The 458,280-nt window shown below is 71.4% G+C and carries 414 protein-coding genes, 3 tRNA genes, 18 pseudogenes and 1 riboswitch (2 of these 436 cut by a window edge); of the genes and pseudogenes, 193 read left to right on the plus strand and 242 right to left on the minus strand.

The features are described from left to right. The 4 genes from OHB56_RS17700 to OHB56_RS17715 all read right to left on the minus strand — a co-directional run. On the minus strand, positions 1–1,166 hold the 5' end (the start) of the coding sequence (locus OHB56_RS17700) for an ABC transporter permease (protein WP_406354363.1). 1,414 nt of this gene lie to the left of the window's left edge; 1,166 of the gene's 2,580 nt are visible here — the first part of the coding sequence; its start codon is at positions 1,164–1,166; the stop codon falls past the left edge of the window. Then, positions 1,163–1,951 carry an ABC transporter ATP-binding protein gene (locus tag OHB56_RS17705; protein ID WP_326753132.1) on the minus strand — a complete coding sequence of 263 codons (789 nt, stop codon included), beginning with the start codon at positions 1,949–1,951 and terminating at the stop codon, positions 1,163–1,165. Before OHB56_RS17705 ends, OHB56_RS17700 begins: the two co-directional genes overlap by 4 nt. 519 nt (positions 1,952–2,470) lie before the next feature. Then, positions 2,471–4,978: an SUKH-4 family immunity protein gene (locus tag OHB56_RS17710; RefSeq protein WP_406354366.1), complete on the minus strand. Its 2,508-nt coding sequence runs from the start codon at positions 4,976–4,978 to the stop codon at positions 2,471–2,473. Between the two features lie 9 nt (positions 4,979–4,987). Then, on the minus strand, positions 4,988–5,974 hold the full coding sequence (locus OHB56_RS17715; RefSeq protein WP_351122195.1) for an SMI1/KNR4 family protein: 987 nt from the start codon (positions 5,972–5,974) through the stop codon (positions 4,988–4,990). A 354-nt stretch (positions 5,975–6,328) separates the two neighbouring features. Between OHB56_RS17715 and OHB56_RS17720 the strand changes: the two genes are divergently transcribed. Then, the gene (locus OHB56_RS17720; protein WP_326753135.1) at positions 6,329–6,847 is read left to right on the plus strand and encodes a YwqJ-related putative deaminase; all 519 of its coding nucleotides are present in this window, start codon (positions 6,329–6,331) and stop codon (positions 6,845–6,847) included. A gap of 153 nt (positions 6,848–7,000) precedes the next feature. Next, positions 7,001–7,534, plus strand: coding sequence for an SUKH-3 domain-containing protein (locus OHB56_RS17725; RefSeq protein ID WP_326753136.1), 534 nt, complete (start codon positions 7,001–7,003; stop codon positions 7,532–7,534). Between the two features lie 110 nt (positions 7,535–7,644). Here OHB56_RS17725 and OHB56_RS17730 read toward each other — a convergent pair whose 3' ends face one another. After that, complete coding sequence (locus OHB56_RS17730; protein WP_326753137.1) at positions 7,645–8,964, minus strand: histidine kinase; 1,320 nt, start codon at positions 8,962–8,964, stop codon at positions 7,645–7,647. Positions 8,965–9,131: 167 nt separating this feature from the next. On the opposite strand from OHB56_RS17730, the gene OHB56_RS17735 reads away from it, so the two are divergent. From OHB56_RS17735 to OHB56_RS17760, 6 genes are all read left to right on the plus strand, one after another. Further along, positions 9,132–9,989 carry a hypothetical protein gene (locus OHB56_RS17735; RefSeq protein WP_406354369.1) on the plus strand — a complete coding sequence of 286 codons (858 nt, stop codon included), beginning with the start codon at positions 9,132–9,134 and terminating at the stop codon, positions 9,987–9,989. Positions 9,990–10,207: 218 nt separating this feature from the next. Then, the gene (gene glmU / locus OHB56_RS17740) at positions 10,208–11,656 is read left to right on the plus strand and encodes a bifunctional UDP-N-acetylglucosamine diphosphorylase/glucosamine-1-phosphate N-acetyltransferase GlmU (RefSeq protein ID WP_326753139.1); all 1,449 of its coding nucleotides are present in this window, start codon (positions 10,208–10,210) and stop codon (positions 11,654–11,656) included. Positions 11,657–11,800: 144 nt separating this feature from the next. Continuing rightward, a complete protein-coding gene (locus OHB56_RS17745) occupies positions 11,801–12,781 on the plus strand; it encodes a ribose-phosphate diphosphokinase (protein WP_055605582.1) in 981 nt (326 codons plus the stop codon). 240 nt (positions 12,782–13,021) lie between these two features. Beyond that, complete coding sequence (locus OHB56_RS17750) at positions 13,022–13,606, plus strand: 50S ribosomal protein L25/general stress protein Ctc (protein WP_406354371.1); 585 nt, start codon at positions 13,022–13,024, stop codon at positions 13,604–13,606. A gap of 103 nt (positions 13,607–13,709) precedes the next feature. Beyond that, positions 13,710–14,306: an aminoacyl-tRNA hydrolase gene (pth, locus tag OHB56_RS17755; RefSeq protein WP_055597472.1), complete on the plus strand. Its 597-nt coding sequence runs from the start codon at positions 13,710–13,712 to the stop codon at positions 14,304–14,306. Positions 14,307–14,366: 60 nt separating this feature from the next. Further along, positions 14,367–14,855, plus strand: a complete 489-nt coding sequence (locus OHB56_RS17760) for a hypothetical protein (RefSeq protein WP_406354374.1) — start codon at positions 14,367–14,369, stop codon at positions 14,853–14,855. Between the two features lie 107 nt (positions 14,856–14,962). Here the strand turns inward: OHB56_RS17760 and ppc are convergent, their stop codons facing one another. Beyond that, positions 14,963–17,704, minus strand: a complete 2,742-nt coding sequence (ppc, locus tag OHB56_RS17765) for a phosphoenolpyruvate carboxylase (RefSeq protein ID WP_406354376.1) — start codon at positions 17,702–17,704, stop codon at positions 14,963–14,965. A 294-nt stretch (positions 17,705–17,998) separates the two neighbouring features. Here ppc and OHB56_RS17770 point away from each other — a divergent pair, with 294 nt between their 5' ends. Together OHB56_RS17770 and OHB56_RS17775 are read left to right on the plus strand one after the other, a co-directional pair. Next, complete coding sequence (locus OHB56_RS17770) at positions 17,999–19,030, plus strand: acyl-CoA desaturase (protein WP_406354378.1); 1,032 nt, start codon at positions 17,999–18,001, stop codon at positions 19,028–19,030. Then, positions 19,027–19,704 carry a TetR/AcrR family transcriptional regulator gene (locus OHB56_RS17775; RefSeq protein ID WP_326753143.1) on the plus strand — a complete coding sequence of 226 codons (678 nt, stop codon included), beginning with the start codon at positions 19,027–19,029 and terminating at the stop codon, positions 19,702–19,704. Before OHB56_RS17770 ends, OHB56_RS17775 begins: the two co-directional genes overlap by 4 nt. A 57-nt stretch (positions 19,705–19,761) precedes the next feature. Here OHB56_RS17775 and OHB56_RS17780 read toward each other — a convergent pair whose 3' ends face one another. After that, positions 19,762–20,130 carry a glyoxalase gene (locus OHB56_RS17780; RefSeq protein WP_406354380.1) on the minus strand — a complete coding sequence of 123 codons (369 nt, stop codon included), beginning with the start codon at positions 20,128–20,130 and terminating at the stop codon, positions 19,762–19,764. Next, positions 20,127–20,966, minus strand: coding sequence for a trans-aconitate 2-methyltransferase (locus tag OHB56_RS17785; protein ID WP_406354382.1), 840 nt, complete (start codon positions 20,964–20,966; stop codon positions 20,127–20,129). The genes OHB56_RS17780 and OHB56_RS17785 overlap by 4 nt, the downstream gene beginning before the upstream one ends. Positions 20,967–21,079: 113 nt before the next feature. On the opposite strand from OHB56_RS17785, the gene OHB56_RS17790 reads away from it, so the two are divergent. After that, positions 21,080–21,577, plus strand: coding sequence for a MarR family transcriptional regulator (locus OHB56_RS17790; protein WP_326753146.1), 498 nt, complete (start codon positions 21,080–21,082; stop codon positions 21,575–21,577). Here OHB56_RS17790 and OHB56_RS17795 read toward each other — a convergent pair. Then, complete coding sequence (locus tag OHB56_RS17795) at positions 21,536–22,303, minus strand: LuxR C-terminal-related transcriptional regulator (protein WP_406354383.1); 768 nt, start codon at positions 22,301–22,303, stop codon at positions 21,536–21,538. The two genes, OHB56_RS17790 and OHB56_RS17795, sit on opposite strands and share 42 nt — an antisense overlap. Before the next feature lie 334 nt (positions 22,304–22,637). On the opposite strand from OHB56_RS17795, the gene OHB56_RS17800 reads away from it, so the two are divergent. After that, positions 22,638–23,078, plus strand: a complete 441-nt coding sequence (locus tag OHB56_RS17800; RefSeq protein WP_326753148.1) for a GNAT family N-acetyltransferase — start codon at positions 22,638–22,640, stop codon at positions 23,076–23,078. Positions 23,079–23,165: 87 nt separating this feature from the next. On the opposite strand, the gene OHB56_RS17805 is transcribed toward OHB56_RS17800, so the two are convergent. The 4 genes from OHB56_RS17805 to galT all read right to left on the minus strand — a co-directional run bounded on the left by OHB56_RS17805 (position 23,166) and on the right by galT (position 27,326). Next, positions 23,166–23,768: a Uma2 family endonuclease gene (locus OHB56_RS17805; RefSeq protein ID WP_326753149.1), complete on the minus strand. Its 603-nt coding sequence runs from the start codon at positions 23,766–23,768 to the stop codon at positions 23,166–23,168. A gap of 279 nt (positions 23,769–24,047) precedes the next feature. Further along, positions 24,048–25,232 (minus strand): galactokinase, encoded by a 1,185-nt coding sequence (gene galK, locus OHB56_RS17810; RefSeq protein WP_406359123.1) that lies wholly within the window; start codon positions 25,230–25,232, stop codon positions 24,048–24,050. A gap of 67 nt (positions 25,233–25,299) precedes the next feature. Then, positions 25,300–26,268: a UDP-glucose 4-epimerase GalE gene (gene galE / locus OHB56_RS17815; protein WP_406354384.1), complete on the minus strand. Its 969-nt coding sequence runs from the start codon at positions 26,266–26,268 to the stop codon at positions 25,300–25,302. Further along, the gene (gene galT, locus OHB56_RS17820) at positions 26,265–27,326 is read right to left on the minus strand and encodes a galactose-1-phosphate uridylyltransferase (RefSeq protein WP_326753152.1); all 1,062 of its coding nucleotides are present in this window, start codon (positions 27,324–27,326) and stop codon (positions 26,265–26,267) included. The genes galE and galT overlap by 4 nt, the downstream gene beginning before the upstream one ends. A 208-nt stretch (positions 27,327–27,534) precedes the next feature. On the opposite strand from galT, the pseudogene OHB56_RS17825 reads away from it, so the two are divergent. Both OHB56_RS17825 and OHB56_RS17830 read left to right on the plus strand, forming a co-directional pair. Beyond that, a pseudogene (locus OHB56_RS17825) lies at positions 27,535–28,765 on the plus strand (sodium:solute symporter family transporter); the annotation flags it as partial. Further along, positions 28,741–29,019 (plus strand): annotated as a pseudogene (locus OHB56_RS17830) (hypothetical protein); the annotation flags it as partial. The pseudogenes OHB56_RS17825 and OHB56_RS17830, both read left to right, overlap by 25 nt. A gap of 26 nt (positions 29,020–29,045) precedes the next feature. Here the strand turns inward: OHB56_RS17830 and OHB56_RS17835 are convergent. The 8 genes from OHB56_RS17835 to rsmI form a co-directional block, all read right to left on the minus strand. Further along, positions 29,046–29,738, minus strand: coding sequence for a response regulator transcription factor (locus OHB56_RS17835; protein WP_326753153.1), 693 nt, complete (start codon positions 29,736–29,738; stop codon positions 29,046–29,048). A gap of 295 nt (positions 29,739–30,033) precedes the next feature. After that, the gene (locus OHB56_RS17840) at positions 30,034–32,064 is read right to left on the minus strand and encodes a PQQ-binding-like beta-propeller repeat protein (RefSeq protein ID WP_406354386.1); all 2,031 of its coding nucleotides are present in this window, start codon (positions 32,062–32,064) and stop codon (positions 30,034–30,036) included. Positions 32,065–32,176: 112 nt separating this feature from the next. Beyond that, entirely contained in the window at positions 32,177–33,997 is a 1,821-nt protein-coding gene (locus OHB56_RS17845; protein ID WP_406354387.1) for a PQQ-binding-like beta-propeller repeat protein, read from the minus strand. A gap of 339 nt (positions 33,998–34,336) precedes the next feature. After that, the gene (locus OHB56_RS17850) at positions 34,337–36,157 is read right to left on the minus strand and encodes an ABC-F family ATP-binding cassette domain-containing protein (protein ID WP_406354389.1); all 1,821 of its coding nucleotides are present in this window, start codon (positions 36,155–36,157) and stop codon (positions 34,337–34,339) included. Positions 36,158–36,428: 271 nt separating this feature from the next. Further along, positions 36,429–37,334: a 4-(cytidine 5'-diphospho)-2-C-methyl-D-erythritol kinase gene (locus OHB56_RS17855; protein WP_406354391.1), complete on the minus strand. Its 906-nt coding sequence runs from the start codon at positions 37,332–37,334 to the stop codon at positions 36,429–36,431. After that, positions 37,331–38,227 carry a 16S rRNA (adenine(1518)-N(6)/adenine(1519)-N(6))-dimethyltransferase RsmA gene (gene rsmA, locus OHB56_RS17860; protein ID WP_326753159.1) on the minus strand — a complete coding sequence of 299 codons (897 nt, stop codon included), beginning with the start codon at positions 38,225–38,227 and terminating at the stop codon, positions 37,331–37,333. Before rsmA ends, OHB56_RS17855 begins: the two co-directional genes overlap by 4 nt. A gap of 33 nt (positions 38,228–38,260) precedes the next feature. Continuing rightward, entirely contained in the window at positions 38,261–39,169 is a 909-nt protein-coding gene (locus OHB56_RS17865) for a TatD family hydrolase (protein WP_406354392.1), read from the minus strand. Between the two features lie 197 nt (positions 39,170–39,366). Continuing rightward, entirely contained in the window at positions 39,367–40,215 is an 849-nt protein-coding gene (gene rsmI / locus OHB56_RS17870; protein ID WP_326753161.1) for a 16S rRNA (cytidine(1402)-2'-O)-methyltransferase, read from the minus strand. A 185-nt stretch (positions 40,216–40,400) separates the two neighbouring features. Here rsmI and OHB56_RS17875 point away from each other — a divergent pair, with 185 nt between their 5' ends. Both OHB56_RS17875 and OHB56_RS17880 read left to right on the plus strand, forming a co-directional pair. Further along, the gene (locus OHB56_RS17875) at positions 40,401–42,143 is read left to right on the plus strand and encodes a dolichyl-phosphate-mannose--protein mannosyltransferase (protein WP_406354393.1); all 1,743 of its coding nucleotides are present in this window, start codon (positions 40,401–40,403) and stop codon (positions 42,141–42,143) included. 947 nt (positions 42,144–43,090) lie between these two features. Next, positions 43,091–43,735, plus strand: coding sequence for a LysE family translocator (locus OHB56_RS17880; RefSeq protein ID WP_406354394.1), 645 nt, complete (start codon positions 43,091–43,093; stop codon positions 43,733–43,735). Positions 43,736–43,901: 166 nt separating this feature from the next. Here OHB56_RS17880 and OHB56_RS17885 read toward each other — a convergent pair. Beyond that, positions 43,902–44,307 (minus strand): annotated as a pseudogene (locus OHB56_RS17885) (UTRA domain-containing protein); the annotation flags it as partial. Between OHB56_RS17885 and OHB56_RS17890 the strand changes: the two are divergent. Next, a pseudogene (locus OHB56_RS17890) lies at positions 44,306–44,536 on the plus strand (hypothetical protein); the annotation flags it as partial. The pseudogenes OHB56_RS17885 and OHB56_RS17890 sit on opposite strands and share 2 nt — an antisense overlap. Here the strand turns inward: OHB56_RS17890 and OHB56_RS17895 are convergent. Beyond that, positions 44,533–44,847 (minus strand): hypothetical protein, encoded by a 315-nt coding sequence (locus tag OHB56_RS17895; protein ID WP_406354396.1) that lies wholly within the window; start codon positions 44,845–44,847, stop codon positions 44,533–44,535. The pseudogene OHB56_RS17890 and the gene OHB56_RS17895 overlap by 4 nt on opposite strands. Positions 44,848–45,629: 782 nt before the next feature. Here OHB56_RS17895 and OHB56_RS17900 point away from each other — a divergent pair. Together OHB56_RS17900 and OHB56_RS17905 are read left to right on the plus strand one after the other, a co-directional pair. After that, positions 45,630–47,282, plus strand: a complete 1,653-nt coding sequence (locus OHB56_RS17900) for a penicillin-binding transpeptidase domain-containing protein (RefSeq protein WP_406354398.1) — start codon at positions 45,630–45,632, stop codon at positions 47,280–47,282. A 142-nt stretch (positions 47,283–47,424) separates the two neighbouring features. Then, positions 47,425–49,095, plus strand: coding sequence for a penicillin-binding transpeptidase domain-containing protein (locus tag OHB56_RS17905; protein WP_406354400.1), 1,671 nt, complete (start codon positions 47,425–47,427; stop codon positions 49,093–49,095). Between the two features lie 73 nt (positions 49,096–49,168). On the opposite strand, the gene OHB56_RS17910 is transcribed toward OHB56_RS17905, so the two are convergent. Next, positions 49,169–49,540 carry an SsgA family sporulation/cell division regulator gene (locus OHB56_RS17910; RefSeq protein ID WP_406354402.1) on the minus strand — a complete coding sequence of 124 codons (372 nt, stop codon included), beginning with the start codon at positions 49,538–49,540 and terminating at the stop codon, positions 49,169–49,171. Between the two features lie 197 nt (positions 49,541–49,737). On the opposite strand from OHB56_RS17910, the gene OHB56_RS17915 reads away from it, so the two are divergent. The 6 genes from OHB56_RS17915 to OHB56_RS17940 all read left to right on the plus strand — a co-directional run bounded on the left by OHB56_RS17915 (position 49,738) and on the right by OHB56_RS17940 (position 54,713). Continuing rightward, positions 49,738–50,820 (plus strand): energy-coupling factor ABC transporter permease, encoded by a 1,083-nt coding sequence (locus OHB56_RS17915; RefSeq protein ID WP_406354404.1) that lies wholly within the window; start codon positions 49,738–49,740, stop codon positions 50,818–50,820. Position 50,821: 1 nt separating this feature from the next. After that, positions 50,822–51,583, plus strand: a complete 762-nt coding sequence (gene cbiQ, locus OHB56_RS17920) for a cobalt ECF transporter T component CbiQ (protein WP_406354405.1) — start codon at positions 50,822–50,824, stop codon at positions 51,581–51,583. Beyond that, positions 51,571–52,338, plus strand: coding sequence for an energy-coupling factor ABC transporter ATP-binding protein (locus OHB56_RS17925; RefSeq protein WP_406354407.1), 768 nt, complete (start codon positions 51,571–51,573; stop codon positions 52,336–52,338). The genes cbiQ and OHB56_RS17925 overlap by 13 nt, the downstream gene beginning before the upstream one ends. A 95-nt stretch (positions 52,339–52,433) precedes the next feature. Further along, a complete protein-coding gene (locus OHB56_RS17930) occupies positions 52,434–52,895 on the plus strand; it encodes a MarR family winged helix-turn-helix transcriptional regulator (RefSeq protein ID WP_406354409.1) in 462 nt (153 codons plus the stop codon). Positions 52,896–53,001: 106 nt separating this feature from the next. Next, positions 53,002–53,454: an organic hydroperoxide resistance protein gene (locus tag OHB56_RS17935; RefSeq protein ID WP_326753173.1), complete on the plus strand. Its 453-nt coding sequence runs from the start codon at positions 53,002–53,004 to the stop codon at positions 53,452–53,454. An 80-nt stretch (positions 53,455–53,534) separates the two neighbouring features. Next, positions 53,535–54,713 (plus strand): serine hydrolase domain-containing protein, encoded by a 1,179-nt coding sequence (locus tag OHB56_RS17940; protein ID WP_406359125.1) that lies wholly within the window; start codon positions 53,535–53,537, stop codon positions 54,711–54,713. A gap of 68 nt (positions 54,714–54,781) precedes the next feature. On the opposite strand, the gene OHB56_RS17945 is transcribed toward OHB56_RS17940, so the two are convergent. The 5 genes and pseudogenes from OHB56_RS17945 to OHB56_RS17965 form a co-directional block, all read right to left on the minus strand. Next, complete coding sequence (locus OHB56_RS17945) at positions 54,782–55,066, minus strand: DUF1876 domain-containing protein (RefSeq protein WP_055596649.1); 285 nt, start codon at positions 55,064–55,066, stop codon at positions 54,782–54,784. Between the two features lie 138 nt (positions 55,067–55,204). Then, a pseudogene (locus tag OHB56_RS17950) lies at positions 55,205–56,050 on the minus strand (EamA family transporter). After that, complete coding sequence (locus OHB56_RS17955) at positions 56,047–56,598, minus strand: YbaK/EbsC family protein (protein ID WP_406354411.1); 552 nt, start codon at positions 56,596–56,598, stop codon at positions 56,047–56,049. Before OHB56_RS17955 ends, OHB56_RS17950 begins: the two are co-directional and overlap by 4 nt. A gap of 143 nt (positions 56,599–56,741) precedes the next feature. Then, a complete protein-coding gene (locus OHB56_RS17960) occupies positions 56,742–59,009 on the minus strand; it encodes an MMPL family transporter (protein ID WP_406354412.1) in 2,268 nt (755 codons plus the stop codon). Between the two features lie 166 nt (positions 59,010–59,175). Next, positions 59,176–59,775: a TetR/AcrR family transcriptional regulator gene (locus OHB56_RS17965; RefSeq protein WP_326753175.1), complete on the minus strand. Its 600-nt coding sequence runs from the start codon at positions 59,773–59,775 to the stop codon at positions 59,176–59,178. Between the two features lie 259 nt (positions 59,776–60,034). Between OHB56_RS17965 and OHB56_RS17970 the strand changes: the two genes are divergently transcribed. Further along, positions 60,035–63,508 carry a S41 family peptidase gene (locus OHB56_RS17970; RefSeq protein WP_406354413.1) on the plus strand — a complete coding sequence of 1,158 codons (3,474 nt, stop codon included), beginning with the start codon at positions 60,035–60,037 and terminating at the stop codon, positions 63,506–63,508. Between the two features lie 49 nt (positions 63,509–63,557). Here OHB56_RS17970 and OHB56_RS17975 read toward each other — a convergent pair whose 3' ends face one another. The 4 genes from OHB56_RS17975 to OHB56_RS17990 form a co-directional block, all read right to left on the minus strand. Beyond that, positions 63,558–63,737: a hypothetical protein gene (locus tag OHB56_RS17975; protein ID WP_406354415.1), complete on the minus strand. Its 180-nt coding sequence runs from the start codon at positions 63,735–63,737 to the stop codon at positions 63,558–63,560. Positions 63,738–63,823: 86 nt separating this feature from the next. Then, positions 63,824–64,768 carry an SDR family oxidoreductase gene (locus OHB56_RS17980; RefSeq protein WP_326757033.1) on the minus strand — a complete coding sequence of 315 codons (945 nt, stop codon included), beginning with the start codon at positions 64,766–64,768 and terminating at the stop codon, positions 63,824–63,826. A gap of 11 nt (positions 64,769–64,779) precedes the next feature. Continuing rightward, positions 64,780–65,742: an alpha/beta fold hydrolase gene (locus OHB56_RS17985; protein ID WP_406354416.1), complete on the minus strand. Its 963-nt coding sequence runs from the start codon at positions 65,740–65,742 to the stop codon at positions 64,780–64,782. After that, positions 65,739–67,262, minus strand: coding sequence for a flavin-containing monooxygenase (locus OHB56_RS17990; RefSeq protein ID WP_406354418.1), 1,524 nt, complete (start codon positions 67,260–67,262; stop codon positions 65,739–65,741). Before OHB56_RS17990 ends, OHB56_RS17985 begins: the two co-directional genes overlap by 4 nt. Before the next feature lie 184 nt (positions 67,263–67,446). On the opposite strand from OHB56_RS17990, the gene OHB56_RS17995 reads away from it, so the two are divergent. After that, positions 67,447–68,067: a MerR family transcriptional regulator gene (locus tag OHB56_RS17995; RefSeq protein ID WP_406359127.1), complete on the plus strand. Its 621-nt coding sequence runs from the start codon at positions 67,447–67,449 to the stop codon at positions 68,065–68,067. Positions 68,068–68,151: 84 nt separating this feature from the next. Here OHB56_RS17995 and OHB56_RS18000 read toward each other — a convergent pair whose 3' ends face one another. Further along, positions 68,152–68,643, minus strand: a complete 492-nt coding sequence (locus tag OHB56_RS18000) for a cupin domain-containing protein (protein WP_326753180.1) — start codon at positions 68,641–68,643, stop codon at positions 68,152–68,154. 158 nt (positions 68,644–68,801) lie between these two features. Between OHB56_RS18000 and OHB56_RS18005 the strand changes: the two genes are divergently transcribed. Then, a complete protein-coding gene (locus OHB56_RS18005) occupies positions 68,802–70,244 on the plus strand; it encodes a PLP-dependent aminotransferase family protein (protein ID WP_406354420.1) in 1,443 nt (480 codons plus the stop codon). 81 nt (positions 70,245–70,325) lie between these two features. On the opposite strand, the gene OHB56_RS18010 is transcribed toward OHB56_RS18005, so the two are convergent. Both OHB56_RS18010 and OHB56_RS18015 read right to left on the minus strand, forming a co-directional pair. Beyond that, positions 70,326–70,802: a carboxymuconolactone decarboxylase family protein gene (locus tag OHB56_RS18010; protein ID WP_326753182.1), complete on the minus strand. Its 477-nt coding sequence runs from the start codon at positions 70,800–70,802 to the stop codon at positions 70,326–70,328. A 297-nt stretch (positions 70,803–71,099) separates the two neighbouring features. Then, a complete protein-coding gene (locus OHB56_RS18015) occupies positions 71,100–71,909 on the minus strand; it encodes an exodeoxyribonuclease III (RefSeq protein WP_406354422.1) in 810 nt (269 codons plus the stop codon). A gap of 79 nt (positions 71,910–71,988) precedes the next feature. Between OHB56_RS18015 and OHB56_RS18020 the strand changes: the two genes are divergently transcribed. Then, complete coding sequence (locus tag OHB56_RS18020; protein WP_326753184.1) at positions 71,989–72,465, plus strand: GNAT family N-acetyltransferase; 477 nt, start codon at positions 71,989–71,991, stop codon at positions 72,463–72,465. A 92-nt stretch (positions 72,466–72,557) separates the two neighbouring features. On the opposite strand, the gene OHB56_RS18025 is transcribed toward OHB56_RS18020, so the two are convergent. After that, positions 72,558–72,911, minus strand: coding sequence for a hypothetical protein (locus OHB56_RS18025; RefSeq protein WP_326753185.1), 354 nt, complete (start codon positions 72,909–72,911; stop codon positions 72,558–72,560). Next, the gene (locus OHB56_RS18030) at positions 72,911–73,246 is read right to left on the minus strand and encodes a hypothetical protein (RefSeq protein ID WP_326753186.1); all 336 of its coding nucleotides are present in this window, start codon (positions 73,244–73,246) and stop codon (positions 72,911–72,913) included. Before OHB56_RS18030 ends, OHB56_RS18025 begins: the two co-directional genes overlap by 1 nt. 183 nt (positions 73,247–73,429) lie before the next feature. Here OHB56_RS18030 and OHB56_RS18035 point away from each other — a divergent pair, with 183 nt between their 5' ends. From OHB56_RS18035 to OHB56_RS18045, 3 genes are all read left to right on the plus strand, one after another. Continuing rightward, positions 73,430–73,690: a winged helix-turn-helix domain-containing protein gene (locus tag OHB56_RS18035; RefSeq protein WP_326753187.1), complete on the plus strand. Its 261-nt coding sequence runs from the start codon at positions 73,430–73,432 to the stop codon at positions 73,688–73,690. A 265-nt stretch (positions 73,691–73,955) separates the two neighbouring features. Continuing rightward, positions 73,956–74,435: a hypothetical protein gene (locus OHB56_RS18040; RefSeq protein ID WP_326753188.1), complete on the plus strand. Its 480-nt coding sequence runs from the start codon at positions 73,956–73,958 to the stop codon at positions 74,433–74,435. Next, the gene (locus OHB56_RS18045) at positions 74,432–74,791 is read left to right on the plus strand and encodes a hypothetical protein (RefSeq protein ID WP_406354425.1); all 360 of its coding nucleotides are present in this window, start codon (positions 74,432–74,434) and stop codon (positions 74,789–74,791) included. Before OHB56_RS18040 ends, OHB56_RS18045 begins: the two co-directional genes overlap by 4 nt. 650 nt (positions 74,792–75,441) lie before the next feature. Here OHB56_RS18045 and OHB56_RS18050 read toward each other — a convergent pair. The 7 genes from OHB56_RS18050 to galU all read right to left on the minus strand — a co-directional run bounded on the left by OHB56_RS18050 (position 75,442) and on the right by galU (position 81,223). Then, positions 75,442–75,515: transfer RNA gene (locus OHB56_RS18050), tRNA-Ala, on the minus strand. 82 nt (positions 75,516–75,597) lie between these two features. Continuing rightward, positions 75,598–76,956, minus strand: coding sequence for a gephyrin-like molybdotransferase receptor GlpR (gene glpR / locus OHB56_RS18055; protein ID WP_406354427.1), 1,359 nt, complete (start codon positions 76,954–76,956; stop codon positions 75,598–75,600). Between the two features lie 181 nt (positions 76,957–77,137). Then, entirely contained in the window at positions 77,138–77,788 is a 651-nt protein-coding gene (locus OHB56_RS18060; protein ID WP_326753191.1) for a GNAT family protein, read from the minus strand. A gap of 17 nt (positions 77,789–77,805) precedes the next feature. Continuing rightward, on the minus strand, positions 77,806–78,348 hold the full coding sequence (locus OHB56_RS18065) for a molybdenum cofactor biosynthesis protein B (protein WP_406354429.1): 543 nt from the start codon (positions 78,346–78,348) through the stop codon (positions 77,806–77,808). Next, on the minus strand, positions 78,345–78,908 hold the full coding sequence (gene moaC / locus OHB56_RS18070) for a cyclic pyranopterin monophosphate synthase MoaC (RefSeq protein ID WP_406354430.1): 564 nt from the start codon (positions 78,906–78,908) through the stop codon (positions 78,345–78,347). The genes OHB56_RS18065 and moaC overlap by 4 nt, the downstream gene beginning before the upstream one ends. An 84-nt stretch (positions 78,909–78,992) precedes the next feature. After that, positions 78,993–80,315, minus strand: coding sequence for a gephyrin-like molybdotransferase Glp (gene glp, locus OHB56_RS18075; RefSeq protein WP_406354432.1), 1,323 nt, complete (start codon positions 80,313–80,315; stop codon positions 78,993–78,995). Beyond that, complete coding sequence (galU, locus tag OHB56_RS18080; RefSeq protein WP_406354433.1) at positions 80,312–81,223, minus strand: UTP--glucose-1-phosphate uridylyltransferase GalU; 912 nt, start codon at positions 81,221–81,223, stop codon at positions 80,312–80,314. The genes glp and galU overlap by 4 nt, the downstream gene beginning before the upstream one ends. A 167-nt stretch (positions 81,224–81,390) precedes the next feature. Here galU and OHB56_RS18085 point away from each other — a divergent pair, with 167 nt between their 5' ends. After that, entirely contained in the window at positions 81,391–81,933 is a 543-nt protein-coding gene (locus OHB56_RS18085) for a 5-formyltetrahydrofolate cyclo-ligase (protein ID WP_055595175.1), read from the plus strand. Between the two features lie 106 nt (positions 81,934–82,039). Here the strand turns inward: OHB56_RS18085 and OHB56_RS18090 are convergent, their stop codons facing one another. Continuing rightward, on the minus strand, positions 82,040–84,895 hold the full coding sequence (locus OHB56_RS18090; protein WP_406354435.1) for a penicillin acylase family protein: 2,856 nt from the start codon (positions 84,893–84,895) through the stop codon (positions 82,040–82,042). A 246-nt stretch (positions 84,896–85,141) separates the two neighbouring features. Between OHB56_RS18090 and OHB56_RS18095 the strand changes: the two genes are divergently transcribed. From OHB56_RS18095 to mscL, 6 genes are all read left to right on the plus strand, one after another. Continuing rightward, positions 85,142–86,692, plus strand: a complete 1,551-nt coding sequence (locus OHB56_RS18095; protein ID WP_406354437.1) for a potassium/proton antiporter — start codon at positions 85,142–85,144, stop codon at positions 86,690–86,692. Between the two features lie 436 nt (positions 86,693–87,128). Next, positions 87,129–88,421 (plus strand): MFS transporter, encoded by a 1,293-nt coding sequence (locus OHB56_RS18100; protein WP_326753199.1) that lies wholly within the window; start codon positions 87,129–87,131, stop codon positions 88,419–88,421. A gap of 339 nt (positions 88,422–88,760) precedes the next feature. Continuing rightward, on the plus strand, positions 88,761–89,105 hold the full coding sequence (locus OHB56_RS18105; RefSeq protein ID WP_326753200.1) for an FmdB family zinc ribbon protein: 345 nt from the start codon (positions 88,761–88,763) through the stop codon (positions 89,103–89,105). Positions 89,106–89,183: 78 nt separating this feature from the next. After that, positions 89,184–90,026: an S-methyl-5'-thioadenosine phosphorylase gene (locus OHB56_RS18110; protein ID WP_326753201.1), complete on the plus strand. Its 843-nt coding sequence runs from the start codon at positions 89,184–89,186 to the stop codon at positions 90,024–90,026. A gap of 450 nt (positions 90,027–90,476) precedes the next feature. Further along, positions 90,477–90,983: a hypothetical protein gene (locus tag OHB56_RS18115; protein WP_326753202.1), complete on the plus strand. Its 507-nt coding sequence runs from the start codon at positions 90,477–90,479 to the stop codon at positions 90,981–90,983. Positions 90,984–91,157: 174 nt separating this feature from the next. Beyond that, positions 91,158–91,682, plus strand: a complete 525-nt coding sequence (gene mscL, locus OHB56_RS18120; protein ID WP_406354440.1) for a large conductance mechanosensitive channel protein MscL — start codon at positions 91,158–91,160, stop codon at positions 91,680–91,682. Between the two features lie 27 nt (positions 91,683–91,709). Here mscL and OHB56_RS18125 read toward each other — a convergent pair whose 3' ends face one another. After that, positions 91,710–91,886 carry a hypothetical protein gene (locus OHB56_RS18125; protein WP_095534257.1) on the minus strand — a complete coding sequence of 59 codons (177 nt, stop codon included), beginning with the start codon at positions 91,884–91,886 and terminating at the stop codon, positions 91,710–91,712. A gap of 122 nt (positions 91,887–92,008) precedes the next feature. On the opposite strand from OHB56_RS18125, the gene OHB56_RS18130 reads away from it, so the two are divergent. Both OHB56_RS18130 and OHB56_RS18135 read left to right on the plus strand, forming a co-directional pair. Next, positions 92,009–93,058 (plus strand): P1 family peptidase, encoded by a 1,050-nt coding sequence (locus OHB56_RS18130; RefSeq protein ID WP_326753204.1) that lies wholly within the window; start codon positions 92,009–92,011, stop codon positions 93,056–93,058. A gap of 337 nt (positions 93,059–93,395) precedes the next feature. After that, a complete protein-coding gene (locus tag OHB56_RS18135; RefSeq protein WP_326753205.1) occupies positions 93,396–94,151 on the plus strand; it encodes a DUF6227 family protein in 756 nt (251 codons plus the stop codon). Positions 94,152–94,821: 670 nt separating this feature from the next. Here the strand turns inward: OHB56_RS18135 and OHB56_RS18140 are convergent. The 5 genes from OHB56_RS18140 to OHB56_RS18160 form a co-directional block, all read right to left on the minus strand. Further along, positions 94,822–97,050 (minus strand): fructose-specific PTS transporter subunit EIIC, encoded by a 2,229-nt coding sequence (locus OHB56_RS18140; protein ID WP_406354443.1) that lies wholly within the window; start codon positions 97,048–97,050, stop codon positions 94,822–94,824. A gap of 175 nt (positions 97,051–97,225) precedes the next feature. Continuing rightward, positions 97,226–98,173 (minus strand): 1-phosphofructokinase, encoded by a 948-nt coding sequence (gene pfkB, locus OHB56_RS18145; RefSeq protein ID WP_326753208.1) that lies wholly within the window; start codon positions 98,171–98,173, stop codon positions 97,226–97,228. Next, a complete protein-coding gene (locus tag OHB56_RS18150; protein WP_326753209.1) occupies positions 98,170–98,931 on the minus strand; it encodes a DeoR/GlpR family DNA-binding transcription regulator in 762 nt (253 codons plus the stop codon). Before OHB56_RS18150 ends, pfkB begins: the two co-directional genes overlap by 4 nt. Positions 98,932–99,313: 382 nt before the next feature. After that, positions 99,314–100,009 (minus strand): TetR/AcrR family transcriptional regulator, encoded by a 696-nt coding sequence (locus OHB56_RS18155; RefSeq protein ID WP_406359129.1) that lies wholly within the window; start codon positions 100,007–100,009, stop codon positions 99,314–99,316. Positions 100,010–100,471: 462 nt separating this feature from the next. After that, on the minus strand, positions 100,472–101,470 hold the full coding sequence (locus OHB56_RS18160) for an RNA polymerase sigma factor RpoD/SigA (protein WP_406354444.1): 999 nt from the start codon (positions 101,468–101,470) through the stop codon (positions 100,472–100,474). Positions 101,471–101,678: 208 nt separating this feature from the next. On the opposite strand from OHB56_RS18160, the gene OHB56_RS18165 reads away from it, so the two are divergent. Then, a complete protein-coding gene (locus OHB56_RS18165; protein WP_406354445.1) occupies positions 101,679–102,209 on the plus strand; it encodes a GNAT family N-acetyltransferase in 531 nt (176 codons plus the stop codon). A 193-nt stretch (positions 102,210–102,402) separates the two neighbouring features. On the opposite strand, the gene OHB56_RS18170 is transcribed toward OHB56_RS18165, so the two are convergent. Then, on the minus strand, positions 102,403–103,164 hold the full coding sequence (locus OHB56_RS18170) for a class III extradiol ring-cleavage dioxygenase (RefSeq protein ID WP_326757036.1): 762 nt from the start codon (positions 103,162–103,164) through the stop codon (positions 102,403–102,405). Positions 103,165–103,332: 168 nt separating this feature from the next. Here OHB56_RS18170 and OHB56_RS18175 point away from each other — a divergent pair, with 168 nt between their 5' ends. Continuing rightward, entirely contained in the window at positions 103,333–103,866 is a 534-nt protein-coding gene (locus OHB56_RS18175; RefSeq protein WP_055592567.1) for a MarR family winged helix-turn-helix transcriptional regulator, read from the plus strand. A gap of 183 nt (positions 103,867–104,049) precedes the next feature. Here the strand turns inward: OHB56_RS18175 and OHB56_RS18180 are convergent, their stop codons facing one another. Next, positions 104,050–105,597 carry an MFS transporter gene (locus OHB56_RS18180; RefSeq protein ID WP_406354447.1) on the minus strand — a complete coding sequence of 516 codons (1,548 nt, stop codon included), beginning with the start codon at positions 105,595–105,597 and terminating at the stop codon, positions 104,050–104,052. 242 nt (positions 105,598–105,839) lie between these two features. Continuing rightward, positions 105,840–106,484, minus strand: coding sequence for a TetR/AcrR family transcriptional regulator (locus tag OHB56_RS18185; protein WP_360031206.1), 645 nt, complete (start codon positions 106,482–106,484; stop codon positions 105,840–105,842). Positions 106,485–106,773: 289 nt separating this feature from the next. Between OHB56_RS18185 and OHB56_RS18190 the strand changes: the two genes are divergently transcribed. From OHB56_RS18190 to OHB56_RS18220, 7 genes are all read left to right on the plus strand, one after another. Next, a complete protein-coding gene (locus OHB56_RS18190; RefSeq protein WP_406354449.1) occupies positions 106,774–108,120 on the plus strand; it encodes a M6 family metalloprotease domain-containing protein in 1,347 nt (448 codons plus the stop codon). 357 nt (positions 108,121–108,477) lie between these two features. Continuing rightward, a complete protein-coding gene (locus tag OHB56_RS18195; RefSeq protein WP_326753215.1) occupies positions 108,478–109,239 on the plus strand; it encodes a DeoR/GlpR family DNA-binding transcription regulator in 762 nt (253 codons plus the stop codon). Between the two features lie 137 nt (positions 109,240–109,376). Further along, positions 109,377–110,747 (plus strand): ABC transporter substrate-binding protein, encoded by a 1,371-nt coding sequence (locus OHB56_RS18200; protein WP_406354451.1) that lies wholly within the window; start codon positions 109,377–109,379, stop codon positions 110,745–110,747. A gap of 232 nt (positions 110,748–110,979) precedes the next feature. After that, positions 110,980–111,945 (plus strand): sugar ABC transporter permease, encoded by a 966-nt coding sequence (locus OHB56_RS18205; RefSeq protein ID WP_326753216.1) that lies wholly within the window; start codon positions 110,980–110,982, stop codon positions 111,943–111,945. A 98-nt stretch (positions 111,946–112,043) separates the two neighbouring features. Next, positions 112,044–112,844, plus strand: coding sequence for a carbohydrate ABC transporter permease (locus tag OHB56_RS18210; RefSeq protein ID WP_406359131.1), 801 nt, complete (start codon positions 112,044–112,046; stop codon positions 112,842–112,844). Continuing rightward, positions 112,841–113,830, plus strand: a complete 990-nt coding sequence (locus OHB56_RS18215; protein ID WP_406354453.1) for a zinc-dependent alcohol dehydrogenase family protein — start codon at positions 112,841–112,843, stop codon at positions 113,828–113,830. The genes OHB56_RS18210 and OHB56_RS18215 overlap by 4 nt, the downstream gene beginning before the upstream one ends. Before the next feature lie 229 nt (positions 113,831–114,059). Further along, positions 114,060–114,135 (plus strand) — tRNA-Arg (locus tag OHB56_RS18220). Between the two features lie 51 nt (positions 114,136–114,186). On the opposite strand, the gene OHB56_RS18225 is transcribed toward OHB56_RS18220, so the two are convergent. The 12 genes from OHB56_RS18225 to OHB56_RS18280 form a co-directional block, all read right to left on the minus strand. After that, the gene (locus tag OHB56_RS18225; protein ID WP_326753239.1) at positions 114,187–114,510 is read right to left on the minus strand and encodes a helix-turn-helix transcriptional regulator; all 324 of its coding nucleotides are present in this window, start codon (positions 114,508–114,510) and stop codon (positions 114,187–114,189) included. Next, positions 114,510–114,878: a type II toxin-antitoxin system RelE/ParE family toxin gene (locus OHB56_RS18230; RefSeq protein ID WP_326753240.1), complete on the minus strand. Its 369-nt coding sequence runs from the start codon at positions 114,876–114,878 to the stop codon at positions 114,510–114,512. Before OHB56_RS18230 ends, OHB56_RS18225 begins: the two co-directional genes overlap by 1 nt. A gap of 356 nt (positions 114,879–115,234) precedes the next feature. Next, on the minus strand, positions 115,235–115,642 hold the full coding sequence (locus tag OHB56_RS18235) for a tyrosine-type recombinase/integrase (RefSeq protein WP_406359133.1): 408 nt from the start codon (positions 115,640–115,642) through the stop codon (positions 115,235–115,237). Then, positions 115,608–117,035, minus strand: a complete 1,428-nt coding sequence (locus OHB56_RS18240) for an FAD-dependent oxidoreductase (protein WP_406354454.1) — start codon at positions 117,033–117,035, stop codon at positions 115,608–115,610. The genes OHB56_RS18235 and OHB56_RS18240 overlap by 35 nt, the downstream gene beginning before the upstream one ends. Positions 117,036–117,051: 16 nt before the next feature. Next, entirely contained in the window at positions 117,052–118,080 is a 1,029-nt protein-coding gene (locus tag OHB56_RS18245) for a tetratricopeptide repeat protein (RefSeq protein ID WP_157869345.1), read from the minus strand. A gap of 44 nt (positions 118,081–118,124) precedes the next feature. Further along, positions 118,125–119,309, minus strand: coding sequence for a DUF4331 family protein (locus OHB56_RS18250; RefSeq protein WP_055593795.1), 1,185 nt, complete (start codon positions 119,307–119,309; stop codon positions 118,125–118,127). Positions 119,310–119,325: 16 nt separating this feature from the next. Continuing rightward, the gene (locus tag OHB56_RS18255; RefSeq protein WP_406354456.1) at positions 119,326–120,651 is read right to left on the minus strand and encodes a Dyp-type peroxidase; all 1,326 of its coding nucleotides are present in this window, start codon (positions 120,649–120,651) and stop codon (positions 119,326–119,328) included. 84 nt (positions 120,652–120,735) lie between these two features. After that, positions 120,736–121,353: a hypothetical protein gene (locus OHB56_RS18260; RefSeq protein WP_406354458.1), complete on the minus strand. Its 618-nt coding sequence runs from the start codon at positions 121,351–121,353 to the stop codon at positions 120,736–120,738. Between the two features lie 160 nt (positions 121,354–121,513). Further along, positions 121,514–122,050 carry a hypothetical protein gene (locus tag OHB56_RS18265; protein WP_055593792.1) on the minus strand — a complete coding sequence of 179 codons (537 nt, stop codon included), beginning with the start codon at positions 122,048–122,050 and terminating at the stop codon, positions 121,514–121,516. A gap of 374 nt (positions 122,051–122,424) precedes the next feature. Then, positions 122,425–125,235 carry a LuxR C-terminal-related transcriptional regulator gene (locus OHB56_RS18270; RefSeq protein WP_326753246.1) on the minus strand — a complete coding sequence of 937 codons (2,811 nt, stop codon included), beginning with the start codon at positions 125,233–125,235 and terminating at the stop codon, positions 122,425–122,427. Positions 125,236–125,453: 218 nt separating this feature from the next. Further along, a complete protein-coding gene (locus tag OHB56_RS18275; RefSeq protein ID WP_406354461.1) occupies positions 125,454–126,389 on the minus strand; it encodes a diacylglycerol/lipid kinase family protein in 936 nt (311 codons plus the stop codon). A 387-nt stretch (positions 126,390–126,776) separates the two neighbouring features. After that, positions 126,777–127,460, minus strand: a complete 684-nt coding sequence (locus OHB56_RS18280) for an HdeD family acid-resistance protein (protein ID WP_055593789.1) — start codon at positions 127,458–127,460, stop codon at positions 126,777–126,779. A 454-nt stretch (positions 127,461–127,914) separates the two neighbouring features. Here OHB56_RS18280 and OHB56_RS18285 point away from each other — a divergent pair, with 454 nt between their 5' ends. Both OHB56_RS18285 and OHB56_RS18290 read left to right on the plus strand, forming a co-directional pair. Continuing rightward, positions 127,915–128,133: a transposase gene (locus tag OHB56_RS18285; RefSeq protein WP_079034798.1), complete on the plus strand. Its 219-nt coding sequence runs from the start codon at positions 127,915–127,917 to the stop codon at positions 128,131–128,133. 546 nt (positions 128,134–128,679) lie between these two features. Next, positions 128,680–128,877, plus strand: a complete 198-nt coding sequence (locus OHB56_RS18290) for a hypothetical protein (RefSeq protein WP_055593788.1) — start codon at positions 128,680–128,682, stop codon at positions 128,875–128,877. Positions 128,878–128,925: 48 nt separating this feature from the next. Here the strand turns inward: OHB56_RS18290 and OHB56_RS18295 are convergent, their stop codons facing one another. The 5 genes from OHB56_RS18295 to OHB56_RS18315 all read right to left on the minus strand — a co-directional run bounded on the left by OHB56_RS18295 (position 128,926) and on the right by OHB56_RS18315 (position 134,104). Further along, positions 128,926–129,690: a glycogen debranching N-terminal domain-containing protein gene (locus tag OHB56_RS18295; protein ID WP_055593787.1), complete on the minus strand. Its 765-nt coding sequence runs from the start codon at positions 129,688–129,690 to the stop codon at positions 128,926–128,928. Between the two features lie 34 nt (positions 129,691–129,724). Next, a complete protein-coding gene (locus OHB56_RS18300) occupies positions 129,725–130,579 on the minus strand; it encodes a carbohydrate ABC transporter permease (RefSeq protein ID WP_055593786.1) in 855 nt (284 codons plus the stop codon). 9 nt (positions 130,580–130,588) lie between these two features. After that, positions 130,589–131,596, minus strand: a complete 1,008-nt coding sequence (locus OHB56_RS18305) for a carbohydrate ABC transporter permease (protein WP_406354465.1) — start codon at positions 131,594–131,596, stop codon at positions 130,589–130,591. Between the two features lie 64 nt (positions 131,597–131,660). After that, positions 131,661–133,004, minus strand: coding sequence for a sugar ABC transporter substrate-binding protein (locus OHB56_RS18310; RefSeq protein ID WP_326753251.1), 1,344 nt, complete (start codon positions 133,002–133,004; stop codon positions 131,661–131,663). Positions 133,005–133,084: 80 nt separating this feature from the next. Beyond that, the gene (locus OHB56_RS18315) at positions 133,085–134,104 is read right to left on the minus strand and encodes a LacI family DNA-binding transcriptional regulator (protein WP_406354467.1); all 1,020 of its coding nucleotides are present in this window, start codon (positions 134,102–134,104) and stop codon (positions 133,085–133,087) included. A gap of 182 nt (positions 134,105–134,286) precedes the next feature. Here OHB56_RS18315 and OHB56_RS18320 point away from each other — a divergent pair, with 182 nt between their 5' ends. Further along, on the plus strand, positions 134,287–135,636 hold the full coding sequence (locus tag OHB56_RS18320) for a mucin-1 (RefSeq protein ID WP_406354469.1): 1,350 nt from the start codon (positions 134,287–134,289) through the stop codon (positions 135,634–135,636). Between the two features lie 298 nt (positions 135,637–135,934). On the opposite strand, the gene OHB56_RS18325 is transcribed toward OHB56_RS18320, so the two are convergent. The 6 genes from OHB56_RS18325 to OHB56_RS18350 form a co-directional block, all read right to left on the minus strand. Beyond that, positions 135,935–136,504, minus strand: a complete 570-nt coding sequence (locus OHB56_RS18325; protein WP_406354471.1) for a hypothetical protein — start codon at positions 136,502–136,504, stop codon at positions 135,935–135,937. Continuing rightward, positions 136,473–138,050 (minus strand): sensor histidine kinase, encoded by a 1,578-nt coding sequence (locus OHB56_RS18330; RefSeq protein WP_406354473.1) that lies wholly within the window; start codon positions 138,048–138,050, stop codon positions 136,473–136,475. Before OHB56_RS18330 ends, OHB56_RS18325 begins: the two co-directional genes overlap by 32 nt. Then, positions 138,047–138,799 (minus strand): response regulator transcription factor, encoded by a 753-nt coding sequence (locus OHB56_RS18335; RefSeq protein WP_406354475.1) that lies wholly within the window; start codon positions 138,797–138,799, stop codon positions 138,047–138,049. Before OHB56_RS18335 ends, OHB56_RS18330 begins: the two co-directional genes overlap by 4 nt. A 225-nt stretch (positions 138,800–139,024) precedes the next feature. Next, positions 139,025–140,833 carry a CotH kinase family protein gene (locus OHB56_RS18340; RefSeq protein WP_406354477.1) on the minus strand — a complete coding sequence of 603 codons (1,809 nt, stop codon included), beginning with the start codon at positions 140,831–140,833 and terminating at the stop codon, positions 139,025–139,027. Continuing rightward, the gene (locus OHB56_RS18345) at positions 140,833–141,516 is read right to left on the minus strand and encodes a DUF4956 domain-containing protein (protein WP_055593983.1); all 684 of its coding nucleotides are present in this window, start codon (positions 141,514–141,516) and stop codon (positions 140,833–140,835) included. The genes OHB56_RS18340 and OHB56_RS18345 overlap by 1 nt, the downstream gene beginning before the upstream one ends. Beyond that, complete coding sequence (locus OHB56_RS18350) at positions 141,513–142,355, minus strand: polyphosphate polymerase domain-containing protein (RefSeq protein WP_406359135.1); 843 nt, start codon at positions 142,353–142,355, stop codon at positions 141,513–141,515. The genes OHB56_RS18345 and OHB56_RS18350 overlap by 4 nt, the downstream gene beginning before the upstream one ends. Positions 142,356–143,872: 1,517 nt before the next feature. On the opposite strand from OHB56_RS18350, the gene OHB56_RS18355 reads away from it, so the two are divergent. Further along, positions 143,873–144,760 (plus strand): universal stress protein, encoded by an 888-nt coding sequence (locus tag OHB56_RS18355; protein WP_326753257.1) that lies wholly within the window; start codon positions 143,873–143,875, stop codon positions 144,758–144,760. A 72-nt stretch (positions 144,761–144,832) separates the two neighbouring features. On the opposite strand, the gene OHB56_RS18360 is transcribed toward OHB56_RS18355, so the two are convergent. Then, positions 144,833–145,858, minus strand: a complete 1,026-nt coding sequence (locus OHB56_RS18360; RefSeq protein ID WP_055593987.1) for a 6-phosphofructokinase — start codon at positions 145,856–145,858, stop codon at positions 144,833–144,835. Positions 145,859–146,172: 314 nt separating this feature from the next. Next, positions 146,173–146,913, minus strand: a pseudogene (locus OHB56_RS18365) (PHP domain-containing protein); the annotation flags it as partial. A 435-nt stretch (positions 146,914–147,348) separates the two neighbouring features. On the opposite strand from OHB56_RS18365, the gene OHB56_RS18370 reads away from it, so the two are divergent. The 6 genes and pseudogenes from OHB56_RS18370 to OHB56_RS18395 all read left to right on the plus strand — a co-directional run. After that, positions 147,349–148,491, plus strand: coding sequence for a site-2 protease family protein (locus OHB56_RS18370; protein ID WP_326753258.1), 1,143 nt, complete (start codon positions 147,349–147,351; stop codon positions 148,489–148,491). Positions 148,492–148,960: 469 nt separating this feature from the next. Next, positions 148,961–150,289 carry a phosphoribosyltransferase family protein gene (locus OHB56_RS18375; protein WP_406354480.1) on the plus strand — a complete coding sequence of 443 codons (1,329 nt, stop codon included), beginning with the start codon at positions 148,961–148,963 and terminating at the stop codon, positions 150,287–150,289. Between the two features lie 977 nt (positions 150,290–151,266). Then, entirely contained in the window at positions 151,267–151,602 is a 336-nt protein-coding gene (locus OHB56_RS18380; RefSeq protein WP_326753260.1) for a MerR family transcriptional regulator, read from the plus strand. Between the two features lie 200 nt (positions 151,603–151,802). Next, positions 151,803–151,976 (plus strand): annotated as a pseudogene (locus OHB56_RS18385) (cold-shock protein); the annotation flags it as partial. A gap of 416 nt (positions 151,977–152,392) precedes the next feature. Next, entirely contained in the window at positions 152,393–152,593 is a 201-nt protein-coding gene (locus OHB56_RS18390; protein WP_406354482.1) for a hypothetical protein, read from the plus strand. Positions 152,594–152,625: 32 nt separating this feature from the next. Then, a pseudogene (locus tag OHB56_RS18395) lies at positions 152,626–152,807 on the plus strand (IS481 family transposase); the annotation flags it as partial. 136 nt (positions 152,808–152,943) lie between these two features. Here OHB56_RS18395 and OHB56_RS18400 read toward each other — a convergent pair. The 4 genes from OHB56_RS18400 to OHB56_RS18415 all read right to left on the minus strand — a co-directional run bounded on the left by OHB56_RS18400 (position 152,944) and on the right by OHB56_RS18415 (position 158,179). Further along, a complete protein-coding gene (locus OHB56_RS18400) occupies positions 152,944–154,419 on the minus strand; it encodes an amino acid permease (protein ID WP_406354484.1) in 1,476 nt (491 codons plus the stop codon). 381 nt (positions 154,420–154,800) lie between these two features. After that, on the minus strand, positions 154,801–156,435 hold the full coding sequence (locus OHB56_RS18405) for a helix-turn-helix domain-containing protein (RefSeq protein WP_326753262.1): 1,635 nt from the start codon (positions 156,433–156,435) through the stop codon (positions 154,801–154,803). Positions 156,436–156,706: 271 nt separating this feature from the next. Then, on the minus strand, positions 156,707–157,492 hold the full coding sequence (locus OHB56_RS18410; protein ID WP_406354486.1) for a hypothetical protein: 786 nt from the start codon (positions 157,490–157,492) through the stop codon (positions 156,707–156,709). Between the two features lie 399 nt (positions 157,493–157,891). Beyond that, on the minus strand, positions 157,892–158,179 hold the full coding sequence (locus OHB56_RS18415; protein WP_326753264.1) for a hypothetical protein: 288 nt from the start codon (positions 158,177–158,179) through the stop codon (positions 157,892–157,894). Between the two features lie 715 nt (positions 158,180–158,894). Here OHB56_RS18415 and OHB56_RS18420 point away from each other — a divergent pair. From OHB56_RS18420 to OHB56_RS18460, 9 genes are all read left to right on the plus strand, one after another. Then, positions 158,895–159,434, plus strand: coding sequence for a hypothetical protein (locus tag OHB56_RS18420; RefSeq protein ID WP_406354488.1), 540 nt, complete (start codon positions 158,895–158,897; stop codon positions 159,432–159,434). A 135-nt stretch (positions 159,435–159,569) separates the two neighbouring features. Then, on the plus strand, positions 159,570–159,767 hold the full coding sequence (locus OHB56_RS18425) for a hypothetical protein (RefSeq protein ID WP_326753266.1): 198 nt from the start codon (positions 159,570–159,572) through the stop codon (positions 159,765–159,767). 197 nt (positions 159,768–159,964) lie between these two features. Next, positions 159,965–160,624 (plus strand): DUF308 domain-containing protein, encoded by a 660-nt coding sequence (locus OHB56_RS18430; RefSeq protein ID WP_326753267.1) that lies wholly within the window; start codon positions 159,965–159,967, stop codon positions 160,622–160,624. A gap of 36 nt (positions 160,625–160,660) precedes the next feature. Continuing rightward, positions 160,661–161,998 (plus strand): hypothetical protein, encoded by a 1,338-nt coding sequence (locus tag OHB56_RS18435; RefSeq protein WP_406354489.1) that lies wholly within the window; start codon positions 160,661–160,663, stop codon positions 161,996–161,998. A gap of 147 nt (positions 161,999–162,145) precedes the next feature. Beyond that, a complete protein-coding gene (locus OHB56_RS18440) occupies positions 162,146–162,610 on the plus strand; it encodes a PLDc N-terminal domain-containing protein (protein WP_406354490.1) in 465 nt (154 codons plus the stop codon). Positions 162,611–162,640: 30 nt separating this feature from the next. Next, the gene (locus tag OHB56_RS18445) at positions 162,641–163,090 is read left to right on the plus strand and encodes a hypothetical protein (protein WP_326753269.1); all 450 of its coding nucleotides are present in this window, start codon (positions 162,641–162,643) and stop codon (positions 163,088–163,090) included. 81 nt (positions 163,091–163,171) lie between these two features. After that, positions 163,172–164,563: a diacylglycerol/lipid kinase family protein gene (locus OHB56_RS18450; RefSeq protein ID WP_406354493.1), complete on the plus strand. Its 1,392-nt coding sequence runs from the start codon at positions 163,172–163,174 to the stop codon at positions 164,561–164,563. Between the two features lie 587 nt (positions 164,564–165,150). Then, the gene (locus OHB56_RS18455) at positions 165,151–166,164 is read left to right on the plus strand and encodes a glycoside hydrolase family 11 protein (RefSeq protein WP_406354495.1); all 1,014 of its coding nucleotides are present in this window, start codon (positions 165,151–165,153) and stop codon (positions 166,162–166,164) included. A 37-nt stretch (positions 166,165–166,201) separates the two neighbouring features. After that, the gene (locus OHB56_RS18460) at positions 166,202–167,182 is read left to right on the plus strand and encodes a polysaccharide deacetylase family protein (protein WP_406354497.1); all 981 of its coding nucleotides are present in this window, start codon (positions 166,202–166,204) and stop codon (positions 167,180–167,182) included. Between the two features lie 284 nt (positions 167,183–167,466). Here OHB56_RS18460 and OHB56_RS18465 read toward each other — a convergent pair whose 3' ends face one another. Then, positions 167,467–167,838, minus strand: a complete 372-nt coding sequence (locus tag OHB56_RS18465; RefSeq protein WP_406354499.1) for a type II toxin-antitoxin system VapC family toxin — start codon at positions 167,836–167,838, stop codon at positions 167,467–167,469. Positions 167,839–167,987: 149 nt separating this feature from the next. Between OHB56_RS18465 and OHB56_RS18470 the strand changes: the two genes are divergently transcribed. After that, positions 167,988–168,416, plus strand: coding sequence for a GNAT family N-acetyltransferase (locus tag OHB56_RS18470; RefSeq protein WP_055629117.1), 429 nt, complete (start codon positions 167,988–167,990; stop codon positions 168,414–168,416). A 323-nt stretch (positions 168,417–168,739) separates the two neighbouring features. Here OHB56_RS18470 and OHB56_RS18475 read toward each other — a convergent pair whose 3' ends face one another. After that, on the minus strand, positions 168,740–169,870 hold the full coding sequence (locus OHB56_RS18475; protein WP_406354501.1) for an acyltransferase family protein: 1,131 nt from the start codon (positions 169,868–169,870) through the stop codon (positions 168,740–168,742). Positions 169,871–170,910: 1,040 nt separating this feature from the next. After that, positions 170,911–171,978: a nitrous oxide reductase family maturation protein NosD gene (locus OHB56_RS18480; RefSeq protein WP_406354503.1), complete on the minus strand. Its 1,068-nt coding sequence runs from the start codon at positions 171,976–171,978 to the stop codon at positions 170,911–170,913. Positions 171,979–172,555: 577 nt separating this feature from the next. Between OHB56_RS18480 and OHB56_RS18485 the strand changes: the two genes are divergently transcribed. From OHB56_RS18485 to OHB56_RS18500, 4 genes are all read left to right on the plus strand, one after another. Continuing rightward, on the plus strand, positions 172,556–172,759 hold the full coding sequence (locus OHB56_RS18485) for a cold-shock protein (RefSeq protein WP_004986771.1): 204 nt from the start codon (positions 172,556–172,558) through the stop codon (positions 172,757–172,759). A gap of 274 nt (positions 172,760–173,033) precedes the next feature. Beyond that, positions 173,034–174,527, plus strand: coding sequence for a DEAD/DEAH box helicase (locus OHB56_RS18490; RefSeq protein ID WP_406354505.1), 1,494 nt, complete (start codon positions 173,034–173,036; stop codon positions 174,525–174,527). A 102-nt stretch (positions 174,528–174,629) separates the two neighbouring features. Continuing rightward, entirely contained in the window at positions 174,630–175,034 is a 405-nt protein-coding gene (locus OHB56_RS18495) for a CBS domain-containing protein (protein ID WP_406354507.1), read from the plus strand. 57 nt (positions 175,035–175,091) lie between these two features. Next, positions 175,092–175,418, plus strand: coding sequence for an SCO5918 family protein (locus tag OHB56_RS18500; protein WP_055594015.1), 327 nt, complete (start codon positions 175,092–175,094; stop codon positions 175,416–175,418). Between the two features lie 265 nt (positions 175,419–175,683). Here the strand turns inward: OHB56_RS18500 and OHB56_RS18505 are convergent, their stop codons facing one another. The 5 genes from OHB56_RS18505 to OHB56_RS18525 all read right to left on the minus strand — a co-directional run bounded on the left by OHB56_RS18505 (position 175,684) and on the right by OHB56_RS18525 (position 181,245). Beyond that, on the minus strand, positions 175,684–176,022 hold the full coding sequence (locus OHB56_RS18505; protein ID WP_055594016.1) for a MerR family transcriptional regulator: 339 nt from the start codon (positions 176,020–176,022) through the stop codon (positions 175,684–175,686). Between the two features lie 1,080 nt (positions 176,023–177,102). After that, a complete protein-coding gene (locus OHB56_RS18510; protein ID WP_406354510.1) occupies positions 177,103–177,294 on the minus strand; it encodes a helix-turn-helix domain-containing protein in 192 nt (63 codons plus the stop codon). A 152-nt stretch (positions 177,295–177,446) separates the two neighbouring features. After that, positions 177,447–178,121 carry a TetR/AcrR family transcriptional regulator gene (locus OHB56_RS18515; RefSeq protein WP_406354511.1) on the minus strand — a complete coding sequence of 225 codons (675 nt, stop codon included), beginning with the start codon at positions 178,119–178,121 and terminating at the stop codon, positions 177,447–177,449. A 116-nt stretch (positions 178,122–178,237) separates the two neighbouring features. Then, positions 178,238–179,881, minus strand: coding sequence for a carboxylesterase/lipase family protein (locus tag OHB56_RS18520; protein ID WP_406354513.1), 1,644 nt, complete (start codon positions 179,879–179,881; stop codon positions 178,238–178,240). A 2-nt stretch (positions 179,882–179,883) separates the two neighbouring features. Then, positions 179,884–181,245, minus strand: coding sequence for an MFS transporter (locus OHB56_RS18525; protein ID WP_406354515.1), 1,362 nt, complete (start codon positions 181,243–181,245; stop codon positions 179,884–179,886). A gap of 339 nt (positions 181,246–181,584) precedes the next feature. Here OHB56_RS18525 and OHB56_RS18530 point away from each other — a divergent pair, with 339 nt between their 5' ends. The 6 genes and pseudogenes from OHB56_RS18530 to OHB56_RS18555 all read left to right on the plus strand — a co-directional run bounded on the left by OHB56_RS18530 (position 181,585) and on the right by OHB56_RS18555 (position 185,153). After that, positions 181,585–181,884 carry a hypothetical protein gene (locus tag OHB56_RS18530; RefSeq protein WP_406354516.1) on the plus strand — a complete coding sequence of 100 codons (300 nt, stop codon included), beginning with the start codon at positions 181,585–181,587 and terminating at the stop codon, positions 181,882–181,884. Positions 181,885–181,926: 42 nt separating this feature from the next. Next, positions 181,927–182,232 (plus strand): hypothetical protein, encoded by a 306-nt coding sequence (locus OHB56_RS18535; RefSeq protein ID WP_406354518.1) that lies wholly within the window; start codon positions 181,927–181,929, stop codon positions 182,230–182,232. A gap of 8 nt (positions 182,233–182,240) precedes the next feature. After that, positions 182,241–182,405: pseudogene (locus OHB56_RS18540) on the plus strand (DUF397 domain-containing protein); the annotation flags it as partial. Positions 182,406–182,578: 173 nt separating this feature from the next. After that, complete coding sequence (locus tag OHB56_RS18545) at positions 182,579–183,406, plus strand: SAM-dependent methyltransferase (RefSeq protein WP_406354520.1); 828 nt, start codon at positions 182,579–182,581, stop codon at positions 183,404–183,406. 251 nt (positions 183,407–183,657) lie between these two features. Next, entirely contained in the window at positions 183,658–184,176 is a 519-nt protein-coding gene (locus OHB56_RS18550; RefSeq protein WP_406354522.1) for a glutathione peroxidase, read from the plus strand. A gap of 125 nt (positions 184,177–184,301) precedes the next feature. Further along, entirely contained in the window at positions 184,302–185,153 is an 852-nt protein-coding gene (locus OHB56_RS18555) for a MerR family transcriptional regulator (protein WP_406354524.1), read from the plus strand. A gap of 294 nt (positions 185,154–185,447) precedes the next feature. Here OHB56_RS18555 and OHB56_RS18560 read toward each other — a convergent pair whose 3' ends face one another. The 3 genes from OHB56_RS18560 to OHB56_RS18570 all read right to left on the minus strand — a co-directional run bounded on the left by OHB56_RS18560 (position 185,448) and on the right by OHB56_RS18570 (position 187,832). Then, positions 185,448–185,639, minus strand: coding sequence for a DUF397 domain-containing protein (locus tag OHB56_RS18560; RefSeq protein WP_055594023.1), 192 nt, complete (start codon positions 185,637–185,639; stop codon positions 185,448–185,450). A 250-nt stretch (positions 185,640–185,889) separates the two neighbouring features. Beyond that, on the minus strand, positions 185,890–186,747 hold the full coding sequence (locus tag OHB56_RS18565) for a helix-turn-helix transcriptional regulator (protein ID WP_055629107.1): 858 nt from the start codon (positions 186,745–186,747) through the stop codon (positions 185,890–185,892). 323 nt (positions 186,748–187,070) lie between these two features. Further along, entirely contained in the window at positions 187,071–187,832 is a 762-nt protein-coding gene (locus tag OHB56_RS18570; RefSeq protein WP_326753286.1) for a GPP34 family phosphoprotein, read from the minus strand. A gap of 519 nt (positions 187,833–188,351) precedes the next feature. On the opposite strand from OHB56_RS18570, the gene OHB56_RS18575 reads away from it, so the two are divergent. From OHB56_RS18575 to OHB56_RS18585, 3 genes are all read left to right on the plus strand, one after another. Then, positions 188,352–190,868 carry a D-alanyl-D-alanine carboxypeptidase gene (locus OHB56_RS18575; RefSeq protein WP_406354527.1) on the plus strand — a complete coding sequence of 839 codons (2,517 nt, stop codon included), beginning with the start codon at positions 188,352–188,354 and terminating at the stop codon, positions 190,866–190,868. A gap of 191 nt (positions 190,869–191,059) precedes the next feature. Beyond that, positions 191,060–193,021, plus strand: coding sequence for an MFS transporter (locus OHB56_RS18580; protein ID WP_406354528.1), 1,962 nt, complete (start codon positions 191,060–191,062; stop codon positions 193,019–193,021). A 383-nt stretch (positions 193,022–193,404) separates the two neighbouring features. Continuing rightward, positions 193,405–194,982 (plus strand): sodium:solute symporter family protein, encoded by a 1,578-nt coding sequence (locus OHB56_RS18585; RefSeq protein WP_406354530.1) that lies wholly within the window; start codon positions 193,405–193,407, stop codon positions 194,980–194,982. Between the two features lie 88 nt (positions 194,983–195,070). On the opposite strand, the gene OHB56_RS18590 is transcribed toward OHB56_RS18585, so the two are convergent. The 3 genes from OHB56_RS18590 to OHB56_RS18600 form a co-directional block, all read right to left on the minus strand. Continuing rightward, the gene (locus tag OHB56_RS18590; protein ID WP_326753290.1) at positions 195,071–196,207 is read right to left on the minus strand and encodes an ADP-ribosylglycohydrolase family protein; all 1,137 of its coding nucleotides are present in this window, start codon (positions 196,205–196,207) and stop codon (positions 195,071–195,073) included. A gap of 166 nt (positions 196,208–196,373) precedes the next feature. Beyond that, complete coding sequence (locus tag OHB56_RS18595) at positions 196,374–198,653, minus strand: tetratricopeptide repeat protein (protein ID WP_406354532.1); 2,280 nt, start codon at positions 198,651–198,653, stop codon at positions 196,374–196,376. Positions 198,654–198,674: 21 nt separating this feature from the next. After that, positions 198,675–199,178, minus strand: a complete 504-nt coding sequence (locus tag OHB56_RS18600; protein WP_406354534.1) for an ATP-binding protein — start codon at positions 199,176–199,178, stop codon at positions 198,675–198,677. Between the two features lie 181 nt (positions 199,179–199,359). Between OHB56_RS18600 and OHB56_RS18605 the strand changes: the two genes are divergently transcribed. Both OHB56_RS18605 and OHB56_RS18610 read left to right on the plus strand, forming a co-directional pair. Continuing rightward, positions 199,360–199,821: a prevent-host-death family protein gene (locus OHB56_RS18605; RefSeq protein ID WP_326753291.1), complete on the plus strand. Its 462-nt coding sequence runs from the start codon at positions 199,360–199,362 to the stop codon at positions 199,819–199,821. After that, positions 199,818–200,171 carry a hypothetical protein gene (locus OHB56_RS18610; RefSeq protein ID WP_326753292.1) on the plus strand — a complete coding sequence of 118 codons (354 nt, stop codon included), beginning with the start codon at positions 199,818–199,820 and terminating at the stop codon, positions 200,169–200,171. The genes OHB56_RS18605 and OHB56_RS18610 overlap by 4 nt, the downstream gene beginning before the upstream one ends. Before the next feature lie 37 nt (positions 200,172–200,208). Here OHB56_RS18610 and OHB56_RS18615 read toward each other — a convergent pair whose 3' ends face one another. The 3 genes from OHB56_RS18615 to OHB56_RS18625 all read right to left on the minus strand — a co-directional run bounded on the left by OHB56_RS18615 (position 200,209) and on the right by OHB56_RS18625 (position 204,514). Next, the gene (locus OHB56_RS18615) at positions 200,209–200,784 is read right to left on the minus strand and encodes a hypothetical protein (protein WP_406354536.1); all 576 of its coding nucleotides are present in this window, start codon (positions 200,782–200,784) and stop codon (positions 200,209–200,211) included. A gap of 118 nt (positions 200,785–200,902) precedes the next feature. Next, complete coding sequence (locus OHB56_RS18620) at positions 200,903–203,506, minus strand: bifunctional FO biosynthesis protein CofGH (protein WP_326753293.1); 2,604 nt, start codon at positions 203,504–203,506, stop codon at positions 200,903–200,905. Between the two features lie 153 nt (positions 203,507–203,659). Next, the gene (locus OHB56_RS18625; RefSeq protein WP_406354538.1) at positions 203,660–204,514 is read right to left on the minus strand and encodes an LLM class F420-dependent oxidoreductase; all 855 of its coding nucleotides are present in this window, start codon (positions 204,512–204,514) and stop codon (positions 203,660–203,662) included. Positions 204,515–204,882: 368 nt separating this feature from the next. On the opposite strand from OHB56_RS18625, the gene OHB56_RS18630 reads away from it, so the two are divergent. The 4 genes from OHB56_RS18630 to OHB56_RS18645 all read left to right on the plus strand — a co-directional run bounded on the left by OHB56_RS18630 (position 204,883) and on the right by OHB56_RS18645 (position 209,214). Beyond that, positions 204,883–205,017 carry a hypothetical protein gene (locus tag OHB56_RS18630; protein ID WP_406354540.1) on the plus strand — a complete coding sequence of 45 codons (135 nt, stop codon included), beginning with the start codon at positions 204,883–204,885 and terminating at the stop codon, positions 205,015–205,017. A gap of 12 nt (positions 205,018–205,029) precedes the next feature. Then, positions 205,030–205,446 (plus strand): nitroreductase/quinone reductase family protein, encoded by a 417-nt coding sequence (locus OHB56_RS18635; RefSeq protein ID WP_406354542.1) that lies wholly within the window; start codon positions 205,030–205,032, stop codon positions 205,444–205,446. 371 nt (positions 205,447–205,817) lie between these two features. After that, positions 205,818–208,820 carry a BTAD domain-containing putative transcriptional regulator gene (locus OHB56_RS18640; RefSeq protein WP_406354544.1) on the plus strand — a complete coding sequence of 1,001 codons (3,003 nt, stop codon included), beginning with the start codon at positions 205,818–205,820 and terminating at the stop codon, positions 208,818–208,820. A 205-nt stretch (positions 208,821–209,025) separates the two neighbouring features. Then, the gene (locus OHB56_RS18645; protein WP_326753297.1) at positions 209,026–209,214 is read left to right on the plus strand and encodes a sigma-like protein; all 189 of its coding nucleotides are present in this window, start codon (positions 209,026–209,028) and stop codon (positions 209,212–209,214) included. 811 nt (positions 209,215–210,025) lie between these two features. On the opposite strand, the gene OHB56_RS18650 is transcribed toward OHB56_RS18645, so the two are convergent. After that, the gene (locus OHB56_RS18650) at positions 210,026–212,386 is read right to left on the minus strand and encodes a serine/threonine-protein kinase (RefSeq protein ID WP_326753298.1); all 2,361 of its coding nucleotides are present in this window, start codon (positions 212,384–212,386) and stop codon (positions 210,026–210,028) included. 337 nt (positions 212,387–212,723) lie between these two features. Then, the gene (locus OHB56_RS18655) at positions 212,724–213,509 is read right to left on the minus strand and encodes a VOC family protein (protein ID WP_326753299.1); all 786 of its coding nucleotides are present in this window, start codon (positions 213,507–213,509) and stop codon (positions 212,724–212,726) included. Positions 213,510–213,643: 134 nt separating this feature from the next. On the opposite strand from OHB56_RS18655, the gene OHB56_RS18660 reads away from it, so the two are divergent. The 6 genes from OHB56_RS18660 (at position 213,644) to OHB56_RS18685 (ending at position 219,028) form a co-directional block, all read left to right on the plus strand. After that, positions 213,644–214,279, plus strand: a complete 636-nt coding sequence (locus OHB56_RS18660) for a TetR family transcriptional regulator (RefSeq protein WP_326757041.1) — start codon at positions 213,644–213,646, stop codon at positions 214,277–214,279. Positions 214,280–214,626: 347 nt separating this feature from the next. Beyond that, positions 214,627–215,052 (plus strand): pyridoxamine 5'-phosphate oxidase family protein, encoded by a 426-nt coding sequence (locus OHB56_RS18665; protein ID WP_406354547.1) that lies wholly within the window; start codon positions 214,627–214,629, stop codon positions 215,050–215,052. A gap of 67 nt (positions 215,053–215,119) precedes the next feature. Continuing rightward, positions 215,120–215,797 carry a pyridoxal 5'-phosphate synthase gene (locus tag OHB56_RS18670; protein ID WP_326753301.1) on the plus strand — a complete coding sequence of 226 codons (678 nt, stop codon included), beginning with the start codon at positions 215,120–215,122 and terminating at the stop codon, positions 215,795–215,797. A 364-nt stretch (positions 215,798–216,161) separates the two neighbouring features. After that, positions 216,162–217,364, plus strand: coding sequence for a flavin-containing monooxygenase (locus OHB56_RS18675; RefSeq protein ID WP_406354549.1), 1,203 nt, complete (start codon positions 216,162–216,164; stop codon positions 217,362–217,364). A 408-nt stretch (positions 217,365–217,772) separates the two neighbouring features. Beyond that, complete coding sequence (locus OHB56_RS18680; RefSeq protein WP_326753303.1) at positions 217,773–218,297, plus strand: hypothetical protein; 525 nt, start codon at positions 217,773–217,775, stop codon at positions 218,295–218,297. 314 nt (positions 218,298–218,611) lie between these two features. Next, positions 218,612–219,028, plus strand: a complete 417-nt coding sequence (locus OHB56_RS18685) for an SsgA family sporulation/cell division regulator (RefSeq protein ID WP_355889495.1) — start codon at positions 218,612–218,614, stop codon at positions 219,026–219,028. A 43-nt stretch (positions 219,029–219,071) separates the two neighbouring features. Here OHB56_RS18685 and OHB56_RS18690 read toward each other — a convergent pair whose 3' ends face one another. After that, positions 219,072–220,583 (minus strand): MFS transporter, encoded by a 1,512-nt coding sequence (locus OHB56_RS18690; RefSeq protein WP_406354551.1) that lies wholly within the window; start codon positions 220,581–220,583, stop codon positions 219,072–219,074. Positions 220,584–220,621: 38 nt separating this feature from the next. Here OHB56_RS18690 and OHB56_RS18695 point away from each other — a divergent pair, with 38 nt between their 5' ends. After that, positions 220,622–221,713, plus strand: a complete 1,092-nt coding sequence (locus OHB56_RS18695) for a GlxA family transcriptional regulator (RefSeq protein WP_406354553.1) — start codon at positions 220,622–220,624, stop codon at positions 221,711–221,713. Positions 221,714–222,228: 515 nt separating this feature from the next. On the opposite strand, the gene OHB56_RS18700 is transcribed toward OHB56_RS18695, so the two are convergent. Then, complete coding sequence (locus OHB56_RS18700) at positions 222,229–222,672, minus strand: ATP-binding protein (RefSeq protein ID WP_326753306.1); 444 nt, start codon at positions 222,670–222,672, stop codon at positions 222,229–222,231. A 689-nt stretch (positions 222,673–223,361) separates the two neighbouring features. Between OHB56_RS18700 and OHB56_RS18705 the strand changes: the two genes are divergently transcribed. Then, on the plus strand, positions 223,362–223,676 hold the full coding sequence (locus tag OHB56_RS18705) for a hypothetical protein (RefSeq protein WP_326753307.1): 315 nt from the start codon (positions 223,362–223,364) through the stop codon (positions 223,674–223,676). On the opposite strand, the gene OHB56_RS18710 is transcribed toward OHB56_RS18705, so the two are convergent. Together OHB56_RS18710 and OHB56_RS18715 are read right to left on the minus strand one after the other, a co-directional pair. Then, entirely contained in the window at positions 223,655–224,161 is a 507-nt protein-coding gene (locus OHB56_RS18710; protein ID WP_326753308.1) for an EF-hand domain-containing protein, read from the minus strand. The genes OHB56_RS18705 and OHB56_RS18710 overlap by 22 nt on opposite strands. A 205-nt stretch (positions 224,162–224,366) precedes the next feature. Further along, the gene (locus OHB56_RS18715; RefSeq protein ID WP_055574096.1) at positions 224,367–224,747 is read right to left on the minus strand and encodes an STAS domain-containing protein; all 381 of its coding nucleotides are present in this window, start codon (positions 224,745–224,747) and stop codon (positions 224,367–224,369) included. Positions 224,748–225,106: 359 nt separating this feature from the next. Here OHB56_RS18715 and OHB56_RS18720 point away from each other — a divergent pair, with 359 nt between their 5' ends. Both OHB56_RS18720 and OHB56_RS18725 read left to right on the plus strand, forming a co-directional pair. Next, complete coding sequence (locus tag OHB56_RS18720) at positions 225,107–225,688, plus strand: sigma-70 family RNA polymerase sigma factor (protein ID WP_326753309.1); 582 nt, start codon at positions 225,107–225,109, stop codon at positions 225,686–225,688. Then, a complete protein-coding gene (locus OHB56_RS18725) occupies positions 225,685–227,139 on the plus strand; it encodes a maleylpyruvate isomerase N-terminal domain-containing protein (RefSeq protein WP_406354556.1) in 1,455 nt (484 codons plus the stop codon). Before OHB56_RS18720 ends, OHB56_RS18725 begins: the two co-directional genes overlap by 4 nt. Positions 227,140–227,235: 96 nt before the next feature. Here OHB56_RS18725 and purU read toward each other — a convergent pair whose 3' ends face one another. Both purU and OHB56_RS18735 read right to left on the minus strand, forming a co-directional pair. Continuing rightward, the gene (purU, locus tag OHB56_RS18730; protein ID WP_326753311.1) at positions 227,236–228,117 is read right to left on the minus strand and encodes a formyltetrahydrofolate deformylase; all 882 of its coding nucleotides are present in this window, start codon (positions 228,115–228,117) and stop codon (positions 227,236–227,238) included. Positions 228,118–228,163: 46 nt separating this feature from the next. Continuing rightward, a complete protein-coding gene (locus OHB56_RS18735; protein ID WP_406359138.1) occupies positions 228,164–228,610 on the minus strand; it encodes an SCO4402 family protein in 447 nt (148 codons plus the stop codon). Positions 228,611–228,782: 172 nt separating this feature from the next. Here OHB56_RS18735 and OHB56_RS18740 point away from each other — a divergent pair, with 172 nt between their 5' ends. Continuing rightward, positions 228,783–230,099: an ABC transporter substrate-binding protein gene (locus tag OHB56_RS18740; protein WP_326753312.1), complete on the plus strand. Its 1,317-nt coding sequence runs from the start codon at positions 228,783–228,785 to the stop codon at positions 230,097–230,099. A 133-nt stretch (positions 230,100–230,232) separates the two neighbouring features. Here the strand turns inward: OHB56_RS18740 and OHB56_RS18745 are convergent, their stop codons facing one another. Next, positions 230,233–231,981 (minus strand): hypothetical protein, encoded by a 1,749-nt coding sequence (locus tag OHB56_RS18745; RefSeq protein WP_406354558.1) that lies wholly within the window; start codon positions 231,979–231,981, stop codon positions 230,233–230,235. 271 nt (positions 231,982–232,252) lie between these two features. Next, complete coding sequence (locus OHB56_RS18750; protein WP_406354560.1) at positions 232,253–233,638, minus strand: transcriptional regulator; 1,386 nt, start codon at positions 233,636–233,638, stop codon at positions 232,253–232,255. Between the two features lie 338 nt (positions 233,639–233,976). Here OHB56_RS18750 and OHB56_RS18755 point away from each other — a divergent pair, with 338 nt between their 5' ends. The 3 genes from OHB56_RS18755 (at position 233,977) to OHB56_RS18765 (ending at position 237,179) form a co-directional block, all read left to right on the plus strand. After that, positions 233,977–234,675 carry a bifunctional DNA primase/polymerase gene (locus OHB56_RS18755; RefSeq protein ID WP_326757044.1) on the plus strand — a complete coding sequence of 233 codons (699 nt, stop codon included), beginning with the start codon at positions 233,977–233,979 and terminating at the stop codon, positions 234,673–234,675. 72 nt (positions 234,676–234,747) lie between these two features. After that, on the plus strand, positions 234,748–235,548 hold the full coding sequence (locus OHB56_RS18760; protein ID WP_326753315.1) for an ABC transporter ATP-binding protein: 801 nt from the start codon (positions 234,748–234,750) through the stop codon (positions 235,546–235,548). A 53-nt stretch (positions 235,549–235,601) separates the two neighbouring features. Beyond that, positions 235,602–237,179, plus strand: a complete 1,578-nt coding sequence (locus OHB56_RS18765) for a transporter (RefSeq protein ID WP_406354562.1) — start codon at positions 235,602–235,604, stop codon at positions 237,177–237,179. A 114-nt stretch (positions 237,180–237,293) separates the two neighbouring features. On the opposite strand, the gene OHB56_RS18770 is transcribed toward OHB56_RS18765, so the two are convergent. Beyond that, on the minus strand, positions 237,294–238,175 hold the full coding sequence (locus tag OHB56_RS18770) for an alpha/beta fold hydrolase (protein WP_406354564.1): 882 nt from the start codon (positions 238,173–238,175) through the stop codon (positions 237,294–237,296). A gap of 586 nt (positions 238,176–238,761) precedes the next feature. Next, a complete protein-coding gene (locus OHB56_RS18775) occupies positions 238,762–239,454 on the minus strand; it encodes a metal-dependent transcriptional regulator (protein WP_326753318.1) in 693 nt (230 codons plus the stop codon). Positions 239,455–239,715: 261 nt separating this feature from the next. Here OHB56_RS18775 and OHB56_RS18780 point away from each other — a divergent pair, with 261 nt between their 5' ends. Next, positions 239,716–240,471 carry an SIS domain-containing protein gene (locus tag OHB56_RS18780; protein ID WP_406354566.1) on the plus strand — a complete coding sequence of 252 codons (756 nt, stop codon included), beginning with the start codon at positions 239,716–239,718 and terminating at the stop codon, positions 240,469–240,471. A 40-nt stretch (positions 240,472–240,511) separates the two neighbouring features. Here OHB56_RS18780 and OHB56_RS18785 read toward each other — a convergent pair whose 3' ends face one another. The 14 genes from OHB56_RS18785 to OHB56_RS18850 form a co-directional block, all read right to left on the minus strand. Further along, the gene (locus OHB56_RS18785; protein ID WP_406354568.1) at positions 240,512–241,945 is read right to left on the minus strand and encodes a PAS domain-containing protein; all 1,434 of its coding nucleotides are present in this window, start codon (positions 241,943–241,945) and stop codon (positions 240,512–240,514) included. Between the two features lie 199 nt (positions 241,946–242,144). After that, positions 242,145–242,561 carry a RidA family protein gene (locus OHB56_RS18790; RefSeq protein WP_406354570.1) on the minus strand — a complete coding sequence of 139 codons (417 nt, stop codon included), beginning with the start codon at positions 242,559–242,561 and terminating at the stop codon, positions 242,145–242,147. A 365-nt stretch (positions 242,562–242,926) separates the two neighbouring features. Next, entirely contained in the window at positions 242,927–244,033 is a 1,107-nt protein-coding gene (locus OHB56_RS18795; protein WP_055595168.1) for a citrate synthase 2, read from the minus strand. Positions 244,034–244,443: 410 nt separating this feature from the next. After that, positions 244,444–245,316, minus strand: coding sequence for a carbon-nitrogen hydrolase family protein (locus tag OHB56_RS18800; protein WP_406354572.1), 873 nt, complete (start codon positions 245,314–245,316; stop codon positions 244,444–244,446). Further along, a complete protein-coding gene (locus OHB56_RS18805) occupies positions 245,313–246,095 on the minus strand; it encodes a flavin reductase family protein (RefSeq protein ID WP_406354573.1) in 783 nt (260 codons plus the stop codon). The genes OHB56_RS18800 and OHB56_RS18805 overlap by 4 nt, the downstream gene beginning before the upstream one ends. Then, entirely contained in the window at positions 246,092–247,090 is a 999-nt protein-coding gene (locus OHB56_RS18810; RefSeq protein WP_406354575.1) for a formylglycine-generating enzyme family protein, read from the minus strand. The genes OHB56_RS18805 and OHB56_RS18810 overlap by 4 nt, the downstream gene beginning before the upstream one ends. Next, the gene (gene ribA / locus OHB56_RS18815; RefSeq protein ID WP_406354577.1) at positions 247,087–247,557 is read right to left on the minus strand and encodes a GTP cyclohydrolase II RibA; all 471 of its coding nucleotides are present in this window, start codon (positions 247,555–247,557) and stop codon (positions 247,087–247,089) included. The genes OHB56_RS18810 and ribA overlap by 4 nt, the downstream gene beginning before the upstream one ends. Then, entirely contained in the window at positions 247,533–247,724 is a 192-nt protein-coding gene (locus OHB56_RS18820) for a hypothetical protein (RefSeq protein WP_406354578.1), read from the minus strand. The genes ribA and OHB56_RS18820 overlap by 25 nt, the downstream gene beginning before the upstream one ends. Next, positions 247,721–249,601, minus strand: a complete 1,881-nt coding sequence (locus OHB56_RS18825) for a WD40 repeat domain-containing protein (protein WP_406354580.1) — start codon at positions 249,599–249,601, stop codon at positions 247,721–247,723. Before OHB56_RS18825 ends, OHB56_RS18820 begins: the two co-directional genes overlap by 4 nt. A gap of 75 nt (positions 249,602–249,676) precedes the next feature. Continuing rightward, positions 249,677–251,599 (minus strand): WD40 repeat domain-containing protein, encoded by a 1,923-nt coding sequence (locus OHB56_RS18830; RefSeq protein ID WP_406354581.1) that lies wholly within the window; start codon positions 251,597–251,599, stop codon positions 249,677–249,679. A gap of 68 nt (positions 251,600–251,667) precedes the next feature. After that, entirely contained in the window at positions 251,668–252,210 is a 543-nt protein-coding gene (locus OHB56_RS18835) for a PepSY domain-containing protein (RefSeq protein ID WP_406354583.1), read from the minus strand. Between the two features lie 341 nt (positions 252,211–252,551). Next, the gene (locus OHB56_RS18840; protein ID WP_406359140.1) at positions 252,552–253,343 is read right to left on the minus strand and encodes a response regulator transcription factor; all 792 of its coding nucleotides are present in this window, start codon (positions 253,341–253,343) and stop codon (positions 252,552–252,554) included. Positions 253,344–253,850: 507 nt separating this feature from the next. Beyond that, positions 253,851–255,299 (minus strand): sensor histidine kinase, encoded by a 1,449-nt coding sequence (locus OHB56_RS18845; RefSeq protein WP_406354585.1) that lies wholly within the window; start codon positions 255,297–255,299, stop codon positions 253,851–253,853. After that, positions 255,296–256,075 carry a response regulator transcription factor gene (locus tag OHB56_RS18850; RefSeq protein ID WP_406354586.1) on the minus strand — a complete coding sequence of 260 codons (780 nt, stop codon included), beginning with the start codon at positions 256,073–256,075 and terminating at the stop codon, positions 255,296–255,298. The genes OHB56_RS18845 and OHB56_RS18850 overlap by 4 nt, the downstream gene beginning before the upstream one ends. 724 nt (positions 256,076–256,799) lie before the next feature. Between OHB56_RS18850 and OHB56_RS18855 the strand changes: the two genes are divergently transcribed. Both OHB56_RS18855 and pdxH read left to right on the plus strand, forming a co-directional pair. Continuing rightward, positions 256,800–257,177, plus strand: a complete 378-nt coding sequence (locus OHB56_RS18855; protein WP_406354587.1) for a hypothetical protein — start codon at positions 256,800–256,802, stop codon at positions 257,175–257,177. A 121-nt stretch (positions 257,178–257,298) separates the two neighbouring features. Continuing rightward, positions 257,299–257,985, plus strand: a complete 687-nt coding sequence (gene pdxH / locus OHB56_RS18860) for a pyridoxamine 5'-phosphate oxidase (RefSeq protein WP_406354589.1) — start codon at positions 257,299–257,301, stop codon at positions 257,983–257,985. On the opposite strand, the gene OHB56_RS18865 is transcribed toward pdxH, so the two are convergent. The 12 genes and pseudogenes from OHB56_RS18865 to OHB56_RS18920 form a co-directional block, all read right to left on the minus strand. Further along, the gene (locus tag OHB56_RS18865; RefSeq protein WP_406354590.1) at positions 257,975–258,640 is read right to left on the minus strand and encodes a TetR/AcrR family transcriptional regulator; all 666 of its coding nucleotides are present in this window, start codon (positions 258,638–258,640) and stop codon (positions 257,975–257,977) included. The two genes, pdxH and OHB56_RS18865, sit on opposite strands and share 11 nt — an antisense overlap. Beyond that, positions 258,628–259,362, minus strand: coding sequence for an enoyl-CoA hydratase family protein (locus OHB56_RS18870; RefSeq protein WP_406354592.1), 735 nt, complete (start codon positions 259,360–259,362; stop codon positions 258,628–258,630). Before OHB56_RS18870 ends, OHB56_RS18865 begins: the two co-directional genes overlap by 13 nt. Next, positions 259,359–259,493, minus strand: coding sequence for a hypothetical protein (locus tag OHB56_RS18875; RefSeq protein WP_406359142.1), 135 nt, complete (start codon positions 259,491–259,493; stop codon positions 259,359–259,361). Before OHB56_RS18875 ends, OHB56_RS18870 begins: the two co-directional genes overlap by 4 nt. A gap of 21 nt (positions 259,494–259,514) precedes the next feature. Further along, a pseudogene (locus OHB56_RS18880) lies at positions 259,515–259,736 on the minus strand (AMP-binding protein); the annotation flags it as partial. Then, positions 259,715–261,040: an RNA-guided endonuclease InsQ/TnpB family protein gene (locus OHB56_RS18885; RefSeq protein WP_406354593.1), complete on the minus strand. Its 1,326-nt coding sequence runs from the start codon at positions 261,038–261,040 to the stop codon at positions 259,715–259,717. The gene OHB56_RS18885 and the pseudogene OHB56_RS18880, both read right to left, overlap by 22 nt. A gap of 188 nt (positions 261,041–261,228) precedes the next feature. Beyond that, a pseudogene (locus OHB56_RS18890) lies at positions 261,229–261,966 on the minus strand (AMP-binding protein); the annotation flags it as partial. 207 nt (positions 261,967–262,173) lie between these two features. Beyond that, the gene (locus OHB56_RS18895) at positions 262,174–263,382 is read right to left on the minus strand and encodes an acyl-CoA dehydrogenase family protein (RefSeq protein ID WP_406354595.1); all 1,209 of its coding nucleotides are present in this window, start codon (positions 263,380–263,382) and stop codon (positions 262,174–262,176) included. 116 nt (positions 263,383–263,498) lie between these two features. Beyond that, positions 263,499–265,397, minus strand: a complete 1,899-nt coding sequence (locus OHB56_RS18900; RefSeq protein WP_406354597.1) for an acetyl/propionyl/methylcrotonyl-CoA carboxylase subunit alpha — start codon at positions 265,395–265,397, stop codon at positions 263,499–263,501. A 10-nt stretch (positions 265,398–265,407) separates the two neighbouring features. After that, positions 265,408–267,006, minus strand: a complete 1,599-nt coding sequence (locus tag OHB56_RS18905; protein ID WP_406354599.1) for an acyl-CoA carboxylase subunit beta — start codon at positions 267,004–267,006, stop codon at positions 265,408–265,410. Then, on the minus strand, positions 267,003–268,691 hold the full coding sequence (locus OHB56_RS18910; protein WP_326753340.1) for an acyclic terpene utilization AtuA family protein: 1,689 nt from the start codon (positions 268,689–268,691) through the stop codon (positions 267,003–267,005). The genes OHB56_RS18905 and OHB56_RS18910 overlap by 4 nt, the downstream gene beginning before the upstream one ends. Further along, positions 268,688–269,503: a TIGR03084 family metal-binding protein gene (locus OHB56_RS18915; protein ID WP_326753341.1), complete on the minus strand. Its 816-nt coding sequence runs from the start codon at positions 269,501–269,503 to the stop codon at positions 268,688–268,690. Before OHB56_RS18915 ends, OHB56_RS18910 begins: the two co-directional genes overlap by 4 nt. Positions 269,504–269,646: 143 nt before the next feature. Then, the gene (locus OHB56_RS18920; protein ID WP_406354602.1) at positions 269,647–269,967 is read right to left on the minus strand and encodes a hypothetical protein; all 321 of its coding nucleotides are present in this window, start codon (positions 269,965–269,967) and stop codon (positions 269,647–269,649) included. On the opposite strand from OHB56_RS18920, the gene OHB56_RS18925 reads away from it, so the two are divergent. Beyond that, positions 269,966–270,766, plus strand: a complete 801-nt coding sequence (locus OHB56_RS18925) for a GNAT family N-acetyltransferase (protein ID WP_406354604.1) — start codon at positions 269,966–269,968, stop codon at positions 270,764–270,766. The two genes, OHB56_RS18920 and OHB56_RS18925, sit on opposite strands and share 2 nt — an antisense overlap. A gap of 442 nt (positions 270,767–271,208) precedes the next feature. Here OHB56_RS18925 and OHB56_RS18930 read toward each other — a convergent pair whose 3' ends face one another. Both OHB56_RS18930 and OHB56_RS18935 read right to left on the minus strand, forming a co-directional pair. Then, on the minus strand, positions 271,209–272,174 hold the full coding sequence (locus OHB56_RS18930; protein WP_406354606.1) for an EamA family transporter: 966 nt from the start codon (positions 272,172–272,174) through the stop codon (positions 271,209–271,211). Between the two features lie 246 nt (positions 272,175–272,420). Beyond that, positions 272,421–273,362 carry an STM4015 family protein gene (locus OHB56_RS18935; protein WP_406354607.1) on the minus strand — a complete coding sequence of 314 codons (942 nt, stop codon included), beginning with the start codon at positions 273,360–273,362 and terminating at the stop codon, positions 272,421–272,423. A 224-nt stretch (positions 273,363–273,586) separates the two neighbouring features. On the opposite strand from OHB56_RS18935, the gene OHB56_RS18940 reads away from it, so the two are divergent. Beyond that, on the plus strand, positions 273,587–274,039 hold the full coding sequence (locus tag OHB56_RS18940; protein WP_406354609.1) for an NUDIX hydrolase: 453 nt from the start codon (positions 273,587–273,589) through the stop codon (positions 274,037–274,039). A gap of 57 nt (positions 274,040–274,096) precedes the next feature. Here the strand turns inward: OHB56_RS18940 and OHB56_RS18945 are convergent, their stop codons facing one another. Next, entirely contained in the window at positions 274,097–274,312 is a 216-nt protein-coding gene (locus OHB56_RS18945) for a GntR family transcriptional regulator (protein WP_406354611.1), read from the minus strand. A gap of 173 nt (positions 274,313–274,485) precedes the next feature. On the opposite strand from OHB56_RS18945, the gene OHB56_RS18950 reads away from it, so the two are divergent. Together OHB56_RS18950 and OHB56_RS18955 are read left to right on the plus strand one after the other, a co-directional pair. Next, complete coding sequence (locus OHB56_RS18950) at positions 274,486–274,734, plus strand: helix-turn-helix transcriptional regulator (RefSeq protein ID WP_326753348.1); 249 nt, start codon at positions 274,486–274,488, stop codon at positions 274,732–274,734. Further along, positions 274,731–275,261 carry a hypothetical protein gene (locus tag OHB56_RS18955; protein ID WP_326753349.1) on the plus strand — a complete coding sequence of 177 codons (531 nt, stop codon included), beginning with the start codon at positions 274,731–274,733 and terminating at the stop codon, positions 275,259–275,261. The genes OHB56_RS18950 and OHB56_RS18955 overlap by 4 nt, the downstream gene beginning before the upstream one ends. Before the next feature lie 337 nt (positions 275,262–275,598). On the opposite strand, the gene OHB56_RS18960 is transcribed toward OHB56_RS18955, so the two are convergent. Then, positions 275,599–278,505 carry an FAD-binding and (Fe-S)-binding domain-containing protein gene (locus tag OHB56_RS18960; RefSeq protein ID WP_406354613.1) on the minus strand — a complete coding sequence of 969 codons (2,907 nt, stop codon included), beginning with the start codon at positions 278,503–278,505 and terminating at the stop codon, positions 275,599–275,601. A 285-nt stretch (positions 278,506–278,790) separates the two neighbouring features. Here OHB56_RS18960 and OHB56_RS18965 point away from each other — a divergent pair, with 285 nt between their 5' ends. The 8 genes from OHB56_RS18965 to OHB56_RS19000 all read left to right on the plus strand — a co-directional run bounded on the left by OHB56_RS18965 (position 278,791) and on the right by OHB56_RS19000 (position 286,826). Then, a complete protein-coding gene (locus tag OHB56_RS18965; RefSeq protein ID WP_406354614.1) occupies positions 278,791–281,100 on the plus strand; it encodes an ATP-binding protein in 2,310 nt (769 codons plus the stop codon). Continuing rightward, on the plus strand, positions 281,097–281,504 hold the full coding sequence (locus OHB56_RS18970; protein WP_055596893.1) for a roadblock/LC7 domain-containing protein: 408 nt from the start codon (positions 281,097–281,099) through the stop codon (positions 281,502–281,504). The genes OHB56_RS18965 and OHB56_RS18970 overlap by 4 nt, the downstream gene beginning before the upstream one ends. Next, positions 281,501–281,848 (plus strand): DUF742 domain-containing protein, encoded by a 348-nt coding sequence (locus OHB56_RS18975; RefSeq protein WP_326753352.1) that lies wholly within the window; start codon positions 281,501–281,503, stop codon positions 281,846–281,848. Before OHB56_RS18970 ends, OHB56_RS18975 begins: the two co-directional genes overlap by 4 nt. Then, a complete protein-coding gene (locus OHB56_RS18980) occupies positions 281,829–282,446 on the plus strand; it encodes an ATP/GTP-binding protein (RefSeq protein WP_326753353.1) in 618 nt (205 codons plus the stop codon). Before OHB56_RS18975 ends, OHB56_RS18980 begins: the two co-directional genes overlap by 20 nt. Then, positions 282,443–283,678 carry a cytochrome P450 gene (locus OHB56_RS18985; RefSeq protein WP_326753354.1) on the plus strand — a complete coding sequence of 412 codons (1,236 nt, stop codon included), beginning with the start codon at positions 282,443–282,445 and terminating at the stop codon, positions 283,676–283,678. Before OHB56_RS18980 ends, OHB56_RS18985 begins: the two co-directional genes overlap by 4 nt. Next, positions 283,675–284,931 carry a cytochrome P450 gene (locus OHB56_RS18990; protein WP_406354617.1) on the plus strand — a complete coding sequence of 419 codons (1,257 nt, stop codon included), beginning with the start codon at positions 283,675–283,677 and terminating at the stop codon, positions 284,929–284,931. Before OHB56_RS18985 ends, OHB56_RS18990 begins: the two co-directional genes overlap by 4 nt. 140 nt (positions 284,932–285,071) lie before the next feature. Further along, complete coding sequence (serC, locus tag OHB56_RS18995) at positions 285,072–286,190, plus strand: phosphoserine transaminase (RefSeq protein ID WP_406354618.1); 1,119 nt, start codon at positions 285,072–285,074, stop codon at positions 286,188–286,190. Positions 286,191–286,433: 243 nt separating this feature from the next. Then, positions 286,434–286,826 carry a hypothetical protein gene (locus tag OHB56_RS19000; RefSeq protein WP_406354620.1) on the plus strand — a complete coding sequence of 131 codons (393 nt, stop codon included), beginning with the start codon at positions 286,434–286,436 and terminating at the stop codon, positions 286,824–286,826. Here OHB56_RS19000 and OHB56_RS19005 read toward each other — a convergent pair. Further along, on the minus strand, positions 286,809–287,294 hold the full coding sequence (locus tag OHB56_RS19005; RefSeq protein WP_406354622.1) for a hypothetical protein: 486 nt from the start codon (positions 287,292–287,294) through the stop codon (positions 286,809–286,811). The two genes, OHB56_RS19000 and OHB56_RS19005, sit on opposite strands and share 18 nt — an antisense overlap. 112 nt (positions 287,295–287,406) lie before the next feature. Between OHB56_RS19005 and OHB56_RS19010 the strand changes: the two genes are divergently transcribed. Further along, complete coding sequence (locus tag OHB56_RS19010; protein ID WP_406354624.1) at positions 287,407–287,595, plus strand: hypothetical protein; 189 nt, start codon at positions 287,407–287,409, stop codon at positions 287,593–287,595. Between the two features lie 351 nt (positions 287,596–287,946). Here the strand turns inward: OHB56_RS19010 and OHB56_RS19015 are convergent, their stop codons facing one another. From OHB56_RS19015 to OHB56_RS19025, 3 genes are all read right to left on the minus strand, one after another. Then, on the minus strand, positions 287,947–289,527 hold the full coding sequence (locus tag OHB56_RS19015; RefSeq protein ID WP_406354625.1) for a cellulase family glycosylhydrolase: 1,581 nt from the start codon (positions 289,525–289,527) through the stop codon (positions 287,947–287,949). Positions 289,528–289,705: 178 nt separating this feature from the next. Continuing rightward, complete coding sequence (locus OHB56_RS19020) at positions 289,706–290,566, minus strand: ABC transporter permease (protein WP_406354627.1); 861 nt, start codon at positions 290,564–290,566, stop codon at positions 289,706–289,708. Further along, a complete protein-coding gene (locus OHB56_RS19025; protein ID WP_406354629.1) occupies positions 290,563–291,678 on the minus strand; it encodes an ATP-binding cassette domain-containing protein in 1,116 nt (371 codons plus the stop codon). The genes OHB56_RS19020 and OHB56_RS19025 overlap by 4 nt, the downstream gene beginning before the upstream one ends. A gap of 87 nt (positions 291,679–291,765) precedes the next feature. Here OHB56_RS19025 and OHB56_RS19030 point away from each other — a divergent pair, with 87 nt between their 5' ends. Continuing rightward, the gene (locus OHB56_RS19030) at positions 291,766–292,644 is read left to right on the plus strand and encodes a TetR/AcrR family transcriptional regulator (RefSeq protein WP_406354630.1); all 879 of its coding nucleotides are present in this window, start codon (positions 291,766–291,768) and stop codon (positions 292,642–292,644) included. Here the strand turns inward: OHB56_RS19030 and OHB56_RS19035 are convergent. After that, positions 292,618–293,655, minus strand: coding sequence for a WD40 repeat domain-containing protein (locus OHB56_RS19035; protein ID WP_406354632.1), 1,038 nt, complete (start codon positions 293,653–293,655; stop codon positions 292,618–292,620). The genes OHB56_RS19030 and OHB56_RS19035 overlap by 27 nt on opposite strands. Positions 293,656–293,743: 88 nt before the next feature. Here OHB56_RS19035 and OHB56_RS19040 point away from each other — a divergent pair, with 88 nt between their 5' ends. After that, positions 293,744–294,421, plus strand: coding sequence for a GDSL-type esterase/lipase family protein (locus OHB56_RS19040; protein ID WP_326757046.1), 678 nt, complete (start codon positions 293,744–293,746; stop codon positions 294,419–294,421). Positions 294,422–294,657: 236 nt separating this feature from the next. On the opposite strand, the gene OHB56_RS19045 is transcribed toward OHB56_RS19040, so the two are convergent. Further along, the gene (locus tag OHB56_RS19045; protein ID WP_326753365.1) at positions 294,658–295,461 is read right to left on the minus strand and encodes a hypothetical protein; all 804 of its coding nucleotides are present in this window, start codon (positions 295,459–295,461) and stop codon (positions 294,658–294,660) included. A 628-nt stretch (positions 295,462–296,089) separates the two neighbouring features. On the opposite strand from OHB56_RS19045, the gene OHB56_RS19050 reads away from it, so the two are divergent. Next, a complete protein-coding gene (locus OHB56_RS19050) occupies positions 296,090–296,677 on the plus strand; it encodes a Uma2 family endonuclease (protein ID WP_326753366.1) in 588 nt (195 codons plus the stop codon). Between the two features lie 49 nt (positions 296,678–296,726). Then, entirely contained in the window at positions 296,727–297,719 is a 993-nt protein-coding gene (locus OHB56_RS19055; protein WP_326753367.1) for an aldo/keto reductase, read from the plus strand. A gap of 211 nt (positions 297,720–297,930) precedes the next feature. Here OHB56_RS19055 and thpR read toward each other — a convergent pair whose 3' ends face one another. Continuing rightward, positions 297,931–298,503, minus strand: a complete 573-nt coding sequence (gene thpR / locus OHB56_RS19060; RefSeq protein ID WP_406354633.1) for an RNA 2',3'-cyclic phosphodiesterase — start codon at positions 298,501–298,503, stop codon at positions 297,931–297,933. A 188-nt stretch (positions 298,504–298,691) separates the two neighbouring features. Between thpR and OHB56_RS19065 the strand changes: the two genes are divergently transcribed. Next, the gene (locus OHB56_RS19065; RefSeq protein WP_406359144.1) at positions 298,692–298,964 is read left to right on the plus strand and encodes a hypothetical protein; all 273 of its coding nucleotides are present in this window, start codon (positions 298,692–298,694) and stop codon (positions 298,962–298,964) included. On the opposite strand, the gene OHB56_RS19070 is transcribed toward OHB56_RS19065, so the two are convergent. Together OHB56_RS19070 and OHB56_RS19075 are read right to left on the minus strand one after the other, a co-directional pair. After that, complete coding sequence (locus OHB56_RS19070; RefSeq protein WP_326753369.1) at positions 298,936–300,363, minus strand: MFS transporter; 1,428 nt, start codon at positions 300,361–300,363, stop codon at positions 298,936–298,938. The genes OHB56_RS19065 and OHB56_RS19070 overlap by 29 nt on opposite strands. Before the next feature lie 32 nt (positions 300,364–300,395). After that, a complete protein-coding gene (locus tag OHB56_RS19075; RefSeq protein ID WP_055596679.1) occupies positions 300,396–300,833 on the minus strand; it encodes a MarR family winged helix-turn-helix transcriptional regulator in 438 nt (145 codons plus the stop codon). 191 nt (positions 300,834–301,024) lie between these two features. Here OHB56_RS19075 and OHB56_RS19080 point away from each other — a divergent pair, with 191 nt between their 5' ends. After that, on the plus strand, positions 301,025–301,207 hold the full coding sequence (locus OHB56_RS19080) for a hypothetical protein (protein ID WP_055596685.1): 183 nt from the start codon (positions 301,025–301,027) through the stop codon (positions 301,205–301,207). Between the two features lie 118 nt (positions 301,208–301,325). Here the strand turns inward: OHB56_RS19080 and OHB56_RS19085 are convergent, their stop codons facing one another. Next, positions 301,326–302,777 carry an NCS2 family permease gene (locus tag OHB56_RS19085; RefSeq protein ID WP_055596678.1) on the minus strand — a complete coding sequence of 484 codons (1,452 nt, stop codon included), beginning with the start codon at positions 302,775–302,777 and terminating at the stop codon, positions 301,326–301,328. A 192-nt stretch (positions 302,778–302,969) separates the two neighbouring features. On the opposite strand from OHB56_RS19085, the gene OHB56_RS19090 reads away from it, so the two are divergent. Both OHB56_RS19090 and OHB56_RS19095 read left to right on the plus strand, forming a co-directional pair. Beyond that, positions 302,970–303,359 carry a DUF2530 domain-containing protein gene (locus OHB56_RS19090; RefSeq protein WP_406354634.1) on the plus strand — a complete coding sequence of 130 codons (390 nt, stop codon included), beginning with the start codon at positions 302,970–302,972 and terminating at the stop codon, positions 303,357–303,359. Between the two features lie 136 nt (positions 303,360–303,495). After that, the gene (locus tag OHB56_RS19095) at positions 303,496–305,949 is read left to right on the plus strand and encodes an HAD-IC family P-type ATPase (protein ID WP_406354636.1); all 2,454 of its coding nucleotides are present in this window, start codon (positions 303,496–303,498) and stop codon (positions 305,947–305,949) included. A 97-nt stretch (positions 305,950–306,046) separates the two neighbouring features. Here OHB56_RS19095 and OHB56_RS19100 read toward each other — a convergent pair whose 3' ends face one another. Beyond that, positions 306,047–306,913, minus strand: a complete 867-nt coding sequence (locus tag OHB56_RS19100; RefSeq protein WP_406354638.1) for a DUF5707 domain-containing protein — start codon at positions 306,911–306,913, stop codon at positions 306,047–306,049. Positions 306,914–307,180: 267 nt separating this feature from the next. Here OHB56_RS19100 and nhaA point away from each other — a divergent pair, with 267 nt between their 5' ends. Further along, positions 307,181–309,073, plus strand: coding sequence for a Na+/H+ antiporter NhaA (gene nhaA, locus OHB56_RS19105; protein WP_406359146.1), 1,893 nt, complete (start codon positions 307,181–307,183; stop codon positions 309,071–309,073). A 104-nt stretch (positions 309,074–309,177) separates the two neighbouring features. On the opposite strand, the gene OHB56_RS19110 is transcribed toward nhaA, so the two are convergent. The 11 genes from OHB56_RS19110 to OHB56_RS19160 form a co-directional block, all read right to left on the minus strand. Continuing rightward, positions 309,178–312,336 (minus strand): sacsin N-terminal ATP-binding-like domain-containing protein, encoded by a 3,159-nt coding sequence (locus tag OHB56_RS19110; protein WP_326753374.1) that lies wholly within the window; start codon positions 312,334–312,336, stop codon positions 309,178–309,180. Positions 312,337–312,670: 334 nt separating this feature from the next. Beyond that, positions 312,671–312,859: an NAD(P)-binding domain-containing protein gene (locus OHB56_RS19115; protein WP_406359148.1), complete on the minus strand. Its 189-nt coding sequence runs from the start codon at positions 312,857–312,859 to the stop codon at positions 312,671–312,673. 115 nt (positions 312,860–312,974) lie between these two features. Beyond that, on the minus strand, positions 312,975–314,303 hold the full coding sequence (locus OHB56_RS19120) for an MmgE/PrpD family protein (RefSeq protein WP_406354641.1): 1,329 nt from the start codon (positions 314,301–314,303) through the stop codon (positions 312,975–312,977). Beyond that, the gene (locus OHB56_RS19125) at positions 314,300–315,370 is read right to left on the minus strand and encodes an LLM class flavin-dependent oxidoreductase (RefSeq protein WP_326753375.1); all 1,071 of its coding nucleotides are present in this window, start codon (positions 315,368–315,370) and stop codon (positions 314,300–314,302) included. The genes OHB56_RS19120 and OHB56_RS19125 overlap by 4 nt, the downstream gene beginning before the upstream one ends. Then, entirely contained in the window at positions 315,367–316,218 is an 852-nt protein-coding gene (locus tag OHB56_RS19130) for an alpha/beta fold hydrolase (protein WP_326753376.1), read from the minus strand. The genes OHB56_RS19125 and OHB56_RS19130 overlap by 4 nt, the downstream gene beginning before the upstream one ends. Beyond that, the gene (locus OHB56_RS19135; protein WP_406354643.1) at positions 316,215–317,177 is read right to left on the minus strand and encodes a catechol 1,2-dioxygenase; all 963 of its coding nucleotides are present in this window, start codon (positions 317,175–317,177) and stop codon (positions 316,215–316,217) included. The genes OHB56_RS19130 and OHB56_RS19135 overlap by 4 nt, the downstream gene beginning before the upstream one ends. A gap of 73 nt (positions 317,178–317,250) precedes the next feature. Next, complete coding sequence (locus OHB56_RS19140; protein ID WP_406354645.1) at positions 317,251–318,579, minus strand: M20/M25/M40 family metallo-hydrolase; 1,329 nt, start codon at positions 318,577–318,579, stop codon at positions 317,251–317,253. Next, positions 318,576–318,713 (minus strand): hypothetical protein, encoded by a 138-nt coding sequence (locus OHB56_RS19145; protein ID WP_351127123.1) that lies wholly within the window; start codon positions 318,711–318,713, stop codon positions 318,576–318,578. The genes OHB56_RS19140 and OHB56_RS19145 overlap by 4 nt, the downstream gene beginning before the upstream one ends. Positions 318,714–318,718: 5 nt before the next feature. Further along, entirely contained in the window at positions 318,719–319,543 is an 825-nt protein-coding gene (locus OHB56_RS19150; protein ID WP_326753380.1) for an alpha/beta hydrolase, read from the minus strand. Beyond that, on the minus strand, positions 319,530–320,765 hold the full coding sequence (locus tag OHB56_RS19155; protein ID WP_326753381.1) for a Rieske 2Fe-2S domain-containing protein: 1,236 nt from the start codon (positions 320,763–320,765) through the stop codon (positions 319,530–319,532). The genes OHB56_RS19150 and OHB56_RS19155 overlap by 14 nt, the downstream gene beginning before the upstream one ends. A gap of 122 nt (positions 320,766–320,887) precedes the next feature. Continuing rightward, on the minus strand, positions 320,888–321,832 hold the full coding sequence (locus OHB56_RS19160; protein WP_406354648.1) for a PDR/VanB family oxidoreductase: 945 nt from the start codon (positions 321,830–321,832) through the stop codon (positions 320,888–320,890). A 167-nt stretch (positions 321,833–321,999) separates the two neighbouring features. Between OHB56_RS19160 and OHB56_RS19165 the strand changes: the two genes are divergently transcribed. The 5 genes from OHB56_RS19165 to OHB56_RS19185 all read left to right on the plus strand — a co-directional run bounded on the left by OHB56_RS19165 (position 322,000) and on the right by OHB56_RS19185 (position 327,126). Continuing rightward, positions 322,000–322,701, plus strand: coding sequence for a TetR/AcrR family transcriptional regulator (locus tag OHB56_RS19165; RefSeq protein ID WP_326753383.1), 702 nt, complete (start codon positions 322,000–322,002; stop codon positions 322,699–322,701). Between the two features lie 588 nt (positions 322,702–323,289). Then, on the plus strand, positions 323,290–324,627 hold the full coding sequence (locus tag OHB56_RS19170; RefSeq protein WP_326753384.1) for an MFS transporter: 1,338 nt from the start codon (positions 323,290–323,292) through the stop codon (positions 324,625–324,627). A gap of 2 nt (positions 324,628–324,629) precedes the next feature. Further along, on the plus strand, positions 324,630–325,517 hold the full coding sequence (locus OHB56_RS19175; protein ID WP_326753385.1) for an alpha/beta hydrolase: 888 nt from the start codon (positions 324,630–324,632) through the stop codon (positions 325,515–325,517). An 11-nt stretch (positions 325,518–325,528) separates the two neighbouring features. After that, a complete protein-coding gene (locus OHB56_RS19180; RefSeq protein ID WP_388439171.1) occupies positions 325,529–326,371 on the plus strand; it encodes an alpha/beta fold hydrolase in 843 nt (280 codons plus the stop codon). Continuing rightward, complete coding sequence (locus OHB56_RS19185; protein WP_326753387.1) at positions 326,368–327,126, plus strand: aspartate/glutamate racemase family protein; 759 nt, start codon at positions 326,368–326,370, stop codon at positions 327,124–327,126. Before OHB56_RS19180 ends, OHB56_RS19185 begins: the two co-directional genes overlap by 4 nt. On the opposite strand, the gene OHB56_RS19190 is transcribed toward OHB56_RS19185, so the two are convergent. Beyond that, complete coding sequence (locus OHB56_RS19190; protein WP_326753388.1) at positions 327,108–327,317, minus strand: DUF397 domain-containing protein; 210 nt, start codon at positions 327,315–327,317, stop codon at positions 327,108–327,110. The genes OHB56_RS19185 and OHB56_RS19190 overlap by 19 nt on opposite strands. Further along, on the minus strand, positions 327,314–328,189 hold the full coding sequence (locus tag OHB56_RS19195) for a helix-turn-helix domain-containing protein (protein ID WP_406354652.1): 876 nt from the start codon (positions 328,187–328,189) through the stop codon (positions 327,314–327,316). Before OHB56_RS19195 ends, OHB56_RS19190 begins: the two co-directional genes overlap by 4 nt. Before the next feature lie 158 nt (positions 328,190–328,347). Between OHB56_RS19195 and OHB56_RS19200 the strand changes: the two are divergent. The 5 genes and pseudogenes from OHB56_RS19200 to OHB56_RS19220 form a co-directional block, all read left to right on the plus strand. Continuing rightward, positions 328,348–328,782: pseudogene (locus tag OHB56_RS19200) on the plus strand (ATP-binding protein); the annotation flags it as partial. A 288-nt stretch (positions 328,783–329,070) separates the two neighbouring features. After that, positions 329,071–329,610, plus strand: a complete 540-nt coding sequence (locus OHB56_RS19205) for a hypothetical protein (protein WP_406354654.1) — start codon at positions 329,071–329,073, stop codon at positions 329,608–329,610. Then, complete coding sequence (locus OHB56_RS19210) at positions 329,607–330,038, plus strand: hypothetical protein (RefSeq protein ID WP_406354655.1); 432 nt, start codon at positions 329,607–329,609, stop codon at positions 330,036–330,038. Before OHB56_RS19205 ends, OHB56_RS19210 begins: the two co-directional genes overlap by 4 nt. Before the next feature lie 88 nt (positions 330,039–330,126). After that, a complete protein-coding gene (locus tag OHB56_RS19215) occupies positions 330,127–330,474 on the plus strand; it encodes a hypothetical protein (RefSeq protein WP_406354657.1) in 348 nt (115 codons plus the stop codon). After that, complete coding sequence (locus OHB56_RS19220; RefSeq protein WP_326753392.1) at positions 330,471–330,728, plus strand: hypothetical protein; 258 nt, start codon at positions 330,471–330,473, stop codon at positions 330,726–330,728. Before OHB56_RS19215 ends, OHB56_RS19220 begins: the two co-directional genes overlap by 4 nt. Before the next feature lie 276 nt (positions 330,729–331,004). Here OHB56_RS19220 and OHB56_RS19225 read toward each other — a convergent pair whose 3' ends face one another. Further along, the gene (locus tag OHB56_RS19225; RefSeq protein WP_326753393.1) at positions 331,005–331,931 is read right to left on the minus strand and encodes a DUF3027 domain-containing protein; all 927 of its coding nucleotides are present in this window, start codon (positions 331,929–331,931) and stop codon (positions 331,005–331,007) included. A 396-nt stretch (positions 331,932–332,327) separates the two neighbouring features. On the opposite strand from OHB56_RS19225, the gene OHB56_RS19230 reads away from it, so the two are divergent. From OHB56_RS19230 to OHB56_RS19245, 4 genes are all read left to right on the plus strand, one after another. Continuing rightward, entirely contained in the window at positions 332,328–333,770 is a 1,443-nt protein-coding gene (locus tag OHB56_RS19230) for an MFS transporter (RefSeq protein WP_326753394.1), read from the plus strand. Positions 333,771–333,916: 146 nt separating this feature from the next. Continuing rightward, on the plus strand, positions 333,917–334,414 hold the full coding sequence (locus OHB56_RS19235; RefSeq protein ID WP_326753395.1) for a DUF2771 domain-containing protein: 498 nt from the start codon (positions 333,917–333,919) through the stop codon (positions 334,412–334,414). A 107-nt stretch (positions 334,415–334,521) separates the two neighbouring features. Next, positions 334,522–335,217 carry a futalosine hydrolase gene (locus tag OHB56_RS19240; protein ID WP_326753396.1) on the plus strand — a complete coding sequence of 232 codons (696 nt, stop codon included), beginning with the start codon at positions 334,522–334,524 and terminating at the stop codon, positions 335,215–335,217. After that, complete coding sequence (locus OHB56_RS19245) at positions 335,207–336,163, plus strand: 1,4-dihydroxy-6-naphthoate synthase (RefSeq protein WP_406354659.1); 957 nt, start codon at positions 335,207–335,209, stop codon at positions 336,161–336,163. Before OHB56_RS19240 ends, OHB56_RS19245 begins: the two co-directional genes overlap by 11 nt. Before the next feature lie 10 nt (positions 336,164–336,173). Here OHB56_RS19245 and OHB56_RS19250 read toward each other — a convergent pair whose 3' ends face one another. Beyond that, complete coding sequence (locus OHB56_RS19250; RefSeq protein WP_042169034.1) at positions 336,174–336,557, minus strand: cold-shock protein; 384 nt, start codon at positions 336,555–336,557, stop codon at positions 336,174–336,176. A 164-nt stretch (positions 336,558–336,721) separates the two neighbouring features. Here OHB56_RS19250 and OHB56_RS19255 point away from each other — a divergent pair, with 164 nt between their 5' ends. Beyond that, the gene (locus OHB56_RS19255) at positions 336,722–336,973 is read left to right on the plus strand and encodes a hypothetical protein (RefSeq protein WP_326753397.1); all 252 of its coding nucleotides are present in this window, start codon (positions 336,722–336,724) and stop codon (positions 336,971–336,973) included. Here the strand turns inward: OHB56_RS19255 and OHB56_RS19260 are convergent. Continuing rightward, a complete protein-coding gene (locus OHB56_RS19260; protein ID WP_406354661.1) occupies positions 336,949–337,620 on the minus strand; it encodes an HAD family hydrolase in 672 nt (223 codons plus the stop codon). The two genes, OHB56_RS19255 and OHB56_RS19260, sit on opposite strands and share 25 nt — an antisense overlap. Positions 337,621–337,676: 56 nt before the next feature. Beyond that, on the minus strand, positions 337,677–338,807 hold the full coding sequence (locus OHB56_RS19265) for a hypothetical protein (protein WP_406354663.1): 1,131 nt from the start codon (positions 338,805–338,807) through the stop codon (positions 337,677–337,679). 119 nt (positions 338,808–338,926) lie between these two features. On the opposite strand from OHB56_RS19265, the gene OHB56_RS19270 reads away from it, so the two are divergent. The 3 genes from OHB56_RS19270 (at position 338,927) to OHB56_RS19280 (ending at position 343,842) form a co-directional block, all read left to right on the plus strand. Beyond that, entirely contained in the window at positions 338,927–341,563 is a 2,637-nt protein-coding gene (locus tag OHB56_RS19270; protein ID WP_406354665.1) for a helicase C-terminal domain-containing protein, read from the plus strand. Between the two features lie 46 nt (positions 341,564–341,609). Then, positions 341,610–341,984 carry an iron chaperone gene (locus tag OHB56_RS19275; RefSeq protein ID WP_406354666.1) on the plus strand — a complete coding sequence of 125 codons (375 nt, stop codon included), beginning with the start codon at positions 341,610–341,612 and terminating at the stop codon, positions 341,982–341,984. 214 nt (positions 341,985–342,198) lie between these two features. Next, positions 342,199–343,842, plus strand: a complete 1,644-nt coding sequence (locus OHB56_RS19280; RefSeq protein ID WP_326753402.1) for a DNA repair helicase XPB — start codon at positions 342,199–342,201, stop codon at positions 343,840–343,842. A gap of 540 nt (positions 343,843–344,382) precedes the next feature. Here the strand turns inward: OHB56_RS19280 and OHB56_RS19285 are convergent. Then, positions 344,383–344,586 (minus strand): hypothetical protein, encoded by a 204-nt coding sequence (locus OHB56_RS19285; protein WP_055596311.1) that lies wholly within the window; start codon positions 344,584–344,586, stop codon positions 344,383–344,385. Between the two features lie 447 nt (positions 344,587–345,033). Here OHB56_RS19285 and OHB56_RS19290 point away from each other — a divergent pair, with 447 nt between their 5' ends. Beyond that, positions 345,034–347,226 carry a HelD family protein gene (locus OHB56_RS19290; RefSeq protein ID WP_406359150.1) on the plus strand — a complete coding sequence of 731 codons (2,193 nt, stop codon included), beginning with the start codon at positions 345,034–345,036 and terminating at the stop codon, positions 347,224–347,226. Between the two features lie 21 nt (positions 347,227–347,247). On the opposite strand, the gene OHB56_RS19295 is transcribed toward OHB56_RS19290, so the two are convergent. From OHB56_RS19295 to OHB56_RS19305, 3 genes are all read right to left on the minus strand, one after another. Then, the gene (locus OHB56_RS19295; protein ID WP_326753405.1) at positions 347,248–347,958 is read right to left on the minus strand and encodes a copper homeostasis protein CutC; all 711 of its coding nucleotides are present in this window, start codon (positions 347,956–347,958) and stop codon (positions 347,248–347,250) included. Between the two features lie 134 nt (positions 347,959–348,092). Beyond that, complete coding sequence (locus OHB56_RS19300; protein WP_406354669.1) at positions 348,093–348,773, minus strand: maleylpyruvate isomerase family mycothiol-dependent enzyme; 681 nt, start codon at positions 348,771–348,773, stop codon at positions 348,093–348,095. Positions 348,774–348,939: 166 nt separating this feature from the next. Continuing rightward, entirely contained in the window at positions 348,940–351,171 is a 2,232-nt protein-coding gene (locus OHB56_RS19305; RefSeq protein WP_406354671.1) for an ABC transporter permease, read from the minus strand. A 260-nt stretch (positions 351,172–351,431) separates the two neighbouring features. Between OHB56_RS19305 and OHB56_RS19310 the strand changes: the two genes are divergently transcribed. Then, the gene (locus OHB56_RS19310; protein ID WP_326753408.1) at positions 351,432–352,169 is read left to right on the plus strand and encodes a TetR family transcriptional regulator; all 738 of its coding nucleotides are present in this window, start codon (positions 351,432–351,434) and stop codon (positions 352,167–352,169) included. On the opposite strand, the gene OHB56_RS19315 is transcribed toward OHB56_RS19310, so the two are convergent. Then, positions 352,120–353,025, minus strand: a complete 906-nt coding sequence (locus OHB56_RS19315; RefSeq protein WP_406354673.1) for a DUF3800 domain-containing protein — start codon at positions 353,023–353,025, stop codon at positions 352,120–352,122. The two genes, OHB56_RS19310 and OHB56_RS19315, sit on opposite strands and share 50 nt — an antisense overlap. Positions 353,026–353,398: 373 nt before the next feature. Here OHB56_RS19315 and OHB56_RS19320 point away from each other — a divergent pair, with 373 nt between their 5' ends. Both OHB56_RS19320 and OHB56_RS19325 read left to right on the plus strand, forming a co-directional pair. Beyond that, the gene (locus OHB56_RS19320; protein ID WP_406354674.1) at positions 353,399–354,070 is read left to right on the plus strand and encodes a hypothetical protein; all 672 of its coding nucleotides are present in this window, start codon (positions 353,399–353,401) and stop codon (positions 354,068–354,070) included. A gap of 10 nt (positions 354,071–354,080) precedes the next feature. After that, positions 354,081–355,214, plus strand: a complete 1,134-nt coding sequence (locus tag OHB56_RS19325; protein WP_406354676.1) for a GNAT family N-acetyltransferase — start codon at positions 354,081–354,083, stop codon at positions 355,212–355,214. A 177-nt stretch (positions 355,215–355,391) separates the two neighbouring features. Here OHB56_RS19325 and OHB56_RS19330 read toward each other — a convergent pair whose 3' ends face one another. Together OHB56_RS19330 and OHB56_RS19335 are read right to left on the minus strand one after the other, a co-directional pair. Then, positions 355,392–355,664: a DUF4031 domain-containing protein gene (locus OHB56_RS19330; protein WP_055628132.1), complete on the minus strand. Its 273-nt coding sequence runs from the start codon at positions 355,662–355,664 to the stop codon at positions 355,392–355,394. Further along, the gene (locus OHB56_RS19335) at positions 355,661–356,092 is read right to left on the minus strand and encodes a hypothetical protein (RefSeq protein ID WP_326753412.1); all 432 of its coding nucleotides are present in this window, start codon (positions 356,090–356,092) and stop codon (positions 355,661–355,663) included. The genes OHB56_RS19330 and OHB56_RS19335 overlap by 4 nt, the downstream gene beginning before the upstream one ends. 55 nt (positions 356,093–356,147) lie before the next feature. On the opposite strand from OHB56_RS19335, the gene OHB56_RS19340 reads away from it, so the two are divergent. The 3 genes from OHB56_RS19340 to OHB56_RS19350 all read left to right on the plus strand — a co-directional run bounded on the left by OHB56_RS19340 (position 356,148) and on the right by OHB56_RS19350 (position 358,903). After that, complete coding sequence (locus OHB56_RS19340; protein ID WP_326753413.1) at positions 356,148–357,137, plus strand: MurR/RpiR family transcriptional regulator; 990 nt, start codon at positions 356,148–356,150, stop codon at positions 357,135–357,137. A gap of 56 nt (positions 357,138–357,193) precedes the next feature. Further along, on the plus strand, positions 357,194–358,255 hold the full coding sequence (gene murQ, locus OHB56_RS19345) for an N-acetylmuramic acid 6-phosphate etherase (RefSeq protein WP_406354678.1): 1,062 nt from the start codon (positions 357,194–357,196) through the stop codon (positions 358,253–358,255). 78 nt (positions 358,256–358,333) lie between these two features. Next, on the plus strand, positions 358,334–358,903 hold the full coding sequence (locus OHB56_RS19350) for a hypothetical protein (protein WP_326753415.1): 570 nt from the start codon (positions 358,334–358,336) through the stop codon (positions 358,901–358,903). A 32-nt stretch (positions 358,904–358,935) separates the two neighbouring features. Here OHB56_RS19350 and OHB56_RS19355 read toward each other — a convergent pair whose 3' ends face one another. The 6 genes from OHB56_RS19355 to thrC all read right to left on the minus strand — a co-directional run bounded on the left by OHB56_RS19355 (position 358,936) and on the right by thrC (position 364,970). Beyond that, a complete protein-coding gene (locus OHB56_RS19355) occupies positions 358,936–359,151 on the minus strand; it encodes a hypothetical protein (RefSeq protein ID WP_406354680.1) in 216 nt (71 codons plus the stop codon). Between the two features lie 89 nt (positions 359,152–359,240). Then, the gene (locus tag OHB56_RS19360) at positions 359,241–360,371 is read right to left on the minus strand and encodes an NADH:flavin oxidoreductase (RefSeq protein WP_406354682.1); all 1,131 of its coding nucleotides are present in this window, start codon (positions 360,369–360,371) and stop codon (positions 359,241–359,243) included. Between the two features lie 304 nt (positions 360,372–360,675). Then, the gene (gene groL / locus OHB56_RS19365; protein WP_055598117.1) at positions 360,676–362,298 is read right to left on the minus strand and encodes a chaperonin GroEL; all 1,623 of its coding nucleotides are present in this window, start codon (positions 362,296–362,298) and stop codon (positions 360,676–360,678) included. A 460-nt stretch (positions 362,299–362,758) separates the two neighbouring features. Next, positions 362,759–362,962: a cold-shock protein gene (locus OHB56_RS19370; protein ID WP_004986573.1), complete on the minus strand. Its 204-nt coding sequence runs from the start codon at positions 362,960–362,962 to the stop codon at positions 362,759–362,761. 431 nt (positions 362,963–363,393) lie between these two features. After that, on the minus strand, positions 363,394–363,669 hold the full coding sequence (locus tag OHB56_RS19375; protein ID WP_326753417.1) for a MoaD/ThiS family protein: 276 nt from the start codon (positions 363,667–363,669) through the stop codon (positions 363,394–363,396). Continuing rightward, the gene (gene thrC / locus OHB56_RS19380) at positions 363,666–364,970 is read right to left on the minus strand and encodes a threonine synthase (RefSeq protein ID WP_326753418.1); all 1,305 of its coding nucleotides are present in this window, start codon (positions 364,968–364,970) and stop codon (positions 363,666–363,668) included. The genes OHB56_RS19375 and thrC overlap by 4 nt, the downstream gene beginning before the upstream one ends. Before the next feature lie 18 nt (positions 364,971–364,988). Continuing rightward, positions 364,989–365,203, minus strand: a riboswitch (SAM riboswitch). A gap of 262 nt (positions 365,204–365,465) precedes the next feature. Here thrC and OHB56_RS19385 point away from each other — a divergent pair. The 3 genes from OHB56_RS19385 to otsB all read left to right on the plus strand — a co-directional run bounded on the left by OHB56_RS19385 (position 365,466) and on the right by otsB (position 368,989). Next, a complete protein-coding gene (locus OHB56_RS19385) occupies positions 365,466–366,410 on the plus strand; it encodes a glucosyl-3-phosphoglycerate synthase (RefSeq protein WP_326757053.1) in 945 nt (314 codons plus the stop codon). A 138-nt stretch (positions 366,411–366,548) separates the two neighbouring features. Further along, complete coding sequence (locus OHB56_RS19390) at positions 366,549–367,964, plus strand: trehalose-6-phosphate synthase (RefSeq protein ID WP_406354684.1); 1,416 nt, start codon at positions 366,549–366,551, stop codon at positions 367,962–367,964. A 113-nt stretch (positions 367,965–368,077) separates the two neighbouring features. Beyond that, complete coding sequence (gene otsB / locus OHB56_RS19395; protein ID WP_406354686.1) at positions 368,078–368,989, plus strand: trehalose-phosphatase; 912 nt, start codon at positions 368,078–368,080, stop codon at positions 368,987–368,989. A 78-nt stretch (positions 368,990–369,067) separates the two neighbouring features. On the opposite strand, the gene OHB56_RS19400 is transcribed toward otsB, so the two are convergent. Both OHB56_RS19400 and OHB56_RS19405 read right to left on the minus strand, forming a co-directional pair. Beyond that, positions 369,068–369,337 (minus strand): DUF3263 domain-containing protein, encoded by a 270-nt coding sequence (locus tag OHB56_RS19400; protein WP_240497584.1) that lies wholly within the window; start codon positions 369,335–369,337, stop codon positions 369,068–369,070. Positions 369,338–369,422: 85 nt separating this feature from the next. After that, complete coding sequence (locus OHB56_RS19405; RefSeq protein WP_406354688.1) at positions 369,423–370,691, minus strand: extracellular solute-binding protein; 1,269 nt, start codon at positions 370,689–370,691, stop codon at positions 369,423–369,425. A gap of 125 nt (positions 370,692–370,816) precedes the next feature. On the opposite strand from OHB56_RS19405, the gene OHB56_RS19410 reads away from it, so the two are divergent. From OHB56_RS19410 to OHB56_RS19425, 4 genes are all read left to right on the plus strand, one after another. Then, positions 370,817–371,761 (plus strand): ROK family protein, encoded by a 945-nt coding sequence (locus tag OHB56_RS19410; RefSeq protein ID WP_406354689.1) that lies wholly within the window; start codon positions 370,817–370,819, stop codon positions 371,759–371,761. After that, positions 371,761–372,957, plus strand: coding sequence for an N-acetylglucosamine-6-phosphate deacetylase (gene nagA, locus OHB56_RS19415; protein WP_406354691.1), 1,197 nt, complete (start codon positions 371,761–371,763; stop codon positions 372,955–372,957). Before OHB56_RS19410 ends, nagA begins: the two co-directional genes overlap by 1 nt. A 113-nt stretch (positions 372,958–373,070) precedes the next feature. Continuing rightward, positions 373,071–374,000, plus strand: coding sequence for a 1-phosphofructokinase family hexose kinase (locus OHB56_RS19420; RefSeq protein WP_406354692.1), 930 nt, complete (start codon positions 373,071–373,073; stop codon positions 373,998–374,000). 95 nt (positions 374,001–374,095) lie between these two features. Next, complete coding sequence (locus tag OHB56_RS19425) at positions 374,096–374,452, plus strand: hypothetical protein (RefSeq protein WP_326753425.1); 357 nt, start codon at positions 374,096–374,098, stop codon at positions 374,450–374,452. 97 nt (positions 374,453–374,549) lie between these two features. Here the strand turns inward: OHB56_RS19425 and OHB56_RS19430 are convergent, their stop codons facing one another. Together OHB56_RS19430 and cdgB are read right to left on the minus strand one after the other, a co-directional pair. Beyond that, on the minus strand, positions 374,550–375,512 hold the full coding sequence (locus OHB56_RS19430; RefSeq protein WP_406354695.1) for a carbohydrate-binding protein: 963 nt from the start codon (positions 375,510–375,512) through the stop codon (positions 374,550–374,552). A 153-nt stretch (positions 375,513–375,665) separates the two neighbouring features. Continuing rightward, complete coding sequence (gene cdgB, locus OHB56_RS19435) at positions 375,666–377,351, minus strand: diguanylate cyclase CdgB (protein WP_055630248.1); 1,686 nt, start codon at positions 377,349–377,351, stop codon at positions 375,666–375,668. A gap of 382 nt (positions 377,352–377,733) precedes the next feature. On the opposite strand from cdgB, the gene OHB56_RS19440 reads away from it, so the two are divergent. Both OHB56_RS19440 and OHB56_RS19445 read left to right on the plus strand, forming a co-directional pair. Continuing rightward, positions 377,734–378,318 (plus strand): flavin reductase family protein, encoded by a 585-nt coding sequence (locus OHB56_RS19440; protein ID WP_326753427.1) that lies wholly within the window; start codon positions 377,734–377,736, stop codon positions 378,316–378,318. A gap of 71 nt (positions 378,319–378,389) precedes the next feature. After that, entirely contained in the window at positions 378,390–378,863 is a 474-nt protein-coding gene (locus OHB56_RS19445; protein ID WP_326753428.1) for a GNAT family N-acetyltransferase, read from the plus strand. Positions 378,864–379,317: 454 nt separating this feature from the next. On the opposite strand, the gene arfB is transcribed toward OHB56_RS19445, so the two are convergent. Beyond that, the gene (arfB, locus tag OHB56_RS19450; protein WP_326753429.1) at positions 379,318–379,755 is read right to left on the minus strand and encodes an alternative ribosome rescue aminoacyl-tRNA hydrolase ArfB; all 438 of its coding nucleotides are present in this window, start codon (positions 379,753–379,755) and stop codon (positions 379,318–379,320) included. Between the two features lie 145 nt (positions 379,756–379,900). On the opposite strand from arfB, the gene OHB56_RS19455 reads away from it, so the two are divergent. Then, entirely contained in the window at positions 379,901–380,476 is a 576-nt protein-coding gene (locus OHB56_RS19455) for a TerD family protein (RefSeq protein WP_326753430.1), read from the plus strand. Positions 380,477–380,606: 130 nt separating this feature from the next. Here OHB56_RS19455 and OHB56_RS19460 read toward each other — a convergent pair whose 3' ends face one another. Continuing rightward, positions 380,607–382,004 (minus strand): M1 family metallopeptidase, encoded by a 1,398-nt coding sequence (locus OHB56_RS19460; RefSeq protein ID WP_406354698.1) that lies wholly within the window; start codon positions 382,002–382,004, stop codon positions 380,607–380,609. Between the two features lie 208 nt (positions 382,005–382,212). Between OHB56_RS19460 and OHB56_RS19465 the strand changes: the two genes are divergently transcribed. Next, positions 382,213–382,713 (plus strand): hypothetical protein, encoded by a 501-nt coding sequence (locus OHB56_RS19465; RefSeq protein WP_326753431.1) that lies wholly within the window; start codon positions 382,213–382,215, stop codon positions 382,711–382,713. Positions 382,714–382,793: 80 nt separating this feature from the next. On the opposite strand, the gene OHB56_RS19470 is transcribed toward OHB56_RS19465, so the two are convergent. After that, positions 382,794–383,477, minus strand: coding sequence for a pentapeptide repeat-containing protein (locus OHB56_RS19470; protein WP_326753432.1), 684 nt, complete (start codon positions 383,475–383,477; stop codon positions 382,794–382,796). Positions 383,478–383,650: 173 nt separating this feature from the next. On the opposite strand from OHB56_RS19470, the gene OHB56_RS19475 reads away from it, so the two are divergent. The 3 genes from OHB56_RS19475 to OHB56_RS19485 all read left to right on the plus strand — a co-directional run bounded on the left by OHB56_RS19475 (position 383,651) and on the right by OHB56_RS19485 (position 386,816). Continuing rightward, positions 383,651–384,811, plus strand: coding sequence for an NAD(P)-binding protein (locus tag OHB56_RS19475; RefSeq protein ID WP_326753433.1), 1,161 nt, complete (start codon positions 383,651–383,653; stop codon positions 384,809–384,811). A gap of 120 nt (positions 384,812–384,931) precedes the next feature. Continuing rightward, positions 384,932–385,906 carry a zinc-binding dehydrogenase gene (locus OHB56_RS19480; RefSeq protein ID WP_406354699.1) on the plus strand — a complete coding sequence of 325 codons (975 nt, stop codon included), beginning with the start codon at positions 384,932–384,934 and terminating at the stop codon, positions 385,904–385,906. Positions 385,907–385,919: 13 nt separating this feature from the next. Further along, positions 385,920–386,816, plus strand: a complete 897-nt coding sequence (locus OHB56_RS19485) for an aminoglycoside phosphotransferase family protein (RefSeq protein WP_406354701.1) — start codon at positions 385,920–385,922, stop codon at positions 386,814–386,816. Between the two features lie 81 nt (positions 386,817–386,897). Here the strand turns inward: OHB56_RS19485 and OHB56_RS19490 are convergent, their stop codons facing one another. From OHB56_RS19490 to OHB56_RS19500, 3 genes are all read right to left on the minus strand, one after another. Then, on the minus strand, positions 386,898–388,055 hold the full coding sequence (locus tag OHB56_RS19490) for a serine hydrolase domain-containing protein (RefSeq protein ID WP_406359152.1): 1,158 nt from the start codon (positions 388,053–388,055) through the stop codon (positions 386,898–386,900). Positions 388,056–388,368: 313 nt separating this feature from the next. Beyond that, positions 388,369–388,445, minus strand: a tRNA-Thr gene (locus tag OHB56_RS19495). 107 nt (positions 388,446–388,552) lie between these two features. After that, on the minus strand, positions 388,553–388,963 hold the full coding sequence (locus OHB56_RS19500; protein ID WP_388434401.1) for a DUF3224 domain-containing protein: 411 nt from the start codon (positions 388,961–388,963) through the stop codon (positions 388,553–388,555). Positions 388,964–389,076: 113 nt separating this feature from the next. Here OHB56_RS19500 and OHB56_RS19505 point away from each other — a divergent pair, with 113 nt between their 5' ends. The 4 genes from OHB56_RS19505 to OHB56_RS19520 all read left to right on the plus strand — a co-directional run bounded on the left by OHB56_RS19505 (position 389,077) and on the right by OHB56_RS19520 (position 392,957). Then, positions 389,077–390,066, plus strand: a complete 990-nt coding sequence (locus tag OHB56_RS19505; RefSeq protein WP_406354702.1) for a helix-turn-helix transcriptional regulator — start codon at positions 389,077–389,079, stop codon at positions 390,064–390,066. Between the two features lie 199 nt (positions 390,067–390,265). Next, positions 390,266–391,354, plus strand: coding sequence for a sn-glycerol-3-phosphate ABC transporter ATP-binding protein UgpC (locus OHB56_RS19510; protein ID WP_326753438.1), 1,089 nt, complete (start codon positions 390,266–390,268; stop codon positions 391,352–391,354). 240 nt (positions 391,355–391,594) lie between these two features. After that, the gene (locus tag OHB56_RS19515; RefSeq protein WP_406354704.1) at positions 391,595–392,080 is read left to right on the plus strand and encodes a hypothetical protein; all 486 of its coding nucleotides are present in this window, start codon (positions 391,595–391,597) and stop codon (positions 392,078–392,080) included. Positions 392,081–392,225: 145 nt separating this feature from the next. Further along, a complete protein-coding gene (locus OHB56_RS19520) occupies positions 392,226–392,957 on the plus strand; it encodes an NDP-sugar synthase (protein ID WP_406354705.1) in 732 nt (243 codons plus the stop codon). 155 nt (positions 392,958–393,112) lie between these two features. Here OHB56_RS19520 and OHB56_RS19525 read toward each other — a convergent pair whose 3' ends face one another. From OHB56_RS19525 to OHB56_RS19550, 6 genes are all read right to left on the minus strand, one after another. After that, on the minus strand, positions 393,113–394,882 hold the full coding sequence (locus OHB56_RS19525) for a DoxX family protein (protein WP_406354707.1): 1,770 nt from the start codon (positions 394,880–394,882) through the stop codon (positions 393,113–393,115). Between the two features lie 129 nt (positions 394,883–395,011). Next, a complete protein-coding gene (rlmB, locus tag OHB56_RS19530) occupies positions 395,012–395,953 on the minus strand; it encodes a 23S rRNA (guanosine(2251)-2'-O)-methyltransferase RlmB (protein WP_055627300.1) in 942 nt (313 codons plus the stop codon). A 221-nt stretch (positions 395,954–396,174) separates the two neighbouring features. Then, positions 396,175–397,581 carry a cysteine--tRNA ligase gene (gene cysS / locus OHB56_RS19535; RefSeq protein ID WP_326753443.1) on the minus strand — a complete coding sequence of 469 codons (1,407 nt, stop codon included), beginning with the start codon at positions 397,579–397,581 and terminating at the stop codon, positions 396,175–396,177. A 95-nt stretch (positions 397,582–397,676) separates the two neighbouring features. Further along, positions 397,677–398,255: a 2-C-methyl-D-erythritol 2,4-cyclodiphosphate synthase gene (gene ispF / locus OHB56_RS19540; RefSeq protein ID WP_406354710.1), complete on the minus strand. Its 579-nt coding sequence runs from the start codon at positions 398,253–398,255 to the stop codon at positions 397,677–397,679. After that, positions 398,245–399,021, minus strand: a complete 777-nt coding sequence (ispD, locus tag OHB56_RS19545; RefSeq protein ID WP_326753444.1) for a 2-C-methyl-D-erythritol 4-phosphate cytidylyltransferase — start codon at positions 399,019–399,021, stop codon at positions 398,245–398,247. Before ispD ends, ispF begins: the two co-directional genes overlap by 11 nt. Positions 399,022–399,386: 365 nt before the next feature. Next, the gene (locus OHB56_RS19550) at positions 399,387–399,869 is read right to left on the minus strand and encodes a CarD family transcriptional regulator (protein ID WP_042168913.1); all 483 of its coding nucleotides are present in this window, start codon (positions 399,867–399,869) and stop codon (positions 399,387–399,389) included. Positions 399,870–400,650: 781 nt separating this feature from the next. On the opposite strand from OHB56_RS19550, the gene OHB56_RS19555 reads away from it, so the two are divergent. Continuing rightward, a complete protein-coding gene (locus OHB56_RS19555) occupies positions 400,651–401,316 on the plus strand; it encodes a DUF461 domain-containing protein (RefSeq protein WP_406354713.1) in 666 nt (221 codons plus the stop codon). A gap of 216 nt (positions 401,317–401,532) precedes the next feature. On the opposite strand, the gene OHB56_RS19560 is transcribed toward OHB56_RS19555, so the two are convergent. Together OHB56_RS19560 and OHB56_RS19565 are read right to left on the minus strand one after the other, a co-directional pair. After that, positions 401,533–402,213 carry a response regulator transcription factor gene (locus OHB56_RS19560; protein ID WP_042168908.1) on the minus strand — a complete coding sequence of 227 codons (681 nt, stop codon included), beginning with the start codon at positions 402,211–402,213 and terminating at the stop codon, positions 401,533–401,535. Then, positions 402,210–403,562, minus strand: a complete 1,353-nt coding sequence (locus tag OHB56_RS19565; RefSeq protein ID WP_326753446.1) for an ATP-binding protein — start codon at positions 403,560–403,562, stop codon at positions 402,210–402,212. Before OHB56_RS19565 ends, OHB56_RS19560 begins: the two co-directional genes overlap by 4 nt. Before the next feature lie 268 nt (positions 403,563–403,830). Between OHB56_RS19565 and phoU the strand changes: the two genes are divergently transcribed. The 3 genes from phoU (at position 403,831) to OHB56_RS19580 (ending at position 405,308) form a co-directional block, all read left to right on the plus strand. After that, the gene (phoU, locus tag OHB56_RS19570) at positions 403,831–404,529 is read left to right on the plus strand and encodes a phosphate signaling complex protein PhoU (RefSeq protein WP_326757057.1); all 699 of its coding nucleotides are present in this window, start codon (positions 403,831–403,833) and stop codon (positions 404,527–404,529) included. Between the two features lie 122 nt (positions 404,530–404,651). Then, positions 404,652–404,816: a hypothetical protein gene (locus OHB56_RS19575; protein WP_326753447.1), complete on the plus strand. Its 165-nt coding sequence runs from the start codon at positions 404,652–404,654 to the stop codon at positions 404,814–404,816. A 240-nt stretch (positions 404,817–405,056) separates the two neighbouring features. Further along, on the plus strand, positions 405,057–405,308 hold the full coding sequence (locus tag OHB56_RS19580) for an SCO4226 family nickel-binding protein (protein ID WP_326753448.1): 252 nt from the start codon (positions 405,057–405,059) through the stop codon (positions 405,306–405,308). A 3-nt stretch (positions 405,309–405,311) separates the two neighbouring features. On the opposite strand, the gene OHB56_RS19585 is transcribed toward OHB56_RS19580, so the two are convergent. After that, a complete protein-coding gene (locus tag OHB56_RS19585) occupies positions 405,312–406,685 on the minus strand; it encodes an MDR family MFS transporter (protein ID WP_406354715.1) in 1,374 nt (457 codons plus the stop codon). A gap of 165 nt (positions 406,686–406,850) precedes the next feature. Here OHB56_RS19585 and OHB56_RS19590 point away from each other — a divergent pair, with 165 nt between their 5' ends. Next, complete coding sequence (locus OHB56_RS19590) at positions 406,851–407,612, plus strand: phosphoglyceromutase (RefSeq protein ID WP_326753450.1); 762 nt, start codon at positions 406,851–406,853, stop codon at positions 407,610–407,612. Positions 407,613–407,681: 69 nt separating this feature from the next. Here OHB56_RS19590 and OHB56_RS19595 read toward each other — a convergent pair whose 3' ends face one another. Beyond that, the gene (locus tag OHB56_RS19595) at positions 407,682–407,873 is read right to left on the minus strand and encodes a hypothetical protein (RefSeq protein WP_406354716.1); all 192 of its coding nucleotides are present in this window, start codon (positions 407,871–407,873) and stop codon (positions 407,682–407,684) included. Between the two features lie 20 nt (positions 407,874–407,893). Next, positions 407,894–408,109, minus strand: a pseudogene (locus tag OHB56_RS19600) (sigma-70 family RNA polymerase sigma factor); the annotation flags it as partial. A gap of 166 nt (positions 408,110–408,275) precedes the next feature. Between OHB56_RS19600 and OHB56_RS19605 the strand changes: the two are divergent. Further along, complete coding sequence (locus tag OHB56_RS19605; protein WP_406354717.1) at positions 408,276–409,517, plus strand: hypothetical protein; 1,242 nt, start codon at positions 408,276–408,278, stop codon at positions 409,515–409,517. A gap of 308 nt (positions 409,518–409,825) precedes the next feature. Here the strand turns inward: OHB56_RS19605 and OHB56_RS19610 are convergent, their stop codons facing one another. Both OHB56_RS19610 and OHB56_RS19615 read right to left on the minus strand, forming a co-directional pair. Next, positions 409,826–410,158, minus strand: coding sequence for a hypothetical protein (locus tag OHB56_RS19610; RefSeq protein WP_326753455.1), 333 nt, complete (start codon positions 410,156–410,158; stop codon positions 409,826–409,828). 211 nt (positions 410,159–410,369) lie between these two features. Next, positions 410,370–410,855, minus strand: coding sequence for a DUF5959 family protein (locus OHB56_RS19615; protein WP_326753456.1), 486 nt, complete (start codon positions 410,853–410,855; stop codon positions 410,370–410,372). 592 nt (positions 410,856–411,447) lie between these two features. Here OHB56_RS19615 and OHB56_RS19620 point away from each other — a divergent pair. Continuing rightward, positions 411,448–412,545 carry a hypothetical protein gene (locus OHB56_RS19620; RefSeq protein ID WP_406354718.1) on the plus strand — a complete coding sequence of 366 codons (1,098 nt, stop codon included), beginning with the start codon at positions 411,448–411,450 and terminating at the stop codon, positions 412,543–412,545. 618 nt (positions 412,546–413,163) lie between these two features. After that, positions 413,164–413,480 (plus strand): annotated as a pseudogene (locus OHB56_RS19625) (IS701 family transposase); the annotation flags it as partial. A gap of 233 nt (positions 413,481–413,713) precedes the next feature. Here the strand turns inward: OHB56_RS19625 and OHB56_RS19630 are convergent. Next, positions 413,714–414,085, minus strand: coding sequence for a winged helix-turn-helix domain-containing protein (locus OHB56_RS19630; RefSeq protein ID WP_406354719.1), 372 nt, complete (start codon positions 414,083–414,085; stop codon positions 413,714–413,716). After that, the gene (locus tag OHB56_RS19635) at positions 414,082–414,852 is read right to left on the minus strand and encodes a hypothetical protein (protein WP_406354720.1); all 771 of its coding nucleotides are present in this window, start codon (positions 414,850–414,852) and stop codon (positions 414,082–414,084) included. Before OHB56_RS19635 ends, OHB56_RS19630 begins: the two co-directional genes overlap by 4 nt. Before the next feature lie 200 nt (positions 414,853–415,052). Between OHB56_RS19635 and OHB56_RS19640 the strand changes: the two are divergent. Next, a pseudogene (locus OHB56_RS19640) lies at positions 415,053–415,514 on the plus strand (DNA polymerase III); the annotation flags it as partial. Between the two features lie 76 nt (positions 415,515–415,590). On the opposite strand, the gene OHB56_RS19645 reads toward OHB56_RS19640, so the two are convergent. The 3 genes from OHB56_RS19645 to OHB56_RS19655 form a co-directional block, all read right to left on the minus strand. Continuing rightward, complete coding sequence (locus OHB56_RS19645; protein WP_406354722.1) at positions 415,591–416,322, minus strand: ferritin-like domain-containing protein; 732 nt, start codon at positions 416,320–416,322, stop codon at positions 415,591–415,593. Between the two features lie 285 nt (positions 416,323–416,607). Beyond that, a complete protein-coding gene (locus OHB56_RS19650; protein WP_406354724.1) occupies positions 416,608–418,173 on the minus strand; it encodes a hypothetical protein in 1,566 nt (521 codons plus the stop codon). 176 nt (positions 418,174–418,349) lie between these two features. Continuing rightward, positions 418,350–419,807, minus strand: coding sequence for an FG-GAP-like repeat-containing protein (locus OHB56_RS19655; protein ID WP_406354726.1), 1,458 nt, complete (start codon positions 419,805–419,807; stop codon positions 418,350–418,352). 287 nt (positions 419,808–420,094) lie between these two features. On the opposite strand from OHB56_RS19655, the gene OHB56_RS19660 reads away from it, so the two are divergent. Then, positions 420,095–420,217, plus strand: coding sequence for a hypothetical protein (locus tag OHB56_RS19660; RefSeq protein ID WP_406354727.1), 123 nt, complete (start codon positions 420,095–420,097; stop codon positions 420,215–420,217). Between the two features lie 97 nt (positions 420,218–420,314). Here OHB56_RS19660 and OHB56_RS19665 read toward each other — a convergent pair whose 3' ends face one another. Further along, positions 420,315–420,641 (minus strand): plasmid stabilization protein, encoded by a 327-nt coding sequence (locus OHB56_RS19665; RefSeq protein ID WP_406354729.1) that lies wholly within the window; start codon positions 420,639–420,641, stop codon positions 420,315–420,317. Between the two features lie 163 nt (positions 420,642–420,804). Continuing rightward, positions 420,805–421,959: an aromatic acid exporter family protein gene (locus tag OHB56_RS19670; protein WP_406354730.1), complete on the minus strand. Its 1,155-nt coding sequence runs from the start codon at positions 421,957–421,959 to the stop codon at positions 420,805–420,807. A 217-nt stretch (positions 421,960–422,176) separates the two neighbouring features. Between OHB56_RS19670 and OHB56_RS19675 the strand changes: the two genes are divergently transcribed. Continuing rightward, a complete protein-coding gene (locus OHB56_RS19675; protein ID WP_406354731.1) occupies positions 422,177–423,322 on the plus strand; it encodes a YihY/virulence factor BrkB family protein in 1,146 nt (381 codons plus the stop codon). Between the two features lie 205 nt (positions 423,323–423,527). Here the strand turns inward: OHB56_RS19675 and OHB56_RS19680 are convergent, their stop codons facing one another. Further along, positions 423,528–423,995 carry a DUF2000 domain-containing protein gene (locus OHB56_RS19680; RefSeq protein ID WP_326753466.1) on the minus strand — a complete coding sequence of 156 codons (468 nt, stop codon included), beginning with the start codon at positions 423,993–423,995 and terminating at the stop codon, positions 423,528–423,530. Between OHB56_RS19680 and OHB56_RS19685 the strand changes: the two genes are divergently transcribed. Beyond that, on the plus strand, positions 423,994–424,809 hold the full coding sequence (locus OHB56_RS19685; protein ID WP_406354733.1) for an AraC family transcriptional regulator: 816 nt from the start codon (positions 423,994–423,996) through the stop codon (positions 424,807–424,809). The genes OHB56_RS19680 and OHB56_RS19685 overlap by 2 nt on opposite strands. Before the next feature lie 34 nt (positions 424,810–424,843). On the opposite strand, the gene OHB56_RS19690 is transcribed toward OHB56_RS19685, so the two are convergent. Continuing rightward, complete coding sequence (locus OHB56_RS19690; protein ID WP_326753468.1) at positions 424,844–425,365, minus strand: YbjN domain-containing protein; 522 nt, start codon at positions 425,363–425,365, stop codon at positions 424,844–424,846. Continuing rightward, entirely contained in the window at positions 425,358–426,695 is a 1,338-nt protein-coding gene (gene mshA, locus OHB56_RS19695) for a D-inositol-3-phosphate glycosyltransferase (protein WP_406354734.1), read from the minus strand. The genes OHB56_RS19690 and mshA overlap by 8 nt, the downstream gene beginning before the upstream one ends. A 306-nt stretch (positions 426,696–427,001) precedes the next feature. On the opposite strand from mshA, the gene OHB56_RS19700 reads away from it, so the two are divergent. The 3 genes and pseudogenes from OHB56_RS19700 (at position 427,002) to OHB56_RS19710 (ending at position 431,261) form a co-directional block, all read left to right on the plus strand. Further along, complete coding sequence (locus OHB56_RS19700) at positions 427,002–427,793, plus strand: class I SAM-dependent methyltransferase (protein WP_406354736.1); 792 nt, start codon at positions 427,002–427,004, stop codon at positions 427,791–427,793. 261 nt (positions 427,794–428,054) lie between these two features. Then, positions 428,055–429,152, plus strand: a pseudogene (locus tag OHB56_RS19705) (NlpC/P60 family protein); the annotation flags it as partial. A 561-nt stretch (positions 429,153–429,713) separates the two neighbouring features. After that, positions 429,714–431,261 (plus strand): PP2C family protein-serine/threonine phosphatase, encoded by a 1,548-nt coding sequence (locus OHB56_RS19710; protein ID WP_406354738.1) that lies wholly within the window; start codon positions 429,714–429,716, stop codon positions 431,259–431,261. Positions 431,262–431,337: 76 nt separating this feature from the next. Here OHB56_RS19710 and OHB56_RS19715 read toward each other — a convergent pair whose 3' ends face one another. The 3 genes from OHB56_RS19715 to OHB56_RS19725 form a co-directional block, all read right to left on the minus strand. Beyond that, the gene (locus tag OHB56_RS19715) at positions 431,338–431,670 is read right to left on the minus strand and encodes a DUF2516 family protein (protein WP_350849359.1); all 333 of its coding nucleotides are present in this window, start codon (positions 431,668–431,670) and stop codon (positions 431,338–431,340) included. A 153-nt stretch (positions 431,671–431,823) separates the two neighbouring features. Continuing rightward, positions 431,824–432,441: a hypothetical protein gene (locus OHB56_RS19720; protein WP_326753472.1), complete on the minus strand. Its 618-nt coding sequence runs from the start codon at positions 432,439–432,441 to the stop codon at positions 431,824–431,826. A gap of 76 nt (positions 432,442–432,517) precedes the next feature. Beyond that, positions 432,518–433,189: a helix-turn-helix transcriptional regulator gene (locus OHB56_RS19725; RefSeq protein ID WP_326753473.1), complete on the minus strand. Its 672-nt coding sequence runs from the start codon at positions 433,187–433,189 to the stop codon at positions 432,518–432,520. Positions 433,190–433,529: 340 nt separating this feature from the next. On the opposite strand from OHB56_RS19725, the gene OHB56_RS19730 reads away from it, so the two are divergent. Beyond that, positions 433,530–434,225: a TnsA-like heteromeric transposase endonuclease subunit gene (locus tag OHB56_RS19730; protein WP_406354740.1), complete on the plus strand. Its 696-nt coding sequence runs from the start codon at positions 433,530–433,532 to the stop codon at positions 434,223–434,225. A 42-nt stretch (positions 434,226–434,267) separates the two neighbouring features. Here the strand turns inward: OHB56_RS19730 and OHB56_RS19735 are convergent, their stop codons facing one another. Then, a complete protein-coding gene (locus OHB56_RS19735) occupies positions 434,268–434,891 on the minus strand; it encodes a TetR/AcrR family transcriptional regulator (RefSeq protein ID WP_406359155.1) in 624 nt (207 codons plus the stop codon). Positions 434,892–434,960: 69 nt separating this feature from the next. Between OHB56_RS19735 and OHB56_RS19740 the strand changes: the two genes are divergently transcribed. Then, a complete protein-coding gene (locus OHB56_RS19740) occupies positions 434,961–435,383 on the plus strand; it encodes a hypothetical protein (RefSeq protein WP_406354742.1) in 423 nt (140 codons plus the stop codon). Positions 435,384–435,589: 206 nt separating this feature from the next. Here the strand turns inward: OHB56_RS19740 and OHB56_RS19745 are convergent, their stop codons facing one another. Further along, positions 435,590–436,315: a class I SAM-dependent methyltransferase gene (locus OHB56_RS19745; RefSeq protein ID WP_406354744.1), complete on the minus strand. Its 726-nt coding sequence runs from the start codon at positions 436,313–436,315 to the stop codon at positions 435,590–435,592. A gap of 327 nt (positions 436,316–436,642) precedes the next feature. On the opposite strand from OHB56_RS19745, the pseudogene OHB56_RS19750 reads away from it, so the two are divergent. Then, a pseudogene (locus OHB56_RS19750) lies at positions 436,643–437,433 on the plus strand (GNAT family N-acetyltransferase); the annotation flags it as partial. Positions 437,434–437,951: 518 nt separating this feature from the next. Here the strand turns inward: OHB56_RS19750 and rox are convergent. From rox to OHB56_RS19775, 5 genes and pseudogenes are all read right to left on the minus strand, one after another. Beyond that, positions 437,952–439,433, minus strand: a complete 1,482-nt coding sequence (gene rox, locus OHB56_RS19755) for a rifampin monooxygenase (RefSeq protein WP_406354746.1) — start codon at positions 439,431–439,433, stop codon at positions 437,952–437,954. A gap of 853 nt (positions 439,434–440,286) precedes the next feature. Further along, positions 440,287–440,367 (minus strand): annotated as a pseudogene (locus OHB56_RS19760) (SAM-dependent methyltransferase); the annotation flags it as partial. 49 nt (positions 440,368–440,416) lie between these two features. Further along, the gene (locus OHB56_RS19765) at positions 440,417–441,664 is read right to left on the minus strand and encodes an aminotransferase class V-fold PLP-dependent enzyme (protein ID WP_406354748.1); all 1,248 of its coding nucleotides are present in this window, start codon (positions 441,662–441,664) and stop codon (positions 440,417–440,419) included. Between the two features lie 164 nt (positions 441,665–441,828). Beyond that, positions 441,829–442,026 (minus strand): hypothetical protein, encoded by a 198-nt coding sequence (locus OHB56_RS19770; protein ID WP_406354749.1) that lies wholly within the window; start codon positions 442,024–442,026, stop codon positions 441,829–441,831. Between the two features lie 165 nt (positions 442,027–442,191). Continuing rightward, positions 442,192–444,384, minus strand: coding sequence for a phosphotransferase family protein (locus tag OHB56_RS19775; RefSeq protein ID WP_406354750.1), 2,193 nt, complete (start codon positions 444,382–444,384; stop codon positions 442,192–442,194). Positions 444,385–444,713: 329 nt separating this feature from the next. Here OHB56_RS19775 and OHB56_RS19780 point away from each other — a divergent pair, with 329 nt between their 5' ends. Continuing rightward, positions 444,714–444,959: a hypothetical protein gene (locus tag OHB56_RS19780; RefSeq protein ID WP_406354752.1), complete on the plus strand. Its 246-nt coding sequence runs from the start codon at positions 444,714–444,716 to the stop codon at positions 444,957–444,959. Here the strand turns inward: OHB56_RS19780 and OHB56_RS19785 are convergent. Together OHB56_RS19785 and OHB56_RS19790 are read right to left on the minus strand one after the other, a co-directional pair. Then, positions 444,950–445,693 carry an HAD family hydrolase gene (locus OHB56_RS19785; RefSeq protein ID WP_406354753.1) on the minus strand — a complete coding sequence of 248 codons (744 nt, stop codon included), beginning with the start codon at positions 445,691–445,693 and terminating at the stop codon, positions 444,950–444,952. The genes OHB56_RS19780 and OHB56_RS19785 overlap by 10 nt on opposite strands. Before the next feature lie 29 nt (positions 445,694–445,722). Continuing rightward, entirely contained in the window at positions 445,723–446,604 is an 882-nt protein-coding gene (locus OHB56_RS19790; RefSeq protein WP_326753483.1) for a GntR family transcriptional regulator, read from the minus strand. Positions 446,605–446,768: 164 nt separating this feature from the next. On the opposite strand from OHB56_RS19790, the gene OHB56_RS19795 reads away from it, so the two are divergent. Beyond that, a complete protein-coding gene (locus OHB56_RS19795; RefSeq protein ID WP_326753484.1) occupies positions 446,769–446,957 on the plus strand; it encodes a hypothetical protein in 189 nt (62 codons plus the stop codon). Positions 446,958–447,002: 45 nt separating this feature from the next. Here OHB56_RS19795 and OHB56_RS19800 read toward each other — a convergent pair whose 3' ends face one another. The 3 genes from OHB56_RS19800 to OHB56_RS19810 all read right to left on the minus strand — a co-directional run bounded on the left by OHB56_RS19800 (position 447,003) and on the right by OHB56_RS19810 (position 450,315). Continuing rightward, positions 447,003–447,941 (minus strand): FadR/GntR family transcriptional regulator, encoded by a 939-nt coding sequence (locus OHB56_RS19800; RefSeq protein WP_406354756.1) that lies wholly within the window; start codon positions 447,939–447,941, stop codon positions 447,003–447,005. Between the two features lie 335 nt (positions 447,942–448,276). Continuing rightward, complete coding sequence (locus OHB56_RS19805; RefSeq protein ID WP_406354758.1) at positions 448,277–449,548, minus strand: GNAT family N-acetyltransferase; 1,272 nt, start codon at positions 449,546–449,548, stop codon at positions 448,277–448,279. 128 nt (positions 449,549–449,676) lie between these two features. Continuing rightward, positions 449,677–450,315 carry an aerial mycelium formation protein gene (locus OHB56_RS19810; protein ID WP_326753487.1) on the minus strand — a complete coding sequence of 213 codons (639 nt, stop codon included), beginning with the start codon at positions 450,313–450,315 and terminating at the stop codon, positions 449,677–449,679. Between the two features lie 177 nt (positions 450,316–450,492). Between OHB56_RS19810 and dtd the strand changes: the two genes are divergently transcribed. After that, complete coding sequence (gene dtd, locus OHB56_RS19815) at positions 450,493–450,918, plus strand: D-aminoacyl-tRNA deacylase (RefSeq protein WP_055597245.1); 426 nt, start codon at positions 450,493–450,495, stop codon at positions 450,916–450,918. A 73-nt stretch (positions 450,919–450,991) separates the two neighbouring features. Here dtd and OHB56_RS19820 read toward each other — a convergent pair whose 3' ends face one another. From OHB56_RS19820 to OHB56_RS19830, 3 genes are all read right to left on the minus strand, one after another. Beyond that, positions 450,992–451,957, minus strand: a complete 966-nt coding sequence (locus OHB56_RS19820; protein ID WP_326753488.1) for a folate-binding protein — start codon at positions 451,955–451,957, stop codon at positions 450,992–450,994. Between the two features lie 9 nt (positions 451,958–451,966). After that, positions 451,967–452,404, minus strand: a complete 438-nt coding sequence (locus OHB56_RS19825) for a Fur family transcriptional regulator (RefSeq protein WP_055626043.1) — start codon at positions 452,402–452,404, stop codon at positions 451,967–451,969. Positions 452,405–452,482: 78 nt separating this feature from the next. Then, a complete protein-coding gene (locus OHB56_RS19830) occupies positions 452,483–453,058 on the minus strand; it encodes an FABP family protein (protein WP_055597242.1) in 576 nt (191 codons plus the stop codon). A 310-nt stretch (positions 453,059–453,368) separates the two neighbouring features. Between OHB56_RS19830 and OHB56_RS19835 the strand changes: the two genes are divergently transcribed. Next, positions 453,369–453,731 (plus strand): DsrE family protein, encoded by a 363-nt coding sequence (locus OHB56_RS19835; protein ID WP_042174837.1) that lies wholly within the window; start codon positions 453,369–453,371, stop codon positions 453,729–453,731. A gap of 44 nt (positions 453,732–453,775) precedes the next feature. On the opposite strand, the gene OHB56_RS19840 is transcribed toward OHB56_RS19835, so the two are convergent. From OHB56_RS19840 to OHB56_RS19870, 7 genes are all read right to left on the minus strand, one after another. Continuing rightward, positions 453,776–454,042 carry a DUF3099 domain-containing protein gene (locus OHB56_RS19840; protein WP_055597241.1) on the minus strand — a complete coding sequence of 89 codons (267 nt, stop codon included), beginning with the start codon at positions 454,040–454,042 and terminating at the stop codon, positions 453,776–453,778. A 118-nt stretch (positions 454,043–454,160) separates the two neighbouring features. Beyond that, a complete protein-coding gene (locus OHB56_RS19845; protein ID WP_055597240.1) occupies positions 454,161–454,448 on the minus strand; it encodes a DUF1416 domain-containing protein in 288 nt (95 codons plus the stop codon). 50 nt (positions 454,449–454,498) lie between these two features. Continuing rightward, complete coding sequence (locus OHB56_RS19850) at positions 454,499–455,344, minus strand: sulfurtransferase (protein ID WP_326753489.1); 846 nt, start codon at positions 455,342–455,344, stop codon at positions 454,499–454,501. 141 nt (positions 455,345–455,485) lie between these two features. After that, positions 455,486–455,593, minus strand: a complete 108-nt coding sequence (locus OHB56_RS19855) for an Ms5788A family Cys-rich leader peptide (RefSeq protein ID WP_350849312.1) — start codon at positions 455,591–455,593, stop codon at positions 455,486–455,488. A gap of 225 nt (positions 455,594–455,818) precedes the next feature. Continuing rightward, positions 455,819–456,559 carry a DUF2993 domain-containing protein gene (locus tag OHB56_RS19860; protein WP_326753490.1) on the minus strand — a complete coding sequence of 247 codons (741 nt, stop codon included), beginning with the start codon at positions 456,557–456,559 and terminating at the stop codon, positions 455,819–455,821. A gap of 216 nt (positions 456,560–456,775) precedes the next feature. Beyond that, positions 456,776–458,095, minus strand: a complete 1,320-nt coding sequence (locus tag OHB56_RS19865) for a hypothetical protein (RefSeq protein ID WP_326753492.1) — start codon at positions 458,093–458,095, stop codon at positions 456,776–456,778. Between the two features lie 3 nt (positions 458,096–458,098). Continuing rightward, positions 458,099–458,280, minus strand: the 3' portion of a protein-coding gene (locus OHB56_RS19870; RefSeq protein WP_055597800.1) for a MoaD/ThiS family protein. Its footprint extends 73 nt past the window's final position; the window shows 182 of its 255 coding nt (coding positions 74–255); its start codon lies beyond the right edge, outside the window; it ends in the stop codon at positions 458,099–458,101.

A 458,280-nucleotide genomic window follows, 5' to 3' on the forward strand; every position in this document is an offset into this window, starting at 1 on the left:
GCCCGCCGCGCGGGAAGGTAGGCGGCCAGGACGGTGACGACGACACCGAGGAGCAGACCGATCACCGGGGTCGTCCAGGCGACCGTGAGGTCGTCCGTGGACAGCTCCATGCCCGCCATGCCCATGAGCTTCATCAGCCCGACGGCGAGGCCGACGCCCGCGCCCACTCCGAGCACCGAACCGACGACGCCGAGGAGCAGCGCCTCGATCAGCACCGAGCGGTTGACCTGCTTGCGGGAGGAGCCGATGGCCCGCATCAGGCCGATCTCCCGGGTGCGCTGGGCGACCAGCATGGAGAACGTGTTGATGATCAGGAAGATGCCGACGAGGAACGCGATCCCGGCGAAGCCGAGCATCGCGTACTTCAGGACGCCCATGAAGCCCTCGACGTCCTTCTGGCCGGCTTCCGTGCTCTCCTTCGCGGTCAGCACCTTGTAGTCGCCGCCCAGAGCGGCCACCACGTTCTTCTTCAGCTGCGCGTCGCTCACGCCGTCGGCCGCCGTGGCGTTGACGTTGGTGAAGACGTCGCTCTCACCGAGCAGGGCCTGCTGGGCGGTCTTCGTGTCCAGGAAGAAGATCGCGGCACCGGGGTTGGTGACGGTGAAGTCGGCGATGCCGGAGATCTTCGCGGTGTGCGTGCCGACCACGCTGATCACGCCGATCTCGTCACCGAGCTCCAGGCCGTGCTTGTCGGCGGTGTCGGCGTCGACCAGGATCTGGTCGGGACCCTCGGGCGCCGCCCCGGAGGTGATCTTCATGGTGCGGGCGTCGTTGGCGGTCCAGTTGCCGACGATGGTCGGGCCACCGCTGGTGGGCGAGAGGCTCTCCTTGTCGCCGTCGACGACGGTCAGCGAGGTGGAGTGCAACGCCCCCTCGGCCGACTTCACCCCGTCCACCTCCCGCACATCGGCGAGCACGGAGGCCGGAACGACCGGCGGCTTGCCGGTTTCCGAGGTGGTCTCGCCGCCGTCGGAGGCGTCCTTGGCGCTGACCGTGACGTCCGACGCCGTGGCCGCGAACAGCTTGTCGAACGTCGTGGACATCGTGTCCGTGAACACGAGCGTCCCGGACACGAACGCCACCGACAGCAGCACCGCCACCGCCGACAGCGCCATCCGCCCCTTGTGCGCGAGGAAGTTGCGCATCGAGGTCTTCAGGACGGTCATGACGTACGCCCCCGCGCGTCGAAGTCCTTCATGCGGTCCAGGACCTGCTCGGCCGTCGGCTGGTGCATCTCGTCGACGATGCGGCCGTCGGCGAGGTACAGCACCCGGTCCGCGTAGGAGGCGGCGACCGGGTCGTGGGTGACCATCACGATGGTCTGGCCCAGGTCGTCGACCGAGCGGCGCAGGAAGCCGAGGACCTCGGCGCCCGCGCGCGAGTCGAGGTTTCCGGTCGGCTCGTCACCGAAGATGATCTCCGGTCGGGCCGCCAGCGCCCGCGCCACCGCCACCCGCTGCTGCTGCCCGCCGGAGAGCTGGGTGGGCCGGTGCTTCAGCCGCTCGGCGAGCCCCACGGTCTCCACCACCCGGTCCAGCCACGGCTGGTCCGGCTTGCGGCCGGCGATGTCCATGGGAAGCGTGATGTTCTCGATGGCGTTGAGCGTCGGCAGCAGGTTGAACGCCTGGAAGATGAACCCGATCCGGTCCCGGCGCAGCCGCGTGAGCTTCTTGTCCTTCAGCCCGGTGATCTCGGTCTCGTCCAGGTAGATCTGCCCGCTGGTGACGGTGTCGAGCCCGGCCAGGCAGTGCATCAGCGTGGACTTGCCGGACCCCGACGGGCCCATGATCGCGGTGAACCGGCCGCGGGCGATGTCCACGTCGACGTGGTCCAGGGCGACCACGCGGGTCTCACCGGACCCGTACGCCTTCACGACCTGCCGTGCCCGCGCGGCAACGGCCGTACGCCCACCAGCTCCTTCGTGCTTGGGAATGGTCACAGCCGATGTCACGGTAAGTCTCCTATGTCGGTCAGCAAGTGGGAAGGCGGTGCCGACGCGGCCGCCGTCATGCCCGACGGCCGCTTCGTGCGTGTTCGTTCGACGTGATTCAGTCTGGCGGCGGGGAAGGCCGAGCGCCCTGGTGCCCGGCGCAGTCTTCTCCTGGGGAAAACCCCACCCCCGTTGGTGTGCCTCGCCGCCCCCAACGGCGTAAAGCCAGGTTAAGGACTGAACCCGCCCTCTCTCGTCCTCCGTCAGTACGACCCCTCCCCGAGCCGTAGTACGGAGGTACCCCTAGGGGCTCTCCACCGGCAGGCGGAGTACTTCTCGGGGTCGCCTCCTCCTGAGGTCCCCGTCAGGCTCCACCCTTCCGCCGCGTCAGGGTCAAGTACCGGGCCGGCGAACGGGGAAGGGAAGCCGCCGCAGCCGGGGCACCCGAACAGAGGCCGGGCCCGGCCGGATACGTGCATCCGACCGGGCCCGGCCTCTCACCTCGGCCTCCGCCTCAGCGGCGGGGGCGGGAACGGCGACTCAGAGCAGTCCGTCCCACATCTGCTCCAGCAGCACCGACCACCAGCTCTCCGGCGAACCGAGCGCCGCGGGATCCAGCGCCGCCAGCTGCATCTGGAAGTCGACGGTCCAGCGGCCCGCCTGCTCCTGGTTCAGCCCGAACCGCAGCCGCCACATCCGCCCCAGCAACGCCAGGCAGCGGGCGAACTCCGGCAGCCCCGTGTTCACGAACTGCGGCGGTACGGGCGCACCGCCCGGCCCCGCCTCCACCGGCACCGCGACGATGTTCGCCGTGCCGTACTGCACACAGACCGCCTTGCCGAAGTCGCTGCCCATGACGAGGTACGAGCCCGCGTCCGAGGCCGGCTGCACACCCCGCTCCGCGGCCAGCTCCGCCAGCGTCGGCACCGGACGGCCCGGCTGGGCCTGCGCCCAGAAGAACGGACCCATGTCCAGCGGCAGTCCGGCGGCCACCAGCGTGTGCGCCACGACCGGCGGCACACCCTGCCGGGACACCGCCTGCTGCTCGAACCGGAACACCCCCGTCCCGAACGCCCCCGCCAGCTCCTGCCCGATGACCTCCGGCGGAACCGGCGGCGCCGGCTGCATCGGCGTCAGCGGCGCGCGCACCGGCGCCGGCCGGGCAGGTCCGTCCGCCACCTGATGCAACTCACCCTGATGAACCAGCAGTTGCTGCATGCCCTGCTGGCGGCTCGCCTGATCGGTGCCGTACGGCGCGATGTTCGTGATCCGCGCCTGCGGCCACTGCTCCCGGATCATCCGCGCACAGTACGCACCCGGAAGCTCGCACGACTCCAACTCCGTGTGCAGCTCCAGCACCTGATCCGGCGGCACGTTCATCGCACGCAGCTCGTGGAAGATCTGCCACTCCGGATGCGGCGTGCCCGGCGCCGAACGCCGGATCAGCTGCTGCTCGGAACCGTCCTGCGCGCGGTAGCGCAGCACGGCCTGATAACCGGGGCCGACCGTCGGCTGCCCGACCGGCTGCGGCGGGTAGCCGTACACCGGCGGCTGACCGGGCCCGGGCACGCCCGGCGGCACCGTGCCCGGCATCCCGCCGGGCATCCCGGGCGGAGGAGGAGGCGGAGGCACACCCGGGCCACCGGGGGCCGACGGCGGCGGAGGCACACCGGGCCCACCGACCGCGGGGCCCGCCAGTACGGTCTCCGCGTGATGCACGGGGCCCCGCCCACCCCCCGGGGCACCCGGAGCGCCCGGGGTACCCGGAGCGGCGTGGACACCGGGAGCGCCGGGGGCACCCGGAGCACCGGGCGGGCCCGGAGGCTGGGGCGCACCGGCACCCGGCCTGCCGGGGCCTGCGAACATCGTCTGCGCGTGATGGACACCGCCGGGCGGCGTACCCGGCGCGGGCGGAGCACCGGGCGGCGGCGTCGGAGTACCGGGCGGCGGCGGGCCGCCCGCCGAACCCCCCGGGCCGGCCGGGCTGTTGAAACCACCGAGGCCGTTGGAGCCCAGGGAGGACACCATCTGCGTGGGGACGTACCCGCCCGCCGGAGCACCCTGCCCGCCGGGACCCGGCGGGGGCGACGACGGAGGCGGAGGCGTGCTCCCCGGCCGCATGCCCGGTGTGCCCGGGGCGCCCGGCGGGGGCGGCGTCGTCGGGCCCGAGGGGCGGCGCGGCGGAGCCGCCTTGCTGGTCGCGGCGTCGGCGATGTCCGCGGCGCTCGGCGCCGCCGGGGTCTCCGGCGCGCGCGGCGGAGTCCGCGCCTCCGCGTCCGGGAACGCCGGTGTCAGCGCCGTCGGCGGCAACCGGCTGCCCCCCGACATCAGCGCCGTCGGGGCGTTCGAAGCCGACGCGGGGGGCGGCGGCGTGTCGTCGTCGGACTGGCTCAGCGGCGGAGCGAAAACGGTGACCGGAAGCGGCACCGAACCGGCCTCGTCGGCGTCGGCGTTCGTGTCCGTACCGGCCCACGGGGTCGCCCCGGCCGGTTCACCCGGGGTGCCCGCGCCGGGCCCCGCCGGGAAGTCGCCCCCGGCAGCAGGCCAGGCGGTACCACTGCCGGGCGCCACCGGCGCACCCGGCACCGGCCCCCCGGAACCGCCCGCACCGGACCCACCGGTCGCGCCGGCCGCACCCGCCGAACCGCCCGACGTCTCCCCCCGCCGGTCCGGGATCCCCAGCCGGTCCGCCGCCTCCTGCAACCATTCCGGCGGACTCAGCAGGAACGACGTCTGGTTCAGATCCACCCGCGCGGGAGCCGCCGGCGCCGGTTCGGCCGCCGCGTCCGTACGGGCGTACTCCTCCTCGTACCGGCGGATCACCTCGCCCACCGCCAGGGCGGGCCACAGCGTCGCCTCGCCGCTGTCCCGGGCGATCACCAGCCGCTGCGCACCGCCGTCCGAACGCGGCCCGTCCGCGCGGTCCTCCGCCCACACCACGAAGCCGAGGCCGAACTCCCGTACCCGCACCTCACGGTGCTGATACGACGGCACATCCCCGTTGACCCACTCCTCCGCACGCTCCTGCGCCTGCGCGAACGTCACCATCGCCGGACCTCACTCCCCCGCAGCAACCGGAACGACCTGCGCGAAGCCGCCGTCCACCATCAGATTCGCCACCGTCTCCAACTCCGGCGGCGACCCCGCCAGCCGGGCCAGGAACGCGTCGAAGTCGTCCCCGCACGGCAGCAGCAGCCGCTCCACCCGCTCCGCCGGCGACCAGGACGGATCCACGTCCCGCGCGTCGTCGTAGGAGCAGAACCACACCGAACCCGTCCGGTCGCCCCGCACCTTCACCGCCAGCAGACCGCCCTGGACGAAACCGACGCCCAGATAGTCCTTGGTGAGGTGATCACGCAGACACTTGTTGACGTACACCAGGTCGTTGACCGCGGCCTCGTCCCGCACCGTGAAGAACGGCTGGTCGACCAGCAGGCCCAGTTCGGCGTCCAGCGCCGTGCCCACCGGCGCGCAACCGCCCGCCGCCTTCAGGAACGACCGGTACGCGCCGGGCAGCCGGTAGCCGAGGTCCTCCTCGACGTTCAGCACCTGGGCCTCGGTCACCGCGAGCCCCGACTTCGGCAGCCGGAAATGCGCCGGGCGCGTCTCCTGCAACGGCCGCGTGCCCCGCTTCTCCTGGTCCACGCCCGACGTCACCACACCACCGTGGTGCCGCAGCAGCGCCTTCACCTCGACCGGCACCAGCTCCAGCCGCCGCGACGCCGCCACGTGATGCCACGTCCAGCCGTGCGGCGTCGCCACCGCCGGCACCGTGTCCCACAGCTCATGACCGGTCGCCGCGAGCGCCGCGTTCGCCGACACGTAGTCCGTCAGCCTCAGCTCGTCGACACCGAATCCCTCCGGCGGCTCCGCGATCTCCGCCGCCGCGCGCGCGTACGGCGAGAAATCGGGGTAACCGCGCTCGTCCACCCGTACCCCTCTCGGGTGACGGGCCGCCCGTACCGGATCCGGGAAGTGCACGACCTGCCCGGAATAGGCCGCATTCGGCGGCACGGCTCTCTGCCCGAGCCGACCTGTCGTCATGGCGGTTGCCCCCTGCGGCACTCTGTACGACCCGCACCGACCACCATCGTGTCGTTACGGAACGTATTCGACTGTCACGTCTGTTTCGACTGCTTACCGCCGCCCTTCCCACCGGCGCCCCGCACGTCGTTCGCACGGATCACCGCAGGAATCGCGACACCAACAGCCTATGCGGTACGGCGGCACCGGTCACCGGGCACCGGCGGCTCCCCCGCCCGGTTCCGTGACCAAACGTCACCCTCCCGTGACAGCACGCCCAAACCTGGGCGTGTCGCCCCGCCCCAGCTTCCCCATCAGCCACGCCATTTGGCACCCTGTGACCTTCCGGGGGATGCACAGGAGGGGAATGCGATCATGAACATGACTCAAACAGGGACACCGGCAGGGCGCACCGCCGCCCCCCGCACCGGCGACCCCCGCATCGGTTGGAGCAGCACCGACGCCGCCCGCGCCCCTCTCCTCCACCACCGCCGCGACGGCATCCTGCCCACCATCGCCGCCGCCCTCTCCATCCGCGGCGCCACCCTCACCGGCACCGCCGCCCGCGGCGACACACCCCCCGACCTGCACCCCCTCGTCCAGGACTTCCTCGACACCCTCGCCAGCGGCCGACGCGACCGCTTCACCGGCCGCTGCGCCGAGACGATCCTCGTCTCCCGGCACCTCACCGCCGCCGACGCCGCACGCAGCAAACGCGCCGCACGCAAACCCATGAACAACGGCGAAGCGCGCAAAGCGCTCAAACAAGCCAAACTCACCGCCCGTCACATCCGTGAGGACGGCGACCCCCTCCACGGCACATACGCCGCACCCTGCCGCACCTGCACCGCCCTCGCCGCCCACTTCGGCGTCCGCATCGTCGACCCCGGATGACCCCGCACGACCCCGGACGCCCCGGCCCGGTGAGTGATTCCGCACGCCCCACCCGTACCAGCCCCTGACCCACACCCACCCGCCCCTCGACCGCCACCCGGCCGGCCGCCCCCTCACCCCGCCGGCCACACCACCACGACGAACGAACGGCAGATGCGCACCGACCGCACCCCCTCCCCCAGCCACCCGGCCCCACCCGAGCCAGGGGGAACCTCACACCGCTTCCCCGACCCCGTCGCCACCGCCCTGCGCACCGCCGGCTGGCGACCGGGACGCTGGGACATCAAACAAGCCGAAGTCTGGGCCGACACCCTGCGCGACCACACCTCACCCGCAGGACACCGCCACACCGTCTTCCCCGCCGCCGTCGAGGCCTGGGCCGAATTCGGCGGACTCCACATCACCCCCACCACCCCCGGCCGCCAACTCGCCCCCGCCGCCCTCCACCTCGACCCCCTCCACGGCCTCCACATGGCCCGCACCCTCGGCGACCTCGGCCGCGCCCTCGACACCGAGGTCTGCCCCCTCGGTGCCGCCCCCGACACCCACACCCTCGTCGCCATCGACACCGAAGGCCGCGTCTACGCCCTCGACCACACCGGCGACTGGTACCTCGGCCACCACATCGACCAGGGCCTCACCGCCCTCATCACCGGCACCGAACCCGCCCGCCTCACCACAGGCTGACCGCACACCGACCGGCCACAACCGGCCGGCCGGCCGCACACCGGGCGCCCCGCCACCGGGCGCCACACCCTCCGGCCCGGCCCCGCCCACGCCCCAGCCCCCGACACGCCCTACGGCGCCGGAATCACCGCCGACACCCGAAAACCCCCCGCATCCGTCGGCCCCGACACGAACACCCCGCCCAGCGCCGACACCCGCTCCTTCATCCCCACCAGGCCGTTCCCACCCGACGGCAACCGCGCCGACGACCCGGCCTCCGGCGGCGGCTCGTTCTCCACCTGCATCGCGATCTCCGACACCCGATGCGCCAGCCGCACATACGCCTTCGCCCCCGGCGCGTGCTTGTGCACATTCGTCAACGCCTCCTGCACCACCCGGTACGCCGTCGCCTCCACCTCCCCCGCGTACGACCGGTCCTCCCCCTCCACCGACAGAGCCACCACCATCCCCGCAGCCGCCGACTGCCCCACCAGCTCATCGATCTCCGACAGACTCGGCCCCTCGCCCCCGGCCCGCCGGGCCTCGTCCACCGCCCGCGACGCCGCCGCGGCAGCCGCCGCACCCACCGCCGCCAACGGCACCGACGCCCCCGCACTCCGCCCCGCCCCGTCCCCACCGGACCGCAGCACCCCGAGCATCTCCCGCAACTCCGTCAACGCCTGCCGGCCCATGTCCCCCACCAGCGCAGCGTTCTTCACCGCCTTCTCCGGATCCTTCCGCGCCACCGCCTGCAACGCCGCCGCGTGCACCACCATCAGACTCACCCGGTGCGCGACCACGTCGTGCATCTCCCGCGCGATCCGCGTCCGCTCCTCGTTGCGCGCCCACTCGGCCCGCTCCTCGGCCCGCTCGGCCAGCAACTGAAGCTCCCGCTCCAGACTGTCCGCCCGCTCCCGCAGGCTCTCCATCAGCCGCCGCCGCGCCCCCACGTACAGCCCCAGCAGCACCGGCGGCGCGGTAAGCCCCAACGACGTCGTGATCGAAGCGAACGGAAGGAACCAGTCCCCCAGATCCAGCTCCCCCCGCACCATGTCCTGCCGCACCCGCACCAGCGTCACGATGAAGGTCCCCACCAGCGACATCCCGGCGAGCGACGCGATGATCCGGCGCGGCAACTCCGACGCCGCCAGCGTGTACAGCCCCACCAGGCCCATCAGGAAACCCATCTGGGCCGGCGTGATGGCGATCACCACCAGCACCACGGCGATCGGCCAGTGCCGCCGCACCAGCAGTACCGAACCCGCCAGCAACCCGAACACCACCCCCACGGCCACCGGAATCCCCGCGTCCCGCGCGAACGGAATTCCCTCCAGCCCGCACTCCAGCGCGGACACCGCCGCAAGGCCCACATCCAGCACGGCACTGCGCCGTCTGCCCCACCACCACGGCCCTCCCCGGGCCGTCACATGGTCTTCCCCCGTCGTGGTCATGCCTCCACCCTACGGGCGCCCGGTGCCGGTTTTCCGGGGACTTTCCCCGACCGGTCCCCACCACATTCCGTGACCGTTCAGATGCGGTACGGCCCGAAATCCCTCGAACTGCCGAACCGCACACCGTTCGACCCCGGAAGCCCGCATTCCGGCCGGACGGTATGCAGGTGACACATGCACCGGGCAAATACGCCGACTTCGAAGCACTGAGGGACCAGGCGGTGGCACTGCGGCGGGCCGGCTACAGCCTCCGGCAGATCCGCGACGAGCTGAAGGTCTACAACAACGACATCCTCAGCCGGCTGGTGAAAGGGGAACCACCACCGCAATGGACGAAGCGCCCACGCGCGAAGGACGACTTGAAGGCCAGGGCACGTGAGCTGCGCCTCCAGGGCTGGACGTACGACCGGATCGAGCTGGAACTGGGCTGTTCCAGGAGTTCGGTGTCGCTGTGGGTACGGGACCTGCCAAAGCCGGACCGCAAGCGAACCCCCGAGGAGGCCGCGGCCATCAGCCGCCGGGGCTGGGAAGCGAAGTTGCGCATCAGGGACGAGGAGCGGCAGCACACCAAGGAGGCGGCCAAGCAGGCGATCGGCAACCTCTCAGCCCGCGAACTATTCCTGGTGGGTGTCGGCTTGTACTGGGCGGAGGGAGGCAAGGACAAGCCGTACGACCGCCGCGAGAACGTCACATTCGTCAACAGCGACCCCGGCATGATCAAGGTCTTCCTGGCCTGGCTCGACCTGCTCGGAGTCGAACGCAAGCGCCTCCGGTTCACGGTCATGATCCACGAAAACGCGGACGTGGCGAGCGCGGAGCAGTACTGGGCAGAGCTCGTCCGCGCCGACCGCAGCGCGTTCAACAAAACGACACTCAAACGGCACAACCCCAAAACAGTACGCAAGAACGTGGGCGACTCCTACCGCGGATGCCTCGTGATCAAAGTCCTCAAGGCCGCCGATCTGTACCGTCGCATCGAAGGCTCCTGGTACGGCATAGTGTTGGGTGCCGACTCGACGACTTAACCGAATGTCCGGTTTAGTCGAGTTTCATCCCCCATGGTGTAATCAGGCAGCACTGAGGGTTTTGGTCCCTTAAGTTCAGGTTCGAATCCTGATGGGGGAGCTTCTTGCGTGCGGGCCCCGACCGGCCACCTCCGGTCGGGGCCCGCACTCATGTCCTCCCACGGCCACCCCGGTATCCTGCGGATGTCTCCTCCCCCTTACAGCCGAAGGGCATCCTTGTGAGCGCCAATCGCCCGGCAGCCGTCGTCGTTCTCGCAGCGGGTGAGGGCACCCGTATGAAGTCGGCCACCCCGAAGGTCCTGCATGACATCTGTGGCCGTTCCCTGGTGGGTCATGTGCTGGCCGCCTCCGGCGAGCTGGAGCCGGAGAACCTGGTCGTCGTCGTGGGGCACGCCCGCGAGCAGGTGACCGCGCACCTCGCCGAGGTCGCCCCGGGGGCCCGTACCGCGGTGCAGGCGGAGCAGAACGGCACCGGGCACGCGGTGCGGATGGGGCTGGAGGAGCTGGGCGGCTCCGTGGACGGGACCGTGGTCGTGGTCTGTGGCGACACCCCGCTGCTGACCGGTGAGACGCTGCGCCGGCTTTCGGCCACGCATTCCGCCGACGGCAATGCGGTGACGGTGCTGACGGCCGAGGTGCCGGACGCGACGGGGTACGGGCGGATCGTGCGCGACGAGGCGTCCGGAGCCGTCACCGCGATCGTGGAGCACAAGGACGCGTCCGCGGAGCAGCGGGCGATCCGGGAGATCAATTCGGGTGTGTTCGCGTTCGACGGGGCGTTGTTGGCGGGTGCGTTGAAGAGGGTGCGGACGGACAACAGTCAGGGTGAGGAGTACCTGACGGACGTCCTGGGGATCCTGCGTGAGGCGGGGCACCGGGTGGGTGCGTCGGTGGCGGGTGATCACCGGGAGATCGCGGGGATCAACAACCGGGTGCAGTTGTCCCAGGCGCGGCGGATTCTCAATGACCGGTTGCTGACCGCCGCCATGCTCTCGGGGGTGACGGTCGTCGATCCCGCTACGACGTGGGTGGACGTCTCGGTGACGTTCGAGCAGGACGTGGTGGTGCATCCGGGGACGCAGTTGCACGGGGCGACGCATCTTGCCGAGGGGTGTGAGGTGGGGCCGAACGCGCGGCTGACGGATACGCGGGTGGGGGCCGGGGCGCGGGTGGACAACACGGTGGCGTCGGGTGCGGAGATCGGTCCGGAGGCGTCGGTGGGTCCGTTCGCCTATCTGCGTCCGGGGACGCGGTTGGGGCGTGCGGGGAAGATCGGTACGTACGTGGAGACGAAGAACGCGTCGATCGGTGAGGGGACGAAGGTTCCGCATCTGTCGTATGTGGGGGATGCGACGATCGGCGAGTTCTCGAACATCGGTGCGGCGAGTGTGTTCGTGAACTACGACGGACAGGACAAACATCACACGACGGTCGGGTCGCACTGCCGGACCGGTTCCGACAACATGTTTGTGGCACCTGTCACGGTCGGGGACGGTGCTTACACCGCCGCCGGCTCTGTGATCACGAAGGATGTGCCGCCCGGTTCGTTGGCTGTGGCCCGTGGGCAGCAGCGGAATATCGAGGGCTGGGTGGCTCGTAAGCGTCCGGGGAGCGCTGCCGCGAAGGCGGCGGAGGAGGCTGTCCGGGGGTCGGCCGAGGAGGGTTGACCGGAAAGCGGTGCGCCGGAGTCGTCGTATCGTGATAAGTGCACATCCGCACCCCATCAGGTGAGATGACCTCGCGCGTGCCGTCTGAGAGGTCTCTCGCCTTCGAGCCGCGAGTTTCCGCGACACCTCTGAGGAGATAGTGCTGTGACCGGGATCAAGACGACCGGCCAGAAGAAGATGATGTTCTTCTCCGGCCGGGCCCACCCCGAGCTTGCCGAGGAGGTCGCCCACCTGCTGGGTGTGGAGGTCGTTCCGACCAAGGCCTTCGACTTCGCCAATGGCGAGATCTATGTGCGGTACGAGGAGTCGGCCCGTGGTGCCGACTGTTTCCTGATCCAGAGCCACACGGCGCCGATCAACAAGTGGATCATGGAGCAGTTGATCATGATCGACGCGTTGAAGCGTGCGTCGGCGAGGTCGATCACCGTCATCGTGCCGTTCTACGGTTACGCGCGGCAGGACAAGAAGCACCGCGGGCGTGAACCGATTTCGGCGCGTCTGATCGCGGATCTGATGAAGACCGCGGGTGCGACCCGGGTGCTGACGGTGGATCTGCACACGGACCAGATCCAGGGTTTCTTCGACGGTCCGGTGGATCACCTGTTCGCGCTGCCGCTGCTGGCGGACTACGTGGGCGCGAAGGTGGACCGGGAGAAGCTGACGGTGGTGTCGCCGGACGCGGGCCGTGTGCGGGTGGCGGACCGCTGGTGCGACCGGCTGGGTGCGCCGCTGGCGATCGTGCACAAGCGGCGGGACAAGGACGTGGCGAACCAGGTCACGGTCCACGAGGTGGTCGGTGAGGTCAAGGGCCGGGTGTGCGTCCTGGTCGACGACATGATCGACACCGGTGGCACGATCTGCGCCGCGGCGGACGCGTTGTTCGCGCACGGTGCGGAGGACGTGATCGTGACGGCGACGCACGGTGTGCTGTCGGGTCCGGCGGCGGACCGGCTGAAGAACTCGCGGGTGAGCGAGTTCGTGTTCACGGACACGCTGCCGACTCCGGGTGAGCTGAGCGCCGACCTGGACAAGCTGACGGTGCTGTCGATCGCGCCGACGATCGCGAGTGCGGTGCGTGAGGTGTTCGAGGACGGTTCGGTGACGAGCCTGTTCGACGAGCAGTAAGGGTTCCCCTCCAGGTTCCCCCTGCGTCCCGGCTGATCGTTTTGGGTACGGCCTCCCTGTCCGAGTAGACTGCTCCAGTTGCTCGGCGAGGGAGGCCGTACCGCTTCGTGAGGAGTGGAGTACGGCGGTCCGTAATCGACGCGCTCTTCGTAGCAGGCCGTTCGTGGCCGGGTGACTTTCCCCAAGCTCCACGGAGCGGGGGGTATCCCCAACGGTTCCTGACTTCGAGGAGTGGTGAGCATGTCCGAGGTGAAGATTCACGCCGAGACCCGGCGCGAGTTCGGCAAGGGTGCGGCGCGTCGTATCCGTCGCGAGAACAAGGTTCCGGGTGTGGTGTACGAGCACGGTCTCGAGCCGCTGCACCTGACGCTGCCGGGTCACGAGCTGCTGCTGGCGCTGCGTACGCCGAACGTGCTGATCGATCTGGTCATCGACGGCGAGGGCAGCCAGCTGGCGATCCCGAAGGCCGTGCAGCGTGACGCGATCAAGGGCCACCTGGAGCACGTCGACCTGCTGATGGTGAAGCGGGGCGAGCGGGTCACCGTCGAGATCCACGTGCACGCCGAGGGTGAGCTGGCTCCGGGCGGCAACCTGCTGGAGCACGTCATTCCGACGCTGCCGATCGAGGCCGAGGCGACGAACATCCCGGACGGCGTGACCGTCTCGGTGGAGGGCCTGGAGGCCGGCGCCACGATTCTCGCCAAGGACCTGGTGCTGCCGGCCGGTGCGAAGCTGGCCGTGGACGAGAACACCCTGGTGCTGCAGGTGCTGGCAGCGCAGGCCGAGGAGGCCGCGAGCGGCGAGGACGAGGCCGCCGAGGCCTGATCCTCCTCGTAGTCTTCCTACGCGTCGGCCGCTGTTCCCGTGCGGGGGCAGCGGCCGACGTGTATGTGGACGAGTACGGGATGCGGACGAAGGAGACTGGGACGTGACGACCGATGCGGCAGCTCCCTGGCTGATTGTGGGGCTGGGCAATCCGGGGCCGGAGTACGCCGGGAACCGGCACAACGTGGGGTTCATGGTGGCGGACCTGCTGGCGGAGCGGATCTCGGGCCGGTTCAAGCGGGCCGGGAAGGCGCAGGCGCAGGTGGTGGAGGGGCGGACCGGTCCGCCGGGTCCGGCCGGCCGGCGGGTGATTCTGGCGAAGCCGACGTCGTTCATGAACCTGTCGGGCGGGCCGGTGAACGCGCTGCGGGAGTTCTACAAGGTGCCGGTGGCGCAGGTGGTGGCGATCCATGACGAGCTGGACATCGACTACGGGACGCTGCGGCTGAAGCTGGGGGGCGGGGACAACGGCCACAACGGGCTGAAGTCGATGACGAAGGCGTTCGGTCCGGACTATCACCGGGTGCGGTTCGGGATCGGGCGGCCGCCGGGGCGGATGCAGGTGGCGGACTACGTGCTGCGGGACTTCTCGTCGGCGGAGCGCAAGGAGCTGGACTATTTCGTGGACCGGGCGGCGGACGCGGTGGAGTGTCTGGTGCTCGACGGTCTGGAGCGGGCGCAGGGGACGTACAACTCCTGAGCGGGGGCGGATTCCCCAGAGAGTTGACCGACCGCGAGGGCATGGCCAAAGATCTCGGCCATGCCTTCAGCCGTCTCGTCCTCCCGGGGTTCGTCCGCCGCTCTGCGCCTGGGCCGGTTCGCGGTGATGGGCACGGTCGCCGTGCTGATCCTGATCGCGGGTGTGTGGGCGTCGTGGGGCACGGCGCACTACGTGATGCTGACGAAGGGCCGGGAGCAGGGCGCGGTCACGGTGGAGTCCTGCGGTGAGCAGACCTGTACGGGGGCGTACACGCCGGTGTCGCCCGGCTCGCAGCCGCGGGCGGAGGTCGTGCTGGAGAACAACGCGGCCGTGGCGAAGGGGCGGACGTACACCGTCGTCATGAAGCCGAGCGGGACCGAGGCGGTCCGTTCCGGTCCCGCCGGGATTCTCTACGCGTGGGTGCCGCTGGGCGGGGCGTTGATGCTGGCGTCGGTGGTGGTGGCGGGCGGGTTGCTGCGGACGCGGCCGGCGTGGGTGATGGGGTTGTCGGGGGTGGCGCTGGTGACGGCGGCGTTCCTGGTGGTGTGAGGCCGTGCCCCGACGGTTCCGGTGCGGACCGACAGTGCGTTCACCAAGGGTGCCCCCGGGCCGGAGTACGGCTCGGGGGCACCCTTTTGTCGTGGGCGGCTGCGGGGTCAGCCGGTGTTGCGCAGGCCCGCCGCGACGCCGTTGACGGTGAGGAGGAGGGCTCGGGCGAGCAGCGGGTCGGGCTGGTCGCCGGCGGTGGCGGCGTCGCGCTGGCGCTTGAGCAGGGCGACCTGGAGGTAGGAGATGGGGTCGAGGTAGGCGTCGCGGATGGTGAGGGTCTGCTTGAGGGCCGGCGTGCCGTCCAGGAGGCCGGGCTCGCCGGTGACGCGGAGCACTTCGGCGACGGTGAGTTCGTGCTCGGCCCTGATCGCGTCGAAGACGTGCTTGAGCTCGTCGGGGACGAGGGTGTCGACGTAGTGCTGGGCGATTCTGAGGTCGGTCTTGGCGAGGGTCATCTCGACGTTGGAGATGAAGTTGCGGAAGAAGTGCCACTGTTCGTGCATCTCGTCGAGCACGGTGTCGAGGCCGGTCTCGCGCAGGGCCTTGAGGCCGGAGCCGACGCCGTACCAGCCGGGGACGATCTGGCGGGACTGGGTCCAGCCGAACACCCAGGGGATGGCGCGCAGTCCGTCGAGGCCGGCGCCGGAGTCGGGCCTGCGGGAGGGGCGGGAGCCGAGGTGCAGGTCGGCGAGCTGGTCGACGGGGGTGGAGGCGAAGAAGTAGGCGGGGAGGTCGGGGTCCTCGACGAGCCGGCGGTAGGCGTCGTGGGCGGCGTCGGAGACGACGTCCATGGCGGCGTCCCAGCGGGCCAGGGCCTCGTCGGACTGGCGGGGTGCGGTGTGCAGGGCGGACGCCTGGAGGGTGGCGGCGACGGAGAGTTCGAGGTTTTCCCTGGCCAGGGCGGGGATGAGGTACTTGTCGGAGATGACCTCGCCCTGTTCGGTGACCTTGATCTCGCCCTCGAGCGTGCCCCAGGGCTGGGCGAGGATGGCGTCGTGGGTGGGGCCGCCGCCGCGGCCGACGGTGCCGCCGCGGCCGTGGAAGAGGCGCAGGCGTACGCCGTAGCGGTGGGCGACGTCGCGCAGCCGGCGCTGGGCGCGGTGGATCTCCCACTGGCTGGTGGTGATGCCTCCGAACTTGGAGGAGTCGGAGTAGCCGAGCATGACTTCCTGGACGTCGCCCCTCAGCGCGACGAGGCGCCGGTAGGACGGGTCGGAGAGCATGTCCTCGAGGATGGTGTCGGCGGCCTTCAGTTCGTCCGTCGTCTCCAGCAGCGGAACGATGCCGATCTTCGCCCAGCCGGCGTGCAGGTCGATCAGCCCGGCCTCCCGCGCGAGGACGGTGGCGGCGAAGACGTCGTCGGCGCCCTGGCACATGGAGATGATGTAGGACTCGACGACTTCGGGGCCGAAGATCTCCAGGGCCCGCTTGACGGTCTGGAAGACGCCGAGGGTCTTCTCGCCGGCCGCGTCGACGGGCGCGGGGGTGGGGGCGAGGGGCCTGCGCGAGCGGAGTTCCTTGGCGAGGAGCTTGGTGCGGTAGTCGCGGGGCATGTCGGTGTAGCGCCAGGATTCCTCACCGAGCCGGTCGAACAGCTGGCCGAGGGCGTGGTGGTGGGCGTCGGCGTGTTCGCGCACGTCCATGGTGGCGAGCTGGAGGCCGAAGGCGGCGAGGGTGCGGATGGTGCGGGCGAGGCGGCCGTCGGCGAAGAGGGCGCCGCGGTGCTCGCGCAGCGAGCTCTGGACGATCCGCAGGTCGGCGAGGAGTTCGCCGGTGCCGAGGTAGTCGCGGCCGGGCTGGTGGGGGGTGTCCTGGGCGAGGCGCTGCTTGGTGTTCTCGAGCTTCTGCCGGATGCAGGTGGCCTTGAGCCGGTAGGGCTCCTCGGCGTTGAGGCGCTTGTAGCGGGGGCTGATCTCGGGGAGGTTGTCGAGGTCGGCCTTGAGGGAGTCGAGGAGTTCGGCGGTGGCGCCGGCGTAGCGGATGGAGTTGGACAGGAATCCGCGGAGTTCGTCGATCATCTCCAGGGCGTCGTTGATGCCGTGTTCGTGCTGGAGGATGAGGACGTCCCAGGTGACCTGGGGGGTGACGTTGGGGTTGCCGTCGCGGTCGCCGCCGATCCAGGTGCCGAAGGTGAGGGGGCGGGTGTCGTCGGGGAGGGTGACGCCGACGCGTTCGAGTTCGGCGGTGAGGTCCTCGAGGACGTCTCCGACGGCGCCCGCGTGCAGCTCGTCGAGGTAGTAGATGGCGTTGCGGGCCTCGTCGGCGGGTTCGGGGCGCACGACGCGCAGTTCGTCGGTCTGCCAGACGAGGTCGATGTTCTCGGCGAGGCGGGTGTCGAGGCGGCGCCGGTCGCTCTCGATGACGGGGGTGTCGAGGAGGGCGGCGATGCGGCGCAGCTTGTTGAGGACGGAGCGGCGGGCGGCCTCGGTGGGGTGCGCGGTGAAGACCGCGCGGACGTTGAGGTGCCGCACGGTTTCGCGCAGGTGCTCGGGGTCCGCGTCCTTGAGGCGGTCGGCGGTGCGGGCGAGCAGTCCGCCTTCGGTGGCGCGGCGGGCGCGCAGCTCACGGCCGCGGTGCACCTGTTCGGTGACGTTCGCCAGGTGGAAGTAGGTGGAGAAGGCGCGGACCAGTTTGGCGGCGGTGTCGAGTTCGGTGCCGCGCAGCAGTTCGGCTGCGGCCTCGCCGTCCTCGCGGGTGAGTCGGCGGACCTTTTCGACGAGGTCGAGGAGTTCGGGGCCGTCCTGGCGCACGAGGGTCTCTCCGAGGAGATCACCCAGTCGGCGGATGTCGGCCCGCAGTTCGCTGCTCGTGGTCGCCGTGGACACGGTCTGGTCGTCGGCACTGCTCACAGGTGCGGCTCCTTGCAGTGTGGAAGCTGGTCTGGAGGGGCCCGGACGGCGTCTCCGGGCGGCTGGCGCCGCATACGGGCCGGGCATCCGGGAAGTAGGTAATCAGAGCGGACCGCGCTGTCCGACCGGTTCCAAGGATAGGTGTCGGCCGGGATGCGCAGGCTCATGGGCTCTTGCCGCCGGGCCGCGCACTGCCATACTTACGATGCCGTAGGTTACGGTCCCGTAAGAAACGCTGCTCGGTTCCGGCAGCCCGGCACCACCCTCACCCCTCATACCCCACAAGGGACACGCATGACCTCACGTTCTGATGTCATCGACGAAGCCTCGAAGAAACCGCCGCCTTCCGATACCGGCGCCGACACCGCAGCCGCCCCCTCCGCCACGCTGGGCGGGGAGCGCAAGCGTTCGATCGAGCAGATCGCACTGCTGGTCTTCATCATCGTTCCGTTCCTGGCCGTGCTGGCCGCGGTGCCGCTGGCCTGGGGCTGGGGGGTGAGCTGGCTGGATCTCGGCCTGCTGGTGTTCTTCTACTTCCTGGGCTGCCATGGCATCACCATCGGTTTCCACCGTCATTTCACGCATGGTTCGTTCAAGGCGAAGCGGCCGTTGAAGATCGCCCTGGCGGTGGCCGGCTCGATGGCGGTGGAGGGGCCGCTGGTGCGCTGGGTGGCGGACCACCGCAAGCACCACAAGTTCTCGGACGCCGAGGGCGACCCGCATTCGCCGTGGCGGTACGGGGAGTCGCTGCCGGCGCTGCTGAAGGGCCTGTGGTGGGCTCATCTCGGCTGGATGTTCGACGAGGAGCAGACTCCGCAGGACAAGTACGCGCCGGATCTGATCAAGGACCGGACGCTGCGGGCGATTTCCCGCCAGTTCGTGCTGTGGGCGGGGGTGTCGCTGGCGCTGCCGGCGCTGATCGGCGGTCTGGTGACGATGTCCTGGTGGGGCGCGTTCACGGGCTTCTTCTGGGGGTCACTCGTCCGGGTGGCATTGCTGCACCATGTGACGTGGTCGATCAACTCGATCTGCCATGCGGTGGGCAAGCGGCCGTTCAAGTCGCGGGACCGCTCGGGCAACGTGTGGTGGCTGGCCGTGCTGTCCTGCGGCGAGTCCTGGCACAACCTGCATCACGCCGATCCGACGTCCGCGCGGCACGGCGTGGAGCGGGGGCAGATCGATTCGAGCGCCCGGCTGATCCGCTGGTTCGAGATGCTGGGCTGGGCGTACGACGTGCGCTGGCCGTCACGCTCGCGTATCGATTCGCGCCGCGAGACCGGGGAAGGCCGCGCCCGGCGCGGGCAGGAGACGGCCGAGGCGGCATGATGGTCGCCGTGGCGACCGACTCCAGCAGCACCTCGAGCAATGACAAGCCGCGGCGCGCCCGCCGCACCCGGATGACCGGCGCGGAGCGCCGTGAGCAGCTGTTGGAGATCGGCCGCACCTTGTTCGCCGAGAAGGGCTTCGAGGGCACGTCGGTGGAGGAGATCGCGGCGAAGGCCGGGGTCTCCAAGCCGATGGTGTACGAGCACTTCGGCGGCAAGGAGGGCCTGTACGCGGTGGTGGTGGACCGCGAGATGCGGCGTCTGCTGGACATGGTGACGGGTTCACTGACCGCGGGTCATCCGCGGGAGCTGTGCGAGCAGGCGGCGTTCGCGCTGCTGGACTACATCGAGGAGTACACGGACGGGTTCCGCATCCTGGTCCGCGACTCCCCGATCCCCCAGTCGACGGGTTCCTTCGCCTCCCTCATCTCGGACATCGCCACCCAGGTGGAGGACATCCTGGGCCGTGAGTTCAAGAACCGCGGATTCGATTCCAAGCTGGCTCCCCTGTACGCGCAGGCGCTGGTCGGGATGGTCGCGCTGACCGGCCAGTGGTGGCTGGACGTCCGCAAGCCGAGGAAGGCGGAGGTGGCCGCGCACCTGGTCAACCTGGCCTGGCACGGCCTGGACGGCCTGGAGCAGAAGCCGCGGCTGATCGGGCACCGGAAGAACTGAAGCGGCGGGCCGGCGGGCCGGCCGCGAGGCCGGGGAAACGCTCAGGGGGCATCGTCCTCAGGTGGCCGGTACCGGTTCCAGGAACTCCAGGCGGTTGCCGACCGGGTCCTCGGAGTAGAAGCGGAGGTGGCCCGGGAGGTCGTCGTCCCAGGTGACGGAGGCGCCGTGGTCCCGCAGCCGGGTGGCGTACGCCTCGATCGCGGTGACCCCGATGCCGGGATGGGCCTTCTTCGCGGACCTGAATCCGGTCTCGATCCCCAGGTGCAGCCGGACGCCGCCGGCCTGGAACCAGCAGCCGCCGCGCGCGGCCAGGACGGGCGGCTTCGGGATCTCCACCATGCCGAGGACATCGACGTAGTACGCGCGCAGCCGCTTCTCGCTGCCGGGCGGCGCGGCGAGCTGGACGTGGTCGAGGACGGTGATCACCGGGTCTCCTCCGGCTGTGTGCGGGCCACCGCGAAGATCCGGCGGAACGGGAACGGGGTGCCGTGCGGGCCCGCCGGGTAGGCGGCGCGCAGGGCGGTGCGGTACTCGTCGACGAAGGCGTCGCGCGCCCCGGGGTCGTCGGCGAGGGCGGTGAGGACGGGCCGCAGACCGGTGCCCTTGACCCAGTCCAGGACGGGGTCCTCGCCCTGGAGGAGATGGACGTACGTCGTCTCCCACACGTCGGCAGGACAGCCGAGGCCGGTCAGTCGCTCCAGGTACGCCTCCGGACGGAGCACGGCGTCGGCGTGCCGCAGGACGCCGTCGAGGCGGCCGGCCCAGCGCGGGGAGTGGGCGAGTTCGCGCAGGAGGACGTGGCTGGGGGCGTCGAAGTTGCCGGGCACCTGGAAGGCGAGGGTGCCGCCGGGGGCGAGTCCGGCGACCCAGTCGGCGAACCGGTCCGCGTGCCCGGGAATCCACTGCAGGGTGGCGTTGCTGACGATCAGGTCGTACGGCCGGTCGGGCCCGGGCGTCCAGGTGCGGACGTCGGCGTGGGCGAAGTCGGTCCGGCCGCCGTCGGGGGTGGGGCCCCGGTGGTCGGCGCGGGCCCGGTCGAGCATCTCGGGCGAGTTGTCGTAGCCGGTGATGCGGGCGCGCGGCCAGCGCTCGGCGAGCAGCGCGGTGACGTTGCCCGCGCCGCAGCCGAGGTCGGCGATGCGGGGCGGGTCGCCGGGCAGCTCGGGGACGCGGGCGAGGAGGTCGGCGAAGGGGCGGGTGCGGTGAGCGGCGTGACGCAGGTACTGGGCGGGGTCCCAGCGGGGATCGGTGGCCGTGGGCATGGAGCCTCCTGGAGTCTGCCGACGGGTACCCAGCGTCCCGCACCTGCTGACTCGACAGCAAGCATCTTGACATCAAGAGACTTCACGTCGACACAACCACTACACTGATCGTCATGGAGGACGAGGTCGATCGGCTGGTCGCAGCATGGCGCCGGGAGCGCCCGGACCTCGACGTGGAACCGCTCGAGGTGCTCAGCCGGGTGAGCAGGCTCGCCCGGCATCTGGACCGGGCCCGCAGGCTGGCCTTCGCCGAGCACGGGCTGGAGCCCTGGGAGTTCGACGTCCTGACCGCGCTGCGCCGCGCGGGCGCCCCCTACCAGCTCTCGCCGGGGCAGCTCCTCACACAGACGCTGGTCACCTCGGGCACGATGACCAACCGCATCGACCGCCTGACCAAGAAGGGGCTGGTGGAGCGCCTGCCCGACCCCAGCGACCGGCGCGGGGTCCTGGTCCGCCTCACGGACGAGGGCCGCGACCGCGGCGACAAGGCGCTGGCCGGGCTGCTGGCGCAGGAGCGGGCGATCCTCGCCGAGCTCTCCCGCGCCCAGCGCGGCGACCTGGCGGGCCTGCTACGCCAGCTGACTGCCCCGTTCGACAACATCCCCGGTTAGGTCGACCGGCCCGACGCCCGCCCTCCGGGCCAGGGCGACGGCGGCGAGGGTGGAGTGCACGCCCAGCTTGCCGAGCACGTTCTGCATGTGCGTACGGACGGTGTGCGGGGACAGGTACAGGCGCTCGGCGACGGCCTTGCGCCCCAGTCCCGCGACCATGCACCGCAGCACCTCCCGCTCGCGCGGGGTCAGGGACTCCACGAGCCGCTCGCTCTCGGTGCGGTGCTTGCGGGCGGCGGTGAGTTCGCGCAGCACGCCGGTGAGCAGGGCGGGCGGCAGATGCGTCTCGTCGCGCAGCACTCCCCGGATGACAGTGAGCAGCCGGCTCAGCGAGCAGTCCTTGGCAACCCAGCCGCCCGCGCCGGCCTGGAGGGCGAACGCGGCGCGGCGCGGGTCGTCCTTCTCGGCGAGCACGACGATCCGTACCCGCGGGTGGACCGAGCGCACCCCGGTGACCAGGGACATCCCGTCGACGACGCCGTCCTCGTCGCCCGCTCGCGCCGGGACGGCGGACGGGCCGGACGGCGCTCCGCCGCCCAGGTCGGCGTCGACGAGTAAGACGTCGAACCGTCGCCCCTCGGCGGCCGCCCGCTCCAGGCACCGCAGTGCGGCCGGGCCGCTGCCCGCCGCGGACACCTCGACGTCCGGCTCGGCGGCCAGGGCCGCGGCGAGCGACTCGGCGAAGATGCGATGGTCGTCGACGACCAGCACGCGGATACGTTGCACGAAACCCCCTTCCCCATGCTCTCTGCAGAGCAGGGGACTACCCCGTCGTCGGAAGACGACACCGACACCTGTACGGGTACGACGCCGGAGCCCGGTTCCGGAGCAACGGGACCCGACCAGAACCACCGGAACCACCGATCCCGGGGCGGGCCGCCCGGAGCCGCCCGGCCGCCGCCGTACGTCACCACCGTCCCGCCCCGGATCGCGTACCCGAGTGTCTCGCCCCCTGAACGGCGCCGGCCCCCACCGGCGCTGTTCATCAGAGTACGGACGAGGACCGGGAGCGGAAGGCTATTTGCAGAACTGGCACTTCTGCGCGTTTATGGTGAGCCACATGTTTCGTCTTGAGACAGAAGTCGACAAGGGCCGACGTGATCTGCTTCGCAGGCGGTTGCGGGACACCAACACGGCGGCGTCGCCGGTGCTGCGCGCCCTGCGCGGAACCCCACAGGAACGCGAGTCCCCTTTGCACGTGTGGGCATCGGACCCGGCCGGTGAGCTGGCGGGCGGCCTGGTCGGCCACACCTGGACGACCTGGCTGCACGTGACGTACCTGTGGGTCGACGAACGCCACCGCGGAGCGGGCCTCGGCACCCTCCTCCTCACCGAGGCGGAACGCCTCGCCACGGCCCGCGGCTGCCGCTCCTCCCGTGTGGAGACCTGGGACTTCCAGGCCCCGAAGTTCTACCGACGGCACGGCTACGAGGTGGTCTGCGTCATCCCGGACTACCCGCCGGGCATCACGGAGTACACCCTGACGAAGCGGCTGGCCTGAACGGATCCCACCCACCCCGGGGATCGACACGGACCCGGTTCATGAGCCCGGTCGAGCGGTGGCGCCGAACTGCCGGGGCGGGATCGGTCAGAACGCGTCGAGCGCTTCCGAGGTGATGTCGGTGTCGATGTCGTACGGCGCACCGAGCTTGAGCAGTTCACGCCGGGTGCCAGTCAGGTCGTAGGCCTTGGTCACCGGGTCGAGTTCGTAGACCCGGACGACCGGGTGCCGGTCCGCGCCGCCCGTCTCGACCAGCCAGAAGTGCGGGATGCCCGCAGCGGCGTACTTGCGCGGCTTGGTGTCGCGGTCACGGGCCTCTGAATCCGGGGAGACCACTTCGACGGCGAGCAGGACGTCCGCGGCCTGGAAACAGGCCTGTTCCCCGCCGGTGACGGCCTCGGCGCGTACGACGGAGATGTCGGGTTCCGGTCCGTTGCGGCGGTCCAGGAGGATGGTCATCTCCCGGACGACCTTCATGTCCTTGGGGACCGTGCGGCGCAGACCGGCCATCAGAAGGTCGAGCATGGTGCTGTGGAAATACCGCTGCGGACTCACGAAAACCAGGCTCCCGTCGATCAGCTCGGTGTGCGGCGGGAGGTCGGGCAACGTGTACAGGTCGTCCACGGTGTATCCGTCCCGGGGCGGCACCGGCCAGCGGCAGCCGGGCTCGGCGAGGGGCTCGGCGGTCATGGTTCCTCCCATGGGGTGGGATTCTCGGCCTGCCCGTCCACGGTAGCCACCGGTTTCGTTGATCGTCATCACAAAGGGTGACGACAGAGGCCGCGGGGCGCTCTTCGGCCGGGAACGCACCCTGATGGCCTCACGCCTACGGATACCGTGAAACAGACGTCGTGAAAGAGGGCCGCAACCGCCATGGCCAGGAATCCGACCTGATCCGCGTCGCTCTCGTCCCGCCCGTGCGCTTCACGGGCGGTGACGCCGGGGCCCGACCGGCACCACCGGCCCGCTTCAGCGCACCCGCCGCGCCCCCGCCGAAGGCACCGCCTCGAAGACGCGGGGGGTCTTGAAGCCGGCCGTCGCGAAGGCGTTCTCCACCGCCTTGGTGAGGGCGTCCACGTCGGTCGCCTCGGCCAGGACGATGGCCGAGCCGCCGAAGCCGCCGCCGGTCATGCGGGCGCCGAGGGCGCCGGCGGCGACGGCCGTGTCGACGGCCAGGTCGAGTTCGGGGCAGGAGACGCGGAAGTCGTCGCGCAGGGAGGCGTGGCCGGCGGTGAGGACGGGGCCGATGGCGCGGGTGTCGCCCGATTCCAGGAGGGCGACGACCCGGTCCACCCGCTCGTCCTCCGTGACCACGTGCCGGACCAGGCGGCGGACCTCCTCCTCCTCCTCCTCGCCCAGCCGCTCCAGCGCCGCGTCGAGTCCGGCGTACGGGATGTCCCGCAGGGCGTCGACGCCCAGCAGCGCGGCGCCCTTCTCGCAGCCGGCGCGGCGTTTGCCGTACTCGCCCTCGCTGTGGCTGTGCTTGACCCGGGTGTCGACGACCAGCAGGCGCATGCCCTCGGCGGCCAGGTCGAAGGGGATCTGCCGCTGGGAGAGGTCGCGGGTGTCGAGGAACAGGGCGTGCCCGCTCTCGCAGCAGGCGGACGCCGTCTGGTCCATGATGCCGACGGGGGCGCCGACGTAGACGTTCTCCGCGCGCTGGCACAGGCGGGCCAGCTGCCAGCCGCGCAGGCCCAGTGCGTACAGCTCGTCGAGGGCGAGGGCGACGACGACCTCCAGGGCCGCCGAGGAGGACAGGCCGGCGCCGGCCGGGACCGTCGAGGCGAGGTGGATGTCGGCGCCGGTCACGGCGTGGCCGGCCTCGCGCAGGGCCCACACGACGCCTGCCGGGTAGGCGGTCCAGTTCTTGTCCGTGCCGGGGGCCAGGGAGTCGACCGCGACCTCCACGACGGGTGCGGCCACGTCGGCGGAGTGCAGGCGCAGGACGCCGTCGTCGCGCCGGGAGACCGCCGCGACCGCGGTGTGCGGCAGGGCGAACGGCATGACGAAGCCGTCGTTGTAGTCGGTGTGCTCACCGATGAGGTTGACCCGGCCCGGTGCCGCCCAGACGCCCTGCGGATCGGCTCCGTACAGCTCCCGGAATCGCCCGCCGACCGCTCCCGCGGCCGCTTCGCCGGCGATGGACTCGCTCATGCCCTGCCCCTGACTCTTCGTCATCCTGGATGTCCCGCTCCTGCTTGTCCTGCGGCTGCCTGTCCCGCTACTGCTTGCTCTGCTGCCGCTGCGCGAACTCCCATGCGTCCGCGACGATCCCGGCGAGGTCCGAGCGGGACGGCTTCCAGCCCAGTTTCTCGCGGGCCGCGGCGGCCGACGCCACCAGGACCGCCGGATCGCCGCCCCGGCGGGGGGCCACGGCCTCGGGGATCGGGTGGCCGGTGACCCGGCGGACCGTCTCGACGACCTCGCGGACCGAGAAGCCGTTGCCGTTGCCGAGGTTGCAGATGAGGTGTTCGCCCCTGGTCGCCGCGGTCAGGGCCAGCAGGTGGGCCTCGGCCAGGTCGGCGACGTGGATGTAGTCGCGTACGCAGGTGCCGTCCGGCGTCGGGTAGTCGTCGCCGTAGACGCTGATCGCGTCGCGGCGGCCCTGGGCGACCTGGAGGACGAGCGGGATCAGGTGGGACTCGGGGTCGTGCCGCTCGCCGTAGTGGCCGTAGGCGCCGGCCACGTTGAAGTAGCGCAGGGAGACCGCGCCCAGGCCGTGGGCCGCCGCCTCGCCGGTGATCATGTGGTCGACGGCGAGCTTGGAGGCGCCGTAGGGGTTGGTGGGGCGGGTCGGGGCGGACTCGGTGATCGGGACCTGCTCGGGTTCGCCGTAGGTGGCCGCGGTGGAGGAGAAGACCAGTCGGCGCACGCCCGCCTCGCGCATGGCGCCGAGCAGGGCCATGGTGCCGCCGACGTTGTTGTCCCAGTACTTCTCGGGCTTCACGACCGACTCGCCGACCTGGGAGAACGCGGCGAAGTGCAGGACGCCGTCGAAGGAGGGGTCGAGCCAGGCGGCGGCGTCCCGGATGTCGCCCTCGATGAAGGAAGCACCGGCCGGGACGGCCTCGCGCACGCCGGTGGAGAGGTTGTCGAGGACGACGGCCTCGTGGCCCGCCTCCAGCAGATGCTGGGCGACGACACTGCCGACATAGCCCGCGCCACCGGTGACCAGGTACTTCCCACTCATGAACTCGCTACCTCTCGCAGTCGCTCGGCCGCGCGCTCCGGCGGCACGTCGTTGATGAACACGTTCATGCCGGACTCGGAACCCGCGAGGAACTTCAGCTTGCCGGATGTGCGGCGAATGGTGAAAAGCTCGAGGTGGAGCGCGAAGTCGTCGCGCGTGACCCCGTCGAACTCCTCCAGCGCGCCGAACGGGGCCTGGTGCCAGGCCGCGATGTACGGGGTCGGAGGCTCACCCTCGCCGAAGATCCGGTCGAACCGCCGCAGCAGTTCCAGATAGACCTGGGGAAACTCCGTGCGTGCCGCCTCGTCGAGCCCGAGCAGGTCGGGCACCCGGCGCCGGGGATACAGGTGGACCTCGTAGGGCCAGTGCGCGGCGTACGGCACGTAGGCGACCCAGTGGTCGCCCTCCAGGACGACCCGCTCCCCCGCCCGCTCCTCCGCCAGGACGGTGTCGAACAGGTTTGCCCCGCCGGTCGCCTCCTTGTGTGCGGCCACTTGGCGGAGCATCAGGGAGGTGCGGGGGGTGGTGAAGGGGTAGGCGTAGATCTGCCCGTGCGGGTGCTGGAGGGTGACGCCGATCTCGGCACCCCGGTTCTCGAAACAGAACACCTGTTCCACGGAGGACAGATGGGACAGCTCCGACGTCCTGTCCGTCCACGCGTCCAGGACCAGGCGCGCCTGCTCCTCGTCCAGGGAGCCGAAGGAGGCGTTGTGGTCGGAGGTGAAGCAGACGACCTCGCAGCGGCCGGAGTCCCCGGCCAGCGAGGGGAAGCGGTTCTCGAAGACCACGACGTCGTACGAGGAGTCCGGGATCTCGCTGAGCCGGTCGCCCTCGGAGGGGCACAGGGGGCATTCGTCGGCCGGCGGGTGGTAGGTGCGGCCCTGGCGGTGGGAGGCGACGGCCACGGAGTCGCCGAGCAGCGGGTCGCGGCGGATCTCGGACGTCGTGACGGTGGCGTCCAGCGGGCGGCGGTCGGCCGCGTCGCGCACGGTGTCGTCACTGAGGTCGTAGTAGATGAGTTCGCGACCGTCGGCCAGCCGGGTCGAGGTCTTCTTCACGCCGGACGCTCCATTCGAGCCGTTCACTGCACGGTCTTCACTGCACCGTCTTCATATCGTTTCAACATAACCCAACACACCAAAACACAACCCACCAGGAGCGTCAACATCACCATCAAACAAACCGCACCAGCGGAAGTGCTCGATCAGTGAACGCGGAAGCGTAGGTTCCGCGACGTATCGGTTCGCGCAACGAAGCGAGTACTCCATGCAGACCCCCACACATCTGCCTGCACCCTTCACCCCACACCTCACTCCCCCCACCGGCCCCACCGGCGCCATCGGTCCCACCGACCCCGCCAGTCCGCTCCACCTCGCCGCCGAACTGCGGCTCCCCACCAACTGGCTCGACTACCTGATCCTCGGGATCTACTTCGTCGTCGTCCTCGGCATCGGCTTCGCGGCCCGCCGGTCGGTGAAAACCAGCCTCGACTTCTTCCTGTCCGGCCGCTCCCTGCCCGCCTGGGTCACCGGTCTGGCCTTCGTCGCCGCCAACCTGGGCGCCACCGAGATCCTGGGCATGGCCGCCAACAGCGCGCAGTACGGCGTCTACACCACGCACTGGTACTGGATCGGCGCCATCCCGGCGATGGTCTTCCTCGGCCTGGTGATGATGCCGTTCTACTACGGCTCCAAGGTCCGCTCGGTCCCCGAGTTCCTGCTGCTGCGCTTCGACAAGGCGGCCCACCTGCTCAGCTCGATCCTGTTCGCCTGCGCGGCCATCCTCATCGCCGGCGTCAACCTCTACGCGCTGGCGATCGTGGTCGAGGCGCTGCTGGGCTGGCCGGAGTGGGTGGCCATCGTGGTCGCCGGCTTCTTCGTCCTCGCCTACATCACCCTCGGCGGTCTCTCCTCGGCCATCTACAACGAGGTGCTGCAGTTCTTCGTCATCCTCGCCGCGCTCATCCCCATCACCGTGCTCGGACTGAGGAGCGTCGGCGGCTGGGACGGGCTGTCCCACTCCCTCACCGAATCCCGCGGCGCCGACTTCATGACGTCCTGGGGCGGCACCGGCATCGGCAGCGACAACCCGCTCGGCGCGAACTGGCTGACCATCGTCCTCGGCCTCGGCTTCGTCCTGTCCTTCGGCTACTGGACGACCAACTTCGCCGAGGTGCAGCGCGCCCTGTCCGCGAAGAACCTCTCCGCGGCCCAGCGCACCCCGCTCATCGCCGCGTACCCGAAGATCTTCATCGTCTTCCTGGTGATGATCCCGGGCCTGGTCGCGGCCGTCCTCGTGCCGCAGATCGGCACCCCGGAATCGGATCTCCAGTACAACGACGCCATCCCCTACCTCATGTCCCAGCTGCTGCCCAACGGTGTCCTGGGCATCGCGGTGACCGGTCTGCTGGCCGCGTTCATGGCGGGCATGGCGGCCAACATCTCGTCCTTCAACACGGTGTTCACCACCGACATCTGGGCACGGTACGTGGTCCAGGAGGAGGTCTCCGCACTGCAGACCAAGTCCGCGACCGCCGCCCGCCTCTTCGACATCCGCCGCCTCATCGGCGGCCTGTTCGTGGTGTACGGCGTCATCGTCACGATCGCGGGCATCACCGCGTCCGACGCGGACATCGACAGGGCCGAGGGCCTCAACATCAACCTGTGGACCGGCCTGGCCATGCTGGCCCTGGGCCTGTTCTTCCTCGTCTGGCTGAAGTTGCGGCCCACCGCTCCCCCACCCCCGGACGTCACGGACGCGAGCGCCCTCACCCGCCCTCACTCCTCGGGCGACACCGTCCCCCCCACCGGGCCCGCCCGGTCCAGCAGCCCCGTCCGGGCAGCCAGCGCCGCGGCCTCCAGCCGGGAGCCCACGCCGAGTTTCATCAGGACGCGCTGTACATGCGTCCGCGCCGTGGACGGTGCTATGCCCATGCCCGCCGCGATCAGCCGGGTGTCCTCGCCCTCGGCGACCCTGACCAGGACCTCCACCTCCCGCGGGGTCAGCATCCGCAGCAGCCGCTGGCCCTCGTCGTCCGGCTGGACCGCCGGGTTCAGCAGTTCGCCGAACGCGCCCTGCAGCAGTTGCGGCGCCACCGCCGCCTCCCCCGCCCGCGCCTTCATGATCGCCCGTTCGACGCCCTCGATGCGCTCGTCGTGCCGCACATAGCCGGACGCGCCCGCCGCGAACGCCGCCGCGATCCCGCGAGGGCTGGGCACCGGGCCCAGCACCAGCACCGCCACCTGCGGCCGTTCCCGCTTGATCTTCACCACCGGGTCGAAGATCCCGGGTTCCGCCGGTGCCGCCGTCCCCAGCAGGCACACCTCCGGCGCTCTGCTGATCACCAGGTCCGCCACCCCCGCCACCGGTGCCGCCGCGGCCAGCACCCGGTGCCCCCGCAGCTTCAACGCCGAGGCCAACGCCTCCGCGAGCAGCCGGTGGTCGTCGACCACCATCAACCGCACGCCCATCGATCATCCCCCCAAACCGCGAGCGCACCCCCGTGCGCCGCCTCCCCGTCCGGTCCCGGAAGCTACACGCTTGTTCGACGTCGCGCTCCCCCTACCGGCGAGAATCGCCCCGGAACGCCGAAATTCTCGTATTCGTCGACCATGGACATCCGATGAGCGGTACGCGTACGGCCCCGCCCCTGAACAGGGGCGGGGCCGTACGAACGGGCCTCACGAGCGGACCGGGGAACGCACCGGAAGCGGACCGGAGCGGACCGAAACGGTCCCGAGCGGTTCCCAGCGGGCCGAAGAACGATCAGCCTGTGCCGAACGCGATCGCCAGGTACTCCTTGTCGCCCGAGGACAACTCGCTGGCGTACACGTCCGACATGTACAGCCGGCCCTGCGCGTACAGGATCTCGGCGTGCTGGGGCAGCATCCGCGCCTCCACGTCCCGCACGGACTTCTCCGCCGGGTTCTCCATCAGCTTGGTCTCCTTGAAGGAACCGCCGTCGATGCTCACGACCTGCCCGCCCTTGTCGTAGGGCGGACGCTTGTACGCGATGACGTTGTCGCCGTCCATCCGCAGCGGGACGATCGTGTAGCCGTCGCCCGCGTCGGCGCGCTGGCCGGTCTGCTTGCCGGTGGACAGGTCGAAGGCGACGACCTCGTTGGTCCGGCTGTATCCGTCGCCCGTGCCCTCGTGCTCCTCGGTCGCGATGTACAGCCGGTCCTTGCCGACGGCCAGTCCGCTGCAGTGCTCGATCCTGGTGATGCCGTCGCAGCGGGCGGCGAACTCCTCGCCGGGCGCGGAGATGCGGGTCCGCAGCTCGCCGCTCTTGTTGTCGATGGAGAAGAAGTCGGAGATGCCGCTGCCGTCACCGGCGGAGTCGCCGACGTCGGCGGCCACGACCAGCGGGTCGGTGGACACCACGGCCGCGTATTCGATGCCCTCGGCCATCTTGTACTCCGAGAGCACCTTCCCGTCCTTCGGGTCGATGGTCTGGATGTGCAGCTGCCGCTGCTCGTACGAGCCGCACTTGCGCACCGCGACCATCTTCGGGCCGCCGCCGTACCCGGAGTCGTAGCAGGAGTCGGACGTCTTGGGCGCCCACAGGGCCTTGCCGGAGGTGATGTCCCAGGCGGCGCCGCCGCTGGTGCTGGCGGCCGCGACGGTGTTCCCGCTGATGGTGACGTTGTTGAAGCTGATCTCCTGGGTGCCGGTCTTGGCTGTCTCGGACCACAGCTTCTCGCCGGTGGCGAGGTCGAAGGCGGCGACCTGGGTGCAGCTCTGCGGATCGGTCTTGGTCGGCATCTTCGGCTTGTAGATGATCGCCGTCCTGCCGTCCTCGGTGACGTGGTCACTGGCCTCGCACACCGGTCCGGGCAGGTCGAGCGTCCACAGCTCGCTGCCCTTGGCCGCGTCGTAACCGACGACCTCGGCGACGCCGCTCTTGGCGTACACCTTGTCGGTCATCCAGGACCCGGAGGTGACGATGGTCGTGGTGTCCTTCGGGACCTTCGGCGACGGCACCTGGAAGAGGACCTTGGCGGAGGGGTCGGCCGGGGCCTTCTCGTCACCGCCGGTGGTCGCGCCGCCGGAGCCATCGTCCTCGGCGCCCTTCGTGCCGCCGCCGTCGCCCGAGTTCGCGGTGTTCTTCTTCTCGTCGTCACCGCCGGCCGAGGAGTACCAGACACCGGCGCCGACGATCAGGGCGATGGCCACGACCGCGGCGACGATGATCGCCAGCGTCGCGTTGCCCTTCCGTCCGCCGCCGGGCTGTCCCGGATGCGGCTGCATCGGCACGGTCGGGTGCGGATAGCCGTAGGGCTGGCCGTAGGGCTGCTGACCGTACGGCTGCTGACCGTACGGCTGCTGTGGCTGGCCGTACGCACCGGGCTGGCCCGGCTGCGGCTGGCCCGGGTATCCGTAGCCGGCCGGAGGCTGCTGCGGGTAGCCGTATCCGGGCGGCGTCTGCGGCCCGCCCGGCACCGGAGCGGCCGGCGGCGGGGTCTGCGGGGCCGCCTGGGGCGACTGCTGCGGGGGCTGGGGGGCCTGCGGGTAGCCGTAGCCCGGCTCCGGGGTCTTGCTGAGGTCGGGCCCGCCCGGTGCGGCCTGCGGCTGCTCGGGCCGGGACGGCTCGGGCTCGGGCTCGGGCTCGGGCTCGGGCTCGGGCTCGGGCTCGGGCTCGGGCTCGGGCGGCGGACCGAAGCCCGGCTGGGCCTGCGGGGCCGCGGGGCCCTGCTGCGGCTGCTCGGGCTGGGACGGCTTCTCGGGCCGGGACGGCTCGGGCTCGGGCGGTGGGCCGAAACCCGGCTGGTCGGGCGGCTGGGGCGGCTGCGTCATGACGTGAGTACCTCGAAGAACTCGAAGACGGGGACGGGCAACGGGGAAGAGACCGGAGGGGGCGGGGGCGCCGGCCGACGGGGGCCGGCGCACCTCACCGCTGCTGCGCGCCTCACTTGCCGTAGGCGAGCATCAGCTTTTCCTTCGTGTCGTCATTGCCGGTCAGCCGGGTGGTCGAGATGTAGAAGCGGCCGTCGACCCAGTCGATGGACTTGCTGAAGAAACCCCGCTCGATGGCCGCGGTGCCCTGCGGGTTCTGCAGCAGTGTGACCGGCTTGTGGCTGCCGCCCGTGGTCGCGACGGACACGACCCGCCCGCCCCCGTCGTACGACGGCTCCACATAGGCGATGAGCTTGCCGCCCTCGGCCTTCATGGGCACCATCGAGTTCGCCACGGGGGACTTCACCCGCCATTTCTCCTTGCCGGTGGCGAGGCTGACCGCGACGACCTCGTTGGCCCCGGTGATCGCCTTGGTGGGCAGGTAGAGGGTGTCCCCGTCGACGACGACGCCCTCGCAGCCCTGGAGGTCACGGGCGAGGATGGCCCAGCCGCACTGGGCGCCGAAGTCCTCGTCGACGGAGACCTGGGAGCGGATCGAGCCGCCGGCGCCCAGCGTGGAGATGTTCCACGTCTTCTTGTCCTTGTTGGTGCTGTAGATGACCACCGGGTCGACGGAGTAGGCACGCTCGACGCGCCAGCCCTTGTCGAACTTCTGGGTCCACTTGACCTTGCCGGTCTTCGGGTCGAGCTCCTGGACCTCGTCGTGCTCGTTGTTGCCGCCCGCGCCGCAGGACGCGACCTGGATCAGCCGCTCGCCGCCCGCGAACGCGGCGGGGAAGCAGGCCTCGCCGTACTTCCTCTTGTCGTACATCTTGTCGCCGGACGTCACGTCGAACGCGGTGCCGGACTGCGAGCGGCCGACCATCAGCGTGTTGCCGCTGAGGGTCATCTCGAGGGAGAGCACGGAGTCGAACAGCGCGCCGTCGTTGACCTTCTGCGTCCAGCCCTTCTCGCCGGTGTCGAGGTCGACGAGCTGGAGCTGGTTGCACTTGGCGCGGTCGCTGCTGCCGCTCATGTACGCGATGACGACCTTGTCGTCGGCCGTCTTCTCCGAGGTGACCGCGCAGATCTTCTGCGGGAAGGCGAGGGGCTCCCAGGTCGGCTTGCCGTCGGCGACGTTGTAGGCGGAGAGCTCCTTGTAGGCCGCCTTCACCGCCGTCTTGTCGGTGATCCACATGCCGGGGGCGTCGGCTCCGGAACCGGGCGCGTCGGGCGCCTCCTTGTACCAGAGCACCTTGGACTCGCCGGACTTGCGGCCCTCGTTGAGGTCCTCGGGGCCGGAGTCGCCGTCGCCCTCGCCGTCGCCCGGGTTGACCGGGGCGCCGGAGGGCTGGGGCTTGGGGTCGTCGCCGGTCTGCTGGGCGACGGGCTTCTTGTCCTTCTTCTCGTCGCCGCCGGAGACCGCCCACACGGTGCCGCCGATGGCGAGCAGCACCGCCACCGCGGCGCTGACGATCACGACGGGCTTGCCCTTGAAGGGGTTGCGGGAGCCGGGCCCCGGCGGCGGGGTGCCGGGCGCGCCCGGGAACTGCGGCTGCGGGTAGCCGTACCCCGGCTGCTGCCCGTACGGGCCGGGCTGCTGCGGCTGGCCGCCGTAGGGGCCGGAGGCGTACGGCCCGGAGGCGTAGGGTCCCGGCTGCTGTCCGTACGGTCCCGGCTGCTGTCCGTACGGCCCCGGTTGCGGCTGTCCGTACGGTCCCGGCTGCTGCGGAGGCGGAGTCTGCTGCGGGTAGCCGTACCCCGGCTGCGGCGATCCGGACGGCGGACCCTGCGGGGGCGGCGGGGTCGGAGCCCCGAAACCACCACTCGGCGCGGGCGGGTCCTGCGGTGCTCCGAAGCCACCCTGCGGCGGCTGGCTGGGCGGCTGAGCCATCAGCGTGTTCCCCCTTGCTCACTGATTTTTAGCCACACCCTGAGGTACGTAATGTTCCCAGAGTCGTATTCACGCGGTTCCGACGGTTCTCGGACGGGCTCTTTCTATCACCCGGCAGCGACAGGCCACCGGGCCCCGCCCACCGCTGTTCCCAAGGGAGAACCCGCCCGTGATGCCCTCGTTACGCGCCTCCACGCCCCCTTCACACCTCGCACGCCCCGCGCACGAACCCGCGCCCGGACCTGTACCGGGGGCGTGAGCAGGGCGTGCGGGGCATCTGTGCGGGGAGGTGCACAGCGGTGCGCGTGGGGACGCGGGAGGGGGGCGGCGCGACCGGGGTCAGGCGTCCTCGGCGAGTTCCAGCCACCGCAGTTCGAGTTCGTCCCGCTGACCGGCCGTCTCCCGCAGTTCGGCGTCGAGTTGGGCCACCTTGGCGAAGTCCGTGGCGTTCTCGGCGATCGCCGCGTGCAGCTTGGCCTCCTTCTCGGAGACCTTGTCGAGCTGCCGTTCGATCTTCTGCAGTTCCTTCTTGGCGGCGCGCACGTCGGCGGCGCTCTTCTCGGGGACGGCGTCCGCGGCCGGCTTCGCCGTCGAGGGCGCGGCGGCGGACGTGGCGACCGCCTCCTCCATCTTCTTCCGCCGCTCCAGGTACTCGTCGATACCGCGCGGCAGCATCCGCAGGGCGCCGTCGCCGAGCAGGGCGAACACCCGGTCGGTGGTGCGCTCGACGAAGAACCGGTCGTGGGAGATGACGATCATCGAGCCGGGCCAGCCGTCGAGGACGTCCTCGAGCTGGGTGAGGGTCTCGATGTCGAGGTCGTTGGTGGGCTCGTCGAGGAAGAGGACGTTGGGTTCGTCCATGAGCAGCCGCAGCAGCTGGAGCCGCCGCCGCTCACCGCCGGACAGGTCGCCGACGGGCGTCCACTGCTTGTCCTTGTTGAAGCCGAACGTCTCGCACAGCTGCCCGGCGGTCATCTCGCGCCCCTTGCCGAGGTCGACGCGCTCGCGGACCGCCTGCACGGCCTGGAGCACCCGCCAGGTGGGGTCGAGTTCGGCGACCTCCTGGGAGAGGTAGGCGAGTTTGACCGTCTTGCCGACGTGGACCCGTCCCGCCACGGGCTGGATCTCGCCCTCGCTGCGGGCGGCCTCGGTCAGGGCCCGCAGCAGGGACGTCTTCCCGGCGCCGTTGACGCCGACCAGGCCGATCCGGTCACCGGGGCCGAGCTGCCAGGTGAGGTGCTTGATCAGCACCTTGGGGCCCGCCTGGACGGTGACGTCCTTGAGATCGAAGACCGTCTTGCCGAGCCGGGAGGAGGCGAACTTCATCAGCTCGCTGCTGTCCCGGGGCGGCGGGACGTCCTTGATCAGCTCGTTGGCGGCCTCGACGCGGAAGCGCGGCTTGGACGTCCGCGCGGGCGCCCCGCGGCGCAGCCAGGCCAGCTCCTTGCGGACCAGGTTCTGCCGCTTGACCTCCTCGGTGGCGGCGATGCGCTCCCGTTCGGCGCGGGCGAAGACGTAGTCGGTGTAGCCGCCCTCGTACTCGTACACGTCACCGCGCTGCACGTCCCACATGCGGGTGCAGACCTGGTCGAGGAACCAGCGGTCGTGGGTGACGCAGACGAGCGCGGAGCGCCGCTCCCGCAGGTGCCGGGCGAGCCAGGCGATGCCCTCGACGTCGAGGTGGTTGGTGGGCTCGTCGAGGACGACCAGGTCCTGGTCGTCGATGAGCAGTTTGGCGAGCGCGATCCGGCGCCGCTCGCCACCGGACAGCGGCCCGATGACGGTGTCCAGGCCCTTGGGGAATCCCGGCAGGTCCAGGCCGCCGAACAGCCCCGCCAGGACATCCCTGACCTTGGCGTTGCCCGCCCACTCGTGGTCGGCCATGTCGCCGATGACCTCGTGCCGGACCGTGGCCTGCGGGTCGAGGGAGTCGTGCTGGGTCAGCACGCCGAGGCGCAGTCCGCCGGAGTGCGTGACCCGCCCGGTGTCCGCCTCCTCCAGTTTGGCGAGCATCCGGATCAGGGTGGTCTTGCCGTCGCCGTTGCGCCCGACGATACCGATGCGGTCCCCCTCCGAGACGCCCAGGGAGATGCCGTCGAGGAGGGCACGGGTGCCGTACACCTTGCTGACGTTCTCGACATTGACGAGATTGACGGCCATGACACTCCTGAACCAAGGGGGATGGATCGACCCTCCAGGGTAGTCGCGCACGACGGGCCGCTCGCCGGGTCGCTCACGGGGCCGATCGCCGGGCCGGGGGAACGGGCCCCGTACTCCGCCGGAGACGGTCCGCGGACCAGACCGAGGTCCGCGGTCCGCGGTCCGCAGTCCGCGGACCGGACCGGGTCCGGACCGGCGTCCGGGGCGGCGTCCGGACCGGCGTCCGGGGCGGTCCGATCACGGACCGAAGTCCGGGCGGCCGGCCCGGTGCCTACGCGTCGTCCAGCACGGTCGCGCCCGGTACCGGTCCCGCCGCCGTGCGGACCGTCCGGCAGGTGCCCGAGGCGCGCAGCGCCGACGCCACCTCGGCCGCCGACTCGGCGTCGGCGGCCAGGAACGCGGTGGTCGGCCCGGATCCCGAGACCAGGGCGGTCAGCGCGCCCGCCGCCCTGCCCGCCGCGAGGGTGTCGGAGAGCTCGGGGAAGAGGGAGAGGGCGGCGGGCTGGAGGTCGTTGGAGACCGAGGCGGCGAGGGCGGCGGCATCGCCCTTGGCGAGGGCGTCGAGCAGGTCCTGCGAGGCCACGGGCTCGGGGATGTCCCGGCCCTCCGCGAGCCGGTCGAACTCCCGGAAGACCGCCGGGGTGGACAGCCCTCGCCGTGCCATCGCGAACACCCAGTGGAAGGTGCCGCCGACCTCCAGCTCCGTCAGTCTCTCGCCCCGCCCGGTGCCCAGCGCCGCCCCGCCCACCAGCGCGAACGGCACGTCGCTGCCCAGCTCGGCGCAGATGTCGAGCAGTTCCTGCCGCGAGGCGCCGGTCCCCCACAGCGCGTCACAGGCCAGCAGGGCGCCGGCGCCGTCCGCGCTGCCGCCCGCCATGCCGCCGGCGACGGGGATGTCCTTGGTGATGTGGAGGTGCACGTCGGCGTCCCGGCCGTACCGCTCGGCGAGCGCGAGGGCCGCGCGGGCGGCGAGGTTCGTACGGTCCAGGGGGACCTCGGCGGCGTCCGGGCCCTCGCAGGTGACGCGCAGGCCGCCGGCGGAGGGCGTGACGGTGACCTCGTCGTGGAGGCCGACCGCGAGGAAGACGTTGGCCAGGTCGTGGAAGCCGTCGGGGCGGGCCGCGCCGACCGCGAGCTGGACGTTGACCTTGGCGGGCACGCGGACGGTGACACTCACGCGACGGGCTCCTCGGGCTGCGGGGACTGCTCGTGCTGCTTGTGCTCGGCGATGCGCGCGAACTCCTCGACGGTCAGGGACTCGCCGCGGGCCTGCGGCGACACCCCGGCGGCGACCAGCGCGGCCTCCGCCGCCGCGGCCGAGCCCGCCCATCCGGCGAGGGCGGCCCGCAGGGTCTTGCGGCGCTGGGCGAAGGCCGCGTCGACGACGGCGAAGACCTCGCGCCGGGTGGCGGTGGTCTTCAGCGGCTCGTCGCGGCGGACGAGGGAGACCAGGCCGCTGTCGACGTTGGGCGCCGGCCAGAACACTTTCCGTCCGATGGCGCCGGCCCGCTTGACCTCGGCGTACCAAGTGGCCTTGACCGAGGGCACGCCGTACACCTTCGAGCCGGGCGGGGCGGCGAGGCGGTCGGCGACCTCGGCCTGGACCATGACGAGGGTGCGTTCGATGCTCGGGAAGGTCTCGAGCATGTGCAGCAGCACCGGGACGGCCACGTTGTAGGGCAGGTTGGCGACCAGCGCGGTCGGGGCGGGGCCGGGCAGCTCGGTGACTCGCATCGCGTCGGAGTGGACCAGCGCGAACCGGTCGGCCCGCTCCGGCATCCGGGCCGCGACGGTCGCGGGCAGCGCGGCGGCGAGGACGTCGTCGATCTCGACGGCGGTGACCCGGTCGGCGGCCTCCAGCAGCGCCAGGGTGAGTGAGCCGAGCCCCGGCCCGACCTCGACGACCACGTCGTCCGGACGGACCTCGGCGGTGCGCACGATACGGCGGACCGTGTTCGCGTCGATCACGAAGTTCTGGCCGCGCTGCTTGGTGGGCCGTACGCCGAGCGCGGCCGCGAGTTCGCGGACGTCGGCGGGGCCCAGGAGGGCGTCGGGGGTGGGGCTCGTCACGGGACAAGGGTACGGGGCGCGGGACCCCGCAGGTCACGCCTGTGGATAACCGAAGGCGCGGGCCGTGTTCGCGGCGAGGGCCGTGGCGAGGGTGTCCTCGTCGGTACCGCGTACGGCCGCCATGGCGCGCACGGTGACCGGCACCAGGTACGGGGCGTTGGGCCGGCCGCGGTAGGGCGCCGGCGTCAGGAACGGGGCGTCGGTCTCCACCAGGACGAGCTCCGGCGGGGCCACGGCGAGGGCGTCGCGCAGGTGCTGGGCGTTCTTGAAGGTGACGTTGCCGGCGAACGACATGAAGTACCCGGCGCGGGCGCAGATCTCCGCCATCGCGGCGTCCCCCGAGTAGCAGTGGAAGACGGTGCGTTCCGGTGCGCCCTCCTCCTTGAGCATGCGCAGCACGTCGGCGTGGGCGTCGCGGTCGTGTATCACCAGGGCCTTGCCGTGCCGCTTGGCGATCTCGATGTGGGCGCGGAAGGACCGCTCCTGCGCCTCCTTGCCCTCGGGCCCGGTGCGGAAGTAGTCGAGTCCGGTCTCGCCGACGCCCTTGACCTGGGGCAGCGCGGCCAGCCGGTCGATCTCGGCGAGCGCCTCGTCCAGGGCCGCGTCCCCGCCTGGCTCCCGCGCGCCCTGCCGCGACCAGCCGTCGGGGTCGCCGTGCACGATGCGCGGGGCCTCGTTCGGGTGCAGCGCGACGGTCGCGTGCACGCTGTCGTACGCGGCGGCCGTCTCCGCGGCCCAGCGTGAGCCCGCGAGGTCGCAGCCGACCTGGACCACCGTGGTCACGCCCACGGACGCGGCCTTGGCGAGCCCCTCCTCCACCGTGCCGGACTGCATGTCGAGGTGGGTGTGCGAGTCCGCGACCGGCACCCGCAGCGGCTCCGGGAGCGGCGGGGCGGCGTTCTTCTCCGAGGTGGTGGCGGTGCCGGGGATGTTCGAAGGCATGCCCCGATCCTACGGAAGGCCGTGGACGCGCCGTCCGCGCCCGAGGGGCGCGGGACCGTACCGATCCCCCCGGTCTGCGGCTCCGCAGCGCGGGCGCGCCCGGCCCACCGCCCGCTGCCCACCACCCACCGCCGTCCCGCGACGGACCGCTCCCCCACGGCGCTCCCCGAATCCGGCCGACCCCGCGGAGCGCTTGTTCACCCCTCGGAGCGCTTCGCCGCCACCACGGCGTCGAAGACCTCCCGCTTGGGCACCCCCGCCTCCACGGCGACCGCCGCGATGGCCTCCTTGCGCCGCTCCCCCGCCTCCTCGCGCACCCGTACCCGGCGTACCAGCTCGGCGGCGTCCACTTCCTCGGGCCCGTGGTCCGGGGCGCCTTCGACGACGACGGTGATCTCGCCGCGTACGCCCTCGGCCGCCCATGCGGCCAGCTCGGCCAGCGGGCCGCGCCTGACCTCCTCGTACGTCTTGGTCAGCTCGCGGCAGACGGCGGCGCGGCGCCCGGTGCCGAAGACCTCGGCCATCGCGGCGAGCGTGGCGTCGAGCCGGTGCGGGGACTCGAAGTAGACGAGGGTGCGCCGCTCCCCGGCGACCTCCCGCAGCCGCCCCAGCCGCTCCCCGGCCTTGCGGGGCAGGAACCCCTCGAAGCAGAACCGGTCGACGGGGAGCCCGGACAGGGCGAGCGCGGTGAGCACGGCGGACGGTCCGGGCACGGCGGTGACCTTGATGTCCCGCTCGACGGCGGCGGCGACCAGCCGGTACCCGGGGTCGGACACGGAGGGCATCCCGGCATCCGTCACCAGCAGCACGCGGGCGCCGCCCGCCAGCTCCTCGACCAGTTCGGGCGTACGGGCGGACTCGTTGCCCTCGAAGTAGGAGACCACCCGGCCCTTGGGGGTGACGCCGAGCGCCTGGGTCAGCCGCCGCAGCCGCCGGGTGTCCTCGGCGGCGACGACGTCGGCGCCGGCCAGCTCCTCGGCGAGCCGGGGAGGGGCGTCGGAGACGTCGCCGATGGGGGTGCCTGCGAGTACGAGGATTCCGGTCACCTCCTCATCCTCCCAGCACCCGGACCCCCGCGAGGACGGCCCGCGCCCCGCGCCCGCGCCTGCCCCGACCCCGCGCCCGGCCCGCACGCGCACCCGGTGTGGCGGAGCCGGGCGTACCCGGGGCATACCGGGCCCATACCTCCCATGCACGGGACTCCCACAGAGCCATTCCCTACGATGGCGCGGTGACGAGTACCGCGTCCTCCACGGACACCCGGCAGGAACAGCCGCCGCAGGACCAGCAACCGTCGTGGCAGCAGCGGCTTCGCCGTTTCGGCTACACGGCGAGGCCCGGGGGCGACGTCCGCGACCGCTTGGTCCCGCCGTACACGAAGCCGGCCGGCCGACTGTGGACGGCCCTCGGGGTGCCGCCGACGCTCGGCGAGCGGATCACGCGCTGGTCGGGCTGGGGCGGTCCGCTGCTGGTCACGCTGCTGGCGGGGGTGCTGCGCTTCTGGAACCTGGGCAGCCCTCACAAGGTGATATTCGACGAGACGTACTACGCGAAGGACGCGTGGGCGCTGGTCCAGCGCGGCTTCGAGGTCAACTGGGACAAGGCCGCGGACCAGCAGATCCTCTCCTCCGGCGGTGACGTCTCCGTCCCGATCGAAGCGGCGTACGTGGTGCATCCGCCGGTCGGGAAGTACGTCATCGGGCTGGGCGAGCTGATGTTCGGGTTCGACCCGTTCGGCTGGCGGTTCATGACGGCCCTGCTGGGCACGCTCTCGGTCCTGATGCTGTGCCGGATCGGCCGGCGCCTGTTCCGCTCGACGTTCCTCGGCTGCCTGGCGGGCGCGCTGATGGCAGTGGACGGCCTGCACTTCGTGATGAGCCGCACCGCGCTGCTCGACGGGGTGCTGATGTTCTTCGTGGTGGCGGCCTTCGGCTGTCTGGTCGTCGACCGGGACCGGGCGCGGGAGAAGCTCGCGGCCGCGCTGCCCGTGGGCGCCGACGGCAGGACCCTGCCGGACGCGCACATCGCCGAGACCGCGCGGTTGGGCCTGCGGCCGTGGCGGCTGACGGCGGGGCTGATGCTGGGCCTGGCGTTCGCCACGAAGTGGAACGGCCTCTACATCATGGCCGCGTTCTGCGTGATGGCGGTGCTGTGGGACGTCGGCTCCCGCCGGACCGCCGGCGCCCACAGCCCCGTGCGGGCCGTGGTGAAGCGCGACCTGGGCTGGGCGTTCCTGTCCACGGTGCCGGTCGCCCTGGCGACGTACCTCGCCTCCTGGACCGGCTGGTTCCTCTCCCCGGACGACGGCAGCGGCGGCTACTACCGCGACTGGGCCGTGACCGACGGCAAGGACAGCTCCTGGTCGTGGCTGTTCCCCGACTGGTGGCGCAGCTTCTGGCACTACGAGAACCAGGTGTACGAGTTCCACGTCGGCCTGTCCTCGCCCCACACCTACGAGTCCAACCCGTGGAGCTGGATCGTCGCGGGCCGCCCGGTCTCGTTCGACTACGACTCCCCGGCACCCGGCACGGGCGGCTGCCCGGCCGACGCGGCCGAGAAGTGCGCCCGCGAGGTGCTGGCCCTGGGCACGCCCCTGCTGTGGTGGGTGGGCTGCTTCGCGCTCCTGTACGTCCTGTGGCGCTGGTTCTTCCGCCGCGACTGGCGGGCGGGCGCCATCGCCTGCGGCATCGCGGCCGGCTACCTGCCCTGGTTCTTCTACCAGGAGCGCACGATCTTCTACTTCTACTCCGTCGTCTTCCTCCCCTTCCTGTGCCTGGCGGTGGCGATGCTCCTGGGCGCGCTCGTCGGCCCACCCCGCGCCGGCGACACCCGCCGCGTGGCGGGCGCCACGGCAGCGGGCGTCCTGACCCTCCTGATCGCCTGGAACTTCATCTACTTCTGGCCCATCTACACCGGCACGTCGATCCCCATCGACGACTGGCGGGCGCGGATGTGGCTCGACACGTGGGTCTAGCTGGACAGAGGTACCGGGAGGGCGCGGCAGACTGCCGCGCCCTCCCGGTCGTTGTCGGCCGTCAGCGGTTGTCCTCGGCCACCCTCGGACGGACCCAGGACGGCCCGTCGCGTCGGCTCAAGAAGGAGATGTCGTAGCTCACCGCGCGATCGTAGGCACTCGAAAACATTGCGAGGGCAGGGCTGAGGCCGCTTGCCCCTGCTGACTCCGTTGACGGCATCAGCTTGGGAAGCTGCGATCATTCGCGGACGGTTCGAGCGCTGAACCGGGCGAACGTACGGCACGCGCTCCTTCTGGGCTCGACTGTCTTTACGGTGGTTCACCGCTGTTCCCCGCTCGATCTGGTGCGGTTGTGGTGCAGGGATGAGCGGAATGCGATCGAGGGTCGCCATGGTCGTGGGGCGGCTTGTCCGTGCCCGTGGCCAGGGTCTCAGACGCGCGGTCGGCTTCCGAGGTGTCCAGCTCTGTAGAGCAGCTGCGTCCCCGGCTCTGTCTGGGGGCGGTCCAGGATCAACCCGGGGCCTCACCAACGGTCGGGCTTCGTCGATGGCCAAGGATGAGACCTGTCAGCGCCGGCCGCGCATCACTGCCGTACGTCGAGCCCAAGCGCACCCTTTCCCACTGTGGTGGCGTCTCACGGGCTCGCATACGGGGCCGTTCACCTGTGTTCACGGGCGTCCGGTCGTGGGCGCGGCCACCGCCTTCGGCCTTGTCCAAACGGCCATGAACGGCGCTGAACGAGAGGGAAACTGAGACGGTGTCGGTTGTCGTCGATGTCATCGGCGGGCCAGGAACGGGGTCGGGGGTGCATGGAGATACCGAGCGTCAAGGCCGTATCCTGCACCAGGCGAGGCAGGCGCTGCTGATGCGTCGCTGCCGTCCGTTGCAGCCTGGCGACTCCCCACTCCGGGTACCGGGTACCCGACGAACGACCAAGAGGTTGACCGGTGATCACTCTGGCCGCAGTCGCAGGAGTGGCCCTGGTCGAACTGGGCATGGCCCTGACTCCGGGACCGAACATGATCCACCTCGCCTCCCGCGCGATCACCCAAGGCCGCAGGGCGGGCCTGGTTACCCTCAGTGGGACCGCCGTGGGATTCGTGTGCTATCTGCTGGCCGCGGCTGCGGGCCTGTCCGCGTTGTTCGCCGCCGTGCCGGTGGCGTTCACGGTGGTCAAGCTTGCCGGGGCCGCCTACCTGGCCTACCTCGCCTGGGACATGCTCAAGCCCGGCGGCCGCTCGCCCTTCGCCCCGGCCCGGGACCTGCCTCCGGTCTCCGACGCCCGCCTGTTCTCGATGGGGCTGCTGACCAACCTGCTCAACCCCAAGATCGCTCTTATGTATGCCGCCCTACTGCCCCAGTTCCTGGACCCGCAGGCAGGTCCGGCCTGGGGACAGCTGCTCCAGCTCGGTGGTGTGCAGATCACCGTGGGAATCTCTGTGAACGCTCTGATCATGCTGGGCGCAGCACGGGTGTCGGGGTTTCTGGCTGCCCGGCCCCGCGCCATGACCGTCCAGCGGTTCACGGCAGGAGGCTTGCTCGGCGCCTTCGCGCTGCGCACCGCCCTGTCCCGCACTCCTGTCTCCACCTGAGCCAGGCCCGCGTGCCTGTGACACCGGTCCTGCTGTGAGCGCCGATACGGGCACGTTGATGGCACCCGTGGATGCCAGAATTTACTCCTGCCCAGCGCAGACCGCACCAGCTTCCGTCCCGTACGCCGTCGACCCACACATCGTGGAGCGGGCGTGGTCAGGAGCGTCAAGGCGGAACGCACCACTGTACGAACGACCTTGACGCCCCTGGGCCGCGTCTGCTCGGCTCTGCCTTGGTCGATGGTGTGCGGAACGAAAACCCCACCACTTGAACTCCAATCGCGAACTCCCCCACGGTTCCATCCGCGGTGCAGGTCGTCCGGTGCAGCTCCACCACCCATTCCCCCCGGCGAGAGCTGGAGGAGCTGCATTTCCTCCGAGGTGGGGACACGCGCGAACAGCGCCTCCTGCATGTGGTCGATCTCGTATCCGGCGTCGTACAGAACACGGAAGCCGCAGCCTCGCCCGGCGGTCCCTGGGGAGGGGTTGACAATGCGTGTGCCCTCAACGTGCTCGGGACGGTAGTAGCTGGTCAGTATGTGCGTCGGCTGTGAGCCTTCATTGGCCACCCTCGGGTGCGTGGGGTTCCTCGCGGTGTGCGGCGGTCTGCTGCTGCTCGCCTCGTTCATCGCCACACCGACCGCGTTCATCACCCAGTTCATCACCCTGGCCGCCCTCGTCTTCGGCGACTGGATCGCCATGCAGGTCCTCGGCCCGAGCGGCCACAAGGGCGGCACCAAGGGCGGCACCAAGGTGAACATCCGCAAGGCCGTGATCAAGCGCAATCACTTCCAGGGCTAGGGCGTGCCGCTGCCCTGTCGATTACCGCCCGGGCGGTGGCTCACCATCATCACGATGAGGCCGGTCAGCAGAAGCCCGCTGCCGAATACGGCCCCGAACTCCCGGATGCCGACACCAGTGATCACCAGCCCGAAGACCACCTGACAGCACAGACCGAAGGCAGCCACCAACTGGCCCCAGCCGTAGAGGCGAACGCGGTGAATGTGACGCCGGTTCGTGGGGAGCACCCAGCCACGGGTGATCGCCGCTACGCCCGAAGCGGCGAAAAGCAGCGCCACCACCACAGAAGGTATGGCGAGATAAAGCCGCATGGTGCCCCCTCCCTACGCGCCGACCCCGCGCCGAACGCCGCCGTGATCATGACACCCGCTGCACTCCGCGTCCACGCGCTTCCGTAGCCCACGACCCTCCTGATGGGCCGGACAGTGCCAGCTACGCCAAGGGCGGCCCCCTCATTCCGCCAAGGCAAGGTCGTGAGCATGTACCGGGTCAAGCGCCTCGACGTGCTCAACTGCCCTTGGTTCGAGACCCCTCGGAAGACGACGTGACGGCCCGGCAACGGCCCGGCAGGCCATCCCGATCGCCGGCTGACGGGCTCGGGTGCGGCTGGACACACGGGTCTGACGCAGTTGCCGCGGAGGGGGAGCCGTGGCCATGGCACCGTTGGATCCCGATGACCTGCTCCCCGGCGAACAGCGCGTCCTGCGCAAGAACGCCTCATGCCGTCATCGACGTCCGGGAGGCGGGGCCGTCCCGGCCCTGACGACGGGCACCGACGGCTCGTCCCTGCGCGCCTGCCGGCAAGCGCCCGAGCACACGGGTGTCAAGCACCCGCGCGCCCGGTGGACTGCCGCGGGCGCGGCACCGGCGGCATTGCGGGGCGGAACGTACGGGGCCTCGGAGCGTGAACTCCACTTCTGCTGCTCGAGGTTGGGCGGGCTCTCGTCGGTGGCGGCCGGTCCCGATCTCCTTTCGGACAACAAAGGGAAACAGTCGCCCCTGCCGTCACTCCTTGTGCGTAGAGTGCTCACTCGCCGAACTTTCTGAACACGTTCAGAAGACGTGGGGGGTCCGGCGGGGAGGGGAACGCCCGATGGGCAAGGGGGTCAAGACCGCCGTCGTCGGTGGTGTGTTCGCGGTGATGGTGGGCGGAGCCGGGTACGGGGTCTACAACATCGTGTCGGCGGTGAACGGCGACGGAGGCGGCGGCGGTCCGGACGCGGCCGTGACGAAGAAGTCCGGGCCGCCGAACAAAGGGGAGGTCGAGAAGGCGAGCGGGACGTTCTTCGCGGCCTGGGAGAAGGGGGAGGCGGCACAGGCGGCGTCGTACACGAACAACGCCGAGGGCGCCGCCCCGCTGCTGGCGGCCTACGGCGAGGACGCCCGCATAGCCGACGTCGAGATCACGCCCGGGACGCCCGCCGGCACCACCGTGCCGTTCAGCGTGAAGGCGACCGTCTCGTACGACGGGAAGTCCGAACCGCTCGCCTACAAGAGCGAGTTGACCGTCGTGCGTGGGCAGACCACCGGGCGGGCGCTGGTCGACTGGGAGCCGTCGGTCGTCCACCCGGAGCTCAAGGAGGGCGACACCCTGGTCACCGGGGAGACCGCGCAGCCGCCGATCGAGGCCGTGGGCCGGGACGGCACAGTGCTGACGAAGGAGGAGTACCCCTCTCTCGGCCCGATCCTGGACACCCTGCGCGAGAAGTACGGCGACAAGGCGGGCGGCAGCCCCGGCGTCGAGCTGACGATCCGGCACGCCGACGGTGCCGCGGGCGGGGCGGGCGCCGCGGACTCCACGCTGGTGACGCTCGCGAAGGGCAAGCCCGGCAAGCTGCGTACGACGCTCAGCGCGGGCGTGCAGGCCGCCGCCGAGAAGGCGGTGAAGGGGTTCGCCGAGTCGTCGGTGGTGGCCGTGCAGCCGAGCACCGGCGAGGTGCTGGCCGTGGCCAACCATCGCGAGGACGGGTTCGACGCGGCGTTCCAGGGCCGGGTCGCCCCCGGCTCCACCATGAAGATCATCACCGCGGCCATGCTCATCGACAACGGGGTGACCTCGATGAACGGCCCGGCGCCCTGCCCGCCCACCGCGACCTGGCAGAGCCAGACCTTCAAGAACATCACCGGCATGGAGCCGAACGAGGGCGCCACCCTCGCCGACAGCTTCCGGCATTCCTGCAACACCGCCTTCATCAAGCTCATCGACGAGGAACCGCTGACCGACGCCTCCCTCACCCAGGAGGCGCAGGAGCGGTTCGGGCTCGGCCGGGACGACTGGGCGACCGGCGTCGTCTCCTTCGACGGCAGCGTCCCCGCCGTCAGCGGCCCGGACCGCGCGGCGAACGCCATCGGCCAGGGCCAAGTGCAGATGAACCCGCTGAACATGGCGTCGGTGACGGCCACCGCCATCACCGGTACCTTCCGCCAGCCGTACCTCGTCTCCCCGGAGCTCGACGGCCGGCAGCTGGCGCAGGCGAAGGGTCTGCCGGCGGGCACCGCGAGCCAGGTGAAGCAGATGATGCGCCTGACGGCCACCCAGGGCACCGCAGCAGAGGCCATGTCCGGTCTCGGCGGCGACATCGGCGCGAAGACCGGCTCCGCCGAGGTCGACGGCAACGCCACTTCCGACAGCTGGTTCACCGGCTTCCGGGGCGACGTCGCGGCGGCGGCCATGACCCAGCAGGGCGGCCACGGCGGCGACGCGGCCGGTCCGATTGTCGCAGCTGTGCTACGAGCGGGCGGCTGACCGCGACGCACGGAAGACGGGACTCTAGGCTGGGGGCCGTCATTGGCCTGGGCGCATCGATGCCCATCGGCCCTGTATGACCATATGACGGCATGACAGTACAGCCGGCAGTCCGGCGGACTTTGCGGAGGATCGAACAGCAGTGGGCAACAGAAAGCGCGTCGCCGAGCGACGGAAGACCAACCCCGCCGTGCTCGGCGGAGTGATCGCCGTCGTCGTCGGGGGTGCCGGATTCGGTGCCTACGCGCTGTTCGGGGGCGGGTCCGGAACCGGGGACGGCACCCGGACCTCGGCCACCCAGCAGGCCAAGGCCAAGAGCGGCCCGCTGTCCGCCGCCGAGATCACCACCGCGGCCGACCGTTTCCTCACCGCCTGGCAGCAGGGCGAGGTGAGCGAGGCCGCCGACGCCACCGACGACCCGGAGGCGGCCACCGCCCTGCTCACCGGCTACGCCGAGGACGCCCGCGTCAAGGACGTCACCCTCACCGCCGGCGCCCGCACCGGCGCCGAGGTCCCGTTCTCTGTCAAGGGCACGGTGGCGTACAAGAAGATCGCCGAGCCACTGGCGTACGACAGCAAGCTGACCGTCGTACGCCGGGACGGGGACGGCGAACCGCGGGTCGCGTGGCAGCCCACGGTCGTGCACCCCGACCTCAAGGACGGCGACAAACTGGTCGCGGGCGAAACGGACACCCCGCCGATCAAGGCACTGGACCGGGACGGCGGCGAGCTGACCACCGGGACCTACCCGTCCCTGGGTCCGGTCCTCGACGGGCTGCGCGAGAAGTACGGGAAGACGGCGGGCGGCGAGGCCGGCATCGAGCTGCGGGTCGTCCGCGGCAAGGAGTCCAAGAAGGCGGAGGCCTCCGACAAGACCGTGCTGGAACTGAGCAAGGGCATCCCCGGCACGGTGAAGACCACGCTGGACCCGAAACTCCAGGCGGCGGCCGAGGAGCAGGTGGCCAAGAAGGCCAAGGCGTCGGTGGTGGTGATGCGTGCGTCGACCGGCGAGATCCTCGCCGCCGCGAACTCCTCGCGCGGGTTCAACACCGCGTTCCAGGGGTCGCTGGCCCCGGGTTCGACGTTCAAGGTCCTCACGGCCTCGCTGCTGATCGAGAAGGGCCTCGCGTCCATCGACGAGAAGCACCCGTGCCCGAAGTACTCCAGCTACGGCGGCTGGAAGTTCCAGAACCTCGACAAGTTCGAGATCAAGGGCGGTACGTTCCGCGACAGCTTCGGCGCCTCCTGCAACACCGCCTTCATCAGCCAGGCGCCCGAGCTGAAGGACGACGACCTGACCCGGCAGGCCCAGCAGGTCTTCGGGCTCGCGCGCGACGACTGGCAGATCGGGGTCTCGTCCTTCGACGGCTCGGTGCCGGTGCAGAAGGACGCCCCCATGGCCGCCTCCCTGATCGGCCAGGGCGGCGTGCGGATGAACCCGCTGAACATGGCGTCGGTGTCGGCGACGGTCAAGGCGGGCGCGTTCCACCAGCCGTACCTGGTGTCACCGGAGGTGGACGGACGGAAGCTGGCCACCGCCTCGCGCACCATGTCGGCCGGGACCGTGACGCAGTTGCGGCAGCTCATGTCGTACACGGCGACCAGCGGCACCGCGGCGACGGCGATGGCCGGGGTGAGCGGTGACAAGGGCGCGAAGACCGGATCGGCGGAGGTCGACGGTCAGAAGAAGCCCAACGGCTGGTTCACCGCGTACCGCGGGGACCTCGCGGCGGCGGGCGTCGTACAGGCGGCCGGCCACGGGGGCAAGACGGCGGGCCCGATCGTGGCGAGCCTGCTGAAGCTCGGCGGCTGAGCGGCGGCTGACCGGCGACTTACCGGTGGCTGATCCGGGGGGCCTCTCCCGGATCAGCGGGGCCGTCCGTCCGTCAGTGCGGGACCGGTTCGGCGGCTGCCGCGGCCGCGTACGCGCGTCGCAGGAACCGCGTCAGGGCCTTCGTCTCGAACTGCACCACCGACACCCCCTGTGCCGAGTGGAACTCCACGACCGTCTGCACGCGGCCGCACGGCCACACCTGCACGTCACCGCTGCTCACGGGGGTGCGCAGCCCCTGTTCGAGCAGGTCACGGGGCAGGGTCCACTCACGGGTGGGGGTGCCGGTCAGCCTCACCCCCACGGTTCGGGGGTCGCGCTCGGGGTCGTAGCTCAGCCTGACCGGCACCGCTCCTCGGTCCATGGCCTGGGGGGCGTCCGTGTCCGTGACGATCTGGGCGCGTGCGTACTGCTCGACTACGTTCATGAGTGGCCCCTTACGGTGCGCTACCTGTACGAAAGCCGTATACCCGCCCTCCCTCCAATGTCGCACAGATTCCGGGATCCGACTCTCCGTACAGGAGCGGTCACGGGCGCGGGAGCGGAAGCGGGCACGGTCAAGGGCGCACCAAGACGAACGACTCGCTCTTGCGACCATCTTGCAGGAGCAAGCATCATCGAACAGTGCATGTCCCTGACGGATTCATCAACGCCCCCGTGTCCGCCGCCACCGCGGTGGTCGCCGCCGGCGCCGTGGCCGTGAGTCTGCGCGGCGCGCGCCGTGAACTCGGGAGCGAGCGGGCGGCGCCGCTGGCCGGCCTCGTGGCGGCGTTCGTCTTCGCCGTGCAGATGCTGAACTTCCCGGTCGCGGGAGGCACCAGCGGCCATCTGCTCGGCGGCGCGCTCGCCGCGATCCTCGTGGGCCCCTGGACAGGGGTCCTGTGCATCTCCGTCGTCCTGCTCATGCAGGCGATCCTCTTCGCCGACGGCGGCCTGACCGCGCTCGGCGTGAACGTCACCTGCATGGCGATCGTCACGACGGCCGTCGCGTACACGCTGTTCCGCGGGCTGGTGAGGATACTGCCGCGCACTCGCCGGTCGGTGACCGCGGCGTCCTTCGTCGCCGCCCTGGTCTCGGTCCCGGCCTCCGCGCTCGTCTTCACCCTGATCTACGCGATCGGAGGCACCACCGATGTCGCGATCGGCAGGGTCGCCACCGCCATGGTGGGCGTCCACCTCCTGATCGGCCTCGGCGAGGCCGTGATCACGGCCATGACCGTCGGCGCCGTCATCGCCGTCCGCCCGGACCTGGTGTACGGGGCGCGCGGCCTGGAGCGAAGGCTCAAGCTGCGGGTGGACGGCGAACTGGTCGACGCCCCGGTGGCCGAAGCCGAACCGCGGCGGGCCCCGACCGCCGCGCGATCCCCGCGCGGGGTCTGGATCGGCGGCCTGGTCACCTCCCTGGTTCTCGCCGGATTCGTCAGCTTCTACGCATCCGCCGACCCGGACGGCCTGGAGAGGGTCGCCACCGACCACGGCATCGACGAGAAGGCCGAGGAGCACGACGCCGCCGACTCCCCGCTCGCCGACTACGGCGTCAAGGACGTCGACGACGCCCGGATCTCCGGCGGACTCGCGGGCGTGATCGGCGTCGGTGCCACGGTCGTCGCGGGCACCGGCGTCTTCTGGACGGTCCGCAGGCGGCGCGCGGGCGAGAAGGCCGACACGACCTCGCCGGCGCACACGAACACCGGCACGAGCGCCTGACATGGGCGCCGGCCACGCCCACCGGCTGTACCGGCACGGACACTCCCCCGTGCACGCCCTGCCGCCGCACGCCAAGCTCGCCGCGGTCCTCGCCTTCGTGGTGGTCGTGGTGTCCACCCCGCGCGAGGCGATGTGGGCGTTCGGGGTGTACGCCGTGCTGCTCGGCCTCGTCGCGTACGCAGCCCGCGTCCCGGCCGGATTCGTCCTCCAACGGCTACTGATCGAGGTGCCGTTCGTCGCCTTCGCGGTGCTCATGCCGTTCGTGGCGGAGGGCGAGCGCATCGACGTGCTCGGGCTGTCCCTGAGCGTCAACGGGCTCTGGGGCGCCTGGAACGTGCTGGCCAAGGGCACCCTGGGCGTCGCCGCCTCCGTCCTGCTGGCCGCGACGACCGGGCTGCGCGAGCTGCTCCTCGGCCTGCAGCACCTGCGGCTGCCGCCGCTGCTGGTGCAGATCGCCTCGTTCATGATCCGATACGGCGACGTGATCACCGACGAGATGCGGCGCATGCGGATCGCCCGTGAGTCCCGCGGATTCGAGACGCGCGGTGTCCGGCACTGGAGTGTGCTGGCGAAGTCGGCGGGCGCGCTCTTCATCCGCTCCTACGAGCGCGGCGAGCGGGTGCACCTGGCCATGATCAGCCGCGGCTACTCCGGTTCGATGCCGGTCATCGACGAAGTGGCCGTGTCCCGGGCACAGTGGTCGTACGCGCTGGCCCTCCCGTCCGCCGCCCTCGTCGTCTGCGTACTGGGATGGGTGCTGTGACAGCTTCTCTGGAGGTCTCCGGCCTCGCCTTCGCCTACCCGGACGGCCACCAGGCCCTGTTCGGCGTCGGCTTCTCGATCGCGCGCGGCGAGCGGGTCGCGCTGCTCGGCCCGAACGGCGCCGGCAAGACGACCCTGGTGCTGCACCTCAACGGCATCCTGACCGGCGGCACCGGCACCGTCACCGTCGCCGGACTGCCCGTCGGCAAGCGGTACATGGCCGAGATCCGGCGCCGGGTCGGCATCGTCTTCCAGGACCCGGACGACCAGCTCTTCATGCCGACCGTGCGGGAGGACGTGGCGTTCGGTCCGGCGGCGGCGGGGCTCAGGGGCCAGGAGCTGGAGGAGCGGGTCGACCGGGCGCTGGCCCTGGTCGGCATGGCCGGGTTCAAGGACCGGCCCCCGCACCACCTCTCCTTCGGCCAGCGCCGGCGGGTGGCCGTGGCGACGGTGCTGGCGATGGAGCCGGAGATCCTGGTCCTGGACGAGCCGTCGTCCAACCTGGACCCCGCCTCCCGCCGCGAACTCGCCGACATCCTGCGCTCGCTCGGCGTGACCGTCCTGATGGTCACCCACGATCTGCCGTACGCCCTGGAGCTGTGCCCGCGCGCCCTGATCCTCAGCGACGGCGTCATCGCCGCGGACGGTCCGACCGCCGACCTGCTCGCCGACGACGCTCTGATGCGCGCACACCGCCTGGAACTGCCTTTCGGCTTCGACCCACGGTCGGTGGCGGCCACGCCCGACCGTCCGTGACACCCGGCCGTCCGTGACACGCGGCCGTCCGCGACTCCCGGCCCTCCTTGACGCCCGGGTGCCCCTGCCTCCCGGCAGTCCGTGACAATGGGCGCGTGACCGACGAGGAGACCGAGGGCTCGCTGCTGCTGGACGAACAGTTGTGCTTCGCGCTGTACGCCGCCCAGCGCGCGGTGACAGCCGCGTACCGCCCGCTCCTCGACGAGCTGGGCCTGACGTATCCGCAGTATCTGGTGCTGCTGGTGCTGTGGGAGCGGGGTGAGACGACGGTCAAGGAGCTGGCGTCGGCCCTGCGTCTCGACTACGGCACGATGTCACCCCTGCTGAAACGGCTGGAGGGCGCGGGTCTGGTCCGCCGGGAGCGGGCGGCGCACGACGAGCGCTCGGTGCTGATCGCGTGCACCGGACGCGCGGAGGAACTGCGGGAGCGCGCGGCCCGGGTGCCCGGCACGTTGCTCGCGGCGACCGGGCTCAAGGGCGCCGAGGTCGTGAGACTCCGTGAGGAGCTGCGGCAACTGGCCCGGCGGGCGGAGGCGGCAGCGGAACGGTCCCGCTGACCACGAGCTACCCCCGGTAACTCCCCCCTGACGACAGCGACTTACTACCGGCCAGTACCTTGTGCACGATGTATTTGCGCACACCCGATCCGGGGAAGGCCCAGCCATGACTGACGACACCGCTGTCGCCACCGACACCCGCCCGACGAAGATCATGTACGTCGCCGAGGCCACCGCGCACGGCGGCCGGGACGGCTATGTCACCAGCCAGGACGGCCACCTCGAGCTGAAGGTCGCGATGCCCCCCGTGCTGGGCGGCGACGGCAACGGCACCAACCCGGAGCAGCTGTTCGCGGCCGGTTTCAGCTCCTGCTTCCACAACGCGCTCATCCTCGTGGGCAACCGCGCCGGCTACGACCTCACCGGCTCCACGGTCACCGCGAAGGTCGGCATCGGCCCCAACAAGCAGCGCGGCTACGGCCTCGCGGTCGCCCTGAGCGTCTCCCTCCCGGTCCTCGACCCCGACCTCGCGGCCAAGCTGGTGGACGCGGCCCACCAGGTCTGCCCGTACTCCAACGCCACGCGCGGCAACATCGACGTAACGATCGTGCTCGGCTAGCACGGCCCAGGAATCGCAGGCGGACGGAGGCGGTTGCACCCACTGGTGCAGGCGCGTGGAAGGAACCGACGGACGTGGGCGTGGATGTGCACGGCACAGTGGCCGAGGGCTTCGAACCGGTCCGGAAAGCGTTCGTCCGGAACTTCGAGACGCTCGGGGACCGGGGCGCGGCCGTCACCGTGTACCGGGACGGGCAGCGGGTCGTCGATCTGTGGGCCGGCGCGAAGGACGTCGACGGCGAGGCCGACGGCGACGGCGCCGCCACGTGGCAGCGGGGCACGGCCCAGGTCGTGCGCTCGGCAACGAAGGGCGTCGCCGCCGCCGTACCCCTGCTGCTCCACCAGTACGGCGAGCTGGACCTGGACGCGCCCGTCGGCCACTACTGGCCCGAGTTCAAGGCCCGGGGCAAGGAAGGGGTGCTCGTCCGGCACCTGCTGAACCACCGGGCCGGGCTCCCTCTCCTCGACCGCCCGCTCACCCCTCGGGAAGCGCTCGACCCGCTGCGGGGCGCCGAGGCCGTCGCCGCCCAGGCGCCCGTGTGGGAGCCGGGCACGGACCACGGCTACCACGCCCTCACCTACGGCTGGCTGCTGGACGAGCTGGTACGGCGGGTGTCGGGCCGGGGCGCCGGTGAGTGGATCGCGGAACGGATCGCCGCTCCCCTGGGGCTGGACTTCTGGCTGGGCCTGCCGGACACGGAGGCCGGCCGGGTGGGCAGGGCCGGCCCGGTCGAGGGGCCCGAGCCGTCCGGCGCGCTGCGCGCCCGGCCCAAGCGCTCGGTCACCGAGGCCTACGACGACCCCGCCTCCGTCACCCGCCGGGCCTTCGCCGCGATCGACCCGTTCCCCGACCACAACGACCCGGAGTTCCGCGCGGTGCCGCACCCCGCGGCCAACGGCATCACGACGGCGGACGGGCTGGCCCGCTTCTACGCCTCGCTCATCGGGCAGGTCGACGGCGTACGCCTCTTCGACCCGGCCACCGTCGCACGCGCCCGTGCCGAGGAGTCGGCGGGCCCGGACCGCGTCCTGGTCGTCGGCACCCGTTTCGGCCTCGGCTACATGCTGCACGGCGGCGCGTCGCCCTTCCTGGCCCCGGGCTCCTTCGGCCACCCCGGCCGCGGCGGCTCCCTCGGCTTCGCCGACCCGGAGACGGGCATCGCCTTCGGCTACGTCACCAACGGCTTCCGCAGGACCGTGACGGCGGACCCGAGAGCCCAGGCACTGGTACGGGCGGTGCGCTCCGTCGTCCTCGGCTAGCCGGGCCGTCGCTCGGACATCATCGCTCGTACGCCGTCGCTCGTACGCCGTCCTTCCTATGTCGTCGCTCAGACGTGGATCGGGTGCGAGGTGCGGCCCGACGCCGCGTCGATCTCGTCGTGCGCCTTGGTCAGCAGCTGCATCGCGAGCTCGTTGAGCGCCCTGGCCGCGGCGACCTCCTCCCCGACCCTGGGCTGGTTCTCGTCCACCCGGTGCCGGCTCGCGTGCCCGTGGCCCCGCACCTCGGTCCCATCGGGCAGGCGCACCAGCGCCGCCGCCCGCGTGTGCTGGCCGTCCTCCATGAACTCCATCTCGACGTGCCACCCCACGGTGGTGCGCATGGTGTGCGTCATGACAGTCACCTCCGGAAACCTGCTCCCTGGTTCCAGGGTGCGCCCCGCACCGGCCGGGCGCACCTGCCCGGAGCGCGACGCGCTCCTGGAGGCGAGCGGTCCATTCCCCCGTGCGGACGTCGAAGCAGCCCGCCCGGCCTACCCCGCACGCAGCATCAGCCCGATCCCGACGACCAGCAGCCCGGCCGCGGCGATGCGCGGGGCGCCGAAGCGCTCCTTGAAGAACAGGGCCCCGATCGCCGCACCGACGATGATCGAGGATTCCCGCAAGGCCGCGCCGGGGGCCAGCGCGGCCCGGGTCTGGGCCCACAGGACGAGTGCGTACGCGGTGACCGACAGTGCGGCGCCGAGCAGTCCGAGGCCGGCGTGCGGCCGGAGCAGGGCGCTCGCCCGCCGCCGCAGGCGCCAGAGGGCGTAGGCCGGGATCACCATGCCCTGGATCGCCATCAGCCAGGCGATGTAGCCGAGGGGGGAACCGGAGGCGCGGACGCCGAGGCCGTCGACGACCGTGTACGCCGCGATGGTCAGTCCGGTCGCCAGCGCCGCTCCGATGGCCGCCCAGTCGGGCCGGTGCCCGCGCAGCCCCCACAGGGCGACGCCGGTCAGGCCCGCGCAGGACAGGGCGATCCCGGCGGCGGCCCAGCCGTCCGGCACCTCGTGCGCGAAGACGGCGGCGAGGACGGTGACGACCAGGGGCGCGCTCCCCCGGGCGATGGGGTACGCCTGGCCGAAGTCGCCCAGCCGGAAGGACTTCATCAGCAGCGCTTAGTACGCGATGTGGATGGCGGCCGAGCAGAACAGGTACGGCCACGCCCCGGCCGCCGGGAACGGCACGAACGGCACCATGGCCAGCCCGATCAGCAGCCCGCCGCCCGAGATCGGCGCGAACCCGACCAGCTTGTCGGTGATCCTGTGCGCGATGGCGTTCCAGCCGGCGTGGGTGACCGCGGCGAGCAGGACGGCCGCGGTGACCAGCGGGGTCACTCGGAGCGCTCGCGCACGTCCGCCAGGATGCCGCCGGCGTGGGCGATCAGTGTCTTGGGTTCCATCGGGAAGACGGTGTACGGGGTGCCGGCCGCCGCCCACACGAGCTCGTGGTCGAGGAGGGAGCGGTCGGCGAGGACACGGGTCGTGGTGCGGTGCCCGAAGGGCGGTACGCCGCCGATCGCGTACCCGGTGGTCTCCCGTACGACGTCGGCCTTCGCGCGGGTGACCTTCTGCGCGCCGAGTTCCTGCCGAACCCGTTCCAGATCCACCCGGGAGGCGCCGTCCATGAGCACCAGCACCGGTACACCTCCCCCAAGCCCTCGGCTCCCCTCGAGCAGGGAGGACCCCCATGCCGCGAAGATCAGCGACTTGCAGATCTGGCTGAGCTCGCAGCCGATCGCGGCGGCGGCCTCGGGGGCGGTACGAGCAGCGTCGGGGAAGCGCCGGACCTGCCCGATCACCTCCGCGAGCCCCATCTCCCGCAGGGCCTCGGCGAATCGGGGGTGGACCGTGGAGCCCTCGTTGTCAGTGGCGGCTGTCGTCATGCGGGGCACGCTAGCGGTCGCCGCAGGGGCCGGGCGACCGAGTTGTCCCCGTCGGCGGGCACGTCGGGCGCACGGGGAAGCCGGTGAGGGCTCCCCGTCCCCACGGGGCCCTCACCGGCTGGTTCTGCGGTGTGGTGCGGCTGTCAGACGCGGGCCAGGTCCCGGTCGTCCGGGCTGCCGCCCTTCTCGCCGGCGTCGGCGTCGCCCTCGGTGCGCAGGCCCTCGCCCTCGACGTCCACGTTGGGCAGGGCGCGGTCCAGCCACTTCGGGAGCCACCAGGCCTTCTTGCCCAGCAGAGCCAGTACCGCCGGCACGATCGCCATGCGGACGACGAACGCGTCGAAGAAGACGGCGATGGCGAGACCGAAGCCGATCATCTTGACCATCGACTCGCTGGAGCCGATGAAGCCGGCGAAGACCGCCATCATGATCACCGCGGCCGCGCTCACCACCCGGGCGCCGTGCCGGAAGCCGGTCACCACGGCCTCGTCCGGCTTCTCGCCGTGGACGTAGGCCTCCCGCATCCGGGTCACGAGGAACACCTCGTAGTCCATGGCCAGTCCGAAGACCACGCCGACCATGAAGATCGGCATCATCGACATGACCGGGCCGGTCTCCTCCACACCCATCAGGCCGGACAGCCAGCCCCACTGGAAGACCGCGACCACGGCGCCCAGCGCGGCCATCACCGACAGGAGGAATCCGAGGGCCGCCTTGAGCGGGACCAGGATCGACCGGAAGACCACGATCAGCAGCAGGAACGCCAGCCCGACGACCAGGGTCAGGTACGGGACGAGCGCGTCGTTGAGCTTCTGCGACACGTCGATGTTCATCGCCGTGGCACCGGTGACCAGGACGTCCGCGCCGGTGTCGGCCTTGAGGCCCGTGCCGGCGTCCCGGATGTCGTGGACCAGGTCCTCGGTCGCCACGGACGAGGGCTTGGAGTCCGGGACGACGGTGATCGTCGCCGTGTCACCGGCCTTGTTGGGTGCCGCCGGGCTCACCGAGACGACGTCGTCGAGTGCCTTGATGTCGTCGCCGGTCTGCCGGAAGACGGCGTCCGGGTCGTCGCTGTTCTTGGCGTCGACCACGACGACGAGCGGGCCGTTGAATCCGGGGCCGAAGCCTTCGGAGAGCAGGTCGTAGGCGCGGCGCTGGGTGGTGGACGTCGGCTGTGAGCCGTCGTCGGGCAGGCCCAGTTCCAGGGAGGACGCCGGGATGGCCGCCGCGCCGAGGCCGACGACGCCGATCAGGAGGACGGCCACGGGGCGCCGTACGACGAAGCGCGCCCAGCGGGTGCCCATGTTCGGGCGCTGCGCCTTCTCCTTCGCCGTCCCGTTCCCCTTCTCCTCGTCCTCGCGGGCCTCGCGGGCCTCGCGCCCGCGCCGCTTGCCCTTCTCGCCCGCCGCGCGGACCCTGCGGCCCGCGTACCCGAGCAGCGCCGGGACCATGGTGAGGGCGATCAGGACGGCGATGGCGACCGTGACGGCGGCGGCGATGCCCATCTTGGTGAGCATCGGGATGTTGACGACCGACAGGCCGACGAGGGCGATGACGACCGTGAGACCGGCGAAGACGACGGCGGAGCCCGCGGTGCCGACGGCGCGTCCCGCCGCGTCCTCGCGTTCCCGGCCCTCGGCCAGTTCGGCGCGGTAGCGGGAGACGATGAACAGCGCGTAGTCGATGCCGACGGCGAGGCCGATCATCGTGGCCAGGATGGACGTGGTGGAGCCGAGTTCGAGCGTCGAGGCCAGCGCGGTGATGCCCGCGACGCCGATGCCGACGCCGATGAGGGCGGTGAGCAGGGGCAGACCGGCCGCGACCAGCGAGCCGAAGGTGATGACCAGGACGACCGCGGCGACACCGATACCGATGATCTCGGTGGCACCGGTCTCCGGGACGGCCTGGAGCGCGTCACCGCCGATCTCCACGGTCAGGCCGGCGTCGCGGGCCCCCTCGGCGGCGTCCTCGAGGGAGTCGCGCGAGGATTCCTCCAGCTCCATGCCGGATACCTGGTAGCTCACCGAGGCGTAGACGACGGTGCCGTCCCTGCTGACGCCTCCGCTCTGGTACGGGTCGGTGACGCGGGCGACCTCGGAGCCGTCGGAGAGTTCCTCGACGGTGTCCCGGACGATCGCCTTGTTGCCGGCGTCGGTCATCTTCTCGCCGGCGGGCGCCTTGAAGACGACGCGTGCGGTCGCTCCGTCGGCACGGGCACCGGGGAAACGTTCTTCCAGCACGTCGAAGGCCTTCTGGGCCTCGGTGCCGGGGATGGAGAACGAGGTGTTGCCCGCGACGGGCGCGCCGGCCGCGCCGACGCCGGCGAGCGCCAGCAGCGCCACCCAGAACAGGGCTGTGAAGTGCCGTCGCCTGAAGGCGAAACGGCCGAGTCGGTAGAGCAAAGTGGCCACGTGGGAGTACTCCCGGTCAGGTCGTGGATTCTTCAGGGCAGGGGAGATCAGCCCGACGACGTGAGCGGTGGCGTCCGTCAGGTGGGGGTGGTGGGGATGGTGGTGCCGAGGTGAGGGTTGGTACGGGTGATGCGGGTGGTGATCGCCGACCGTCGGGGTGTGCCGGTCAGCGAGGGGACACGCCGAGGGCGGGGAGCACCACGGCGTCGATGTACGAGATGAGGAACTCCCGTGTGGGCGGCAGGTCGTCGATCAGCGTCCGCGTGGCGAACGCGCCGACGAGCATGTGCACCATGTAGTCCAACGCCGGGTTGTCCGCCGGGACCTCGCCGCGCTCGATCGCGCGCCGGACGATCCTCTGGAACTCATCGACCTCGGGTTCCACGAGCAGGTCCTTGAAGGCCCGCCGCAGGTCGTCGTTCATGTGCACCGCCATGGCGAGCGCCCGCATCAGGGCGGCGTTCTGCTCCATGACGCAGTCGTCCTCGCGGCCGATGATGCTGTGCAGGTCGCCCCGGAGGGAACCGGTGTCGACGTCGCCGATGCTGCCGGGCTTCTGATGACGCATGGCTCTCACCACCAGCTCGGCCTTGCCGCCCCACTGGCGGTAGAGGGTGGCCTTGCTGGACCGGGTGCGGGCGGCCACGGCGTCCATGGTGAGGGCGTCGTACCCGACCTCGCGGAGCAGGTCGAGCACGGCCGCGTACAGTTCGGCCTCGCGCTCGGGGGTGATCCGGCTGCGCCGCACGGTCGTGACCTCGGTCATCCCGCTCACCTTCCCGCTCCTTCGTCCCTGTCGGACGTACCACCGCGCCGCACGGCACGCGTCGGTACACATAGTGCCGTACGTCCGCCGTCGCATACGCGGATTCGCATGCGGCCTCGTGCGCGGATTCGTACAAGACGAATGTACCCAAGACCTTATGAGAACGAAACCGTTTCGTACGTGTGCTGGGTCACGTCAGGAAATCCGCCACGATTCCGCACGAGTTGCTGAGGCCCGCCCCCCGGAAAAGCATGGAAGGGTGAGCTATCTGCGCCTGCCCCATCTCAACGGCGGCCTGCTGTGCTTCGTGGCCGAGGACGACCTCTGGCTCGCCCCGCTCGACGCGCCGGGCGGCCGGGCCTGGCGGCTCACCGTCGACCGCGCCAAACTCGGCCATCCCCGCTTCTCCCCCGACGGCCGCCACATCGCGTACACGAGCTGGCGCAGCCTCGCTCCCGAGATCCACCTGGTCCCCGTGGACGGCGGCCCCGGACGCCGGCTCACCTACTGGGGCACCTCCGACACCCGGGTCTGCGGCTGGGCTCCCCCGAACGGGGACGTGGACGCCGAGATCCTCGCCGTCGCCTCGCACGGCGAGCCGTTCTCGTACTTCACCTGGGCCTACAAGCTCTCCCCCGACGGCAGTCCGGGCCGCAAACTGCCCTGGGGCCCGGTGACCGACCTCCAGGTCGCCGACGTCGGCGGAGAACGGCAGACCCTGCTGCTCACCGGCACCCCACCGCACGAACCGGCCTCCTGGAAGCGGTACCGGGGCGGGGCGACGGGCAGGCTGTGGCTGCACGGACGGCGGCTGCTCGGCGGGACGGCGGACGGGACGCAAGCGGACGGAACGGCGGGCGGGACGAAAGCGGCCGTCGAGGGGGCCGGCGGCACCGGTGGCATCGACGGGCATCTGCACTCCCCGATGTTCGTCGGCGGCCGGGTCGCCTTCCTCTCCGACCACGAGGGCGTCGGCAACCTGTACTCCGTGGCGTACGACGGCTCCGACCTGCGCCGCCACACCGATCACGACGCGTTCTACGCCCGCCACGCGTCCAGCGACGGCACCCGGGTCGTCTACCAGTGCGCCGGTGACCTGTGGATCGTCGACGACCTGTCCCCGGGCTCCGTACCGCGCCGGCTCGACGTCACGCTGAGCGGGCCGCGCGCGGGGCGGCGGCGCTACCAGGTGCCCGCCGCCCACCACCTGGACGGCATCTCCGTGGACGAGACGGGCCGGGCCAGCGCCGTCGTCGTACGCGGCAGCCTGTACTGGCTCACCCACCGCGACGGCCCCGCCCGCACCCTCACGGACACCCCGGGCGTACGGGTACGGCTGCCGGAGATGCTCGGCGCGGGCGGACGAGTGGCCTACGTGACGGACGCCGACGGCGAGGACGCCATCGAGATCGCCTCCCTGCCCCGGGCGAGCGGTCACCGCCCCGCACGGCGGCTGGCCTCGGGGAAGCTGGGCCGGGTGCTGGAGATGGCCGCCGACCCGGACGGCGGGCAGCTGGCCGTCGCCTCCCACGACGGGCGCCTGCTGCTCGTCGGCACCGGCGAGGAGAGCGTGGAGGCGGGGGAGGGGGAGGGGGAGGAGACCGAGAACCCCGAAGGCGGTGAGAGCGGTGACGGCGGCGGCTCCGGCTCCGGCTCCGGCTCCGGCTCCGGCTCCGGCGAAGGTTCCGGTGAGGGGGTGGCCCCCGACACCCAGGTCACCGAGCTGATCCGGTCCATCAACGGCCCCGTGCGCGACCTCGCGTTCTCGCCCGACGGCGGGTGGCTCACCTGGTCGCATCCCGGCATCGGGCGGTCGCTGCGGCAGATCAAACTGGCCCGGATGAAGGACCGGCTGGTCATCGACGTCACCAACGGCCGCTTCGAGGACGAGAATCCGGTCTTCACCCGGGACGGCCGCTACCTGGCCTTCCTGTCCTGGCGCGGCTTCGACCCGGTGTACGACGTGCACACCGGCGACCTGTCCTTCCCGCTGGGGTGCCGCCCGTACCTGGTGCCGCTGTCGTCGGCGACCCCCTCCCCCTTCGCCCTCAGCCCCGAGGGCCGGCCGGCCGCCGGGGGCCTCGACCCGGTGGAGGCCGACGACGGCGAGGACCTCGGTGAAAGCGGCGCGGTGACCGTCGAGACCGAGGGCCTGGAGAACAGGGTCACCCCCTTCCCGGTTGCCGCCTCCAAGTACTCGGCGCTGCACCCGGTCTCGGGCGGCGGGCTGGTCTGGCTGCGCTGGCCGATCTCGGGAGCGCTCGGCGAGACCTTCGCCAACCCGGACGACACCAGCGGCCGGCCGACGCTGGAGCACTTCGCCATCAGCAGGGCGAAGAAGTCCGAACTCGTCGAGCACCTCGACTTCTTCGCGGTCAGCGGCGACGGCACCCGGCTGGTCGTCGCGGACGAGGGCGAACCGCGCGCGGTGCCCGCGACCGAGCCGGGCGACAGCGACTCCACCGTGTGGATCGACGTCCGCCGCATCCTGCACGAGGCCGACCCGGGGGCCGAGTGGCGGCAGGCGTACGAGGAGGCCGGGCGGCTGATCCGGTCCTACTTCTGGGAATCCGGCATGTGCGGCATCGACTGGGACGCGGTGCTCGCCCAGTACCGCCCGCTGGTCGAACGGGTCGCCTCCCCCGACGAGTTCGCGGACCTGCTGCGTGAACTCCTCGGCGAACTCGGCACCTCCCACGCCTACGTCACCGCCGCCCGCCGCAACGAGGGCCCGCCGCACTACCAGCGCCGTCAGGGCTTCCTCGGCGCCAACCTCGTGCCGCGCGAGCACGGTTGGACGGTCCGGCGGATCCTCCCCGGCGACTCCTCGGACTCCAGGGCCCGCTCTCCGCTGGCCGGCACCGGCATCCGCGAGGGCGCCGTCCTCACCCAGGTCGACGGCCGCCCGGTGGACCCGGTCGCCGGACCCTATCCACTGCTCGCGGGGGCGGGCGGTACGACGGTGGAGCTGACGTTCGCCCCGGCCGGGGGCGCGGGCCCGCCCCGCAGGGTCGCCGTGGTCCCGCTGATCGACGAGCGTCCGCTGCGCTACCAGGACTGGGTGGCCAAACGGCGTGAAGTGGTGCGGGAGTTGAGCGGCGGCCGGTGCGGCTATCTGCACATCCCCGACATGGGCGGCTCGGGCTGGGCCCAGTTCAACCGCGACCTGCGCATGGAGGTGTCCCGCCCGGCCCTGATCGTGGACGTGCGAGGCAACGCCGGCGGCCACATCAGCGAACTCGTCGTGGAGACACTGACCCGCACCATCCTCGGCTGGGACCTCACCCGCGACGCCCAGCCCGTGTCGTACGCGGCCAACGCCCCGCGCGGGCCGGTGGTGGCCCTCGCGGACGAGGCGACCAGCTCCGACGGCGACATGATCACGGCCGCGTTCAAGCTGCTGAGGCTGGGGCCGGTGGTCGGGCAGCGCACCTGGGGCGGGGTGGTCGGCATGACCGGCCGGCACCGGCTGGGGGACGGCACGGTGATCACGGTGCCGATGAACGCGGCCTGGTTCGACGCGTACGGCTGGTCGGTGGAGAACAAGGGCGTCGCCCCCGACCTGGAGGCACTGCGCACCCCGCTGGACTGGGCGGAGGGCCGGTACGCCGTACTGGACGACGCGGTCCGACTGGCCCTGGAACTCCTGGAGTCCGAGCCTCCGGCCACGCCCCCGACCTACAGCGACGTCCCCGACCGCTCCCGTCCGAAGCTGCCGCCGAGGGCGACATGAGAAGGGGCGCCTCCCACGGAGGCACCCCTTCCCGCTTCAGTACGCGACGTCAGGCGTCGTAGTCCTGATGACGGCGTTCCTCGGACTCCTGCTGCCGCCGGCGCTGCGGGTTGTCCGCGTCCTCCTCACGGCTTCGGCCGCGCTTCTGGGACTGCTCCTTGGCCTCGCCCATCTTCTGCTTGGCCTGGTCCTGCATCTGCTCGGCCTTGTCCTGGAACTTGTCCTTCATACCCATGTGGGTTCACTCCCGTTGGGGTGTGGGGGCTGTTGCTCGACCAGATTCACACGGGCGGTCACCCTGCGCATGTCGATCAGTCACGCAGCGTGCTCAGGAGTCGTTCCCGCAGGTCCCGGCGCTGCTCCCGGACGATCCGGCGCCGTGGCGAGTCCGCTCCGGTGCTGTTCGTCGGCGTTGCCGCCGGCTCCGACCAGTCCCGTCCGCGTGCCGGCGAACCGGTCCGCGAACCGCCGCACCTCCCGCTGTCCGACGGTGCCGATCACGCCGGGCAGGTAACCCCGTACGCCCTGCATCCCCCGCAGCCACCACTGCCCGTACACATGGCTGGAGCGCCGCTCGATCCCGGCCACCATCCGGTCCACCGCGGGACCCAGCGGGTACGTCTTGTTCGTCGGCCACGGCAGCCGCCGCCTGAGCTCCCGCATCGCCTCGTCCTGGTCGGCGCCGCGCACCATGTCCGTGTCGGTCCACGACAGATAGCCGACGCCGACCCGCACCCCCAGGTGCCCGACCTCGGCCCGCAGGCTGTGCGCGTACGCCTCCACACCGGACTTGGACGCGCAGTACGCGGTCATCATCGGGGCCGGGGTGATCGCGGCGAGCGAGGCGACCTGGAGCAGGTAGCCGCGGCTCTCGGTCAGCAGCGGCAGAAACGCGCGGGCGGTGACCGCCGAGCCGATCAGGTTGACCTCGATGACGCGCCGCCAGGACTCCGGGTCGGAGTCGGCGAACGGACCGCCGTTGGCCACACCGGCGTTGGCGACCACGATGTCGACCCGTCCGAACCGCTCCTTCACCTCCGCCGCGACCCGGGTCATCGCCCCGTGGTCGGTGACGTCGGCGTGCCAGTGGTCGCTCTCGCTGTGCAGCCGCGCCGACACCTGCTTGAGCGCGTCCGGTTCCAGCCCGACGAGCGCCACCTTCACCCCGCGCGCGGAGAGCTTGCGGGCGAGCAACTCCCCCACCCCGCGGGCCGCTCCGGTGACGACGGCGACCCGACCCTCGAGCCGGCCCCTGGTCATGCGCTGTCCACTCATGCGCTCTCCTCGGCGGGTGCAACGGATGTGACGGGGGCGGCGGGGGCGGCGGGGGGCGCGGGGATGTGGGCGGCGGCGAGTTCCCGGATCCGCCCGGTGACCGTTTCGGGCGCCTCGACGGGCGTCATGTGGCCGATGCCGGGCAGTTCGGTGAGTCCGAGGCAGTGCGGCAGCCGGGAGGCGATCGCCCGCGCGTGCACCGGCGGGGTGAGCCGGTCCGCGGTACCGACGACGACGGCCGTCGGTACCCGCAACTCCCCTACGCCGTACTCGAGATCGAGCAGGCCGAGCACGTGCGACCAGGACCGGCGGACCGTGCGCGGGCAGGCGTGCACGATGCGGGCGCACGCCTCGACCATGTGCGGCGTCGAACCGGGGCCCAGCGTCGCGTACTTGAGGATGCGGCGGGCGACCGGGGTGACCGGGCCGAGCGGGGCCGACGTGCCGAGGGCGCGCCGGACCAGCCAGGTCCGTGTCCGCCCCGGCGGGAGCGGCAGCACCGTCGACTCGTCGACCAGCCGCGAACTGCCGGTGCTGCACAGCAGTACGGCCCCCGTGTGCTCGACGAAGGCGGGCCGGCCGGACGCGGCCATCACCGTCATGCCGCCCATGGAGTGCCCGGCGATCACGGCCTGTTCGCCGGGGGCGAGCGTGGCGGTCAGGACGGCTTCCAGGTCGTCGGCGAGCGCGTCGGTGCTGCAGTTCCGGCTCGCGGGGGTGCGGCCGTGGCCCCGCTGGTCGTAGGCGATCACCCGGTGGTCGGCGGCGAGTTCGCGGATCTGGGCCGCCCAGAAGGCGGTCGAGCAGGTCCAGCCGTGGGCGAGGACGACCGCGGGCGCCCCGTCGGGCCCGTGCAGTTCGACGTGCAGCCGGGTGCCGTCGGCGGAGACGGCGGTGAGTTCGCGGGCAGGGGCGGGCGGGGCGTAGGGCCCGGCGGAAACGTGCCTCGGCCGGCTCACGCGACCGCCTCGGTGCTCTCGTGGGGTGCGGCGGCCTTCTTCCTCCCGGGCGCCGCCCGCAGGACGGCGTACTCGGTGAGGTCCACACTCCGGGTGGCCCGCCGGAACTCACCGGTCGTGCCCGGCCAGACGGTGGTGTTGCGGCCGTCGGCGTCCAGGTACCAACTGGTGCAGCCGCCGGTGTTCCACACCGTGCGCTTCATCCGCTCCTGCACCCGGTGGTTCCAGACGCGGACGGCGCTCCTGCGGGCGTCGAGGGCGACCCGGCCGCCGAGGACGTCGAGCTGGCGGAGGTAGTCGGCCAGGTAGTTCAGCTGGGACTCGATCATGAGGATCATGGAGGAGTTCCCGAGGCCGGTGTTGGGCCCGATGAGCGTCATGAAGTTGGGGAACCCGGCGGCCGAGGCGCCGCGCAGCGCCTCCATGCCGCCCGTCCAGGTCTCGGCGAGGGTCTTGCCCTCCGCGCCGACGACCCGCTCGGCGATGGGCATGTCGGTCACGTGGAACCCGGTCCCGAACACGATCGCGTCGACCTCGGCCTCGGTGCCGTCGGCCGCCACGACCGTCGACCCCCGGACCTCGCTCAGGCCGCCGTCGACCACGTCCACGTTGGGCTGCGCGAGCGCCGGGTAGTACGTGCTGGACAGCAGGATGCGCTTGCAGCCGATGCGGTAGTCGGGGGTGAGCCGGGCGCGCAGGGCCGGGTCCTTGATGGCACGGGCCATGTTGCGCTTGGCCAGCTGCTCCACGAAGCCCAACTCGCCCGGGTGCTTGGTGAACGCCTGGACCTGCAGCTCCCGCACGCCCCACAGCAGTCCGCGGCGCAGCTGGGCGGTGAAGGGCAGCGCCCGGTGCAGGGCCCGTTCGGCGCCGCTGATGGGCCGGTCGACGCGGGGCAGCACCCAGGGCGGGGTGCGCTGGAAGAGGGTCAGCCGAGAGACCTGCGGCTGGACGGACGGCACGATCTGGATGGCCGACGCGCCCGTGCCGACCATGGCGATCCGCTTGCCGCGCAGGTCGTAGTCGTGGTCCCAGCGGGCGGAGTGGAAGACCTTGCCGGGGAAGGTGTCGAGCCCCGGGATGTCGGGGGTCTTCGGTTCGGACAGCGGCCCGGTCGCGGAGACGACCACATCCGCGCTGAGGCTGCCGCTGCCGGTCTCGATGTCCCAGCGCAGCCGCTCCGTGTCCCACACCATCCGCTTCACCTCCGAGTCGAAGCGGATGTGCGGGCGCAGCCCGAAGACGTCGGTGACGTGCTCGAGGTAGGCGCGGATGTGCTCCTGCCCGGAGAAGGAACGCGGCCACTCGGGGTTGGGCGCGAAGGAGAACGAGTACAGATGGGACGGCACGTCGCACGCGCATCCCGGATAACTGTTGTCCCGCCAGGTTCCGCCGACGCTGTCGGCCCGCTCCAGGACGACGAAGTCGGTGATCCCCTCTCGCCTCAGCCGCACGGCGGCCCCCAGCCCGCCGAACCCGGACCCCACCACCGCGACCCGTACGTGCTCGTGCACGGCCATCCCCAAGCCTCCAGCCTTCACGCACCGCCGAGAACCCCGCCAGTGAACACTGGCGCAATGGGGAGAGTAGGGCAGTCGCCTACTGATGGGTAGGGGGCACGCAAGGAAAGTTACCGCTGGTACGCCCTAGGCTGCTGACGTGGCAGAGGAAGCAGAACCCCGAGGCGAGCGGCGCGAGTACCGCATGGAGGAGCTGGCCCGCCTGGCCGGCGTCACGGTGCGCACGCTGCGCTTCTACCGTGAGCGCAAGCTGATATCGCCGCCTCGCCGCGAAGGCCGCATAGCGTGGTACGACGACCATCACCTGGCCCGGCTGCGCACGATCACGGCGCTGCTGGAACGCGGCCACACCCTGAACGGCATAGCGGAACTGGCCGAGGCCTTCGACCACGGTCGCGACGTCGGGGAGCTCCTCGGCATGGGCACCCCCACCGAGGAGACCCCCGTCCGCCTCACCCCCGAGGAGCTCGCCGACCACTTCGCCGGCGAGGTCACCCCGGAGAACCTCGCCGCCGCGATGGACCTCGGCTACCTCGGCACGGACGGCGAGGAGATCGTCCACATCAGCCGCCGTCTGCTGGACGTCTCGTCCGCCCTGGTCCGCGAGGGCATCCCGCTCGCGGAGGTGCTGCGCGCGGGCCGGGAGGTCCGCACCCACACCGAGGCCATGGCCGACCTCTTCGCCGAGCTGATCCTGCGCCACGCCCCCGAGGAGGCCGTCCACCGCCTGCGCCCCCTGGCCCGCAGCGTGGTCGACGCGGAACTCTCCCTGGCGATGGACCGCCGCCTGCACGAACAGGTCTGACCGCGGACGAGGATCGAAAGCCGCGTGCTCACTGCCCATCGGTGTGTCCCCTGACGGCGCAGGCAAGCCCGGCCCCGCGGCCGTTCAGTCGCCGGCCAGCTCCGCCTGCCAGAGGGAGCTGACGTAGTAGTGGTTGTCGTACCGCTCGGAGCTGGCCTTGATGTCCTCGACGGTGGCCTCACCCCGGTACACGCGCTCCAACAGCCGGTAGTAGTCGAAGCGGTCCATACCGGGGGTGAAGGCGACCAGCACGTCGGCCTCCTCCCCCCGGGCCGGAGCGAAGGCGTGCGGCAGCCGCGGCGGCACCGTCACGAAGTCGCCGGTCTCCAGGGTGACGATCCGGTCGCCCAGCAGCACCCGCAGGCTGCCGCCGAGCACGAAGAACATCTCGGTCGCCTTGGTGTGGAAGTGGGCAGGAGCACCCGGAGAACCCTTGCGCAGGCCGGCCCGGTTGGCCGTCAACGCCCCCTGGGTCTGGGCAGAGTCGGCGAGCAGCGTGATGAGGCTGGCGGCCCCGTCCTGCAACGTCTCGGCGGAACCGGCGCGGACGAGGACGGGGCGGGCGGACGCGTTCATGGGGTTCTCCTCAGGTGCGGTCGGGTCGGTGGAACTGCGGGGAGCGGGCCGGCGGGGGTTGGCCCCGGGCCGTGTCCGGCCCCCGGCATCGCGCCGGGCCCCGTCCCTCATGACGACCACGCTATGCACTCGAAAGACCCCATGTAGGGTGCATTTCCGTGGCTGATTCATGGGTCAATCCGGCCGAACGCATCGGCAGTGACCTGCACTTGGACCTGAACCTGGACATGACCGGAGGCGGTGGCCGCCGTGCCACGCTCGGTCGTGCGCTGCGCGAGGCGATAGGGGACGGACGGCTGGCGCCGGGCACCCGGCTCCCTCCTTACCGGTCGCTCGCCGCCGACCTCGGGCTGGCCCGCAACACCGTCGCCGAGACCTACGCCGAACTCGTCGCCGAGGGCTGGCTGGTCGCCCGGCAGGGGTCGGGGACGCGGGTGGCGCCCAGGGCGAAGCCGGTCGGTTCCCCGCGGGTGCCCAAACCGGCGCCGGCACGCTCCCGGCCGCCCGCCCACAACCTGCGGCAGGGCCTGCCCGACGCCGCCGCCTTCCCCCGTAGCGCCTGGCTGGCTGCCGCGCGGCGGGCACTGAACGCGGCGCCCAACGACGCGTTCGGACTCGGCGACCCCCGCGGCCGGCCCGAGCTGCGACGTGCCCTGGCCGAGTACGTGTCACGTGCGCGCGGCGTGCGCACCAGCCCCGAGACGATCGTGGTGTGCTCCGGTTTCGCGTCCGCCCTGCGGCTCCTCTTCGGCGGGAAGGTGCTGCGCGGCCCCCTGGCGGTGGAGTCCTACGGACTGCCGTTCCACCGGTCGATCCTGCGGGACGCGCACGTGCGGACCGTGCCGCTGACGCTGGACGAGCACGGGGCGCGCACCACGGAGCTGTTCGCGCTGAAGGGCGCACGGGCGGCGCTGCTCACCCCCGCCCACCAGTTCCCCACGGGAGGACCGCTCCACCCCGAGCGGCGGGCCGCCGCCGTGGACTGGGCCCGCGGCAGCGGGGGCGTGCTGCTGGAGGACGACTACGACGGGGAGTTCCGCTACGACCGGGAGCCGGTGGGCGCCGTCCAGGGTCTCGATCCGCAGCGTGTCGTGTACCTGGGCTCGCTCAGCAAGAGCCTCTCCCCCGCGCTGAGGCTGGGGTGGATGGTCCTGCCGGACCACCTGGTGGAGCCCGTACTGCGCGTCAAGGGCGAACGCGAGGCGTGGTCCGGTGTCACGGACCAGTTGACACTCGCCGATTTCATCGAGTCGGGCCATTACGACCGGCACATCCGCCGGACCCGGCAGCGTTACCGGGACCGCAGGGACCGTCTCGTCGCGCTTCTCGCCCGCCGGGCGCCGCACGTCACGCTCACGGGCGTCGCCGCCGGGCTGCACGCGGTGCTGGGCCTGCCGCCCGGCACCGAACGGTCGGTGACCAAGGCCGCCGCCTGGCAGCGTATCGCCGTGGACGGACTCGCCGGCTTCCGGCATCCAGCCGCCACCATGCCCGCGCACGACGGCCTGGTCGTCGGCTATGCCGCACCTCCCGACCACGGTTTCGGGGCGGCGCTCGACGCCCTCTGCGGCATTCTGCCTCCACCGCCCGACGGGGACTGATGGCCGCGCGGGCGGGGCCGGACGGGCTCGTGTCCCGTCTTCCCGGGAGCGGGTGGCCACCTGTCGGGGCGGTGACTCCGGTCAGCCGGCCAGGAGGGTGCCCGGCGCCTTGGCCGTGCTCAGGGCGATGCGGTTCCAGGTGTTGATGACGCTGATCAGCGCGAGCAGGTGGGCCAGTTCGTCGGCGGTGAAGTGGGCGGCCGCGCGCCGGTAGACGGCGTCGGGCACTCCTCCGTCGGAGACGAGGGTGACCGCTTCGGCGAGTCCGAGTGCCGCCCGCTCATGCTCCGCGAAGAAGTCCCTCGCCCCCCGCCATACGGAGATCATGTGCAGCCGCTCCTCGCTCTCCCCCGCCCTACGGGCCTCGGAGGTGTGCATGTGCAGGCAGTACGCGCAGCCGTTGAGCTGCGAGCACCGGATCTGGACCAGTTCGACGAGCGCGGGATCCAAGCCCTCGCGGGCCGCCGCGTCGAAGGAGATGAGCGCTTTGAAAGCCTTCGGCGCCGCCTGGGCAAAGTCGATGCGGACGCTGTCGGTGGCGGTGTGCGCATGCGTCATGCCCGCCACGCTATGGCGGTGGAGGCCCCCGGCCGGAGTTCATTCCGGCGTCCGGATCGCGGGTCAATCCGGCCGGAGCCGACCGCGCGTACCGGCGGCGGCTCCCACATGGCTTCCCCGGCATTCCGGCACCGGTCCGTACGGATCACTCGCGCCGACCCGGGCGGTCCTGGACGAGCGGTTCGCAGCGGGAGCCGCGGTCCTCCTCAGCGTCCCGTACGCGCTCGTGCAGGACGCGCGCCGGCTCCGCGCCGCCGTCGGCCGGTGAGGACGCACCCCCCTCGGTCCGCGAGCACGTCAGTCCCGGGGCCCAAAGACCACCGTCACCGGCGCGTGGTCCGACCAGCGCTCGGCGTGCGTGGCCGCGCGTTCCACGTACCCCTTGACCGCGCGGGCGGCCAGCCCGGGGGACGCCATGTGGTAGTCGATCCGCCAGCCCGCGTCGTTGTCGAAGGCCCGCCCCCGGTACGACCACCACGAGTAGGGCCCCTCGACATCCGGATGCAGCGCCCGTACGACGTCCACGTACCCGCCGTCGGCCGGGTCGAGGACCCGCCCCAGCCATTCCCGCTCCTCGGGGAGGAACCCGGAGTTCTTGGTGTTGCCGCGCCAGTTCTTCAGGTCGGCCTGCTCGTGCGCGATGTTCCAGTCCCCGCACACCACGACCTCGCGGCCGTCGGCGGCGGCCCGCTCCCGCAGGCCCTTCAGATAGACGAGAAACTCCCCCATGAAGCGGATCTTCTCGTCCTGCCGCTCGGTACCGACCTCGCCGGAGGGCAGGTACAGGGACGCGACGGTGACCCCGGGCAGGTCCGCCTCCACGTACCGCCCGCTGCCGTCGAACTCGGCCGACCCGAACCCGACCTGGACGCGATCGGGTTCACGCCGCGTGTAGAGGGAGACACCCGCGCGCCCCTTGGCGGCGGCGGGCGCGTGCACCACATGCCATCCCTCGGGCTCCCGGACGGACGCGGGCAGCTGCTGCGGCTCCGCGCGCACCTCCTGCAGGCACACCGCATCGGCGGAGGTCAGGCCGAGCCACTCCACGAAGCCCTTCTTGGCGGCGGCGCGCAGTCCGTTGACGTTGACGGAGGTCACAGTGAGCATCAGGGCACGATACCGGCACACTGGACGGGGTCCGAAAACGGATCCTCCACCCCTCCCGGATTGATATACCTTACTGCGCATGAATATCCGACGCGTCTCCTACGACCACCCCGACGCCGTCAAGCTGAACGACGAGGTCCAGGCCGAGTACGACGTCCGCTACGGCGACGGCGGCGACGCCACCCCCATGGACCCCGCCGACTTCCGGCCGCCGAACGGCGTCTACCTGATCGCCTACGACGAGAACGACACCCCCGTCGCCTCCGGCGGCTGGCGCGTCCAGAACGCCAACGGCGAGGGCAACCGCGACGGGGACGCGGAACTGAAGCGGATGTACGTGATCGAGCAGATGCGCGGTCGAGGCCTGGCCCGCCGCATCCTGGCCGCCCTGGAGGACGACGCCCGCGCGGCCGGCCGCCTGCGCATGGTCCTGGAAACCGGCACCGAGCAGCCGGAAGCCATCGCCCTGTACGCCTCCAGCGGCTACGAGCCCTGCGAGAAGTTCGGCTACTACCGCTTCCACGACAACAGCCGCTGCTACGCGAAGGCCCTGTAGACCCCCCACCCGGAGAAGCCGGCCGGAACGGAAATGAACCGCCCTGCCGGCTCAGCGGGGCGGGGGCGCCGACGAAACGGTGGGGGCGCCGGTCAGGGACCGGCCTCCGGAACGGACACGGAATCGGACTCCGCGTCCAGGTCACCAGCGCCGTCTTCCGCCGTGGAGAGGAGGCGTCGGCCGCGGGACTCAGCCACCCTCAGGACATCGGCCAGGCACTCGGTCAGGCGGAGCGCCGCGTAGCGGACCTCGACGTTCGGGGTCAGGGGGTCGTCCAGCACCCGGCGGGCGGAGCGGAGAACGTCCAACCCGTCCGCGAGCTGCCGGGCCTCCTTCTCGTCGGCGAGCCGGGACACGATCCCTCCCTCCTCACCGGGGACGAGGAAGCAGGGCTTGCCTTCCGCCGACAGCCAGGGCAGCAGCCGGAGCGCGGTGAGCGAGTTCATCACGCGGCCGCCTTCCGCGCGCCGACGGCGTACTGGCCGAGGTCGAGGTCGGCACCGAAGCCGGCGGCGAGTACGACGACCCGGCGACGGTGCCACCTAAGCGCCCGCTCCTGCTCGTGGGCGGTGAGGTAGGGACGGACGAGGCGGGAGGCGGTGCCGTCGAGGGGAAAGTGCCGGCAGTACGGGGAGCGGAGGAGAGGGAGGCGGGGTGCGGGGGCGGTGAGGTGCGTGGGGCGCTGGGCGCGGTGGCGGGAGGCGCCTGCGCGGCGGGTCCCGGTGCCGGGGCCGAAGAGAAGGCTCAGCCGGTGGGTGATGCGGTGGATAAGGTTGGGCATGTTGACGCTCCTTGTAAGCGTTGGCCGCGCCCCGGGAGGTCTAGCCACCTCGCCGGGGTTTTGTCGTTTCCGACCATACCCGCAACCGCGTCCCCCTGCACCTCCCTTCGTCCCACCGCGCCCCGACGCGGTGGGACGCGTTCTGCCCCTGCAAGGTGCGCGAGGGTGCATCACCGTGGTGGGATGACTGATCTCCCGCGCTACGAGTACGTAAAGCTCGCGGATGCCATCGCTGCCGACATCTCATCCGGCAAGTTGCCGCAGGGAGCGGCGCTGCCCGGCGAGCGAGCCATGACAGACCTGTATGGCGTAAGCATCGGCACCGTGCGGCGCGCGATCGTCGAACTGCGGAAACGGGGCCTCGTCGCGACGCTGCCCGCAAAGGGGACGTACGTCATCGGGCAACCCGGCACAGCCGGGAACGAGGACGGGACCGCCGACTGACGGTCCCGTCCTGTTTCGCCGTGTCGCCGCTCGGCGGCCTCGGCTTGATCACCCCGCCCGACGACGGCGGTTTCTCAGCCGAATCTCAGGATGCGTGGGGCGAAGGTGCCCTCGGGGTCGTCGGCGCGGCCGACCAACCACACCGTCGCCGTGCCCGACACCGGCCGCAGCACCCGGGAGTCGCCCACGCCTCGTCCGGTCCGCCGCCCTGTGCCCCTCTTGCGGGTGATGGTGCCGGGGTGAGTTTCGAAGTAGTTTCAAAGTCATGGGTACCGAGAGCGCCGCCGTGAACTTCTCCGAGCTGGTGAACAAGAACAAGCAGACGCTTGCCCGGCTCCAGGAATCGCCGAGACTGCTCCTGCACCGCAGAGACGGCGAGGATCTGGTCCTCACCACCGCGGCGCGGGCCGAGCAGGACCAGACCGTGGTGTCGGCAGCCACCCGGATGCTGGCCGCGATGGCGCGCCGGGAGCCCGGCAGCATGGAACTGCTCCTCGACATACTGCCGGACGCATTCCCATGGGTCCGTTTCCTGCCCGAGCCCGATCTCCACGCCTTCGCCGTCGAACTGGTCGACACCATGCGCGCCGCCGACTCGCTCGGCAACAGCGCGTCCGTCGCCCAGTTGCTCATCGCCTGGCAGCACACCGCCGAGGTCTACTCCGACCCCGAACTGCTGGCCGCGCTGACCCAGGATCACGGCGAAGACCACGGCCCGGTACCGGACCCGCGGGGCGCCGCATGAGCGCAGGTCGCGGCGGCCGCGCCGCGCCCCCGGCACCCGACGGCCACTGGGAGGTCCGCTTCGCCGACGCGGCCTCGGCCAAGGGCTGGGGGAGCCTCGCCCAGCAGGCCCGCGAGAACACCTACCGCACCTGGATCACCATGCGCACCGCGCCCAGACCGGCCACTGAGACACCCCGGCACCACCGCCTCAAGGGCGGTCTGGCGCACGGAACCCACCGCGGGCAGACCTGCGAGCAATGGCAGATCGAAGTGACCGGCGGCGGCCGCGTCTGGTACCTCCTGGACACAGCCCGCGACACCTGCTGGATCACCTTCGCGGGCACCGGGCACCCGCGAGCCACCGACCGACGCTGAGCCAACACAGCCTGGTGGGCGGCGGAACGGGACGGCGCGCATCGACCGCCCCGTTCCGCCCTTGGTCGTTCGGTCGTTCAACGTGGCCGGTGCAGGGAGCCGGTGACACATTGTTGATCTTTCTCACCACCGGAAAGCGCCGCTCCGCAGGGGCATCCCGCGCCTGAGCCATGGGGCTCGGTGAGGCTGGATCTCCAGGCACGGGACGCGCAGGCCGTGCACGTGGACGAGCTGAACCAACGTCAGGGACCATCGGAAGACATCCCGGGGTTCGCGCCCAGATGATTGGCGGCGTCTGTCGCGCTTCCGCGATGGGTTCTGCGGCCGGCGGTATGACCCTCACAGCACGTCTCAACCGTCGGACTCTGTCTCACGCGGCACCGGATACCGTTTGCTGCGGAGCATCGAGCGACTGGAATTCGGCGGACTGTGGTGTCTGCGGTCAGCTCTGAACTTGAGCCGAGCCGCCGTTCCCTGGGCCCCTACGGTGCGCTGAAGGTCCGGCGGATGCCCTGTCCGCTCGGCGCGGCGGAGCACCTCGCGGCGGAAAGCGACGGGGAGGGGGAAAACGACGAAGATCCCGACCGATCATGAAGATCGGTCGGGATCTCGCCAACCGCTCCTGAGCCAACTCAAGAACAGTCATGTTGTGGACCTGTGGGGATTTGAACCCCAGACCCCCTCGATGCGAACGAGGTGCGCTACCAGACTGCGCCACAGGCCCTTGCAACGAGTGAAACCTTAGCATCCTGATCGGGGTGCTCGGAAATCCGTTGCGGGTCGGCGGTCACCTGGGGTTCCCAGGTTCACTCGTTGGCCGCGCGCGGCCGGTCGCCGTCCTCGTACTGGTCGAACAGCGGGGTACGGCCGCGCTCGCGCGCCCGGCGGGCCGAGGCCGCCGTGGGGGTCCCCCCGCGCGAACGCCTTCGAGCGTGGGGGACGGCGTCGGTGCGGCCGTCGCCGTCCGGGTGGTCGTCGTGGTCGCTCTCCGCGCCCGCGTCGTGGGGTTCGGCGTCGTCGGACGCGGCGGCCTCCTCCGGGCCCGGGGCCATGGAGCTCGAGCGGGCCGAGCTCCAGGTGTCCGGAGCGCCGAGGTCCACGTCGCTGGTGGCGCGCGGGGCGACCGGGGCGGTCACGTACGTGGGCAGCGGGACCGGGACCGGGTCCCAGCTGTCGCCGCCCTGGCCGGGGCGCCGCTGACGCTCGCGCTGCTGGTCGACCCACTCGGCATGGTCGGTCTGCTCCACGAGCGCCCGCCGGTCGGCGGCGAGCGCCAGGAGGCCGGGGTCGGTCTCCTGCTCCGGTCCGGCGGCCGGCTCGAAGCCCTGTCCGGGTCCCTCCGGTTCGCCGGTGTCCACGTCGTCGATGGCCGCGCGGCGGCGCGGCTGGCGCTCGCGCAGCCGCTGCGCCGCGACCTCCGCCTGGCGGCGGTCCATCTGGTACGCGAACCGGCGGTGCTCCTGGGTGCGCAGGTACGCGATGTAGATGCTCAGCAGGACGGCCGGCACTCCGGGCGCCCACAGGAACGTGAGGCCGCCGATCGCCGCGACGACCGCGCCGAGTGTGAAGGCGACGAAGAGCAGGGTGGTGGTGCGCCGACGACGCGCGAGCACCTTCGAGCGCCGGGCGCGCGCCGCGGAGGCCTGCGCCGCCCGGGACTGCTGGGCGGTGGGCCGGGGCGGTCCGGCGGGCTGCACCCGTCGGGGGTCCCGTTCGCGGCGGGCGGACGGGACGCGCTCGCGCGCGGAGCCGGATTCGGTGCCGGGGCCGGACTCCGGGTCGGGGCCGGGCTCCGGGTCGGGGCCGAATTCGGGGCCGCGCCGGTCCGGCCGCTGGAGGTCCGGCCGCTGGGCGGGCTGCTCCGGTACGGGCGCCTGTACCTGCGGACGGGTCTGGGACACGGCGAAGGCCCGGACGTCCACCGAATCGGTGACCGCGTCCGGGTCGTGGGCGCTCTGCTCCTCCTCGTCGGCGGAGCGCGCCCGCAGGTCCTTGGCGTACCGGCGCTCCATTCCCGCCCGTCCGGACAACAATCGGATGGCGGTGCTGAAGCGTTCCGTCGGACGGGCTTCGTTCAACTCGTCCTGCCTACGGAGCCACATCGGCACCAAGTAGGCGGCCCAGGCCCCGACAATGACTGCGTAGATGAGGCCGCTGCTGCTCACGCCTCACACGGTAGAGGGGTTTAGGTGAGGCCATCCGCCAATTGAGCCGGTGTGTCGCACGATCCGGCTGATATCTCGAACTTTTTTTGGATCGATGTGATCAGCAGACCACTCGAGACGTGAAATTCCCTGCCTTCACAGGCTTCGGGCGGTCATCAGGCGATCAAATTCGAACGTTTATTCAATTACCGGGGCTGTGCGGGATTCCTGGATTACGCCGCTCACCCTCCGGCCGCTCACGCCGGGAGCGTTCCCGCTGCCAGCGGACGAGCAACCCCTCGGGCACCTCCTCGGCCGTGAGCGCGAAGACGAGATGGTCGCGCCAGGCTCCGTCGATGTGCAGATAACGCGGGCGCATCCCCTCCGCGCGGAATCCGAGTTTCTCCACGACCCGCCGACTGGGCCCGTTCTCGGGGCGAATGCACACCTCCACGCGGTGCAGCCCGACCGTACGGAAACAGTGGTCCACGGCCATCGCCACGGCTGTCGGCATCACTCCGCGGCCGGCCACCGCCTCGTCCACCCAGTAACCGACGTGACCCGAGCACATCGAACCCCAGGTGATCCCGGCGACCGTCAGCTGGCCGACCAGACGCCCCTGGTACTCGATGACGAACGGCAGCATCCGGCCCGCGTGCGCCTCGGCCCTCAGATGACGGACCATCTGGCGGTAGGTCGGCCGGTGCACGACCGGACCGGCGGGGGTGGGCGGCGGGATGGTCGCCTCCCAGGGCCGCAGCCAGTCACGGTTGCGGCGGTTGACCTCGCGCCAGACCCGCTGGTCGCGCATCTTTATGGGCCGGAGGACGACGTCGCCGACCGCCAGCTCCACGGGCCAGGCCGAGCCGTTCAGCTCGCACCCCCGCCGGCCCCCGGCCCGGGGTGGTCACCACCGCGCAGCTGGTCGACCGCGTGCCTCAGCAGCGGTTCCAGGACGGCCAGACCGTCCTTCACCCCGCCCCTGGACCCCGGGAGGTTGACGATCAGGGTCCCGCCGCCCGCGACTCCCGCGATGCCCCGGGAGAGGGCGGCCGTCGGCACCTTGTCCCGGCCGTACGCCCGGATGGCCTCCGCGATGCCGGGCACCTCGTGGCCGATCACCGCGCGGGTCGCCTCGGGGGTGCGGTCGGTGGGCGAGATGCCGGTGCCACCGGTGGTCACGATGACGTCGTACCCGGCCTCCGTACCCGCGCGCAGCGCGACCTCCACCGGGTCCCCGTCCGGAACCACCTCGGGGCCGTCGACGGCGAAGCCGAAGCGCCGCAGGCCCTCGGCGATCAGCGGGCCGCCCGTGTCCTGGTAGACGCCGGCGGCGGCCCGGTTGGAGGCGGTGACCACCAGGGCGCGGTACGGCGCGAGCGGTGCGTCGCCCGCGGATGCGTCGAGTGTCATGCCCTGCTCCAGTCGCCCGACTTGCCGCCCGTCTTCTCCTCGACCCGCACGTCCGTGACGACCGCTTTCTTGTCGACCGCCTTCACCATGTCGATCACGGTGAGCGCGGCGACCGAGACCGCGGTGAGCGCCTCCATCTCGACGCCCGTACGGTCCGTCGTCCGCACGGTGGCCGTGATCTCCACGGCGTCGTCCGCGACCGACAGGTCCAGTGTCACACCGGAGAGGGCGAGAGGGTGGCACAGCGGGATCAGGTCGGGGGTGCGTTTGGCGCCCATGATGCCCGCGATCCGCGCGGTGGCCAGGGCGTCCCCCTTGGGGACCCCCTCGCCGCGCAGCAGTTCGACCACACGGGACGAGACCAGGACGCGGCCGGTGGCGCGGGCGGTGCGCGCGGTCACGTCCTTGCCGGAGACGTCGACCATGCGGGCGGCGCCCGCCTCGTCGAGATGCGTCAGGTGGTCCGGCGCACGGTCCCGCGTACGGCCCTGGGGTTCGTCCTGCGTACGGTCGTCCTGCGCTGGAGGTCCGGGGGTGTCCCCCCGGGAAGGCACGGTCATGAGTGTGGCGCTCCCGGTCCGGGCCCGCCGCGGTGCGGCGCACGGGCCTGCTGTGCGCGACACGGTACCGCCAACCCGCGCGGGTCAGCCGAGCAGGATCACCTCGACGTCGGCGCCGGGGGCGACCGACTCGACGTCCTCGGGGACGACGATCAGCGCGTTCGCCTGGGCGAGGGCGGCCACCAGGTGGGATCCGGCGCCGCCGACCGTGGTCACCTCGCCGTCGGCGTACCGGCCGCGCAGGAACTGGCGGCGGCCCTTCGGCGAGCTCAGCGCCCCGCCCGCGGTGAGGGTGGCGCGGGTTCTCGGCCGGTGGACGTCCGCGAGGCCCATCAGGGTACGGATGGCGGGGCGGGCGAACAGCTCGAAGGAGACGTACGAGGAGACCGGGTTGCCGGGGAGGGCCAGCAGCGGGGTGTGGTCGGGGCCGATGGAGCCGAAGCCCTGCGGTTTGCCGGGCTGCATGGCGAGCTTGCGGAAGTCGATGCCGCCGCCCGGCTCGTCCTCGTCGCCGACGGACGACAGCGCCTCCCTGACGACGTCGTACGCCCCGACGCTGACGCCGCCGGTGGTGACCACCAGGTCGGCACGCACCAGCTGGTCCTCGATGGTGTCGCGCAGGGTGTCGGCGTCGTCGGCGACGGCGCCCACGCGGTAGGCGATGGCGCCGGCGTCGCGGGCACAGGCGGTGAGGGAGAAGCTGTTGGAGTCGTAGATCTGACCGGCGCTCAGCTTCTCGTCGGGCTGGACGAGTTCGCTGCCGGTGGAGAGCACGACCACGCGCGGGCGCGGGTGCACCCGTACGGTGCCGCGGCCGACCGCGGCCAGGAGGGAGATCTGGGGCGGGCCGAGGACCGTGCCGGCCTCCAGGGCTCGGTCGCCGGCCCGTACGTCGCTGCCCCGGGCGCGCACGTGCGCGCGTGCCTCGGCCGGGCGGTACACGAGCACCTGCCCGGTGGCGCCCTCGGGGGCCAGACTGCGGGCCCGCATCCCGGTGACCGGGCCCTCGCCGAGCCCGCCGTCGGTCCACTCGACGGGGACGACGGTCTCGGCGCCGGGCGGGAGCGGGGCGCCGGTCATGATGCGTACGGCCTGGCCGGGGCCGACCTGGAGCAGGTCGGCCTGGCCGGCCGCGAGGTCACCGACGACTTCGAGGGCCGCCGGGTACTGCTCGCTCGCGCCCGCGACATCCGCGACCCGTACCGCGTACCCGTCCATGGAGCTGTTGTCGAACGGCGGCAGTGACACCGGCACCATGACGTCCTCGACCAGGACGCAGCCCTGGGCGTCGAGGAGCTGCAGCTCGATGGGTTCCAGGGGGCGGACGGTGGCGAGGATGTCGTCCAGGTGCTCGTCCACCGACCAGAGGTGGTCCGGGCCTGCGGTGCGGGGCGCGGCGGTGCTCAAGGCTGCTGCATCTCCTCGGTGACGTAACGGCGGAGCCAGGTCCGGAAGTCCGGACCCAGGTCATCACGTTCGCACGCGAGTCGGACGATGGCACGCAGGTAGTCGCCTCGGTCGCCGGTGTCATAGCGGCGGCCCTTGAAGACCACGCCGTGCACCGGGCCGCCGATCTTCTCGTCGGCCGCGAGCTGCTGGAGGGCGTCGGTGAGCTGGATCTCGCCGCCGCGGCCCGGCTCGGTCTTGCGCAGTATGCCGAAGACGGCCGGGTCGAGGACGTAGCGGCCGATGATGGCGTAGTTGGAGGGGGCGTCTGCGGGGTCGGGCTTCTCGACGAGGCCGCTGACCCGGACGACGTCGGAGTCCGTGGTGGTCTCGACGGCGGCGGACCCGTAGAGGTGGATCTGCTCCGGGGCGACCTCCATGAGTGCGACGACGCTGCCGCCGTGCTGCTCCTGGACCTCGATCATGCGCTGGAGCAGGGGGTCGCGGGGGTCGATCAGGTCGTCACCGAGCAGGACGGCGAAGGGCTCGTCGCCGACGTGCGGGGCGGCGCACAGGACGGCGTGTCCGAGGCCCTTGGGGTCGCCCTGGCGGACATAGTGCATCGTCGCGAGGTCGCTGGATTCCTGGACCTTGGCGAGGCGGGCGGCGTCGCCCTTCCTGTTGAGGGCGGATTCAAGTTCGTAATTGCGGTCGAAATGGTCCTCCAGGGGGCGTTTGTTGCGGCCCGTCACCATGAGAACGTCGTCGAGACCTGCGGCGGCGGCCTCTTCGACCACGTACTGGATCGCCGGCTTGTCGACGACCGGCAGCATCTCTTTGGGAGTGGCCTTGGTGGCCGGCAGGAACCGGGTACCGAGGCCCGCTGCGGGGATGACAGCCTTGCTGATCCGAGAGTGCGACTGAATCATGCCCGCCACCATATCCGCTGCCTTCGCAGGGAATCTGGGGTTCCGCACACTTAACGCTCATATGAGCATATTAGAACGGTACGGGGACAGAGTTGAGACAGAACGAACGTGCGGACGATCATGCCAAGCGCGCATTGCGACGGGAAATCCTCCTGGCAAGGGGCAGGTTGACGGCGGACGACGTACGGGAGTCCGCGACCGCGCTGGCCGATCGTGCGCTCGGGCTGCCCGAACTGGCGCACGCGCGCACGGTGGCCGCGTACGTCTCCGTGGGGAGTGAACCCGGCACGCCCGCGCTCCTCGACGCTCTGCGCGCCCGGGGCGTACGCGTGCTGCTGCCGGCTCTGCTCCCCGACAACGACCTGGACTGGGGCCTGTACACCGGCGAGGAGTCCCTCGCACGCGTGCGGCACGGCGGCGGGCGGATGACGCTGTTCGAGCCGTCCGGGGAACGCCTCGGGCCGGACGCCGTGACCGGGGCGGACGTGGTGCTGCTGCCGGGCCTGGCCGTCGACGCGCGCGGGATGCGGCTGGGGCGCGGCGGGGGCTCGTACGACCGGGTGCTGGACCGGCTGGGACGCGCGGGCGCGCACCCGGCACTGGTGGTGCTGCTGTACGACACGGAGGTCCTCGACCGGGTTCCCGAGGAGCCCCACGACCGTCCGGTGCACGCGGTGGTGACGCCTTCGGGGGTACAGCGGTTCGACTGATCCGGCTTACGGGAAGCGGCCTCCACGCGTGTGCGTGGAGGCCGCTTTCCCTCTTTCGTGTCTTTCGTGTCTTTCGTGTCGGATGAGCGGCTCGCTCAGCGCCCGCTCACGGCTTGAGCAGCAGAGTGTCCTCGGTGCTCTTCTCGACCGCCTTCTCCGAGTGGGCCCATTCGAGCAGTTCGCCGTCGGCCCACTTGTCCGTCTGGTCGACGTAGTGGGCGTTGTAGGCGTGGCCGGAGGCGCCGGTGAGGTTGATCCACCGCGACTTGTCGAGATCGCCCAGGTTGACCACCATGCGCATCGACGGCACCCACACCACGCCGTAGCCGCCGGCGGCGTTCCAGCCGGTCGCGTTGACCGTGGCCTCGCCGCCGCCGAGCTTCCAGGGCCCGCGGTTGAGGGCGTACTGCACGAAACCGGGGCCGGCGGTGCCCAGGGTCTGGTTCTTCAGGAACAGGCGGTGCAGCCGGCCCCAGCTCCAGGTGTCGATGTCCTTGCCGAGCTTGGCGGTGAGCTCCCACCGCGCGTCGACCATGGCGCGCCGGAACAGCTCGTCACGGTTCTCCGCGGCTTCGCGGGTGCCGGACTCCGGGGTCGTCCACCAGCCGCTGTCCTCGTCCTCCATCAGCGTGCGGACCACCTCGAACCAGCGGTCGCCGCCGTCGGGCTGGGCCTGGTCCGCGTCGCGCACACCGCACTCGCGGACCTTGACGCGCTCCTCGGCGGGACCGACCGGGTCGACCGGGTCGACCCACAGGCACTGGCCCTTGACCCGTACCTCCTTGGGCAGCTTGTGGCCGAAGGCGAGCTTGAGGGTGTTGCGCCAGACGGAGTTGAAGTAGGCGGCCGCCGCCGAGTCGGCGTCCTGGGTGTAGTCCCAGCCCTCCAGCAGCTTCTGCGCCTCGCGGACGGCCGGGTCCTTGACGTCGATCTTGAGCAGTTCGGGTACGAGCAGCTTGGCTATGGCGCTGCTGTTGTCGAGCTGCATCTGCCGCATGTCGTCGGTGGAGATCTTGCCGTCGTCCTTGATCTTCGACTGGATCAGATCGTTGATCCGCTGGCTGCGGGCGCCGTAGCCCCAGTCGGTGGTCAGGGTGTACGGGTACGCGTCGGGGTCGACCACGGCCTGGTTGGCGGTGACGATGTAGCCGCGGTCGGGGTCGAACTCGTAGGGCAGTTCGTCCTGCTCGATCCAGTCGGTCCACCTGTACTTGGGGTTCCAGCCGGGCGCCGGGATGGAACCGTCGTGGCCCTTCGCGCGGGTGGGGATCCTGCCGGGCAGCGTGTAGCCGATGTGGCCCTCGGTGTCCGCGTAGACGAGGTTCTGCGAGGGCACCTCGAACAGGGTGGCCGCCTCGCGGAAGCCGTCCCAGTCCTTCGCGCGGTTGATCGCGAAGACGGAGTCCATGGTGCGGCCGGCGTCCAGCGCGGTCCAGCGCAGGGAGACGCCGTAGCCGTCGCCCCGGTCGGGTGCGGCGGAGTCGACGGTGGCCTTCTTGCCGGTCCGCACCAGGTCCTTGGACCGGTCGGAGAGCAGCGGGCCGTTGCCGGTCTCCCGGACGACGATCTTCCGTGCCTCGCCGCCGGCGACCTTGATGGTCTCCTCGCGGGACGTGAACGGCACCACCTTGTCGCCGTACTGGTAGCCCTCGCCGGTGATCTTCTCCAGGTAGAGGTCGGTGACGTCGACCCCGGAGTTGGTCAGGCCCCAGGCGATGTCCGCGTTGTGGCCGATTATCACGCCGGGCAGGCCCGCGAAGGTGTAGCCGGAGACGTCGTACTGGCATGTGGCGGAGACACTGCGGCAGTGCAGGCCCATCTGGTACCAGACGGACGGCAACGCGGGCGACAGGTGCGGGTCGTTGGCCAGCAGCGGCTCACCGGTGATGGTGTGCTCCCCGGAGACGACCCAGGAGTTGGATCCGATGCCGTCGCCGTTGACGCCGACGGCGGTCGGCAGGTCCTGCAGGACCTGCTGGAGACCCGCCAGCTGGCCCTCCAGGCCGCTCCCGGTGCCGTCCGTGCTGCCCGCGGTTCCGTCCGCGGTGCCCGCTCCGGACGCGCCCTCCACGCCGGTGCCGGGGTCCACCGTGCCCGTACCGGTGCCCGGGTCGATGCCCGTGCCCGGGTCGGTGCCGGTGCCGTCGCCCGTACCGCCGCCGCTCTCGCCGCCGCCCGGCTCGTAGGTGCCGGTGAGCTCGTTGTGCTGGCCCTCCTGCACCACCGGCTTGTTCCGGCTGTACGGGTACGCCGGGTACAGGTCGGCGATCTGCTCCGGGCCGAGGCGGCTGGTCAGCAGGGCGCGGTCGATCTCGTCCTGCATGTTGCCGCGCAGGTCCCAGGCCATCGCCTTCAGCCAGGCCAGGGAGTCCACCGGGGTCCACGCGCCGGGCTTGTAGTCGTTGGTGAAGCCCAGTGCCGCGTACTCCAGTGAGATGTCGGCGCCGTCCTTGCCCTCCAAGTAGGCGTTGACGCCCTTGGCGTAGGCGTCGAGGTACTTCTTCGTCGCCGGGGAGAGCTTCTTCTCGTACTCCTCCTTGGCGACCCGGGCCCAGCCCAGGGTGCGCAGGAACTCGTCGGTCTCGACCTGGCTCTCGCCGAACATCTCCGACAGGCGCCCGGAGGTCATGTGCCGGCGGACGTCCATCTCGTAGAACCGGTCCTGCGCCTGGACGTAGCCCTGCGCCATGAACAGGTCCTCGTCGGAGGAGGCGTAGATCTGCGGGATTCCGTAGCCGTCGCGCTTGACGTCGACGGTGCCCGACAGGCCTTCGAGGGTGATCGAGCCCTTGGTCTGCGGGAAGGAGGCGCGCACGGTGCCGACCGACCAGTACGCCCCGTAGACGACACCACCGATCAGTGCCAGCACCAGGACGAACACGACCAGACGGGCTTTGCGCCCCTTCTTCCTGCCGGACTTGCCGGGCTGCTGACCCGTGGAGGCGGTGGTATTGGGGGGCATCGCTGTCCTTGCTGTCCTTACGCGAGCGGCAGGGCGGGCTGTGCTTTTAAGTGAGCGCTGGAGCAACGATAGGCGCAGAGCCCTCCGCCACTTGACGCGGAGTCGGGTACCAGCACGGACGGACGTTCGATGATGCCAGGGGTACGCGTCAAGAAAGCGTCAAGAGTTAGGTAAGGTAACGAAGCAGTTCGTCGTGAACGCGCCGGTCACCCGGGCCCCGGACAGGAGCTCGGGCACGCCGGGCGGGTGCCAGTGAAGGGAACGCCCACGACTGTCCACCACCTCAACCAGCTCCTGCTCGTCTGCTCGCTGGTCCTGCTCGTCGCCGTCGCGGCGGTCCGGATCTCCTCGCGCAGCGGGCTCCCCAGCCTGCTCGTCTACCTGGGCATCGGCGTCGCCATGGGCCAGGACGGCCTCGGCGACATCCACTTCGACAACGCCGAGCTGACGCAGGTCATCGGATACGCGGCCCTGGTCGTGATCCTGGCCGAGGGCGGCCTGGGCACCAAGTGGACGGAGATCAAACCCGTCCTGCCCGCCTCCGCCGCCCTCGCGACCGTCGGTGTCGCGGCGAGCGTCGGTGTCACCGCGACGGCCGCGCACTTCCTGATCGGGCTGGAGTGGCAGCAGGCGCTCATCATCGGCGCGGTGGTGTCCTCGACCGACGCGGCGGCCGTCTTCTCCGTACTGCGGCGCATTCCGCTCCCCTCGCGGGTGACGGGCACGCTGGAGGCCGAGTCCGGCTTCAACGACGCCCCCGTGGTCATCCTGGTCCTCGCCTTCTCCACGGCCGGCCCGATGGAGCACTGGTACGTCCTGCTCGGCGAGATCACCCTGGAACTGGCCATCGGCGCCGCCATCGGACTCGCGGTGGGCTGGCTGGGCTCCCTGGGACTCAGGCACGTGGCGCTGCCGGCCTCCGGCCTCTATCCGATCGCCGTCATGGCCATCGCCGTCACCGCGTACGCGGCGGGCGCCATGGCCCACGGCAGCGGCTTCCTGGCCGTCTATCTCGCCTCGATGGTGCTGGGCAACGCCAAGCTGCCGCACTGGCCCGCCACGCGCGGATTCGCCGAGGGACTCGGCTGGCTCGCGCAGATCGGCATGTTCGTCCTGCTCGGCCTGCTGGTCTCCCCGCACGAACTGGGCGACGACATCGTGCCCGCACTGATCATCGGGCTGGTGCTGACCGTGGTGGCCCGCCCGCTGAGCGTCGTGCTGAGCCTGGCGCCGTTCCGGGTGCCCTGGCAGGAGCAGGCGCTGATGTCGTGGGCGGGGCTGCGCGGCGCCGTACCCATCATCCTGGCGACGATTCCGATGGTGGAGGGCGTCACCGGCAGCCGGTCGATCTTCAACGTCGTCTTCATCCTGGTCGTCGTCTACACCCTCGTCCAAGGGCCGACGCTGCCGTGGCTGGCCCACAAACTGCGGCTCGGCGAGGACGCGGAGGCGGCCGACCTGGGCATCGAGTCGGCGCCCCTGGAGCGGCTGCGCGGACACCTGCTGTCGGTCGGCATCCCGGAGGGGTCGCGGATGCACGGCGTGGAGGTCGGCGAACTGCGGCTGCCGAAGGGAGCGGCCGTCACGCTCGTCGTGCGCGGGGGCACCTCGTTCGTTCCGGGACCGACGACGATGCTGCGGCACGGGGACGAACTCCTCGTCGTCGCCACCGACCCGGTCCGGGACGCCGCCGAACGCCGCCTCCGCGCGGTGGGCCGCGGCGGCAAACTGGCCGGCTGGCTGGGGACGGACGGGGCGCGGCCCGGGGAGGGCAGGGCGGGCGGAGCCGGGGGCTGAAACGTCGCTTCCGGTATCGTTCTCGCCCCGCCTTTCGTCGCCCCGCCTTTCGTCGCCCCGCCTTTCGTCGCCCCGCCTTTGCGTCGCCCCGCCTTTGCGTCGCCTCTCGCGCTGTGGCGTGCGGGCCGGGTCGGATCGGAGCGGGTCGGAGCGGATCGAACCATGACCCGCCATTCGCAGGGGATCAGCCTCTCCACACCCGCTTTCACAGGATCACAAGCGCCTGGCGCCTGTGTATACCTGGAACCGCCTGTACCATGCGAACGGTACCCAGATCGAACCAACTCTGCCTGACGCAGAGCTGGCGCGACCGTATGGCGGCCGGCACGCCCTGAGCTGTGGCACCGGCATCTACCGCAGTCAGCGCAAGAGGACAGCTCTCGGCGCGCCCGACACCAGGGCCCACGCGCCACCAGGCGGCAGAAAGGCACGGGCCGTGGCATCCACGGTCACCACGTCGAAGGACTCTGCGGCCACCTCCCGTCCGGGATACGGTCGACTGCTGCGCACACGCGGCGCCTGGACGTTCCTGCTCCCCGGCTTCGCGGCACGCCAGCCGTTCGCGATGCTCACCCTCTCCATCGTGCTGCTGGTGCAGCACACCACCGGTTCGTACGGCGCGGCCGGCGCCGTCGCGGCGGTCACCGGCGTCTCCATGGCCGTGTTCGCGCCCTACAGCGGCCGGCTCGCCGACCGCTACGGACAGCGCGCCGTCCTGGTCCCCGGCGTCCTGCTCCACACCCTGTCCGGGCTGGCCCTGACCGCGCTGGCGCTGAACGGCGCCCCGCTGTGGGCGTTGTTCGCCGCCGCTGTGCCCACCGGCGCCTCGGTGCCCCAGGTCGGGCCCATGGTGCGCGCCCGCTGGGGCGTGAAGCTCAAGAACTCCCCGCTGATGACCACGGCGGCGGCCTTCGAGTCCGTCACCGACGAGCTGACCTTCGTCGTCGGACCGCTGCTGGCCACCGCCCTGTGCACGGTCGTGGACCCGGCGGCGGGCCTGATGACCGAGGCCGCGCTGACCCTGGTCGGCGGTCTGCTGTTCGCCGCGCAGAAGGGCACGCAGCCCGAGGTGGCCGCCCGCGGGAACGCGCGCGTGGAACACGTTTCCGCACTCCGCGTCCCCGGGGTGCGCGTCCTGATCGTCATCTTCCTGGGCATCGGATCCGTCTTCGGCGGTATGCAGGTGTCCCTGGCCGCGTACACCGAGTCGATCGGCGAGCCCGGGCTGAACGGCATCCTGTACGGCGTCTTCGCCGCGGGAAACATGATCTCCGGCATCGCCTGCGGCGCCATCGCCTGGAAGGCCGCCCCCGAGCGGCGCCTGGTCATCGGGTACGTGGCGCTCGCGGTGACCGCCTCCGCTCTGTGGACCGCCCACTCGGCGCTGCTCCTCGGCGGGCTCGGCCTCCTGGTCGGCATGTGCATCGCGCCCTCCCTGATCACCGGATACACCCTGGTGGACGACCTGGTCCCGGCCGGTGCCCGCACCGAGGCCTTCACCTGGCTGACCGGCGCGGTGGCACTCGGTCAGGCGGCCGCGGTCACGGTCTCCGGGCAGCTGGAGGACCGCTTCTGGTCCGGTGCCGGGTTCCTGGTGCCGATGGGCGGTACGGTGCTCGCCCTGGTGACGCTGCTGGCCCTGCGGTCACGGCTGGTGCCGCCCCGGGCGACCCGCGAGGTCACGCGCGGCACGGCCCGTCGCGATCCCGTCGCGATCAGCGAGCAGTAAGCAGTAAGCAGTAAGCAGTAAGCAGCGATCGGTGAGCAGTGATCAGTGACCAGTGAGATGTGACGCACTCGCAGGCTGCCGCGCAGGCCCTCACCGGGTCCGCCCGCGCACGCGGGCAAAGCCGCGACAGCACCGCGGACGTGGCTTCCCGCCTGGGAAGCCACGCCGCGAAGTGCGTCCGGGACACCCGCGGAACACGCACGGAAGCCCGTCCTCATGAGGGTCACTCTCCGGCCGCCGCCCGTGGCGGGGTGACGCACGTTACGCCGCTCACTTGCGGCACGGGTTACCATTGACGATCGTTAGCACTCATCGAGTGAGAGTGCCAGGAGGAAGACAGTGCCCACCTATCAGTACCAGTGCACCGAGTGCGGCGAGGGCCTCGAGGCGGTGCAGAAGTTCACCGACGACGCTCTTACCGAATGCCCGAACTGCCAGGGCCGCCTGAAGAAGGTGTTCTCGGCGGTCGGCATCGTCTTCAAGGGCTCCGGCTTCTACCGCAACGACAGCCGCGGCTCCTCGTCGAGCAGCACCCCGGCGTCGAAGACGTCCGGTTCGTCGACGAGCTCCTCCTCGGACTCCTCGGGTTCCTCGTCCTCGTCTTCTTCCTCGTCCTCCTCGGGCTCCGGTTCGAGCTCGGGCTCCGGCAGTTCCAGCAGCACCGCCGGCAGCACCGCCGCCTGAGGCCGAATCCTTACGGGACCCTGTCGTCGTCCGACGACGGGGTCCTCGGCGTTTCCGGGGCCGGTTAGGGTGCGGAGCATGGCGAACAAGGCGAACGTCGAGATCGGCGTGATCGGCGGCTCCGGTTTCTACTCCTTCCTCGACGACGTGACCGAGGTCCAGGTGGACACCCCGTACGGGGCGCCCAGCGACTCCCTCTTCCTCGGTGAACTGGCCGGCCGGCGGGTCGCCTTCCTCCCCCGGCACGGACGCGGCCATCATCTGCCGCCGCACCGGATCAACTACCGGGCCAACCTGTGGGCGCTCAGGTCGGTCGGCGCGCGCCAGGTGCTCGGGCCGTGCGCGGTGGGCGGGCTGCGGCCCGAGTACGGGCCGGGGACGCTGCTGGTCCCGGACCAGCTCGTGGACCGTACGAAGTCCCGGGCGGGCACCTATTTCGACGGGCTGCCGCGGCCCGACGGCACCGTCCCGAACGTCGTGCACGTGTCGCTGGCCGACCCCTACTGCCCCGCAGGCCGGGCCGCCGCCCTGAAGTCGGCGCGCGGGCGGGACTGGGAGCCGGTGGACGGCGGCACGCTGGTCGCGGTCGAGGGGCCGCGCTTCTCCACCCGTGCCGAGTCGTTGTGGCACCAGGCGCAGGGCTGGTCGGTGGTGGGCATGACCGGCCACCCCGAGGCGGCGCTCGCCCGTGAGCTGGAGCTCTGCTACACGTCCCTGACCCTGGTCACCGACCTCGACGCCGGTGTCGAAACCGGCGAGGGCGTCTCGCACGACGAGGTGCTGCGGGTGTTCGCGGACAACGTGGACCGGCTGCGGAACGTGCTCTTCGACACGGTGGCGGCGCTGCCGACGACCGAGGAACGGGACTGCCTGTGCGTCTCGGCGCTGGGCGGGATGGATCCGGGGTTCTCGCTGCCGTAGGGCTGCCGGCGCGGGGCTCGTGACGCACGGTCGCGTCGCGGCTCACAGTCGCATCGTGACGCACGGTCGGGTCGTGACGCACGGTCGGGTCGCGGTTCACGACCGCGTTACGGCTCACGGTCGGGTGAGGGAGTTTTCCACAGGCCGTGGTCTGTCCACAGGCTCCGGCGGAGAACGGCGGGAAGCCTCATCGTGGGATCCGCAAGCCGATCCCTCGTCGCAGGTGGTGGTCCCGTGTCGTTCCCGCCGTCGTCCTCTCCCCCGTTCCCTCCGTCGTCTCTGCATCAACCCTCGCTCCAGCCCCCCTCCTCCACCTCCCCCTCCTCCTCCCGTTCCGCCTTCCCTTCCTCCCTCCATTCCCCCTCCCCCTCGCCGACTTCCTCGGCTTCTCCCTCCTGCCCCGCCGTAGCTCCGCACCCGCCCTGGGCCGGTGTCCCTCCACGGTGCGAGGTGCCGCACTTCGCGCCGGTGCGGGTGCGTGGCGGGCTGCTGTGGTCGGGTCGGCCGGTCCGGCACCGGAGGCGGGCGGTGGCGGCCGGTCTCGCCGTCACGGCGGTGGCGCTGGTGGCGGCGGGCGGTCCCCGGGAGGCAGACCGGTCGCGCGGGCGCCCCGAGGGCACTTCGAGCGCGCAGGCCGGGGCGGTGTCCACGGAAGACCGGGTCGCACGGGCACGGCGCGCGGGAGCGCGGGTCACGGCGCCGGTGCGGATCGCCGACGCCGCCACCGTGCGGCTGCTGCGGCCGGGCGACCGGGTCGATGTCATCGCCGCCGAGGAGCGGGTGACAGGCGGTGAGGCCCGCGTGGTCGCGCGTGGAGCGCGGGTCACCGAAGTGCCGAAGCCACTGGAGGACACGGGCACGGGCGGGGCCCTGGTGGTGCTGTCGGTTCCGCGTGCCGCCGCGGCCGACCTCGCCGGCGCGAGCGCCACGGCACGGCTGGCGGTGACCCTGTGGTGAGCGGGTCCTTCTCGGCCGATTTCGCGGGTGTTGTGTCAAGTCCCTTGTTCGAGGGACCCAAGTGGACGGTTCGGCAGGGCGCTGACATAGGTTGCGGAGCGTTTGATTCCCAACGTCACACATACAAGCGCCACACACATAAGAACGTCACACATACAAGATGGAGCCCTCGGGGTGAGCGAGAAGAACGAAGCCGGCATCTGGCAGGGCTTCAAGGCCTTCCTGATGCGTGGGAACGTCGTCGACCTGGCCGTCGCCGTGGTCATCGGCGCCGCCTTCACCAACATCGTCAACGCGGTGGTGAAGGGCGTGATCAATCCGCTGGTCGGCGCCTTCGGCACACAGAACCTGGACAGCTACAGCTCGTGTCTGAAGGGTCCCTGCACGGGCACCGGCGATGCCGCGACGGGCGTCAGGATCCTGTGGGGTTCGGTGCTCGGCTCGACGCTCCAGTTCGTGATCACGGCCGCGGTCGTCTACTTCCTGATGGTGATGCCGATGGCCCGGTACCTGGCCCGGGTCGAGGCCCGCAGGAAGGCGAAGGAAGGCGCGCACGAGATCGTCGAGATCTCCGAGCTCGAGGTGCTCAAGGAGATCCGCGACGAGCTGGTCGCGCAGCGCGGATCGGGCCGCGGCGAGAGCCCGGGATACGGCGAGGGCCCGGGGTACGGCGAGGGCCCGGGGTACGGCGGGCGATAGCCGGCACCGGCCCGCACGGCACCCGGGTCAGATGTGGTGGGGCGGCTTCTCGTCGAGGAAGCGCTTCAGGTCCGACGCACTGTCGCCGGACGGGCGGTCGCCCCACCCCCGGTCCGTGTCGTCCGCGGACTGCTGGTCCAGCGGGTCGTCGAAGACCAGCGCGGGCTTCGGCTCGCGCGGCCGGGGATCGGGGGCAGTGCTCATACGACCAGAGTACGGCTCCGGCGGAAGCCTCCCCCGACGTCGGCGGCTCCCTGTCGCTGCCCTCTGGTGCCGCTCCCCGGTGACGGCGCCTGCTGTGGCGGTGAGCGCGCGAGACTGGCGCCATGACTGTTGACGCTCTGACCGATGTGGCCGGTGTGCGCGTGGGCCACGCGACCCGTACCGGAGACGGCCTGCTCACCGGTACCACGGTGGTGCTCGCGCCCGAGGGCGGGGCCGTGGCCGCCGTGGACGTGCGGGGCGGCGGTCCCGGTACGAAGGAGACCGACGCACTCGATCCCCGCAACCTCGTGCAGCGGGTCGAGGCGATCGTCCTGACCGGGGGCAGCGCCTACGGACTCGACGCGGCGTCCGGGGTGATGGCCTGGCTGGAGGAGCAGGGGCGCGGGGTGCGCGTCGATCCGGATCCCGCGCACGTGGTGCCGGTGGTGCCGGCCGCCTGCGTCTTCGACCTGGGCCGGGGCGGGGACTTCCGGGCCCGGCCGGACGCGGCCACGGGGCGCGCGGCGGTCGAGGCGGCAGCGGCGACCGCGCCGGGGGCGCGGGTGCCGGAGGGGTGCGTGGGCGCCGGTACGGGGGCCGTGGTCGGAGCGGTGAAGGGCGGGATCGGCACCGCGAGCACGGTGCTGGACTCGGGAATCACGGTGGCCGCGCTGGTCGTGGCCAACGCGGCGGGGTCGGCGCTGGACCCGGAAACGGGGACGCTGTACGGCGAGTTGTTCCGGGGCGGCCGGGTACGCCATCCCGACGCGGAGGTGCACGCGGCGGCGCTCCGGCGGCTCGACGGCATCGCGGAGCGCAACGGGCCGCAGCCCCTCAACACCACGCTCGCGGTGGTCGCCACCGACGCGGACCTGTCCAAGGCGCAGGCGCAGAAGCTGGCCGGCACCGCGCACGACGGCATCGCGCGGGCGGTACGGCCGGTGCATCTGCTCAACGACGGGGACACGGTGTTCACCCTCGCCACGGGCGCCCGCCCGCTCGACACCGCGAACCCTCTCGCCCTGAACGAGATCCTCGCGGCGGGCGCCGACTTGGTGACCCGCGCGATCGTACGGGCCCTGCGCACGGCCGAGTCGGTGGACGGACCGGGCGGAGTCTGGCCGTCGTACGAGGAGTTGTACGGACAGCTGCATACACAGCTGCACGGGTGAGCCGTACGGGTAGTTGTATGACGAACCGGGCAGGGAGGCGTGTGGCGTGCCGAACGGGGAAGCGTAGGGGTGTCGGGCGGGGCTACGGGGACGTCCGGTGAGCGGAGGAAGCCGACCGCTGGGCGGAGTGCGTGATCAGCAGCCGACGGCCCGGCGAGGAGCGCCAGGAGTGGCGTCCGAGCAGGGGATACGGGTGGTTGCCGGGGACGGACGGGAATTCTTCGCGTGATCGGTTCGTTTTGAGGCCGTACGTTTTCTCAGTTCCCGGACACGATGTCCGCCCGAGAGGCTACGGTGTGCACCCACAAGGTGACATGCAGCAATGCCGGGAGAAACCTTGAGCGTTCCGTACGAGACGGCAGCGTACGAACCAGCCGACTCGCCCGAGTCTCCTGAGGAGCATCTCGCGCGACTGCTCGGCCGTGCCCTGAACTCCTTCGAACTGCCCGACGAGGCGGTACGCCTGCTCGACTGCGCGCTGGCGCAGGACAGTTCGCTGCACTCCGCGCACCACAGTGCGGGCCTGCACCGCGAGACGTACCGGCACACCTGGCTGCTCGCCGACGGTTCGGCGCTCACGCTCTGGGAGCTGGTCCACAACACGGGCCCGGGCGGCGAGCCCCAGCACGAGGTGTATCTGGACGAGGAGGAACTGGGCGTGGCCACCGCCCGGCTGCCGCTGCCGCCGGAGACCCCGGACTTCGAACTGCCCGTGGCGGTGCAGTTGTCCCAGATCCCCGCACCTCTGCCCGTCTACGTTCCCGACGCTTCGGCGGACCACGCGCGCCGCTTACTGCGCCGGGCGGAGAACACGGACCGTCCGGGGCCTCGGACGGCCGCGCTGCTGACCACGGCGTCCGCCCACCAGATCACCCAGGCCTTCGGCCGCCCGTCCGCCGCGGGAGGACCGGGGCGGACGGGGCCGTCCTTCTCTCTGTACGAGCACGCGTTCCTGCTGCGTGACGGTGCGGAGATCTCCCTCTGGGAGGTGGAACACACGGCCACGCCCGACGGGCGGCACATGTGCGAGGTGTACGCCACCGAGGACGCCGCCCGGGATGCGATGGAGCGGCGCGCGACACAGGTGCCCTGACCCGATCGGGCCGACCCGCCCGACCCGCCGTCATCCCGTTGCCCTCACCCTTCCCGGCCACCGGCGAAGCGCCGCACCAGGACGGCGAACGCCTCACGCTCGGCCGCAGTGAGCCGCACCTGCTCCGTCTCCGGACCCGTCCGCCGCTGACGCGGAATCGTCCGCAGCGCCCGCGCCTCCGGAACGTCGCGCCCAGGATTCGACTCCGGATCCGGTTTCTGATCCCGATTCCGTTTCGGCTTGTGGGCCGGCTTCCGATCCGGGCGAGGGCCGATGCCCTCGCCCCGCCGTCCCGGCCCTCCGGGCCCCCACCGCGCTCCCGCTCGGGCGAGCGTCCGCATCCGCGTCCGCAAGCCGGCGCCGCTCCCCCGCACCCGCCCGCGGTCCCGCCGCAGGGCACCGGCCAAGCCCGCTGTGCAGGCCACGGCCACCAGGGTGAGGACGGTGGCGCCCGTCACCCTCAAGATCGAGTCGTGCTCAGGCATGGGCCCAGTACACATCACGGTCCGGGACTTTGGCCCCGGACCGTGACGAACGTGATCTATATCGCAGTTGACTCATTTGCCTGCGAAAATCCCACATGTACCTATTGGGGAAGTTCGCCGTCGTTGCCGTTCTGCGTCGGCACCGTCCTCCGCCGTTGCCGGCGTCCGTGCTGTCCGCTCTCCCGTCACGCGGCGACCGGCTGCTTCGGTTCCGCCGCCGAGGCCGCCGAGCCCTCGCCGCCGGTCGCGCCGGGCGCTCCCGGAACCGGCTTGCGCAGACCCTTCAGGATGATCACCAGGGCCGCCGTGACACAGACGCCCGCCGCGATGGCCACCAGGTAGAGCAGCGGGTTGCCGATCAGCGGGACCACGAAGATGCCGCCGTGCGGAGCGCGCAGGGTGGCGCCGAAGGCCATCGACAGGGCTCCGGTGACCGCGCCGCCCACCATCGAGGCGGGGATCACGCGCAGCGGGTCGGCCGCCGCGAACGGGATCGCGCCCTCGGAGATGAAGGAGGCGCCCAGGACCCAGGCGGCCTTGCCGTTCTCCCGCTCGGTCCGGTTGAAGAGCTTGCCGCGGACCGTGGTGGCCAGAGCCATCGCCAGCGGCGGAACCATGCCGGCCGCCATCACCGCGGCCATGATCTTCATCGCGGAGTCGCTGGGGCTGGCGACCGCGATACCGGCCGTGGCGAAGGTGTACGCGACCTTGTTGACGGGGCCGCCGAGGTCGAAGCACATCATCAGGCCGAGCAGGGTGCCGAGCAGGATGGCGTTGGTGCCGGTGAGGCCGTTCAGCCAGTCGGTCATGGCGTTCTGCGCCTCGGCGATCGGCTTGCCGATCACCACGAACATCAGGAAGCCGACCACCGCCGAGGAGATCAGCGGGATCACCACCACCGGCATGATGCCGCGCAGCGCCGCCGGGATGCGCACCCGCTGGATCGCCAGCACGACCGCACCGGCGATCAGACCGGCCGCGAGACCGCCGAGGAAACCGGCGTTGATGGTGAGGGAGATCGAACCGCCGACGAATCCGGGCACGAGTCCGGGCCGGTCCGCCATGCCGTACGCGATGTAGCCGGCCAGGACCGGGACGAGGAACCCGAAGGCGACGCCGCCGATCTGGAAGAGCAGGGCGCCCCAGCTGTCGGCCTGGGTCCACACGAAGTGTTCCATCACCGACGGCGCCTTGTTGATCTCATAGCCGCCGATCGCGAAGCCGAGGGCGATGAGGAGACCGCCCGCCGCGACGAACGGGACCATGTAACTGACGCCGGACATGAGCCACTTGCGCAGCTTGGTGCCGTAGCCCTCACCGGATTCGCCGGTGCGTTCCACGGGGGTGCCGCCCGGTGCGGCAGCGGCGGTGGCCTCACCGCGCTCGGCCTTCCCGCGGACCTCGGCGATCAGCTCGGCGGGGCGGTTGATGCCCGCCTTGACGCCGGTGTCGACGGTCGGCTTGCCGGCGAAGCGTTCCTTCTCCCGGACGGGCACGTCGTGGGCGAAGATCACTCCGTCCGCCGCCGCGATCACGGCCGGGTCGAGCCGGGCGAAGCCCGCCGATCCCTGCGGCTCGACCACGACCTCGACGCCCGCTTCCCGGCCGGCGTTCTCCAGTGCCTCCGCCGCCATGTACGTGTGGGCGATGCCCGTGGGGCAGGAGGTGACGGCGACGATCCGGAAGGGACGCGCGCCCTCGCCGGACGTGTCTGCGCCCGCGTCGGATGCGCCCGCATCCGTGGTGGCTGCATCCGTGGTGGCTGCGCCCGCGTCCGTGGTGGCTGCGCCGGTGGCGGCACCGGCGGAGGCCGCCACCGGCGTCACCACGGAGTCCGTGGGGTCTTCCGTGGGGCCTGCGGAGCTGTCGGAGCCCTCGGAGCTCTCAGGACGGTCGGGGCGGTCGGACTTGTCCGAGGTGCCCGAGCCGGCCGCGTCCGCCGTGGCGGTTCCGGTCCCGTCGGCCGCCGGCTGCTCGTCCCCGCGGATGAGCGCCGCGGCGCCCTCGGCGTCGCCGACCGCCCGGAGCCCGTCGGTGAACTCGGCGTTCATCAGCTTCCGCGCCAGCGAGGAAAGGATCGCCAGGTGGGCGTCGTCCGCACCTGCCGGAGCGGCGATCAGGAAGATCAGGTCGGCGGGGCCGTCCGGCGCACCGAAGTCGATCCCGGCGGCGCTGCGTCCGAAGGCCAGCGTCGGCTCGGTGACGTGCTCGCTGCGGCAGTGCGGGATGCCGATACCGCCGTCGAGGCCGGTCGGCATCTGGGCCTCACGGGCGGCCACGTCGGCGAGGAAGCCCTCCAGGTCGGTCACCCGGCCCAGGGTCACCATCCGCTCGGCGAGGGCTCGCGCCGCCGCTTCCTTGGTGTCGGCGGACAGGTCGAGGTCGACCAGGTCCGCGGTGATCATCTCGCTCATCGCGGGCTCCTTTGCACGCGTATCGCCCTTGATGTGGGGTGGGCGGAAGGGAAAACGGGGACGGTGCTGCGGTGGGGGGTCGTGGGGACTGAGGGGGCTGAAGGGGCTGAAGGGGCTGTGAGAACGGAGAGGACCGAGGGGGTTGCGAGGACCGGAGCGGCACGAACATCGGCGCTCATGTCACCGGCTCCTTCAACGCGCGGTCCACCGGCACCGTCGCCGTGACCGTCACCGCGGCCGGGTCCAGGTCTCCCGGCGTGGGCATCACACTGCCGGGGGTCTGGACGGCCGCCGCTCCGTGGGCGAGCGCCGAGGCAAGCGCCTCCGGACCGCGCCCGCCGGCGATGAGGAAGCCCGCGAGCGAGGAGTCGCCCGCGCCCACATTGCTCCGGACGACGTCCACCCGGGCGGTGCCGAACCAGGTGCCGTGCTCGTCGACGAGCACCTGGCCGTCGGCACCCAGGCTGGCGAGCACGGTACGGGCGCCCATTCCGCGCAGTTCCTCGGCCGCCTTCACCGCGTCGCCCACGGTGGTCAGCCGGCATCCGACGGCCTCGGCGAGTTCCTCTGCGTTCGGCTTCACCACGTCGGGCCGCTCGCGCAGCGCCGCGGCCAGTGCGGGCCCGGAGGTGTCCAGGGCGATGCGCACGCCGGCGATGTGCGCCCGCTCGACCAGCTCGGCGTACCAGGAGGGTGCGAGGCCGCGCGGCAGGCTGCCGCAGCAGGCGATCCAGTCGGCACCCCGCGACTGCCGGTGGACGGTCTCCAGGAGCAGTTCCTGCTCGGCCGCGGTCAGCTGCGGGCCGGGCGCGTTGATCTTCGTCAGGACGCCGTCCGCCTCGGCGAGCGCGATGTTGGACCGGGTGGCCCCGGCCACCGCCACCGGCGCGACCTCGATGCCCTGCGCGTCCAGCAGTTCGGCGACCACTGCACCCGGTGCACCGCCCAGCGGCAACACGGCGACGGTGCGCCGGCCGGCCGCGGCGACGGCCCGGGAGACGTTGACGCCCTTGCCGCCCGGGTCCACGCGTTCGCCGGTGGCCCGGTTGACCTCGCCCCGCTCCAGCGCGGGCACCTCGTACGTACGGTCCAGGGACGGGTTGGGGGTGACGGTGAGGATCATGCACGCACTACTTCCGTGCCGCCGCGCTCGATCGCGAGGGCGTCTTCGGGGCTCAGCCCGCTGTCGGTGATCAGCAGGTCCACGTCGTTCAGGCCGCCGAAGCGGGCGAAGTGCTCCTGGCCGTGCTTGGAGGAGTCGGCGAGCAGCACCACACGGCGGGCGGCTGCCATGGCCGCGCGCTTCACCGCCGCCTCGGCGAGATCGGGGGTGGTCAGACCGTGTTCGGTGGAGAAGCCGTTCGCCGCGACGAACAGCACGTCCGCGCGGATCTCGCTGTACGCGCGCAGCGCCCAGGCGTCCACGGCGGCCCGTGTGCGGTGCCGTACACGGCCTCCGACCAGGTGCAGCTGGATACCGGGGTGGTCGGCGAGCCGGGCCGCGGTGGGCAGGCTGTGGGTGACGACGGTGAGCGAGAACTCCACCGGCAGGGCGGCGGCGAACAGGGCCACCGTCGAACCGGCGTCGACGATCATCGTGCCCTCGTCCGGAAGTTCCGCGAGGGCGGCCCTGGCGATACGGTCCTTCTCGTCGGCGGCCGTGGTCTCGCGCTCGGCGAGGTCCGGCTCGAAGTCGAGGCGACCGACCGGGATGGCCCCGCCGTGCACCCGGCGGACCACTCCCGCTCGATCGAGGGTCTTCAGGTCCCGGCGGATCGTCTCCGCCGTCACCTGGAACTGCACGGCCAGCGAGACCACATCCACCCGGCCACTGTCCCGGGCGAGCCGCAGAATCTCCTGCTGCCGCTCTGGTGCGTACATGTCCACTCACCTCCGAACCGTGCCCGAACGTGTGACTTTTCCTGAAGGCTACGCCGGGAATTCCGGAAAGTAAACAGGAACGGGCTCAATCGGGCATGAACGGGCATGAGGGTCGCGCTCGATGCCCTCTCCCTCCGGCATGGCCGATACATCATCGAGGCGGAGGGAAAGGCGGGGCGGCCAGGATGCGAGCAGCAAGGCCTGGATTCAGGTAGGACATGAGTTCGATCCACCTCTTCCCACCATCGACGAGTCCGCCGGCTTCGGCGACTCGGATATCTCGGGCGGCTCGGGCGGGCAGGGCGGCTTGAGGAGGCCGCTGCCGAGCGGCTGCCGGGGCGGCGGGGCCGGGCCGTCTCGTCGGAGCGTCTTCAGGGAACCGTCAGGACTTCGTCAGGGCGTCCCACGGAAAGTCCCGCAGCGTCGCGAGGTTGGCCACGGCCAGTTCCGCCGGTCCCGGCTGGTCCTCACCCGTACCGTCGCCCGCCGCCCAGCCCTCGACGGCCGCGCGTACGGCGGCGCTCGCGACGGCGGCGGCGAAGCGCAGCCGCGCGTCCACGGCGGCACTGTCGACCCTGCCGGTACCGCCGGCACCGCCGGCACCGCCGACGCGGCTTGTGCCGTCCACCTGTGCTGCGCGGGTGGCATGCTCGGCATCGTCGTCAGTCGCCGTACCGGCCCGCACCCGCGCCGCCAGGACCTCCGCCAGTGCGCGTTCCGACGTCTGGCAGACCTCCGCCCACACCCGGCGCAGGGAGGGGGTCGAGTGGGTCAGCCGGACCAGGGTGCGCACCCACATCCAGGAATCCGACGACTCCCCCGCACCCGGTCCGAGCGTGGACCGCACGGCGTCCTCCAGAGCCTGCGGTACGGACGTCCCGGGCGGTGCCGCCCGTACCGCTTCCACCCAGCGTCGGGCGCCGGCCTCGTAGAGCGGGGCGACGGCTTCTTCCTTGGCTGCGAAGTACCGGTAGAAGGTGCGCGGGGCGATGCCCGCCGCCTGTGCGATGTCCTCGGCGCGGGTGGCTTTCAGGCCCTGGCGGACGAAGAGACCGGCCGCCGCGCGGGCGATCTCCATCCGGGTCTCGGCTTTGCGCCGCTCGGTCAGCGAGACGGGAGGAACGGAAAGAAACGGCGGGGTGGTGCTGCTGCTCACGCCCGGCAGGGTATGCCCATGTGGCACAATCTGCCATCTGGCGGGTCACCCCGGGGTTCAGGTTCGGGGTGACCCGCTTTCCTGTCCCGCACAGGGGAAAGCCGGGTCCGGCACCCGGGGGGAGGGTGCCGGACCCGGCTTGGGAAGTCCCGGCGCCGGGGGGTGGTGCGACGGGACGTGGTTCAGGAGAGCCGTCCGGGAGGCCGAAGCCCGAAGAGTCTCCGGCGGAGATCTTCCGATCCCCCGGATCTCGGGACCCGAACTCTTGCGCTCTGCATTCTTGTTCCCTGGCCCAGTGGGTTGAAGCAGTGTCAGGGCGTCATGTTTGCGCCGTATTTCGTCCCCCGGCGCCCCCAAGGGCCCTGCACCGGCCCCGCACCGGCTCTACGCCGCCGCGTCGAACCCGGTGTCGCGGGCCAGCTTCTTCAGTTCCATCAGCGCGTGCTTCTCTATCTGGCGGATCCGCTCGCGGGTCAGGCCGTGCTGCTTGCCGACCTCCGTCAGGGTGCGCTCCCTGCCGTCGTCGATGCCGTACCGCATCTTGATGATGGAAGCCGTGCGCTGGTCGAGGCGGCCGATGAGATCGTCCAGTTCCTCGCTGCGCAGCAGCGTCAGCACCGACTGCTCCGGCGACACCGCCGAGGTGTCCTCGAGAAGGTCGCCGAACTGGGTCTCGCCCTCGTCGTCCACCGCCATGTTCAGCGAGACCGGGTCGCGGGCCCAGTCGAGCACGTCCGTCACCCGCGCCGGGGTGGAACCGAGCTCGGCGGCGATCTCCGCGGGCTCCGGGTCCCGCCCGTGCTCACGGTTGAATTCGCGCTGCACGCGCCGGATCCGGCCCAGCTCCTCCACCAGGTGGACGGGCAGGCGGATGGTGCGGGACTGGTCGGCTATCGACCGTGTGATGGCCTGACGGATCCACCAGGTGGCGTAGGTCGAGAACTTGAAGCCCTTGCGGTAGTCGAACTTCTCGACCGCGCGCACCAGGCCGGCGTTGCCCTCCTGGATCAGGTCGAGCAGGGGCAGACCGCTGCGGGGGTAGCGGCGGGCCACCGCGACGACCAGGCGGAGGTTGGAGCGGATGAAGACGTCCTTGGCCTGCTCGCTCGCGTCGTACAGCGCTTGGAGCTCCTCGGCGGTGGCCCCCACCTCGTTCTCCTCGGTGCCGTCGAGGATCTGCCGCGCGAACACACCCGCTTCGATGATCTGGGACAGCTCGACCTCCTTGGCGGCGTCGAGCAGCGGTGTGCGCGCGATCTCATCGAGGTACATGCCGACCAGATCGCGGTCGGCAATCTCGCCACGATGGGCGCGAACACTGCTTGCCGAGTCGGCCGTCTCGCCGGAGGCGGACTTACGACGGGCGACGGCACGGGTTGCCATGCTTGCTCCCTTACGGTGATGAGGTCGGCGGGCGGCTCTGCGAATGCCCGGCACGTACGTCAGGTCCAGGGTCTCGGTCTCTCGCTTCGGACTCTGCTCGGGTGCCCGGCATCTGTTGGAAACAACGACTGGAATCCGGACAGAATTCCCCACTCGACCCCCGAATTTTCTGATCATGCAGTACCCTGTCGGGCCACGGAGGGACGGGATGTCGTCGGACTACACGAAGACCCAGGTCAGACCGGGGGCCGAAGGCGATCTGACAGCGCTCACCGATCTGTACAACCGGTACGTGCGCGAGACGGCCATCACGTTCGACACCACCGTCCTCACCCCTGAGGAACGCCGCCCCTGGCTGCTCTCCCACCCTGTAGACGGCCCGTACCGCCTGATGGTTGCCACGGCCTCGACCGCAACCGGGAACTCCGAGCAGATTCTGGGCTACGCCACATCCAGCCCTTTCCGGGCGAAGCCCGCCTACGCGACGTCGGTGGAGACGACGGTCTACGTCGCCCCGGACGCGGGAGGCCGCGGGATCGGCACGCTGCTCTACACGGCCCTGTTCGAGGCCCTGGCGGGCGAGGATCTGCACCGCGCCTACGCGGGTATCGCCCAGCCGAACGAAGCCTCCACGCGGCTGCACCAGCGCTTCGGTTTCCGGCACACGGGCACGTACCGCGAGGTGGGCCGCAAGTTCGGCCGCTACTGGGACGTGGCCTGGTACGAGAAGGAGCTGTAGCCGGCGGGCGCCAGTGCCGCGACCGGGCGACCGGGTGTTGCGACCGTGCACCGGACTCCCGGCGATCGCCGGGAGTCCGGTGCACGAGGGCCGACGACCGCCGGAAGACCGACGATCGCCGGAGAGCCAACGGCCACCAAAGAACCGGCGCGCGGGGGCCGGGCTCAGGCCCGGCCCCCGCGCGCCGACGTCCTCAGCCGAACTGCACCGACCGCTTGGCCAGCCCCAGCCAGAACCCGTCGATCACCGACTTCTGCGTGTCCAGGTCGCCGGCGGCGTCCGCCGCGCCCATGGTCACGAAGAGCGGTGCGAAGTGCTCGGTACGCGGATGGGCGAGCATGCCCGCCGGCGACTTGCGGGAGAAGTCGAGCAGCCCGTCCACGTCACCGGCGGCCAACGCCCGGTGCCCCCAGTCGTCGAACTCGGCCGACCACCTGGGGATGCCGCCCTGCCGCAGTGCGGCCAGGTTGTGGGTGAAGAACCCGGAGCCGATGATCAGCACGCCCTCGTCGCGCAGCGGCGCGAGCTTGCGCCCGATGTCCATGAGCTTCACGGGGTCCAGGGTCGGCATGGAAACCTGGAGCACCGGGATGTCGGCCCCGGGGAACATCTCGACCAGGGGGACATAGGCGCCGTGGTCCAGGCCCCGGTCGGGAACGTCCTGGACCGGGATGCCGGGGGCACGCAGCAGCTTGCGTACGGAATCGGCGAGCGCGGGAGCGCCGGGAGCGCCGTACTTCACCTGGTAGTAGTGCTCGGGGAATCCCCAGAAGTCGTAGACGAGGGGGACCGTCTCGGTGGCGCCGAGGGCAAGCGGGGCCTCCTCCCAGTGGGCGGAGACGACGAGGATCGCCTTCGGGCGAGGAAGTTCGGCGGACCAGGCGGCCAGCTCACCGGGCCAGATGGGGTCGTCGGCCAGGGGCGGGGCGCCATGGCTGAGGTACAGCGCGGGCATGCGTTCCTGAGTGGCGGCGGTCACGGCTGCGACTCCTTCCGACGGTCTGTGGGATCTGATCCGGCTGGTGGGCGGCTGAAGCTTTTTACTTGAAACCTCAACCTCTGACTCCGAACTCTAGCGCAACTTTGTTTAACATTCAAGGAGAGGGGCTTTACAGTGGAGTACATGACGACGGCACCCACTTCCGCAGCGGCACCCGGCCCGGCAGGCACCGACGAACCCCGTTGGCTCAGCGCCGAGGAACAACGCGTCTGGCGCTCGTACATCGAGGCCAGCACCCTCCTGGAGGACCACCTCGACCGCCAGCTCCAGCGGGACGCGGGCATGCCGCACCTCTACTACAGTCTGCTGGTCAAGCTCGCCGAGGCACCGGAACGGCGGCTGCGCATGACCGAGCTGGCGATGCTGGCGAAGATCACCCGCTCCCGGCTCTCGCACGCCGTGGCCCGCCTGGAGAAGAGTGGCTGGGTGCGTCGCGAGAACTGTCCGTCCGACAAGCGGGGCCAGTTCGCCGTGCTGACGGACGAAGGTTTCGAGGTGCTGCGCCGGAACGCGCCGGGGCACGTGGAGGCCGTGCGACAGGCGTTCCTCGACCGGCTCACCCCCGAACAGCAGAAGGCCCTGGGCGAGATCATGGAGATCGTCGCCGAGGGCCTGCAGCCCAGCGAAGCGGGTGCGGACCTGCCCTGGCTCCGCTGAGCACGGAGCCGGGGCAGGTCCTGGAAGCCGTACGGACGAGGCGTCCCCTCCCCCTCCGTACGGGTGGCCCGAAGGAACTGACACCGACCTGTGAAAGTCGCCGGTAACCGGCCGGCGGTGGGCGGTTGACGGCCGGCGGTTACCGGCCGCGGTGGGCGGTGAAGGCCGTGCGGCGGCAGGCCGTCAGTGGGCGATAACCGGCACCGCGACGTCCTCCTCGGCGCCCCCGGCGACCCTGGTGCCCTCGCCGGAGGCGCCGGTGACCGTGCTCCCCGGGCGGCCGGCGTTGACGAAGGTCAGGGCGATGGCCGCGGCCAGCACGAGAATGCCGACGGCGAACCAGATCGCGCTGGTGTAGCCCTGCACCATGCCTTCGAGCTGCACCAGTTGCCGCTGGGACCGGTTCGCGGCGCCGCCGATGTGGTCGGCGATGTAGGACGTGGTGGCCGAGGCCGCGATCGTGTTCAGCAGGGCCGTACCGATCGCGCCGCCCACCTGCTGCGAGGTGTTGACCATCGCGGAGGCGACTCCGGAGTCCCGGGGCTCGACGCCCAGGGTGGCCAGCGACATGGCCGGCATGAACGCCGTACCCATGCCGAGACCGAGCAGCAGCATGCCGGGCAGCAGCACGGTGGCGTAGGAGGTGTCGACCTCCAGCCGGGTCAGCATCAGCATGCCGAGGGCGGCGACCAGGAACCCGGGGCCCATCAGCAGCCGGGGCGCGACCCGGGTCATCAGCCGGGCGCCGATCTGGGTGGAACCCGTGATCATGCCCGCGACCATCGGCAGGAAGGCGAACCCGGTCTTCACCGGCGAGTAGCCCTGCACGATCTGCAGGTAGTACGTGAGGAAGAGGAACAGGCCGAACATCGCGATGATCGCCAGGCCCAGCGAGAGGTAGACCCCGCCGCGGTTGCGTTCGGTGACCACCCGCAGCGGCAGCAGCGGCGCCTTGACCCTGGACTCGACCAGGACGAACGCCAGGAGCAGGACGGCCGACGCGACGAACATGCCGACCGTCAGCGAGTCGCTCCAGCCTTTGGACTCGGCGCGGGTGAAGCCGTAGACGAGGGCGACCAGTCCGAGGGTGGACAGCACCACGCCGGGGATGTCCAGCGGCGAACGGTTGCGGCCGCCCCGCGGCTCACGGATGACGAAGTACGCGCCGAGCGCGGCGACGACAGCGAACGGGATGTTCACGAAGAACGTCCAGCGCCAGTTCAGGTACTCGGTGAGGAAGCCGCCGACGATCAGGCCGACGGCACCACCGCCACCGGCGATCGCACCGTAGATGCCGAACGCCTTGGCGCGCTCCTTGCCGTCGGTGAACATCACCGCGAGCAGGGACAGCGCGGCCGGCGCAAGCAGCGCGCCGAACACGCCCTGCAGGGCACGCGCGCCGAACATCATGGCCTCGTTGGTGGCCGCGCCGCCCAGCGCGGAGGCCGCCGCGAAGCCGCCCAGACCGAGCACGAACGCCCGCTTGCGGCCCCACAGGTCGGCTATCCGCCCGCCGAAGAGCAGCAGTCCGCCGAAGGCGAGGGCGTAGGCCGTGACGACCCACTGCCGGTTGCCGTCGGAGATGCCCAGGTCCTGCTGGGCGGAGGGCAGGGCGATGTTCACGATGGTGGCGTCCAGGACGACCATCAGCTGGGCGAGCGCGATGAAGACGAGCGCCTTCCAGCGGCTGGCATCCGGTACGCCGGGAGCCTTTGAGGCTGTTTCAGACATGGGGGTACCCACTTCGGGACTTCGGGATTTCATGACGGAAAAATTCGGAGTTTGCGACGAAAAAACGGTGTCTTCACGGAACGGCTCGCCCAAGGGACGGCCGCCGGGTCGGCTATGGAGATCGGTGCCGAGGCAGCTGCTGAAGTCGTTGCCGAGGTAGTTGCTGAAGTGGTCCGGGCTGGATCGGAATCTGGATCGGGAACTGACTCTGGATCTGGATCTGAATCGCGGTCAGGGATCGCTCAGCTCGCGCGCAGGTCCTCCACGGTGACGGCCGCACCCGGCAGGGAGCTGGGGGCCGGGGCCCGCATCCCGTCCAGGAACAGCTGAAGATGACGGTGGACGAACCGGTCGGCGCTCAGGCAGCCCGTACCGGCCGGCGGCCGGCTGAGCTGGGCGATACCGACGAGCAGATCACCGGAGCCCACGTCGTCACGGAGCTGACCGGCCGCCCTGGCACGGTCCATGATCCGTGCGACGAGCGTGTCGACCCGTACACGCGCGGCCTCCAGGTCGGGGTGATGCTGGTCGAAGGCGCTGGAGAGCATCGGACACAGCGCACTGATCCGCTCCGCGGCGGCCGTGTGCGCGAACCGCTCCAATGCCTCGAAGGCGTCCCCGGTCTCGGCGAGCGCCTGCTCGGCCGCCTCCGACGTACGGTCCATCACGGAGCACACGACCTCGCGCACCAGCGCTTCACGATCGGGGAAGTTGCGGTACACCGTGGCATTGCCCACGCCGGCCCGGCGGGCGACCTCGTCGAACGGCACGTCGGCACCGAACTCGACGAACATCTCCCGGGCGGCGGTGACGATCCGTTCCCGGTTGCGCAGGGCATCGGCGCGGGGCCTGGACGCCTTGTGCGATACGGAAGCGGCGGTCTGCACGATGCACTCCTAGGTCACTGTTGCTGTCGTTGCTGCTGTTGCTCCTGCTGTCACGGTCCGGGGAAGGAGTCCCCGTTTCGCGCGAACACAGCTCTAAACGGGGAAACGGTCCCCGCTTATTTCCCCCAACGGAGACTTCCGATGTGACCTGAGTCACACCTCCTGCGTGCCTGCCGGAGCTCTCGCACGATCGGACCCTCCAACGCGCGCCCGCCCCTCCATCGACAGAGGGTGATCAAAAGGATGCAGCCGGAGACCGGCGGCTGCCGTGTCGAGCGGAGGTCCCCGCATGCAGCCGCAGTCGACCAGCAGCCGGATATCCCCGCGCCGACTGGCCGCTCTGGCGTCCGTGACCGCCCTGACCCTCGCCGTCGCCCCCTCGGCCGGCAACGGCCACCTCTCCCCGCACCTCTCGGCTCCCGGTGCCGGACCGAGCGCTCTGTCCCGTTCCTCCGCGCACGGCCCCTGCATGATCAGCAGCACCCGCGACGTCCATCTGTCCGAGGGCATACCCACGATCGCCGGCTACGCCCCCTCCACCGGCACCGTCCGCGCCCTCACCCTCATGGTCGACTTCTCGGACGCCCCCGGCGAAGGCAAGGCACTCGACCGCTACCGGGAGTTCTTCCCGCAGACCCAGCAGTGGTTCCGCACCAGCTCGTACGGCCGCCTCGACTATCGCCCCGAAATACCGATACCGGGCTGGCTGCGGATGCCCAAGTCGTTCCGGGAGTACGGCATAGAGCGCGGCGCCCCGTTCGACCCCGGCTATCGCAAGCTGGTCGACGACCTCGTGGCGGCAGCCGACCCGAAGGTGGACTTCCGGTCGTACGACCTGGTGAACGTACTGATAACCCCGAACGCGGGCCCTTCCGCCCTGGACACCGTCCTGTCGGTCACCTTCGCCGGCAACGCGGAGGCCCCGACCGCGGACGGCGTCCCGGTCGCCAACGCGTCGTTCGTCTACTCCCGCCAGGACGACGGCTCCGGCTCCCTGGACCGCACCGGCTACCGGGTCCTCCCGCACGAGAACAGCCACGTCTTCGGCCTGCCCGACCTCTACACCGCCGAGGGCGGCGGGGCCGTGGGCCACTGGGACATCATGAGCGAGGACTGGGGCGCCAACAACGACCTGCTCGGCTGGCACAAGTGGAAAATGGGCTGGCTGGACGCACGCCAGGTGCACTGCGCGACGGGCACGGGCACACGGGAGTACACCCTGACGCCGCTGGCCGAGCCGGGGGGCCCGAAGCTCGTCTTCCTCCCGCTGGACGCGCATTCCGGATACGCCGTCGAGTTCCGCACCCGCGCCGGCAACGACGAGGCGGTGTGCCGGTCCGGCATCCTCATCTACAAGGTGGACGCGAACGTCGACACCGGCATGGGACCGGTCACGGTCTACGACTCCCGCCGGGAAAGCGGCGGTTGCACCCGCAGCCCCAACATCCACGCGGAACTCTCCGACGCCCCCTTCGCCCCCGGCGAGACGTTCATCGACCGCAAGGCGGGAATCCGCGTCAAGGTCCTGGAGCCGACCACCCCGAACACGGCCCCGGCCTCCGACACGGACTCCGGCTCGGACTCCGGCTCGAACTCAAAAAAGCCGGAGTACCGAGTGCAGATCACCCGAGCCTGAACCCTCGTCCGAGGCCCTCGCGGATGCCCGGCCGGGCGGGCGGAAACTCGCTTCCGCCGTCGGAAAACAGACGGCGTGGGAAGGGAGCAGGCAGCAAACGGGCACCGTTCCGAGCGGACCGGGTGGGGATCATGCTCCATTTTTGGCCGAAGAAGGCCCCTGCCTGCGGGAACAAGACCTGCGAAGCGGGCACACCCGGTCACGGAACGCGTGACGTTTTGCCTGGTCATAACCCTGGGCGTAGCCATAAATAGTCCGCAAGGGTCCGAACGGACCGGACTCTGTGGGGCGCGATCGCGCCACACCGGAAACGGCCCGACCGGGTGTCGGCCCGAGTCGCGCAGGGGAGGTGTCACCGTGGACGCCGAAGAACGCCGACGCTCCATCCTGGAAGTGACGCGCCGGGCCGGCTCGGTGGACGTCGCCAGGACGGCCGCCGACCTGGGCATCTCCAAGGAAACCGTACGGCGCGACCTGAACCTGCTGGCGGCTCACGGGCTGGTGCGGCGAACCCACGGCGGCGCCTGCCCCGTCGAGAGCGCCGGCTTCGAGACGACGCTCTCCTACCGCACCACCAGCCAGGTCAGGGAGAAGTCGCGGATCGCCGCCGCAGCCGTGGACCTGCTCGGTGACGCGAAGACGGTGTACATCGACGAGGGCTACACCCCGCAGCTCATCGCCGCCGGCCTGCCGCGCGACCGGCCACTGACCGTGATCACCTCCTCCCTCGCCGCGGTCGGCACCCTGGCCTCCGTCGAGAACATCACCGTGCTGCTGCTCGGTGGCCGCGTCCGCGGCGCCACGCTGGCGACCGTCGACCACTGGGCCGCCCACACGCTGTCCGACCTCGTCATCGACCTGGCCTACGTCGGCGCGAACGGCATCTCCCGCCAATGGGGGCTCACCACTCCGAACCCCGCGGTGAGCGAGGTGAAGACACAGGTCATGGCCGTCTCCCGACGCCGGGTGCTCTCGGGCGTCCACAGCAAGTTCGGAGCGACCAGCTTCTGCCGTTTCGCCGGGATCGGGGACCTGGAGGCGATCGTCACCGACACCGGGCTCCCCGCCTCCGAAGCCCGTCGCTACGCCCTCATGGGACCCCAGGTCATCCGGGTCTGACCCACGCCTCTCCTCCTCCCCCACACGCCACGCACCACACGCCACACGCCACACATCACGCATCACGCACTCGCCACTCGCCACTCGCCCGACCGGGCGCGGGCCTTCCACGTCCTCGAACACCTCTGGAGTCAGCCATGTCCATCCAAAAGACCACCCGAGTCCGGAGAAGCACCCGCGCCGTGCTCGTCGCCGTCTCCGCCGGCTCGTTGCTGGCCGCGTGCAGCGGGGCCGGCGGGTCGAGTTCGGAAGCCGGGGGCGAGAGCATCAACGTCCTCATGGTCGGCAACCCGCAGATGGAGGACATAGCCAAGCTGACGAAGGACACCTTCACCAAGGACACCGGCATCAAGGTGAACTTCACGATCCTTCCCGAGAACGAACTGCGCGACAAGGTCACCCAGGACATCGCCACCCAGGCCGGCCAGTACGACGTCGCCACCATCGGCGCCTACGAGGTGCCCATCTGGAACGAGAACGGCTGGCTGCAGGAGCTGAGTTCCTACGCCGAGAAGGACTCCGCCTTCGACAAGGACGACCTGCTCAAGCCCATGGTCCAGTCCCTGTCCGGCGAGGACGACAAGCTGTACGCGCTGCCGTTCTACGGCGAGTCGTCCTTCCTCATGTACAACAAGGAGGTCATGGAGGAGAAGGGCATCACCGTGCCCGAGAAGCCGACCTGGCAGCAGATCGCCGACATCGCCGCCAAGGCCGACGGCGCACGCCCCGGCATGAAGGGCATCTGCCTGCGCGGCCTGGCCGGCTGGGGCGAACTCGGCGCGTCGCTGTCGACCGTGGTCAACACCTTCGGCGGCACCTGGTTCACCGAGGACTGGAAGGCCCAGGTCAACAGCGCCGAGTTCAAGAAGGCGACCGACTTCTACGTCGACCTGGTCAGGAAGCACGGTCAGTCGGGCGCCGCGCAGTCCGGGTTCACCGAGTGCCTCAACGCGATGAGCCAGGGCAAGGTCGCGATGTGGTACGACGCGACCAGTGCGGCGGGACCGCTGGAGGACCCCAGCTCCAGCAAGATCGCGGGCAAGGTCGGCTACGCCTACGCGCCGGTGGACAAGACGGACAGCTCCGGCTGGCTGTGGACCTGGGCGTGGGCGATGCCGAAGACCACCAAGAAGGCCGACGCCGCCTCGAAGTTCATGCTCTGGGCGTCCGGCAAGGAGTACGAGAAGCTCGTCGGCGAGAAGCTGGGCTGGTCGCGCGTCCCCGCCGGGAAGCGGGCCAGCACCTATGAGATCCCCCAGTACAAGGAGGCGTCGGCGGCCTTCGGCGACATCACCGTCAAGTCCATCGAGCAGGCGAACCCGACGAACCCCGGTGTGCAGCCGCGGCCCACGGTGGGCGTCCAGTTCGTGGCCGTCCCCGAGTTCCAGGACCTCGGCACCAAGGTGACGCAGGACATCTCCGCGGCCATCGCGGGCAAGACCAGCGTGGACAAGGCCCTGGACAACGGCCAGAAGCTCGCGGAGGAAGTCGCCAAGAACTACCGGTGACCCGCCCGGTCACCCTCCGGTGACTCCTCAGGTCACTCTCCGGTGAATCTCCGGTGAATCCCGCTGCCCGTCGGACGCCGACGCCCTGACGGGCAGCGCCCCCACCGCGGTGCCCGGTACGCCCTCCTCCGCACCGGCGGACGCCACCCCGTCACGGCGTCCGCCGACCGGGCACCGCTTCTTCTCCACCCCGGCCGCGATCGGCTGCGACCGGCCGGCTCAAGGACCCCTCATGACCACGCTCACTCCCGCACCCCGAGCGGTGCGCACAGACCCCCCGCACCGGCCGGGCAAACGCGAGACGCCACACAAGTGGCGGCGGCGCATCCCGCTGCTGCCGGCGCTGATCTTCACGATCGTCGTGACCCAGCTGCCGTTCGTGGCCACGCTCGTCATCTCGACCTTCCAGTGGAACATCCTCAAGCCGGGCGAACGGCACTTCACCGGCCTGTCCAACTACGGCTTCGTCTTCACCGACGAGAGGCTGCGCACGGCGGTACTGAACACCATCGTGCTCACCGCTTCGGTGGTGATCCTCAGTGTGGTTCTCGGACTGGGGCTGGCGCTCCTCCTCGACCGCCGCTTCCCCGGCCGGGGCCTGGCCCGCACCCTGCTCATCACACCGTTCCTGGTCATGCCCGTCGCCGCCGCGCTGCTGTGGAAGCACGCCATCTACAACCCCGACTACGGCCTCATCAACGGCACCCTCAACGCCGTCTACCGCCTCTTCGGAGCCGAGAACGGCCCCACCATCGACTGGCTCTCGCACTCGGCGATGCCGGCCGTCGTCGCCGCGCTGGTATGGCAGTGGACCCCGTTCATGATGCTCATCCTGCTGGCCGGGCTCCAGGCCCAGCCCGGCGACGTGCTGGAGGCCGCCCGGGTCGACGGCGCCTCGGCCCGGCAGACCTTCCGCCACATCACCCTGCCCCACCTGCGGCAGTACATCGAACTGGGCGTCCTGCTCGGCACCATCTACGTCGTGCAGACCTTCGACGCGGTCTTCACCATCACCCAGGGCGGCCCCGGCTCGCAGACCACCAACCTCCCCTACGAGATCTACCTGACCATGTTCCGCAAGTACGAGTACGGCGAGGCGGCCGCTGCCGGCGTGGTCGTGGTGATCGGCTCCATCGTCGTCGCCACGTTCGCCCTGCGCACCATCGCGTCGCTGTTCCGCGAGGAGGTCTCCCGGTGACCACCACCCAAGCGGCGCCGGCCGCCGCCCCCGCGGCCGGGCCCAGGAAGTTCCTCCGCCGCAAGGACGACCAGGGCGGTCCGAGCGACTCACCGCGGCTGAGCCCGGTGTGGGCCTTCGTCGCCTGGCTCGCCACCCTGGCCTTCTTCGCCCCGGTGGCCTGGATGGTGCTGACCAGCTTCCACCAGGAGTCCGACGCCGCCACCAACCCGCCCAGCCTGCTCGCACCCTTCACCCTGGACCAGTACGAACTGCTGCTGGGCCGGGACATCACCCCGTACCTTCTCAACTCGGCCATGGCGAGCGTCATTTCGACGCTCCTCGTCCTCGCCCTCTCGATTCCGGCGGCCTACGCACTGTCCATCAAGCCGGTCGAGAAGTGGACCGACGTGATGTTCTTCTTCCTGTCGACGAAGTTCCTGCCCGTCATCGCGGCGCTGCTGCCGGTGTACCTGATCGTCAAGGACGCCGGGATGCTGGACAACGTCTGGACGCTGATCGTCCTCTACACCGCCATGAACCTGCCGATCGCGGTGTGGATGATGCGCTCCTTCCTCGCCGAAGTCCCCAAGGAGATCCTGGAGGCCGCCGAGGTCGACGGCGCCGGACTCCCCACCGTGCTGCTGCGCATCGTCGCCCCCGTCGCCATGCCCGGCATCGCCGCCACCGCGCTGATCTGCTTCATCTTCAGCTGGAACGAGTTCCTGTTCGCCGTCAACCTCACCGCCACCAACGCCTCCACCGCCCCGGTGTTCCTCGTCGGATTCATCACCAACGAGGGCCTCTTCCTCGCCCGTCTGTGCGCCGCCGCCACCCTGGTGTCCCTGCCCGTCCTCATCGCCGGCTGGGCCGCCCAGGACAAGCTGGTCCGCGGTCTGTCCCTAGGAGCAGTCAAGTGAAAGCCGCCCTCATCGAAGCCCCCGGCAAGGTCACCGTCACCACGGTCCCCGACCCCACCCCGGGACCGCGCGACGTCGTGGTGGACGTGGCCGCCTGCGGACTGTGCGGCACGGACCTGCACATCCTGCAGGGCGAGTTCGCGCCGAAGCTGCCCATCGTCCCCGGCCACGAGTTCGCCGGGGAGGTCGTCGGCCTCGGCAGCGCGGTCACCGAACTCTCCCTCGGCGACCGGGTCGCCGTGGACCCCTCCCTGTACTGCTACGAATGCCGCCACTGCCGCACCGGCCACAACAACATGTGCGAACGCTGGGCCGCGATCGGTGTCACCACGGCGGGCGGGGCCGCCCAGTACGCGGTGGCCCCGGTAGCCAACTGCGTCAAACTGCCCGAACACGTCCGCACCCAGGACGCCGCCCTGATCGAACCCCTCTCCTGCGCGGTCCGCGGCTACGACGTCCTGCAGTCCCGCCTCGGCGCACACGTCCTGATCTACGGCTCGGGCACCATGGGCCTGATGATGCTGGAACTGGCCAAGCGGACCGGCGCGGCACGCGTGGACGTCGTCGACATCAACACCGACCGCCTCGCCACGGCCCGGCAGCTCGGCGTCTCCGCCTCGGCCACCGACGCGGACGAGCTGGACCGGCCCCAGGGCTGGGACCTCGTCATCGACGCCACCGGCAACGCGGCCGCCATCCAGGACGGCCTGGACCGGGTCGCCAAGGCCGGCACCTTCCTGCAGTTCGGCGTCGCCGACTACGCCACCCGCGTGACCATCGACCCGTACCGCATCTACAACCAGGAGATCACCATCACCGGCTCCATGGCCGTCCTGCACAGCTTCGAACGCGCCGCAGACCTCTTCGCGACGGGCGTCCTGGACCCGGACGTCTTCATCAGCGACCGCATCCCGCTCGACCGCTACCCGGAGGCAATGGAGCAGTTCGCAGCGGGCCAGGGCCGAAAAATCCTCATCACCCCCTGACGCGGGCGGAGGGGGCCGGGCGGGCCCCCTCCCCATTTCCTACCCTCATACCGACGACCCTCACCGGCACGTATCCGCTACGCTGTCCCTGGTCGGTCATCGGTACGCCGCGCCCCGCAACCGAGCAAGACCGCGGAGCACGTCGCACCATGCCCGACCAGTGGGTTTGACCTCCTCGCAGAAGATCCACCCCACGGATCCCCTCCGAGGCCCCCAAGCCCGCGCCTTCGCCTTCGTAGCTCAGGGGATAGAGCACCGCTCTCCTAAAGCGGGTGTCGCAGGTTCGAATCCTGCCGGGGGCACCAGCCAAAAGGCCCCGGACCGATCATGGTCCGGGGCCTTTTGGCGGTTCGGTTTCAGGCGGCGTGCGGGGTGAAGGTGACGCGGGAGTCGCCCTCGTCGATGGCCAGGTTCAGGGTGCCGTCCAGGGCCTTGGCCAGGCGTCGCAGCAGCGGGAGCGTCGGCACGGTGTCGCCGCCCTCCATCCGGGACACCTGAGGCTGCGTCATCCCGGCCCGGTCGGCCAGTTCGGTCTGGGACAGGCCGAGCTCGATCCGACGGTCGTAGACCGCCTGCCCGAGGTCGCCGGCCAGCCGCGCGTCGACGTACTCCTGGTCGTACTCCACCGCCTCACCCGCAAGCTGCCGGGCCCGGCGCGTCCTCCACGTGCTGTGATTCATCAGCTCTCCTTGCGCCGCTCGTAGGTGTACTGGGCATGACCATGCTCGGCCTCGCAGACCTTCTGGGCCTGGTGCGCACGCTCGACTTCCGCCGCCTCACGCATCCTCGTCTTGCGGAAGACCGTCAGCAGAACGATCCGCTGACCGGGGGCGAGCCAGTACGGGATGCGCACGGCCTCGCCGTCCAGCTCGAAGCGCAGCTCACGCAGTTTGCCGCCCAGGTGACGTGAGTACGGCTCACCGAGCGTCGTCGGCTCGTCCAGGAGACGGTCCGTCTTGTCCTCCACCCGTCGGTAGAGGCGAAACGGGAGCAGCTCCAGCCAATCCCGCACCTCGGGTTCGATCTCGATCTCCCACCGCTCCGTCATGCAATCAACGGTATATACCTCCAATTGCATAGCGCAAGCCTCCACGGACCTCCGCGGCCCATGTCTCCCCTGCAGTCGGCCCGGAACGGATTCAGCACACATGAGGCCGGGAAGCCCCGCGAACACATGAGAACTGCAGAGGGGTGTTTTCCCAGACCAGGCACCCTGCGGCCGTTGTTTCCGCAGGTCACAGCCCTGCCCCGAGAAAACTCCTAAAGCGGGTGTCGCAGGTTCGAATCCTGCCGGGGGCACAACGCATTACCGCCCTGACCTGCATCGGAGCATCAGAAATGCCCCTCGGAGTAGATCTCCGAGGGGCATTTTCACCTTCCATGGGAACATATGGGAACGCGCTGTCAAGCAGCATCCTCCGTGGGAACCTCGCCGTCTTCCGAGGGAACGTCAGGCCTCTCCTCCGGTTCCTGGGTGACGTCCCGCCGCGCTGGTGAGCTGCGTGGAACCAAAGCAGGGGGCCTCGGCTTGGGCTTCCTCGGACTGCGGCAGTACCGAGAGGTGTACGTGTCAGCGGTCAGCGAGTAGGAGGAGTGCCCCAGCAGTTTCTGGATGGCCTTCATGTGCAGGCCGGCGGCCAGAGACAGGGTCGCCGCGCAGTGCCGCAGGTCGTGCAGCCAGAGCCGCCCCGGACCCGGGCCCTGCCGCCGCGGCGTTCCTTTCGGCGATCGACGCGGGCGAGTTGGAGAGGCATGTGCTGTCCCGGCACGGCCGCCGTCACTGTGCCGCGTCGCCAGTGCCCCCGCTATCAGCTATGCCCATCAGCTTGGTCAGCCGGGTCAGGCCGTCGACAGTCGCGTCATGGTAGGCGTAGTTGTAGGTGGGGGTATTGAGCGCGAGTGTGAGGAACAATTCCACCCTGCCCCCGAGCTGGAGGACGACGTGGCCCAAGCCGACCACTTCGGAGGCGATGTCGCCGAAGCAGTGGACGCCGAGCAGCTTGCGATCATCGGCGCGGAAGATCAGTTTCAGCAGCCCGCCGTGTCCGGCGATCGCCCCGCGCGGGGTAACGGCCAGGTCGCAGCGGCCCACCGCGTAGGGGATGCCGGCGGCCTGGATCTGTTCTTCGGTCGCCCCGACGCCGGCGACTTCGGGTAGGCCGTAGACGGCGCTGCTGGCGGTCTGGTCGATCTCCACGCCGAAGACGAGTCCGCAGGCGTGGGCTGCTGCTGCGCGTCCTTGCTGCATGGCGTTGGAGGCGAGCCCTGGTTTGACCACGTCGCCGGCTGCGTAGATCCCTGGAGCAGTCGTCCGGTAGTAGCGGTCGACGATGATCCGGCCGTGGGCGTCGAGGTGCACGCCGGCCGGTTCGAGGCCGAGGCCTTCTGTGTTGGGGGCGCGGCCGGCGGCGAACAAGACGGCGTCCCCGGTCAGGACGGTGCCGGTCGAGAGCCTGACAGTCAGCCGGCCGTCGATGCGGCTCACCGTGTCTGCGCCGACGCCCAAGACCACCTGGACTCCGCGCCGCCGGAACTCGTCGGCCACCAGCCCGGCCAGTTCGCCGTCGATGTTCGGCAGCAGGCGATCGGAATTGCTGATGAGTGTGGCCGGGATGCCCAGCGCGGTGAACACGGTGGCGAACTCGACGCCGATGGGGCCGCCGCCAACGATGACGATGTGTTTCGGGACGGTGCGAAGCGAGTAGATCGTGTCGGAGTCGTAGACGTCCGGATCGTCGAAGGGAATGCCCGGGTAGTGCATCGGGCGTGACCCCGTCGCTATCAGGACCGCGTGCGCCGTGACCTCGCGCGCCAGTCCGTCGGGCGAGGTGATGTGGACGGTACGGTCCGCGTCGAGTCGGGCGGTTCCCTGGAGGTAGGCGATGCCGCGTACGACGAGCCGGTGTGCGACGGCTTCCTGCAGCACGTCGCGCACATGCTCGATTCTGGCGCGGAGGGTGGGCATCACCGCCTCCAACGGCGCTGCCGCCCGGACGCCGTAGACCTCCTCCTGGCGGTAGCCGGTCAGGTAGAGCGCGGCTTCGCGCAGAGCCTTGGTGGGCGCGCCGCCGGTGGTCGTGACCACCCCGCCGGGCGTGTTCCGCTCGACGATGAGCACCTTGCGCCCGAAGACGGCCGCGAGCTCGGCCGCGACCTCCCCGGCCGGGCCTGCGCCGATCACCACCAGGTCGTAGCTGTCGTCCATGGCTGCATTTCCAGTCCTACGTGTCGGGGTCAGCAAGCCATGAGTCGGTCGGCCATGAGTCGGTCGGAATGACGCGGTGGGGCAGGGCCAGTGCGCGGGTTGCCCGGTGCGCGTGATTCCGCGAGACCAGTTGGAGCCCTTTTGGCCGATCGCCACCCACGGTGAGCCAGAAGTCGGCGGCGTGATCGACGAAGGCCTCCGGATGGCGCAGGACCAGCTCGTCGTAGCGGGCCGCCGCGCTGATGCGCCATTGCTCGGCCTCGTGAGGGTGGCCGGCGTCGCTGAGGACGCCGGCAAGGCCGGCCGCGTACTCGGGGTCGTCGCTGGACAGCGCCAGGGGGCGCAGGCGGTCGATGGCGGCGTCACGAGCACCCAGGGCCGCGTCGACCTCGGCGAGGTGGCCCATTGCCGGGGCGTAGGCCGGCACCCGGCTCACGGCGGCGTCGAACCAGGCACGGGCGGCGGAAAGGTTCCGCTCGCCGAGCCACATCAGTCCGCGCCGGAAGTCGAGCTCGGCGACGGGGAACGGCGAGACACCCCGATGGCGGCGTCGCGCCTCGATGAACAGGTGCTCCGCCTGGGCGACTTTCCCGCGCTCGGCCTGGAGCACGGCCAGCGCACTCAACGTCGTGAAGTCGGGCCGGCGTTTTGCTGCGGTCCGGCGCAGCACGAGGGCCTCGGCGTAGCACGCGACCGCCTGGAGGATCGCCGCCTGCTCCGCGTCCAGCGTGGCCTGCTCCGAACCTCGTCGCCTTGCGGCGTCGAGGTCGGCCAGTGCCTCGGCGAAGCGGTGGAAGGTGGCTTGCGTCCTGGCCCGGACGAGCCAGGACGCATCGTCGTCCGGCGCGGCGCGTACCAGCTGCTCGGCCAGCTCCGCGGCGCGTTCGTAGTCGGCGATACGGCCCAGCACCTGCCCGCGCAGGATGAGCAGGTCGACCAGGAGGGCCTGTCCGGCCACCTCCGCAGGTGCCGCTGTCGTCTGCCCTGATCGTGGCCCATGGAGCCCCGCCACCAGACTGTCGATCTGGGCCTGCAGGTTCGCCACGGCGATGACCCCGCTGGTGGTGGCCGGTCGGCGGTCGTCCTCGGTCAGCCCGGTGATGATGCTGCCTCCTTCGGTGGCGCCGACAGCGCGGCGAAGACGGTCTTCAGATCCGGCGGATTCGGGTTGGGGGGAACCAGGTAGGGAAACGTGCGGGACACCGGCTGGGTCGGCTGGTCGACGCCGTCACTGATCCGCGGTCCGTCGAGGCCGCCGACCAGCAGGGTGTAGAGCGTGTCGATGATGTCGTCCTCGGGCGACCGGCCGCCGCAGGTGGTGTGCGGGCGGCCCGTGAGCACGGCGCGCTCGATCTCGAGGTCGCTGCCGTCGGAAAACGGCTTGGACGTGTCGACGACGAGGAAGTCCGCCAGCAGCAACTCGGTCAGGGGGTGGACGCCCTGATCGTCGAGCGGCCAGTCGGTCTTGCCGTCCAGCCGGTCGAAGAAGGCCAAATTGGCGCTCAACCGGGCGCGGTAGGCTCCGACGTAGTCCTGGCTCAGGTTGAAGGCGTCCTCCGCGTTGTAGAGGTCGCGGATCTCGAGATCGCGGTTGACGGGATCGAACTTCGAGCTCCGCATGATGACGTTCTTGATCTCCGGTCGGCCCATGCGCTCCAGCCGGACCGGGTGACCGTGGGAGGTCACGGTCTCGCCGACGACGGCCATCAGCGGGCCTGTGTCGCTGCCGAGCACCGTGGCGATGTCGAGTTCGAGGACGATGGCCAGCACGTTCATGCCGTCCAGGGAGTTGGCGGCCCTGGCCTTGAACGCCAACTGCTCCTGCGCCTCGGTGGCCAACACGCCTGCCAGGTCGATGAAGAACGGATCGAGCCGCGCACCGGCGAAGATCCGCACACCGCGCGTCTCGGTCGGCTGCTTCTCGCCGACCCGGAACGGGATCTCCGCCCCGCCAGGCGTGGTGCACGTGCCGGCCTGCACCACGGTGCCGGGGCCGTCGCCCGGGGACGGAACGGCGAAGCGGAAGTCGAAGGTGTACTCGTCAGCGCCGGCCACGAAGGCCGGTGTGCCGCCGGCCGTCGTGGCCGTCACCGGCCGGAGGCGGAAGCGGTAGTCGAGCGCGTCGGAGAACAGGGCCGTGGGTGCGGCAGCCGGGAATACGTCCAGGACGAGCACCAGATGACCGGGCTGTTCCGGGCTGGGGAAGGCGTACACGTCGGTGATGTCGGACGCGGGGTCAGCAAGGGCCCGCGGGCCGGAGAAGTGGTCTGCCATGATGAACCTCCTGATCTCAGGTGTCGAGATCGGCGAGCCAGCGCAGCGCCCGGAGGCCGGGCATGAAGCAGTACTCTCCGCCCCGGTTGACGACGAAGTCGGGCAGCCCTCGGAGGCGGCGGCGGATCGGGCGCTGCGGGATGGTGAACTCACCACCGTCCTGCACACCGATCAACGGGTCCCGCTCGGCGGGCGCGCCGATGAACTTGCCGTCGTGCACCCACTGCTTCTGGACGAACTCGAACTGCCGAGCCAGGTGCGCGCCGACGAAGGCGAACATCAGGCCGCGTTCGGCACCGTCGTCCTCCAGCACGCCAGGGGGCAGCGACGGGCCGTAGTTGGTGCCGCGCCGGATCATGCGGTGCAGGCGCACCTGACCGGTGATGACCGAGTCGCGGGCGTTCATCCGTCGGGCGTGCGCGCCGACCGGGCACTTCAGGCCCCGCGGGTCGTCGCCGTAGAGGAACGCGTTGTTGCGCGTGGGATCGCCGCCCAGCTCGGGGTTGTCCTTGTCCGGGGACAGGGCGAGTGGTGCGCCACTGGGCCAGCGGCCGACGAACTTGGCCGCGAGCCACGTGGCCTCGGTGTCCGCGGCGTTGTCACGCAGGTACCGGCGGAAGGCCGCCACGCGCTGGTGCAGCTTGCGGAAGGCCACGTAGGTGCCGTTGCGGCCCAGCACCTCGGGCTGCGGCATCGGGGGCAGGTCGCCGTTCTCGTCCTCGTAGCCCAGGACGAACTCGCCTGCCTTCAGCGGTGCCTCGTGCGGGTTGCTGCCGAGGATGTTGGTGCCCTCCACGGTCGGCTCGCTGATGCTGTCCTTGAAGCCGAACTGCTCGCGCCCGTCCGGCGGCACGTGTACGTCAAGTTGCCAGATGGGCGAGACGCCGCGCAGGTCGCGGACCGCGTCCTGCGCCAGGACGACCAGGGCCTCCATGAGGGCGGTGTCCCGCGCCAGCGCGGCCACCACGAGGTGGACGTCCTTCGAGCCCAGCGGCGCCTCCCAGTGCTCCGGTGCGTTCTCCCCGACGTCGCCGATCTCGGCCGCGCGAGCGGCCATGCCCAGCTGGAACTCGGACGGGAAGGTGGTCAGTGACTCCGCCGGCACGCCGATCGCCTCGAGCCCGGCGAAGCTGAGCCCCACCCCGAGCGAGACCGGCCTGCCCGGGTCGAACGAGGACACCGGCTCCAGAAGGGGGATCAGCCGCCTCAGCAGTTCCCGCGCCACGTGCCGGTCATCGATGCGCAGGGCCAGATACGCGCCCGCGTACGGGTTGGGCCGGGGCATCAGGGTGGCGGCCTGGATGTCGCCAAGTTCGAGCGCGGCGCCCGTTTCGGTGGTCATGGTGCTCCCTCAGCAGTCGTTGACAGCACTGTCCAGTGGGCTCGCGGGGGCGGCGGCGCCATCCCCGCGGGACCGCCGGCGGGCTCAGTCGGCGGCCATTTCGAGCAGCGGCTCCAGCGCCGGGTGCTGGAGCGCCTCCGCGGCGCGAGAGTCGTCGAGCACCTGCTGGAAGGCCTCCTGCAGACGCTGGGCCTTGACGATCTGCGGCATAGTCCAGGCGCTCAACTGGTTGAAGTACCCGGTGGCGGGGCTCTGCACCGACTGGACGATCGCCTTGAGTCCGCCGACGGTCCGCTTCATCTGCGCCTCGATGTCGGGGTTGTCCAGGCGGAACTTCTCGACTCCGCCGGACGATTCGACCCACGCCGAGACGTCCGTGTACTGGGCGGTGTGCTGCAACCAGTCCAGGAAGTGCTCGACACCGATCTGGACGAAATCATCGAAGTAGGGGTCCCAGTCGTTCTCGAAGGTCGTGGCCCACATCAGCCGTTGCCCGTTGTCGAAGATCACGTGGCGGCTGTCCCGCAGGCCGGTGTGGATGTTCTTGTCAGGGGGGATTTGGCGGAGCACGTCGGCGAACCGCTGAGTCGCCGCGCGCAGCTCCCCCTCGTGGCCGGGCAGGACGTTCCAGTACGTGGCCAGCTCGGAGATCACTCCGTCGCTGAGCCCCTTCCCCGACTTCACATTGATCTTGGTTGTCATGTCTTCCTCCTGTACGAGCCGGGCGACCCGTCGCGTTGATCCCGAGAGATGTCGTGACCTCGGTGGACTCCTGATCGGGATGTCGACCGCCCCACGAAACGCACGTCTTGCCGCGGACCGCAGGACCCGCGCCGCCGACCCCGCGGGTCCGTCGGCCGGTTCAGTCGGCGGCCATTTCGAGCAGCGGCTTCAGCGCCGGGTGCTGGAGCGCCTCCGCGGCGTGAGGGTCGTCGAGCACCTGCTGGAAGGCCTGCTGCAGGGCCAGCGCCTTCAAGACCTGCTTCACCGTCGGCTCGGGATAGGCGCAGACAAAATTGCCCGCCACCACCGTGTGCTCCTTGAACCACTCCTTGATGTGGGGGGACTTGACGCCCGGGTAGCCCTGCACGTGCCCCCAGGTCTCGTCGAAGGCCCGGCCGATGTCCGTGCGGGCGAAGTCGTCGATGTACACATCCCACGGTCCATCGAAGCTGCTGGCGAACATGAGCCGCGTGTCACCGTCCAGGAGGACGAACCGGGCCTCGTGCAGCGTGCCGATCTCCTTGATGGCCTGCTGGATGTGCGGGTCCGACCTGTGCCGCTCCAGGGTGTCGCGCAGCGCCTCTTCGCGCCCCGGGATGACGTCCCCGATGGCGAGGAACTCCGACCTCGGTCCCACCTTCAGTCCCGCCCGGTACTCGTTGATCGTGCTTGTCATGGCTCCCTCCTGTGTGCGCTGTGTCACCTCTCGCGTTGACGCGAGAGGGCGGGCGTGCCGTCGGTGGCCTGCTGAGCTCGATGACGACATTGCGTGAACCGCCGACCGCCTCACGGATAGAGCGCCCGGTCACCCCGGACCCCACCAGCAGCATCGGCGCAGGTCGCCTCCGCCCATCCCGCGACGTCATCGGCTTCGGCCCCAGCGTCTGCTCGGCACGGTCCCCTCACCAACGACGCTAGGGCGCGGCAGACGACGTGGAATCCCCGAAATCCTTAGTCCACCGCTCCGGGCGAGTGTCGATTCCGGGGCCACCGGCCGACCCGATCGGGCTTCCCGGATCCGACGACGACGCTCGATGGCAGGCCGCGGGATCAGCGGCGTCCACCGAGGAGGGGACGGTCGGAGGCGGGGATCGGGTGGAAGACACCGGAGCTCTTGTCGAGGACACGGTGGGCGAGCTGGGTGCGGGAGGTCACCCCGAGCTTCCGGAACACCTTGCGCAGGTGGTACTCCACGGTGCTCGGGCTGACGAACAGCTGCGCGGCGATCTCCCGGTTCGCTTCTCCTAGGCTCACCAGGACGGCGATCTGCGCCTCCTGGGGGGTGAGCTCCTCGGGGGTCCCCAGCTCCCGCTTCCGGGCGCACTCGCCCGTGGCGCGCAGTTCCACGCGCGCCCGCTCGGCGAAGCCGTGGAAGCCCATGCCGTCGAACATGTCGTGCGCGGTGCGCAGCTGGTCGCGTGCCTCCCCACGCCGACGCTGGCGGCGCAGCCACTCGCCGTAGAGGAGGTGGGCGCGGGCGAGCTGGGGAACGGCTCGGGTCCGGCCGAGCAGCGGGAGCGCGTCCTCGTACTCCTGCCGGGCCTCGGCCGGGGTGGCCAGCAGGGCCCGGGAGCGGGCGAGCAACCCGAGGGCGAGGGGAGTGCCGGTCGCGGTCGCGCGGTCCTCCAAACGATGGAGTGCGCGTTCTGCCAGGTCTCGCCGACCGGCGCGGACGGCTGCCTCTACCAGGTCGGGCAGTGCCTGGGTCCCGACGAGCGGCGTGTCGTCGGTGTACGCCGGATCCAGGCATCCGATGGCGGAGCCGTAGTTGCCGAGGCTGATCTCCAGCACACCGAGGAAATAGGCCGCCATGGCCATCTCACCGGCGGCGCCCCTGCCCGGGGCCTCCCGTGCGACCGCCGCCGCGGTCGCACGCGCTTCCGCCTCGCGGCCGCTCAGGCTGAGGGTGAGCAGCGTGTGCGCGCCCGTGGGAGGGACGATGGCGGGATTGTTGGTCATCTCCGCCAGTTCGTGCGCCTCCGCCTCCGCGGCCCGGGCCGCGGCCAGCCGTCCGGCGGGCCCGTCGACATAGGCGCTCCGAAAGGCGAGCGCGCCGGCCAGCCTGGCCAAGGCGCCGCTCGCGCGAGCCCGGTCGATCCAGTCAGTGGTCAGTCGCTCCACCGAGGCGTCGTCCAATAGATCGGCGGCCGCGACGGCGGCCAGTTCCAGTCGTTGGAGCGCGACGTCGGGGTCCACCTCGTCCACGAGGAAGGCCTGGATCGTGCGGCGCAACGCCGGCATGGCCGCCGCATAGCCACCGGTCACCCGTGCGGTGTAGCCCTGGAGCAGCAGATTGGCCGCCGAGTCCGGAGGATCGCCCGTGGGTGGGAGGTTCCGCGCCGTTCGGGCGTTCTCGTGCAGGAGGGAGGCGCTGGGCGCCCACCCGGCGAACACCGCGGCCTCCAGTGCGGAGAGCAGCGCGTCCCTCGCGGCGCGCGGGTCGAGCGGCCGCAATCGCCGTGCCGCACAGGCCAGGACGGAGGCGGACTCGGCCACCTGTCCGCAGTGGAACCGGATCCTTCCCTTCAGCTCGGTCGCCTGCGCGGTCGACAGCGGATCGTGCAGACCCGTGGCGGCCTCGGCCAGCAGGGCCTCGGCCCGGTCGACCGCCCCCGCGACCACGTGGGCCTGTGCTGCCGACAGTCGGCGCTCGGCCCGCCGCTCCTCGTCGGGGGTCAGCAACGCCGCGCGCTCCAGGAGCGCAGCCGCGGCGGCGTAGCCACCACGGCTCCTGGCCCGGTCCGCTGCCGCCACAAGCTGATCCGCGACCCCGTCGTCGGGCCTGGCGGTGGCCGCGGCCAGGTGCCAGGCCCGGGGAGCCGGATCGCGCTGCGGATCGCAGGCCGCCGCGAGGGCCCGGTGGGCCTCCCGCCGCCGACCCGGGGCCGCGGCGTGGTAGACCGCCGAGCGGACGAGCGGGTGGGAGAACCGCACCTCCGGCCAGAAGGCCACCATTCCCGCGGCCTCCGCGGGCACCGCGGCGGCCTCCGGGATGCCCAGCGCGGCGGCCGCGTGCCACAGCCGATCGCCGCGGCCCGGCTGCTCCGCCGCCGCCAGCAACAGCAGCGTCTGTGTGTCCGTGGGAAGTTTCCGCACGCGGCGCCCGAACAGGCCTTCGAGCTCGTGGCCGACGGGCAGCGGCTCGGGCAGCGGTACCTGTCCGCGCAGTTGCTCCGGGGTCAGCTCGGCCGTGGCCTCGACAATGGCCAGGGGGTTGCCACCGGTCCCGGCGACGATGCGCTCCGCCACTCCGGCCTCGGGGGGCCGGCCGCCCGCGGTCGCCAGCAGTTCGTGCGCGTCCGGCTCCGGCAGGCCGGCGAGCCGAAGACCCGGCAACGCCTGCAGATGGGGGTCCGGCTCCGTGGTTTCCCGGATCGCGAACAGCATCCCGACTTTGTCGGCCAGCAGCCGACGGGCCACGAAGCCGAGGACGTCGGCGGACTCGTCGTCCAGCCACTGCGCGTCGTCGATCACGCACAGGACCGGCCGGACCTCGGCAGCGTCTGCCAGCAGCGTCAGCACGGCCAGACCGACCAGGAACGGATCGGCCGGCGGCCCGCTCACCAGTCCGAAGGCCACGCCCAGCGCCCGCCGCTGTGGCCCGGGCAGCCGGTCCACGCTGTGCGGGAAGGGGACGAGCAACTGGTGGACGGCGGCAAAGCCCAGGGCCATCTCCGACTCGACCGCCACCGTCCGGACGATCTGCAGGTCCGCGGCACGCTCGACCGCGTAGTCGAGCAACGCCGACTTCCCCACTCCGGGCTCCCCGCGGAGGACCAGCACACCGCTCATCCCGGCCCGCACGCTGTCAAGCACTTGGCGGAGCGCCTGCTTCTCCGCACGACGGTCAATCAACCGCACTTAACGACCGTAATCCTCATCGCCCTTTTGTGCAGCTTCCCGACCGGCGGCATCCACGACCCCCACCGGAGCGACGACACGACACGCCATCATTCCCACGTGATCACCGATCCTCTGCCCGACCAGCGGAAACGCGGTCCTCAAGCCCGGAAAGACAACAGCTTCTCCAAAGGACAAGCTCAGTGGTCCCCATGTTGGGCTGACCCGCTGGTCAACCGTCAACCGTTGCCCCCTGCTCGCAGTGCTCCCGGGCGCCCGGGCACGCGCTCCGGCGGGATCCCCGGCCGGTCCTTCGGCAGCAGCACACGCAGGGCACCCGGCCGAATTCCACACATGACGGGGAGAGGGAGCGTCACCGCTTCACCGTCGATCCCCGCGTCCAGGTGCCGCACGTCACCGTGCAGCGTGATACCGGAAGCCGACCAGACGACAGCCCCTTCACCTGCCGGACCAAGACCGCGCTTGTGTCGTCGCAGTTCGCTGCGCAGGTGCCGGAGGAGATCCGGGGGCGTCTTCGTCGGGCGCTTGAGGACGATGCCGCCCAGCAGTCCTGTGCTGAGCGAAAAGCGACGCCCCAGCCAACGCGGTGTGGCCAGGTGGTAGGGGTTGTTGGAGATCAGCACCACCTGCGGGAACTCGACGGCCTCCCATGGGGTGTCCACGCAGGCCTCGACCCACTGCTTGCCCTTGAGGTAATCGGGTGCCACCGCAGCGAAAGCGCGCTTCTTGCCCTCCCGGTACCCGGGCTCCAGCAGTGCGTCGGCGTACATGCCGAAAGAGACGTTGTTGACGAAGACGCGCGGGCCGAGCACCCCCAGGTCCACCCGTGCGGGCTCACCGTCGACCAGGGCGCCCAGCGCCTGCGCCGGATCGCGGAGGTCGAGGCCCAGGTCCCGGGCGAAGTGGTTGCGGGTGCCCGCCGGGATCACGACCAGCGACCGGCCCGTGTCGGCGGCCACCGCGGCGACCGCCGATACAGTGCCGTCGCCGCCCGCGACTCCCAGCACCTGTGCCCCCTGCTGGACGGCGTTCCTCGCGAGCGACGCCGCGTCCTCATCCGCGCTGGTCATCCAGACCTGGGCGCCCATGTCCTCGGCCCGCTGGACCAGACCGTAACGAGCAGGCTTACCACCGCCCGAGCGCGGATTCGTCACGATCACCACCCGGGCACGCGTCCGAGCGCCGGCCATCACCGCACCCACTTTCGCCGCTGAGGCCGGCCTTCGACCGACCGATTGAAGCCGTAGGACCAGGCTGGCAGATCCCGCGCCCTCTTAGCTGGCCGGGAACGACCGCTCGGCGCCTTTTCCCTGCCCCGGGCACGCCACCAGATCGGAGCTGGTTCTCCAGCCGGATCGATAGCTGTGCCGGCGCCAGACGGAAGAGCTGGTCGTCTGATGGCACGGGCACGTCCTCGCCGGGAGCGGCGGCAGCCGGCGGAGGGCCTGACCAGCGGTGGAGGGCGCCGATGAGCTTTGCGTGCCGCAGACACCCAGTACGGCGGGCGCTGCACAAGCGGGGTGCCGGAGCCTTTGCCGTGATCAGTGTTGGGGATGTGGCTCGGAGTGGAACAGAGGACGCCGCCGCCGCTTGGCAGCAGTGCCTGGAGCGAGGCGGCCGACTTCGATCCGCATCTTGATGGCGTGGAATACCTCAACCACCCCAAGAACTAGGGCCATGACGCCCACCGCCAAGGTGAGCGCGGCAATCGAGGTGAACGGTGAGACGATCAGCACGACGCCCGCCAGCATGCTCATGATCCCGAAGAACAGCATCCAGCCACGCGCCGGCATGGCCGGGGCGGAGGAAGCCGTGGCCGTCATCATGATGCCGCGCAGCAGCCAGCTGAAGCCGATCCACAGGGCAAGCAGCAGGACCGACTGCAGGGTGCCCCGGAAGCAGATCAGACCGAGCAGGACGGAGAGCGCCCCCGTGATGAAATGCAGTGCCCGAAGATGACCGGGAACGTGAGTGCCGAAGGCGGCGGCCAGCTGGAAGACTCCGGTGACCAGAAGGTAGATGCCGAAGAGCACGCCGACGACCTGCAACGTCTCTTTCGGCCAGGCAAAAATCACGACCCCCAGGGCGATAGTGGCCAGGCCCATAGTGAGAAGGATCTGCCAACTCAGGTTCGCCAGGGCACTCGGCTTTCCCATCGCAGAGGTGTCTCGTGGCTCCGCGCCGTGCGGAGAGTTAATATCCGAGGAACCGGAGGGATGCGTCATGGTGTCTCCTCCTTCCGGGAACGACGTGGCCGAATTTGATGTACTTCCATCGTCACCCGTCCAGCCCCGTATCGCTCGGTCAGAACACAGGTTCGCTCGTGCCACATCGGTGCCCCCGGACTTGCCCGTTGGCCGGCTCCCTCGGCTCTTACGAACACGAATCGTCGAGGCTGCGGCGCAATCCCCAGGGGTGCCCGTGTCCGTCGTGTACATGCGGATCGACCGGGGGTGATGAACGCGTCCGTACCTCACTTCTCTGGACGCAACCCGGGCCATCCCTGGGCTGTCCGAGGCCACCCGACAGTGGCCAATACTGACCAACGACGATCACCCAACCACAAGCCCCCAACGCCCCGACCAGCAAAAACCCAGCTCCCCAAGATCTGAGGGGTCCCGAAGATCTCGGACAGGGACCCAATAGGGTTGTCCTGTAAGGAATCGAGGGAAGAAGCAAGTGGCACGTCCAAGTCCGTACTCGCCGGAGTTCCGCGAAGAAGCGGTCCAGCTGGCACTGAAATCCAGCAAGCCGATCGCTCATGTCGCCCGGGAACTCGAGATGAATCCCGAGACGCTGCGCACGTGGGTACGCCAGTATGAGCGCGAGCACGGACGGCAGGGCGGGCCGCTGCCGGCATCGGGCGAATCTCGGGTGATAGCACCGTTGGCGAGCTGAAGGTCGAGGTCCAAGCGGTTGTGCTCCCCACGGTGCCGCCCGGCCAGCACGCGGTCTGCGTCATCGAGGAAGGAAAACCGCCCCAACTCGTGCTGCGAGAGCACCTCGCCCAACCGGCCGAACCGGGCCACCTGCTACTGCCCCGTCGGTGGGTCGTCGAACGATTGACCCATCGGGATGGATCACGCACGCCCGCCGGCACGCGAGGGACTGGCCCCAGGCTACGGGCTCCCACCCGCTCACAGCTTTGCAACCGGAGCGGGCATCCGTCCGGATTCAGGGCTCCACCCTCAATCCGGTGGCCGACCGGAACGGATTCGGCACACATGAGGCCGGGAAACCCCGCGAACACACGAGAACCACGGAGGGGTGCTTTTCCAGGCCAGACACCCCAGGGTTGACGTTTCCGCATGTCACGGCCCTGCCCAGGGAAAACTCCTCCAGCGGGTGTCGCAGGTTCGAATCCTGCCGGGGGCACAGAGAAAAGCAGACCGGAGGCCCTGCCGCCCGAGTGAGCGGCAGGGCCTCTGCGCTTGCAGCACGCATATGGCAGTGGGTGAGCTCAAGGACGCGTCCGGCGTGCCGCTCGGAAGGCCGGGCGCACGTATGGGGTGGAAGACGACCACCCATCTCACCAAGGGCCGGCTCTTCGTGCTCGGCGAGCGGGGAGTGTCCGCTGAGATCGAACAGCGGGCCGCGGATGCCGCCGCGGCCGTGGCCCGAGCGTGGCGCGACCGACGCTGAGCACGCTGCCGGCCTGATGCGAGGAAAGCCGGAGGGGTCGTCCCGGCTCTACGCGGTGGCGTGACTCCCCCAGGTTGTCACCACTGCCAGTCCCTCCGGGGCCGTCACCTCCACCGAGCCGTCCGCCGTCAGCGTGACGTCCAGCCGCCCGCCGCCGACTTGGAGCCCCGTCACCGTCAGCGGGGCGTGTCTCCCGGCGAAGGTGGGGGCCACGGTGACCGTGCCGGCCGGGACGTCCGCATCCAGGCCGAGGACCGAGCGCAGTACCAGGACCGAGGAGCGGCTGCCCACGCCTGGGGTCGGCAGGACGCCGGGTAGGGGGCTGGGTACGGGCCCGCCTCCCTGCCGTGGCCGGCGAAGAGTTCGGGCAGGCGGGCGTCGAATGCCGTCGACGCTGTCAGTAGGCCCTCTGCCAGTGATGCGGCGGCGTCGGGAAAGCCTGCCCCGGTCAAGCCGTGAAGGGCGATCACAGTGTCGTACGGCCGTGACGGTTCGGCGGCGGTGCAGGGCGAGGGCCGGGTCCACCGCCACCTCGTCGAGGCCCCGCAGGAGCGACCGGAATTCCGCCCGGTTCGCTCCCCTCAGCCCGCCGTCGACCGGAGCGAGGGTGATGCCTTCGGTTGCGACGGTCAGCTGGGCCGACGCCCTGCGGTCACCGTGGTAGAAACCGGCGGCACCCCCGTCGAGCTGCCCGTCCGCGCGGGAGATCGCCGGACTCGGCGCGCACAGGGTGAGGACCGCGTCGTGCAGGAACGGCAGCAGGCCCTCGCTCGCAGAGGCGGCCGCCGGGGCGTTGGCGGTGGGGTGGTCCACACCAGCAGTACCTCTCGGGAACTCGGGAAGCGGCTCAGCCCTTGACGGCTGAGCTGGCGACACCCTGGACGAACCAGCGCTGGAAGAAGGCGAAGACGATCAGGACGGGCAGGACGAGCAGGACGCCGAAGGCGAGGATCTGGCCCCAGTCCGGGGGCAGCTGGGCCTGGAAGACGCTCATCTCCAACGGCAGCGGGCGTACCGAGGGGTCGGAGACCATCAGGACCGGCCAGAGGAAGGAGCCCCACTGGATGAGGAAGGTCAGGATCGCCACGGACGCGAAGGCCGGCTTCGACATCGGGACGATGATCGCGAAGAAGGTGCGCCAGGGGCCCGCGCCGTCGAGACGGGCGGCTTCCTCGATACTCGGCGGGATCGAGCGGAAGAACGTGTGGAACTGGTAGACCGAGAAGGCGTTGGCGATGAACGGGATCGCCTGGATGAACAGCGTGTTGCGCTGGTCGTTGAACATGTAGAAGAGCGGGACGGCCACCGACTCGAACGGGACCAGCAACAGCAGCAGGACGAGGGTGAAGACGGCGTTCCGGCCACGCCACTTCAGCCGTGACAGGCCGTACGCCGCCATCGAGTTGACGAACAGGCCACCCGTCACCACGACGAACGACAGCAGCAGCGAGATGCCCATGAAGCGCCAGAAGTAGCCGGTGCTGTCGGAGTTGAGGCTGTCGAGGACGGCCGTGTAGTTGTCGAAGGACAGGTGGGTCGGGAGGAAGCCGGACAGGCCGTTCAGGACCTCGTCGGACGGCTTGAGGCTGCCCATGAACAGGTAGATCACCGGCAGCGCGAAGATGAAGGCCAGCACGCTCAGGACGGCGTAGTCGAGGAAGCGGCGCAGGGGTGTGCGGGTGAGGCCCGTGTGGATGCTCATGGTCAGTCCTCAGTCCTCGTTGTCGGGCCGGACGACGCGGCGCTGGATGAGGGTCAGGACGACGACGATCAGGAAGAAGACGACGGTGATCGCGGACGCCTGGCCGACGTTGTTCTGGTCGAAGGCGGTGGTGACGGCCTGGTACATCACTGTGCGGGCGGCGTCCTCGTTGAGGCCGCCGCCCTTGACGAGGACGTACACCTGGTCGAAGACCCGGAAGGAGAGCACCGAGGTGAGCATGGCGACGAAGACGAGGGTTCCGCGGATGCCGGGCAGGGTGACGTGGCGGAACTGCTGCCAGCGGCTCGCGCGGTCGAGTTCGGCGGCTTCGTAGAGCTCGCCCGGGATCTGCTGGAGGCCGGCGAGCAGGATGACCATCTGGAAGCCGACTCCCTGCCAGACGGACAGCACGATGATCGAGGCCATCGCGGTGGCGGAGTCGCCGAGCCAGTCGAAGGCGCCCCAGTTGCCGAAACTCACCGTGTGCAGCGCGGAGTTGAGCATGCCCTGGTCGCTGCGGGCGAGAATGAGCCGCCAGATCACGGCGACCAGCGCCATCGGGAAGACGACCGGCATGAAGAAGAGGGACCGGAACAGGCCGATCGCCTTGAGCTTGCGGTTGAGCAGGATCGCCAGCCCGAGTGCCAGCGCCGTCTGCACGGGGACGACGACCACGGCGAAGGTCAGGTTGTTCAGCAGGGCCCGCAGGAACGGGCCGGACAGGTCGGGGTCGGTGAACAGTCGGCGGTACTGCTCCAGGCCGAAGAAGGCCGGCGCGAGCGGGGAGCCGAGGCGGACGTTGTAGAAGGAGAGGACGACGGCGTAGCCGAACGGGACGCCGACGAAGGCGACGAGTCCGACGACGGCAGGCGTGGACATGAGCAGTCCGTGCAGCCAGTCGCGGTTCTTGCGCACGGGGCGCGCCGGGCGCGCCGGACGCGCGGGCTTGTCGGCGGTCACGGGTGGGGCCTTCTCCCAGGCGTGGGGCGCGGCGTGTGCCGGTTCGGCGGATGTCACGGATGGGTCCTGTTCCCGGCGGGGGCGGGCACGGCGTGCGCGGGCCCGCCCCCGGCCGATGGTCCTACGGGATCTCGTAGCCGGCGTTGTCGGAGAAGTCCTGGTCGATGGCGCGGGCGGCCTTGGACAGGGCGCTCTTCGGGTCGGCGCCTCCGTAGACCGAGTTGAGGGCCTCGCTGAACTTGGCGGTGATGGTGGGGTATCCGGCGGTCACCGGGCGCGTGACGGCGACGCAGGACTTGGTGATGTCGCTGTCGCCGCAGGGCTTGGCGAGCTGGTCGGCGAAGAGCTGGAGCGGGCCGCTCTGCTTGTACAGGGGGGACGCGGCGAGCGCTGTCCTGGTGGCGGGCGGGGCGCCGTTGGCCGTCGTCATCGCGGTGACGTTGGTGTCGTTGAGGAGGTAGTCCATGAAGGCGCCGGCGGCCTTGGCGTTCTTGGTGTCGGCGCCGATGCCCCAGGCCCAGGATCCCTGGCCGGTCTTGGGGCCGTTGCCGAAGTCGGGCAGCGGCAGGACGACGAGGTCGTCACCGAGCGCCTTGCTGTAGGTGGGGTACATCCAGTGGCCGACCCAGCTCAGGGCGACGCGGCCCTTGGCGAAGGCGTTGCCGTCGGTGTTGGGGTCGACGTACGTCTTCCAGGACTGGACGGTCTTCAGCGCCGAGACCGCCGCCGGAGTGTCGAGGGCGCCCTCCGCCTTGCCGTCCTTGAGCAGCGAGCCTCCGGCCGACCAGACGACGGGGGCGAAGCCGTAGGCGCCCCACTCGGTGGCGAGACCGTTGTTCTCCTGGATGTCGAGGGTCTTGCCGTCGGAGTCCTTGGCCTTCAGCGTCTTGAGCGCGTCCGTGAACTGCTCCGCGGTCCAGCCGTCGGACAGGCTGGTCGGGTACTTCACGCCGGCCGCGTCCAGCAGCTTCTTGTTGCCGTAGATCCCGAGGCCGGAGTCGTACATGCCCAGGCCGTAGTGCTTGCCGCCGATCTCGCCCTGGGACTTGCTCGCGTCGGTGGCGTTGGCCATCGTCTTGGCGGAGACGTAGTCGTCGATGGGGGCGAGCTTCTTGTTGTAGACGAAGTTCGCCATGGTCGGGCCGTCGAACTCCATCACGTCCGGCAGTTCGGAGGCGCTGGTGGCGGTGATCGTCTTGGTGTAGTCGTTGCTGGGTATCAGCTTCAGCTCGACCTTGATGTCGCTCTGCGAGGAGTTGAAGGACTTCACCGCGGCCTGCACGGCGGCGTCCTCGCTCTTCTGGCTCTGGTGGGCCCAGACACTGATGGTGCCCTTGCCGCTGCCGCCCTCCGCGGACGCGTCGGTGCCGCCGCCCCCGCCGCAGGCGGCCAGTGCCGCCAGGGGCAGGGCGAGAGCCAGGCCCGTACAGGCTGTGCGGCGGTACCTTCTGCTGGTCGAACTCATGGTGTGTGCCTCCGTGCTGTGGCGAGGGTTCGAGGTGCGGGAATGCTTTCGAGGCGTGGGGGTGTGGGGCTCGAGGGGTGTCAGTGAGGTCCGCGCGGACGGGGCGGGGCAGTGGTCTCGCGCAGGACGAGGCGGATGGGCATCCGGACGTGCCCTGCGGGTTCGGTGTCGGGTTCGTCGAGCCGGCGCAGCAGTAGCCGCGCGGCCTCGGCGCCCTGCTCGGCGACCGGCTGGGCAACGGTGGTCAGGCCGACCACGTCGGCGAGTTCGTGGTCGTCGAAGCCGACGACGGACACGTCGTCCGGGACCTTCAGCCGGTGGCGGCGCAGGGCGCGCAGCGCGCCCATCGCCATCTCGTCGGACTGCGCGAACACGGCGGTCGGCGGGCGGGAGGCGGCCAGCAGTTCGGTCATGGCCCGCTCGCCGCCGTCGACGGTGTAGTCACCGTCCGCCTCCAGGGCCGCATCGTGTTCGATCCCGGCGTCGGCCAGGACGTCCAGGTAGGCGTTGCGGCGCTCGATGGGGGTGGTCCAGTGCAGCGGCCCGCTGGACCCGCTGATCATGCCGATGCGGCGGTGGCCGAGGTTCACCAGATGCCGTACGGCGCTCTCGGCGCCGGCCCGGTCGTCTATCCCGACGACGGTGAAACCGGGCCGGGTTCCGCCGACCGTGGTGGCCAACGGCACCCCCAGTGAGCGCAGCACGGCCGACTCCTCATCGTCAGGAATGAGGAGGGACAGCACCGCGTCCACTCGCTTGCGGACCGGCAGCCTCGTGAAGAAACGCTTGCGCGTTTCCGGCGAGCCCAGGTTGTACAGCAGCACGTCGTACCCGGCGGCGCTGAACACCTTCTCGGCCGCGTCCAGCACGGTGCCGAAGAACCAGCGGCCCACGTAGGGGACCAGCACCCCGATGGTGCAGGTGCGGCCGCTGGCCAGGCTGGAAGCGGAACGGGACGCGGTGTAGCCGAGCTGGGCGGCGACGGCCGCGATCCGGTCCCGCACCTCGTCGGACACGCCCTGCCGACCGCGCAGGGCGCGGGACACGGTGGACGCGGAGACGCCGGCCGCCTGAGCGACGTCGTTGATGCTGGCCGTCACGGCGCAGTTCCTCCCGTTGGTTTCACGTCGGTGTGAGCTGTGGGGTGACGTGACCGTAAACCCACCCCTCTTGTTGCGCAAGCGTTTGCGTTCATATTTACTTGGGCTGATTCCAAAGAGAGTCCGTTTTGATCGATGGTCAGCGCATGCGTTTGAGCGCTGTGAGCCGACAGGAACCGCGCATGCGCTACGCCCCGCCCGGCCTCTGCGTGAACGACTTCGCCCTGCTGCGGGACGAGGACGGCACGTACACGGTGCTGCACCTGCAGGGGCCCTGGACAGCCGAGTTCGACCACCTACGGATGGAGACCTCCTACGGCCGGGCCACCTCCACCGACCTGGTCGACTGGCAGCCGCAGGGCACCGCCTTCGGGGTCGGTCTGCCCGGCCGCTTCGACCAGCAGGCGGTGTGGACCATGCACCCCGTCCGGCACGGCGACGGAACGGCGATGTTCTACACGGGCGTGAGCGGACTGACGGCAGGCGGCTGGCCGTTGCAGTCGGTCGGGCTGGCGTACTCCGACCGCACCGACGGCACCGGCTGGCGACGCCACGGCACCGCACCGGTCGTCGAGGCGGACTCGCGCTGGTACCGCACCGGCGAACAGATGGCCTGGCGCGACCCCTTCGTCGTACGCGACGACGAGTCGGACGGCTGGGTGATGGTCGTCTGCGCCAGCGACGCCTCCCTCCCGGTCGAGGCCGGCGGATGCGTCGCCTGGGCCACCTCCGACGATCTGGAGCACTGGACCGTCCACCCGCCGCTCATCTCACCCGGCGACGTCGACGAACTGGAGTGCCCGGTCCTGGAACGCCTCGACGACGGCAGCTGGCTCCTGCTCGGCTCCATCGGCGCGACCCGCGGCTTCGAGTCGTGGACCGCTCCCAGCCTGCGGGGCCCCTGGGCCCGGCGCGGCCCACTCGGTCCGACCGGTTCCTACGCCCCCCGGATCATCTCCGCCCCCGACGGCTCCCGCGTCGTGCTGCACACCACGCCCCGTCAGGTCGGCCTCACCGACACCGGTGACCGCTGTCGCGGCATGCTGGCCCAGCCGAAGCGCCTGGTCGTCCCCGCGGACGGAGCACCGCGCCTGGAGTGGTGGCCCGGTCTGGACGCGTGGCTCGGCGAGGAGACCGACGTGCCCGTCCTGCACGCGGTCGGCGACCTCGGTATATCCGGGCCCGTCGAGATCACCCTGCGCACCCATACCGACGAGGGCGGACAGCCCGCCCTCACCGTCGGCTGCGACGGCAAGAACCTGTGGATGACCGGCCCGGACGGCGCTCGGCTCGGCGAGACTGTCCTGACCGAGCCCGCCGCGGGCCTGCGGATCCTCGCCATCGGGGAGTACGTCGAGGTCTACGCCGACGGCGTTTTCGCCCTGACCACCCTGTGCTACTCGGGCCACTCCGCCACGTGGACAGCCGTCGCTGAAGGACGTACCCGCACGATCCCCGTCCGCCCGATCCGCCTTCCCGCCCCCGACCGCGACGACGCCTCGGCCGTCTGGCCCGGTCCGTCGCCCCACTGAGCGGCGGCAACCGCCCCTGCGTCACGGCGTGGTCACCAGGCCCTTCGGCGGAACGGATTCAGCACACATGAGGTCGGGAAACCACGTGAAAACGTGAGAACCACGGAGGGGTCGTTTCCCGGCCGGCCACCCTGCGGCCACCCTCTCCGCAGGTTGCAGCCTCGCCCGGGGAAAACTCCTGAAGCGGGTGTCGCAGGTTCGAATCCTGCCGGGGGTACAGAAGAAAGGGCCGGCTCAGGAGGGGTTTCCTTCCAGGCCGGCCCTTTGTCGTTCCGGGCGCTGTGCCGCACGCGTGCCACTATGCCCGCTCGGCGCCCTCTCCTGAGGAGCCCGCGGCCACTCCCCCGCCGCCCCGGATCATGGCCCCGAGCCGGTCCGCGATGGCCCGGTCCCGGTCGCTGGTCATGTGCTGGTGGATCAACGCGGCCCGAGAGCTGCTGTGCCCCATCCGCGTCATCAGCTCCCGCGTGCCGGCCCCGGCCGTCGAGGCCGGTGTGTTGCCCGTGTGCCGCAGATCGTGGAAGTGCGGCTCGGCCGTGACGCCCGCAGCCTGTGCGCCTGCGGTGGCGTGCGGGCGGGTGATGGTCAGGGACGGCACTGCGGGACGCTGCTGATCGAGTTCCTCGATGCGTGTCGGGCAGTGGGGTCCCACGCTGATGACTCCGCAGGGGGTGAGCAGAGGTTCCGTCGTCGTAGCGGCGTGGAGGGGGAGCCGTTCGCCCCTGTGGGTCGCGGCGTGCTGTGTCCAGTCCGGGGCCGACGCGATCAGGGCGCCCACGTGGGGATGGGGCAGGAGCGTGAGGTGCTTCTTGTCGATGCGGGTGCCGGCGGTGCGGTCACGTGTGATGCGGATCGTGGTGAGCCTCATCGGTGTCGTCCTTCGGCGCAGTCGTGGAATCGGGCAGAAGCAGACGGAAGGTGCAGCCTTCGCCGGGGTGATTGTCCAGTTCGAGGCGCCCGCCGTGCGCTGCGGCGATGGCGGCGGCAATGGCGAGTCCGAGGCCGGAGCCGGGTTCGGGACCGGCCTCGCCATCTGATCCGGTCGCCGGATCGAGCGGTGTCGCACGGTAGAAGCGGTCGAAGACGTGGGGAGCCTCATCGGGCTTGATGCCGGGGCCGTTGTCGGCAACCTCGATCACGCAGACAGGTGTGCCGGGCGGCAGCGGCCGACCGCTGCCGAGGTCCCCTCGGGTAGGGGTGCGGGTGGCGCCGACTCGGACGTGGACGCTGCTGTCTGCGGGCGTGTGGGTGCAGGCGTTGGACAGCAGGTTGCCCAGCACTTGGACGAGTTGGTGAGCGTCGCCGGGTGTCTCGATGATGTCGAGGTCGCGTTCGGCGGTGGCGGGATGGGTCGCGAGTGGCTCCAGGGTGATGGCCCGCTGGGGGTGGCGTATCGCGGTGGTGGCGATGGCGTCGGCAGCCAGGGAGAGGAGATCGACGGGTTCTCGGTGTGCCGCGGGTGAGTCGCCGAGCATGGCCAGGAGGAACAGGTCGTCGACGAGGCGGCTCATGCGATCCGCGTTGTGGGCGATCAGGGCGTGTGCCTCCTGGCGCCGCCGGCCGGGCATGCCGGGTTCGTCCAGGAGGAGTTCGGCGAAACCCTGGATGGCGGTGAGCGGGGTGCGCAGTTCGTGTCCGGCGTCCGCCATGAAGTGGCGCAGCTGCGCTTCGGAGGTTTCCGTGCGGTGGAGAGCGGTGCGCAGGCGGTTGAGCATCGTGTTGAGGGCCAGACCGAGCCGGCCGACCTCGGTGTCCGGGTCCGCCACGGGGACGTTGAGTTCCAGGGCACCGTCGGTGATGTGCTGAGCGGTGTACTCGACGCGGGTGAGCGGGCGCAGGCCCAGGCGGACGGCGCCGTTTCCCAGAGCGACGACTCCGACGGCCACGGCGATGCCGAGTCCGAGACTGAGCCAGAGGAGTTTGGTGGTGGCGCCGTCCACGGTGTCCAGGGGGAGGGCGACGACGGTACTCATGTGGTCGGGCCCGGAGTGGACGATCACTCGCCAGCCGGACCCGGTGGCGTCGCCCTCTGCCGGAACGGTGCTCGGCCGCCCGGCGGCCAGGTCCAGGTCGGCTGCTCGCTGTGGGAGCCGGGGCCCTGGGCTGTCGCTGCTCCCCAGGGAGGTGCGCAGCAGGCTTCCGTCTTCGTCGTAGAAGAAGACGCGGTAGTCCGAGGGCAGCGCATTGTCCGGGCTCGGCGGCCGCGGCGTTCCGTCGTCGGCCATGTCTTCGTAGACCCGGCCCGGGGGGCGGAAGTGGGAGAGCCGGTCGTCGATCTGATCGGTGAGCCAGCCGCGCAGGACAGTCAGGCCGGCAAGCTGGCACAGAAGGACGGCACTGGTGGCCAGCAGGCCGGCTATCAGGACGAGGCGGCTGCGCAGGGAGCGCGGGCGCAGTCGGCGAGGCCACCTCATCGGTCGGCCGTTTGCGTCTCGTCACGCGGCAGCCGCAGGCAGTACCCGACCCCGCGCACGGTGTGGATCAGTGCGGGCGGACTGCGGTCGATCTTGCGGCGCAGGTTCTTGATGTAGGTGTCGACGATGCGGGTGTCGCCGGAGAAGTCGTACTGCCAGACCTGCTGGAGGATCTCGGCCTTTTCCAACACGCGTTCGGGGTGGGTGAGCAGGCAGGCCAGAAGCCGGAATTCGGTCGGCGACAGCTTCAGCAGGCGGTCCGCGCGTCGTACTTCGCGGGTGGCCTCGTCCAGGGTGAGGTCGGCGTAGCGCAGGGGTGGGCTGGTGCCGGTGACAGAAGCCGGTGCGTTGCTGCGACGCAGGATGGCGCGGATGCGCAGCAGCACCTCCTGGACGTGGAAGGGCTTGGTGACGTAGTCGTCGCCGCCGGAGCTCAGGCCGATGATGCGGTCCTCGACGCCGGTCCGAGCGGTGAGGAAGAGCACCGGCGTGTAGACACCCTGTGCGCGCAGGTCGCGGGTGAGCTGGAAGCCGTCGGTGTCGGGCAGCATCACGTCCAGGACGATCAGGTGGGGTCGGCGGTTGCCGGCCTCGAACATGGCCTCCTGTCCGCTGGCCGCGCTCGCCACGGCGTAGCCGGCCACGCTGAGCGCGGAGGTGAGCAGGGTTCGGATGCTGGCGTCGTCCTCCACGACCAGGACGGTGTGTCCGGCGGCGGGCGTGCGCGTGAGGGTGTGTTGGTCGATCACGTTCTGGCACCTCGAGGGACTACGGGCACGGAGCCGCAGCAATGGGGGCTCTCCTGCTCTGGCACCTCCCAGCGGTAGCTGGGGGAGGAACCGAGAGCTTGGGGAAGGGTCCTGGTCGGGCGGCGCAATGGTAAGAAGAGAATCTGTGGATGAAAGCATCGAAAAGCTCGCTGCCGGCATCCCGGGCGCGCCTTCGAGGTGAGGCGGCCCGGGATGCCGGGGTTCTCAGCCGGTCACTTCCTTGTCCTTGGCCAAGGCCGTGGTGCGGTCGGTGACGGTCTTGGTGAGCTCGGTCACGGCGGTGTCCAGCTCCTTGGAGTCCGCTCCTGCCGAGCGTGCCTGCTCCGCGATGGTCTTCAGCTCCTTCGCCGCCGTGCCCGAGCCGTAGAACGTCTGGTACAGCTCCCGGTACGCCTTCTTGTAGACATCGTCGAAGGCGTCGGACTCGAGGAACTTGGTCTTCAGAACGTGCTGCATGAAGCCGCCCCTGCCCCCCTCCGCTTCCGCACCGCCGCCTGGACCGGGGATCGCCTCGTCGGTGCCGCCGTCCTGGCCGCCGCCGGCCACCCCGCCGGGCAGACCTTCCGGAAACCCCTCGGGCAGACCTTCCGGAAGCTCCTCCGGAAACCCCTCGGGCAGCCCCTCCGGCATGCCACTGGGCAAGTCCTGCGGCGCACCGGAGGGCATCGTGCCTCCTGCAGGGGGTTGCTGCGCGTTGTTCCCACCCGCGGCCCCGTTGTCGGCCCCGCCCCCGGCTCCCGCGTTGCCGCCCGGCATGCCGCCGCCCATGCCGACCGAGTCGTCCGGTCCGGCCGCCGCGTCTCCGCTGAAGGTCAGGTTGTAGTCCCAGCCCAGGACGGAGAACTTCCTGGTGTCCAGGTCGTACCACAGCAGGTAGTTCTTGCCGGGGCCCGCCATGTCGTCGAAGTTCAGCAGCAGGTTCTGCGCGGCGAGGTAGGCGGCCAGCGAGTCGACGTCGACGTACTGGTCGAGATCCCGGGCGAACTCCTCGTCCGAGGCGCTGTTGACCCACTTGATGAGCTTCATCACCGGTTCGAGGTCCTGGCTGCCCTTCTTGTTGAGCTGCTTGAAGGAACTCTCGTACTCGGTGGGGTCGTCCCCCTGGTATTCGAAGCTGCCGCTCGCTTTCGCCTTGTACAGCACGCCGTTGCCGTCGGCGACGTCGTCGGCGTAGTCGGTGTCGGGTGCCTCGACCATGAGGCGGGTGGCGGAGGGCCGGTTGTTCACCTTCAGCTCGGTGAAGCCGTACCGCTCGGCCTTCTGCCCGCTCTCCTTGGTCAGCGACAGCGACAGTGCCTCGTTGAGGGGCACCTGGCCGTTGCTGCCGGGGCGCAGCGAGATCTCCCGCTCGCCCTGGTAGGCGCGGCCCTCGACGTACTCGTCGATCTTGACGAGCCAGGGCAGTTCCTCGGGCTTCTCGGCGGACAGGTTGTACTGCACCATCCCGCCCATGCTGCCCATGCCTCCCATGCCGTCGGCTCCGCCGGGACCGCCGCCGGCCGTCTGGCCTTGGCCGCGGTCCCGGCCACCGGCCGCGCCGTCGGCGCCGGCCGGAGCGCCCTGCGCGGCATCGGGCAGGGCCCGGCCGCCACCGGGCATGCCCTTGTTGCCCCGCAGGGACGACAGTGTGGAGTTTCCTTTGAGGCGGATCCCGACGTCGTTGAGGTGGACGCCGTCGATGACGAGGTCGGCCTCGATGTAGTCCTTGGTGCCGTCCTCCTTGAACTCCTTCATCATCTTGTCGAAGTCGGTCTGCTCGTAGGTGAGCTGGATCGAGTGCGCCACCGAGGTGTCGTACAGGTCCACCGTTCCTTCGACGTCGTCGGTGATGGCGTCCGCCTCGACCCTCGAGGACGACGTCACGTACGGGGAGATCCGCACGTCGCCGAGGAAATAGACCATTGCGGCGAGCCCGACGCCCAGCGTCGCGGCCGGCTTCCAGTGGTGGCGCAGCCGGACGGGCAGCCGGTCCCGCAGCCGCCGTTTGCGCTGCGCGGTGGTCTCGCCTCTCATCACAGGTCCGTCGTGTCGTAGCCGGTCAAAACGGTGACCCGCTGGCCGGACGTACGCTCCTGCAGGGCGCTGACCAGGTCGCCGGGCTCGGCTCCCTTCTTCAGCCGCACCGTGTAGAAGACCTCGTTCAGCGCACCGCCGCGGATCGTCTCCGTGCTCACCAGCTCGAACTCGCTGGTGTACTTGATCAGGACGTCACGGATCTGCGGCGTGTAGTCCTCGCCGGCCGGGACCTGGACCTTGACCACCTGCCGCTGCACGTTCAGCGCAAACCAGTTGAACTTGAACATCACCAGGACGACGGCGCAGATGACCACGGCGCCGACCGCGGCGAGCGTGTAGAACCGGGCACCGCAGGCCATGCCGATCGCCATGGCCATGAAGATGAAACCGACGTCCCTGGTCTCCTTGACCGCGTTCCGGAAGCGGACCACAGACAAGGCGCCGACCAGCGAGAACGCACGGGCCAGGTTCGAGCCGACGACCAGCATGATCAGGGCGACGATCATGCCGACGATGACCAGGGTCTGCACGTAGGACTGGCTGTAGGAGACGTTGCGGTGCGTGTACCGGTACACAAGGCCGATCAGCGTGGACAGGACGAACGACAGCGCCATCGCCGCCACGACGTCGGCCACGCTGAACGTGCCGCTGAGTTCCTGCAGTTCGAGATCGAAATTCACTGTGCTCCTGCCTTCAACGACGCATCGTGCTGCGCCGGCCGCTGCTGGGGCGGCTGCTCTTCAGTGAGGGTGGGCGGCGGACAGTCCGCCTCGTTGATGTGGAAGACCGAGCGCGGGGCCAGGCCGAACGCCTCGATGGACTGCACGTACTTCGAGATCCGAACGAGGTTGAGGTTGCGCCGCGCCGCCAGGTCGGTGATCCAGTGCGGGGTGCGCTCGTTCACCTTGATCTCCATGACCGACAGGTGCGGCGGGATCGTGAACCGGTTCTCCGGCGTCTGGACACCGAAGTGGAAATCCCGGTCCCGGCCACGAACACGGCGGTCGAAGGTGACCCGCAGACCGGTGTCCGTCTCCCTCCCGACCAGGGCTTCGCGCTGATACCCGGTGATCGCGGTGGGCTGCAGGTTCAGCCGCACGGTCAGTTCGAGCACCTCCTGGATGAAGGCGCTCTCCTTCGCCGAGTGGTCCACCATCTCCCGGCCGTCGCACAACCGTCGCGCCATGCCGTAGGGAAGGGTGATGCGGCGCTTCTGTGTGACCCGGTTGACCCGCTGCTTGATCTCCACGCAGACCGACGAGTCGTCCGTGACCTGCTCGAGGTTGCCGTAGTGGCGGATACGCAGCTTGCGGCGGAACTTCAGACCCTCGATCTTCTCCCAGTAGAACCGCAGCTGAGGAGTGTCGTAGTACAAGCTCCACACGCCGTACCCGCCGACCGGGCTGTGCAGGTCCCGGTCCATCCGCTCGGCCAGCTCGTCCCTGATCTCGGCCGCCTGCTCCACCGGGACCAGGTACTTCAGCTCGAACCGATTGAAGGCATGAAGCCGACTGGCCACATGCAACGGCTCTTCGCTCCCGCGAGCCCCGCTGTCGTCTGCCCGGGCCTCATCCGCCTGGCCCTCGTACGCCGCGGCTGCCTTCGACAGGAACACCATGCGCCTCCTTGCTCATACGTTGCGGACCGACCGGCCTCGCATACGCAACCAAGGGCGCCTGAAGAGCCCATGAGAAACGCGGGTTGATTTCAGGAGTCTTTGAAGAGACCGGAAGATGAACGCGAGACGATGTCCCCTGTCTACGGGCGACGCAGAAGCCCCGTGCCACAGCTGTGCCGGAGGCAAGGGGCAGTCACGGTCAGCAGCGGAACGAGCGGATGCATCCGCGCCCGCCGGCTCGGCCGACGAAGCCGCAGGCCACCGGCAAGACGTCCCGGCCTCTCCCCTGAAGCGCCGATTACTCGCCCGGCCGCCGTACGCCCGTGCAGGCCACCAGTGCGCCGCTGTCTCCGGTGAGGAAGAGCATGAAGATCCATGTCCCATCGGCGGCTGCGACCTGTCCAAGGCGCACCGGCTGCTCATGCCGGCGAAGGAGCTGTACCGCTCGCTCCAACCCAACGGTTTCGACGCCCTTCCGCTGCGTGTGCCGAAGCGGCGCGCACAGATCCGGGCATGCCACTCGGCGGGAAAGTCCTGTCCCGCACAACGTGGGTACCACCACTGAGGACGGCAGCCAGGGCAGCCACGGATGCCTCGTCGTCACCGTCCGGCAGCCGCGCCGACAAGTGCCGCCCCCTGGTCCCCCCGCCGGGATCCTGCTGTACGGCATCGAAGTGCCACAACCGCGCATCCGACATCCGCGGCTGACACCGACGACATGAATCAACTCCTCGCGGGCCACTCCGTGCGAGTCGAGAAGGTCTGACGGGACACCTGCACCTCACTCCGGCCGCTCGCCGGCCCCCAAGCAACCCATGGCCTTCGCCGGACAGCATCCACCGGCACGTATTCAGCACACATGAGGACGGGAAGCACCGTGAACACGTGAGAACTACGGAGGAGTCCTTTCCCTGGTCAGACACCCTGTGGCCCACGTCTCCGCAGGTCACAGCCCCGCTCCGGGAAAACTCCTCAAGCGAGTGTCGCAGGTTCGAATCCTGCCGGGGCACAGAGAAACATTTGGTTATAGGCCCTTCCGTCCAACGGACGGGAGGGCCTTCGTACCAGGGCCAGAAGGTCACCGACCGGGCGAACCGGTCGGCCGTCGACGAGATGCGGGGCCCGCCAGGACCGTGACGCTGTTGGCGAATCCGGCGGACGGGGGTCATGGTCCCGCGGACTGTGTCACTTTCCCGGAAAGTGACACAGTCCGCGGCCGGAGCACCCTGGGCCACCGGCACGGGCTCACAAGGGCCCGGAACCGCCGGGAGGGTTTAACCAACAGCATCGGACCGTCGGCGGGCCCCGCATCCGGTCCGGGAGCCAGAGCGGTCCTGTCGTGGAACAGTGGAGTGGAAGAAGGGGAGGCAGGGCGGTGTGTCGCCCGTGGAGGTACAGGCCGGGCGAAGGAGGGCACGATGAGTCACCCTGTGCTGGCGGGCGTCGACGGGTCCGAACGCAGTGCGACGGCAGCCGACTGGGCGGCGCGGGAGGCCGCGCTGCGCGACGTTCCCCTGCGCCTGTTCCATGCCCTTCCATCGCTTCCGGGTGCCGTCGTGCCCCGCCCGGCCCTGGATAGGCTGCGTCACACGGGTGCGCGCATGCTTGAGCGAATGGTCGCCGACCTGGTCGACCGTTACCCGGATGTCGAGGTGCGGGGCGAGCAGGCCGATGACGCTCCGGCCCCGGCTCTCCTCGCCGCGGCCCGCACTGCCGGACTCCTCGTCGTCGGCACACGGGGGACGGGCGGTTTCGACGGTCTCGCGGTCGGCTCGGTGGCCCTGCGGATGGCGGCAGCAGCCCCATGCCCTGTCGTGTTGGTTACCCAGCGGCCCAGCGCCTTCGGGGAGGGGATGGGCGCGGAAGGCGGCGCTGCCCAGGTGGTGGTGGGGTTCGACGCGCATCGCCCGGTCGGGGAGGCGGCGGACTTCGCGTTCTCTGCCGCTGAGGCACGTGGAGCACGTCTGCGGGTGGTCCAGGCATGGGCGTTTCCTGCCGAGGCGGTCTCTCCGCAGACGCTGGTGGTGACCGAGGAGGACCGCGCCACGTGGGAGGACCAGGAGATTCTGCGGCTCTCGGACGCGCTGCGCGTCTGGCAGAAGGAGTACCCCCGTGTGACGGTCCGCACCGATGTCATGTTGCTCCATCCTGCGGAAGCGCTCTTGAACGCGTCCCGGGAAGCGGCCCTGCTCATCGTGGGCCGCCGCACCGGTCCCCAGGCGGCCGAAGGCCGACTGGGCCCGGTCACGCACGCCGTACTGCACCACGCCCGCTGCCCGGTGGCGGTCGTACCGCACGCCGGATGACGACCGTCCAGAGATCTGTCGGTGGAACGGCGGATCGGCGGACCGGGAGCGATCCGGTGGGCGGCAGGCCGGTCAGCCGAAGAACACCTCGAACTCGTCGTACAGCGACGGATCGACGAGCTTGGTCTTCGCCGTGGCATCGGCGAGGGGGACGCGGACGATCCGGGTGCCCTTCAGGGCGACCATGACGCCGAAGTCACCGTCCTTGACCGCGTCGATGGCATGCAACCCGAAGCGCGTGGCCAGCCACCGGTCGAAGGCGCTCGGGGTGCCGCCACGCTGGATGTGCCCCAGCACCGTGGTACGGGCATCCTTGCCCGTGCGCTCCGAGATCTCCCGAGCCAGCCACTCGCCGACGCCGGACAGCCGCACATGGCCGAACTCGTCCAGCGACTCATCCTTGAGGACCATCTGCCCCTCTTTCGGGGTGGCCCCCTCGGCCACCACGACGATCGGCGCGTAGTTGATCTTGAACCTGCTCTTCACCTGCTCACAGACCTGATCGATGTCAAAGGGCCGCTCCGGGATGAGGATCACGTTGCCGCCGCCCGCGACGCCGGCGTGCAGCGCGATCCACCCGGAGTGCCGCCCCATGACCTCCACCACCAGGGCGCGCATGTGTGACTCGGCGGTGGTGTGGAGGCGGTCGATGGCCTCGGTCGCGATGCCGACTGCGGTGTCGAAGCCGAAGGTGTAGTCGGTGCCGGAGACGTCGTTGTCGATGGTCTTCGGCACGCCGACCAGGGGGATTCCCTGACGGCTCAGTTCGGTGGCTACGCCGAGCGTGTCCTCGCCGCCGATCACGACGAGCGCATCCACGTCGTGCGTGGCAAGGGTGTCCTGTACCCGTCGCAGCCCGTCCTCGTGTGTGAACGGGTTGGTGCGGGAGGAGCCGAGAATGGTTCCGCCGCGGGGGAGGATCCCCCGCACGCTCGCGATGTCCAGTGGCCTGACATCGTCCTGGAGCAAGCCCAGCCAGCCGTCCCGCAAGCCGACGAAGTCGAAGGCGTATTCGTCGACGCCTTTGCGGACGACACTGCGGATGACGGCGTTGAGGCCGGGGCAGTCACCGCCGCCGGTCAGTACTCCGACCTTCATGGGTTTTCTCCCATCCGCTGGACGGCCCGCGCAGTCGCGGCCGGCGATCAAGACCGCTGCCGGGAACATGGTTCGCCTGCTTCCAGCCTCCCCCCGTTCGGTCCGCAGTGGCCACTCGACGGACGCCGGGTCCGAACGGCTCGCTCGTGAGGAGTTCTGTCCGGCTTTTCGGGCGGTCCGGAGCCCGCTGAACAAGTGCGGGTCGCGTCGATCGGTTTGCCCGGTCGACTCTGCGCGGTGATCAGAGGCGGAAGTGGCCCGTCTCGCTGCGTTCGGCCCTGCCGATGGCGGCGAAGGCGTTGATCCTGGAAGGGGAACCGGCGCAGTCGCCGCAGCGGCCACGTGTTGATCACATCGTCCGGGGTGCACCATCCACGTTGTGCCGTGCCGATTCCGTAGCGCAGGTACGCGAGCTGGGGGATCGAGGGGGCGTCGGTGGCGACGGCGAACTTCGCCCCATGGCTCCTGGCGCGGAGGATGTCCTCGTCGCCCAGGTCGAGGCGGTCGGGCTGGGCATTGATCTCCAGGGCTGTGCCGGTGCGGGCGCAGGCGGCGCACACCTCGTCCCAGTCGGCGTCGATGCCCGGCCGTTTGCCGATCAGACGGGTGGTGGGGTGGCCGATGACGTTGACGTGGGGGTTCTCGCACGCGCGGACGATCCGCCGGGTCATCGCCTTGCGGCCGACGTTGAAGTGGGAGTGCACCGAGGCCACGCAGATGCCGAAGCCCTTGAGGAACTCGCCGGGCCAGTCGACCTCCTCCTCGGGGCCGATGTTGAGCTCGATGCCGTGCAGCAGCCGCATCCGGCGGTGCCTGCCGTCCCGTGCGCGCACGCTCTCGCGCTGGGCGAGGATCTTCTCGGCAATCGACCTGCCCACACTCGGGATCTCCTTCAGACCCGCGACGTCGAGGTGGGAGACATCGGCGGGATGGCCGCCGATCGAGCGGGCGGCCTTTTCGTAGGCGCGCGCCTTGAACGCCTCGCCTCCGGTGATGGCGATGAGATCCGCGTCCTCCTGAAGGAGCGCCTCGACCTCCTCGTCGGGCCGGACCACGTCTCACCGTACCGACCTGTCCGGCATGCCGGTTGAGGGCATGCCCGGCGGCACTGCGACCGGACGGAGGCGGTCGCACCCTGAAGCGCCCTCCATGTCTCCAGGCCCCTCCGGCGCGCGAAGCCGTCGGCTCGAGGGTGTACTGGAGGTCAGGAGGATGCGCTCAGCGAGAGGTCCGAGGCGAGCGCTGTCGACGACGACGTGGTGCGCGCACCATGCATCAATCCCGATGAGCCGGCGGGGTCCGGGCCCGTGACCCGGAACTCCTTCCCACAGGTGGTGGTGTTTCCTTCGCGCCGATCCGTTGCACTGCGAGGGGGATCGGGATCTGTGCGCTCGCGTCGGCCGACGATACGGCGGGCGGCGGTGAGACGGAGCGGTGGCCGGAGGGGGACGGCTGTCTTTCGGATGACGGCTCGAGCAGGGGAGAGCGCTGTGAGGGCGACGTTCGTTCTGGGACGGATCGCAGGAGTCCGGGTCGGCGTGCACTGGAGCGTGCTGTTCATCTTCGGCATCATCGTGTTCGGCCTGTCGCAGGGCCGCCTCCCGGAGACGCATCCGGGGCGGGCCTGGGCGCTGTACTGGGCGGCCGGCCTCTGTACCGCCCTGGTCTTCTTCGCCTCCCTGCTCGCACATGAGCTGGCGCACGCCGTCGTGGCCCGGCGCAACGGGGTCGAGGTGGACGACATCGTGCTGTGGTTCCTGGGCGGAGCGGCCCGGCTCAGGACCGAGGCGTCCAGCCCCGGCGCGGAGCTGAGGATCGCCGGGGTCGGCCCCCTCGTCAGCCTCCTGCTGGGCGGGCTCTTCGCACTCGGTGCCTGGCTGCTCGACCTGGCGTCCGGGCCCGGGGTCGTGGTGGAGATGGTGGCGTGGCTGGCGGGCATCAACGTACTGCTCGCCGTCTTCAACGCGCTGCCCGCCGCCCCGCTCGACGGCGGCAGGCTGCTGCGCGCGTTCCTGTGGTGGCGCACGGGGGACCGGCTGCGGGCGACAGCCGGCGCGACCGCGGCGGGGAGGGTCCTCGGGTGGCTGCTGGTGGCCCTCGGGCTGATCGCGTTCATGCGGACCGGCACGTTCGGCGCTCTGTGGCTGGCGCTGATCGGCTGGTTCCTCATCGCGGCCGCCACCGCCGAGGGACGGCAGGCCCAGCTGCGCGGGGTGCTCGCCGGCGTCCCCGTCCGGGACGCCATGACGCCCGAACCTCTCACGGTTCCCGCGGACACCACGGTCGCGGGCTTCCTCACCAGCGCGCGCTACCGCTACCGGCACTCGGCGTTCCCGGTGATCGACGACGGGGTCCCGGTCGGGCTGGTGACGCTCGACAGCGCCAGAAAGGTACCGCAGGCCGAGGACCGCGCCGTGACGGTGAGGGAGGTGATGATGCCACTGTCGCAGACCACCGTGGTCGGGCCGGACAGCCCGCTGGCGGATCTGCTGCCGCGCATGGAGCCGGGCGCCGAGCACCGGGTCCTGGTCGTGGATGATGGCAGGCTCGTCGGAATCGTCTCGCTCTCGGACGTCAGCCGAACGATGACCTGGCTGATGCGTACTGCCCCTGGGCGGCGCGATGGTCTGTGACCGCGGGCCGGCACCTGGGCGGGCCGTGTCACAAGGCGCCGTATCGCTCGCTCATGCGGCGCACTGCGACGATTCGCGACTGCTTGTCGGTCGGGGCGTGGCAAGTCGGAAGCCGCCGGTCCCGAACGAGGCCGGCAAGACAACCGCGTCCGCGGGCTGTGCGGATCTACGAGACGGGCCGCGTCGTGCACCGGCGCGCAGCGAGGAGGCGTTCGCGCGGCGGCTGGTCGGACGCGGCCTGCCGCCACAGCTTCGACGAAGTGGCCGGCCTCGTTGTCGGGGAGGCTTCGCGCGAGGTCGGCTTCGCTCCCCGGGCCAGTTCACCAGCCGTCCTCCTCGGGTCGCCGTCGGCGGCCAGGCCGGAGCGGGTCGCGTGGCATGCGCATCTGTTCGCTGCGGGGGGGGAGGAGGATGAAGGTATGGGGCGGGTGTCGCCCGCCGTGTTCCTCCGGGACAAGGAGGTCGGGTCGTGTTCTTCAGGGATCGTCGTGATGCCGGCCGGCAGCTGGCCGCCCGGCTGGGGCATCTGAAGGGGACCGAGGTGGTGGTGCTGGGGCTGCCCCGTGGAGGGGTGCCCGTCGCCGCGGAGATCGCGGGGGCGCTCGGCGCGCCGCTCGATGTCTGCCTGGTGCGCAAGCTGGGCGTGCCGTTCCAGCCGGAGCTGGGGATGGGAGCGATCGGCGAGGGCGGCGTGCGTGTGATCAACGATGCCGTGGTGCGTACCGCGCGTATCCCCCCGGATGAGCTTGCCCAGGTCGAGGCCCGTGAGCGGGAAGTGCTGGAGAGCCGCGCCCGGCGCTACCGAGCAGGGCGGGAACCGGTTGGCACGGAGGGCCGCACGGTGTTGGTGGTCGACGACGGGGTGGCCACGGGGTCCACGGCGCGTGCGGCCTGCCAGATCGCCCGTGCCAGGGGAGCGGCACGGATCGTGCTCGCCGTCCCTGTGGCACCGCACGACTGGACCGCACGGCTCGGCGAGGACGCCGACGAACTGGTATGCCTGCACACCCCGTGGGACTTCTATGCGATCGGGCCGTTCTACGCCGACTTCTCCCAGACCGACGACGATGAGGTCGTCGCCTGTCTGGAAGAAGCCGTGGCCCGTCCGCTGAGCACCCGCCGGACTGAGTCGCCTCACGCGGTGCCGGAGGACCCGGAGGTGGATGTGCAGGCCGGTGCGATGGTGCTGCGCGGGCAGTTGACGTTGCCCGAGAGCGCGGCCGGGGTGGTGCTGTTCGCGCACGGCAGCGGCAGCAGCCGGCACAGCCCGCGCAACCGGTTCGTCGCGCTCGGGCTGAACCGGGCCGGGCTCGGCACTCTCCTGTTCGACCTGCTCACCGAGGAGGAAGAGACAGACAGGGCCAACGTGTTCGACACAGGTCTGCTGGCCCGGCGGCTGACGGACGCCACCGGCTGGTTGCGCGGTCGGCCGGAGACCCAGGGGCTGGCTGTCGGCTACTTCGGTGCGAGCACCGGCGCGGCCGCCGCGTTGTGGGCGGCCGCCGAGCCCGGCGCGCGGATCGCCGCAGTCGTCTCCAGGGGCGGCAGGCCCGACCTGGCCGGGCCACGGCTGCCGGCGGTGAACGCGCCCACGCTGCTGATCGTCGGGGGCCACGACGAGTTGGTGCTCGACCTCAACCGCGATGCACAGGCCCGGCTGCGCTGCGAGAGCCGGCTCGCGGTCGTCCCCGGCGCGACCCACCTCTTCGAGGAACCCGGTGCCCTGGAGAAGGTCACCGATCTGGCCCGTGACTGGTTCACCGACCACATGGCCCCGGTCCCGTATGCGGCGCGCTGAGTCTGGAACGCGTACTCCGGTTACGGGCGAGTACTCGAGCGCAGCGGCACGATCCCTCTGATGACAGGCGAGCACCTCGTCACCGACCTCTTCTTGGAGGGCAGCCCTCGCACCTGCCGGAGTGCCCGCGTCAGTACCCACGCCCGGGAGGGCGATGTCCGGTCCTGCCTACCCGCCCCTCCTGCTCCGCCCAGCGCCTCCTTAACCCGGCAGGGCCCGATTACCTCACCGCCGAACACGCAGAAACCTATGTCAGCCGTAGTAGACATTGGTCGGCGGTGTGGTTATGGTTTCTCTCGTAGCCGAGATCAACAAGGCCCGGCAGAGACGAACTGCCGGGCAGCAGTACCCGCAGTTGCAGTGCGCAGGACGGTGCGGTGGTGGAGTTCCGAAGCCAGAGCGGTTGCAGGACGGCGACGGGGCTGACGACCGAACCGGGTGGCCCGCAGTGATCAGGGGCCGCCGTGAGCAGGACCGCGGTCAACGCGGTGGCAGTACCCGTAAGTGCAGTTCGCAGTACCCAGCAGCGCAGTGAGCAGCACCTCGGTGAAGGCGTCGGCTGCGGACGCGCGCACCGGGAGGTTCGGCAGTGGGGTTCCAAGCCAGAGCAGACGCAGGACGGGCGACGGGGCCGGCTGCCGAAGAGTGGCGCTGGCACAGGCCACCAGCAGTTCGCAGTATCAGCAGTACGCAGTACCCGTTTGGTAAGTGATTGATTCAGAGGGAAGAACGGAGGAGCCAGGCGCCATCAGGATCGCCCGGGTCGAAGTCTTGAGCCCGGGTACCGCAGGACATCGATAGTGAGGTGGTCTCCGGTCAAGCAACCGCGATCCCCGCACCCCCGACAGCATCTCGGTCGGGTCTGCGGACACAGAAGGCCGGCGCAGTACCAGGGCCGGCAGATGGTGTAGCAGTTCCTTCGGGGCCCTGGTGCCAACGGCACCAGGGCCCCTCCACGCGTTCCGCAGAGAGGTGCAATGACAGCAGACGACTCGTTCGGCCGTCTCGATGACGACGACTACCCCGCCTACACCATGGGCCGGGCCGCCGAGATACTCGGCACCACCCAGGGCTTCCTGCGCGCCATTGGCGAAGCCCGCCTGATCACCCCGCTCCGCTCCAAGGGCGGCCACCGACGCTACTCCCGCTACCAGTTGCGCATCGCGGCCCGCGCCCGGGAACTCGTCGACCACGGCACTCCCATCGAGGCAGCCTGCCGCATCGTCATCCTTGAAGACCAACTCGAAGAAGCCCAGCGCACCAACGCCGAATACCGCCGCGCCGCCGAAGCGTCCGATCCGCCCGCGGCCTGAAGCAGCGCGTGGTCATTGCCTCTAATGACAGGGGGTAGGCGTGTAGCGTCTGCGTCAGCTGTCATGGTTCGGAAGTTCCCCTTCGCCCACGTCTTCGGCGTGGGCATTCTGCTGTGCTGGACTGTGCTGCAGGAACCCGAGCGATCACCTCCGCCTTCCGCACGTTGCGGTAGGCGTACATCGGCGGGAAGGCATGAGACATGGCTACGGGAACTGTGAAGTGGTTCAACGCGGAGAAGGGCTTCGGCTTCATCGCCCAGCACGGTGGCGGCCCGGACGTGTTCGCCCACTGCTCCGCGATCAACTCCTCAGGCTTCCGTGAGCTCCAGGAGGGCCAGAGGGCGACGTTCGACGTCACCCAGGTATCGACCGGACAGGACCTATCCAGCGGGCTGATGAGCCGGTGGAAGACCCGGGTGATCGTGTGCCACTGCTTGCGTGGCGCCATCAAGGTCCGTCCGGAGGATCTCGTCGATCACCGGCTTGTACGGATCCAGAGCGGTCGCCCGCGGCGGCATCTTCTTGCCTGACTCCGCCAGGCCGAATCCAGTGCCTGACGAACCGTCCGCCACGTCGCTCCGTGCCTGCGCTCAAGCTCCCGCATCGACATGCCGCCGCGGCGGTCACGCCGGATCACCGCGCACGGCCCGACCTTCGACATCTGCGGCATGACCAGCGCCTTCCACCAAGAGCATCCCAATGCTGCCCTGCCAGGAGACCCGGTGCCTCCCAAACTCATCGACGAGCGACGTCACTACTGCTCAACAAAGCCAACGAAGCCAAGCGGGCGATGGCAGCAGCGACCGAGGCAGCCGACGTCGGCGAGGTCGACGGAAACGAGTTCGGAGGAGGCGAAGCCGTGGTGTACGCCTATGGGCCGGATACCGAGGCGCTCTTGAAGGTAATGGAGCCAACTCTGCGCGGTCGACCGCTCCGGCCGGCGCACGTCGTCCTCAGGCGAGGCGACAGCGAATCACGTATAGACCTGTAGCCCGATCAAGCGACCGCAGGGCCGTTGAACGGCGCAAGGTCGAACGCCTCAACCGCACCCTGCTGGACGAGTGGGCCTACGCCCGCCCTACCACTCGGAAGCCGAACGACGTGAGGCATTCCCTGACCGACTGCACACCTGCGATCACCACCGCGGACACACCGCGCTCGCAGGCAAACCACCCGCCAGCCGCGTCCCCAACCTCTCAGGGCAAGACACCTGGCCGCCCCTTCGCGACCCCGCGCGGCTCCGCTCACCGGCGCCCGCACGCGGCCCCCCGCCCGGAACGGTGACGGCTCCCCGCCGAGGACGGCGGGGAGCCTGGAACGCCGTGCGGCCGTCCGCGGCGGCTACCGGGGCGCGATCACGTCCTCGGTGCTTTTCGGGCGCATCCGTTCCCGCACCAACGAGACCGCGATCACCAGCACGGCCACGAGCACGGAGAGCAGCACCTGGCTCCGTCCGCCGCCCTCCCTGTCGTCGGTGAGCATGTAGACGAGCACGAACGAGATCATCGCGATCGTCGCCCACGTCAGATAGGGGAACAGCCACATCCGGACGACGAGCTTCTCCGGGTCCTCTCGCAGGATGATTCCCCGCATCCGCAGTTGCGAGAAGCAGATGACCAGCCACACGAAGAGCGCGACCGCGCCCGAGGAGTTCAGCAGGAACTGGAACACCGTGTCCGGCCACAGGTAGTTGAAGGCGACCGCCACGAAGCCGAAGGCCACGGAGGCCAGGATCGCGGCCTGCGGGACACCTTGCGCGCTCGTCCGTACGAAGGCCTGCGGGGCGTCGCCGCGTTGGCCCAGGGAGAAGGCCATCCGGGAGGCGGTGTAGAGGCCGGAGTTGAGACAGGACAGCACGGCGGTCAGCACGATGAAGTTCATGATCTCGCCGGCGTGCGGGATGCCGATCGAGTCCAGGGCCGCGACGTACGACCCCTTCTCCTCGATCGCGGGGTCGTTCCACGGCAGCAGGGAGACCACGACGAGGATCGAGCCGACGTAGAAGAGGCCGACCCGCCAGATCACGCTCCTGGTGGCCTTCGCGACCGCCCGCTGCGCGTCCGGGGACTCGGCGGCGGCGAGGGTGACGATCTCGCTGCCCATGAAGGAGAAGACGACCAGCAGGATGCCGGTGAGGATCGCTCCGGGACCGTTCGGCAGGAAGCCGCCGTGTTCGGTGAGGTTGCCGAAGCCTGTCACGGCGTTGTCGGAACCGGGCAGCACACCGGAGATCGCCAGGCCGCCGAGGACGATGAAGCCCGCGATGGCGACGACCTTGATGCCCGCGAACCAGAACTCGAACTCGCCGAAGGAACCGACCGAGACCAGGTTCGTGGCGGTGAGGACCACCATTACGATCAGTGCCCAGGCCCACTGCGGTACGGCCGGCACCCACCCTTCCAGGATCACGGCAGCCGCGGTCGCCTCCACGGCGAGCACGACGACCCAGAAGAACCAGTACAGCCAGCCGATCGAGAACCCGGCCCAGCGGCCCAGCGCCCGGTCCGCGTAGGCGGAGAAGGAACCGGAGGTCGGATAGGCCGCGGCCATCTCGCCGAGCATCCGCATCACCAGGACGACCAGGGCTCCGACCAGGGCATACGACAGCAGGATGCCGGGTCCGGCGGCGGTGATGCCGGAGGCGGAGCCCACGAAGAGGCCGGCGCCGATCACACCACCGATGGCGATCATGGACAGATGGCGGTTCTTGAGACCGGCCTTCAGACCCGACTGCTCCGGGGGCTGACCGCCGGCGGGTGGAGCGGTGGCGGGTGGAGCTGTGGCGGGGGCCAGAGAGTCAGGGGCGCGTGCAGTCATGTCGACATCCGTCCAAAGTGGGGTTGGGGAGTCATGCGAGGGGAGTGGCTGCCGTGTTCACCGGGTCACCGGTTCACCGATCTCCGGATCTCCGGATCGCCTCGGCGGCGGGGACGAGCAGGCCGGTCCGGCAGGGGCTGCCATGGCCCTGAGGGTTCTCGAAAGCGTTCACGATGCGGGGCGCGGTGTTCGGATGCTGTGCAGGTGGTGGGGTCACCGCACGTCGGTGCTGCGCTCCGTCTCCTCGTGAGAGGCGGTCCGCATCACTTGCGGAGATGGATTTGCGCAAGCGTATGGGGGGTCATGAGGTGATGTGTTTGTGCAGCACGACAAATCCGCCTCCGATGGCTGTACGACCGGCCGATGCGGAAGGAAGCGGGATCAGGCGGTGGGCGGCGGCAGCCGCAGCTGGAGCATGGCGAGCAGACGCTGGTCAGGACGGCTCATCTCGAGACCGGTCAGCTCCTCGGCCCGGCGAATGCGGTAGCGCAGCGTGTTGGGGTGCACGTACAGCTGGGCGGCGGCGGCCCGTACGTCACCGAAGGAGTTCAGGTAGGTCAGGAGGGTCTCCACCAGGCGGCTCTGGTGCCGGCTGTCGTGCGCGACGAGGGCGGTCAGCCGTGGATCCCGTATCTCGGGACGGTCGGAAAGCAGCGTCAGCACTTCACTGACCAGTACTTCCGCCTGGATGTCCGGCAGCGCGGCGACCGCGGTGGGTACATCGGCCCTCAGCATGGCGTCGAGGATGCGGTCGGCCTCCCGGCGCGACTCCGGGGCGTCCCCTAGGCCGGGCACCACGCACCCGACCGAGCCGCGCAGTGGCAGGCCCAGGTGGCGGCGCGCGGCTTCGGTGATCTCCTGGCCCCAGCCGCGCAGCGTGTCCGTGTCGATGCTGCGCGGCAACTGGGGCAGGAGCACGTAGATGCGGGGATCGACCTGCGTGACCAGCGCGCTGCGGTGCCGGGCGGCTATGTGCACGGAGACCAGGTTGGTGACTTCGGCATGGGTCAGCTCCGGTGCGGCGACGACATCCGCGGTTCCGTAGGAGAAGCCCAGGACGGCGGCCGGACGGGTCGCGTCGAATCCCAGGTGGGTGGCCAACGGCTGCGGCCCGGTGTTCCCCTCCAGGAGTCCGGCCAGCAGGGTCCGGGTGAACGTCAGTCCCTCCGAGAGCTCCCGGCGACGGCGCACCAGGTGGAGCGCGGCGACCCGGGCGGCCCCCAGCAGTGCCTGGTCCGAGCGTTCGGACAGCGGAGTCGAGCCCTCCTGCACCCAGATGGCCCCCAGTTGCCGGTCCCCGGACCGGATGGCCACCGCGAGCCGGCGGCGGATCCCCAGCTCGGGATGGCTGTCGATGCTGATCACCTCGTCGCTGGAGTGCAGGTGCTGGAACACCCCCCACTCGCGTAGCTTCGCCAGATACGCCTCCGGTCCCTGCCAGCCGAGGATGGAGCGCCGCCGCAGGTCGTCGATCTCGTCGGAGTCGGTGGAGCGGGAGTACGCCAGTACCCGGTTGGCGGCGTCCTCGATGCTGACGGTGCCGCCGGTGAGGATGGCGGTGGTCTGGGCGAGCGAGAACAGGTCGCCCTCCGCGGCCCCTTCGCCCGGGCGGCCCGGCAGCGCGTCGTCGAGGGCGGCGCGGGCCAGCGCGTTCACCCGTTCCCAGCGCGCTTCGCTGCGCAACGAGAGCAGGGCGACCCCGGCCTCGGCGGCGATCTCACTGAGGCCCGCGGCCTGGCCGGGGCCATCCAGTTTGACCACGACGCCGGCGGCTCCGTGCCGCCCGGCGGCCCGTAGTGCGGGATAAGCGGCTCGGCCACGGGCACCGATGACGAGAACCAGCTCGCCCGGCTGAGTGGTCGACGGGTCCTCGGGATCGAGCAGGGCGACGCCGCGGATCTCGACGTCCAATCCGGCGGGAGCGGCCTGCACCTCCACCAGCGAATCACCGAGCGCCATCAGCAACTCGCGCAGACTGACGCCCGCTGTGAGCGGAGGTACCTCGGCCGAATCCATGATCGTCGCCTCTGCTGGGAGCCATGCCGAGCCGTGATGCTATCCGTCCGGCAACAGGGACCGCACCAGGTCATTCGTGGACCGCCGCGCGTGCGACGGCACGATTCCTTTCGAGGGGGAGTACGAACACGGGGGGCGGCGCGCGGCCGTATCCGCGGCGAGGTCGTCCTCCGCGTTCTGTGTCGACGAGTACTGCGCCGGGGCGGCGGGGATCGAGTTCGCGATCAGGCGGGTGGACCGGAAGTTCCCGGCGCAGGGGCCTGGTGGTCCGTTACACCCCGCCTTCGGCGCTGCGGCTCGGGCGGGGACGCATCAGCCCCGCCGCGCACACCACCACGGGTACGGCGACGGCGGGCACGGTCCACCACGGGATGCCGATCCACACCGCCGGCAGGCCCACCCCGAAACAGACCGCGATGGTGGTGAGGAGCAGCCGCTTGCCGTACGGATTCCAGGTGCAGGGCTCGTAGTCACGGGGCCTGGCCAGACGCACCGCACCGAACACGAGTGCTTGAGCCGCGACGAGCCCGGCGAGCACGCCGATGGCGGCGTTCATCTGGAGTTCGTCGCGGGGCGCCTCCGAGGTGTTCTGCCGTACACCGTCCTTGCTGAGCACCACGATGTCGCGGCGCCAGGCGGTGGCCGTGACCTGGTCGCCGGACTCGAGCCGCTCCAGGAGCGGCCCGGGGTCGCCGAAGGACACGGTTCCCCGCCAGGAGTCCTGGTCCGTCAGGGTCGCCTCGTAGGAGGATCCCTTCTTGGCGGGCTTGTTCACCGTCTCCTCCACGGTGAGGTGCCAGGTGCTCAGGCAGTCCGTCCGCCCCTGCTCCATCGCACGGGAGGAGCACGGCTCGGCCGCGCGGTAGTCCCGGTAGCGCTCGCTGTCGGAGGGCAGCCACCAGCTGAACACCACGTAGCAGGCTGCCGCCGGGATCAGGGACAGCACGATCAGCAGCACACCCGTGAACCGCGCCCGGCCCGGTGACCGCCGGCCGGCACGGCCCTCGCTCGGCGGCCTGCCCGCGCCGGAGGTCGTAGTCATCGCTCGTGTGGTCATCGCCTGCCTCCTCCGCCCCAGCCTTCCTCAGCCGGGAGCGGGAACACCACGAGGTCGGACGGCAGTCTGGGAGGAGAAGTGGCTTCCGTATCCCGGCAGACGCAGCCGCGAGGGGGCCGTCGAAGGGTGGGATCGGATCGCGGGATCCGATCCGGAGATGTCGTGGCGGGCGCGCCCTCACCAGGTTCCCCGCCCAGAGCTGAGCAGGGGAGATCCAGCCGGCCGCCGACAGCCGTCGTCCTTTCCTCGTCCGATCTGCGAAAGGTGGACGAAAGGGTCGGATCACGAGGTCGTACGACCCTTGTCCCGAGGCCGGCCGTCGGAAAGTCCGGCACCGTGTGGGGCCATGCGGGATTCGGGAAGTCACCGCCGTCCGACGTCGCTCACCAACCGGTGGTGTCAGGCGCGTTCCGCCTCGGTCGTCTCCTCGGCGGCCGTGGCCCGGGTGCGACGACGGCTCAGCAAGGCGCTTCCCACGATCACCAGGCCGATGGCGACGACCCTGGCGGCCTGGTGGTAGCCGGCCGCCCACTCCTCCGGGGCGCCGGGCAGCCGGAAGAAGAACCACGCTGCCACGAGACCGCCGGTGGCGATCAGTGCGACCGCCCCCCACGTCCCGAGGCCCGCCCACCAAGGCTCCAGGTGGTCACCCCGTTCGTCGGTCCGCTCGACGTCCTTGTCGGTCACAGTCTGTTCTCCTGTGCGTGGGGGGACGGTCGTGAGGAAAGACGCGGGCCCGGTGCGGGCGGTTCACCGGGCCGAACGCTCCCCCGCTGAAAGCCGGCATCGGCCGGCCGACGAAATCCCCCCGCTCGCCCGCCCCTTCGAGCGGGAGGTGGACGACTCCCGCCGGGACGTCGGCCCGACCGGCGTCAGAAACGCCACCCGCCCGCTCCGGCTCGGCCTGAGTTCCGCCCCCCCGTACCGCCGCGGGCCTCCACCGCGCTTCCCGAACCGCCCGCATCGACGGTCGCCCGCCACCGTCACGAATGCGCCGTCCTCGGCGTGCCCGCCCGGCCGGCCGCCGCCCCTCCGTCACGGACGACGACGAGCGCATTGCGCTACCGCCGGCAGGGGCCCTGATGATCAAGATCGAATACCACCGGGCACGGCCCTTCCCCCGTGGCGGGTGAGGCACGGGGCGCGCGCCTCGGGTGCGATGGACAAAGCGGCGGGCGGCCGGCCGCTGCCCGGCCTGCCCTACCGGCGTACCGGGCCGACTCAGCGAGGTGGACGGCGTCGGTGCCGTGCTCTCGGCGGCATCGCTCTCGCCGGTTTGCTGGTCACACCGCACCTGCCGACCGCCCGGGACAGCCGTCCGCGGCAGCCAAACGCGGCAGCCGGGCGCCGGTGAACCGGCCGAAGTGACCGGCTCAACGCGTTGAGACCAAGGGAGTCAGGCGTGTCCAGAACCAGAACCAGAACCAGGGCCGGCCCGGCCACGGACCGGCGGGCGCGCCGTGCCGAGCGCCGGGTCCACGCGGATTACACGGGCGGCGTCTACGGATCCATGCTCGCGGCCTCCGTGGTGCTCGGCGCCGGTTCGCTGGGCTCGTTCCCCCGCACCGAGCTGGTGCTGCTGCTGTTGCTCACCGGCGTGGTGTTCTGGATCGCGCACGTACACGCCCAGTTGTTCGGGGCGCGGCTGGCGCAGCGGACTCTGGACCGCCGGGTGGTGCTGCACGTGTGCCGTGACGAGTGGCCCATCGTCAAGGCCGCTCTCCCGCCGGCCGCCGCGGTGGCCTTCAGCCCGCTCCTGGGTCTGGACGTGCGGGGCGCCCTCTGGCTGGCCCTCGCCGTCGCCGTGGCCGAGCAGGTGGGCTGGTCCGTGGCCGCGGCGCACCGTACCGGTGCTTCCCGGCGGCTGATGGCCGCCACCGCGTCGGTCAATCTGCTGATCGGCCTGCTGATCATCTCCTTCAAGTTCGTTCTGAAGCATTGAGAACGCAGGGGCCCGGTGTCCGCAGCCGGGCGGAGGGTCACCTGTATCGGGTGATGCCCGGAGGGAGCAGGGAGGGGAGGATCACGGGGAAGGGCGCCGTTCGCCCGTCACCGGCAGTCCGTGGGAGGACAGCCCGTGCGCTGTGAGATCCGAGTCGAGGGACATCTGTCGGAAACGCTGGCCGAAGCCTTCCCGGAGCTGGGCCGGGCGGTGATGTCCGGTCAGACCGTCCTGTTCGGCCCGGTCATGGACGAGGCGCACCTGTACAGGCTGCTGGCGCGCTGCCAGTCACTGGGACTGCGCGTCGTGGAGATGCGACAGCTTCCGGAGTGACGGGACCGGGCGATGCGCGGTGCCCGGGGACTCCCGCCTCGCGGCCACGCCGGCGTCGAGGGACCACCCGTGGTGGGTGATCCCGGCACCCGGTGACAGACGTGACCCTGGATCGGTCAGGTCCTCGCGCACCGCCGGGCATGCACCGCCCCGTCGGCGCATCCGGAAGCGACCGACCGATCATGCAAGGAGGAGCCATGTCCATGTCGCGTGGTCCGGCATCGCGTACCGGGCCGGAACACCGGCCCGGCGGAGCGGCCCTCGATCCGATGGGCGATCCCGCACGCGCACTCGCGCGGCTCGGCCGTTCATGGACCTGGCTCCTGGGCTCGGCCGTCGTGACGCTGGTGCCCGGCGTCCTGGTTCTGGTCTGGCCGGAGGCGACCCTGCACGTCCTGGCGGTCCTCATCGGCCTGTACCTGCTGGTGACCGGGGCGTTCCGGTTCGTGGCCGTCTTCGCGCGGGAGGGGCACGAGCGGCTCCCGGGGCTGCTCCTGGCCGTGCTGTACGTCCTGGCCGGGGTGTTGTGCCTGCGGAACCCGCTGCAGACGATCGCCGTGCTCTCCCTGATCGTCGGGGTGGTCTGGCTCGTCTCCGGCGTCCTCACCCTCTACACGGCCCTCGCGGACCAAAACCTGCCGCACCGCGGCGTCGTCCTGGGCACGGCCGTACTCGCCATCGTCGCGGGGATCGTGGTCCTCGCCCTGCCCGCCGAATCGGCCCGCGCCCTGACCCGGTTGCTCGGCCTGTGGCTCGTCCTGCTCGGTCTGGCCGAGGTGGTGGTCGCCTTCGCGTGGCGGGCCGCGCTCCGAAGGACGCACCCCACGGGGCCGCACACGCCCGTCCCGACGGCCTGACACCGCGACCGCCGCGACCGCCGCGGAGGAGCGCCCATGAACCCGGCCACGCTCCCGGGACCGCCTGGCTCCGACGGAGCCGCGGACCCGGAGGGCGCCTTCACCGCCGACGAACGAGCGGAGTACGAGCGGCTGCGCCGTCACGCGGCGGTGCGACACCGGCGGGTACGCCTGGCGGGCTCCTCGGTCCTCCTGCTCCTGACCTTGCTGCTCGCTCCCCTGGCCGTCGTCGCGGCCTGGGTCCAGGACACGGTCTCCGACACCGACAGGTACGTGGAGACGGTCGCGCCGCTGTCGTCCGACCCGGCCGTGCAGGAGGCCGTGATCAACCGGCTCACGGACCGCGTGGTGGAGAACGTGGACGTCGCGGCGGTGACGGACTCGCTCGCCGAGGCCCTCCAGGACTCCGGAGCACCACCGCGCGTCGTGGCGGGGGCCGAGTCCCTCGAGGGCCCGCTGCGCAACGCGGTCAGGACCACCGTGGACCGTACTGTCAGCCGCGTGATCACCAGCGATGCCTTCCAGCAGGTGTGGGAAGGCGCCAACCGGCGGTCGCACGCCGCGGTGGTGGCCATGCTCACCGGTGACGGCACGGCTGCCGTGCGCGCCGGGGGCGGCACCGTTCGGCTGGATGTGGGAGAGGTCGTCGACCAGGTGCGGGAGCGGCTCGTCGACGCGGGCTTCGACAAGGCGGCCGCCATCCCGGACGCCGACCGGACGGTCACGCTGTTCCAGACCGAGGAACTGGGCAAGGCGCAGGACACGATGCGGCTGCTGGACGTCCTCGGCACGTGGCTGCCCGTCCTGACCGTCGTACTCGCCGCGCTCGCCGTGTGGACCGCCCCGGCACACCGCGTGATGCTGATGATCGCCGGGGCGGGTGTCGGCGTGATGACGGCGGTGCTGCTCGTCGCGCTGGCCGTGGTCCGACGGGTCTACCTGGACTCGGTGCCGCCCTCGACGCTGCCGCCCGACGCGGCGGCGGCGATCTACGACACGTTCGTCCGCTTCCTGCGTGACAGCACGCGCACCCTGCTGGTCGTCTCGGTGATCACGGCACTGGTGGCGTACCTGTACGGTCCCGGACGCGCTGCCCGCGCCGTCCGCACGACGGCGCGACGGGGCATGACGGCCGCCGGCCGGGCGCTGCACCGCGCCGGAGTGCTCACCGGGTCCACCGGGCAATGGCTGGCGGAGCATCAGGCGTGGACCACCGGCGGCGTCTTCACGGCCGGGGTGCTGGCGCTGGTGCTCTGGAACCACCCCACGGTCGGAGCCGTGGTGCTCGTGATCGGCGTCGTCCTGGCCGTCCTGGTGGGCCTGGCGATCCTCGCGGCCGCCGCACCCCGTGGCCACGAAGAGTCCGGCCCCTGATCCGAGGGCGGGAACCCGTCCGCCGACGGCGCCTCACTCGGTGCGCACACTCACCCGCGTCGGGTGAGGCCGCCCGGTGCTTGCCGTGGGCACGCTGAAGACGGCACGGAACCGCTGCCGGGCGAGCGCCCGGGACGGAGGACGGACATGAGCTCACCGACCTACCTGGCGTACGACTACCCGCTGCTGAGCGCCTTCTGGACCATGCTCTGGTTCTTTCTGTGGATCATGTGGTTCATCCTGCTCTTCCGGATCATCACCGACATCTTCCGCGACGACCGGCTGAGTGGCTGGGCGAAGGCGGGCTGGCTGGTGTTCTGCATCGTCCTGCCCTTCCTGGGCGTGTTCGTCTACGTGATCGCCCGCGGCAGGAACATGGGCCGCCGAGAGGTCTCCCGGGCACGCGCACAGCAGGAGGAGTTCAACGCCTACATCAGGCAGACCGCGGCCGGCGGCCGCCCCAGCAGCGTCGACGAGCTCGCCAGGCTGTCCGAGATCCACGACCACGGCACCCTCACGGACGAGGAGTTCCGCAGGGCGAAGGAACTGGTCCTGACCGGCCACGGCCCGGCGGAACACTCGGGCTCCACCGCCCGCGCCCCCGGCCGCTGAGCACCCGCACACCACGGAACGAGGCGCAGGATGACCGCGGCACACACCAGTCCGGCACACACGGCGAGGCAGGAATGGGCATCCAGCCTGACCGTCTTCGCGGCCGTGATGCTCTTCCTCGTCGGCCTGCTCGACGTCCTCCGGGGCATCATGGCCATCGCCGAGGACGACATCTTCGTCACGACACCCCACTACGTGTTCGAGTTCGACCTGACCAGCTGGGGCTGGATCCACCTCGTCCTGGGCGCGATCGCCATGATCGTCAGCATCGGGCTGCTCCGGACCGCGCCGTGGGCGCGCGTCACCGGCGTGGCCATCGCCGGACTCGTCATCATCGCCAACTTCCTCTCCATGCCGTACTACCCGTTGTGGTCGGTCGTGATGATCACCATCTCGGGCTTCGTCATCTGGGCCTTGTGCGTGGTCCAGCGCGGCAACCTCTTCGACCTGTCCGGGGAGCGCACACCGCGCGACGTGTGAAGCGGCCCCGGCACGGCGCGGACGGCGTGAGAGAGGGCGAGGCCGGCGCGTGCCCGGGAGCGCGAGGAGAAGGGCCGACAGGTGGGACGACACGGAGGCAGCCCGAGGGGATCGGGTGAGGCGGGGGGCGCGACCGCACGCGAGGGCGGTGCCGGACCGGCCCGCCTCGCCCTGCTCGCCCTCCTGGGAAGCATCCTGGTGCCGCTCGTCGTCGCCGGGCTGCGGAGCGTGCTGTGGGTGCTGGTCGGCATCGCGGGGCTCGCGCTCGCCGCCGTCGGCGTGTGGTGGGTCCTGGCACACACAGGTGTGCTCCGTGTCCTCGGGGGATTCCTGTCGGTGGCCGCGCCGGTCACCGTGCTCGCCCTGTACGCCGTGTTCGGCATGCTGGGACCGGCCCTGTTGTCCCTGGCCCTGTGGGCGCTGGCCGTCACGGCGGCACGTACGGCCCTGGCACCCGGTCGCACCGCCTCCGAACAGGCTGTCGTCACGGCACCCCGCGCCCCCTGGATCCTCATGAATCCACGCTCCGGCGGCGGCAAGGTGGGCCGTTTCCAGCTGGCGGAGAAGGCGCGGGCGGCGGGCTGCCGGGTGGTCCTGCTCGACGCGGGCCAGGATGTCACCGAGCTGGCCCGGCAGGCCGTCGCCGAGGGAGCCGACCTGCTGGCGGTGGCGGGGGGCGACGGCACCCAGGCACTGGTGGCCGAGGTCGCGGCGCGCCACGACCTGCCGTTCGTGGTGATCCCCGCGGGCACCCGCAACCACTTCGCCCTCGATCTCGGCCTCGACCGCGACGATCCGGCTGCGGCCCTGCAGGCCCTGAGCGACGGCGTCGAGCTCCGCATCGACCTCGGGTACGCCGCGGACCGGGTCTTCGTCAACAACGCTTCGTTCGGAACGTACGCGTCCGTCGTCACCGACCCCGCGTACCGGGATGCCAAGGCGCGCACGACCCTGCGCACCCTCCCCGGCCTCCTCACCGGCGAGGACACGCTCAGCCTGCGGACACGGGCCGGCCGCACGCACCTCGACGGGCTCCAGGCACTGCTCGTCAGCAACAACCCCTACGGACGTGCCGTCGACGCGACCCGTCCGGGGCGCAGGGAGCGGCTGGACTCGGGGCTCCTCGGCCTGGTGTGCGTGCGGGTCGGCAACACCGCCGAGGCTGCGCGCATCGTGCGCGGTCCGCGCTCCGGGGGGCTCGTCCGGCTGAACGCCGAAGAAGTCGTCGTCGAAGCCGGCGGGGACACCCTCCCGGTCGGCATCGACGGAGAACACGTCGTCCTGCCGTCGCCCGTCGTGTGCCGCAGCGCGCCCGGTGCCCTCCGGGTCCGCGTGCCACGCCGCCGCCCTCACACGCTGCGAGGCAGCGGAGCGGCGGCCGACTGGCCGCGCGTGGCACGGTTGGCGCTGGGTCGTCTGCTACCGAGCCGGGAGCAGGACGTCGCGGCGGTCCGAGAACCACCACCGTGGTGATCCACTCGGGCGTCTCGCAGTTTCCGCGTGCAAGATCCCTTCGTCGCGGCTGAGCAGCCACTCCGTGCGAACGCACCCGATGAGCTCGCCGGTGAGGGGCCGGGCCCGGCCGCCAACGGGCCGGCGTCTGCAATGACAGGCCGACGACGATCACGTCCGGCCCCGACCTACACTTCGCGCTGCAGATCGTAAAGAGGTTCGAAACATTCGAATGATCACTCCCTCATCTTGCTCTCGAATGTGATGGATTCAGGTGATCAATTTTCAATCCGGTCGGTGCGCATGAGTCAGACCAGGTGAAACGCACGACCGCGGAATCCGCCGCAAGCGAATGTTTTGGGATCACTACCGAAACTATTGACAGTTGACGAGCCCACATCAAAACTGTTCGCCATCGACAGCGCTCTCTCACTGTCGAGCCGGGTCGCCACCGTGCCCCGGTCCTCCGGTCGCCCGACACCCCCGCGACCGGCCAAGTCCGGCCGCGTCGCGCGACGCACGAGCGGTCGCCGTCACCTGCTCCGCAGGGTCGTGTCACGCTGCCTGATCCCCCACCGGCCTCACGAGGACGAGGAGGAAGCACGCACATGAACGACGTATCCGCACACCACGCGAGCCGCAGACACGGCCGCTTCGGGCCGCTCAGCCGCTTCAGGCTGCTCATCAGCAGTTTCTGCACCACCGTGCTGGTCGCTGTGGCCTCGGTAGCCCTGCCCGGCACCGCCCACGCCGACACGGTCGTCACCACCAACCAGACCGGAACCGACAACGGCTACTCCTACTCGTTCTGGACCGACGCACCCGGCACGGTCTCCATGACCCTGAGCTCCGGTGGCACCTACAGCACCTCCTGGCGCAACACCGGGAACTTCGTCGCCGGCAAGGGCTGGGCCAACGGCGGACGCAGGGCCGTGACCTACTCGGGCACCTTCAATCCGTCCGGCAACGCCTACCTGACGCTCTACGGATGGACGTCGAACCCGCTCGTCGAGTACTACATCGTCGACAACTGGGGCACCTACCGGCCCACGGGAACGTTCATGGGCACCGTCACCAGCGACGGCGGTACCTACGACATCTACAAGACGACGCGGTACAACGCCCCGTCCGTCGAGGGCACCCGCACCTTCGACCAGTACTGGAGCGTCCGGCAGGCGAAGCGGACCGGCGGAACCATCACCACCGGCAACCACTTCGACGCCTGGACCCGCGCCGGAATGCCCCTGGGCACCTTCAACTACTACATGATCATGGCGACCGAGGGATACCAGAGCAGCGGCAGCTCCAACATCACGGTGGGAGGCACCGGTTCGGGCGGTGGTGGCGGCGGAAGCGGCGGATGCAGCGCGACCCTGTCCGCCGGCCAGCAGTGGAGCGACCGGTACAACCTCGACGTCTCGGTCACCGGCTCCAGCAACTGGACCGCGACGATGAACATCCCTTCCCCCGCGAAGGTCCTCTCCACCTGGAACGTCAGCGCCACCTACCCCAGCTCCCAGGTACTGACCGCCAAACCCAACGGCAACGGCAACAACTGGGGCGTCACCATCCAGCACAACGGCAACCGGACCTGGCCAACGGTCTCCTGCAGCACGAACTGACCCGCGAATCAACGAAGCTGGAGGAGGACCACTCCGTATGAGAACCGGACCGCATCTCTCGCTACGCTCCCTGGTCACGCGGCTGGCCGTCGTCGCGATGGCCGCCGCGAGCACCCTCACCGTCAACACCGCCCCGGCCCAGGCCGCGGCCTGCAACGGATATGTCGGGCTCACCTACGACGACGGACCGTCCGGCAGTACGCCGAACCTGCTCAACGCACTCAAGCAGAACGGGTTGCGGGCCACGATGTTCAACCAGGGCCAGTACGCCGCAGCCAACCCGGCGCAGGTCCGGGCCCAGGTCGATGCCGGCATGTGGGTCGGCAACCACAGCTACACCCATCCGCACCTGACTCAGCAGAGCCAGGCTCAGATCGACTCGGAGATCTCCCGGACCCAGCAGGCCGTCGCGAACGCGGGCGGCGGCACTCCGAAACTGTTCCGTCCGCCGTACGGCGAGACCAACTCGACGGTGAAGTCGGTCGCGGCCAGGTACGGTCTGACCGAGATCATCTGGGACGTCGACTCGCAGGACTGGAACGGCGCCAGTACCGACGCGATCGTGCAGGCCGCCGCCCGGCTCACCAACGGCCAGATCATCCTCATGCACGACTGGTCCGCCAACTCGCTCGCCGCGATTCCGCGGATCGCACAGGGGCTGGCCGGTCGTGGCCTGTGCGCCGGAATGATCTCGCCGCAGACCGGCCGCGCCGTGGCACCCGACGGCGGCGGCTCCGGTGGTGGCGGAAGCGGCGGATGCAGCGCGACCCTGTCCGCCGGCCAGCAGTGGAGCGACCGGTACAACCTCGACGTCTCGGTCACCGGCTCCAGCAACTGGACCGCGACGATGAACATCCCTTCCCCCGCGAAGGTCCTCTCCACCTGGAACGTCAGCGCCACCTACCCCAGCTCCCAGGTACTGACCGCCAAACCCAACGGCAACGGCAACAACTGGGGCGTCACCATCCAGCACAACGGCAACCGGACCTGGCCAACGATCTCCTGCAGCACGAACTGACCCGCGAATCAACGAAGCTGCAGGAGGACCTCTCCTGCGGCATGGCCGCCATAGCCTGTTTTCCCGGGCCAGACGCGCTCAAAGCAACGTTTACCCAGGTAAGGACCTTGATCAGGGAAGACTCCTGAAGCGGGTGTCGCAGGTTCGAATCCTGCCGGGGACACAGTGGCCAAAGGCCGGTTCGAGGGGCTTGCTCCCCCGAGCCGGCCCTGCTGCATGATCGCGTCCGCACCGCGCTCGCACCACGAAGTCCGTGGTGCTCCCACCGCGTCGGTGCCCTGGCGTCAGCCTTCGTGGGGCGCCCTCGGTCGGGTGACCGGTACGACGGTGAGGAGGTCGTCCAGCCCTTTGAAGTCGTCGGGGTCGGTGGTGAAGAGGGGAAGGTCCTCGGCCACGGCGATGGCGGCGATCATCAGGTCGGCCACCCGGCGGCGCGGCTTCCGGCCCGTACTGATCACCGCGGCGCAGATGCGACCGTAGATGCGGGCCGCGTCGGCGTCGAAGGGAATGGGATCGAACTCGTGCTCGGCGCGTTGGAGGACGTCGAGCCTGCGGGCGCGTTCGGCGTGTTCGTCGTAGCCGCTCTGTTCGTCGTTGCGACGGACCTCGTGCGGACCGGCGGACAATTCGGCCAGGGTGATGGCGGTGATCGCCATGCGGAGCACTTCAGCACCGCGCCAGTCCGGTCGAGGCGACCCCCTGGCACCGAAACGGCTGAGGCTCAGTGCGGCGACCGTACGGTCCTCGTCGTACGAGAGGACCACGGGCTCGTCACCAAGCTCTCTCAGGCGGATAGGCTCCGGGCATGGACGTCCGCGTGGAGACCATCCGGGAAGCGAGTCAGGAGCTGGTCGACGCATTCGGCCGACTGCTGCCGCAGCTGTCTTCGACGGCCAAGCCGCTCGATCATGAGGCGGTCGACCGGATGGTGACGTGTGACGCCAACACCGTGCTCATCGCCCGGGCGGCCGACGGCATCGTCGGCACCCTGACTCTGGTACTGCTGCCCCTGCCGTCGGGGTTGCGGGGCCGGATCGAAGACGTTGTCGTCGACAGCTCTGCGCGCGGTCAGGGCGTTGCCGGCCTCCTCATCCAGGAAGCCTTGCGGATCGCCGACAAGGCTGGTGCCCGGACGGTGGATCTCACGTCACGGCGGGATCGCGAAGCCGCGAACCGGCTGTATGAGCGTCTCGGCTTTGAGGCCCGGCAGTCAACGGTCTATCGCCTCGCATGAGCCCGGCGGATCTGTCACGAGCGCCCCTGGTACCTGGCATCGATCGCTGACATCGACAGGCGCGTACGACACTCGATGACCGCGGTATCAGCGCTGTGGACCGCAATGACCGTGCAGTCGGTGGTTCGGGACGAAGAGTTCGTGCCAGACGCATGCCAGAACGTACGGGGATCCGCGGGAACGCCGGGGAACGCCGGGGGATCAACGAACCCGCCCACCAGGCGCGACAACCTTCCGCCGTAGGTCAGCCCCGCAGTGAGCCCTGCCGTCGTCGCCGGCAAGGGGCCGCGTCCAAGGAGTGACGAGGAGCCTGCCGCGGAGGACTACGGGGTGTGCACGGGCTCCGGTACGGGTGGTGCGTGGGCAGGTACCCGCTCCGGCTGCTGCGGCCCGGGCGGGGCGGGGGCGAACAGCCAGCCGGTGGACGGCCGGGTCAGCGGACGGACCAGGTGGCGCACCGGTGGGGACCCGAGCACCATCGTCAGCAGAATCGCGCACAGCACCAGACCGACGATCTCGATCGGGGTGTTCACCCGTGATATCCAGCCCAGTTCCCGGACCGGCAAGATGACCAGCGGGTGCAGGAGGTAGATCGTGAACCCGCCGGCGCCCAGCGTGGTGATCAGCGGCAGCCGCCGCCGGGGCATCAGCCGCAGCAGACAGAGCACCAGGGCCGCGGCCGAGGCCAGTACCAGCAGTCGGATGACCCAGGCCCATTCCAGGCTCAGCGGGTCGGCGACGGAGTAGGGATGGCGCATGGAAAGCCAGTTGCCCTTGATGTCCCTGTGCCACAGCCACCCCACGACGCAGGAGGCAAGGATCCCGGCGGCCGCCACGAACAGGCTCCAGCGGCTGGTGAACCAGGTGCTCAGGAAGCCCTGGCCGATCCGCCAGCCGAGATAGAACAGCGGGAGGTAGACGAGCGTGCGGCTCGCCGAGAAGGCCAACCCGAACTCCTCGACGTACCCCACGGCGAGGGCGACGCCCGTCGTGACGAGCAGGGGGTGACGCAGCTGGACCACCAGCGGCAGGAGCAGCCGCCAGAAGAAGAGGGACATGAGGAACCACAGAGTCCACGGCAGTTGGACGACATGCACGGTGAACTCGTTGCCCATCCAGTACTTCTCCAGCGAGTAGAGCAAGCTGAACGCGAGGGCGGGCAGCACGATGCTCTGCAGCAGGGTGCGCAGGGAACGGGGGCCGAGGGGCCCCGCACTGCTGAACACACCGGCCAACATGACGAAGGCGGGCACCCGGAAGGCCCAGGTGGCGATGTGGAAGGAGTGCAGCACTTCTTCTCGCGCCAGGAGGCTGCCGCCGGTGTGCAGGATCACGATCAGCGCGGCGGAGAGGAACCGGGCGTTGTCCCACCACGGATTCCTGGCCCGGTCCGCCCCGCCGACGCGGTCGGTGGAGACAGCGGTGGCACGTCTCGGGAGTGGTTTGTCCATCATGACGGCGGGCTCCTGACAGCGGCTCGACAACGTAATGGGCCGCCGCACCGGTGCTCGACTTGACGGGGCTGGGCATACCGTGACGATCTCCGTGAAGGGCTCGGTTGCCGGCTCGGGTTCCCACGGTGAACTCCGCATGTACACCAGGAGCCCCGCGACGTACCTCTCGCCGGCGCCCTCGCCGCATCGGCTCCCTCGTACCGGGTCGGCCGCAGAGAGGGGCGAGGGCGATCGGCGCAGGGACCGTGGTGCCGGGGACGGAATTCATGCCCGGCAGCCGCTGCAGGATGCGTCGGGGCGAGAGGCGGAGGCCGCGCCACCGGGCAAGACCCGGGGCGAGAAGGAGCGATCTCGGCTTGCTCAAGCCGCTCCCTGCGGTTTCTCCGCCGGCAGGGAGGCTGGGAGCGGGCCTGGTCCGCTGATGAATGACGGCCCGCAGCTTCTCGCGTCACTTCCGCGCGGCCTTGCGTCGCGGCCGTGCGACGCGTCATGGCGTGCTCGGCGAGCCGGGCAGCGAAAGCCCGGCACTCTCACAGCTCCTCGACAGCGGTCAGTGGAACAAGGCTCGGGTTCCACCGAGTGAATTCGGCCGCCCACGAGCAGCGGCCGATGTGACAGCGGGAAGTCCCTTGCACACCGACAAGCGACGGGCGGGAAGCATCCCCATGCCGAAGTTCCTCATCCAGCCTGGAGGGCGTCTTCCCGCGTTCGCCTCCATCGGGCCGGCCGGCACGAAAGGCCGGTCGCCGACTTGCGGCCTCGTCGTAAGCCTTCCGGGCAGTTGCCCGGTCCCGCGTCCCGCGCCTTGAGCCGCAACCAAGGGGTCGGGAGTCAAGCCTTGTCGTGCCGGAGACGAGCGGACCCGACCTCTCCCCGGGCACCGACCAGTCGATCAAGGGCAGCGGCACGTTCGGCGGGGGCCGGTGCTGTCAAGCCGTAAGCCCACGCCAAACGTTCAGTCCACCCGTGGTCGTCGTCCCGTGGTCATCGTGCCGGTGTCTCCCGGAGACGGCTGCCCCGGGCCGCCGCGGCCCCACCGGTCAGCATGTGCCGGCCGGTTCGGAGGTCTGGCAGACGTTGTTGATGAACGTGTTGTCCTTCGCCTTGGCGTCGCGGGTGGCCAGGTCCGCCGGGCTGTTGCCCAGTACGAGGTTGTCGCGGACGACGTTCCGGTCGTTGGAGACGCCGTCCATGCTGCCGAACACGACGATCCCGCCGGAGTACGGCGAGTCGCCCACGTTGTCGTGGACCGCGTTCTGCGTCACCAGTACTTTCTCCGTGCCGACGAGGACGATGCCGACCCCTTGGAGGTGTGGCAGGCGCGCGGCGGCGGGGCAGTACGCGTTGTTCTCGTAGACCGCGTTGCGGCGGACGGTCAGGTCGCCCGCCGTGCGCGGCAGCACGACGAAGACACCTGCGCAGTTCTCGGTGACGACGTTGTGCTCGACGGTGAGGTTCCCGAGCCGACGGGTGGTCATGCCGATCCGGTTGCCCGTCAGGCGGTTGCCGCTGATCACCGTGCCACGGGTGTCGAAGGTCTTGCTCTCCGCGTCGGCCTCGAACACGTTGGCGGTGTAGAGCCCGGCGTCGCCGTTGCCGCTTGCGGTGTTGTAGCGGAACGAGGCGCGGGTGGAGCGATCCTGCGCGATGCCCCACTGGCCGTTGTCCCGGGCGGTCACCCGGCGGACCTCCATCTGGTCGGTGCGCGTGGCCGAGACACCGTTCTTCTTGAACCCTTCGACGGTCAGCGACTGGATCCGCACCCCGGTGAGGGGTTGTTCGTCCGTGCCGGTGACGCAGATGCCGTTCCCCGCCTTGGCGCACGCACTCCCTGACTCCTCTTCCTTTCCGGGCGCGATCACGGTCTGCTCGCCCGCGCCCCGGAGGGTCAGCGGCTTGGTGATCGTGACGCTTCCGCGGTAGGTGCCCCGCGCCAGGGTGATGGTGGCTCCGGGGGTGGCCGAGTCAACGGCCTTCTGGAGGGACTGGCCCGGACGGACCACTTGCTCGGGGCTGCTCTGGGCGGAGGCGGCCGGAGCGAGGGCACCCATGCCGACGACAAGGGGTGCGATGGCGCAACTAAGGCATGTGGCCTGGTATTTCCTCATGATCCCGACGTTATGGACCACCCCGCAGCGCCGCCACTCTTAGCAACCATATGGACATGGAAAGTCACCTATAGGACTTGTTTCCTGGATCCGCCGTCGGATGCCCGGCCGGGACAGGGAAGGGGCGAACGGGCCTACGTCTTCCACCGCATCGTCGCCGTGCCGTTGCCGTCACCGTCGCCGCGATCCGGCTCCGGCTCCGGCTCCGGCACACCATTGGCCGCCTTCACCGGTGCGGATCTTCATCCTCGTGGCCGGAGTGGGGAATTTACGGACCAGCGGGGCCGGGACACCATTATATCTGTATCCGCGGAGTGAGAGTTTTACGGAACCGTGCGGACAGTTTCCCTGCAGTAACGACCGGAGTGGAATTCCTCCACGCACATGGGCCGCCGTAACGTGCTACTGTCGGTCTCAGTTGCAGTTGTGGTTCCCGAATTCAAAGTTCTTCTCAGTCGGCTTTTTCGCCACTGGAAGTGCCTTTTGGCGCCGGTCTTTTCCGGGCGGGGTGATCATCGCGGCGACGCGGCATCCGTACAGTGCGGATGCCGATTCACTGCCCCGAAGGAGACAAGACATGGCTACTGGCACCGTGAAGTGGTTCAACGCAGAAAAGGGCTTCGGCTTCATCGAGCAGGACGGTGGCGGCGCCGACGTGTTCGCCCACTACTCGAACATCGCTGCCCAGGGCTTCCGCGAGCTGCTCGAAGGCCAGAAGGTCAGCTTCGACATCGCGCAGGGCCAGAAGGGCCCGACGGCCGAGAACATCGTTCCCGCCTGACGTCGACGCACACTTACAGCTGGGGCCCGCATCCTTCGGGGTGCGGGCCCCAGCTGTATGCACGTCCCGCGGTGTTTTCTCCCGCGGGACGACTGCGGGAATCCGCGGGCTCATACCCACGGACTCTCTTTTCGGGGAGGTCAGAACCTCCCTTCTCGTTCACATCGTGGCGCACGATTCTTTTCGCGCCCCATTCGGCCCGTTCTTGCAATTCTCCATGCCGCTCACTGCTGCGGGAATTCCTTGATATGTGCCGCATCAAGGAAGGTCCCGCATGAACCGCACACGCACGAACGACCGATTCTCCCGTACCCGGAACGGCATCGCCGCCCCCGGGAAGAGCGGCAAACGGTTCGGCTCGTCGTCCCCGAGCCGCTCCGGCGGACCGGCGCGTTCCAACGGTCCCAGCCGCCGCCCCGCCGCGCTGCAGGGTGAGTTCGCCCTCCCGAAGACGATCACTCCGGCGCTGCCCGCCGTGGCGAGCTTCGCCGATCTCGACATGCCCGCGGAGCTGCTGGCCGCGCTCGGCTCGCAGGGCGTGACCGTCCCGTTCCCGATCCAGGCCGCGACGCTGCCGAACTCCCTCGCCGGCCGTGACGTCCTCGGCCGGGGGCGCACCGGTTCCGGCAAGACCCTCGCCTTCGGGCTGGCCCTGCTGGCCCGTACGGCCGGGCAGCGCGCGGAGCCCGGGCAGCCGCTGGGGCTGATCCTCGTACCGACGCGTGAGCTGGCGCAGCAGGTCACCGACGCGCTGACGCCGTACGCCCGCTCCGTGAAGCTGCGCTTGGCCACGGTCGTCGGAGGGATGCCGATCGGCAGGCAGTCCGGCGCGCTGCGCCGCGGCGTCGAGATCGTCGTCGCCACCCCCGGCCGCCTCAAGGACCTCATCGAACGCGGTGACTGCCGGCTGGACCAGGTCGCCATCACCGTCCTCGACGAGGCCGACCAAATGGCCGACATGGGCTTCATGCCGCAGGTCACCGCCCTGCTCGACCAGGTCCGCCCTCAGGGTCAGCGCATGCTGTTCTCCGCCACTCTCGACCGCAACGTCGATCTGCTCGTGCGCCGCTACCTGAGCGACCCCGTCGTGCACTCCGTCGACCCGTCGGCCGGCGCGGTCACGACGATGGAGCACCACGTGCTCCACGTCCACGGCGCCGACAAGAACGCGGCCGTCACCGAGATCGCCGCACGCGACGGCCGCGTGATCATGTTCCTGGACACCAAGCACGCCGTCGACCGCCTCACCGAGCACCTCCTGAACAGCGGGGTGCGGGCCGCCTCCCTGCACGGGGGCAAGTCGCAGCCGCAGCGCACCCGTACGCTGACGCAGTTCAAGGACGGGCACGTCAGCGTGCTGGTGGCGACCAACGTCGCCGCGCGCGGCATTCACGTCGACAGCCTCGACCTCGTCGTCAACGTCGACCCTCCGACCGACCATAAGGACTACCTCCACCGCGGCGGCCGCACGGCCCGCGCCGGCGAGTCCGGCAGTGTCGTCACCCTGGTCACCCCGAACCAGCGCCGCACCATGACCCGCCTGATGGCCATGGCCGGCATCGTCCCGCAGACCACCCAGGTCCGGGCGGGCGCGGAGGCCCTGCAGCGCATCACCGGCGCCCAGGCCCCCTCCGGCATCCCGGTCGTCATCACCGCACCGGTGGTCGAACGCCCCAAGCGCGGCAGCACCTCACGCGGCCGGCGCCGCTCCGTTCCGGCGGCCCGGCGCGCGCCTGCACGGCGGTCCGTCTCCGACGCGGCGGCCTAGAACCCCGGATCCAGCGTTCCGGATCCAGAACGCTGGATCCGGAACCCGGAACCCGGAACCGTCCCGATCAGGAAGCCGACCCATCTCCGCAGGAGGCACCTCTTGACGCTGGTCCAGACGCATTCCCGCTCGACGAGCACCCATGCCGTGCCCAGGACGGTTGCCGATGCCATGGATGCGACCGGGCCCCAGGTCTGGGAGGACATGACCGTCGAGGTGGCGCTGTCCGTCATGGCCGCCGCCCGCACGGGTCACCTCGTCGTCTGTGACGAGGACGGCCAGTGCACCGACCTGGTCACCCGGGCCCGGCTCATCGCCGTGCGGGAGAGTTCCGGATACACCGACCGGGTCCGCCTGCGCGACCTCTCCGGCGACGGCGGGCTCTTCGCCTCGCCGCCGGCCCCGGTAGCCGAGGCCGAGTACGCGATGCGCCACCGGCGGCCCGGGGTCCTGTCCATGGTCGAGGACCACGGCAGCGCTCTGGGCGTTCGCGCCCTCTCCCGCTGAACCGCCCCGCCACGGGCGGTCCCCCTTCTTCTCCTTTTCCTTTCCTTGTGAGGCATCGTGCGCTGTGTCATCGCCCGTTTTCCGTTCGAGCTCACCAAGGCCGGCGTGCTGGAGTCGATGAAGGGCGTCAAGCCCGAGCCGGTCACCGGCGACTCCGTGATCATCGGGCGCCGCCACTACCCCGCCAAGCAAGTCGGCCAGGTCATCACCCGCCAGGACCGCCGTGATTTCAGCGGCGGCGAAGTCCTCAGGGCCATGGCCCAGCTCGGCTTCACCTGCCGCACCGCTCCCCGGGCCGCAGAGACCGCGGAGGCGGCAGCCGCGAGGATCGTCGACCCGCTCCAGCGGGCTTCCGCGCTGCTCGGCGCCCCCCTGTCCATCTGACCGACGGGGAGGAACCGCGAGCCGGTGCCAGGACAGCGGTGAGGGCGCAGGGGGCGCCTTGCGAGCCGTGGCCTGCGCGACCAGTACCTCGTGTGCGGATCGGACGGCGGGATTCGGAGTCGCGACCGCCGGTCCGCAGATCGGCACGGCGGCACCGGCCCCGCGTCTCCTCGGGCTGCCGTCCCGGCCGGACCGCGACGCCCGGACCGATCGGCGGTTGTCGGCTCCGGACCCGGCGGGGCTCCCGTCCGTTGGAAGGCGTGGGTCAGGCGTCCGCCTTGTGGCCGGCCCCGACATCACCGCGTCGCAGTTCCTCGTTGATGCGCTGGGCCTCTTCGAGTTGGTCCTCCAGGATGATGATGCGGCAAGCCGCCTCGATGGAGGTGCCCTGGTCAACCATCTCCCGGGCGCGGGCAGCGATACGCAACTGATAGCGGGAGTAGCGGCGGTGGCCGCCCTCGGAACGCAGGGGCGTGATCAACCTGGCCTCGCCGAGAGCCCGCAGGAAAGCGGGCGTGGTACCGAGCATCTCTGCTGCCCGTCCCATGGTGTAAGCGGGGTAGTCGTCGTCGTCGATGCGGTCGAGCGGTGTGTCTGCGGTCATCTGCACCTCTGATGGGGGAATGCGTCGAGGGGCCTTGGTGCCGTACGGCACCAAGGCCCCGAGGGATTTGTAACACCATCGACCGGCTTCCTACGAGGCCGGCCCTCTGTTTCCGCACCAGCCCCCGAAGAGGGGCGGAGAGTGCGGGGATCGCGGATACGTGACCGTGGGACCACCTTCCGTTCCGGGGCCTGCGGTACCCGAGCGAACCGTTCTCGCCCGGGCGATCCTGATGGCGTTCGCCTCCTTTTCTCTTTCTTCTGACAAACCTCTTGGTACTGCGGGTCCTGCGTACTGCCGGCAGCCCTCACGAGGCCACCCGGCCCGGCGACCAGCGAGGGGACCCAAAGCCTACTCCGGCCCCACCGCTCCACCGCCGTGCCACAACCTTTGTTCCGCGCGGGCAGTTCATGTCTGCCGCGCCTTACCGACTTCCTGGCTACAGCAGACACATTAACCCCCTCGCGGGCGCATGTCTACATCAGCCATGACAGGTTTCAGTCCGTGCGAGTGAAAGGTTCCACACCGCTGCCCCTCTGCCGCAGCCGCCCGGCCGAGGCCCCGCACCCACGTCACCAGGTGGATCCCAACCCTCACCGCCGAGTTCGCCGACCACAACGGGCTTCACCCCACGGACATACACGCGCTGCTCCACCGGCTGGAGGACTGGAGCGCGGGAGCGCGGGAGCGCGGGGGGACTCGTACGCCGGGGACTCGTACGCCGGGGGCGGGAGGACACCCAGGGGCGTCGACGGGTGCTGCCGTCCGTGCAGGACGAGGGCCGTCACTCTGCGCCGCTCGCACCCGTCCGGAGCCATCGCCCCTCGTCCCCGGCCCCCCGCTTCCCCGCGTTCCGCAAGGCGACATCCCAGCGCTTCAGGTCCCCCCGGAGGTGCTGTGCCACGGGGCGGCCGATGGCCGTGGCCGTGTGGCATGCCCGTCCGACTCCGAAGCCACTGGGATGTCAGGCATTCACTATCGCCCTCGCCGGCCGGCCGGCCGGGGCTTCAGCGGAACGCGCGGCCTTCCTTCGCATCCCGCGCACCCCGCGCACCCGGTACCCGGTGTGCCCGATGCGCGCTATGCGTCCCACGCTTCTTGCCTGGCCTCGCTCGGCGGGATGCCGTGGGCGTTCCGGAAGGCTCGGCTGAAGTCCGCCGGGGGGCGGAAGCCCCAGCGGGCGGCGATCTCGCCGATGGACGCGCGTCGCAGACCGGGGTCGGTCAGATCGGCCCGGCAGCGCTTCAGACGGCGGCGGATCGTGGCACCCACGGAGCCGGCCGCTTCGTCCTCGAGCCCTCCAGCCCGGGGCCCGATGGCTGCCGGGCCATGGCGCGGGAGACATCTTTCCTGGTCATGGGCATCGGCGAGGTGGACGAGGTGGGCGCGTCACAGGCGTGGGCCGGGGCATCGGCTCGTGGGCGTCAGAACACCTCCTCGGCTTCGTCACGCAGCGCCGACAGCGCACGCCGCGCGGCCACCGTGTCCGGCAGCACGGCGACCAGCAGGGGGCCGCCCGCGGCCGGTTCCTCGATCAGCGTCCGGCGGATCCACTCCATGCCTTCCTTGAGCTCGGCGTACGCGTCCGCCATCCCGCCACTGCGGGTGAAGTTACCGAGTGCCGACCGATGCATCGCGTCGATCAGCGCGGAGAGTGCCACCGGCAGGAACGCCGGACCGTCCGCGGGCAGCCGGTCCCGCAGATACGCCCGCGTCAGGGCGACATAGCGCTCGTTCTCGAGCACCTCACGCCTGCGCAACTCGGGCACGATCCGGGTCAGCCGGTAGCGCTGGAGCACCAGCTCGGGCCTGCTCAGGAAGTCGAGCATCACCACCTCGGTGGCCGCGATGACGACGTCCACCGGCGATCGGTTCCCGGTCGGCTTCACCAGGTGGCGCGCCAGCAGCTCCAGCCGCGCGGAGTGATCGGGGAAGGCCAGCTCGTCCTTGCCGTCGAAGTGCCGGAACACCGTACGCCGTGACACCTGCGACGCGTCCGCGACGGCCTCCACGGTGACGCTCTCGTACCCCTGCTCCAGGAACAGCGCCATCGCCGTCTCCGCGATGCGGTACTTCGTCTCCAGCCCCCGTTCGGCCACGGCCCCTCCCCTCCCCGACTCCTCGACGTCTTCGCGCGAAGTCGTCGTGAGTCTATGACCACGGTCGCGGGGGGAGGCCGGGGCGGCCGTCTCCCCCCGCATGTGGTCGGCGCCGCCTACCCGCCGAACAGGCCGGGCCTGGCGGTCGCCCTTCCGTCCTCGGCGTCGAGGTCCATGGTGTGCGGCCACTGACTCCACCGCGCACCGAGGCCGGAATGCTGCGGACTCCCGGTGCGTACGAACGCGCGCACACTGGCGATCATCATGTCCGACAGTTGCAGACGCCCGGGCTCGTTCCTGCGGCTGAACGCGAACGCGAAGAACCCCTCGTCGAAGGTGTGGAACAGGAACGGCAGGTCCATGGCGTGGACCGCGCCGTACACCTCGTCGAACGGAGCGGGCTCCTGGTTCCAGCCGAACCGGTAGTGGAAGAGGCGGTCGTTTCCGGCCGCTTTCAGGGAGTTCATCGAGTCGAGGGCTATCCCGGTGAAGACGGCGTCGGTCAGCCGGCCGGCCTCCTCGTTCCATCCGCCGGGACCGTCGACCGGCAGATAGCGGTCGACGATGAAGTCGTCGGCCTCCCACCGGGACGGCCGGTCGGGATCGAACCGGTACTGCCACGTGAAACGCTGGTGGTCGGTCGGGCGGTACGCGCCGATGACCGACCCGAACAGCTTCCCCTCCTCCAAGGTGTTGCCCGCGAGTACCGGAATATCCCGGTATCGTCCGGACGCGATCGCGGCGTGGTGGTCGGTGGGCAGCACCGAGCCGTCCGCGATCACCCGGGGTGGATCCCCGACTTCGGCGCCCAGACGCACCTGCGCGCGGATGAGCGCATCGGCGGGCATCGACCTCAGGCGACGCACGGCCTCGCCCCGGTCGCTGGCCCGGCCCGCCGCCTCGTCCACGAACTTCTCGGCGTAGGCGCGCGCCGATGCCGGCGTGGCGAAACTCAGACCGCCGCTGAGCGGGATCGCCTTGTCCATCAGGCCCTTGCTGAGCGGCGAGACCATGAGCGCCCACACGTTGACCGCGCCGGCGGACTCGCCCATGACGGTCACGTTCGACGGGTCGCCGCCGAACGCGTGCGCGTTGTGGTGGACGAAGCGAAGTGCCTCGACCTGGTCCAGCGTCCCGAAGTTGCCCGAGTCGTTGCCCGAGTCGTCGGCCGGCCCCCGGTTCTCGGGTCCGGGCAGGTCGAGCCATCCGAAGACACCCAGCCGGTAGTTCACGGTGACCACGACCGCGTCCGCCTTGCGCGCCAGTGCCCGCCCGTCGTACATCGGATCCGCCGCGTAGCCGACCATGTTGCTTCCGCCGTGGACGAACACGATGACCGGGAGGTTCTTTCGCGAGGTCGCGGGACGGAACACGTTGAGCGTGAGGCAGTCCTCCGAACCCACGGGCTTTTTCAGGCCGTCACGGATGTCGAGTCCGTAGTGCGGGCCGCTCGGCGACGGGCTGAAGAGCCGCCCCTCCTGGATGCAGCCGTCCCCGAAGCGGCGTGCGTCGCGCACTCCGCGCCAGGGGCGATGAGTCACCGGAGCACGCCAGCGCAGCCGTTCGACGGGGGGCTCGGCGTACGGGACGCCGAGCCAGGCGAGGGTACCGGTGGACCGGCTCTGGTCGACGCCCCTGACGAGCCCGAGACTCGTGTGCCGCACGACCGACGTCTCGTGGGCACTCGCGGGCGATGTCACACCTGACGAGGTGGCTGCCAGCACGATGCCGAGCAGGACGGCGATGACACGGTTCCGCATGGTCACTTCACCCCTTCCGCGCCGACCGGAGAGCTCAGGCCGGCCTCACGAATGGTCCGCCGGTCCTCGGAACGTACGGTGCGACGCAGCACCGGCAGGAGCAGCACGCCGAGGACGGCGGCTCCGACGAGTACGGCGTGACCGGCAGACTCGCTTCCCCGGCTCTCGGCGAGTCCGTACAAGTAGGGGCCGACGAACCCGCCGAGCAGCCCGACCGTGTTGATGAACGCGAGTCCGGCCGCGGCCATCAGCCCGGACATCCTCGCCATCGCGACCGACCAGTAGAGCGGGAGGATGCCGACCAGCAGCAGCATCGCCGCGTCGATCAGCAGAATGCGCAGGACCGCACCGTCGGAGACGCTGTACGCGATCGCCACCGGGACCGTGGCGAGCGTCACGTACGTCAGGACCCGGACCTCGTTCCGCACGCGACGCTGGATCCACGGGATCACGAGCACGCCGATGAACGCGGCGATGCCGGCGCTGCCGCTCACCACACCGATCAGGAAGGACCCTTCGACGTCGAGGCTTTCGACGATGGACGGGAAGTTGTACTGGATCGCCACACTGCTGACCTGGTTCGCGAAGTAGATCAGCGACAGCGCGAGGATGAACGGCCGGGCGAAGGCGATCCTGGCGTTGCCCTTCAGGGTGCCGTGCCCCGGGGCGGTCCGCACGACCGCGTGCTCGTTCAGCACCGCGGCCTCCCGCGCCGTCAGCCACTTCGCGTCCTCCGGCCGGTCGGGCACGAGGCGCCACACGAAGTAGGCGACGACCACGGTGAGCAGGCCCTCGACGAGGAACATCCACTGCCAGCCGTACAGTCCGCCCGCTCCATGGAGCTCCATGAGAGCGCCGCCGAGGGGGGCACCGAGCGCGAAACCGGCGCACACGGCGAGGTAGAGGATCCCGACCACGGTCACCCGCTGCTTCTGCGAGAACCAGATCGTGACGGTGTACATGAGCGCCGGGTACAGGCCGGCCTCGGCCGCGCCGAGCAGGAACCGGACGATGTAGAAGGACAGTTCGTCCTGCACGAACATCATGCAGGAGCAGAGCAGTCCCCAGGTCACGGCGATCCGGGTGATCCAGCGCCGGGGTCCAACCCGGTACATGATCAGATTGCTCGGTACCTCCAGGAGCGCGTAGCTCAGGAAGAAGATGCCGGCGCCGACGCCGTACGCCGCGGCGCTGATGCCCACGTCGGCTTCGAGGGACGTCTTGGCCATACCGACATTGGTGCGGTCCACGAACGCCATGAAGTACGTGAGGCACAGGATCGGCAAAAGACGGAAGGCCGCTTTGCGGCTTGCCGTGGCGTGCAGGGTGTCGGCTTCGTCCGGCACGATTCGCTGCTGATTCACAACGGGCTCCCGAAGGGGGGTGGCACTGGATGTCATTTTTTGACACCCGGTGGCGCTGGACAGTGCCATACGTCACACGGGCACACAAGGCCTCCGACGCAGGTTCGAGTTGACTCCTCCGAGTGCGGGCGGCAGGGCGGCATCGCGGACCCGTCCGGCCCGTATCCCGGAAGCCGCCTCGACACCTCCCGAGGTCGATGGCGATGGAGTGAAGATCATTTGAAGCAAGTGTGTGGGTGTGCGAGGGGTTGCCGACTGGAGTCTTTCCATCACTGCTGGTTATGGGGCCGGAGCCTGGTGCACGCATGCAGGGTCACCGGTGGGGAGGGCCTGTCGAGCATGAGCCGTCGCTCCAATGGGTTGGTCGCCGTCCGGGCCGAGGCGCAGCGCCAACAGCAACGTCAACAGGAGGCGCAAGCCAGGTTCCAGAGGGAGCAGGGGCGGCAACAGCGCTCCCACCAGCGGGAGATCACACGCAGCTACCGTGAGCAGAGAGCGGCGTACCGGGAGCAGCGCGAGGCGGAGACCCGGCGTCGTACGCAGGAACTCGACGCGCAGGTCGAGGCGTTGCAGGGCCTGTTGGCGACGGGGTGCCGGGCTCCGGCGTTCCGGGCCGACGCGCTCACCCGGCCTGAGTAGATCGAGGTGTTCTCCCCGGGACAGCTCGCACACCCCATCCGCATGCCGGACCCGAACCAGCATCAGTGCCAGCCGCAGCAGAGCGGCTGGACCGCCGCACGGCGGGCGCAGGCACAGGCGGAGGCCCGCTCCGGGTTCGAGCGCGACCGGCAGGCCGCGCAGGCCACCGAAGCGCAGCGCCGGCACCCGTCGGCCGCCTACCAGGCGCAGTACCAGCAGTGGGCCGAGGCCCGATCGAACGAGATCCGTCAGCACAACGCCGGCATCGCGGAGAGGGCGACGGGGCTTCGCAACGGAGATCCCGAGCGTTCGCCTGACCTTGTTCACGGACTGACCAAGGAGTTGTGAGACGCCCGGTGATCACTCCCGACAGCTGGCGGAAGTCCTCCTCCTCGGGCAGCGGCGACGGCAACGCCTGCGTGGAAATCGCGGAGGCGGACACCTGCACAGCCATCCGCGACTCGAAGAACCCGACTCGTGCCGTCCTCTCCGTCTCCGCTCCGGTATTCGCCGCCCTCGTCGGCGGCCTGAAGGTCCGCTCGGGGCCTCCGGTGCAGCAACAGGCGCTCTGCTACGCGGTGAAGTGGCTGGAAGAGGTGCTTCGGGCGCCGGGTTTGACGTCAACCAGGGTGCGATCCAGTCACGTTCGCCTACGTTGGCCCCACTGGTCACGCTCATCACAGGAGGCTCAGCCGTGTCGGAGGACATTACTCAGGACAGCGCCGGTTTCGAGACACGTGCCCGCATCGATACGACGAAGCCGCACTCGGCGCGGTTCTGGAACTACTTCGTCGGCGGCAAGGACAACTACAAGGTCGACCGGGAGGTCGGGGAGCAGATCAAGGACATCTTCCCCGGGCTGGTCGACGTGGCGCACACCAGCCGGCAGTTCCTGGGGCGGGCTGTCACGCACCTGGCCGGGAAGGAGGGGATACGGCAGTTCCTGGACGTCGGTACGGGACTGCCGACCGCCGACAACACGCACCAGGTGGCGCAGCGCGTCGCTCCGGACGCGCGGATCGTGTACGTCGACAACGACCCGATCGTGCTGACCCACGCCAATGCGCTGTTGACCAGCACGCCCGAGGGCCGGACCGACTATCTGGACGCCGACCTCTACGACCCCGAGTCCGTCCTGCGGGCCGCCGCCGGGACGCTGGACCTGTCCCGGCCGGTCGCCCTGATGATCCTCAACACGCTCGGCCATGTCGCCGACTACGAGCAGGCGCGTGACCTGGTGAACCGCCTCATGGCCGGGCTTCCCTCGGGCAGCTACCTCGTGATCAGCGACAGTACGGCGACGAGCGAGGGCATGATCGCGGCGTCGAACGCGTACAACTCGAGTGGCGCCGTGCCGTACTACGTACGCGAGGTCGAGGAGATCGCCGGGTTCTTCGACGGCCTGGAGCTGGTGGAGCCCGGAGTCGTACGGGTCCCGGAGTGGCGGCCCGAGGCCGGGGCACCGGGCGAGCACGACGAGAAGGCCGTGGACGCCTACTGCGGAGTGGCGCGCAAGGCGTAAGACGCTCGGTGAGCGGGTGAGCGGGTGAGCGGGCGGGGAGCCGGTACGGTTCGGCTCCCCGCCCGCTCGTCGTCCCCGGGGGATGACGAGCGGGCCGACGGTGCGCGGTGTTCGGCGTGCCGGCGTGTCGGCGGGCCCGTCGGTGAGGTGGACGGGGCGGCGGCGGGAGGGGCCGCGTAGCACGGGAGCGTCGCGTGGCATGTGCCACTCCCTTTCATGTCTCGTCATGTCCCGGGGCTAGCATCCGGGACATGACGACTCAAGAGACCAAAGAGACCAGCGGTTCCTCCCCCCTCGATGTTGAGATCGGTGCTCTGAGCGGCGGTTCCGCCGGGCTCGCGCGGTATGCGGGCCAGGTCGTGCTCGTCGTGAACGTGGCCTCCAAGTGTGGGCTGACCCCGCAGTACGCCGGGCTGGAGCGCCTGCACGAGCAGTACGCGGCGAAGGGCTTCACGGTGCTCGGCGTGCCCTGCAACCAGTTCATGGGGCAGGAGCCGGGCACCTCGGAGGAGATCGCCGAGTTCTGCTCCGCGACGTACGGCGTGACCTTCCCGATGACCGAGAAGGTCGAGGTGAACGGGGAGGGGCGGCACGCGCTGTACGAGCGGCTGGTCGGCTTCGCCGATGCCGAGGGTCACAGCGGTGACGTCCGCTGGAACTTCGAGAAGTTCCTGATCGGGCGGGACGGCGAGGTCGTCGCCCGTTTCTCGCCGCAGGTCGAGCCGGAGGCGGCGGAGCTCGTGGCGGCGGTCGAGGGCGCGCTCGGCTAGCCGGACGGAACTCCCTCGAGCAGAGCGGTCTCGGGCGCGTCGAGGACGTTGACCTTGCCCCTGGGGCAGGGGTGAGCGTTCGGGTCGTCGGGCGGAAGGGCCGCCCGACGGCGGAGGATGGCGCGGTGGACGAGGAACTGCTCGGGATCGGTGCGTTCGCGGCGCGGGCGCGGCTGTCGGCCAAGGCGTTGCGGTTGTACGACCAGCTGGGGCTGCTGGCTCCGGCACGGGTCGACGAGGTCACCGGGTACCGGTTCTACCGGACGAGCCAGGTCGAGCGGGCCCGGACGGTGGCGCTGTTGCGGCAGCTGGACATGCCGCTCGCCCGGATCGCCGAGGTCGTCGACGCGGACGACGGTGCCGTGGCGGCCGGCCGGCTCGCCGCCTACTGGGCGGATGTCGAGGCGCGGATCGCCGGGCAGCGGACACTCGCCGAGTACCTCCGTGGACGACTCTCCGGGAGGAGTTCCGAGATGTACGGGAAGTTCGTGGTCGAGACGGTGGACGTGCCGCGGCAGGTACTGATCACCGAGACGCGGCACACGCTGGCGGACGAGTTGCCGGCGTGGATCGGGTCGGCGCTGGGGCGGCTGGAGGAGTCCGCGTCCGTGTGCGGGGGCGTGGCCGGGGCACCGTTCGTCGCCTATCACTCCGAGGTGTCGACGGAGAGCGACGGCCCGGCCGAGGCGTGCGTGCCGGTCGCCGACGAGGCGACGGCCCGGGCCTGGGCCGCGACGCAGGGGCGGGCCCGGCGGACGGCGGTGCGGGTGGAGCCGGCCCAGCGGCTGGCCCGTACCCGGATCACCAAGGCGCAGGTGGCTCATCCGCAGATTCTGGCCGCGTTCGAGGCGGTGGAGCAGTGGATGGCGGCCGAGGGTCTGACGGCCGCGGGACCCTGCCGGGAGGTGTACTTCGCGGACTGGGACGCCGCGGGGGCCGAGGATCCGGTGTGCGACGTGGCGTTCCCGGTGCGGTGAGGGCGACGGCGGGGCAATGCGGTGAGAACTGCGCGATGAGGACTGCCCGGTGAAAGCGGCGCGGTAGCGAAGCCGCCGAAGCCGCCGCCGGCGGAACGTGGGCACGGGCCGAGCCCTCTCGGCAAGGACGGCGATCTCGTCGAGAGGGCTCTCCAGCCGTGCTGGGAGTGGGACCGGGCCTGTGGTTGGGTGCCGCCGACAGGCAGTCCGTCGTGGCAGGGCTGCCGACGGCCCCCCGACCGTCTCTGTCGGCTGTCCCCGGGGTCGACCCGTCCCCGTATGGTGGTGGCCTTCTCAGGCCTTCACCGAGGCCACGAAAGCGCTCCACGCGTCCGTGGGGAAGGCCAGCTTCGGACCCTCGGGAATCTTGGTGTCCCCGAGTTCCAGTGCCTCCTCGGTGGTCGACCTGACCATCACGCACGCGCCGTTGTTGTTGGTGTAGGAGGACGTCGTCCACGTTTCCGTGGCGCCCAGACGAATTGCCATGTTCGCTCCGTAGCCAGTTGCTGAGTTGCTGTCACCGGACTGCGCATTCCAGCAGGGACCCGCAGAACGGATTGCGCCAACCTTCACTGACGGCTGGCGTGATCGACGCTACTCGCCAACATCCTCTACCGGAGCAGCCATTCACTCGACCGGGTGGCATATTCCAGGTGAGACTTCCAGCGCGGCATGTCAGCGGTGTACAGTGCCGCTCCTTTGCCCACCGGAGAGCCGTAGCCGTCCTGCCGGGGCGTCAGCGCGCGTACTCCTTCGCGACCCGCTCGACCAACTGGCGGGACTGCTCCACGTTCAGGGACTGGGCCCGCAGGTGCTCGTACATCACGGTGTACTTCTGCACGTCGTGCGGCTTCTCCAGGTACAGGTCGCTGGTCACGCCCTCGATGTACACGACGCTCGAATCGGCCGCGTCCGCGAACTCCAGGATGGAGTACTGGCCGTTGATGCCCGAGTGCGCGCCGACCTCGAACGGCAGCACCTGCACGGTGATGTGCGGCTGCTGCGACAGCTCCATCACGTGCTCCAGCTGTTCACGCATGACCTGCCGGCTCCCGACGACCCTGCGCAGCGACGCCTCGTCCAGGACCACCCACAGGCGCAGCGGGTCCGTCTCGGCGGTGATGCGGCTCTGCCGGCGCAGACGCACCTCGACGCGCTTGTCGTTCTCCTGCTCCGACGCCTCCGGCGAACCGCCCCGGATGATGGCCTCCGCGTACGCCCCGGTCTGCAACAGGCCGGTGATGATCTGGGGTTCGTAGACCCTGAGCGACTCCGCGTCCGTCTCCAGGCCGATGTAGACGCTGTACGGGATGTCGCCGAAGGCGTGCCACCAGCCCTGCTGGCGCGAGTCCTTGGCCATTTGCATCAGCGACTCGACGACCCGCTGGTCCGCGACCTCGTAGACGCCGCAGAGGTCGCGGACGTCACGTTGGCTGATGCTGCGCCGGCCGTTCTCCAGCCGGCTGATCTTCGACTGCGACACCAGCAGTCGTTCCGCCACTTCCTCCGCCGTCATGCCCTTGAGCTCACGGAGCCTGCGCAGCTCCTGGCCCAGCCGGCGTCGCCTGACGGTGGGATTGACATTGGACGCCACGGGACGTGCACCTCCGGCTGTGTGCCTCGTACTTACTCGTACTTGCCACTTTGCGTATCTGGTGTTGAGCAGACTGCCACCAAGGCGCTTCCTGCCGCTGGAGAACAGCGGATATCCAGCGGTTGCGCCCCGGTTCGCCGGGTGATGGCGGTACGGAGCGGAGCGGCACAGAACCGTGCGAGCGGCACGGAGCGGTGCGGTGCGGTGCGGTGACGGTTTTTCGGCACGCCGAGCGGGGCGGAGAGAGTACGCACACTCTCTCCGCCCCGCTCGGACAGCGGCTCCCGTGACCGGGTCTGCGGTGCCGTGGCCGGTCAGTGGTCCTAATGGGCCACGGCGCGCGCCATGGATCCGTGGTGCGGTTGGGCCGGAACACCACGGGCGGGTTCCGGTCCGCCCCTGCCGCCGGGGGTGGCGACCTGACGGCCTCCTGCCGGGGCCGGGTTGCGGCGCGGCTGGGCCGCCACACCGTTCTGCACGTCCATCACGGCGTGCGCCACCAGGCCGCCCATCGGGTCGTGCCGGATCAGATCCCGCAACCGGGAACGCGAGGAGCGACCCTCGTTCCCCGGGTACAGGTGCTTGCCGAGGCCCACGGCGTGCGCCAGTGCGGCGAGCGCCGCGGTCCGTGGGTCCGGTGGCACGCCCGTACGGATCGCGGAGTCCAGCCGGGCCTTGATCTCCCGGCTGATCTCGGTGTCCGTCGCCTGATAGCGAGTCGTCGGCAGCACCCCGCACATCTGGCCGGCCACGGCATGCACCATGCCGCACCGCTCCAGATGCGAGAGGTAGGTCTGGCGGAGCCCTAGACGCGGCCCGCCAATCCAGTTGACCGCCCGGACCGGAGCGCCGCGCCTTCGCAGCAACTCCAACGCGCAGTCCAATGTCGGATCTCCAGTCGGCCGTGGTACCACCACGGCGATACGATCCCCGTCTGGGGCTATCCGTCCGGCCAGCGCCAGCTCCACTAGCTGCGCTCCGGCCAGACCGAGGTCGAGCGACTGCGGCTGCGCAGTGGTACCCGTGGTCGGGTCCAATGCCAGCAGCAGAAGCTCTTCCGGAAGTGTTCTGCGGCTCCTGCCCATCCATGCCTCCCCGCGTGGATGAATGACAGGGTGACCCCTCTCACATTGGTCTGTCGAGAGCACGTGACTGGTTTGTAAGGGAACCGATAGGTATGTCGTTCTCGTCTACCACGGGGGGGAAGTCCACACACAGGACACTGGTAGATGGTTCGGGCAGCGCCGCGGAGCGCTGTCGTGGGTGGCGGAACGGTTTCACGGTTCGGTTGGCGTACGCGCGACGCGCGACGCATGGAGGAGGCATCGGTGGCGGGCGAGTCCCCCGACAGGTCGAAGCAGCGCGAGTCGTCGGAAGAACCGACGCCGGGGAGCGCGGGTCCGGTTCCTGAAGCCAGGAGCGAGGGGGGCGCCGCCGGCAAGCGGGACCCCCGGTTGCCGGTGACCCGGGACACTTCGTCACCGTCGCCGTCGTCAACTGCTTCGGCTTCGGCCTCGACTTCGGATTCGTCCACGTCATCGTCGAAGAGCACGGCCTCCGCGAACGATCGCGGAGGCGTGGACACGGCCACTCGGGTGCTTTCGGTGCGCGACACGGAGACCGAGGGCGAGGAGGCCGAGGACTCCGTCGAGGCCGCGGATTCCGGCTCCGCGGATTCCGGCTCCGCGGATTCCGGCTCCGTGGACTCCGGCTCCGTGGACTCCGAGCCCGAGTCCGCGGACGGAAAGCCTGACGGGCGTGACGATTCCGCTACGGAAGGTGACGAGCGACTGCAAGCCGTCGTCACAGCGTGGGTACGGTCCGCCGAGGAGGTGGATCAGGACGAGGACGGCGAGAGCGCCCAAGGGGCCCAGGGGGCCCAGGACTCCGCCGACGGTGACACGGGCGCCGAGAACGGCCCGGAGGACGTCAAGGACGGCAGCGTGAGCCGCGACGAGGGCTCCAGCGGGGCTTCCGGGGGCGGGGCGGCCGACGACACCGGTACGACCGAGGAGTCCGAGGAGTCCGAGGAGTCCGAGGAGTCCGAGGAGTCCGAGGAGTCCGAGGAGTCCGACGGAGCCGAAGCGGGGGACGCGCCCGGAAGCGCGCACGACACCGACACCGACTCGGACGCCGAGTCCGAGTCCAACGCCGAGTCCGAGTCCAACGCCGAGTCCGAGACCGACTCCGACTCCGAGACCAAGTCGGAGGCTGACGCCGACACAGCCTCCGAGGACGAAGCCACCCCCGCGGCCGAGGACGACGGCGACAGCGCCTCCGGGAGCGCCGACGGCGACGACACCGACGCGAGCCCCGAGCCGCAGCCCGAGGCCGACGCCGAGCCCGAGCCCGAGGGCGCGAAGGCCACCCCCGAGCCCAGCGCGGACAAGGCCGACGACGGCGACGACGGAGAGGGCACCGGCGACGCCAAGCCCCCCACCGATCAGCCCACCGCCGTCTTCAAGGCCCCGCGCCCCTCCGCGCCCGCCGTCGACCAGCCCACCACCATGCTCAAGCTGGGCGACGCGGCCAAGGAAGCAGACAAGGCCGAGAGGGTCGACAGGTCTGATTCCAAGGGCGATTCCAAGGGCGGGGCCGCCTCCGAGGCCGCACCCGACGCGGACCCCGAGTCCGGCCCCGAACGCGCCGGCACGTTCGTGCCGCTCAAGGACCTGGACGCGCCCGACACCCGTAAGCCCCCGAAGCGGGTGGACTCCGCCACCACCTCGCTGCGGCTGCCGTCCTCGGCTCAGGCACGGCCCGCCGCGCCCCCGGCCGAGGGCACCCGTGCCGTCCCGCAGGTCGGGCCGGAGCTGACGCGGCAGCAGCCGCTGCCGCCCAAGCCGCCGCTGGACCTGCTGGCCGAGCTGACCAACACCCCGCCGCCGCCGGACACCCCGCTGCGCACGACCCTACGGCGGGTCAAGGTCTGGACACCGCTGGTCGCGCTTCTGGTGATCGTCTTCGCGGTCGTACAGAACATGCGTGCGCTCCCCACACCCACGCTCGAACTGACCGCCGAGGACACGTTCACCTTCGACGGCGGCAAGGTCGACATCCCGTGGCCGGCCTCCGGGCAGGCCGCGCTGGACGTGCAGGGCATCGGCACCTTCGGCTCCTCCGGTGAGCAGAAGCCCCTGCCGATCGCCAGTGTCGCCAAGGTCATGACCACGTATCTGATCCTGCGTGACCACCCGCTCAAGAGCGGCGCCAAGGGTCCGATGATCAAGATCGACGATGCCGCGGAGAAGCAGTCCGGCGCCAAGGACGAGTCGACCGTCCCCGTGACCTCCGGTGACGAGTTCTCACAGCGGGAGGCCCTGGAGGCCGTCCTGATCGCTTCCGCGAACAACGTGGCGCGGCTGGTCGCCCGTTGGGACGCGGGGTCCGAGGAGGCGTTCGTCGAGAAGATGAACAAGGCCGCGAAGGACCTCGGCATGACGAACACGACGTACACGGACCCCTCGGGTCTGAACAACACCACGGTGAGCACGGCCGTGGACCAGGTGAAGCTGGCCAGGGCCGCGATGAAGCAGCCCGCCTTCCGCGAGATCGCCGCGATGATGTCGTACGACGACTACAAGGGCAAAAACTGGTCCAACTGGAACCAGCTGGTGGGGAGCAACGGCGTCGTCGGCATCAAGACCGGCACCACCACCTCGGCGCTGGGCAACCTCGTCTTCGCCGCGAAGAAGGACGTCGACGGCGAGACCCGCACCATCGTCGGCGCCGTGGTGCGCCAGCCCGCGGGCGGCGCCGACAACTCGATCCTGGCCGGCGCGCTCTCCGCGGGCGACCGGCTGATCCGGGCGGCGCAGGAGGCGCTGGAGTCGACGACGGTGCTGAAGAAGGGCACCGTCGTCGGATACGTGGACGACGGGCTGGGCGGCCGTACGCCCGTCGCCCTCACCGAGGACGTCAGGGCCGCCGGCTGGGCGGGGCTGAAGGTGAAGCTGACGTTCACCGGCGGGGAGCTGCCGCACCGGGCGAAGGCCGGTACGGAGGTGGGCTCGCTCGCCGTGGGCGACGGCACGAACAGCGGCGCCGTCAAGGTCCCGGTCACCCTCCAGGAGGACCTCGTGGAGCCGGGCTTCCCGGACAAGCTGACGCGTCTGGGCTGACCGTCGGAGCACGGTGGGCGCCGCCCCGCCGACCGGCGCCCACCGCGGGCGACGGTCGGCGGGGCGCGTGCTAGCGTCACGAAACGGGCAGGTCGCCGGTGACCGCGCCGTTACCGTGAGCATGAAGACGCGCTACGACGACGCGCGCACGAAGACGCGATACGAAGACGCCATACGGGGAGTGCCTTCAGGTGGCCACAGCGGAGCCGACACGCGCCGACGACGCCGAGCCGGGCCCGGAGTCCGGCCCGCGAATACCCCTGCCGGAAGCGGACGACCGACGACCGGGCACGGTCGCGGGCACGCCGGAAGCGTCGCCCCCTGCTCCCGCCTCCACCCCTCCGGCCACCGCCCCCACCACCTCCTCCGCGGCCCTCCGCACCCCGGCCCGCGTCTCCCGTCCCCAGGCCGTCGTTCTCGCGGTGCGCGCCCGGATGCTGCGGCATCCGGTGCTGTCCGTCACCGCGCTCGCCGGCGCACTGCACATCGTCTGGTTCTTCACCTTCGCGAACAGTGGCGGCGACCTCGCGGCGCAGGACGCCTGGGCCGAGTTCGTCGGCCGGCACCCCGACTCCGCGTACAACATGGCCTGGTACGGCGGTATGCACGCGGTGTCGTACAGCATGGTGTCGCCGTACCTGATGGCGGTGCTCGGCGTACGGACGACGATGATGCTCGCGGGGACGGTGTCGGCCGCGCTGCTGACGATGCTGCTCATCCGCAGCCGGGCCGTGCGCAATCCGCTGTGGGCCGCGCTCGCGGGGGTGTTCGGGCTGCTGGGCAACGCGGCTTCGGGGCGGGTGACGTTCGGGCTGGGCATGATGTTCGGGCTGGCCGCGGTCGCCGTGGTGTTCTGCTGGCCGTACCGCTGGCGCTACAAGCGCTGGGCGAAGGCCCTGTGCGCGGCACCGCTGGCGGCACTGGCCACCATGTCCTCGCCGGTCGCGGGCCTGTTCGTGGGGCTGGTGGCGGTGGCGCTGTTCCTGCAGAAGCGCCGGCCGGGGGCGTGGGCGCTGGGGCTGGGTCCGACCGCGGTGGTGGCGGTGTCGGCCTGGATGTTCCCGTTCTCGGGGACGCAGCCGATGGGATTCGGTTCGGTGGCCCTGCCGCTGGTGTTCTCGGTCCTGGTGTGCTTCCTGGTGCCGCGGGAGTGGATCACGGTCCGGATCACGGCCGCGGTGTACGGACTGGGTGTGGTGCTGGTCTGGCTGGTGAGTTCGCAGATCGGTTCCAACATGACGCGGCTGTCGATGCTGTTCGCCGGGGTGGCGCTGGTGGCGGCGCTGCCGTTCGCGGCGCCGAAGAGCCTCAAGTGGTACGCGATCGTCGTGGCGTTCGTCGGGTTCGTCGGGTGGATCGGCTTCAAGTCGGTCGACGACGTCGTGAACACCACGCCGGCCGCGTCCTGGGCGCGCGAGCTGGCGCCGCTGGTGAACGAACTCCAGGAGGTCGGCGCCGACAAGGGCCGCGTGGAGGTCGTCCCGGCGCGTTCGCACCGCGAGGCCTCGGCGCTCGCGCCGTACGTCAACCTGGCGCGGGGCTGGAACCGGCAGGCCGACATGGAGCGCAACCCGCTCTTCTACGACGACACCCTCAACTCGGCGAACTATCACGAGTGGCTCAAGCGCTGGGCCGTGCACTTCGTGGTGCTGCCGAAGGACACGCCGGACGGTGACGGTGGTGAGCGGGAGCGGGAGCTGGTGCAGCGGGGGCTGCCGTATCTCCAGCAGATCTGGGGCGACGCCAACTGGCAGCTGTTCGCGGTGCGCGACCCGTCCTCGCTGGCCGAGCCGAACGCGGTCGTGGAGCGGGCCAGCCAGAGCGAGATGACGATGCGGGTCGAGAAGGCGGGCCGGGTCGTCGTGCGCATCCCGTACTCGCCGTGGCTGAGCGTCGTCGACGCGGAGGGCAACAAGCTGGAGGGGCCCCAGGAGACGGAGGAGTCCAGGAACCGGTCCGAAGACGGCGGGGACGGGGACTCGGACGACGGGCCGAAGACGTACGACAACCTCAACGGCTGCCTGATGGAGACCGAGGAGGACGAGAACGGCGACAAGTGGACGGTGCTGCTCGCGCCGGAACCGGGCACGTACCGGCTGGCGGCGCCGTACGGCGTACCGCGGGGGACGCCGTGCCCGGAGGAGCTGCACTGACCGTGGCGGCCGGTCCTTGCCGCCGACCGCAGGCCGCCGACCGCAGGCCGCCGAACGGACTTGAACGACTGCCCGGCGGAACGGGCGGGCGCGCTGTCCCCGCCGCCCCGCCGCCCCGGCCGTCGCGACGCTCGTAACCCGTGTGACGGCTCGCGCCCCTTCGCCAAAAGTTCAACATCATGAACGTCAGTCACCGACGTGAACATCTTTGCGTGCTCTTGACTCTCCACTTTCTTGTCGTGCCCACGCCTGCGCGCTCACGATAAGCGGGCACTTCGCGCCCTGCCGCAGACGCACCTCGGACCCACCGCACACTCACCCCGCTCGGGCGAAGTGCCAACCAGCTGAGCGGAGTTCACAAGGCGGACCCCGGAAGGGGGGACATGAACAGTCTCGACTGGTCGGTGCTCATCGGCTACTTCGCGGTGATGATCGCCATCGGTGTCTGGTCGCACAAGCGGGTGGACAACGTCAGTGACTTCTTCACGGCCGGCGGCAAGATGCCCTGGTGGCTCTCCGGCATCTCCCACCACATGTCGGGTTACAGCGCGGTGATGTTCACCGGCTACGCCGGCATCGCGTACACGTACGGTGTGACGTCCTTCGTCACCTGGTCCTTCCCCATCGCCCTCGGTATCGCCGTCGGGTCGAAACTGTTCGCCCCGCGGATCAACCGGCTGCGCTCCCGGCTCCATGTGGCGTCACCGCTGGAGTACCTCAAGAACCGCTACGACCTGAAGACCCAGCAGGCGCTGGCCTGGTCCGGCATGCTGCTGAAGATCGTGGACGTAGGCGCGAAGTGGGCGGCGATCGCCACCCTGCTGGCGGTGTTCACCGGTGTCTCGCTCAACGAAGGCATCCTCATCACCGGCGTGGTCACGGCGATCTACTGCACCATCGGCGGCCTGTGGGCCGACGCGCTGACGGAGTTGGGCCAGTTCGTCATCCAGCTCCTGGCCGGTATCGCCATGTTCGTCGCGGTGGTGGCCGAACTCGGCGACCACGGCGGCTTCTTCGGCGTGTGGGACGAGCCCGAGCTCCAGGGGCACGCGGAGCCGCTGGTCGGGCCGTACGGCACGATCTTCCTGCTGGCGTTCCTCTTCATCAAGCTGTTCGAGTACAACGGCGGCATGCTCAACCAGGCCCAGCGGTACATGGCCACGGCCACACCCCGCGAGGCGGAGCGCTCGGCGCGGCTCTCGGCGGTGCTGTGGCTGGTCTGGCCGCTGGTGCTGTTCTTCCCGATGTGGATGTCGCCGCTGCTCGTCGAGTCCCAGAAGGCGGACGGCTCCGACTCCTACGCCCTGATGACCGAACAGCTGCTGCCGCACGGCCTGTTGGGCCTGGTCATCGTGGGCTTCTTCTCCCACACGATGGCGATGTGCTCCTCGGACGCCAACGCCATCGCGGCCGTGTTCACCCGGGACGTCGCCCCGGTGCTGTCCGCGAGGGCGCGGCGGTGGAACGACCGGTCGGGCCTGGTCGCGGCCCGGGTGACGACCGTGGTCTTCCTCGGCCTGTCCATGGCGGTGGCGACCCAGGTCAACTCGCCGACGTTCAAGGACATCATCACCGTGGTCATCAAGTGGGTGGCCGGTCTGATGGGCCCGATCGCCATCCCGATGATGCTGGGTCTGCTGCGTCCGTTCCGCCGCTCGGGTCCGACCGCGGCGCTCACCAGCTGGTCCATGGGCCTGCTGGCCTTCTGGCTGGTGAACTACCCGATCGACTGGGCCGTCGAGGGGGGCGTGCCCCTGGAGTACCAGGTCTCGATCCCGCTCGCCGTCTCACTGATCCTGTACGTCCTGATCGGCTACGCGAAGCCGGAGGACACTCCGGAGCGGATGGCGGTCATCGAACGCATCAACACCGACGGCGACGACGGCTCCGCCGCGGCGGCGGTACCGGCCCCGGCGAAGGCCCCGGACGCGGCGTCCGCCCGGACACCGGACAGTCCCTGACCCTGGGGGCCTCTCGACGGCCTCTCGACGGCCTCTCGACGGCCTCTCGGAGCTTCTCGGGGGTCGCCCCGGCCGGGGGAGGGGAGCATCACCCGGTCAGGGCGCCTCCCGCCCCACGCGGGTAGCGCGCCAGCCAGGCCGGGGACGAGGCGGCCGGGCCGTGCAGGGCGGAGCCCTGGGTCATCTCCATGGCGAAGTCGTCGGCGAGTTCCAGGATCGTGGGGCGGCCCTCCAGTTCGGCCAGCCAGGCCGGCGGGAGGGCCGTTTCGCCGTGCAGGGCCCCCAGCAGCCCGCCGGTCAGCGCACCGGCCGCCGCGCTGGGCCCGTCCATGTTGACGGCGAGGCACAGCCCGTGCCGTATGTCCTCCCCCACCAGCGCGCAGTACACGGCGACGGCGACGAGTCCCTCGGCCGTCCCCGCCCCGGCGAGCCCCGCGATCCGCTCCGGCGTGGGCATCCCCTGCCGTACGGTTCCCAGCGCCTGCTGCAGGGCGTCCGACACCGGCTGGTGCCCCGGCCGTGCGGCCAGCAGCACGAGCGCCCGCTGCACCGCCGCGTCGAGGGTCTCGCCCCGGGCCAGACCGTGCACGATCACCGCGTACGCGCCGGCCGCGAGGTAGGCGGCCGGACGGCCGTGGGTCTGTGCCGCGCACTCCACGGCGAGCTGGGCGACGAGCTGCGGTTCCCAGCCGACGAGCAGCCCGAAGGGCGCCGAGCGGGCCGCCGCCTCGGGGCCCGCCTCGCCGGGGTTCTTGGGCGCCTCGGGCGTGCCCATGGTGTCGTCCCCGAGCCCGACCAGCAGCGCGCGGGTCGGGTCGCGGCGGGCGTAGAGCCACTCCTCGCGCGCGAGCCACCCATCCTCCTCGCGACGCTCGTCGGGCCCCCAGTCCCGCTGGGTCGTGGCCCAGCGCAGGTACGCGCGGTGCAGGTCGGTCGGCGGGTGCCAGGCCCCGGTGTCGCGCCGCACCTGGGCACGGATGAGGCCGTCCACGGAGAACAGGGTCATCTGGGTGAGGTGGGTGACGGCGCCGCGCCGGCCGTGAGCGGGGGCGGGTCCGGTGATCCCGGCGGCGCCGTGCGCCTGCCGGATCGCGTCGATGTCCTGCCCGTCCACGGGCGTGCCCAGCGCGTCCCCGAGGGCCACGCCGAGCAGCGTCCCGCGCACCCGGCTGCGGAAGTCCTGCTGCTCGCGGCGCCCCCAGACGGGCCCGGCAGTCGCATCCACCCAGACCTCCCGGACACCGTGCGTACGTGCGACGCCAAGCACTGTATGCGAACGGGGACGGTCGGTTCAGGGCACGGAGAGGTATGGGAGCAGTGACCGAAGTGACCGACCTGACCACACCTGGTCACCTACGCCCGGCCTCGTACGGTGTCCGGGGCCGAGTGCGTCAGAGGGGGGCCGGGCCGCGCTCCGGACCGTGCGCGGAATCGTGCGCGGGAGGGTGCGCGGGAGGGTGCGCGGAATCGTCGAGACGGCGCCGGGCCTCGTCGCGCTGGGTCCGTGCCCACGCGTACGACGGGCTCTGCTCCAGGGCGCGGTCCAGGTCGGCGAGCGCCTCCGTGTGGCGGCCGAGGCGGGAGAGGGTCACGCCCCTGCTCGCGTACGCCGACGTGTACGCGGGGTCCAGGGCCAGGGCCCGGTCGAAGTGGACGAGGGCTTCCGCGTCGCGGTCCGCGGCGCGCAGGGCGTCGCCGCGTTCGCAGTGCGCCCAGGGCGAGTCGGGCTGCAGCAGGACCGCGCGGTCCAGGTCGGCGAGCTGCCGGGCCGGGTCACCGAGCTCCCGCCAGGCGCGGGCCCGGCGGATGAGGGCCCAGGGGTAGTCCGGCTGGAGTTCCAGGGCACGGTCCAGGTCGGCGAGCGCGGCGGCCGGGTTACCGAGGGCGAGGCGAGTCGCACCGAGGGAGGCCCAGGCGTAGGAGTGCGCCGGGTCCAGGGACAGCGCCTTGCGGAGATCCCGCAGCGCGGCCGGATACACCTGGCGGGCCCGGTGGTACTCCCCCATCAGGGCGAAGGTCCCGGAGTCGTCGGGGGCGAGGCCGGCGGCCTGCCGCAGGTGGACGAGGGCGGTGGCGTAGTCGCCCCGGGCGGCCAGGGCGACGGCCTGACTCCGGCGGATGCGGGCCGCGGTCGCCGGGGGCAGCTCGACGTCCCACCAGCCGGACGGCTCCCGCTCTCCCGCGTCCGCGTCCACATCCGCGTCCACGTCCACGTCCGCGTCCATGGCCATGTCCTGCGCACTGTCCGGTACCGCCCCGACCGGCTCCCCACCGGCGGGTGCCGCGCCCCCGGGTGCCGCCCCGACCGGCACAGGGCCGGCCGTGACGGCACCGGGCAGCGAACCCTGGAACGGCCCCGCGGTCCGCGGCGCCTCTCCGGGCGACGCCTCCTCGGGCGGCCGGGCCTGTGGCGGCGCCGCTGCGGGCGTCCCGGTCCGGTTCACCCGGGCTGACAGCAGGTCCCTGTCGTCCTCCGCCGCCGGCCGTGGGCGCAGGCGTCGGACCGCATCCATCGCGTCGCGGGGGAGCACGTCCGGGGGCGCGAGCGGTGGCGGGCTCGGAAGCCGGTCCAGCAACCGGACCATGACGGCGTGCGTGCCGCCCGCGTCGAGGGCCTCCGACAACTCCCGGCCCCATCGGGCCACTGCCTCGAGGCCCGCGTCCCGCCCCGCGTCCTCCAGGAGCCGTGTCCATCGCCCCGCTACGGACTCGCCCTGGTCGCAGGCCTCGACGAGGTCGCGCAACGCCTGCGCCGGCACGGACCGCTCCCGTGCGCACAGCAGGTGGTACGACTCCGCGAGCCGCAGTTCCCGCCACTCCTCGTCGGCCCACAGCTCCGCGGTGTCCCGTCCTGCCTCGACCTCCTCGCGCCACCGCCGGAAGACCGCCGCCAGCCGCCGTTGCCGCTCGGCCCACCCGCGCGGAAACCAGGTGCGCTGCATGCGGAGCATGGGCGCGCGGACGACGTCGTGGTACCGGAGTCGCGACGCCTGCTCACCGATGAAGGGAAGTCCCCTCAACCATCCGTACAGCTCGTCCAGTTGGCCGTCGCCGCACTCCCTCTCGGCCTCGCTCCCTTCCAGGACGGCCCCGAACACGTCGGCGTCCAGCCACCGGGGCAGTGCGCCCGCGAGGGCGGCGGCCCTGCGCACGGGGTCCTGCTCCCACTTCAGGAACCGGTCGACCGCCGTGACGCTGGGGTCCTCCACGTCGTCGGGGCCGGTGGGCCGGCTCTCGGCGAGGGTCGACACCAGGACCGGCAGCCCGCCGGTGAGCCGGAGCACCTCGGCGACGACCGGGTCGGCGACGACGCCCCGTGCCGCGAGCAGTCCGCGTACCTCCGCCTCCGTGAACGGTGCGAGCGGGAGGGCGGTCATGTGGTCCGCGAACCCGCTCCACCGGGCGGGATCGGCACGGCGCTGGCCGGCGGTCACCACGACGATCGTGGCGGGGAGCAGGCCGTGGCGGTCGGTCGTCATGAGGTCGTGCAGCCAGCCGTCGAGGAAGCGGCCGGTCTGCTCGTAGGTGTCGAGGAGGAGAACGGCCCACGGCACGTCCGCAGCGGCGTCGGACAGCTCGTCGACCAGGACCGGGGTGAGGGCACTCTCCGGAGACAGGACGAGCTGCACGTCCTCGTGACTGCGGAAGCGCGCGCTCAGTCCGGCCCGCAAACGGTCGGCTCCCTGGGCCAGTTAGGCGGGGTCGAGGACGCCCGCGAAGGGGCCGACGCCGGGAACCATGCCGAGCCCGGCCAGTCCGGCCCGCGCGACGGCCATGCTTCCGGCCGACGGAGTTCCCTCCGCTTCCGGGGCCAGTGCGGCGAGCGCGGCCGCCTCCGCCTCGTGGAGCCGCTCGCGGTGACTGACGAGCAGGCGCTCCAAAGTCTTGAACCGGTGTCCTTGAGCGGCGAACTGACGGCACATCATTTCCAGTGCCTCCGGGACGCTCCCCGCGCTCTCGTCGACGTATGCCGTCAGCGCGCCGCGCTCCCGCGCGATCTGCTCGAACTCCCGGACCAGAAAGGTCTTCCCGACGCCGGCGTTGCCGTGCACGTGGAACAGGAACCGGTGCCGCTCGTCCTCGGGCGGGGTGTCGAAGTTCGCCCGGAACAGGTCCAGTTCGGCACTACGGGCCACCAGTCCGGCACGCCGGCGCCGCTGGATCAACTCCTGCATGGACAGTCGCCCCTGCGCCACCCGTACGCCCCTTCACCCCGAGACCGACGGGCCCATTCTGACCCACCGCCCCCCGGACCGCGGGCTGCCGCAGGGAGAAGAAACCCGCCATGTCCACCACCACTCCACGCGTCGCGCGGACTCGACGAGGGCTGACGCCGTCGATTGACTTCGGAATACGTTCCGAAGTATGGTTTCCTGTATGTCCACTCCCACGGTCGCCTTCTCCGAGCTCTCGAAGAACTCGAGACGGGTCGCCGAAACGCTCGATCGGGCCCACCGTGTGCACATCACACGTCGGGACGGCGAAGACCTCTACCTGACCACAGCCCGCCATGACCAACAGCGCGAGGAAACCGCGGACGTCACGGCCCGCCTCCTCGCTGCCCTCGTTCGCAGCGATGCCGGCGAGCGGGCCATACTGCGCGCGCTCCCCTCGGTCTTCCCCTGGGTCCGTCACCTGTCCACGGAAGAACTGCAGCAGCTCGTGACCGACCTCATCGACGCCACGCACGACGTCGCCCAGCTGGACATTCACAGCGAACTCCACCGCGTCATCGTCGAATGGCGAGCGACGGCCCGCATCCTCGCCGACCCCGAACTGACCGCGCAGCTCACCCGTCGGCTGCCGGACGAGGACCACGGCGAGGTGACCGCGCCGTGACCCCGAAGCGTGGCGACGATGTCGCCCCGCCCTCCGTGGGTGACGAATGGCACCTGCGGTTCGCGACGAACGAGGCAGCGAAAGGATGGGGCGAGCTGGGTGCGGAGGCGCCGGGAAACACGCGGCGCTGTTTCGAGGCCCTGCGCACTGATCCGTTGTCCCGGGCCGACCTCGATCGTCAGCACCGGCTGCGCGGCCGACTGGCCACGGGCAACCTTCGCGGCCAGGACTTGGCCCAGTGGGAGTACGAGGTGACAGCGGGCGGCCGGGTTCGCTACCTCGTTGACGAAGAGCGCCGGACGGTCCACCTCGTGTACGCGTCCACCCGGCATCCCAGGGACACCGACTGATCGCCCACGGCGGCATCGGATCGGCCGGGGTCTGCCGCTATTCGACGACCCGGACCGTCGTGCCCGTGGTGCCGAAGGTCCACAGGGCCTCGCCATCGTCCTTGGCCACGCGGATGCCGCCGGTCTGACGGCCTTCGGCGGGTGGGGGCGAGGAGCCGTCGACGGCGTTGGAGAAGGCGATGGAGACGCCGGACTTCGCGGTGAAGTACATGATGTGCTCGATGTCCACGCCGTCGCTGCCGGTCGTGGCCTCGCTGCGGGTGCCGATCGTGTACGTACCGGGGTCGGGGTCGACCGTGCCCGGCCAGACCTCGAAGGAGCGGCGGGGGGCGTCGCTGGCGTCGACCAGCCACACCTGCTGGGTGTCGAGGGAGTAGACGATGCGGCGGCCGGTGCCGGAGCCGGCCGGGACCGCCGACGCGTCCGCCCTCTTCTCCTTCTCCTTCGGTTCGGCGGACGGTTTCGCGTCCGCCGTCGCCGGTGTGCTCGGGCGGCTCGTGGACGCGGTGGGCTTCGTCCCCTGGTCCGCCTGGACACCCAGGACCGCCACTACGGCTATCGCCCCCGTGGTCAGCCCGGTCACCCAGGCCCACGAAGGAAGACGGGCAGGCACCGGTACGCATCTCCTAGGTGTGGCGGAGTTCCGCCCCCTCGAACCGGGGGCCAGATCATCGTACTGCCCGGTCTGCCTCGGCTCCCCCCTCGAGAGCCCCGTTCCCGTCCGTCTCCGCTCACTCCCGGCCTCGGTCCAGCACCGGCAGCAGTTCCGGCAGGTGGCCGTCCGAGGCGCGGGCCGCCTGCTGCCGTTCCTCGGAGACCTCGCCGTACAGGGTGGTGCGGGGCCTGGCCGGGCGGCCTGCCGCCTCCGCCACCGCGATCAGGTCCTTGACGGACTTGTACGAGCCGTAGGAGGAGCCCGCCATGCGGGAGATGGTCTCCTCCATGAGGGTGCCGCCGAGGTCGTTGGCGCCGGAGCGGAGCATCTCCGCCGCGCCCTCCGCGCCCAGTTTCACCCAGCTGGTCTGGATGTGGGGGATGTGCGGGTGGAGGAGGAGGCGGGCCATCGCCGTGACCGCGCGGTTGTCGCGGGTCGTCGGGCCGGGGCGGGCGATGCCTGCCAGGTAGACGGGGGCGTTGGTGTGGATGAAGGGGAGGGTGACGAACTCCGTGAAACCGCCGGTGCGCTGCTGGATGCCGGCCAGGGTGCGCAGGTGCCCCAGCCAGTGGCGGGGCTGGTCGACGTGGCCGTACATCATCGTCGAGGAGGAGCGGATGCCCAGGTCGTGGGCCGTCTCGACGACCTCGATCCAGGTGGCCGCCGGAAGTTTTCCCTTGGTCAGGATCCAGCGGACCTCGTCGTCGAGGATCTCCGCCGCCGTGCCGGGGACGGTGTCCAGGCCGGCCTCCTGGGCGGCGGTCAGCCATTCGCGGATCGACAGGCCGGTGCGGGTGGCGCCGTTGACCACCTCCATCGGGGAGAAGGCGTGCACGTGCATGCCGGGGACGCGTTCCTTCACCGCCTTCGCGATGTCGAAGTACGCCGTGCCGGGCAGGTCGGGGTGGATGCCGCCCTGCATGCAGACCTCCACCGCGCCCACGTCCCACGCCTGCTGGGCGCGGTCGGCCACCTGGTCCAGGGAGAGCGTGTAGGCGTCGGCGTCCGTGCGGCGCTGCGCGAAGGCGCAGAAACGGCAGCCGGTGTAGCAGACGTTGGTGAAGTTGATGTTGCGGGTGACGATGTAGGTGACGTCGTCGCCGACCGCCGCCTTCCGCACGTCGTCCGCGATCCGGCACAGGGCGTCCAGCGCCGGGCCGTCGGCGTGCAGGAGGGCGAGGGCCTCGTCGTCGGTCAGCCGGGTCGGGTCGTCGGCCGCCGTCGCCAGGGCCTGGCGTACGTCGGTGTCGATGCGCTCGGGCCGCATGCCGGGGACGGCGGCCTCGCGCAGGGCGCCCCAGTCGCCGTACACCTCGTCGAAGTCGTCGCGGCGGTCGCCGGTGCGGCCCTCGGTGTCGATGGTGCGGTGCAGGTCGGTGCGGCCGGTGGCGGTGAACGCCTCGTCCGGCTCCTGCCAGGGCAGCCCCTCCGGGAGGACACCGGAGCGCGCCAGGCCCGTGGCCGGGTCGGCGAGCGCCGCCACGTGCGGGCGCAGCCGCGGGTCCAGCCAGGGCTCGCCGCGCCGGACGAACTCCGGGTAGACGCAGAGACGTTCCCTCAGCTCGAAGCCCGCCGAGCGGGACCGTTCGACGAGTTCGTCGATCTGCGGCCAGGGGCGTTCGGGGTTCACGTGGTCGATGGTGAGCGGGGAGACACCGCCCCAGTCGTCGATGCCCGCCGCGATCAGCCGCTCGTACTCGGAGTCGACGAGGTTGGGCGGGGCCTGGATGCAGGCGGTGGGGCCGAGGACGTGCCGGGCGACGGCGACCGCGGCGATCAGCGCGTCGAGTTCCGCGTCCGGCATGCCGCGCATCGCGGTGTCCGGCTTGGCGCGGAAGTTCTGGATGATCAGTTCCTGGATGCCGTGATGGGCCCGGGAGACCTTCCGCAGCGCGAAGAGGGACTCGGCGCGCTCCTCGTACGTCTCCCCGATGCCGATGAGGACGCCCGACGTGAAGGGGACCGAGGAGCGGCCGGCGTCCTCCAGGACGCGCAGGCGGACGGCGGGTTCCTTGTCCGGTGAACCGTGGTGCGGGCCGCCGGGCTCGGACCACAGGCGGGTCGCGGTGGTCTCCAGCATCATGCCCATGGACGGCGCGACCGGCTTGAGGCGCTGGAAGTCGGTCCAGGTCAGCACGCCCGGGTTCAGATGGGGCAGCAGGCCCGTCTCCTCCAGGATGCGGATGGAGATGGCACGGACGTACGCGATCGTGTCGTCGTAGCCGTGCGCGTCGAGCCACTCGCGCGCCTCGGGCCAGCGGTCCTCGGGCTTGTCGCCGAGGGTGATGAGGGCTTCCTTGCAGCCGAGGGCGGCGCCCTTGCGGGCGACGTCGAGCACCTCGTCCGGCGACATGAACATCCCGTGCCCGGCGCGGCGCAGCTTGCCGGGCACGGTGACGAACGTGCAGTAGTGGCACTTGTCCCGGCACAGCCGGGTCAGCGGGACGAAGACGCTCTTCGAATACGTGATCACTCCGGGCCGGCCCGCGGCCAGGAGGCCCGCGTCCCGGACCCGGGCGGCCGAGGCGCACAGGTCCTCCAACTGCTCACCGCGCGCCTGGAGCAGAACGGCCGCCTCGGTGACGTCGAGGGAGACACCGTCCCGTGCTCGTTTGAGGGCGCGGCGCAGGGAGTTCTCGGTCGGGCCGGTTCCGGAGGTCGCGGATGCCGATGTCGTCATTCCTTGAGGATACGTTCGGGGTGATCAGGGCAAAGAGGGACCCGTGGAGGGGGGTGGGGGTGCTCATCGGCCGTCGTCGTCCGACGCCGTCCGCCGTCCGTCGTCCGACGCCGTCACCGGACCACCCCACCGGACCACGTCACCGGCACCACGTCACCGGGCGTCGACGAACGGCTGGTACGCGTCCAGCGCCCGCAGTACCCCCGCCTCCCCCTCCGGTGGCAGCTGCACCACGACCTCCTCGATCCCCAGCCCGGCGTAGTGGGCGAGCTTGTCCGGGGTGGGCCGGACCGCGTACGGCACGACCTGGAGGTCGCCGGGGTCACGGCCGGCGTCGGCCCAGGCGGTGCGCAGCGCGGGCAGGGACTCGGACAGGCCGCGTCCGCCGATCGGCAGCCAGCCGTCGGCGTACGCGCAGATGTGCGTGAACAGTTTCGGCCCGGCCGCCCCGCCGACCAGGGTGCGCGGTCCGACGACCGGACCGCGCGGCTTCCGGACCGGCTTGGGATACGCGAAGCTGGCCCGGACACTGCCGAACTCGCCTTCGTACGCGGTCGGTTCCTCCGTCCAGAGAGCCCGCATCAGGCCCATCCGGTCCCGGACCAGCTCACGCCGCGTCCGCCATTCCACCCCGTGGTCGGCGGCCTCCTCGACGTTCCAGCCGAAGCCGACCCCGAGGGTGAACCGGCCGCCGGAGAGGTGGTCGAGGGTCGCGACCTGCTTGGCCAGGTCGATCGGGTCGTGCTGCGCGGCGAGCGTGATGCCGGTGCCGATGCCGAGCCGCTCGGTGACGGCCGCGGCCTGCCCGAGCGCGACGAACGGGTCCAGGGTGCGGGTGTACTCCCGGGGCAGCTCGACGCCCGCCGGGTACGGCGTGGTCCGCTCGACGGGGATGTGCGTGTGCTCGGGCAGATACAGCCCCGCGTACCCGCGCTGCTCCAGCTCGGGGGCGAGCCGGGTGGGGGTGATCGTCTCGTCGGTGAGGAAGATCGTGACGGCTATGCGCATGAGCGGCCTTTCGTACGCGGACGACGGACTCATCAATACCCGGGACCGGCCCATCTGTCCATACCGACTGGTCGGAATTGCCCCGGAGGCGCGAAGGCCGACCAGCGGAATCCCCCGCCGGACCTACCGACTCCCTTTCCTCATAAGAAATTTCACTGCCCAATACCAGAGTCGTACCGCGTCACCCCCGCGTCACCCCCGCACCACTCCGCACCACTCCGCACCACCCCCGCCCAGCCATCCGCCCCGCCCTACGCCCTGTCATCACACGACGCCCCGGGAGCAGCGGCATGTGCGAGGAGCACCGGAACACCGGGACCGGACGGCGCACCGTCTTCCTGACGGGGGGCCGCCCTTACGCCGGAAGCGTGACCTTCGCTTCCGCGGCGAAACGCGTCGACCGGCGGGCCCGCCGCCCGCCGCCCGGCGTCCTGGCCGTGTTCACCCATCCGGTCTTCCCGGGCCGCCGGCAGGCCCTGACAGGAGTGCGGCGGCGGTTTTAGACTTCCAGGACCATGAGCCGTCACGCCGAACGCAAGTACCGGGCGGTCACCGCCGTCCAGCGCAGGATCGGCAACCCCGTCCTGCGCCGACTCCCGTTCCAGACCCTGCTGGAGACCACGGGCCGGGTGTCCGGGCTGCCGCGCCGCACTCCGCTGGGCGGGCGGCGGGTCGGGGACGCGTTCTGGCTGGTGTCGGAGTTCGGCGAGCGGTCCCAGTACGTCCGCAACATCCGCGCGAATCCCCGGGTGCGGGTCCGCATCCGGGGCCGTTGGCACACCGGCACCGCGCACCCGCTGCCCGACGACGACCCCCTCGCCCGCCTGCGCACCCTGCCCCGCGGGAACAGCCTCGCGGTGCGGGTGATGGGGGCGGAGCTGCTGACGGTACGGGTGGACCCGGACGACCGGGGCGGCCTCCGCCCCGCGTAGCCGACCGTGCGCGTCGGACCCGCACCACTGCCGCCCGGCTGTCCGGCCGTCGCAGGCGCACGCACGCCCGGCAGGGCGAGCCGGTGGGGCGCGGACGGCACGGAACACCGCGACACCGCGACACTTTCCTGACGGCACGTCAACCATGTGGGAACAGAAGGGAAAACGGGCCGGAGGCGGGCCCGTGGCGGTGGCGTTGCGCGCGCACGTCACCGCCACGCCCGCGTAACGTCCGTGCGCACGTGTACGCAGAAGGTGTGGGGCCTTGCGGACCGTGCGCGCGCCCGTGTGACCGCCGTCTCGCACGGCTGCCGCATCCGTCACGGACAAGGCAGACTGGCGTGGTTGTTGAGGATGCATAGGGGGACTGCATGGACGGTGCACCGCGAGTGCCGGAGCAGCGGCGTCCCGGTTCGCCGACGGGGACGTCGGCATCGCCGAAGTCGCCGGTGGATCCAGGGCCGTTGGAGTCGCCGGAGCCGTCGGTGCTGCGCTTCAGCGTGCTCGGCCCGGTGCGCGCCTGGCGTGACGGTGAGCCCGTCGCCACCGGCAGTCCGCAGCAACGCGCCCTGCTCGCCGCCCTGTTGCTCCGCGAGGGGCGTACGGCGACGGCGGCCGAGCTGATCGACGCCCTGTGGGGCGAGGAGCCCCCCGCGCAGGCCCTGGCCGCGGTCCGCACGTACGCCTCCCGGCTGCGGAAGGCGCTGGGGCCCGGCGTCCTGGTCAGCGAGTCCGGCGGGTACGCGGTGCGCGGGACGGGCGAGGACGCGTTGGACGTCGGGATGGCGCAGGGGCTGGCCGCCGATGCCGAGCGGGCGAAGCACGGCGGGGACCTGCGCGCGTCCCGTGCGCTCCTGGACCGCGCCCTCGCGCTGTGGGACGGCGAGACGCTGGCGGGTGCGCCGGGCCCGTACGCACAGGCGCAGCGGGTACGGCTGGAGGAGTGGCGGCTCCAACTCTCGGAGACGCGGCTGGACATGGACCTGAAGCAGGGCTGCCACGCGGAGGCCGTCTCGGAACTGACGGCGCTCACGGCGACGCACCCGCTGCGCGAACGCCTGCGCGAGCTGCTGATGCTGGCGCTGTACCGCAGCGGCCGCCAGGCGGAGGCGCTGGCGGTGTACGCGGACACCCGCCGTCTGCTCGCCGATGAACTGGGCGTGGACCCGCGTCCCGGCCTCCAGGAACTCCAGCAGCGCATCCTGCGGGCGGATCCCCGCCTGGCGGAGCCCTCCTCCCCCGCGCCGCCCGAGCCGGCCGCCACCCCGGTCCGGCCCGCCCAGCTTCCGGCCACGGTGCCCGACTTCACCGGCCGCGCGTCCTTCGTCCGCGAACTCGGCGCGCTCCTCGCCTCGGCCGAGGGCCGGGTGATGGCGGTGTCCGCGCTGGCCGGAATAGGCGGCGTCGGCAAGACGACCCTCGCCGTGCACGTCGCCCACCAGGCGCGGGCCGTGTTCCCCGACGGCCAGCTGTACGTCGACCTCCAGGGCGCGGGCGCCCGGGCGGCCGAGCCGGAGACGGTGCTCGGCTCCTTCCTGCGCGCCCTGGGTACGGCGGACTCGGCGATCCCGGACTCCCTGGAGGAGCGGGCGGCGCTGTACCGGTCGGTGCTGGACGGACGCCGGGTCCTGGTGCTGCTGGACAACGCCCGCGACGCGGCACAGGTGCGTCCGCTGCTGCCCGGCACTCACGGGTGTGCGGCGCTGATCACGGCGCGGGTGCGGATGGTGGACCTGGCCGGTGCCCATCTGGTCGACCTGGACGTGCTGTCCCCCGACGAGGCGCTGGCACTCTTCACCAGGATCGTCGGCGAGGAGAGGGTCGCCTCGGAGCGGCAGGCCGCCCTGGACGTGGTCGCGGCGTGCGGCTTCCTGCCGCTGGCGATCCGCATCGCGGCGTCCCGGCTGGCGGCCCGCCGCACCTGGACGGTCTCGTCCCTCGTGGCCAAGCTGGCGGACGAGCGCCGCCGCCTGGACGAACTCCAGGCCGGCGACCTCGCGGTCAAGGCCACCTTCGAGCTGGGCTACGGGCAACTGGAGCCGGTCCAGGCCCGCGCCTTCCGGCTCCTGGGCCTGGCGGACGGCCCGGACATCTCGCTCGCCGCGGCGGCGGCGGTCCTCGACCTCCCGCCGGGGGACACGGAGGACCTCCTGGAATGCCTGGTGGACACCTCCCTGCTGGAATCGGCGGCCCCCGGCCGCTACCGCCTCCACGACCTGGTGCGCCTCTACGCGCGTGCGTGCGCGGAACGGGACGAGCGGCCGGGCGAGCGGGAGGCGGCACTGTCGCGGTTGCTGGACTTCTACCTGGCCACGGCGGCGCAGGTCTTCGCGATGGAACGACCGGGTGACCGGCTCATCGATCATCTCGAGCCGACTCAGTACGAAGGACTGCGGTTCGGCGACCGGCAGGACGCGCTCGACTGGCTGTACTCGGAAGCCGGCTCCCTCCTCTCGAGCGCGCGGCAGGCTTTCCAGGACGGCAGGCTCCGCCGGGGCGTGGACCTGTTGTGGGCCGCCAAGGACCTGGGCGAATCGGGGGCGAACTCGAAGCAGTACGCATCGGCCGCGGTCGCCGCCAAGGAGGCGGCGCGGTCGGCGGGAGACCGCCGGGCCGAGGGCAGGGCGCGCACGGCACTGATCAACGTGCATCTCGTCGCGGGCCGGTACGACGAGGCCGAGGAGGAGGCGAGCCGGGCCGTGGAGCTGGCACGGGCGGTCGGGGACTTCACCCCCCTCTACTGGGCCAGCAACGACCGGGGGATCATCGCGTTGATCCAAGGGCGCAACAACGACGCGGAGACCCACCTCCTGACCGCCATCGACGGATCGAGGAACGACGGAAACGCTCCCCTCGAGGCGAGCGCACTGTGCAACCTCTCCCGCGTTCGTCTCGCCATGGGGAACACCTCGCACGCCATAGGGCTCGCGCGGGAGGGCATCCGCATATACGACCGGCTGGGCCTGACCCTTCGCCTCGCGAACGCCCGGTACGCGCTGGGGTTGGCGTACACCTCGGCCGGGCGCGCTTCCGAGGCGCTCACGGAACTGACCGAGGCGCTGAGGATGTTCCGGGCGAACCGGCAACGGCTCTGGGAAGGGACGACCCACTTCCGCATCGCCCAGGCGTACCTCACCGCGCACCTGCCCGCCAACGCGGCACAACACGCCGAGCAGGCACTCGCCGTCGGCTGCATCGGGGGCGACCGGATACGGGCCGGCGTCCTCACGACGCTCGGCGAGTCCCTCGACGCGCTGGGGCAGGCGGACCGCGCACGCGCCTGCTGGCGAGAGGCCCTGTCCTGGTACGAGGAGACCGGGGCCGCGGAAGCCGCAGGAGTCCGGGCACGACTCGGCTCGGCGTCCGCGGCCTGAGGACCCTCTCCCCAGGGCGCGTTCATCGAATGTTTATGCCGCACCGCGAGACTGAGCTCGCTGATCCGCCGCGTCGGGGGGCAGGCGGGTCGGCCGGGCGCACCACCCAAGGTGACAGCCCGAACCGTCCCTGTCCGGCGGCCCGCGGGGGAGTCGCCGGACGGGGACGCCCAGAACTTCAATCGACACGGGGAGAGACCGCAGCATGAGCGACGCCGAGAAGAACCAGAACGAAGAGATCACCACGCTGGACAACCACGCACCCGCTCCGCCGGCGGACGGGAAGATCACCACGCTGGACAACCACGCGCCCGCCCCGCCGGCGGACGGGAAGATCACCACACTGGACAACCACGCGCCCGCCCCGCCCGCCCCGGACCTCGGCGGCAAGTAGCCGTCCTCCCGCGCGGGCATCGGCCGCGACGGCCCGGAGGGGAGCCGTCGCGGCCTGCGCGTGTCCGCCGGGGTTTCCGGTCGAACCCGGACGTGAACCGTTCGAAGCGCTCGGACGATCGGCTCCGCCTGTCCTGACGTCACTTCCTGTACGGATCCGCTCTCCTCATGGGAGCCCTGGTACCCCGTACCCCGTACCGGGAAGGTCCTCGCCACCACCGCCCCGGCCCTCGCCACCACCGGCGCCGTCGCGAGCCCGGCTCCGGCCGGCCACCCGATGCCGGTGAGCCCAAAGGACGGTGTCGCTCGCCCACCGGAAGCCCTGACGCACCGCTCGACCATCGATGCGGCCGGTGCGCACCTCGGCCTCATCGGGGCACGGCCGCGATCCACGTACCGTCCTGCGCGACGGAGTACGCCGCCCACCGCTCATCGCCCCGACCGCACTCTCCCCGGCTCCCGGAAGCACACCGCTCCCGGGCGCCACTCGGGTACGGAGACGGCCGGGGCTCGTCGCCGGCGTCTCCGGATCACCCACGGAGACCGTCGCGCGCCTGCGCAGGTCCGACGACGTCCCCTCGGATTCCCGTTCCGGGCCGGGGGACGCGCAGGGGAGATCGAGGCTGCGCCCACCACGGCACACGCGAAGCCCACCGGCCGGACATGGCCCGCGCCTCGATGCCGGGGACCTCTTCCACGGGACCGGGACGATGCCCGAGGAGATCCGGGCCGCTCCGGCCTGCCCGAGGGCGGGCGGGAGCCGGTCCTCCCGTGGGATCCCCTCGGCGCCCGCCGTCACCCGCCGGTGCCCGTCACGTCGTACGCGCCGTCCCCGTCCCCTTCTCCGCGTCCAGGGCGTAGACGCAACGGTCCTTGCTGCAGGCGTAGACGACCCCGTCCCGGACGACCGGGGAGCCGGTGATCTCGCCGCCGGTCGCGAGTTTCCATCTCAGCCGGCCGTCGTCGGCCTTCAGGGTGTAGAGGAGGTGGTCGGTGGAGCCGAAGTGGATCCTGCCCTCGGCGACCGCGGGGGCGCCGACGATGTCGCCGCCGGCCTGGAAGCGCCACTTGGGCGTGCCGGTGACGGCGTCCAGGGTGTAGAGGCCCTTTCCGCTGCCGACGTGGACGTGCCCGGCGGCGACCAGGACCGGCTCCACGGAGGAGCGGGCCTCGGTGGCGATGCGCCAGCGGTCGCGGCCGTCGGTGGCGTCGAGGGCGTAGACCGTGCCGAGGTAGTCGGCGAGGTACACGCCGCCGCCGGTGACGGCCGGGCCGGGCACGAAGACGGGCGGCGAGAGGAAGACCGCGGGGGCCTCGAAGTGCCAGCGGACGTGCCCGCCGGCGATGTCCAGGGCGAGGACGCGGGTACCGGCGGAGACGTACACGTACCCGTCGGGCGCGGGGGTGAGACGGATGGGGACGCCTCCGCAGGAGGCCGCGTCGCCGATGGGGTACGACCAGCGCTCGTCGCCCGTACGCGCGTCCAGGGCGCGCAGGCGGGCGTCCTGCCAGACGTAGACGGTGCCGTCGTGGACGGCGGGGCCGGCCTCCGGGGCCTCGAAGTCGGTCTGGCAGCCGGTGACCTCCCACAGCCTCTGGCCGGTGGACGCCTCCCATCCCTGCACACCGCCGCCGCGGGTGCCGGTGACGACGGTGCCGCGGTCGGCCCGGAGGGAGTACACCCAGGCGTCCGTGGACAACCGCCACAGGTCGCCGCCCTCGCGGGCGTCCAGGGCGAACAGGGTGGGGCCGTCGGAGGCGTGGATCCGGCCGTCGGCGACCGCCATCGACCAGGCGACGTCCCGGGTCTTGAACCGGCGCCGTCCGGTGGCCACGTCGAGGGCGTGCACCTCGAAGGAGGTGACGTAGACGAGGTCGCCGGCGACGGACGGGGTGCCCCAGACGTCGTTGGACATCCGGAAGCGCCACGGCCGCCAGCCGCTCGGTTGTTCCGGCGCCGCGGCGGGCGCGGCGGCCGGGGCGGGGTCGGCGCCGTTGACACCGGCGCGGGACGTGGACCAGGAACCGGCGAGAGCGGCCTCCGGCGGGGGCGACTTGACGGCGGCGGCGCGCACGTCCGCGACGCGCGGGCCGGGACCGATGGGCACTGCGGCGCCGGCCAGCCGGACCGGCCCCGGGTCGGGGGCGCCGACCGGCACCGGCGGAAGCGGCGGGACGACGGGGTCGTGCGGGGGCGGGGGCGGCACCGGAGGCAGGGCCGGAGGGCGGGCGCCGCCGGCGCTGCGGCCGCCGACGGGGGCGGGACGGGCGGGCGGGCGGCCGCCCCGGCGTCCCTCGATCAGGCTCACCGCCTGCTCGGGCAGCCATGCGGAGGCCGTACCGCTGTCGTCGGAGCCGGAGCCGAACAGGTGCGGGGCGAGCTGGGACTGGAGGTCGGCGGGGCTGGGCCGGGCCGGGGCCTCCATCTGCATGCAGGATTCGATCAGCGAGCGCAGCTCGTCCGGGAGGCCGTCCAGGTCCGGGCCCTCGCGCAGCAGCATGAAGACCGTCTCGACCGGGTTCGCGCCGTGGAACGGGGCGTGTCCGGTGGCCGCGAAGACCAGGGTGGAGCCGAGGGAGAACACGTCGCTGGCGCCGGTGACGCTGCGGGAGTCCTTGGCCTGCTCGGGAGACATGTAGGCGGGGGTGCCGACGGCGACGTTCGTCATCGTCAGGCGGGTGTTCGACACACCGGAGGCGATCCCGAAGTCGATCACGCGCGGGCCGTCCTCGACGACGAGGACGTTCGACGGCTTGAGGTCGCGGTGGACCAGCCCGGCGCCGTGGATGGAATGCAGCGCCTCCGCCACACCGGCCGCCAGCCAGCGCACCGCCTGGGCGGGGAGGGGCCCGCACTCGTTCACTATTTCCTCGAGGGAGGGCGCGGGGACGTACGCGGTCGCCAGCCACGGCACGGCGGCGCGCGGATCGGCGTCCACCACGGCCGCGGTGTAGAAACCGGAGACCGCTCGGGCCGCCTCCACCTCGCGTGTGAAACGGACGCGGAACAACTGGTCCTCGGCCAGCTCGGTGCGGACCGTCTTGATCGCCACGCGCCGGCCGGACGCCGAGCGCGCGAGATAGACCAGCCCCATGCCGCCGGCACCCAGCCGTCCCAGCACCTCGAACGGCCCAATACGCCGCGGATCGTGCTGCGTCAGCTGATCCACCACTTTGCCTGCCACCTCCCCGTACGAATCGCGCCACCACCTGTGCGCGACCGTAGTGCAGCGTCTCACCACCGCGGCCCCGTGGCGGCACGCACCCCGATTCTTCCTGTCCGGGGCGCTGGTTGCGAACCCGACGACATAGGGGGTGTCTAGTCTTATATGCAGAGCAATGGGGTGGACAGGGGGCAGGGTTGGCGACCGACGGGACCGGAGGAGTGTCCGGGAGGGCGGCCGGCGGGAGACCGGAGGGCCGTGCCGGGGTGGCCCGACGGGCATCCGGAGACGTCGGGGCGGGCGGCACGGGGGCTTCCCGGGACGGGAAGGAAAGCGTCGGGGCCGCTCAGCGGGACAGCAGGGCGAAGGACGCGCCCTGGTTGTCGGTGACCACGGCCACGGTGCCGTACGACGTCCCGAAGGGCGGCACCTGGACACGGCCACCGAGCCGGGTCACGTCCGCCATGGTCGCCTCGAGGTCCTCGACGGCGAAGTGGACGAGGAAGTGGGGCGGCATCTCGGCCGGAAAGACGTCGGAGACCGGGGCGCGGCCGAAGTCGGGCTCGACGCCCTCCCCGAACAGGGCGTCGTGGAAGAGGGCGCCGTAGAAGGTGTTGGCCGCCTCGGTGTCGCGGGTGTAGAGCTCGACCCAGGTGAAGGCGCCCTGCTCGTGCCGGCGGCCGAAACCGGGCCGTTCGCCGGGCTGCCACAGGGAGAAGACGGCACCCTCGGGGTCCGTGACGAGCGCGGTGACGCCGAGCTCGCCGACCGCGCGCGGCGCGGAGACGAGCTGTCCGCCCGCCGCGAGGATCCGCCGACACAGCGCTTCGGCGTCCGGGGTCGCGAAGGACACCGTCCACACGGTGGGGAGCCGGCCGTCCGTCTTGTGCGCGAGGGACGCCACCGGCTTGCCACCGAGCAGCGCCCGCACGGTCCCCAGGGGCGGCGAGGGCTGCACGGGCCGAGCGGGCCGGGAGGCCGGTGCGGGCCACTCGGGCTGCTCCGACTGGTCTTCGAACGTCCAATCGAAAAGTTCGCCGTAGAACCGCTTGCCCGCCTCCACGTCGGGAAGCTGCGCGTCCACCCAGCACGGGGTGCCCTCTGTGTACTCCGATGCCCTGTTTTCGGCCATGCCGCCAAAGTAACGGTGCCGCGCGCACCGCGCAGACCAGGCACACCAGGCGCAGCCGACCCTCACACCCCATTTGCAGTCGGCCGAATAGCGCTCCCATCACCCCTCGGTAAGCTGACGTCATGACAGGACAAGTGCGTACCGTCGACGGCCGCGTGGCCGGCCGGCGAGGGCAGGCGACCCGGCAGAAGTTGCTCGACTGCCTCAGCGAGATGCTCAGCTCCTCCCCCTACCGGGATGTCAAAGTCATCGACGTCGCCCGCAAGGCGGGAACTTCGCCGGCGACCTTCTACCAGTACTTCCCGGACGTCGAGGGCGCCGTCCTGGAGATCGCCGAGCACATGGCCTCCGACGGGGCCGGTTTGGCGGAACTGCTAGAGGGACGCTCCTGGGTCGGCAAGGCCGGCTGGCAGACGGCGCAGGAACTTGTCGACGGATTTCTGGACTTCTGGAAGCGCAACGACGCGATCCTGCGCGTCGTCGACCTCGGCGCCGCCGAGGGCGACAAGCGCTTCTACAAGCTCCGCATGAAGATCCTCAACTCGGTGAACAGCTCCCTGGCGGACGCCGTCGCCGAGTTGCAGGCCAAGGGCCGGATCGACAAGGACGTGAGCCCTGCCGCGGTGGCCGGTTCCCTGGTCACCATGCTGGCGGCCGTCGCCTCGCACCAGAAGGGCTTCACCTCCTGGGGCGTGAAGCAGGCCGAGCTCAAGCCCAATCTGGCCCTGTTGGTGCACCTGGGTGTCACCGGCAAAAAACCGACCAAGTAAGGCGAGGCGCCCCACGATCCCTCCCCCGCTCCTACAGCTTTTCCGCATCCTGTCTGACGGGCGGTGACTCACTCCGGTGAGCCACCGCCCGTCGCGCGTTCCGGCCTCCCGACCGTATATGACCTGTCGTCAGATTCGCGACAACGACTCCGAGAGAGTTCGCCGGGGTCGGGGGCGGCGGGGACCCGGGAGCGGAGGCGAGGGGTCCATATCGGTGAAAAGGGAACACGTCCGCGCGCGCTCTCGTTGAGCACTCCGCGAAGACAGGCCCCCGCAAGCGCATGCTCGAGTGACACCCGGCAGCCACAGCCGCCCGCAAGCCGCAGACGCCGCAGGAGGAACCCGCGATGGCCCTGACCACCGAAGAGCGCGAACAGTTCCTGGCCGAGCCCCATGTCGCCGCGATCGCCGTTGACGCGGGTGAGGGGCGCGCACCCCTCACCGTGCCGATCTGGTACCAGTACACGCCCGGGGGAGACGTATGGATCATGACGGGACTGGATTCCCGCAAGAACCGGATGATCGACGCGGCGGGCCGGTTCTCCCTCATGGTCGACCGCCTCGACCCCACCATCCGCTACGTGTCGGTCGAGGGGCCGGTCGTCGAGACCACCCCGGCGACCATCGAGCAGCTCCGGGAGCTGGCCTCCCGCTATCTCCCGGCCGACAAGGTCGAGGGCTATGTCGCCTTCGCCTGGAAGGACCACGGCGAGCAGGTCGTCCTGCGCATGCGGCCCGAGCGCTGGGTCTCCTCCGACCTCGGATCCGTGTGAGAGGGACCCGTACGACGGTGCGCACGGGAGTCCGCACGACGAGGCGACGGGCAGGGACAATCGGGGTATGGGAACCGATCTTCACGAGCTGCTGAGGTCGCTGCGGGTGTGGGACCCGGAGCTCACCGTGTTGCCGGCGTTCGACCCGGCCGCCGCCCCCGCCGAACCGCTGCCGCTGTTCACGCGGTGGTTCGCCGAGGCGGTGGCGGCCGGGCAGCCCGAACCGCACACCATGTCCCTGGCCACGGCGGACGCGGAGGGGCTGCCCGACGTACGGATCGTGATGCTGCACGGCGCGGACGCGGACGGCTGGTCCTTCGCGACCCACGCCCACAGCCGCAAGGGCGGCCACCTCGCCGCCCGCCCGTATGCCGCGCTGGCCTTCTACTGGCCGGTGCTGGGCCGTCAGGTCCGGGTCCGCGGGTCCGTCGGCACCGCCCCGGCCGAGGAGGCGCGGGCCGATCTGCGCGCCCGCTCGGCCGGGGCGCTGGCCTCCGCGCTCACCGGCCGCCAGAGCGAGGTCCTCGGCTCCCCCGAGGAGCTGACCCGCGCCTCGGAGGCCGCCTGGGAGCTGGCCAGGCGGGAGCCGGACACCCCGGCCCCGTCGTGGACCCTGTACCGCCTGCGTCCGGACGAGGTGGAGTTCTTCCAGGGCGACACCCTCCGCCGTCACATCCGGCTGCGCTACCGCCGGTCACCGCGGTCATCGCGGGAGGGGTGGTCCAGGGAACTCCTCTGGCCGTGAGGAGGCGAAGACGGCGGGGCGAAGACGGCGGGGCGAAGACGGCGGGGCGAAGACGGCGGGGCGGAGACGGCGGGGCGGAGCGGGCTGTCGGCCCTACGGTCCGGTTCTCGCCGCCGGCTCTCCGGCCGCCACGGCCCGCGCCCGATCCGCGGCCAGGTCCGCCCATGCCGCGCGCCGCCTCCGACAGCGCCTGACGGGACGCCACTTCCCGGCGGACCGGGGCGCGTCGCGCAGAATGTTCTCTTCACATCCGGGCGCTCTACGCCACTGATCCCACCCCGCCTCCTCCAGACGTGATCAATCCGCAACCAATTCCGGTCTTGACCGAGACCCATCAAGCATGTGCGAGATTACGCTCGCGCTCATGGCCGACTCCACCACACCCCCGAACCCCACGGCACCGCACCAGGAGGACCGTCCCGTCTACGTCATCGGCGGTGGCCCCGGCGGGCTCGCCGTCGCGTACGCGCTGCGCTCCCGGGGGGTGCGGGCCGTCGTCCTGGAACGGTCCGACGGCGTGGGCGCCTCCTGGCGGCGCCACTACGACCGGCTGCGACTGCACACCACCCGGCGCCTGTCCGCACTGCCCGGTCTGCCGATACCGCGGCGGTTCGGGCGGTGGGTCGCCCGCGACGACATGGTCCGGTACCTGGAGAAGTACGCGGAGCACCACCGCCTGGAGATCGTCACCGGAGTCGAGGTCTCCCGCGTCGAGCGCACCGCCGACGGCACCGGCTGGCTGCTGCGCGCCACCGGAGGACGCGAGCTGACCGGCGCCGCGGTCGTGATCGCCACCGGCTTCAACCACACGCCCAGGCTGCCCGACTGGCCCGGCCGTGAGACCTACACCGGCACGTTCCTGCACGCCTCCGAGTACCGCAACGCGCGGCCCTTCGCCGGCCGGGACGTCCTCGTCGCGGGGATCGGCAACACCGGCGCGGAGATCGCCGTCGACCTGGTGGAGGGCGGCGCCTCCCGGGTACGGTTGTCGGTCCGCACCGTCCCGCACCTCGTGCGCCGCTCGACCGCGGGCTGGCCCTCCCAGCGCTCGGCCGTCCTGGTGCGCCGGCTGCCGGTGGGAATCGTCGACCGGCTGTCCCGGGTACAGGCCAGGGTGGCGATGCCGGACCTCTCGGCCCAGGGCCTGCCGCGCCCCGACAGCGGCCTCTACAGCAGGGTGCTGGAAGGCGCCATCCCCGTGCAGGACGTCGGCCTGGTCGACGCGGTGCGCAAGGGCACGGTGGAGATCGTGGCCGCCGTCGAGGGGTTCGAGGACGGCGAGGTCGCCCTCGCCGACGGCGACCGCGTCGGCCCGGACGCGGTGATCTCGGCCACCGGGTACGTGCGCGCCCTGGAGGGCCTCGTCGGCCACCTCGACGTCCTCGACGACCGGGGCAGACCGGTCGCCCGTGGCGCCGGCACCCCGCCCGACGCCCCCGGCCTGTACTTCACCGGCTTCACCAACCCCATCAGCGGCAACCTCCGCGAACTGGCCCTCGACGCGGAGAAGATAGCCAAGGCGCTGACCCGCCGCGGGGCACCGGGGATCTCCCGGCTCCCCGTGTGACGACCACCGGGGCCGCAACCGGCCCCGGATCCGCCTCCCGTACCGACCTCGCCGGCCGTTCGCACGGCAACTCGACCTTCCTCGGGCATCCCTGTCGCTCCGTCAATTCAGTGACCTGACAGAGCGCCGACCGGCACTGCCTCACGGAAGCGGGCAAAGTGACGTCCCGAGTCGATCTGCGGCGATTTCTCCGCATGCGTCGATGCGGTTGATTCCGGCCGCCCGAAGGTTACGGAAGGCTGAACTATTCCCTCCCCGGAGGGGGTCGCATCGGTGAAATAGGCCACATAGCGGAAAGTTCATCTTTCAACCATCTCCAGGTAGCTTCGGTGTTGCCCCACCACACCGGGGCACCGTCCGACGCCCCACGGATCGGGACGTCGGCATGGCATTCAAGGAGGAATGATCATGAGTCGCACCTTCGGACGCCGGGTCGCCACCGGAGCCGCCTCTGTGGCAGTCGCGGTGGGCGTCGTGCTCGCCGCGGGCGGTACCGCCTCGGCATCGCCCCACCACGACGCCCAGCGCGTCACCGCCGGCTCCTACGCCACGGACAACGACCGCGACCGGCACGACCGGGACAACGACCGCGACCGGCACCGCGGACACGACCGGGACCGACACGACCGGGACAACGACCGCGACCGTAAGTGGGACCGCGACAACAACCGCGACCGGCACAACCGGGACAACGACCGCGACCGTAAGTGGGACCGCAGCAACGACCGCGACCGGCACGACCGGAACAACGACCGCGACCGTAACTGGGACCGCGACAACAACCGCGACCGGCACGACCGGGACCGTCATGACCGCGACCGTCACCGCGGGCACGACCGCAGCAACGAGCGCGACCGTAACTGGGACCGCGACAACAACCGCGACCGTCATGACCGCGACCGCGGCAACGACCGCGGGAACGACCGCCGCTGACGGCGAGGGCCGGGAACCACCGGCCCGCTGATCGGCCGCGCGCACGCACCGCCCGTACGGCTCATGTCCGACAACGACGTCGCGTATGAGCGACCGCGGCCGAAAACGGCAGTGGGTGACTGTACGGGGTGCGTCCATACCACCAGGGGCGGGGTTCAGTGCGACTGCAGGCGCACCGACCCCCGCCCCGGGCATGTCGTCACCCGATGCGGGCGGCGGCCGGAACACGGCACCCGCACCGGGACCGCCGAAGGAACCGTCCGGAGAGAGCCTCCAGCGAGTGCCGTCCGGATCGAGAGAGCAAGAGAAAGCCCATGAAGAACTTCGTCGAGCAGGAGTGCGAGATGCGCCTGCTGATCGCGCCGGGTCACAGCATCGGAGTGGAGACCCGTCTGTCCTACGACCCGCACGACCCCTACGCCGTCCACGTCGACTTCCACACGGGCTTGCACGCCCCGGTGACCTGGCTGTTCGCCCGCGAGCTGCTGGCCCAGGGCATGTTCGGGCCCTGCGGACAGGGCGACGTGCGGGTCTGGCCCGTCGGGACCGGGTCGCGCCGCATGCTGTGCATCGCGTTGGCCGCCCCGGACGGACAGGTCCTGCTCGAAGCCCCGTCCGCGCTGGTGGAGCAGTGGCTGCAGCGGACCTACCGACGGGTGCCCCCGGGCCACGAGACGCAGATGCTCGACCTGGAGCGGGAACTGTGCGGCCTGCTCGGCAAGAAGGCCTGAGGTCCGCAAGCGCCGGGTCGCCCGTCCCCGGCGCCGGGTTCCCTCAGTCGGCCGTCGCCGTCACCGGCACCTGCGCGGGCGTGCGCGGCCGCCTGCGGATCACCAGCGCCATCAGTGCCGCCGCCGCGCACAGGGCGCCGGAGGCGTACCAGACCACGTCGTAGGAGCCGAAGACGTCCCGCGCGACGCCGCCGAGGAAGGCGACGAGGGCGGCGCCGATCTGGTGGGAGGCGAGGACCCAGCCGAAGACGATGGCGCTGTCGTCGCCGTAGTGCTCGCGGCACAGGGCGAGGGTGGGCGGGACGGTGGCGACCCAGTCGAGGCCGTAAAAGACGATGAAGAAGATCATCGGAGGATGGACGCTGGGCGCCAGGAGCATCGGCAGGAAGAGCAGGGAGATGCCGCGCAGGGCGTAGTAGACGGCGAGCAGGCGGCGCGGTTCGAAGCGGTCGGTGAACCAGCCGGAGGCCACCGTGCCGACGACGTCGAAGACCCCGATGACGGCCAGCAGGGACGCGGCGGCGGTGATCGGCATGCCGTGGTCGTGGGACGCGGGCACGAAGTGGGTCTGGATCAGACCGTTGGTCGAGGCGCCGCAGATCGCGAAGGAGCCGGCCAGCAGCCAGAACGGTCCGGTGCGCACCGCCGAGAACAGGACCTTGAGCGTGCGGCGGGCTGCGCCGGGGACGGGCTCGGGCTTGGGGACGAACTCCTTCGCCCCGTACGGCTTCTGGCCCACGTCGGCCGGGTGGTCGCGCAGCAGCAGCCAGACGAAGGGGACGACCGCGAGCGCGGCGAGCGCCACCGTGACGGCCGCCGGGCGCCAGTCGTACGTCGCGACGATCCAGGAGACCACGGGCAGGAAGATCAACTGTCCGGAGGCGGACGCGGCGGTGAGGATGCCGGTGACCAGGCCGCGACGTTCGGTGAACCAGCGGTTGGTCACGGTCGCGGCGAACGCCAGCGCCATCGAGCCGGAGCCGAGGCCCACCAGCAGCCCCCAGCACAGCATGAGCTGCCAGGCCGCCGTCATCCACACCGTCAGCCCCGAGCCGAGCGCGATCACGGTCAGGGCCACCGCGACGACCCGCCGGATGCCGTAGCGGTCCATCAGCGCCGCCGCGAAGGGGGCGGTGAGGCCGTACAGGGCCAGGTTCACGGAGACCGCGGCGCCGATGGTCCCGCGCGACCAGCCGAACTCCTCGTTCAGCGGGTCGATGAACAGCCCCGGCACCGCGCGGAAGGCGGCGGCGCCGATGATCGTCACGAAGGTGACGGCGGCGACGAACCACGCGCGGTGGATGCGGGGGCGGCGCGGGCCGGGGCGGTCCCGCTCGCCGCCGGCCCGCGCTTCGGCCCGCTCCCCGGTGTCCGGCTGTTCCACGCGGTCCGACGGTTCCGGGGTATCCGACGGTTCCGGGGTATCCGACTGTTCCGGGGTATCCGACTGTTCCCGGGTGTCCGGCTGTTCCACGCGGTCCGGCTGCTTCACCGTGCCGGCTGTCTCGCTCGTCTGGGTCACGCCATAGAGCTTCTGTACGCGGGGTCCTCGCATCGAGTGGCCCGGAGGACATCCTTCACTAGGATCGGGCCATGGAACCGGCCGACCGCATCCCCAGCACCTCCGACGCCGGCGCCTTCAGGCCGCACCGCGTCGTCGTCCTCGCCCTGGACGGGCTGCTCCCCTTCGAACTGGGCATCCCGCACCGCATCTTCGGCCGTCCCCGGGACGCCGGGGGGCGGCCACTGTACGAGGTCGTCACCTGCTCCGTCCGGCCTCCCGGACCGGTCGAGACCGACGCCGACTTCACCCTCCACGTCGCCCACGGCCCGGAGGCCCTCGCCACCGCCGACACGGTGATCGTCCCGGCCTCCTACGAGCTCGGTCCGGTCTTCGACCGGGGCGAGCTGACCCCCGAACTGGCCGCCGCCCTCGCTCTCGTCCGTCCCGGCACCCGGCTCGCCTCCATCTGCACCGGCGTGTACGTCCTCGCCGCCGCCGGTCACCTCGACGGCCGGCCCGCGACCACGCACTGGGCGGACGCCGCGCGGTTCCAGCGGCTCTTCCCGCGCGTCGAGGTCGACCCGGACGTGCTGTTCATCGACGACGGCGACATCCTGACCTCGGCCGGGGTCGCGGCCGGCATCGACCTGTGCCTGCACATGGTCCGGCGCGACCACGGCGCCGCCGTGGCCAACGACGTGGCCCGCCACACGGTCGTACCGCCGCACCGCGACGGCGGGCAGGCGCAGTACATCGAACGGCCGGTGCCCGATCAGCAGCAGGCGTCCACGACCGGCGCCCGCGCCTGGGCGCTGGGCCGGCTGCACGAGCCGGTCCAGCTGCGCGACATGGCCGCCCAGGAGTCGATGTCGGTACGCACCTTCACCCGCCGCTTCCGCGAGGAGACAGGGGTCAGCCCGGGGCAGTGGCTGACCCGGCAGCGGGTGGAACGGGCCCGGCATCTGCTGGAGTGCACGGATCTGTCCGTGGACCGGGTGGCCCGCGACGCCGGGTTCGGCACCGCCCAGTCCCTGCGGCAGCACTTCCAGGCGGCGCTGGGGGTGACGCCGTCCGCGTACCGGCGGACGTTCCGGGCCGGAGGCAGGGACCAGGAGGACGACCACGGGGGCCGGGGGCGAGAAACACGACAGGGCCAGGGTCAGGGCCAGGGTCGGAACTGAAATTCGGAAAAGTTGTCCACAGCCTGTGGATGGACCCGCCCCCGACCACGGCTCGATGTCGCAGCGATCGGGGGCGGCGATGGCGGTGGCGGTGATGGCGCGGTGCCGCCCGTCCCGAGCACGGCGGCACCGCACCGCCTTCCGACTCCGGCGCTCCCGCCCGGCTCCCCTCGTCAGGAGGAAAGCGGCGCCGGAATCACGACCCACACTCGCCGAGGGCTCCCGTCGTCGAAGTCCTCGCCGTCCCCTCGCAGCGAATCGCTGACAGCCAGAGTGATCACACGGTCACGTCACGTCAACGCCGATTCGCTCACCTATGGATGGGTCCGCGACATATGCCCGGTTATTCGATGCCGCGCACGGAAGCACACCCGGCGCACCGGCTCACACATCGACTCGCACGGCCGGGCCGCCATGCATCGGTGCACCTGCACGTACGCACAACCGTGCACCCGCCCGCCGGATCTCCCTGAATCCCCGAAGCCCCGAAGCCCCGGTCCTCGGAGCGCCGGGCCCTACACCGCCTCGTACGCGAAGCCGCCCCAGGCCGGGGCGGCGGCCTCCCGCGCCGCCGCGCAGCGGTCGAGCTCGCACCAGATGCGCTTGCCGGCACCGTCGGTGCTCCAGCCCCAGCGGTCGGCCAGGCCGTCGACGAGGGCGAGGCCGCGCCCGCCGGTCGCGTCGCCGTCCACGCAGCGCGGCACCGGCGCCCTGCCGCTCCGGTCGGCCACCTCGAGGCGGACGGTGGCCTCCCCGGCCGTCACACCCGGCAGGGAGAGTCTCAGTACGGCCGGACAGCCGGTATGCACCACGGCGTTGGTGACGAGCTCCGAGACGAGCAGGATCAACGTCTCGGCGAGCGGCTCGTCGACCGCTATCCCCGATCCGGCCAGACGCGAGCGGGCCCACCGACGGGCCCGTCCCACTTCAGCAGGGTCGGGCCGGATCTCCAGCTGCACTTGAAGCACCTGCACCGCTCACACCATCCGAACCGGCGGACACTTGGACTCGCGCCTCACGAGGGCCACGATCGTAGCCATTCTCTGCATGGCCTGGACAACGGCCGGGACAAGGGTCACGGAACGTGAATCCCTTATGGGCCAGCATGGTTGACGTACAGTCACGCCAACAAGCGCTTCGGGCATATTCCAGCGCGAAGGAGTACCCGTGCGGGATACTGTGCGACGCCCGCCCCGGCAACTCGAACAGGCGGTGGCAGTCGGCCTGATGGCGCGGCGAACGGCGGCAGGCACCGGCCGTTCCGGACTCGCCTCGGGGGCAACTCCGGTGCGGTGCGTGCTCACAACCACTCGCATCCCACACAAGGTACCGGAGCGGACGGCCGACTCCGGGCCGTGACGAGTCACGCGTAGGACACAACCCGGTCTCAACGCTCCGTGACGTCCGGATGCCACAATCCGCGACATTCGCGCGGAGCGATCCGCGACGTCGCAGACAGGGGGGCGGAGCGGGCGCTTCCGGCGAGCGGTTCGACGGCGAGCAGAACATCACTCTCCGTGGCGCCTCCGGTGCACAGGGCCCGCACCTGGGCGCTTCCGAGGTGCGGAGGAACGCCCGCCTCCCAGGTGGAGCGCATGCCTCCGCGCGCCCGGAGGCCGTCACGGGCGCCGCATGGACGGCGGCGCGGGTGGTCTCCGCGCGGACCGGCATCGCGGCGCGCGGGCGGACCACCGCCCGGAAGGCCCCCGGTCGGCCGGCCGAACTGTTCGCGGACCCGGGCGTGTTGCACCGCCGGTCCGCCGGTTCGTACGCGCGCGTGGCGGTGCACGGTCCCGGGGAGCCGACGCCGGGGACGGTGACCGCGCATCCGCGCGCGGGAGGGCCGTCGGCCCACAAGCCGCCGGAGCGGCCGGAGGCGGCCGGCGCCCTCCCGCGCGGCGAGAACCCGCGGAAGGTGCTCGGGTGCGGGCTGCGGGAGCGCTACTCGGGGACGGTGAAGTAGCGGGCGAAGGCGCCCACGATCTCTTCCTCGCCGATCCTGCCGTCGCCGTCCGTGTCCAGCGCGGCGGCGGCGGACCCCGCCAGCTCCTCGGGGACGCCGAGCACCTTCAGCGCGCGGGCGGTCTCCTCGACACCCACCGCGCCGTCGCCGCCGGCCACCGCGAGGACCGCGTGCAGGAAGGGGCGGGCGATCTCGGCGAACCGGTCCGGGGTGTCCCGCAGGCGCTTGACCGCGCCGTTCACGAACTCCTCACGGGTGATGCGCTGGTCGCCGTCGCGGTCGGCGATCCCCGCCATGCCCTGCCAGAAGGCCTCGGCTCCGCCGTACAGGGCCTGGCCCTTGTCGGACCGGGCCCGGGTGTCGAACTCGGCGAGCAGCGCCTTGGCCGCTCCGCTGAAGTCCTCGCGGTCGATGTAGCCGTTGCCGTCCTGGTCGAAGGTGGCGAAGCGGGCCGCGATCCTGCGCTCGTATTCGCTGGTGACCATGTCTCTTTCAGGCCGCCTTAGTCAGTGGGTTTCCCCGTGGGGGTCGTCTCGCCCGGAGCGTACGACGTGCGGCGCCCTCCGTGAGCCCGGAAACGACGCTTGTCCCAAGAACGGGAGAATTCCGGGACAACAACGGGGCCCGCGCGGGCATCCGCAGGCCGCGCGTCGGCCGCCCGTACGGGCGGCCGACGGTCCCGGGGCCGGCTCAGGCCGACAGCGGGCGCGACTCCTCGTCCACCGCGGACACGACGTCCGGGTGGACGTCGAAGAGGCGGCGCACCCCGAGCGCGCCGAGCACCCGGTTGACGTGGCTGCCGTCTGCGGCTCCCTGGGCGGGGAGGATCAGCCGCAGACTGCCCTGACAGGAGCGGAGCAGCCGACGGGTGGCGATGAGCACGCCCACGCCGCTGGAGTCGCAGAACCACACCTCGGAGAGATCGAGGACGAGGCGGTGTCTGCCCTCGGCCACGACATCGTGCACGCGCTGGCGCAGCACCGGCGAGGTCATCAGATCCAGTTCGCCCGACACCCGAAGCACGGCCCAATCGCCCTGCTCCCCGTCGGTCACGTTGAAGGCCACCACCACGCCCTTCGCTCGCCAAAACGGAAGAAACGCCTACGCTTCCCTGCAGCGCAGCTGCCCACCGGCCGTGCCCTGAAACACGACTCAAGAAACCGTAACCGAACAGAAAAGGCTTGTTTCAGTCGACTTCGATCTCGTTCGATCGGTTCCGATCGATGATGGGTGGGGTAGGCAGGCCCCGGACGGCATCCGACGTGCGCGTCGGCGACCTTCTACCACCTGGGGCCCGGCGGGGGGCGCACATTGCCGCAAAGGGGCGTGCGTACGTGTACGTGCCGACTACATTCGTGAGTCGGCGGGCACCTGCCGGACCGGGCAGGGCCGTTCCGGACGCCGAAAGGGACAGGGGGTGGAGGGGTCGCATGACGCAACGGGACGTACCGCCCCGCTGGGACCGCAAGATGCAGCAGCGGCTCGCCCGCGGAGAGGCCGCCGCGCTCGGTGAGCTCTACGACCGGTTCGCCTCCCTCGTGCACGGCCTCGCCCACCGCGTCCTCGGCGACGAGGACGCGGCGGACACCGTCACGCGCGAGGTCTTCGCCCACGTCTGGGAGCACCCGGACGCCTACGACCCCCAGCAGGAGCCGCTGCGCACGTGGATCGCCGTGCTGACCCACGGGCTGGCCGTCGAGCGGCTGCGCGCCGTCGGGACCGCCGCGCTCGCCCGTGGCGGCGCCGGCAGTGCGGAGGATCTGGAGCACCAGGTGCGCCACGCCTCGGTGGCCGCCCGCGCGGACTACATCGTGCACGCCATGCCGGTGCCGCTGCGGACCGCGCTGGAGCTGGCGTACTTCCAGCGCAGGGACTACCAGCAGACCGCCGCCGACCTCGGCGTCACCGAGGACGAGGCCCGCCGCCGCCTCCGGCTGGGCCTCCAGCTGCTGGCCACGGCCCACGACACCGAGGCCCCGGGCGCCCCGCCCGGTATCGGGGGTGCGGCGTGAGCGACGACCTTTTCGAGCCGTACGACGACCATGAACACGCCGGCCGTGAGCGCGAGAAGCACGGGGAGTACGAAGGAGACGGGGAGCGTCACGAGGACACGGACGCGGACACACGCACGGGCCCGGGAAACGGGGCGGACGGTACGCGCGAGCGGGACGTTCCGGGCGAGTCCGGTGGCGGCACGGACGGACCGGGCGACGGTACGGGCCCCGGTGACGGACCGGACCGCGCTGCCGGGCCCGGCCACTCCGCCCGCATACCGCCGCCCCGCGCCTCCGCCGAGGACACCGGACAGCCCCTGCCGGCACCGGCCACCACGCCCGAGCCCGAGCCCGAGCCGCTGATGCTGGAGCACCGGGTGCTGAAGTCGCTGCTGGGCGCGTGGGCACTGGCCGCCTGTGCACCGGAGGAGACGGCAGCCGTCGAGGAGCACCTCGGCGAGTGCGGGGCCTGCGCCGACGAGGCGCTGCGCCTGCGGAACGCCGTCGGGCTGTTGCAGCGGCCCGAGAGCCTCGACCTGGACCCGGGGCTGCGCACCCGCGTCCTGGAGACCTGTCTCAAGCGGCGCCCGCCGCGCATCCCCGTGCCGGACTGGGCCTCCGCCTACGACGCGGAGACGGCGCGGCTGGACGCGCTGCTCCAGGACTTCGGCGACACCGAGTGGCACGCGCCCGTGCGGCTGCGCTGGTACGAGGCCGACGAGGCGGCCACCCGCCGCACCACCGTCGCCGGGGTCATCGCGCATCTGCTGGCGGTCGACGGGCTGGTCGCGGCCGCCCTCGGCCTGCCCGACCCGCTCGGCGGCCTCGCGCCCGAGCAGGCCACCCCGTCGGCCCGCACCGAGGCGTTCTGGCGCGGAGCCCACGGCCCGCCGACCCGCTCCGTGCGGGCGCCCTGGCGTGCGCAGACCCACGACCTGGTACGGACGGTGTCCTTCACCGGCAGCAGTGCGGGACGGATGCCGGTCTCGTACGGCGGCTACGAGCTGCCGCTGCACGACGCGATGCTGGACCGCGCCTTCGAGTGCTGGGTGCACGGGGAGGACATCGCCGAGGCGGTGGACTATCCGTACGAGCCGCCGACCGGACGGCATCTGCACGGCATGGTCGATTTGGCCGCGCGGATGCTGCCGGCCGTCCTCGAAGCACGCCGACAGGCCGGGCAGGAGGTCTCCACCGAGCGGCGGCTGGTCGCGGCCGGTGCGCCGGGGCGGAGCCTGCGGCTGGAGATCGAGGGGTCCGGCGGCGGGGAGTGGCTGATCCCGCTGGACTCCCCGGCGGCCAAGGGGTCCGCGGAGCACGAGGTGGCCCACATAGCGCTCGACGGCTCGGAGTTCTGCCGTCTGGCCGCGGGCCATGTGTCGCCGCAGGAGGCGGCCGCCGGGCAGGTCGGGGACAAGGCGGCCATCCGGGACGTCCTGCTGGCGGCGGCCTCCATGAGCCGGATCTAGGGCCCGTCCGGATCCGGGACCTGCCCCTCGGATCAGGCCGGGCGGGCCCCGGCCGCGTGTCCCGGCCCCGCTCCCGGGCCGCCCGTCTCCCGACGGTCAGGCGAAGACCACCGTCCGTCGCCCGTTCAGCAGGATGCGGCGCTCCGCGTGCCACTTCACGGCGCGGGCCAGCGCCTGGCACTCCACGTCGCGGCCGACGGCGACGAGCTGGTCGGGGGTGACGTCGTGACCCACCCGCTCGACCTCCTGCTCGATGATCGGCCCCTCGTCGAGGTCGGCGGTGACGTAGTGCGCGGTGGCGCCGATCAGCTTCACACCCCGGGCGTGTGCCTGGTGGTACGGCTTCGCGCCCTTGAAGCTCGGCAGGAAGGAGTGGTGGATGTTGATGATCTGCCCGGAGAGCTGCTTGCACAGGTCGTCCGAGAGGACCTGCATGTAGCGGGCGAGCACGACGAGTTCGACGCCCTCCTCCCGCACGATCTCCAGCAGCTTCGCCTCGGCCTGGGCCTTGGTGTCCCTCGTCACCGGAATGTGGTGGAAGGGGACGTTGTACGAAGCCACCAGTTCGGCGAAATCGGTGTGATTGGACACCACGCCGACGATCTCCACCGGCAGCGCACCGGTCCGGGCGCGGAACAGCAGGTCGTTGAGGCAGTGACCGAACCTGCTGACCATCAGGACGATGCGCATCTTCTCGTCGCCCCGGCTTATCCGCCAGTCCATCTGGAAGGCGTCACCGATCGCCGTGAAGCTCGCCCGCAGCTTCTCCACGGTCACGGGGGCCTCCGCGGAGAAGTGGACCCGCATGAAGAACAGCCCGGTGTCGTGGTCACCGAACTGCTGACTGTCCTCGATGTTGCAACCGGTCATGAACAGGTAGCTCGACACGGCGTGCACGATGCCCTGCTTGTCAGGACAGGACAGGGTCAGAACGTACTGGTCGGCCGGGGCCTCTGCTCGGGTGGGCTGCTCACTCATGCGGAAAAGGGTCCCATACGCGGATCCCCGCCGGGGGATCGTTCCGCTACGCGGACCGGGTCAGGATGCTCAGCGCCTCGAGGCTCTGCGGCGGAGTGTCGGGGTCCTCCCCGTCACTGGCCGCCAGCCGCACGTGCGCGTCGCGCGCGGCGCGCACCGCGTCCGGCCATCCCTCGTGCGCGAGGTAGGCGGTGACGGGCGCGTCCGGACCGACCTGGTGCATGATCCGCAGCACGCGCAGCACCGCGGTGTCCACGAGGGCCGCCTCCTGGGAGTCGCGGAAGATCGTGCCCACGTACTTCTCGGCGGACCAGTTGTCCAGCCAGGTGTCCTCGACCAGCCGGTAGACCGCGTCGGTGACGTCACCGTAGCCGTCCACACCGGCCAGCCAGACGCCGTGCTGGAACCCGGGGTCGGAAAGCATGTGCAGCGCGGAGCGCACATTGCTGCGCCAGCGCCACCATGGCATGTCGTTGAGTGGCATGCCGCCCATGGTGAAGGAGCGACGGCTGCGACGGGAAGAATTCTCCGAACCTTGCACGGTCGTCGATCGTACGTTTCCCCTCGCCGCCGGTCACCCCGGACCCGGCAATTCACCTCCACGTCACTGTCCGTCGACCATGAGTCACCCGACGGTTGGCCGTGTGGAGGAATCGTGCGTGACCATGACCGGCAGTCCGCGCAACCGCAACCGCCTCCGCCACAGCCTCCTCCCCCGTCGCACCTCCCGGCCGTTCCGAGCCGGCGCCCTGACCTCGGGCGCGCTGGCGGCCACGGCCCTGGTCGCCGGGTGCGGAGTCATCCCCGGCCCGGGAGGCGACAGCGACGAACCGATCACCGTCATGACCTGGGCACCCGAGAAGACCAGCGCCACCAACAAGCCCGGTATGCCCGCTTTCGCCAAGGCGTACGCCCGCTGGGTGAACGCCGGGGGCGGCATCAACGGCCGCGAGCTCAACGTGATCACCTGCAACGAGCGCAACGACAGCGTGGCCGCCTCGCGGTGCGCCCGGGCCGCCGTCAAAAAGGACGTGGTCGCGGTCGTCGGCTCGTACAGCCAGCACGCCGACACGTTCCTCCCGACCCTCGAGGGCGCCGGCATCCCGTACATAGGCGGCTACGGCATCACCACCGACGAGTTCACCAGCCCGCTGTCCTACCCCGTCAACGGCGGCCAGCCCGCGCTGCTGGCGGGCCTCGGCCGTGCCCTCGCCGACGACTGCGGGCCGGTCACCCTGATCCGTCCCGACACCATCGCGGGCGACCAGCTGCCCCCGCTGCTCGACTCGGGCCTGTCCGCGGGCGGCCACGAACCGACTGCGGACCAGCGGGCGGCGGAGGAGGCCACCGAGTACGGCGGGCAGGCCAGGCGGGCCCTGGAGGCCAGCACCACCGACCCGGAGGCGGAAGGCTGCGTGGTGCCCGCGCTCGGGGACCGCACCAGCACCTTCATGGACTCCTTCCGGCGCGCCCGCGCCGACCACCCGGACGTGCGCACCGCGACCGTGCTGGGCAGCGTCGACCAGACGACGATCAACACGACCGGCGGGGCGTCGAGCCCGTACGAGGGGTCGTACGTCACCGGCTGGTACCCGGCGGCGAGCGACAGTCTCTGGGACCCGATGAAGGACGTGATCAAGAAGGAGGCGTTCGGCGACAACCGGATCGACCCCGCCGACGCCGGTGTGCAGACGACCTGGATCGCCTACACGGTGTTCAAGCAGGTCGTCGAGTCGCTCGGCGGCGAAGAGGTGAGCGCCGACACCGTGGTCCGGACGCTGAACGCCGGGCTGAAGGTCGAGACGGGCGGGCTCACCCCCACCCTGAGCTGGCGGTTCCAGGACAAGCTGGCCGCCGTCGGCTTCCCCCGGATGGTCAACGCCAACGTGACCTTCCAGGAGGTCAGGAACGGCCGGCTGGTGTCCGGCCGAGACGGCTTCGTCGACGTGACGGACACACTGCGCAACACCGACCTGACCTGACGCGGCGGGACGCGGACCGTCCGCCACCGCCCCTCCGTCGCCCCGGCCGCCCTCGTCGTTCTCCGTCGGCCCCGCGCCGGACCGCTCCGGTCGCCGCACGCCGGTCGTCCGAGCGGGGCCGGGCTCCGGCCGGTCACAGATCGGTCGGCTGCCGTTCGGTCAGGCTGTGCTGCTTGGCGATCGCGTTCCACAGCTGGGCGGCCTTGGTCTTCTCGGCGGTCGCGGTGCCGCTGTCCTTGTTGGCGGCCTGGGTCTCACCGGTCGAGCGGGCCTGGCCCTTCCGGCAGCCCTTCTTGCCCGCGGTCTGGTCGGCCCAGGCCGCGTAGTGGTTGTCGGCCGACGCCGACGCCTGCCACGCCTTGACGAGCGCGTCGGTGAGCGCCACGTGGTCGGGCAGCTTGTCCACCGAAAGCTGGGAGAGGTCGGTGACCAGCTGGTTGCGCTGTCCGGCCGCTTCCCGAAGGTCCTGGGCCGCCTGCTGGAGGTCCTTGCAGGACTTCACTTTCTCCACCGCGCTGATCACCGTGGACCGGCTGTCGCCGCTGTGGGCCAGCAGTTTGTCCAGCTCGACGGCCTGCTCCCGGGCCGGGTCGACGGTCGGCTCGGCGGACGGTTCGGCCGACGGCGCCTCGCTCGCGGGCCCACTGGCGGAGACCGGCTGGTTCTTGCCGTCGTCGTCGCCCCCGCCGCCGAGCATCGCGCCCGCGCCGATGCCGAGGACCACGAGGCCGACGCCGACCGCCGCGATCAACGGCACCTTCGAACCCGTGCGGCCGCCCCGGCCGCCCCGGCCGCCCCGGCCGCCCCGGCCGCCGGCCTCGCTCTCGCGGGCGGCACGCCGGCCGCCGCCCTGCCCGGCCTGCGGGTAGGCGGGCTGCGGGTGCTCGATGCGGGGCATCTGCTGGGTGGATCCGGCCGGGGTCTCGTCGCCGCCCGAGGTGCGGAAGAGGTTGTCGAACTCGGCGGGCGGCTGCCGGTTCCCCTCGTCGGCGGGGCCACCGGAGGGAACACCGGGCGCGGCTCCGTACGGCGCGCCCTGGGGCCCGTCGGTCACCGGGGCCATGAACTGGGTGGCCTCGGCGTCGGGGTTGCCCGCGGGCGCCGGCGGTCCGCCGGCGCCCGGGTACCCGGTCGTCTCGGAGTGGTGTGCGGCGGGCATCTCGGGAGGCAGCGCTCCAGGGCCCACCGGGGGTATGAACTGCGTCGCGCCCTCGTCCATGGGGGCGGCGGGGACCGGCGGCAGGAACTGGGTGGCCCCCTCCGACCCGTCGGGCAGGGCGCCCGCGCCGTACGCGCCGGCGGGGGCGCCGTACCCGGAACCGTGCTGCGGCGGCATCGGGGCCCCTCCGCCCTGCTGCCCGTACCCGTCCGGCCCCCCGGCCGCCGAGCCGTAGGCGTCCCCGCCGTGGTGTCCGCCGTAGCCGGGACCCTGGCCGGTGGCCTGCGGGGGCAGCTGCGCGGACGGGCCGCCGGGGTTCGGGCCGTACGAGGAGGGGATGCCGTGGGTCGCGCCGTGGGCCGGGGGCTGCGCGCCCTCGGGCGGCAGCGGGCCCGGACCCTGCTGTCCCGCAGCGGGTCCCTGCGCGCCCCAGGGGGCCGGTTCCTGCGCGCCCCACTGCTGGGCGGGCGGGGACTGCCACTCCTGGCCGGACGGCGGGGCCGGCGCGGGCGGCAGCTGTTGCTGCTGCTCGGGCCCCCAGGGCGTGCCCCAGGTCTGACCGCCGGGCGGCGCCGAGGCGGGCGCCTGCCCGCCCGGCGCGACCGGGTCGGCCGCGGCACCCGTCATGCCCGGCAGCAAGGGCTGGCCGCCGTCGGAGGGCAGCACGATGCCTTCTCGCGCGGGGCGCGCCGAGGGCTCCTCACCCTGTCCGCTCTGCGTCACCGGGACTCCTACCCATGGGGGACCTTGTGGATCGTCGGCTCACGCTACCGGGTCCCCGGAGCCCGGTGCCACGCAGCACAGGACCTGACCTCATGCCCTGTGAGCGCGGTAACAAAACCGGATCACCTCACGCTGTTCATGTCACCTCTTCCGCTCCGCTCCCGCGTTACCCGCACGTTCACTCGAGATCACCCGAAATGTTCACCACCCGCCTCCTGCCGCCGAGTTCGCACGACGACCGGGATCTTGATCACACCACGCCACCGCGTGCTCACGCCGCTGCGGGCAGAGCCATGCGCGCACCGAACTCCCGCACCACCGGCTCCTCCTGGTACGGCTCCAGCCGCTGCTGGAAGTCCTCCAGGTACTCGGCGCCCCGGTGGGACCTGAGCCCGTCCAGCAGTTCCACCGCCTTCAGACCCGTGGCGCAGGCCTGTTCGACCTCCCGCTGCTGCACCTGCGCCGTGGCGAGCAGCACATAGCCGATCGCCCGGCGCCGCACCCGCGACTCGGGGTGTCCGGCCAGCGCCTCGCGCGCACATCGCGCGGCGGCCTCGGCCTGCCCCAGGTCCCGGTGGCAGTGCGCCAACTCGTCGGCCAGGTAGGCCTCGTCGAAATGGGCGATCCACACGGGGTCGTCCCCCGAGGCCGGGTCGGCCGCCTCCATGGCGTCGATCGCGCGCCCGGCCGCCTCCTGCGCGGCACCCGCGTCACCCATCAGCGCGTGCCCGCGCGCCTCCGCCGCCCGGAACATCGACTCCGCCCGGGGTGTCGCCCGCCCCCGTGCGCCTTCCTGTGCGGCACGCGCCAACTGCGCGATCTCGCGCGGGTTTCCGAGTTGCGCGGCCAGATGACTCATGGAGGCGGCGAGCACGTACCCGCCGTACCCGCGGTCGCCGGCCGCCTGGGCCAGCCGCAGCGCCTGGATGTAGTAGCGCTGGGCGAGGCCCGGTTGCCCGGTGTCGACGGCCATGTACCCGGCCAGTTCGGTCAGTCGGGCGACCGCCGCGAACAGCTCGCGCCCGACGGCCTCCCGGTACGAGCCGGCGAGCAGCCCGGAGACGACGCTGTTGAGGTAGTGCACGACGACCGGGCGCACATGCCCGCTGCCGTACTGGTGGTCCAGGTCCACCAGGGACCGCGTCATGGCCCGCACGGCTTCCACGTCGGACCGCCCGACCCGCGGCCCGGCCGAGCGCGCCACCTGCGGGTCGGGGGCGGAGATCAGCCAGTCCCGGCTCGGTTCCACCAGCGCGGACGCGGCGACGGAGGAGCCGGACAGGAAGTCCCGCCGGCCCACGTCGCTGCGCCACAGTTCGCAGACCTGCTCCATGGCCCCCAGGACCGTCGGCGAGAACTGGAGACCGACACCCGACGCGAGATTCTTGCCGTTGGCCATGCCGATCTCGTCGATCGTGACCGTACGGCCCAGCTTGCGCCCGAGTGCCTCCGCGATGATCGCCGGCGCCCGGCCCCGCGGCTGCTGTCCGCGCAGCCAGCGGGCCACCGACGTCTTGTCGTACCGCAGGTCGAGGCCGTGCTCGGCACCGCACATGTTGACTCTGCGGGCCAGCCCGGCGTTGGAGCATCCGGCTTCCTGGATGAGCGCCTGCAGTCGTTCGTTCGGCTGCCGCGCGACGAGAGGCCTTGCGGCCATGGCGTACCCCCTGAGGCTGCGGTGCCTGCCCACGCACCGAGTTGACGTGTCTTCGGCGGCCGGACCCTCCCATCCCCTGACAACTCCCCTCGTGAAGGGACGAAAGTTCCGGCCGTGAAGATCAATGCCCCGCCGAGGTGCCGAAGATGCGAGGCATGTACGAATTGCCGAGGTAACGGCGGATGCCGGCCCCCTCCTGGCTACCCACCCTTGGCTACCCGCCCGCGGACACCGATCCTCCCGCGCGCCCCCGCACATGCCCCCATGCGCCCCGGCCGGGGAGCGAGTGCCCCGCCCGCGCCGGGGTGCGGGCGTAACCCCTGGTGACGGACGTAGTTGTGTTCATCGTGGAAGAGACGATCCCGGGCACCGATGCCGGACAGATTCCGAAGCAGCGCGGGGAAACCCTGCTGGACACCGCGGTTCGCTACACCGAGGAGCGCCACTGGGACGTGTTCCCGGGCACCTGGCTGGAGGCCGTCGACGGGGTGCACCGCTGCTCGTGCGGTGTCGTCGAGTGCCCGGCGCCCGGCGCACACCCGGCGCGCTCCGACTGGGCGTGCCAGGCGACCGGCAGCGCGACGGCCGTCCGCCGCATGTGGCAGATGTGGCCGACGGCCTCGATCCTGCTGCCCACCGGCCACGCCTTCGACACGATCTCCGTCCCCGAGACGGCCGGGTTCCTGGCGCTGGCCCGGATGGAGCGGATGGAACTGGCGCTCGGTCCGGTGACCCTGGCGCCCTCCCGGCGCATGGAGTTCTTCGTGCTCCCCGGCGCCGCGGCGAAGGCGCCGGGCCTGATCCGTTCCCTGGGCTGGTCGCTGTCCCCGCTCGATCTGTCCGTGCGGGGCGAGGGCGCGTATGTGGCGGCGCCGCCCACGCGGTTCGGGTCCAGGGGGGCCGTGCAGTGGGCCAGCGGGCCGACACCGGCGAACCGGTGGCTGCCGGACGCCGCGGAGCTGATCCCGGCGCTGGCGTACGCGTGCGGCCGGGACCGGCAGGACCGCCGGGAACGCCGTGAACGGCGGGAGCAGTAGGGCGCTTCGGGAGAGGATCCCGGCGCGCGCGACCCGCCCCGCCGTCGGATCGGCCCCCGTAGGGTGCTCCGCATGACGGAGGGAACAGAGCGGACAGGGGTGGGCTCGGCCGCCGTACGGGTGCGAGGGCTCTGGAAACGGTTCGGTCAGCAGGTCGCGGTGGCCGGGGTCGATCTGGAGCTGCCCGCGGGCCGGTTCATCGGGCTCGTCGGGCCGAACGGGGCCGGCAAGACCACCACGCTGTCGATGGTGACCGGGCTGCTGCGGCCCGACCAGGGCACCGTCGAGGTCGTGGGACACGACGTGTGGCGCGACCCGGTCGAGGTCAAGGCGCGGATCGGGGTGCTGCCGGAAGGCCTGCGGCTGTTCGAGCGGCTGTCGGGGCGCGAACTGCTCGCCTACACCGGCCGACTGCGCGGCCTGCCCGGCGCCGAGGTCGACGAACGGGCCGCCCAGCTCCTCGACGTCCTCGACCTGGCCGGGGCCCGGCACAAGCTCGTCGTCGACTACTCGACCGGCATGCGCAAGAAGATCGGCCTCGCCGCCGCGCTCCTGCACAACCCCGAAGTGCTCTTCCTGGACGAGCCGTTCGAAGGCGTCGACCCGGTCTCCGCGCAGATCATCCGGGGCGTCCTGGAGCGGTACACCGCCTCCGGGGCCACGGTCGTGTTCTCCTCCCACGTCATGGAGCTCGTCGAGTCGCTCTGCGACTGGGTCGCGGTGATGGCCGCGGGCCGGATCCGCGCCCACGGGCCGCTCGCCGAGGTGCGCGGCGACGCGCCTTCGCTGCAGACCGCGTTCCTGGAACTCGTCGGCGCGCACGGCCGCGACACCGCCTCCGACCTCGACTGGCTGGGCGGCGGGTCCCGGTGACCGCTCCCGGCACCGCTCCCCCTCCCGGTGCTCCCGGTGCTCCCGCCCCTTCGGTGACGCCGGTCCTCGTCCGGCTGAAGCTGTCCCTGCTGCGCAACGGACTGCGGCAGTCCGGTGGCCGCAGGGCCGCCTACATCGCCTCGGCCGTCCTCGCCCTGCTGTTCGCCGCGCTCCAGCTCATCGGCCTGATCGCACTGCGCCGCGTCGACCACGCCGAGTCGCTGGTCGTGCTCCTCGTGGCGGTGCTGGCACTGGGCTGGGCGGTCATGCCGCTGTTCTTCCCCAGCGGCGACGAGACCCTCGACCCGTCCCGGCTGGTGATGCTGCCGCTGCGTCCCCGCCCGCTGGTGCGGGCCCTGCTCGTCGCCTCGCTGGTCGGCATCGGACCGCTGTTCACGCTGTGCGTGCTGGCCGGTTCGGCGGTCGCCGTCGCGTACGGCGGGGCGGCGACCGCCGCCGGTGTCCTCGCCGTCCCGCTCGCGCTGCTGGTGTGCGTGGCGCTGGCCCGGGCGGTCGCCACCGCCAACGTGCGGCTGCTGACCAGTCGCAGGGGGCGCGACCTCGCGGTGCTCAGCGGACTCGTGATCGCGGTCGGCGCGCAGTTCGTCAACTTCGCCGTGCAGCGGCTGGGTTCCGCCGGGCTGGACCAGCTCGACCCGGCGGCGGACGTGGTCCGGTGGATTCCGCCGGCGTCCGCGATCGGGGCGGTGCACTCGGCGGGCGAGGGCGCGTACGGGGCCGCCGCCGTCCAGCTCGCCCTGACCGCCGGGGCGCTGGCGGTGCTGCTGGCGCTCTGGTCGCGGTCGCTGTCCCGGCTGATGACCTCGCCCGACGGGTCCACCCTGCGGAGCGGGGAGGCGGCCGTGCGCGACCGTTCCCCGGCCGGGCTCGCCCGGCTGCTGCCCGCGGGACGCACCGGCACGGCCGTGGAACGCAGCCTCCGCTACATCTGGCGCGACCCCAAGACCAAGGCGGCGTGGGTGACCTCGCTGGCCATCGGGCTGATCGTGCCGGTGTTCAACGCCTGGCAGGGCACCGGCTCGGTCTACTTCGCCTGCTTCGCCGCCGGGATGCTCGGCATCATGATGTACAACCAGTTCGGGCAGGACACCTCCGCGTTCTGGATGGTCGCGATGACGATCTCCGGCACCCGGGACGCCTACGTCGAGCTCCGTGCCCGCGCTCTGGCCCTGCTGCTGGTCACCCTGCCCTACTCGACGCTCGTGACCGTCGTGACCACCGCGATGCTCGGCGACTGGCCGCGGCTGCCGGAGGCCCTGGGGCTGTCCTTCGCCCTGCTGGGCGCGATGCTCGCGACCGGTGCGTGGACGTCGGCGCGCTTCCCGTACTCGATCCCGCAGGAGGGCCACAAGAACGTCGCCCCCGGACAGGTCGGACTCGCCTGGATCTCGATCTTCGGCGGCATGGTGGCGGCGGCCGTGCTCTGCGCGCCGGTCATCGCCCTCACGATCTGGCTGAACGTGAGCGAGGGCGGCGAGGACCGGACGTGGCTGCTGCTCCCGGCAGGTACGGCGTACGGCGCCGTCCTCACCCTCGTCGGCCTCCGCCTCGCGGCTCCGAGCACGGCCCGCCGCCTGCCGGAGATCCTCACGGCGGTCAGCAAGGGCTGAAGGACGCGGCAGGGGTACGGGGCGAGGGGAGGCGCGGGCAGCGGTACGAGGCAGCGGGGCGGGGTCCTGGGCTCGAGGCCCTGAACCCGGGGCTCGGGGCTCAGGGCTCGAAGCTCAGGCGTCCTGGAGGGTTTCCAGGAACGGTTCGATGGCCGTGCGCCAGGCGTCGGGCTGGTCGTAGTGGACGAGGTGGCCGGCGTCGGCCACCTCCGCGTACCGGCCGCGGGGCAGGACCCGGACCATCTCCTGGGCCTCCGCGCGGCCCAGTGCGCCGTCGAGGCCGCGGACCACCAGGGTCGGGCACCGCACCTGGGCCAGCTCCTCCCAGTGCGCGTCGTACACCCAGGTCTCGCGGGAGCGGAGCATCTGGCCCAGGTCGAAGACCGGACGCCATCCGTCCGGGGACTCGGCCATCACCTCGGCGTAGAACTCGCCGCGGGCCGGGTTCGGCCGCTCCACCCAGGGGTCGTCCTCGCCGAACCACTTGCGGACGTCGGCGAGGGTGGCGAACGGAACGGGCCAGGCCTTGAACCACTGGTCCCACTCGCGCTGCGAGGCGGCCCCGAGCGCGGAGGCCCGCATGTCGCAGATGATCAGCCCGCGCACCAGGTCGGGGCGTTGGGCGGCCAGCTGCCAGGCGGTCAGGGCGCCCATGGCGTGGCCGATGAGGACGGCCGGGCCGAGGCCCAGCTGCTCGAGGGCGGCCTCGGTGTCGTCGACGTAGGCGTCACGGGTGAACGAGGCTTGCGAGGGCTTGTCGCTGCGGCCGTGGCCGCGCTGGTCCAGGGCGACCGCCCGGTACCGCCCGGAGAGCCAGCGGGCGGTGGACGCCCAGTGCGAGGCACGGCCCATGAGCCCGTGGAGCAGCAGCACGCTCGGGGCGCCGCTCCCGGTGGGGTGCTCCGTCGGGTCGCTGCCGGTCTTGGGCGGATCGCCGAACTCCCAGGCGGCGAGACGTACGCCGCCCGCCCCCGTCACGTCGATGCGTCGCGCCATTGTCTTGGCACCCCCAGCTCGCTGCTTGCCGTGCTGCTTGCCCTGCCTGCTGTTGTCGCCCCACAGGTTATCGAATGCGCTTTCGAAAACAGGGTTTCAGCCGTCAACACCCCTCGTACGAGTGACCCCGCTCGGGGATTGATCGCCGCGGCCGGGGGGAGATTTCCCACGGGAGGCGGACCTCTCGGGGAAATTGGTCCGCAGGGAATGACCCTGGGAGCTCGGGGCTCCGGGTCAGCACAGGGGAGGACAGGCCCCGGCGCCGCACGGCGCCGGGGCTCCTCACGTGGTCACGGCACATCCTCGCGCCCCTCCCCGGCCGGACGACAGCGCGGTCGGCCCGGCCAAGAGCCCCTCAGGTCATATGCCTCACGCGACAGCCTCGCACGCGAACCGGGTGAGCGCTGCGCTTCGGCACACTCGGCCCGGATTCGGCGCGATCGCACCGGCGCCGCGAGACCTCCGGAGCAACTTCCTTTCACAGCAGTCGAGTTGACCAGACATGAACACGCGCCCACCGCCCCGGGACCGGCACCGCGCTCACCCCTGCCCCTGCCCGGCCGATGCCCACCGGCCGGGCCCGGGACTACGGCTTGGCGACGAACACGTGGGAGGCGACGTCCGTCGCCAGCTCGGCCGCCTCACCGCTGCTGCCCACCAGCACACCGCCCGCCGACTCCGTCACGCTGACCACCGAACCGGGCTGGACGCCCGCCCGGCGCAGCGTGTACATCAGCTGCGCGTCCGTCTGGATCGGCTCGCCGATACGGCGCACCACGACCGTCTTGCCCTCGGGGCCCGGGTCGAGATCGGCCAGGGACACCATGCCCTCGTCCAGGAACGGGTCGGCGCCGTCCTTCTCGCCCAGCTCCTCCAGGCCCGGGATCGGGTTGCCGTAGGGCGACTCGGTGGGGTGCCGCAGCAGCTCCAGCACGCGGCGCTCGACGGCCTCGCTCATCACGTGCTCCCAGCGGCAGGCCTCGGCGTGCACCTGCTCCCACTCCAGGCCGATCACGTCGACGAGCAGACACTCGGCGAGACGGTGCTTGCGCATCACGCGGGTGGCGAGGCGGCGGCCCTCGTCGGTGAACTCCAGATGCCGGTCGGGGGCGACGGACACGAGGCCGTCGCGCTCCATGCGGGCCACCGTCTGGCTGACCGTCGGACCGCTCTGGTCGAGCCGCTCCGCGATCCTGGCGCGCATGGGGACCACGCCTTCCTCCTCCAGCTCGAGGATGGTGCGGAGATACATCTCCGTGGTGTCGATCAGTCCGGACATACGTGCCCCTCGATGAGATCTGCGATTGGCTCTGCCGGAGGCTGGACGGCTCACCGGCGCATGCGCTGGCCCTGAACTCAATTCTGACGCATGGCACCGACAACCGAGCCGCGCCGTGGAAGGAAAGGTACGCACGGGGTGGTACACGGTGGTACGGGGCCGCCGCGGGGGGCTTCCGGGCCCCCTCGGGCCGCCATGTTGACAGGTTACTGGTCCGGACCGCACGGTGATCGGCAGCAGTCCACCCCGAAGGGATGCCGCATGAGCGACCGTACGCCGGCCGGCCGGTTCCTCGACGCTGCGATCGGCCTGCTGCACCGGGTCCGCGACGAGGAGGCCGACTCCGTCGCCGCCGCGGGCACCCTGCTCGCCGACACGGTCGCGGACGGCGGACGCCTCTTCGCCTTCGGCGCCGGCCACTCCTCGCTCGCCGCGCAGGACATCGTCTACCGCGCGGGCGGACTCGCCCTGATGAACCTGCTCGCCGTCCCGGGCGTCGTCGGCGTCGACGTGATGCCGGCCACCCTCGGCTCGGCCCTCGAACGCGTCGACGGGCTCGCGAGCGCCGTGCTCGACTCGTCCCCGGCCCGCGCGGGCGACGCGCTGGTGATCGTCTCCCTGTCCGGGCGCAACGCGCTCCCCGTGGAGATGGCCGTGAACGCCCGCGCCCTGGGCCTGAAGGTCATCGGCGTGACCTCGGTGGCGTACGCGACGGAGACGACGTCCCGGCACGTGTCGGGGACGTACCTCAAGGACCACTGCGATCTCGTCCTGGACTCCAAGATCGCGGTCGGCGACGCGGAGCTGACCCTGGACAACGTCCCCGCCCCCTTCGCCCCCGCCTCCACCGTCGTCACCACGGCTCTCCTCCAGGCGGTCATGGCCACCGCGGCCGCCACCCTGGCCGACCGCGGCATCGAGCCGCCCCTCCTGCGCTCCGGCAACGTCGACGGCGGCCACGACTGGAACGGCCGCGTCCTGGAGCAGTACGGCGACCGGATCTTCTACCGGCACTGACCCCCGCCGCCGCGCTCCCGCGCCGGCCGCCGGGCCGGGGTCACTCCTGCCGCCCGGCCGCTCCCATCAGGTCCAGGGCCGTGGCGATGCGGTGGGCCACCTCCTCCGCGTACATCGCGTCGGGGCGTTCGAAGGCGTTGCGTCCCGCGCCCCGCAGAAACGTCACGGCACCAAGCGTCCGGCCCCGGCTGCGCAGTACCGTGCACAGGGCGTGCGCCGCGTCCGCCGGCCACTGCCGGGACACCGCCCACGCGCGTGCCTCCTCCGCCGGCACCGCCCCCGCGTCGGCCCGTACGGAACCGGCCCGCTCGACGCACCGCAGGGCGGGATGCCCCTGGTCGTACCGCACCGGCAGGCCCGCCTGCCCGGCGAGCCGGCTCGGCCCCGGCACCCCGGACGGAGTGGCCGCGATCCGCACCAGGTGGGCCCGGCCCACGCTCTCCGCGTCACCCACGTCACCCGAGCCCCCGTCGGCCGCCCGGTCCGCCACGCGGTCCGCCACGCGGTCGATCAGCGCGTGGTCGGCGAACCCGGCGAGCGCGAAGTCCAGATGGACGGTGACGGCCTCCGCCGGGTCCTCGCACTCGGCCGCCGCCCGCGCCGCCCGGTGCAGCTGCTGCGCCCGGAACCGCACCAGTGAGGCCTCCTGTTCGCTCTGCCGGACCTCGGTCACGTCCTGGAACATCCAGCCCACGCCGAGCGGCACCGGCTCCTCCGCCAGCGGCGACGCCAGCCGCACGAAGCCGCACCGCCAGCACCGTCGCCGATCGCCCTCCGGCTCCCGCACACTCACCCAGATCTCGGCGGGCGCGGGCGGAGCGCCCTGGGCCAGCACATGGGTGAGCGCGCTCTCCAGCTCCTCCACTCCCTGCGACAGCAGCTCCCCGAGCGGCCGCCCCAGTACGGAGGTGCGCCCGGTGCCGAACGCCTTCGCCGCGTGCGCGTTCACCACGGCGGGCCGCAGATCGGCGTCGACGAGGACGACGCCCCAGCTCGCGTCCTCCAGCAGCGCCTCGCTCAGCGCGATCGACCGCTCCAGGTCGATCTGCGTGTGCACCTCGCTGAACGCGCAGTACACGCCGGCCGGCTTCCCGTCGGGCCCGCGGACGGCCGCGGACTGCGTGCGCACCAGCACCCGGCCGCCGTTCTTGGTCAGCAGCGCGAACTCGTTCACCTGCCGGCCCGAGGCGTCCATGGCCGACATCAGCCGCCCCTCGACCTCCGCGGCGTCCGCACCGCGCACCGCCCATCCGGCGAAGCCCTGCCGGCCCACGGCCTCGGCCGCGGTCCATCCGAGGATGCGTTCCGCCTCGCGGTTCCAGTGCGTCACCACCGCGTCCGCGTCGAAGGCGCACAGGGCGGCGTCCATGCCGTCCAGCAACGCGGCCAGCAGATCGGAACCGTCCGAACTCTCCCGCTCGGGCTCGTCGGGCCCCAGTTCGTCGGTGGTCCCACTACGCCGGGAAGCACTCACCTGGACCCCCTGCAGCTGCGTCCTACGTACGGCACATCGGTCCGCCCACTTGCCATCATTCAACTTGAACGTGACTCAGCGCACATCGGGTTCCCACAACATGGAGAAAATCGTTGTACGCCACCGGCATTCCCCGCCCGGTCCCGCCCGGTCCCGCCCGGTCCCGGACGCCGCCCCGGCCAGCGTCCCCGCCCTCCGCTCAGCCGCCGCCCCGCGGCTTCCCGCCGCTCCCCCGCCGGGCGTCCACCTCGATCTCGATCCTCATCCGCGGATCGGCGAGCCCGCACACCTGCATGGTGGCCGCGGGCCGGACCTCGCCGAAGCAGCGCCTCAGCACGGGCCAGCACGGCTCGAAGTCCTCCCGCGCGGACAGCAGGTAACGCACCCGCACGACGTCCGCGAGGGTGCACCCCGCCTCGTCCAGGGCCGCTTCGATGTTCCGCAGGCACTGCTCGGCCTGCTCGACCACGTCGTCGGAGATCGTCATGGCCGCGTAGTCGAACCCGGTGGTCCCGGAGACGTACACCCGGTCCCCGTCCACCACGGCCCGCGCGTAACCGATCCGCTCCTCGAACACCGACCCGCCCGCGATCGCCCACCGTCCCGTGTCCTCCATGCGCCGCACGGTAGGTGACCGGCGGCGACAGGTCCAACGGTCAATATCTCGAAAAACCGGTTGATCGGACGGCGGGACGGTTCTTAGGGTGGGGGGTATTCCGGAAAGGAGGTGGTTCGGCAGATGTATTCATACCGGACGGAAGAGGTGGCTGCGGGCCAGTAGCCCGTCGCCGTACTCGGTTCGGCGCCGGACCAGCGTGTGCCTGACGCACGTGACCGGCCCAATCCCACGCAGTCGCCCGACCCGCGAGTCGCCGGTACGTCCGGCCGGCCCCTCCTTGGGAGGACCAGGCTCGCGGGTCGTCTGCGTTTCCGGGAGCGCCGGAACCCCTCGGGCCCCGGGCTCCCGTCGCGCCGCGGGTGTCAGGCCCGGTCGGCGATGTCCGCGTAGCCCTCGATCTCCTTCGGGTCGCGGCTGCCGGGTCCCATGTAGCGGGCGGAGGGGCGGACCAGGCGGCCGGTGCGCTTCTGCTCGAGGATGTGGGCCGACCAGCCCGCGGTACGGGCACAGGTGAACATCGAGGTGAACATGTGGGCCGGCACCTCGGCGAAGTCCAGGACGATGGCGGCCCAGAACTCGACGTTGGTGGCCAGGACGCGGTCGGGACGGCGGGCGTGGAGTTCGGCCAGGGCGGCCTTCTCCAGTGCTTCGGCGACCTCGAAGCGCGGGGCACCGAGATCGCGCGCGGTGCGGCGCAGCACGCGGGCGCGGGGGTCCTCGGCGCGGTAGACGCGGTGGCCGAAGCCCATGAGGCGTTCGCCCTGGTCGAGCACCCGCTTCACGTACGCCTCGGCGTCCCCGGTGCGTTCGATCTCCTCGATCATGCCGAGGACGCGCGAGGGCGCGCCGCCGTGCAGCGGCCCCGACATGGCGCCGACGGCGCCCGAGAGGGCCGCGGCCACGTCCGCGCCGGTGGAGGCGATGACGCGGGCCGTGAAGGTGGAGGCGTTCATGCCGTGCTCGGCGGCGGAGGTCCAGTACGCGTCGACGGCGGCGACGTGCTTGGGGTCGGGTTCGCCGCGCCAGCGGATCATGAAGCGTTCGACGACGGAGCGCGCCTTGTCGATCTCGCTCTGCGGGACCATGGGCCGGCCCTGGCCGCGCGCGGACTGGGCGACGTAGGAGAGGGCCATGACGGCGGCGCGCGCGAGGTCGTCGCGGGCCTGTTCGGCATCGATGTCGAGGAGCGGTTTCAGGCCCCAGACGGGCGCCAGCATGGCGAGCGCGGACTGGACGTCGACGCGGACGTCACCGGAGTGGACGGGGATCGGGAAGGGCTCGGCGGGCGGCAGACCGGGGTTGAAGGCGCCGTCGACGAGAAGGCCCCAGACGTTCCCGAAGGAGACGTGCCCGACCAGGTTCTCGATGTCGACGCCCCGGTACCGGAGGGCGCCGCCCTCCTTGTCCGGTTCGGCGATCTCCGTCTCGAACGCGACGACTCCTTCGAGACCGGGTACGAAGTCGGACATCAGGCGGCTCCTCATGAGCTGGGCGACGGATGGCGGTACGGGTGGGACGACCATGCGCCGGCCGGTCGGTGGGTCGACCGGCCGGTAACCGGTCGATCTATCGGGGTGAGTGCGCGTCCGAAGGCTCCGCGGTCGCCATCGCGAGGACTCGCGGTCCGGGACGTCACCCCTGTGATGCCCGGCTGGCGGCTGCCCAACCGGCTCACTGCCCAGCACGATATCCCTGAGTGCCATTTTTGGGGAGGGTTAGCGGCACTCAGTGCCACACAACTCCGGAGGGGTCCTCCGACCGTGCCCCGCGCGGGACCGCCGCGCGGCCCCGGCCGGTGCCGACCGGCAGAGCGTTCCGGCGCCCCAGGAGGAAACGCCCTCGCGATCCGGGCGGTCCGCCCGTCGGTCCCGGGACCGGGTCAGGGACGCGTGGCTGGTGCGTCCGTCGCCGTGGACGCCCGGTGTTCCGCCAGCATGCGCAGGGAGCCGCGTACGTGTGCCACGGTCTTCGGCTCGAGGTCGGCGAGGAGCACGGTGTCCCGACCGGCCCCGGCGTGGGACACCGTGCCGCCGTCGGGGCCGTACACCGCGCTGGCGCCGTTGCAGGGGCGGTGCCCGGGGCCTTCGAGCGGGTTGACGAACACGGTGTAGACCGTGTTCTCCAGGGCGCGGGCCTTGAGGTAGACGGCGGCTCGGTGCTCGGTTCCGGAGGCGAAGGCGGCCGGGTACAGAAGGGCATGGGCACCCGCCAGGGCCGCGGCGCGGGCGTGTTCGGGGAAGGACATGTCGTAGCAGACCCCCAGTCCGATACGCCAGCCGTCGACGGTCAGGGCCGCTCCCCGGGTGCCGGGGGAGAACAGGGCCGCTTCCTCGTCGTGCCACAGGTGCTGCTTGTCGTAGGGGACGGTGATGGTGCCGCCGGGCTCCACCGCCAGGAGCGAGTTGGTGAGCCGGCCGTCGTGATGGCGTACGGCGGCGCCGATGACCACGGTGATCCGGTGGTGGACCGCGATGTGGGCGAGCGGCTCCAGGCGGCGGTCGGTGACGTGCCGGGAGCGGTCGGCGCGCACCGCCGCGTCGCCGGCGTCGTGGGCGAGCCGGGGCAGGTCGTAGGCGCACAGGTGGAGCTCGGGGAAGACGACGAGCCGGGCTCCCTCGCGTGCCGCCCGTGCGGCCCCGGCGGCCGCGGCGCGGGCGTTGTCGCCGACCCTGAGCGGCCGGGCCGCGTTCTGCACGCCCGCGATGCGCAGGGGGGTCCCGGGAAGGGCGCCGGTGGCGGGGGACGTGCTCATCGGCCGGTCCCGGAGATGCCCGTGAACCCGGGCTCGGCGCCCTCCCGTTCGACGACGACCCGGTGGTCGGACAGGCGGTGCGCCTCCAGGCCCGCCGGGAGGGGGATGTCCACCAGGAGGTCCCCGTACCGGGCCGAGGGGTGGGCACCGAGCGGGGTCGGGGTGCCGTCGGCGTCCAGCAGGCCCACCCGCCACTCCTGCGGGCCGTCGAGGGCCGGGCCGGTGGCCGCCACCCGCAGCATGCCGCCGTGCCGCAGTTCGGCGGCCGCGACGACGGCGGTACGCCGGGCGGGTTCGCCCAGGGTGTGCATGGCGCCGTGTTTGACCAGGGGCCGGGGCGGACGGTCCGGGACGTGCGCGGCGAGGACCTCACCGAGGTACATGGTGTGCACGGGGAGGGGGACGACCTGGCGCAGCCGGCACTCGACGGCCACGACGCCGCCGGTCACCCACGGTGTGGCGGTCGCCTCCGGCGCGCCGAGACGGATGAGTTCGCTGCTGGTCTTGTCGATGTCGGCGACGGAGAACCCGCCGGCGAAGTCGGCGAGTCCGGCCTGGTCCTCGGCGCACAGGGTCACCGAGAACTCGCCCGCGGCTTCGACGATCCGGCCGGTGGCGGCGCGCGGGCCGAGGACCACGGCCGCGTACAGGGGCTGCTTGTTGACGAAGTAGGACCACTCGGCCGACATCACGTTGGTGACGCCGTCGTGGTGGGCGCAGACCAGGCCCACGGTGCTGGTCAGCCTCTTCCACAGGTCGCCGGGTACCTCGCGGGTCATGCGTCTGCCTCCGTCGGTTCGTGCGGCTGCGGTGGGGTGCTCAGGGCGAGGCGGAACCCGACCGGGTACAGCGGGCCGGGGAAGGGGCCGTGACGGCGGCGGGTGCGGGTGAGGTCGCCGTAGCGGCAGAAGCTCCCGCCCCGCGCGATCCGGTACTCGCCCATGGTCTGGACGAGGTGGTCGGGGACGAACGGGCCGCCGGGGTAGGGCCGGTAGGAGTCGGCCACGTACTCCTCGACGTTGCCGCCCATGTCGAGGACGCCGAACGGGGAGCGGCCGGCGGGGAAGGCGCCCACCGGGGTGGTGGTGTGGATGCCGGTTTCGCGGGTGTTGGCGGCGTCCGGGTCGAAGGTGTCGCCCCAGGGGTGGGCGAGCCCGTCCGGGCCCTTGGCCGCGTATTCCCATTCGGCCTCGGTGGGCAGCCGCCAGGGCAGGCCGGTGCGCCTGCCCAGCCAGGCGGCGTAGGCCTCGGCGTCGGCGGGCCGGACGCCGGCGACGGGGTGATTGCCCCGCTCGTGGGGGTGGGCGCCCAGGTACCAGGTGGTGGGGCGGGCGGGGTGGCCGGTCTCACGGAGGAATGCCTGGTACTCGGCGTTGGTGACGGGGTAGGTGGCGATCCGGTAGTCGGCCAGGTCCACCCGGTGGGCGGGGGTCTCCTTCTCGATCCACTCGCGCTCCACGCCCATGTGCGTCCACCGGCCGACGACGTCGGCCACCTCCCGTTCGGGCAGGCCGATCTCGACGGTGCCGCCCGGTACGGCGCACACGGCGGGGACGGCGGTGAGGCGCGGATCCCCGAGCAGCGCGAGGATGCCGCCCGCCGCCAGCCGGTCGGGCAGGGGCGCCGAGCCGTCCTCGACCAGCGACGCCAGCTCCTTCGGGCCGGCCGCGGCGAGTCGGGCGGCGGCCGCGGCGGCGGGCCTGAGCCGTCGCGGGTCGGCCGGCTCCGCGTACTCCTGGAAGTGGGGGGAGGCGGCGACGTCCTCCAGCCTCATGCGCGCACCTCCGTTTCGGGGCCGCGGACCGGGAGGTGGTGGCCGCTGCGGGCCTTCGCCTCCAGGTAGGCGGCGTTCCCGGGCGTCAGGTGCACCCCGGTGGGCAGGGTTTCGGCGATGTCGATGCCGTGGCCGCGCAACTGCCTGACCTTGTCCGGGTTGTTGGTGAGCAGTCGGACGCGGTGCAGGCCGAGGGTGCGCAGCATGACGGCCGCGGCCAGGTAGTCGCGTTCGTCGGCGCCGCGGCCGATGAGCCGGTTGGCCTCGAAGGTGTCCGTGCCCCGGTCCTGCAGCAGGTAGGTGTCCAGCTTGTTGTACAGGCCGATGCCTCGGCCCTCCTGACGCAGGTAGAGCAGGACGCCGCCGTGCACGGCGAGCAGGTTCAGGGCCTCGTCGAGTTGCGGGCCGCAGTCGCAGCGGGTGGAGCCGAACACGTCGCCGGTCAGGCACTCGCTGTGCAGGCGCACCAGGGCGCCCTCGTGTCCCGCGGGGGCACCAGGCAGGCCAGGTGCTCGCCGTCGTCGGGCAGGCCGCGGAAGGTGACCAGCTCGGCCGTTCGCCCCGCCGCGCGGTGCAGGTCGACGGGTACGCGAGCCCTCACCGTCGCCGCGCCGACGGCCGCCCCCGCGGTCAACTCGCCACCGCCCAGAGGCTCTGCCGGGCCTGACGGGCGAGCGTGTCGAGGTCGAAGCGCCGCTGCACGTGCACCTCGCCGTCGGCGTCGAGGCCCACGATCAGGATCTGCCCGTCCCAGCCGGCGACCGCGACCCGTCGCTCGTCGAGGCGGTACATGCAGGACACCCCCTGCCGGAACTCGTCGACCAGACGCCCCGACCTCAGGCCGTTGTCGTCGTCCCAGTCGACCTTCCACCGGTGGAGCCCGAAGTCGTACGAGCCGGCGAGCACCACCGGGGAGTCGGGATCGCCCAGCAGGGCCACGCACTTGACCGACTCGTCCGGGCCCAGGAGTGTCCGCCGGCGGACCACCTCCCACGCCTCGCCCCCGGGGGAACGCTCCAGCAGCCCGACCTTGACCGTGTGGTCGCGGGAGGCACTCGCCACGACCCGCCCGCCCAGGGTGGCGACCGAGTTGACCAGGTTGCCGTGTTCCCACAGGGTGGCCCGCTCGTGCAGCCCTCCGACCGCCGTGGTGCGGTCGGTCGCCGCGGACGCGAAGCCGTCGCCGAACGGTACGAGCGACTTCACCGAGCCCTCATGGGGCTTGCCCCGGTCCGCTTCGGCCAGCGAACCCGGGTCCAGGCCGATCAGCGCGCCGTTGTAGGTGCCGGCGACCAGCAGGTCCGCGACGCGGCACAGGGAGGGCACGGGGGCGCCCAGCGGCTCGGTGACGGCGATCAGTTCACCGTCGGCGTTGCAACGGTGCACGTGCCCGGCGTAGGTCCCCGTGTAGAACGCCTCGCCGTCCGCGGCGAGCGACAGCACCGGGCTGTCGGAGACCGGCAGCAGCCGCACCGACGGCGCCGCGGCGTCCGCGTCCGGGTCGAAGGCGACGACCGTGCCCGAGTCGCAGCCCACGAGGAGTTCGCCGCCGAGTACGGCCATCGCGTTCGGGCCGTGGTTCGGCGCCGACGGCTCGGCCAGCGGCGTCGCCGTGGCGAGGTCCACGAGGTGCGGGCCGTTCCAGAAGCTGCCCACCGCCACCCGGCCCCGTGCGACGGCGACCGACCGCGGCCACATGCGCGCGTCGTGCACCCGGTGCAGCCGCCGTCCGTCGGCGTCGAACACGTGCAGACAGCCGTCGTAGGCGCCGACGGCGAACGAGGCGTCGTCCTCCGCCCAGGCCACCGCGCGTGCCGCGGTCTGCGCGACGGTCACCGTCCGGCGCAGCGCGAGGCGGGGGGTGAGCAGTTCGACCACACCGTCGTCGCGGGTGATCGCCAGCGTCGTACCGGAGTGCGACCAGGCGCAGCCCTCGACGGAGGCCGCGCAGTGGCGTTCGACAGTGCTGCCGGGGCGGTCGGGATCGCAGACGGCGACCATGCCGTCCTCGCCCACGGTGGCGACCAGGCCGTCGCGGCTGACCGACACCATCATGCAGTGCGCCGCGTGGGACCCCACCTCGCCGGCGAAGGCCCCGGTGCGGGTGTCCCACAGGGTGGCCCGGCCGTCCTCGGAGACGCAGATCAGGCGGTGGCCGTCGGGCATCCAGGCGACCGCGTTGATGTCGTCGGTGTGCCGGGCCAGGACCGTGAGCAGGGCGGGCCGCCGGATGCCCGGGTGCTCCGGTATCCGCCAGACGGCCACCGTCTTGTCCGCCGAGGCGGTGGCCAGCAGGTCCGTGCGGACGGGGTTCCACTGGACGGCGTTGACCAGACGGCGGTGGTGCAGCCGGGTCAGCGGCTTCGGCCGCGTCGGCCTGCTCACGTCCCACAGCAGCACGGTCCCGTCGTACGAACAGGTCGCCAGCTGCGAACCGTCCGGCCGGAAGGCCACGTCGGTGACGGGTGCGGCATGACCGGCCGGGCCGGGCCGCAGATCGATGGTGCGCAAGAGGTCCTCTCCCTTGGTTCGTCGTACGCGGCTGGTTCGTCGTACGCGGCTGGTTCGTCGTGCGCGGCGCGGGGCTCAGCCCGCGACTCCGGCCACGGCCGGCACGTTCCCGGCCGCGTCGTCGGCGGGGTGGTCGCGGTGGTGCAGGGTGTGGCGGACCGGCCGGCGGGGCAGCCAGTGGTCGCGCAGCTTGGTGAAGACCTGCCGTCCGCCGGGGTCCGCGTCCAGGCGGTAGAGGGACAGCAGGCCGGTACGGCAGCCCACCAGCAGGTGCGGGGAGCCGTCCGCGTCCCGGACCACGGCGAGTGCCTTGGGGTAGTCGGCCAGGTCCTCCAGCAGGCCGGCGAACTTCGCACTGCCGTGCTCGTAGGCGGCCAGCTGCATGCCGTACGAGGAGGCGCAGACCAGTCCGTCGGCGAGGACGGCGTTCTCGACCGTGTTCGACAGCAGCTTCGACCAGCGGGCCGCCACGCCCACGCCGATCTCGACCTCCTTCAGGCCGCCGTCCCCGACGATGTACAGCCGACCGTCCTGCGCCCAGGCGCGCTTGGGGTATTCGCCCTGGTCGAAACGCCAGCGGAGACTCCCGTCCGAGGCGTCCAGGACGGCGATGACGCCGTTCCTGGTGACCAGGACCCGGTCGCCGTCCGGCAGATACGCGGTCGCCCAGACGGGCAGGCCGTCCACGCCGAACCCGGCGAGCCGCCGGCCGTCGCCGGTGTCCAGTTCGACGGCGCCCCCGTTGGTCGCCACCAGGGCCCGGCCGCCGTCCGGGGAGACCGCGACGGTGTGCGGCAGATCCGGCAGCCGGACGTGCCATCGGACGGTCCCGTCGCGGTCCGCGCGAAAGACCGTCCGGTCGCGGGTGATGCCGACCCAGCCCGACGCGACCGGCGCCACCCGCCGGGTGAATCCCCACTCGGTCGTGTGCTCGGCCTCCACCCGCAGCATCGGGCCGGCGGCGGAGTCCTCCACGCGGGCGACGACGACCCCGGAATCGGTGGCGCAGTACAGCGTGCGCGCGTCCTCCCGCGACGGCTGGACGTCCCACACCGCCTGCCGCCGGTGGCCCGTGTCGCGTACGAACTCGCCCGCGGCGTCCAGTTCGATGATCGTGCCGTCCTGGCACAGGACGTACACCTGGCCCGCGGAGCCGACGGTCAGGTCGCTGAGCTGGTGCGGGAAGCCGGTCACGGTGCGTTCGACGCGCAGCTCCCGGCGGGTGTTGTCGAAGATGTGCAGTTCGCCGTCGAAACCGCCGGAGTAGGCGCGGGTGAAGTCGGGGGAGAAGGTCACGAACTCGACGTCGTCGCGGGCGAACAGCAGCTCACTCTCCTTCTCCCCCGAAGTGCTCACCACCACGACCCCGTTGGCGATGTCGGCGTTGTCGCCCTCGCCGAAGTCCTGGGTGGCCCAGAACCGGTCGTGCCGGGCGTCGTAGCGCACCCGGTGGATGTTGCCGTCGTCCAGCTTGACCAGGTCGGGGAAGACCCCGTCCTCGAACGAACCGAACCGCAGATGCCCGCGCTTGTCCGAGACGGCGTGCCGGGTGGGGTGCTCGGTGCACGCCCACTCCATGGGGCTCTCACCGCAGATGTTCGGCCGGATCTCCAGCACCTCGAACGTGTGCAGATCCAGCACCAGCATCTGCCGGTGGTAGCCGCTGGTGACGAAGACGCGGTCCTTCCAGATGCCGATACCGCGGGAACTGCACGGCGAGGGTTCCTCCCGCGGCAGCAGCAGGGACGGATCGCACACCGTCGCCGGATCCAGCCGGTCGACCAGGTCCAGTGTGTCCAGAGACCACCGGCACACCGCGCCCATACGGTCCTTGCCGATCACCCACCCGTCGGCGACGGCCAGCCCGTACAGCGGCCGGCCCTGTCGGACGAAAGGCGACGACGCCACGAGCCGCAGTTCGTCGTCGAGCAGGTGAATACGGCCGTACACGTCCGATGCGAGAAGTCCCGCGCCTTCCACGTACAGGATTCTGACCATGCGGTCCGTCGGGTTCACGATGCTTTTCCCGGCCTTTCTCGGGTTCAGGACGGATTCGGAAATCGCGGTTACTTGCTCGGCGTGACGCCTTCGCGGATTGGACCGCCGTCGTCGTCATCGTCGTCATCGTCGCCGTCGCCGTCGTCATCGTCGTCGTCGCCGTCGTCATCGTCGTCGTCGTCGATGTCGTCGCCGCTCCCGCCCGTGCCGGTTCCGGTTCCGGGGGAGGTGCTGCAGTCGTCGGAGGCCGTGGCGGCGGCACTCTTGACGATCTCGCCGGTGGCGGCGTCGAGCGTGACCCGGATCGGGCCCTTGCCCTGGTCGATGGTCACTTTCCAGACGGTGCTCCCGTTCTCCTGGGTCAGCGCCACCTCGGTGATGCGGCCGTCGCCCATCTTCTGGATGACCGCGTCGGTGGCCCCGGCCACGGTGCTCACCGCGAGCCCCGACGTCCCCTGCGCCCCGAGCCCCGCCGCCTTGTCCGCCCGGACCTGCACGGCCGATTCCCGTGCGGAGGACCCCTCCGTCACCTCACTGCCCATGGCGATACCGGCGCCGCCCACCATGATTCCGCTCACCACGATCGCTGCGATCGCGTTCCTCTTCCGCATGGTCGATCCCTCCACGTCGATGGATGTGACAACAGCGAGTATTGGGCCGGGAGGACGGGAATCCCGGGCGCTGACCGGAACCTTGGTGAAGCGCTCGCGGAATCTTGTTGCTCTTAACTCCCTGCTGGCTTTTCCTTATCCCTTTGCTCGGGATCTCGCCGAAGGGCGGCTCGGCGGCTCGGCCTGGATCGCCACCCGCTCGCGGTGTCGGTTTCCGTCTCCGTGTGCCCGGAAGCCAGGAGGCGGGCGAACCGCGTCCCCTCGGGAGCGTGGTGACCGCGCGAGCCTCGGGCTCGTTCGCCTTGCCGGGAGTTATGCGGGCGGTCGGGTGTCGGTCCCGGTCATCGGCTGCTGTCGCTCGCGGGGTGGGGAGGCGTCGGTCCGGCGGACGTGCCGCTGCCCGAGGGCACGGCCAGGCGGAATCCGACCCCGTGGAGGGTGGTGATCCAGGACGGGTCGCCCAGCTTGCGGCGCAGTGCCGCCACATGCACGTCCAACGTCCTGGTGGGGCCGAAGAAGTGAGGCCCCCACACCTCGTCCATGATCTGCCGGCGGTACCACACCGCACCGGGGTCACCAGCCAGACAGACCAGGATGCCGAACTCCTCCGGCGTGAGCGCGAGTGATTCCTCGCCGACGGCGACCTCCCGGGTACGCCGGTCGATGGTCAGCGGACCGACGTGCTGGACGTACGGCGTCGCGGGAGCCTGATGCCGCGTGGGGGCGGGGGAGGAGACGGCGGACGGCGCCGCTGTGCCGCCGCTCGACGAGGAGGGGCAGCGAGGAGGGGTGCGGCGGGTGACGGCCCGGATGCGGGCCACCAACTCCCTTACGCCGAAGGGTTTGACGAGGTAGTCGTCCGCCCCGACCTCCAGGCCGGCGACACGGTCGGTCTCCTCGCTCCGGGCGGTGATCATGATGATCGGCACGGCGGAGCGGGAGCGCAGCGTCCGGCAGACGTCGATGCCGTCCATGTCGGGGAGTCCGAGGTCGAGCAGCACGAGGTCGGTCGTGGGCGCCACCAGGGCGGTGGCGCCCGTGGCGGCCCGGTCCACCGTGAAGCCGTGGCGGTTCAGCCCTTCGGTCAGGGGCGCGGCGATCCGGTCGTCGTCCTCGACGAGCAGCAGCCGCACGGCGGGTGAGGCACCCTGGGCCCGCTCTCCGTTTCCCTCGGTCCCGGCTCCGGGTGACGCCTCCGTGCGCGGAGGGCCGTCGAGTGCGGGTGACGGCGCGTGCGGGCCGATCCGCTCGTCCTGCGGTGTCGGTGGCGTGGAGCGGTCGGATCCTGGGGGCACGGCTTTCTCCTCGGCAGGCTGAGGCTGAGGGCGCGGACGTTCGCCCCACCGCGGGGAGGCCACGGGACGCACGCCGAGTGATGGCAACGACCTTACGGCCGACAGCGGCCGGGCTGGTCCAGCGGTTCGCCAGCAAACAGTTAACGGGCGGCCAATGTTCAGAGGCGGCGCGTGATGGGCGCCGATCGATTCTTCGGGGCGGCCGGGCGGTCGGGAGGGCGTTGCGGAGCGCGACGTCGGCGGACCGGTGGCGCGCAGCCGGGAACCGACGGACCTCCACCTCTCGCAGGAGCTGGGGTACGGCGACGCCGGGCACGTCTACTCGTACGTGGTCGAGCCCGTCGGTCAGAACGCCGACACCGGTGCTTTGCGCGCCGCGGAGCGCGGACCGCGGTTCGGCGCGAGGCGAGGTTCCCCGGCAGGCCTCAGCCGGACGACCGCGTCAAGGCCGCCGCCGGGCGCGGCGTCGAGGACCACGTCACCGCCGCCGGCCCGAATGAGCTGCTGAACAATGGGCAGGCCGAGTCCCGTGCCCTCGTGGTAGGAATCGGCGGCCCGCCAGAAGCGGTCGAAGGCACGCCGGCGCTCGGCCTCGGTCATGCCGGGGCCCTGGTCGATCACATGCAGCTCGACGCCGGATGTCCGCGGGCCGCCGGCGAGCGTCCTGGCCAACGTGATGGTGGTCCCCGGCGGCGAGACCCGTAGCGCGTTGGAGAGCAGGTTGTCGACGACCTGTTCCAGGGCGCCGGGGATCGCCCACACGTGGCCGGCCTGCTCTCCGGTCACGACGATGTCGACGTAGTGCTCGGCGGCGAAGGCGGCCCAGGTGACCGCACGGTCGGCGACGACGGCGTCGAGGTCGGTGGCCTCCGGAGTGCTCGCGGAGTTCTCCAGTCGGGCCAGGGCGAGCAGCCCCTGCACCATGCGACCGAGCCGTTCCACTTCCCCGACCGCCTCGTCGAGGCTGTCGTGAGCGCGCGGGTCGAGGTAGGGCTCGAAGTTCTCCAACCGCAGACGCAGCGCGGTCAACGGGGTCTTGAGCTGGTGGGATGCTTCGGAGGCGAACGCCCGCTGGGCGTGCAGCAGATGCTGCAGCCGCATCGCGGTCCGCGAGAACGTGGAGGCGAGACGGCGCAGTTCGGGCGGTCCCTGAGTGATGAGGGGAGGGTCCTTGAGGCTGCCGTCGGCGAGTTCGGCGGTGGCGCGCTCCAGGGCCCGTACGGGGCCGGTGACCCAGTGGGCCAGCGCGAAGGCGATCGCCGCCACGGCGATCAGCACGCCCAGGCCGATGAGGGCCAGGGTCATCCACGTTCCTTGGATCCTCGACGTCAAGGGGGCGACCGGGTAGGAGACGCGCACCACGCAGCGGACGGTGGTTCCGGAGGAGCCCGGCACGGTGACGGTGAACGCGTCGCCGTCCACGGCGCGGTCCTCGCGGGTCGTGGACATGGACCGGTCGCGCAGGGCGGTGGCGATGTCGGGCTCGGCGGACAGGTCCGTTCCGGCGGCGACGGCGTCGTGCGAGTCGGCGAGCACTCTGCCGGTGTCGTCCACGACGACGACACGGCCGCCGTTCTCCCGGGCGAAGTCGGCTGCCAACGCCGGCACTTCGGCCGTCGCCCGCCGTTCGACCCTGACCTCCAGGACCTGCGCCAGCAGCTCGGCCGAGTGCCGTCCGTCCCCGGTGAAGCGGGAGATCTCGCCGCGGGCGTAGAAGTAGCCGAGCGGCACTTCCAGGCCGAGCAGGACGAGCATCGTGAGGCTGAGGTAGCTGAGCAGGAGACGGCGCGTCACCTGACGCCCCAGGGGGACGCCTGCCACACCGGAACGGCCGGTTGGGGGCCGACGGGCGACTGGAGGCCGACGGGCGGCTGGAGCCGGAACCCCACCCCGCGGATGGTGTCGATCCAGGCGGAGTCACCGAGCTTGCGGCGCAGGGCGGCGATGTGCACGTCCAGCGTCTTGGTCGGGCCGAAGTAGTTCGGATGCCACACGATGTCCAGAATGTGCTGCCGGGTGCAGACGGCTCCGGGATCGTCGGCCAGGCAGGCCAGCAGGTCGAATTCCTTCGGCGACAGCGCGATCGGGGTCCGGTCCAGGTGTACTTGGCGGGTTCGACGGTCGATCGTCAACGGGCCGATCCGCTGGAGGCAGTCGGCCGGCTCGGCCGGTCCCCCGGCACCCGGCCCGGACAGGGACGGACCGGCTACGGTGGACGCGGCCTGGGCACGGCGGGTGACGGCCCGGATCCGGGCTATGAGCTCCCTGACTCCGAACGGCTTGGACACGTAGTCGTCGGCGCCGATCTCCAGGCCGAGGACCCGGTCGACCTCATCGCTCCTCGCGGTGATGATGATGATGGGCACCTGGGAGCGGAGCCGGAGCGCCCGGCACACTTCGATGCCGTCGATGTCGGGCAGTCCCAGGTCCAGCAGGACCATGTCGGCCTCCCCGGCGGCAAGCCCCTCCCTCCCGGTGCGGGCACGGTCGACGGTGAACCCGAAGCGGTTCAGCCCCTCCACCAGCGGACCGGCCACCCGGTCGTCGTCCTCGATCAGCAAGACACGCATCGGCAGACTCACAAGTCCTGAGCAGTGGCGGTGAAGCGGGCGTGATCAGGCGGCAGGACCGCGGGGCCTCCGGCGAGGCCGCCACCCTCGAGTACGCACTGGAGGTGCTCCACGTTCAGACAACGCGGCGGGCGGTCGTTCTCACCGCGGTGCGAAGGGGTGCGGCCGGGGCTCGGCGACGACCGGTCCACGCTGCCGGGCGTGGCCGCCCGGCTGGAACGGGCCCGCAGCCAACGCCGTCGACAGCCTCATCGGTGCGCTTCGCGGGCCGACCGACAGCCTGACCGGAGACGGCAAGGCGTTGGCCGTTCCTTAACTATCCGCTGTCATAACGCTGTCCCGTCCTCGCCAACGGTCTCCTAGGGTGTGGGACGAACCCGGTCGGGCATCCTCCGCGAAGCCTCACCGCTTCAACGGACCGCCGGACAGCGGCCTTTCCCCGACCGAGAGAAAGGACACCGTGTCACCCGACCCCGAAACCGGATCCTCGTGGTCCACGACTGCCGACGCGGCCCACACGCCCCATCCGCATTCACGTCAGGACGACCGAGCTGCGGCAGGCGAACCGTTCGATTTCGCAGCCACCAGTGGCGAAGCCTTCGTCATCACCGGACTTCCCGGGCCGCCACCCGTCGATACCGCGGTCTCCCCCTCGGCACCGGGCCCCCTCGACGACCAACCCGACGAGGACCGAGCCGGGCTGTGGGACCGGCTGGGCGACCGCATGGCCACCGCCGTCACCGCCGCCGCCGCGGGGCTCGTCCTCCTCGGCGCTCTCTTTGTCATGTCATTGATCACCGATGGCATCACGTTCACCTCCGGCAAGACACAGCCCGCGGGAGAGAACACCTCGATCGTGAACCCTCCCGGCCAGAACACACAGCCTGAGGGATCAGCCACTCCCGCAGCACCCCCCATGACTGCCGCTCCTTCTCCCTCGGATCTCCCGACAGACCCAGAAACAGGCAACAGCGTCCCGCCCGGCGACGGCAAGGACGACGACCATGACGAAGACGAGGAGGCCGAAGAGGACAAGGAGGACGAGGAAGACGACGACGAGGACGAGGACGAGGACGAGGACGAGGACGACGAGGACCACTAGGACGACAGACAGATAGACGGCGGCCCGCACGCTCGGACCGCGCGGCCGACTGCAAACGTCCCGGGCCGGACGGCAAAGTCCGGCTGGAGCGCCGTGGACAGCGTTCCCGCAGGATCCGCGTATGCGGCAGGATGACAGCGTGACCCACCGCGACGCCGCTCCCCCCGATCTCGCCTCGATGCGCAAGCAGTACCGGGCCGAGGGGCTTTCCGAGACCGAGCTGGCCGCCACTCCCCTGGAGCAGTTCGCGCGCTGGTTCAAGCAGGCGGCGACGGAGGGCGGCCTCTTCGAGCCGAACGCGATGGTCGTGTCCACGGCGGACGCCCAGGGCCGGCCCAGCTCCCGCACGGTGCTGCTGAAGCACTTCGACGAGCGGGGGTTCGTGTTCTACACGAACTACGACTCCCGCAAGGGGCGTGAGCTGACCGGGAACCCGTACGTCTCGCTGCTGTTCCCGTGGCATCCGATGGCCAGGCAGGTCATCGTCACCGGAGTCGCGCGGCGCACCGGCCGGGACGAGACGGCCGCCTACTTCCGCACCCGGCCGCACGGCTCGCAGCTGGGCGCGTGGGCGAGCGGCCAGTCGTCGGTGCTGGCCGACCGTGCGGACCTGGACGCGGCGTACGCGGAACTGGCGGCCCGGTATCCGGAGGGCGAGCAGGTGCCGGTCCCGCCGCACTGGGGCGGCTTCCGGGTGACCCCGCAGGCGGTGGAGTTCTGGCAGGGCCGCGAGAACCGCCTCCACGACCGCCTGCGGTACGTGGCGCGGCCCGACGGCGGCTGGCGGGTGGAGCGGCTCAGTCCGTGAGCCTTCGGCCCAGCACCTCGTCCAGCAGGGCCGCCCACTGCCGTACCACCCGTTCGCGCCGGGCCGCGTCGTCGGTGAGGAGGGTGGCGAGGCCCAGGCCGCGGGCCATGTCGAGGAAGCCCTGGACGGTCTCGCGGACGCCGGGGCGGGTCTCGTCGGCGGCGAGGAGGTCCACGGCGACGCGGTGGCTCTCGCGGCCGATGCGGGATTCCAGCTCGGTCACGCGGGGCCGCAGCTGCTCCTCGTTGGATGCGGCGACCCACAGGTGGAGGGCGGCGCGGAACAGAGGCCCGGTGTAGAGGTCGATCAGGGCGGTGACCGCCGCGCGGCGGTCGCCGGCGGTGGTGCCGTCGGGGAAGAGGGCGCGCAGGGCGGTGGAGCGTTCCTCGGCCACGTACTCCACGGCGGCCGTGAAGAGGTCCTCGCGGGTCGGGAAGTGGTGCTGGGCCGCCCCCCGGGAGACGCCCGCGCGTTCGGCGACGACGAGGACCGTGGAGCCCACCCAGCCGTGTTCGGCGAGGCAGGCCACGGCGGCTTCCAGGAGGCGCTGCCGGGTGGCCCGGCTGCGGTCCTGCTTGGGGACGCGTTCGGCACGGTCGGCACGGTCGCTTCGATCGCTGCGGTCACTGCGGTCGGTCGTGCTCAAACCGTCCATTCCGGATCCCGTCGTTCGAGGAAGGCCGTCATCCCCTCGCGCGCGGTGGCGGAGGAGAAGAGGCGGGCCGAGAGCGCGGTCAGGTCGGCGGCGTCCCGGTCGAAGGTCTCCAGCACCCTAGTCGTGAGCAGCCGTTTCGTCTCGGCCAGGGCCTCGGGGGCGGCTCGGCGCAGGCCGTCGAGGACGGGGGCGAGGACCTCGTCGACGTCCTCGCCGTACGCGGTGAGCAGGCCGGTGCGGACGGCTTCGGCGGCGTCGAGGCGCTCCCCGGTGAGGTAGTAGCGGGCGAGCGCGCGCGGGTCGGTGCGGGGCAGCAGCGGCAGGGAGATGACGGCGGGGGCGACGCCGATGCGGACCTCGGTGAAGGCGAACGTGGCCGTGTCCGAGGCGACGGCGATGTCGCAGGCGCCGAGCAGTCCGAGGCCGCCCGCGCGGACGTGCCCGGTGACCCGCGCGACGACCGGTTTCGGGAGTTCGAGCAGCTGCTTCAGCAGGCCGGTGAGGTCCTGAGGTGCCGGCGGGTCGCGCAGGTCGGCGCCCGCGCTGAAGGTGTTCCCGGTGTGCGTGAGCACGACCGCGCGGACGCCGCCGTCCCGGCCGGCGTCGGTGAGCGCGTCGGCCAGCTCGGCGACGAGGGCGGCCGACAGGGCGTTGCGGCGCTCGGGGGCGTCGAGGCTGAGGGTCTCGACGCCCCGCGCGCGCGTGCGGCCGATCAGGGTCACGAGGGCTCCCCGGACCGCGCCCTGAGTTCGCGGCGCAGGATCTTCCCGGAGGCCGCGCGGGGGACGGCGTCGAGGAACGTGACCTGGCGGACCCGCTTGTACGGGGCGACGTGTTCGGCGACGTGCATCATGACCTCGCTCTTTGTGAGTCCGGGGGCGGCGGCGCTGATGACGTGATTCAGGGAGCTGAGGTCGTACTCGGTGACCAGGGGGTGCTTGGCGAGGGCCTGCACGATGGGCGGAGCCACGTACAGGCCGGTGATGCGGTGGTTCTGGATGGCCGCCAGGAACGTCTCCAGGTCGAAGCGCGGGAGGACGACGACGGTGGCGCCCATGCACAGGGGTGCGTTCATCAGGGCCGTGAGGCCGTAGATTTGACATCCTCCCCCTCTTGAAAGAGGGGGATTCCAACCCGGGTGGGTCGAGGTTCACGGGCGCTCGAGCGGATGGTGGCCGCTGTCACCCCTCCGGCACCGGCTGCCCGCCGGGGGCGGGGAATCCCACCCTGTCCTGCCGCGACGTTGACCGCTGCGTTCTCATCGGCGTTGCAGGTGAACCCGCAGGACACACAGACGAACTCGGCTTGGCTCTTGCGCGAGTTCTTCTCGATCCACCCGCAGGCGCTGCACCGCAGCGACGTGTACGGGGCGGGCACATCCTCCACCCGCCCGGGAGCCTTCTCCCCGGTCCGGCGGCGCAGCAGGCCCCAGCCCTGGGCGAGGATCGCCCGGTTCAGTCCGGCCTTCTGCCGCACCCGTGTACCGGGTTGCTCGATGGTCCCCTTCGCCGAGCGGGTCATGGTGGTGATGTTCAGCTTCTCGAACCGGATCAGACGGTAGGTGCGGGCGAGCATGGTGGAGGTCTTCTCGCACCAGTCCTTGCGCCGGTCCGCCTCCCGGGCCTTGATCATGGCCACCTTCGCGTACTCGGCGGCCTTGGCCTCGCTGCCCCTGGGGGCGCGGGCCGCCCGGCGCTGGTGCTTGCGGACCCGGGCCCGCTCGCGGGTGGTGAGCCGCGGGCAGTTCAGCCTTTGCCCGTCGGAGAGGGCGGCGGTGATCGTCACGCCCCGGTCGATACCGACGATCCCGTCCGTGCCGGGCGCCTCGATGGGGTCGGGGATGATCGCGAAGGCGATGTGCCACTGCTGGTTGCGGAAGGTGACCCGGAACGTCTTCGCGGCGGGCAGCCCGGTGCGGGTGAGGCGGAAGCGGACCCAGCCGCAGCCGGGCACCTTCACCCGCGCCCAGCGCCGGTTCAGCCTCTGCACCACCACTGAGCGGCCCATGACCTGCCTGCCCTGGGCGTTCAGCTTCGGCGAACCGTCCGGATGCGACTCCAGCACGCGGTCGGTGCCAATCACCCGGAAGCCCTCATGCACATGCTTCCTGCGCCAGGTCGGCTCGCCGAACCCGGAGGCGAACCGGGCGTTCTTGGCCCTGGCGAAGTCCTGCAGCGCCTGCTGCTGCACGTCCGCGTTCCCGGCACGCAGCCAATCGTTCTCCCGCCGGGCCTCGGTGAGCTGACGGCACTGCTCGGCGAACCCGGGAGCGGACCTGCGCCCCGGTTTCCAGTGCGCGGGCTGCTCAACGGCCAGGTTCCACACGTACCGGGCGTGCGCGCAGTGCCCGAGCATGACGCCCGCCTGCTCACCCGTCGGGTACATCCGGAAACGTGACATGCCGCCCAACCTAGCCCCGTCCCTCGCTCGCCTCTTCGCCTCCCACCAGGCTCACTCGAACGAGCGACCGACCCCCGCCACCACCCCCGGCCACGCACCATCGCACCCCTGCCCTGACCGAGCCCGCCACCGTCCTCTTCCGGGACGCCGGATCGCCCCGAAGGCGATGCGGCTCCTCCTGCCCAGCTCCGCGGGAACGGGCATGCATCCCGGCCCCGAAGGACCGGGCACCCTGCCCGGCAAGAGAGGTGGAAGAACGGCAGCACGGCGAGGATGCGGTCGCCGGGTCCCGTGGTGATCAGCGGTTCGAGCTGGGCGAGGTTGGTGGCGATCTGGCGGTGCGTGAGCATCACCCCCTTGGGGGTGCCGGTGGTGCCGGTGGTGCCGGAGGAGTACGGCAGGGCGGCGACGTCCTCGGCGGGGTCGATGGCGACCTGCGGCTCGGGGGCGGTGGAGGCCAGCATGTCGATCAGCGAGCGGTGGCCGGGCGCGCTGTCGCAGACGAGGATCTCCTCGACGCCGCCCGCGAGTTCGGCCGCCCTGCGCGCGGTCTGGAGCAGCGGGGACACGGTGACGATCCAGCGGGCCCCGGAGTCCGCCAGCTGCTTGCCGAACTCCTCGGCGGTGGCGAGCGGGTGGACGGTGGTGACCGAGGCGCCCGCGCGGGCGGCCGCGTAGAAGGCGAGCGGGAAGGCGACCGTGTTGGGGCTGTGCAGGGCGAGCACGTCACCCTTGCGCACGCCGGCTTCGGCGAGAGCGGCGGCGACGCGCCGGTGGAACCGGTCCACCTGCTCGTAGGTGAGGGTGGTGCCGTCGGTTCCGTCGATGAGTGCCGGGGTGCTCCCGAACTCGGCGGCGCGCGCGAGCACCGCGTCGTGGATGGGGAGATCGACGGGTGGAACGTCTGCGTACTCGCTGCGGAACATGGTTCCTCCTCGCACGACGCTGTGCCGGTTCGGTACGACTCGGTATTCGGTATTCGGTACTCCTGGATGTGCCGTGACGCCTCTCGGTACTACTGGTTACTGCCGGTTTCAGCACTGCTCGGTGCTGCCCGGTGCTGCCCGGGACCACTGGCATTGCCGGCGCTACCGGTACTGCCGTCCCGCCCCGCCGGTGAAGGCCCCTGCCCCTCAGTAGGACTTGGGCAGGCCCAGGGTCTGGTGGGAGACGTAGTTCAGGATCATTTCCCGGCTCACCGGGGCGATCCGGGATACCCGCGCGGCGGTCACCAGCGAGGCGAGGCCGAACTCGCGCGTGAGGCCGTTCCCGCCGAGGGTGTGCACGGCCTGGTCGACGGCCTTCACACAGGCCTCGGCGGCGGCGTACTTGGCCATGTTGGCGGCCTCGCCCGCGCCGACGTCGTCGCCGGCGTCGTAGAGGTGGGCGGCCTTCTGCATCATCAGGCGGGCCAGTTCGAGCTCGATGTGCGCCTGCGCGAGAGGGTGCGCGATGGCCTGGTGCGCGCCGATGGGCGCCTTCCACACCGTGCGGTCCCGCGCGTACTCGACGGCCTTGGCCAGGGCGTAGCGGCCCATGCCGATCGCGAAGGCGGCCGTCATGATCCGCTCGGGGTTGAGCCCGGCGAACAGCTGGAGCAGACCCGCGTCCTCTCCCCCACTGCCGAAAGCGTGGGAGGGGCCCCCACCGACCAGGGCGTCGGCGGGCAGCCGTACGTCGTCGAGGGTCAGCTCGAACTGCTTCTCGGCGGCGCTGAGTTCCATGTCGATCTTCCGGCGCTGGAAGCCCTCGGTGTCGCGCGGGACGATGAACAGGCAGGGCTTGAGCCGTCCGGTGCGGCCCTCTTTGACGGACACGGTCTCGGTGCGGCCGACGACGAGGGTGGCGTCGGCGATGTCGACGCCGGAGACGAACACCTTGCGGCCGGTGAGCAGCCAGTCCCCGGTGTCGGGGTCGCGGCGCGCGGTGGTCGTGATGCGGTGCGCGTTGGAACCGGCGTCGGGTTCGGTGATGCCGAACGCCATGGTGCGGGTGCCGTCGGAGAGACCTGGCAGCCACTCCCGCTTCTGCGCCTCGGTGCCGAAGCGGGCGATGACCGTGCCGCAGATGGCGGGCGAGACGACCAGCAGCAGGAGCGGGCAGCCGGCGGCGCCCAGCTCCTCCAGGACGATGGACAGCTCGGCGATGCCGCCGCCGCCACCGCCGTACTCCTCCGGCAGGTTGACGCCGAGGTAGCCGAGCTTGCCGGCGTCCGCCCAGAGTTCCCTGGCGGGCACGCCTTCTTCGACGGTCCGGGTGAAGTAGGCGCGGCCGTAGCGGTTGCCGAGGGCGGAGACGGCCGCGCGGAGGGCCTTGTGCTCTTCGGATTCGATGACGGGCATGAGCGCTCCTGGGGGAAGGGCTTCACGTCGGGTGGAAACTGTGCTCGCGGCGGAATCTCGGGCGGAAGCCGTGTCCGCGGCGGGGTCTCGGGCGGAGGGTGCCTCCGCGGCGGCTCTCAGGTGGAGGGTGTGTCCCCGGCAGGGGCCCGGGCGGGATCCACGACGGCCAGGAGGGCGCCGACCTCCACCTGCTGCCCCTCGGTCGCGTGCAGGGCGCTCAGCGTTCCGGTGACCGGGGCGGAGATCCTGTGCTGCATCTTCATCGCCTCCAGCCAGAGCAGGGGCTCTCCGGCCTGCACGGAGGCGCCCGCGGCCAGTCCGTCCGCGACGCGTACGACCGTGCCCGGCATCGGGGCCAGCAGGGAGCCCGGCACGAGCTGGGCGGTGGGGTCGGGGAAGCGGGGCAGGGCGGTGAGGGCGGTGCCGTTGACCCACACCTTCTCGCCGTACCGGCCGACCTCGAACCGGCGCCGGACGCCGTCCACGTCGAGGACGACGAGCCCGGCCTCGGCGTGCACCACCTGGACCCCGCCGGCCTCACCGGCCGGGTCGGCGGCGAGCCCGTCCCGGGTGTGCCGGTAGCGCGCCTCGTGCTCCTCGCCGGCCACGGCGTACCACTTGACCTGCGGCTGCGAGGGCAGGTTGCGCCAGCCGCCGAACCGGGAGCGGCCGTGGGCGTCGGCGAGGGCGGCGGCGAGTGGGGCGTACCGGTCGGGGGCAGGCGCGGTCAGCGCGGTCAGGTGACGGTCGTAGAAGCCGGTGTCCATGCGGCCTTCCGCGAACTCCGGGTGCCGCAGGGAGCGCACCAGCAGGTCCCGGTTGGTGACGGGACCGTGGATCGCCGCCCGTTCCAGGGCGGACGCCAGTGTGCGGACCGCCTCCGCGCGGGTGGGCGCGTGGGCGACGACCTTGGCGATCATCGGGTCGTAGTGGACGCCGATGTCGTCGCCGTCGGTGAACCCGGTGTCCAGGCGGACCCCGCCGGGGACGGCGAGCCGGTGCAGGCGGCCGGTCTGCGGCGCCCAGTCGCGGGCGGGGTCCTCCGCGTACAGGCGGGCTTCCACGGCGTGCCCGCGCGCGGGGGGCGGGTCGCCGTCGAGCCGGTGGCCCTCGGCGACGCGGATCTGCTCGGCGACCAGGTCGAGGCCGAACACGGCCTCCGTGACCGGGTGTTCCACCTGCAGCCGGGTGTTCATCTCCAGGAAGTGCGCCCGGTCCCCGGCGACGAGGAACTCGACGGTTCCGGCACCGGTGTAGCCGACCGCGCGGGCGGCGCGCACGGCGAGCGCGTGGAGTTCGGCGGTGAGTTCCGCGGTCAGTCCGGGGGCCGGGGACTCCTCGATCACCTTCTGGTGGCGGCGCTGGAGGGAGCAGTCCCGGGTGCCGAGCGCCCACACGGTGCCGTGCGTGTCGGCGAGGACCTGCACCTCGACATGGCGTCCGCCCGCGTCGCCTCCGAGGTAGGGCTCGACGAACACCTCGCCGTCGCCGAAGGCGCTCGCGGCCTCCGCGCGCGCGGAGGCCAGTTCGGCGTCCAGGTCGGCAAGCTCGCGCACGACGCGCATCCCGCGCCCGCCGCCGCCCGCGGCCGCCTTCACCAGCACCGGCAGGTCGGCCTCGGTGACCTCGCGCAGGGGCGCGATGCCCATGAGTTCCTTGGCGCGCGTCTTGGACGCCATCGCCTCGATCGCCTCGGGGGGCGGCCCGATCCACACCAGGCCGGCGTCCTGGACGGCGCGGGCGAAGCCGGCGTTCTCGGAGAGGAAACCGTAGCCGGGGTGCACGGCGTCCGCGCCGGCCGCGAGCGCGGCCTTCACGAGGAGGTCGCCGCGCAGATACGTGTCGGCGGGCGCCGCCCCCGGGAGGCGTACGGACTCGTCCGCCCCGCGCACGTGCAGGGCGTTCGCGTCGGCGTCCGAGTGCACGGCCACCGTCCGGATGCCGAGTTCGCCGCAGGTGCGGGCGATCCGGCAGGCGATCTCGCCCCGGTTGGCGACGAGGACAGTACTGATCACCGTGTTCCCCTCACATCCGGAAGACGCCGAAGCCACCGCGCACGCCCTCGTAGGGCGCCGTGTGGACGGCCGACAGGCACAGGCCGAGGACGGTACGGGTGTCGCGCGGGTCGATGACGCCGTCGTCGTACAGCCGCCCCGACAGGAACATGGGCAGCGACTCGGACTCGATCTGCTGCTCGACCATGGCGCGCAGCGCCGCGTCCGCCTCGTCGTCGTAGGGCCGGCCCTTCGCCGCCGCCGACTGGCGGGCGACGATGGACAGCACCCCGGCGAGCTGCTGCGGGCCCATGACGGCGGACTTGGCGCCGGGCCAGGCGAACAGGAACCGCGGGTCGTAGGCCCGCCCGCACATGCCGTAGTGCCCGGCGCCGTACGAGGCGCCCAAGAGGACCGACAGGTGGGGGACCTTCGAGTTGCTCACCGCGTTGATCATCATCGCGCCGTGCTTGATGATGCCGCCCTGTTCGTACTCCTTGCCGACCATGTAGCCGGTGGTGTTGTGCAGGAAGAGCAGCGGGATGTCGCGCTGGTTGGCGAGCTGGATGAACTGGGCGGCCTTCTGCGACTCCTCGCTGAACAGCACCCCCTGGGCGTTCGCGAGGATGCCGATCGGATAGCCGTGCAGGGCGGCCCAGCCGGTGGTCAGGCTGGTCCCGTAGAGCGGTTTGAACTCGTCGAAGTCGGAGCCGTCGACGATCCGCGCGATCACCTCGCGCGGGTCGAAGGGGGTCTTCAGGTCGCCGGGGACGATGCCCAGCAGCTCGTCCTGGTCGTACGCGGGCGGCTCGGCCGGCCCCGGGTCGGGGTACGCCTTGCGGTGGTTGAGGCGGGCCACGACCCGCCGGGCCCGGCGCAGGGCGTCCGGTTCGTCGACGGCGAAGTGGTCGGCGAGGCCGGACGTGCGCGCGTGCATGTCGGCGCCGCCCAGGGACTCGTCGTCGCTCTCCTCCCCGGTGGCCATCTTCACCAGCGGCGGACCGCCGAGGAACACCTTCGCCCGCTCCTTGACCATGATCACGTGGTCGGACATGCCGGGGATGTACGCGCCCCCGGCGGTGGAGTTGCCGAAGACGACGGCGACGGTCGGGATGCCGGCCGCCGACAGCCGGGTCAGGTCCCGGAAGATCGCCCCGCCGGGGATGAAGATCTCCTTCTGCGAGGGCAGGTCGGCGCCGCCGGACTCCACCAGGCTGATCACGGGCAGCCGGTTGGCGAGCGCGATGTCGTTGGCGCGCAGGGCCTTCTTCAGGCTCCAGGGGTTGCTGGCGCCGCCGCGCACCGTCGGGTCGTTGGCCGTGATCAGGCACTCCACGCCCTCGACGACCCCGATGCCGGTGACCAGGGAGGCGCCGGTCGTGTACTCGCTCCCCCAGGCGGCCAGCGGGGACAGCTCCAGGAACGGGGTGTCGGGGTCGAGGAGGAGTTCGACGCGTTCGCGGGCGAGCAGCTTGCCGCGCCCCCGGTGCCGCTCGACGTACTTCTCGCCGCCGCCCGCGAGGGCCTTGGCGTGTTCGGCGTCGAGTGCGGCGAGCTTGCCGAGCATGGCCTCGCGGTGGGCCCGGTAGTCGGGGCCCGCCGTGTCCAGGGCGGATGCGAGGACGGTCACAGGAGGGCCTCCGGGATGTCCAGGTGGCGGGAGCGCAGCCATTCGCCGAGCGCCTTGGCCTGCGGGTCGAAACGGGCCTGCGCGGCGACGCCCTCGCCGAGGATTCCCTCGACGACGAAGTTCAGGGCGCGCAGGCGGGGCAGGACGTGCCGGGTGACGGGCAGGCCGGCGGCCTCGGGGATCAGTGTGCGAAACCGCTCGACGGTCAGCTCGTGCGCGAGCCACCGCCAGGCGTCGTCGCCGCGCGCCCACACCCCGACGTTGGCGTTCCCGCCCTTGTCCCCGCTGCGGGCGCCGGCGATCAGGCCGAGCGGGGCGCGTCGGGCCGGGCCGGGTGGCAGGGGTCGGGGCAGCTCCGGCTCCGGCACGTCCGCGAGGACGGCGGTGTCGTGGGGCCGGTCCACCGGGATGCGGCGGCCGTCGTGGAGGACGGCCACCTGGTCGACGGCACCATGGGGGACGTACACCTCCTCGCACACCCCGTAGGGGGCGCCCTTCCCCGGTGGCGCCACCACATGGAATCCGGGGTAACTGGCCAGCGCCAGTTCGATGGCGGCCCCGCTCAACGCCCTCCCGACCGCCTCCTGTCCGGGGTCCCGCACGACGAGCCGCAGCAGCGCGCTCGCGGTCTCCTCCGTACCGGCGTCGGGCCGGTCGGTGCGCGCCAGCTCCCAGCGCACCTCGGCGGGCGGCGACTTGGCGAGCGCGCCGGTCATCTGCTCCTTCACGAGGTCCGCCTTGGCCTCGATGTCGAGGCCGGTGAGGACGAACACGACCTCGTTGCGGAAACCGCCGAGCCGGTTGAGCCCGACCTTGAGCGTGGGCGGCGGCGCCTCTCCGCGCACTCCGTCGATCCGTACCCGGTCGGGCCCCTCCCGGGTGAGCCGCACGGTGTCGAGCCGGGCGGTGACGTCCGGCCCGGCGTACCGGGCGCCGCCGGTCTCGTAGAGCAGCTGCGCGGTGACGGTGCCGACGTCGACGAAACCGCCGGTGCCGGGGTGCTTGGTGATGACGCTGCTGCCGTCCTCGTGCAGCTCGGCGAGCGGGAAGCCGGGCCGCAGGAGGTCGCCGGGGGGCCGCTCGCCGAAGAAGGCGTAGTTGCCTCCGGTGGCCTGGGTCCCGCACTCCAGCACGTGCCCGGCGACGACGGCTCCCGCAAGCCGGTCGTACTCCGTCCCCGCCCACCCGAAGTGCGCGGTGGCCGGACCGGTGACCAGGGCCGCGTCGGTGACCCGCCCCGTCACGACGACGTCGGCGCCCTCGCGCAGGCAGGCCGCGATGCCGAAGCCGCCGAGGTAGGCGTGCGCGGCGAGGCTCCCCGGGTGGCGGGCGGTGAGGTCGTCGCCCTCGACGTGCGCGACCCGCACCGGGATGCCGAGCCGCCCGGCCAGCTCCCGCACGGCACCGGCGAGCCCCGCCGGGTGGAGTCCGCCGGCGTTGGCGACGATCCTCACCCCCCGCTCGTGGGCGAGGCCGAGGCACTCCTCCAGTTGCCGCAGGAAGGTGCGGGCGTACCCGGCGGAGGGGTCCTTGAGCCGGTCGCGGGCGAGGATGAGCATGGTCAGCTCGGCGAGGTAGTCGCCGGTGAGGACGTCGAGCTCACCGCCGGTGAGCATCTCGCGCAGGGCGTCGAAGCGGTCCCCGTAGAACCCGGAGGCGTTCCCGATCCGCAGGGCCGCCGTCACAGGGTGTGCCCCTGGCCGTCCTCGCCCTCCCCCTTGGGGGGCCGTCCGCCGCCGGACGGCCCGGCGAAGGCCTGGGCGATGTCGAGCCAGCGGTCGGCGTCGGGCCCGTCGGCGGTGAGGGCGAGATCGGCGCGGTGGGCGCGCTGGGTGACCAGGAGGCAGAAGTCGAGCGCGGGCCCGCTGACGCGCTGCGGGGCGTCGACGGGACCGTACTCCCACAGCTCGCCACCCGGCGCGACGAGTTCGACGCGGAAGGGGTCGGCGGGCGGGGTGAGCCCGTGCGCTCCGTAGGCGAAGTCCCGGGTCCGCACTCCGAGCCAGGCCACATGCCTCAGCCGGTCGGTGGGGGGCCGCACCACACCGATCGCGTCCGCGATGTCGAGCCCGTGGGCCCAGGTCTCCATGAGCCGGGCCGTCGCCATGGAGGCCGCCGACATGGGCGGCCCGTACCAGGGGAAGCGCGTACCGGGGGCCGCGGACCGCAGCCCCTTCTCCAGCGCCGCCCGCCCCTCGCGCCACCGCGCGAGCAGCTCGGCGGGCGCGAGCTTCGCGTACTCCTCGGCGCCCTCGTCGACGAAGGTGTGCGGGGCGGCGAGCGCCTGCTCGACCCGCTTCCGGAACCCGTCCGCGTCGGTGACGGCGAGCAGCGCCGAACGGTCGGTCCAGGCGAGGTGCGCGATCTGATGGACGACGTCCCACCCGGCGGCGGGCGTCGCGAGCCCCCACTCCTCCGGCCCCAGCCCGGCCACGAGCCGGTCGACCTGCTCGCTCTCCTCACGCAGATCGTCGATCACGGACGACGGATCGGACACGATGGCGCTCCCCTCGGGGCACGGGCACGGCGGTGTGCGGCGCGATGTGGTGTGGAGCATGACAGGGGCACCGATAACAATCAAGCACGCTTGCATGATTTCTTCCGGGAGGCGCGGGCCGCCCGTCGGGCCCGTGGCGCGCTTCAGGCGTCCTGGACGGCCCGGCGCCCGGCCCTCGGCCCGCCCGCCGGACGGACGGCCATGTCCGCGGTGACGAAGCCGACGCCGGGCATCGCGGTCGGCTTCGTCCGGATGACGAGCAGCGCGATGTCTCCGTCGCGGTGTTTGACGCGGATCTCGCCGCCCGTCGCCGCCGGCCCGGCCGGGGCGCCGCCCCAGGGCCCCGGGTGTGCTGTTTCCGGTGCTCCGGGCCCGGACCCTTCGCGGGTCGTCGATCCGTAGGGGCAGAAGGCGCGTACTACTGGGACGACTTCCGCGTACTCGACGAATCGAGGGGTTCTCATGCACGATCTCGCGGACTCGGTCGAATCGATGGAACAACTCGCCGCCGCCTGGCGCGTCATGGTGCTCGACCGGGATCCGGATGCGGACGTCCGCGACCTCCCGGGCATCGCCGTCCGCTGGGCCGACTGCCGGTTCGCCTTCTGGAACTGCGTCACGCTGACCGACGTCGGCGCGAGTGCCGGACTCGTGAAGCAGCGCCTGGACGAGGCGGCGGAGATCATGCGATCGAAGAGGCGTCCGGGTTTCCTGTGGGTCTTCGAGGACCTCCTCGACGACGAGGCGCGCGCGGCACTCGGGGCGGCGGCCGAGCAGGCGGGCCTCGCGCACGCCTTCCCCGGTACGGGCATGGCGGGCGACCTGTTGCCGATCCCCGAACCGGCCCACCCCGACCTGACGTTCGTCCGCGTGGCCGCCGAGGAGCACCTGCGGGCCTTCGCGGACATCAACTCGCTCGCGTACGGGTTCCCGCCGACGGACGGCCGTGACGGTCTGGCCTGGTCCACGCTGTGGAAGAACCGGGTGTACGCCTATCTGGGCTTACGGAACGGTACTCCCGTGGCCTGCGCCGCCACGGTGGAGACGGAAGGCCGCCTCTTCGTCATGCTCGTCGCCACCGACCCGAAGTGGCAGCGCCGCGGCTATGGGGAAGCAGTGACGCGAAAGGCACTGTACGAGGGTGCCCGAGCCACCGGAACGACGCGGGCGACCCTGCACGCGACCGCCGCCGGGGCACCCGTGTATCCACGGATCGGCTTCGAACCGAACTCCCCGATGCGCTTCTACGCCGTGCAGGACTGACCTGGCGGGCGGCAAGGCCGCGTCGTGCCGCCGCGACCGGTGACCGACCGCGGTCCAGGGCTTCCGGACGAATCCCCCGGGCCGTGGATTTCGAGTGAGGCCGCCGCCTCATGCGCCGGGCCGTGCACACAGGTGAGCCCCGTCCCGGAAACGGGACGGGGCTCACATCCGAGCGCCGGGCAGGCCTTGCACCTGCATTTCCCCGCAGGAAGCGGGGCGTCTTTCCTTGGACCACCGACGCGCGACCGGCACCGGGAAGTTCCGGTGACCAGCTCAAGATCAAATATAGCGCAGTCCGCCGCCCTGCCGCACCCACCCCCCCCCACCCGCACACCGACGGTTCGCCCCTCCGCGTCCCGGAGGCCTGGGACGCGCCAGGGGCGGCACTCGAGTCCGGACAGGCGCGAGACCCCTGACGGGAACGTTCTCGCGCAGGGAAGGTCTAGGCGGACTGCCCCGGGAGCGTCTTGGCCCGCCCCCGCCCCACCTGGGTCCGCACCGCCCCCATGCTCGCCGCGATGACCAGGGCGATGGCGGCGGACTCGGTGAGAGTGAGGGCCTGGCTGAGGATGAGGAATCCGGCGGCCGCGGCGATGGCGGGTTCCAGGCTCATGAGGATGGCGAACGTGGAGGCGGGCAGCCGGCGCAGGGCGAGGAGTTCCAGGGTGTACGGGAGGACGGAGGAGAGCACCGCGACCGCCGCGCCCAGGGCGAGGGTCGTCGGCTCGAGGAGCTTCGTACCGGACTCGGCGATGCCCAGCGGCAGGAACACCAGCGCCGCCACGCCCATGGCGAGGGCGAGCCCGTCGGCCTGCGGGAAGCGGCGGCCCGTGCGCGCGCTGAAGACGATGTAGGCCGCCCACATGACGCCGGCCCCCAGGGCGAAGGCGACCCCCAGGGGGTCGAGGCTGTCGAAGCCTCCGCCGCCGAGCAGGACGACACCGGCCAGGGCGAGTCCCGCCCACAGGAAGTTGACCGCCCGCCGGGAGGCCAGGACGGACAGGGCCAGCGGGCCCAGGACCTCCAGGGTGACCGCCGTGCCGAGCGGGATGCGGGCGACGGACTGGTAGAAGAGGCCGTTCATCCCGGCCATCGCGAGCCCGAAGACGACCACCGTGGTCCAGTCGGCGCGCGAGTGCCCGCGCAGCCGGGGCCTGCACACCACCAGCAGCACGATCGCGGCCACCAGCAGGCGCAGCGTCACGACCCCGAGCGCACCGGCCCGCGGCATCAGCGTCACCGCGAGCGCCCCGCCGAACTGCACGGAGATCCCCCCGGCGAGCACCAGGCCGACCGGCCCCAGGGAACGCCGGCCGCGCGGGGTGCCCGTAGGGGCGGACGTATTTCCCTGGCCCGTCGCGGGTGCGACGGCCGGGGTGGACGGGATGGCGGCGCTGGGGATGGTCACGGGCCCTTCCTGGGGTCTCGGTGCGGGGAGCGGAACCCCTGGCGGGCATCGGGCGTCGCACTGCGTTTTCCAGTGCGTCGCACTGCGCTTTCCGGTCCAGGGTAATGAGTCCCGGACAGGACCGTGCAGCACTTACGTACCTGACGATGAGTCCCTCGCCCCGGCCGGGTCAACTCCGTCCGTCATGCGGACCGAGTGCCTCCGGACATCTGTCGCGGTCGGGGAAGCCGGGGCGGGAAGGGGAGGTCACTCGGCGACGGCGACGTAGCGGGTGCCCTCGTCCTCCTCGTCGGCCTTCTCCTGTTCGGACAGGTCCACCCGGACGCCCGCCGGTTCGAGGGCCTCCCGGACCCGCAGCATCATGGCGTCGCCGAGGTAGTGGTGGTGCAGGTCGAGAAAGCGCAGGTGGGTGAGTGGCTGCCCGCTCAGCAGGGCCGCGGCGCCCTCGTCGCCGAGCGCGCCCATCGACAGCCTGAGGGACTCGAGCCGGGCCACCACGGGAGCGTGGGCCACGGCGGCCGCGATCTCGTCCTGGAACTGGCTGTTCTGCAGTCCCAGATGGCGCAGGGAGGGCAGCCGCTCGCCGGTGAGCAGCGGTCGGAGATCCTCCACCGTCGTGTCGCAGCCGTAGGACTCGTCGCCCAGCCACAGCTCCAGGCACTCCAGGGACGGCAGGTCGGACGCGGCCACGTTGCGCGTGACCGAGGCGGGCAGCCCGCCGCTCTCGAAGCGCAGGGTGCGCAGCCCTTCGTGGCGGATGACGGGGAACGCGAGGTCCTCGCTGCCGCGCACACCGAGCTCCCGCAGGCGGGGATACGCCTGCAGAAGAGGGGCGAGATCGGACTGTGTGATCCAGGAGATCTCGCTCTCCTCGAATTCGAGGTCCCCGAGGAAAAGTGCTTCCAGGCCGGTCAGTCGAGGGCTCGACTCGACGAGCATGTCGATCATTTCGGAGGGCCAGCCGTCGGATCCGTACCACGCGGAGCCGATGACGAGCGCGCGTACCTGCTCCAGCGGCACGGTCTCGGTGAAGCGGTTCCAGTAGTCGTCCGCATCCTCGTCCCCGCTGTACAGGCCGCACCGCATACGCCACGCCACGGAAGCGGGATCGGCCGGCAGGGAGGGGTCGGAGGACGCCTGCGGAAAGGTCAGGACGGGAAGGCCGTGGAACTGTTCCAAGTGGGACACAGAGCTGGGATGTTGAGGTATGTCGGCCGGAAACTCCACGGTGGCTCCTCGGGTGTCGGGGCTGAGGTGCGCACAGTTCTAGCAGCAGCCGGTGACAGCGGACGGAGAGGTCCCGCCCGACAAGTCCTGGCAGAGGTGTCGGCGGGCGAGGGGCGGGCACCGGGACGGGTACCGTCCCCACCAGGGAAGCCCCTGACCGCCCCACTCCTACCTCCCGAGGCCCCGTGCGACGACTCATTGCCCGTCTCTGGCGACTCCTGCGCCCCGTCCAGAGCCGCGTCATGTGGTTCCTGAACGCCAAGTTCGTGGTCGGGGTGACCGGCGTCGTGCGCGACGACGAGGGGCGGGTCCTGCTGCTCCGGCACCGGATGTGGCCGCCGGGCCGCCAATGGGGCCTGCCGAGCGGCTTCGCGCACAAGGACGAGGACTTCCGGCAGACCGTGGTGCGCGAGGTCAAGGAGGAGACCGGCCTCGACGTGGAGGCGGGCCGCCTCGTGATGCTGAACAGCGGTTTCCGCACCCGCCTGGAGGTGGCCTACGAGGCCCGGCTGCTGGGCGGCGAGCTGCGCCTGGACCCCTTCGAGATCCTGGAGGCCCGCTGGTGCCGCCCGGACGACCTCCCCGAGGACGTCCAGCCGGTGTGCGGGCCGCTGATACGGGGCGAGACGGTCCCCTGAGACATCGCTCCGAGGTTCCGGCCGCTCGGGCCCGCTACTCGTCGGGGGCGGGCCCGCCTACTTGCCGGGCTCGCCCCCTGCGGTCTTCGACCGCTCGGCGACGAAGGAGCCGAGGCCGGGCTCGGTGCAGATGAGCCCTTCCGCACGCAAGTCCTTGTGCACCTTCCGGGCGGTCACCGCCGCGATGCCGAATTCCGCCGTGATCTCCACGACGGAGGGGATACGAGTGCGCGGCGGGTAGGTGCCGTCTTCTCTACGGCGGCGAATCACCACGGCCGACCCCCTTCGCCGGAACAACGCCCGCGAGGGCTGCGCCCGAGCACCCCGGCAGAGCGCTGGACACACGCACCGCCCCGGCCGGGCGCGAGAACCGACCCGGCACCGCCTCGACTTCCGGAGAGTTGCCGGTGTTGCAGTACTCGATCATGATGTAGTAGTTCTTATACATGAGCGAGCAAGTGCACAACAGACTGGCCGTGGTGCGTGCCGAGCGGAAGGTGTCACGGCAGGGCCTGGCCGAAGCGGTGGGAGCGCATTACCAGACCATCGGCTACATCGAGCGCGGGCAGTACAACCCGAGCCTCGACCTGGCATTGAAGATCGCGCGGTTCTTCGAGCTGCCGGTGGAGGCCCTGTTCTCGCTCGAGCCGTTTCAGCCGCTCACGGATGAGATCTACGGGAGGAAGACTTCATGACCACCACACCGCTGACGCGCTACGACCACGGCATGCTGCGGCTCATGAACGACCGCCGAGGCCGGCCGCTGTACGCCACGGCCGCCCGTCGGCGCCTGGCCGTCGCCGCACACCTGCTGCTGACCACGGCCATCGGCGGACTCATGGCCTACGCCTACCTCGCGGAGGGGCAACCGGTCTGGGCCCTCGTCGTCATGGTGGTGCTGCTGCTGCCGTGGGCGGTCGCGACCGGGGCGATCAACGCGGCCACCCGTGGCCTGCTCGAACTACGCGAACGAGCGCTGGACGAACGCCAGTCCGCCGAACGCACCCGGGTGCAGGCCCGCGCCCACCGGGCGATGACCCTCCTCCTCGCCGCCACCACGGCCATCCTGTTGATCGTGGGTGCGGTCGACGGCAACGCCCCCACGGCGTACGCGGCACCGGTACTCATCGCGGTCCTCGTGGCGCACTGGCTGATGCCGTTGTGGGTGGCCGGCCTGATGGCTCAGGACGAGCCGGCCGAGGACGACAGCCTCGCGGCCTGACGAGTCAGCCGCGCCCGGCCGGCCACGGATCGCTCGGAAGTGTCAGGGAGCGGCCGAAGCGGCTCGGGCACTCGGGCACTCGGGCACTCGGGCACTCGGGCACTCGGGCACTCGGGCACTCGGGCACTCGGGCACTCGGGCACCCAAAGGCTCCAGCACTCAGGGGATCAAGGGCCGGCGGGGGAGTCCTCGGTCACGAGGGCGCGAACGCTGTGACGCGACCGGGCGGCGTCCTGGCCGAGGGACGCGCCGAACTGGCCGCGCGGCCCGTCCAACGCTCTGCCGGGGCTCGTCCGAGCGCGTCGCGGACATAAGGGCGGCGACTGCTCACGGTTTCTCAGTCCAGGGCCTCCGCCAGCACCTCCGCCAGGTGCCTGCCCCGCACCCCCGCCAGCTGCTCCAGCTGGGTCCGGCAGGAGAAGCCGTCGGCCAGGACCACCGCCCCGTCCGGCGCCTCCCTCACCGCCGGCAGGAGCTGGTCCTCCGCGCAGGCCACGGACACCTCGTAGTGGCCCTCCTCGAAGCCGAAGTTGCCGGCCAGTCCGCAGCAGCCGCCGCTCAGTTCGCCGGTGAGGCCCGCCGCGGCACGCAGCCCGCGGTCGGCCGTGTCGCCGAGGACCGCGTGCTGGTGGCAGTGGGTCTGGCCGGTGACCGGACGGTCCAGGGCGGGCGGGGTCCAGTCGGGCGCGTACTGCTCCAGGGTCTCCGCGAAGGTGCGGACCCGTGCGGCGAGTCGTGCCGCGCGGGGGTCGTCGTGCAGCAGCTCCGGCGCGTCCGTGCGCAGGGCCGCCGCGCAGCTCGGTTCGAGGACGACGACCGGGGCATCGGTGGCCAGGACCGGTTCCATCAGGTCGAGGGTGCGGCGCAGCACCGCGCGGGCGTGGTCGAGCTGGCCCGTCGAGAGGTAGGTGAGGCCGCAGCAGACCCGGCCCCGACGGGCCGTCAGCAACCGTGCGGCGGACCGTGAGCGGCCGTCCCCCACCGGGCGCCCGCCCGGTCGCAGCGTCGGGGGCAGGGCCACCCGCAGGCCCGCCGCCTCCAGGACCCGTACGGCGGCCTGTCCCACGGAGGGCGAGAGGTGCTCGGTGAAGGTGTCCGGCCACAGGATCACCAGGTCACCGGTACCGTCGCCATCACCGCCACCAGCCCCGGCACCGGAGGGCACGGCGGCCCTCCGCCCCCGCCACCACCGCGTGAACGTCTCCCCGGCCACGCGCGGAATCTCCCGCTCCTCCGCGATCCCGCCCAGCCGTTTCGCCACCCGGGCGAGCGGGCCCACCGAGGCCAGGCCGTTGACCACCCCCGCCGACCTGGTCCGCGCCACCCAGCCCAGCCACACCGGCAGCCGTCCCATCGCGTAGTGCGCGGCGGGTCGGCGGCGGCCGGCGTAGTGGTGGTGGAGGAACTCCGCCTTGTAGGTGGCCATGTCGACCCCGACCGGGCAGTCCGAACGGCAGCCCTTGCAGGACAGGCACAGGTCCAGGGCGTCCCGTACCTCCGTGGATTGCCAGCCGTCGGTCACCAGCTCGCCGGCGAGCATCTCGTGCAGCAGTCGGGCGCGCCCGCGCGTGGAGTGCTCCTCCTCGCCCGTCGCCCGGAAGGAGGGGCACATCACCGCCGGCCCCGACACCGACGTCGTACGGCACTTGGCGACGCCCACGCAGCGGCGGACGGCCGCCGAGAAGTCGCCGCCGTCGGACGGGTAGCCGAAGGCCACGTCCACCGGCTTGCTCGGCAGGACGGAGAAGCGGAGGTTCGCGTCCAGGGGCGCGGGGCGCACCAGCATCCCCGGGTTGAGCAGGTCGTCCGGGTCCCAGACGCCCTTCACGCGCTCGAAGAGGGCCACCATGTCCGGGCCGTACATGCGCGGTAGCAGTTCGGCGCGCGCCTGTCCGTCGCCGTGTTCGCCGGAGAGCGATCCGCCGTGGGCCACGACCAGGTCGGCCAGTTCCTCGGAGAAGCGGCGGAAGCGGGCGATGCCCGGACCGGTCAGCAGGTCGAAGTCGATCCGGACGTGGATGCAGCCGTCGCCGAAGTGCCCGTACGGGGAGCCGCGCAGTCCGTGGTCGGCCAGCAGGCCGCGGAAGTCCCGCAGGTACGCGCCGAGCCGGGCGGGCGGTACCGCGCAGTCCTCCCAGCCGGGCCAGGCCTCGGTCCCGTCCGGCATCCGGGTCGCCGTGCCGCTCGCGTCCTCCCGGATCCGCCACAGCGTCCGCTGCCGGGCGGGGTCCGTGACCACCAGGGCGTCCAGGACGTCCGCCACGCGGACGATCGTCTCCGCACGCGCGCGTGCCTCGCTTTCCGTGTCCCCGCCGGTCTCCACGAACAGCCAGGCTCCCCCGCGCGGGAGGTCCGCCGCGGCCGGCACCAGGTCGGCCGCCATGCCCTCCACGGTCAGCGGCCCGTACTCCAGCAGTCCGGCCGCCGCCTCGGCGGCCCCGGTCTCGTCCGCGTACGCCAGCACGGCGAGCGCACGCGCGCGGGGCGCCCGTACGAGGTCCACGACCGCCTCCGTCAGCACGCCCAGCGTGCCCTCCGAACCGCAGAACGAGCGGGCGACGTCGGCGCCCTTCTCGGGCAGCAGCGCGTCCAGGGCGTATCCGGAGATACGGCGGGGCAGCTCGGGGAAGCCGGTGCGCAGGCGGGCGAGTTCGCCCTCGGCCAGCTCCCGCAGTCCCGCCGGGGCCCCGGCCCACGCCTGCCCCGGCCGCAGCCGCTCGCCGCGCGGGGTGAGCACCGACAGGCGCCGCACGCTGTCCGCCGTCGTGCCCCAGGCGACGGAGTGGGAGCCGCAGGAGTTGTTGCCGATCATGCCGCCGAGGGTGCAGCGGCCGTGGGTGGAGGGGTCGGGGCCGAAGCGCAGCCCGTGCGGGGCGGCGGCCTCCTGGAGCCGGTCGAGGACGAGACCGGGCTGCACGACGGCCGTGCGGGCCTCGGGATCGAGGGAGAGCAGGCGGTTCATGTGCCGGGTGAAGTCGAGCACCACACCGGTTCCGGTGGCCTGCCCCGCGATCGACGTGCCGCCGCCGCGCGGCACCACGGGGACGCCGTACGTCCGGCAGACCGACAGCGCCGCCGCCACGTCGTCGGCGTCCCGGGGAGCCACCACGCCGAGCGGCACCCGTCGGTAGTTGGAGGCGTCCATGGTGGTCAGCGCCCGCGCGGTGGTGCCGAAGTCGACCTCGCCGCGCACGGCCGCGCGCAGCCCTGCCCGCAGTTCCCGCAGTTCCCGCAGATCCGTCATGTTTTCAGGATGCCTCGGAGACCTGCGGGGCGCCGCCGGCCGGGCCCGTCCACGGGCCCGGCCCCGCGTGGCACCCGCCGGCTCCCCTCCCGAAAAACGGAACCGGATTCTTCCCAAGCTGATCACAAACTCTCATATAGTGAGCGCGAGTTGCGCGCAGTTGTCGGACCTCGCTTCAAAAGCGACCCCGGAACCGGGTCCGGCGACCCCATCGAATCGCCCGAGCGCCGCACGGACGACGGCACCCGGGCGGACCCGACCGAGGACCGACCGAGGACCTGATTGATGACCTCCCCCCTGCTCCCCGGTGACCGCCCCACCCCCCGCAGCCTGTTGACCGCCCTTCTGATCACCGTGGTGCTCTCCGCGGTCGGGGTCGTCGTCGCGGTGCTGCTGGGGCCGGAACCCGCACGCGGCGCCGTCGGGGCGACCGGAACGGTGGCGGCCCTGCTGCTGTGTGCGGCCGTCACCTGGGCCACCCATGCCGTCCTGTCCGCGCGAGCGCTCCGCAGGCGGCTGGAGCGGGCCGGCCTGGACGTCGACCGGCTGATCCAGGAACGCACCCGGCAGGCGGAGGAGGCCCGCCGCCAGCACGAGCGGCTGACCGGCGAACTCACCCGGGAACGGGCCCGCCTGTCGGCCGAGCTGGACCAGGAGCGGACCCGCCTCGCCCAGTCCCTGACGGCGGAACGCGATCGCCTCAACGAACAACACTCCATCACCACCGAACGGTTGACGCAGGAGCACACCGCCGAGCGGGCCCGGCTCACCGACGACCACACCGCCGAGCGGACCCGGCTCACCGAACAGCACGCCGCCGAGATCGCCCGCCTCACGGACGACCACACGGCCTCGCTCGCCCGGCTCGCCGACGAGCACACCACCGCACTCTCCCGGCTCGCCGACGAGCACGCCGGGGAACTGCGCCGACGCGACGAGGAACACGCCGCCCGCACCGCCGCGTTGATCCAGGAGCACACCGCCGAGCGCGACCGGCTCGGCCAGGTGCGCGACCGGCTGAGCGAGGAACGGGACCGGCTGTCCCGGGACCGGGACCGGCACATCGGCGAGAACGCCCGGCTGGCCGTCCGGCTGCGCGAGGCCAACAGCGCCCGCGCCGCGGCGGTTTCCGCGACCGCCAACGTCGCCGGCCGCATGCAGGCCCTGTCCACCGGCATGCTCGCGGACCTGCGTGCGATGGAGGACAAGCACCACGACGAGGAGGTCCTCGCGGATCTCCTGCACCTCGACCACCGCACCGCGCAGGCGGGCAGGCTCGCCGACTCCGTCGCCGTCCTCACCGGTGCCCGTTCCGGCCGTCGTTGGGCCCGGCCGATCGGCATGGAGTCGATCCTGCGCGGCGCCATGGGCCGGATCAGCGGCTACCAGCGCATCCGCGTCCACTCCGCGAGCGACGTCGCCGTCGCCGGGCACGCCGCCGAGGGCGTGATGCACGCGGCCGCCGAACTCCTCGACAACGCGGCGAACTTCTCGCCGCCGAACGCCGAGGTGCACGTCTACGTCGAGGAGGTGCCGGCCGGGGTCATCGTGTCCGTCGAGGACAGCGGACTCGTCATGGGCGAGGCCCAACTGCGGCGCGCCGAGCGGGCGGTCTCCGGCGAGACCAGCGGGCTCGGGGGCCTCACCGGCACCCGGCTCGGACTCGCCGTGGTGGGCCGGCTGGCCCGGCGGTACGGACTCACGGTCTCCTACCGGCCCTCGGCCCGCGGCGGCACCGGCGTCCTCATGCTCATCCCGCAGGACATCCTCGTACCGCCGGACGCTCCCGGGACGCCGTCCGCCGTCGCCGCCGCACCGGGCCTCTCCTCCTCCCTCCCGGCCGCACGGACCGCCCCCGCCACGAAGGCTCCGGCCCGGTCCGCACCGTCCGCGGCGGCCGTGCCGTCCGGGGAGACGGCCAGAACGACCCCGGCGGCGGTACCGGACGGGCCGTCGGGCCCGGTCCTGCCCCGCCGTCGCGGCAGCCGCCCGGACGACGCACCGGCGGCCCACCCGGCCGACAGCACGGCCCCGGGGACGAGCCACATCGCCCCGACCGGCACGGACCCGGCACCACGGGACCCGGCCGCCCGCACCACCTCCCGCACGACGCCCCCGGCAAGGACCACGAGCCACTCGTACGCGGCGTCCCGGGCCGGCGAGCTCGACCCCGACCCGGTACCCACGCACGACTCCGCCGGCCGGGACGCGGACGCGCCCCCGCTGAACCTCCCCCGCCGCCGCCGCGGCCGGACCCTGGCCGAGGCCGAGCGCACCCGCGGCACGAGCCATGCCGACGCCCCGCCCAAGGCCCCGCCCACCGCCGAGGAGACGAAGGCCCGTACGGCCCGCTTCAGCAGCTTCCGCCAGGCCGTACGCGCCACCGCCACGGAACCGGACCCGGACCCGGACCTCACGACAGACCCCACGCCGGACCCCGCACCAGCCACGGCCACGGACGCGAGCGCAGAGACGACCGCAGACACGGCCGCAGGCACCGGAGGCGCCCCAGGCACCCCGAACGGGGACGCCGAAGCCATCACCTCCCCCTCCACCCCCACCCCCGCAACACCGGAAGGCGACACCACCTCATGACCGGCACGACCACCGCCGACGAGAAGCTCACCTGGCTGATAGAGGGCCTGCTGGAGCGCACCCCGGGTGCGCGGCACGCGCTCGTGCTGTCCAGGGACGGCCTGAAACTGTGCCGCACCCCCGAACTCTCCGCCGACCAGGCCGACCAGCTCGCCGCGATCGCCGCGGGCATCCAGTCGCTGTCGCACGGCGCGTCCGTGGAGTTCGGCGACGGCAGCGGAGGCGTCCGCTCGGCGATGACCGAGTTCTACGGGGGCGTGCTGTTCATCGTGGAGGCCGGCCAGGGCGCGCACCTGGCCGTGGTCACCAGCGAGGACGCCGACGCCGGGCTCATCGGGCACAACATGAGCGAGCTCGTGGAGCAGCTCGGGGAGCACCTGACCGCTCCGCCGCGCTCCGCATGAGCAGGCCGGGAAGGGACGACTCCCCGGACCGCCTCTACACCGTCACCGGCGGACGCAGCCGGTCCGGGTCCGACAACCCCTTCGACCTGGTCACGCTGGTCGTCGCCGAATGCGATCCGGTGCCCGGCATGCAGTCCGAGCACGCCGCGATCCTGCGGCTGACCGAACGACCCACGGCGGTCGTGGAGATCGCGGCCGAGCTGAAGCTGCCGGTGAGCATCACCCGCATCCTGCTCGCCGACCTCCAGGCGTCGGGCCGCGTCAGCGCCCGGCACCCGCGCAAGGCCGCCGTACCCGACCCCGACATCCTGGAGCAGGTGCTCGTTGGACTCCGCAACCTCTGACACGCGTACACCACTGGGCGCGTCGGCCGACAACGGCCTCAAGATCGTGGTCGTGGGCGGCTTCGGCGCCGGCAAGACGACGATGGTCCGCTCGGTGAGCGAGATACGTCCCCTCAACACCGAGGAGACGATGACCCAGGCCGGCGAGGCCGTCGACGACCTCAGCGGGGTGCACGGCAAGACCTCGACGACCGTGGCCTTCGACTTCGGCCGCATCACCCTGGACAGCCACAACGTGCTGTACCTGTTCGGGGCGCCCGGCCAGGAGCGCTTCTGGTTCCTGTGGGACCGGCTGTTCTCCGGCACCCTGGGCGCGGTCGTCCTGGTCGACACCCGGCGCATCGACGACTCCTGGTACGCCATCGACCGGCTGGAGAAGCACGGCACGCCGTTCATCGTGGCCTGCAACGACTTCGGCGGCCCCGCCTTCACGCCGGAACAGATCCGCGAGGCCCTCGACCTCGATCCGCACGTCCCGCTGGTCACCTGCGACGCGCGCTCCCGGGAGTCCAGCAAGCTGGTGCTGATCACGCTGGTGGAGCACATCCAGACCCTCTACGCCGACCAGGCCCGAGCCCCCCGTCAGGAGCTGGTGTGAGTCCTGCTTCCGCTCCTCACCCCGTCCACTTCAGCGGCCCCCTGCTCCAGGACGACCCGGCAGGGGTGTACCGGAACATGCGGCGCGACCACGGCAGCGTGGTCCCGGTGATCCTGGACGGCGACGTACCGGCCTGGCTGGTGGTCGGCTACCGCGAGCTGCACCAGATCACCGGGGACCCGGTGCTGTTCAGCCGCGACTCCGACCTGTGGAACCAGTGGGAGAACATCCCCGACGACTGGCCGCTGCTGCCGATGATCGGCCGCAAGCAGCCGTCGATCCTCTACACGGTCGGCGAGCGGCACCGCGAGCGGGCCGGGATGCTGGTCGACGCGCTGGAGGCGGTGGACCCGTTCGAACTGCGCGGCTACGCCGAGAAGTTCGCCGACGAGCTGATCGACGGCATCTGTCCCCGGGGCGCGGCCGACATCACCAACGAGTTCGCGGCGCTGCTGCCCGTACGCGTGCTGGCCCGGCTCTACGGCTTCTCCGACGAGCAGGGGCCGGCGCTCGTCACCGCCCTCAACGACATGATCGACGGGCGGGAGCGGGCGCTGGCCGGCCAGACCCACCTGTTCACGTCGATGACCGAACTGGTCGCCGCGCGCAGGAAGGAACCCGCCGACGACGTGGTGTCGCGGATGCTCGCCGACACCTCCGGGTTCACCGACGAGGAGATCGTCCAGGACCTGATGGTGATGATGGCGGCCGGACACCAGCCGACCGCCGACTGGATCGGCAACTCCCTGCACCTGATGCTGACGGACACGCGGTTCGCCGCTTCCCTGTTCGGCGGCCGCAACAGCGTCGCCGAGGCGATGAACGAGGTGCTGTGGGAGGACACTCCCACCCAGAACGTGGCCGGCCGCTGGGCCTCCCGCGACACCCAGCTGGGCGGGCGCCGCATCCGCGTCGGCGACATGCTGCTCCTCGGCCTCCAGGGCGCCAACTCCGATCCGCAGGTGCGGACCGACGGCTCGGCCCTGACCGGCGGCAACAGCGCGCACTTCTCCTTCGGCCACGGGGAGCACCGCTGCCCGTTCCCGGCCCAGGAGATCTCCGAGGTGATCGCGCGGACCGGCATCGAGGTCGTCCTGGACCGCCTGCCGGACATCGACCTGGCGGTGCCGGCCGCGTCCCTGTCCCGCCGCCCGTCGCCGTGGCTGCGCGGAATGTCCGAACTTCCGGTCACCTTCACACCCACTCCCGCCCTTGGAGGCTCCCACACATGACGGCTGGCACGGACACCCGGATGCCCACGCCCGGCACCGAGGGGAACCCCATCCCTCTGGACCCGTTCGTCTCCGACCTCGACGCGGAGAGCGCGGCGCTGCGTGCCGCGGGCCCGCTCGCACGCGTGGTCCTGCCGGGCGACGTGCCGGTGTGGGCGGTCACGCACCACGCCGAGGCCAAGAAGCTGCTCACCGACCCGCGTCTGGTGAAGGACATCAACGTCTGGGGCGCCTGGCAGCGCGGCGAGATCGCCCCCGACTGGCCGCTGATCGGGCTGGCCAACCCGCCCCGCTCCATGCTCACCGTGGACGGCGCGGACCACCGCCGGCTGCGCACCCTGGTCGCGCAGGCGCTCACCGTGCGCCGGGTGGAGCGGATGCGTGAGCGGATCACGGAGCTTACCGAGGGCCTGCTGGACCAGGTGGCCGAGGCGCAGGGCGAGACGGTCGACCTGAAGGCACTGTTCGCCTACCCCCTGCCGATGTACGTGATCGCCGACCTGATGGGGCTGGCGGAGGAACGGCTGCCGCGCCTGAAGGAACTCTTCGAGAAGTTCTTCTCGACGCAGACCCCGCCCGAGGAGGTCATCGCGACGCTGACCGAGCTGGCCGGGATCATGGCCGAGACGGTCGCGCACAAGCGCGAGAACCCGGGCGACGACCTGACCTCCGCGCTCATCCAGGCGTCGGAGAACGGCGACCGTCTCACGGACGAGGAGATCGTCGCCACGCTCCAGCTGATGGTGGCGGCCGGCCACGAGACGACGATCTCGCTCATCGTCAACGCGGTGGTCGGCCTCTCCCTCCACCCCGAGCAGCGCGAGCTGGTGCTGTCCGGCGAGGTGGACTGGTCGGCGGTGGTCGAGGAGACGCTGCGGCACTCCACGCCCACCTCCCACGTGCTGGTCCGGTTCGCCGCCGAGGACGTACCGGTCGGCGACACCGTCCTGCCGGCCGGGGAGGCGCTGATCGTGTCGTACGCGGCGATCGGCCGGGACGAGCAGGCGCACGGTCCGAGCGCCGGCGACTTCGACATCACCCGCGAGAGCGCCAACCGGCACATCTCCTTCGGCCACGGCCCGCACGTGTGCCCCGGCGCGGCCCTGTCCCGCCTGGAGGCGGGCGTGGCCCTGCCGGCCCTGTACGCGCGCTTCCCGAAGCTGGACCTGTCGGTCCCGGCGGAGGAGCTGCGCAACAAGCCGGTGGTCACGCAGAACGACCTGTACGAGCTGCCGGTGAAGCTCGGCGGCTGACCGGGTTCGGGGTGCGTGCCTGCGAGCGGTCCACCGTCCGCGGGCACGCACCCCGCACGCGCCCGCAGGGCTGCGACACCCGTCTCAGCCGACGGACGATGTTGCATCCGGGTTTCCCCGAGCCGCTAGGCTCCTGGGTTGTGGCTGAGATCCGGATTCCTGCTGACATCAAGCCCGCCGACGGTCGTTTCGGCGCGGGCCCCTCCAAGGTGCGGACGGAAGCGCTGGACGCGCTGGCCGCGACCGGCACCTCCCTGCTGGGCACCTCCCACCGCCAGGCCCCGGTGAAGAACCTGGTCGGCGAAGTGCGCGAGGGCATCCGTGAGCTGTTCCGGCTCCCCGAAGGCTACGAGGTCGTCCTCGGCAACGGCGGCTCCACCGCGTTCTGGGACGTCGCGACCCACGGCCTGATCGAGAACAAGTCGCAGCACCTCACCTTCGGCGAGTTCAGCTCCAAGTTCGCCAAGGCGGCCAAGCTCGCCCCGTGGCTCGCCGAGCCGACCGTCGTCGCGGCCGACCCGGGCACGCACCCCGAGGCGGCCGCCGAGGCCGGGGTGGACGTCTACGCCTTCACGCACAACGAGACCTCCACCGGCGTCGCCATGCCCATCAAGCGGGTGCCCGGCGCCGACGAGGGCTCCCTGGTCCTGGTGGACGCGACGAGCGGCGCCGGCGGCCTGCCCGTCGACATCGCCGAGACGGACGTCTACTACTTCGCCCCGCAGAAGTCCTTCGCCTCCGACGGCGGCCTGTGGATCGGGGTCTTCTCCCCGGCCGCGATCGAGCGCGCCGAGCGCGTCCACGCGTCCGGCCGCCACGTCCCGGAGTTCTTCAGCCTTCCCACGGCGATCGACAACTCCCGCAAGAACCAGACGTACAACACCCCGGCGCTGGCCACCCTGTTCCTGCTGAACGAGCAGCTGAAGTGGATCAACGGCCAGGGCGGTCTGGACTTCGCCACCGGCCGCACCAAGGACTCGTCGACCCGCCTGTACGGCTGGGCCGAGGAGTCGAAGTTCGCGACCCCGTTCGTCACCGACCCGGCGAAGCGCTCCCAGGTCATCGGCACCATCGACTTCACGGACGAGATCGACGCCGCCGCCATCGCCAAGGTGCTGCGCGCCAACGGCATCGTGGACACCGAGCCCTACCGCAAGCTCGGCCGCAACCAGCTCCGGGTCGCGATGTTCCCGGCGATCGACCCGGCAGACGTCGAGGCCCTGACGAAGTGCGTCGACTACGTCATCGGGCAGCTGTAGCAGTTCACTCCTGCACGACGGTGAAGATGCGCCCGGCGATGATTCGCCCTGACGGCAAGGTGGGACTGGTTCAGCCCCACTGGAGCCCGGGAAATCTCGACGGGCGCATCCGGCGCCGCTTCACCGCTGTCATGACCGCCCCCTCGGAGGAGCGCCCCGTACACCTCCACGACGGCGTACCTTCACTGCCGGCTTGACGAGGGCGACACAGCGTTGATGCCGTTGTTGGGCACGCTCATGCTCATGGGTCTCGCCACCGCGGCGGCAGGCCTCGTGACCGTTGTCCTGATGCTGAACAACCCGCCTGTGCCACTGTCCAGGCTCTGTGCGGTCCTCGCCCTGGCCTTCGGAGCTTCGGCAGCGGTCATGTACTGCTACGGCTGGTTCTCCCGCACTCTGGCAGGGACCTTCCCCGCGTTGTGCGCAGAGCGAAGTGCTTCCGGCGCCCTGCTGACAGCCGTCAAGCAGGAGTACTGGCCTCTTCGCAGCGCCTGCGTCTACTCCGACGGCCCCACGGTGGAGCACATCTCCACGTCGGTCAATGTGCTCACTTGCCTGCTGGCGGGTCTTTCCCTCGCCTCGGCCTGCGCCGGCCCGGTCCTGCGCCGACGGGCCTTCTCAGTAGTTGATCACTGAGTCTATGTAGACTTTCGGGCCGTCCGGCAATTCACCTTGGTAGGAACCCCTCACGAGAGCGGTCTCCCTGCTCGTCTGCCCTGGCGCCACCTTCGGGAAGTAAAGCTTGGTGGTCCGCACCCAGTCCTTTCCGTTGCCCACACTGACAGTGACCCTGATGTTGAGTGTCACGTCATGGGTATGGGTGACACTGCCGACAACCTCGAAGCCGACGTCATTGCGAGTGACCCGGACCTCCGTGCCGCCGAGCGTGACGATCTTCGTACCCGCCAGGTAGCTGACGACCGGCGACGGTTCGGGAGTGGCTTCGGGCGATGCCGGAGCGCTCGGGGCACTGCTCGGCGTGACAGGCAGGGCGGACGAGGGGGCGGAAGAAGAACCCCCGCTGCCCGAGCACCCCGTGACCAGCACGGCGACGAGCAGCACGGCGCCCCGGGCGGCGGAGCGCGTCATATTGCGGACCGACACGAGCCGCAGACACCTGCAGCAAACTCCCCCGACCGCACAGCACTTCGCACTTTTCCCCCTTGAGTCGCAGTCAGATGACCTTGAAACGCGGAGGTTACCGCACCGAATACGCATGCGAGCAGAGAACCCGATCTCCCACCCCGCGAACCTCGTGATTGGTGCGGGGTGCGGCGGCTACGCGAACTGGCGCAGGAAAGCCTGCCGGCTCTCGCACGAGACGGTGAGCAGGGAGGCCGTCCTGCCTCCTGCCGTCACGGACGGCTCGGCCGCCCGGCACGCCTTGCTGCGCACGACCTCATGATGAGGCAGCTGGCCCGGTGCGCCAGCCTTCGTGTGCTGACTGTCGCGGGCCGTACCGCTCAGACAGCCGAGGTGTACCAGGGCTTCGTCGACCACCTGGAGCTATGGGCTCTTGCCGGGGGCCCACGAGAGCAAGATTCCTTGAGCGCCCTCTGAAGAGCACATAGGACCTTGCCCAGCAAGGGCCGTACCCCCTGAGCCTGGCAGCAAGCCGTCCAGCCATTGTGGGGACACCGACCGAAAGCTCCCATCCAGGCGACATGCCTCGGTGTGATCCGCACACAGGGCAGAGGGCCCGGCACCGGGTACAGGCCACAGCGCCGGGCCCCTGATCACGCGCAGCTCACGTCGCTCACGTCGCCGTACACATCACGCTCGGCACACTCCCGCCGCCGGGTGCGCCTCCGAAGCCGAAGCTCGTCGAACCGCCCGCCGTGAGCGCTCCGTTGTGCCCGGCGTTGACGGCGGTGACGGTCGCCCCGGACTGGGTGTACGAGGCGTTCCACATGCTGGTGACGCGCTGGGCCCCGTTCCAGGCCCACGTCACCTTCCAGGACGTCAGCGGCACGGTCCCGGTGTTGGTGACCTTCACGTCGGCGTTGAAGCCGCCGCCCCAGTCGCTGCTGACGGTGTAGGCGGCGGCACACTCGGCGGTGTCGCCGGGGTCACCCGGACCACCGGGGTCGCCCGGGTTTCCCGGTCCGCCGGGGTCCTCCGCCGCGAACCCCGGGGCCTTGATGTCCGCGAGGTACCCGTCCTTCACCGTGTCCACGGTCGTCCAGTCGTCCTTCAGGATGCCGCCGGTGTCACCGGAGTTGGGGTTCCAGGACCAGAAGGTCCAGTGGAAGCCGTCGGCCCCGTGCTGCGACGTGGACCGCAGGTACGAGACCAGTGCGGACAGCCACCGCTGGTCCACGCCCGACTGGAGGGTCGTGCCGAACTCGCCGAGCCAGACCGGGGCGATGTTCTGCTTGAAGACGTAGCCCCAGTACTTGTCCCAGATGCCCGGCATGTTGGCGGGGAAGGACGGGTCGTCGAACCAGGGCTGCTGGGCCACGCTGGTGGCGTAGTCGTGCGCGGAGTAGACGAGCCGGCCCGGCACGTCCAGGCGGACCGGGTGCTCGGCGACGCCCATCAGATTGCCGCCCCACCAGCCGTTGACCCCGTTGTGCGACTGCACGCCCTCGACGAAGACCAGCAGCTCGGGGTTGACGGACAGCACCGCGTTGCCGGCCCGTTCGGCGGCCAGCCGCCAGTCCCGTGCCATATCGCCGCAGCCCCAGCAGGCGGGGTCGCGGGGCTCGTTGTGCGGGTCGATGCCGATGACGGTCGAGTCGCCCTTGTAACGGGCCGCGAGCGCCTTGAGGTTGGTGATCCACGTCGACTCGGGCACCGCGTCGGTGTACCAGAGCGCGGACTGCGCGGCCGCGTCGGGACGGTGCCGGTCGAGCACGATCTTCAGGCCCGCCCGCCCCGCGTGTGCCACGATCCGGTCCAGCACCTGGAGCGAGGTCAGGCCCCGCAGGTCGGTGTTGATGCCGTCGTGGTTGATGCTGCCGGGCAGGGCGCCCGGCTTGAGGATGTCGTCGCTGTAGGGGACGCGGACGGTGTTGTAGCCCAGGGACTTGATCTGGTCGAGCATGCCCTTGTAGTCGCGGGCCCACAGGCCGTGGGCCACCCGGACGTCGGTCTCGAAGCCGAACCAGTTGATGCCGGCGATCCGTACGGGCTGCCCCGCAGCGTCCAGGATCTTCCGGCCGCTGGTGTGCCAGTACCCTTCACCGGCCGCCGCCGCACGGGTCGTCGCGGTACCGGCCGCCGTACGGGCCGTGCCGTCGCCCGGCTCTGCCGCACCGGCCGGCTGCACACCCGCCAGCGGTAACAGGAACGCCGCCACGGCCACGCACAGCGCTCTTCGCAAGCTGCGGAACATGTCGCTGCTTCCTCTCGGAGGGCGGGCCCGGAACGAGTGGGAGCGCTCCCACTACCCCGCGCCCTCCATGCAAGCCATGTCACATGAACACGTCAAGGAGGCGGACGGCATTCACACCCCGGACGCCGTCCGCCTCCTCCCCGACCCCGCCTCCCCCGGGCCTCGCCGCGTCAGCGGCTCACCGACTCAGCCGCTGGAACCTCCGTACCGCGAGCGGCAGGAAGACCGCCGTCAGGACGAGCGGCCACACCCCCGCCATCAGCAGCGCGTGCTGCTCGACCCAGGAGTCGCCGCCGCCGACCGGCGTACCGAACAGCTCGCGGGTGGCCGCGGCCGTGGACGAGATCGGGTTCCAGGCGGCGATCCAGCCCAGCCAGTCGGGCATGAGCTGCGGGGCCACGAAGATGCTGGAGATCATCGTCAGCGGGAAGGCGACCGCGAACAGCCCGCCCGCCGCCTCCGGGTTGGGCACCAGGAGTCCGAGCCAGACGCCGAGCCAGATGAGTGCGAACCGCAGCCACAGCAGCAGGCCGAACGCCGCGAGGAAGCCCCAGCCGCCGTCCGGCCGCCAGCCCATGGCCAGCGCGGTGAGCACGAGGATCCCCAACTCGGCGCAGGCCACGACCAGATCGGTCACCCCGCGCCCGGCCACCACCGCGGACGGCGCCATCGGCATCGAGCGGAACCGGTCGATCACGCCCTTGGTGGCGTCGTACACCACGATGGTCGCGGTGTTGATGAAGCCGAACGCCATCGTCATCACGAACATCCCGGGCATCAGGAAGTCCTTGTAGTCGCCGCCGCCCGGCACCGTCATCGCGCTGCCGAAGACATAGCCGTAGAGCAGCACCGACAGGATCGGGAAGCCCAGTTGCCAGGCGATGTTGACGGGTTGGCGCCGGTAGTGGGTCAGGCCGCGGCGGACGATGTTCCAGCAGTCGGCGAGCGCCCAATAAGCGCGGCCGTGCACGGCCGGCTCGGTGCCCGGACCGGCGGGAGGGCCGGCGCCCGGTTCGTCGGCCAGGTCGACGGCGCTCATACGGCGGCCTCCTTCTTGTCCGAAGCCCTCTTGTCGGAAGTCCTCGTGCCGGAAGTCCTCTTGCCAGAATTCTCCTTGCCGGAAACGGCGTCGGCGGCCTCGTCGGCCGACGAGGTGCGGTGGCCGGTGAGGCGCAGGAACACGTCGTCGAGGCTGGGCCTGCGCAGCCCGATGTCCTCGACCCGTACCCCCTCGTCCTGGAGGGTGCGCGCCACCTCGGTCAGCGCGGCCACCCGGTCCGCCACCGGGGCATGCACGCGCAACTCGCTCTCGTCCGACTCCGGTTCGCCGTCCGTGACCCGGGCGACCACCTTCACCACCCGCGGGACGTCGGCCCGTTCGGCGACGACGACCTCGATGCGGTCGCCGCCGACGAGGTTCTTCAGTCCGTCCGGGGTGTCGTCCGCGATGGCCCGGCCCTGGTCGATGACGGTGATGCGGGAGGCCAGCTTGTCGGCCTCCTCCAGGTACTGCGTGGTCAGCAGCACGGTCGTGCCGTCCGCGACCAAGGCCCGTACGGAGTCCCAGACTTCGTTGCGGCTACGGGGATCGAGCCCCGTCGTCGGTTCGTCCAGGAAGAGCACGGCCGGCGCGAGGATCATGGAGGCGGCGAGATCCAGACGCCGCCGCATGCCTCCGCTGTAGTCGCCGACACCCTTGTCGGCGGCGTCGCTCAGGTCGAACCGTTCCAGCAGTTCGGCGGCCCGCGACCGGGCCCGCTTCCCGCCCAGGTGGAACAGCCGCCCGAACATCTCGAGGTTCTGCCGTCCCGTGAGCACCTCGTCCACGGCCGCGTACTGCCCCGTGAGCCCGATCCTCGCCCGCACCTCGCGCGCCTGCCGTCCGACGTCGAGACCGGCCACCGTGGCCCGTCCCCCGTCCAGCCGGACCAGCGTCGACAGGATGCGCACGGCGGTGGTCTTCCCGGCGCCGTTCGGCCCCAGCAGGCCGTGCACGGTGCCCGTACGGACGGCGAGGTCGAAGCCGTCGAGGGCACGCTTCTCCCCGTACCGCTTGTCCAGCCCCTCGGCCCTCACCACGTAGCCGTCGTCCCCGACGGGCCCGCCGTAGCCACTGCCGAGCCCGTCGCCCTTGTCATGGCCGTCGTTCATGAGTCCCCCTTCCACTTAACTGGGTACACCGTACCCGGTTACGCGTACGCCGTACCCAGTTTTTCCGCGCGGATCTAGACTGAGCCCATGACGAGCGGTGGGCAGACCAGCGGCAGGGAGACGAGCGGGAGCGGTGACATCACCCGCACCCTCGACCTGCTGTGGGGCACGGGCCGGCGGCCGAGCCGCGGGCCGAAACCGGGCCTGACGCTGGAGCGCGTCGTGGAGGCCGCCGTCGAGCTCGCGGACCGGGAAGGGCTCGGCGCGCTCTCGATGCGCCGGATCGCCACGGAACTCGGCACGGGCACGATGTCCCTGTACCGCTACGTTCCCGGGAAGGCCGAGCTGCTCGACCTGATGCTGGACCGCGTCCAGCGCGCCTCCGAGGACCCCGCCGACTTCGGCGACGGCCACTGGCGCTCGGCCCTGGAGGTCCTGGGCCGCTCCACGCTCGCCCTGTACCGTCGCCACCCCTGGCTGCTGGAGGTCAACCAGTCCCGGCCGATCCTCGGGCCCAGCGCGCTCGACGGCATGGAGAAGGTGATGTCCCGGATCAAGCCGATGGGTCTGTCCGACCCGGAACTGCTGTCGGTGATCATCATGATCGAGGGGTACGTCGTCGGCGCGGCCCGCACCCAGCTGTACCAGCAGGAGGCCGAGCGCACCTCCGGGCTGACGGACGCGGAGTTCTGGGAAGCCCAGCAGCCGGCCCTGGAGAAGGCCATCCTCAGCGGGCGCTACCCCGTCCTGGCCTCCCTCGCCGAGGACACCTTCAGCTTCGACTTCGACCACTTCGAGTTCGGACTGCAACGCATCCTGGACGGCCTGGAGCTGTTCGTGACCACCCGCGCCGCGAAAGCCGCCCCGTCGTCCGCTCCGGCATCCACTCCGCCGTCCGTCCCCGCAGCCGGGCCGGACCGCTCAGCCGGGCCGGACCGCTCAGCTCCGCCGGAACAGTCGTCGTAGCCCGAGCAGGAGGGCCCCCACGACGACCACGCCGATCACCCCGACCTTGATCCCGTCGCCGCCGACCCCGTCGCCGTCCTCACCGGTGGCCGAGCCGCCGCCCCCGGACGACTTCCCGCCCCCGTCACCGGCACCGCCGCCGGGCACCTCGCGGGACTCGACCGGGCTCTGCTCGCCCTCGCTCCCGTACATCAGCCGGGAGCCGTCCGCGGAGTAGCTGACGGACTCGCCCTGCCCCGCGAGGGGCACGCTGAGCCGCCCCTTGCGCTTGATCTTCCCGTCCGTCGCGTCGTCCCACGCGTACTGGATGCCGCCGAAGTACGACCGTACGGCGAGCTGCCGGCCGTCGGGCGAGAAGGCGGCGTCGGTGGCCCACAGGTCGACGGGGGCGATCGGCCGGAAGACGTTGCCGCCCGAGGCGGAGAGTTCGGCGGGCCCCTCGTAAAGGTGCCCGCCCTCCTCCTTCTTGTCGACGATGTAGACGCGTCCGGTCTTCGGGTGCACGACGAGGGACTCGGCGTCGCGGGCCCCGTCGGAGTACGTGACGACGTACTGCGTGGCCCGCACGGTCTGGTCCCGCAGCTCCTTCGGTTCGGGCAGTTCGTAGATCCACACGTGGGGCCAGGTGCCGCCGAGGTTGTCGCCGATGTCTCCGATGAAGATCCGGTTGTCCGGCCCGATGGAGATCGCCTCGACGTCCCGGGGACTGCCGACACCGGTGAAGGTCACCCGGGCGACGGTCTCGCCGGTGGCACTGTCGACGGCGTAGAGGTAGGCGCCGTCGTCGCTGTCGTTGTGGGTCCAGTAGACGCCCGGGTGGAGCCGGGAGGCGGCGAGCCCGCTGGACTCGGTGATCCGCGGGTCCTGGATCGTGAAGGAGTCGTTCCCGGCACCCGCGTCGTCGCCGTCGGCGGCCGCGGCGGGCGCACCGAGCGCGCCCACGAGCAGGACCGGAGCGGCGAACAGGGCGGCGGCGGTGGCCGCGGCGAGCGGGGCGAGAGGTCGGCGCATGACCCAAGAGTGCCACTGCGCCCAGCAGTTCACGGCGGGTGGTCTGACTCACATCGCGGTGGCGGGGCGGATCGACGATGATGACCGGATGCTCAGGTTCATGCCCGTCGGCGACTCGATGACCATCGGGAGCGCGGGTGAACACACCTGGCGCTACCGACTGTGGCAGCACCTGTGCGCGGAGTACGGCGGCCCCTTCGCCCTCGTCGGCCCGCGCGAGACGCTGCACGACCCGCAGGCGGACTCCCCCACCTCGCACGCCTACGCCGACCCGGACTTCCCGCGCGGGCACCTGGCCGGCTGGGGCGAGGGCTGGCACCACATGGTGCCGGTGATCGGCGAGGCCGTCCGGACGCTGCGCGCCGACGTGCTCCTGGTCTCCCTGGGCCTGATCGACCTCGGCTTCTACACGAACCCCGAACAGACCGCGGACAACGTCCGCGCCTTCGTCGCGGCGGCACGCGCGGCCAACCGGCGCGTGCGCCTGGTCCTGCTCCCGGTGATACCCAACATCCGCGCGGAGGCCGACCCGGACTTCGCCGCCCAGGTCGCCCGCTTCAACGACCTCCTGGCGAAGACGGCCGTCGACCTGGACACTCCGGACTCCCCCGTCCTCCTGGCCTCGCTTCCGCCGGAGTACGACATCCACACCGACACCTACGACGGCACCCACCCCAACGCGAACGGCGAACACAGGATCGCCGAGGCCTTCGCGGAGGCGCTGTACCGGGGCTGGGAACTGGGCGGGCCCTACACCGCGGCGTAGGGGCTCACTCCGAGGGGCCGGAAGGACCGGGAGGTTCCCGGTGGTTCCGAGCCGCCCTGGGCGGTTCCAGGGGATCGGGGCGGATCCGGGTCGCTCAGGGGTGATCCGGATGGATCCAGACGAATCCGGGTGGAGCCGAGGTGGCACCAGGTGCCTCCGGGTGGATCCGGGTGACTCCGGAGGCCGTCTTCGGGACGTCCTGCCCGGGACGTCCCGCCCTGCGGTCGGTCCGCGGCTCAGTGGTCCTCGGTGATCCTGGTTGCGATGCCGTTGCTGATGGTGACCTCGGCTCCGACGCCCTTCTTGGCCGCCTCCTCGAGTTCGGCCTCGGTGCACTCGGTGGCGCTCTGCCCCGCCGCGTCACCGCAGATGTCGCCGGCTCCCCAGATCTCGGTCTCCTCGGAGACGAAGAACGCCTGCTCGACGCCCTTCGTGTCGGAGACCGTGTACTTGCCCGGCGCCAGGTAGGAGACGTTGCCGAACCAGGTTCCGTTGACACCCTTGCCCTTGTCGATGCCCTCGACGACGGTCTCGCCGGAACCGGAGTCGGAGCCCGAGTCGGAGCCGGAACCGGAGCCCGAGTCGGAATCGGAGCCGGAGTCGGCGCCCTGCTGGGCGGCACGCCGCTCGGTCACCAGGGTCGCGACACCGTTCTTCATCTCCACGTCGGCGCCCACGGCGTCCTTCTTGGCGGCCGCCTCCAACTGGTCCAGCGTGCAGGGCGCGTCCACCTTGGCCCCCGCCTCGCCGCAGATCGTGCCGACGCCGTAGACCTCGGTGTCGTCGGCGACGAAGAACTGCTGGTCGTCCTTGCCCGGCACGGACACGATGTACTTGCCCGGGGCGAGATAGGTGACCTCCCCGTTCTTGAACGAGCCGCTGACACCCTTCGCGTTCCCGGAGGCCGACGCCTCCACGCCCGTTCCGCCCGTGCCGGACGCGCCGTCCTCGACGTCGTCGTTCTGGCACGCCGTCATCAGCAGCCCGGCGGTGATCACGGCGGTGGCGACGACGGCCTTGCGCAGGTGGCGGTTCATCATGGGAGGTTCCTTCCGAGGGCGGGGCGGGAGAGAGCCGACGGCGTTTCCGCCGGTTTCCCGCCCTGTGCCGACTATGACGAGCCCCGGAGACCCCAGGTCACGTCCGTCTTTCCTTCAGAACACCGCCGTGACAGCGCCGCGACACGGCAACACATCTGCTGTGGACGGCAGTTCGTCGACGCGCCGCCTTGCGTCACGCGGGCATGTGCGCCGTCTCCGCTGAAGCAGTGGCGGGCACCGTCACCCGCTACGACAGAACCGTCGGCTCCTGCCGAGCCACCCTCGCCCCGCATCACTCCTGACGTAGACGTGACACTCAAGGGCAACTCCTGGCCCGTGCTCCTGGCCCGCTTCCCGGACCTCCCGGACCTCCCGGACCTCCCGGACCTCCAGCCTCCCGGACCTCCGGATCTTCCGGACCTCCCGGATCAGCCACTCGGCGCACGGCCGTACCGCACTCCACAGATCCTCCCGGCGTCCCTCCTCCAAGCACCGTACGAAGGCGACCGGGTGGTCGGTGCGGTCCCGCTCCGGCATATGCGCTGCCTCCCGTGTCCCGGTCACCGTGCGTATCGTTGTACCGCGCGGCTGCACTCGTCCATGGGGGCAGCCGGGGAGGAGCGCCACGATGACCGTCGTAGACGACAGGATCGCCATGGCCGACGCCAACACGCAGCGCTTGGACGAGTGGTTCGAGCGGCTGGAGCGGATGCCCGTCCCCGAAGGATTCAGGGTTGAGATCGTCGGGGGCAACGTCCACATGACACCGCAACGGGACACCCACTGGGGGATCATCCGGCGGATCGTCCGGGCCGTCGAGGACAGGTTCGGCATGGATGTCCCCGTGTTCTCGGACGTCCGTATCGACTTCCCAGGGTATGAGAACGGCTTCTGCCCGGATGTCGCGGTACTCCGCAAGGGGGCCCGGAAGGACGCCGAAGGCCACTGGCGGTATCAGGACATCGAGTTCGTCGTCGAGGTCATCTCCGAGGGCACGGCCGCCAACGACTACGGCCCGAAGAAGGCCGCCTACGCGGTCGCCGAGGTGCCGCTCTACGTCATCGCCGACCCCTACCGGGCCCGGTGCTACGTCTACACCCACCCCAAGAACGGCGACTACGTCACGCGGACGAAGGTGGACTTCGGCGACCCTCTCGACCTGACCGGCACGGTGGCGGACCTGACGGTCGCGACCGGCGGCTTTCCCCGCGACTGATCTCCTCCCGCTTGCCTGGAGGGCACTCCAGGCCGTTGGCTGGGTAACCATGAAGTACACACAGCTGGGACGCACGGGACTGAAGGTCGGCCGGCTCGTCCTCGGGACGATGAACTTCGGTCCGCAGACCGACGAGGCCGACAGCCACGCCATCATGGACGCGGCGCTGGACGCCGGGATCAACCTCTTCGACACGGCCAATGTCTATGGGTGGGGCGAGAACAAGGGCCGTACCGAGGAGATCATCGGCACCTGGTTCGCCCAGAGCGGCGGGCGGCGCGACAAGGTCGTGCTCGCCACCAAGGTGTACGGGAACATGGCCGCCGACGGCGAGGCGTGGCCCAACCACGACAAGCTGTCCGCCCTGAACATCCGGCGGGCCGTCGACGCCTCGCTGAAGCGGCTGCGGACCGACCACATCGACCTGTACCAGTTCCACCACATCGACCGCAGCACGTCGTTCGACGAGATCTGGCAGGCCGTCGACGTCCTGGTCCAGCAGGGCAAGATCCTCTACGCGGGATCGTCCAACTTCCCCGGCTACAAGATCGCCCAGGCGAACGAGACCGCGGCCCGGCGCGGCGGGACCATCGGCCTGGTCAGCGAGCAGTGCCTCTACAACCTCGCCGAGCGCCGCGCCGAGATGGAGGTCATCCCGGCCGCGCAGGAGTACGGGCTCGGGGTCATCCCTTGGTCGCCGCTGCACGGCGGGCTGCTCGGCGGGGTGATCAAGAAGGAGGTCCAGGGAGGGCGCCGGGCCTCCGGCCGGGCCGCCGACACCCTCGCCGACCCGGCCGCCCGCGCGCGGATCCAGGCGTACGAGGACCTGCTCGACAAGCACGGCGTCGAGCCCGGCGAGGCCGGGCTGGCCTGGCTGCTCACCCGGCCCGGGGTGACCGGCCCGATCGTCGGTCCGCGCACCGCCGAACAGCTGGCATCGGCACTGCGGGCGGTCGAGCTGGAACTGGGCGAGGAACTGCTGGCCTCGCTGGACGAGATCTTCCCGGGCCCGGGGCCGTCCCCGGAGGCCTTCGCCTGGTAGGACGGCAGGACGGGCAGAACGGGTAGCAAACGGCCTGCTCCGGCGCCGGGCACAACAGGCGCCGGAGCGTCCGCGCAGGCAGGCGTCCGCGCGAAAAGGCAGGGGGCGTCGCGGCTAACCGAGCGCCGACGCCACGGCCACCACGACGAACATCAATACGAGCGCACCGGCCATGATCCGGTTCCGGGTTTTCGGGTCCACGCCATCGAGCCTAACCGGACGCCCCGAGCGGGCAGCGCGCGACCACCTCGTAACGGGGCTGCTCGCCCGGTACACCCGACCTCGGAAGGTTGCTGCGCACCAGCGCCGCCTCGCCCACGGTCCAGGCCCGGCTCCGGAACCCGGCCAGCGCCCGCAGGTACGGCTGCGCGTCGACGCCGGTGCGGCTGCGGGCCAGCGACAGGTGGGCCTTGTAGCGGCGGTGCTCCCCCATGTCGACGCCCGCCTTCCGCCCCGCCGCCTCCGCGCGCTCGGCGAGCAGGCGCAGGGTGCGCAGGTCACCGTCCGCCCCGGCCCACAGCGCCCGCCCGTGCCCGAACTGGCCGCCACCGCTCAGAGCGAGCCGGAAGGAATCGGTGCGGGACGCGGCCCGCTCCAGGCGGGCGGTCAGCCCGGGTACGAGATCGTCGTCGACCTCGCCGTAGAAGGCGAGGGTGAGGTGCCATCCCGGACGGCCCGTCCAGCGCAGGCCCTCCGCGCCGGGCAGCCGCCGCAGCGCCTCGACCTCGACGGCAAGCTCGCGGGACACGTCCTCGGGGGGCAGCACGGCGGCGAAGAGTCTCATGTGCCCAGTCTTACCGGGGAACACATGTACACCCGCACGCATCCTGGTCACCGTGCGTATCGTCGTACCGCGCGGCTGTGCGCAGGGAGGGGCAGCCGGGGAGGAGCGCCACGATGACCATCCTCGAAGACAGGATCGCGATGGCCGACACCGGAGACGAGCTCACGCTCGGCACGATGTTCGAGTAGCTGGAGAAGTTGCCCGTCCCCGCGGGTTACAAGACCGAGATCGTCGGGGGCCACCTCTTCATGACGCCACAGAAGGACACCTATGCCACCGCCGGTGTCCCCGTATACCTGATCGTGGACCCGTACACGGGCGAGTGGCACCTGCACACCCTGCCGAAGGACGGCGCGTACCACGGCACCGTCGGCTTCGGCTTCGGCTTCGGTGAGGAGGTCGACCTGACCGGGACGGCCGTCGGCCTCGTCCTCAGGACCGACGAGTTCCCCCGCGACTGACCGCCCCCGCCGGTACGGCCGCCACCGACATGCCGTCCGGGCCGGCGCCTCCCGGGATGCGCGGCACGAACCGCATCCGCGGATGCCCGCCGTCCCAGCCGACCGTCAGGCGCAGGTTGCCGACGCGGGCCAGGATCAGGCCGATCACGGCGGCGGCGAGGGCCGCGATGGCACCGCCCGTCGCCAGGCCCACCCGGGCTCCGTAGGTGTCGGTGATCCAGCCGACGATCGGGGCGCCGACGGGCGCGCCGCCGAGGAAGACCATCATGTACAGGGCCATGACGCGACCGCGCACGGCCGGGTCGGTGGCCATCTGGATGCTGGTGTTGGTGGTGACGTTGACCGTCATGGCGAACAGGCCGATCGGGATCATGAGCAGGGCGAACAGCCACAGGGTGGGTGCCCCGGCCGCCACGACCTCCAGTCCGCCGAAGGCAACCGCCGCCAGGATCAGCAGCCGCAGCCGGGCCGTGCCGCGCCGGGCGGCGAGCAGGGCGCCGGCCAGGGAACCGACCGCCATCAGCGTGTTGAACAGGCTGTAGACGCCCGCGCCCCCGTGGAAGACGTCGTCGGCGAAGGCCGAGAGGTAGACGGGGAAGTTGAAGGCGAAGGTGCCGATGAACCCCACCAGGACGATGGGCCAGAGCAGCTCGGGCCGGCCCGCGACATAGCGCAGCCCCTCCCGCAGCTGTCCCTTGCCGCGCGGGGACGGCGTGACGGCGTGCAGTTCGCGGGCCCGCATCATCAGCAGGCCGGCCAGCGGCGCGACGAAGGACAGGCCGTTGAGCAGGAACGCCCAGCCCGTGCCGACGCCGGTGATCAGCAGGCCCGCGACGGCGGGGCCGACCAGCCGGGCGGACTGGAAGTTCGCGGAGTTCAGGCTGACCGCGTTCTGCAGCTGGCCGGGGCCGACGAGTTCCGCGACGAAGGACTGGCGGGCGGGGTTGTCGACCACCGTGGCCAGCCCGGTGACGAAGGCGGCGACGTAGACGTGCCAGACCTCGACCTGTCCGGTGAGGGTGAGGGCGGCGAGCGCCAGCGAGGTGAGGGCCATCGCCGACTGGGTGACGAGCAGCGTGGGGCGCTTGCGCAGGCGGTCGACGAGGACGCCGCCGTACAGGCCGAACAGCAGCATCGGCAGGAACTGCAGGGCCGTGGTGATACCGACGGCGGCCGAGGAGGCGGTGAGGGTGAGCACCAGCCAGTCCTGGGCGATGCGCTGCATCCAGGTGCCGATGTTGGAGACGACCTGGCCGATGAAGAACAGGCGGTAGTTCCTGACCTTCAGCGAGGAGAACATCTTGGACGTGCGGGTGGCCCGGTCCGGCGCCTCGGGGTCGGTCGGGGTGTCGTGGGTGTCAGGTGCGGGGGCGGAATCTGCTCCGGGTCCCGTACTCAAGGTTCGCCTCCTGGTGACAGCTACTGGGTTTCCTAGATGTGTGCGAGCTTCTCCAGGACGGGGGCGGCGGCACGGAGCTTCGCCCACTCGTCCTCGTCGAGCTGCTCGGTCAGGGTGGCGAGGAAGGCGTTCCGCCTGCGGCGGCTCTCCTCGAGCATCGCCTCCGCCTGTTCGGTCTGCGTGACGACCTTCTGGCGCCGGTCGTCCGGGTGCGGCTCCAGCCGGACCAGCTCCTTGGCCTCCAGCAGCGCCACGATGCGGGTCATCGAGGGCGGCTGGACGTGTTCCTTGCGGGCGAGCTCGCCCGGGGTGGCCCGGCCGCAGCGGGCCAGGGTGCCCAGCACCGACATCTCGGTGGGGCTGAGCGACTCGTCGACGCGCTGGTGCTTGAGTCGACGGGACAGGCGCATCACTGCGGATCGAAGGGCGTTCACGGCGGCTTCGTCGTCACCCTGGCTGAGGTCCGGCATGTTATTTAGCTTAACTCATTACTCTCGCTAAAGGACTGCTCGGGTCGAGCTCAAGTTCCACCGGCGCCCGTGACGTCGACCACCCACACGCGGGACCGTTCGGTCGAATCGCTCACTCGAACCACTCATATGAGTGATCCTGGCGTGGATGCGGACACACCGAGCCGGGATGTGCGGCAACGCTCATGCCCATGGGGACCGACGTACTCAGCCTGCGCATGAACCACGAGCTGCTCGAACGGCTCCGGCAGCATGCCGCCAAACGCGGAATGAGCGTCCAGGACTATGTCGTCCGGACGCTCATTCGCGATGACTTCGACCAGCGGTTCCAGACCGCCGTCGAGGAGACGGAGAAGTTCTACGACGTCACCTGAGCCGCGGCGCGGAGCCGTACCGCGAGCCGTAGCGCCTCTCCCGCCGGGCCGGTGCCGATCAGGCCGGGTCGGGTCAGGCCGGGTCGGGTCAGGCCGGGTCGGGTCAGGCCGGGTCGGGTCAGGTCAGGCCCAGCGCCGGCATCAGGTAGTAGAAGGCGAAGACCGCCGACACCACGTACAGCGGCACCGGCACCTCCTTGCCGCGCCCGGCCGCCAGGCGCAGCACCACGAAGGTGATGAAGCCCATGCCGATGCCGTTGGTGATCGAGTAGGTGAACGGCATCATCACCATGGTCACGAAGGCCGGGATGGCGATGGTGTAGTCCGCCCAGTCGATCTCCTTGATCGAGCCCGCCAGGATCAGGAAACCGACCGCGAGCAGCGCCGGGGTCGCCGCCTGCGACGGGACCATGGTGGCGACGGGCGTGAGGAACAGCGCGACGGCGAAGAGCGCACCGGTGACGACGTTGGCGAAGCCGGTGCGCGCGCCCTCGCCGACACCGGCGGTGGACTCCACGAAGGCGGTGGTGGCGGAGGCGGAGCTGGCGCCGCCCGCGGCGACCGCGACACCGTCGATGAACAGGACCTTGTTGATGCCGGGCATCTGGCCCTCGCCGTCGGTCAGCTTGGCCTCGTCGGAGATGCCCATGATCGTGCCCATCGCGTCGAAGAAGCACGACAGCAGCACGGTGAAGACGAACAGGACGCCGGTCAGCACGCCGACCTTGCCGAAACCGCCGAACAGGCTGACCTCGCCGATCAGGCCGAAGTCGGGGGTGGCGAACGGGTTGCCGGGCCAGGTCGGGGTCGTCAGGCCCCAGGAGGGGATGTCGGCCACGGCGTTGATGATCACGCCGAGAACGGTCATCGCGACGATCGAGATGAGGATCGCGCCGGGCACCTTGCGCACGATCAGCGCGAGGGTGAGCAGCGCGCCGAGGATGAAGACGAGGACCGGCCAGCCGGTGAGGTGACCGTTGCTGCCGAGCTGCATCGGCACGGTGGTGTGCGCGGCGTCCGGGATGCGGGAGATGAAACCGGAGTCGACGAGGCCGATCAGCATGATGAACAGGCCGATACCGATGGCGATGGCCTTGCGCAGACCGTGCGGGACGGCGTTCATCACGCGCTCGCGCAGACCGGTGGCGACCAGCAGCATGACGACGAAACCGGCCAGCACCACCATGCCCATGGCGTCCGGCCAGGACATGCGCGGGGCGAGCTGGAGCGCCACGACCGAGTTCACGCCGAGGCCGGCGGCCAGCGCGATCGGCACGTTGCCGATGACGCCCATGAGCAGCGTGGTGAACGCCGCCGTCAGGGCGGTCGCGGTGACCAGCTGACCGTTGTCGAGCTGGTTGCCGTACATGTCCTTCGCGCTGCCCAGGATGATCGGGTTCAGCACGATGATGTAGGCCATCGCGAAGAAGGTGGCGAAGCCGCCACGGATCTCGCGGGGCAGGGAGCTGCCCCGCTCGGAGATCTTGAAGTAGCGGTCCAGTGCGCCGGAGTCGGGGCCGGGCCCCGGCTGATCGGGCATCGGAGCCTTGGCGGGGGCCGACGTGGACATGCGGAAACCTCATCACCGGCGGGCTCTATCGAAAGCCCTTTGGTGTTTTCTACGAACAGAAGCGGCCAGAGACAAACAGATTCAGTATGAACATATAACGACACCGCCGCTATCTCCGCGCGTAGACGAGCGAAGGCGACGTGACGCGGACGCGGCGAACATCACACCCTCCGCTCCTCGTAAGCTGTCCGCATGGCCGCTTTCTTCTCGGGTCTCTCCGACATCGTCAAGGGGAACCCCCAGCACGAGGCACCGGAGCCCCTCGAGGGCCCCGTGGTCGCCACCATCGTCGGCGGCACGATCATCTGGTTCGCCCTCTTCCTGGTGCAGCTGCCGTTCTACGGCTGGTTCGACGACCGCGGCCACACCTGGTGGCTGTGGACCTGCCTGGCCGGCGGCGGGCTCGGCTTCATCGGCATCTGGTACGTCCGCCGGCGCGACACGGCGATCAAGCGCATACAGGCCGCGCAGGCGGCCCAGGCGGCCCGGACCTCGGAGACCGTGGACGCCGCGGAAGCGGCTTCCGGGACCCCGGAGGCCGAACCCCTCCGCGGCCCCTCCCCGACCCCCTCGGCCGACTGACGGCCCGGCCGGCAGGTCCGTCGGCCGACCGCCCGCACCTCCCGTACCACCACGGGCCCACCCCCGCTCCTCCCCGGGTCGGATCTTCGGCGCATCCGGTGGGTGAAGCCCTTCCGGCCCCCGTACCGTCGTCTGCATGACGCCTCTCGACGCGGACACGCGGTCCGGTGCCGCGCAGCCTGCCTCCCCGACCTCACCGGTGACCGGCCTGACCTCCGCCCAGGTGGCGGAGCGGGTGGCCCTCGGGCGGGTCAACGACGTGCCGGTGCGCAGCAGCCGGTCGCTGACCGAGATCGTCCGCGCGAACGTCTTCACCCGGTTCAACGCGATCATCGGCGTCCTCTGGGTGATCATGCTGGGTGTCGCGCCCCTCCAGGACAGCCTGTTCGGCTTCGTGATCCTCGCCAACACCGGGATCGGCATCATCCAGGAGTGGCGGGCGAAGAAGACCCTGGACTCCCTGGCCGTGATCGGCGAGGCACGGCCGACGGTGCGCCGGGACGGGGTGAGCGCCGGGATCGGCACCTCGCAGATCGTGCTGGACGACCTGATCGAGATCGGGCCGGGTGACAAGGTCGTCGTCGACGGGGTGTGCGCGGAGACCGACTCGCTGGAGATCGACGAGTCGCTGCTCACCGGCGAGGCCGATCCCGTGGTCAAGCAGCCCGGGGACCAGGTCATGTCCGGAAGCTTCGTGGTCGCGGGCAGCGGCGCCTTCCAGGCGACCAGGGTGGGGCGCGAGGCGTACGCGGCGCAGCTCGCCGAGGAGGCGTCCCGGTTCACCCTGGTCCACTCCGAGCTGCGCTCGGGCATCTCCACGATCCTCAAGTACGTGACGTGGATGATGATCCCGACCGCGACCGGGCTGATCGTCAGCCAGCTGTTCGTCAAGGACAACGAGCTGAAGAACTCCATCGCCCGCACGGTCGGCGGGATCGTTCCGATGGTGCCCGAAGGGCTGGTGCTGCTCACCTCGGTGGCCTTCGCGATCGGGGTCGTCCGGCTGGGCCGCAAGCAGTGCCTGGTGCAGGAGCTGCCCGCCATCGAGGGCCTGGCCCGCGTCGACACGGTCTGCCTCGACAAGACCGGCACCCTCACCGAGGGCGGCATGGACGTCACCGAACTGCACCTGCTCGACACCGGCGCAGGCCCGGACACCGGAACGGACGCAGGCGCGGACACGGACACCGGCACCGACGAGGCGTACGTCCGGAACGTGCTCGGTGCCCTCGGCGTCTCCGATCCGCGGCCGAACGCCTCGCTCCGGGCGATCGCCGAGGCCTACCCCGCCCCCGGCGGCTGGCGGCGCGCCGGCGCCCTGCCCTTCTCCTCCGCCCGCAAGTACAGCGGTGCCGCCCTCGCCGAGGACGACGGGACCGGCTCCCCCGCCTCCACCTGGCTGCTCGGCGCACCCGACGTCCTGCTCGACGCCGACGACCCGGCCCTGGCCCGTACGGGACGGCTGAACGAGCAGGGCCTGCGGGTGCTGCTCCTCGCCCGTGCCGAGCGGGCCCTGGACGACCCCGAGGTCGCCGTCGGTGTCCGTCCCGTCGCGCTGGTGGTGCTGGAGCAGCGGCTGCGGCCGGACGCGGCGGACACGCTGGCGTACTTCGCCGACCAGGACGTCGACGCCAAGGTCCTCTCCGGCGACAACGCGGTGTCGGTCGGCGCGGTGGCCGGGAAGCTCGGGCTGACGGGGGCCGTCGTCGACGCGCGCGGGCTGCCCTCCGAGCCGGAGGCGATGGCCGGGGCGCTCGACGAGGGCACCGTGTTCGGACGGGTCACCCCGCAGCAGAAGCGGGACATGGTGGGCGCCCTCCAGTCCCGCGGGCACACGGTCGCGATGACCGGCGACGGGGTCAACGACGTACTGGCCCTGAAGGACGCCGACATCGGGGTGGCCATGGGCTCCGGTTCGGAGGCCACGCGGGCGGTCGCGCAGATCGTGCTGCTCGACAACAGTTTCGCCACGCTGCCGTCGGTGGTGGCCGAGGGGCGGCGGGTGATCGGCAACATCACCCGGGTCGCGACGCTGTTCCTGGTGAAGACCGTCTACTCGGTGCTGCTCGCGGTGCTGGTGGTGTGCTCGCAGGTGGAGTACCCGTTCCTGCCGCGCCATCTGACGCTGCTGTCCACGCTCACCATCGGTGTCCCGGCGTTCTTCCTGGCCCTCGCCCCGAACAAGGAGCGGGCGCGGCCGCACTTCGTACGGCGGGTCATGCGGTACGCGATCCCGGGCGGTGTGCTGGCCGCGCTGGCGACCTTCGCCACCTATCTGCTCGCCCGCCACCACTACAGCGGTGAGGGCGCGCTGGACGCGGAGACGAGCGCGGCGACGCTGACGCTGTTCCTGATCTCCCTGTGGGTGCTGGCGATCATCGCCCGCCCGTACACGTGGTGGCGGATCGGGCTGGTGGCGACGATGGGCGCCGGGTTCCTGCTGGTGCTGGTCGTGCCGTGGCTCCAGGAGTTCTTCGCGCTGAAGCTGGTCGGGCTGACGATGCCGTGGGCCGCGGTCGGCATCGCGGTGGTGGCGGCGGCCGCCCTGGAGGTTCTGTGGAGGTGGGTCGACCGGCGCTTCCCCGCTTAGCGCCCGGTCCGGCGGGCGGGTACCGGCCTCACACCGACGCGGCCCCCCACCTTGGTGAGGTGGGGGGCCGCGTGACCGGTTGCCCGGGGAGAGCTTCTTACTTCACGTCGACGAAGTCGCCCGCGGCCTTGATGGCCGGGGTGGTCGAGGTGCCCTCGAAGTTGAAGCGGTGGTAACCGTCGACGGAGGCCGTGACCGTGGTCTTCAGGTTGCCCGTCGAGTTGGTCTTGATGGTCTTGACGGTGGTGTAGGTGCTGGAGGTCTTCTTGCGGAACTGCAGCTTCACCGACTGGTTGGCGTAGCCGGCGTACTTGAAGGTCTCCCAGTTGGCGCGGGACAGCTTGCCGGTGACCGTGATGGTCTTGCCCTTCTTCACCGGCTCCGGCGCGGCGTTCACGGTCAGCTTGGAGATGCGCTGGACGCGGTGGGTCTGCTGGTAGTCGTTCCAGTAGACGCTCTCGTCGCCCGCCAGCACGCCGACGGTCACCTTCCAGGTGCCGGCCAGCGCGTTCTTGTACAGGTCACTGCCGGGGACGGCGGTGACGGTCAGCTTGCAGGTCGAGGTGGTGGCGCTCGCGGCGGTGCACGTGGCGAAGTCCTCGTTCGGCATCAGGAGGCCGTCGAGGCCCTCCTCGAAGTCGGGGCCGTGCCACAGGTCGACGTACGCGTCCAGGATGCCCGTGGCGTGCTGGGCGGTCACCGAGACCGTGAAGGTCTTGGCGTTGGTGGTGCCGACGGTGATGTCCTTGCCGGCGTTCACCGTGACCTTGGACACAGTGGGCAGCGCGGATGCCGCGGCCGCGGCGCGGAACGCCGACTTTCCGGTGGAGGTGCCGAAGCGCTCGGCGGCGGTGGTCTTGTCCAGGTTCAGACCGTCGGGGCCGTCGGCCTGCGCGGCCGGGACGGCGAGGGCGGAAAGGGCCAGGGCGCCGGAGAGTACGGCGACGGTGGCACGAATGCGCATGCGTTCCCCACGTGAAGAGAGGGTTCCGGCGGTCGGCGTTTTTTGGGTACCTCACCCAACGGCTCGTCGTTACGACCGGGACCCGAGAGACCATGGAGTCTGTTGACTCACATGATCAGATACGGGACCGCACCGAATGGTTGTACGAGAATTGGAAAACATGTGTAGAAATTTTCAAGATCAGCGATCTGACCGAAGCACCATTCCCCTCTTCCCTCGCCGGCCGGCCACGGCCAGAGGCCGGACCAGGGCGGTGAGTCCCTGATGATGTGGCGCACGAAGAAGTCCGGGGACTCCCAGTCCCAGTCGCGGAGGAGCGAGCTGGGAGCCCAGCTGTCCACCCGGGTCCGCACCTTCATGGCGACCGAGGCGGGCAGCGCGGGTCTGCTCCTGGTGGCGGTGGCGGTGGCCCTGATCTGGGCGAACTCGCCCTGGTCGGAGTCGTACACCTCCCTCTGGCACACCGACCTGTCCCTCTCCCTCGGCAACGCCGAGCTGTCGATGGACCTGGGGCACTGGGTCAACGACGGGCTGATGGCCCTGTTCTTCTTCGTCATCGGTCTGGAGGTCCGCTACGAGGTCTCCGTGGGCGAGCTGAACAGCCGCAGCCGGATCATGATCCCGGCCCTCGCCGGGATCGGCGGCATGGTCGTGCCCGTCCTGCTGTACCTGCTGATCGCGCCCGGGGGTGACGCCGCCATGGGCTGGGGCATCGTCATCGGCACCGACACGGCGTTCATGCTGGGCGCGCTCGCCATCGTGGGCCCGCGGTTCGTCACACAGTTGCGCGTCTTCCTGCTGGCCATCACCGTCATCGACGACATCGTGGCCGTCACCGTGATCGGCGTGGTCTACTCCGGCAGCATCAGCGTGCCGGAGCTGATCATCGCGCTCGTCCTGGGCGTGATCCTGTCCGCGCTGACCCGCTTCGGCGTCTGGCAGGCGGCCCCGTACGTCCTGGTCGTCCTCGTGATGTGGCTCGCCACCCTCCAGGCCGGCCTCCACGCCTCCATCGCCGGCATGCTCGGCGGTCTCCTGATCCCCGCCACGAGCCCGTCACGGGAGGGGGTGGAGCAGGCCGCGCGGCTCTTCCGCGCCTTCCGCCAGTCCCCCCTCGCGGACGTCGGCAAGACGGCACGCAGGGGACTCCAGAAGGCCGTCTCCGTCAACGAGCGACTCCAGACGGTCCTCCACCCGTGGTCCAGCTACATCATCGTCCCGGTGTTCGCGCTGGCCAACGCCGGTGTCGACCTGCGCGACGGCGTCCTGACCAACGCCCTGACGTCCCGCGTCACCTGGGCCGTGGTCGTCGGTCTCGTCCTCGGAAAGCTCCTCGGCATCTGGGGCGGCTCCTGGATCGGCACCCGGACCGGCCTCGGAAAGCTCCCGACCGGGGTGGGCCACGGCCATGTCCTGGGCGGCGGCGTCCTGTCCGGGATCGGGTTCACCGTCTCCCTGCTGATCGTCGGGCTCGCCTTCGAGGACCCGGTCATCCGCGCCGAGGCCACCGTCGGTGTCCTGCTCGCGGCCGTGTTCTCCGTCGCCATCGGCTGGCTGGTGTTCCATCTGGCCGCCGTCCTGCGCGGCGAGACGGACGCGGACCTGCCCCGCTACCTGGACCGCCCGGTCGACCCGGAGACGGACCACATCCTCGGACCTCCCAACGCACCGCTCACCCTGGTGGAGTACGGCGACTTCGAGTGTCCCTTCTGCGCCCGCGCCACCGGCGTCACCGCGGAACTGCGGCAACGTTTCGGCGACCGGTTCCGCTACGTCTTCCGGCACCTGCCGCTGCCCGACGTGCACCCGCACGCCGAACTCGCCGCACGGGCGGCCGTCGCCGCCGACTACCAGGGCCGCTTCTGGGAGATGCACAACCTGCTCTACGAACACCAGGACGAGCTCGAGTACGAGGACACCGCCGGTTACGCCGCCGACCTCGGACTCGACGTCGAGAGGTTCCTCCGCGACCTCGAGGACGAGAGGACGGCCGCCCGGGTCCGGGCGGACGCCGCCAGCGCCGAGGCCAGCGGTGCCCGCGGCGCCCCGACGTTCTTCGTCGGCAACCGCCGGCACACCGGCCCGTACGACGCGGCGACGCTCGCCCGCAAGCTCGAGGCGCTCGAGGAGGCGTCCGGCTCGCAGGCGCCCACGGCATAACCGAGCCGTCCGCCTTCGACGGGTGGGCCGGGGCCGGACCGGCCCCGGCCCACCCGTTTCGGCCCACCCGTTGCGATCCCCCGGCTCCGGCCCGCCCGCTCCGGTCAGTCGAACCAGCGGTCCCTGGCCAGCTCCTCGGTCCTGGACGGGTCCTCCAGCAGCGCCGCGACCTCGAACCGGCGCGGCCACTCCCGGGCCGCCCAGGCCAGCCCGGCGGCGACACCCTCCAGGGTGGCCGCGTGCAGCACCCCGTCGCGGGTCAGCCGCCAGTCGATCTCCACGCCATCCACGACGAGTTCCTCGTGCTCGACGTACGTGGCGGGGGTGCCCGGCCCGAGCAGCACCCGCACCGGCTCCGGTACGTCGTGCTCGGCGCCCTCGGTGTCCACGTCCCCGGTGACGGACTCGCTCAGCCGCCGCACCTGGAACAGTTCGGCCAGCTCGGCGGCGCGCGAGGGGCGGACGGGCAGCAGGGCCATGCCCTCGGTGAACGGCAGCAGGTCGGGCGAGTCGACGACCACCGCGTCGGCGGCGTCCACCACCTCGACCCGTCCGTCGACCACCGCGCGCAGCTCGTCCGGCAGGGTCACCTGTTCCGGGTCCAGGTCGGCCAGCGCCCCGTAGAGGGCGTGCAGCTGGCCGGAGGCGACCTCACGGTCGGGGTCGGCGAGGCGGTCGAGCAGTTCGGCGCCGCCGCCCGGTTCTTCGAGCAGCGCGGACACGGACGTACGGACGCCGAGGGTCCGCAGCACCTGCTCGTCCTCGAAGCCGGTGGCGTCGGCCTCGTCGTACAGGCCGCGCAGCAGCGGGTCGCTCCCGGCGGCGCGCAGGCCGGCCGGGCGGCGGCCGCCGAGCACCGGGTGCCCGCGCAGCCACCACGCGGTGTAGGGGCGTACGACCTCGTGGGTGCCGTCCGGCAGCAGGACGCGGACCGGCTGGGTGAGCGCGTCGCGCAGCGGCGGGCGGGCGAGCAGGGCGAGGGCGCGGGGCCACTGGTCGTCGTCCACGAGGTCGAGGTCGCGCACGGCGACGAGTTCGGTGGCGACGGGCGGCACCGGGCTGTCGGGGAAGCGGTCGAGGACGTCCTCGCTCCACACGTCCACGGCGTCCAGCAGACCCGCGTCGTCGGGCTCGGCGAAGTCCCCTTCGCGGGGATCGAGTTCGTCCGGGTCGAGGACGACGTCGGTGGCGCGGACGAGCACGAAGTCGACCAGCACGCCGCAGGCGGCCAGCGGGGCCTCGCCCCACTTCCGAGCCAGCTCGGCGTCCACGGCGGCGAGTTCGCCCTCGCGCATGACCTGGGCGAAGGGGCCGCCGGGGAAGACCAGTTCGCAGGCCGGGGAGAGCTCGCCGTCCTCGTCGGGCAGCGCGAGGGCGCCCAGCCACGGCTCGTCGCCGGGTTCGAGGCCCGCGTCGCGCACCAGCCCGAGCACGGTGTCGGCGAGTTCGTCGGCGTCGAGTGCCTCGTCCTCCCAGTTCAGGGTGCCCTCGTCGTCCAGGGAGGCGGCGACGGCGGCCCGCACCTGCGGAGTCGTGAGCACCGCGCGCGGGGTCGCCGGGAGGGCGCCGAGCTTCTCCAGCAGGGGGTGCGCGGCGTCCGGGTGGGCGACCTTGAGGCCGAGCCGGGCCAGCGTCCCGGGGTCGATCCGGGCGGCCTCCACGCCGGGCAGCAGCACCTGCCGGGGGCCGGTGGTGGTCCTGCCGTCGGCGAGCGGCACGGGCAGTCCGGAGAGCCGGTCGGGGTCGACGCCGGCGAGGCTCTCGTACAGCCGTCGCCACCAGTCGGGCGACTTCTCCAGCCCGGCCAGCCGGTCGATCGCGTCGGCCAGCGGGAGGCGGGCCACCTCGAGCGTGCGCAGTTCGGCCCGCCGTTCGAGCCCGGCGGGCAGGAGGGTGGGCAGCACCTCGGCGAGGACCCGGACCGTGTCAGCGCCGGCGCCCTCGACGACCTCGGCGTCCCGGGGCCGCAGCGTCTCGGGCAGATCGGAGTCCGTGCCCGCCCCGCCCCCCTCGTCTCCCTCGCCCCGCCCGTCCGGCTCGGCGGCGGGCGGCAGGAACGAGGTCCGCGGGAGTCGCCCGAGGACCGCCTGCCGCAAGGCGCCGTCCAGCTCACCCCGGCCGAGCGGACCGGGCACGAGGTCGATGATCCCGGCGGTCACCGGACGCCAGCCGGCGAGCAGCTCGCTGTAGGCGTCGGCGGCGCGCTCCACCAGGAATTCGGTGAGCGGGCCGGGGGCGGTGTGCCGGCGGGTGGAGTCCAGCGGGAAGGAGGCGATGAGCAGGGCCGGGACGCCCAACGGCTCCTCGCTCGGCGTCGGCGCGTGCACGACCGGGCTGGTGCGGGGACGGGCAGGGGTGCCGTCGGAGTCCACCGGCACGGCCCAGGTCACCGACCAGTGCGGGCGCAGCCGTTCCTCGATCGGCCGGTCGGCGAGCAGATCCGGCGTGAGCGGCCCGTGCGCGGCGACGGTGCGCCAGCGGGTGGTGCCGTCCCGCGAGTCCTCGATCACGGTGAGGGCGCCGTCGGTGCCGCGGCGCACGGTGCGGGGCAGGGCGTCGCCGATCTCGACGACGACCTCCTCCAGGCCGGGCAGGGCGAGCAGCAGGGCGTCGTCGACGGCGTGCAGCAGCCGCTCGGCGAGGTCGGCGGCGGCCGCGTCGCGCAGCGGCAGGATGACGGCGGTGTCGTACGGGTCGGGGGCGGTGCCCTCGGCGGCGAACGGCAGACGGAGCAGCGGTACGTGCCCGTCGCGCCGGCGGATCTCGTCGCCCAGACCGGCGCTGTGCCCGGCGCTGTCACCGGCGAGTTCCCGGGCCTCGGCCAGCGACCACCGCACCCCGCCGTGCCGGCCGACGACGGCGGGCTCGTCGGTGACGGCGAGGACGGCGGCGAAGCCGACCCCGAACCGCCCCACCGCCCGGTCGGGGGTGTCCCGCTTCGCGGAGGCCCGCAGCGTGGACAGCGACTCGACCCCGGCCGCGTCCAGCGGGGCGCCGGTGTTGGCGGCGACGAGCACCCCGTCGCGCAGCGTGAGCCGGAGCCGTCCCGGAACCCCCGCGCGGGCGGCGGCGTCGGCGGCGTTCTGCGCCAGCTCGACGACGAGGCGGTCCCGGTACCCGCCGAGGACGAGGTCCTCCTCGGCGTTGGCGTCCTCACGGAACCGGGCGGGACTGGCGGCCCAGGCGTCCAGCACCCCACGCCGCAGCCGCGCCGTCCCGAACGGGTCGGCGCCCTCGTCCGCAGGCCGTACGAACATGCTCACGGTCACTCTCCTCATCGGCCCTGATCGGCGTGAGATCGAAGGTACCGCGCCACCGGACGCGAGCACGCACATCCCCGGAGCCTGCGGCCCCGACATCCCGGGCAGCGCGAGCCCGGATACCGCAGGAGCGGCCCCGCCCGGGCGGCGATGCCGCGCGGACGGCGCCGGAGATCTTCATGCCGTGCCTGAGCCTCAGGCCCTCGGCGTCCGGGGCACGGGGCAACCCTCGTCATGTCCGGCAGCCGAGGGGAAGTGGCACGGCTCAGTCGACGTGCCCGGCGATCCCCTGCTGCGCCGTGCCGGGTCGGCGGCATGGCTGTCGCCGGCAGGCGGCTCACTCGGCGGCGGTGGCGTTGTCGGCCCCGCTGACCCGGACGGCGTCGCCGGCTCGGCGCACGCTCTCGGTCGCCGCCGACTCGGCGCGCTCGACGGACCGGGAGTCGAGGACGACGGTGTGACCGGCCTGGGCGAACCGGTGGGCCAGGCCCTTGCCCTGGCGGTCAGTGCCGCCGATGACGGCGATCTTTCAGCCGGTCATGCGAGCTCCTTGCGCATCAGGGAACGCGGACGGGTGTTCCTCGGGGCACCAGCAGGGGAACGACGGACAAGGAGCGATGAGTAGGGGGACGACGGCGTGCTCACCGCCGCAGCAGCGTGCACAGGGTGTGTCGCAGGTGGCCGATGTCGGGCACGGTGTCCAGGGCCAGGCAGTGCCCGATCCACCCCGCCCAGACGGGGTCACCTTCCTCCGTGCCGACGGCGCGGAGGAACTTGGCCGTGACCGCCTCCCCGGGCAGCGTTCGGGCGGCGTCTCCGCCTCCTCCCAGGACCTCCTTCTCGACCCGCTGTCCGTCGGCGAGGTCGACGGACACGCGCGCACCCCAGCGGTCCGGCAGGTGGGCGTCGAGTTCGGGGGCGTGGCCCAGGACCACCTCCGGCACGCCCGGGGGCAGCGTGCCCCGGAAGAAACCGACGTCCGCGGCGGCCCCGTGGAGCCACGCGGCGACGGCGAAGACCGCACTGGCCGCGGCCTCGGTGGGGCCCGCCGGTGTCCGGTCGGCGGTGACGAAGCGCAGCAGGGCCTCGGGCAGCAGGATCTCGATGCGGCGGGCCGTCGCGACCGGCAGTCCCCGGACCGACAGCGCCTCCAGCGCGTCCAGCGCCGCGTGCAGCGGCCGGGCACACGGATACGCCTTGAACACGCAGCCGTTCAGGTGCGGCTCCGCCTCGGGTGAGGCCGGTGCGGCGCTCCTGCCGAGCGCGGCGGTGGCGGGCCCGTCCAGCAGGGTGCGGCTGGCCCGGGCGCCGGCCCGGGCCAGGTGGGCGGCCTCCGCTCCGTCGGCCGCCGCGCGCCCGGCCAGCAGGTAGTGGCCCGCGCCGAGCTCGTCCGCGCTGAGCAGCCCGCCGAGACCGGCCGCGGCCAGCCCCAGGGCCGCGGTGGTCTCCTCGCGATCGAGGTCCAGCAGGACGGCAGCGGCCGCGGCCGAGCCCAGTGCGCCGAAGGCCGCGGTCGGCCACCAGGCGGCGCCGTACAGGCGGGGTCCGCCGAAGCGCAGTCCCGCCTCGACGACCACCTCGTACCCGCTGATCACGGCGTCGACGACCGTCCGGCCCGGCCGCCCCTCGCGGTCGGCCACGGCCAGGGCGGCCGGGACCACCACGGCCGCGGGCACCACCGCCGCGGCGGGGTGCAGGGCGTCGTACTCGTCGGCGTGCGCCAGCACGGCCTCCGCCCACACGGTCGTGCGCAGCGCGTGCCGTCCGGCCAGGGCAGGCGTGCACAGCTCACCGGGAACGCCGGTGTCCGCCACGAACCGGGCGAGCTGCGCCGCGAGGGGGTGGGAGGCTCCGGCCACGACGCAGCCCAGCGTGTCGAGGACGTGGAGGGCGGCCAGTGACCGGGTGCCGGCGTCGGCCTGCTCGGCCGCACGCCGACCGCGCCGGGCCAGCTCCTCCAGCACGCTCACCGGACTGCTCCCGGCCGCAGGGCGGGCAGCACGCCGGAGCCGACGCCTTCGATCAGCTCGGTGGGCAGGTCGTAGGAGCCGACGTGCTGGAGGAACACGCCGCTCACGCCGGTGGCGTGCAGCTCCCGGAGCCGTTCCGTGATCTCCCGTGCGGTGCCGAACAAACAGAATTCCCGGGCGAAGCGCAGCGCCGCCTCGTCGCTGACCCATTCCGAGCAGATGGTGACGGCCGCCTCCCAGTCCTCGGCGTGCACGAGATCCGGGTAGACCCCTTCCACCTGGGCGGGAACGTCGAGTTCGATCCCCGCGAGGGCGAGGAAGGGCGCTCCGCCGTTCTGTGCGATCGACGCGCAGATCGGCTTGAGCAGCCGTGCGTCCCTCTCGACGTCGTCCGTCACCGCGCAGAACGCCGAGACGGTCAGCGGGACCTCCTCGGCGGTGCGGCCCGCGGCCTCGGCGCCCTCCCGGACACGGGCGGTGGCGCCGGACAGGGTCTTCGGTGAGGCACCGCTGAGGAGGATGACGCCGTCCGCGATCTCACCGGCGAGCCGCAGGTTCCGCGGACCGCTGGCGGCCATGTGGACCGGCACGTCCGGCTGGGGGTCGCGGAGCCGGGAGCGGACACCGCCGAAGTCCCACTCGTGCCCGGCCAGCAGCGCCCGTAGCAGGCCGATCCCCTCACGCAGCGCCGCCCCGGTGCTCGGGCGCAGGCCGACGGGGCCGACCGAGCTGTTGCCCACGCCGACGCCGAGGGTGAACCGGCCGGGGGCGAGCTCGGCCACGCTGCGCGCGGCGGAGGCGACGACGGCCGGGTGCCGGGTCACCAAGTTGGTGACCGCGGTGCCCAGCCCGATCCGCTCGGTGTGCAGGGCAGCCGCGGTCAGTACCGTGAACACGTCCCGCCACAGCAGCTGGGAGTCGGGGAACCACACCTGGTCGAAGCCGAGTTGCTCGGCCCGGCGCACGGATTCGACCAGCCGGTCCGCCCGGTCGCACGGCGGGATGCGCACACCGACCCGCAGTCCGGTCTCCGGCGCGGCTGCGGCCGCCGCAGCGGGGGCGTTCATGCCCGACCCCGGCCCAGGAACTCCAGCGCCAGCTTGTTGAACCGGTCCGCGTGCTCGTGCTGGGGCCAGTGTCCGCACTCCGGGAAGATCTCCAGGGCCGAGCCGGAGATCGACTGCTGCATCCGGTGCGCCTCCGGCACATCGCCGAAGGGGTTCTGCGCGCCCCAGACGATCAGGGTGGGCGCGGTGATCCGGGCCATCTGCTCGGGGCTGAGGAGGTCCTCGGTCCGGTTCTCCATCTTCTGCAGGCACAGCAGTTCGTCGATGCCGGCGACGAACTCGGGCCGGTGGTAGATCGCGTGGCGCACGTCGACGAGTTCCTCGGAGACGTTCACCGGGTCGTGCATGAGCAGTTCGAGGCGCCGGCGGGTGAGGTCGCGGTCGTCGCTGGTGACGGCCGCCTTGGTGCTGGTGCGGATACGGTCCATGACCTCGGGGTTGGCCACGGTCCCGCCCGGGGCGACGAGGACCAGCCGCCCGACCCGCTCGGGGTGGTCGGCGGCCAGCCGGCCAGCCACCCAGCCGCCGAGGGACTCGCCGACGAAGTGGGCCCGCTCGATGCCGCGGCTGTCGAGGTAGTCGAGCACGTGCCGCACGTAGCGCGGGATGCGCAGGTCGCCGCCCGGGTTGTCGGTGTAGCCGTGGCCCAGCATGTCGAGGGCGTGCAGCTCGAAGTGCTCGGCCATGTCCGGCACGTTGCGCACGAAGGCCTCGAGGTGGCCGCTGGTGCCGTGGAGCATCACAACGGCCTCGCCCTCGCCGGCCCGCAGCACACGGGTGCGGGTGCCCTTCACCGGCGCGTACGACAGCTCGAAGCCGGTGCCGGTCAGGTCGGTCCAGATGGTCATGCGGAGGTCTCCTTCGGGGAGGGGGTGAGGAGGCTGACGCCCATGCCGGTCAGCCAGTCGGGGACGGCCCCGTAGGCGAGGGTGCGGCTGGTCGCGGGTCCGGCGGGTGAGGCGAGCGCCGCGGCCATCGCGATCCAGGCGCGCAGTTCCTGGGCTCCGTTGCCCGCTTCCTGTTCGATCTGTTCGTCGGTGCGGTCGAGGACTTCGGAGAGGTCGCCGGTCTCGAGCAGGCGCAGGAACCACTGGTCGAACGCCTCGTTGATGTCCGGTGCCGCGGCCCGGATGATCTGCCGGCGGCGTACCTCGTACTCGTTCCAGTTGTGGCGGCCGTTGAGCCAGGCCTCGACGAGGAACCGGTCGTCGTCCGACATCGCGGCGAACCACTTGGGCCACGGCAGCCGGTGGGACAGCCCGCCGGAGGCGATGACCGCGATCCGCTTGTCCTGGCCGTCGCCGTGGACGGCGTCGCGGAGGGCGGCACCGAGCGCGTGGCAGCGGCGCAGTGACGGCAGCGGCGGCGCGAACATGTTGATCACGACGGGGACGACCGGTACGTCGAGGGTGGGCACCAGGTGCTGGAGCGAGTGGGTGATGCCGTGGTCGACGGTCAACCGCAGGGAGAACGCCGGGTCGAACCCGTCGGTGACCAGCCCGTCGACGAGACTGCGGGCCAGGTCGGTGTCGACCGGGAGCGGGCCGCCCGGTGTGCCAGCCTCTCCGGCGCCGTGCACCTCGCCGACGCCGATGGTGAAGGCCGGCATCAGGTCGAGGAACATGCCGCGGAAGTGGTTGGACCCGATCACCACGACGGCGTCCGGGCGGGCCGCGGCGAGCGCGTCGCGCGCCTCGGCCAGTCCGTCGCGGAACCGGTGGGCGGCGGGGAGGTGGTCGACCTCGGCCCAGTGCGTGTTCATCAGGGTGCTGTGTGAAGCCCCGATGCCCAGGACCAGTTGGCTCACGACTCCTCCTCGCTGGTGTTCTTCGGCCGCGCGTGCGACGCCGTCGCGTTCGGTGGTGGTCCGGCACAGGTGTTCAGGGAGTGCTCCGTTCCTGGGTGCACAGCGCGATCGCGGCGTGCACGAGGGTGCGGGTCAGCCGGTGGGCCTCCCGGATGTCGACGACGTTCATCCCGGAGGAGAAGTCCAGCGGCAGCGGGGCGTCCGGGCCGATCCGGTCCATGCCGATCCGGGCGGTCGGCAGGCCGCGGGAGCGCAGGATGTTGGCGTCCGTGGCACCGCTGGTGCCCGTGATGGGCTCGTGTAGGCGGCCGACGCTCTCCTCCCACGCGGCCTTGGCCGCCGCGACGACCGGGGCGTCCTCGGGGGTCTGCGTGCCGGGGATGGACAGGACCATGTCCCAGTCGAGTTCGATCTCCGGGTGCGCGGCGGTGATCGCGTCGACGGCGGCGGCGAACTCGCGCCGTACGTCGGCGGGTGTCGAGCGAGGGTTGGTGCGCAGGTCGACCATGATCCGGCACAGGGCCGGGGTCACGGCCGCCATCCGCGGCCAGCCGCCCTCCACGGAGGACACGATGCCCTGCGGTGCGACCAGCCCGTCGGTGTGCCGGGCGGCGTACTCGGGGAACCAGCGCTCCAGGGCGTCGATCACGGTGGCGGCGTGGGCGACGGCGTTGCGGTACGGCATCCGGTGCCTGCTGCCGACGTAGGTGTAGGTGCCGCGCACGCGGATCTCGAACCAGCACAGTCCCACCTCCTCCCACGAGACGGCCCACCCCGGCTTGGCGATCAGGGCGTGGTCGGCCCACCACCCCTGCTCCAGCAGGAACGAGCAGCCGCTGCCCTGGCCCGCGTTGTGCCGGGTCAGACCGCGGGTGGTGCGGCCGTTGGTCGGCATCCCGCCGGCGCCGAGGCCGACGACGAGGTCGCCGCGCAGCGGGATGCCGGCGCGGGCGATGGCCTCCGCCGCGGCGACGACCGCCGCGCCGTGCCCCTTGGGGTTGCTGGCGCCCAGCCCGAGCACGTGGTGGCCGCGCACCTCGGCGCGTGGCCGCATGTCCGCCCGCAGCTCGGGCCCGACCCAGGGCACGTCCTCCTCGGGGTCGCCGACGGTGAGGGTGTCGATCGGGGCGTAGAGCAGCAGGTCCTCGCCGCTGCCGTCGCCGCGCAGCCGGGCGACGGCGTTGGCCTGGCGGTCGTCGATCACCTGGTAGTGCGCGTCGAGCCCCGCGTGGTCGAGGGTCGTGGTCAGCCAACCGGCGAGCTCGGCCTCCTCACCGGTCGGGCTCGGGATGTCGACCATCCCGACGACGAGTTCGGTGAGCCGCTCAGGAGTGATGAGCCGCCACGCGGACTCGGCCCAAGCCTGTTGCTGCCCGTTCAACCGCGTGTTCGGCCGGGTCATCGCGCACCCGGACGGACGGAACGGACGGTGGTGCCGCGCCCCAGCCTGGCGAGCAGCCCGGTGCGCTGCGCGGCCACGGCGGCGGCGACGGCGACGGCGGCGAGGGTGACGAGGACGGCGGTGCGAGAGGACATGGGGGTCAGCTCCTGTCGGTGAGGAACGCGTCGGCGAGCGCTGCGACGGTGGCGGGACGCTCGGCCTGGGGGTGGTGGGAGGTCCGGCCGATGACGGCGAGGTCGCCGCGGGGCAGCGCGTCGGCGAGCGCCGCCGCGTATGCGGGGCCGGCGAAGGGATCGTGGCGCCCCCACAGGACCAGGGTGGGGGCCTGGACGGCGCCGAGGGCGTGGTCCAGGTCCTCGGCGGGCGCGGGGAGGGTGGCGGTGGCGAGGGCGCCGGCCGTGGTGCCGGCCCGGAACCGGGCCAGCACCGTCGGCTCCGGGATGCGGGTGGCGTCGTACCACTCCAGTCCGGCCAGCAGCGCCCGCGTCTTCGCGGGGCTGGGGCCGTCGCCGCCGTAGTACTCGGCGCGGGCCCGGACCGCGAGCCCGGGGTCCGTGCGCAGCGGGCCCGCCCCGCCCGGTGCGGGCGTGGGCTGGCTGCCGATGAGCACGATCCGGCCGAGCCGCTCGGGCCGGTCGGCCGCGAGTTTCAGCGCGACCGTCCCGCCGTACGACTGGGCCAGTACGTCGACCCGCTCGGGCCCGACCCGCTCCAGCAGCGCGGCGAGGCCGTCGGCAGCCGCCGTCACGGACCGCTGCGACGCCGGCTGCCCGGTGGCCGAGCCGCCGTAGCCGGGCAGGTCCACCCACAGCCACCGGCGCTCCGGCCGCAGCGCCATCACCGCGGCGAAGTCCGAAGTCGCGTGGCAGCCCGGGCCACCGCCGTGCAGGACGACGGTGACCGGGCCGCGGTCGGCTCCGGCCCAGCCGTGAGCCGGCTCGACGGCCGGCTCAGTGGCCGACACGGCGTTCGGTGGGCTGGACGACCGGTTTGATCTGCTCGACGTGTCGGCGCCAGGCGTTGATCGACAGGTCGGGCCGGTAGAGCCGCTCCGGCGGGGCGTCCGTCACGTTGACCATCCAGGCGTCCTGCCGGGTGAACTGGCCGTGGAACAGCCACCGGAAGGCGGACAGGTACTTCGCCTTGAACGCCAGTGCCGTGGCACCGGTCTCGAAGCGCACCATCAGCTGCACGTAGCGCACGTGGTCGGCGTCGACGGGGACGTACCACTCGTAGTGGATGAACTTCGGGTAGGCCACCCGCAGCAGTCCGGGCATCCGGACCGACACGAAGCCCGGGATGTCCATGGCGGCGATCACGGGGTTGGCGTCGCCGTTCTTGTCGGGGTGGTCGGGCAGGGGCACCCGCTTCCACCAGCGCTTGTTGGTGAAGGTGCCGACGCCGGGGAACTCCGCCTCGTAGTGCAGTTCGTCCTGCACGCGGATCAGCCAGCCGTCCTTCTCGACGATGCGCGTCTTGTTCCAGGTCGGCATGACCTTGAACAGCCGCCACAGCGCGGTGTTGTGCAGGTACTTCGCGTGGCCCTCGTCGAAGCCGTTCTCGGCGCCGAAGCGCCAGTTGCCGTCGCGGACCTCCGACCGGCCGCCGAGCACCAGCGTGTTCTCGGTGAGCTCGGTGGGGATGTCGCGCTCGACCGGCGGGGGTTCCTCGCCGGGTTCCACGTCGCCGATGTAGACCCACAGCAGGCCCAGGCGCTCCTCCACCGGGTAGGTGGCGACGGAGATCTTGCCGCAGATGGGGCTGTCGGGCCCGTCGGTGATGACGGCGTCGAGCTTTCCGGTCTCCAGGCCGAAGGTCCAGCCGTGGTAGGCGCAGCTGATCGTGCCGGGGAACTGCCGGCGGCCCAGCGACAGCGGCACACCGCGGTGCGGGCAGCGGTCGTGCAGACCGCGCACGGTGTCGCCGTCGCGGACCAGCACGACGCGCTCGCCGGCCAGGGTGATCGGGACCGGCTTCTGCTGGACCTGGTGCGCCCAGATGGTCGGGTACCAGTAGTTGCGGAACCCCAGCTCGGCCGAGTTGTAGGTCGGCCACGCCGACCAGTCCGAGCCCTCCTGCACGGGCGGGCCGGGCTCGACCGGCGTCGTCGAACGGGCCGCGGCACCGCGGGAACGCGGGGCCCGACGGGGTGCGGCCTCGGGGGTCGGGTCGGTGGGTGCGGTCACGATGTCTCCAGTCAACGGGGGTTCTGCGGGGGACCGTGCAATCGTCGGAGTCAGGGGAACGGCTGGTCGCGGGGGACGGTTCGGGTCGGCGGGTCTCAACCGACAGTTCGCGAACCGCCCGTTCAGAGGTCGAGCACGAGCTCGCCGGTCCGTGCCCGCGACACACACGGCAGGAAGACGTCGGTGCGGTCGGGCTCGGTCAGCGAGTCGCGGTGCAGGGGCAGGCCTTCCAGGACCGGGAGCTCGCAACTGCCGCAGACGCCGTCCCGGCAGGCGTTCGACACGGCGATGCCGGCCGCGTCCAGGACGTCGAGGGCCGAGCGGTCGGCGGGTACGGCCAGCCGGCGGTCGGACCGGCCCAGGACCAGCTCGAACGCCTGCAGGTCGTCCTCGTCGTCACGCGGCCGGGCGGAGAAGCGCTCGACGTGCAGAGCACCCGCCGACCAGTCCTCGCACTGCTGCTCGACGGCCGCGATCAGCCCCTCCGGGCCGCAGCAGTACACGGCCGTCCCGTCGGTCGGCTCTCCGAGGGTCGCCTTGAGGTCGAGGTGACCGAACTCGTCGAACGGCCGTTGTTCCACCGTGCCCTCGTAGGGCGCGAGCTCGGGAAGGAACGCCATCGAACGGCGGGTGCGCCCGCCGTAGAGCAGTCGCCAGTCCCCGCCCGCCGCGTCAATCCGGCGGATCATCGGCAGCAGGGGCGTGATCCCGATCCCGCCCGCGATGAACAGATAGCTCTTCGCCTCGACGAGCGGGAAGTGGTTGCGCGGCCCTCCGACCTCGACGATCTCGCCGGGCCGCAGCACCTCGTGCACATATGCCGATCCCCCCGAGGAGTCCGGCTCCCGCAGGACGGCGATCCGGTAGCGGTGACGTTCCGCCGGATCACCGACCAGTGAGTACTGGCGTACGTGCTCCGGCAACCCGAGGTCGATGTGGGCCCCGGGCTCCCAGGCGGGCAGCAGGCGCCGCTCGGGGTCGGCGAGCTCGACGGAAAGCACGCAGTCGGACTCCTGCCGCAGGGCGACGACCTCGAGTTCCAGGACGCCGTTCTCGCTGTCGGACATCTTCACCTCCGGGTTCAGTACTTAGTACGGTACGCAATACGAGAGAGTCTGGGAAGCCCCCCGGACGAGAGGGTGCGCAGAACCCGTCGCACCCGGTGGTGACTCGGAACGGATGTACGGGACGCTGTCCGGTACCGTGTGATCGCAGAGTGACCAGAAGGGGCCCCATGGCGCGGCAGCAGAAGCGATCCCAGCGCGGTGACAACTCGCTCACACCCGAGCGGATCATCGACGCGGCCCTGCGCATCTCCGATGCGGAGGGGGACCTGGATCGGCTGACCGTGCGGCGGCTGGCCACCGAGCTGGGCGTGGGCACGATGACCCTCTACAGCTACTTCCGCAGCAAGGAAGAGATCCTCGACGGGATGGCCGACCACGTGCTGGGGCGGATGCGCCTGCCCGCCGAGCCCGACGCCGACGCGGCGCAGGCGCTGCGCACCGTCGGACACGCCTTCCTCACGATGATGCGCGAGCACCCGAGCGTCGTCCGGCTGTTCTCCACCCGCATCACGGACAGCCCCACCGCGCTGCGCGGCGCCATGGAGGCGGTGCTGCGGCGGCTCGTCGACGCCGGGATCCCGGGCCCCCTGGCCGTACGCTGCTACGGCTTCCTCATCACCTACGCCATCGGCTTCGCCAGCTACCAGACGCCACGACCGTGGGGGAGGCTGGCCACCGACGAGGGCGCCGAGCAGCGCCGGCAGCGCAGCCATTTCTACGCGGCCCTCCCGATCGAGGAGTTCCCGCTGGTGGTGGGCCTCGCCGACGAGGTCACCGAGCTGCCCTCCGACACGCAGTTCGAGGCCGGCCTCGAGGCGTACATCGACAGCACGCTCCGCACGCTCGCCGGGGACGACGCCCGGGCCTGACGCCTGCCCCACAGATCTCCGGGGCCACCGGGTCCACCACCCCCCGGCCCTCACCCCGGCGCCCGCCCCGGCACCCCGGCTCGGCGGGCCGCCCGACCGCCCGCGCCGGGCCCGACGGGCGCCCGGACCCGATCGCACGGTTCACCGCTTGCCGCGTACCCCGCCGTCCGGGGCCGAGCCGTCCGGCCGGCGACCGGCGAGTGCTGTCGCGGCAGCGCCGGGGCACCGACTTCCGACCGGCCGGAGCCCGGACCGCCCCACCTCCACCGCATCCGCGCACGCGGCAGTCATCGGACGTTCTTCGGCTGACCCGACCTCTTGACGCGAACAGAGAGCGTCGTACACAGTACGGGGCACTGCACGAGACGTTGTACGGACCACAGTGCGACCGGCAAACATCCCAGGTCGCTCGCCGGTGTCATCCTGGGCAGTCCCGCAGCGTCCCCGCCCGCGCACCCACCACGGCGCAGACCCGAGAACAACCCGCATGCCCGCAGGCCGGGGAGCCGTTGAACCAGAGCCCCCAGACCTCGCCGACGTCCCTTTTCGACATGGCCGACCGCCTCGGCCCACTTTTTCGGAGGACGCATGACCACGACGCCATCTGCAAGACAGCAGGGCAGAAGGGCTGTTTTCGCGAGCTGGATCGGCACCACCATCGAGTACTACGACTTCGCGATCTACGGCCTGGCCGCGTCACTGATCTTCGCCGACCTGTTCTTCCCGTCGACCGACCCCACGGTGGGCACGCTGCTGTCGCTGTCCAGCTTCGCGGTCGGCTACCTCACCCGACCCCTCGGCGCCCTGGTCTTCGGCCACTTCGGCGACCGCATCGGCCGCAAGACCGTGCTCGTCGCCACCCTCATCCTGATGGGCGCGGCGACCTTCGCGATCGGCCTGCTGCCCACCTACTCCCAGATCGGCCTCGCCGCCCCCGCACTACTCATCGTCGCCCGGCTGCTGCAGGGCTTCTCCGTCGGCGGCGAGTACAGCGGCGCGGTCCTGATGACGGTGGAGCACTCGGACCACAGGCCCGGCCTGTTCGGTTCGCTCGTCAACACCGGAGCCACCGCGGGCCTGGTGCTGGCCAACCTGGTCTTCCTGCTGATCTTCCAGCTCCCCGACGACCAGATGCTGTCCTGGGGCTGGCGTGTCCCGTTCCTGCTCAGCGGCATCCTCGTGGTCATCGGACTCGTCGCGCGGTCCTCGCTGGAGGAGTCACCCGACTTCGCCGCGGCCAAGGAGCAGGGCACCGTCCAGGAAGTGCCGATCCTCGAAGTGCTGCGCAACCACCTCGGCACGGTGCTGCTGGTGGCCGTGGGCATCATCGCCGCGGGCAGCTCCTTCACCATGACGACGGTCTTCTCGCTGAGCTACGGAAAGGTCGCTCTCGGCCTGGACAACAGCACGATGCTCACCGTGCTCCTGCCCGCGTGCGGCGTGATCCTCGTCTGTCTGCCGCTGTTCGGCCGGCTCTCCGACCGCGTCGGCGTACGGCCGGTGTTCCTGGCCGGCGCCGCCTCCCTCGTCGTCCTGCCCTTCGTCTGGTTCGCCCTGCTGGACACCGGCAACTACGCCCTGATGCTCCTGGGCTTCTCGCTGCTGTTCGTCGGCTACTCCGCCAACTACGCGGTGGTCCCCGCCTACTTCTCCCAGGTCTTCCCCCCGGCCGTCCGGTTCACGGGCATGTCGGTCGGCTTCACCCTCGGCCTTATCGCCGGCAATGCCGCCGCCCCCGCCGTCTCCGCCTGGCTCCTGCAGACCACCGGAGGCTGGCCCGCCATCGCGGGCTACATGGCGGTCGTCTCGCTGCTGTCCCTGGTGGCCGGCTTCTTCCTGCGGCTGCCGGCCACCACCGACCCGCAGCCGGTCGCCGATGCGCCGGCCACCGCGGCACCGGCCGAGGCCGAACAGGCCACCCGGTGAGCATGTCCCGACCGAAAACCCTCGTGCGCCGCGGCTTCGCCGACACCCGGCACGGCCAGGTGCACTACGCCGAGCACGGCAGCGGCGACCCGGTGCTGCTGCTGCACCAGACCCCACGGTCGTGGGACGAGTACCGCGACGTGCTGCCGCTGCTCGGCGAGGGGTTCCGGGCCATCGCGGTGGACACCCCGGGCTTCGGGGAGTCCGCCCGCCCGGCCGGACCCTTCAGCATCGATCTGTTCGCCACCGGGGTGCTGGACCTCTGCGACGACCTGGGCCTCGACCGGGTCGCCCTGGTCGGGCACCACACCGGGGCCGTGATCGCCCTCGAGGCCGCCGCTGCCGCCCCGGACCGGGTGCAGGGCCTGGTGCTCTCGGGCATGCCGTTCGTCGACGCCGAACGTCGACGCCTCGTGGCCCGGCGGGCGCCCATCGACCACGTCGTCCCGGCCCCGGACGGTTCACACGTTCTCCAGCTGTGGAACAACCGCTCCCGGTACTACCCGGCGGACCGGCCGGACCTGCTCGACCGCCTGGTGCGGGACGGGCTGGGCGTCCTCGACCGGGTCGAGGAGGGGCACCTGGCGGTGAACCGCTACCGGATGGAGGAGCGGATCGGGCTGGTCCGCTCACCGACGCTCGCCCTCTGCGGTGAGCTGGACGAGTTCTCGCTGCCGGACCTCCCGAAAATCGCCGCCGCGCTACCCGGAGCCCGTACGGCCGTCCTGCCCGGCACCGGCGTGCCGGCCGTCGACCACCGACCCGAGCAGTTCGCCGCGGCGGTCCGCACGTTCCTGCGGGACCTGCGCCGCTCACCGGACCCCACTGCCGCAGCCCACACCCGACCGCTCACCGGACCGCTCACCGAGCGCACCACCGTCACCCCCTGAGGAGCCGAGCCATGTACACCCAGCACCGGACGACCCCCCTGCCCGGAACGTCACTCTCCTACCACGTGACGGAACCCTCCGCCGACGGGACACCGGTCGTGTTCCTGCACCCGTGGTTCGGCTGCTGGCAGTTCTGGACCTCCACCATGGAGCACCTCGCCGGGCGCCCGTGCTACGCCGTCGACCTCTACTCGCCCGCCGCCGGCGAGTGGTCCGCCGACGCCGGCCCGGCCGCCCTCGCCGACGCGGTGGTGGCGATGCTGGACGCCGAGGGCCTCGACCGGGTCGACGTGGTGGGCAACTCGGTCGGCGGGATCGTCGCGCAGGTCATCGCGTCCACGGTGCCGCAGCGCGTGCGCCGCCTCGTCCTGGTCGGCACGGGGGCGAGCACGGACGGCGCGCTCCCCGGCTTCGCCCGGGCCGTCGACCGGTGGATCGAGGTCGGTCGCGACGGCGGGGCCGCCTCCCGCGCCGCGGCCGAGGACACCGTCGGCATGCTGTTCACCGGCCGCCCCGACGCCCCGACCTGGGAGACCTATGTCCAGGCGGTGCTGCGGACGGACCCGGCGTACCTCGCGGCCGTCCTCGGCGCGGCACGGAAGCTGGACCTCCGCCCCCGCCTCGAACGCATCACCGCGCCGACGCTGGTGGTCCGCGGCAGCGAGGACTGCGCACGCACCGCCGAGCACGCCGCCGTACTCGCCGCGGGTATCCCCACGGCCCGCTCCATCGAGATGCCCGGCGCAGGCCACTCCCCCATGGTCGACCAGTCGGCCCGGTTCGCCGAGCTGGTCGCCTCCCACCTCGACGAGGACGTCCCGGCCCCGACGGCGGGCTCGGGGGTCGCCGGGTGAGCCTCGGGTTCGGCCACCTCGCCCGGATCGGCCACCTGTATCCGTCCGGCGGGCTGTGCGACTACGAGATCCAGCTGATGGCTCCCGACGGCGTGCAGTTCCTCACCACCCGCCTGCCGTTCCGTAACACCGGCATCGCCGACGACCTCGGTCTGGTCGAGAACCTGGAGCGGCACGCCCGGCTCCTTGCGGACGCCGACGTCGACGTCATCGCCGTCAACTGCACCGCCGCGACCCTGCTCGTGGGGCCGGACCGGATCAGGGAGCGAATCGGCGCAGCGACCGGAATCGACTCGGTCACCACGATCGAAGCGGTGCTCGCGGCACTTCGGGCCGCCGGTGTCCGCCGGCCCGCTCTGCTGACGCCGTATCCGGACGAGGTCGTCGAGGCGGAGCGGGAGTTCCTCCGGTCGCACGGCATCGACGTCGTCACCCACCTGGGCCTACCGAGGGCGACGCCGGTCGAGCAGGCCATGATCGAACCCGGCAGCTGGTTCGGCCTCGCCACCTCACTCGACCCGTCGACGATCGACGGCGTACTGCTGAGCTGCGCGGGCATCCGCGTCGCGGACCAACTGCAGCACATCGAGGACCGGCTCGGCCTCCCCGTCGTGGCCAGCAACCAGGCCCTGCTCTGGCACCTGCTGCGCACCCGGGGCATCCCCGCCCGCCCGAGCCGCTACGGCGCTCTGCTGGCGGGCGGTTTCGATGAGCGGGCGGACACGGCGGGGAGCGGTCAGCCCTCGGACACGTAGGGGACGAAGGACGTCCATGTGTCCGGGGCGAAGGCGAGGCGGGGGCCTTCGGCGTTCTTGGAATCGCGGACGTGCACGGTGCCGGGAGTAACGGCGAGCTCAACGCAGGAGTTGCCGTCCGTGCCACTGCTGTAACTGCTCTTGAACCACGCCGGTTCAGAGGCGTCCCTGGCGGAGGCCTTACGGATCATGTCTCTCCCAGCAGTTGTTCGATGAAGGCGAGCGACTCTCTCGGCGGGAGAGCCTGCGCCCGGATGGTGCCATACCGCAACTCAAGAATGCGCAAGTCCCTGGGTTCAGCGGTCGGCCGACCGTTGAACGCGCCGTCGGAACGCCCCACGGCCGTGCCGTCCGGGAACTTCAGCAACTCGATCTTGCCGTCCACACCCGGATGAGCATCGGTGTTCGTCGGCATCACCTGAAGAGTGACGTGGTTCAACCGCCCCACCTCCAGCAGACGTTCGAGCTGACGCTGCCACACCATTGTGCCTCCAACCGGTCGGCGCAACGGTGTCTCTTCCAGGACAAAGTAGATCGACGGCGCCGGGTCGCGTTCGAACACGGTCTGCCGAGCCAGGCGAGCAGCCACCATGCGCTCCACGTCATCCGAGGAGTACGGCGGCTGTGCCGCCCCCATCAGCGCGCGAGCGTGCTCCGGCGTTTGCAACAGCCCATGGACGCTGTTGCACTCGTAGATGCCGATCTCAACCGCTTTGGCCTCCAGCTTCCCCAGTTCCCGCACCTTCTTCGGGTACCGGACCTTCTTGACGTCCTCCCAGGCCGCCGCGATGAGCCCACCTGCGCTCAACACCTCGTCGGCCCGGTCCAGGTACTCCTGTCGAGGAATCCGCTTACCGCCCTCGATCTTGTACACCATGTCCTCGCCGTACCCGACCGTCCTCCCGAACTCGCCGGCCCGCATGCCCACCGCCTCGCGGCGCAGCTTCAGCTGCCGCCCGACGGTCGTGATGACCGCGACGCCCCACTCGTCGTCCGGGTCCACCTCCCAACCCGGCTCGTCCGCCTCCGTCTTGAGCCGACCCGCCTCTGCCTCGACCGTCATGTCGCGCCTCTCCGTCGAACCGCCTGTCGTGCACTCGACGGCCTACCCGCGCACGTGGTCCGTACCGTCCGGACAGCACCGGACAAGCTCCGTACAGTGACCATACGCACCCGCTGAGTCACCACTCACGGTACGCACGCACGGGCACGCTGAGTGACATGAATCAGAAAACCGCCGAACCGGCGACTCCCGTCCGCAACTTCAACGTGCGGCTCTCCCCCACTCCGCGCGGCGCCCGCCTCGCCCGCCTGCTCGGAGCGGAACAACTCCGCTCCTGGGGAATGCCCATGGACCCGGCCCGTCAGATCATCGCGGAGCTGGCCTCCAACGCGGCGACCCACGGCCGCGTACCGGGACGCGACTTCCGGCTCACGCTCTACGTCGTCGCCGACACCCTCCGCGTCGAAGTCACCGACACTCGGGGCGAACGAATTCCCGAGTCACACGCACAAGTGCCCGATCTCGATGCCGAGTCCGGCCGAGGTCTGTTCCTCGTCGAAGCCCTCGCCGACCGCTGGGGCGTAACCGAAGGCCGCTTTCCTCACAAGATCGTCTGGGCCGAACTGCGCCTCACCACACCGGAACCCGATTTCTTGAGCTCCGGTGCCTCGGGCGCCTTTTCCAAAGAAACACGGGGGAGAAAGAACCCCACCGAACCCCACCCCTCCTCCCATCCGGAGGCCAACTCCCAAACTCACTCGGGCGGGTGAACATCACCGGTCGGGCTGGATTTCCGGACCCCCCACACCCCTACGCTCAGCGCGACAACCGCAGACCAAGCCGCTGATCGCCGATCACCGGCCGCGGACGTACTTCGGCCCCCGCCGGGACTGGCATCCCAGTGCGAGGGCCTGACCAACAAGGAAGCGAACACCTTCCCGATGGATATCCAAAACCCTAGCGCGCCCTCGCGCGCCCAGTCAGCCGACGGCGCCGATCGGCTCCACTCCTGGGCGACCCGCCGACCCCCTGTACGCCCCACCGCGCACCCCACGGCCGGCGTCGTCCACGAGAACACCCGCCACACCACCCGCTTCACGGTGATCGGCAACCACCTCGCCCAGCACCGGGAACTCTCCCTCCTGGCGATCGGGCTGGCCTGCCACATCCAGTCCCTCCCCACCGGGGCCCGCAGCGACATCAAGACCCTCACCGCCCGCTTCGACGAGGGCTCCACCCGTATCGCCGCCGCCCTCCGCGAGCTCGAGGCCCACGGCCACCTCCGCCGCGAACTCCACCGCACCCCTACCGGCCGCATCGTCACCCGCACGGTCTCCTGCAACCAGCCAGGGGCCGCCCGCCCCTCCCACGCCCACCCGGAGCCCGCGACTCCGCCGCCCCCACCACCCGCGGCCGAGGAGCCCTCGCCCCACCGGGCGAAGCCCCTCGCGCACCCCACGAACCCCGTAAGCCCCGCATGAAGCGCCCCCTCTCCTCCGTACCACAGCCCGCCTGCGCCGCCCCGGCCCTCCTCCAGCAGGCCGCCGACCTGCTCACGGGCCTGCACCACCACGCCCCCGGCTTCCTCCTCTCCGCCTGCGACACGGACCACCTGGCCCCCGGCGTCGCCGCCTGGCTCGAACACGAGGTCGCCCCCGCCGCCGTACGCCATGCCCTGGCCACCGACCTCCCGCCCGAAGGCGTACGCCGCCCCGCCGCGCTCCTCGCCCACCGCCTCACCGCTCAACTCCCGCCCCCACCCCCGTTCCGCGCCCCGGCCGACCCGCCGGCCGAGTGGCACCGCATGCGCAACTGCGACGGCTGCGACCGCGGCTTCCGTGCCCCCGAATCCCGGTCCCGCTGCCCCGACTGCCTCGCAGCCGCAAGCAATGGCCACGCCCCCTCTTGAACGGGAGAAACTCACCTTGATGTTCGCGCCCCAGCCCCCCGGCCGCCCCAGGCGACTAACCTGGCCTGTGCACTCCCGGGAGGACTCCATGAGCACACAGGCCGAACACGGGCATGAGCTGGCTCCCCGCCCCGAGCAGACCCCGGACGCCCTGCGAGCCGCCCTCGCCGTGGTCGCCCCGGGGCGTCTGCCGGAGATGCAGCGGACGAAGGACGAGGCCTTCGCCAAGGCCGTTGAATGGCAGTCTCTCAGCCCTGTACGCAGTTGGGTCCTGGCCTGGGCCCGGGACATCGAAATCGCCCGCCGCCCCGACCTCGCCACCCGCTACGTCCACGCCAAGGCCGACCTGGAACACGAGGACGCCGCCGTGGCTCATGAGGCTCTGCGGGAGCTGAGCACCGTCCTGGACGAGGCCATGGAAGCAGTACGCGCTTGAGCTGGACCTGGGAGTACGCCTTCGGCGCGGAGGAAGCCGCCCGCACCGCGCCACCCGCCTTCCTCGCCGAAGTGTCCCGCAAGGCCGACGAGCTGGTCAGAGCGGCAGAAGCACAACACCTGCACGGCCGCGCACATGCCGGGGACGACCCGCCAGGAGGAAGCATGGTCGTCCCCGGCGGAATGTTCACGTACCAGATCGTCGTACGCAGCCAGCGCGTCTACGTCATCCAGATCACCTACTTGGGCTTCTGAGACGGCACGCTCCAAGACGCTGCGGACCCCGGTGCCGAAATCAGGTGGTCAAGCGTCCCTGAAGGAATGGGGAACCGGGATTCCCGTCACGGACGTACGCGAAGTGGGGGGTGAAGACACGGCATGACATCTCCAGGCCCGAGCCGGCTGCCGGGGCCTGTCCGACCCACCCACCCCCATGACCGCGAGTCCCTGTCGATCTCCGTCCGGCCCATCACCCCGCACCGTACGCCGCGTCACTGACAACGCGGCCGGTTCGCGGGAGAGGGGCACCCCCTACGAGTGCCCCAGCTCCGCAGACGCCGCGTCCTCCGTCGCCGGGACCGAGCCGGAGTCGGGGATCGGGCGGAGGGGGAACGGGTCGACGCGGGTTTCGTCTATGACCGGGGCCGGGGGCTGGGGCGGCTTGGGCATGACCGCGGCCTCCGAGTGGCCGCCGCAGCCGTAGGACAGGGAGACCACGCGGCCGTCGGCCGGGGAGAACTCGTTGGCGCACACGCCGAAGGCCTGGCCCAGGGAGCCGCCGATCGACATGAGGAAGCCGCAGCTGACACAGGCCGCGGGGGCCGCCTGCGCCATCGGGGTCTTGGCGCCGAACGCCTCCTCCCAGCGGTCGGCGGCGATGTGCAGGCCGTAGCGGGACAGGACGCGGGCCCGGCGCATGCCGAGTTCCTCGGCGACCGACGCGATCGATCCGCGGGCGGGTGCGATCGTCAGGTCGGCCGGGGCGACCCCGGCGACCTCGGCGTCCTCCGCCTCGACCAGCTCGGCGAGTTCCGCGGAGACCGTGGAGTTCGGCGCCGGCTCGTCCTCGCCGGAGTAGCCGGGTTCCAGGCGCAGGTCCTCGGCGTCGGTGGGCAGCAGGTCGCCGGGGCCCATGTCACCGGGGCGCAGCCGCTCGCTCCACGGCACCCACTCCGGTGCGAGCAGCGCGTCGGGGCCGGGCAGCAGGACCGCCTCGTCCACCGTGACGATCTTGGCGCGGGAGGCGCGGGCGACGGTGACGGCCCAGCGCCAGCCCCGGTAGCCGAGCTCGCGGCACGCGAAGAAGTGGGTGACGACCCGGTCGCCCTCGGAGACGAGCCCTTCGTGCTCTCCGACGACCCCGGGCGCGGCGGCCTCCTCGGCGGCGGCACGGGCGAGGTCGACCGCCTCGGCGCACAGGCGGTCGGGGGTGCGGCTTCGCGTTGTCGCTGCGCTCACAGGTATCGCTTCTCTCCTACGCCGTCTCACGAGTGCGCAACTCCCAGCGCGGGGACGGACGGAGCGGACCGCAGGACCGCGTCGACGTCCGCGCCTATTCGTGCTCGGGCGCGCCTCCATCCATTCTGCGGGATGGCTGAGATACGCACGCTACCTTCTCACGTGCGTATGGCCTACACCGACGGTAGTTCTCGGGCCGCCCCGCGCCGGAATCCGCCCGGTCCACGGCACCTCGCACCAGCCGTCACACCCGTACCTCATCGGCGTGGCGGGTACCCAGCGGGGTGGTCGGCAGTCATTGCGCCGGTGCGGTGTTGCGCCGGACAGCGGCACGCGTCGGAGCCGTCACCATGGTTACGGCACTACGTACCGCCATATCGGGGCACTATGAACGTCGTGGCTACCGCGAGGACACCCCAGGGCGCCACCGGGACCGGTGAGGCGAACGGGGTCAGGGTGAAGGGAAAGGGCCGACGCGTCGGGACGGGCCGGACGGGTAGTCCGCTGCGTGCGCTCGGGCGCGGCCTGCGCTCCCCGGTGACCGGGACCGCGCGCGGAATCCGCCGCGCCACCCATGCGCACGGCGCCGGCGAGTCCGGGCTCGGCAAACTGATCGAACTGCACGGGGTGAACGGCGCCGGCGATGTCATGATCACCGTCGCGCTCGCGTCCACCGTCTTCTTCTCCGTGCCGACGGACGAGGCCCGTGGCCGGGTCGCCCTCTACCTCGCCATCACGATGGCCCCGTTCACGCTCCTGGCCCCGGTGATCGGCCCGCTCCTCGACCGCCTCCCGCACGGCCGCCGGGCCGCGATGGCGGGCGCGATGCTCGCCCGCGCGGTCCTCGCCCTGGTCCTGTCCGGGGCGGTCGTCACCGGCGGCATCCAGCTGTATCCGGCCGCCCTCGGCGTGCTGGTCTCCTCGAAGGCGTACGGGGTGGTCAGAAGCGCCGTCGTGCCCCGGCTGCTGCCCCCCGCGTTCTCCCTGGTGAAGGCCAACTCCCGGGTCACCCTCGGCGGGTTGCTGGCCACCGGCATCGCGGCCCCGATCGGCGCGGGACTCCACCAGATCGGCCCGCGCTGGCCGCTGTACGGGGCGTTCGTCCTGTTCGTGACGGGGACGGTGCTGTCGTTCACGCTGCCGTCGAAGGTGGACTCCGCGAAGGGCGAGGACACGGCGCTGCTCGCGGCGGACGAGACGCATCTGCACGGTCCGCACCTCCAGCCGGTCAAGCGGCCCGGCCTGCGCACGGTCGGTCCGGCCGTCACCCACGCGCTGGCCGCCAACGCGTCGATCCGCTGTCTGACCGGGTTCCTGATCTTCTTCCTCGCGTTCCTGCTGCGCGAGCATCCGATGAGCGGGCAGAGCGCCGCCGTGTCCCTGGCCGTGGTGGGCGTGGCGGCGGGCGCGGGCAACGCGCTCGGTACGGCCGTCGGGGCGTCGCTGAGATCCCGGGCGCCGGAGATCATCATCGTGACGGTGGTCGCCTGTGTGGTCGCCGTGGCGATCACCGCGGCGGCGCTGTTCGGCGCGGTCGTGATCGCCTGCCTGGCCGCGGTCGCCGGGTTCGCGCAGGCGCTGGCCAAGCTGTCCCTGGACGCGCTGATCCAGCGGGACGTGCCCGAACTGGTCCGCACGTCGGCGTTCGCCCGCTCCGAGACGCTGCTCCAGATGTCGTGGGTGCTCGGCGGGGCGATCGGCATCGCGATGCCGCTGATCGGGTCGCTGGGCCTGGCGGTGGGCGCCGCGATCGTCGCCACGGGCTGGCTGACCACCGTGCGCGGCCTGCTCGGCTCGGCCCGGCAGGGAGGGGGCACCGGGCGCGCGCGCGTGGCGTGAGCCCGTCCGCCGCACGACGGAGGTTCCGCACGACGGAGGTTCGGTACGGCGTCGGCGCGGCGTCCGCGCGCGAGTGGCGTAACGCTCCGGCCACGCCGTACCCCCGCGTGGGGAGCGGACGGGGCGCGCCCGATAGCCTTTCGTCCATGACCACGTTGCCTCGCGGCGCAGCCGCTCCGAGTGCCCGCGCCGTGCGACGCCGCCGTGTCGTCGCCACCGCCGGCGCCGTATCCGCCGGACTGCTCGTCCTCTCGGCCTGTGACAAGCCGACGGCGATCTCCACCCTCACCGTCGGCAGTTCCTCGGTGAGCTCCGAGGCGACCTGCGGTGGCCACGGCGAGGCGCTGAAGGCCTCCGACGTCACCGAGTGCCTGCAGGACAAGAGCGTCAAGGAGATCACGGTCGACCCGGACGAGACCGTGCGCTTCGGTGTCGACCCGGAGATCGCGGACAAGGGCTGGACCATCCTGATGAACGGCCAGCCGCTGACCGACTCCAGCACCAAGACGTACCGCACCATCCCCGGCAGCGTGTTCTTCAACGCCCAGTACGGCGCCCAGGGCAACTCGACCCTGGTGTCGGTCAAGGAGGGCGAGAGCAACGCCACGGGCCTGTGGTCCTTCCGTCTGAAGAAGGACGCCTGATCGACCCGGCCGGCCCGCGCAGCCCTAAAAGCCCCGGCGGCCCCGATACGTCCGCCGCACCCGGGACCCCCGCCCGTACGGGGCTGAGGGCCCGGGGCGGCATCCTCGTGGCCACCGCGGTCCCCGCCGAGCGGGACGCGGTGGCCGGGGCGTTCCCGGGGGCCTCGCACGAGGTCGCCCTGCCGGGAGTGACCGTGGTCGAGATCGCCGACGGCCCCGACGTGCTCGCCGCCGGTGTCGGCCCGGCCCTCGCCGCCGCCTCCACGGCCACCGCCCTCACCGCCGCCGCTCTGACCGGCCGCCCCTACGACCTCGTCGTCTCGGCCGGGATCGCCGGCGGTTTCGCGCCCCACGCGCCGGTCGGCTCGCTCGTCGTCGCCGACGAGATCACCGCGGCCGACCTGGGCGCCGAGACGGCGGACGGCTTCCTGCCGGTGACCGCCCTCGGCTTCGGCACCGTCACCCACCTGCCCCCCGCCGCCCTGATCCGTGACGTGGCCGCCGCGACCGGCGCGCTCACCGGCGCCGTCCTCACCGTGTCGACGGTGACCGGCTCCGCGGCCCGTGCCGCGCACCTCGGCGACCTGCACCCCCGCGCGCTCGCCGAGGCCATGGAGGGCTTCGGGGTCGCCGAGGCCGCCGCCGCGCACGGTGTGCCCGTGCTGGAGATCCGGGCGGTGTCGAACCCCGTCGGCCCGCGCGACCGCGCCGCCTGGCGCATCGGCGACGCCCTGACGGCCCTCACCGAGGGCTTCGGGAAGCTCGCGCCCGTCCTGGAGAGTTGGAACCGGCATGACCAGTGAATCCCGTGAGCCCGACGAGTCCGGCCGGTCCGGCGCGTCCGGCGTGCAGCAGTCCGCGACCGGTGACCGGCCGCTGGACATCGCGTACTCCCCCTGCCCGAACGACACCTTCGTCTTCGACGCCCTCGCGCACGGCCGCGTCCCCGGCGCGCCCGCCCTCGACGTCACCTTCGCCGACATCGACATCACCAACGGCATGGCCGAGCGCGGCGAGTTCGACGTGCTGAAGGTGTCGTACGCGGCCCTCCCCTACGTCCTCGACGAGTACGCTCTGCTGCCCTGCGGAGGCGCGCTCGGCCGCGGTTGCGGCCCGCTGGTGCTGACGCGGGACGAGGGACATGGGGGCGCCTCCCTGCTCGAGTCAGGCCGAGAGCTCGGGGGACCGGGCGTCCGTACGGTCGCGGTGCCGAGCGAGAAGTCGACGGCGTACCTGCTCTTCCGCCTCTGGGCGGCGGACACCCTGCCCGGCGGGATCGGCGAGATCGTCGTCATGCCGTTCCACGAGATCATGCCGGCCGTGCGGGACGGAAAGGTCGACGCGGGACTCGTGATCCACGAGGCGCGCTTCACGTACCGGAACTACGGGCTGCACAAGCTCGCCGACATGGGCGAGCACTGGGAGCGGACCACCGGACTGCCGATCCCGCTCGGCGCGATCATCGCCAAGCGGTCCCTCGGCCCGAAGACCCTGACCCTGCTCGCCGACTCGGTCCGCGCCTCCGTACGGACCGCCTGGGACGACCCCGAGGCGACGCGTCCGTACGTCATGGAGCACGCCCAGGAGATGGACCCGGCCGTCGCCGACCAGCACATCGGGCTGTACGTCAACGAGTTCACCGCCGACCTCGGCGAGGACGGCTACGCGGCGGTGCGGGGCCTGCTGACGCGCGCGGCGGCCGAGGGACTGGTACCGCCCCTCGGCCCGGACGCGCTGCGGTTCCCGTAGCGGGGTCCCCTCACACGTCCAGCTGGTCGGCGACGGCGCGCAGGAGTCCGGCGATCTGCTTCCCGGAGGTGCGCTCCGGGTAGCGGCCCCTCTCCAGCATCGGCGTGATGTTCTCCAGCAGGGTCGTCAGGTCCTGGACGATGGAGGCCAGCTCGTCGGGCTTCTTGCGCTGGGCCGCGGCGACCGACGGGGTCGGATCGATGACGGTCAGGGACAGGGCCTGATCGCCGCGCTGCCCCGCGACCACGCCGAACTCGACGCGCTGGCCCGGTTTCAGCGTCTCGAGTCCGGCGGGGAGGACCGAGGAATGGACGAAGACGTCACCGCCGTCGTCACGGGAGAGAAAGCCGAAGCCCTTCTCACTGTTGAACCACTTGACTTTGCCGGTAGGCACGTCTGTCCTCGTCCTCGTACTCGTCGGAAACTGCTTCTGAAAACGGCTCTTGATAGCACTCGGGCGGGTCCCGGTGACCCGCCGCTCCCCAGGCTAATGGTCTTCGGGCAGGTGACAAGACTGTCTCCGGGTTGTTCCCTCGGGCCAGGAACTACCCTGGTCGGGTGGCTGACAAAACCCAAGCGAATTCCCCGGCTCCCGGAGACGGTCTGGTCCGTGCCGGCGGCATCGTGTTCATCATCGGCGCCGTGGCCACTCTGGTCACGGTGGCCCCGCTGTTCCTCGGAATCGAGGCCTTTCCGACGTACATGTTCGTACTGAGCATGCTCATGGGCGTCGGATTCCTGATGGCCGGCGCGGGCGTGCTGCGCTCGGCCGCGGCGGGACGCCGTCAGGCGCGTGCCGCCGGGAAGTAACCCGGTCGGCCCCCGTCGTCCCGGCCGTTCACGTGGTCCGAGAGCCAGCCGGGGAATTCCGTCAGGTCGGTGAGGACCACGTCCGCGCCGGCCTCCCGCAGTTCCGCGGGGTCGCAGGGGCCGGTGGCGACGGCGACGGCCAGCGCGTCGGCGGCCCGCGCGCCGCGCACGTCGCCCACGTGGTCGCCGACGTACACGCTCGCGCCGTGCTCGCGCAGCGCCAGCGCCTTCTGCTCGGCCCACAGGTCGCCGATCACGGCGTCCGGTTCGATGCCGAGGTGGGCCAGGTGCAGCTTGGCGTTCGGCTCGTGCTTCGCGGTGACGACGACGGCCCGCCCGCCCGCCTCGCGTACGGCGGCCATCGCCTCGCGGGCGCCGGGCAGCGCGGGCGTGGCGGCGATGGCGTAGGCCGGGTACATCGCCCGGTACAGGTCGGCCACTTCGTCGATCCGCTCCGCCGGGAACCAGTTGCTCAGCTCGTCCGCGAGGGGCGGCCCCAGCCGGGTGACGGCGAGATCGGCGTCGATGGGGGTCCCGGTCCGCTCGGAGAGCGCCCGGTAGCAGGCGCGGATGCCGGGCCGGGAGTCGATGAGCGTCATGTCGAGGTCGAAGCCGACGGTGGGCGGAAGAGCGGTCGTGGAGGCCATACCCGCCATTGTGCCCAGTGCACGCACATAACAGGCCGCGGGCGTTGCGCCCCCGCTCAGCGGGGGCGCTGGGAGCGCCAGATCAGGAACAGGGCCGAGGCGACGGCCGCGGCCCGGACCACCCAGGGCCAGGTCTCGGCGACGGCGTCGCCCATGGTGCCGTCGGCGATGGGGGTGCCCCAGCGCTCCTCGGTCCTGCCCCAGAGCCAGACGGCTCCGCCCGTGAGCGCGAGACCGGGCAGGACGATCACCGCCCACTTGATCTCGGCCCGGGTGAGGCGGCGGGAGGCGTAGACGATGACCCAGCCGATGAACAAGGCGAACAAGTTGCCGAGCACGGCGCCCACGACCAGCAGGCCCGCGGCGACCAGGAGCAGGGGATTGCTCCAGCCGCCGGACGGCAGGCGCGGGAGCCGGCGGCGGGTGGCGGAGCCGCTTTTCCCCGCCCCGGCCTCGACGGCGGCGGGGGCCCCGTCGGCCTGCGGAGCGGTGCGCGCGCCGGGTACGGACGGCCCGGCCACCTTCCCGCCCTTCCCGCCCGGCCCGTCGGCGCCGTCGGCGTCCTTCCCGTCCTTCGCGTCCTTGGACGGCGGGGCCTTGAGCAGTTCGGGGATCTCCACGCCGCCGATGAAGCCGGGGACCGAGTCGCCGACGCCGAAGGGGCTGCTGTCCACCCGCCACCAGTCGGGCTGGTCGGCGCTGTCGCCGAGTTCGTCCATACCGGCCTGGTGCGGTGCGGACGGCCCGGCGGGGGCCGCGGTCGGGTCCCCGGCCGGGCGGGGGCGGGGGACGGCACGGCGCAGGACGTTCTTCGCCCGCTGGGCGCGGTCGCCGGCCCGCTGGGCGGGAACGGCGGCGGTCGCGGGCTCGGACTCGGGCTTGCCCAGGGTGGCGCCCCCGTTCCCCTCCGCCCCCCGGGCCGCCCCCTCGGAGCCGGAGGAACCGGGAAAACCGGAGGAGCCGGTGGAGGCCGCCGTCACGACCTCGTCCGGGGTGCCCATGCGGGAGATGATGCGGCGCACGGCGGTCGGGGAGTCGACGACGGCCTTCGCCCGGCGCCGGTCGATCTCGTCCCGCAGGCCGGCGACCAGACGCATACGGGTCGCCGACGGCAGCTGCCGCTGCTGGGCCACGTCGCCGACGCGGCTCAGATACTCGTAGACGACCTGGTCACTCTCGATACCCACGAAGTCCCCTCCGGGGCGGATGCGTTGGCGGACGACGTCGGACGACGGTACCGCGAGTCCGGCCGCCCGGCCCAACTCCACGCACCCCACCGGCGCACCCACCCGCTACGGTGATGCGGATGAGCACCGAGGAGAAGCCCGCGGCGGCCCCCCGATCCCTCGCGGAGGCGCTCCGGGGACGGGGCGACGCCGAGCTTGCCGCGCTCCTGCGCAGCCGGCCGGACCTCGTCACGCCCGTGCCCACCGACCTCACCCAGCTGGCCACCCGGGCCGGTACCCGTGCCTCGGTCGTCCGTGCCCTGGACCGGCTGGACCTTTTCACGCTGCAGACCGCGCAGGCGCTGGCCGTGGCGGCGGATCCGGCGCCGTACGACGAGCTGCTCGGGCTGCTGGCGGGCGACGAGGGCGACCGTGCGGTGCCCGCCGCGCTGCCGGGTGCCGTGCGGACGCTGCGCGAGCAGGCGCTGGTGTGGGGTGACGACGACCGGCTGCGGCTGGTCCGTACGGCCCGTGAGCTGCTCTCCCCCTCCCCGCAGCACCCCTCGCCGACGGGCCTCGGCCCGACCGTGCGGGAGGCGACGGCCGGGATGTCCCCGGGGCGGATCCAGGAGATCGTCACGACGGTCGGACTGCCCTCCACGCACGACTCGGTCTCCGCCGTGGCGGAGCTGACCGGGCTGTTCACGGACCGGGAGCGGATGGCGGAGCTGCTGGCCGAGGTGCCGTTCGAGTCGCTGGAGGTGCTGGAGCGGCTGGTCTGGGGGCCGCCCTACGGTCAGGTCACCGCCGATCCGGCGACCCGGTTGCGCCGCCTGCTGGACCGGGGGCTGCTGCTGCCGACCGCGCCCGGCACGGTCGTCCTGCCGCGGGAGGTGGCACTGCATCTGCGCGGCGGGCGGGCGCACCGGACGGTGGAGCCGGTGCCGCCGCCGGTCGGGGCCGCGGCCACGCACCCTCCCCAGGTGGTGGACGCGACGGCGGCCGGGCAGGCGTACACGGCGCTGGCGACCGTCGAGGAGCTGCTGAAGGACTGGGACGAGGGCGGCCCGGCGGTGCTGCGGTCCGGCGGGCTGAGTCTGCGGGACCTGAAGCGAACCGCCGTCGCCCTGGACGTGACCGAGCCGGTCGCCGCGTTCTGGGTCGAACTGGCCTATGCGGCCGGCCTGCTGGCCTCCGACGGCGAGGCCGACGAGCGGTACGCGGCGACCCCGGCGTACGACACCTGGCGGGAGCGGCCCGCCGCCGAGCGCTGGACGACGCTGGCTGCGGCGTGGCTGACGGCGACCCGGACGCCGGGACTGGTCGGCGGGCGGGACGCGAAGGACCACACCCTGTCGGCCCTGGGCCCGGGGCTCGACCGGTCGGCGGCGCCCGAGGTACGGCGCCGGGTGCTGACGCTGCTCGCGGGGCTGCCGGAGGGGGCGGCCCCGGACGCCGGGTCGGTGACGGAGCGGCTGCGGTGGGAGCGGCCGCTGCGCGCGACGGACGGGGCCGCCGGTTCCGGTTCCACGGGCTCGGGCACAGGCGGGGGCGACGCTCTGCGCTCGCGGCTCGCCCGGTGGACGCTGACCGAGGCCGAGATGCTGGGCGTCACCGGCCGCGGCGCGCTGTCCGCGCACGGACGGGCCCTGCTCGGGATGCCCGCGCCGAAGGCGCACGCCGAGCGGACGGACCGGTCGCCGGAACCGACCGGGCCGGGCGACCGGCTCCCCGTCCATCACCGGCCGGCCATCCCGCCCCCGGACTCCCCCGCCCCGTCCTCTCCCCTCCTCACCGCCCTCACGCCCGCCGAGCAGGCCGCCGCGTCCGCCGCCGCCGCCCGGCTGCTCGCCCCGCAGCTGCCCGAGCCGCTGGACCACGTCCTGCTCCAGGCCGACCTGACGGCGGTCGCGCCCGGCCCGCTCCAGCGGCCGCTCGCGGACATGCTGGGGGTGCTGGCGGACGTGGAGTCGAAGGGCGGGGCGACCGTCTACCGGTTCACGCCGGGCTCGGTACGCCGTGCCCTGGACGCCGGCCGGGCCGCCACCGATCTGCACGCCTTCCTCGCCACGCACTCCCGTACCCCGGTGCCGCAGCCGCTCACGTATCTGATCGACGACGTGGCCCGCAGGCACGGGCATCTGCGGGTGGGCGCGGCTTCCGCGTACGTACGCTGCGACGACGACGCGATGCTGCACGAGATCCTCGCCGACAAGCGGGCCGCGGGACTGGGCCTGCGCCGGCTCGCGCCGACCGTGCTGGCCGCGCAGGCCGATCCGGCCGGCCTGCTGGAGGGGCTGCGCCGGATGGGGTTCGCGCCGGCCGCCGAGTCCGCCGAGGGCGACGTCCTGATCACCCGCGCCGACGCCCGCCGCACTCCGCCGCGCGCGGCACCCGAGCCGGTCCCGGAGGGGCCGCCGGTGCCCGACGACACGCTGCTCGCGGCGGCGATCCGCGCCGTCCGCGCCGGTGACCTCGCCTCGACCGTCCCGCGCAAGGCCAAGGCCGGGGAGGCGGACGCCGGGGCGGGGAGCGGTGAGCTGCCGCGCACCGGGTCCGCCGAGACCCTCGCCACCCTGCAGGCGGCCGTCCTCACCGGCGAGTCGCTGTGGATCGGCTACGTGAACGCGGAGGGCGCCGCCAGCCAGCGCGTCATCGCCCCGGTCCGCGTCGAGGGCGGCTTCGTCACGGCGTACGACCACACGGCCGACGAGGTGCGGACGTACCCGCTGCACCGGATCACCGGGGTCGCGGAACTGGCGGACGAAGAGAACTGAGCGGACTCCACCGTCCGGGGCGGGTCTCCCCGCGTACGCTGCACCCATGGCGCAGAGCACGGCGGCGGACGTCGACAGCTACCTCTCCGAGGCCCCGGAGGGGCGCAGGGCCGCCCTGACCGAGCTGCGGCGGTTGTGCGGGGAAGAACTCAAGGGCTTCACCGAGGTGATGGCGTACGGCATGCCCGCCTACGAGCGGGACGGCACGGCCGAGATCGCCTTCGCCTCACAGAAGCGGTACGTCTCCTTCTACCTCATGCGCAGCGACGTCCGCGCGGCCTTCGAGGACCGGCTGGCCGGGCACGACATGGGCAAGGGCTGCCTGCGGTTCCGCAAGCCGGAGGACGTGGAGAGCATCGACTTCGGCCTGGTGCGTGATCTGCTGCGCGCCACGGCGTCCGGACCGGGCACGGTCTGCTGAGGGAGTCGGTCTGCCGGCGGATTCGGTCTCCTGCCGGCGGATTCGGTCTCCTGCCGGCGGATTCGGTCTCCTGCCGGAGCGTCGTCCGCCGCCCCTGTGGCTGCCGTCCCTGTGGCTGCCGTCACTCCGGCCCTCAGGGGACGGGCGATCAGGCAAACTGGACGTTTGGCCTTGCAGTGCCCGTGCCGAGCCCGTCGCAGAAAGGCAGCCGCGCGTGAATGGTCCGCTCATCGTCCAGTCCGACAAGACGCTTCTCCTGGAAGTCGACCACGAGCAGGCCGGTGAGTGCCGTCGCGCCATCGCGCCGTTCGCCGAGCTGGAGCGGGCGCCGGAACACATCCACACCTACCGGGTGACCCCGCTCGGCCTGTGGAACGCGCGGGCCGCCGGCCACGACGCCGAGCAGGTCGTGGACGCGCTGGTGAAGTACAGCCGCTACCCGGTGCCGCACGCGCTGCTCGTCGACATCGCCGAGACGATGGACCGCTACGGCCGGCTCAGCCTGCTCAAGCACCCGGCACACGGTCTCGTCCTCACCAGCACCGACCGGCCCGTGCTGGAGGAGGTGCTGCGCTCCAAGCGGATCGCCCCGCTAGTCGGCGTCCGCGTCGACCCGGACACGGTCGCCGTGCACCCCTCGGAGCGCGGGCAGATCAAGCAGGTGCTGCTGAAGCTGGGCTGGCCCGCCGAGGACCTCGCCGGGTACGTGGACGGCGAGGCGCACGACATCGAACTGCGCGAGGACGGGTGGGCGCTGCGCCCGTACCAGAAGCAGGCGGTGGAGAACTTCTGGCACGGCGGCTCCGGCGTGGTCGTGCTGCCCTGCGGCGCGGGCAAGACGCTCGTCGGCGCCGGTTCGATGGCGCAGGCGAAGTCGACCACGCTGATCCTGGTCACCAACACCGTCTCGGCCCGCCAGTGGAAGCACGAGCTGGTGAAGCGGACCTCGCTGACCGAGGACGAGATCGGCGAGTACAGCGGGACGCGCAAGGAGATCCGGCCCGTCACCATCGCCACCTACCAGGTGCTGACGACCCGCCGGAAGGGCGTCTACCCGCACCTGGAACTGTTCGACTCCCGGGACTGGGGCCTGATCCTGTACGACGAGGTGCATCTGCTGCCCGCGCCCGTCTTCAAGTTCACCGCGGACCTCCAGGCCCGGCGGCGGCTGGGTCTGACGGCGACGCTGGTGCGGGAGGACGGCCGCGAGTCGGACGTGTTCTCGCTGATCGGACCGAAGCGGTTCGACGCGCCGTGGAAGGAGATCGAGGCGCAGGGATACATCGCGCCCGCCGACTGCGTCGAGGTCCGGGTCAACCTCACCGACTCCGAGCGGATCGCGTACGCCACCGCGGAGACGGAGGAGAAGTACCGCTTCTGCGCGACGACCGCCACCAAGCGGAAGGTCACGGAGGCGATCGTCCGGCGGTTCGCGGGACAGCAGATCCTCGTCATCGGGCAGTACATCGACCAGCTGGACGAGCTGGGCGAGCACCTGAACGCCCCCGTCATCAAGGGCGAGACGTCGAACGCCCAGCGGGAGAAGCTGTTCGACGCGTTCCGGGAGGGCGAGATCAGCGTCCTGGTCGTGTCCAAGGTCGCGAACTTCTCGATCGACCTGCCGGAGGCCACGGTCGCCATCCAGGTGTCGGGCACCTTCGGGTCCCGGCAGGAGGAGGCCCAGCGGCTGGGCCGGGTGCTGCGCCCCAAGGCGGACGGCCACCAGGCCCACTTCTACTCCGTCGTCGCCCGCGACACCATCGACCAGGACTTCGCGGCCCACCGCCAGCGGTTCCTGGCGGAGCAGGGATACGCGTACCGGATCATGGACGCGGACGAGCTCCTCACGGAAAGCTAGCCCCGCGGGAGGGCCGGCCGTGCGCGAGGGCCGGCCCTGGGGCAGGTTGAACACCAGCAGGATGACGAACAGCGGCGGCAGCAGCGAGAGCGCTGCCGCCCGGGCACGCGGAACCGACCACCGGATCCTCCACGGCAGCGGCCAGGACACGAGCCAGGCGCGGAAGGTCAGGACGCCGCCGAGGGCCGTCCCCCGGTGGACCACGTCCAGGGCGGTCGTCAGGGCCTGCGAGCAGTCGTCGGGACCGCAGCTGCCGGTCGCCATGACGTACATCGCCGCCGCCGGCAGTGCCACCGGCCCCAGGACCGTCAGGAGCACGGTCGCGATCGTGGGCGCCGCCCAGGCCCAGCGGTCCTGGTCAGGCGGGTCGGGCACCGCCCGCATCAGGGGGCGGAGGGGTCCTGGCTCGGGGAACCGGTCAAGCCGAGCGACGGGGCCCGGACAGGGGCGTACGTACTCAGCCGGTACCTGTCCGCGTACTCAGCCCGCGCGACTGCGGGCGGGGGCGGGGTGGGCCGGGCCGGAGGCTCGGGCGGGCCGTTACCTCCGGCGAACGCCCGCCTCCTCGTTGTACTCACCGAGGACGGTGACCGAGAAGAAGCTCTCGACGAAGACCCGGACCGCGCGCAGGGCGTTGCCGATGCGGTGCGGGGAGTGCGGGACGGAGCCGGTGGCGGTGGCACCGCGGTGCGGGGCGCCCGGGCCACGGGCCTGATTGCCTGGGGTGAAGGTCGCTGTACTCATGTGTCCAGAGTGCGCCTGATCACCCATTCGGGGCATCGGTCCCCGGGCCCGTCTTCGGGTCCCGTCGCGTACGCCCCGAGACGCACGGTCTCCCCTTCGAGGAGTACCCGCGCCCCTGAGAGCCCTGAGGGGTCCGGAACCCCGAGCCTCGAGACCGGGGCGAAGGAAGGGCGGACCGGCGGGACGAGGAGACCGGCAGGACGAGGGGACGAGGGGACGAATTAATCGTTCGCCCCCGGTGCGGGAGCCGACTAGAATCTCCCGCTCGCCCCGGCCACTGGAACGGAAGCAGTCCGGGGCCTTCCCGCCTCCCTCGTCGGAGTGCCACCGCCCGGACGGAAACCGGACGGTCCGCCGTGCCGTGATCACGCGGCATCACCGCCAGCACCAGCCGGAGGCAGACCCGTGCCCGCGCACGTCCCCGAACCCACGCCCGCCACCCCAGCCATGCCCGCCACCAGCGCCGACACCGACGCCGACGGCGATGTCGGCGGCACCGTCACCGTCGCCGTCGACGCCGGAGGCCCCCTGGCCCGCGAGCGTTCCCACCTCTCCGCGTCCCGTGCCGCCCTGCGCGCGATGCGCGAGGACGTCGAGGCCCTCGACATCCGCGACGTCACCGCGAACTGGGTCAACGCGCAGATCCTGGAGCGGCAGATCGGGGACCGGATCAAGGCCCTGGCCGACCTCAGCGGCACCCCGTTGTTCTTCGGCCGCCTCGACTACCTGCACGCTCCGGGTGCCGCGGAGGCGGAAGGGGCGCGGGGAGAGCGCCCGCAGCCGGAGGCTGCTTATCAGACACTGCACATCGGACGTCGGCATGTGCACGACGCCGACGGCGACCCGATGGTGATCGACTGGCGGGCGCCGGTCTCGCAGCCGTTCTACCGGGCGTCCGGGAAGGACCCGATGGACGTCGCGCTGCGCCGCCGTTTCGGCTACACCGGCGGGGACCTCACGGCGTACGAGGACGAGCACCTGTCCGACCCGGCCGCGGTGACGTTCTCCGGCTCCGCCGGGGGCGCCGTCACCAGCAAGCTGCTCCAGCAGGAGATCGAGCGCCCGCGTGTCGGCCCGATGCGGGACATCGTCGCCACGATCCAGCCCGAGCAGGACGAGATCGTACGGTCCGGCCTGTCGGGCAGCGTCTGCGTGCAGGGAGGTCCCGGCACCGGGAAGACGGCCGTCGGCCTGCACCGGGTCGCCTACCTGCTGTACGCCCACCGCGAGCGGCTGGCCCGCACGGGCACGCTGGTGGTCGGGCCGAACCGGTCCTTCCTGCACTACATCGAGCAGGTGCTGCCCGCGCTGGGCGAGCTGGCGGTCGGGCAGGCGACGGTGGACGACCTGGTGGCCCATGTCGAGGTACGCGGGACGGACGACGCGCGGACCGCGCTCGTCAAGGGCGACGCGAGGATGGCCGAGGTACTGCGCCGGGCCCTCTACGCGCACGTGACCCTGCCCACCGAACCGGTCGTCGTCGTGCGCGGCTCGCGCCGCTGGCGGGTACCGGCGTACGAACTGGAGGAACTGGTCCGCCAGTTGCTCGACCGGGACATCCGCTACGGTGCCGCCCGCGAGGCCCTGCCGCAGCGCATCGCGCACGCCGTGCTGGTGCAGATGGAGCGGGCCGGAGAGGCACCGGACGACAGGGTGCAGGACACGGTGGCCCGCAACAGCGCGGTGAAGGCGGCCGTGAAGGCCGTCTGGCCGGCCGTCGACCCGGCGAAGCTCGTCCTGCGGCTGCTGGCGGACCCGGAGTTCCTGGCCGAGCACGCGGCCGGACTGCTCGACGAGGACGAGCGGAAGGCGATCCTCTGGGCGAAGCCGGCGCGGTCGGTGAAGTCCGCGAAGTGGTCGGCGGCGGACGCGGTACTGATCGACGAGGCCACCGACCTGATCCGGCGCACCCATTCCCTCGGGCACGTGGTGCTCGACGAGGCGCAGGACCTCTCCCCCATGCAGTACCGGGCGGTGGGACGGCGCTGCACGACCGGTTCGGCGACCGTCCTCGGCGACCTGGCCCAGGGCACCACGCCGTGGGCGACCCGAAGCTGGGAGGAGGCGCTGGGCCACCTGGGCAAACGGGACGCGGTGATCGAGGAGCTGACCGCCGGTTTCCGTGTCCCGACGGACGTGATCGCGTACGCCTCCCGGCTGCTCCCGCACATCGCGCCGGGCCTGACGCCGGTGGCGTCGATCCGTGACAACCCCGGCTTCTTCTCGATCCGCCCGGCCGCCGCCGATGCCGACGCCGACAGGACGAGCGAGGGAACCGGTGGCGGGACCGATGACGTGCTGGCGGCCTGCCGCGAGCTGCTGGCCCGCGAGGGCTCGGTCGGCCTGATCGCCGCCGACGCCCGGGTCCCGGAGCTGGCTCGGGCCTTGGCGGAGGCGGGCATCGGCTACGTCGCGCCGGGCGAGGAGACGACGTACGACACCCGGCTCACCCTGGTTCCGGCGTCCCTGGCGAAAGGCCTGGAGTACGACTACGTGGTCCTGGACGAACCGCGCGCCGTGGTCGACGGCGAGCCCGACGAACGCACCGGCCTGCGCCGCCTGTACGTCGCCCTGACCCGCGCGGTCTCGGGCCTGATCGTGACGCACGCAGCCCCCCTGCCGGAACAGCTGCTGGACTGAGCCGGTCCGGCGAAGCCGGTGTCAGTCTCCGTCGGCCGCCCCGTCCACCACCCTGCGCCATTGCGCGACGGCTTCCGCCGAGACGGGCCCGGTCCAGCCGTCGGGCCGGGCCGCGCCCCCGATGTGGAAGGCACGGATGCCGGCGGCGAGCAGGGTGGGCACCTGCTCCAGCCGCAGGCCGCCGCCGACGAGCAGTTCCTGCTGGTAGCCGGGTTCGTCCTCTCGCCCTCGCCGGGCCTCGGCGAGCAGGGTGGGCAGCCCGTCGGCGACACCGCCGGGCGCGCCGGCCGTCAGGTAGGTGTCGAGGCCGGGCAGCCCGTCGAGCTGCTTGCGGAGGGCGTCGCGGTCGGCGGCGCGGTCGATGGCGCGGTGAAAGGTCCAACGGCAGCCGTCCAGCGCGCCGACGACCCGCTCCACGGCGTCCAGGTCCACCCGGCCGCCGGCGTCGAGGAACCCGAGGACGAACTCCTCGGCCCCGGCGTCCCGCATCTGGTGGGCCGTGCGCGCCAGCCGGTCGGGGTCACCGGCGGCGAACCCGTCGGCGAGGCGCAGCATCACCCGCAGCGGGAGGCTCACGGCCGCGCGGACGGCGGCGACGGTGGCGGCGGAGGGGGTGAGCCCGTCCGCCGCGATGTCGGTGACCAGCTCGAGCCGGTCCGCGCCTCCCGCTTGGGCGGCGACCGCGTCCTCGGCGTCGAGGGCGATCACCTCCAGGACTGCACGCTTGCTCATGGAACCCCATTCCTCGGCATCAGGGCACGGATCGTCGACGACCAGAGCCCGGAAAGCCGGAGGCCTAGAGGTCTAGTCCAATCCAGCCTACGCCCGCCGACCGGGGATCCGCGCCCCCGCACCCGCGGCCGGTCTCACTCCCCGAAGATGTTCAGCTCGGCGGCCTCCGCCCCGGCCAGTTCGTACGAGGCCCCGTTCACCGAGCGCCCCGCGTACAGCCGCACCAGCGTCGCCCCGTCCCCGATGTACCGCGCCGGAGGCCGCTCCCCGGAGACTTCCCCGAGCCGCAGCGGCTCGTCGGCGTCGTCGAGATCGGCGTGCAGCGGCAGATGCCCCTTCGCACCCGTGACGTAGGCCAGCAGATCGAGCGCGTACGGCAGCCCGTCCCCCGCGTACGCCCCGGGCTCCCCGAGCGCCTCGCGGACGTCCCCGGCATGCACCCACTCGCCCAGCGCGAGCACGTCCAGCACCCCGCCGGCCTTGGCGATCACCGTCCCGGCCTCGGTCATCCCCCGCTCCAGCTCGTCGACCACCCGCTGGTTGCTCCAGGCGCCCCGCTCGGCGATGTCCCGTTCGTTCGACGCGGGCGAGAACACCCCCTTCTCGAACCGGCTCTCCACCACCCGGGTGAGCGCGGCCGAGCAGTGCGCCAACACGTCCCGCACGGTCCACCCCGGACAGGCCACGACCGGCCGGCCGAAATCCTCCTCCGCCCGGCCCCGCAACAACGGGACCAGCACGTCCCGCTCCACGGTCAACAACCGTCCGGGAAGTTCGGGTTCACGCACGCCATGCACATCAGCAGGAGTCGTCATGCGGGCCAAGCTAGTGGCGGCTCGAGGCCCTGTCGCGGTTCAAGGCCATATCGCAGCTCGGCGCCGGCAGAAGCGAGAAGCCTCCGCCGCTCCCGCAAGGGGAGCGGCGGAGGCTTCGTCCGTGGGCCGGCCGGCGCTGCCGAGCGTCGTCGGGCCCGGACGGGGATCAGGTCGCCGGTACGGGTTCCCGTTCGTCGTGCTCCTTCGCGGAACCGGAGACCGGGGCCGGACCGCCGGTGGCATCGGACGTGCCGGAGCTGTCGGAACCAAGCCGCGTGCCCGGTGCCTTCTTCTCCCGGTGGGCCAGCCACAGGTCCACCAGGAACTGCAGGACCAGGCCGGCCGCGCCCCAGATCGCGATGGTCAGGAGGTTGCGGCCGATGCCGTGGCCGTCGAAGTAGACCAGCGAGCGAGCGGTGTCGACGGCGGCCGGCAGCGGCAGGACGTCCTGGAGGGTGCGGAACAGGTCGGGGACCATGTAGACGGACATGCCGCCGCCGGAGGCGGGGACACCGGCCAGCATCAGGACCAGCATCACGGGGATGATCGCGGCGAGGCCGAACGACCGGGTGAAGACACCGGTCGCCAGCGAGACGCAGAAGACGGTGAGCGCGCCGAAGCCGATCATCTCGAAGGCGTGGCCGTTGACGGCGCCGATCAGTATGTCGAAGAGGAACCACAGCCACACCGAGATGCCGACCGCCCAGCCGGCGAGCTTCACCACGAAGTGGCGCAGCCGCGTCAGCTCCGGGGCGCCACCGCGCAGGACCGCCATGATCAGGAAACCGGCCATGATCCAGGACATGCCGATGTACATGCTGTTGCTGCCCATGGTGTCGTCACTGGTCAGCGGCTTGATGTCGGTCAGCTCCAGGGGCATCTCCTGGCCGGCGGCGACCTGCTGGAACACCGCCCGCAGCGCCATCTGCTGGCTCGCGCCGGCCGCCGAGGAGCTGTACAGGGTGGCTCCGCCGTCCGCCGTGGTCGGCAGGACGTAGGCGCCGACGACCTCCTGCTCCAGGATCTGGTCCTTGACCTCGTCGACGGAGGTGCCGGTCCGGATGTCGAGCATGTCGCCGAGCTGCGGCTTCAGGCCCTCGGCCATCTGCTCGGCCTGCCCGGCGTCGGCGGCGACCACGACCACGGGCAGGTCGTGGACCTTCGGCTGGTGCATCGAGGCGCTCATGCTGCCGACCACGCCCACCAGGATGGCCAGCGGGAAGGCGATCGCGGCGAAGTAGCGGACCTTCGGGGACCGCACCGGGCCGCCGGCCAGCGCGGGCAGCGGGGTGCTCACGTCGGTGACCGGGGGAGCGGCCGGGATCGCGGTTCCGGAGCGGCGCTCCTTCAGCAGCGCGAGCACGAAGGCGACGACGATCCAGACGACCAGCGGTATCAGGTAGCCGCCGGCACCACGGTCGTCGAAGTACAGCAGGGAACGCAGGGACTCGCCCGCGGCGGGCAGCGGCAGCACCCCGTGCAGGAACTGGAAGAAGCCCGGCATGCTGTGGAGGGACAGCGCCAGGTTGGACGCCGGCATGCCGAAGACGACCCACAGCAGCATCCCGAACAGGACGGCGAGCGGCCCGACGAGCTTGGTGAAGAGCATCTGCGTCATGCCGACCGCGCCGACGGTCAGCATGCCGACGCCGAGGAACTGCAGGTAGTGGCCGTCCACGGCGCCCACGACCGGGCCGAGGATGGTCCAGATGACGGTGCTGGTCACGGCCGCCCACCCGATGAGGAGGGGGACGAACCGGCGCAGCGTCAGCAGGAACGGCAGCGACATCGTCAACACGCTGAGCGGCACATAGCCGGCCAGCATCATGCCCATGCCCGCGAAGAGGACCGCGGTGCCCGACATGTCCCCGTCGGGGAGTGGAGCGGCGTCCTCGGTCGCGATCTGCCACTGGTTCTCGGCGGCCACCGGGGCCAGGAGCTGCTGGACCGTGCTCGCCTGGGAGGCGCCGCCGGCCGACGCCGTGTGGATCACGGCCTCGCCCCGGCCGCTCATGGGAATCTCGAAGGCTCCCGTGACCTCGCGGTCCTCGATCAGGTCGAGCGCCCCGTCGGCGGTGGCGACCAGCCGCGGCGCGAGGGGGTCGCCCGGCAGGGAGTCCAGCGCGGAGACGACCTTCTCCGCCGTCTGCCCGGAGCCCACGACGGCCACCGGCATGTCCTTGGGGGCGGGCGCGTGCATGGTCCCGACGTAGGTCGCGTACATCATCGTCACCATCAGGAAGGGCATGGCGAAGAGGGCGACGTAGCGGCCGATCCGGGTCTTGCGGTCTTCCACGCGGGGCGCGCCGGGCAGGCCCGGGGCGCGGGGCGCGCCGGGAGAGCCGGCCGGGCCGGGCGAGGGGCCGCCGGCGGACGGGGCGGTGGTGGAGGGCTCCACGAAATCTGGCTCCTTGTCGAAGGCAAAGGCGAAGGGGTGGGGCATCGGGCGGCCGGCCGTCCGGCCGAGGAAGGGTGTGGTCCTGCCAGGGCTCCCGGCTCCCGGCTGCGGGAAAGCGAGCCGGGGAGCCGAGGAGCCCGACAGTAAGTCACTCGACTTACGAACCTGTCACCAATGTAAGTCACGTGACTTACATCCATGTGCGTGGGTTACGTTGTCGATTCCGCCACGCACGGTCACGCAGGAGATGACGACTACCGATGGCCAGATCAGAGGCGGCGCGCACCGCGCTGCTCGATGCCGCCGAACGCCTCTTCGTCCAGTCGGGCATCTCCCACGTCTCGGACCGCAAGGTCGCCGAGGCCGCGGGGAACACCAACCACTCGGCCGTGGGCTACTACTTCGGCGGCCGCGAGGGCCTGCTGCGCGCGCTGCTCGCGCGCCATCTGAGGGCCCTGGAGGAACCGCGCCGGGCGATGTTCGAGCGCTCCGACTCGCTCCTGGACGACGTCCGCGCCCTGGTGGTGCCGGTGACGGACAGCCTCGCCGAGCTGCCGCAGCCGACCTGGCGGGCACGGTTCGTCAGCCAGGCGATGCACGATCCCGTCGCCACCGAGTTGGTGCGCGGCATGGCGGCGGAGGCACCCACCGCCACGCTGATCATCCGGTCGGTGGTCTCCCACCTCGGCCATCTGCCCCGGGAGATCGTCCGGGGCCGGGCCACCCTGATGACCCACATCGTCATGTCGGCGTGCGCGGACATGGAGGAGCGCGCCGAACGCGACGGCGAGCCGCCGCACTGGCACGCCGCGGGCGACTTCCTCTCGGACTCCATCGCCGGAATGCTGACGGCCCCGGTCAGCCGGCGGCCGGAGACCTCCGAGGAAGGCAGGGGCGACGAGGAACACCCGCCTCAGCCGGGCGGGGACGCACCTCCCGCCGGACGCGCTACAACACGCTCCGCAGGCCCTCGCCATCCACCTGCTGCACGGGAATGACGATCTCGGACGCGACAGGTTTCCCCGGCCCGAACATCAGGCTCGACGGCTGCTCCGTCCGCCGATCGGACACCACGATCCCCCCACGCCACTTGCCCACCGGGTCCCGGTAGCGGAACTGGAGCTTCATCAGCCGCCCTCCGAACCGCTCCCTCAGCGGGCGGTACGCGTCGTCGCAGTGCACGTTCCACGTCACGTCGCTCAAGTAGGCGTGGCAAGCGATGGGGAACAGCAAGGAGGAGACGATCAGGTCGGACAGCTGGAGCAACGTGTGGGTGTCACTGTGGCCGAAGACCGGCGATTCGACGACGCCCTTGAGGAGGTCACCGCCCGCGCGGTACTTGCGCGTCGTGACGCAGTGCACGTTGGGTGCGTTCTTGGACTTGGTCCGGCTGTCGAGGATCATCACACCCCGCGCGTGACCGTCGAGCAGCTGAGCCTGGAAGGTCTCGTTCAGGCTCCCGACCGAGGTGCTGTAGACGCCGGTCTCGTCGAAGGCACGGCCTTCCTGCTTCACCCACACGCGGGCCAGGAGGCGTGCGCCGTGGCGCTCCAGCAGCCCGAGGACCGAGTCGACGAGGAGTATCGCCGCCCGCCGCCGATCACGGTTGCCCACACGGATGTCCTTGCGGACGTCGGAGCCCTTGATCTCCGTGTAGATCACTTCGGAGAGGCGCGAGGCGTTGCGCAACTGCGGCCGGTACCTCTTCTTGACGTTGAGGAAATCCCAGGTCAACTGCTTGATGTGGGAATCCTGAACGGTAAAACCACCGACGATGAGGACCGGCGGAGCATCCGGCTTGGCCGGGTCGAGAGTCTGACCGTTACCCGCCTCGTCGATGTAGCACAGGTACAACGATCCCTCCCGGAAAACACTCGGGCCGCCCCCGAAGGGGCGGCCCCAGGACCTGGTGCAGCCATATGCACCGTGCTTTGTTTACTGCCACCGATGCTCCCAAAACGGGCGGGAGCAAGTCAAGCGGAACGTCACTCTATGTTGACATTCGCTCTCTTTGGGTAAGCGTAGTGCGCTTGGGTGACGAAAGTGAACCGGACAGCCGGTGCCACGGCCAAGACGCTCCGGATCAGGAAGCCGGGTGTCGGTCGAGCCTCGGAGGAAGGCCGGCAAGACGGCACCGGCCGCACGTCTCGCCCCGGCGCATCACCCCGCACACCCGAGCTCGGCCTTCGCCCCGCCACCCCGCCCGCCCCACAGCCACAATGGCCCCATGACCGACACCGACGCCCTGCGCGAGCGCTTCGTCCGGGCCCTGGACGGAGCCCGGGGTCAGGGATCGGGCGCCGAGCCGCCCGATCCCACCCCCTATGCCGACCACCTGCTCGGCCGCTGGCAGGAGGATCAGCGGCGGTATCACACCGTCGCGCACCTCACCGCGGTCCTCGACCGGGTCGACGAGCTGGAGGCGCACGCGGACGACCCCGACGTCGTACGCCTCGCCGCCTGGTTCCACGACGCCGTGTATCTGCCCGACCGGTCCGAGAACGAGGAGCGGTCGGCGCGGCTGGCCGAGCGGGCGCTGGCCGAGGCCGGGGTGCCGGAGGCGAAGGCCGCCGAGGTGGCGCGGCTGGTGCGGCTCACCGTCACCCACGACCCGGCCGACGACGACCGTGACGGCCAGGTGCTGTGCGACGCCGATCTCGCGATCCTCGCCTCACCCCCGTCCGCGTACGCCGCCTACACCGCCGCCGTCCGCGAGGAGTACCACTTCGTCCCCGGCGACGCCTTCCGCGAGGGGCGGGCCGCCGTACTGCGCCAACTCCTGGGCCTGCCCAGCCTGTTCCGCACGCCGTACGGGCGGGAGCACTGGGAGGCCACGGCCCGGTACAACCTCCGCGGCGAGCTGGAAATGCTGTCGACCCCGATGCCACCGCCCTCATAGCCTGCCCCTCATGCATGCTTCGGGAGCGGAACGACCGGCGGAACAGGTGGAGGAGGTCGTCGCGGACTGCGTGACGGCCCTGCGGGCGGTCGCCGACCGGGACTGGGAAGGCGTGCGGGCCGGGCGCCTGGAATGGGACTGCCGGGAGACCGCGGTACACATGGCCTCCGATCTCCTCGCGTACGCCGGCCAGTTGGCCGGCCGGGCGCAGGACGCTTACATACCCTTCGAGATCACTCTCGACGGCACCGACGACGGCTTGGACCCCGCCGACAACGCGGGCGTCCTCCAGGTGATCACCACGACCGGTGCCCTGCTCGCCGCCACGATCCGCACCACCCCGCGCGCGGTCCGCGCCTTCCACCCGTACCCCTTCCGGCACGCGAACCGCGAGGGCTTCGCCGCAATGGGTGTGGCCGAGGTACTGCTGCACACCCACGACATCGCCGAGGGCCTGGGCGTCCGGTACGAACCGCCCGCCGAACCGGCCTCGTTCGTCCTCACCCGGATCTTTCCGCGGGTCCGGCCGGGGCCCACCCCCTGGCAGACCCTGCTGTGGGCGACCGGGCGCGGCGAACTGCCGGGGCGCAAGCCCGTCGGCCCATGGCGCTGGAGCAACAATCCGGTGCTCCGCGGTGAGCGGCTCGACCTGGAGGGCCTCACGCCGGCGAGCGCCGCCGACCTCGGCGCGGGCGGCGACGGCGGCTTCGCATGGGTCGGCTCCGCTCCCGCCGAGGGCACCCGGGTGGGCGCCGGGATGATGGTCAAGCAGTACGAGGAAGGGGAGTTCCTGCCGGAGTGGACCGCGTACGTGCTGGTCCGGCGGGAGGACGACCTCGCCGTGGGCGCGATGGGGTTCCACAGCGCTCCGGACGAGGACGGACGCGTGGAGGTCGGCTACGACCTCGTCGAGGACGCCCGCGGCCACGGTTACGCCACGGAGGCGCTGCGCACCCTGTCGGCGTGGGCGCTGGCCCAGGACGGCGTACGGACGGTCACCGCCGTCATCGACCGCGACAACGTGGCCTCGCAGGGCGTCGTCACGCGCGCGGGCTTCACCAGGGTCGGCGAGGACGGGGCGAAGGGCGAGTACGTCTACGAAATCCGAGAGGTTCGAGGAGCCGGAGAGACCGGAGAAGCCTGAGAGGCCGGAGAGGCTGCCGCGGCCCACTGGAGTGCGGCCAGGAGAGTCCACCGCGCCCCGCGCGGGAAGAGGACTTCGGCACAACCGGGTCGGTTGTCGCGGTCCCGGGGTTCTCCGCTGCGCAACGGCCCGCGTGGCAGCTCAGCGGTCCCTCCCCCGCCACCGCCCCTCACCGTGTCACCGTGACCGGCTCGCGCTCTTGCGCACCCGCAGGCCCGCTCCGTGCAGCAGCCGCACCACCTCGCGGCTGCTGACCTCCACCGCCCCGGCGAGCACGACGGCGGCGTAACGGTGCTGGGGGATGTCGTAGTGGTCGCGTTCGAAGGCGCGGCGGGGGACGCCGAGGGCGGCGGCGAAGGCGTGCAGTTCGTCGTAGGAGACGTCGCTGACCAGGTGGGACCAGAGGTGGCCGTGGCCCGGCCAGGTGGGCGGGTCGATGTACACCGTCACGTGGGAACCGCCCCGCTCAGCGAGCCCACCGCCGCGACCTTCACGCCCGACTGATGGCACACCCAGTGCGGGTCCGGGCCCAACTCCGGTTCCACCTCCAGCGCGTGCGGGTCGCCGGAGCCGCACACCGGGCACAGCGGCCAGCGGCCGTACCGGTCCAGCAGGGCGTCCTGCACGTCCTGGGCGACCAGGCCGACCACGAACTCGGCACCCTGGGGCCACTGTTCGACCCACCAGCGGCGCTGGGCCACGGACTCCTCGACGAGTGAGACGATCTCCGCCTCGGCGACCTCGTGCGCGACCAGGTCGGCGAGCACGAGGGCGCGTGCCGCGTGCAGGGCCTGCTCCAAGGAGCTGACGGGGCGGACAGCGGTGTCGTGGGGGTCGCCGGGGCCTTCGGGAGCGTCCAGGTCGTCGTGGGGGTCCATGCCCCTATTGTGCGCACTCTTGACCCCACCACCGAAACGAAAATATCTTTCAACAGTGACCCAGGATGTGAAGGAAATTTTCGCGGACCGGCGCGGCACCGGTACCTCCCGCGGTGCTTCCGGCAGTTCCGTCGCCGTCCCGTCCGCCCAGGCCGCCCCTCCGGCCCCGCCCGCTCCCGCCGCCCTCGCGGCCAAGGTGCGTACGCTGGCGCCGTCGATGACCCGTTCCATGCAGCGGGTCGCCGAGGCCGTCGCGGACGACCCGGCCGGCTGCGCGGCCCTCACGGTCACCGGTCTCGCCGGACTCACCGGCACCAGCGAGGCCACCGTCGTCCGCACGGCCCGCCTGCTGGGCTACCCCGGTTACCGCGACCTGCGCCTGGCCCTCGCCGGGCTCGCCGCCCAGCAGGAGTCGGGCCGCGCCCCCGCCATCACCACCGACATCGCGGTGGACGACCCCATCGCCGACGTCGTCGCGAAGCTCGCCCACGACGAGCAGCAGACCCTCGCCGACACGGCCGCCGGACTGGACACCGTCCAGCTCGGTGCGGCCGTCGCCGCCCTGGCCGGCGCCCGCCGGACGGACGTGTACGGCATCGGCGCCTCCGGTCTGGTCGCCCAGGACCTCACCCAGAAACTGCTGCGCATAGGACTGATAGCCCATGCCCCCAGCGACCCGCACCTCGCCGTCACCAACGCGGTGCAGCTGCGCGCCGGTGACGTGGCCATCGCCATCACGCACTCCGGTTCGACCGGCGACGTCATCGAACCGCTCCGGGTCGCCTTCGAGCGCGGGGCGACGACCATCGCGGTCACCGGCCGGCCGGACGGGCCCGTCACCCAGTACGCCGACCACGTACTGACCACGTCCACGGCCCGCGAGAGCGAGCTGCGCCCGGCCGCGATGTCGTCCCGGACCAGTCAGCTCCTGGTGGTGGACTGCCTGTTCGTGGGCATCGCCCAGCGCACCTACGAGTCGGCCGCCCCCGCCCTGTCCGCGTCCTACGAGGCACTGGCCCACCGGCACCGGAGCGGTTCCCGCTAGCCGCGGCCCCGCCCCCACACAGTTCCCGCACCGGACACACCGGAGAAAGCCGTTCCATGACCCACATGTCCGAGTTCTCCGCGCCCGAAGCACCCGACACGCCTGCTGCTTCTGGCACGTCTGGCACGTCTGGCACGTCCGACACGTCTGGCACGTCCGACACGCTCCGACCCCGCACTCTCCGCGCGGAGCTGGAGACCCTGACCACCGAGGCGTTCCGTCCGGAGCTGGCGGACGTCGACCGGCTGCCCACCCTCGGCATCGCCCGGCTGATGAACGGCGAGGACGCCACCGTCGCCGCCGCCGTGGCCGAGCGGCTGCCCGCGATCGCCGCCGCGATCGACGCCGTGGCCGAGAGGATGGCCCGGGGCGGCCGGCTGATCTACGCGGGGGCGGGCACCGCCGGCCGGCTGGGCGTCCTGGACGCCTCCGAGTGCCCGCCGACCTTCAACACCGACCCCGGTCAGGTCGTCGGCCTGATCGCGGGCGGCCCCGGCGCCCTGGTCACCTCGGTCGAGGGCGCCGAGGACTCCGCGGAGCTGGCCGCGGCAGACCTGGACGCGCTGGCGTTGACCGCCGACGACACGGTGGTCGGCGTCTCCGCCTCCGGGCGCACGCCGTACGCCGTCGGCGCCGTCGCGCACGCCCGCGCGCGAGGCGCCCTGACGGTGGGCCTCGCCTGCAACGCGGGCAGCCCGCTCGTCGCGGCGGCCGGGCACGGCATCGAGGTGGTCGTCGGCCCGGAGCTGCTGACCGGCTCCACCCGCCTCAAGGCCGGCACCGCCCAGAAGCTCGTCCTCAACATGATCTCGACGATCACGATGATCCGGCTGGGCAAGACGTACGGGAACCTGATGGTGGACGTCCGCGCCTCCAACGAGAAGCTGCGCGCCCGCTCCCGCCGTATCGTCGCCCTCGCGACGGGGGCGGCGGACGCCGACATCGAACACGCCCTGACCGCCACGGACGGCGAGGTGAAGAACGCCATCCTGGTCCTGCTGGCCGACGTGGACGGCCCGACCGCGGCCCGCCTCCTCACCGACTCGCACGGCCACCTGCGCGCCGCGCTGACGAAGGCGCCGGGACCGGGACCGGGAGCGCAGGACGCCACGGGCTGACCCGGACCGGCCCGGGCCCGAACCCCTCGCACCCGGGACTGGGATACTGGACCCGCCCACCCCACCCCGGAGGCGACCATGAACCACGCGCAGCTCACCGCACTGGGCCGCGCCCTGCGCGTCCTCGGTGAGCACGGCGAGGCCCTGTCCGGGGACAGCCCGGACGCCAAGTTGCACGAGGTCCGGGCGGATCTGAAGCGCGCGCTGGACCGGCTGGAGGAGAGCGTCAGCACGGCCGTGCCCAGCACGCGCTGCCCCGAGCACCCCACCGGCCCGGTCGACGAGAGCGCCCCCGACCTGTGTCTGCTGTGCGAGACCCGGCGCCGTACGGCCCGCCGCGCCGAGTTCAACGGGCCGGCGCCCCAGCAGACGCCCACCGGGCCCGTCCCGTCCCGGTACGGAATGCACGGCGACCGTCCCCAGCCACAGCAGCGCTGGCTGCCGCAGCTGTGGAACGGTCAGGCGTGGCAGTTGTGCGGCACCCCGCGCCGCGACCGCCGCGAGGCCGAACTGTTCATCACGGCCGAGCAGCGCGGGCCCCGGCCCGCCATGGCGTACCGGCTGGTGCTCGAGTTCACCGACTACGAGGTACTGCGCGTGTGGGGCATCCCGGCACGGACCGGCAGCGAGCCGACGGGGACTCCTTAACGCCCGGCTCCCCGCGGCCCGCGGCTCCGGGACTACGCCTTGGCTGCCGGAACCTCGGGGGACTCGGGGGACTCGGTCCCCGCCCCGGTCGCGCTCTCCGCACGCGCCGCGGTCGGTCCCTCCGGGCGCCGGCGCGGGATGAAGGCCGCCACGACGAATCCGACGAGCGCGGCGCCCGAGCCGAGCGCCAGCACCGTACGGAAGGCGTCCTCGGACGGCACCGCGAACGAACCGAGCCGCGTGGTCATCTGGGCCAGGACGACACCGGCGACGGCGCTGTCGGCGCACGTGTCCCGCGGGACGCGTGCGCCGACTCCTCCGCCCCCTCCTCCGGGACTCAGCTCAGCGTCTTGAGCGACGCCGCGTCGTACGGTGCGAGCTCGTCGATGCGCCCGCTGAGGACCTTCGCCGCCCACTGGGGGTCCTGGAGCACCGCGCGCCCCACCGCGACGAGGTCGAACTCGTCGCGCTCCAGCCGGTCGAGAAGGTTGTCGAGGCTGCCGAGCTCCGCGCCCCGCCCCTGGAACGCCTCCTGGAACTCCCCGTTCAGGCCGACCGAACCGACGGTGACGGCGGGCCTGCCGGTCAGCTTCTTCGCCCAGCCGGCCAGGTTCATCTCCGAGCCCTCGAACTCCGGGAGCCAGTAGCGGCGCGTGGAGGCGTGGAAGGCGTCGACACCGGCGGCCACGAGCGGTGCGAGGATCGCCTCCAGCTCCCCGGGGGTCTCGGCGAGGCGGGCGTCGTAGGCGTCCTGCTTCCACTGCGAGAAGCGGAAGATGACGGGGAAGGCGGGCGAGACCCGCTCGCGGACCGCCGCGACGACGTCCGCGGCGAACTTCGTCCGCGCCACCGGGTCGCCGCCGTAGGCGTCGGCACGACGGTTGGTGCCCGCCCACAGGAACTGGTCGATGAGGTAGCCGTGGGCGCCGTGCAGCTCCACGCCGTCGAAGCCGATGCGCTCGGCGTCCGCGGCGGCCTGCGCGAACGCGCCGACCACGTCGTCGATGTCGGCCCGCGTCATCGTCTTGCCCGCGCCCTCGGTGCCGTCCGTGCGCACGCCGGACGGGCCGATCGCCGGGGCGTCCGGATACGGCGCCCGCCCCTGCTCGCGGACCATGCCGATGTGCCAGAGCTGCGGCACGATCGTGCCGCCCGCCGCGTGCACCGCGTCGGCGACCTTCGCCCAGCCGGCCAGCTGCTCCTCCCCGTGGAACCGCGGCACCCGGTCACTGAGACCGGCCGACTCGTGCCCCACGTACGTGCCCTCGGTGACGATCAGCCCCACACCGGCGGCGGCCCTCCGGGAGTAGTACGACACCACGTCCTCGCCGGGAACACCGCCCGGGGAGAACATGCGGGTCATCGGTGCCATCGCGATGCGGTTCGGGACGGTCAGGCCGTTGATCACGGCCGGACGGGAGAGCAACGCGGCGGCTCGGGCGGCGGTCTCCGTGGCGGTGACGGTCACGTGGGGGGCTCCTCGCTGTGGATACCATTTGGTATGTGCGCATGCATTAAATGCACACCGGCACCAACCGGCGACCACGGGGAGGCATTCCGCCCACCCCTCCCCCTCGGGCGTGAGCCCGGTCACACCCGCCTCCGAGGCCCAAGCGCCGAGCCCCGAGCCCTCTTTCCAAGGAATGGACAAAGGGCCCCACCCCGCCCTCCCACCCCGCACGTGGAAACGCCCGAGGGCGGCACCCCCTGCTGTGCAGGGGGTGCCGCCCTCGGTACTGACGGACCGGGTCCGAACCTGAGGTGAATCAGGCTCAGAAGTCCATGTCACCGCCCGGCATGCCGCCCGGAGCGGCCGCGGAGGCCTTCTCCGGCTTGTCGGCGATGACGGCCTCGGTGGTCAGGAACAGCGCGGCGATCGACGCGGCGTTCTGCAGCGCGGAACGCGTCACCTTGGCCGGGTCGATGATGCCTTCCTTGACCAGGTCGACGTACTCGCCGGTCGCGGCGTTCAGGCCGTGGCCCGGGGTCAGGTTGCGCACCTTCTCCACCACGACACCGCCCTCGAGGCCGGCGTTCACGGCGATCTGCTTCAGCGGGGCCTCGAGCGCGATCCTCACGGCGTTGGCGCCGGTCGCCTCGTCACCCTCGAGCTCCAGCTTCTCGAACACCGAGGAGGCCTGGAGCAGGGCCACGCCGCCACCGGCGACGATGCCCTCCTCGACGGCCGCCTTCGCGTTGCGAACGGCGTCCTCGATGCGGTGCTTGCGCTCCTTGAGCTCGACCTCGGTGGCGGCACCGGCCTTGATGACCGCGACACCGCCGGCGAGCTTCGCCAGGCGCTCCTGCAGCTTCTCGCGGTCGTAGTCCGAGTCGCTGTTCTCAATCTCGGCGCGGATCTGGTTCACGCGGCCCTGGACCTGGTCGGCCGAGCCGGCACCGTCGACGATGGTGGTCTCGTCCTTGGTGATGACGACCTTGCGGGCGCGGCCCAGGAGGTCGATCGTGGCGTTCTCCAGCTTGAGGCCGACCTCCTCGGAGATGACCTCGCCGCCCGTGAGGATGGCGATGTCGCCGAGCATGGCCTTGCGGCGGTCGCCGAAGCCCGGGGCCTTGACCGCGACGGACTTGAAGGTGCCGCGGATCTTGTTGACGACCAGGGTCGACAGGGCCTCGCCCTCGACGTCCTCGGCGATGATCAGCAGCGGCTTGCCCGACTGCATGACCTTCTCCAGGAGCGGCAGCAGGTCCTTGACGTTGCCGATCTTGGAGTTGGCGATCAGGATGTACGGGTCGTCGAGCGACGCCTCCATACGCTCCATGTCGGTGGCGAAGTACGCCGAGATGTAGCCCTTGTCGAAGCGCATACCCTCGGTGAGCTCCAGCTCCAGACCGAAGGTCTGGGACTCCTCGACGGTGATGACGCCTTCCTTGCCGACCTTGTCCATGGCTTCGGCGATGAGCTCGCCGATCTGGGTGTCGGCGGCGGAGATGGAGGCCGTGGAGGCGATCTGCTCCTTGGTCTCGACGTCCTTCGCCTGCTCCAGCAGGGCACCGGAGACGGCCTCGACGGCCTTCTCGATACCGCGCTTGAGGGCCATCGGGTTGGCGCCGGCGGCTACGTTGCGCAGGCCCTCCTTGACCAGGGCCTGGGCGAGAACGGTCGCGGTGGTCGTACCGTCACCGGCGACGTCGTCCGTCTTCTTGGCGACTTCCTTGACCAGCTCGGCGCCGATCTTCTCGTACGGGTCCTCGAGCTCGATCTCCTTGGCGATGGACACACCATCGTTGGTGATCGTGGGGGCGCCCCACTTCTTCTCGAGGACGACGTTGCGGCCCTTGGGGCCGAGCGTCACCTTGACGGCGTCCGCGAGCTGGTTCATGCCGCGCTCGAGGCCGCGCCGCGCCTCCTCGTCGAACGCGATGATCTTGGCCATGTGAAGTGGTCCCTCCAGGACTGGGGGTGATGACTCCAGGACCGCGCCCGCGCCCGCGACGGACGGCTCACAGACCCGGCGGTTCCTTGCTCCACCGGCACTGCGGGCCTCACCGACCCGGTCCTTACGTTGTCACTCTCACCTTCAGAGTGCTAACGCAATGATTAGCACTCGACCCATGCGAGTGCAAGCGCCTTCGAGGATCGGCGGGCGACTCAGCCACCCGCGAACACCCGGACAAGACGGACGGGGAAGCGGAGCGGGGAAGCGGAGCGGGGAACGAACTCATCCCGGAGCCCGCCCCCAGGTCTCGCCCCTGGGCCCCGCTCCGGGGACGAACGGCGGGACGAGCGGCGGGGCGGACCCCGGGCAGGGCGAAGGGCTCGTGTCCCCGGGGGGCGACCCCGGGGACACGAGCCCTTCGCTGGCAGGAAAATTCTTGTGGTTGCTGGTAGCGCGTTCAGGCGGTGACGCGAACCATGTCGGCCTGCGGGCCTTTCTGGCCCTGCGAGATCTCGAATTCGACCCGCTGGCCCTCTTCAAGGGTGCGGTAGCCGTCCATCTGGATCGCGCTGTAGTGGACGAAAACATCCGCACCACCGTCGACCGCGATGAAGCCGTATCCCTTCTCCGCGTTGAACCACTTGACGGTGCCCTGAGCCATGCCTAACTCCCCTATTACTGGCCCTTGCACAGATCCGCACTTCGCGGATCCGGGTCAGACCTCACTCCCCAAACGGTTGGGGGCGTGCGCCGGAACGCGTCGACCGCGGCTGAATGTATCTGCCCAACTGCCCTCTGCAACAGGTCAATCGGACGAGAAATCTCGACGTCGCCGGTCCGGAATGTGACGGTAGTTCGCCCGATTTCAGGGCAAGTCAGGCCGGGCAAACGCCGCAAAAGCCGCAGAAAGGGCCCAGACTTTGGCTACATCCAGTCGGGCGGGCGGCAGGAATTAATGGTTCCCGATGGGGAAATCGGGGCCGTGTTCCCCGACTCTATCGCGTTCAATCCCATGGAATGACCCCCTCCGCTTCTCTCACGGAGGGGGCCATTCGATGAACGCTCAGTCACACTGATTACCGATGGTAATGATCAGCCGCCGGCGACGGCCGGAATGATCGACACACCCGCACCGTCCGGGGTCACGGTCTGAAGACCCTGCTCGAAACGCACGTCGTCGTCGTTGACGTAGACGTTGACGAAGCGGCGCAGCTTGCCCTGGTCGTCGAGGACCCGGGCGGCGATCCCGGTGTGGTTCTTCTCCAGGTCGGCGATGACGTCGCCGAGCGTGGCACCCTCGGCGCCGACCTCGGCCCTGCCGCCGGTGTAGGTACGCAGGATGGTGGGGATGCGAACGGTCACGCTCATGCGAGGCCAGCCTCTCGGAAGGAGTCCAGGTTCGGGCGGATGGTCGCGGTCAGGCCGGTGTCGGCCACCGCGTCCAGCGTCTTGAGACCGTCGCCGGTGTTGAGCACGACGGTGGTCAGGGCCGGGTCCAGGTCGCCGTTCTCGATCAGCTTCTTCGTGACGCCGACGGTCACGCCGCCCGCGGTCTCGGCGAAGATGCCCTCGGTCCGGGCCAGCAGCCGGATGGCTTCCACGATCTGCTCGTCCGTCACGTCCTCCACCGCGCCGCCGGTGCGGCGCGCGATGTCCAGGACGTACGGGCCGTCGGCGGGGTTGCCGATGGCGAGCGACTTGGCGATGGTCTTCGGCTTCTGCGGCCGGACGACGTCGTGGCCCGCCTTGTACGCGGCCGACACCGGCGAGCAGCCCTCCGCCTGGGCACCGAAGATCTTGTACGGCCTGTCCTCGACGAGGCCGAGCTCGATCAGCTCCCGCAGCCCCTTGTCGATCTTCGTGAGCTGCGAGCCGGAGGCGATGGGGACGACGAGCTGGTCGGGCAGCCGCCAGCCGAGCTGCTCGCAGATCTCGTACGCGAGGGTCTTGGAGCCTTCGGCGTAATACGGCCGCAGGTTGACGTTGACGAAGCCCCAGCCCTCGCCGGCCGGGTCGCCGATCAGCTCGGAGCAGAAGCGGTTCACGTCGTCGTAGTTGCCCTCGATGCCGACGAGTTCCCCGCCGTAGACGGCGGCCATGACGACCTTGCCCTGCTCCAGGTCGTGCGGGATGAACACGCAGGAGCGCAGTCCGGCGCGGGCGGCGGCGGCGCCGACGGCACCGGCGAGGTTGCCCGTGGAGGAGCAGGAGAGGGTGGTGAAGCCGAAGGCGCGGGCGGCTTCCAGGGCCTGGGCGACGACCCGGTCCTTGAAGGAGTGCGTCGGGTTGCCGGAGTCGTCCTTGACGTACAGGCCGCCGGTGACGCCGAGTTCGCGGGCGAGGTTGTCGGCCTGGACGAGCTTGGTCCAGCCGGGGTTGATGTTCGGCTTGGTCGCCACGTCGGCGGGAACGGGCAGCAGGGGCGCGTAGCGCCAGATGTTCGCGGGGCCCGCTTCGATGCGCCGGCGCAGTTCCTCGGTGTCGTGGTCCGAGAAGTCGTAGGCGATCTCCAGCGGGCCGAAACACTCCTGGCAGGCGAAGACCGGACCGAGCGGTACGCGGTGGCCGCACTCGCGGCAGGACAGCGCGGCGGCGGGGCCGAGATCGACGGAGGGCGCGGCGGATCCGGCGACGGATTCCGTAGTGCTTTCAGCAGTCTGCACAGCCATGTGAGGCGAGGCCCTTTCTCCTCATCTTCCTCACGACGCATCTCGCCGTGAGACGGATTTGGCACCTTCCCTAGCCGGGAGCCTCGCGAGGACGATCAGCGACGCGATCCACCGCGCTGCGCGGTGAACACCGCAATGCGCTGTGATCGTCGATCGACGGTGATCTACGAGAACCGGCTGGAGGGTTGCCGGGGCTTCATCGGGCCGTTTCCCTCTGCCCCTCTGGATGAGCTGTATGCGGTTGTGTCGTGCGGTTGTATGTCGTGCGGCCGTACGGCGCGGACGAGGACCGGTGAGGGCCACGACCCCCGATGTGCGGGGTCCATCCGCGTTGTTCAAGACTGTAACCGAAGGCCAGGACGGTGGAGAGAGCACGTCCGAACCGCGAGACGGATCACAGGGGCATGGATCACAGGAGTGCGGGCCGTCCGGGTACGGGCTGCAGGAGTATGGACCAGAGGAGTTATGGACCGCAGAGGTGAGGAGCCGCCGACCGTGCTGGAAGAAGTCGAGCGCTGGCTGGCCGACCGCTCCTGGTCCGTGACCGACCGTCCGGTGCACCGCCTCCTGGCCGCGAAACGCGCCACGGGACAGACGGTGAGCGTGGTGCTGCCCGCGCTCAACGAGGAGGCCACGGTCGGCGGGATCGTCACGGCGATCCGGCACGACCTGATGCTGCGGGTCCCGCTGGTCGACGAGATCGTGGTCGTGGACTCCGGCTCGACCGACCGCACCGCCCAGGCGGCCGCCTCGGCGGGCGCGACCGTGGTGCACCGGGACACGATCCTGCCCCGCATCCCCGCCGTGCCCGGCAAGGGCGAGGTGCTGTGGCGCTCCCTGCTGGTCACCCGGGGGGACATCGTCTGCTTCGTCGACGCGGACCTCAGGGAGTTCTCCGCCGCGTTCGTCTCCGGCATCGTCGGCCCCCTGCTCACCGATCCGGACGTGCAGCTGGTGAAGGCCATGTACGACCGGCCCCTGGGCTCCGCGGCCGGCCAGGGGGGCAGGGTCACGGAGCTGATGGCGCGCCCGCTGCTCAACCTGCACTGGCCGCGGCTGGCCGGCTTCGTGCAGCCGCTCGGCGGCGAGTACGCGGCCCGCCGCTCGCTCCTGGAGCGGCTGCCCTTCCCCGTCGGCTACGGCGTCGAGCTGGGCATGCTGGTCGACGCCCTGCACCTGGTGGGCCTGGACGCCCTCGCCCAGGTCGACGTCGGCGTCCGCAAGCACCGCCACCAGGACGGCCAGGCCCTCGGCCGGATGGCCGCCGCGATCTACCGCACCGCCCACCTCCGCCTGGCCCGCGGCCACCTCGTCCGCCCCGCGCTCACCCAGTTCGAACGCACCGTCGCCGGCTTCGAGCCCCGCACCCACCCGGTGGACACGGAGGAGCGGCCCCCGATGACGGACATAGCCGAGTACCAGTCCCGCCGGGTGGCCTGACCACGACGGCCCGCGCTCCCCGCCCCAGCCCTTGACCTGGCGTTCCGGGCGTATCCGGTCGTATACGGCCGAGGAGCCGATCCGCATACGGCTGATCCGCACGTTTGAGCGTTTCGGAGGCGGGCTAGGTTGAGGCGTATGGCTTCCATCCAGGCTGGTCAGGGTGCTCAGGTGCTGGTCGCGTCGAACCGCGGCCCCGTTTCGTACACGGTGGGCGAGGACGGTTCGCTGCGCGCCAGACGGGGCGGCGGCGGACTGGTGTCCGGGCTGTCGGCGATCGGGTCGGACGCGGACGCGCTGTGGGTGTGCTCGGCGCTGTCCGACGGCGACCGCGAGGCCGTGCGGCGCGGGATCGGCGAGGACGGCGTGCGGATGCTGGACATCCCCGCGGACGTACACGCCGACGCGTACAACGGCATCGCGAACTCGGTGCTGTGGTTCGTGCACCACATGCTGTACCAGACACCGCTGGAGCCCGTCTTCGACGCGGAGTTCCGCAGGCAGTGGGCGTCCTACGAGGCCTACAACCGGGCGTTCGCCGAGGCGCTGGCCCAGGAGGCGGCCCGGGGGGCCTCGGTCGTGGTGCAGGACTACCACCTGACGCTGGTCCCGGGGCTGCTCCGGGAGCTCCGTCCCGACCTGCGCATCGGTCACTTCTCGCACACGCCGTGGGCCCCGCCGGAGTACTTCCGGATGCTGCCCGACGACATCGCCGGGCAGGTGCTGCGCGGGATGCTGGGCGCGGACCGGCTCGGCTTCCTGACCCGGCGCTGGGCGGACGCGTTCACCGCGTGCTGCGAGCAGTTCGCGGACGGGCTCGGACGGACCGCGATCGGGGTGCACGGGCTGGGCGCCGACGCGGACTTCCTGCGCGGCCGCGCGCACGAGGCGGACGTCGAGGAACGGATCGTCGCGCTCCGCGAGGAGATCGGCACCGCCCCCGACGGGACCCCGCGCAAGGCCGTCGTCCGGGTCGACCGGACCGAGCTGTCGAAGAACATCGTGCGCGGCCTGCTCGCGTACCGGCAGCTCCTCGACGACCGCCCCGAGTGGCGCGAACGCGTCGTGCACATCGCCTTCGCCTACCCCTCCCGGCAGGACCTCGCCGTGTACCGCGACTACACGGCCGAGGTGCAGCGGGTCGCCGAGGAGATCAACGAGCGGTACGGGACCCCGGGCTGGCGGCCCGTCGTCCTGCACGTCGAGGACGACTTCGCGCGCTCCCTGGCCGCCTACCGGCTGGCCGACGTGGCCCTGGTCAACCCCATCCGGGACGGGATGAACCTGGTCGCCAAGGAGATCCCGATCCTGTCCGACCGGGGCTGCGCGCTGGTGCTGTCCCGGGAGGCGGGCGCGTACGAGGAACTGGGCGAGGACGCGATCGCCGTCAATCCGTACGACGTGGTCGATACGGCGCGGGCCCTGCACGAAGGACTCACGATGCGCCCGGAGGAGCGGACCGAGCGCGCCAAACGCCTGGCCGAGGCGGCGACGGCGCTGCCGCCGCAGCAGTGGTTCCTGGACCAGCTGAACGCGCTGCGGGACGGAAGCTAGAGAACCGGAACCGGCCGCCCGCCCGGCCGCCCGCCCCTCCCCGGCCTCCCCGCCGTCCCTGGACGGCCGGTCACCTGTGCGTGCGGACGGGCGGGCGTGGATAGGTTGGTGGTATGGGCAGCTCTGCGGATTCCACGGACCCGAACGTCACCTACCCCGACGCCGGTGAGGCCGGCGCCTCCGCCCCCCTGCCGGTGCCCGCCACGCGGGCCGGGCGGGACGGGCTCGACGCGCTGCTCGCGCGGCCGGGGAAGGCGCTGATCGCCCTCGACTTCGACGGGACGCTCTCGCCGATCGTGGCCGACCCCGAGCAGGCCCGCGCCCATCCCGGCGCGGTGCGCGCGCTCGCCGCGCTCGCCCCGCGGGTGGCCTCCGTGGCGGTGGTCACCGGCCGGCCGCCCGCGGTCGCGGTGCGGAACGGCGGCTTCGCGGACGTCCCCGGACTGGAGCACCTCGTCGTCCTCGGCCACTACGGCACCGAGCGCTGGGACGCCGCCACCGGTGAGATCACCGCGCCCGCCCCGCACCCCGGGGTCGCCGCCGTCCGCGCGGAACTGCCGGGGCTGCTCGACCGGGCCGGCGCCGCGGAGGGCACCTGGACCGAGGAGAAGGGCCGCGCGGTGGCCGTCCACACCCGCAGGGCCGCCGACCCCCAGGCCGCCCTCGAGGCGCTGCGCGAGCCGCTGACCGGCCTGGCGCACCGGCACGGGCTGGTCGTCGAGCCCGGCCGCATGGTCCTGGAGCTGCGTCCGCCGGGCATGGACAAGGGAGTCGCCCTGGCGGAGTACGCCCGCGAGATCGGCGCCGGGTCCGTCCTCTACGCGGGGGACGACCTGGGCGACCTCCCCGCCTACGCCGCCGTCGACGCACTCCGCTCGGACGGCGTCCCCGGTGTGCTGGTGTGCAGCGGCAGCGACGAGGTCACGGAGCTGCGGGAACGCGCGGACGTGGTGGTCGACGGCCCCGAGGGGGTCGTCCACCTGCTCGGGGCGCTGGCGCGGGCCCTGGCTCCGCGAACGGAGTGAGCGGCCGACCGGCCGGCGACGTCCACCCGCCGCGCTGAACGCGGAACGCTGGACGCTGGACGCGGACGCGGCCCGTGTTCAGCGTTCCGTGCGGCGGGACTCCCGGACGCGCCGGAGCCGGTTCACGGTGACCGGGTCGTGGGCCAGGGCGCGGGGGTCGTCGAGCAGGGCGTTGAGGAGCTGGTAGTAACGCACCGGGGACAGGCCCAGCTCCTCGCGGATCGCCCGCTCCTTCGCGCCGGGTCCGAGGAAGCCGCGGCGCTCCAGCGCGAGGACGTCCCGCTCGCGCCGCGCCAGCCGCTCCTGCCCCTGTTCCCGCTCCTCGTCCATGCCTGGGCCCTGGTCCATACCCGCACGGTAGCCCCCGCCGCCGACAGCCGGTCCGCGGGCAGCGGGCAGCGGGCAGCGGGCAGCGGGCAGCGGGCAGGGTGCCCTACCCCGCGCTCTCCGCGCGCTTGGCGGTCGTCTGGAGCCGGCCCAGCACGTCCTCGGGGCTGCCGTTCGGGGCCACGGCCTTGCCGATCCGCTGCTTGATCTCCGCGTTGACGTCGGCCCAGGAGGTCTTGCCGACCGGGTAGAGCTCCGCGGTCGTCAGCTGGTCGAGGAAGGGCCGGAGCTCCTTGTCCTCAGCGGACCCGTCCATCACGCGGGACGCGGAGGCGGTGACCGGCAGCAGGTCGTAGGCGCGGGAGAATTCGAGCACGTTCTCCTCGCTGTAGACGAAGTCGAGGAAGTCGCCGATCTCGTCGCGGTGGCCGCTCTTGTCGAAGGCCGTCATCCAGTCGGCGACGCCGAGGGTGGCCTTGCTCTCGCCGTCGGCCCCCGGCATCGGCACGGTGCCGAACTCCACGCCCTTCTGCTCGGCCATGCCGATCAGCGACGGATGGCCGTTCAGCATGCCGACGTCGCCGGCGGTGAAGGCGGCGAACGCGTCGGCCCGGTCGAGTTCGCCGGGTGCGACGGGACCGGTCAGGCCCTTGCCGACCAGTTCGTCCTTCAGCCAGGTGACGGTCGCGGTGTTCTGCGCGGAGTCGAAGACGTAGGCGTCCGTGGTGTCGGTGTAGCCGCCCTTGCCGCTGAGCAGCCACTGCATGGTCTCGGCCTGCGCCTCCTCCGGGCCGAGGGGCAGGGCGTAGGGGTACTTCACGCCCTCTTCCTTCAACACCTCGGCGTTCGCGGCGAGTTCGTCCCAGGTGGTGGGCGGGGTGAGGCCGGCGTCCTCGAACAGGGCCTTGTTGTAGAACAGCACGCGCGTGGAGGAGGCGAACGGCATGCCGTACTGGATGCCGCTGATCTGGCCCGCGGTGGCCAACTGCGCGACGAAATCGGCCTGTACGGGGATGGAGAGCAGGTCGTCGGCCTTGTAGAGCAGTCCGTCGGCCGCGTAGTCGGCGTACGCCCCGATCTGGGCCATGTCCGGCGGGTCGCCCGCGTCGACCCTCTCCTTGACCTTGCGGTCGACGTCGTTCCAGGAGTGGACGGTGACGTCGATCCGCACGCCCGGGTGCTCGGCTTCGTACTCCTCCGTCAGGGCGGCCCAGTACTTCTTCGAGCTGTCGTCCACGCCGGTGCCGTAGTCGGCGGCGACCAGTTCCAGGGTGATGTCGGAGGAGCCTCCGCCGAGACCGCATCCGCCGAGGACCCCTGTCAGTCCCAGTGCGGATATCGCCGCGATCGTCCTTGCCAAGCTCCGCCGCTGCACTGCTTCCTGCCCCAACTCCGGCGCTCCGCGCCATCCGCTCCGAAAAGTTTCCGATAATCGGATCAAGGTCTACACCACGTAAGTGGACTAGACCTCTTGTGGGTCCCGGGGTCACACTGTCCCCCGTGGAACATGTCATCGCCCTCGACGTGGGCGGCACCGGGATGAAGGCCGCCCTGGTCGGAGCGGACGGCACGCTGCTGCACCGGGCGCGCCGGGCCACCGCACGCGACCGCGGTCCGGACGCGGTCGCCGCCGGAATCCTGGACTTCGCCGCCGAGCTCCGCGCCCACGGCGTCGAGCACCTCGGCGAGCCCGCGTCCGCCGCCGGCCTCGCCGTCCCCGGCATCGTCGACGAGACGCGGGGCGTCGCCGTCTACTCCGCCAATCTCGGCTGGCGCGACCTCCCGCTGCGCGCGCTGCTCGCGGAGCGGCTCGGCGGCATCCCGGTCGCCCTCGGCCACGACGTCCGCACCGGCGGGCTCGCCGAGGGCCGCATCGGGGCGGGCCGGGGCGCCGACCGGTTCCTGTTCGTGCCGCTGGGCACCGGCATCGCGGGCGCCATCGGCATCGACGGCCGGGTGGAGGCGGGCGCGCACGGCTGCGCGGGCGAGATCGGCCACATCGTCGTACGGCCCGGGGGCCTCCCCTGTCCGTGCGGTCAGCGCGGCTGCCTGGAGCGGTACGCGTCCGCGGCGGCGGTCGGCGAGGCGTGGGCGGCGGTCTGCGGCAAGGCCGGCGCGGACGCGGCCCACTGCGCCGGGGCCGTGGCCGCGGGCGACATACGGGCCCGGAAGGTCTGGCAGGAGGCGGTCGAGGCGCTCGCCGACGGGCTGGTCACCGCGCTCACCCTGCTGGACCCCCGCACCCTGATCATCGGTGGCGGGCTGGCCGAGGCAGGAGAAACCTTGTTCACACCGCTGCGGGAGGCCGTCCGGCAGCGGATCACCTTCCAGAAACCGCCGTCCCTGGTCCCCGCGGCCCTCGGGGACACCGCCGGATGCCTGGGCGCGGGACTCCTCGCCCGGGATCTCCTCACCACCCCTGACCCCTCGGAGGTAACCACCTGATGGCCCCCACCAAGGTTCTCACCGGTGCCCGGGTGGTACTGCCCACCGGGACCGTGGACAACGGCCGGGTGACCGTGGAGGGCACCCGGATCGTCGCCACGGCCCCCGCGAACGCCACCTCCGAGGCCCCCGCGACCGCCACCCCCGGCGCTCCCGGGAACGCCGTCGAGACGCTCGACCTGACCGGGCACTGGCTGGTGCCCGGCTTCGTCGACCTCCACAACCACGGCGGCGGCGGCGCGTCCTTCCCCTCCGGGACCGTCGACGAGGTCCTCCAGGGCATCCACACCCACCGCCTGCACGGCACCACCACCCTGGTCGCCTCGACCGTCACCGGCGACATGGACGTCCTCGTCCGGCGCGCGGGCCTGCTGGCGGAGCTGGCCGAACAGGGCGACATCGCCGGCATCCACTTCGAGGGCCCGTTCATCTCGCCGTGCCGCAAAGGCGCGCACTCCGAGGAACTGCTGCGCGACCCCGACCCGGCGGAGGTCCGCAAACTGATCGACGCCGCCCACGGCCGGGCGAAGATGGTCACCCTCGCCACCGAACTGCCCGGCGGCCTCGACTCCGTACGCCTGCTGGCCGAACACGGCGTGATCGCGGCCGTCGGCCACACCGACGCGACGTACGAGCAGACCGTGGCGGCCATCGACGCGGGCGCCACGGTCGCCACCCACCTGTTCAACGCGATGCCGGCGCTCGGCCACCGCGCCCCCGGCCCGATCACCGCCCTGCTGGAGGACGAGCGGGTCACGGTCGAGCTGATCAACGACGGCACCCATCTGCACCCGGCCGCGCTCCAGTTGGCGTTCCACCACGCGGGCCCCGGCCGGGTGGCGTTCGTCACGGACGCGATGGACGCGGCCGGTTTCGGCGACGGCCGCTACCTGCTCGGCCCGCTGGAGGTCGAGGTCGCCGACGGCGTGGCCCGGCTGGTGGAGGGCGGCTCCATCGCGGGATCGACGCTCACTCTGGACCGCGCCCTCAAGCGGGCGGTGACCGTCGACGGCCTGCCCGTCGAGCACGCGGTCGCGGCCCTGTCCGCCAACCCGGCCCGGCTGCTGGGCATGGACGACAGGATCGGCTCCCTGGAACCCGGGAAGGACGCCGACCTGGTGGTCCTCGACGCGGACTTCACCCTCAAGGGCGTGATGCGCCGGGGTGAATGGGTGGTCGCTCCCCAACTGGGCTGATCCGTCCCCTCGGTCGGGTCCCCACCAGGCTGCGGGGACCCGACCGAGGGGTGGGCCGGCCGCCGTCTCTTTGGCATGATCGAGGACCGGCACGACGGAGGGAGACCGGCCCGGTGATCCTCACCGTCACACTGAACACCGCTCTCGACCTCACCTATCGCGTGCCCGCCCTGCGTCCGGGCGCCTCCCACCGGGTCACCGAGGTGACCGAACGCCCCGGCGGCAAGGGCGTCAACGTGGCCAGGGTGCTCGCCGCCCTGGGCCACGAGGTGACGGTCACCGGCTTCACCGGCGGCCTCACCGGACGGCTCCTGCGCGAGAGGCTCACCGCGACACCGGGCCTGACGGACGCGCTGCTCCCGGTGTCCGGCACGACCCGGCGCACCGTGGCCGTGGTCGACGAACGCTCCGGCACCACCACCCAGCTCAACGAGCCCGGCCCGGCCGTCTCCCCCGCCGAGTGGCAGGCCTTCCAGGAGGTCTACGAGGATCTACTGAAAGGCGTCTCGGCGGTGGCCCTGTGCGGCAGTCTGCCCCCGGGCGTCCCGGTCGGCGCCTACGCCGGGCTGGTCCGCACCGCCCGCGCCGCCGAGGTGCCCGTCCTCCTCGACACCAGCGGGTCACCGCTGCGCCGCGGGATCGCCGGACGCCCCGACATCCTCAAGCCGAACGCCGAGGAACTGGCCGAACTCACCGGCTCCCACGAGCCGTTGCGTGCCACCCAGGACGCCCGCCGGCGCGGCGCGAGCACGGTGGTCGCCTCCCTCGGCGCGGGCGGGCTGCTCGCCCTGACCCCCGACGGAAACTGGCGCGCGACCCCGCCGTCCCGCCTGCGCGGCAACCCCACGGGCGCCGGCGACTCGACCGTCGCGGGCCTGCTCTCCGGCTTGGTGGAACGCCTCCCCTGGCCGGACCGCCTGACCCGAGCAGTCGCCCTGTCGGCGGCGACGGTGCTGTCCCCGACGGCGGGCGACTTCGACCGCACGGCCTACGAGGAGCTGCGCAGCCGAGTTGTGGTCGCGGCGGAGGCGTCCGCGGCCTAAAGGCCGTCACAAAGTGGCCAGTTAGCGCTACTTTGCGGCGTCTGTCGGATTGTATGATCACTGGCGACCAAGATTCACTACCGCTGGGGAAACACATGCGCAAGATGCTTGCTGCCAAAAGGCTTGCGGCTGCGGGGGCCGCGTCACTGGGGCTCGTCATCTCGATGAGTTCGATGGCGTCGGCAGAGACAGTGCAAGCCGGTGTTTGGATGCAAGACGGGCACGCCTTCACGATCCGCGCGAGTGCCAGCACGTCGTCCGCCGCGCTGTACACGATAAGAAATGTCAACTCGAGGATTCCCTGCACCACGACCGCGTGCACCCGGAACAACGACGGCGGATCGTACAAGTGCTGGTCGGGAGGCCCTGCCGACAACGACTGGCTGAAGGTGAAGTGGGGCGGCAAGACCGGGTGGGTGGCCGCCATGTGCGTCAACGTCGGACGCATCTGAGTCTTATCGGGCACCCCATGCCCAGTTGCCACACAGCGGTGGCCGCCGGAATCGAGAGTTTCCGGCGGCCACCGCTGCGCTTGTGAGCCTTACATGCTCAGTCGCCCTGGTTCTGCCAGCCTGAGGTCAACCACATCTGATCGATGAGGACATCACACTGGTTGCCTTGCTCGCACGAAAGCTCGATGATGTTGGTGCCCTTGTTCAACTCGACCCAGTTGTAGGTCTTGGTCCAGCCCTTCTCGTAGTCGCCTTCGGGGGCCTTCGCCCAGTTCTTCAGGCCGACTGGCACTGTGGAGCGCTTGCCATTGACCGTGAGGGACGCGGTCCCGTCCTTGCCGGGAACGCTGTAGCCGACATACACGCTGTACTTACCGGCCTTTTTGATGCCGTCGACACTCCAGGTGACCTTCGCACCCACATTGTTGAAGCCCGTCACATAAACGCCGCCGTCGGCCTTCGCGCCCTTGATGTCCGAGGTCAGGGTTGCGCCGCCGTCCAGGCGGAGTGCCTTCGCATCAATCGTCGGTAGCTCGACAGCTTCCTCCTCGCCGTCGCCGCCGCTCGCCGAGGGGCTCGGTTCGGTGGTGGTCTGCCCCTGGGTGGGGGACGCGTCGGCCTGGTTGTCGCTCTTGTCGTTCTTGTCGTCGTCGCCGCTGAGCATGGCCACGCTGATGCCGATGACCACCGCGGCGAGCACCGCGACGGCTCCGATGAGCAGGCCCTTGGTGTTCGGGCCGCGGCCCCGGCCACCGCCGCCATGACCACCGCGGTTGCCCGGAAGCTGCGACGAGGCGGTGGGGGCGGCGCCGGGCAGCGTCTCCGGTGCCGCGTAGTTCGCGTTCGACTGGCCGTGCGTTTTCTGCTGCTGCGGCGCCTGCGCCGCGGGGCCTTGCTGGCCGTACTGACGCGTGCCGACCGGCCGCACCCGGTTGACCGAATTCGGGTAGCCGTAGCCGCCGGACGGCGGCTGGGCTCCGTTGGCCTGCCCGTCGGCGTAGAGGTAGCCGAACGGGTCGTCGTCCTCGGGCGTGCTCGCGCCGTTGCTGCCGGGCGTCATCCCTTGGTACTCCTAGCTGCGGATCGGATGCGGTACGGGTGCTGAGAAGGGCGAGCCTACCCTCCCCCGTTCTCGAATTTACTCGAACGGGGGGACCCCCACCGGGTGACCCGGATGGGTGGCTCGGGCCGCATCAACGCACTGACCTGGGGTTCATCCCGCCCGCCGATGTTGTTTGGGACGAGATCGTTTCTCGATGTACATCCGCTCGTCGGCCGACTTCAGCACTTCGTCCGCCGTCAGGCCGCAGTGGGCCCATCCGATGCCGAAGCTGGCGCCGACCCGCACGGCCCGGCCCTCGGCCCGGATGGGCTGGATGATCTCGTTGCGCAGCCGTACGGCGAGGTCCTGGGCGTCGGCCCGGCCGAGCCCGTTGGCGAGGATCACGAACTCGTCGCCGCCGAGCCGGGCGACGGTGTCGCCGTCCCGGACGCCGTCGCCGAGCCGGCGGGCGACCTCGATGAGCACCGCGTCGCCCGCGTTGTGCCCGAACCGGTCGTTGATCGACTTGAAGCCGTCGAGGTCGCAGAAGAGCACCGCGAGGCCCTTGGCGCCGTCGTCGTGGTCCGCGTCGGGGGCGATGGCGTGCACATGGTGGTCGTATCCCTCGAACCCCTCGGCCTCGGGCGGGAAGTCGAAGTCGTGGCCGCGGTCGAAGGCGGGCGGGCCGTAGGCGGCGTCCTGGGAGCCGAAGGACTCGAAGGCGGCCATGGCTTCGTCCACGGCGGCGGGCAGCATCGACGGACGCTGCTGACACAGGCGGGCGGAGAGCCGGGCGCGCAGCTCCGCGGAGTTCGGCAGGCCGGTGAGGGAGTCGTGGGAGGCGCGGTGGGCGAGCTGCAGCTCGCGGCGCTTGCGCTCCTCGATGTCCTCGACGTGGGTGAGCAGGAAGCGCGGCCCGTCGGCCGCGTCGGCGACCACGGAGTTGCGCAGGGACACCCACACGTAGGTGCCGTCCCGGCGGGCCAGCCGCAGCTCGGCGCGGCCGCCCTCGGCGGAGGTCCGCAGCAGCGTGCCGATGTCCTCGGGGTGCACGAGGTCGGAGAAGGAGTAGCGGCGCATCGCGGAGGCGGGACGGCCGAGCAGCCGGCACAGCGCGTCGTTGGTCCGCAGGATGCGCCCGTGCTGGTCGCCGCCCATCTCCGCGACGGCCATGCCGGACGGGGCGTACTCGAAGGCCTGCCGGAAGCTCTCCTCGCTGGCGCGCAGGGCCTGCTGCTCGCGCTCCAGGCGGACCAGGGCGCGCTGCATGTTGGAGCGCAGCCGGGCGTTGCTGATCGCGATGGCGGCCTGGAAGGCGTACATCTGGAGCGCTTCGCGGCCCCAGGCGCCGGGCAGCCGGCCGTTGCGCGGGCGGTCCACGGAGAGCACGCCGACCAGTTCACCGTCTCCGCCGCCCTGCGGGCCGGGGGCGTACATCGGGGCGAAGAGGCGGTCGGAGGGGTGCCACTCGTCCTCGAAGCGGGGGGCGGGCCCGTCCGTGTACCACTGCGGGACGTCGTCGTCGTCGAGGACCCAGCCCTCGGTGTGCGGTATGAAGATCAGGTCGCCCCAGGCCTCGCCCATGGAGAGGCGGCGCTCCCAGGACTCGCGCGAGCCGACCCGGCCGGTGATGAGGGCTTCGGCGGCCGCGTTGCCCGACAGGGCGGCCACGACCAGGTCGCCGTCGGGACGCACGAGGTTGACGCAGGCCAGTTCGTATCCCAGGGCGTCGACGACGCCGTCGGCGACGGTCTGGAGGGTGTCGGCCAGGCTGCGGGCCGTGTTCATGTCGGCCATGCCCTGGTGCAGTTGCCGCAGGGAAGCAAGACGGACGTAGGGCTCCGACTCGGTCTCCATGCTCACCCTCCCCCCGGGACCTCGCAGCGAATCAAGCGTTCTCATCGGCGTATCGTCCTGGCAGTCTCTCCGCCACTGAATCACAGCGCGCTGCCCACTCGGTACACAGGGTCAACAATTATCGCCCCTTGTGACTCAAGTCACAACCAAACATGAACAATTGAGAGACCTTTCCGCGGTTTCTCCGGTCATTCACCGGATCTGCCCTATGCACGGCATGCGCGGCATGCGCCGCATGCGAATTCCGCACCCCTTCCACAGGGTTCGGTCCGTGGGTGCCGGCTCGCGCCCGTGGAGCGCAGGAGTCCGTCGCTGGTCCTAGGTCCCCGCTCGGGCGGAGGCCCGATGCGGTGCGTACGGAGCGGAGACTAGCGTTTCCGGTGTGCTGAACACTCCCGTACCCCCGTCCGCGATCACCGCCGTACCCGCCGCCCGGCATGCTGAGGGGGTGAGCAACGACGAGTTCCGCGCAGCCATGTCCCGCCTGGCCTCCGGTGTGGTCCTGGTGACGGCGAAGGAGCCGTCGCTGGACCCGGACGACCCGCGGGCGCCGGTCGGCGAGGACGTCGGCATGACCGCGACCGCGTTCCTGTCGGTATCCCTGGACCCGCCGTTGGTGCTGGTCAGCCTGCGTGAGGGCTCCCGCATGGACGACCTGCTCGACGAGCAGCCGCTGTGGTCGGTGTCGGTCCTGTCCGAGAGCCAGCGGCACATCGCGGGCCGCTTCTCGATGAAGGGCCGGATCAGCGACCGCCTCCTCTTCGAGGACATCCCGTACGTGCGGGGCGAGTACAGCGGCGCCCCCCTGGTCGGCGGCGCCCTCGCCACCCTGGAGTGCCGCACCGAGCAGAGGGTGCCGGCCGGCGACCACACCCTGGTGATCGGCCGCGTCCTGACGGCGGACGTACCCAGCGCGGACGGCGGGCCGCTGACCTACTTCCGGGGCCGTTACCGGAACCTGGCCTGAGCCTTTCCCCGGCGCTCCACGCACCGGAAATTCCTTTTACCGAAAGGGAATTGCGTCCCTACGCTGCCCGAGTGACAAAGAACACAACTCCCCGCCTCGAAGAGATCACCCCGAAAAACCTCGACGCCGCCCTCGGCATACGCGTCCGCCCCGACCAGGAGTTCGCGGTCGCCCCGGTCGTGAAGTCCCTCGCCGAGGCATACGTCCACTCCGGCTCCGCCTGGCCTCGCCTGATCGTGGACGGTGACCGCGCGGTCGGCTTCCTGATGGCCTTCCTCGACATCGACTGGCACGAGGACGGCGGCAGCGTCGTCCGCTCGGGCCTGTGGCGGCTGAACATCGAGGCCGAGGAGCAGGGCAAGGGCTACGGCCGCTTCGCCGTGGAGTCGGTCGCCGCGGAGATCCGCGCCCGGGGCGGCAAGGAACTCCACGTCACCTGGCACCCCGGCGGGAATGGTCCGGAGAACTTTTATCTGGGCCTGGGCTTCCGCAGGAACGGCGAGGTCGTCGGGGAGGAAACGGTCGGAGTGCTGGACCTGGCCTGACACCCGTCCGCCCCGTCCCCGCGCGGAGGACCCCGGCCCCGCCTAGACCACCTTCGGTCCCACCCGGGGCACCCCCGGTCCCACCCGGGGCACCCACGGTCCAACCCGGGGCACCCACGGTTCCTGCCCGGGAACATCCCCAGGCCCACGCAGAGCACCCGAGCCCCGTTTGACGTCACCCCGGCCCCCCGGGACACCCCCGGTTCCGCGCGGGGCACCCGGCCCGCGCGGAGGCATTCCGGGACACGGGGCACCCGGGCCCTGCCCGGGAACACCCCCAAGCCCACGCAGAGCACCCGAGCCCCGTTTGACGTCACCCCGGCCCCCCGGGACACCCCCGGTTCCGCGCGGGGCACCCCGAGCCCCGTCCGGCGTCACTCCCGGTTCCGCGCAGAGCGTCGGACCAGCCCGCATCACCCCCGGCCCCTCCCGGAGCACACGGACCCGCGCGGGGTCACCCCCAGTCGCGCGCGGAGCGCCCCCGCTTCGTCTCCGAGCGCTGCTTCTTCTCCCGCAGCCGGCGCTCGTTGATGCCGCGTGGGATGCGGGTCGGCTTGCGGGGCCGGGGCGGGGGCGCGGTGGCCTCGGCGAGGAGCGCCGCGAGGCGCACGGCGGCGGTCTCGCGGTTGCGCCACTGGGAGCGGTGCTCGGAGGCCCGGACGGTGACGACACCGTCGGACAGCCGCCCCGCCAGCCGCTCCAGCGCCCGCTGCTTCCACACCTCGGGCAGCGCTTCGGTGGCGGCGAGGTCGAAACGCAGCTCGACCTGCGAGTCGGTGGTGTTCACGTGCTGCCCGCCGGGCCCCGACGAACGCGAGAAACGCCACAGGAGCTCGGCCTCGGGCAGGAGGACGGAGCCGCGGATGACATGGGGACCGGACATGCCGTCCATGGTCCCGCCCCTGACCGGTCCGCGTCACCCGAATATCCCGGGTAAAGAAAGTAAAGCCACCTGGAACCTCGCGTGCTCCTCTCGCGTTCAGAGAGGTAGCTGTAGCTTCGTAGCCGTACGTACACGAGGGAAGGGACTCCCAACAATGGCTGTAAGCCTGTCCAAGGGTGGCAACGTCTCGCTCACCAAGGAGGCTCCGGGCCTGACCGCCGTCACCGTGGGCCTCGGCTGGGACGTCCGCACCACCACCGGCACGGACTTCGACCTCGACGCCTCCGCGATCGCGGTCAACCCGCAGAGCAAGGTGTACTCCGACGGTCACTTCGTCTTCTTCAACAACAAGCAGACCCCGGACAACACCATCGTCCACACCGGCGACAACCGCACCGGTGAGGGCGAGGGCGACGACGAGCAGATCAACGTCAACCTGGCCGGCCTCCCGGCTGACGTCGACAAGATCGTCTTCCCGGTCTCGATCTACGACGCCGAGAACCGCAGCCAGAACTTCGGCCAGGTGCGCAACGCGTACATCCGCATCCTCAACCAGGCCGGCGGCGCCGAGATCGCCCGCTACGACCTGTCCGAGGACGCGGCCACCGAGACCGCCATGGTCTTCGGCGAGCTGTACCGCAACGGCGCCGAGTGGAAGTTCCGCGCCGTCGGCCAGGGCTACGCCTCGGGCCTGACGGGCATCGCCCAGGACTTCGGCGTCAACGTCTGACGGACGCCCCGCGCCGCGCTTCGGAGCCCCCGGCCCGCCTCCTTGTCGGCGGCCGGGGGCTCCGGCACGGGCAGGGCCCGTTCCAGGACTGCGGAGCTTCGGGACTCCGGGTCTTCAGGGCTTCAGGGCTTCAGGGCTTGGACGGCCGTACCGGCTTCCCCTCCCCGTACAGCCAGTCCGACCAGATTCCGTCGAAGTCCTTGTCCGGGGCCGACCTCTCCACGTACGCCGTGAAGCCGGCGGTGTCCGCGTTGCCGTGGCGGTGCTCCGCCGCCCAGCCGCGGAGGAGGGCGCGGAAGGCGTCGTCGCCGACCGTCCGCCGGATCCTGTGCAGGACCATCGCGCCGCGCTGGTAGACGGGGACACCGGAGATGTGCGCCGCGTCGGGCGGCCGCGCGGGCGGGAACGACCAGACCGCGTCGTTCGTCGCCGCGTCGGGGAAGTACGTCCCGGCGTACAGGGCGTCGAAGGTCTCCTGTGCGGTGCCGTCCCCGTGGTCCTCCCGCCACAGCCACTCCGCGTAGGTCGCGAACCCCTCGTTGAGCCACATGTCCCGCCAGGTCTTCGGCGTGACGGAGTTGCCGTACCACTGGTGGACCAGTTCGTGCACCAGGAGCAGAGTGCTGGGCGCACCGGCGAACACGGGCCGGTTCTGGGTCTCCAGGGCGTACCCGGCGTCCTCGGGACGCTCGACGATCGCTCCCGCCGAGGAGAAGGGGTACGGGCCGAACCAGTCCTCCGCCCACTCCACGGCCTCCGGGAGCCGCGCCAGCACCGCACGGCTCGCCGCCGCCTGCCGCAGGTCGACGGCGGTGTGGACGGGAAGGCCGTCGCGGGTCGTGGTGCGGCCGGTCTCGTACCGGCCGACGGCGAGCACGGCGAGGTAGCTCGCCATCGGCTCGGTGGTACGCCAGGTGAAGGTCGTCCGGCCCCCCTTCGTCCGCTCCCCCGCGGGTTCGCCGTTGGACACCGCCCGCAGGCCCTTGGGCACCGTCGCCGTGACGGTGTACGTCGCCTTGTCGAAGGGGTGGTGGTTGCCCGGGAACCACGCCATCGAGCCCGTCGGCTGGCCCAGCGCCACCGCCCCGTCCGCGGTCCGCAGCCAGCCCTCCTCGGAGCCGTCCGGGTCGGTGACGGTCACCGGGGCGCCGGAGTAGCGGACGACCACCCGGAACGTCCGGCCCCGGTCCAGTCGCTTCGCCGGCCGGACGGTCAGCTCCTGGCCGGCGCGCCGCCAGCGGGCGGTGCCGCCGTCGACGGTGACCCGCTCGACGTCCAGGCCCTCGAGGTCCAGGTTCAGCGCGGTCAGGTCCTCGGTCGCGCGGGCGGTGACCGTCGCGGTGCCGGTGAGGTGGTGGGCGCCCGGGTCGTAGGCGAGGTCGAGCGCGTAGTGGGAGACGTCGTACCCGCCGTTGCCGGCCTTCGGGAAGTACGGGTCGCCCACACCGGCACTGCCCGGACCACCCGATCCGCCGGAACCCCCGGGGCCGCCGCCCCCGCACCCGGCCACCGTCACCGCCGCGGTCACGAGGGCGAGGGCGAGGGCGGCAGGCGGACGAGGGCCGCGGGGACGGCGAGGGCCACGAGGTCGGGAGCGGAGGCGCACCCCGCGATCCTAGGAAGAACGCGGCCGCACACCGCGGAACGCCCCCGGTCGCCGCGCGGTCGTCGGGCCCGCTCCTCCCTCGGACCGTCCGCCGCGGTCCCCCCGCCCCCGCCGTGACACCATCACCTTCGTGCTCGACATCGGCTACGCCCTCTCCAACCGTTTCCCCGACCCGCCGCAGACCGACTACCGCCGTGCGGACGTCCACGCCCTGCGGCACGACCTCTTCTGCGGTGACGTCTACCTCGCCGACACCAAGGAGGACCGGGAACTGTCCACAGCCTGGGGATGGGTGCCGGTGCTCGACTTCGCCTGGGCCCTGTGCGACATCGTGGAACGCGTCGACCGGGACCCGGCGGGCTCCCGCGCCTCCCGCCCCCAGTACGCGGAACTGGACTTCACCGAATCCACCGACCGGCTGCTCTTCGAACGCCGCTTCGGCTGGGTCGACATCGAGGCCGAGTGGCTGCCGGCGGACGAACCGCCCCTGACCTTCTCCCATGCCGAACTCCGCCGCGAGGCCCGCGACTTCCTCCACGACCTGCTCGCCGACCTCATCGACCTGCACGAGGACCTGGGCGAGAACCCGGCCGTCTGGACCCTCCAGGCCCGCTACCCACGCCTCGAGTAACCCACCCCGTCCCTCAGGCCCGCCCTCTCTCGGCCCGCACCCCTCCGCCCCCGTCCCTCAGCCCCTCGGCCCTCAGTCCCTCAGTCCTCCACACGGATCCCCAGCTCCCCCGCCAGGACCGGTGCCAGGTCCAGCAGCTGCCCCGTACTGATCACCGCCCCCGCCAGCCGGTCCACACCCCGGGCGATCTCCAGCGAAGCGGCCCCCCGCAGATCGACGTCCGTCAGCGTGGCCCCGCTGAGATCCGCGCCCTTGAGCGCGCAGTCCACGAACTCCACCCGCTCCAGCCGCGCCCCGCCGAAGTCCGGCTCGACCAGCACACAGCTCTCGAAGACGACGTCCCTGAGCCGCGCGGACCGCAGATTCAGAAAATCGATCTTCCCGCCCCGGACCAGCACCCGCTCCAGCACCGCCCCGTGCAACTGGGTCCCCCCGAGACGCGCGTCCGTCAGCTCGACGTCGCGCAGCGTCGCCCCGGAGAGATCCGTGCCCACCCCCCGCACACCGGCGAGGACCGAGTCCAGCACCCGGGCCCTGGACAGCCGCGTCTCGTCCAGCACGCATCCCGTCAGCACGCAGTCCATGAACCGCGCCCCCGCGCCGTCCTGCGCCGAGAGATCCGCCTCGAAGAACTCCAGCCCGTCGTAATCCCCGTCCGGCTCCAGCCCACCCCCCTCGTACCGCTCCGGCCGCGGCAGCCGCAGCTCCGGACGCCGTGCGCCCTTCACCCCCGTACCGCCCGCCGACACCGCTCGCCTCACCATGCCCTCATCCTCCACTCCCTCTCTGACAATCGGCCTGACCTGCGAAGACCTCGGACCTGTCACATCCTGGGGCCCTGGGCCGTCGTAGCCACGAACCACCGGAACCACCGGAGACGGGACGGGACCGCCTCCGGAACCGCCAGGCGCGACCCCGATCGAGGGAGAACCCAGCCATGCAGCGCATCACCGTCATCGGCGGCGGCTTCGCCGGACTGACCGCGGCCGTCACCGCCGCCGAGGCAGGAGCCGAAGTCACCCTCCACGAAGCGCACCACACCCTCGGCGGCCGCGCCCGCACCGCCGAGGGCCCCTACCAGACCAACGAGGGCCCCCACGCCCTCTACAGCGGCGGCCCGCACTGGTCCTGGCTCCGGCAGCGCGGCCTCCTCGGCCCTCTCGCGCCCCTCCCGCCCCTGGAAGCCGCCCGCCTCCGGCTCCGCCACCACGGCACCCTGCACCGCATCCCGCCCCTCGCCCTGCTGAAGCTGCTGCGCCGCTCCCACGCCCACGCCCCCGTCGACACCGACTTCCTCACCTGGGCCACCGGCATCGCCGGCGAGGAGGGCGCGCGCGCCGCCGCCCACTACTCCGCCGTCGCCCTCTTCCACCACGACCCCGGCTCCCTCTCCGCCGCCTTCGTCCAGGAACGCCTGCGCCGCGCCACCAAGCTGCCGCCGGAGGCCCACTACCCGCGCGGCGGCTGGGGCGGACTCATCGACCGCATGGCCTCCCGCGCCTGGAACCTGGGCGTCCGCATGGAGACCCTGTCCCGCGTGGACACGCTCCCCACGGACACCCCGGTCGTCGTCGCCACCTCCCTGGACGCCGCCCGCCGCCTCCTCGGCGACCCCGCCCTCACCTGGCCGAGCGGCCGCACCGTCCTCGTCGACCTCGCCCTGCGCACCCGGCGCGGCGACGCGTTCGTCGTATCCGACCTGGACGCACCCGGCTGGCTGGAACGGTTCACCGCCCAGGACCGCACCCTCGCCCCCGCCGGCGAACAGCTGCTCCAGGGCCAGTTCCCCATCGCCCCGCACGAGACCAGGGCCGACGGCGTGGCCCGCGCCGAGGAACTGCTGGACCTGGGCCACGCGGGCTGGCGGGAGCGCGTCACCTGGCGGCGGGAGGCGGTGGCGAACGGACGGACCGGGGCCGTCGACCCGCCCGGCACCAGCTGGCGCGACCGGCCCGCCGTCGACCGCGGCGACGGCGTCTACCTCGCGGGCGACCAGGTCGCCGCCCCCGGGGTGCTCTCCGAGGTCTCCTTCAACAGCGCCCTCACCGCCGTCTCCCTCGCCCTCGGCCGGCACGAGCTTGACCTCAAGCGAGCTTGAGGTTGAACAGTGGTCCCACCACAGCGACCACGCCGAGCCGACACCCGGGACGGCACCCGGGACACCGGTCCGGGCGAACACCCGGACCGGCGTCCCGGACCGCACCCACAGGAGACGCCCATGCACGCCATCCGCCTGCACGCCTTCGGCCCCGCCGAGAACCTCACCCACGAACAGGTCGAGGACCCCCGGCCGGGCCCAGGGCAGGTCCGTATCACCGTCCGGGCCGCCGGAGTACACCTCCTGGACACCGCCCTGCGGCAAGGGCAGCAGGGCCCGGCCCCCGCCCCGGCCACCCTGCCCACCGTCCCCGGCCGCGAGGTCGCCGGAGTCGTCGACGCCCTCGGCGACGGCACGCCCGCACACTGGCTCGGCAAGCGTGTCGTCGCCCACCTCGGATTCGCCCCCGGCGGCTACGCGGAGCTGGCCGTCACCGACGCCGACCGCCTGCACGAGATCCCGGAGCGCCTGGACTTCGCCCAGGCCGTCGCCATGATCGGCACCGGCCGCACGGTCATGGGCATCGTGCAGTTCGCCGAACCCGGCCCCGGGGACGTGGTCGTCGTCCCCGCCGCGGCCGGCGGCATCGGCACCCTCCTCGTGCAGTACGCCAAGAACGCGGGCGCCACCGTCGTCGGCCTCGCCGGAGGCCCGGGGAAGACCGCCCGGGTCTCGGCGAACGGCGCCGACCTCGCCGTCGACTACACGGACCCGGCCTGGCCCGCACGCCTCGCCGCCCACGAGGGCAAGGTGACCCTGATCTACGACGGCGTGGGCGGCGACGTCGCCCGCGCGCTCGTCGCCCTGCTCGCCCCCGGCGGTCGCCACGTCGTCTTCGGCTGGTCCGCCCAGGGCCTCGACAGCACCGGCCCCTACCTCGTCGACGGCGTCTCCCTCAACGTCCTCGGCCCCGAGATGATGCGCAGAGCAGGCGGCCCCCACCCCGTACGCACCCTCGAACTGCGCGCCCTCGCCGAAGCCGCCGAAGGCCGGCTCGCCCCCGCCGTCCACCGCTTCCCCCTCGCCGAGGCCTCAGCCGCCCACCACGCCCTGGAGAACCGGGGCACGACCGGAAAGGTCGTCCTGGAGCCCTGAGCGTCGTACTACCGTGCCCACCGTGATCCACGTGCCCGAGGAACTCGCGGCGGCGCAGGAGAAGTTCAACGGCGAGGCGGGCCGCGCCTTCGTCTCCGGGCTGCCCGGCCTGGCCGCCGGCTTCCTCGACCGCTGGGACCTGCACGTCACCGGCGCGCCGATGCACGGCGTGAGCGCCCTGGTTCTCCCCGTCGACCGCGCGGACGGCACGCCGGCCGTACTGAAACTCCAGATCCTGGACGAGGAGACCGAAGGCGAACCCGTCGCCCTGCGGATCTGGGACGGCGACGGAGCGGTCCGCCTGCTGGACCACGACACGGCCACCGGCACCATGCTCCTGGAACGCCTCGATCCCTCCCGGATGCTCTCCCGCCTCCCCGACGCCCATGAGGTCGTCCTGGTGATCGCCCGCCTCCTCGCCCACCTCACCACCACCCCCGCCCCGCCCGGCATGCGCCGTCTCGGCGATCTCGCCCGCGCCATGCTGGAGCGGACCCCCGGGGCCCTGGCCCGCGTCCCGGACCCGGCGGCCCGCCGTATCCTCGCCGACTGCGCGGCGGCCCTGCGGGAGGTCGTGGACGAGCCCGGCGACCGCCTCCTGCACTGGGACCTGCACGAGGAGAACGTCCTGGCCTCCGACCGTGCCGACTGGCTCGCCATCGACCCCAAGCCACTCGCCGGCGACCCCGGCTTCGAGCTCTGGCCGGCCCTGGCCAACCGCTTCGACGCCGCCGACGTCCGATGGCGCTTCGACGCGATGACCGACGTCCTCGGCCTGGACCGCGAGCGGGCCCGCGCCTGGACGTACGGACGGCTGCTGCAGAACTGCCTCTGGGACCTCGAGGACGGCCGCCCCCTGGAGGACCGCCAACTGGAGATCGCCCGCCGTCTGAGCGGCCGGACGCCATGAAGATCCCGGGCCGGGGAACTCCGGCCCGGCGACCGGAGCCCCGGGACGGCGGTCCTTCCGCGGGTGCACGGGGTACGGGCCTCAGTCGCCGCAGAACTCCGCCTCGATGACCGCGTTGCCGTCCCCCGCCCAGTCGCCGTTGAAGTTGAAGGCCAGGGAGTGCCGGCCGTCCTTCGCCGTGACGGCGCCGGTCCCGGAGCCGGAGATGCCGCCGCTGTGACCCCAGACGGTCACGCCGCAGCTCAGCGTCGCCTTCATCAGACCGAGGCCGTAGTCCCGGCCGGGGCTCATGGGCACCGTGGTGGTCATCTCGTCCAGCTGCTCCGGGGGGAGCAGCCGGCCCGTCAGCAGGGCGCGGTAGAAACGGTTCAGGTCCTCGGAGTCGGAGATCATCTCGCCCGCCGCGAAGGCGCGGGACGGGTTGAGGCGCGTGACGTCGTAGGTGGGTCCCGTCGCGGTCGGCGCCAGTTTGGAGTAGGCGCGGCTGCTGGGGCGGGGCAGGGAGACCCGGGTGCCGGGGACCGAGGTGGCGGTCAGGCGCAGGGGCTCGATGACGCGCCGGCGGACCTCTTCGCCGTAGGGGTGGCCGGTGGCCTTCTCGATCACCAGGGCGGCCAGGACGTAGTTGGTGTTGGAGTACCCCCAGGAAGCGCCGGGCTCGAAGTACGGCTCGTGGGCCAGGGCGACCCGCACCAGTTCCCCCGGGGGCAGGGTGTCGTAGCGGCGCTCGAAGAAGCCCTCCTTCGTGGAGTACGTGTGCTGGTAGTCCTCGTCCGCCGTGTAGTTGAAGATGCCGCTGGTGTGGTTCAGCAGCTGCCTCAGGGTGATCCGGGTGCCGTCGTGGCCGTTGCCGGTCACCAGGCCGGGCAGCCAGGTGTCGACGGTGTCGTCCAGGGACAGCCTGCCCTCCGCCTCCAGTTGCAGCAGCACCGTCGCCACGAAGGTCTTGGTGATGCTGCCGACCCGGTAGCGGTCGTGCGGGGAGCGCTCCTGCCCCGTGCGGAGGTCGCCCACTCCGGCGGTCGCCGACCAGGTGCCCCGCCGGTCTCCCGCCGTCGCCGTCACCCCGGGCACACCGGCGGCGACCGCGGCCTGTATCGCCTGACGGGTCGCCCGGTGGTCGCCGGTGTCGGTGGCGTTCCCCGTTCCGGCTCCCGGGCCCGGGAGTGCCGCCACGGCGGGGGTCGCCAGGACCGCCGAAAGGGCTGCCGCCACCACCGCCACCACCGTCGTCCGCATCCGCACGCTCGTGCCTCCCCTGTCCCTTGGGTGTGGTCGCAGGAAGGGACCGGGACAGGGCCGCCGGGGTTGCCCCGGTCACGGTGATCGGCCGGTTTCAGCCCTTCTTCGGACGCCGTTTCCCCTGGCCGGTGAGATGCACGAGGCCGGCCGACGGCCGGTCACGCGCCGCACGGAAGACGCCTTCATGCCCCGTCCGGAGCCCTCCGTCGAGACCGGAACCGGCGACGGCCGCGCCGCCCGCGCCCGCCGTCGGCGCCGCATCCCCTGAACGAAAAACCCCAGGTCAGCCCGTGCTGACCTGGGGTTTCAGTGGAGCCCCCTGTCGGATTCGAACCGACGACCTACGCATTACAAGTGCGTTGCTCTGGCCATCTGAGCTAAGGAGGCGCCGCGCACGCGCGGAGCGCGCGAGGGCGGGTCCACTGTACACAGAGCGGCTTTCGCCGAGCCACGCACTTGAGGGCGGCGGACCCGGCCCGCTCGCTCCGGCCCGCTCACTCCAGTCCGTACGCGAAGGTGTACGGCACCTTCGTCTCCCCGTGCCGGTAGGTGAACTCGCCGGTGCCGCGCAGCCCGGCCAGTTCTCCGGTGCCCGAGCCCTCTACGACCTCGAAGGAGCAGTGGACGGTCCCGTCGGGGTCGAAGCGTCCGCGCTCCTCGACGACGAAGGTGCCCTCGCGCCCGTCGACCCGGCCGCGGACGAGTTCCATTCCGGCGAAGGAACCGGTCGTGCCGGTCAGGTAGGAGATGGCGTAGTCGCAGGTCGTGGACTCGGCCTCGATGCCGCCCGCGAAGGAGTTGGTGACGGTGGCGTGCGCGAGCCGGGGGTGGGTGTCCTCCTGGCCCACGGGGACCTCCTTCCAGTCGGCGAAGGTGAAGTGGCCGGTGGTCCGGGTGGTGGGCATGGAGGTGCTCCTTCGGTCGTGCCGCCGGCGAGGACCGTCCCGCGCCGGCCCGGCACGACCATCCTGGAAGCGGTACCTGACATCTCCTGTCAGGTATGGCCGGGGCGGGGAGAATGCGTCCCGTGCGTGCCGACCGGCTTCTCTCCCTGCTCCTGCTGCTGCAGAACCGCGGCCTGATGACCGCCCCCGAGCTCGCGGTGGAGCTGGAGGTCTCGGTGCGCACCGTGTACCGGGACATCGAGGCGCTCGGCGCGTCCGGGGTGCCGGTCCGCGCCGAGCGGGGGCCGGAGGGCGGCTACCGCCTGATGGAGGGGTACCGCACCCGGCTGACCGGGCTGACGGACGCGGAGGCCGGTTCGCTGTTCCTGGCCGGGCTGCCGGGGCCGGCCAGGGACCTCGGTCTGGGCGCCGTGCTGGCGAGTGCCCAGCTGAAGGTGGAGGCCGCTCTGCCGGGCGAACTCGCGGATCAGGCACGGCGGGTGCGTGAGCGGTTCCATCTGGACGCCCCCGCCTGGTTCCGCGACGCGGACCCGGTGCCGCACCTGGAACGGATCTCCGGGGCGGTGTGGGAGCGGCGGGTGCTGCGCACCCGCTACCGGCGCTGGCGGGGCGAGGTGCACCGGGAGGTGCGGCCCCTGGGGCTCGTGCTGAAGGGCGGCATCTGGTACCTCGTGGCGCTGTCCGAGAACCCCGAGAACATCGTGCGCACCTACCGGGTGTCGCGTTTCCAGGCGGTGGAGGAGACGGGCGACCTGTTCACCCGTCCCGCCGGGTTCGCTCTCGCCGCGTACTGGGCGGAGTCCTCCCGGCGCATGGAGGCGGCGCTGCGGCAGGGCACCGCCCGGCTGCGGCTGTCGCCCCGCGGACAGAAGCTGCTGCCGATGCAGTTCGGGGCGGCGGGCGTACGGGCGCTGCGGGGGGCGGGGCCGCCGGACGGCGAGGGATGGGTCGAGGTGGAGCTGTCCGTCGAGTCGGAGGCGGTGGCCACCGGTGACCTGCTCCGGCTCGGCACCGAGGCGGAGGTGCTCGGTCCGCCGGGGCTGCGGCAGGCGGTCGCGGGGGCCGTGGCGGTCCTCGCCGAGCGTTACGCGGCCGGACGGTGACGCAGGCCTTCGAAAGTTTCCGCGAAGTTCACAGGTCCGCGGGTACTGACAGACCAGGTGAACGCCGGGTACCGTCCTGTGCCAGTTCACCCTCGTGGACTGCACCACCCGGAACCACAACGGAACATCCCGTCGTGGCACCACCTTCCTACTCGGATCGTCCGGCACGTTCCTGCCGGTAGAAGGGGGCCCATTCACCATGGCCACTGTCACGTTCGACAAGGCGACCCGGATCTACCCCGGTTCGACCAAGCCCGCCGTGGACGCGCTGGAGATCGATATCGAGGACGGGGAGTTCCTCGTGCTGGTCGGCCCGTCCGGCTGCGGCAAGTCCACCTCGCTCCGCATGCTCGCGGGGCTCGAGGACGTGAACGGCGGCGCCATCCGCATCGGCGACCGCGACGTCACGCACCTGCCGCCGAAGGACCGGGACATCGCCATGGTGTTCCAGAACTACGCGCTGTACCCGCACATGACGGTCGCCGACAACATGGGCTTCGCGCTCAAGATCGCCGGTGTCAACAAGGCGGAGATCCGGCAGAAGGTCGAGGAGGCCGCGAAGATCCTCGACCTGACGGAGTACCTGGACCGCAAGCCGAAGGCGCTCTCCGGCGGTCAGCGCCAGCGTGTCGCCATGGGCCGCGCCATCGTGCGTGAGCCGCAGGTGTTCCTCATGGACGAGCCGCTGTCCAACCTGGACGCCAAGCTCCGCGTGTCCACCCGTACGCAGATCGCCTCGCTCCAGCGCCGCCTGGGCATCACCACCGTCTACGTCACCCACGACCAGGTCGAGGCCCTGACCATGGGCGACCGGGTGGCGGTCCTCAAGGACGGTCTGCTCCAGCAGGTCGACACCCCGCGCAACATGTACGACAGGCCCGCCAACCTCTTCGTGGCCGGCTTCATCGGCTCCCCGGCGATGAACCTCGTCGAGGTGCCGATCGCCGACGGTGGCGTGAAGTTCGGCAACTCGGTGGTCCCGGTGGACCGCGACGCGCTGGCCGCCGCCACCGACAAGACCGTCACCGTCGGCGTCCGGCCCGAGCACTTCGACGTGGCCGGCGCCGAGTCCGACCAGGGCCTCGCGGTCGTCGTCAACGTGGTGGAGGAGCTGGGCTCCGACGCGTTCGTGTACGGCACCGCCAAGGTCGGCGACGAGTCCAAGGACCTCGTCGTCCGCGTCGGCGGCCGCAACGTGCCGGAGAAGGGCAGCACGCTGCACGTCGTGCCGCGGCCCGGCGAGAGCCACGTGTTCTCGACGTCGTCCGGCGCGCGCCTGTCCGACTGAGCCGGGCGTCGTCGCATTCGAAACGCGACGGCCCGGGTAATTCACCCGAGTTGATGAAGAGGGCCCCGCAGTTCGCTGCGGGGCCCTCTTCATTGCCTCTTCATTGTCGATAAATACCCAGACATACAGGCTATTTCGAGCAGTGTGCGTCAACGCGCCACCCGGGAATCTCCCCCGCCATGTCACCCGAACCGGTGACTGAATGTCTCCATTCCATCACCGGACGCTACTCTCACACGCGTGAAGCACTCCACTACCCCTCAGACGCGACGCGGCCAGGGCCCCGCCCGCCGGGTCGGCCGCACCCTCGCCTTCGTCCTGCCCGTCGTCCTGGTGTTCTCCGGAACCCTCGCGGTCGCCGGGGTCAACTGGTCGGGGAGGCCTTCGAGTCCGGTCCTCGCCGCCGCCGACACCGCCGTGTCCGGGGCGTCCTCGTCCGGCGCCTCCTCGTCCGGCGCGTCCTCGCGTACCGCCGAGCGGGCCCCGCACCAGGTCCTGCGGGACAGGCTCCTGGTCGAGTTGCACAAGGAGAACCCGAGCGTCGCCCTCACCCACCTCCAGCAGGCGGTGAACGACCGCCCGTCGCTGGCGCGGCACTGCGCGTCGATCGCGCGTGCGCTCGGCAAGGCGGCGGTCCGGGTGTACGGCCCCACCAGGGCCCAGTCCTACGCCCGTCCGGTCTGCGACACCTCCTTCGCTTCGGGGGTGCTCACCGCCCACGGCTGAGCCCCCGCCCGCCCCTCGGCCGGACCTCTCGGCCGGAGTCCTCAACAGCCCCTCGTCCGGACCCGCTGCCTGGCCCACGGGCAGCGGGCACCCATGGCCCCGGGGCCCACGGTCCGGCCCCCGGGGCGCCACGTACAGTGCGCTCATGACCCATCCGAGCGCCGCGTCGCGCCCCGTTCAAGCCGTCGTCCTGGCCGGCGGGCAAGGCTCCCGGCTTCGTCCGTACACCGACGACCGGCCCAAGCCGATGGTCGAGATTCCCGGTACGGGAACCCCGATCATCGGCCATCAGCTCTCCTGGCTCGCCGAGGAGGGCGTGACGGACGTCGTCGTCTCCTGCGGTCATCTCGCCGAGGTGCTGCAGGAGTGGCTGGAAACCACCGATCTGCCGCTCTCCGTCACCACCGTCGTCGAGACGGAGCCGCTCGGCCGCGGCGGCGGTCTGCGGTACGCGGCCGCCCGCCTGCCGCACCCGGACCAGCCCTGGTACGCCACGAACGGCGACATCTGGACCCGTTTCTCGCTGCGCGACATGGCGGACTTCCACACCGAGCGGGGCGCCGTCGCGACCCTCTCCCTGGCCCGCCCGCGCCTTCCCTGGGGGGCGGTGCAGACCGACGGGTTCGGTCACATCACCGACTTCATAGAGTCGCCGCCGTCGACGTTCGAGATCAACGCGGGTGTGTACGTCTTCTCCCCCGAGTTCACCGGTCTGTTGCCGGAGCGCGGCGACCACGAGCGCACCACGTTCCCGCGGCTGGCCCGTGAGCGCCGGCTGGCCGGGTTCCCGATCCCTCAGGGCGCCTACTGGCGGGCGATCGACACCGCGAAGGACCTGATGGAGGCGGCGAAGGAACTGGCCTCCCAGAACCGCTGAGCCCGCTCCGCCCCCGGCCGCATCCCCCTCCCACCGCACCGCCCCAGCACGCCGACGGGGTCCCGCACGTCACTCCGTACGGGACCCCGTCGGCGTCCTGACTGCGCCTGGCCGCCGGGCTGCCCTGCGGCCAGGTTGCCGGGCTACTGGGCTGCCTATCCCAGCAGCCCGCCCACGAGCCGACCGGGCTGCTCGGGCGCCGGGCCCTCGTCCCCGCCCCCTCCGCCGTCGCTCGGGACGCCGCTGTCGCCGCCGCCTCCGGTGGTGCCGCCGCCCGTGGTGGCGCCGGCGCTGGTGCTCGGGGCCTGCTCCACCGGGGACGACTGCTGGGGCGGGGCCTCGCCGGTGGTGCCCTGGGTCTGGCTGGGCGCGCCGGTCACACCACCGCCGGTGTCACGGGTCGCGCCAGGGGTCGTGGTGCCCTCGGCGGGACTGGCGCTGCCAATTCCGGAAGTGGCGCCCTGGGTGGGCGGGGTGGAAGCGGACGGGGTCCCCTTCCGGCGCTCGCCGGGCTCCTGCGGAAGCGGGGAGCCCGGGAGTTCGTTGCGCGGGGCTTCGCCGGGACCGGGGACCACCACGCGGTCGGCGTCCCGTACGGCGCCGCCGAGCAGCGAGCCGACGAGCAGGGTGAGTCCGCAGACGACGACGGTGACGAGGGCACCGCGGCGCAGCACGTAGCGGCGCAGGTCCCAGAGGTCGGAGCGGGGTCCGAGGCGGCGCCAGGCGCGGGCGACGAGGCGGCCGTCGACGGAGTAGACGGGAGCGCCGGCGATGATCAGCGGGGACCAGGCGGCGAGGTAGATGATGTCGGGCGCGTCGTAGGCAGGGACGCTCTTCCAGCTGACGGTGACGAGCAGCGCGGCGGAGAGCAGGGCGCCGATGACGGCGCCGACGCGCTGCCAGCAGCCGAGGACGGTGAGGACGCCGACGATCACCTGGAGGAAGGCGACGAGGAGTCCGGAGCCGATGGGGTGCTCGAGGGCGAACTGCTGCAGCGGCTGGGCGACTTCCCACGGGTGCAGGGTCCTGAGCCACGTCACCATGGAGCCGCGCTCGCCGCCGTCGAAGTAGAGCGGGTCGCAGAGCTTGCCCATGCCGGCGTAGATGGAGATGAAGCCGAGGAAGAGGCGCAGCGGGAGCAGGACGACCCCGAGGTTCATCCGGCGGCCGGGGTAGTAGGCGTGCCGGGCCGGGTCGTCGCCGTGGCGCCTGGCGCGGCGGCCCCCGGTGTTCGGGTCGGTGGCGGTCCGGTGGCCGCCGGTGTCCCCGAACTCGTCGCTGTCGTAACCCTGCTCGCCGTACCCCTGGTCCCGGTACCGGCCGTATCCCTGCTCGTCGTAGTCCTGGTCCCCGTAGCCCTGGTCGCCGTACGCCGGTTCGTCGTAGGCGCTGCCGACGGTGCGCAGGGGGGGCAGCAGGGGCTGCCGGCCGCCGTGGGTGCGCTGGGGGCCGACGACGGGTGTTTCGAGGGTCTGGGCGGTCGGGTCCTCGGCGTAGCCGTAGCCGTAACCGTCGCCGGCGCGGGGGATGACCTGGGTGGCGCCGGCGTCGGTGAGCGGTTCGTCGGCGTGGCGGACGCTTTCGTTCCGCATGGTCTGGAGGAGCCGGTGCGCGCCGGTGTCGTCGGGGGCCGAGCGGCCGCTCCAGACGACGGGGCGCCGACGGGCCGCGGTCCGGCCCGGGGCGCCCACGGTGGTGACGACGGGGATGCGGGCCGTGTCCTCGGCCGCGATCAAGTGCCGTGCGATCCGCTGGGATTGGACGCGTCGGTTCGAGACGCCCAGCTGCACGCGGAAGCTGGCGTGATTGACGATGACCTGCGCCGGATCGCTCGGCACCTTCACCATGCTCAGCGCGGGAGCGTCGTCGAGTCCCGACGAGCGGTCCCCCGTAGGTGTGCGGGGTGTTCTGGTGTCCACACTCATCTAACCGAGTGACCCGACGTTAGGACACTGCCTTGACGCGCCGGATGTGTCCGGACCGCGTCAAGCATGTCTCCCACCCGTCCGGACGACCTGGAATACCCCGTACGGGTGAAGGTGTCGAACGGTCTTTCAGGCGCGTCGGCGTGCCGCCTCGTACAGCACGACTCCCGCCGCCACACCGGCGTTGAGGGATTCGGTGCCGCCCGGCATCGGGATCCGCACCCGGAAGTCGCAGGTCTCGCCGACGAGTCGGGAGAGCCCCTTGCCCTCGCTGCCGACGACGATCACCACGGGGCCCGCCAGCGCCTTCAGTTCACCGATCTCGGCCTCTCCGTCGGCGGCCAGTCCGACGATCGCGATCCCCGCCTTCTTGTACGCCTCCAGGGTGCGCGTCAGGTTGGTGGCCCGCGCGACGGGCGTCCGGGCGGCGGCACCGGCGGACGTCTTCCAGGCGCCGGCGGTCATCCCGGCGGCGCGCCGCTCGGGGACGACGACGCCGTGGCCGCCGAAGGCGGAGACGGAGCGGACGACGGCGCCGAGGTTGCGCGGGTCGGTGACGCCGTCGAGGGCGACGATCAGCGGGTCCTGGCCCGCGTCGTGGGCGCCCGCGACGAGGTCCTCGGGGTGCGCGTACTCGTAGGGCGGGACCTGGAGGACCAGACCCTGGTGGTTCAGGCCGTTGGTCATCCGGTCGAGCTCGGGGCGGGGGGCCTCCATGAGGTTGATGCCGCCGCGCTCGGCCGCGAGCTGGAGCGCCTCGCGCACCCGCTCGTCGTTGTCGATGAACTGCTGGACGTACAGCGTGGAGGCGGGCACGCCCTCGCGCAGCGCCTCGACGACGGGGTTGCGCCCGACGACGAGCTCGGAGGTCGAGCGTCCGCCGCCGCGTCGCTGCGGGGCGCGTCCGACGGTCCGGCGGGCCTTCGCCTGGGCGATGCGCTGCTTGGCGTGCCCCTTGCGCATCTCGGCGGGGGGCGTGGGCCCCTTGCCTTCCAGGCCCCGGCGCCGCTGGCCGCCACTGCCGACCTGCGCGCCCTTCTTGCCGGACATGCGGCGGTTGTTCGCGGCCATGATGTACCCGTCTCCATGAAGTCGTGTGTGCGTACGGATCTGCGTACGCACGGCGGTGTCGCGTCCGTCGCGCCGGCGACTCGGTCCTGCGTCTGTCGCGTCGGCGTGTCGGTGTTGCGTCGGTGTCGGTGTTACGTCTATGCAGTGTGCCGCCCGGAGGCCCGGACGGCACACTTGATCTTGCGGCCGTGCCGAGGCCGTGCCGCGGCCGTGCGTCCGCGTCAGCGCGGGCCCAGGCTCCAGCGCGGCCCCTGGGGGCCGTCCTCGATGACCAGTCCGGACTGGCCGAGCTGGTCGCGGATGGCGTCCGCGGTGGGCCAGTCCTTGCGGGCGCGGGCGGCCTCGCGCTGGTCGAGGACCATGCGGACGAGGGTGTCGACGACGCCGTTCAGCTCGTCGCCGCGGCCGGCGTCACCGGCCCAGTGGGGGTCGAGGGGGTCCAGGCCGAGGACGCCGAGCATGGCGCGCACCTCGGCGAGGCGGGCGACGGCCGCTTCCTTGTCGTCGGCGGCCAGCGCGCTGTTGCCCTGCCGGACGGTGGTGTGCACCACCGCCAGGGCCTGCGGTACGCCGAGGTCGTCGTCCATGGCCTCGGCGAAGGCGGGCGGCACCTCGGCGGCCGGTTCGACGGCGCCCGCGGTGCCGGTCAGCTCGCCGACCCGCTGGATGAAGCCCTCGATCCGCGCGAACGCGGACTCCGCCTCGCGCAGGGCCTCCTCGCTGTACTCGATCATCGAGCGGTAGTGCGGGGTGCCGAGGTAGTAGCGGAGCACGATGGGCCGCCAGCGCTTGACCATCTCGCTGACGAGCACCGAGTTGCCGAGCGACTTCGACATCTTCTCGCCGCTCATGGTGACCCAGGCGTTGTGCACCCAGTACCGGGCGAACTCGTCGCCGTAGGCCTTGGCCTGGGCGATCTCGTTCTCGTGGTGCGGGAAGATCAGGTCGAGGCCGCCGCCGTGGACGTCGAAGACGGTGCCGAGGTATTTGTGCGCCATCGCCGAGCACTCGAGGTGCCAGCCGGGACGCCCGCGGCCCCACGGCGACTCCCAGCTCGGCTCGCCGGGCTTGGCCGTCTTCCACAGGGCGAAGTCGCGCGGGTCGCGCTTGCCGGTCTCGCCCTCGCCCGCGGGCTGGAGCAGATTGTCGAGCTCCTGGTTGGACAGCCCCAGGTACTCGGGGAACGAGGTGACGGCGAAGTAGACGTTGCCGTCGGCCTCGTAGGCGTGGCCGCGCTCGATGAGGCCGCGCATCATCTCGACCATCTCGGTGATGTGGCCGGTGGCGCGCGGCTCGTAGGTCGGGGGGAGGCAGCCGAGGGCCTGGTAGCCGTCGGTGAAGGCGCGCTCGTTCTCGTAGCCGATGGACCACCAGGGGCGGCCCTGCTCCGCGGACTTCGCGATGATCTTGTCGTCGATGTCCGTGACATTGCGGATGAACGTCGTGCGCAGACCGCGGTACTCGAACCAGCGGCGCATGATGTCGAAGTTCAGCCCCGAGCGGATGTGTCCGATGTGGGGTGCCGCCTGCACGGTGGCACCGCACAGGTAGATCGAGACACAACCCGGCTGGAGCGGGACGAAGTCACGGATCTGCCGGGCGTTGGTGTCGTACAGGCGAATAGTCACCCCTCCAGGGTAGTCGGCCCGGGGCGGTGCCTCACGCCCCTTTCCGCCGTCCTCGCCCCGTGTTCCGGTCGGTCCCCGGTCCGCGCGGACGGCGGTCAGCCCCGGCCCGTGCGGACGACGAGAGCGGTGGCGACGGCCATCAGTCCTTCGCCGCGACCCGGGAAGCCGAGTCCGTCGGTGGTGGCGCCGGAGACCGACACGGGTGCCCCGGCGGCCTCGGAAAGGATCTTCTGCGCCTCGTCCCGGCGCTTGCCGATCCTGGGCCGGTCCCCGACGACCTGCACCGCCACGTTGCCGATCCGGAATCCGGCCGTCCGGACGATCCGCGCGGCCTCGGTCAGCAGGGTCACGCCGGAGGCGCCGGACCACTCGGGCCGCCCGGTGCCGAAGTGCTGTCCCAGGTCACCGAGGCCGGCGGCGGAGAACAGGGCGTTGCACGCGGCGTGCGCCACGACGTCGGCGTCGGAGTGCCCGGCGAGTCCGGGCCCCTGGTCCTCCCACTTCAGGCCGGCGCACCACAGCTCCCGGCCGTCCTCGAAGGCATGGATGTCGGTGCCGATGCCGACCTGCGGGAGGAGGGGCTCGGGGTGGACGGACTCCGTTCGCGCGGACTCCGCGTGGGCGGGTTCGGCGTGGACGGGCTCCGCGCGTACGGCCTGCGGCTCAGAAGCCATCGTTGAGCCTCCTGCGGGCGAGGACCGCCTCGGCGAGGACGAGGTCGAGGGGGCGGGTGACCTTGAACGCCTCTTCGTGGCCGGGCACGGTGACGACGGCCAGGCCCAGCTGCTCGATCATGCTCGCGTCGTCGGTGACGTTGTCGGTCACCGTCTCGTGCGCGCGCACCAGGGTGTCCCGGTCGAAGCCCTGCGGGGTCTGCACCGCGCGCAGCAGGGAGCGGTCGGGGGTGGCGACCACGGGCTCCGGCTCGCCGGGGACGGCGGCGGGTTCGACCTGCTTGACGGTGTCGGCGAGCGGCAGCGCCGGGACCACGGCGGGAGCACCGTCGCGGACGGCCTCGACGACGGCGTCCACCGTGTCGACGGGGACCAGCGGGCGGGCCGCGTCGTGCACCAGGACGATGTCGAACCCGGGCGGCAGCGCGTCGAGGCCGAGTTTCACGGACTCCTGGCGGCTCTCCCCGCCGGGGACGACGATGAACTCGGTGCGGTCGGGCAGCGCGTGCGCGTCAAGCAGCGTCCTGACCTCCGCGGCGTCCTCGGGCGGGGCCACGACGACGACCAGGGAGACGGCGCGGGAATCGGCCATCGCGCGGACGGCGTGGATGAGCATGGGCGTGCCGCCCAGGGTGCGGAGCGCCTTGGGGGCGCCCGGACCGAGGCGCACACCCCGGCCGGCGGCCGGGATCACGGCCGCCGTGCGAGTGGTCGTACGGCCGGACACGGGCTGCGCAGGCGGCTGCGGGAGGGGAGCGTCAGACATCGGTTCCTGTCAGGTTTGTGTGCTGGACCCGAGTGGGTATGGCCTGGGCGTAACCCTTGCTCCCGAAGCAGGGGAAGTGCCGGGCGTACCGCCTTGACCAGCCCCTTCCGTGACTCTGGTCGGGTCGGCCGCCCGGACCCGGCAGGGTGCGGGGAAGCGCGGCGGGTGCGAAGCATACGGGCCGTGCGGCATACGGACGATGTCCGGATACGGACATGCCGCAGCGCCCGGCGACTTCACACACGTCATCGGGCACCGCGGCATTTCGATGTGCTGGTCCTCGAGGTGCACTGGAATTCCGGTGTGCTACCGAGCACCGGGCGACGAAGCTCCGTGCGTGCCCCGCCTGCTGCCTTTCCCCCGCCTCAGGAGGCGAGGACCTCGTCGAGGAGAGCTTCGGCCTTGTCCTCGTTGGTCTTCTCCGCGAGGGCGAGTTCGCTGACCAGGATCTGGCGCGCCTTGGCGAGCATGCGCTTCTCACCGGCGGAGAGTCCGCGCTCACGCTCACGACGCCACAGGTCACGCACGACTTCCGCGACCTTGATGACGTCGCCCGAGGCGAGCTTCTCCAGGTTTGCCTTGTACCGGCGGGACCAGTTCGTGGGCTCCTCGGCATACGGTGCGCGCAGCACCTCGAAGACCCGGTCCAGCCCGTCCTGACCGACCACATCACGCACGCCGACGAACTCCGCATTGTCCGCTGGCACACGTACCGTCAGGTCACCCTGGGCGACCTTCAGCACCAAGTAGGTCTTGTCCACGCCTTTGATCTGGCGAGTTTCGATAGCCTCGATCAGCGCGGCCCCGTGATGGGGATAGACCACGGTGTCGCCAACCTTGAACGTCATGTGACAGGTACCCCTTCCGTGGCTATCCAGGGTAACACGGATACAGCGCGTTCTGAATGGCGTTTTCGCAGGTCAGGGCCATTCTCGGGGCTTGACAACAGCATCGGGAACGTGCTTCGACCACCGAACGGAAGCAGGTATTCGCAGGTCGGAGGGGCTCTCCGGGGCAAGCGAAACGCGTACGTTACACGTATCCGGAGCCCCTCGAAGACGCCCATACGTCCCCATATGTCTGACCCCAAGTGCTCGACTTCCGCTACTCCGTTCGGTGCGTGCGGCCGGGTTCCGGCCGAATCCGGAATTGATCACGAGTCCTCCCGGGACACGCCGACGGTGATCCATTTCCGGACCGCCCGCCGCATTTTCCGGCCCTGCCCCGCATTCCTTCACGGAATACGCGCCACGCCGGGGCGAGGACGCCTCCGGCCGTACTTATGCGAATGCCGGAGGAGTACCCGGACGGAGTAACCCGCACGTCACTCGTACGAGCGGCCGACGGGCATCACTCTCCCTTGCTCACAGGGCTCACGGGCTCACGCTCGGGCATCGTGCTCCGGTGACCGCACGCAGGCCGAAAAGCCTTCACCGTCCACCCCGGACAGCACCCGCGCATGCCATCCGGGGTGAACAGTGGAGGCCCCAGGGAGGGTCGGGTGCGGACGCGCGGGAGCGGCTCGATAACCTGAGGCCGCTGGCAGACACCCACTGACAGCGACTGACAGACACTCAGGGCGGCTGACCGGTCGCCACCGCTCGCACGAGTCAAGGAGTTGCCGCCGCCGTGAGCAGCAGCCTTCGACGCGGGGCCATCGCCGCCGCCGCCATCGCGTTCTCGATCGCCTCGCTCTCCGCGTGCGCGGCCGGCAACAACGCCCAGACCCTGCAGATCAAGCCGGACAACGCCGCGACGACCGTCGACGACATCTCGGTCCAGAACGCCATCGTCGTCACCCAGCCGGACCTCGAGTCCACGGGCCCGGCCGTCGTCTCCGCGACCCTGTTCAACAAGGGCCGCACCGACCAGACGCTGGAGTCGATCACCCTCCCCGGCACCGGCAAGACCGTCGAGCTGACCCCCGCCGAGGGCGGCAACCTGACCGTTCCGGCCGGCGGCCGTCTCATCCTCGGCGGCAAGGGCAACGCTTCGGCGGTGGTGCCCAGCAGCCGTGAGTCCGTCCAGGACGGCAACGCCCAGCCGGTCACCTTCACCTTCAGCGAGACCGGTGACGTGAGCCTGCGCGCGTTCGTCTACCCGGCCGAGAGCTTCTTCACCGAATGGGGCCCGAGCGACATCCCGACCGCGCCGGAGGCCTCGACCGAGCCGGCGGCGGAGGCGTCCACCGAGGCCACCGGTGACGCCACGGGCTCACCGGACGCCTCCGCGACCGACGAAGCCGGGAGCACCCCGACCGACGCCGCCTCGGCCAGCCAGCCGGCCGGTAACTGAACGGCGGCGACAGCGACAGCACTCGTACGCGCGGCTGTGTCGTCACGTAGCCGTACAGCCGCGTCCACGCACTGATACGACGGTGGGCGGGCCCCCTGCGCAGGGGGCCCGCCCACCGTCGTATCAGTGGCTGTGCCGGTCACTGCCGGCCGAGGCCGGTCATCGGGTGCCGGGTGCCGGGTGCCGGGTGATGGTGGCCCGGCATCCGGGGCCCGTCTACGGCTCGAACTTGTAGCCGAGCCCGCGGACCGTCACCAGGTAGCGCGGTGCGCCCGGGTCCGGCTCGATCTTGGCGCGCAGCCGCTTGACGTGGACGTCGAGGGTCTTGGTGTCGCCCACGTAGTCGGCGCCCCAGACCCGGTCGATGAGCTGCATCCGGGTCAGCACGCGTCCGGCGTTGCGCAGCAGCATCTCCAGCAGGTCGAACTCCTTCAGGGGCAGGTCGACCTTGGTGCCGCTCACGGTGACCACGTGCCGGTCGACGTCCATGCGGACGGGACCGGCCTCCAGGGCGGCGGGGGCGACCTCCTCGGGCTCGCCCCTGCGGCGCAGCACGGCGCGGATACGGGCGACCAGTTCGCGTGAGGAGAACGGCTTGGTGACGTAGTCGTCGGCCCCTATTTCCAGGCCGACCACCTTGTCGATCTCGCTGTCCTTGGCGGTCACCATGATGACGGGGACGTTGGAGCGGCCGCGCAGCTGACGGCACACCTCGGTGCCCGGCAGGCCGGGCAGCATCAGGTCGAGGAGGACGAGGTCGGCGCCGTTGCGCTCGAACTCGTCGAGGCCGTCGGGGCCGGTGGCCGCGACGGCGACCTCGAAGCCCTCCTTGCGGAGCATGTACGACAGGGCGTCGGAGAAGGACTCCTCGTCCTCGACGACGAGCACTCGGGTCACGGAAGGACCTCCGGGGAGGGAAGCGTTTCGTACGCGGATGGATCGGGGGAATGGGGGGCGCCGGCGGTCCGTCCGGCCTCGGCGTCGAGGCTTTCGGGTTCGTCCTGGTGGGACGGCCGGGGTGCGCGGTCGCGGGTGGGGGCCGCGGCGGCCTCGGGAAGCCGCAGGGTGAAGGTGGAGCCCTGGCCTTCGGCGCTCCACACGGTGACTTCCCCGCCGTGCGAGGCGGCCACGTGCTTCACGATCGCCAGGCCGAGACCCGTACCGCCCGTGGCACGGGAGCGGGCCGGGTCGACACGGTAGAAGCGCTCGAAGACGCGCTCCTTCTCCTTCTCCGAGATGCCGATGCCCTGGTCGGTCACGGCGATCTCGATCATGTCCCCGCCCGGCCGGGCGACCCTGCGGGCCGCTATGCCGACGCGGGTGCGGGCGGGTGAGTAGTTGACGGCGTTCTCAACGAGGTTGCCGAGGGCGGCGGCGAGCTGGCCGCGGTTGCCCCAGATGCGGAGGTCGCCGGTGGTGGTCGATTCCGCCTTGTGTCCGGTGTCGCCCTGCTCCACTCCTTCGGGCGTCCACACGTTCGAGGCCATGGTGATCTGCTTGGCGCCCGCCGCGTGCCGGCAGCGGCCGACGGCCTCGGCGACGAGTTCTTCCACGCGGACGGGTTCGGCGTCCTCGAGCGGGTCGTCGTTCTGGACCCGGGAGAGGTCGATGAGTTCCTGCACCAGGTTGGTGAGGCGGACGGCCTCGCCCTGCATGCGGCCGGCGAAGCGCTCCACGGCCTGCGGGTCGTCGGAGGCGTCCATGACGGCTTCGGAGAGCAGGGAGAGCGCGCCGACCGGGGTCTTCAGTTCATGGCTGACGTTGGCGACGAAGTCACGCCGTACCGCTTCTATGCGGCGGGCCTCGGTGAGGTCCTCCACGAGCAGCAGGACGAGCCGGGAGCCGAGGGGGGCCACCCGGGCGGAGACGGCGAGGGCCTCGCCGCGTCCGGTGCCGCGGCGGGGCAGGTCCAGTTCGACCTGGCGTATCTCGCCGTCGCGCCGGGTGTCGCGGGCCATCTGCAGCATGGGGTCCACGGCGAGCTTGCCGCCGCGGACCAGCCCGAGGGCGTACGCGGCGGAGCTGGCCTTGACCACGCCGTCCGCCTCGTCCAGGACGACGGCGGAGGAGCGCAGGACGGACAGCACGGTGTCCACGCCCGGCGGGAGCACCGGGTCCGTGTGCAGCGAGGAACGCGTGGGACGCCTCTGTTCGCGCTCGCTGAAACGGAACGCCAGCATGGCGATGACGCCGGTGAGTACTCCGGCGATCGCTGCCACTGCGGCGACCGCCGCGTTCACGTCCATGTGTCCAGGTTAGGCATGCGCCGACCGGTGGCCACAGCCATGGGACGACAAGCTCGAACACTCGTCGCCCAGAGTTCACCTCGGAGCCAGGGATGATTCATGTAGGGGGCCGGATCCGGACGCGTGGAGAACGGAACGTGGGAACGTGGGTTTCGCACCCTCGGTCGCGCGGGGTTCGCGCCGTCGGATGCGTGGCGGGGTACATGCCCCGAGAACCTGCGGGGGCCCCGGCTCCCGAAACCCCTTCGAACGCATGAGAGGAACCCTGATGCGGGACGCGTACCACGAGGAACTGGATTCGATCGGCGACGGTCTGGTGGAGATGGCCCGACTGGTCGGGTCGGCGATCGGGCGCGCCACGACCGCGATCCTCGACGCCGATCTGAAGCTGGCCGAGCACGTGATCGAGGGCGACCAGAAGGTCGACGAGCTCCAGCACGACCTGGAGGCCCTGGCCATAGCCCTGCTGGCGCGCCAGCAGCCGGTGGCGACCGATCTGCGGATCGTCGTCACGTCGCTGCGGATGTCGGCCGACCTGGAGCGCTCCGGCGACCTGGCCCAGCATGTGGCGAAGCTCGCCCGGCTGCGGTACCCGGAGCGTGCCGTGCCGAGCGACCTGCACGCGACCATCCTGGAGATGGGGCAGCTCGCCCAGCGCCTGATGGCCAAGGCGGCCGAGGTGATCATCACCAAGGACGTCGACCTGGCGCTCCAGCTGGAGCAGGACGACGACGAGATGGACCTGCTGCACCGCACCCTCTTCCAGCACCTGATGGACGACCGCTGGAAGCACGGCATCGAGACGGCCGTCGACGTGACGCTGCTGGGCCGCTACTACGAGCGGTACGCCGACCACGCGGTCTCGGTCGCCAAGCGGGTGGTCTACCTGGTCACGGGCGAGCACGCGGACGAGATCCAGCCGGACATCCAGCCCGACATCCAGGCGGCGCCGGGGGCGGATGCCTGACCGGACCGAGCGGGAATCGGCCAGGGGCATGTGCGAGTCCCAATGCGCCGTCGATGCGCCGTTGATGCGCCCGGTGGCGCGGGCATCCAATGGGCACAGGCACCAGTCTCGAGGAGGGACCCATGGCCGATTCTCCCGGCTCCACCGGCACGACGCCCGATCCCGCGCGGGAGCGCGAGACCGAGCAGCCGGCCGATATCAGAAGTCTGCCCCTGATCGCCGCGTGCGGCTGCGGCTCGGGCTGCGGCTGCGGCTGCCAGTCGGGCGGCTCCTGCCAGTGCGGCTGATCCCGTCCGCTCACCGCTCCGTACACGCCGAGGGCCCCGGTGGTCGTCGTGACGACGGCACTCGTTGCCGCCGCCGTCCGGCCGCCGGGGCCCTCGGCGTGCCTCACGGGCGGCGCGGGCGCAGCATGGGAAGTACCCAGACCCGAAGCAGACGCGTACGCCCGAAGGAAGGTCCGTGCGGTTCGCACGACCGGACAAAGGCGCGTACGGCCGGCTGAAGCCGGAAGGAGGTGCGAGGCCATGGCGCAGTACATGGATATCCACCACAACATGCGCGGCATCACGGCGGACCAGCTGGAACAGGCCCACGCGGCCGACCTCGCGATTCAGCAGGAGGAAGGCGTCCACTTCCAGCAGGCGTGGGCGGACCCGGAGTCCGGCACGGTCTACTGCCTCTCGGAGGCGCCCTCCGCCGAGGCGGTCCAGCGCATCCACGAACGCACCGGCCACCAGGCCGACGAGATCCACCCGGTGCCGTTCTCGGTGCGGTGAGCCTCAGGGGGCGCCGACCTCCGACCGTCCCTCTCCCCCACGCCCCGGCACCACGGCCTCCTCCTCGCTCGCGTCCGCTCCGGCGGCGACCACCGGCGCCCCCTTTACGGGGGCGGGGACGGGGACGGCGTCGGTGGCAGGAACTGGAGCCGGGGCCGGGGCGGCGAGGGTGGAGGTCCCGGACGGCAGCCGCCGCATCAGCAGCGCGTATCCGAGTCCCGCCACTGTGCCGACGACGGCGCACATGCCCCACAGCCACTCCGCCCCGTACCGGTCGATGACGAGTCCCGACATCAGCGGGGCGACGAGCGCGGCGACGGCCCAGGACATGGTGTACATGCCCTGGTAGCGCCCGCGCCCGTGGGCCGGCGACAACTGGACGACGAGTCCGGTCTGGGTGGGCGCGTTGACGATCTCGGCGAGCGTCCACACGCAGACGGTGAGGGCGAAGACCCCGACCGACCCGGCGAAGGCGGTCAGGCCGAAGCCGTACCCGGCGAGCAGCGCGGAGAGCACCAGCAGGCGGCCGGGGTCGCGGTGCTCGATGAACCGGGTGACCGGGATCTGCAGGACGACGATGAGGACGCCGTTGACCGCGATGGCCATGCCGTAGTCGGCCGGGGTGAACCCGGCCGCACCCATCGCGACGGGCAGTCCGACGGCCCCCTGCTGGAAGATCAGCGCGACGAGGAAGGACAGCCCGACGACGCCCATGAACCGCCCGTCGCGGAGCACCGTCCCGAGCCCGACGGAGTCCTCGCGCGCCTCCCCCTCGACCTGGACGGGCTTCGACTCGGGGAGCTTCACGAAGACGACGATCGCGCAGGCCATCGTCATCACCGCCTCGAGGAGGAACCCGGCGGCGTAGCTGTGCTCGGCGATGAACCCGGCGGCCGTGGTGGAGACGGCGAAGCCGAGGTTGATCGCCCAGTAATTGAGGGAGAAGGCGCGGATGCGGTCCTCGGGCCGGACGATGTCGGCCATCATCGCCTGGACGGCGGGCCGGGAGGCGTTGGAGGCCATCCCGACGAGGAAGGCGACGCCGGCGATGGCGACGGGGTCGCGCACGAAGCCGAGCAGGGCGACGGTCACCGCGGTGGACGCCTGCGCCACCAGCAGGGTGGGCCGCCGCCCGAGCCGGTCGGTCATCACGCCGGCGCCCAGGGACGACAGCACCCCGCCGAGGCCGTGCAGGGCGGCGACCAGACCGGCGTAGGTGGCGGAGTAGCCGCGGTCGAGGGTGAGGTAGAGCGCCATGAAGGTGGCGACGAAGCCACCGAGCCGGTTGACGAGGGTGCTCGTCCACAGCCACCAGAAGGCAGGTGGCAGTCCGGACACGGTCTCCCGCACCGCACGCCCGGTACGCCCGATGGACACCACGAAGACCCCCCGAATGTAAGCACCTGAACCGGCAGGCACACATTACGAAGGCCGTCGAAGGGTCCACCACTCGATTAACAGATCCCGTCAACCCGTCGAGCCCGCTCCTCACCCACCGGACAGGGGCGCGGCCCGCTCGGGGCTTCGATTACGCTCGGAGCCATGGCCGACGCACCGTACAAGCTGATCCTCCTCCGCCACGGCGAGAGCGAATGGAACGCGAAGAACCTGTTCACCGGTTGGGTGGACGTCAACCTCACCGAGAAGGGCGAGAAGGAGGCAGTCCGCGGCGGTGAGCTGCTGAAGGACGCCGGCCTGCTGCCCGACGTACTGCACACGTCGCTCCAGAAGCGCGCCATCCGCACCGCCCAGCTCGCGCTGGAGTCCGCCGACCGCCTGTGGATCCCCGTGAACCGCAGCTGGCGCCTGAACGAGCGCCACTACGGCGCCCTCCAGGGCAAGGACAAGGCGCAGACCCTCGCGGAGTTCGGCGAGGAGCAGTTCATGCTGTGGCGCCGCTCCTACGACACCCCGCCGCCCCCGCTGGACACCGACGACGAGTACTCCCAGTTCGACGACCCGCGCTACGCCACCCTCCCGCCGGAGCTGCGCCCGCGCACGGAGTGCCTCAAGGACGTCGTCGTCCGCATGCTGCCGTACTGGTTCGACAACATCGTCCCCGACCTCCTGACCGGCCGCACGGTCCTGGTCGCCGCCCACGGCAACAGCCTGCGCGCCCTGGTCAAGCACCTCGACGGCGTCTCCGACGCCGACATCGCGGGCCTGAACATCCCGACGGGCATCCCCCTGTCCTACGAGCTCGACGCCGACTTCAAGCCGCTCAACCCCGGCGGCACCTACCTCGACCCGGACGCCGCGGCGGCGGCCATCGAGGCGGTCAAGAACCAGGGCAAGAAGAAGTAAGCCGACACCAGTAAGCCCCCGGCCTGCGCTTTCCTGGCAGGTCAGGGGCTTTTTGGTGGGGCTGGGCCGTCAGTTGCCCGGCCCAGTCGTCAGACGCCAGCGGGGTGCGGGACCGGACTGCTCGCGCGCCTCGGCGAGCTGATGGCCACGCGCCTCGGCGAGGAGCCGACGAGACTCCGCCTCCACCTCGGCCGGCTCCACACCGGCCGCGTACAGCTCCTGCTCCAGAACCTCCCAGTCCTGCGCAGCCTTCTTGGGCATGGCTACTCCCAATCCTCGTCGCCGGTGCGGCGATCCACTACCGTCCAGGGCCCGTCTTCCGCCCGCTCCCAGCGCAGTACGGGATCCTGCGCGTACGCCTCCCCCATCTCTTGGTACATGCGCGGACCGCAGACCACGACCAGGCCGTTCCGGTTGAGGTCGATCTCGCCCCTCACCGGCACGTGCTCCGAGGTGACGTCGAGCCCGTACGACCTTGCCAGGTCTTCCAGCCGCTTGATGGGAGCCGGGGTGAGTGGTGGATCGAGGTGGGTGCCGCCAGGATGAGGCCCGGACAGCACCTCTGGTGCCCTGGACCGCCTCACCGGTCGGCGCCGACCGGTGGCAGACTTCCGATCTGCCGCACCGGCGCGAGGGGCGTCCGGGGGCAGGGAGGTGTGGTCTGTGCGCGGGCGGATGCATGACGCGGTGTGGGGGACGGTGCGGGTGGTACTGGCCGTCGTGCTGCTGGGGGCGGCGTGGCAGCTGGCACGGGGCGCGGAGCGTGATCGCTCTGTCGACCTCGACTTCCCACGCCTGGAGATACACGACGCTCAGGGGCGGGACACGGGCAGTCTGAAGGTGTGCGGGGACCGGTACCAGGAGCCGTTCTGCCTGCGGGCGGAGCATGTGGCGGTGGACGAGGTACTGCTGAAGCTGAACAAGAAGAGCGGGGCCCGCTACCAGTTCGAGTTCGGCCGGTCCGGCGGGCGCACGCTGGCCCTCAAGCTGGACATCCGCTACGCGGACCAGGACCTTGTCGAAGCCGCCGGCAGGAACGGAAAGGCAACCCTGTACTGGTGGCGCGATTCGGTGCGACTGCTGGAGGTGTCGGCGGGCAGTGAACAGCGGATGCTGCGCACAGCGCACTACCCGGGCCGGGAGTTCGTACTCCCCGCCGCATTCGGGGCGGTCCTCGCCGGGATGGGCGCGGCGTTCCTGTGGTCGGGGCTGTGGCGGATCGTGCGTGGGGGCGCGTCCCGGTTGAACTGGCCGTGGCAGACGACGGTGCCGGGGGTGACCCTCACCCTGGCAGGGCTGGGTGGGGCCCTCGGCGCGATGTTCGCGGTGCGTTCGCCCTGGACGATGGCGTGGACCGCGGGTGTCGTGGGTGCGGTGAGCGCGGTGGGCATGGCCTGCTGGGCGTACCGGTTGGTGCGGCGCACGCTGCCGGCACTGGAGCGGATGGAGCCCGTCGCGCCGGTGGCCGAGCGCCACTTCCTGGGCACCGTGTGGGGTCCGGGCCCGTGGCAGATGCTGTCGATGGGGTGGCTGCGGGCCGGCCCGCAGGGACTTGCCGCCGTACCCGGACCGGCCACGGGTACCGGCAGCTTCGGGGTGCGGCCTTTCCCCGGGGCTCTGCGCCTGGTCCGGGTGCGGCCACCGCACCGGGACGACCCGCTGCGGCTGCGGTTCGGCCGCTACCGGCGTACGGACGGGGCGGAGGAGGCACAAATCGCGCTCATCGCCGAGTGCGAGACCCTGGGCGGACCGGTTCCCGGCGCGCGAGTACTGATCGGCGCGGGCAGCGAGGACCTGCCTCACGTGCTCGGCGCACTGTCTACTGCCCCGCCGTCCCCGCTTTCCGTGCCCTCCGCCCCCGGCCAAGACAGCCAGGACGGCCAGACGCGTCGTAGGCGGCAGTGAACGTGGGGCCGACTCCCGTCGGGGCTGGGAGAAATCGGGGAGAAGATCCTCTCCCCGATGCCCACAGGGACCGAGCTAGACCGAGTCGGGCGGCTGACACCAACGGCTGACACCAACAGGTGTGGACAGCGTCGACCAACGCCGACTGGCAACGGACGATCAGCCAAGGACACCGGCCGGTTGGCCGACGTTGCCGACGCCCGATGATCGACCTGATAAGGATGCGGCCACAGGTTCAAGTCCCGCCGCCGGGATGGTCATCCTCAGCCGGTCGACGAGAGCACGGTGCTCATCTGGCCGTGCGCCCCTCACATACAGGCGATGCAGCTTGTGAGGTCGGCTGAGAGGAACACCGTGAACCTGCGATCAGGTGCCGAGACAGTGGCGAGATGTGTCTCGGCCTCACCGGCGGCCCGCAGGTGGGCGACAGCCTCGGCGAGCCCCGGCCGCGGCATGACGCCTGTGTCGAGCATCACTTCCAAGCGCCAGGACCAGACGTCCCAGTACCTATGTACCGATTGCGCCCGATGCCCGTCGGAGAGCCATGTGAAGTCGGCGCCGGCCAGGAGGCGGGCTCGCGCCTCCTGGGCTGCATCGCAATCACTCAGGGTCAATGCTGCAGCCAGTTGCTCACGTGTCATGACGTTCAGCCTCCCGTGCCCCTTGCGTGCCTGATTGGCCGGGGACGAGGGGGAACCACGGGGAACGGGAGTGACAGCACCGATCCCCCACAGGTCAGCGTTTCAGCAAGCCAGGCATCGCCCGCATACGCGGTCTTCCAAACTGGTGCCGGGACACTCGACGTGAAGTATTCGAGAGCGCCCGTACGCACAGCGGCACGGCGCATCCTGGCTATGGATGTCGCTTTCGGTTCGGACTCCACTCGTAGACACCGAAGGAGGGTTCTACGACCTCGCGGGGCCAGCGTCGACGAACCTCGTCCAAACGGCGACGCTGATCATCTATCCAGCCCTCTTCGAGGGCCACGGGCACTGTCACTGTCGCCATAGAACCCGGTACGTCGTCAACGATGACCTCGGGGCAGCCACGCTCTCCTTCAAGTTGGACACTGATCTCGGGCGCGCGACCTCCCATCCATCTGATGTCCTGACCCGCCGCCAACGAGTCGAGAGCTGATTCCCATTCGACCAGGTCGCTAGGCAAGAGCCAAACTTTCAGTTGCCCACTGACGAACCCGGTCGTTACCAGGACGTTCGCAATCAGGGTGTCATGGCCTGTCAGCACCCCCGGCATATCCCGTCCGGTCACCTGCACGACGACGCTATTGCCCTCGTCGTCGGCGAGGCGAATCAGGTCTACGGCTTCTAGCCCGGTCATGTTCCCTCATTCTTGGCACCATCCACCTCCGCGGCCTCGGAGCGGCCCAACGCACGACAGGCTAGCTCCGACCGCCGACACCGACTTCTGTGTCCCCTCCCGCCGCCGGCTCAGTTTTCATCTCATTCGCCGGCGTCCAAACCCGTATATCCCAGTACCGCACCATGATGGGCCAGGCCCGTTGAATGAACAGGGACGGAGTGAGCTTGCCCCGAGGTGCGGAGGGCGTTAACAGCAAGTGCAGGTCTGCGGGGCCGTCTTGGGGCCGTCCGAGGGCAGCCGAAAGCGACCAACGTTGACAACCGTCGACAGCTAAGCCGCAGGTCACAACGTTTCAGCAAGCCAGGCATCGCCGTTGGCCGCTCAGGAGGCCACAGGTCAGCGAGGCCCCCGCGTCACTTCTTCGGCTGCTGATCGCGCTCGATGAAGTGTGACTCGCCCCCTTGAGACTCCGCCGACCTTTCGCGTAGGTCCTCTGGGCCGGGGCCCCGACCGGCGGCGATCACGGAGCCAAGCTGAGCTGTGTGAGGATGCACGGAAGATGACCGGCCCTGGGGTGGGACCGGGTATGTGAGAAGGGCGGGGGCCCATCGTGGGCAAGGGTGGGGAGTCCATACCGGACGAAGAGTGGGAGCGCTTCCTTCGTGAAGCCGAGGCGGGGACCAAGGGCGCGCCCGAGGAGCCGTCGGCGCGGGCCCGGATGGTGGGGCGGCGGCTGCGGGAGGAGACCGGCCGGCCGGAGCCGTGGCGGAGTCACCAACCGGCCCGGCGGCAGGGAGGTAAGGGCTGGTACGCGGTCGGTCTGCTGGTTGCGGTCGCCCTGCTGGTCGTGGCGCTGGATCCAGGGCGGGTGGCTGGATGGTTCGGAGGCGGAGGCGGCGAGAATGCGCCGCTCGCCGTGGAGTCGAAGCGTCCGGATCAACCGCCGCCGACGGAAGCGGCAGCCCAACATCCGACTCTGGAGCAGCCGTTCAGGGGGTCGCCTGCGGCGCAGTGGGGTGACGGGACGGCTGGGATCGGCCTGCCCGAGGCACGGGCGACCGGGTGGATGAGCAAGGGGCAGGTCGCGCAGGCGCTCGAGAAGACCCGGGACTTCCTCGCCGCGTCCAGTCTGGATCCTGGTGTGCTGCGCGGGGAGCGGCCGAGGAAGGCGATCGCGTTGATCAATCCTCATCAGCAGGATGTCCAGGACTACCTGGCGACCGCGTTCCGTGCGCCCGGCCGGGAGAACGATCCTCTGCTGCTGTTCAGCCGGTTCGAGAACACGAAGGTCCGGCTCGTCGGGGAGGTGGTCAAGACACGAGGGCGGATCACGTACCGAGAAGGCAAGCGCGGTGCGGTCGAGGTGACCACCGATGTCACCTACGTATATCCGGCCGTACGCGCCGCAGCGGGAAGCGACGAAGTCGCGCGCACCATCGTGCGCCGCGAGGTCGTGATGAGTTGGGACGACCCGGCGAAGGTCGTCGTCGATCCGGGTACGTTCTCCCTCGTCTCCTACAAGGTGGACACCACCAACGGCGGCTGCGACACCTTCACCGGTTACCTCACCCCCGAGTTCGGCGCAGAGCGCGCGGCCTCGCGCCCGGGAGACGGCCCCGAGGTCGACCCGTACGACCGGAGCACGTCGATGGAAACGCGCATGCGGGAGGCCGGCGATGCGGGGTGCGGGACGGCCACACGGTCGTGAACGGCAGCTGCGGGGAATCAGAACTGCACGGTCGGGAGCCTCAAGCATCGCGGGTCGGTGAGTGTCTGACTGCGTGACGACACCCACGCACACCGGCGGACAGGCGCGGACGCCTGTGGACCATCGCAGCAGGTGACAGGCACGGCAGCCCGAGGCCGGGCACCCACCCAAGTTGCTTCGGGACGAAGAGGTCTTCGCCTCCTCCATCCCCAGGGGCGCCCGCCCCGGCACCAGAGCGGGCGCCGTAACGCGCCTTACGCCGTCAGTGACGTAGAGCCGCCTCAGCCGGCCGCGCCGCTCCTCCGGACGATGAGTACCACCAGGCTGCGGGCGTGGTTGCAGATGGCTCGGCAGTGATCCGTGAGGGTGACCGCCGGGGAAGTCTCCATTTCCCCACAGGGACCGTTCGGGCTGGACCCGAGGACCGGCAGGCCCGGTCCACCGACCAGATCGGGCACGAGGGATGCGAGGTCGAACACGAGCCTCTCCATGGCATGAGGCATGCGTCGGGTTCTGATCGGCAGCCGGGCCCGGCGCACAACAAGCAGACTGCCCAAGGAAGTTCGGCGAGTGTCACTCGCATTTATCTGCAAGATAAAAAGCGGCGGAGCCCTGACTCTGGCAGGACTGGACGAGCACCAAGTACGTCGCTGGGACTCTTGGCACCGCTGGGTCACCCTGGCCCTGCTCGCGCACGCCTCCTCGCCGTCACCGCCGCCCTCGAACGCCGCGACCAGGCCCCGGCCGACGACGGAGCCGGCCCCGGCGGACTGATCCCGCTCACCAGTGACGAGATCCAGCGCCTGTTCACCACGCTGATCGCCCGGCCCGCCCGCGGCCCTGTCCACCTCCTGTGCTGGTCGACCTGGCGCAGACGCCACCAGGCTCGCGCCCGCTACAGCCACTACCGCCGCCAAGCAGCCCTTCAACCATGAAGATCACGAACTACGGCTGGAGCACTGAAGCGGTGTCATCGCAGCGAGTCGGGCCGCAGCGCCTTGGCGAGGGTCTTCCGCGTGCGGTCGCGACTGCCGGGCATGAGGTGGACATACGCCTTCAGCGTGAGCCTCGGCTCGGTGTGCCCCAGATGTACTCGCTGACGGCTACGACGTTCTCCCGGTGTCCATCCAGCAGGACCCACACCTGGAAGTGCCTCGGCAAGCGGTGTTCACGTGCCGGGCGGGCCGGGAGCGGGGCGGGGACCTTCCAGGCGGAGGACGAGTGCGCGCAGGGCGCGGAGTTCGGCGTCCAGTGCCTGCGCGCCTTCGCGGGTCAGGGCGATCCACGTCCGTGGGCGCCGGCCGACGTAGCCCTTCTCCACGGTGATCAGGTGCGATTCCTCGAGCACTTTCAGGTGCCGGGAGAGGTTTCCGTCCGTGGCGGCCAGCTGCTTCTTCAGGAAGCCGAACTCGACCCGGTCGGCTTCCCTGGCGATGGTGAGAATGCCGAGTCGCACACGCTGATGGACGGTGTCGTCCAGAGACTGGGTCGGGTGGAGCCCTTCCTGGTCATCCCACGCAGCGGCCGGCCCGACACTCATGAGGCAACCGTACTCGCCTCGGCGTGACCGGACGCGGCTCGACGACGTGCCAGCGCCCACTCGGCCAGGCCGGCGAGAAGCAGGACGGCAGCGAGCAGGAGCGCCTTGGTCTGCGGTCCGTCGGACCAGCCCGGGTGGGCGGGGTGCCGCAAGGGAAGCCATCCACTGCCCCAGGAGGCACCGAGGTAGCCGGTGAGCAACAGGGCATGAGCGGCGCCGGCGCCTGCCGCGATCCAGCTCCGTTCGACCACCCCGAGAGCGACGAGCCCGATACCGACCAGGTACCACGGGGAGACGTAGCTGTTCTCCCACACCACGAGCTCCCACGCCTGGTTCCTGCCGAACAGGAGCGCCGACAGGGCGGCCGTGATCACTGCGGTGGCCAGGGCGGTCGCGCGGATCCACACGCCGCGGCGGGGGACGATGCCTCGGGACTCGCCACGCAGGCGGTACCAGCGGGCGAAGGCGAACCAGGCCAGGGGGAGGAGGGCGAACCACGGCCCCCAGGCCACGAAGCGCAGGACGGCACCGTCGAACTCGCCCCTCAGGCAAGGGGTTCCCTGTTCATGGACGACGCACAGGCCGATCAACTCTGCGTAGGCGAAGGCCGGATAGGACATGACGTTGCGACCGTGGGCGCCGAAATTGAAGGCGTAGCGGGCAACCGGAGCAGCCGCCAGCGCGAGAAGTCCGAAGCCGAGAAGAGCGGCCCACGAGCCGTTCATCTGCGCGCGGGTCCTGGCCCGCAGACCTTCCGTGGCCGCCAACAGGGCTGCAACCTGCGCTCTCGGTTCGGATCTCGCGCTGCTCAGTGACGGTGTTCCCACGGTGTCCCCCTTGTGGTCGCGCTTCGGGAGCGCGGGGAAGCGGGCGACCGGCCGGTCGCCCACCGGAATACTTTGCATAACAAAGTACACTGCGATCAAGAGTTATTCATCGGGTCACCGCACCGGCGCAGGCGGCCGCCCTGGCGGGACGTCGGGTGCTGGTGCTCGGTGGCACCCATGCCGATGCCGTGGCAGCTCGTACCCGCGTCGTCGAGCTGGGCGGGTCCGCGGCGGTCAACCTGTCCGCCGGCGTCACCGATCTCGTGCTCCTGCCGGAAGGGGAGGGCGACCGGCGCATGAGGCGCATCACCGCCCTCGGGCTCCCGGTGCACGACCTGCACTGGCTCACCTCTCCGACCGCGACGGACCAGAACGTGGTGGCTCTCCGGCCCCAGGAGCCGCACGTGATGCCGAGGGGCGGCGTCGTCGACCTGCCCATGCCGCACGGCGGACCCGCGCCGGAGTGGTACGACACCGCCGGCTGGGCCCCGCGGTCCGACTGCGAGATCGACGCCGTCGCCTTCCTCCTCGACAAGGACGATCAGTTCGCCTCAACGGCATTGCATTCAGGCGGCCTTGAGCGGCCGAGCGCACATGTCCGGCAACCACCGAGGCTCCAGAACGCCCAAAGGACCGAACCTTTGAAGAAGGGGGCGGGAAGCGGTGGGCTGTCCGTCGTCAGTCCGCGCCGGTCCATGCATCCGGGCGGGGCGCGAGCACCGCGGAGACGACCGCGCCGGACGAGGCCACCACCTCAGCCACGAATCGCAGGCGTCCGATGCCGAGTCGTCGCAGCCCCGGACCGTGGTCGGCGGCGACGGCGAGGGAGACCGCGAGCAGGAGGAGTCGCCACAGGGCCATCACCGGGCGGCGCGTCGCTCGGGGCAGCTCCGCCATGGAGGCGTGCAGCCGCTCGCAGTGGAACGGGACGTGGCGCTGCTCGTCGGACAGGATCCGCCCCGCCACATCCGAAGTGAGCGAGTCGTCGGTGCCGTCGCGCAGGGCCCGGTAATAACGCAGCGCCACCACTTCCGCGATCATCAGCACCAGCAGTTCCATGCGCAGGCCCATGAGACGCCGCAGCCGTACGAAGACCGTGTCGCTCCAGTGACCGGTAAACGTCGGTATGTGCCCCGCAGCCAGCAACTGGGCAAGCAGACGGGCGTGGTTCTGTTCCTCGGCGACGAAGAGCCGGACTGCCCGTGCGTAGTCGCCGTCGCCGGCCTCGTCCGCTTTGCCGATGAGGTTGGCGCCGTCACCGTCCTCGCCGACCTGGAAGCGCTGGATGCCGGCCCACACCGCCGGATGCAGCGTCGCGCCTTGCCCCCAGTCCGGGTCTCCCTGGACGCGCCTGCGCTCGCGCTCGTCCTCGAACCGCCTTGTCCATGTGGCGAAGCCGCCCGTGTGCACTCGGTCTCCCCTCCCCGGGGCGCGACCACCGTGCCCCGAAGAGGGACGACGACGGCGGACACCGAACCGTTCCACCGCCGCCCGGCACCGCGCACTTCACCGCTTCACCGCTTCACCCGCGCCCCGTGCGAGATGCCGACAGCCTCTGATTTCGGTCCTCGGCACTTCGTACCGGCGACAAAGACGTCCGGTGCCTCATGAAGCGAGCAGCCCGGGTGATCCGCGGTGTCTTGGCACGGCATCGGCCGACCCCCCGGGTGGAGGGCCGGCCGATGCCGTGTGCTTCTAGCGGACGTCGATGTAGTCCTCCCGTCCGTAGTCCGCGTAGTGGGTGCTCGGGGTGTCGACGTAGCGGATCTGCCAGGTGCCGTCCTGCTGGGCGGTGAACTTCTTGCTGAAGGTGCCGTTGGACAGGGTCTTGGTGGTGCCCAGCTTCTTCCAGGTGGCGCCCTTGGCGGAGGCCTTGAAGTAGATGCGGACCGTCTGGCCGGAGAACGACTTCCAGGAGGAGCCGGACTTCTGGATCAGGCTGCCCTTGGCCGTGAGCGTCTTGCCCTTGCGCACGCCCTCGGGCGTGAGGTCGTCGTCGACGAGCTGGGTGGTCTTGCGGCCGAGCTTGAAGGACGTGCTGCTCAGGTCCGCGCCCGTGTGGCGCAGCCGCCAGTAGCTGCTGGTCGAGGCCTTCTTGGCCGGGGACTGGGTGAAGGTGGCGCCGTACTTCGCGGTGAAGGTACCGACGTTCGACCAGGTCTTGTTGTCCGTGGAGTGCTCCATGGCGACGAGGGCCGTCGTCCCCGCGGGGTACGAGTCCTCCGTGACGCCCAGCTTGCCGGTGAAGGTGACCTTCCGGTCCTTGTCCGCACTGGCCTTCAGCGACGTGAACTTGCTCGTCCGCGGAGCCTTGGCGACCTCGAAGGAGTGCGCCGTGGTGTTGAACCAGCCCCATTCGCTGGGCGCGATCTTCACCGTGCCGGCCTGCTTGACGGTGTACCGGCCCGAGAAGGTCCCGTCCTTGCGGGTCGGCAGGATGTTCTTGCCGCCGATCGTGATGCCATGGCGGAGCACCGGCTTTTCCGTACCGTCGTCGGCGATACGGGTGAGCTTGCCCCGCACGGGAACCTCGCTGCCGTAAGGGGCATTGACGGTGCCGAGGGGGGCGTCCACCTTCAGCTTCAGTTCCTGCTTGCGGAACGGCAGGGTGAGTGTCTCGCGCTCCGACCTGAAGCTGTACTCGTGCCGGGTGTCGGTGCTGTCCTCGAAGAAGTGGAGGGTATCGGTGAAGCGCCCCTCGTCGTTCGTCCACAGCCAGCCGCCCCCACCGGGCGTCGCGCGGTGGTAGAGCCCGGCTCCTGCGAACGGCTTGACCTCGTGCGTGTTCGGGTCCTTGGCCACTAGGGTGCCGGACACGGTGATGAGGTGGTTGTCGTACGAGATCCACTGACGGTCGCTGGTGACCGTCAAGCGGGGGGCGAGTCCGTAGGTGAGTTCGCCGTTGTCACGGTGGACGAGTTCGTCCGCCTGGCCTTCTCTGACCACGACGTCCATGGTGTAGACGCCCATCTCGGGGAGCGTGACCGGCTCGCTCAGGAACTCCATGTCCCAGCAGTCGCTCTCGGGGGCGCACCGGTCGGCGATCCGGACAGTGTCGAGGATCTGGTCGCCGCCCTTCTTCCGGATGCGAATGCTGACGTCCTCGGGACGCACATGGTCGTCGTAGGACTCGTAGACGGCGTGGATCTTGCCGTCCTTCTCCTGCGTCGAGGTGCGCGACTTGAGTCTGACGTCGGCCGCCTGCGCGGCCGGCGCGGTGATCAGCGTGGAGGCGAAGACCGCGAGGGCCGTCGTACCCACCGCTGCCGTGATTTTTCTCAATGCTTCCCCACCAGGTCTGTTCTGGTTGATCCACCGGCCGGCTCTCTGCCTTTTCCGCCGGATCAATGGTTGTGTATGCGGGTTTTGTGGGGGGGGTGAAGCCCTCTGCCTGCGGTTTCCTCCGTCGGCGGAGGGCTTCTGTTCGGCTGCCCGGGTCAGTGGGGGAAGGGGCCGCCGAGCGTCTTGTACGTCAGCTTGAGGGACTTCACCGTGAACGACTTCGAACCGGTGCCGGTGATGCCGGACTTGGAGCCCTTCAGCAGGTGGACCAGGCCCCAGCGGGTGTTGTCGAGCTGGTCGTTCGTGTCGACGACCAGGTCGGCACGGCCGTCGCGGGTGTAGTCGGTGAGCTTGAGGCTCTGGCCGAAGTAGTCGTCCTTCTCGACGGCTCCCCCGACACCGGACGTGTTCTGGTGGTACGCCTTGGCCCCGGTGCCGGACAAGCCGCCCTTGCGGCCGAGCAGGACCGTGACCATGCCGCCATCACGCTTGCCCTCCAGGTCCTCCCCAGGGGCGCCGACGGCGAGGTCCGCGTAGCCGTCGCCGTTGACGTCGCCCGCGGCGACGGCGGCACCGAAGCCGTCCCCCTTCTCCGAGGAGCCCGGCACGCCCGCCGTGTTCTGCGTGAACTTCACCGGCTTGCGGGCAGCGTTCGGACCGGAGGAGCCGCCGTAGTGGACCGTGACGTAGCCCTTCCCGCCGTCCGGCTGCTCGTAGCCGCGCCCGATGGCGAGGTCGCCGTAGCCATCCTTGTCGAAGTCGCCGATGGCGGTGATGGAGCCGCCGCCCACCTGGTGGCCGCCGTCGTCCGGTACGCGGGTCTCGCTCGCGCGCCGGGCGAAGTCGGCGCCGCCGCGGTGGAAGTAGGCCCGCAGGTCCACGTCGTCGTCACCGCCCTGGAGATCGCTGCCGAGGATGTACAGGTCGGTGGCACCGTCGGCCGTGACCCGGCCCGCCGCCAACTGGGACGCGCTCAGGTAGCCGTAGCTCTTGCCGAGGGACTGCCAGCCGCTCTTCCCGCCCTTACGGGTGAAAGGGCCCTTGAGCAGGACCGCGCCGGCCCGGCTGCTGCTGATCGCGACGAGATCCTGGTCGCCGTCACCGTCGAAGTCACCCGCGACGACGTCCAGGCCGAACTGGTCGCCCGAGTACGCGTTCTCCGGTGCGATGGGCGAGTGGAAGACGGTGCCGGAGCCGAGCCCCTTCGATCCGCCCCAGACGACGGTCAGGCCTCCGCGCGTCTGGATCTCGCCGATCTTCTCGCCCGGTGAGGCGACGACCAGGTCCGCGTAACCGTCGCGGTCGAGGTCGGCGCTGGTCGCGGCCCACCCCCAGTCGTCCCCCTCCTCCACCGCACCCGGTATCCCGGGCGAGTTCTGGTGGAGGGTCTGCACGCGTGTGCCGGGGCCGGTCGACGTGCCGTAGACGACGGTGACCCGGCCGTCCTTGCCGTGCCTCCCGCCGAGCATGACGAAGTCGCGGTAGCCGTCGCCGTTGAAGTCGTCGGCGAGCTTGGCGGGGGCCGCGGCCGCCGTCGGTGCGACGAGGAGGGAGGTGCAGAGCGCCGCCGCGAGTGCCGTGACGGTGGCGAGGACGGTGCGTGAGGCGCGCATGGTTCTCCGTTGTCCGTGAAGTGCCCGAAGGACCTGACGTGCCCGACGTGCCCGTGGGGCGCTTGAACTGCGATCTTGGACTCGCACGGACGTCCAATGGTTGTACGCAGCACGGACGTGGACATGGACGCGGATACGGATGCGGCCGCCTTCGGCTCACGGCTCGTCGGCCGGCCGCGGGAACCGTGGCTTCGTTACGTCTGCTGCCCAGGGGTACCCGTGGGGCGCTGTTGGCTCGTGTTCGTGCAGCGGGCCGCCCGACCCCCGCCCCCGGCCTCGGAGCGAACGTGAAAGCACTGGACGAGCAGCGGGGCCGCGAGTGGGCGCACGACACCGGGCGTGCCATGGCCGACAACCTCTTCGGCGTCGCACGGGCCCTGACCGCGCACCCGTTGCCGGCCCCCGGCTGACGGCTGAGGTTCTCTCCCGGCCACAGGTAAGAGCGTGGCCCGCCGAGCGTGTGCCGTCCTCTCCCGGCTCCTCTCGGCGGGCCTCTCACGTCGCACGTCAGTGGTCGAGTGCGTTCTTCAGCTGCTTCTTGGTCATCGAGGAGCGGCCGTGGAGGTTGCGCTTCTTGGCCTCCTCGTACAGCTGGTCCTTGGTCGGGCCTTCCGCGCCGCTGTGCGAGCGCTGCCCGCCGCGCTGGGAGGCCGACTTCGGGTCCCGCAGGGAGGTCTTGCCGGCGGTCTTGGACTCGCCCGACCTGGCGCGTTCCTTGTTGACCGTCCGGGCCGCGATCTCCTCGGCCCGCTTCGACGACTCGCCACGGTCCTCGGCACTCTCCTTGATGTGTTCGTACTGACGTTCACGCTTGGAGCTGGATCCGGCCGGCATGGTGGTTCTCCCTCTCTCACGGTCTCGCGCGGACTCCCGTCCGGACTGCGGTCGGGTGGCGGGCCCCTCCAGCCAGTGGCGGGGCCGCTGGGATCGACGGGTTCCCCGGGACCCCACCCGGACACCCGGACGTCGTGCCCTCCCGCCCCGTCACTCGGCGGTGTCAGTCCTGCACGAGTTGATCGGCCAGGCGGTGCGCCTGGGCCAGCAGCGTCCCGTAGGTCGCCAGCGCGGCCGGGTCGTCAAGCACGGCTCCCGGCAGCCGTCGGCGGAAGTCGTCCAGGGTCCGGTGGAGTTCCTCGACCGCCTCGCGCAGCTGCTCCGCAGCGGAGTCGTCACTGCCGCTCGGGCCGAACCGGGTCCGGCCGTACAACCGGATGGCGCGCGCCGTATGGCGCAGGAACTCCGCGTAGGCACGGGTGAGCTCCGGGGCCGGCCGGTCCGCCTCCTCGCTGTCCGCCGTCTCCCACACGGTCCTGGTCACGCCCGCGATGTGCACGGCGACGTAGTCGAGCACCTCCACCGCGTCGGCGTACTTCTCCCCGGGCAGGGAGAGAGCCCGCTTGCGCCGCCCGAGCGGGTTGACGCGCATGCTTTCCCGGCCCCAGCCGATCGCCGATCGCGCCTGGTCGACCAGACGGCCCAGACGCAGCGCCCGCACATGCCAGTCCCCGGCCGCATGGGCGTCCCACTCTCCGGTGGCCAGCCCATCGGCCACCGCGCCCAGGAGTTCGTGCGCCTCACGGGCCGTGTCCTCCAGCGCGGCGCGGGCGTCCCGCAGGTACACCGGAGGCCGGATCAGCACGTTGACCGTCACTCCGACCGCCGCGCCGAAGACCGCCTCCAGGACGCGGGCGGCCGCCCCGGCGACGGTGACCTCGCCACCGGTCAGCACGAAAAGCGCGCCGGTGGCGGCGTAGACACCCTGGCTCCCCAGGCGCTGCCACTGTCCGAGGAGCAGCACCGCCGGAAGCACCAGAGCCATCGCGGCCATCGTGCTGTCCAGCAACAACGCCACCGCCGTCGCCAGCGCCGTACCCACCGCGATCGCCGCGAGCTGCTGCAGCCCGTGCGCGACCGACCGGTACACCGTCGACTCCACCAGCACCACCGCGACCCACGGCGCCACGAACGCCATCGGCGCCTCGAGCCACCAGCCCATCACCGCCCACGCCACCCAGGCGGCCAGCGCTCCCTTGCCCGCCTGCACCGCCAGATCCCGCTCACGGCCCGGTCCCTCCCAGGCCCGCCGCACCGCCGTGACGGCCGTTCCGGCCCAGCGCCGGGCAGCCCGGTTCGCCCTGTGCATCCACTCCATGGGACAGCAAGTGCCACACCAGGGACGAGACGCACCTACGGTTCCCGGAATCGAGGCCGGCCGGTACGGCCCGGCCCACGACGCCACCGGCGCGGAAGGCCGAGAGCACCGGAGGGGACATCGGAGAGACACGGAGCGGACACCGGAGCGGGATCCGAAAGGATTGACATGTCTCGCTTCCACGCATGAGCGACGGTGAGCCGGATACCCGCAGGGAATGGCGCGGACAGTGGGATGGCACGGAAAGCACGGCGGGCAGACCTCTGCCGAGAGCCGCGAGGACGAGGACAAGGGCGGCGAGGCCGAGGACCGGCAGGCCGGAGCCCTCCAGGCCGGGACGGGACGAGCCGGGACAGAGCGAGCCGGGACGGGGCGGGGCCCCGACGCCGGGCCCGACGAACAGGTGGAGGAGCGGGCGCCGGACAGCCCCACCGAGTTGCCCAAGCACTCCTGGAAAGCGGTCCTGAAAGGCACCCTGAAGGAGTTCCAGAGGGACGAGCTGACCGACCGGGCCGCGGCGCTGACCTACTACTCGATCCTGGCGCTGTTCCCCGCGCTGTTGGCGCTGGTGTCGCTGCTGGGGGTCGTCGGGCAGTCGGCCACGCAGTCGGTCCTGGACAGCATCCAGAAGCTCGCGCCGGGCCAGGCTCGGGAGGTGCTGCGCACCGCGGTGCAGCAGATGCAGGGCCAGAGCGGGATCGGCTCGATCGTGGCGATCGTGGGTCTGGTGCTGGCGGTGTGGTCGGCCTCGGGCTACGTCGCCGCGTTCATCCGCAGCGCCAACGCGGTCTACGACGTCCCCGAGGGCCGTCCGGTGTGGAAGGTGCTGCCGGTGCGGGTCGGCGTGACCGTGCTGCTGATGGTGATGGCGGTGATCAGTTCGCTGATCGTGGTCTTCACCGGCGGCCTGGCCCGGCAGGCCGGCGACGCGCTCGGGATCGGTGACGAGGCGCTGACCGTGTGGTCGATCGCGAAGTGGCCGGTGCTGGTTCTCCTGGTCACGCTGATGATCGCGGTCCTGTACTGGGCCACCCCGAACGCGAAGGTCCGCGGCTTCCGCTGGATCACGCTGGGCAGCTTCCTGGCCCTGATGATCTGGATGATCGCCTCGGCGGGGTTCGCGCTGTACGTGGCGAACTTCGGCTCCTACAACAAGACCTACGGAACCTTCGCCGGTGTGATCATTTTCCTGGTGTGGCTGTGGATCACCAACCTGGCCATCCTGCTCGGCCTGGAGTTCGACGCGGAGCTGGCCCGCCAGCGCGCCGTCGCCGGGGGCCATCCGCCCCACGAGGAGCCCTACGTGGAGCCGCGCGACACCCGGAAGTGGGACGAGGAGGACCGCCGCCGCCTCGATTCCTGACGGCCCGCCCTCATCGAAGGGGGGCGCCGCACCACCGTCGAGCCCACGCTGAGCACGGGCGTCCGCGCCCTCGTGACCGCGGCCCTCACCTGGATGCCGGCCCCTTGACCACCGGATGCAGGCGTGGGCCGCGGCCCGCGGACGGTCCGGAAAGACACCCGCCGCGTCAGAGGCGACGACCGCTCCGAGCCCCACCACGCCACGCTCACGGGTGCATGCGGGCTCCCTTGAGTACCTTGTCGACCGCGTTCCTCGGACCGTGGACGGCCAGGCCGACCAGGTCCAGGTCCGCCGTCGGCACCGCCCGTACCGCCGCGCGGTTGGCGTCGTCGTGGCCCGTGGCGAACAGGTCGCCGGTGAACAGCGCACGCGGCAGGGCACGGGACAGCGCGCGCGTGTGGGCCGCCGTCAGGGTTTCCTTGGCGCCCTCGAAGACCAGCACCGGCTGGCGGAACATCGGCAGATAGGCCACGCCGTCCGCGTCCTCGTAGGGCTCGCCGATCAGTTCGGGGACCTGGCTGCCCAGGCCGCTGACCAGGAACGCGGTGACGTTGAGGCGCTGCCAGGTTTCCAGGTCCTCGCGCAGCAGGACGGCGATCTTCGTGTCGAAGCGAGTGCTCATGCCCTGAGACTGCCGATCAGCGTACGTCCCCGTCTTGTACGTTGTTTGCATGGCCGCAGCGCGCGCGGATCGCCCCGAGCGGATCGTTTCCGCCTGGCGGCCCCGGGTTCCGGGGGTCGTCGAGGTGTTCCACGCCCGCTTCACCGAGTACGCCTATCCGATGCACGTCCACGACGCCTGGACGCTGCTCATCGTCGACGACGGCGCCGTGCGGTACGACCTGGACCGGCACGAGCACGGCACCCCGCACGACACCGTCTCCCTGCTGCCGCCGCACGTTCCGCACAACGGCGCTCCCGCCACCTCGGACGGCTTCCGCAAGCGGGTGCTGTACCTCGACGGGACGCACCTCGGGGACGAGTTGATCGGGGCCGCCGTCGACCGCCCCGACCTGCGTGACCCGCTGCTGCGGCACCGTGTCGGGCAGGTGCACGCGGCGCTCGTGGGGCCCGGTGACGAGTTCGAGGCGGAGAGCAGGCTGACGCTCGTCGGGGAGCGGCTGCGGACCCATCTGCGGTCCCGGGCCGGCGCACCGGAGCCCCTGCGGGATCCCGTCCTCGCGCGGCGGCTGCGGGAGTTGCTCGACGAGCGGGTCGTGGAAGGGCTCGGCCTGGCAGAGGCCGCGGGGCTGCTGGCCGCCCATCCCGCCCATCTCGTACGGGCGTTCAGCGGCGCCTACGGCATCGCCCCGCACCAGTACCTGACGTCCCGCCGGGTGGGGCGGGCCCGTCGGCTGCTGCTCGACGGCCGGGCGCCGAGCGAGGTCGCGGTGGCCACCGGTTTCTACGACCAGGCCCATCTCACGCGGCATTTCCGGAAACTGGTGGGGGTCACGCCCGGTCGCTACCGGGCCGACGGCCCGTAGGCCGCATCGCCGCCGACGGTCGCCTGCGCCGTCGTCACTCTCCCGAAGGGCGCTGCAACAGCCGGGTGAACGCGTCCAGGTTCCGGGTCGACTCGCCGCGCGACACCCGCCAGGCGTGCTCCTTGCGGATCGCGGTGGCGAACCCGAGCTCCAGAAGGGTGTTGAAGCTTCCGTCGGCCGCCTCCAGGACCTGACCGAGCAGCCGGTCGACCTCGTCGGGGGTGACGGCGGCCAGCGGGAAGCGGCCGGTGACGTAGATGTCGCCGAGCGGGTCCACGGCGTAACCCACGCCGTACAGCTTGAGGTTGCGCTCGAGGAGCCAGCGGTGGACGGCAGCCTCGTTCTCGTCTGGGTGGCGGACGACGAAGGCGTTGAGGGAGAGCGAGTGGCGACCGACGATGAGGGAGACCGTCGTGGACAGCTTGCGGGTGCCGGGCAGCTTCACCACGTACGTGCCGGGGGCCGGACTCTCCCAGTCGAGCTCGGCGTCCTTCAGCACGCCCTCGACGACCTGTGCCGCCCGCTGCTCCGCTTCCGCCGCTGCCCTGTCAGCCATGGTGGGAGCGTACGTGACGGCGGTGCGCCTGCGTCGCGGCCGTGTAGACGTCGGCCGTGGCGGCGGCCGCCCTGTCCCAGCCGAAGGACCGGGCGTGCAGGGCGGCGGCGTCGCCCATCCGGTCCACGAGGTGCGGCGCGTCGGCGAAGTCGCGCAGCACGCGCGCGTACGCGCGCGGGTCGTGGCCCTGGACGAGGAAACCGGTGTCCCCGTCCCGTACGGCCACCGGCAGCCCGCCGACCGAGGCCGCGAGCACCGGGGTACCGGCCGCCTGCGCCTCTATGGCGACCAGCCCGAAGGACTCGCTGTAGGACGGCATGACGAGGACGGACGCGGCCCGGAACCAGTCCGCGAGCTGCTCCTGCCCGACCGGCGGACAGAACCGTACGACGTCGGCGATGCCCAGGCGGGCGGCGAGCTTCTGCAGCCCCTCGGGCTTGGTGAGGCCGCTGCCACTGGGGCCGCCGACCACGGGGACACAGATCCTCGAGCGCAACTCGGGACGCTCGTCGAGCAGGACGGCGACCGCGCGCAGCAGCACGTCCGGAGCCTTGAGGGGCTGGATGCGGCCCGCGAAGAGCGGGATCAGGGCGTCCTGGGGCAGACCGAGGCGGGCGCGCGCGGCGGCCCTTCCGTCGGCGGGGCGGAAGCGGGACAGGTTGACGCCGGGGTGGACGACGGCGACCTTGTCCCGCTCGGCCTCGTAGTGCCGGACGAGCTCGTCCGCCTCCTCGGCGGTGTTGGCGATCAGCCGGTCAGCGGCGGCGACGATCTGGGTCTCGCCGATGACGCGGGCGGCCGGTTCGGGGGTGTCGCCGTCGGCGAGGCTGGCGTTCTTGACCTTGGCCATGGTGTGCATGGCGTGCACCAGGGGGACGCCCCAGCGCTGGGCGGCGAGCCAGCCGACGTGACCGGAGAGCCAGTAGTGGGAGTGGACCAGGTCGTAGTACCCGGGCCGGTGGCCGGCCCACGCCTGCATCACGCCGTGCGTGAAGGCGCACAGCTGGGCCGGCAGCTCCTCCTTGGCGAGGCCCTCGTAGGGGCCCGCGTCGACGTGGCGGACGAGGACACCGGGCGCCAGGTCGACGGTGGGCGGGAGGGCGGCGGCGGTCGCGCGCGTGAAGATCTCGACCTCGATGTTGATCGCGGCGAGGCACTGGGCGAGCTCCACGATGTAGACGTTCATGCCGCCGGCGTCGCCGGTGCCCGGCTGGTGGAGCGGGGAGGTGTGCACGGAGAGCATCGCCACACGGCGGGGCCTGCGGTGCAGTCGCAGCCGCGGGGGCGCGGCGGGGGAGCGCCGCCCGAGCCGGGCGATGTACTGGCTCACGTGCCGGTCCTCCTCGCTGCGGGCATGGCTTTCGAGGGCATGCGGTGCGCCCTCCAGTCCCCCAACACCGGAAGGATGCGTTCCCATTTCCGGGCGACCTTCCCGGATCGGGTCTTTGCCGAATCATTACCGGATGTCGCTCAACCGTTCGAGCGTGGGGCGTGGAGGACACGCGCGGGCACGCCGGGTGCGCGGTACCGGTCGATTCGGACCCGTTCCCGGCCCCCGCATACCCTCGTACGCATGACCGCCCGCGCCGCCCCCCTCCCCCACTCTCGACCGCGCTCGAGCGGGGGGACCCCCATCGTGGGCACGGTGACGCGCGGAACGACCAACCCGAACCGCCTGCGCCGCATGGACCGCTGGATCGCGGCCACGCACGGCGCCGAACTGCGCCGCGCCGACCACCCCGTCGTCGTCGACCTCGGCTACGGCGCCGCCCCCTGGACGGCGGTCGAGCTGCTGCACCGCCTCCGTACCGTGGCCCCGCGCGCGCGGGTGGTGGGCGTCGAGATCGAACCGGCCCGGGTCACGGCGGCCCGCCCGTACGAGCGCGAGGGGCTGTCCTTCCGGCACGGCGGCTTCGAGATCCCGCTCCCCGGCCGGCCGACGCTGGTCCGCGCGGCGAACGTCCTGCGCCAGTACGACGAGGCCGAGGTCGCCGCCGTATGGCAACGGCTGTGCGCGCGGCTCGCACCGGCCGCCCCGGGACGGGGCTCGCGCGGAGGGCTGCTGGTCGAGGGGACCTGCGACGAGATCGGACGGCGGCACGTATGGGTCGCCCTCGGCCCCGAAGGACCGCGCACGGTCACGTTCGCGACCCGCCTCGGCTCCCTGGAGCACCCCTCCGACCTGGCGGAACGCCTGCCGAAGGCACTCATCCACCGCAACGTCCCCGGCGAACCGGTGCACGCCTTCCTGCGCGACTTCGACCGCGCCTGGGCGGCGGCGGCGCCCTACGCCTCGTACGGCGCCCGCCAGCGCTGGATCCGCACGGTGCGGGATCTCGCGGCCGACTGGCCGGTGACGGACGGCCCGGCGCGGTGGCGGCAGGGCGAGGTCACGGTGCGGTGGGAGGCCCTGGCACCCCGGAGGTGAGCCGGCCCTCCTCCTGCGGGCGAGCCGGGAGCCAGTCGGCACTCCGGCATTGCGGCACTCCGGCATGCCGGCACCCGGACCGGCACCCGGACCGACACCGGGGACGATCCCCATGAGTCGTTCGTCACATCGAGGGGGCGATCGTCATGGCGAGGCGGGGGAGGTGGGAAGTGTTACCTCTGGTCACTTCCCAGGTCGGCGTGGCACCATCCCCCGGGCGACGGAATGTTACTGACGGTTACCCAGTTTGGGGGCGGAGTCATGAAGGTGGGCAGGCGCATTCTGACGGCGACGGCGGTGACCGTGGCCTGCGCGATCACCGTGCTGGCGGCACCGGGCGCGGCGTTCGCGGCTCCCACCCCTCAGCCTTCCCCGAGCGCGACCGCGAGCCCCGGCGCGCAGGCCGGCGAGAACCCCGAGGCCGCCCCGTCCAAGGACCTCGAAGCCGTACGCAAGAAGCTCGAGAAGCTCTACCGCGCGGCGGCCGTCGCCACCGAGGAGTACAACGCCTCCGAGGAGAAGACGAAGCAGCAGTCCGCCGAGATCGTCAAGCTGACCGGGAGGATCGTCAAGGGCCGGGAGAAGCTGGACGACCTGAAGGACCGCGCGGGCGCCGCGGCCGCCTCCCAGTACCGCGGCGGCGGGCTGCCGCCCGAGGCCCATCTGATGCTGAGCGACAGCCCCCAGGACTTCTTCGTCGGCGCGGGCCGGCTACGTCAGGGCCAGCACGCGGCCAAGGGCCTGCTCGGCGAAATGCAGCGGGCCCAGGAGGACCTGGAGCAGTACGCGGAGGACGCCGAAGCCCAGTGGCGGAAGCTGGAGACGGGCCGCAAGGCCAGGGCCAAGGCGCAGAGGAAGATCGAGAACAAGATCGCGGAGGCCGAGAAGGTCGAGTCCGAGCTGGAGCAGGAGGAGAAGGAGCGCCTGGCCGAACTGGAGCGACAGGCCGCCCAGAAGGCCCAGGCCGCCTGGCTGAAATCCGGCGCCCTCGAAGGCACCGCGGCCGCGGCGACCGCGCAGGGCGAGAAGGCCGTCGCGTACGCCACCGCCCAGATCGGCAAGCCGTACGTGTGGGGCGCCGAGGGCCCGGAGGCGTACGACTGCTCGGGGCTGACCTCACAGGCGTGGACATCGGCCGGTCAGACCATCCCGCGCACCTCGCAGGAACAGTGGAGACGACTGCCGCGCGTCGCCGTCGAGGACATGCGGCCGGGCGACCTCATCATCTACTGGAACGACGCCAGCCACGTCGGCATGTACCTCGGCGACGGCTCCATGGTGCACGCCCCGCGCCCGGGACGGACGGTGACGACCGCCGGTGCCGGTTCGATGCCGATCCTCGGGGTGGTACGCCCGGGCGGGACCGCCGACGGAAGCGGCAGCAAGAACAAGAAGGAGAGGGAAAGGGAGCGGGAGAAGGAGAGCGGGCGCGGACACAGGAGCGGAAGCGGGAACGCGAACTCGGCATCGCACACGACCGAGACCGCGAAAGCGCGCCCGGACGCGGACAAGAACGCGACTGTGTCCGCCGCCGCGGACACAGCCGCGAACTGAGCGACCCGGGTCTCGCGCCCTTCCACTCCGCCCCGAACCGGCCCGCTCGACTCGCCCGCTCGATCCGCCCGTGACCTGCGCCACGTGACCCAATCCACGTAATCGGCGCCGCCAAACCTCCGCGGACGTGACGTTCGTCATTCCGGCTGCATCCCCGAGCCTGTCCAACTGCTGCCCATTACGCGGCATATGACACTGGCTGATGGCCGAACGGCGTGCTCCACGCCATTCCGCTGCGGCACCGGCACCCGCTATCGTCCCCGCTGGAAAGGGGCACCCCTGCTCGCACGGAGTCGGCGAGCACGGGACGGGCCGAGAGCCCGCGCCCCCACCACGCCCTCGGGGGGAGGGAAGGAACCCGGAACCATGCCCGTATCCGTACCGCGGCAGAGAACGCTCCCGGCCGCGGAAAGCGGTCAGGCGCACGCCGCATCCATGAACAGCGGCCCCGCCGAGAGCGCCCCGGAGACGGGGACGACGGCCCCGCACACGGCGGAAAACCCCGCGACCGTCACCACCGGCAACGCCGCGAACGGCAGCGCCGAAGGCGCCACCTGCGCCGAAACCGACACTGACCCCAACACCAATACCGACATCGACACCGCGCACCACACGGGGAAGGCCAGGACCAGGATCACGCCGGACAGCGCCGAGGCGACTTCGACCGCCCCCACCAACCTCACCCTGCTGCTGATCGAGGACGACCCGGCGGGCTCGCCGATCGTGCCCGACCTGCTCGACCGGGGCGGCAAGCCGATCCGCGTCCGCACCGCCCGCAACCTCACCGAGGCCGAGCGGCTGCTGACCGACGACGTCCACTGCATCCTCCTGGACCTCGCCCTGCCCGCACCCGGCAGCAGGCCGGCGAACGGCGGAAACGGGACGAACGGCGTGAACGGCGCGAGCGGCAGCGGTGGCGACGGCGGTGAGGGCGACGACGAGCTCGCCGTGCTCAAGCACGTGCTGGAACTCGCGCCCCGGCACGCCGTCCTCGCGCTGACCACGTCCGGCGACGCCGAGCGGGGCGCCGAGGCGGTGCGCGTGGGCGCCCAGGACTATCTCTTCCGTGACGAGCTGGACAGCAGGCTGCTGAGCAGGGCGATCCGGTACGCGGTGGAGCGGAAGCGGTCCGACTCGGCCGAGCGCCGGCTCGCCGAGGGCAGACTGCACGCCCGGGAGAACCGCCGGCTGGAACGCGGACTGCTGCCGACACCGCTCCTGGACGGCTCCCCGCTCCGCTTCGCCGCCCGCTACCGTCCGGGCCGCTCGCGCGCCCTGCTCGGCGGTGACTTCTACGACGTCGTCCGCACCCCGGACGGCACCGTGCACGCCATGATCGGCGACGTCTGCGGCCACGGTCCGGACGAGGCCGCCCTCGGTGTGGAGCTGCGGATCGCCTGGCGGGCGCTGACGCTGGCGGGCCTGTCGGGGGACGAGCTGCTGGGCACGCTGCAGCAGGTGCTGGAACACGAGCGCGCGGACGACGAGATCTTCGCGACCCTCTGCGCGGTGGACATCTCCCCCGACGGCCGGGAGGCGGGCCTGTGCCTGGCCGGCCATCCGTCACCGCTGCTCGCCCGCCCGGGACACCCCGCACGGCTGCTGCCCTACGACGACAACGGCCCCGCGCTCGGCCTGCTGCCCGGCGCCCGCTGGCCGCGTACACAGGTGGACCTGGGCACCGAGTGGAGCCTGATGCTCTACACCGACGGCCTGATAGAGGGCCGCGTCGGCGACAGCGGGGAACGGCTCGGCCAGGACGGCATGGTCGGCATGGTCAGCCGTCAGCTCACCGACGGCCTGCGCGGCAAGGAACTGCTCCGGGCGGCGGTCAACGAGGTCCGCGACCTCAACGGCGGCGAGCTGACCGACGACGTGGCGGTACTCCTCCTGGACCGGGTGCCCCAGCCTTGACCGCGGCCGGTCCGGTGCGTTCCGGTCCCGCTCGACCCGATCCGACCCGACCCGATCCGGCCCGGGCCAGCGCCTTTTACCGTCCGCCGTTGTACGGGCCGTAGGGGCCGTCGCTGCTGGAGCCCCGGTGGCTGCGCCCGCCACCGGAGAGGCCGCGCAGGGCGGGACGGACGTCGACCATGTAGACGATGGTCGCGATGAGCCCGATGATCGGCAGGAACGACAGGATGTCGAAGATCAGGTTCACCACGAAGGCGAGCCCGAGGATGATCAGCCAGAACGGCTTGGTCTTCTTGTCCGCCGCGCGATAGGCGTCCTCACGGCGGGTGGCCGCGTCGATCAACGCGAAGCCGCTGAAAACGATCAGGGCCATGTTCAGCAGCCACAAGAACCCCGTGAAGCCCTGCATCAGCACAACGTCCACCACCCGACTCGGCTCGTCCTTACGCGGTCACCGTACCCGCAACCGCCGGCCGGTTATCCGTAGAACGGGCCGGACACCGCGAGAGTGCCCGGCCCGTTCGGTTCCATCCCCTGCTCACCGCTGCCGCTCCGCTCGCGGCTACTTGATGGGCGGCGTCGTCTTCTTGGTCGTGACCTTGCGCACCTGGGCCTTCTTGGCGGCGGCCTTCTTCGCCTCGTCCGAGGCGGTCGGAGCGGCCTTGCCGCCCTTGACGGCCTCGTCCTCCTTGACCTCGACGGCCTCGAGCTTCGGCTTGGGCTCGGCCTTCGGCTCGACGGCGACGGCGATGTCCTCGATGCCCTCGGCGGCCTCGCCGCGCCAGGTCTTCACGGCCTGCTCGCCGTGCTCGGCGACCTTCTCGTACGTCTCGCGGGCCTTGACGGCGTACTCGGCGGCGACGCCGACGCCGCGCAGGGCGAGGTCCTGAGCGGTCTCGCCGACCTTCTTGAGGTCGGTGTCGAGCGAGCCGAAGAACTCGCCGACCTTGGCCTGGACGGTCTCCTGCGTCTCCTTGACCCTGATGGTCGCCTTCTCCTGGACGGCCTTCGGGTCGGTGTGACGCACGGCCTCGATGCGCGAAGGAGCCTCGGCGCGGATCTGCTCCACCAGCCCCGGCACCTTCTTGGCCTGCTGCAGAGCGAGATCGGCGGTGCCGGCGGCGAAGTAGAGGGGGGTCGGGTTGCTGAAGGTCTTGCGCAGGTCGTCGGTGATGGCCATGGTGAGGGTCCTCCCGGATTCGTTTTCGGCTGAGGGTCTGTGTGATCCGCGGCGGCGGCCGGTGCCCTGGTCCGGCTCAGTCGGCCGTCCGCTGCGGATCGGTGTCGGTGCCGCCGGCCGTACGGGGGCGGCGCTCGGCGGACGTACCGCCCTTGCTGCGGGAGGGAGTCCGGCGCTTGGCGGACGAACCGCCACCGCCCTGACGCCCCCGCCGTATCCCGGCACCACCCCCGGAACCGTCCGTCACGTCCGAAGCCTCCGCGACTTCCGGAACCCCGGCTCCCTGAGCAGCACCGGCACCCCCGACGACACCCACGACATCGACGTCGACGGAGGCGACGGCGTCGACCGTGTCCACGCCACCGGCACTCCCCGTCGTCTCACCGCCCTCGGGACCCACAAACCCGTTCTCCTTGCGGAAGGACTCGTAGATCTGGAGCAGCACCTGCTTCTGACGCTCGGTCAGGGTGAGATCGGCGAGGATGACGGCCCGTGTCTCCACGTCGTCACGGTCCCGCTCGGCGTCGAGGATGCCGGCGCGCACGTACAGCGTCTCGGCGGAGATCCGCAGCGCCTTGGCGACCTGCTGCAGCACCTCCGCGCTCGGCTTGCGCAGCCCGCGCTCGATCTGGCTCAGATACGGATTGGACACACCGGCGGCATCGGCGAGCTGCCGCAGTGACAACTGCGCGTTGCGCCGCTGCTCCCGCAGATAGTCACCGAGATTGCCGACGTTGAGTGATGCCATGCCTCCACCCTGCCGCACACCGCTAACTATTGCAAGCACCTGCTTGCAATAGTGCGCCATGCTGGGCCGGAGGCGAGCTGAGCCTGAGCACTTGTCCCGTCTCCGTGCAGTTGAGGCAGTCCCGGTCTTTGTGAGGCATCTGGTCACACGTCTCGCTCAATCTCGGGCATTCGGTGCGGTGTCTCGGTCAACCTGAGGCAGTGGTTCGCTCCGCCTTCTACGGCCGTCGTACCGGGTCAGCGCCGAGTGGGGGTGGCTGGTGGAGGCAGGGGACTTCTGGCTGGAGTACGTCGACAGCCGGGGCGAGTCACATGGTGGGCCGCTTGAGGTGGCGTGGCCTGTGTACTTCGAGGCGGTCGGGCAGGTTCGGGGGTTTCCGTCGTACCGAGGGCAGCGCAATTTCCCCGGCTGGTACTGGGCTGCGACCAGCGCCGAATTGGTGGGTTACGAGTCGTGGGTGGAGCTCAGCCACCTGATGCGCCTGGATGCCGAGCCGGAGGTGGTCGGGGTGGCTTCCCAGCCGTTTCAGCTGTCGTGGCGCTACGGCGGCGGGCGTCGGCGGATCAGGCACACGCCGGACTATTTCGTGCGTCGTCGGGCTGGCAGGGCAATGGTGCTGGACGTGCGTCCGGACGAGTTGGTCGAGCCGGAGGACGCGGCGAAGTTCGCGGCTACGGCCGTGGCGTGCGCCCGGGTCGGCTGGGACTACGAGCGGGTCGGGATGATCGGTCCGGTGCTGGCGGCGAAGCTGCGCTGGCTGTCGGACTACCGGCACCCGAGGGTGCGGTGTGAGCCGGTGGCGGAGTGTCTGCGGGCGGTGTTCGCCCAGCCGCAGGGCTTGTTTGCCGGGGTCCGGGCGGTCGGAGATCCGATCGCCGTGCTGCCGGTGCTTTTCCATCTGCTCTGGCAGCGGGAGCTGGCCGTGGATCTGGTGGGCGAGCGGTTGTCGGCGGCGACGGTGGTGCGACCGGCACCCGCCGCGACGGGGGAGGTGGGGAGCGGTGCCGGCGCGTCCGCGGCTTCTGTGCAGATCTGACGCGTGGTGGTGAGCCCGAAGACGCATCATCTTGACTGGTCATCACAAAGCATCTGTGTCGTGATCCATGAGGGACATCCCTGATGCCAGAGCGCGGGCAGTGTCGGCGAAGTACTGCTCGTCGGCACCAGGGGCAAGACCGAGGGGGACGCCCTGGCTGAGGCCGACGAACAGTGCCCTGAGCGCGGTGGTCAGGCGTTGTGCCTGTTGCGACGTCACGACGCTTCCGTTGTGCGACCTTCCGGTGAACAGCGCGATCAGATGGGTCTCCTGTGACCGGATGGACGTGGCGAGCTGGGACCCCAGCTCTGGGTCATGCAGGGCCATGTCCAGCAAGGTGGTCTGGAGCGACAGGCGGGACAGCGCGTCCGGGGCGTCACAACTGCGCCGGTAGTACCGGGCGAAGGAGTCGACCGCTTCCAGCAGGTCAAGTCCAGCGGGAACCGCCTGCTCGATCTCCTCGTAGTACGGCCGCAGGTAGTCGGCGACCAGGGCGACCACCAGGCCGTTCTTGCTCCCGAACAGCGAGTAGATGGCGCCGGTGGTCAGGTCGGCGCGTTCGGCGATCTCATCAAGCCTGGCCCGGTACCCGTCCCGGGACACGACCTGGAACGCAGCGTTCAGCAAGGCGCGGCGATTGCGTTCCTTGGCCTCCGCTCTCGTCATTCTCATAGTCAGATTATTGCCGTAATCTCGTTACGAAACCAGTCGGGACGAGCTTCGAGGAGGACGCTCATGAACCAGGTCGTGGCATCGCGGGTGACCCGCCAGACGGTGGGTGCCATCGCCGATGGCGCCTTCAAGGTGTTGCTTGCCGCTGTCTCTATCGCCGGAGCTGCCCCGCTCGGCCGGTTACTCGGCACGCCAGCCTGGCTGATGGTCGTCTCAGGCGTGGCCCTGCTGATCGGCGGCGGCATCGAGATCAGATACACGCGCAGCCGGTCGATGCGCACCTATACGCAGCTCATGATTGCCTACGACAGTGGCTGGGTGTTGGCGGCCCTGACCGGTCTCCTGATGGCGTGGCAGGGCAGCAGCGCCGGGGGTGAAGTCTGGATGGGGTACCAGACAGTCGCCCCCATCGTGTTCGCCGCTCTGCTGGTCGTCGCTGCTCCTACGCAGATGACCTCGGCCACTCAGCGCGACACCTCGGATTGAGCGAGACAGCCGACCCGCCTCCGTCTCGCTCAAACTGAGGCACCCCAGGTCATGCACTCACGCTGCCTCACCTTGAGCGAGACCGGACACGAGCACGACGGGTGCCGTGTCCGCTCCCAGCGCTTGTGAGGGTTTCCCACGGGATCTGCTCGGCGAAGTGACCGAGTCCCGGTCGATCTGCGCGACGAGGTCCCTCGGGGGCCGGCCTATGGACGTCGCGCGACGAAGACGAACTCCTTGCCCGGCCTGTCAGGCGCGTCGCGGACGCCCTCCACCTCATAGCCCTGCGTGATCAGCTCCGTCACGACCTCCTGCCGTTCGCGGAAGCGCAAGGTGGAGTCCGACGTCAGCACCTGCCCATCGGCAGCGAACACATAGGTCCAACGGAACGTCACCAGCGGCTCGCTCACCTCCATCACCTGGACCCAGCTCTCGACGGCGCCGACACCCGGGATCTCCGTCACGCGATACGAGGCCTCGCGGTTCCACTCCTCCCAGGCGCGTCCGGCCGGATCCCGGGTCTCGAACACCAGACGGCCGCCAGGTCGCAGTGCTTCGTACGCGCCACGCAGGGTCTCCCGCCATGCCTGCGGATCGCGGATCTGCTGGGCGACGTTCGCCGTCATGGTCGCCAGGTCGACCCGCAGCGGCGGGAGTGTCGTCGCATCGCCGCAGATCCAGCGCACCCGCTCGCCGCCCGGCTTGGCTCGGGCCACGTCGATGGACGCCTGCGCGGGGTCGACGCCGACCACCTCGATCCCGCGTTCGGCCAGCGCGAGTGCGAACACACCTGTCCCACAGCCGATGTCCACCACCTGACGTGCCTCGAACTCCTCCGTCATCTCCACGTACGCATCGAGATCGCTGCGATCGGGGTCGAGCGGGTCATGGATCGCGGCGAGTCGTGGATGCCCGAAACACTCGTCAGCCATGCGGCCGACCGTATGGGGGCCGGGCTTGCCTGCCTAGTCGATTTCCCCGGCCGGCAGAGGTGCTGGTGTCCCCATCGGACGAGATCTCCAGCTGGCTCTGGGCGTGAGAACCGTTCTCGTGAACAGTGCCGCACAGGGCCGGGGAGGCAAACGGGCACGGAAAGTCGATGGGGCGTGCCACGACCCCGCTGCCCGTCGGAGGATCCATGACCACTCGCCTCAACGGAGTTGAAATCCCGAACTCGGCCCGGCCCTGAGGCCCAAGGTCCGCTTCCTCGCCTGGCGGAAACCCGTTGGGTTCCTCTCCAGTGCGGGGAATCATGAAGCATGCACTCGGACGGCTGGCACCTCACGGAAGACGTCGACGACTTTCTCACCCGGGCCGGAGACTTCCTGCGCTCGCGGCCCGGCTCGCACGTCATGCAGCTGACGTGGGCCGAGAGTGCGAGCATGCGGGGCGGACGCGTTCGGCACCGAAGCCCCCGTCTTCGGAGTGCTGGAGCGAGCGGGTGAGGTTGGCGCCACCTTCTACCGCCTCCCGCCTCCCGCCCCGTGCTCTGGGCCTCTCCCCGCTCACGCCCGAGGAGGCCGACTCCCTCGCCGCCCACCTGGCCGCCCTCGGGCACTCCCTTTCCCGCGTCAGCGCGGACCACGGCACCGCCACCGTTTTCGCCGAGGCCTGGCAGCGGCACACCGGCGCGACGCCGGAACTCCGCGGCACGCGGCTCCGTCTGTACCGCCTCGGCACGCTCACCCCACCGGAGCCGTTGCCGGCGGGCCGGGGCCGCGTCCTGGGCGAGCAGGACCTCGACCAGGTCATGTTCTGGTGCGGCGAGTTCGCCAAGGCCGTCGGGGAAGACGTCTCCATCAGCGACGACACGTGGGCCGGCACCCGCTTCGCCGACAAGCGCTACACGCTCTGGGAGACCCCGGACGGCACTCCCGTCTCCCTCGCGGGCATGAACCCGATGATCGGCGGCCAGATCCAGGTGGACATCGTCTACACCCCGGCCCACCTGCGCGGGCGCGGTTACGCGGGCGCCGTGACGGCGGAGGTGAGCCGGGCCGCGCTGGCCGCGGGCGCGAGGGAGGTCGTGCTGTTCGCGGGCCTGTCCAACCGTTCCTAGGCAGTGAGCAGGAGTGAGTCCTGACTCTCCGGCACGCCCCGAACGGTCTTGGGCGCACTGGTCCTCCGCTTTCGCATCCTGGGCGGCGACGCATATCACGTATGCGGTCCGTCCCAGGCGGGCGGAATCCCTACGACCTGGCCATGCGGGTGTGGCCAGAGGCGACGGGGAGGCCCCGAACCATCTCTCCGGTAGAACGGGGGCCCCGACTGCCGACGCCACACCCGGCGTCCCAGATCGCACCGAGTGCGTTACGTGCACCCAGCCAGGCACACCCACGGAACTTCACCCCGTTCACTCAAACGTGCCCATCCCATTTGATCCGCCCAGTGCCGTGGCCGGTGAGGTGTCGGTGCCGCCCCCGTCCCGGACGGCCGGGACGGCCGGGACGGCCGGGACGGCCGGGACGGCCGGGACGGCCGGGACGGCCGGGACGGCCGGGACGGCCGGGACGGCCGGGACGGCCGGGACGGCCGGGACGGCCGGGACGGCCGGGACGGGGGCGGCACTCAGCCGGTGGCAGTGCCGAACCACCGGGGAAGTCGGTCGAGGAGATCCCGCTGGTCCTCGCCGACCCACGCCACATGTCCGTCCGGCCTCAGCAGCACCGCGGGGACGTCCAGTTCCTCGCTGACGTCGACCACGTGGTCGACCCGGTCCGCCCAGCCCTCCACCGAGAGCCGGCCGCCGGTCTGGTCGAGCAGCAGTCCGCGGCCGCCGTGCATCAGCTCGTACAGGCGTCCTCGCTTCAGCCCCACGTCCCGCAGCCGCCGGCCGAGGAGTTCGTGGCCCTCGCCCGAGTCGTGGCCGACGTCGTAGCGGACCCCGATCGCGGTGATCTTCTCGATCAGGTGGCGGTTCACTTCCTCGAAGTCCATCAGCTCCGACAGCAGCCGGCGCACCGACCGGGCCCCCGGCTCCACCGACAGCAGGAGCATCTGCGCGCGGGTGTTGTCCAGCACGTCGGCGGCCACCGGGCGCCGTTCGGTCTGGTAGCTGTCCAGCAGTCCTTCGGGTGCCCGGCCGCCCACCTCGGCGGCAAGTTTCCAGCCGAGGTTGAAGGCGTCCTGGATACCGAGGTTGAGGCCCTGCCCGCCGGTCGGCGGGTGGATGTGCGCAGCGTCGCCGGCCAGCAGCACCCGGCCGCTCCGGTAGCTCTCGGCGAGGCGGGTGGCGTCGCCGAAGCGGGAGATCCGGCGGGGTGAGTGCACGCCGAAGTCGGTGCCGGCGAACGCCCATAGCTGCCGCTTGAGTTCGTCGAGGGTCGGCGGGACCGTGCGGTCCTCGGCCACGCCCTCGGCGGGCACGATGACGCGGTACACCCCGTCCCCCTGGGGGATGAAACCGAACAGCAACTGGGTCCTGCGGACCTCGGCCACCACGGCGGCCATCGTCTCCGGTGGTACGCCCAGCTCCACCTCGCCCAGCAGCGTCTCGACCCGGGAGGGCTCGCCGGGGAAGCCGACGCCGAGCAGCCTGCGCACCGTGCTGCGGCCCCCGTCGCAGCCGACGAGGTAGCGCGAGCGCAGCCGCGTGCCTCCCCCGCCGGCCACGCCCTCTTGGGCAGAAGCGCCCCCACCGGCCAGCTCGGCGGTCACCCCGTCCGCGTCCTGGCTCAGCCCGACCAGTTCGCAGCCGTACCGGATCTCGGCGCCGAGTGCGACGGCGTGCTCGGTCAGCAGGCGCTCGGTGACCGGCTGCGGAATGCCGAGGACGTAGGAATGCGCGGTGTCCAGCCGCTCGGGCCACCCCTTGTCGATGGCGGCGAAGAAACCGCCGACCGCGTACTTCCGGCCCAGCGCGAGGAACCGCTCCAGCAGCCCGCGCTGAGCCATCACCTCGATGCTGCGCACGTGCAGCCCGAGCGCACGGGCGTACCCGGTGGGCCCCGCCTCCTTCTCCAGCACGACCACCCGCACACCCTGCAGCCGCAGCTCAGCGGCCAGCATCAGCCCGGTCGGCCCGCCGCCGGCCACGATCACGTCAATCATGAAAAACCCAACCCCCGGATGAACGATGTCGGATGCCGACCGGACCGCACCGCGTGCGACGCCGACGGTGCGACGCCCCACGCGAGGCGCCTACCTCGACAACAGCGCACACACTTCGCGAATCACCGATTTACGCAGGTTCCGGCCCAGGGCGACGATTCTGCGGCACGACCGGGGCCTTGCCGCAAGCCCCCCGGTGCGCTATACGTTGAGAAGGGCAAGGAGACGGGTTCTCTCCTTGCCTTCGTCGTTTCGTCGTTTCGTCCTCCCGGGCCTCCCAGGATGCTCAGGCCTCTCAGACCTCTCAAGTCGCTCAGGCCGCTCAGTCCTCCCGGCCTCTCAGGTCCCCTCGCCGACCTGCCCGCCCGAACCGGGACGGACGCTACGAGCCCCCCTACAGCCACTCCAGGTCACAAGCAGGTGCAGGGACTCGGTGGCGGATGCTTCCCCGGCCGCGCAGTGGAAGCCGTCGGTGGCGTCGGCCAAGTCTTGGAGGAGGAAGCTCCTGTCCTGACGGCGGCTTCTTCCCGACACCACCCCGAGTCTCGGACCCGCGCCTTCGCCGGTCGCGAACGCCGTCGGCGTGACGGGCCCGGCGGCGCGGGCGCCGGTGGTTGACCTTCACCTTGGGTGAGGCCGCAGCCTCAGGAGGGCCGGGCAGAGGGCCCGGCGTCAGGAACCGGGGTGAACGGTATGCACGTCGAGCTGCATCGGATCCGTGCTCAGGAACTCATGCGGGAAGCCGACGCGTACCGGCTCGCCCGGCAGGCGAGGCGCGCACCGCCGGATCCGAGGGCCGCGCCCTCTTTTCCCACTTTTCTCACGCAGTGCCGAGCCCGCCTCCAAGCGATCCTCACGGATGCCGCGCGACGAAAACGGACTCCCCGCCCGGCCGGTCGGGAGCGTCGCGTACGTCCTCCGCCACACGGCCCTGCACGGCCGGTTCCCCCCGGGACGCGGGCGGGGCGGAACGCCGGTCGCCGCTAGGAAGCGCGGGGCCGCCGCTCTGCGCGGGCCACGCGGGCCCACTCTCCGAGGATCGGAACGCAGTGCTCGGCGAAGTACTCGTAGTCCTCGGCGGTGTTGTAGACGTGGGCGGAGAGCCGCAGGTAACCGATGCCGTCGAAACTGGTGAAGGCGGCCTCCACCCCCAGCTCCCCGGCCGCCCGGTCGCGCAGCGCGTCGGCCGAGACGCGGCTGTCGGCCAGTCCCTCGGGCAGCCGCACCAGCCGCATCCCGGGCACGGGCATGCCGACGTCCACCGGGCCGTCGAAGCCCGTCAGTCCGGCGAGTGCGGCGCCGATGGTCCGCTCGGCGTAATCGGCCAGGTCGTCCATGTAGCGGCGGGCGGCGGGCCAGCCCCAGGTGCTCTCGACGAGGCCGATCGCGGTGGCGGCGGCCAGAGGGCCGGTGGCGTCGATCGTGCCCTGCTGGTCGAAGCGGTCGGGGTACGGGTCCTCGGCCCCCCAGGAGTCGATCAGCGGATACAGGTCGTCCCGCTGCGGGCCACGGGCGATCAGGGCGGCGGTGCCGCGCGGCGCGCAGGCCCATTTGTGCAGGTTGCCGACCCAGAAGTCGCAGGCCGTCCCGGTGAGCGGGGCGGCGATCAGCCCCGGCGCGTGCGCGCCGTCGACGAGCAGCGGGACACCGCGCCGCCGCGTCTCGGCGCCGATCCGCTCCACCGGCATGCGGCGGGCGGTCGGCGAGGTGATCTGGTCGACGACCACGAGGTCGGTGGCGTCGCTCAGCTCGGCGGCCACGGCCTCGTACGCCTGCTCCTCGTCCGCGTCCAGTGGCACCGCGGCCGTACGGACCCGGCCGCCCCAGCGGCGTGCCAGGCGCTCGGCGCCCATGGTGACGGCGCCGTAGCCGTGGTCGGTGACGACGATCTCCCCGCCGTGGCGGCGTTCGAGGTTGGCGTAGACGACGCTGGCGCCGGCGCTCGCGTTCGGCACCAGGGCGAGGTCACCGGGGTCCACCCCGAGGAACGCGGCGAGGTCGGTCCTGGCCTCCGCGAGCCGCTGCGGCAGCGCGGGGAACCAGACCACCGGCGCGCTCTCCATCTCCTCCCGCACCCGCTGCTGATGTTCCTGCGCCACCAGCGGGACCGCCCCGAACGAACCGTGGTTGAGGTGCCGCAGGGCCGGGTCCAGCGACCACGCGTGGAGAGCCGGCCGGCCGTCGGCCAGCAGCAGGGGGCGCGGTGCGGTGATGACCTCGGTCTCGCTCACATGACTCCCGTCCGGGTCCCGGGAGAAGCCCCGGATACAGCGCTCTCGCACCGGCAGTCGTCGGACCTCCGGCACGGAAAGACTCAAGACATAAGACGACTCGGGATGGTGGCACGGGATTTTCGGCCCTGCCAAGCCCTCCGCAGCGGGAGACGTCTGATGACTCACCACGGATACGTCCCAGGCGCCGGAAGCCGCATCGACGAGGACAGTGGCGTCACGGCGTCGTGGAGGACGTGGGCGACCAGGCTGAACAGGACACCGCCGAGGAAGGCCTTGCCCTCCGGGGCGTCCCCCACGGGCTGGACGAACTGCGCGGTCGGCCCGTTCACGCAGATGACCGGCAGGACGACGCGGGTCACGGCGGGCTCGAAGCGTTCCTGGAAACGCCGCGGTCGCTGCCCACCCTCCCTCCATCCGCTGCCCTGGTCACGCGCTCCGGCATGCCGAACTCCCTCCGCGCACAGCGACTGACGAGACCTCACATGCCTGTGTTCGAACCGGCTTTCGTTGGATCCATGGCCCGTCTACACCACGGCACGGGCAAGACGGGGAGCGGCGGTGCCGCGGAACGGCAGACCCAGCGTTCCGATCGCCACCGCCAGCGTCATGGCGTAGGAGTCCACCGCGCGCCGGACGTTGGGGGCGTCCAGGCTCGCTCCGGTCACGATGCGATCGAGGTCGATGTAGGCGGAGCGCACGATCTCCAGCCGGCGGTACACCTGCCAGTCCTTCTGCCAGTCACGGGTGCACTCGGGTGCCAGCCGGCGTTCCCAGCGGCGGAACATCCGGTCGCGGATCTCCGGGCGGGTGGGCGTCAGGTGCATGTGGCGCACCAGGTCGTAGAGGGGGTCGCCGACCAGGGCCATCTCCCAGTCGATGATGGTCAGCGCGAAGGCGTCGTCCCTGCGTACCAGGTTCCACGGGTTGAGATCGCCGTGCAGCAGGGAGGGCTTGCGGTGGCTCACCTCGTGGCGGGACAGGATCTGCCGAAGGCGGTCGGCGTCCGGCAGTCCGAGATACCGCGCCAACCGTTGTGACTTCTCCGGAAGTTCGGCCACCAGCAGGACCAGTTGGTCTGTGAGCGAGGGGTAGAACCCTGCCGCCCCGACCAGCGGATCGAGTGGTGTGCAGTCCACCCGTGTCAGGGCGCGGAGCTGGTCCACGAGACCGTCCGCCTCGTGCGGCAGCAGGCCGTCGACCGGGTGGTTCGGAGGGCGGTCGGCATCGGCCGGGCCCTCGTAGGTGTGGATGGCGAAGGGATCGTCCGGGTGGCTGACTCCGAGCGCCAGGGTTCTCGGCGCGGCCACCGGGACGGGCGCTTGTTCGATGAGCCGCAGAACGGCGTGCTCGCTGAGGATGCCGCGTTCCCGGCCGCATACGTCGGGCAGCTTCCGGCGGACGACCACGAGGCGGCCGGTGCTCGGCACCCGCACCACCGTGTTGAGGTGAGCGGTGCCCTTGAAGACGCGGTCGGCCGAAGCCGCCCCCTCGAGCGCCAGGGCCTCCCGCACCGCGGACCCGGGGAAGTCCGCGGGCTGCTCGAGGCGCCGGTCCGGTTCCCAGGTGAAGGCTCTGGCGCTCGGGCCGCGCCCGGTGCGGTGGCCGCTGTCGTCGTGGGCCGCCAGCCGGCGGAACAGCGCACGTTCGATCTCCCGCTCCCCCGGCACGCTCCTGAGCCGCAGTGGTTCGGACGCCGCCTCCAGCGCCCTGCGCACCTCCGCCACCGCCTCGTCCAGCTTCTTCTGGGTGAACGATTCCTCCAGGGACCGCACCGCCCGCATGACGTCGGGGTACACGGACTGGGCCCGCTCGAAGGCCAGGTAGTGGCGCAGGTCCTTGCCCAGCCCGTTGACCGCGGCCGGACGGACCTCCCGCATGGCGTCCGCCCAGGCGTCGACCACTTCGGACCGCTGGTGTTCCGGATACCGCATCCGCACGAGATGGGTCGCCAGGTCGTGCAGCGGGTCACCGTAGGTGGCCAGCTCCCAGTCGACGCAGACGAGTGACAGGTCACCGGGGTACGACACGATCACGTTGTCGCGGTGCAGGTCGGCGTGGAGCAGGCTGTACGGTCGCCGGGCCATGGCGGGCGCCCGTTCGGCCAACGCGGTCAGGGCGTCCTCGGGAACGCCGAGTGCCGCGAACAGCCCACCGAACGACTTCCGGTGGGGCTTCCTGATCTGCTGGTCCGCCAGACGGGCCAACGTACGCAGAAAGCCCTGGCTGTCGGTGTCGTTGCTGGGCCAGACGGACGGCAGCGGGGGGAGCCCGGTGCGGCGCACCTGGGCCGTCCCGGCCAGCAGGCGGGCCATCTCCTGGACCATCAGGGTGTCGACGGGTTTGTCGTTTCCGCAGACGCGGGAGAGCGGGACTCCCTGCACATGGCTGTGGATCGCGAACCCGTGTCCCCTGGCCAGGACCTCCGGCACGTGCGGCAGGGTCCTCCTGACGGCGTCGAGGATCTCCTGCTCGTTGCGCCACGTTCTGATCACCACCGGCAGCGCTTCGGCACGCCGGACCCGCACGGTCACCGGCGTACCGGCCGCACGGCCGAGCGGCCTCGCCATGGCCGGCGTGACCGGCACGACGTGGTTCTGGTGGTGGTGCCCACCGATCGCCTGTCCCGTCCGCACGGCCAGGTCGAAGAAGGCGCGGTGTCCCTGGTCGGGCACGGGGCGTCCCCCGGGGGCGGGACGGGGAGGGGACGATGCGCCCACTGGCCACTCCGGAAGTGCGGGGGAGGGAGTCACGACATGGCAAACGGTAAGCACGGGGCCGGTGTCACGCGCGATGAGGGTCGCGCGACGGAGTGGCGCGACGGAGTGGCGCGCTGGGCGGCACAGGTGGTTGGCCCCCTGCTGCGTGAGGGCCGCGCAAGCTCGTTCCAGGTTGGCTTGTCAGCCTCTTGTACGAACGCGGGAGAGCGTTTGCTCAGTCGGTGCGGGCATGCTATCGGAAGGCGGGCGGAAACCGGCTCAACCATCGGTGGAGAGCGGATTCCCCACCGATGCGAACCACTGCCGCATGCCGGTGCACCGTGTCGACCGTGTCACGGGAGGCACCGAGCTCCTCGGCCGGATCGCGCTGCGACGGCAGGGACGACCGTCACCGCCGGTGGACGGCTGCCGGTGCGGGGCTCGGGGAACTGTTACCGGGACCGGCCGCGGAGACCGCGCTCGGCGTGGTCGGCCCGGCGGTCCCGCTCCTCCACGGCGTGTGGGCGCGGACTCGGCAGGACGGGCGTGCCGTCGGCGCCGCCCTGCTGCCGGCCCCGCTGACGCTTCAGGCCTGAGGTGCCGTGCGGAGCAGGGCGAGGACGGGTTCCAGGGAGGGCAGGATCACGGTGGCGCCCGCGGCTTGCAGGACCTTTTCCTTGTCCTCGTTGCGGGCGTAGCCGAGGAAGGGCACGCCGGCCGCCGTGGCGGCATGGAAGTCGGAGGGGGTGTCGCCGATCATCAGGGCGGAGTCCGGGGCGGCGCCCATGGCGTTCAGGGCGCGGTTGATGCAGTGGGGGTCCGGCTTGAGCCGGCTGAGCTGCTGGGTGCGGCCGTAGACGTGGGGGGCGAAGCAGCCGAGGAGGCCGCGGTCGGTGAGGTACTTGCGGACCACGCGGGGGGAGTTGTTCGTCGCGATGGCCGGCCGGGGGCCCACCGCGGTCCAGGTGCGGATCAGCGGGTCGGCGTAGGGGGTGGGCCGGGCCGAGGAGGCGGCCAGCATTTCCTCCTGGGTGAGCCGCGCCTCCAGCTCGGCCACCAGGTCGCTGCCCGGGTGCCTGCGGTCGACGGCGCGGAGCACCGCGTGCGGGTCCAGTGACTCGCGTTCGGGCTCCGTGAGCAGGCCGTGCAGGCCCCGGCCCTCCAACCACTCGACGAGGTCCGTCGCCACCCGCTCCGCCGAGTGGCCCGCGAAGAGACGGCAGATGGGCCCGTCGAAGTCCCACAGCACGACACGGGCGCCGCTGATCAGTTCCTTCAGTCCGTCCGGATCATTGAGGTCCTTCTGGTCGTTCTCGGTCTCGTGTGTCACCTGTTCGGTCTGCGTCGCATCAGAAGTCACTAGGAGAGTGTCAGGTCCGTGGTGATGGTTTCCCAGAGGGCGTCGAACCACTTCTGGGATTCCTCCACGAACGCCTGGTCCCGCTGTCCGGCCTGCTTGCTGAAGGAGAAGAGCAGGGACTGGGAGCCGAGCGCGTCGTACATGTCCAGGGTCTGGGTGCCCCACTCCTCCTCGCGCCTGGCGAGCATGTAGTAACCGATCAGCGCCTCCTGGCCGTTGAGCAGGTAGAGCTTCATCGGCGGGGTGAAGGGCAGGGCGCGGAACCTGACGTGGACGTCGATGCCGTGGGTGTGGCGGACGGACTGCAGGTTGTGCTGGAGCACCTGGGCCTGGGCGTTGCGCATCTGCAGCCAGCGCTCGTGGACCGGGTCGTCGTCGCCGGCGTTCTCGTCGACCAGGACGGGGAAGGCCAGGTTGATGGTCCGGGACGGCAGGAGGACGCGGAACTCGATCGACTCGGGGCGGAGTCTGCCCTCGTGGATCAGCCGGACGGGTTCGCCGACGGCGACCATCAGCGTCTCGGAGGTGTGGGACACCACGTCGATACGGACGTGCGGCGTGGAGAAGGCCTCGGTGAGACGGGGGGCGAGACCGACCATGGTCGGCTGGGGCTCGTCCGACGCGGGGGCCGGCTCGGCGATCCGGGGCGGGCTGCCCTTGCTGACGTTGCTCAGCAGACCGTCGTCCGCGAGAACGCGCAGTGCCTGGCGGACGACGCCGCGTTCCACGCCGAACTCCTCGGCGAGCTCGGCCTGGGTGGGCAGGCGTTCGCCGGCCCTGAGCTCCCCGGCGCGGATACGTTCGCGCAGGATGTCGGCGATCTCCTGGGGCGAGTTCCTGCTGCTGTCGTCCACGGCGACGTTCTCCTGAGTCACGACCAAACGCTACAACTCTGACCTATCTATGGGGAGTTGTTTGAAAGTTGTTTACAAGCACCTGCCAAGTGGGGACAACATAGCTAGAGTTGGTAACCAACTTGACCGAGTTGGCGGAAGTTCCGCTTCCGTCCACAGGAAAGCACGAAGCAGCACGAAGGGGGAACATCGTGCCAGTCCTCGCTCTCATCTCCGCGATCCTCGTCGTCACCCTCGAGCAGTACGTCGAATGGAAGTACGGCATCGCCGGCATCATCGGTCTGCTGCTGCTCACCGTCGGCATCAAGGCCCACAGTCCGGGCGTCAGCTCCGCCGGCGCCCTCCTGCTCGCGCTGCTGGTGACGCGGCCCGCACTCTGAACCACCCGTACATGCCGCGCCCCCCACGCAGGGGGCGGGGAGACGTCAGCTCGTGAGCTGCAACTCCGAACTGATCGTCTCCCACAAGGCGTCGAACCACAGCCGGGACTGCGTCACGAAGGCGCTGTCCCGCATCCCGGCGCCCTGCTCGAACGCGAACAGCGCGGAGCGGGTGCCCTGCGCGTCGTACGTCTGGACGTTCTCCTGGTCGATCTGCGCCTCGCTGCGGGACAGCGTGTAGTAGGCGAACAACGCCTCCACGCCATTGAGCAGGTACAGCTTCACCGGCGGGGTGAAGGGCAGCGCCCGGAAGGAGACCCGCACGTCGATGCCGTGGGTGGCGCGCAGGGCGAGCAGATTGTGCCGGAGCACCTGCCCCTGGGCGTTGCGCATCGCCAGCCACCGCTCGTGCACGGGGTCGTCGCCGCGGCCGCCGCGGCGGCCACCGCGGCGGCCGTCGGCGGAGTCCTCGACCGCCACCGGGAAGGCGAGGTCGATGTTCCGGCCGGGGAGCAGGACGCGGACGTCGACCTTGGCCGGTTTCATCCGCCCGGCATGGATCTGGCGCAGCGGTTCGCCGATGGCGAGGGTGAGGGATATCGCGGTCAGGCAGACGGCGTCGATCCGGACGTGCTCGGCCTCGAAGGCGGCGGCGATACGGGGGGTGAGGGCCGCCGTGGTGGGTCGGGGCGGCGCTTCCGGCCCGGTCAGCGCACTGCCGGGGTGGCCGGCGACGGTCGCCGGGGCGCCCTTGGCGACGTTGGTGAGCAACTGCTCGGACTGCAGGATGCGCAGCGCCTGGCGTACGGCGCCGCGCTCGACGCCGAACTCGTCCGCGAGCTTCGCCTGAGTGGGCATGCGCTGGCCAGGTCGCAGCTCCCCGGACCTGATCCGGGCGCGCAACTCGTCGGCCACCTCGCGATGTGTCCTCTGTGGCCGCTGGGGCCTCTTCCGTCCATTGACGGGGGCGTATTCCGGGTCCACGCCGAAACCCTACAACTTCTCGCCATCTTTTGGCAGTTCACGGAAAGGTGGTTATGAGCCGCATCCAAGCGGAGATAACTTAAAAGAAGTTGGTCGCCAACTTGAGCAACATGGTCGGACCTCCCAGGAGGTTGGCCATCACGGTGACGGTGGGGACCACTCCTCGAGCCGCCGACCGGGCTTCCCTTCCGGAGGGGAGCCGGGAACCCGGTCGGTCAGCACCAGCACAACAACCACAACTGAACAGCAGGAAAAGCACATACGGCTACGGATGCACGGACACCCGCCGGACGAGGGGAGGAGGAGGGAACGACACCGAGGGAGCGCGGCAGCGCTCAGAACAGGTCCGGGCACCATGGACGCCTGGACGTACGCAGCAGGGCGTCGGCCTCACGGGCGGCGCCCGCTCGTTCTTCCCGGACCCGGCCCAGCGCCGCCAGCCGCACCGCCGACTCGTCGCCCAGCCACAGCGTCGCCAACTCGGCGACGTCCAGGGTCAGATCGGCGTCCTCGGTGGTCACCGCGCACGTCCCGGCGCCGTCCGCCGACGCCTGGAGCCGGTAACGCCCGCCGGCCAGCCCCGCACCGTCGGCCACCTCCAGCACCAGCGACCCGGCCGCCTCGTACGTCCGGGCCTCCAGCGCCCGTACGACGTCCAGGACGCGCACCCACAGCCAGTCCATATACGTCGTCACGGCGGCGGCGCGCGGGTCCGGCAGGAGGAGGGGGAGCAGGTCGTCGGGGGCCCGCCAGCCGCTCTTCACCTTCGCGATCCAGTCGATCGAGCACAGGTAGCGCCACAGCGCCCGTTCCGCGGCCGGGCTCACCGCGAGCAGCCAGTCCACCCGCGCCGTGTTCAACGGCTGCTTGGAGTCGCTCCACTTGTCGTCCGCCGTGTAGGAGACCAGTCCCTCGACCGCGCCGTCCGCCGAGCGGTACACGGCGAAGTAGGGCTCGTTCCACGTCGGGGGGACGTGCACGGCGCCGGTGGCGGTCTTCCACCACAGGTCGCTCCGGCTGACCGCGCCCGGCTGGATCCCGCGCAGCCGCTCGTGCAGCTCCGGGCCGAGCTTGCGCACGTCCTCCGCGTCCACGAGGTCCACCCGTCCGCCGTCCTCCGGGCGGGACCGGCGCGGGTCGAGGCCGGTGCGCGGGACGTCGACGGTCCACTCGGTGGCCCAGGTGGCGGGGCCGAAGCCGTAGCGGCCGTATATGGGGTATTCGGCGGCGATGAGGGTCGCGACAACGTCCCCGCGCTCCTTCGCGGCGGCGAGGTCCTGCGCCATCATGCGGGTGAGCAGACCGCACCGGCGGTGTGTGGGGCTGACGGTGACGTTCGATATGGCGTCGGCGGGCACGGCGGCCCCGCCGACCGCGGTGATGTCCTGCGGGAAGGAACGGAACGTCGCGACGCAGCGGCCGCCGTCGAAGGCCCCCAGTGACCGGCCCGGCAGGAACTGCAGACGGCGGGTGTCGAGGACCTCCGGAGAAGGGGTGGGCTCCCGCAGGAACCCGGTGTTCAGGGCCCGGTTCCAGTCGGTGAACTCGGTCTCGGTGATAGGGCGTACGTCGATGTCGGTGCGGGGCGTTCCGGCGCTGGGGGTCATGGTTTCACCGTAGGTCGCCCCCTCGGGAGGTGTCGCGCGCTTTTCCGACCGTCCCGCGGCCCCGGCCCGCCCGGCCGGACCACCGGATGCGAGCCACCCGCCCGACACCCGGCCCCGCCCGGCCCGCCTCACACCAGCAGGTCGTCGACCTGGGCCTCCCCCTCACGGTACCGGCGCGCGATCTCCGCACTGCAGTCGTCCGCGGTGCGCTGCAGGCGCTGCCGGCTCCGGGACACCTCCTGCTCGTACCGCACCAGCCGCCCCATCGCGGCCGTCAGCTCCTCGTCCGTACGCGCACCCAGGTCCGAGAGCTCCACCTCGGCGAGCATCTCGGCCGCCAGCCGCCCGTACTCCTCGCTCTGCGGCGTCCCCAGGGTCACATGGCGGGCGGAGGAACGCCGGCGCACCGGGGTGTCCCGCAGGATCTCCGCGAGTCGCTCCACCACGGACGTCTCCGCCGACGTGGCGACCGAGGCCGCGCCCACCGGCGTACGCCGGGCCAGTTCCGCCCGCAGGATGTCGATCCGGCCCTGGAGCAGCCGCCGCACATAACTGAGGTCGGCCTCGTCGCGCTGGGCGTCGCGGCGCAGCGTGCGCAGCTCGGGCAGGCTGCGCACGGCCAGGGCCGACTCGGGCCCCGGGTGCTCCTCGGGCAGGGCCGGGCTGTCCGTGCGCTGTGCGGGCGGGCGGTGGAACTCGCGCTCCCCCACCCCCGCCCGGGTCGGCAGGACAGGCCCGGACTGCTGCCCGGTTCCTGGTGTGCTCATGTGCCTTGACCGTCCCCTCGACCGGTGTGTGCCAGCATCGTGCCACCTCTGGTGGCCGCCATGTGACCGAGTACTCCTGATCCGCCCCAGATGGGGGGTAAGGAGTAAAAATAGCCCGACCGGGGCCCCTCGCGGACCGCCGTCAGCCGTCTGTTCGCCGACCGGCATGATGGGTGTATGCGTGCAGTGGTGCAGAGGGTGGACGGCGCGAGCGTCGTCGTGGACGGCGAGACGGTGGGGGCGATCGAGGGCGAGGGGCTGTGCGCCCTTGTCGGCGTCACCCACGAGGACACCAAGGAGAAGGCGGCGCAGCTCGCCCGCAAGCTCTGGTCGGTGCGGATGCTCCAGGACGAGAAGTCGTGCAGCGACGTCGACGCCCCGCTTCTGGTGATCAGCCAGTTCACCCTTTACGGCGACGCCCGAAAGGGCCGGCGCCCCACCTGGAACGCCGCCGCCCCCGGGGACGTCGCCGAGCCGCTGGTGGACGAGGTGGTCGCCCAGCTGCGTGCGCTGGGCGCGACGGTGGCGACGGGCCGCTTCGGCGCGCGGATGCGGCTGTCGCTGACCAACGACGGCCCGTTCACCGTCCTCCTCGAGATCTGATCCACGTCACCTCGGACGTGGATCAGGGCTCGGCACAGATCAGGGCTCGGCACAGATCAGGGCTCGGCACGGATCAGGGCTCGACCACGGTCTCCTGGGCCGCCGCCGTGTCCCCGGCCATCAGGCGAGCATCGACCGGGATGTTCCGCTTGACCAGCGCGAGGGCGACCGGGCCCAGCTCGTGGTGGCGTACGGACGTGGTGACGAAGCCGATCCGGCGGCCGTCCGGACCGTCGTCGGCGATCCTCAGGTCGGTGCCGGGCGGCGGCAGATGGACCTCGCTGCCGTCCAGGTGCAGGAAGACCATCCTGCGCGGCGGCTTGCCCAGGTTCTGGACCCGGGCGACCGTCTCCTGGCCCCGGTAGCAGCCCTTCTGCAGGTGCACCGCACCGCCGATCCAGCCCAGCTCGTGCGGGATGGTGCGGTGGTCGGTCTCGAAGCCGAGCCGGGGGCGGTGCTGCTCGACCCGCAGCGCCTCGTACGCGAGGATGCCGGCGGGCGGCCCCGCCTTCCCGGCGTACGACTCCAGATCGGCGCGGGGCAGGAACAGGTCACGGCCGTACGACGTCTCGCGGACGGCGACGCCCTCGGGCACCTCCACGATGGAACCGGCGGGCAGGTGCACCACCGCGAAGTCGGCGGTGCGGTCGGCGACCTCGACCCGGTAGAAGAACTTCATCGACTCCAGGTAGGCGATCAGCGCCTCCTGGGTGCCGGGTTCGACATGGGCCCAGACCGTCTCGCCGTCGTCGACGAGGTAGAGCGCGTGCTCGATGTGGCCGTTCGCGGAGAGGATCAGCGCCTCGGTGGCCTGGTGCGGCGGAAGGTCGCTGACGTGCTGGGTGAGCAGCAGGTGCAGCCAGCTCAGCCGCTCCGCCCCGGAGACGGTGACGACCCCGCGATGGGACAGGTCGACGAAGCCGGTGCCTGCGGCGAGGGCACGCTGCTCGCGGAACAGGTCGCCGTAGTGGGCGGCGACGCCTTCGTCCACGCCCTCGGCGGGAACGGCGCCGGGCAGGGTCAGCAGAGGGCTCTTCATACCCCTAGCCTACGACTCGGTAGTTGAACCCTTCAGGGAACAGTCCTTGCAGCGGCCGAAGATCGCGAAGTGCTTCATGTCGGTGTCGAAGCCGAAGGTGTCGCGCAGCTTCGCCGTGAACTCGGCGGCCACCTCCACGTCCGCCTCGATGACCTCGGTGCAGTCACGGCAGACGAGGTGGAGGTGATGGTGCCGGTCGGCGAGGTGGTACGTCGGGGCGCCGTGCCCGAGGTGGGCATGGCTGACCAGCCCCAGCTCCTCCAGGAGCTCCAGGGTGCGGTAGACGGTCGAGATGTTGACCCCCGACGCCGTTCTCCGCACTTCCACGAGAATGTCGTCGGGGGTCGCGTGCTCCAGCGTGTCGACGGCTTCGAGCACGAGTTGGCGCTGCGGCGTCAGCCGGTAGCCGCGCTGCCTGAGATCGCTCTTCCAGTCGGTGCTCACCACACCACGAGTCTAGGGCCTCCGGTTCGGATCACGCCGGGCTCGCGGGCCGTGCACCCCGGTGCTCCGGGGCCCGGTGGCTCACTTGAAGAAGGCGATCCCGTCGTCCGGCATGTCGTCGGGCAGGGCCTTGGCCCAGCGCTCGACGTCCTCGGGAGTGACGACCTTCTTCAGGTGCGCCGACATGTAGGGGCGCAGCTCGACCTCGGGGGTCTGCTTCTCACCGACCCACATCAGGTCGCTCTTGACGTAGCCGTACAGCCGCTTGCCGCCGGTGTAGGGCTGGGCGGCCGCGGTGCGCGCCACGGCGTCCGTCACCAGGTCGATCTGCGGCTTCTGGTCGGCCAGCTCGCCGTACCAGATCTCGATGACGCCGTCGTCGCGGGTCATCGTGACCTCGACCTTGCGGTCGGCGTCGATCCGCCAGAAGCCGTGCTCGGACTCGAGCGGCCGGACCTTGCCGCCGTTCTCGTCGAGCACCCAGGTGCGGGAGGAGTACTCCAGGAAGTCCCGGCCGTCGTGGGTGAAGGAGACCTCCTGCCCGAAGTTGCATTTCTCGGAGCCGGGGAAGTCGTGCACGCCTGCGCCCGCCCAGTCGCCGAGCAGGAAGGCGAGTGGCACGAGGTCCTTGTGGAGGTCGGACGGGATCTCGATCATCAGTGGCAGTTCCTGGAGTGGGCGGTCAGCGCTGACCCTGGTACAGCTTCTTCACGGCCAGCCCGGCGAAGGCGAGAACGCCGACGGCGACCAGGACCAGCAGGGCTTCGTAGAAGAGAACCACGGGATGCTCCTTGAGCGGGGGTGCGGTGCATTGCGTGTGCGCAGGGCGGACCCCAGCTTACGCGGCCGGACCCCGGCCCCGTCCTGCACCCACCCGGCGACGGCGGGGCCGGCGGCCGGTCCGGCGCCGGGTTCTCGGGTACAGGCTCTCGGATACGGGCGGGACGAGGGCGATTACGATCCGGGTATGGCGAAGAAGCTCGTGATCAAGGTGACCGCCGGGGCCGACGCCCCGGAACGCTGCTCGCAGGCCTTCACGGTGGCGGCGGTGGCCGTGGCCAGCGGCGTGGACGTCTCGCTGTGGCTCACCGGGGAGTCGGCGTGGTTCGCGCTGCCGGGCAGGGCCGCGGAGTTCGAGCTGCCGCACGCGGCGCCGCTGCCGGACCTGCTGGACTCGATCGTCGCGGGGGGCCGTCTCACCCTGTGCACCCAGTGCGCGGCGCGCCGGGACATCACGGAGAAGGACGTCATCGAGGGCGTGCGCATCGCGGGCGCGCAGGTGTTCGTCCAGGAGGCGCTGGCGGACGACACGCAGGCGCTCGTCTACTGATACGGAAGGCCGGAGGGCTCACCTGATACGGAGGGCCGGAGGGCTCACCGGGGCCCGTGTCTCTTCTTCCCGTCCAGTTCGTCCCACCACGCGTCGGACTCGGGGTCACCGGAAGGGTCGTCCCACCAGCGGTCGTCGGGGCCTCGCCGGTTGGCGACCATGGCGGCGAACGGCGGGATGACCATGGCCACCACGCACATGCCCACGGCCACCGGGACCGACCAGAGCCGCACGACGGCGCAGGCCAGGACGAAGAGCACGATGCACGTGCCCATCATGACGAAGTAGGTATGCCGCCTGCGCGCGTACATGCTTCCAGCGTAGAACCGGACCCGCAGGTGCGCAGGTACGCAGGTACGCGGACAGGCCGAAGGGCCGCATTCCCGGTGCCGGTGTCCGGTCCGTGGGATGCGGCCCTTCGAAGGGACCTCACACCGCGATGGCGACCTCGGCCAGACCGCCCTGCTGGGCGACGACCGTGCGGTCGGCGGTACCGCCGGGCACCAGGGCGCGGACCGTCCAGGTGCCCTCCGCCGCGTAGAAGCGGAACTGCCCGGTCGCGGAGGTCGGAACCTCCGCGGTGAACTCGCCGGTCGAGTCCAGCAGACGGACGTAGCCCGTCACCGGCTCGCCGTCACGGGTCAGCTGACCCTGGATGGTGGTCTCGCCGGGCTTGATCGTCGAGGCGTCCGGGCCACCGGCCTTCGCACCGCACATGGCGTACTCCTGAACTGGTCTCGTGGTCGGGTCGTGGTGCGGGCGAGGTCCTACTTGGCGGGGCCGAGCTCGATCGGCACGCCGACGAGGGAGCCGTACTCGGTCCAGGAGCCGTCGTAGTTCTTGACGTTCTCCACGCCCAGCAGCTCGTGCAGCACGAACCAGGACAGCGCGGAGCGCTCACCGATGCGGCACAGGGCGATGGTGTCCTTGGCGAGGTCGATCTGCTCGTCCTCGTAGAGCGCCTTGAGCTCGTCGTCGGACTTGAAGGTGCCGTCGTCGTTGGCGTTCTTGGACCACGGGATGTTGCGGGAGGTCGGCACGTGGCCGGGGCGCTGCGACTGCTCCTGCGGCAGGTGCGCCGGCGCGAGCAGCTTGCCGGAGAACTCGTCGGGCGAGCGCACGTCGACGATGTTCTGCGTGCCGATGGCGTCCACGACCTCGTCGCGGAAGGCGCGGATGGACAGGTCCTGCGGCTTGGCCCGGTACTCGGTCTTCGCCCGCTCCGGCACCTCGTCGCCGGCGACCAGCTCGCGGGCGTCCAGCTCCCACTTCTTGCGGCCGCCGTCGAGGAGCTTGACGTTCTCGTGGCCGTACAGCTTGAAGTACCAGTAGGCGTACGCGGCGAACCAGTTGTTGTTGCCGCCGTAGAGGACGACCGTGTGGTCGTTGGAGATGCCCTTCTCCGACAGGAGCTTCTCGAAGCCCGCCTGGTCGACGAAGTCACGGCGGACCGGGTCCTGGAGGTCCTTGGTCCAGTCGATCCGGACGGCGTTCTTGATGTGGTTCTTCTCGTACGCGGTGGTGTCCTCGTCCACCTCGACGATCGCGATGGTCGGGTCGTCCAGGTGTTCCTGGACCCAGTCGGCGTCGACCAGTACGTCGTTACGGCTCATGCTCTTGTCTCCTCCGGGGCAGTTACGGCGGCAGTTGCGGCGAGGCGTGCGGCTGTGCGGGTGCGCGGCACTCCTGCGGGAGCGGGCGCACGGATGCCCCTCAGCGGGGCGAGGTGGGGATGCGGGCGGCGGGGCGCTCGCTCAGAAAGGTCGACAGAGCATGGCGGCGACGCGGCAGAGGTCCACTGCCCGCCGCTTCGTGAGATCCGCCTGTCCCCGCGCTCGGAGGACGCTCGTCTGACACTGCATGCCGTCGATCGTAAGGAGGACAGGGCGGGCGTGTCACCGCCGTGTCGCATACTGAGACAAGATTGTCCGCACTCTGGGATCACAAGAGGGGCGGGCCTGCTTCCGCTCCCCCGGACCCGACGGCGCCCGTCCTCGCATCTGCTCTGCGGACATCTTCGTCTCGCCTGTCGGACATCCGGGGCCACCGGGCCCCTCGGGGGCGAAGCGGTCCCGCCGACCGCCTACCTACCCGGCGAGCCGGACGTCGGAACCCCGCACGGTGATGTCGACGCCGGACTTCCCCGCCTCGACCTTGTCGAGCTTGATCCCGCCGGGCAGGCCGTCGATCTTCTGCTCGAAGTCGGTGATCTCCCGCACCCGCGCCTCGGCCATCTCGATGCCGCCGAACGCCGGCAGCGCGTCCGCTTGGACCCGCACGGTGTCACCGTCCACGACGGTGACGGAGCTGAGGACGGAGACCGGCTCGGGCAGCTTGGTGCCGAGCACGGTGGCCTCCACCGCGACCTCGATCTTCCCGTTGCCGCCGTCGGAGAGGCCGATGACACTGGCGGTGACACCGGGGCCGACCTGGGTGGACTCGGACTTGGCGGTCTTGAGCAGCTCGTCGTAGGTCACGCTCGCGGTACCGGTCGCGTCGGCGGCGGTGGCGGAGCTGAAGTCGCCGGAGAACTCGACGCCCTTCATGTCGGCGCGCAGGTCCTCGATCCGGATGTTCTGCTTGCCGTCGCCGGTGCCGGCCTCGTACTCCTGGATCCCGATCCGCACCTCGTCGAGGGAGCCGCCGGCGATCTGGGTGAGGAAGGGGAACCCGTTGATGGACACGTCGGGGGTGGTGCTGAGGTTCTCGGTCGACTTGAGCCGGTCGGCCACCTCGCCCTCCGCGAAGTTGACCGCGAGGCGGTCCACGAGCACGAAGATGCCGCCCAGGACCACGGCGATGATCAGCAGTATTCGCAGTGCGCGCATGTGGTTGGTTCCCCCACCTAGGTGCGTTTCGACGACAGTCCCCGACGACCGGGCAGCCGTCCTGCGCGAGAGTAACCCGCACGGCAAGGAGAACTCCGGGATTGTTGATCAGCTGTGACAGGCGCCCGAGACGGAGCTCCCCCCGCCGACGGTCGTGTCGGCGGGGGGAGACGGGGCACGCGACCGCGGAACGCGGTGGGGACGTCAGCCGGGACGTCAGCCGGCGACGCGGCCCAGGACGTACACCGCCGGTGCCGCCGCGGCCAGCGGCAGGGCCACTCCGGCCGTGAAGTGGACGAACCGGGACGGGTAGTCGTAGCTCGCGGCGCGGTGTCCGACCAGGGCGCAGACCGCCGCGCCCGCGCCGATCAGCGCGCCCGAGGCGCCGTACCCCGTCATCCCGCCGGCCAGCGCACCCGCACCGGCCGCCACGAGCAGCGCGGCCACCACGGACGCCGGCGTGGGCAACGGCAGCGCCCGCGCCACGACCGCCGCCGCCACCGCGATCCCGCCGACCGTCACCGCGTCGGCGGCGGCCGCCAGGTAACCGCTCGCCACGATCGCCAGCGCGGCCGCGGCGACCGTCGCCGTCAGGCCGTACATCCGCTCGTCGGGATCGGCGTGCGACCGGAGCTGGAGCACCAGCGAGAGCAGCACCCACACACCGAGCGTGCCGAGGATCGCCGACGGCGACCGGTCGGAGGCGAGCAGCGCCACGTCCGCGACCAGCGCCCCGAGGAAGCCCAGCGCGATGCCCTGCCGTGCGGGCCACATGCCGTTCAGCCGGAACCAGCCGGCCGCGGTGAGCCCCTGGAGGGCCACCAGCGGCACGAGCAGGGCATATGTGCCCAGGGCCGCCCCGCCGGCGAGCAGCAGCCCCAGCAGCGCGGTGAGCGCCGCCGGCTGCAGGCCGGGCTCGATGATCGGCGAACGCCCCTCCGCGCGGGCGCGCTGCGCGTCCGTGACCCGGGTGTTCCCGGCGAGGGTGGCGGGCCCGTACCCGGGGCCGTCCGGGGCATCGGGGGCGGGGACGACGGGGGCCGAGGGCGCGGCGGAGGCGGGCGGGGGCATGGCCCCGGCAGGGGCGCCCGCACCGGCACCGGGATGGGCAGAGGGGTCGGGGAGCGGTGCCCCGTGGGTGGAGGCCACCCCGTACCCCGCGTACACCGCGGGCCCGCCGAGCGCGCTGCCGTCACCCTGCCCCGCGTACCCGGCATGCCCCGGAGGGGTCTGCGGGGCCTGCGGGGTCCGTCCGGTGTGCTGGGGCAGGTACGACGTCTCCTCCGCGGCCGTCGGCGGGACCGGGGGCTGCATCTGCGTCTCCCAGGTCTGTCCCTGCCACTGCTGCGTGTACTGCTGGGCGGCGTGCGGATCGTCGTACGCCTGCTGCCCTCCGGGCCACGCCTGCGACGGCCCCTGCGCCTGTCCTTCGGGCCGCTGGTGCCGGGGCGGGGGCGGGCCGTAGGGGTCGTAGCCCTCGTCTCCCTCGCGGCGTCCGTCGTGCCCGTCGTAGCCCTGATACGGCTGGTTGGTCATCGCTCACCCTCCTGCGAACGGCGGGAGCACCTCGACCGTGCCGCCGTCGGCCAGCCGTACCGTCTCATGTGCGCGGGTGCCCACGGGATCACTGTCGACGAGGAACGAGCATCGCCGCAGGACTCGCGTGAGTTCGCCGGGGTGCCGCTCGCGCACCGCATCGAGCGCGTCGGCGAGCGTGACCG

This window comes from Streptomyces sp. NBC_01635 (assembly GCF_045209715.1).
GTDB lineage: Bacteria > Actinomycetota > Actinomycetes > Streptomycetales > Streptomycetaceae > Streptomyces > Streptomyces hirsutus.

Coding starts and splice junctions, on each gene's coding strand:
- OHB56_RS17710 (WP_406354366.1), bottom strand. CDS start 4,978: ATGGTGACGTTCGCGCAGGCGCAGGAGCGTGCGGAGGAGTGGGTCAAC.
- OHB56_RS17715 (WP_351122195.1), bottom strand. CDS start 5,974: ATGACGACAGGTCGGCTCGGGCAGAGAGCCGTGCCGCCGAATGCGGCC.
- OHB56_RS17720 (WP_326753135.1), top strand. CDS start 6,329: ATGAACATGACTCAAACAGGGACACCGGCAGGGCGCACCGCCGCCCCC.
- OHB56_RS17725 (WP_326753136.1), top strand. CDS start 7,001: ATGCGCACCGACCGCACCCCCTCCCCCAGCCACCCGGCCCCACCCGAG.
- OHB56_RS17730 (WP_326753137.1), bottom strand. CDS start 8,964: ATGACCACGACGGGGGAAGACCATGTGACGGCCCGGGGAGGGCCGTGG.
- OHB56_RS17750 (WP_406354371.1), top strand. CDS start 13,022: ATGTCCGAGGTGAAGATTCACGCCGAGACCCGGCGCGAGTTCGGCAAG.
- OHB56_RS17760 (WP_406354374.1), top strand. CDS start 14,367: ATGCCTTCAGCCGTCTCGTCCTCCCGGGGTTCGTCCGCCGCTCTGCGC.
- OHB56_RS17770 (WP_406354378.1), top strand. CDS start 17,999: ATGACCTCACGTTCTGATGTCATCGACGAAGCCTCGAAGAAACCGCCG.
- OHB56_RS17775 (WP_326753143.1), top strand. CDS start 19,027: ATGATGGTCGCCGTGGCGACCGACTCCAGCAGCACCTCGAGCAATGAC.
- OHB56_RS17785 (WP_406354382.1), bottom strand. CDS start 20,966: ATGCCCACGGCCACCGATCCCCGCTGGGACCCCGCCCAGTACCTGCGT.
- OHB56_RS17790 (WP_326753146.1), top strand. CDS start 21,080: ATGGAGGACGAGGTCGATCGGCTGGTCGCAGCATGGCGCCGGGAGCGC.
- OHB56_RS17800 (WP_326753148.1), top strand. CDS start 22,638: ATGTTTCGTCTTGAGACAGAAGTCGACAAGGGCCGACGTGATCTGCTT.
- OHB56_RS17805 (WP_326753149.1), bottom strand. CDS start 23,768: ATGACCGCCGAGCCCCTCGCCGAGCCCGGCTGCCGCTGGCCGGTGCCG.
- galK (WP_406359123.1), bottom strand. CDS start 25,232: ATGAGCGAGTCCATCGCCGGCGAAGCGGCCGCGGGAGCGGTCGGCGGG.
- galE (WP_406354384.1), bottom strand. CDS start 26,268: ATGAGTGGGAAGTACCTGGTCACCGGTGGCGCGGGCTATGTCGGCAGT.
- OHB56_RS17835 (WP_326753153.1), bottom strand. CDS start 29,738: ATGGGCGTGCGGTTGATGGTGGTCGACGACCACCGGCTGCTCGCGGAG.
- OHB56_RS17840 (WP_406354386.1), bottom strand. CDS start 32,064: ATGACGCAGCCGCCCCAGCCGCCCGACCAGCCGGGTTTCGGCCCACCG.
- OHB56_RS17845 (WP_406354387.1), bottom strand. CDS start 33,997: ATGGCTCAGCCGCCCAGCCAGCCGCCGCAGGGTGGCTTCGGAGCACCG.
- OHB56_RS17850 (WP_406354389.1), bottom strand. CDS start 36,157: ATGGCCGTCAATCTCGTCAATGTCGAGAACGTCAGCAAGGTGTACGGC.
- OHB56_RS17865 (WP_406354392.1), bottom strand. CDS start 39,169: ATGCCTTCGAACATCCCCGGCACCGCCACCACCTCGGAGAAGAACGCC.
- OHB56_RS17895 (WP_406354396.1), bottom strand. CDS start 44,847: ATGCGGCTTTATCTCGCCATACCTTCTGTGGTGGTGGCGCTGCTTTTC.
- OHB56_RS17900 (WP_406354398.1), top strand. CDS start 45,630: ATGGGCAAGGGGGTCAAGACCGCCGTCGTCGGTGGTGTGTTCGCGGTG.
- OHB56_RS17910 (WP_406354402.1), bottom strand. CDS start 49,540: ATGAACGTAGTCGAGCAGTACGCACGCGCCCAGATCGTCACGGACACG.
- cbiQ (WP_406354405.1), top strand. CDS start 50,822: ATGGGCGCCGGCCACGCCCACCGGCTGTACCGGCACGGACACTCCCCC.
- OHB56_RS17925 (WP_406354407.1), top strand. CDS start 51,571: ATGGGTGCTGTGACAGCTTCTCTGGAGGTCTCCGGCCTCGCCTTCGCC.
- OHB56_RS17935 (WP_326753173.1), top strand. CDS start 53,002: ATGACTGACGACACCGCTGTCGCCACCGACACCCGCCCGACGAAGATC.
- OHB56_RS17945 (WP_055596649.1), bottom strand. CDS start 55,066: ATGACGCACACCATGCGCACCACCGTGGGGTGGCACGTCGAGATGGAG.
- OHB56_RS17955 (WP_406354411.1), bottom strand. CDS start 56,598: ATGACGACAGCCGCCACTGACAACGAGGGCTCCACGGTCCACCCCCGA.
- OHB56_RS17965 (WP_326753175.1), bottom strand. CDS start 59,775: ATGACCGAGGTCACGACCGTGCGGCGCAGCCGGATCACCCCCGAGCGC.
- OHB56_RS17975 (WP_406354415.1), bottom strand. CDS start 63,737: ATGAAGGACAAGTTCCAGGACAAGGCCGAGCAGATGCAGGACCAGGCC.
- OHB56_RS17980 (WP_326757033.1), bottom strand. CDS start 64,768: ATGACCAGGGGCCGGCTCGAGGGTCGGGTCGCCGTCGTCACCGGAGCG.
- OHB56_RS17990 (WP_406354418.1), bottom strand. CDS start 67,262: ATGGCCGTGCACGAGCACGTACGGGTCGCGGTGGTGGGGTCCGGGTTC.
- OHB56_RS17995 (WP_406359127.1), top strand. CDS start 67,447: ATGGAGGAGCTGGCCCGCCTGGCCGGCGTCACGGTGCGCACGCTGCGC.
- OHB56_RS18000 (WP_326753180.1), bottom strand. CDS start 68,643: ATGAACGCGTCCGCCCGCCCCGTCCTCGTCCGCGCCGGTTCCGCCGAG.
- OHB56_RS18010 (WP_326753182.1), bottom strand. CDS start 70,802: ATGACGCATGCGCACACCGCCACCGACAGCGTCCGCATCGACTTTGCC.
- OHB56_RS18015 (WP_406354422.1), bottom strand. CDS start 71,909: ATGCTCACTGTGACCTCCGTCAACGTCAACGGACTGCGCGCCGCCGCC.
- OHB56_RS18020 (WP_326753184.1), top strand. CDS start 71,989: ATGAATATCCGACGCGTCTCCTACGACCACCCCGACGCCGTCAAGCTG.
- OHB56_RS18025 (WP_326753185.1), bottom strand. CDS start 72,911: ATGAACTCGCTCACCGCGCTCCGGCTGCTGCCCTGGCTGTCGGCGGAA.
- OHB56_RS18030 (WP_326753186.1), bottom strand. CDS start 73,246: ATGCCCAACCTTATCCACCGCATCACCCACCGGCTGAGCCTTCTCTTC.
- OHB56_RS18035 (WP_326753187.1), top strand. CDS start 73,430: ATGACTGATCTCCCGCGCTACGAGTACGTAAAGCTCGCGGATGCCATC.
- OHB56_RS18040 (WP_326753188.1), top strand. CDS start 73,956: ATGGGTACCGAGAGCGCCGCCGTGAACTTCTCCGAGCTGGTGAACAAG.
- OHB56_RS18045 (WP_406354425.1), top strand. CDS start 74,432: ATGAGCGCAGGTCGCGGCGGCCGCGCCGCGCCCCCGGCACCCGACGGC.
- OHB56_RS18065 (WP_406354429.1), bottom strand. CDS start 78,348: ATGACACTCGACGCATCCGCGGGCGACGCACCGCTCGCGCCGTACCGC.
- moaC (WP_406354430.1), bottom strand. CDS start 78,908: ATGACCGTGCCTTCCCGGGGGGACACCCCCGGACCTCCAGCGCAGGAC.
- galU (WP_406354433.1), bottom strand. CDS start 81,223: ATGATTCAGTCGCACTCTCGGATCAGCAAGGCTGTCATCCCCGCAGCG.
- OHB56_RS18090 (WP_406354435.1), bottom strand. CDS start 84,895: ATGCCCCCCAATACCACCGCCTCCACGGGTCAGCAGCCCGGCAAGTCC.
- OHB56_RS18110 (WP_326753201.1), top strand. CDS start 89,184: ATGGCGAACAAGGCGAACGTCGAGATCGGCGTGATCGGCGGCTCCGGT.
- OHB56_RS18125 (WP_095534257.1), bottom strand. CDS start 91,886: ATGAGCACTGCCCCCGATCCCCGGCCGCGCGAGCCGAAGCCCGCGCTG.
- OHB56_RS18130 (WP_326753204.1), top strand. CDS start 92,009: ATGACTGTTGACGCTCTGACCGATGTGGCCGGTGTGCGCGTGGGCCAC.
- OHB56_RS18140 (WP_406354443.1), bottom strand. CDS start 97,050: ATGAGCGAGATGATCACCGCGGACCTGGTCGACCTCGACCTGTCCGCC.
- pfkB (WP_326753208.1), bottom strand. CDS start 98,173: ATGATCCTCACCGTCACCCCCAACCCGTCCCTGGACCGTACGTACGAG.
- OHB56_RS18150 (WP_326753209.1), bottom strand. CDS start 98,931: ATGTACGCACCAGAGCGGCAGCAGGAGATTCTGCGGCTCGCCCGGGAC.
- OHB56_RS18155 (WP_406359129.1), bottom strand. CDS start 100,009: ATGGAGATCGCCCGCGCGGCGGCCGGTCTCTTCGTCCGCCAGGGCCTG.
- OHB56_RS18160 (WP_406354444.1), bottom strand. CDS start 101,470: ATGGCAACCCGTGCCGTCGCCCGTCGTAAGTCCGCCTCCGGCGAGACG.
- OHB56_RS18165 (WP_406354445.1), top strand. CDS start 101,679: ATGTCGTCGGACTACACGAAGACCCAGGTCAGACCGGGGGCCGAAGGC.
- OHB56_RS18170 (WP_326757036.1), bottom strand. CDS start 103,164: ATGCCCGCGCTGTACCTCAGCCATGGCGCCCCGCCCCTGGCCGACGAC.
- OHB56_RS18175 (WP_055592567.1), top strand. CDS start 103,333: ATGACGACGGCACCCACTTCCGCAGCGGCACCCGGCCCGGCAGGCACC.
- OHB56_RS18180 (WP_406354447.1), bottom strand. CDS start 105,597: ATGTCTGAAACAGCCTCAAAGGCTCCCGGCGTACCGGATGCCAGCCGC.
- OHB56_RS18190 (WP_406354449.1), top strand. CDS start 106,774: ATGCAGCCGCAGTCGACCAGCAGCCGGATATCCCCGCGCCGACTGGCC.
- OHB56_RS18200 (WP_406354451.1), top strand. CDS start 109,377: ATGTCCATCCAAAAGACCACCCGAGTCCGGAGAAGCACCCGCGCCGTG.
- OHB56_RS18205 (WP_326753216.1), top strand. CDS start 110,980: ATGACCACGCTCACTCCCGCACCCCGAGCGGTGCGCACAGACCCCCCG.
- OHB56_RS18225 (WP_326753239.1), bottom strand. CDS start 114,510: ATGAATCACAGCACGTGGAGGACGCGCCGGGCCCGGCAGCTTGCGGGT.
- OHB56_RS18230 (WP_326753240.1), bottom strand. CDS start 114,878: ATGACGGAGCGGTGGGAGATCGAGATCGAACCCGAGGTGCGGGATTGG.
- OHB56_RS18240 (WP_406354454.1), bottom strand. CDS start 117,035: ATGGACGACAGCTACGACCTGGTGGTGATCGGCGCAGGCCCGGCCGGG.
- OHB56_RS18250 (WP_055593795.1), bottom strand. CDS start 119,309: ATGGCAGACCACTTCTCCGGCCCGCGGGCCCTTGCTGACCCCGCGTCC.
- OHB56_RS18255 (WP_406354456.1), bottom strand. CDS start 120,651: ATGACCACCGAAACGGGCGCCGCGCTCGAACTTGGCGACATCCAGGCC.
- OHB56_RS18260 (WP_406354458.1), bottom strand. CDS start 121,353: ATGACAACCAAGATCAATGTGAAGTCGGGGAAGGGGCTCAGCGACGGA.
- OHB56_RS18265 (WP_055593792.1), bottom strand. CDS start 122,050: ATGACAAGCACGATCAACGAGTACCGGGCGGGACTGAAGGTGGGACCG.
- OHB56_RS18280 (WP_055593789.1), bottom strand. CDS start 127,460: ATGACGCATCCCTCCGGTTCCTCGGATATTAACTCTCCGCACGGCGCG.
- OHB56_RS18290 (WP_055593788.1), top strand. CDS start 128,680: ATGGCAGTGGGTGAGCTCAAGGACGCGTCCGGCGTGCCGCTCGGAAGG.
- OHB56_RS18300 (WP_055593786.1), bottom strand. CDS start 130,579: ATGAGCATCCACACGGGCCTCACCCGCACACCCCTGCGCCGCTTCCTC.
- OHB56_RS18310 (WP_326753251.1), bottom strand. CDS start 133,004: ATGAGTTCGACCAGCAGAAGGTACCGCCGCACAGCCTGTACGGGCCTG.
- OHB56_RS18320 (WP_406354469.1), top strand. CDS start 134,287: ATGCGCTACGCCCCGCCCGGCCTCTGCGTGAACGACTTCGCCCTGCTG.
- OHB56_RS18325 (WP_406354471.1), bottom strand. CDS start 136,504: ATGAGGCTCACCACGATCCGCATCACACGTGACCGCACCGCCGGCACC.
- OHB56_RS18330 (WP_406354473.1), bottom strand. CDS start 138,050: ATGAGGTGGCCTCGCCGACTGCGCCCGCGCTCCCTGCGCAGCCGCCTC.
- OHB56_RS18340 (WP_406354477.1), bottom strand. CDS start 140,833: ATGAGAGGCGAGACCACCGCGCAGCGCAAACGGCGGCTGCGGGACCGG.
- OHB56_RS18355 (WP_326753257.1), top strand. CDS start 143,873: ATGAGTCACCCTGTGCTGGCGGGCGTCGACGGGTCCGAACGCAGTGCG.
- OHB56_RS18360 (WP_055593987.1), bottom strand. CDS start 145,858: ATGAAGGTCGGAGTACTGACCGGCGGCGGTGACTGCCCCGGCCTCAAC.
- OHB56_RS18380 (WP_326753260.1), top strand. CDS start 151,267: ATGACAGCAGACGACTCGTTCGGCCGTCTCGATGACGACGACTACCCC.
- OHB56_RS18390 (WP_406354482.1), top strand. CDS start 152,393: ATGGCAGCAGCGACCGAGGCAGCCGACGTCGGCGAGGTCGACGGAAAC.
- OHB56_RS18400 (WP_406354484.1), bottom strand. CDS start 154,419: ATGACTGCACGCGCCCCTGACTCTCTGGCCCCCGCCACAGCTCCACCC.
- OHB56_RS18405 (WP_326753262.1), bottom strand. CDS start 156,435: ATGGATTCGGCCGAGGTACCTCCGCTCACAGCGGGCGTCAGTCTGCGC.
- OHB56_RS18410 (WP_406354486.1), bottom strand. CDS start 157,492: ATGACCACACGAGCGATGACTACGACCTCCGGCGCGGGCAGGCCGCCG.
- OHB56_RS18430 (WP_326753267.1), top strand. CDS start 159,965: ATGTCCATGTCGCGTGGTCCGGCATCGCGTACCGGGCCGGAACACCGG.
- OHB56_RS18435 (WP_406354489.1), top strand. CDS start 160,661: ATGAACCCGGCCACGCTCCCGGGACCGCCTGGCTCCGACGGAGCCGCG.
- OHB56_RS18440 (WP_406354490.1), top strand. CDS start 162,146: ATGAGCTCACCGACCTACCTGGCGTACGACTACCCGCTGCTGAGCGCC.
- OHB56_RS18445 (WP_326753269.1), top strand. CDS start 162,641: ATGACCGCGGCACACACCAGTCCGGCACACACGGCGAGGCAGGAATGG.
- OHB56_RS18455 (WP_406354495.1), top strand. CDS start 165,151: ATGAACGACGTATCCGCACACCACGCGAGCCGCAGACACGGCCGCTTC.
- OHB56_RS18460 (WP_406354497.1), top strand. CDS start 166,202: ATGAGAACCGGACCGCATCTCTCGCTACGCTCCCTGGTCACGCGGCTG.
- OHB56_RS18465 (WP_406354499.1), bottom strand. CDS start 167,838: ATGGCGATCACCGCCATCACCCTGGCCGAATTGTCCGCCGGTCCGCAC.
- OHB56_RS18470 (WP_055629117.1), top strand. CDS start 167,988: ATGGACGTCCGCGTGGAGACCATCCGGGAAGCGAGTCAGGAGCTGGTC.
- OHB56_RS18475 (WP_406354501.1), bottom strand. CDS start 169,870: ATGATGGACAAACCACTCCCGAGACGTGCCACCGCTGTCTCCACCGAC.
- OHB56_RS18480 (WP_406354503.1), bottom strand. CDS start 171,978: ATGAGGAAATACCAGGCCACATGCCTTAGTTGCGCCATCGCACCCCTT.
- OHB56_RS18485 (WP_004986771.1), top strand. CDS start 172,556: ATGGCTACTGGCACCGTGAAGTGGTTCAACGCAGAAAAGGGCTTCGGC.
- OHB56_RS18490 (WP_406354505.1), top strand. CDS start 173,034: ATGAACCGCACACGCACGAACGACCGATTCTCCCGTACCCGGAACGGC.
- OHB56_RS18505 (WP_055594016.1), bottom strand. CDS start 176,022: ATGACCGCAGACACACCGCTCGACCGCATCGACGACGACGACTACCCC.
- OHB56_RS18520 (WP_406354513.1), bottom strand. CDS start 179,881: ATGCGGAACCGTGTCATCGCCGTCCTGCTCGGCATCGTGCTGGCAGCC.
- OHB56_RS18530 (WP_406354516.1), top strand. CDS start 181,585: ATGAGCCGTCGCTCCAATGGGTTGGTCGCCGTCCGGGCCGAGGCGCAG.
- OHB56_RS18535 (WP_406354518.1), top strand. CDS start 181,927: ATGCCGGACCCGAACCAGCATCAGTGCCAGCCGCAGCAGAGCGGCTGG.
- OHB56_RS18550 (WP_406354522.1), top strand. CDS start 183,658: ATGACGACTCAAGAGACCAAAGAGACCAGCGGTTCCTCCCCCCTCGAT.
- OHB56_RS18560 (WP_055594023.1), bottom strand. CDS start 185,639: ATGGCAATTCGTCTGGGCGCCACGGAAACGTGGACGACGTCCTCCTAC.
- OHB56_RS18570 (WP_326753286.1), bottom strand. CDS start 187,832: ATGGGCAGGAGCCGCAGAACACTTCCGGAAGAGCTTCTGCTGCTGGCA.
- OHB56_RS18585 (WP_406354530.1), top strand. CDS start 193,405: ATGAACAGTCTCGACTGGTCGGTGCTCATCGGCTACTTCGCGGTGATG.
- OHB56_RS18605 (WP_326753291.1), top strand. CDS start 199,360: ATGTCCACTCCCACGGTCGCCTTCTCCGAGCTCTCGAAGAACTCGAGA.
- OHB56_RS18620 (WP_326753293.1), bottom strand. CDS start 203,506: ATGACGACATCGGCATCCGCGACCTCCGGAACCGGCCCGACCGAGAAC.
- OHB56_RS18625 (WP_406354538.1), bottom strand. CDS start 204,514: ATGCGCATAGCCGTCACGATCTTCCTCACCGACGAGACGATCACCCCC.
- OHB56_RS18635 (WP_406354542.1), top strand. CDS start 205,030: ATGAGCCGTCACGCCGAACGCAAGTACCGGGCGGTCACCGCCGTCCAG.
- OHB56_RS18640 (WP_406354544.1), top strand. CDS start 205,818: ATGGACGGTGCACCGCGAGTGCCGGAGCAGCGGCGTCCCGGTTCGCCG.
- OHB56_RS18645 (WP_326753297.1), top strand. CDS start 209,026: ATGAGCGACGCCGAGAAGAACCAGAACGAAGAGATCACCACGCTGGAC.
- OHB56_RS18655 (WP_326753299.1), bottom strand. CDS start 213,509: ATGGCCGAAAACAGGGCATCGGAGTACACAGAGGGCACCCCGTGCTGG.
- OHB56_RS18665 (WP_406354547.1), top strand. CDS start 214,627: ATGGCCCTGACCACCGAAGAGCGCGAACAGTTCCTGGCCGAGCCCCAT.
- OHB56_RS18670 (WP_326753301.1), top strand. CDS start 215,120: ATGGGAACCGATCTTCACGAGCTGCTGAGGTCGCTGCGGGTGTGGGAC.
- OHB56_RS18675 (WP_406354549.1), top strand. CDS start 216,162: ATGGCCGACTCCACCACACCCCCGAACCCCACGGCACCGCACCAGGAG.
- OHB56_RS18680 (WP_326753303.1), top strand. CDS start 217,773: ATGAGTCGCACCTTCGGACGCCGGGTCGCCACCGGAGCCGCCTCTGTG.
- OHB56_RS18685 (WP_355889495.1), top strand. CDS start 218,612: ATGAAGAACTTCGTCGAGCAGGAGTGCGAGATGCGCCTGCTGATCGCG.
- OHB56_RS18690 (WP_406354551.1), bottom strand. CDS start 220,583: ATGCGAGGACCCCGCGTACAGAAGCTCTATGGCGTGACCCAGACGAGC.
- OHB56_RS18695 (WP_406354553.1), top strand. CDS start 220,622: ATGGAACCGGCCGACCGCATCCCCAGCACCTCCGACGCCGGCGCCTTC.
- OHB56_RS18710 (WP_326753308.1), bottom strand. CDS start 224,161: ATGGTCACCAGCGAATACGAGCGCAGGATCGCGGCCCGCTTCGCCACC.
- OHB56_RS18720 (WP_326753309.1), top strand. CDS start 225,107: ATGACGCAACGGGACGTACCGCCCCGCTGGGACCGCAAGATGCAGCAG.
- purU (WP_326753311.1), bottom strand. CDS start 228,117: ATGAGTGAGCAGCCCACCCGAGCAGAGGCCCCGGCCGACCAGTACGTT.
- OHB56_RS18735 (WP_406359138.1), bottom strand. CDS start 228,610: ATGGGCGGCATGCCACTCAACGACATGCCATGGTGGCGCTGGCGCAGC.
- OHB56_RS18740 (WP_326753312.1), top strand. CDS start 228,783: ATGACCGGCAGTCCGCGCAACCGCAACCGCCTCCGCCACAGCCTCCTC.
- OHB56_RS18750 (WP_406354560.1), bottom strand. CDS start 233,638: ATGGCCGCAAGGCCTCTCGTCGCGCGGCAGCCGAACGAACGACTGCAG.
- OHB56_RS18760 (WP_326753315.1), top strand. CDS start 234,748: ATGACGGAGGGAACAGAGCGGACAGGGGTGGGCTCGGCCGCCGTACGG.
- OHB56_RS18770 (WP_406354564.1), bottom strand. CDS start 238,175: ATGGCGCGACGCATCGACGTGACGGGGGCGGGCGGCGTACGTCTCGCC.
- OHB56_RS18775 (WP_326753318.1), bottom strand. CDS start 239,454: ATGTCCGGACTGATCGACACCACGGAGATGTATCTCCGCACCATCCTC.
- OHB56_RS18780 (WP_406354566.1), top strand. CDS start 239,716: ATGAGCGACCGTACGCCGGCCGGCCGGTTCCTCGACGCTGCGATCGGC.
- OHB56_RS18790 (WP_406354570.1), bottom strand. CDS start 242,561: ATGGAGGACACGGGACGGTGGGCGATCGCGGGCGGGTCGGTGTTCGAG.
- OHB56_RS18795 (WP_055595168.1), bottom strand. CDS start 244,033: ATGTCCGACTTCGTACCCGGTCTCGAAGGAGTCGTCGCGTTCGAGACG.
- OHB56_RS18800 (WP_406354572.1), bottom strand. CDS start 245,316: ATGAGCACGTCCCCCGCCACCGGCGCCCTTCCCGGGACCCCCCTGCGC.
- OHB56_RS18805 (WP_406354573.1), bottom strand. CDS start 246,095: ATGACCCGCGAGGTACCCGGCGACCTGTGGAAGAGGCTGACCAGCACC.
- OHB56_RS18810 (WP_406354575.1), bottom strand. CDS start 247,090: ATGAGGCTGGAGGACGTCGCCGCCTCCCCCCACTTCCAGGAGTACGCG.
- OHB56_RS18830 (WP_406354581.1), bottom strand. CDS start 251,599: ATGGTCAGAATCCTGTACGTGGAAGGCGCGGGACTTCTCGCATCGGAC.
- OHB56_RS18835 (WP_406354583.1), bottom strand. CDS start 252,210: ATGCGGAAGAGGAACGCGATCGCAGCGATCGTGGTGAGCGGAATCATG.
- OHB56_RS18850 (WP_406354586.1), bottom strand. CDS start 256,075: ATGCGTGTCTTGCTGATCGAGGACGACGACCGGGTGGCCGGTCCGCTG.
- OHB56_RS18855 (WP_406354587.1), top strand. CDS start 256,800: ATGGCCACCGCCGTCACCGCCGCCGCCGCGGGGCTCGTCCTCCTCGGC.
- pdxH (WP_406354589.1), top strand. CDS start 257,299: ATGCGGCAGGATGACAGCGTGACCCACCGCGACGCCGCTCCCCCCGAT.
- OHB56_RS18865 (WP_406354590.1), bottom strand. CDS start 258,640: ATGGACGGTTTGAGCACGACCGACCGCAGTGACCGCAGCGATCGAAGC.
- OHB56_RS18875 (WP_406359142.1), bottom strand. CDS start 259,493: ATGATGCACGTCGCCGAACACGTCGCCCCGTACAAGCGGGTCCGCCAG.
- OHB56_RS18885 (WP_406354593.1), bottom strand. CDS start 261,040: ATGTCACGTTTCCGGATGTACCCGACGGGTGAGCAGGCGGGCGTCATG.
- OHB56_RS18895 (WP_406354595.1), bottom strand. CDS start 263,382: ATGCCCGTCATCGAATCCGAAGAGCACAAGGCCCTCCGCGCGGCCGTC.
- OHB56_RS18925 (WP_406354604.1), top strand. CDS start 269,966: ATGCACGATCTCGCGGACTCGGTCGAATCGATGGAACAACTCGCCGCC.
- OHB56_RS18920 (WP_406354602.1), bottom strand. CDS start 269,967: ATGAGAACCCCTCGATTCGTCGAGTACGCGGAAGTCGTCCCAGTAGTA.
- OHB56_RS18950 (WP_326753348.1), top strand. CDS start 274,486: ATGAGCGAGCAAGTGCACAACAGACTGGCCGTGGTGCGTGCCGAGCGG.
- OHB56_RS18955 (WP_326753349.1), top strand. CDS start 274,731: ATGACCACCACACCGCTGACGCGCTACGACCACGGCATGCTGCGGCTC.
- OHB56_RS18960 (WP_406354613.1), bottom strand. CDS start 278,505: ATGACGGATCTGCGGGAACTGCGGGAACTGCGGGCAGGGCTGCGCGCG.
- OHB56_RS18965 (WP_406354614.1), top strand. CDS start 278,791: ATGACCTCCCCCCTGCTCCCCGGTGACCGCCCCACCCCCCGCAGCCTG.
- OHB56_RS18970 (WP_055596893.1), top strand. CDS start 281,097: ATGACCGGCACGACCACCGCCGACGAGAAGCTCACCTGGCTGATAGAG.
- OHB56_RS18975 (WP_326753352.1), top strand. CDS start 281,501: ATGAGCAGGCCGGGAAGGGACGACTCCCCGGACCGCCTCTACACCGTC.
- OHB56_RS18990 (WP_406354617.1), top strand. CDS start 283,675: ATGACGGCTGGCACGGACACCCGGATGCCCACGCCCGGCACCGAGGGG.
- OHB56_RS19000 (WP_406354620.1), top strand. CDS start 286,434: ATGGGTCTCGCCACCGCGGCGGCAGGCCTCGTGACCGTTGTCCTGATG.
- OHB56_RS19010 (WP_406354624.1), top strand. CDS start 287,407: ATGCGAGCAGAGAACCCGATCTCCCACCCCGCGAACCTCGTGATTGGT.
- OHB56_RS19015 (WP_406354625.1), bottom strand. CDS start 289,527: ATGTTCCGCAGCTTGCGAAGAGCGCTGTGCGTGGCCGTGGCGGCGTTC.
- OHB56_RS19020 (WP_406354627.1), bottom strand. CDS start 290,566: ATGAGCGCCGTCGACCTGGCCGACGAACCGGGCGCCGGCCCTCCCGCC.
- OHB56_RS19025 (WP_406354629.1), bottom strand. CDS start 291,678: ATGAACGACGGCCATGACAAGGGCGACGGGCTCGGCAGTGGCTACGGC.
- OHB56_RS19030 (WP_406354630.1), top strand. CDS start 291,766: ATGACGAGCGGTGGGCAGACCAGCGGCAGGGAGACGAGCGGGAGCGGT.
- OHB56_RS19035 (WP_406354632.1), bottom strand. CDS start 293,655: ATGCGCCGACCTCTCGCCCCGCTCGCCGCGGCCACCGCCGCCGCCCTG.
- OHB56_RS19040 (WP_326757046.1), top strand. CDS start 293,744: ATGCTCAGGTTCATGCCCGTCGGCGACTCGATGACCATCGGGAGCGCG.
- OHB56_RS19045 (WP_326753365.1), bottom strand. CDS start 295,461: ATGATGAACCGCCACCTGCGCAAGGCCGTCGTCGCCACCGCCGTGATC.
- OHB56_RS19050 (WP_326753366.1), top strand. CDS start 296,090: ATGACCGTCGTAGACGACAGGATCGCCATGGCCGACGCCAACACGCAG.
- OHB56_RS19055 (WP_326753367.1), top strand. CDS start 296,727: ATGAAGTACACACAGCTGGGACGCACGGGACTGAAGGTCGGCCGGCTC.
- thpR (WP_406354633.1), bottom strand. CDS start 298,503: ATGAGACTCTTCGCCGCCGTGCTGCCCCCCGAGGACGTGTCCCGCGAG.
- OHB56_RS19075 (WP_055596679.1), bottom strand. CDS start 300,833: ATGCCGGACCTCAGCCAGGGTGACGACGAAGCCGCCGTGAACGCCCTT.
- OHB56_RS19080 (WP_055596685.1), top strand. CDS start 301,025: ATGGGGACCGACGTACTCAGCCTGCGCATGAACCACGAGCTGCTCGAA.
- OHB56_RS19085 (WP_055596678.1), bottom strand. CDS start 302,777: ATGTCCACGTCGGCCCCCGCCAAGGCTCCGATGCCCGATCAGCCGGGG.
- OHB56_RS19090 (WP_406354634.1), top strand. CDS start 302,970: ATGGCCGCTTTCTTCTCGGGTCTCTCCGACATCGTCAAGGGGAACCCC.
- OHB56_RS19095 (WP_406354636.1), top strand. CDS start 303,496: ATGACGCCTCTCGACGCGGACACGCGGTCCGGTGCCGCGCAGCCTGCC.
- OHB56_RS19100 (WP_406354638.1), bottom strand. CDS start 306,913: ATGCGCATTCGTGCCACCGTCGCCGTACTCTCCGGCGCCCTGGCCCTT.
- nhaA (WP_406359146.1), top strand. CDS start 307,181: ATGTGGCGCACGAAGAAGTCCGGGGACTCCCAGTCCCAGTCGCGGAGG.
- OHB56_RS19125 (WP_326753375.1), bottom strand. CDS start 315,370: ATGAACGCCCCCGCTGCGGCGGCCGCAGCCGCGCCGGAGACCGGACTG.
- OHB56_RS19130 (WP_326753376.1), bottom strand. CDS start 316,218: ATGACCATCTGGACCGACCTGACCGGCACCGGCTTCGAGCTGTCGTAC.
- OHB56_RS19140 (WP_406354645.1), bottom strand. CDS start 318,579: ATGACCCGGCCGAACACGCGGTTGAACGGGCAGCAACAGGCTTGGGCC.
- OHB56_RS19145 (WP_351127123.1), bottom strand. CDS start 318,713: ATGTCCTCTCGCACCGCCGTCCTCGTCACCCTCGCCGCCGTCGCCGTC.
- OHB56_RS19160 (WP_406354648.1), bottom strand. CDS start 321,832: ATGTCCGACAGCGAGAACGGCGTCCTGGAACTCGAGGTCGTCGCCCTG.
- OHB56_RS19165 (WP_326753383.1), top strand. CDS start 322,000: ATGGCGCGGCAGCAGAAGCGATCCCAGCGCGGTGACAACTCGCTCACA.
- OHB56_RS19170 (WP_326753384.1), top strand. CDS start 323,290: ATGACCACGACGCCATCTGCAAGACAGCAGGGCAGAAGGGCTGTTTTC.
- OHB56_RS19175 (WP_326753385.1), top strand. CDS start 324,630: ATGTCCCGACCGAAAACCCTCGTGCGCCGCGGCTTCGCCGACACCCGG.
- OHB56_RS19180 (WP_388439171.1), top strand. CDS start 325,529: ATGTACACCCAGCACCGGACGACCCCCCTGCCCGGAACGTCACTCTCC.
- OHB56_RS19190 (WP_326753388.1), bottom strand. CDS start 327,317: ATGATCCGTAAGGCCTCCGCCAGGGACGCCTCTGAACCGGCGTGGTTC.
- OHB56_RS19195 (WP_406354652.1), bottom strand. CDS start 328,189: ATGACGGTCGAGGCAGAGGCGGGTCGGCTCAAGACGGAGGCGGACGAG.
- OHB56_RS19205 (WP_406354654.1), top strand. CDS start 329,071: ATGGATATCCAAAACCCTAGCGCGCCCTCGCGCGCCCAGTCAGCCGAC.
- OHB56_RS19210 (WP_406354655.1), top strand. CDS start 329,607: ATGAAGCGCCCCCTCTCCTCCGTACCACAGCCCGCCTGCGCCGCCCCG.
- OHB56_RS19215 (WP_406354657.1), top strand. CDS start 330,127: ATGAGCACACAGGCCGAACACGGGCATGAGCTGGCTCCCCGCCCCGAG.
- OHB56_RS19235 (WP_326753395.1), top strand. CDS start 333,917: ATGACCACGTTGCCTCGCGGCGCAGCCGCTCCGAGTGCCCGCGCCGTG.
- OHB56_RS19245 (WP_406354659.1), top strand. CDS start 335,207: ATGACCAGTGAATCCCGTGAGCCCGACGAGTCCGGCCGGTCCGGCGCG.
- OHB56_RS19260 (WP_406354661.1), bottom strand. CDS start 337,620: ATGGCCTCCACGACCGCTCTTCCGCCCACCGTCGGCTTCGACCTCGAC.
- OHB56_RS19270 (WP_406354665.1), top strand. CDS start 338,927: ATGAGCACCGAGGAGAAGCCCGCGGCGGCCCCCCGATCCCTCGCGGAG.
- OHB56_RS19275 (WP_406354666.1), top strand. CDS start 341,610: ATGGCGCAGAGCACGGCGGCGGACGTCGACAGCTACCTCTCCGAGGCC.
- OHB56_RS19285 (WP_055596311.1), bottom strand. CDS start 344,586: ATGAGTACAGCGACCTTCACCCCAGGCAATCAGGCCCGTGGCCCGGGC.
- OHB56_RS19290 (WP_406359150.1), top strand. CDS start 345,034: ATGCCCGCCACCAGCGCCGACACCGACGCCGACGGCGATGTCGGCGGC.
- OHB56_RS19295 (WP_326753405.1), bottom strand. CDS start 347,958: ATGAGCAAGCGTGCAGTCCTGGAGGTGATCGCCCTCGACGCCGAGGAC.
- OHB56_RS19300 (WP_406354669.1), bottom strand. CDS start 348,773: ATGACGACTCCTGCTGATGTGCATGGCGTGCGTGAACCCGAACTTCCC.
- OHB56_RS19310 (WP_326753408.1), top strand. CDS start 351,432: ATGGCCAGATCAGAGGCGGCGCGCACCGCGCTGCTCGATGCCGCCGAA.
- OHB56_RS19320 (WP_406354674.1), top strand. CDS start 353,399: ATGACCGACACCGACGCCCTGCGCGAGCGCTTCGTCCGGGCCCTGGAC.
- OHB56_RS19325 (WP_406354676.1), top strand. CDS start 354,081: ATGCATGCTTCGGGAGCGGAACGACCGGCGGAACAGGTGGAGGAGGTC.
- OHB56_RS19335 (WP_326753412.1), bottom strand. CDS start 356,092: ATGGACCCCCACGACGACCTGGACGCTCCCGAAGGCCCCGGCGACCCC.
- murQ (WP_406354678.1), top strand. CDS start 357,194: ATGACCCACATGTCCGAGTTCTCCGCGCCCGAAGCACCCGACACGCCT.
- OHB56_RS19350 (WP_326753415.1), top strand. CDS start 358,334: ATGAACCACGCGCAGCTCACCGCACTGGGCCGCGCCCTGCGCGTCCTC.
- OHB56_RS19355 (WP_406354680.1), bottom strand. CDS start 359,151: ATGACCACGCGGCTCGGTTCGTTCGCGGTGCCGTCCGAGGACGCCTTC.
- groL (WP_055598117.1), bottom strand. CDS start 362,298: ATGGCCAAGATCATCGCGTTCGACGAGGAGGCGCGGCGCGGCCTCGAG.
- OHB56_RS19370 (WP_004986573.1), bottom strand. CDS start 362,962: ATGGCTCAGGGCACCGTCAAGTGGTTCAACGCGGAGAAGGGATACGGC.
- OHB56_RS19375 (WP_326753417.1), bottom strand. CDS start 363,669: ATGAGCGTGACCGTTCGCATCCCCACCATCCTGCGTACCTACACCGGC.
- thrC (WP_326753418.1), bottom strand. CDS start 364,970: ATGGCTGTGCAGACTGCTGAAAGCACTACGGAATCCGTCGCCGGATCC.
- OHB56_RS19390 (WP_406354684.1), top strand. CDS start 366,549: ATGGCTTCCATCCAGGCTGGTCAGGGTGCTCAGGTGCTGGTCGCGTCG.
- otsB (WP_406354686.1), top strand. CDS start 368,078: ATGGGCAGCTCTGCGGATTCCACGGACCCGAACGTCACCTACCCCGAC.
- OHB56_RS19400 (WP_240497584.1), bottom strand. CDS start 369,337: ATGGACCAGGGCCCAGGCATGGACGAGGAGCGGGAACAGGGGCAGGAG.
- nagA (WP_406354691.1), top strand. CDS start 371,761: ATGGCCCCCACCAAGGTTCTCACCGGTGCCCGGGTGGTACTGCCCACC.
- OHB56_RS19425 (WP_326753425.1), top strand. CDS start 374,096: ATGCGCAAGATGCTTGCTGCCAAAAGGCTTGCGGCTGCGGGGGCCGCG.
- OHB56_RS19430 (WP_406354695.1), bottom strand. CDS start 375,512: ATGACGCCCGGCAGCAACGGCGCGAGCACGCCCGAGGACGACGACCCG.
- cdgB (WP_055630248.1), bottom strand. CDS start 377,351: ATGGAGACCGAGTCGGAGCCCTACGTCCGTCTTGCTTCCCTGCGGCAA.
- arfB (WP_326753429.1), bottom strand. CDS start 379,755: ATGGACGGCATGTCCGGTCCCCATGTCATCCGCGGCTCCGTCCTCCTG.
- OHB56_RS19455 (WP_326753430.1), top strand. CDS start 379,901: ATGGCTGTAAGCCTGTCCAAGGGTGGCAACGTCTCGCTCACCAAGGAG.
- OHB56_RS19470 (WP_326753432.1), bottom strand. CDS start 383,477: ATGGTGAGGCGAGCGGTGTCGGCGGGCGGTACGGGGGTGAAGGGCGCA.
- OHB56_RS19475 (WP_326753433.1), top strand. CDS start 383,651: ATGCAGCGCATCACCGTCATCGGCGGCGGCTTCGCCGGACTGACCGCG.
- OHB56_RS19480 (WP_406354699.1), top strand. CDS start 384,932: ATGCACGCCATCCGCCTGCACGCCTTCGGCCCCGCCGAGAACCTCACC.
- OHB56_RS19490 (WP_406359152.1), bottom strand. CDS start 388,055: ATGCGGACGACGGTGGTGGCGGTGGTGGCGGCAGCCCTTTCGGCGGTC.
- OHB56_RS19500 (WP_388434401.1), bottom strand. CDS start 388,963: ATGCCCACCACCCGGACCACCGGCCACTTCACCTTCGCCGACTGGAAG.
- OHB56_RS19505 (WP_406354702.1), top strand. CDS start 389,077: ATGCGTCCCGTGCGTGCCGACCGGCTTCTCTCCCTGCTCCTGCTGCTG.
- OHB56_RS19510 (WP_326753438.1), top strand. CDS start 390,266: ATGGCCACTGTCACGTTCGACAAGGCGACCCGGATCTACCCCGGTTCG.
- OHB56_RS19520 (WP_406354705.1), top strand. CDS start 392,226: ATGACCCATCCGAGCGCCGCGTCGCGCCCCGTTCAAGCCGTCGTCCTG.
- OHB56_RS19525 (WP_406354707.1), bottom strand. CDS start 394,882: ATGAGTGTGGACACCAGAACACCCCGCACACCTACGGGGGACCGCTCG.
- rlmB (WP_055627300.1), bottom strand. CDS start 395,953: ATGGCCGCGAACAACCGCCGCATGTCCGGCAAGAAGGGCGCGCAGGTC.
- ispF (WP_406354710.1), bottom strand. CDS start 398,255: ATGGCTTCTGAGCCGCAGGCCGTACGCGCGGAGCCCGTCCACGCCGAA.
- ispD (WP_326753444.1), bottom strand. CDS start 399,021: ATGTCTGACGCTCCCCTCCCGCAGCCGCCTGCGCAGCCCGTGTCCGGC.
- OHB56_RS19550 (WP_042168913.1), bottom strand. CDS start 399,869: ATGACGTTCAAGGTTGGCGACACCGTGGTCTATCCCCATCACGGGGCC.
- OHB56_RS19565 (WP_326753446.1), bottom strand. CDS start 403,562: ATGGACGTGAACGCGGCGGTCGCCGCAGTGGCAGCGATCGCCGGAGTA.
- phoU (WP_326757057.1), top strand. CDS start 403,831: ATGCGGGACGCGTACCACGAGGAACTGGATTCGATCGGCGACGGTCTG.
- OHB56_RS19575 (WP_326753447.1), top strand. CDS start 404,652: ATGGCCGATTCTCCCGGCTCCACCGGCACGACGCCCGATCCCGCGCGG.
- OHB56_RS19580 (WP_326753448.1), top strand. CDS start 405,057: ATGGCGCAGTACATGGATATCCACCACAACATGCGCGGCATCACGGCG.
- OHB56_RS19590 (WP_326753450.1), top strand. CDS start 406,851: ATGGCCGACGCACCGTACAAGCTGATCCTCCTCCGCCACGGCGAGAGC.
- OHB56_RS19595 (WP_406354716.1), bottom strand. CDS start 407,873: ATGCCCAAGAAGGCTGCGCAGGACTGGGAGGTTCTGGAGCAGGAGCTG.
- OHB56_RS19610 (WP_326753455.1), bottom strand. CDS start 410,158: ATGACACGTGAGCAACTGGCTGCAGCATTGACCCTGAGTGATTGCGAT.
- OHB56_RS19615 (WP_326753456.1), bottom strand. CDS start 410,855: ATGACCGGGCTAGAAGCCGTAGACCTGATTCGCCTCGCCGACGACGAG.
- OHB56_RS19630 (WP_406354719.1), bottom strand. CDS start 414,085: ATGAGTGTCGGGCCGGCCGCTGCGTGGGATGACCAGGAAGGGCTCCAC.
- OHB56_RS19655 (WP_406354726.1), bottom strand. CDS start 419,807: ATGCGCGCCTCACGCACCGTCCTCGCCACCGTCACGGCACTCGCGGCG.
- OHB56_RS19665 (WP_406354729.1), bottom strand. CDS start 420,641: ATGCCGGCCGGATCCAGCTCCAAGCGTGAACGTCAGTACGAACACATC.
- OHB56_RS19670 (WP_406354730.1), bottom strand. CDS start 421,959: ATGGAGTGGATGCACAGGGCGAACCGGGCTGCCCGGCGCTGGGCCGGA.
- OHB56_RS19675 (WP_406354731.1), top strand. CDS start 422,177: ATGGCGCGGACAGTGGGATGGCACGGAAAGCACGGCGGGCAGACCTCT.
- OHB56_RS19685 (WP_406354733.1), top strand. CDS start 423,994: ATGGCCGCAGCGCGCGCGGATCGCCCCGAGCGGATCGTTTCCGCCTGG.
- OHB56_RS19680 (WP_326753466.1), bottom strand. CDS start 423,995: ATGCAAACAACGTACAAGACGGGGACGTACGCTGATCGGCAGTCTCAG.
- OHB56_RS19690 (WP_326753468.1), bottom strand. CDS start 425,365: ATGGCTGACAGGGCAGCGGCGGAAGCGGAGCAGCGGGCGGCACAGGTC.
- OHB56_RS19710 (WP_406354738.1), top strand. CDS start 429,714: ATGCCCGTATCCGTACCGCGGCAGAGAACGCTCCCGGCCGCGGAAAGC.
- OHB56_RS19715 (WP_350849359.1), bottom strand. CDS start 431,670: ATGCAGGGCTTCACGGGGTTCTTGTGGCTGCTGAACATGGCCCTGATC.
- OHB56_RS19720 (WP_326753472.1), bottom strand. CDS start 432,441: ATGGCCATCACCGACGACCTGCGCAAGACCTTCAGCAACCCGACCCCC.
- OHB56_RS19725 (WP_326753473.1), bottom strand. CDS start 433,189: ATGGCATCACTCAACGTCGGCAATCTCGGTGACTATCTGCGGGAGCAG.
- OHB56_RS19735 (WP_406359155.1), bottom strand. CDS start 434,891: ATGACGAGAGCGGAGGCCAAGGAACGCAATCGCCGCGCCTTGCTGAAC.
- OHB56_RS19740 (WP_406354742.1), top strand. CDS start 434,961: ATGAACCAGGTCGTGGCATCGCGGGTGACCCGCCAGACGGTGGGTGCC.
- OHB56_RS19745 (WP_406354744.1), bottom strand. CDS start 436,315: ATGGCTGACGAGTGTTTCGGGCATCCACGACTCGCCGCGATCCATGAC.
- rox (WP_406354746.1), bottom strand. CDS start 439,433: ATGATTGACGTGATCGTGGCCGGCGGCGGGCCGACCGGGCTGATGCTG.
- OHB56_RS19805 (WP_406354758.1), bottom strand. CDS start 449,548: ATGACCCCCAGCGCCGGAACGCCCCGCACCGACATCGACGTACGCCCT.
- OHB56_RS19810 (WP_326753487.1), bottom strand. CDS start 450,315: ATGAGCACACCAGGAACCGGGCAGCAGTCCGGGCCTGTCCTGCCGACC.
- dtd (WP_055597245.1), top strand. CDS start 450,493: ATGCGTGCAGTGGTGCAGAGGGTGGACGGCGCGAGCGTCGTCGTGGAC.
- OHB56_RS19820 (WP_326753488.1), bottom strand. CDS start 451,957: ATGAAGAGCCCTCTGCTGACCCTGCCCGGCGCCGTTCCCGCCGAGGGC.
- OHB56_RS19830 (WP_055597242.1), bottom strand. CDS start 453,058: ATGATCGAGATCCCGTCCGACCTCCACAAGGACCTCGTGCCACTCGCC.
- OHB56_RS19835 (WP_042174837.1), top strand. CDS start 453,369: ATGGCGAAGAAGCTCGTGATCAAGGTGACCGCCGGGGCCGACGCCCCG.
- OHB56_RS19840 (WP_055597241.1), bottom strand. CDS start 454,042: ATGTACGCGCGCAGGCGGCATACCTACTTCGTCATGATGGGCACGTGC.
- OHB56_RS19845 (WP_055597240.1), bottom strand. CDS start 454,448: ATGTGCGGTGCGAAGGCCGGTGGCCCGGACGCCTCGACGATCAAGCCC.
- OHB56_RS19850 (WP_326753489.1), bottom strand. CDS start 455,344: ATGAGCCGTAACGACGTACTGGTCGACGCCGACTGGGTCCAGGAACAC.
- OHB56_RS19855 (WP_350849312.1), bottom strand. CDS start 455,593: ATGCAGTGTCAGACGAGCGTCCTCCGAGCGCGGGGACAGGCGGATCTC.
- OHB56_RS19860 (WP_326753490.1), bottom strand. CDS start 456,559: ATGCGCGCACTGCGAATACTGCTGATCATCGCCGTGGTCCTGGGCGGC.
- OHB56_RS19865 (WP_326753492.1), bottom strand. CDS start 458,095: ATGACCAACCAGCCGTATCAGGGCTACGACGGGCACGACGGACGCCGC.